Annotated in this window: 382 protein-coding genes, 3 tRNA genes and 1 riboswitch (1 of these 386 cut by a window edge); of the genes, 189 read left to right on the top strand and 196 right to left on the bottom strand. The window is 47.4% G+C overall.

The features are described from left to right. Positions 1 to 430 precede the first annotated feature (430 nt). From AC1DXC_RS02880 to AC1DXC_RS02870, 3 genes are all read left to right on the top strand, one after another. Entirely contained in the window at positions 431 to 1,093 is a 663-nt protein-coding gene (locus AC1DXC_RS02880) for a hypothetical protein (protein WP_477457625.1), read from the top strand. A 316-nt stretch (positions 1,094 to 1,409) separates the two neighbouring features. After that, positions 1,410 to 2,096 (top strand): hypothetical protein, encoded by a 687-nt coding sequence (locus AC1DXC_RS02875; protein ID WP_477457624.1) that lies wholly within the window; start codon positions 1,410 to 1,412, stop codon positions 2,094 to 2,096. Between the two features lie 57 nt (positions 2,097 to 2,153). Further along, positions 2,154 to 2,828 (top strand): hypothetical protein, encoded by a 675-nt coding sequence (locus tag AC1DXC_RS02870; RefSeq protein ID WP_477457623.1) that lies wholly within the window; start codon positions 2,154 to 2,156, stop codon positions 2,826 to 2,828. 106 nt (positions 2,829 to 2,934) lie between these two features. On the opposite strand, the gene AC1DXC_RS02865 is transcribed toward AC1DXC_RS02870, so the two are convergent. The 7 genes from AC1DXC_RS02865 to AC1DXC_RS02835 all read right to left on the bottom strand — a co-directional run bounded on the left by AC1DXC_RS02865 (position 2,935) and on the right by AC1DXC_RS02835 (position 10,103). Further along, entirely contained in the window at positions 2,935 to 5,511 is a 2,577-nt protein-coding gene (locus tag AC1DXC_RS02865) for a YfhO family protein (RefSeq protein ID WP_477457622.1), read from the bottom strand. A 90-nt stretch (positions 5,512 to 5,601) separates the two neighbouring features. Next, complete coding sequence (locus tag AC1DXC_RS02860; protein ID WP_477457621.1) at positions 5,602 to 5,898, bottom strand: hypothetical protein; 297 nt, start codon at positions 5,896 to 5,898, stop codon at positions 5,602 to 5,604. Between the two features lie 8 nt (positions 5,899 to 5,906). Next, on the bottom strand, positions 5,907 to 6,170 hold the full coding sequence (locus tag AC1DXC_RS02855) for a DUF4834 family protein (RefSeq protein WP_477457620.1): 264 nt from the start codon (positions 6,168 to 6,170) through the stop codon (positions 5,907 to 5,909). Between the two features lie 103 nt (positions 6,171 to 6,273). After that, positions 6,274 to 6,867, bottom strand: a complete 594-nt coding sequence (locus AC1DXC_RS02850; RefSeq protein ID WP_477457619.1) for a Uma2 family endonuclease — start codon at positions 6,865 to 6,867, stop codon at positions 6,274 to 6,276. Positions 6,868 to 6,919: 52 nt separating this feature from the next. Further along, entirely contained in the window at positions 6,920 to 8,947 is a 2,028-nt protein-coding gene (gene uvrB, locus AC1DXC_RS02845; protein WP_477457618.1) for an excinuclease ABC subunit UvrB, read from the bottom strand. A gap of 166 nt (positions 8,948 to 9,113) precedes the next feature. Further along, positions 9,114 to 9,593 carry a MarR family transcriptional regulator gene (locus AC1DXC_RS02840; RefSeq protein ID WP_477457617.1) on the bottom strand — a complete coding sequence of 160 codons (480 nt, stop codon included), beginning with the start codon at positions 9,591 to 9,593 and terminating at the stop codon, positions 9,114 to 9,116. 12 nt (positions 9,594 to 9,605) lie between these two features. Further along, on the bottom strand, positions 9,606 to 10,103 hold the full coding sequence (locus AC1DXC_RS02835; RefSeq protein ID WP_477457616.1) for a GNAT family N-acetyltransferase: 498 nt from the start codon (positions 10,101 to 10,103) through the stop codon (positions 9,606 to 9,608). Between the two features lie 129 nt (positions 10,104 to 10,232). Between AC1DXC_RS02835 and upp the strand changes: the two genes are divergently transcribed. Next, on the top strand, positions 10,233 to 10,877 hold the full coding sequence (gene upp / locus AC1DXC_RS02830) for a uracil phosphoribosyltransferase (RefSeq protein ID WP_477457615.1): 645 nt from the start codon (positions 10,233 to 10,235) through the stop codon (positions 10,875 to 10,877). Positions 10,878 to 10,949: 72 nt separating this feature from the next. Here the strand turns inward: upp and AC1DXC_RS02825 are convergent, their stop codons facing one another. Beyond that, positions 10,950 to 11,309 (bottom strand): hypothetical protein, encoded by a 360-nt coding sequence (locus AC1DXC_RS02825; RefSeq protein ID WP_477457614.1) that lies wholly within the window; start codon positions 11,307 to 11,309, stop codon positions 10,950 to 10,952. A 22-nt stretch (positions 11,310 to 11,331) separates the two neighbouring features. Beyond that, a complete protein-coding gene (locus AC1DXC_RS02820) occupies positions 11,332 to 11,709 on the bottom strand; it encodes a hypothetical protein (RefSeq protein ID WP_477457613.1) in 378 nt (125 codons plus the stop codon). Between the two features lie 107 nt (positions 11,710 to 11,816). Between AC1DXC_RS02820 and AC1DXC_RS02815 the strand changes: the two genes are divergently transcribed. The 12 genes from AC1DXC_RS02815 (at position 11,817) to AC1DXC_RS02760 (ending at position 20,869) form a co-directional block, all read left to right on the top strand. Continuing rightward, on the top strand, positions 11,817 to 12,524 hold the full coding sequence (locus AC1DXC_RS02815; RefSeq protein ID WP_477457612.1) for a YjjG family noncanonical pyrimidine nucleotidase: 708 nt from the start codon (positions 11,817 to 11,819) through the stop codon (positions 12,522 to 12,524). Beyond that, the gene (locus AC1DXC_RS02810; RefSeq protein ID WP_477457611.1) at positions 12,525 to 12,713 is read left to right on the top strand and encodes a type II toxin-antitoxin system HicB family antitoxin; all 189 of its coding nucleotides are present in this window, start codon (positions 12,525 to 12,527) and stop codon (positions 12,711 to 12,713) included. Next, a complete protein-coding gene (locus AC1DXC_RS02805) occupies positions 12,710 to 13,231 on the top strand; it encodes a DinB family protein (RefSeq protein ID WP_477457610.1) in 522 nt (173 codons plus the stop codon). The genes AC1DXC_RS02810 and AC1DXC_RS02805 overlap by 4 nt, the downstream gene beginning before the upstream one ends. Positions 13,232 to 13,590: 359 nt before the next feature. Continuing rightward, positions 13,591 to 14,445 carry a UDP-2,3-diacylglucosamine diphosphatase gene (locus AC1DXC_RS02800; RefSeq protein WP_477457609.1) on the top strand — a complete coding sequence of 285 codons (855 nt, stop codon included), beginning with the start codon at positions 13,591 to 13,593 and terminating at the stop codon, positions 14,443 to 14,445. Positions 14,446 to 14,836: 391 nt separating this feature from the next. Beyond that, the gene (locus tag AC1DXC_RS02795) at positions 14,837 to 15,568 is read left to right on the top strand and encodes a M23 family metallopeptidase (protein WP_477457608.1); all 732 of its coding nucleotides are present in this window, start codon (positions 14,837 to 14,839) and stop codon (positions 15,566 to 15,568) included. Beyond that, complete coding sequence (locus AC1DXC_RS02790) at positions 15,565 to 16,320, top strand: DUF4846 domain-containing protein (protein WP_477457607.1); 756 nt, start codon at positions 15,565 to 15,567, stop codon at positions 16,318 to 16,320. Before AC1DXC_RS02795 ends, AC1DXC_RS02790 begins: the two co-directional genes overlap by 4 nt. A 224-nt stretch (positions 16,321 to 16,544) precedes the next feature. After that, positions 16,545 to 16,805 (top strand): hypothetical protein, encoded by a 261-nt coding sequence (locus tag AC1DXC_RS02785; protein WP_477457606.1) that lies wholly within the window; start codon positions 16,545 to 16,547, stop codon positions 16,803 to 16,805. A gap of 195 nt (positions 16,806 to 17,000) precedes the next feature. Then, complete coding sequence (locus AC1DXC_RS02780; RefSeq protein WP_477457605.1) at positions 17,001 to 17,696, top strand: SIMPL domain-containing protein; 696 nt, start codon at positions 17,001 to 17,003, stop codon at positions 17,694 to 17,696. Positions 17,697 to 17,870: 174 nt separating this feature from the next. Beyond that, positions 17,871 to 18,281, top strand: coding sequence for a hypothetical protein (locus AC1DXC_RS02775; protein WP_477457604.1), 411 nt, complete (start codon positions 17,871 to 17,873; stop codon positions 18,279 to 18,281). 349 nt (positions 18,282 to 18,630) lie between these two features. Continuing rightward, positions 18,631 to 19,770: an N-acetyl-alpha-D-glucosaminyl L-malate synthase BshA gene (gene bshA / locus AC1DXC_RS02770; RefSeq protein WP_477457603.1), complete on the top strand. Its 1,140-nt coding sequence runs from the start codon at positions 18,631 to 18,633 to the stop codon at positions 19,768 to 19,770. A 7-nt stretch (positions 19,771 to 19,777) separates the two neighbouring features. Continuing rightward, entirely contained in the window at positions 19,778 to 20,311 is a 534-nt protein-coding gene (locus tag AC1DXC_RS02765; RefSeq protein WP_477457602.1) for a GNAT family N-acetyltransferase, read from the top strand. A gap of 51 nt (positions 20,312 to 20,362) precedes the next feature. Further along, positions 20,363 to 20,869 carry a hypothetical protein gene (locus tag AC1DXC_RS02760; protein WP_477457601.1) on the top strand — a complete coding sequence of 169 codons (507 nt, stop codon included), beginning with the start codon at positions 20,363 to 20,365 and terminating at the stop codon, positions 20,867 to 20,869. Positions 20,870 to 20,982: 113 nt separating this feature from the next. On the opposite strand, the gene AC1DXC_RS02755 is transcribed toward AC1DXC_RS02760, so the two are convergent. Beyond that, positions 20,983 to 22,113, bottom strand: coding sequence for a lactonase family protein (locus AC1DXC_RS02755; RefSeq protein ID WP_477457600.1), 1,131 nt, complete (start codon positions 22,111 to 22,113; stop codon positions 20,983 to 20,985). Between the two features lie 256 nt (positions 22,114 to 22,369). Between AC1DXC_RS02755 and AC1DXC_RS02750 the strand changes: the two genes are divergently transcribed. Next, positions 22,370 to 22,645: a hypothetical protein gene (locus tag AC1DXC_RS02750; RefSeq protein WP_477457599.1), complete on the top strand. Its 276-nt coding sequence runs from the start codon at positions 22,370 to 22,372 to the stop codon at positions 22,643 to 22,645. A 42-nt stretch (positions 22,646 to 22,687) separates the two neighbouring features. Here AC1DXC_RS02750 and AC1DXC_RS02745 read toward each other — a convergent pair whose 3' ends face one another. Continuing rightward, positions 22,688 to 24,163, bottom strand: coding sequence for a pseudouridine synthase (locus tag AC1DXC_RS02745; protein ID WP_477457598.1), 1,476 nt, complete (start codon positions 24,161 to 24,163; stop codon positions 22,688 to 22,690). Between the two features lie 234 nt (positions 24,164 to 24,397). On the opposite strand from AC1DXC_RS02745, the gene AC1DXC_RS02740 reads away from it, so the two are divergent. From AC1DXC_RS02740 to AC1DXC_RS02720, 5 genes are all read left to right on the top strand, one after another. Then, a complete protein-coding gene (locus AC1DXC_RS02740; protein ID WP_477457597.1) occupies positions 24,398 to 25,222 on the top strand; it encodes a lytic transglycosylase domain-containing protein in 825 nt (274 codons plus the stop codon). Positions 25,223 to 26,103: 881 nt separating this feature from the next. Then, a complete protein-coding gene (locus AC1DXC_RS02735) occupies positions 26,104 to 26,394 on the top strand; it encodes a hypothetical protein (RefSeq protein WP_477457596.1) in 291 nt (96 codons plus the stop codon). Positions 26,395 to 26,647: 253 nt separating this feature from the next. Continuing rightward, on the top strand, positions 26,648 to 28,438 hold the full coding sequence (locus AC1DXC_RS02730; protein WP_477457595.1) for a KAP family P-loop NTPase fold protein: 1,791 nt from the start codon (positions 26,648 to 26,650) through the stop codon (positions 28,436 to 28,438). A 2-nt stretch (positions 28,439 to 28,440) separates the two neighbouring features. Further along, positions 28,441 to 29,313: a hypothetical protein gene (locus AC1DXC_RS02725; RefSeq protein ID WP_477457594.1), complete on the top strand. Its 873-nt coding sequence runs from the start codon at positions 28,441 to 28,443 to the stop codon at positions 29,311 to 29,313. Positions 29,314 to 29,484: 171 nt separating this feature from the next. After that, positions 29,485 to 29,625: a hypothetical protein gene (locus AC1DXC_RS02720; RefSeq protein WP_477457593.1), complete on the top strand. Its 141-nt coding sequence runs from the start codon at positions 29,485 to 29,487 to the stop codon at positions 29,623 to 29,625. A 170-nt stretch (positions 29,626 to 29,795) separates the two neighbouring features. On the opposite strand, the gene AC1DXC_RS02715 is transcribed toward AC1DXC_RS02720, so the two are convergent. Continuing rightward, complete coding sequence (locus tag AC1DXC_RS02715) at positions 29,796 to 32,261, bottom strand: T9SS type B sorting domain-containing protein (RefSeq protein WP_477457592.1); 2,466 nt, start codon at positions 32,259 to 32,261, stop codon at positions 29,796 to 29,798. Between the two features lie 1,104 nt (positions 32,262 to 33,365). Between AC1DXC_RS02715 and AC1DXC_RS02710 the strand changes: the two genes are divergently transcribed. From AC1DXC_RS02710 to AC1DXC_RS02695, 4 genes are all read left to right on the top strand, one after another. Further along, the gene (locus AC1DXC_RS02710) at positions 33,366 to 33,674 is read left to right on the top strand and encodes a hypothetical protein (protein WP_477457591.1); all 309 of its coding nucleotides are present in this window, start codon (positions 33,366 to 33,368) and stop codon (positions 33,672 to 33,674) included. A gap of 165 nt (positions 33,675 to 33,839) precedes the next feature. Then, the gene (locus AC1DXC_RS02705) at positions 33,840 to 34,313 is read left to right on the top strand and encodes a ribonuclease H-like YkuK family protein (protein ID WP_477457590.1); all 474 of its coding nucleotides are present in this window, start codon (positions 33,840 to 33,842) and stop codon (positions 34,311 to 34,313) included. A 126-nt stretch (positions 34,314 to 34,439) separates the two neighbouring features. Next, positions 34,440 to 35,279 carry a sulfurtransferase gene (locus tag AC1DXC_RS02700; RefSeq protein WP_477457589.1) on the top strand — a complete coding sequence of 280 codons (840 nt, stop codon included), beginning with the start codon at positions 34,440 to 34,442 and terminating at the stop codon, positions 35,277 to 35,279. Positions 35,280 to 35,328: 49 nt separating this feature from the next. Further along, positions 35,329 to 35,802 (top strand): SRPBCC family protein, encoded by a 474-nt coding sequence (locus AC1DXC_RS02695; protein WP_477457588.1) that lies wholly within the window; start codon positions 35,329 to 35,331, stop codon positions 35,800 to 35,802. 40 nt (positions 35,803 to 35,842) lie between these two features. Here the strand turns inward: AC1DXC_RS02695 and AC1DXC_RS02690 are convergent, their stop codons facing one another. Further along, a complete protein-coding gene (locus AC1DXC_RS02690) occupies positions 35,843 to 36,754 on the bottom strand; it encodes a hypothetical protein (RefSeq protein WP_477457587.1) in 912 nt (303 codons plus the stop codon). Position 36,755: 1 nt separating this feature from the next. Continuing rightward, entirely contained in the window at positions 36,756 to 38,186 is a 1,431-nt protein-coding gene (locus AC1DXC_RS02685; RefSeq protein ID WP_477457586.1) for an MBOAT family O-acyltransferase, read from the bottom strand. 283 nt (positions 38,187 to 38,469) lie between these two features. On the opposite strand from AC1DXC_RS02685, the gene AC1DXC_RS02680 reads away from it, so the two are divergent. After that, complete coding sequence (locus AC1DXC_RS02680; RefSeq protein ID WP_477457585.1) at positions 38,470 to 39,003, top strand: hypothetical protein; 534 nt, start codon at positions 38,470 to 38,472, stop codon at positions 39,001 to 39,003. A gap of 125 nt (positions 39,004 to 39,128) precedes the next feature. Here AC1DXC_RS02680 and AC1DXC_RS02675 read toward each other — a convergent pair whose 3' ends face one another. The 4 genes from AC1DXC_RS02675 to AC1DXC_RS02660 all read right to left on the bottom strand — a co-directional run bounded on the left by AC1DXC_RS02675 (position 39,129) and on the right by AC1DXC_RS02660 (position 43,245). Then, positions 39,129 to 39,974 (bottom strand): hypothetical protein, encoded by an 846-nt coding sequence (locus tag AC1DXC_RS02675; protein ID WP_477457584.1) that lies wholly within the window; start codon positions 39,972 to 39,974, stop codon positions 39,129 to 39,131. Positions 39,975 to 39,987: 13 nt separating this feature from the next. Beyond that, positions 39,988 to 41,325 carry an acetylxylan esterase gene (locus AC1DXC_RS02670; RefSeq protein ID WP_477457583.1) on the bottom strand — a complete coding sequence of 446 codons (1,338 nt, stop codon included), beginning with the start codon at positions 41,323 to 41,325 and terminating at the stop codon, positions 39,988 to 39,990. Between the two features lie 32 nt (positions 41,326 to 41,357). Next, complete coding sequence (locus tag AC1DXC_RS02665; protein ID WP_477457582.1) at positions 41,358 to 42,572, bottom strand: acyltransferase family protein; 1,215 nt, start codon at positions 42,570 to 42,572, stop codon at positions 41,358 to 41,360. A gap of 130 nt (positions 42,573 to 42,702) precedes the next feature. Next, positions 42,703 to 43,245 (bottom strand): hypothetical protein, encoded by a 543-nt coding sequence (locus tag AC1DXC_RS02660; protein ID WP_477457581.1) that lies wholly within the window; start codon positions 43,243 to 43,245, stop codon positions 42,703 to 42,705. Between the two features lie 87 nt (positions 43,246 to 43,332). Between AC1DXC_RS02660 and purD the strand changes: the two genes are divergently transcribed. Next, the gene (gene purD, locus AC1DXC_RS02655; protein WP_477457580.1) at positions 43,333 to 44,607 is read left to right on the top strand and encodes a phosphoribosylamine--glycine ligase; all 1,275 of its coding nucleotides are present in this window, start codon (positions 43,333 to 43,335) and stop codon (positions 44,605 to 44,607) included. 125 nt (positions 44,608 to 44,732) lie between these two features. Here the strand turns inward: purD and AC1DXC_RS02650 are convergent, their stop codons facing one another. The 3 genes from AC1DXC_RS02650 to AC1DXC_RS02640 form a co-directional block, all read right to left on the bottom strand. Next, entirely contained in the window at positions 44,733 to 45,860 is a 1,128-nt protein-coding gene (locus AC1DXC_RS02650; RefSeq protein WP_477457579.1) for a redoxin domain-containing protein, read from the bottom strand. A 150-nt stretch (positions 45,861 to 46,010) separates the two neighbouring features. After that, positions 46,011 to 47,186, bottom strand: a complete 1,176-nt coding sequence (locus AC1DXC_RS02645; RefSeq protein WP_477457578.1) for a redoxin domain-containing protein — start codon at positions 47,184 to 47,186, stop codon at positions 46,011 to 46,013. A 51-nt stretch (positions 47,187 to 47,237) separates the two neighbouring features. After that, positions 47,238 to 48,419, bottom strand: coding sequence for a formimidoylglutamase (locus AC1DXC_RS02640; protein WP_477457577.1), 1,182 nt, complete (start codon positions 48,417 to 48,419; stop codon positions 47,238 to 47,240). A gap of 146 nt (positions 48,420 to 48,565) precedes the next feature. On the opposite strand from AC1DXC_RS02640, the gene AC1DXC_RS02635 reads away from it, so the two are divergent. Next, on the top strand, positions 48,566 to 49,534 hold the full coding sequence (locus AC1DXC_RS02635; RefSeq protein WP_477457576.1) for an NAD-dependent epimerase/dehydratase family protein: 969 nt from the start codon (positions 48,566 to 48,568) through the stop codon (positions 49,532 to 49,534). A 379-nt stretch (positions 49,535 to 49,913) separates the two neighbouring features. On the opposite strand, the gene rlmD is transcribed toward AC1DXC_RS02635, so the two are convergent. The 9 genes from rlmD to AC1DXC_RS02590 form a co-directional block, all read right to left on the bottom strand. Beyond that, positions 49,914 to 51,350, bottom strand: coding sequence for a 23S rRNA (uracil(1939)-C(5))-methyltransferase RlmD (rlmD, locus tag AC1DXC_RS02630; RefSeq protein ID WP_477457575.1), 1,437 nt, complete (start codon positions 51,348 to 51,350; stop codon positions 49,914 to 49,916). A gap of 153 nt (positions 51,351 to 51,503) precedes the next feature. Next, positions 51,504 to 54,884, bottom strand: a complete 3,381-nt coding sequence (locus tag AC1DXC_RS02625) for a trifunctional glycoside hydrolase family 18/polysaccharide deacetylase/glycosyltransferase family 2 protein (RefSeq protein WP_477457574.1) — start codon at positions 54,882 to 54,884, stop codon at positions 51,504 to 51,506. 51 nt (positions 54,885 to 54,935) lie between these two features. Beyond that, positions 54,936 to 55,097 carry a FeoB-associated Cys-rich membrane protein gene (locus tag AC1DXC_RS02620; protein WP_477457573.1) on the bottom strand — a complete coding sequence of 54 codons (162 nt, stop codon included), beginning with the start codon at positions 55,095 to 55,097 and terminating at the stop codon, positions 54,936 to 54,938. 76 nt (positions 55,098 to 55,173) lie between these two features. Then, positions 55,174 to 55,542, bottom strand: coding sequence for a glyoxalase superfamily protein (locus AC1DXC_RS02615; RefSeq protein ID WP_477457572.1), 369 nt, complete (start codon positions 55,540 to 55,542; stop codon positions 55,174 to 55,176). A 14-nt stretch (positions 55,543 to 55,556) separates the two neighbouring features. Next, positions 55,557 to 56,750: a hypothetical protein gene (locus AC1DXC_RS02610; RefSeq protein ID WP_477457571.1), complete on the bottom strand. Its 1,194-nt coding sequence runs from the start codon at positions 56,748 to 56,750 to the stop codon at positions 55,557 to 55,559. Between the two features lie 220 nt (positions 56,751 to 56,970). Then, entirely contained in the window at positions 56,971 to 57,810 is an 840-nt protein-coding gene (locus AC1DXC_RS02605) for a type 1 glutamine amidotransferase (protein ID WP_477457570.1), read from the bottom strand. Positions 57,811 to 57,927: 117 nt separating this feature from the next. Beyond that, positions 57,928 to 59,025, bottom strand: a complete 1,098-nt coding sequence (locus AC1DXC_RS02600; protein ID WP_477457569.1) for a carboxylate-amine ligase — start codon at positions 59,023 to 59,025, stop codon at positions 57,928 to 57,930. A 426-nt stretch (positions 59,026 to 59,451) separates the two neighbouring features. After that, positions 59,452 to 60,507 carry an ATP-grasp domain-containing protein gene (locus AC1DXC_RS02595; RefSeq protein ID WP_477457568.1) on the bottom strand — a complete coding sequence of 352 codons (1,056 nt, stop codon included), beginning with the start codon at positions 60,505 to 60,507 and terminating at the stop codon, positions 59,452 to 59,454. A 57-nt stretch (positions 60,508 to 60,564) separates the two neighbouring features. Then, positions 60,565 to 61,272: an esterase family protein gene (locus tag AC1DXC_RS02590; RefSeq protein WP_477457567.1), complete on the bottom strand. Its 708-nt coding sequence runs from the start codon at positions 61,270 to 61,272 to the stop codon at positions 60,565 to 60,567. Positions 61,273 to 61,428: 156 nt separating this feature from the next. On the opposite strand from AC1DXC_RS02590, the gene AC1DXC_RS02585 reads away from it, so the two are divergent. The 6 genes from AC1DXC_RS02585 to AC1DXC_RS02560 all read left to right on the top strand — a co-directional run bounded on the left by AC1DXC_RS02585 (position 61,429) and on the right by AC1DXC_RS02560 (position 67,677). Continuing rightward, entirely contained in the window at positions 61,429 to 62,214 is a 786-nt protein-coding gene (locus AC1DXC_RS02585) for an alpha/beta hydrolase (protein WP_477457566.1), read from the top strand. Positions 62,215 to 62,314: 100 nt separating this feature from the next. Continuing rightward, positions 62,315 to 62,614: a hypothetical protein gene (locus AC1DXC_RS02580; RefSeq protein ID WP_477457565.1), complete on the top strand. Its 300-nt coding sequence runs from the start codon at positions 62,315 to 62,317 to the stop codon at positions 62,612 to 62,614. Positions 62,615 to 62,686: 72 nt separating this feature from the next. After that, positions 62,687 to 63,151 carry a hypothetical protein gene (locus AC1DXC_RS02575; RefSeq protein ID WP_477457564.1) on the top strand — a complete coding sequence of 155 codons (465 nt, stop codon included), beginning with the start codon at positions 62,687 to 62,689 and terminating at the stop codon, positions 63,149 to 63,151. 418 nt (positions 63,152 to 63,569) lie between these two features. Continuing rightward, positions 63,570 to 65,381, top strand: coding sequence for a translational GTPase TypA (gene typA / locus AC1DXC_RS02570; protein WP_477457563.1), 1,812 nt, complete (start codon positions 63,570 to 63,572; stop codon positions 65,379 to 65,381). A 179-nt stretch (positions 65,382 to 65,560) separates the two neighbouring features. After that, positions 65,561 to 66,877, top strand: a complete 1,317-nt coding sequence (locus AC1DXC_RS02565) for a flippase (RefSeq protein WP_477457562.1) — start codon at positions 65,561 to 65,563, stop codon at positions 66,875 to 66,877. Positions 66,878 to 66,912: 35 nt separating this feature from the next. Further along, the gene (locus AC1DXC_RS02560) at positions 66,913 to 67,677 is read left to right on the top strand and encodes a hypothetical protein (protein ID WP_477457561.1); all 765 of its coding nucleotides are present in this window, start codon (positions 66,913 to 66,915) and stop codon (positions 67,675 to 67,677) included. Here the strand turns inward: AC1DXC_RS02560 and AC1DXC_RS02555 are convergent. Continuing rightward, the gene (locus tag AC1DXC_RS02555) at positions 67,674 to 68,360 is read right to left on the bottom strand and encodes an FkbM family methyltransferase (RefSeq protein WP_477457560.1); all 687 of its coding nucleotides are present in this window, start codon (positions 68,358 to 68,360) and stop codon (positions 67,674 to 67,676) included. The genes AC1DXC_RS02560 and AC1DXC_RS02555 overlap by 4 nt on opposite strands. 114 nt (positions 68,361 to 68,474) lie before the next feature. Here AC1DXC_RS02555 and AC1DXC_RS02550 point away from each other — a divergent pair, with 114 nt between their 5' ends. From AC1DXC_RS02550 to AC1DXC_RS02520, 7 genes are all read left to right on the top strand, one after another. Further along, positions 68,475 to 72,299, top strand: coding sequence for an Ig-like domain-containing protein (locus AC1DXC_RS02550; RefSeq protein WP_477457559.1), 3,825 nt, complete (start codon positions 68,475 to 68,477; stop codon positions 72,297 to 72,299). Beyond that, positions 72,296 to 73,297 carry a PorP/SprF family type IX secretion system membrane protein gene (locus AC1DXC_RS02545; RefSeq protein ID WP_477457558.1) on the top strand — a complete coding sequence of 334 codons (1,002 nt, stop codon included), beginning with the start codon at positions 72,296 to 72,298 and terminating at the stop codon, positions 73,295 to 73,297. Before AC1DXC_RS02550 ends, AC1DXC_RS02545 begins: the two co-directional genes overlap by 4 nt. A gap of 14 nt (positions 73,298 to 73,311) precedes the next feature. Further along, a complete protein-coding gene (locus AC1DXC_RS02540; protein WP_477457557.1) occupies positions 73,312 to 75,249 on the top strand; it encodes an OmpA family protein in 1,938 nt (645 codons plus the stop codon). 35 nt (positions 75,250 to 75,284) lie between these two features. Continuing rightward, positions 75,285 to 76,085 carry a class I SAM-dependent methyltransferase gene (locus tag AC1DXC_RS02535; RefSeq protein WP_477457556.1) on the top strand — a complete coding sequence of 267 codons (801 nt, stop codon included), beginning with the start codon at positions 75,285 to 75,287 and terminating at the stop codon, positions 76,083 to 76,085. A gap of 133 nt (positions 76,086 to 76,218) precedes the next feature. After that, the gene (locus AC1DXC_RS02530; protein WP_477457555.1) at positions 76,219 to 76,596 is read left to right on the top strand and encodes a GxxExxY protein; all 378 of its coding nucleotides are present in this window, start codon (positions 76,219 to 76,221) and stop codon (positions 76,594 to 76,596) included. 106 nt (positions 76,597 to 76,702) lie between these two features. After that, on the top strand, positions 76,703 to 77,614 hold the full coding sequence (locus AC1DXC_RS02525) for a glycosyltransferase family protein (protein WP_477457554.1): 912 nt from the start codon (positions 76,703 to 76,705) through the stop codon (positions 77,612 to 77,614). A gap of 251 nt (positions 77,615 to 77,865) precedes the next feature. After that, entirely contained in the window at positions 77,866 to 78,108 is a 243-nt protein-coding gene (locus AC1DXC_RS02520) for a hypothetical protein (RefSeq protein WP_477457553.1), read from the top strand. 30 nt (positions 78,109 to 78,138) lie between these two features. Here AC1DXC_RS02520 and AC1DXC_RS02515 read toward each other — a convergent pair whose 3' ends face one another. From AC1DXC_RS02515 to AC1DXC_RS02495, 5 genes are read right to left on the bottom strand one after another with little or no spacing between them, the layout of a single operon-like run. Then, entirely contained in the window at positions 78,139 to 79,104 is a 966-nt protein-coding gene (locus AC1DXC_RS02515; RefSeq protein WP_477457552.1) for a hypothetical protein, read from the bottom strand. A 59-nt stretch (positions 79,105 to 79,163) separates the two neighbouring features. Next, a complete protein-coding gene (gene recO / locus AC1DXC_RS02510; RefSeq protein ID WP_477457551.1) occupies positions 79,164 to 79,889 on the bottom strand; it encodes a DNA repair protein RecO in 726 nt (241 codons plus the stop codon). Further along, the gene (locus AC1DXC_RS02505) at positions 79,879 to 80,247 is read right to left on the bottom strand and encodes a diacylglycerol kinase family protein (RefSeq protein WP_477457550.1); all 369 of its coding nucleotides are present in this window, start codon (positions 80,245 to 80,247) and stop codon (positions 79,879 to 79,881) included. Before AC1DXC_RS02505 ends, recO begins: the two co-directional genes overlap by 11 nt. 30 nt (positions 80,248 to 80,277) lie before the next feature. After that, positions 80,278 to 80,472 (bottom strand): hypothetical protein, encoded by a 195-nt coding sequence (locus tag AC1DXC_RS02500; protein WP_477457549.1) that lies wholly within the window; start codon positions 80,470 to 80,472, stop codon positions 80,278 to 80,280. Positions 80,473 to 80,525: 53 nt separating this feature from the next. Then, the gene (locus AC1DXC_RS02495) at positions 80,526 to 82,046 is read right to left on the bottom strand and encodes a CotH kinase family protein (protein ID WP_477457548.1); all 1,521 of its coding nucleotides are present in this window, start codon (positions 82,044 to 82,046) and stop codon (positions 80,526 to 80,528) included. A gap of 172 nt (positions 82,047 to 82,218) precedes the next feature. On the opposite strand from AC1DXC_RS02495, the gene AC1DXC_RS02490 reads away from it, so the two are divergent. The 3 genes from AC1DXC_RS02490 (at position 82,219) to AC1DXC_RS02480 (ending at position 84,045) form a co-directional block, all read left to right on the top strand. Then, entirely contained in the window at positions 82,219 to 82,995 is a 777-nt protein-coding gene (locus tag AC1DXC_RS02490) for an SDR family oxidoreductase (RefSeq protein ID WP_477457547.1), read from the top strand. 64 nt (positions 82,996 to 83,059) lie between these two features. Continuing rightward, complete coding sequence (gene trmB, locus AC1DXC_RS02485; RefSeq protein ID WP_477457546.1) at positions 83,060 to 83,707, top strand: tRNA (guanosine(46)-N7)-methyltransferase TrmB; 648 nt, start codon at positions 83,060 to 83,062, stop codon at positions 83,705 to 83,707. A gap of 5 nt (positions 83,708 to 83,712) precedes the next feature. After that, positions 83,713 to 84,045 (top strand): MGMT family protein, encoded by a 333-nt coding sequence (locus AC1DXC_RS02480; RefSeq protein ID WP_477457545.1) that lies wholly within the window; start codon positions 83,713 to 83,715, stop codon positions 84,043 to 84,045. Here the strand turns inward: AC1DXC_RS02480 and AC1DXC_RS02475 are convergent. The 3 genes from AC1DXC_RS02475 to AC1DXC_RS02465 all read right to left on the bottom strand — a co-directional run bounded on the left by AC1DXC_RS02475 (position 84,002) and on the right by AC1DXC_RS02465 (position 85,220). Beyond that, complete coding sequence (locus AC1DXC_RS02475; protein ID WP_477457544.1) at positions 84,002 to 84,406, bottom strand: hypothetical protein; 405 nt, start codon at positions 84,404 to 84,406, stop codon at positions 84,002 to 84,004. The genes AC1DXC_RS02480 and AC1DXC_RS02475 overlap by 44 nt on opposite strands. Before the next feature lie 71 nt (positions 84,407 to 84,477). Then, positions 84,478 to 84,840 carry a VOC family protein gene (locus AC1DXC_RS02470; RefSeq protein ID WP_477457543.1) on the bottom strand — a complete coding sequence of 121 codons (363 nt, stop codon included), beginning with the start codon at positions 84,838 to 84,840 and terminating at the stop codon, positions 84,478 to 84,480. Further along, on the bottom strand, positions 84,837 to 85,220 hold the full coding sequence (locus tag AC1DXC_RS02465; protein ID WP_477457542.1) for a VOC family protein: 384 nt from the start codon (positions 85,218 to 85,220) through the stop codon (positions 84,837 to 84,839). The genes AC1DXC_RS02470 and AC1DXC_RS02465 overlap by 4 nt, the downstream gene beginning before the upstream one ends. Before the next feature lie 115 nt (positions 85,221 to 85,335). On the opposite strand from AC1DXC_RS02465, the gene AC1DXC_RS02460 reads away from it, so the two are divergent. From AC1DXC_RS02460 to AC1DXC_RS02430, 7 genes are all read left to right on the top strand, one after another. Beyond that, the gene (locus tag AC1DXC_RS02460) at positions 85,336 to 85,692 is read left to right on the top strand and encodes a carboxymuconolactone decarboxylase family protein (RefSeq protein WP_477457541.1); all 357 of its coding nucleotides are present in this window, start codon (positions 85,336 to 85,338) and stop codon (positions 85,690 to 85,692) included. A 60-nt stretch (positions 85,693 to 85,752) separates the two neighbouring features. Next, positions 85,753 to 86,367: a hypothetical protein gene (locus AC1DXC_RS02455; RefSeq protein ID WP_477457540.1), complete on the top strand. Its 615-nt coding sequence runs from the start codon at positions 85,753 to 85,755 to the stop codon at positions 86,365 to 86,367. A gap of 120 nt (positions 86,368 to 86,487) precedes the next feature. Continuing rightward, complete coding sequence (locus AC1DXC_RS02450; protein WP_477457539.1) at positions 86,488 to 87,051, top strand: DNA-3-methyladenine glycosylase I; 564 nt, start codon at positions 86,488 to 86,490, stop codon at positions 87,049 to 87,051. Positions 87,052 to 87,240: 189 nt separating this feature from the next. Then, entirely contained in the window at positions 87,241 to 90,051 is a 2,811-nt protein-coding gene (polA, locus tag AC1DXC_RS02445) for a DNA polymerase I (protein WP_477457538.1), read from the top strand. A gap of 135 nt (positions 90,052 to 90,186) precedes the next feature. After that, positions 90,187 to 90,738: a Uma2 family endonuclease gene (locus AC1DXC_RS02440; protein WP_477457537.1), complete on the top strand. Its 552-nt coding sequence runs from the start codon at positions 90,187 to 90,189 to the stop codon at positions 90,736 to 90,738. 207 nt (positions 90,739 to 90,945) lie between these two features. Further along, positions 90,946 to 92,370, top strand: coding sequence for a glycogen synthase (locus AC1DXC_RS02435; RefSeq protein WP_477457536.1), 1,425 nt, complete (start codon positions 90,946 to 90,948; stop codon positions 92,368 to 92,370). Then, on the top strand, positions 92,367 to 93,629 hold the full coding sequence (locus AC1DXC_RS02430) for a glucose-1-phosphate adenylyltransferase (RefSeq protein WP_477457535.1): 1,263 nt from the start codon (positions 92,367 to 92,369) through the stop codon (positions 93,627 to 93,629). The genes AC1DXC_RS02435 and AC1DXC_RS02430 overlap by 4 nt, the downstream gene beginning before the upstream one ends. 52 nt (positions 93,630 to 93,681) lie before the next feature. Here the strand turns inward: AC1DXC_RS02430 and AC1DXC_RS02425 are convergent, their stop codons facing one another. The 3 genes from AC1DXC_RS02425 to AC1DXC_RS02415 all read right to left on the bottom strand — a co-directional run bounded on the left by AC1DXC_RS02425 (position 93,682) and on the right by AC1DXC_RS02415 (position 96,129). Next, positions 93,682 to 94,362, bottom strand: coding sequence for a metal-dependent hydrolase (locus tag AC1DXC_RS02425; protein ID WP_477457534.1), 681 nt, complete (start codon positions 94,360 to 94,362; stop codon positions 93,682 to 93,684). Between the two features lie 91 nt (positions 94,363 to 94,453). Further along, entirely contained in the window at positions 94,454 to 94,759 is a 306-nt protein-coding gene (locus tag AC1DXC_RS02420; protein WP_477457533.1) for a YbaB/EbfC family nucleoid-associated protein, read from the bottom strand. A gap of 164 nt (positions 94,760 to 94,923) precedes the next feature. Then, positions 94,924 to 96,129, bottom strand: a complete 1,206-nt coding sequence (locus tag AC1DXC_RS02415) for a serine hydrolase domain-containing protein (RefSeq protein WP_477457532.1) — start codon at positions 96,127 to 96,129, stop codon at positions 94,924 to 94,926. Between the two features lie 214 nt (positions 96,130 to 96,343). Here AC1DXC_RS02415 and AC1DXC_RS02410 point away from each other — a divergent pair, with 214 nt between their 5' ends. The 8 genes from AC1DXC_RS02410 (at position 96,344) to AC1DXC_RS02375 (ending at position 102,646) form a co-directional block, all read left to right on the top strand. Further along, a complete protein-coding gene (locus AC1DXC_RS02410; RefSeq protein ID WP_477457531.1) occupies positions 96,344 to 97,363 on the top strand; it encodes a tetratricopeptide repeat protein in 1,020 nt (339 codons plus the stop codon). A gap of 2 nt (positions 97,364 to 97,365) precedes the next feature. Continuing rightward, complete coding sequence (locus tag AC1DXC_RS02405) at positions 97,366 to 98,358, top strand: tetratricopeptide repeat protein (RefSeq protein WP_477457530.1); 993 nt, start codon at positions 97,366 to 97,368, stop codon at positions 98,356 to 98,358. Between the two features lie 2 nt (positions 98,359 to 98,360). Then, positions 98,361 to 98,669, top strand: a complete 309-nt coding sequence (locus AC1DXC_RS02400) for a hypothetical protein (RefSeq protein ID WP_477457529.1) — start codon at positions 98,361 to 98,363, stop codon at positions 98,667 to 98,669. A gap of 101 nt (positions 98,670 to 98,770) precedes the next feature. After that, positions 98,771 to 100,168: a class II fumarate hydratase gene (gene fumC, locus AC1DXC_RS02395; protein ID WP_477457528.1), complete on the top strand. Its 1,398-nt coding sequence runs from the start codon at positions 98,771 to 98,773 to the stop codon at positions 100,166 to 100,168. Positions 100,169 to 100,254: 86 nt separating this feature from the next. After that, entirely contained in the window at positions 100,255 to 100,770 is a 516-nt protein-coding gene (locus AC1DXC_RS02390) for a fumarate hydratase (RefSeq protein ID WP_477457527.1), read from the top strand. A 2-nt stretch (positions 100,771 to 100,772) separates the two neighbouring features. Then, positions 100,773 to 101,564 (top strand): S1/P1 nuclease, encoded by a 792-nt coding sequence (locus AC1DXC_RS02385; RefSeq protein WP_477457526.1) that lies wholly within the window; start codon positions 100,773 to 100,775, stop codon positions 101,562 to 101,564. Between the two features lie 102 nt (positions 101,565 to 101,666). Beyond that, positions 101,667 to 102,107 (top strand): low molecular weight protein-tyrosine-phosphatase, encoded by a 441-nt coding sequence (locus AC1DXC_RS02380; protein ID WP_477457525.1) that lies wholly within the window; start codon positions 101,667 to 101,669, stop codon positions 102,105 to 102,107. A gap of 44 nt (positions 102,108 to 102,151) precedes the next feature. Beyond that, positions 102,152 to 102,646, top strand: a complete 495-nt coding sequence (locus AC1DXC_RS02375; RefSeq protein WP_477457524.1) for a DUF3347 domain-containing protein — start codon at positions 102,152 to 102,154, stop codon at positions 102,644 to 102,646. Positions 102,647 to 102,889: 243 nt separating this feature from the next. On the opposite strand, the gene serS is transcribed toward AC1DXC_RS02375, so the two are convergent. Then, positions 102,890 to 104,161, bottom strand: a complete 1,272-nt coding sequence (serS, locus tag AC1DXC_RS02370) for a serine--tRNA ligase (protein ID WP_477457523.1) — start codon at positions 104,159 to 104,161, stop codon at positions 102,890 to 102,892. Between the two features lie 88 nt (positions 104,162 to 104,249). Between serS and rsmI the strand changes: the two genes are divergently transcribed. The 3 genes from rsmI to lnt are packed head-to-tail and all read left to right on the top strand — an operon-like array spanning position 104,250 to position 107,167. Further along, the gene (gene rsmI, locus AC1DXC_RS02365; protein ID WP_477457522.1) at positions 104,250 to 105,014 is read left to right on the top strand and encodes a 16S rRNA (cytidine(1402)-2'-O)-methyltransferase; all 765 of its coding nucleotides are present in this window, start codon (positions 104,250 to 104,252) and stop codon (positions 105,012 to 105,014) included. 12 nt (positions 105,015 to 105,026) lie between these two features. Then, positions 105,027 to 105,566 carry a DUF1572 family protein gene (locus AC1DXC_RS02360; RefSeq protein WP_477457521.1) on the top strand — a complete coding sequence of 180 codons (540 nt, stop codon included), beginning with the start codon at positions 105,027 to 105,029 and terminating at the stop codon, positions 105,564 to 105,566. Beyond that, positions 105,566 to 107,167, top strand: a complete 1,602-nt coding sequence (gene lnt / locus AC1DXC_RS02355; protein WP_477457520.1) for an apolipoprotein N-acyltransferase — start codon at positions 105,566 to 105,568, stop codon at positions 107,165 to 107,167. Before AC1DXC_RS02360 ends, lnt begins: the two co-directional genes overlap by 1 nt. A gap of 371 nt (positions 107,168 to 107,538) precedes the next feature. Here lnt and AC1DXC_RS02350 read toward each other — a convergent pair whose 3' ends face one another. Continuing rightward, positions 107,539 to 108,171, bottom strand: coding sequence for a dihydrofolate reductase family protein (locus AC1DXC_RS02350; protein ID WP_477457519.1), 633 nt, complete (start codon positions 108,169 to 108,171; stop codon positions 107,539 to 107,541). A 200-nt stretch (positions 108,172 to 108,371) separates the two neighbouring features. Between AC1DXC_RS02350 and AC1DXC_RS02345 the strand changes: the two genes are divergently transcribed. Beyond that, the gene (locus AC1DXC_RS02345; RefSeq protein ID WP_477457518.1) at positions 108,372 to 108,743 is read left to right on the top strand and encodes a hypothetical protein; all 372 of its coding nucleotides are present in this window, start codon (positions 108,372 to 108,374) and stop codon (positions 108,741 to 108,743) included. 231 nt (positions 108,744 to 108,974) lie between these two features. Here AC1DXC_RS02345 and AC1DXC_RS02340 read toward each other — a convergent pair whose 3' ends face one another. From AC1DXC_RS02340 to AC1DXC_RS02320, 5 genes are read right to left on the bottom strand one after another with little or no spacing between them, the layout of a single operon-like run. Next, the gene (locus tag AC1DXC_RS02340) at positions 108,975 to 109,826 is read right to left on the bottom strand and encodes an N-acetylglucosamine kinase (protein WP_477457517.1); all 852 of its coding nucleotides are present in this window, start codon (positions 109,824 to 109,826) and stop codon (positions 108,975 to 108,977) included. Further along, a complete protein-coding gene (locus AC1DXC_RS02335) occupies positions 109,823 to 110,206 on the bottom strand; it encodes a response regulator (RefSeq protein WP_477457516.1) in 384 nt (127 codons plus the stop codon). The genes AC1DXC_RS02340 and AC1DXC_RS02335 overlap by 4 nt, the downstream gene beginning before the upstream one ends. A 36-nt stretch (positions 110,207 to 110,242) precedes the next feature. Beyond that, the gene (locus tag AC1DXC_RS02330) at positions 110,243 to 111,559 is read right to left on the bottom strand and encodes a TolC family protein (protein ID WP_477457515.1); all 1,317 of its coding nucleotides are present in this window, start codon (positions 111,557 to 111,559) and stop codon (positions 110,243 to 110,245) included. A gap of 6 nt (positions 111,560 to 111,565) precedes the next feature. Beyond that, the gene (locus AC1DXC_RS02325; protein WP_477457514.1) at positions 111,566 to 114,694 is read right to left on the bottom strand and encodes an efflux RND transporter permease subunit; all 3,129 of its coding nucleotides are present in this window, start codon (positions 114,692 to 114,694) and stop codon (positions 111,566 to 111,568) included. Between the two features lie 4 nt (positions 114,695 to 114,698). Next, positions 114,699 to 115,817 (bottom strand): efflux RND transporter periplasmic adaptor subunit, encoded by a 1,119-nt coding sequence (locus tag AC1DXC_RS02320; protein ID WP_477457513.1) that lies wholly within the window; start codon positions 115,815 to 115,817, stop codon positions 114,699 to 114,701. A gap of 257 nt (positions 115,818 to 116,074) precedes the next feature. On the opposite strand from AC1DXC_RS02320, the gene AC1DXC_RS02315 reads away from it, so the two are divergent. Then, a complete protein-coding gene (locus tag AC1DXC_RS02315) occupies positions 116,075 to 117,880 on the top strand; it encodes a M61 family metallopeptidase (RefSeq protein WP_477457512.1) in 1,806 nt (601 codons plus the stop codon). A gap of 387 nt (positions 117,881 to 118,267) precedes the next feature. Here AC1DXC_RS02315 and AC1DXC_RS02310 read toward each other — a convergent pair whose 3' ends face one another. After that, on the bottom strand, positions 118,268 to 118,603 hold the full coding sequence (locus AC1DXC_RS02310; protein WP_477457511.1) for a tRNA-binding protein: 336 nt from the start codon (positions 118,601 to 118,603) through the stop codon (positions 118,268 to 118,270). A 168-nt stretch (positions 118,604 to 118,771) separates the two neighbouring features. Here AC1DXC_RS02310 and AC1DXC_RS02305 point away from each other — a divergent pair, with 168 nt between their 5' ends. Beyond that, complete coding sequence (locus AC1DXC_RS02305; protein ID WP_477457510.1) at positions 118,772 to 119,347, top strand: murein L,D-transpeptidase catalytic domain-containing protein; 576 nt, start codon at positions 118,772 to 118,774, stop codon at positions 119,345 to 119,347. A 44-nt stretch (positions 119,348 to 119,391) separates the two neighbouring features. Here AC1DXC_RS02305 and AC1DXC_RS02300 read toward each other — a convergent pair whose 3' ends face one another. Further along, complete coding sequence (locus AC1DXC_RS02300) at positions 119,392 to 120,570, bottom strand: acyltransferase family protein (RefSeq protein WP_477457509.1); 1,179 nt, start codon at positions 120,568 to 120,570, stop codon at positions 119,392 to 119,394. 62 nt (positions 120,571 to 120,632) lie between these two features. Next, entirely contained in the window at positions 120,633 to 123,005 is a 2,373-nt protein-coding gene (locus AC1DXC_RS02295; protein ID WP_477457508.1) for a S9 family peptidase, read from the bottom strand. A 73-nt stretch (positions 123,006 to 123,078) separates the two neighbouring features. On the opposite strand from AC1DXC_RS02295, the gene AC1DXC_RS02290 reads away from it, so the two are divergent. Further along, positions 123,079 to 123,603: a GNAT family N-acetyltransferase gene (locus tag AC1DXC_RS02290; protein ID WP_477457507.1), complete on the top strand. Its 525-nt coding sequence runs from the start codon at positions 123,079 to 123,081 to the stop codon at positions 123,601 to 123,603. Positions 123,604 to 123,608: 5 nt separating this feature from the next. On the opposite strand, the gene AC1DXC_RS02285 is transcribed toward AC1DXC_RS02290, so the two are convergent. Next, entirely contained in the window at positions 123,609 to 123,995 is a 387-nt protein-coding gene (locus AC1DXC_RS02285; protein ID WP_477457506.1) for a hypothetical protein, read from the bottom strand. 65 nt (positions 123,996 to 124,060) lie between these two features. On the opposite strand from AC1DXC_RS02285, the gene AC1DXC_RS02280 reads away from it, so the two are divergent. Further along, on the top strand, positions 124,061 to 124,546 hold the full coding sequence (locus AC1DXC_RS02280; protein ID WP_477457505.1) for a nuclear transport factor 2 family protein: 486 nt from the start codon (positions 124,061 to 124,063) through the stop codon (positions 124,544 to 124,546). Positions 124,547 to 124,646: 100 nt separating this feature from the next. Here the strand turns inward: AC1DXC_RS02280 and AC1DXC_RS02275 are convergent, their stop codons facing one another. From AC1DXC_RS02275 to AC1DXC_RS02240, 8 genes are all read right to left on the bottom strand, one after another. Further along, positions 124,647 to 125,270 carry a thiamine phosphate synthase gene (locus AC1DXC_RS02275; protein ID WP_477457504.1) on the bottom strand — a complete coding sequence of 208 codons (624 nt, stop codon included), beginning with the start codon at positions 125,268 to 125,270 and terminating at the stop codon, positions 124,647 to 124,649. Between the two features lie 205 nt (positions 125,271 to 125,475). Then, a complete protein-coding gene (pafA, locus tag AC1DXC_RS02270) occupies positions 125,476 to 127,131 on the bottom strand; it encodes an alkaline phosphatase PafA (RefSeq protein ID WP_477457503.1) in 1,656 nt (551 codons plus the stop codon). An 88-nt stretch (positions 127,132 to 127,219) separates the two neighbouring features. Continuing rightward, positions 127,220 to 128,506: an SGNH/GDSL hydrolase family protein gene (locus tag AC1DXC_RS02265; protein WP_477457502.1), complete on the bottom strand. Its 1,287-nt coding sequence runs from the start codon at positions 128,504 to 128,506 to the stop codon at positions 127,220 to 127,222. Positions 128,507 to 128,673: 167 nt separating this feature from the next. After that, positions 128,674 to 129,771 (bottom strand): acyl-CoA dehydrogenase family protein, encoded by a 1,098-nt coding sequence (locus tag AC1DXC_RS02260; RefSeq protein WP_477457501.1) that lies wholly within the window; start codon positions 129,769 to 129,771, stop codon positions 128,674 to 128,676. Next, positions 129,761 to 130,381: a nicotinamide riboside transporter PnuC gene (gene pnuC, locus AC1DXC_RS02255; protein WP_477457500.1), complete on the bottom strand. Its 621-nt coding sequence runs from the start codon at positions 130,379 to 130,381 to the stop codon at positions 129,761 to 129,763. The genes AC1DXC_RS02260 and pnuC overlap by 11 nt, the downstream gene beginning before the upstream one ends. Positions 130,382 to 130,385: 4 nt before the next feature. Further along, a complete protein-coding gene (locus AC1DXC_RS02250; RefSeq protein WP_477457499.1) occupies positions 130,386 to 132,830 on the bottom strand; it encodes a TonB-dependent receptor in 2,445 nt (814 codons plus the stop codon). 349 nt (positions 132,831 to 133,179) lie between these two features. After that, positions 133,180 to 133,377, bottom strand: a complete 198-nt coding sequence (locus AC1DXC_RS02245; protein WP_477457498.1) for a hypothetical protein — start codon at positions 133,375 to 133,377, stop codon at positions 133,180 to 133,182. A gap of 50 nt (positions 133,378 to 133,427) precedes the next feature. Continuing rightward, positions 133,428 to 133,513: transfer RNA gene (locus tag AC1DXC_RS02240), tRNA-OTHER, on the bottom strand. A gap of 79 nt (positions 133,514 to 133,592) precedes the next feature. Here AC1DXC_RS02240 and AC1DXC_RS02235 point away from each other — a divergent pair. The 4 genes from AC1DXC_RS02235 (at position 133,593) to AC1DXC_RS02220 (ending at position 137,811) form a co-directional block, all read left to right on the top strand. Continuing rightward, entirely contained in the window at positions 133,593 to 134,651 is a 1,059-nt protein-coding gene (locus AC1DXC_RS02235) for an acyltransferase family protein (protein WP_477457497.1), read from the top strand. A gap of 191 nt (positions 134,652 to 134,842) precedes the next feature. Beyond that, positions 134,843 to 136,591: an aspartate--tRNA ligase gene (aspS, locus tag AC1DXC_RS02230; RefSeq protein ID WP_477457496.1), complete on the top strand. Its 1,749-nt coding sequence runs from the start codon at positions 134,843 to 134,845 to the stop codon at positions 136,589 to 136,591. Positions 136,592 to 136,617: 26 nt separating this feature from the next. Next, positions 136,618 to 137,085 carry an FKBP-type peptidyl-prolyl cis-trans isomerase gene (locus tag AC1DXC_RS02225; protein WP_477457495.1) on the top strand — a complete coding sequence of 156 codons (468 nt, stop codon included), beginning with the start codon at positions 136,618 to 136,620 and terminating at the stop codon, positions 137,083 to 137,085. 198 nt (positions 137,086 to 137,283) lie between these two features. Beyond that, a complete protein-coding gene (locus AC1DXC_RS02220) occupies positions 137,284 to 137,811 on the top strand; it encodes a hypothetical protein (RefSeq protein ID WP_477457494.1) in 528 nt (175 codons plus the stop codon). A 51-nt stretch (positions 137,812 to 137,862) separates the two neighbouring features. Here the strand turns inward: AC1DXC_RS02220 and AC1DXC_RS02215 are convergent, their stop codons facing one another. Genes AC1DXC_RS02215 through modA form a run of 3 tightly spaced genes read right to left on the bottom strand, consistent with a single transcriptional unit; the run spans position 137,863 to position 139,999 of the window. Further along, positions 137,863 to 138,489, bottom strand: coding sequence for an ATP-binding cassette domain-containing protein (locus AC1DXC_RS02215; protein WP_477457493.1), 627 nt, complete (start codon positions 138,487 to 138,489; stop codon positions 137,863 to 137,865). Continuing rightward, complete coding sequence (gene modB, locus AC1DXC_RS02210; RefSeq protein WP_477457492.1) at positions 138,486 to 139,157, bottom strand: molybdate ABC transporter permease subunit; 672 nt, start codon at positions 139,155 to 139,157, stop codon at positions 138,486 to 138,488. Before modB ends, AC1DXC_RS02215 begins: the two co-directional genes overlap by 4 nt. Positions 139,158 to 139,168: 11 nt before the next feature. Further along, a complete protein-coding gene (modA, locus tag AC1DXC_RS02205) occupies positions 139,169 to 139,999 on the bottom strand; it encodes a molybdate ABC transporter substrate-binding protein (protein WP_477457491.1) in 831 nt (276 codons plus the stop codon). A 99-nt stretch (positions 140,000 to 140,098) separates the two neighbouring features. Between modA and AC1DXC_RS02200 the strand changes: the two genes are divergently transcribed. The 6 genes from AC1DXC_RS02200 to AC1DXC_RS02175 all read left to right on the top strand — a co-directional run bounded on the left by AC1DXC_RS02200 (position 140,099) and on the right by AC1DXC_RS02175 (position 149,238). Next, positions 140,099 to 140,953, top strand: coding sequence for a glycoside hydrolase family 16 protein (locus AC1DXC_RS02200; protein ID WP_477457490.1), 855 nt, complete (start codon positions 140,099 to 140,101; stop codon positions 140,951 to 140,953). Positions 140,954 to 140,986: 33 nt separating this feature from the next. Then, positions 140,987 to 142,219, top strand: coding sequence for a glycoside hydrolase family 5 protein (locus tag AC1DXC_RS02195; RefSeq protein WP_477457489.1), 1,233 nt, complete (start codon positions 140,987 to 140,989; stop codon positions 142,217 to 142,219). A 514-nt stretch (positions 142,220 to 142,733) separates the two neighbouring features. Continuing rightward, entirely contained in the window at positions 142,734 to 144,638 is a 1,905-nt protein-coding gene (locus AC1DXC_RS02190; RefSeq protein WP_477457488.1) for a 7TM diverse intracellular signaling domain-containing protein, read from the top strand. Between the two features lie 195 nt (positions 144,639 to 144,833). Next, positions 144,834 to 145,352, top strand: a complete 519-nt coding sequence (locus tag AC1DXC_RS02185; protein ID WP_477457487.1) for a DinB family protein — start codon at positions 144,834 to 144,836, stop codon at positions 145,350 to 145,352. A gap of 579 nt (positions 145,353 to 145,931) precedes the next feature. Next, positions 145,932 to 147,800, top strand: coding sequence for a glycoside hydrolase family 30 beta sandwich domain-containing protein (locus tag AC1DXC_RS02180; RefSeq protein ID WP_477457486.1), 1,869 nt, complete (start codon positions 145,932 to 145,934; stop codon positions 147,798 to 147,800). A gap of 214 nt (positions 147,801 to 148,014) precedes the next feature. After that, entirely contained in the window at positions 148,015 to 149,238 is a 1,224-nt protein-coding gene (locus AC1DXC_RS02175; protein ID WP_477457485.1) for a family 16 glycosylhydrolase, read from the top strand. A gap of 73 nt (positions 149,239 to 149,311) precedes the next feature. On the opposite strand, the gene AC1DXC_RS02170 is transcribed toward AC1DXC_RS02175, so the two are convergent. From AC1DXC_RS02170 to AC1DXC_RS02155, 4 genes are read right to left on the bottom strand one after another with little or no spacing between them, the layout of a single operon-like run. Continuing rightward, entirely contained in the window at positions 149,312 to 150,727 is a 1,416-nt protein-coding gene (locus tag AC1DXC_RS02170; RefSeq protein ID WP_477457484.1) for a hypothetical protein, read from the bottom strand. A gap of 45 nt (positions 150,728 to 150,772) precedes the next feature. Continuing rightward, entirely contained in the window at positions 150,773 to 151,570 is a 798-nt protein-coding gene (locus AC1DXC_RS02165) for a hypothetical protein (RefSeq protein WP_477457483.1), read from the bottom strand. Between the two features lie 24 nt (positions 151,571 to 151,594). Further along, on the bottom strand, positions 151,595 to 152,092 hold the full coding sequence (locus AC1DXC_RS02160) for a heavy-metal-associated domain-containing protein (RefSeq protein WP_477457482.1): 498 nt from the start codon (positions 152,090 to 152,092) through the stop codon (positions 151,595 to 151,597). Positions 152,093 to 152,149: 57 nt separating this feature from the next. After that, positions 152,150 to 152,539 (bottom strand): HYC_CC_PP family protein, encoded by a 390-nt coding sequence (locus AC1DXC_RS02155; RefSeq protein WP_477457481.1) that lies wholly within the window; start codon positions 152,537 to 152,539, stop codon positions 152,150 to 152,152. A 97-nt stretch (positions 152,540 to 152,636) separates the two neighbouring features. Between AC1DXC_RS02155 and AC1DXC_RS02150 the strand changes: the two genes are divergently transcribed. After that, positions 152,637 to 152,885: a DapH/DapD/GlmU-related protein gene (locus AC1DXC_RS02150; RefSeq protein WP_477457480.1), complete on the top strand. Its 249-nt coding sequence runs from the start codon at positions 152,637 to 152,639 to the stop codon at positions 152,883 to 152,885. Positions 152,886 to 152,888: 3 nt separating this feature from the next. Here the strand turns inward: AC1DXC_RS02150 and AC1DXC_RS02145 are convergent, their stop codons facing one another. Next, entirely contained in the window at positions 152,889 to 153,533 is a 645-nt protein-coding gene (locus AC1DXC_RS02145) for a hypothetical protein (protein ID WP_477457479.1), read from the bottom strand. A gap of 107 nt (positions 153,534 to 153,640) precedes the next feature. Between AC1DXC_RS02145 and AC1DXC_RS02140 the strand changes: the two genes are divergently transcribed. The 13 genes from AC1DXC_RS02140 (at position 153,641) to AC1DXC_RS02080 (ending at position 170,117) form a co-directional block, all read left to right on the top strand. Further along, on the top strand, positions 153,641 to 154,108 hold the full coding sequence (locus AC1DXC_RS02140) for a pyrophosphohydrolase domain-containing protein (protein ID WP_477457478.1): 468 nt from the start codon (positions 153,641 to 153,643) through the stop codon (positions 154,106 to 154,108). A gap of 153 nt (positions 154,109 to 154,261) precedes the next feature. Continuing rightward, entirely contained in the window at positions 154,262 to 154,579 is a 318-nt protein-coding gene (locus tag AC1DXC_RS02135; protein ID WP_477457477.1) for a hypothetical protein, read from the top strand. 25 nt (positions 154,580 to 154,604) lie between these two features. Then, positions 154,605 to 156,809, top strand: a complete 2,205-nt coding sequence (locus AC1DXC_RS02130) for a hypothetical protein (protein WP_477457476.1) — start codon at positions 154,605 to 154,607, stop codon at positions 156,807 to 156,809. Between the two features lie 167 nt (positions 156,810 to 156,976). Then, the gene (locus AC1DXC_RS02125) at positions 156,977 to 158,278 is read left to right on the top strand and encodes an aminotransferase class V-fold PLP-dependent enzyme (RefSeq protein ID WP_477457475.1); all 1,302 of its coding nucleotides are present in this window, start codon (positions 156,977 to 156,979) and stop codon (positions 158,276 to 158,278) included. 386 nt (positions 158,279 to 158,664) lie between these two features. Beyond that, positions 158,665 to 159,309 carry a 4'-phosphopantetheinyl transferase family protein gene (locus AC1DXC_RS02120; RefSeq protein ID WP_477457474.1) on the top strand — a complete coding sequence of 215 codons (645 nt, stop codon included), beginning with the start codon at positions 158,665 to 158,667 and terminating at the stop codon, positions 159,307 to 159,309. Further along, entirely contained in the window at positions 159,309 to 160,037 is a 729-nt protein-coding gene (gene lipB, locus AC1DXC_RS02115) for a lipoyl(octanoyl) transferase LipB (RefSeq protein ID WP_477457473.1), read from the top strand. The genes AC1DXC_RS02120 and lipB overlap by 1 nt, the downstream gene beginning before the upstream one ends. Next, positions 160,034 to 160,759, top strand: a complete 726-nt coding sequence (locus tag AC1DXC_RS02110; RefSeq protein WP_477457472.1) for an SGNH/GDSL hydrolase family protein — start codon at positions 160,034 to 160,036, stop codon at positions 160,757 to 160,759. Before lipB ends, AC1DXC_RS02110 begins: the two co-directional genes overlap by 4 nt. A gap of 135 nt (positions 160,760 to 160,894) precedes the next feature. Continuing rightward, complete coding sequence (gene dcd / locus AC1DXC_RS02105) at positions 160,895 to 161,431, top strand: dCTP deaminase (RefSeq protein ID WP_477457471.1); 537 nt, start codon at positions 160,895 to 160,897, stop codon at positions 161,429 to 161,431. Between the two features lie 71 nt (positions 161,432 to 161,502). Next, positions 161,503 to 163,971: an MG2 domain-containing protein gene (locus tag AC1DXC_RS02100; RefSeq protein WP_477457470.1), complete on the top strand. Its 2,469-nt coding sequence runs from the start codon at positions 161,503 to 161,505 to the stop codon at positions 163,969 to 163,971. A 95-nt stretch (positions 163,972 to 164,066) separates the two neighbouring features. Then, positions 164,067 to 166,862 (top strand): hypothetical protein, encoded by a 2,796-nt coding sequence (locus AC1DXC_RS02095; RefSeq protein ID WP_477457469.1) that lies wholly within the window; start codon positions 164,067 to 164,069, stop codon positions 166,860 to 166,862. A gap of 51 nt (positions 166,863 to 166,913) precedes the next feature. Continuing rightward, entirely contained in the window at positions 166,914 to 167,195 is a 282-nt protein-coding gene (locus AC1DXC_RS02090) for an ATP-dependent Clp protease adaptor ClpS (protein WP_477457468.1), read from the top strand. 12 nt (positions 167,196 to 167,207) lie between these two features. Next, a complete protein-coding gene (locus AC1DXC_RS02085; RefSeq protein WP_477457467.1) occupies positions 167,208 to 167,714 on the top strand; it encodes a GNAT family N-acetyltransferase in 507 nt (168 codons plus the stop codon). A gap of 789 nt (positions 167,715 to 168,503) precedes the next feature. Beyond that, positions 168,504 to 170,117 (top strand): GH35 family beta-galactosidase, encoded by a 1,614-nt coding sequence (locus AC1DXC_RS02080; protein WP_477457466.1) that lies wholly within the window; start codon positions 168,504 to 168,506, stop codon positions 170,115 to 170,117. A 111-nt stretch (positions 170,118 to 170,228) separates the two neighbouring features. On the opposite strand, the gene AC1DXC_RS02075 is transcribed toward AC1DXC_RS02080, so the two are convergent. After that, positions 170,229 to 171,191 carry an isopenicillin N synthase family dioxygenase gene (locus AC1DXC_RS02075; RefSeq protein WP_477457465.1) on the bottom strand — a complete coding sequence of 321 codons (963 nt, stop codon included), beginning with the start codon at positions 171,189 to 171,191 and terminating at the stop codon, positions 170,229 to 170,231. A 182-nt stretch (positions 171,192 to 171,373) separates the two neighbouring features. On the opposite strand from AC1DXC_RS02075, the gene AC1DXC_RS02070 reads away from it, so the two are divergent. Next, positions 171,374 to 173,347, top strand: a complete 1,974-nt coding sequence (locus AC1DXC_RS02070; RefSeq protein ID WP_477457464.1) for a DUF6600 domain-containing protein — start codon at positions 171,374 to 171,376, stop codon at positions 173,345 to 173,347. An 82-nt stretch (positions 173,348 to 173,429) separates the two neighbouring features. Here AC1DXC_RS02070 and AC1DXC_RS02065 read toward each other — a convergent pair whose 3' ends face one another. Next, the gene (locus tag AC1DXC_RS02065) at positions 173,430 to 174,290 is read right to left on the bottom strand and encodes a ferritin-like domain-containing protein (protein ID WP_477457463.1); all 861 of its coding nucleotides are present in this window, start codon (positions 174,288 to 174,290) and stop codon (positions 173,430 to 173,432) included. A gap of 12 nt (positions 174,291 to 174,302) precedes the next feature. Then, on the bottom strand, positions 174,303 to 175,010 hold the full coding sequence (locus AC1DXC_RS02060) for a ferritin-like domain-containing protein (protein ID WP_477457462.1): 708 nt from the start codon (positions 175,008 to 175,010) through the stop codon (positions 174,303 to 174,305). 420 nt (positions 175,011 to 175,430) lie between these two features. On the opposite strand from AC1DXC_RS02060, the gene AC1DXC_RS02055 reads away from it, so the two are divergent. The 3 genes from AC1DXC_RS02055 to AC1DXC_RS02045 all read left to right on the top strand — a co-directional run bounded on the left by AC1DXC_RS02055 (position 175,431) and on the right by AC1DXC_RS02045 (position 176,882). Beyond that, positions 175,431 to 175,742 (top strand): hypothetical protein, encoded by a 312-nt coding sequence (locus AC1DXC_RS02055; protein ID WP_477457461.1) that lies wholly within the window; start codon positions 175,431 to 175,433, stop codon positions 175,740 to 175,742. 132 nt (positions 175,743 to 175,874) lie between these two features. Then, positions 175,875 to 175,949: transfer RNA gene (locus tag AC1DXC_RS02050), tRNA-Val, on the top strand. 108 nt (positions 175,950 to 176,057) lie between these two features. Next, the gene (locus AC1DXC_RS02045; protein WP_477457460.1) at positions 176,058 to 176,882 is read left to right on the top strand and encodes a hypothetical protein; all 825 of its coding nucleotides are present in this window, start codon (positions 176,058 to 176,060) and stop codon (positions 176,880 to 176,882) included. 53 nt (positions 176,883 to 176,935) lie between these two features. Here the strand turns inward: AC1DXC_RS02045 and AC1DXC_RS02040 are convergent, their stop codons facing one another. Together AC1DXC_RS02040 and AC1DXC_RS02035 are read right to left on the bottom strand one after the other, a co-directional pair. Further along, complete coding sequence (locus AC1DXC_RS02040; protein WP_477457459.1) at positions 176,936 to 178,363, bottom strand: L-serine ammonia-lyase; 1,428 nt, start codon at positions 178,361 to 178,363, stop codon at positions 176,936 to 176,938. Positions 178,364 to 178,429: 66 nt separating this feature from the next. After that, positions 178,430 to 179,173 carry an RDD family protein gene (locus tag AC1DXC_RS02035; protein ID WP_477457458.1) on the bottom strand — a complete coding sequence of 248 codons (744 nt, stop codon included), beginning with the start codon at positions 179,171 to 179,173 and terminating at the stop codon, positions 178,430 to 178,432. 94 nt (positions 179,174 to 179,267) lie between these two features. Here AC1DXC_RS02035 and AC1DXC_RS02030 point away from each other — a divergent pair, with 94 nt between their 5' ends. From AC1DXC_RS02030 to AC1DXC_RS02005, 6 genes are read left to right on the top strand one after another with little or no spacing between them, the layout of a single operon-like run. After that, the gene (locus AC1DXC_RS02030) at positions 179,268 to 180,224 is read left to right on the top strand and encodes a stage II sporulation protein M (protein WP_477457457.1); all 957 of its coding nucleotides are present in this window, start codon (positions 179,268 to 179,270) and stop codon (positions 180,222 to 180,224) included. Further along, positions 180,221 to 181,174, top strand: coding sequence for a hypothetical protein (locus AC1DXC_RS02025; RefSeq protein WP_477457456.1), 954 nt, complete (start codon positions 180,221 to 180,223; stop codon positions 181,172 to 181,174). Before AC1DXC_RS02030 ends, AC1DXC_RS02025 begins: the two co-directional genes overlap by 4 nt. Positions 181,175 to 181,179: 5 nt before the next feature. Next, a complete protein-coding gene (locus AC1DXC_RS02020) occupies positions 181,180 to 181,911 on the top strand; it encodes a hypothetical protein (protein WP_477457455.1) in 732 nt (243 codons plus the stop codon). After that, positions 181,908 to 183,098 (top strand): DUF4350 domain-containing protein, encoded by a 1,191-nt coding sequence (locus tag AC1DXC_RS02015; protein ID WP_477457454.1) that lies wholly within the window; start codon positions 181,908 to 181,910, stop codon positions 183,096 to 183,098. Before AC1DXC_RS02020 ends, AC1DXC_RS02015 begins: the two co-directional genes overlap by 4 nt. Then, the gene (locus tag AC1DXC_RS02010) at positions 183,088 to 184,065 is read left to right on the top strand and encodes an AAA family ATPase (protein WP_477457453.1); all 978 of its coding nucleotides are present in this window, start codon (positions 183,088 to 183,090) and stop codon (positions 184,063 to 184,065) included. Before AC1DXC_RS02015 ends, AC1DXC_RS02010 begins: the two co-directional genes overlap by 11 nt. 6 nt (positions 184,066 to 184,071) lie before the next feature. After that, on the top strand, positions 184,072 to 185,418 hold the full coding sequence (locus AC1DXC_RS02005) for a DUF58 domain-containing protein (protein ID WP_477457452.1): 1,347 nt from the start codon (positions 184,072 to 184,074) through the stop codon (positions 185,416 to 185,418). A 16-nt stretch (positions 185,419 to 185,434) separates the two neighbouring features. On the opposite strand, the gene metF is transcribed toward AC1DXC_RS02005, so the two are convergent. From metF to AC1DXC_RS01960, 9 genes are all read right to left on the bottom strand, one after another. Then, positions 185,435 to 186,391, bottom strand: coding sequence for a methylenetetrahydrofolate reductase [NAD(P)H] (gene metF / locus AC1DXC_RS02000; protein ID WP_477457451.1), 957 nt, complete (start codon positions 186,389 to 186,391; stop codon positions 185,435 to 185,437). A 123-nt stretch (positions 186,392 to 186,514) separates the two neighbouring features. Further along, positions 186,515 to 190,234 (bottom strand): methionine synthase, encoded by a 3,720-nt coding sequence (metH, locus tag AC1DXC_RS01995; RefSeq protein WP_477457450.1) that lies wholly within the window; start codon positions 190,232 to 190,234, stop codon positions 186,515 to 186,517. A gap of 136 nt (positions 190,235 to 190,370) precedes the next feature. Beyond that, positions 190,371 to 190,481: riboswitch (SAM riboswitch) on the bottom strand. A gap of 115 nt (positions 190,482 to 190,596) precedes the next feature. Further along, positions 190,597 to 191,781: a GTPase HflX gene (gene hflX / locus AC1DXC_RS01990; RefSeq protein WP_477457449.1), complete on the bottom strand. Its 1,185-nt coding sequence runs from the start codon at positions 191,779 to 191,781 to the stop codon at positions 190,597 to 190,599. A gap of 219 nt (positions 191,782 to 192,000) precedes the next feature. Then, the gene (locus tag AC1DXC_RS01985) at positions 192,001 to 193,422 is read right to left on the bottom strand and encodes an ATP-dependent DNA helicase (protein WP_477457448.1); all 1,422 of its coding nucleotides are present in this window, start codon (positions 193,420 to 193,422) and stop codon (positions 192,001 to 192,003) included. 58 nt (positions 193,423 to 193,480) lie between these two features. Beyond that, positions 193,481 to 194,263: an indole-3-glycerol phosphate synthase TrpC gene (gene trpC, locus AC1DXC_RS01980; RefSeq protein WP_477457447.1), complete on the bottom strand. Its 783-nt coding sequence runs from the start codon at positions 194,261 to 194,263 to the stop codon at positions 193,481 to 193,483. A gap of 19 nt (positions 194,264 to 194,282) precedes the next feature. Further along, complete coding sequence (locus AC1DXC_RS01975) at positions 194,283 to 194,840, bottom strand: hypothetical protein (protein WP_477457446.1); 558 nt, start codon at positions 194,838 to 194,840, stop codon at positions 194,283 to 194,285. 11 nt (positions 194,841 to 194,851) lie between these two features. After that, entirely contained in the window at positions 194,852 to 195,421 is a 570-nt protein-coding gene (locus AC1DXC_RS01970; protein ID WP_477457445.1) for an anthranilate synthase component II, read from the bottom strand. 47 nt (positions 195,422 to 195,468) lie between these two features. Further along, positions 195,469 to 196,878 carry an anthranilate synthase component I family protein gene (locus AC1DXC_RS01965; RefSeq protein ID WP_477457444.1) on the bottom strand — a complete coding sequence of 470 codons (1,410 nt, stop codon included), beginning with the start codon at positions 196,876 to 196,878 and terminating at the stop codon, positions 195,469 to 195,471. A 210-nt stretch (positions 196,879 to 197,088) separates the two neighbouring features. Beyond that, positions 197,089 to 197,535 (bottom strand): cytochrome B, encoded by a 447-nt coding sequence (locus tag AC1DXC_RS01960; RefSeq protein ID WP_477457443.1) that lies wholly within the window; start codon positions 197,533 to 197,535, stop codon positions 197,089 to 197,091. Between the two features lie 240 nt (positions 197,536 to 197,775). On the opposite strand from AC1DXC_RS01960, the gene AC1DXC_RS01955 reads away from it, so the two are divergent. Continuing rightward, positions 197,776 to 198,324, top strand: coding sequence for a hypothetical protein (locus tag AC1DXC_RS01955; protein WP_477457442.1), 549 nt, complete (start codon positions 197,776 to 197,778; stop codon positions 198,322 to 198,324). A 31-nt stretch (positions 198,325 to 198,355) separates the two neighbouring features. Here the strand turns inward: AC1DXC_RS01955 and AC1DXC_RS01950 are convergent, their stop codons facing one another. Beyond that, on the bottom strand, positions 198,356 to 199,549 hold the full coding sequence (locus AC1DXC_RS01950; RefSeq protein WP_477457441.1) for an anhydro-N-acetylmuramic acid kinase: 1,194 nt from the start codon (positions 199,547 to 199,549) through the stop codon (positions 198,356 to 198,358). Positions 199,550 to 199,667: 118 nt separating this feature from the next. On the opposite strand from AC1DXC_RS01950, the gene AC1DXC_RS01945 reads away from it, so the two are divergent. The 4 genes from AC1DXC_RS01945 (at position 199,668) to AC1DXC_RS01930 (ending at position 206,324) form a co-directional block, all read left to right on the top strand. Next, a complete protein-coding gene (locus AC1DXC_RS01945; RefSeq protein ID WP_477457440.1) occupies positions 199,668 to 201,587 on the top strand; it encodes a glucosamine-6-phosphate deaminase in 1,920 nt (639 codons plus the stop codon). Positions 201,588 to 201,775: 188 nt separating this feature from the next. Beyond that, entirely contained in the window at positions 201,776 to 202,888 is a 1,113-nt protein-coding gene (locus AC1DXC_RS01940; RefSeq protein ID WP_477457439.1) for an acyltransferase family protein, read from the top strand. 2 nt (positions 202,889 to 202,890) lie between these two features. Beyond that, entirely contained in the window at positions 202,891 to 203,352 is a 462-nt protein-coding gene (locus tag AC1DXC_RS01935) for a DUF2059 domain-containing protein (RefSeq protein ID WP_477457438.1), read from the top strand. 110 nt (positions 203,353 to 203,462) lie between these two features. Continuing rightward, on the top strand, positions 203,463 to 206,324 hold the full coding sequence (locus AC1DXC_RS01930; protein ID WP_477457437.1) for a M16 family metallopeptidase: 2,862 nt from the start codon (positions 203,463 to 203,465) through the stop codon (positions 206,322 to 206,324). Between the two features lie 117 nt (positions 206,325 to 206,441). On the opposite strand, the gene AC1DXC_RS01925 is transcribed toward AC1DXC_RS01930, so the two are convergent. Next, entirely contained in the window at positions 206,442 to 207,047 is a 606-nt protein-coding gene (locus AC1DXC_RS01925) for a hypothetical protein (protein ID WP_477457436.1), read from the bottom strand. 64 nt (positions 207,048 to 207,111) lie between these two features. Between AC1DXC_RS01925 and AC1DXC_RS01920 the strand changes: the two genes are divergently transcribed. Further along, positions 207,112 to 209,688 carry a ligase-associated DNA damage response DEXH box helicase gene (locus AC1DXC_RS01920; RefSeq protein ID WP_477457435.1) on the top strand — a complete coding sequence of 859 codons (2,577 nt, stop codon included), beginning with the start codon at positions 207,112 to 207,114 and terminating at the stop codon, positions 209,686 to 209,688. Positions 209,689 to 209,703: 15 nt separating this feature from the next. Here AC1DXC_RS01920 and ypfJ read toward each other — a convergent pair whose 3' ends face one another. Together ypfJ and AC1DXC_RS01910 are read right to left on the bottom strand one after the other, a co-directional pair. Further along, a complete protein-coding gene (gene ypfJ, locus AC1DXC_RS01915; protein ID WP_477457434.1) occupies positions 209,704 to 210,561 on the bottom strand; it encodes a KPN_02809 family neutral zinc metallopeptidase in 858 nt (285 codons plus the stop codon). 138 nt (positions 210,562 to 210,699) lie between these two features. Further along, positions 210,700 to 211,725: a hypothetical protein gene (locus AC1DXC_RS01910; protein WP_477457433.1), complete on the bottom strand. Its 1,026-nt coding sequence runs from the start codon at positions 211,723 to 211,725 to the stop codon at positions 210,700 to 210,702. A gap of 283 nt (positions 211,726 to 212,008) precedes the next feature. Here AC1DXC_RS01910 and AC1DXC_RS01905 point away from each other — a divergent pair, with 283 nt between their 5' ends. The 3 genes from AC1DXC_RS01905 (at position 212,009) to AC1DXC_RS01895 (ending at position 215,486) form a co-directional block, all read left to right on the top strand. Continuing rightward, positions 212,009 to 213,241 carry a DEAD/DEAH box helicase gene (locus AC1DXC_RS01905; protein ID WP_477457432.1) on the top strand — a complete coding sequence of 411 codons (1,233 nt, stop codon included), beginning with the start codon at positions 212,009 to 212,011 and terminating at the stop codon, positions 213,239 to 213,241. Positions 213,242 to 213,321: 80 nt separating this feature from the next. Beyond that, entirely contained in the window at positions 213,322 to 214,197 is an 876-nt protein-coding gene (locus AC1DXC_RS01900; RefSeq protein WP_477457431.1) for a TIM barrel protein, read from the top strand. A 155-nt stretch (positions 214,198 to 214,352) separates the two neighbouring features. Then, positions 214,353 to 215,486: an alpha/beta hydrolase fold domain-containing protein gene (locus AC1DXC_RS01895; protein ID WP_477457430.1), complete on the top strand. Its 1,134-nt coding sequence runs from the start codon at positions 214,353 to 214,355 to the stop codon at positions 215,484 to 215,486. Positions 215,487 to 215,681: 195 nt separating this feature from the next. On the opposite strand, the gene AC1DXC_RS01890 is transcribed toward AC1DXC_RS01895, so the two are convergent. Continuing rightward, a complete protein-coding gene (locus AC1DXC_RS01890; protein ID WP_477457429.1) occupies positions 215,682 to 217,025 on the bottom strand; it encodes an MFS transporter in 1,344 nt (447 codons plus the stop codon). A 140-nt stretch (positions 217,026 to 217,165) separates the two neighbouring features. Between AC1DXC_RS01890 and AC1DXC_RS01885 the strand changes: the two genes are divergently transcribed. Further along, positions 217,166 to 218,977, top strand: coding sequence for a PAS domain S-box protein (locus AC1DXC_RS01885; RefSeq protein WP_477457428.1), 1,812 nt, complete (start codon positions 217,166 to 217,168; stop codon positions 218,975 to 218,977). An 18-nt stretch (positions 218,978 to 218,995) separates the two neighbouring features. Here AC1DXC_RS01885 and AC1DXC_RS01880 read toward each other — a convergent pair whose 3' ends face one another. The 3 genes from AC1DXC_RS01880 to AC1DXC_RS01870 are packed head-to-tail and all read right to left on the bottom strand — an operon-like array spanning position 218,996 to position 221,289. Next, on the bottom strand, positions 218,996 to 219,775 hold the full coding sequence (locus tag AC1DXC_RS01880; protein ID WP_477457427.1) for a molybdopterin-dependent oxidoreductase: 780 nt from the start codon (positions 219,773 to 219,775) through the stop codon (positions 218,996 to 218,998). After that, on the bottom strand, positions 219,765 to 220,463 hold the full coding sequence (locus AC1DXC_RS01875) for a cytochrome b/b6 domain-containing protein (RefSeq protein WP_477457426.1): 699 nt from the start codon (positions 220,461 to 220,463) through the stop codon (positions 219,765 to 219,767). The genes AC1DXC_RS01880 and AC1DXC_RS01875 overlap by 11 nt, the downstream gene beginning before the upstream one ends. 22 nt (positions 220,464 to 220,485) lie before the next feature. After that, on the bottom strand, positions 220,486 to 221,289 hold the full coding sequence (locus AC1DXC_RS01870) for a DUF1223 domain-containing protein (protein WP_477457425.1): 804 nt from the start codon (positions 221,287 to 221,289) through the stop codon (positions 220,486 to 220,488). Between the two features lie 197 nt (positions 221,290 to 221,486). On the opposite strand from AC1DXC_RS01870, the gene AC1DXC_RS01865 reads away from it, so the two are divergent. The 7 genes from AC1DXC_RS01865 (at position 221,487) to AC1DXC_RS01835 (ending at position 226,686) form a co-directional block, all read left to right on the top strand. After that, positions 221,487 to 222,065: a sigma-70 family RNA polymerase sigma factor gene (locus tag AC1DXC_RS01865; RefSeq protein ID WP_477457424.1), complete on the top strand. Its 579-nt coding sequence runs from the start codon at positions 221,487 to 221,489 to the stop codon at positions 222,063 to 222,065. 2 nt (positions 222,066 to 222,067) lie between these two features. After that, positions 222,068 to 222,343: a hypothetical protein gene (locus AC1DXC_RS01860; RefSeq protein WP_477457423.1), complete on the top strand. Its 276-nt coding sequence runs from the start codon at positions 222,068 to 222,070 to the stop codon at positions 222,341 to 222,343. A 56-nt stretch (positions 222,344 to 222,399) separates the two neighbouring features. Next, entirely contained in the window at positions 222,400 to 222,663 is a 264-nt protein-coding gene (locus AC1DXC_RS01855) for a hypothetical protein (protein WP_477457422.1), read from the top strand. Positions 222,664 to 222,913: 250 nt separating this feature from the next. Further along, entirely contained in the window at positions 222,914 to 223,426 is a 513-nt protein-coding gene (locus AC1DXC_RS01850) for a hypothetical protein (RefSeq protein WP_477457421.1), read from the top strand. A gap of 120 nt (positions 223,427 to 223,546) precedes the next feature. Then, on the top strand, positions 223,547 to 223,735 hold the full coding sequence (locus AC1DXC_RS01845) for a hypothetical protein (protein WP_477457420.1): 189 nt from the start codon (positions 223,547 to 223,549) through the stop codon (positions 223,733 to 223,735). A gap of 108 nt (positions 223,736 to 223,843) precedes the next feature. Beyond that, on the top strand, positions 223,844 to 225,541 hold the full coding sequence (locus tag AC1DXC_RS01840; protein ID WP_477457419.1) for a sodium:solute symporter family protein: 1,698 nt from the start codon (positions 223,844 to 223,846) through the stop codon (positions 225,539 to 225,541). Positions 225,542 to 225,543: 2 nt separating this feature from the next. Then, complete coding sequence (locus AC1DXC_RS01835; protein ID WP_477457418.1) at positions 225,544 to 226,686, top strand: acyltransferase family protein; 1,143 nt, start codon at positions 225,544 to 225,546, stop codon at positions 226,684 to 226,686. Positions 226,687 to 226,725: 39 nt separating this feature from the next. Here the strand turns inward: AC1DXC_RS01835 and AC1DXC_RS01830 are convergent, their stop codons facing one another. The 3 genes from AC1DXC_RS01830 to rsfS form a co-directional block, all read right to left on the bottom strand. Further along, positions 226,726 to 227,364 (bottom strand): LutC/YkgG family protein, encoded by a 639-nt coding sequence (locus AC1DXC_RS01830; protein WP_477457417.1) that lies wholly within the window; start codon positions 227,362 to 227,364, stop codon positions 226,726 to 226,728. Positions 227,365 to 227,448: 84 nt separating this feature from the next. Continuing rightward, the gene (gene ftsH, locus AC1DXC_RS01825; protein ID WP_477457416.1) at positions 227,449 to 229,554 is read right to left on the bottom strand and encodes an ATP-dependent zinc metalloprotease FtsH; all 2,106 of its coding nucleotides are present in this window, start codon (positions 229,552 to 229,554) and stop codon (positions 227,449 to 227,451) included. Positions 229,555 to 229,615: 61 nt separating this feature from the next. Next, positions 229,616 to 229,990 (bottom strand): ribosome silencing factor, encoded by a 375-nt coding sequence (gene rsfS / locus AC1DXC_RS01820; protein WP_477457415.1) that lies wholly within the window; start codon positions 229,988 to 229,990, stop codon positions 229,616 to 229,618. Positions 229,991 to 230,082: 92 nt separating this feature from the next. Here rsfS and AC1DXC_RS01815 point away from each other — a divergent pair, with 92 nt between their 5' ends. The 5 genes from AC1DXC_RS01815 to AC1DXC_RS01795 all read left to right on the top strand — a co-directional run bounded on the left by AC1DXC_RS01815 (position 230,083) and on the right by AC1DXC_RS01795 (position 235,049). Beyond that, a complete protein-coding gene (locus AC1DXC_RS01815; protein WP_477457414.1) occupies positions 230,083 to 230,814 on the top strand; it encodes a biotin--[acetyl-CoA-carboxylase] ligase in 732 nt (243 codons plus the stop codon). After that, positions 230,811 to 231,263, top strand: a complete 453-nt coding sequence (locus AC1DXC_RS01810) for a protein-disulfide reductase DsbD domain-containing protein (protein WP_477457413.1) — start codon at positions 230,811 to 230,813, stop codon at positions 231,261 to 231,263. Before AC1DXC_RS01815 ends, AC1DXC_RS01810 begins: the two co-directional genes overlap by 4 nt. Before the next feature lie 20 nt (positions 231,264 to 231,283). Further along, positions 231,284 to 233,008 carry a protein-disulfide reductase DsbD family protein gene (locus tag AC1DXC_RS01805; RefSeq protein WP_477457412.1) on the top strand — a complete coding sequence of 575 codons (1,725 nt, stop codon included), beginning with the start codon at positions 231,284 to 231,286 and terminating at the stop codon, positions 233,006 to 233,008. A 174-nt stretch (positions 233,009 to 233,182) separates the two neighbouring features. Beyond that, a complete protein-coding gene (gene pfkA / locus AC1DXC_RS01800; protein WP_477457411.1) occupies positions 233,183 to 234,160 on the top strand; it encodes a 6-phosphofructokinase in 978 nt (325 codons plus the stop codon). Between the two features lie 106 nt (positions 234,161 to 234,266). Further along, entirely contained in the window at positions 234,267 to 235,049 is a 783-nt protein-coding gene (locus tag AC1DXC_RS01795) for a TerC family protein (RefSeq protein WP_477457410.1), read from the top strand. A 12-nt stretch (positions 235,050 to 235,061) separates the two neighbouring features. Here the strand turns inward: AC1DXC_RS01795 and AC1DXC_RS01790 are convergent, their stop codons facing one another. From AC1DXC_RS01790 to AC1DXC_RS01770, 5 genes are all read right to left on the bottom strand, one after another. Continuing rightward, the gene (locus AC1DXC_RS01790) at positions 235,062 to 237,452 is read right to left on the bottom strand and encodes a T9SS type B sorting domain-containing protein (protein ID WP_477457409.1); all 2,391 of its coding nucleotides are present in this window, start codon (positions 237,450 to 237,452) and stop codon (positions 235,062 to 235,064) included. Positions 237,453 to 237,834: 382 nt separating this feature from the next. Next, on the bottom strand, positions 237,835 to 240,108 hold the full coding sequence (locus AC1DXC_RS01785) for a Tex family protein (protein WP_477457408.1): 2,274 nt from the start codon (positions 240,106 to 240,108) through the stop codon (positions 237,835 to 237,837). A 160-nt stretch (positions 240,109 to 240,268) separates the two neighbouring features. Next, entirely contained in the window at positions 240,269 to 240,877 is a 609-nt protein-coding gene (locus AC1DXC_RS01780; protein ID WP_477457407.1) for a GIN domain-containing protein, read from the bottom strand. Positions 240,878 to 241,100: 223 nt separating this feature from the next. Further along, positions 241,101 to 243,284, bottom strand: coding sequence for a hypothetical protein (locus AC1DXC_RS01775; RefSeq protein WP_477457406.1), 2,184 nt, complete (start codon positions 243,282 to 243,284; stop codon positions 241,101 to 241,103). A gap of 118 nt (positions 243,285 to 243,402) precedes the next feature. Continuing rightward, the gene (locus tag AC1DXC_RS01770; protein ID WP_477457405.1) at positions 243,403 to 245,862 is read right to left on the bottom strand and encodes a TonB-dependent receptor; all 2,460 of its coding nucleotides are present in this window, start codon (positions 245,860 to 245,862) and stop codon (positions 243,403 to 243,405) included. A gap of 123 nt (positions 245,863 to 245,985) precedes the next feature. Here AC1DXC_RS01770 and AC1DXC_RS01765 point away from each other — a divergent pair, with 123 nt between their 5' ends. After that, positions 245,986 to 246,642 carry a metal-dependent transcriptional regulator gene (locus tag AC1DXC_RS01765; protein WP_477457404.1) on the top strand — a complete coding sequence of 219 codons (657 nt, stop codon included), beginning with the start codon at positions 245,986 to 245,988 and terminating at the stop codon, positions 246,640 to 246,642. A 16-nt stretch (positions 246,643 to 246,658) separates the two neighbouring features. Here the strand turns inward: AC1DXC_RS01765 and AC1DXC_RS01760 are convergent, their stop codons facing one another. After that, positions 246,659 to 246,892: a hypothetical protein gene (locus tag AC1DXC_RS01760; protein WP_477457403.1), complete on the bottom strand. Its 234-nt coding sequence runs from the start codon at positions 246,890 to 246,892 to the stop codon at positions 246,659 to 246,661. A gap of 106 nt (positions 246,893 to 246,998) precedes the next feature. After that, complete coding sequence (locus AC1DXC_RS01755) at positions 246,999 to 247,217, bottom strand: zinc ribbon domain-containing protein YjdM (RefSeq protein ID WP_348082560.1); 219 nt, start codon at positions 247,215 to 247,217, stop codon at positions 246,999 to 247,001. Between the two features lie 162 nt (positions 247,218 to 247,379). Between AC1DXC_RS01755 and AC1DXC_RS01750 the strand changes: the two genes are divergently transcribed. Continuing rightward, positions 247,380 to 249,827, top strand: coding sequence for a TonB-dependent receptor plug domain-containing protein (locus tag AC1DXC_RS01750; protein WP_477457402.1), 2,448 nt, complete (start codon positions 247,380 to 247,382; stop codon positions 249,825 to 249,827). Between the two features lie 6 nt (positions 249,828 to 249,833). Further along, a complete protein-coding gene (locus tag AC1DXC_RS01745; RefSeq protein ID WP_477457401.1) occupies positions 249,834 to 252,269 on the top strand; it encodes a hypothetical protein in 2,436 nt (811 codons plus the stop codon). Positions 252,270 to 252,513: 244 nt separating this feature from the next. Here AC1DXC_RS01745 and AC1DXC_RS01740 read toward each other — a convergent pair whose 3' ends face one another. Continuing rightward, positions 252,514 to 253,497 (bottom strand): pyruvate dehydrogenase complex E1 component subunit beta, encoded by a 984-nt coding sequence (locus AC1DXC_RS01740; protein ID WP_477457400.1) that lies wholly within the window; start codon positions 253,495 to 253,497, stop codon positions 252,514 to 252,516. A 127-nt stretch (positions 253,498 to 253,624) separates the two neighbouring features. Here AC1DXC_RS01740 and AC1DXC_RS01735 point away from each other — a divergent pair, with 127 nt between their 5' ends. Then, a complete protein-coding gene (locus tag AC1DXC_RS01735; RefSeq protein ID WP_477457399.1) occupies positions 253,625 to 255,496 on the top strand; it encodes a DUF4153 domain-containing protein in 1,872 nt (623 codons plus the stop codon). Here the strand turns inward: AC1DXC_RS01735 and AC1DXC_RS01730 are convergent. The 8 genes from AC1DXC_RS01730 to AC1DXC_RS01695 all read right to left on the bottom strand — a co-directional run bounded on the left by AC1DXC_RS01730 (position 255,493) and on the right by AC1DXC_RS01695 (position 263,512). Continuing rightward, complete coding sequence (locus tag AC1DXC_RS01730; RefSeq protein ID WP_477457398.1) at positions 255,493 to 256,194, bottom strand: peptidoglycan DD-metalloendopeptidase family protein; 702 nt, start codon at positions 256,192 to 256,194, stop codon at positions 255,493 to 255,495. The two genes, AC1DXC_RS01735 and AC1DXC_RS01730, sit on opposite strands and share 4 nt — an antisense overlap. 5 nt (positions 256,195 to 256,199) lie before the next feature. Continuing rightward, positions 256,200 to 256,580, bottom strand: a complete 381-nt coding sequence (gene rbfA / locus AC1DXC_RS01725) for a 30S ribosome-binding factor RbfA (RefSeq protein ID WP_477457397.1) — start codon at positions 256,578 to 256,580, stop codon at positions 256,200 to 256,202. Between the two features lie 222 nt (positions 256,581 to 256,802). Beyond that, entirely contained in the window at positions 256,803 to 258,029 is a 1,227-nt protein-coding gene (locus tag AC1DXC_RS01720; protein ID WP_477457396.1) for an ABC transporter permease, read from the bottom strand. A 3-nt stretch (positions 258,030 to 258,032) separates the two neighbouring features. Beyond that, entirely contained in the window at positions 258,033 to 258,668 is a 636-nt protein-coding gene (locus AC1DXC_RS01715) for an MBL fold metallo-hydrolase (protein WP_477457395.1), read from the bottom strand. Positions 258,669 to 258,791: 123 nt separating this feature from the next. Continuing rightward, complete coding sequence (gldD, locus tag AC1DXC_RS01710) at positions 258,792 to 259,370, bottom strand: gliding motility lipoprotein GldD (protein ID WP_477457394.1); 579 nt, start codon at positions 259,368 to 259,370, stop codon at positions 258,792 to 258,794. Positions 259,371 to 259,375: 5 nt separating this feature from the next. Beyond that, the gene (locus AC1DXC_RS01705; RefSeq protein WP_477457393.1) at positions 259,376 to 260,167 is read right to left on the bottom strand and encodes a shikimate dehydrogenase family protein; all 792 of its coding nucleotides are present in this window, start codon (positions 260,165 to 260,167) and stop codon (positions 259,376 to 259,378) included. A 331-nt stretch (positions 260,168 to 260,498) separates the two neighbouring features. After that, positions 260,499 to 262,697 carry a tetratricopeptide repeat-containing hybrid sensor histidine kinase/response regulator gene (locus tag AC1DXC_RS01700; protein WP_477457392.1) on the bottom strand — a complete coding sequence of 733 codons (2,199 nt, stop codon included), beginning with the start codon at positions 262,695 to 262,697 and terminating at the stop codon, positions 260,499 to 260,501. 164 nt (positions 262,698 to 262,861) lie between these two features. Then, on the bottom strand, positions 262,862 to 263,512 hold the full coding sequence (locus AC1DXC_RS01695) for a class I SAM-dependent methyltransferase (protein ID WP_477457391.1): 651 nt from the start codon (positions 263,510 to 263,512) through the stop codon (positions 262,862 to 262,864). 166 nt (positions 263,513 to 263,678) lie between these two features. On the opposite strand from AC1DXC_RS01695, the gene AC1DXC_RS01690 reads away from it, so the two are divergent. From AC1DXC_RS01690 to AC1DXC_RS01680, 3 genes are all read left to right on the top strand, one after another. After that, a complete protein-coding gene (locus AC1DXC_RS01690; RefSeq protein WP_477457390.1) occupies positions 263,679 to 264,881 on the top strand; it encodes a glycosyltransferase in 1,203 nt (400 codons plus the stop codon). Between the two features lie 15 nt (positions 264,882 to 264,896). Further along, a complete protein-coding gene (locus AC1DXC_RS01685; protein WP_477457389.1) occupies positions 264,897 to 265,463 on the top strand; it encodes a Crp/Fnr family transcriptional regulator in 567 nt (188 codons plus the stop codon). A gap of 65 nt (positions 265,464 to 265,528) precedes the next feature. Next, positions 265,529 to 266,176, top strand: coding sequence for a hypothetical protein (locus AC1DXC_RS01680; RefSeq protein ID WP_477457388.1), 648 nt, complete (start codon positions 265,529 to 265,531; stop codon positions 266,174 to 266,176). A 132-nt stretch (positions 266,177 to 266,308) separates the two neighbouring features. Here the strand turns inward: AC1DXC_RS01680 and AC1DXC_RS01675 are convergent, their stop codons facing one another. The 5 genes from AC1DXC_RS01675 to AC1DXC_RS01655 form a co-directional block, all read right to left on the bottom strand. After that, a complete protein-coding gene (locus AC1DXC_RS01675; RefSeq protein WP_477457387.1) occupies positions 266,309 to 267,157 on the bottom strand; it encodes a transglutaminase-like domain-containing protein in 849 nt (282 codons plus the stop codon). Between the two features lie 5 nt (positions 267,158 to 267,162). After that, complete coding sequence (locus AC1DXC_RS01670; RefSeq protein ID WP_477457386.1) at positions 267,163 to 267,885, bottom strand: proteasome-type protease; 723 nt, start codon at positions 267,883 to 267,885, stop codon at positions 267,163 to 267,165. 99 nt (positions 267,886 to 267,984) lie between these two features. After that, positions 267,985 to 268,965: a transglutaminase family protein gene (locus AC1DXC_RS01665; protein ID WP_477457385.1), complete on the bottom strand. Its 981-nt coding sequence runs from the start codon at positions 268,963 to 268,965 to the stop codon at positions 267,985 to 267,987. A gap of 163 nt (positions 268,966 to 269,128) precedes the next feature. After that, entirely contained in the window at positions 269,129 to 270,064 is a 936-nt protein-coding gene (locus AC1DXC_RS01660; protein ID WP_477457384.1) for an alpha-E domain-containing protein, read from the bottom strand. Between the two features lie 142 nt (positions 270,065 to 270,206). Then, complete coding sequence (locus AC1DXC_RS01655) at positions 270,207 to 271,655, bottom strand: circularly permuted type 2 ATP-grasp protein (protein WP_477457383.1); 1,449 nt, start codon at positions 271,653 to 271,655, stop codon at positions 270,207 to 270,209. 776 nt (positions 271,656 to 272,431) lie between these two features. Between AC1DXC_RS01655 and AC1DXC_RS01650 the strand changes: the two genes are divergently transcribed. Then, the gene (locus tag AC1DXC_RS01650) at positions 272,432 to 272,767 is read left to right on the top strand and encodes a hypothetical protein (RefSeq protein WP_477457382.1); all 336 of its coding nucleotides are present in this window, start codon (positions 272,432 to 272,434) and stop codon (positions 272,765 to 272,767) included. Positions 272,768 to 272,927: 160 nt separating this feature from the next. On the opposite strand, the gene AC1DXC_RS01645 is transcribed toward AC1DXC_RS01650, so the two are convergent. The 3 genes from AC1DXC_RS01645 to AC1DXC_RS01635 are packed head-to-tail and all read right to left on the bottom strand — an operon-like array spanning position 272,928 to position 276,481. After that, positions 272,928 to 274,586, bottom strand: a complete 1,659-nt coding sequence (locus tag AC1DXC_RS01645) for an FAD-dependent oxidoreductase (protein WP_477457381.1) — start codon at positions 274,584 to 274,586, stop codon at positions 272,928 to 272,930. 15 nt (positions 274,587 to 274,601) lie between these two features. Further along, entirely contained in the window at positions 274,602 to 276,005 is a 1,404-nt protein-coding gene (locus tag AC1DXC_RS01640; RefSeq protein WP_477457380.1) for an ATP-binding protein, read from the bottom strand. Next, complete coding sequence (locus AC1DXC_RS01635) at positions 276,005 to 276,481, bottom strand: group II truncated hemoglobin (protein WP_477457379.1); 477 nt, start codon at positions 276,479 to 276,481, stop codon at positions 276,005 to 276,007. The genes AC1DXC_RS01640 and AC1DXC_RS01635 overlap by 1 nt, the downstream gene beginning before the upstream one ends. Before the next feature lie 438 nt (positions 276,482 to 276,919). Here AC1DXC_RS01635 and AC1DXC_RS01630 point away from each other — a divergent pair, with 438 nt between their 5' ends. From AC1DXC_RS01630 to AC1DXC_RS01585, 10 genes are all read left to right on the top strand, one after another. Next, positions 276,920 to 277,279: an ArsR/SmtB family transcription factor gene (locus AC1DXC_RS01630; protein WP_477457378.1), complete on the top strand. Its 360-nt coding sequence runs from the start codon at positions 276,920 to 276,922 to the stop codon at positions 277,277 to 277,279. Between the two features lie 191 nt (positions 277,280 to 277,470). Next, positions 277,471 to 277,947 carry a VOC family protein gene (locus AC1DXC_RS01625; protein ID WP_477457377.1) on the top strand — a complete coding sequence of 159 codons (477 nt, stop codon included), beginning with the start codon at positions 277,471 to 277,473 and terminating at the stop codon, positions 277,945 to 277,947. Positions 277,948 to 277,953: 6 nt separating this feature from the next. After that, the gene (locus tag AC1DXC_RS01620; protein ID WP_477457376.1) at positions 277,954 to 278,319 is read left to right on the top strand and encodes an iron chaperone; all 366 of its coding nucleotides are present in this window, start codon (positions 277,954 to 277,956) and stop codon (positions 278,317 to 278,319) included. 7 nt (positions 278,320 to 278,326) lie between these two features. Then, the gene (locus tag AC1DXC_RS01615) at positions 278,327 to 278,821 is read left to right on the top strand and encodes an SRPBCC family protein (protein ID WP_477457375.1); all 495 of its coding nucleotides are present in this window, start codon (positions 278,327 to 278,329) and stop codon (positions 278,819 to 278,821) included. A gap of 66 nt (positions 278,822 to 278,887) precedes the next feature. Next, positions 278,888 to 279,703, top strand: coding sequence for a helix-turn-helix domain-containing protein (locus tag AC1DXC_RS01610; RefSeq protein ID WP_477457374.1), 816 nt, complete (start codon positions 278,888 to 278,890; stop codon positions 279,701 to 279,703). Between the two features lie 75 nt (positions 279,704 to 279,778). Continuing rightward, on the top strand, positions 279,779 to 280,156 hold the full coding sequence (locus AC1DXC_RS01605; RefSeq protein WP_477457373.1) for a VOC family protein: 378 nt from the start codon (positions 279,779 to 279,781) through the stop codon (positions 280,154 to 280,156). 159 nt (positions 280,157 to 280,315) lie between these two features. After that, positions 280,316 to 282,739, top strand: a complete 2,424-nt coding sequence (locus tag AC1DXC_RS01600; RefSeq protein WP_477457372.1) for an AsmA family protein — start codon at positions 280,316 to 280,318, stop codon at positions 282,737 to 282,739. Between the two features lie 66 nt (positions 282,740 to 282,805). Beyond that, positions 282,806 to 283,411, top strand: a complete 606-nt coding sequence (locus AC1DXC_RS01595; RefSeq protein ID WP_477457371.1) for a TetR/AcrR family transcriptional regulator — start codon at positions 282,806 to 282,808, stop codon at positions 283,409 to 283,411. A gap of 128 nt (positions 283,412 to 283,539) precedes the next feature. Further along, a complete protein-coding gene (locus AC1DXC_RS01590) occupies positions 283,540 to 285,087 on the top strand; it encodes a DHA2 family efflux MFS transporter permease subunit (RefSeq protein WP_477457370.1) in 1,548 nt (515 codons plus the stop codon). Positions 285,088 to 285,125: 38 nt separating this feature from the next. Beyond that, on the top strand, positions 285,126 to 285,875 hold the full coding sequence (locus tag AC1DXC_RS01585; protein WP_477457369.1) for an SDR family oxidoreductase: 750 nt from the start codon (positions 285,126 to 285,128) through the stop codon (positions 285,873 to 285,875). Positions 285,876 to 285,992: 117 nt separating this feature from the next. Here AC1DXC_RS01585 and AC1DXC_RS01580 read toward each other — a convergent pair whose 3' ends face one another. From AC1DXC_RS01580 to AC1DXC_RS01570, 3 genes are all read right to left on the bottom strand, one after another. Continuing rightward, positions 285,993 to 288,140 carry a S9 family peptidase gene (locus AC1DXC_RS01580; protein ID WP_477457368.1) on the bottom strand — a complete coding sequence of 716 codons (2,148 nt, stop codon included), beginning with the start codon at positions 288,138 to 288,140 and terminating at the stop codon, positions 285,993 to 285,995. A 177-nt stretch (positions 288,141 to 288,317) separates the two neighbouring features. Beyond that, on the bottom strand, positions 288,318 to 288,947 hold the full coding sequence (locus tag AC1DXC_RS01575) for a nitroreductase family protein (protein WP_477457367.1): 630 nt from the start codon (positions 288,945 to 288,947) through the stop codon (positions 288,318 to 288,320). Between the two features lie 269 nt (positions 288,948 to 289,216). Next, positions 289,217 to 291,478 carry a transglycosylase domain-containing protein gene (locus AC1DXC_RS01570; protein WP_477457366.1) on the bottom strand — a complete coding sequence of 754 codons (2,262 nt, stop codon included), beginning with the start codon at positions 291,476 to 291,478 and terminating at the stop codon, positions 289,217 to 289,219. A gap of 124 nt (positions 291,479 to 291,602) precedes the next feature. Here AC1DXC_RS01570 and AC1DXC_RS01565 point away from each other — a divergent pair, with 124 nt between their 5' ends. The 4 genes from AC1DXC_RS01565 to AC1DXC_RS01550 all read left to right on the top strand — a co-directional run bounded on the left by AC1DXC_RS01565 (position 291,603) and on the right by AC1DXC_RS01550 (position 295,084). Beyond that, positions 291,603 to 292,682 carry an Mrp/NBP35 family ATP-binding protein gene (locus tag AC1DXC_RS01565; RefSeq protein WP_477457365.1) on the top strand — a complete coding sequence of 360 codons (1,080 nt, stop codon included), beginning with the start codon at positions 291,603 to 291,605 and terminating at the stop codon, positions 292,680 to 292,682. Positions 292,683 to 292,998: 316 nt separating this feature from the next. Next, the gene (locus tag AC1DXC_RS01560; protein WP_133234163.1) at positions 292,999 to 293,277 is read left to right on the top strand and encodes a NifU family protein; all 279 of its coding nucleotides are present in this window, start codon (positions 292,999 to 293,001) and stop codon (positions 293,275 to 293,277) included. 64 nt (positions 293,278 to 293,341) lie between these two features. Further along, complete coding sequence (locus AC1DXC_RS01555) at positions 293,342 to 293,962, top strand: hypothetical protein (RefSeq protein WP_477457364.1); 621 nt, start codon at positions 293,342 to 293,344, stop codon at positions 293,960 to 293,962. A gap of 234 nt (positions 293,963 to 294,196) precedes the next feature. After that, positions 294,197 to 295,084, top strand: coding sequence for a dienelactone hydrolase family protein (locus tag AC1DXC_RS01550; RefSeq protein WP_477457363.1), 888 nt, complete (start codon positions 294,197 to 294,199; stop codon positions 295,082 to 295,084). Positions 295,085 to 295,185: 101 nt separating this feature from the next. Here the strand turns inward: AC1DXC_RS01550 and AC1DXC_RS01545 are convergent, their stop codons facing one another. Beyond that, positions 295,186 to 295,425 carry a hypothetical protein gene (locus AC1DXC_RS01545; RefSeq protein ID WP_477457362.1) on the bottom strand — a complete coding sequence of 80 codons (240 nt, stop codon included), beginning with the start codon at positions 295,423 to 295,425 and terminating at the stop codon, positions 295,186 to 295,188. A gap of 333 nt (positions 295,426 to 295,758) precedes the next feature. Next, positions 295,759 to 296,346 (bottom strand): porin family protein, encoded by a 588-nt coding sequence (locus tag AC1DXC_RS01540; RefSeq protein WP_477457361.1) that lies wholly within the window; start codon positions 296,344 to 296,346, stop codon positions 295,759 to 295,761. Positions 296,347 to 296,536: 190 nt separating this feature from the next. Between AC1DXC_RS01540 and AC1DXC_RS01535 the strand changes: the two genes are divergently transcribed. The 4 genes from AC1DXC_RS01535 (at position 296,537) to AC1DXC_RS01520 (ending at position 300,243) form a co-directional block, all read left to right on the top strand. Further along, entirely contained in the window at positions 296,537 to 296,752 is a 216-nt protein-coding gene (locus AC1DXC_RS01535; protein ID WP_477457360.1) for a hypothetical protein, read from the top strand. A 65-nt stretch (positions 296,753 to 296,817) separates the two neighbouring features. Continuing rightward, positions 296,818 to 298,560, top strand: coding sequence for a S41 family peptidase (locus tag AC1DXC_RS01530; protein ID WP_477457359.1), 1,743 nt, complete (start codon positions 296,818 to 296,820; stop codon positions 298,558 to 298,560). Between the two features lie 127 nt (positions 298,561 to 298,687). Then, positions 298,688 to 299,566, top strand: a complete 879-nt coding sequence (locus AC1DXC_RS01525) for a hypothetical protein (RefSeq protein ID WP_477457358.1) — start codon at positions 298,688 to 298,690, stop codon at positions 299,564 to 299,566. Positions 299,567 to 299,700: 134 nt separating this feature from the next. Next, the gene (locus AC1DXC_RS01520; RefSeq protein ID WP_477457357.1) at positions 299,701 to 300,243 is read left to right on the top strand and encodes a hypothetical protein; all 543 of its coding nucleotides are present in this window, start codon (positions 299,701 to 299,703) and stop codon (positions 300,241 to 300,243) included. A gap of 76 nt (positions 300,244 to 300,319) precedes the next feature. Here AC1DXC_RS01520 and AC1DXC_RS01515 read toward each other — a convergent pair whose 3' ends face one another. The 5 genes from AC1DXC_RS01515 to AC1DXC_RS01495 all read right to left on the bottom strand — a co-directional run bounded on the left by AC1DXC_RS01515 (position 300,320) and on the right by AC1DXC_RS01495 (position 309,135). Continuing rightward, a complete protein-coding gene (locus AC1DXC_RS01515) occupies positions 300,320 to 301,993 on the bottom strand; it encodes a sodium/sugar symporter (protein WP_477457356.1) in 1,674 nt (557 codons plus the stop codon). 325 nt (positions 301,994 to 302,318) lie between these two features. Beyond that, complete coding sequence (locus AC1DXC_RS01510) at positions 302,319 to 303,617, bottom strand: MFS transporter (RefSeq protein WP_477457355.1); 1,299 nt, start codon at positions 303,615 to 303,617, stop codon at positions 302,319 to 302,321. A gap of 65 nt (positions 303,618 to 303,682) precedes the next feature. Then, positions 303,683 to 304,495 carry an SDR family oxidoreductase gene (locus AC1DXC_RS01505; RefSeq protein WP_477457354.1) on the bottom strand — a complete coding sequence of 271 codons (813 nt, stop codon included), beginning with the start codon at positions 304,493 to 304,495 and terminating at the stop codon, positions 303,683 to 303,685. Between the two features lie 25 nt (positions 304,496 to 304,520). Beyond that, positions 304,521 to 306,047 (bottom strand): alpha/beta hydrolase family protein, encoded by a 1,527-nt coding sequence (locus tag AC1DXC_RS01500; RefSeq protein ID WP_477457353.1) that lies wholly within the window; start codon positions 306,045 to 306,047, stop codon positions 304,521 to 304,523. Positions 306,048 to 306,252: 205 nt separating this feature from the next. Further along, on the bottom strand, positions 306,253 to 309,135 hold the full coding sequence (locus tag AC1DXC_RS01495; protein WP_477457352.1) for a glycosyl hydrolase 115 family protein: 2,883 nt from the start codon (positions 309,133 to 309,135) through the stop codon (positions 306,253 to 306,255). Positions 309,136 to 309,762: 627 nt separating this feature from the next. Here AC1DXC_RS01495 and AC1DXC_RS01490 point away from each other — a divergent pair. Beyond that, on the top strand, positions 309,763 to 310,884 hold the full coding sequence (locus AC1DXC_RS01490; RefSeq protein ID WP_477457351.1) for an alpha/beta hydrolase-fold protein: 1,122 nt from the start codon (positions 309,763 to 309,765) through the stop codon (positions 310,882 to 310,884). Between the two features lie 61 nt (positions 310,885 to 310,945). After that, positions 310,946 to 312,133 carry an alpha/beta hydrolase-fold protein gene (locus AC1DXC_RS01485; RefSeq protein ID WP_477457350.1) on the top strand — a complete coding sequence of 396 codons (1,188 nt, stop codon included), beginning with the start codon at positions 310,946 to 310,948 and terminating at the stop codon, positions 312,131 to 312,133. 344 nt (positions 312,134 to 312,477) lie between these two features. On the opposite strand, the gene AC1DXC_RS01480 is transcribed toward AC1DXC_RS01485, so the two are convergent. The 9 genes from AC1DXC_RS01480 to AC1DXC_RS01440 all read right to left on the bottom strand — a co-directional run bounded on the left by AC1DXC_RS01480 (position 312,478) and on the right by AC1DXC_RS01440 (position 326,410). Continuing rightward, positions 312,478 to 313,989, bottom strand: coding sequence for a SusD/RagB family nutrient-binding outer membrane lipoprotein (locus tag AC1DXC_RS01480; protein WP_477457349.1), 1,512 nt, complete (start codon positions 313,987 to 313,989; stop codon positions 312,478 to 312,480). A gap of 12 nt (positions 313,990 to 314,001) precedes the next feature. After that, the gene (locus AC1DXC_RS01475) at positions 314,002 to 317,160 is read right to left on the bottom strand and encodes a SusC/RagA family TonB-linked outer membrane protein (RefSeq protein WP_477457348.1); all 3,159 of its coding nucleotides are present in this window, start codon (positions 317,158 to 317,160) and stop codon (positions 314,002 to 314,004) included. 172 nt (positions 317,161 to 317,332) lie between these two features. Next, the gene (locus AC1DXC_RS01470; protein ID WP_477457347.1) at positions 317,333 to 318,649 is read right to left on the bottom strand and encodes a gluconate:H+ symporter; all 1,317 of its coding nucleotides are present in this window, start codon (positions 318,647 to 318,649) and stop codon (positions 317,333 to 317,335) included. A 19-nt stretch (positions 318,650 to 318,668) separates the two neighbouring features. Next, a complete protein-coding gene (locus AC1DXC_RS01465; protein WP_477457346.1) occupies positions 318,669 to 320,384 on the bottom strand; it encodes an IlvD/Edd family dehydratase in 1,716 nt (571 codons plus the stop codon). A gap of 19 nt (positions 320,385 to 320,403) precedes the next feature. Beyond that, a complete protein-coding gene (locus tag AC1DXC_RS01460; RefSeq protein WP_477457345.1) occupies positions 320,404 to 321,996 on the bottom strand; it encodes an aldehyde dehydrogenase (NADP(+)) in 1,593 nt (530 codons plus the stop codon). Beyond that, positions 321,997 to 322,833, bottom strand: a complete 837-nt coding sequence (locus AC1DXC_RS01455) for a fumarylacetoacetate hydrolase family protein (protein WP_477457344.1) — start codon at positions 322,831 to 322,833, stop codon at positions 321,997 to 321,999. It lies immediately after the preceding gene. Positions 322,834 to 323,005: 172 nt separating this feature from the next. Beyond that, positions 323,006 to 324,130 carry a bile acid:sodium symporter family protein gene (locus tag AC1DXC_RS01450; RefSeq protein WP_477457343.1) on the bottom strand — a complete coding sequence of 375 codons (1,125 nt, stop codon included), beginning with the start codon at positions 324,128 to 324,130 and terminating at the stop codon, positions 323,006 to 323,008. Positions 324,131 to 324,141: 11 nt separating this feature from the next. Next, a complete protein-coding gene (locus tag AC1DXC_RS01445; RefSeq protein WP_477457342.1) occupies positions 324,142 to 325,425 on the bottom strand; it encodes a mandelate racemase/muconate lactonizing enzyme family protein in 1,284 nt (427 codons plus the stop codon). Between the two features lie 28 nt (positions 325,426 to 325,453). Continuing rightward, positions 325,454 to 326,410, bottom strand: a complete 957-nt coding sequence (locus tag AC1DXC_RS01440; protein WP_477457341.1) for an RraA family protein — start codon at positions 326,408 to 326,410, stop codon at positions 325,454 to 325,456. A gap of 258 nt (positions 326,411 to 326,668) precedes the next feature. Between AC1DXC_RS01440 and AC1DXC_RS01435 the strand changes: the two genes are divergently transcribed. Both AC1DXC_RS01435 and AC1DXC_RS01430 read left to right on the top strand, forming a co-directional pair. After that, entirely contained in the window at positions 326,669 to 327,550 is an 882-nt protein-coding gene (locus tag AC1DXC_RS01435) for a helix-turn-helix transcriptional regulator (RefSeq protein WP_477457340.1), read from the top strand. An 8-nt stretch (positions 327,551 to 327,558) separates the two neighbouring features. Beyond that, positions 327,559 to 329,085 carry a gluconokinase gene (locus AC1DXC_RS01430; RefSeq protein ID WP_477457339.1) on the top strand — a complete coding sequence of 509 codons (1,527 nt, stop codon included), beginning with the start codon at positions 327,559 to 327,561 and terminating at the stop codon, positions 329,083 to 329,085. Positions 329,086 to 329,367: 282 nt separating this feature from the next. On the opposite strand, the gene AC1DXC_RS01425 is transcribed toward AC1DXC_RS01430, so the two are convergent. The 8 genes from AC1DXC_RS01425 to AC1DXC_RS01390 all read right to left on the bottom strand — a co-directional run bounded on the left by AC1DXC_RS01425 (position 329,368) and on the right by AC1DXC_RS01390 (position 338,394). Beyond that, positions 329,368 to 331,998, bottom strand: a complete 2,631-nt coding sequence (locus tag AC1DXC_RS01425) for a glycoside hydrolase family 3 C-terminal domain-containing protein (RefSeq protein WP_477457338.1) — start codon at positions 331,996 to 331,998, stop codon at positions 329,368 to 329,370. Positions 331,999 to 332,170: 172 nt separating this feature from the next. Next, complete coding sequence (locus AC1DXC_RS01420; RefSeq protein ID WP_477457337.1) at positions 332,171 to 332,551, bottom strand: hypothetical protein; 381 nt, start codon at positions 332,549 to 332,551, stop codon at positions 332,171 to 332,173. A 22-nt stretch (positions 332,552 to 332,573) separates the two neighbouring features. Then, positions 332,574 to 334,025: a family 43 glycosylhydrolase gene (locus AC1DXC_RS01415; RefSeq protein WP_477457336.1), complete on the bottom strand. Its 1,452-nt coding sequence runs from the start codon at positions 334,023 to 334,025 to the stop codon at positions 332,574 to 332,576. A gap of 47 nt (positions 334,026 to 334,072) precedes the next feature. Continuing rightward, entirely contained in the window at positions 334,073 to 334,807 is a 735-nt protein-coding gene (locus AC1DXC_RS01410; protein ID WP_477457335.1) for a hypothetical protein, read from the bottom strand. A gap of 378 nt (positions 334,808 to 335,185) precedes the next feature. Further along, on the bottom strand, positions 335,186 to 335,998 hold the full coding sequence (locus AC1DXC_RS01405; RefSeq protein WP_477457334.1) for a 3-keto-disaccharide hydrolase: 813 nt from the start codon (positions 335,996 to 335,998) through the stop codon (positions 335,186 to 335,188). Between the two features lie 51 nt (positions 335,999 to 336,049). Further along, positions 336,050 to 336,172: a hypothetical protein gene (locus AC1DXC_RS01400; RefSeq protein ID WP_477457333.1), complete on the bottom strand. Its 123-nt coding sequence runs from the start codon at positions 336,170 to 336,172 to the stop codon at positions 336,050 to 336,052. A 162-nt stretch (positions 336,173 to 336,334) separates the two neighbouring features. After that, positions 336,335 to 338,125 (bottom strand): alpha-L-fucosidase, encoded by a 1,791-nt coding sequence (locus tag AC1DXC_RS01395; RefSeq protein WP_477457332.1) that lies wholly within the window; start codon positions 338,123 to 338,125, stop codon positions 336,335 to 336,337. Between the two features lie 195 nt (positions 338,126 to 338,320). Continuing rightward, positions 338,321 to 338,394 (bottom strand) — tRNA-Asn (locus AC1DXC_RS01390). A 121-nt stretch (positions 338,395 to 338,515) separates the two neighbouring features. Here AC1DXC_RS01390 and AC1DXC_RS01385 point away from each other — a divergent pair. Both AC1DXC_RS01385 and AC1DXC_RS01380 read left to right on the top strand, forming a co-directional pair. Then, positions 338,516 to 339,430, top strand: a complete 915-nt coding sequence (locus tag AC1DXC_RS01385; RefSeq protein WP_477457331.1) for a PfkB family carbohydrate kinase — start codon at positions 338,516 to 338,518, stop codon at positions 339,428 to 339,430. A 109-nt stretch (positions 339,431 to 339,539) separates the two neighbouring features. Further along, the gene (locus tag AC1DXC_RS01380) at positions 339,540 to 340,235 is read left to right on the top strand and encodes a hypothetical protein (protein ID WP_477457330.1); all 696 of its coding nucleotides are present in this window, start codon (positions 339,540 to 339,542) and stop codon (positions 340,233 to 340,235) included. A 357-nt stretch (positions 340,236 to 340,592) separates the two neighbouring features. On the opposite strand, the gene AC1DXC_RS01375 is transcribed toward AC1DXC_RS01380, so the two are convergent. From AC1DXC_RS01375 to AC1DXC_RS01355, 5 genes are all read right to left on the bottom strand, one after another. Continuing rightward, complete coding sequence (locus AC1DXC_RS01375; RefSeq protein ID WP_477457329.1) at positions 340,593 to 341,591, bottom strand: ABC transporter ATP-binding protein; 999 nt, start codon at positions 341,589 to 341,591, stop codon at positions 340,593 to 340,595. A gap of 188 nt (positions 341,592 to 341,779) precedes the next feature. Next, positions 341,780 to 342,160: a GxxExxY protein gene (locus AC1DXC_RS01370; RefSeq protein WP_477457328.1), complete on the bottom strand. Its 381-nt coding sequence runs from the start codon at positions 342,158 to 342,160 to the stop codon at positions 341,780 to 341,782. Positions 342,161 to 342,296: 136 nt separating this feature from the next. Further along, positions 342,297 to 343,145: an outer membrane beta-barrel protein gene (locus tag AC1DXC_RS01365; RefSeq protein ID WP_477457327.1), complete on the bottom strand. Its 849-nt coding sequence runs from the start codon at positions 343,143 to 343,145 to the stop codon at positions 342,297 to 342,299. A 2-nt stretch (positions 343,146 to 343,147) separates the two neighbouring features. Then, positions 343,148 to 343,936, bottom strand: coding sequence for a hypothetical protein (locus AC1DXC_RS01360; RefSeq protein WP_477457326.1), 789 nt, complete (start codon positions 343,934 to 343,936; stop codon positions 343,148 to 343,150). Beyond that, positions 343,920 to 344,489 carry an RNA polymerase sigma factor gene (locus AC1DXC_RS01355; protein ID WP_477457325.1) on the bottom strand — a complete coding sequence of 190 codons (570 nt, stop codon included), beginning with the start codon at positions 344,487 to 344,489 and terminating at the stop codon, positions 343,920 to 343,922. The genes AC1DXC_RS01360 and AC1DXC_RS01355 overlap by 17 nt, the downstream gene beginning before the upstream one ends. Before the next feature lie 509 nt (positions 344,490 to 344,998). Here AC1DXC_RS01355 and AC1DXC_RS01350 point away from each other — a divergent pair. The 4 genes from AC1DXC_RS01350 to AC1DXC_RS01335 are packed head-to-tail and all read left to right on the top strand — an operon-like array spanning position 344,999 to position 349,777. Then, complete coding sequence (locus AC1DXC_RS01350; RefSeq protein ID WP_477457324.1) at positions 344,999 to 346,267, top strand: metal-dependent hydrolase family protein; 1,269 nt, start codon at positions 344,999 to 345,001, stop codon at positions 346,265 to 346,267. A 27-nt stretch (positions 346,268 to 346,294) separates the two neighbouring features. Then, positions 346,295 to 348,490 (top strand): alpha-galactosidase, encoded by a 2,196-nt coding sequence (locus tag AC1DXC_RS01345; RefSeq protein WP_477457323.1) that lies wholly within the window; start codon positions 346,295 to 346,297, stop codon positions 348,488 to 348,490. A gap of 56 nt (positions 348,491 to 348,546) precedes the next feature. Next, positions 348,547 to 349,014, top strand: a complete 468-nt coding sequence (locus AC1DXC_RS01340) for a hypothetical protein (RefSeq protein ID WP_477457322.1) — start codon at positions 348,547 to 348,549, stop codon at positions 349,012 to 349,014. 46 nt (positions 349,015 to 349,060) lie between these two features. Continuing rightward, complete coding sequence (locus AC1DXC_RS01335) at positions 349,061 to 349,777, top strand: pyridoxine 5'-phosphate synthase (protein WP_477457321.1); 717 nt, start codon at positions 349,061 to 349,063, stop codon at positions 349,775 to 349,777. On the opposite strand, the gene AC1DXC_RS01330 is transcribed toward AC1DXC_RS01335, so the two are convergent. Both AC1DXC_RS01330 and AC1DXC_RS01325 read right to left on the bottom strand, forming a co-directional pair. Continuing rightward, entirely contained in the window at positions 349,774 to 352,944 is a 3,171-nt protein-coding gene (locus tag AC1DXC_RS01330; RefSeq protein ID WP_477457320.1) for a gliding motility-associated C-terminal domain-containing protein, read from the bottom strand. The genes AC1DXC_RS01335 and AC1DXC_RS01330 overlap by 4 nt on opposite strands. An 80-nt stretch (positions 352,945 to 353,024) precedes the next feature. Beyond that, the gene (locus AC1DXC_RS01325; protein WP_477457319.1) at positions 353,025 to 354,713 is read right to left on the bottom strand and encodes a gliding motility-associated C-terminal domain-containing protein; all 1,689 of its coding nucleotides are present in this window, start codon (positions 354,711 to 354,713) and stop codon (positions 353,025 to 353,027) included. 125 nt (positions 354,714 to 354,838) lie between these two features. On the opposite strand from AC1DXC_RS01325, the gene gcvP reads away from it, so the two are divergent. Beyond that, positions 354,839 to 357,748 carry an aminomethyl-transferring glycine dehydrogenase gene (gcvP, locus tag AC1DXC_RS01320; RefSeq protein WP_477457318.1) on the top strand — a complete coding sequence of 970 codons (2,910 nt, stop codon included), beginning with the start codon at positions 354,839 to 354,841 and terminating at the stop codon, positions 357,746 to 357,748. Between the two features lie 142 nt (positions 357,749 to 357,890). Here the strand turns inward: gcvP and AC1DXC_RS01315 are convergent, their stop codons facing one another. The 3 genes from AC1DXC_RS01315 to AC1DXC_RS01305 all read right to left on the bottom strand — a co-directional run bounded on the left by AC1DXC_RS01315 (position 357,891) and on the right by AC1DXC_RS01305 (position 361,086). After that, positions 357,891 to 358,436 carry a hypothetical protein gene (locus AC1DXC_RS01315; RefSeq protein WP_477457317.1) on the bottom strand — a complete coding sequence of 182 codons (546 nt, stop codon included), beginning with the start codon at positions 358,434 to 358,436 and terminating at the stop codon, positions 357,891 to 357,893. A gap of 3 nt (positions 358,437 to 358,439) precedes the next feature. Continuing rightward, complete coding sequence (locus AC1DXC_RS01310; protein ID WP_477457316.1) at positions 358,440 to 359,621, bottom strand: hypothetical protein; 1,182 nt, start codon at positions 359,619 to 359,621, stop codon at positions 358,440 to 358,442. Positions 359,622 to 359,940: 319 nt separating this feature from the next. Next, positions 359,941 to 361,086 carry an FAD-dependent oxidoreductase gene (locus tag AC1DXC_RS01305; RefSeq protein ID WP_477457315.1) on the bottom strand — a complete coding sequence of 382 codons (1,146 nt, stop codon included), beginning with the start codon at positions 361,084 to 361,086 and terminating at the stop codon, positions 359,941 to 359,943. 129 nt (positions 361,087 to 361,215) lie between these two features. On the opposite strand from AC1DXC_RS01305, the gene AC1DXC_RS01300 reads away from it, so the two are divergent. The 4 genes from AC1DXC_RS01300 (at position 361,216) to AC1DXC_RS01285 (ending at position 366,251) form a co-directional block, all read left to right on the top strand. Continuing rightward, the gene (locus tag AC1DXC_RS01300) at positions 361,216 to 362,208 is read left to right on the top strand and encodes a polysaccharide deacetylase family protein (protein ID WP_477457314.1); all 993 of its coding nucleotides are present in this window, start codon (positions 361,216 to 361,218) and stop codon (positions 362,206 to 362,208) included. 128 nt (positions 362,209 to 362,336) lie between these two features. After that, complete coding sequence (locus tag AC1DXC_RS01295) at positions 362,337 to 364,697, top strand: PAS domain S-box protein (RefSeq protein ID WP_477457313.1); 2,361 nt, start codon at positions 362,337 to 362,339, stop codon at positions 364,695 to 364,697. A 111-nt stretch (positions 364,698 to 364,808) separates the two neighbouring features. Then, positions 364,809 to 365,210: a DUF5655 domain-containing protein gene (locus tag AC1DXC_RS01290; RefSeq protein WP_477457312.1), complete on the top strand. Its 402-nt coding sequence runs from the start codon at positions 364,809 to 364,811 to the stop codon at positions 365,208 to 365,210. 96 nt (positions 365,211 to 365,306) lie between these two features. Then, positions 365,307 to 366,251, top strand: a complete 945-nt coding sequence (locus AC1DXC_RS01285; protein WP_477457311.1) for an STM4504/CBY_0614 family protein — start codon at positions 365,307 to 365,309, stop codon at positions 366,249 to 366,251. Positions 366,252 to 366,361: 110 nt separating this feature from the next. On the opposite strand, the gene ahcY is transcribed toward AC1DXC_RS01285, so the two are convergent. The 6 genes from ahcY to AC1DXC_RS01255 all read right to left on the bottom strand — a co-directional run bounded on the left by ahcY (position 366,362) and on the right by AC1DXC_RS01255 (position 373,000). Then, the gene (ahcY, locus tag AC1DXC_RS01280; protein WP_477457310.1) at positions 366,362 to 367,678 is read right to left on the bottom strand and encodes an adenosylhomocysteinase; all 1,317 of its coding nucleotides are present in this window, start codon (positions 367,676 to 367,678) and stop codon (positions 366,362 to 366,364) included. Between the two features lie 210 nt (positions 367,679 to 367,888). Beyond that, positions 367,889 to 368,101 carry a heavy metal-binding domain-containing protein gene (locus tag AC1DXC_RS01275; protein WP_477457309.1) on the bottom strand — a complete coding sequence of 71 codons (213 nt, stop codon included), beginning with the start codon at positions 368,099 to 368,101 and terminating at the stop codon, positions 367,889 to 367,891. A 7-nt stretch (positions 368,102 to 368,108) separates the two neighbouring features. Further along, a complete protein-coding gene (locus AC1DXC_RS01270; RefSeq protein WP_477457308.1) occupies positions 368,109 to 369,554 on the bottom strand; it encodes a PepSY domain-containing protein in 1,446 nt (481 codons plus the stop codon). Between the two features lies 1 nt (position 369,555). Next, positions 369,556 to 371,904: a TonB-dependent receptor gene (locus tag AC1DXC_RS01265; RefSeq protein WP_477457307.1), complete on the bottom strand. Its 2,349-nt coding sequence runs from the start codon at positions 371,902 to 371,904 to the stop codon at positions 369,556 to 369,558. Positions 371,905 to 372,042: 138 nt separating this feature from the next. Continuing rightward, positions 372,043 to 372,414: a hypothetical protein gene (locus tag AC1DXC_RS01260; protein WP_477457306.1), complete on the bottom strand. Its 372-nt coding sequence runs from the start codon at positions 372,412 to 372,414 to the stop codon at positions 372,043 to 372,045. 229 nt (positions 372,415 to 372,643) lie between these two features. After that, positions 372,644 to 373,000, bottom strand: coding sequence for a hypothetical protein (locus AC1DXC_RS01255; protein WP_477457305.1), 357 nt, complete (start codon positions 372,998 to 373,000; stop codon positions 372,644 to 372,646). A gap of 338 nt (positions 373,001 to 373,338) precedes the next feature. Here AC1DXC_RS01255 and AC1DXC_RS01250 point away from each other — a divergent pair, with 338 nt between their 5' ends. From AC1DXC_RS01250 to AC1DXC_RS01240, 3 genes are all read left to right on the top strand, one after another. Then, on the top strand, positions 373,339 to 375,720 hold the full coding sequence (locus AC1DXC_RS01250) for an ABC transporter permease (RefSeq protein ID WP_477457304.1): 2,382 nt from the start codon (positions 373,339 to 373,341) through the stop codon (positions 375,718 to 375,720). A 193-nt stretch (positions 375,721 to 375,913) separates the two neighbouring features. After that, a complete protein-coding gene (locus AC1DXC_RS01245; RefSeq protein WP_477457303.1) occupies positions 375,914 to 378,319 on the top strand; it encodes an ABC transporter permease in 2,406 nt (801 codons plus the stop codon). Between the two features lie 10 nt (positions 378,320 to 378,329). After that, positions 378,330 to 380,972: an ABC transporter permease gene (locus AC1DXC_RS01240; RefSeq protein WP_477457302.1), complete on the top strand. Its 2,643-nt coding sequence runs from the start codon at positions 378,330 to 378,332 to the stop codon at positions 380,970 to 380,972. 111 nt (positions 380,973 to 381,083) lie between these two features. On the opposite strand, the gene AC1DXC_RS01235 is transcribed toward AC1DXC_RS01240, so the two are convergent. Beyond that, positions 381,084 to 381,494, bottom strand: coding sequence for a BrxA/BrxB family bacilliredoxin (locus AC1DXC_RS01235; RefSeq protein ID WP_133228932.1), 411 nt, complete (start codon positions 381,492 to 381,494; stop codon positions 381,084 to 381,086). A gap of 216 nt (positions 381,495 to 381,710) precedes the next feature. On the opposite strand from AC1DXC_RS01235, the gene AC1DXC_RS01230 reads away from it, so the two are divergent. From AC1DXC_RS01230 to AC1DXC_RS01210, 5 genes are all read left to right on the top strand, one after another. After that, positions 381,711 to 382,565 (top strand): peptidoglycan DD-metalloendopeptidase family protein, encoded by an 855-nt coding sequence (locus tag AC1DXC_RS01230; RefSeq protein ID WP_477457301.1) that lies wholly within the window; start codon positions 381,711 to 381,713, stop codon positions 382,563 to 382,565. Positions 382,566 to 382,704: 139 nt separating this feature from the next. Further along, positions 382,705 to 383,616 (top strand): c-type cytochrome, encoded by a 912-nt coding sequence (locus AC1DXC_RS01225; RefSeq protein ID WP_477457300.1) that lies wholly within the window; start codon positions 382,705 to 382,707, stop codon positions 383,614 to 383,616. 126 nt (positions 383,617 to 383,742) lie between these two features. After that, the gene (locus AC1DXC_RS01220; protein WP_477457299.1) at positions 383,743 to 384,606 is read left to right on the top strand and encodes a M23 family metallopeptidase; all 864 of its coding nucleotides are present in this window, start codon (positions 383,743 to 383,745) and stop codon (positions 384,604 to 384,606) included. A 145-nt stretch (positions 384,607 to 384,751) separates the two neighbouring features. Then, positions 384,752 to 385,144 carry a bactofilin family protein gene (locus AC1DXC_RS01215; protein WP_477457298.1) on the top strand — a complete coding sequence of 131 codons (393 nt, stop codon included), beginning with the start codon at positions 384,752 to 384,754 and terminating at the stop codon, positions 385,142 to 385,144. A gap of 181 nt (positions 385,145 to 385,325) precedes the next feature. Beyond that, a complete protein-coding gene (locus tag AC1DXC_RS01210; RefSeq protein WP_477457297.1) occupies positions 385,326 to 386,552 on the top strand; it encodes a multidrug effflux MFS transporter in 1,227 nt (408 codons plus the stop codon). Positions 386,553 to 386,774: 222 nt separating this feature from the next. On the opposite strand, the gene AC1DXC_RS01205 is transcribed toward AC1DXC_RS01210, so the two are convergent. After that, positions 386,775 to 387,167, bottom strand: a complete 393-nt coding sequence (locus AC1DXC_RS01205; protein ID WP_477457296.1) for a hypothetical protein — start codon at positions 387,165 to 387,167, stop codon at positions 386,775 to 386,777. A 103-nt stretch (positions 387,168 to 387,270) separates the two neighbouring features. Here AC1DXC_RS01205 and AC1DXC_RS01200 point away from each other — a divergent pair, with 103 nt between their 5' ends. Together AC1DXC_RS01200 and AC1DXC_RS01195 are read left to right on the top strand one after the other, a co-directional pair. Continuing rightward, positions 387,271 to 388,809: an alpha-N-arabinofuranosidase gene (locus tag AC1DXC_RS01200; protein ID WP_477457295.1), complete on the top strand. Its 1,539-nt coding sequence runs from the start codon at positions 387,271 to 387,273 to the stop codon at positions 388,807 to 388,809. A gap of 335 nt (positions 388,810 to 389,144) precedes the next feature. After that, positions 389,145 to 391,325, top strand: coding sequence for an ATP-binding protein (locus AC1DXC_RS01195; RefSeq protein ID WP_477457294.1), 2,181 nt, complete (start codon positions 389,145 to 389,147; stop codon positions 391,323 to 391,325). On the opposite strand, the gene AC1DXC_RS01190 is transcribed toward AC1DXC_RS01195, so the two are convergent. The 3 genes from AC1DXC_RS01190 to AC1DXC_RS01180 all read right to left on the bottom strand — a co-directional run bounded on the left by AC1DXC_RS01190 (position 391,322) and on the right by AC1DXC_RS01180 (position 392,640). Next, positions 391,322 to 391,483, bottom strand: a complete 162-nt coding sequence (locus tag AC1DXC_RS01190) for a hypothetical protein (RefSeq protein WP_477457293.1) — start codon at positions 391,481 to 391,483, stop codon at positions 391,322 to 391,324. The genes AC1DXC_RS01195 and AC1DXC_RS01190 overlap by 4 nt on opposite strands. A 175-nt stretch (positions 391,484 to 391,658) precedes the next feature. After that, entirely contained in the window at positions 391,659 to 392,159 is a 501-nt protein-coding gene (locus AC1DXC_RS01185) for a hypothetical protein (protein ID WP_477457292.1), read from the bottom strand. Next, positions 392,134 to 392,640 (bottom strand): sigma factor-like helix-turn-helix DNA-binding protein, encoded by a 507-nt coding sequence (locus AC1DXC_RS01180; RefSeq protein ID WP_477457291.1) that lies wholly within the window; start codon positions 392,638 to 392,640, stop codon positions 392,134 to 392,136. The genes AC1DXC_RS01185 and AC1DXC_RS01180 overlap by 26 nt, the downstream gene beginning before the upstream one ends. 224 nt (positions 392,641 to 392,864) lie before the next feature. On the opposite strand from AC1DXC_RS01180, the gene AC1DXC_RS01175 reads away from it, so the two are divergent. Beyond that, positions 392,865 to 393,575: a peptidase associated/transthyretin-like domain-containing protein gene (locus tag AC1DXC_RS01175; protein WP_477457290.1), complete on the top strand. Its 711-nt coding sequence runs from the start codon at positions 392,865 to 392,867 to the stop codon at positions 393,573 to 393,575. Between the two features lies 1 nt (position 393,576). On the opposite strand, the gene AC1DXC_RS01170 is transcribed toward AC1DXC_RS01175, so the two are convergent. Together AC1DXC_RS01170 and AC1DXC_RS01165 are read right to left on the bottom strand one after the other, a co-directional pair. Then, positions 393,577 to 394,053 carry a DUF4126 family protein gene (locus tag AC1DXC_RS01170; protein ID WP_477457289.1) on the bottom strand — a complete coding sequence of 159 codons (477 nt, stop codon included), beginning with the start codon at positions 394,051 to 394,053 and terminating at the stop codon, positions 393,577 to 393,579. A gap of 192 nt (positions 394,054 to 394,245) precedes the next feature. Beyond that, positions 394,246 to 394,866 carry an NAD(P)-dependent oxidoreductase gene (locus AC1DXC_RS01165; protein ID WP_477457288.1) on the bottom strand — a complete coding sequence of 207 codons (621 nt, stop codon included), beginning with the start codon at positions 394,864 to 394,866 and terminating at the stop codon, positions 394,246 to 394,248. 353 nt (positions 394,867 to 395,219) lie between these two features. Between AC1DXC_RS01165 and AC1DXC_RS01160 the strand changes: the two genes are divergently transcribed. Further along, the gene (locus tag AC1DXC_RS01160; protein ID WP_477457630.1) at positions 395,220 to 396,704 is read left to right on the top strand and encodes a family 43 glycosylhydrolase; all 1,485 of its coding nucleotides are present in this window, start codon (positions 395,220 to 395,222) and stop codon (positions 396,702 to 396,704) included. A gap of 187 nt (positions 396,705 to 396,891) precedes the next feature. Here the strand turns inward: AC1DXC_RS01160 and AC1DXC_RS01155 are convergent, their stop codons facing one another. Further along, the gene (locus AC1DXC_RS01155) at positions 396,892 to 397,569 is read right to left on the bottom strand and encodes a hypothetical protein (protein WP_477457287.1); all 678 of its coding nucleotides are present in this window, start codon (positions 397,567 to 397,569) and stop codon (positions 396,892 to 396,894) included. After that, positions 397,562 to 400,513 (bottom strand): HsdM family class I SAM-dependent methyltransferase, encoded by a 2,952-nt coding sequence (locus AC1DXC_RS01150; RefSeq protein ID WP_477457286.1) that lies wholly within the window; start codon positions 400,511 to 400,513, stop codon positions 397,562 to 397,564. The genes AC1DXC_RS01155 and AC1DXC_RS01150 overlap by 8 nt, the downstream gene beginning before the upstream one ends. 710 nt (positions 400,514 to 401,223) lie before the next feature. Between AC1DXC_RS01150 and AC1DXC_RS01145 the strand changes: the two genes are divergently transcribed. Together AC1DXC_RS01145 and AC1DXC_RS01140 are read left to right on the top strand one after the other, a co-directional pair. Next, positions 401,224 to 402,765 carry a hypothetical protein gene (locus tag AC1DXC_RS01145; protein ID WP_477457285.1) on the top strand — a complete coding sequence of 514 codons (1,542 nt, stop codon included), beginning with the start codon at positions 401,224 to 401,226 and terminating at the stop codon, positions 402,763 to 402,765. Between the two features lie 445 nt (positions 402,766 to 403,210). Continuing rightward, positions 403,211 to 404,650, top strand: coding sequence for a glycosyl hydrolase family 28-related protein (locus AC1DXC_RS01140; protein WP_477457284.1), 1,440 nt, complete (start codon positions 403,211 to 403,213; stop codon positions 404,648 to 404,650). Between the two features lie 217 nt (positions 404,651 to 404,867). Here the strand turns inward: AC1DXC_RS01140 and AC1DXC_RS01135 are convergent, their stop codons facing one another. From AC1DXC_RS01135 to AC1DXC_RS01125, 3 genes are read right to left on the bottom strand one after another with little or no spacing between them, the layout of a single operon-like run. Further along, on the bottom strand, positions 404,868 to 405,857 hold the full coding sequence (locus tag AC1DXC_RS01135) for an MlaD family protein (protein ID WP_477457283.1): 990 nt from the start codon (positions 405,855 to 405,857) through the stop codon (positions 404,868 to 404,870). An 18-nt stretch (positions 405,858 to 405,875) separates the two neighbouring features. Further along, positions 405,876 to 406,649, bottom strand: a complete 774-nt coding sequence (locus tag AC1DXC_RS01130) for an ABC transporter ATP-binding protein (RefSeq protein ID WP_477457282.1) — start codon at positions 406,647 to 406,649, stop codon at positions 405,876 to 405,878. 7 nt (positions 406,650 to 406,656) lie between these two features. After that, positions 406,657 to 407,385, bottom strand: a complete 729-nt coding sequence (locus AC1DXC_RS01125; protein WP_477457629.1) for an MlaE family ABC transporter permease — start codon at positions 407,383 to 407,385, stop codon at positions 406,657 to 406,659. 583 nt (positions 407,386 to 407,968) lie between these two features. Between AC1DXC_RS01125 and AC1DXC_RS01120 the strand changes: the two genes are divergently transcribed. The 5 genes from AC1DXC_RS01120 to AC1DXC_RS01100 all read left to right on the top strand — a co-directional run bounded on the left by AC1DXC_RS01120 (position 407,969) and on the right by AC1DXC_RS01100 (position 414,014). Further along, entirely contained in the window at positions 407,969 to 408,829 is an 861-nt protein-coding gene (locus AC1DXC_RS01120; protein ID WP_477457281.1) for an AraC family transcriptional regulator, read from the top strand. Between the two features lie 257 nt (positions 408,830 to 409,086). Then, the gene (locus AC1DXC_RS01115) at positions 409,087 to 410,934 is read left to right on the top strand and encodes a sodium:solute symporter family protein (protein ID WP_477457280.1); all 1,848 of its coding nucleotides are present in this window, start codon (positions 409,087 to 409,089) and stop codon (positions 410,932 to 410,934) included. A gap of 15 nt (positions 410,935 to 410,949) precedes the next feature. After that, positions 410,950 to 412,134 (top strand): glycoside hydrolase family 130 protein, encoded by a 1,185-nt coding sequence (locus tag AC1DXC_RS01110; protein ID WP_477457279.1) that lies wholly within the window; start codon positions 410,950 to 410,952, stop codon positions 412,132 to 412,134. 5 nt (positions 412,135 to 412,139) lie between these two features. Beyond that, positions 412,140 to 413,336: an AGE family epimerase/isomerase gene (locus AC1DXC_RS01105; RefSeq protein WP_477457278.1), complete on the top strand. Its 1,197-nt coding sequence runs from the start codon at positions 412,140 to 412,142 to the stop codon at positions 413,334 to 413,336. Between the two features lie 408 nt (positions 413,337 to 413,744). Beyond that, positions 413,745 to 414,014, top strand: a complete 270-nt coding sequence (locus tag AC1DXC_RS01100) for a hypothetical protein (RefSeq protein ID WP_477457277.1) — start codon at positions 413,745 to 413,747, stop codon at positions 414,012 to 414,014. Here AC1DXC_RS01100 and AC1DXC_RS01095 read toward each other — a convergent pair. From AC1DXC_RS01095 to AC1DXC_RS01085, 3 genes are all read right to left on the bottom strand, one after another. After that, positions 414,011 to 415,159 carry an MFS transporter gene (locus tag AC1DXC_RS01095; protein ID WP_477457276.1) on the bottom strand — a complete coding sequence of 383 codons (1,149 nt, stop codon included), beginning with the start codon at positions 415,157 to 415,159 and terminating at the stop codon, positions 414,011 to 414,013. The genes AC1DXC_RS01100 and AC1DXC_RS01095 overlap by 4 nt on opposite strands. A 149-nt stretch (positions 415,160 to 415,308) precedes the next feature. Beyond that, the gene (locus AC1DXC_RS01090) at positions 415,309 to 415,782 is read right to left on the bottom strand and encodes a hypothetical protein (protein ID WP_477457275.1); all 474 of its coding nucleotides are present in this window, start codon (positions 415,780 to 415,782) and stop codon (positions 415,309 to 415,311) included. Positions 415,783 to 415,887: 105 nt separating this feature from the next. Next, positions 415,888 to 416,592: a DsbA family oxidoreductase gene (locus AC1DXC_RS01085; RefSeq protein ID WP_477457274.1), complete on the bottom strand. Its 705-nt coding sequence runs from the start codon at positions 416,590 to 416,592 to the stop codon at positions 415,888 to 415,890. A gap of 189 nt (positions 416,593 to 416,781) precedes the next feature. Here AC1DXC_RS01085 and AC1DXC_RS01080 point away from each other — a divergent pair, with 189 nt between their 5' ends. Then, the gene (locus tag AC1DXC_RS01080) at positions 416,782 to 417,984 is read left to right on the top strand and encodes a DUF3179 domain-containing (seleno)protein (RefSeq protein ID WP_477457272.1); all 1,203 of its coding nucleotides are present in this window, start codon (positions 416,782 to 416,784) and stop codon (positions 417,982 to 417,984) included. Between the two features lie 231 nt (positions 417,985 to 418,215). Here the strand turns inward: AC1DXC_RS01080 and AC1DXC_RS01075 are convergent, their stop codons facing one another. The 7 genes from AC1DXC_RS01075 to AC1DXC_RS01045 form a co-directional block, all read right to left on the bottom strand. Further along, positions 418,216 to 420,576 carry an ABC transporter permease gene (locus AC1DXC_RS01075; RefSeq protein WP_477457271.1) on the bottom strand — a complete coding sequence of 787 codons (2,361 nt, stop codon included), beginning with the start codon at positions 420,574 to 420,576 and terminating at the stop codon, positions 418,216 to 418,218. Positions 420,577 to 420,908: 332 nt separating this feature from the next. Next, entirely contained in the window at positions 420,909 to 422,666 is a 1,758-nt protein-coding gene (locus AC1DXC_RS01070) for a family 43 glycosylhydrolase (RefSeq protein WP_477457270.1), read from the bottom strand. Between the two features lie 224 nt (positions 422,667 to 422,890). Further along, positions 422,891 to 424,351, bottom strand: coding sequence for a glycoside hydrolase family 30 protein (locus AC1DXC_RS01065; RefSeq protein WP_477457269.1), 1,461 nt, complete (start codon positions 424,349 to 424,351; stop codon positions 422,891 to 422,893). 230 nt (positions 424,352 to 424,581) lie between these two features. Next, positions 424,582 to 425,430: a ThuA domain-containing protein gene (locus tag AC1DXC_RS01060; protein WP_477457268.1), complete on the bottom strand. Its 849-nt coding sequence runs from the start codon at positions 425,428 to 425,430 to the stop codon at positions 424,582 to 424,584. 240 nt (positions 425,431 to 425,670) lie between these two features. Continuing rightward, positions 425,671 to 426,138, bottom strand: coding sequence for a hypothetical protein (locus AC1DXC_RS01055; RefSeq protein ID WP_477457267.1), 468 nt, complete (start codon positions 426,136 to 426,138; stop codon positions 425,671 to 425,673). A gap of 198 nt (positions 426,139 to 426,336) precedes the next feature. Continuing rightward, on the bottom strand, positions 426,337 to 426,720 hold the full coding sequence (locus AC1DXC_RS01050) for a DUF3037 domain-containing protein (RefSeq protein ID WP_477457266.1): 384 nt from the start codon (positions 426,718 to 426,720) through the stop codon (positions 426,337 to 426,339). Then, positions 426,698 to 427,492 carry a HipA family kinase gene (locus tag AC1DXC_RS01045; RefSeq protein ID WP_477457265.1) on the bottom strand — a complete coding sequence of 265 codons (795 nt, stop codon included), beginning with the start codon at positions 427,490 to 427,492 and terminating at the stop codon, positions 426,698 to 426,700. Before AC1DXC_RS01045 ends, AC1DXC_RS01050 begins: the two co-directional genes overlap by 23 nt. Before the next feature lie 226 nt (positions 427,493 to 427,718). On the opposite strand from AC1DXC_RS01045, the gene AC1DXC_RS01040 reads away from it, so the two are divergent. Together AC1DXC_RS01040 and AC1DXC_RS01035 are read left to right on the top strand one after the other, a co-directional pair. Continuing rightward, positions 427,719 to 428,279 (top strand): YeeE/YedE family protein, encoded by a 561-nt coding sequence (locus AC1DXC_RS01040; RefSeq protein WP_477457264.1) that lies wholly within the window; start codon positions 427,719 to 427,721, stop codon positions 428,277 to 428,279. After that, positions 428,276 to 428,686, top strand: coding sequence for a DUF6691 family protein (locus AC1DXC_RS01035; protein WP_477457263.1), 411 nt, complete (start codon positions 428,276 to 428,278; stop codon positions 428,684 to 428,686). The genes AC1DXC_RS01040 and AC1DXC_RS01035 overlap by 4 nt, the downstream gene beginning before the upstream one ends. 159 nt (positions 428,687 to 428,845) lie before the next feature. On the opposite strand, the gene AC1DXC_RS01030 is transcribed toward AC1DXC_RS01035, so the two are convergent. Further along, on the bottom strand, positions 428,846 to 429,562 hold the full coding sequence (locus AC1DXC_RS01030) for a hypothetical protein (protein ID WP_477457262.1): 717 nt from the start codon (positions 429,560 to 429,562) through the stop codon (positions 428,846 to 428,848). 283 nt (positions 429,563 to 429,845) lie between these two features. Here AC1DXC_RS01030 and AC1DXC_RS01025 point away from each other — a divergent pair, with 283 nt between their 5' ends. Then, positions 429,846 to 430,151, top strand: a complete 306-nt coding sequence (locus tag AC1DXC_RS01025; RefSeq protein ID WP_477457261.1) for a MoaF-related domain-containing protein — start codon at positions 429,846 to 429,848, stop codon at positions 430,149 to 430,151. 11 nt (positions 430,152 to 430,162) lie between these two features. On the opposite strand, the gene AC1DXC_RS01020 is transcribed toward AC1DXC_RS01025, so the two are convergent. The 7 genes from AC1DXC_RS01020 to AC1DXC_RS00990 all read right to left on the bottom strand — a co-directional run bounded on the left by AC1DXC_RS01020 (position 430,163) and on the right by AC1DXC_RS00990 (position 436,868). Then, entirely contained in the window at positions 430,163 to 430,561 is a 399-nt protein-coding gene (locus AC1DXC_RS01020) for a hypothetical protein (RefSeq protein WP_477457260.1), read from the bottom strand. A 280-nt stretch (positions 430,562 to 430,841) separates the two neighbouring features. Then, on the bottom strand, positions 430,842 to 431,597 hold the full coding sequence (locus AC1DXC_RS01015) for a DUF72 domain-containing protein (RefSeq protein ID WP_477457259.1): 756 nt from the start codon (positions 431,595 to 431,597) through the stop codon (positions 430,842 to 430,844). Positions 431,598 to 431,682: 85 nt separating this feature from the next. Next, positions 431,683 to 432,117 carry a hypothetical protein gene (locus tag AC1DXC_RS01010; RefSeq protein ID WP_477457258.1) on the bottom strand — a complete coding sequence of 145 codons (435 nt, stop codon included), beginning with the start codon at positions 432,115 to 432,117 and terminating at the stop codon, positions 431,683 to 431,685. 123 nt (positions 432,118 to 432,240) lie between these two features. Next, the gene (locus tag AC1DXC_RS01005; protein WP_477457257.1) at positions 432,241 to 433,473 is read right to left on the bottom strand and encodes an RNA polymerase sigma factor; all 1,233 of its coding nucleotides are present in this window, start codon (positions 433,471 to 433,473) and stop codon (positions 432,241 to 432,243) included. Between the two features lie 138 nt (positions 433,474 to 433,611). Beyond that, entirely contained in the window at positions 433,612 to 433,965 is a 354-nt protein-coding gene (locus tag AC1DXC_RS01000) for a YciI family protein (RefSeq protein WP_477457256.1), read from the bottom strand. A gap of 353 nt (positions 433,966 to 434,318) precedes the next feature. After that, complete coding sequence (locus tag AC1DXC_RS00995) at positions 434,319 to 436,370, bottom strand: M56 family metallopeptidase (RefSeq protein WP_477457255.1); 2,052 nt, start codon at positions 436,368 to 436,370, stop codon at positions 434,319 to 434,321. A gap of 123 nt (positions 436,371 to 436,493) precedes the next feature. Next, the gene (locus AC1DXC_RS00990; protein ID WP_477457254.1) at positions 436,494 to 436,868 is read right to left on the bottom strand and encodes a BlaI/MecI/CopY family transcriptional regulator; all 375 of its coding nucleotides are present in this window, start codon (positions 436,866 to 436,868) and stop codon (positions 436,494 to 436,496) included. Positions 436,869 to 437,154: 286 nt separating this feature from the next. Between AC1DXC_RS00990 and AC1DXC_RS00985 the strand changes: the two genes are divergently transcribed. Then, positions 437,155 to 437,928 (top strand): MBL fold metallo-hydrolase, encoded by a 774-nt coding sequence (locus tag AC1DXC_RS00985; RefSeq protein ID WP_477457253.1) that lies wholly within the window; start codon positions 437,155 to 437,157, stop codon positions 437,926 to 437,928. Here AC1DXC_RS00985 and AC1DXC_RS00980 read toward each other — a convergent pair. The 5 genes from AC1DXC_RS00980 to AC1DXC_RS00960 form a co-directional block, all read right to left on the bottom strand. Beyond that, positions 437,912 to 438,334 carry a response regulator gene (locus AC1DXC_RS00980; protein ID WP_477457252.1) on the bottom strand — a complete coding sequence of 141 codons (423 nt, stop codon included), beginning with the start codon at positions 438,332 to 438,334 and terminating at the stop codon, positions 437,912 to 437,914. The genes AC1DXC_RS00985 and AC1DXC_RS00980 overlap by 17 nt on opposite strands. 184 nt (positions 438,335 to 438,518) lie before the next feature. After that, the gene (locus tag AC1DXC_RS00975) at positions 438,519 to 438,830 is read right to left on the bottom strand and encodes an antibiotic biosynthesis monooxygenase family protein (protein ID WP_477457251.1); all 312 of its coding nucleotides are present in this window, start codon (positions 438,828 to 438,830) and stop codon (positions 438,519 to 438,521) included. A gap of 91 nt (positions 438,831 to 438,921) precedes the next feature. Next, the gene (gene hemJ, locus AC1DXC_RS00970) at positions 438,922 to 439,455 is read right to left on the bottom strand and encodes a protoporphyrinogen oxidase HemJ (RefSeq protein ID WP_477457250.1); all 534 of its coding nucleotides are present in this window, start codon (positions 439,453 to 439,455) and stop codon (positions 438,922 to 438,924) included. A gap of 130 nt (positions 439,456 to 439,585) precedes the next feature. Then, positions 439,586 to 440,611: a uroporphyrinogen decarboxylase gene (hemE, locus tag AC1DXC_RS00965; protein ID WP_477457249.1), complete on the bottom strand. Its 1,026-nt coding sequence runs from the start codon at positions 440,609 to 440,611 to the stop codon at positions 439,586 to 439,588. A gap of 85 nt (positions 440,612 to 440,696) precedes the next feature. After that, a protein-coding gene (locus AC1DXC_RS00960) for a tetratricopeptide repeat protein (RefSeq protein ID WP_477457248.1) crosses the window boundary here: on the bottom strand, positions 440,697 to 440,740 show its end. 478 nt of this gene lie beyond the right edge of the window; 44 of the gene's 522 nt are visible here — the last part of the coding sequence; its start codon lies off the right edge, out of view — the gene reads right to left on this strand; it ends in the stop codon at positions 440,697 to 440,699.

The raw sequence follows: 440,740 nt of genomic DNA, 5'->3' as shown, positions 1-440,740 counted from the left end.
TGCGTAATGATCGATCTTAGTTGTAAGCGACAAATTTGCTATTAAGGCCTCGGGAATGAAGCCTAAGAGCTGTTTTACGGTGATACTATGATCTTTGAAAATGGCCATATCTCTTTGATTTACAGCATTAATATACTTAAAATCAACGATAAAAACAAATAAATAATTGACAATCAGATAGTTAAATAAAAAAAACAACACATCTCTAAACAAAAAAGTCGGAAGATTAATCTTCCGACCATTCGTGCCTGCGGGGCGGCCTTTTTCATTTCATAAAAAAAAAGCAGGATTAGTGTAACACATACACCTTGCTCCCCGTCATGGTAATCATAATGTTACAAAGTATAGGGCCCATACGGCGTAGCATCATAATAAAATACATCTATTCACAATTTACAAATTGGCCAAAGGCCAAAGTTTTTTTACAACCATGAAAAAGTACATCCTATCCTTGTTAGCAATAAGCACCATATTGTTCAGCGCCTGCAAAAAAGACAATGCTAACAACCCCGTGCCCAACGAAACAGGCGCATACCAACCCTTCACCACCGGCTCTACCTGGAGCTACCGCAACGAAACTGCCGCCATTGGCGATGCCACCGATGCCGAAGTAGATACCACCGTAAACACCATGACGGCCGCTACCAAAGTTTACAACGGCAAAACGTTTTATAAACTAACTTCTGCAACAGGTGGAGAAACCGAAAACACCTATTTCAACTTCACCAACCACGTTTATTACAATTACAGCTTTAACACCGAAGCCGATATGGCGCTGGAGTTGCCTTACCTTAACGATGAACTTGCCGTTAACGGTACCTGGACAGTGCCGGTAGTAGTTGCAGATGCGCCCGAATCACAAATAAAGGGCACCGTGCTTGAAAAGGGAATCAACAAAACCATTCTGGGGAAAACTTACAACAACGTTATCCACTCTAAGTTGGAACTACAAAGCAAAATAGGCGGCGCTTTTACCACCGTGTTTATCTTTGATTTTTATGCAGCCAAAAATATTGGCGTAGTTGCTATTTATACCAGTTACGATGGCGCTCAGCTAAGCAAATCTGAGCTGATAAGCCACGACATCAAATAGTGGCAAACCATTGCCAATAAGCCGGCGCGGAGCCTGTGAGCTGTCTTAATCATCCGGATTTGTGCACATTTAGATGGTTAACTACCCTGCACCTTATGAAAAACAAACGCTTAGCTAAAATGCTCCGTTAAGGCGTGTCCCCAAAAACTATCATTATTCAAATAAATCCGTAGTTTTTTTTGGACTATTTAATGCCCAACCCATGCATAAAATGGGTTGGGCATTTGTTTTGTATTGGTATCTTTGCGCAACCTGTAACGATATTAAGATAAGAGAGAACCGAAACCAGCAATATTGCGTATTATTACAATAAGAAATGAAGAAACACGTACTTATATTTTTTGCACTCATTGCAATATTTGTCCAGGCCTGCAAATTGGATCCCCCTATTTACGGCCCCCCGCCCAAAGAGGATTGGTCGGCCAGTTTCCAGCCTTTAGGCACAGGCACTTTCTGGAAATATGTTACCACTAAAGAAGGTTTCGAACCGGATTCATCCGTATTGACGGTTACCGGAGAACAACCCATCATAAACGATAGCCTTTACCATACCATTTTTAGCATCGGCAAAAAAGCCGGGGGCAACGGATACGTTTATGTGGATAAACATACTATCCAGATAAGATTGTTTTACAAGGAGTATAATGACAACATCAATACGCAATATTTTAACGACACCATACCAAAAGGCGGCACATGGACAGCTAAAATAACCGACAGCGGTTTGCTGAACGGCGTGCCCGCAAGGCTTGTAGGCACGGTGATAGAAACCAATGCCACCAAAGTGGTAAACGGGGTTACCTTTCCACGGGTAACCCACACCAAAATGTTGCTGCAAAAAGATAATGGCAGCGGTTTCCAAACCTTTGCTACCTATGATTATTATTTGCAAATGGGCGTTGGCGTAATAGAAACCGATGCCGTAACAGCGGATGGTACCGACCTGGGTCGTGTATCGCTATATGCATACGATATCAAAAGCAACGAAATCATCATAAAATAGGAGTCTTTACGCAAGTAATTAACTCACAGCTAAATAATTATACCTATATTTAGCTGTATGAAAAAGCAAGCCTTACTCCTTATTGCCATAGCTGCTTTGTTTACCCAAAGCTGCAAGCTTGATGCACCCGAAATAGAAACCAGCGACAGCGGCGGCGGCACTAAATCCGATAGCTATATGCCCCTGACCTCGGGCTCCTATTGGACGTACAACAACGTAATATCGGGTATGGCACCGGATACAGTTACCATAAGGGTAACGGGCGAAACCACCACAGTAAACGGCAAACTATACCATAACATTACGAGCACCTCAAAATTACATGGTAGTACAGCCGGACTGTATTATTACGACAATCACATTGCAGTGTTAAGGGCCAATACGATTGTAGCCGGCTTGACTTTAGATTTCCAGTTCCTTAACGATACTACCGCAGTGGGCCACACCTGGACAGCCCGGCCGACCGATAATGGCCTCGTTAACGGCGTACCCGGCAGGCTTACCGGCAAGGTAATAGAAAAAGGTGTGAGCAAAACCATAGGCGGCCATACCTTTACCGATGTTATAAACACCCAGATAGATCTTGAGTATGACCTGCTTGGTGCTGGCTTTGAAAGCTACGGCACTTATCATTTTTTTGTGGCTAAGGGTGTAGGGCTGATAGAAATCGACAGCGAGGCCTTCGGTGCCGAAATTGGCAAAGAACGTATTATAGATTACAGCATCAAATAATAAGCCGCACATACCCCTATCATGCTATAGCGCGTGTTTTATGCCAAACAAAAAGAGCGATGAAGATAACCCTCATCGCTCTTTTGTATTTTATAAACGGCGTCGCCTATTTAGTTTTCTTTACCTGTGGTTTAGCAGCAGGTTTAGCAACCACAACCGGAGCTGGGGTTGGCTCATCTCTTTTCCTTTTTATTTCGGCAAAAAGGGCACCGGCCAGGGCCAGCACCAATAATATCGAACTTGCCAATGATATTGTTTCGCCGGTATAGTACGATGCCGGGTGGAAAACGAATTCGACGGTGTGATTACCTACCGGGATGTTGGCGGCACGCAGCAAGTAATCTGCGCGGAAGTAGGGTTGCTCGGCACCATCTATGAGCATCTTCCAGCCTTTGTTGTAATATATCTCAGAGAACACCGCTACCTGGTTGGTAGCCGATGTGCTCTTATAAACCATATGGTCGGGCGAGTATTTCACCAGATCTATTCTTGCGGCAGTATCGCCTGCAAGCGGCCTGGCCTCGGCAACCGGTTTGTATTGCATATCAACCATTGCCTCATCCTTCGGCGAAAAGCTGCTGATAGCCTTCATCTCTTCATCAGCATTTTTAACGTATTTCACGCTACTTACGAACCAGGCATGGCCACAAGCGGTAGACTGGCGTTTATAGCCCGTGCTACCCGTTTTAGGATCTGCCTCTATGATGTATTTGGTGTTCAGCATATCCAACACATCCTGATTAGCTATGATCTCACCGGTGGCGCTACTGGTAGGGAATTGTTTATCTACCAACTCCTGGAATCTTTTGAGGCGCGCAGCAGAATAACCGCTTACCGATTTATGGAAGAATGGGTTGAACATATCATAAAGCAACGCAGCGCTTTTATCAAACACCCTGTAATCGGGGTCTTTGTCTTTCATGATATTTTCGTCTATCTGTTGCCTTGGCTGCAGCGCTTGCGCGGCTTCTATCTTGTCCTGAAAATTAGCTTCTTTAAGATAACGTTTATCCACCTGCCAAAGGTCAACCAATACAAGCGCTAAAAACGCTATAGACAAAACAATAGCGTTTACCTTTTGCTTTACAAAGGCCAATAACAAGCCGAATGCAAGCACTACAAAAATAAGGGAGCGCCATGCATCGCTTTGCTCAATGCCGATGCGATCTTTTACAACGGCGTCGGAAATGGCATTGGCTGTGGCATTATCTCCCTTAAGAGCGTAAGCAAGCCTGGCTACCGATTCGGTTTGATCCGCCGCCTTAAAGCTGAGGATCGCCTGTGGATATACCGCCAATATCAATGTTAGGCCGCCCACGATATAAAAGGCTATCTTCAGTTTCTTGAACAGATCGGCTTTATCGGGGTTGTCCATAAATTCCTTTATGGCCAGTAGCGCCAGCATAGGAAAACATAGGCCCGTTACGGCCAGAATAGATTCGGTAGCGCGGAACTTGTTATAAAGCGGGAAATATTTAAAGAAGATATCAGACACGTAAGGGAAGGTGCCGCCGAAGGACAACAGCATGGTTAGCACAACCGTGCCCAACAACCACCATTTTAACCTGCTGCGTACAACAATGAGGCCCAATACGAATAAGAAACAAATCGCCGCGCCAAAATAGTACGGGCCATAGGTTGATGGCCTTTTTGGCCCCCAATATATACCAAGGCCCGGGAACTGCCCCGATCCGGTTATCTGGCCGGCATAATTAACCGCCTGCTCTTCAGAGGCGCCTTTGGCTATGAATAGTTTGGCAACGCCCGAGTTTTGATCTATAACCGCCGAGCCCGAGCCGCCGCCTGCAGCGTTAGGCACCAAAAACGAAACCGACTCTTCAACACCCTGGCTGTATTGATAGGCGTAATTCCTGTCAAGGCCGTCACCTGCCTCCTTATCGGTCGATTTCAGGTTCGATTTACCGCGGATGGTTTCGGTGCCGTAATCGGCAGTGCTCCATAAAATAGAGGCATTTACTCCCACGCCAAGCGCCATTGCTATGGCCAAAAAGCCCATGGCTTTGAAAAACTTAGCGGTAGTTTTGCCTTTAATGGCGTGGAACAGTTCGATGCCAATGAGTATGAACAAGGCCAGCATCAGGTAATAGGTCATCTGTACGTGGTTAGAACGCACCTCCATCGCCAGGAAGAACGCTGTAAGTGCTCCCCCGCCTATGTAATTCCCCCTAAGGGTTAAAATGATGCTTGCCAAAAGCGGTGCAAAAAATGCAATGGCGAAGGCCTGGTTGGAGTGCCCCGCCACCAGCAGTATCATATTATAACTGGTGAAGGTGAAAGCAATAGCACCCGTGGCCGCCAGCCAGGGATTCAACTTGAGGACGATGAATAGGAAGTAGGTACCCAGCAATAATATCAGCACGGTATCCACCGGGTTGGGGAATGTGGCTTTTATAGCCGATACCACATGCGTGGTAATGTTATTAGGATATGGTGCCCATATCTGGAAAGTGGGCATCCCTCCGAATATCTGGTTGGTCCAAAGGATGGTGGTATCCCTGGCGCGGTAATCGTTTATCTCTTTTTGGGTGCTTTGTGCGCCTATTACGTCGCTCTGCCCCAATGTTTTACCCTGGAATGCAGGCGTAAGATAAAAAAAGCATATAGCTAAAAAAATTCCGATAACGGCCAGGTGTATGCCGTTACGTTTAAACCAGTTGTTCATCTAAATTATTTAAAGGGACATTTATAACAATTTCCAAAAATAGGAATTTGAATGACAATAGGAATGATAAGTTTAGGTAAAGGATATTAATTAACAGTTATGGGGCTGCTTGTTGATGAAATAAAACACTACAATCATCCCAATAATACTTACTACGTAAACAATTGTGTTTAAGCGGTTATATAACTCGCGGTTGCGGCGGATGGTATAGGCGTTGTAAAGGGCAAGCACGGCCAAGGCTCCCCAAAAGAAGTTGTTTATCCTGTCGCAGGTAGCAAACAGCGATACTAGCACCGCCAACACGATGCAGTTGGTTACGATGAGCAGCAACTGCGGCGGGGTATTATCATGGCTTCGCCTACGCTTGTACAGGTTTTCGGGCAGCATAGAAAGTATTATTTGATTTCTTCGTAATCTACAAATTCGCCTTCGGTATCAGGCAGTTTTTGCTTATTGCCTTCGGGGATATAGTCAACCTTTACACGGCCCTCCGGCTGCTTGGGCTGCTGATAATTTTGTTGATACCGCTGCTGAGCGTTTTGCTGGGCATTCTGCTGCACGTTATTGATTAAACCCCTGAAAATCGCAGGCAATAACAGTTTAAAAATGTATTGAACAATATACAGGATGCAAATGATTATAATGAGGTAACGGAACATTTCTCTTGAATTTTGGCTTACAAATATAAGTAGTATAACGCAAAAATTGTTTGGATAGTTTGTAGATGTGCAAGTGTGCAGATTTCAGATGTGCAGATGATTTTTAGATGCCAGCAAAGACGGTTTCCACACTTAGCTCGAAACCTGGAAGGATGGCGGTAGTTATGGTATCACCTACTACCAACGGCCTTGTGGCCTGATAAAGGCCATCTACCAAAACATATTTCAAGAAGGATTTATCCTGAGGGGAGATAATCCAATACTCCAACACGCCCGACTCTTCGTAAACTTCGTACTTATTGCGAAGTTCTGTTTGGTTGTTGCCGGGAGAAAGTATTTCTACCACAATATCCGGCGCACCAACGCAACCACGATTATCTACTTTCGCAGGGTCGCATATTACACAAACATCCGGCTGCACAACAGTAAATATTTGCTGGTCTCCATCACCGTTTCTTCTTGGAAGTCGAACGTCGAATGGTGCCGAATATGCCTCGCACGATTTGTCTTTTAGAAAATGATACAACTCTCCCGATATCACCCACGAGATACGCTGGTGCTTTGATGCAGGCGCCGGCGTCATTTTAAAAATTTTTCCTTTTATCAGCTCAAGCCTATCCTCAAACGTCCATTTAAGGTAATCGGCGTAGCTGTAGGTTTTATTTAAATCAAGGTCAGACAGTTGCATCACTTCCATAACTCAAATTTAAAAAATAATCTGCACATCAGCACATCTGAAATCTGCACATCTAACTAAACTTCTCCTCCATCATCTTCTCCAATGCAAACATCTCATCGCGCAGTTTAGCGGCGAGCAGGAAGTCCATATTCTTGGCGGCGGCAACCATATCCTTGCGGGTGTTTTCGATGGATTTTTTCAGGTCGGGCTTTGTCATGTACTGCACTATCGGGTCGGCGGCAAGTGTAATCATGTCGTTTTCTACATAAGCCTGCTGCACGCCGCCTTTAAAGTCTACCACGGAGGTTTGCTCCATAATTTCTTCTTTGGTTTTGCCCACTGTCCTCGGTACGATGCCATGCGCCTCGTTGTACTTTATCTGCAATTCGCGGCGGCGGCTGGTTTCAGACATGGTAATCGCCATCGAGTCGGTTATTTTATCGGCATACATAATCACCCGGCCACGGTCGTTACGCGCGGCGCGGCCAATGGTTTGTATCAGCGACCGCTCCGACCTTAAAAAGCCTTCCTTATCTGCATCCAGAATAGCTACTAAGGACACCTCGGGCAAATCGAGCCCTTCGCGCAGCAGGTTGATCCCTATCAGTACATCGAATTCGCCCAGGCGCAGGCCGCGCAATATCTCCACGCGTTCCAGGGTTTTTACTTCCGAATGGATGTAGCGGCATTTAATGCCCAGCCTATCCATATACTTGGCCAGTTCTTCGGCCATACGTTTGGTGAGGGTGGTTACCAAAATGCGGTCGCCCATTTTGATGGTTTTATCAACTTCGTCCAGCAAATCATCCACCTGGTTTATTACGGGGCGGATATCTATTAATGGATCCAGCAATCCGGTAGGGCGTATTACCTGTTCTACCACTACGCCCCCCGATTTTTCCAGTTCGAAATCTGCCGGGGTTGCGCTTACATAAATAGTTTGTGGTGCCAGGCGTTCAAACTCCTGGAAATTTAGCGGGCGGTTATCCATCGCCGCAGGCAAACGGAACCCATAATCAACCAGTGAAATCTTCCTGCTCCTATCCCCGCCGTACATCGCGCGTATCTGCGGAACGGTAACGTGGCTCTCGTCAATCACCATCAGGTAATCTTCCGGGAAATAATCCAGCAAACAGAATGGGCGCATGCCCGGCGCGCGGCCGTCAAAAAAGCGCGAGTAGTTCTCTATACCGCTGCAATAGCCCAGCTCGCGTATCATTTCCAGGTCGTAATTCACCCTTTCCTCAAGCCGTTTCGCTTCAATAAAGCGGCCGTCATCAATAAATTGTTTCTTACGGGTCTCCAGTTCTTCCTGTATGGCCCAGATCGATTGCTGGAAACGCTCGCGCGGGGCCACGTACAGGTTGGCCGGGTAAACCACCATATGCGTCATCTTTTCGATGGTTTTGCCGGTGGTGATATCGAATGCGCTGAGTTCCTCAATGTCGTCGCCAAAAAAGGATACCCGGTAAGCATGATCCATATACGGCGGGAAGATATCCACCGTATCGCCTTTTACGCGGAAAGTTCCGCGTTTAAAATCGGCGGTGGTGCGGGCGTATAGTATCTCTACCAGCCGGTGCAAAAAAGCGTTGCGGCTGATGCGCGTGCCTACGGCGAATTTGAATACAGAGGCTGCAAAATCCTCGGGGTTGCCCATACCATAAATACAGGAAATTGACGAAACCACAATCACATCCCTGCGGCCGCTCATCAATGCCGAGGTGGTGCGCAGGCGCAGTTTCTCAATCTCCTCGTTTATCTGCAGGTCTTTTTCTATATAGGTGTTGGATGAGGGTATGAAGGCCTCGGGCTGGTAATAATCGTAATAAGATACGAAGTAGTTCACCGCATTATCCGGGAAGAACTGCTTAAATTCGCCGTATAGCTGCGCCGCCAGGGTTTTGTTGTGGCTTAGTATCAGCGTTGGTTTTTGTGTTTGCTCAATAACGTTGGCAATAGTAAACGTTTTACCAGAGCCCGTAACCCCCAATAGGGTTTGGCAGGGGTCGCCGTTGTTAACGCCATCCACCAGTTGTTTAATGGCGGTTGGCTGGTCGCCGGTGGGTACGTACTGAGAAGTTATTTTAAAATCCATGTGTAATGTAAAAATACGAATAATCCTGCAATAGGGTTTACAGATCAAAGTAAGCTAACAATAATGACAACAGTATGTCAACAATGGTTTGCTATCTTTTATTTGATTACAAGTTGCCGCCCCGATTTATGTTCCGCGCGGATTGAGCCATCATAATTAGATAATGCTACTTGGAAAACCTCAAGCGTTGCGCCCTGGCCAAAAAACTTTGTTCGCTAATTTGTTCTTCTACTTCGGCAATGGCTTTCATGAGGTTATTTTGGGTATTGGTGAGTTCGGTAGCAGCACCCTTCATAATTTCCCAAACGGGCTGCATCTGTTTAACCAACGCCTGGCCCTTGGCAGTTAGCTGAATAAGGCGTTTGCGCTCATCGGCTTTATCTTTCTTTGATCGGATGAGCTTTTCTTTTTCCAGTTCTTTAAGTAAGGTGATGGTTGATGGATGTGTGTATCCTATTTCGTTGGCAATTTCAACCACACTTAAAACAGGTTTAAAATGCAGGGTATAAATAACCGGGAACCACTTAGGTTCAAAATCGATATTATTTGCTTTGTAAATAAGCACGCCATCCTTACGGAGGGTATCGGCAAGGCGCTGCAGCCTTGTAGAAATGGCTAAAATCCCCGACTCGTCTATAACGTTCATTTGTTGCCCTGACTAATTGTTCAAATATAACTCATAAAAAATAGTATCGGCCCCCATCAATGGGAAAGCCTGGGGTAGTGCTGTTTTGGCCAGTTGGGTAAATCCATTTTTTTCGTAAAAACGGTGGGCGGCTTTTAACATATCAACGGTTCCTAAATAAATGGCGTTTATCTGGTTTTGTTTGCAATAGGCTATTAAGGTATCTAATAAAAGTTGCGCTATACCCAATTCTTTGCCCCGGTATTCTTTACGCACAAACATTTTGCGCAAAGCGCCGACATTATTGCCTATTGCAATAATACTAATGGTACCAACCAATTCGCCATTGTGAAATGCACCCCAAAAGTTGCCGCCCGTTTGGTGGTAATTGGTTTCAATATCCAGCAGGTCGGGCTGCCCTTCAAGTGTTACCGGCACATTAAATTCTATTTGTTGTATGGGGAGGATAATGTTGATGATCTCTTCGCAATAGCTGTTGTTTAAGCTATTTATTTGTATAGTAGCGTTCATAGTAATTTATTTATGTACAAATCTACGTAGTTAACTACATATAATCAAATAAAAAATCAATCAACAATATTTTGCCTTCGTTGTAAGAAATAAAATAGCCTGTGTTACATAAAAACTTTAATTTTAAGAATGATTTTCACCCTCAATAAAACCGACAGCATAGCCAACGTATTCCTGGCCGATATGCGCGATGTTACTACCCAGCAGGACCGCGCCCGTTTCCGCCGCAGCCAGCAAAAGCTTGGTGCCATACTGGGCTACGAAATCAGCAAAACCCTTAAATACGAAAGCAAGGAAGTGCAAACGCCTTTAGGCATTTGCAACATAAACTTACCCACGCAGCAACCGGTTTTGGCTACTATCCTACGTGCCGGGCTGCCCTTCCACCAGGGTTTTATGGATTTTTTTGAAACTTCCGATTCGGCTTTTATCACCGCCTGCCGCAAAACCAAAAAAACGGGCAGCTTCACCATCCAGGTAGACCATATATCAAATCCCAATCTTGATGGCAAAGTGCTCATCATGATAGATACCATGTTGGCCACCGGCCAAAGCGTGGTAAACGTTTGCAAAGAACTACTGGCCCAATACGATATTGCCGAGCTGCACATAGCCGCCGTTATTGCCAGCACCGAGGGCATCACCCATGTACGCGCCAACCTGCCAAAAGCCAAAATTTGGACATGCGCCGTAGATGAAGAGATGACCAGCAAGAGCTACATAGTACCGGGGCTGGGCGATGCAGGGGATCTGGCGTTTGGGGAGAAGGTGTGAGGATTTACGAATTAGGGTTTTAGATTGTTATCGACAAAAACTCGCTTCGGTAAATACGGAAAAGTTAGAACGCTAAGTGTCCTTGTTTCTTTTTTGCCCGCTATGCTTCATTTTGTATCCACGATATTTCATCAGGATAAATTCTATCAGCAACCCATTGATAATACTGCCTGTAACTATCCCCAATAGCACACCCCAGGGATAAGCCATGGCCTCAAGCGCGGGAATAAGATAAAAGGGATAAGCCGTTGCCGAGAAAATAAAGGCGCTAATCACGCAGAAAAACTCGTTCGTGGCACCGTGAACTTCGATGTAGAAGTAGGTATAATCGAACATGTAGTAAGCCCCGCCCGAAATGGCCATCAAAATAATGATGATACCTGTAAGTCGTTTGTAATTAAATTTTGATGGCAGCTTTTGCATGGTGCTCATAGCACAAGGTAGTGTTTAGCCGCTACCATTTCATCATACGGATAAAGTTGTCGAATTTCTCGATGCCTTTATCCGGATGGTAATGCCGCTCAAATTCTGCTGGTTCGAATGGTTTTGGGGAGTAGCTGAAATGCCATTGTTGTAAATCCGGATTAAACTTTATCCGCAAGGTTTCTCGTCCAAATTCAATGGGGTTGTAGATGCTAATGACAAGCATATCCAGGGAGGTATAAGCAAACAGGCGCTCGTGCAGTTTTGTGCCGGTAATGTGCCTTATCAAATCCACCATTGGCATCAATGCCCATCCATTAGCCAGCAAATCCCGGTAAAAGGCTTCAATGCCCGTCCATGATGTGGGTTGGGCTAATTGGGGTTTGTACACGCGGCGAGCGGCTTGCATGGTTAAAGGTAAGTATTTCTTTTTTCGAACGGTTAAATTTTGCTGTGCGAACTTTCCCCCGTGATACGATTTGCATGGTTGCGCAAAAATCTTTCTACTTTTGCCTCATGCCCATATCTGCCACCAAATACACCCACATTTTCTTCGACCTCGACCACACCATCTGGGATTTTGACAAAAACGCAGAAGAAACCCTGCACGAGCTTTATGGCACTTATAATTTGAAGGATATCGGGCTGCACTCTGCCGACCTGTTCATCGAAACTTACACCCGCCACAATCACCGCCTTTGGGCGCAATACCATCTGGGCGAGATCACCAAAGATGAACTGCGCGATGCCCGTTTTAAAAGCACCTTTACCGAGCTGGGCCTGCACCCCGATTTGATGCCCGCCGATTTTGAGGATGCTTACGTAAACCTTTGCCCTACCAAAACCAACCTGTTCCCCCACGCGCACGAAACGCTGGCCTATTTGCAAAGCAAATACACGCTGCACCTTATTTCCAATGGTTTCAAAGATTCTACCAATCTAAAGGTGAACGGGACGGATTTAGTTAAATACTTCCAAAACATTATCATATCCGAAGTGGTAGGCGTTAACAAACCCGACCCGCTCATCTTTCAGCACGCTATAGATTTGGCCGGTACCACCAAAGAAGAAAGCCTGATGATTGGCGACAGCATAGAGGCAGATATACGCGGGGCCCTGGGTTTTGGTATGGATGCCATTTATTTTAACCCTTACGACCTAGCGAAGCCCGCCGACGTGCCCCTGCAGATAAGCCATTTAAAAGAGCTAACTTTAATGTTGTAAATGATTACACGGCAAATTGACGGTTACGAGGTGGTAATCATACCTGAAGCAGGTGGTGGATTCAGCGTTTCTGTACCCGACCTGCCAGGTTGCTTTACGCAAGGCGAGACTGTTGAAGACGCAACGACAATGGCTAAAGAAGCTATCGAACTATATTTAGAAAGCTTAAAAGACGAAAACCCATTATGAACATAGCCAAAGACCGCCGCGCCATTGAGGCTGCAATAGATAGCTACCGCGAACAATTGGATGCTTTTACCGACGAGGCTTTTGCCGCTACGCCCTCCATCGGTGGCTGGAGCCTATCAGAGGTGTACGACCATATCCTCAAGGCCAGCCTGGGTTCCTCTATCGCTTTAGAACGCTGTACGCACAACAACTGCCCGCCAACCAAAAAAGGCATGAATCTTTGGGGGTATTATTTAATGCTCACCGGCAGGTTCCCGATGACTAAAGTAAAAGTACCCGAATCTGTAGCCGCCAAAATGGCCCCTAAGAAAATAGATATAGAAGAAGCCAAAAACCTCATCATAAAAGTGCGCAAACGGGTAGAAAGCACCGCCGCGCTGGTGCCCGATGCTTCCACCCACGCCCGTTGGGAGCACCCCCGCCTGGGCATGCTGAATGCAGCGCAATGGTTTAGGTTTATCCGTGTACATTTGCAGCATCATTTAAAGCAGTTGGAACGTATCAAAAAGTCGATGTAAGAGCCGCCGCTTAATCGCTAAAGTGTTATCCGGGCATCCGCTGAAGAGTTATCAACCAAACCAGCCCATGTGTGGAAAAAAAATAATTCTATCCGCATTGAAACCTTTTACATTTAACATAGTCTTAACACTATAATTATTTGATAATAGGACATTTGTAAAAATAAGGAAAGATGAATTTTGAGTTTACCTATCTGTTTGTAATAGGATTGCTGGTGTTGCTTGGCGCATTTTACCTGAGCCCTTACGAACTAAGTGTTAATGAAGACGAGGACGACGAATAAGCGCCTGCATAAAAGCAACCGCTCTGTTTTATACCGGTATAATTTACCGGCTTGCATAATAGCCCCCCAATATTAATGGCAAAAAGAGAAGTTGACATCGTTATAATTTCTGATGTGCATTTAGGCACCTACGGTTGCCACGCCAAAGAATTGCTCAAATACCTCAAAAGCATCAAACCCAAAATGCTTATCCTCAACGGCGACATCATAGATATCTGGCAATTCAGCAAATCGTACTGGCCCGAAGCGCACATGAAAGTGGTGCGCCGAATCCTCAAATTCGTTACCGAAGGCATCCCCGTTTATTATCTTACCGGCAATCACGACGAAATGCTGCGCAAGTTTACCGATTTCGGCCTCGGCACTTTCCAGCTCCTCAACAAAATAGTTCTGAATATCGATGGCAAAAAAGCATGGATATTCCATGGCGACGTTTTCGACGTTACCATGCAGCACTCCAAATGGCTGGCCAAACTGGGTGCCGTAGGGTACGATACCCTCATCCTCATCAACAGCCTCACCAACTGGTTCCTCACCGCAATGGGCCGCCAAAAAATGAGCTTCTCACAAAAGGTGAAGGCAAAATTCAAGGATGCCGTAAAATTCATCAACGCCTTTGAGCAAACCGCAGCAGACCTGGCCGTAGAAAAACAATACAGCTACGTTATCTGCGGCCACATACACCACGCCGAGATCCGCGAGGTACAATCTACCGAAGGAACCGGCAGCGTGCTATACCTCAATAGTGGCGACTGGGTAGAAAGCCTCACGGCTTTAGAATATCACGATAAAGCGTGGAAAATATTCACCTACACCCCCGAAGCCTTCCACACCGATAACGACGAAGAAGACCTCACCGATGCAGAAGACCTGGATGCCAAGCTCGACGTAAACAAACTATTGGCACGTTTTAAACAGGAAGCCGAATAAGACACTATTTAAGGATTTAGCGTAGGGCGGGATTATTAGTCCCTGTCCGAACTTGATTATACACTTTTTTTACTGCCAACCGCAAAAAGTTGATTGATTTGGGCGTTGCCTGCGGCCGGGCTGTTTGCTCATACTGCACAGGCATTAGCCACAGGCCGGTATCCGCGCCCATCCCTAACGCATTTTTCTGAACTCGAATTCAACGAATTTTTAGAATTTTCAGGATGTAACATCGGCTTTTAATTCTGTTAATTCCCTTAATTCCTTAAACCGGCGAAGCCCTCTTGAGCACCTAAAACAAAATAACGCGAAAAATTCGAGTTCAGAAAGTCCCAAAGATTCCATCTCCCCTTGCTTCTTCCCTCAATTCTGCCTAAATTTAATCACCATTATGAAAAGCATCCTAACAGCCTTTGCCACTCTAATTTCCTTACTTCCGGCCTTGGCACAAACAGATACCGCTAAGTACAAAGATTTCAACACCTTTAACAACGAAGTACTAAAAGGGCACGTAAAAAAGCAGGAGGCGCAGCGGGTTATCGGCAATTTCATCAAACAGGTAAACAGCAATTACAACGCTCCCCGGTCTGCTACAAACACGCAATGGGTATTCCCACTGGAGGGTTACAACTACCGCGCAGCAGGCGGCACCAACGGCAATGGCTACAACGATAAAGGCTTTAATTATATAGATGGCAACAAACACGGCGCGCACCCGGCCCACGATATCTTCATCAACGATAAGAACCAGGATTGTCTGGATGATCGCACCCTCCAGCCTGTAAACGTATTGGCTGTGGACGATGGTGTAGTTATAGCCTGCACCAACCAATGGGATACAGCCGGCAACATGCGTGGCGGCCGTTACATCTGGATATACCATCCCCCACGAGAGAAGCAGCATGCCTACTTTTCTTACTACGCCCATAACCGCCAAATTTTTGTACAACCCGGTCAGTACGTAACCCATGGCCAAAAAATTGCCGAGGTGGGCCGTACGGGCTTCAACGCCTACAAAAAACGTTCGCCAACGCACCTGCATTTCTCTACCTTTAAACTGGTGGATAATATCCCCGTGCCCTTCAATAGTTTTAGCCAATTAAAAGCAGCCACCACAAAATGAAATACCTTATCGCTATCACCATACTGGCCTGCATGGGCTTTACCCCTGCAGATAACATAAGCGCCCGTTTTAAAACCCCTTCGGGTTACCAGCGCATGGCGACCGCACCCGGCAGTTTTGGAGCATATCTGCAAAGCCTGCCCTTGCTCCCGTTCGGTACGCATACCAAAACCTATAAAGGCGCCATAGCCGCTACCGACCCTTACACCGCCGCCGTTGTAGATATGAGCATCGGCAGCCAGGACCTGCAGCAATGCGCCGATGCCGTGATGCGCTTACGCGCCGAGTACTTGTTCCGCAAGCAGGATTATCATGCCATCAGCTTTAATTTCACCAGCGGCTTTAAATGCGATTTTGAGCACTATGCCAACGGCTATCGCTACAGCAATGATCGCTGGGTGCTCAAGAGCAAAAAAGATCACAGCTACGCCAGCTTTATGCGGTATATGACGCTTGTGTTCAGTTACGCGGGCACACTATCCCTGCAAAAGGAGTTGAAGCCCGTAGCAACTGCCGCCGGGTTGCAAGTCGGCGATGTGTTTATCCGCGGCGGCTCGCCGGGGCATTGCTTTATTGTTGTGGATGTGGCCGAGGATGCATCGCACAAAAAAATATTCCTGCTGGCGCAAAGCTTCATGCCCGCGCAAAACATACAAGTCCTGCAAAATGATACCCCCTGGTTTTCTCTTGGACAAACGGCGAACATCCCCTACGGCGACCTGGTAGACCTGAAATACCTGAAAAGATTCTGAGGCTTGGACCGACCCCGCGATGCTGGCGGAAATGTGACATCGCTCACGCTTTGTAGTAATATCAGTACATGTTTTTGCAAGATCAGCATGGTAACTTGCAGCCAAATCCGCTGGCGTGATGCAAAGCCCCCGCTGTAGTTTACCTATAAAAATGCGCTTTTCGGCCCGCCTGTTACCAAAGCAGGCACGGCTATTGCCTTATTGGATATAACTATAATTTAATTATGCACGACTTCTTTTCAAACGCCCTTCATTTATTTATTGTTTTGATCATCGTTGCATTTATAGTAGGCGGTATAATGGCAATAGCCGGTAGCTTCGACCATTGGGGTTCACGATATATTTTAAAACGCCGCCGCAAACGTTTGTTGCGTAAGCGCAATGCAAAACCTGTCGACAAAAACCTGCATCAAATGAACGCTTTACCCTATTACTCAAGCAACCCCGGGCGTACAACTACCGCTGATAAAGGCAGGTATGCTTAATAGCGTCATCAAAATAGATGTACCGGCCTCCTGTTAAAAGGGGGCTTTTTTTGATGCAAGCCGCACTGGCTCCCTGCAAATAATTAAAACCACCTGTGCCTACGGGGGTTATAGCAAATACCTATTATCCTTGTTACATATTAAACCTTAAGCGCGTAAACTTATCTACATACATATAACAACAAAAAAGCACTCATGAAAAAATTAATACTAGCAGCCGTTTTGGTTGCATCGGCCTTTACCACAACGTTTGCGCAAACTGTAGATATGCGCCGCAAGATAGAAGTTACCGGCATTGCCGAGCAGGAGGTTACCCCCGATATTATCAACGTATCTATCTCCCTTAAAGAATATCTGGATGGCAAGAAGAAAATAACCATTACCCAACTGGAAACCCAGCTGGAAAAAGCCATTGCCGAAGCCGGCATTGCCAAGGAAGATTTTACCATCAACAACCTATCCAGTTGGAACTATACCACCGAGAAAAAGAAGAACCCCGATTTTTTGGCGAGCAAAACCTATGGCATCAAATTCCGCGACCTGAACAAGTTCGACCAGATACTGAGCAAAATTGATCCTAAGGGCATCCAGTACACCAATATCGATAGCTACGACTACTCGAAAATAACAGCACTGAAGAAGGAACTGAAGATACAGGCCCTATTAGCGGCACGCGATAAAGCCACCTATTTGGTTACTGCCCTTGGCGATAAATTGGGCGGCGCTATCAACATTGTAGAAACCGACAACAGCAACTATCCGCAGCCGAGGATGTACGCCAACGCTGTACAGTTCAAAGCCGCCCAGGCCGACGTTGCGCCCGACTCTGATATCGATTTTAAGAAGATAAAACTGAGCTTTACCATACAAGCGATTTTCGAAATAAAATAACCTTTAAGATAATTTTAATGCGCCGGGCTTAATATTTGAGCCCGGCTTTTTTTTAAATCAATTTTTAATATAAACGCAATCATTTTTAGTGAAATAAATATCATTTTTATACTTAGAACTGCTTGATAATGTAAAAAGTACATTTTATCTTTACGTACCCCAATTCATTTGAGCATGATTAGTTCTCGTTCTAAAAAAGTACTTTTGGTAGCCCCAAAAGCATTTCCTGCTGAGTTAACCGCTGGTTATAAATCTGTTCGGCAGGTATCTGCTCAAACGGCTATTTTCCCGTCGATACACGAGCTAAAGCCCGATGTAATTTTATTCGATTACGAATATATGGGCTCCGAATTGGAAAAAGTATTGCGCCGCCTGCAATCCAACAACTTTTACCGCAACATCAAAATCTGCTGCTACAAAAACAAAGAACATACCCGCGTAGACGGCCTGTTGAAAGTATTGGGCGTAAATCATTTCTTTTACCAGGAAGACCTGGAAAAAGTAACCAAGAGCAAAGCCGCCCTCAGCGCCATCAACAGCGTGCTTGATGCTACCCTGGTAAGCTGGGTGGCAGGAGTAGCTTAATTGGTTTATTAGTTCATTGGTTCACTTGTTCATTAGCTGCATAGCAGCCCACCCATAGTCCTCATGCCGATTAGCCAATCGACACCGCATCTCGCTATCTAATTTCTCGTCGCCACTTGTGCAAGCTGTCTCCCTGCAGTTGCAGTTGCAACTGCCACCGCTACTCCCTAATCCCATCCTGATTCTTGCTTCTTAATTCCTGGCTCTCTTTCCCTATCCAAACTTTTACATAACGCTAACACATTTATCACAAATTGCTGTTAAACTTGCATGCTTTATAACGGTGCTGTGGCATACAGGTGTTTTGCTGTGGTTTGGGTTATAATTGCTTAAATCGTATCAGCATAAAATGAAGATTGGAATTGTATGTTACCCCACTTTTGGTGGTAGCGGGGTTGTAGCCACAGAGTTAGGTAAGGCCCTCGCCGATAGGGGGCATCAGGTTCATTTCGTTACCTATAATCAGCCCGCCCGGCTCGATTTCTTTTCCGAGAACCTTTTTTACCACGAGGTTTCGGTATCCAACTACCCGCTGTTTGATTATCCGCCTTACGAGCTTGCCCTGGCCAGCCGCCTGGTAGATGTGGTACGTTTCGAGAAATTGGATGTGCTGCACGTGCATTACGCTATTCCCCATGCTTCGGCCGCATTTATGGCTCAGCAGATACTGCTCACCTATGGTATCAATATCCCCTTCATAACTACCCTTCACGGCACGGATATTACCCTGGTGGGGCAAGATCGCACCTACAAGCCTGTCGTTACGTTCTCCATTAATAAATCTGACGGGGTTACGGCAGTATCTGCCCACCTGCGCGACGATACCTACAAGTACTTCAAGATAGAAAAAGACATCAAGGTTATCCCCAACTTTATCGACCTGCACCGCTTCAGCCTGAAACCTAAGGACCACTTCAAGAAGGCCATAGCACCCAACGGCGAAAAAGTGCTGGTACATACCTCCAATTTCCGCCCGGTAAAACGCACCGAAGATGTGATAAAGATATTTGCCGAGGTGGTGAAAGCCATCCCTGCCAAGCTTTTGATGGTGGGCGATGGTGGCGAGCGTTCGCTTTGCGAGCGCATGAGCCGCGAACTGGGTATTGCTGAGCATGTACGGTTCCTGGGCAAGCAGGACGCCATAGAAGAGATACTATCGGTATCAGACCTGTTCCTGATGCCATCCGTGTCTGAAAGCTTCGGTCTGGCTGCATTAGAAGCCATGGCCTGCAAGGTGCCTGTTATCAGCAGCAACGCCGGCGGCCTGCCCGAATTGAACGTAGAGGGCGTTACAGGCTTCCTGAGAGACGTTGGCGACGTAGCCGGCATGGCCGAGCGCGCCATTTATATACTGGAAGATGATGACCGCCTGAACCAGTTCAAAGAAAACGCCCTGGCGCACGCCAAAACATTCGAGCTGAGCAAGATCCTCCCCGAATACGAAAACTACTACCAGGAAGTAATAGAAAAGAGTAAGCAGTCAACTTAGGTTACAGATGAACCTGCCACCTTATCCAGCTTTCCCACGCCTCACAGGCGCTGGAATCATGCTGCGCGAGGTGATGCCAACGGATATCCCTGCCCTGGTACCCATTTCTTTTTATGATAGTGAACCGGCCGCCACGCTTGCCGAAGCCGCCGGGATGCAGGCCCGTATAGATAAAGACAATGCCAACGGCAACTCTATCCACTGGTGCATTATCGACACCCTTACCAACAACGTTGCGGGCACGCTGGGCTATTATCGCGGCTTCGCGAATAACACCGGCGAACTGGGCTTTGTACTGTTGCCCCAATACCGCGGCAAGGGATACATGAGCAAGGCCATGAAACCAGCAATTGATTTCGGCCTGTATACGATAGGGCTGAGCCGCATTGCATCTATCACCACAAGGCAAAACCATGCCGCCATACAATTGCTGCAACGCCTTAATTTTGTTGAGGTACGCCAATTAGCCGATGATGAGTTGGAGTATGAATACCTGCCACCCCTTGCAATTAACCCACACGATAATAAATTACTACTCTAACCTTTTGGCAGGATTTATGTTATGTTGCTATATATAATATATACAGAAACCATGAAAAAGATATTTCAAACATCCCTCGCTATTGTAGCCCTAAGTTTTGCTTTTGCAGCCTGTTCAACCCCGCAGAATGCCAGTACCGGCACCAGCACTGCCCAAACATCGGCAACAAGTGTATCGCGCGGTAAATTCGTAGGCACCTGGACATTGACCAAGGTTGATTACGATGGCCTGGTACCCAATGCCGTACAAAACGTTTTCGACCAGGCGGCACCTTCAGCCTTCGTAGGTAGCACCTGGAAGTTCACCAACAGCGGCAACGGCGTCTATACCTTAAGCGACGGTACTTCGCAAACCATCTTCTGGTCGGTTTATAACGGTGGCAGCACCGGCACGCAGTTCCAGTTTAAGAAATTATACGAAGGCGATAAAGCAAAAACCGTACAGGAAGGCTACCGCCTAAACATCGGTACCGTGAGCGATAGCGGCATGACTTTATTATCACCCGTAGCAGTAGGCAACGGTACTGGGTATATCATTTATACATTCGTAAAGGCGTAAAAGCCTCAATAGAAACTAAAAGCAGAAAGCCCCGAATCAGTTAAGATTCGGGGCTTTGTTTTTTTTAAGCGAGTTCTATCTCAAATCTCACATCTAATATCTCAAATCTCATCTTACTGCGCCGGAGCAAACTTCAGGCACACCGGGTTGCCTACTTCTACCTTATAAACAATACTCAGCATCTTACCTGTATTTTTATCCAGCTTATAAACATACACCACATCGCTGTTTTGGTTGGCTACCAGCAGGAAATTGCCTGTTGGGTCTATAACGAAGTTGCGCGGGGTTTTGCCGTTTACGGCGCGGCGATCAACAAAAGTAAGTTCGCCGGTTTCCTGGTTTATCGAGAATACAGAAATATCATTGGCATCGCCACGATTACTAGCGTACAGGAACTGGCCGTTTGGCGATACGTGTATATCTGCCGCGCCGGTTGCGCCGGTATAGCCGTCCTTCAGCAGTGTGACGGTTTGCTTTTGCGTAAGCTTGCCGTTGTTATAATCGAACATGGTAACGGCGCTGCCCATCTCCTGTATCAGGTACAGGTGTTTTTTATCCAGCGAAAAATCCAGGTGACGCGGGCCGCCGCCGGGGGTAACGCTTACAAAGGGCGGCTTCACGCCGGATAGCGGGCTATCCTTACCCGGCTTGTAACGGGTGACGTGCAGCTTATCGGTACCCAAATCGGTATAGAGCACATACTTTTCATCCGGACTAAGCACTGCGGTGTGCACGTGTGCTTTCTCCTGGCGTTCTTTATTGGGGCCGAAAGGTCCGCTATCGCCAATGGTTTGCACGCTGGGGGCTATAGAGCCATCTTCGTTCAAGGGAAGTACCGAAATGTTACCACCCGAGTAGTTGGCCACAAACAGGCTTTTGTTGGCCTTATCTACCGATACATAGCAGGGCGAGCCGCCAAGGGTAAGTTGTTTGTTGATAAATTTGAGCGAACCCATTTTAGGGTCGAACGAAAAGGAGCTTACTTCGCCCTTATCGTTCTCGTTTACGGCGTACACGAATTTGCTATCTGCCGATACCGCAAGGTACGATGGGTTGCTCACGTCGTCTATCTGGCTCAGGTAGGCCAGGCGGCCGGTCTCGGCATAAAAACGAAACACGGTTATGCCCTTGCTTTTGCCGTTGGTATATGCGCCCACCAGCAAATCGTAGGTTTTGGGCAGTGGCTTTTGTGCAAAGGTTACCGCAGGTATCAGCAACGCAGCCATCATCAGGAAGTTTTTCATGTATCGAAAATATTGGTTTATGTGTGCAAGTTAATAAAATGCGCAAAAAGTAGACGATTTGGGGGAGGAATAGTTTAATTGTACCGGATGTTTAGGCTAGTTCCGTATTTGAACGAAAGTCGTTCTGCTCTTGGCCGCAGGGGCCCATTACTTTTGAAGCATCAAAAGTAACAAAAATGCTTTCAGCACTTAGGCTTCTTGCCGCACAAGGCCATTGCCCTGCAAAGCGCGCAGAACCATCCCAACGTAAGTCGGGATGAACATTGCCCCTTGCTTCGCCGCTCAATGCCCACGCTTCAGCAAAATTCACTATGCCCTTCCCGCCCGCAAGCCCATCACGTTCTGCCCGCTTTCGCCCGAAGCTTGGCTGCTGATTAAAAGCAAATTCGCAAGTAAAAGAATCCTTCCATCCTTTAATCGCGCAAATCAACGTTCAGACAACATCAGCGGAATCTTAAAATCATTGAAATCAGCGGTTCAGACAATCGCGCCCACAAAAAAAGACCCCATTTGGAGCCTTTCACTATTCTAAAAATCGTGTAAATCGAATAAATCCGCTTAATCCCGGTTCAATCTATATCAAATGCTTCAGCTGTATTACTTCCTTCTCATCCAGGTATCTCCAGCGGCCGCGGGGGAGGTCTTTTTTGGTGAGGTTGGCGTACACTGAGCGATCGAGCTTTACTACTTCGTAGCCCAGGCTTTCGAAAATGCGGCGCACGATGCGGTTTTTGCCGCTGTGTATTTGTATGCCTATTTCTTTTTTGGTGCCTCCTGTTACGTACGAAATGCTATCAGGCTTGATGAAGCCGTCTTCCAGCTCCAGGCCGAAGCCGATCTTGTTAAGGTCGCCTTGGGTGAGGGCCTTGCTTAATTCTACGTTGTATAGCTTGGTGATGCTGTTGCGGGGGTGACTCAACTTATCGGCCAGGTCGCCGTCGTTGGTCATTAGTATCAGGCCTGTAGTGTTACGGTCGAGGCGGCCAACGGGGTAAATACGCTCTTTACTGGCTTTCTCAACCAGGTGCATCACGGTGCGGCGCTCCTGCGGGTCGTCGGTAGTGGTGATGTAGTCTTTGGGTTTGTTCAGCAGTACGTACACCATGCGCTCGCGTTTAAGCGCCTCGCCATTGTAGCGTACCAGGTCCTTCACCGGGTCAACCTTGTGGCCAAGCTCGCTTACCACTTCGCCGTTTACCGATACTACGCCGGCCATGATCAGCTCATCGGCCTTGCGGCGGCTGCAGATGCCTGCATTGGCTATGTAGCGGTTAAGGCGTATCAGGCCATCATCTTTAGCGCGGGGGGCAGGCGCGTTTTTGCGGCTGCGCATAGTGCGGTTAGGGCCATCCGCTGCAGGGCGGTCCTCGTCGCGTTTTTTAAAGCCCGATGTAGTGTTGGCGAAATCTTTTTTGCCGGTACCGTTGCCAGCGCCGGGTTTTGGTGCGCGGTTGTATGGCTTGCGCTCGCCGCTGGTATCGCCAAAGGCGCGCTTTGGTTTATCGCTATCGCCGCCGAAGCTGCGTTTAGGGCGGTCGCTATCCGCGCCGGTTGGGCGGTTGCCAAAGGGTTTATCTTTCGAGGTTGTTTTTTTGAACGATGCCGGGCCCAGGCCACGTGGCGTGCGCGGTGTATCGCTATCGCCGGTTGGGCGGCCGCTGTATGGGCGGTCTTTAGGGGTAAAGCTTTTACGGTCGTCGCCGCCGAAGCTGCGTTTAGGGCCGTCGCTATCGCCGGTTGGGCGGCCGCTATATGGCCTGCCTTTGGGTACGAATGCTTTTTTATCGCCGCCGCTGAATGATGAGCCCGACGATGTGCCGCGTTTCGGCCTGTCGTTATCTCCTTCGGGGCGGTCGTTGTTGGGTTTTGAGTAGCTTGATGACCGCTTATCGGTACTGTAGTGGTTCTTACTTTCGGCATCGCGGCTGCCGTATGGCTTGCCTGCTGATGCAGATGAGCTGCGTTTTGACGCGCCGCCGCCACTTCTTGGGCGGGCTGAATTGTTGTTGGCTTTGTCGTCGCGACTGCCCGTTGGTTTCTTAAATACCATATATTTTTAGTTTGCGCTTTCGCAGCGTGAGAGGGTCAAAAGTACAACATTTTGGCCGCATTTTTATAAAAAAATCAAAAAACCTTATCGGTTCAAAAACGTTGTTTAAAGTAGTTTAAAGCGCGATTTTGGACGGTTTTGAAAAACGGTCAATACACTATCCCCATACTAAGTAGTTGACAATGTGAATTGTATAACATACCTTTGCAGCACATTATACCAAATGTTTAATAAATGAGTAAAATTGAAATGCGTAAAAATCACTTAATTACGTGCTCCGTAATGCTGGTGCTGGTTATCGTTTCGGCCCTCAACATCTTCGGTACAGAACCTGTACTTACTGTGAAAAACAGTACAAAAACTACCCCCAAAATTAAAGTTGCGAACGCAGTAGCGTCGCTGGTATTTTACCGGCCCGATGCTGTTGAAGCCATCTTTAGCTTTGCCGATGAAGCCATACCGCTTAACGACAAACGGGTAGACCTTAAACTTCAGAAATCAATCACTAAAAACAGGTTCAAGTATGTTCAATCGAACATGCTGCACATTAAAGCCGACAAGCTTTTCCCCATCATCGAGCCCATCCTGAAAGCCTACGGCATCCCCGAAGACTTTAAGTATGTGCCCCTGGTAGAGAGCGGCTTATGCGAAGGCACATCGCCCAAGGGCGCACGCGGCATCTGGCAGTTTATGCCCGGCACCGCACGCACCTACGGACTAAAAGTGCGCGGCGGGGTAGACGAACGCCTTAACGTGCGTAAATCAACCATCGCGGCCTGCAAGTACATCAAAGAACTGTATGGCGAGTTCCACAGTTGGACGCTTGCTGCAGCCGCCTACAACAACGGCAGCATTAAGCTAAACCGCGCCATTAACAAGCAAAATGAGGACAATTACTTCCGCATGAGCCTTAACCGCGAAACCGGCAGCTACGTGTACAAGCTAATTGCCATGAAAGAGGTGATCAATCACCCCCGCAAGTACGGCTACAAAAACTATTACAGCTACCTGCGCAAGCAGGAAACCGTACCAACTTACCTGTTGGCAGCCGCCAACTAAAAAATTGTAATTCAAAAAAATTACGGAGCACATGTAAAGGCCGTCTCAAGTTTGGGGCGGCTTTTTTTATGTGCAGATTTTAGATGTGCAGATTTCAGATGGAGGATGTAATGATTTTGTCGTTTCGAGGGAAGCGCAGCGACGAGAAACCTTGTTAGACGTGCAAGGCAGGCACGCAAGGCGGACATGCAAAGTGGCGAACGTTGCATAACTAACAAGATATCTCCTCGCTATCGCTCGTTCGATAGGTCAAGTTTTTATTCTTTTGTCGTTTCGAGGGAAGCGCAGCGACGAGAAACCTTGTTAGACGTGCAAGGCAGGCAGGCAAAGCGGTCATGCAAAGGGAATGTGCAAAGTGGCGAGCCTTGCGTCAACAACAAGATTCCTCCCTCGTCCCTCGGTTCGGAATGACAAGACTTTTCAGCCTGTGGTTGGTGTTATCACCATACCACCTCCGGGATGCTGTTATAGGTAGTTTACATTTGCGTTATCATGTCGGTGAGTGTATTTCAAAATGGAGTACGCTGCCGGTAAATAGTTATATACTTCGGGTAACAAGCGTAATATGCGCTTAGGGCAAATAGCGATAAAAAACACACCGCACTGTTGCATTAGGCAAAATAACAACTTATTGGTTTTGAGGGCATCCGTGAGTAGTATGGTGAGAACACCAACCACAGGCAAATAGATTGATTATAAATCATCTATAAGAACGTGACTTATCCGATGTTTTTTTCCACTTTCTGTTTTTTTTATTTTTTAGTTGACTTTTTTTATGAATATTCGATGTTCTGGAAACGGAAATATTTACAACACTTAGCGAAGATGCAAAGTCTCACAAATGTTTTTATATCGAATTTATACACCATAAGCATAATAAGATGGAAAATGTATCATTACAACGTCAGCCAAATGTCGGCATTGGTAAAAATACACCTGCCAATTTGCAGCCGACCACAAAGCGGCATCCTATTAAAATAATCGGTATTGTTTGTATCGAGTGGCTGGGAAACCTGATAAAACTGGGATGGCGATTTCTAGTTGGAAGAGTCAACAGTCAAGACTTTGATAACTTGAACAAAATGGCCGACTATCAAAAAAAATTGGGAGAAGTTGAAAAACTTCGTGTTGAGACAATCGCATTAAAGAAAAAGCATAAAATAACTGATTGATTAATTGCCTTGTGATGTATTCTAGCGCTACGCACGCGTATATTGAATAACGCATGCTGCCGACAGTCTGCTACTTATGGAACAGGCGCATATCACCGAGATGTAAGTATTTATAATAAAATCGGGTGTTTATACGGGGTTGCGGCAAAACAAAAGATATCTAAATTAGAGATGGATTTGGCACCTATCATTAAGAATAGTTAGGTGTCAATACCAAGAAGAAAAAATAACGGATAATTGAGAACTACGATATATGTATAATTTAAAGAACAAAATTGATGAGTTAGCTGAAAATCACATGGCTTTTAATAAAGCTCATTTTTTTATTATTCTAATTACTTTGTTTCTCTTCTCTTGGTTTTGCCAACCCATTACAGACACTTTTGATGAGTATTTTGTGACAAACGTTTGCAAATACATTTATAACCACCCTCTTAACGATCTTTTAGGTGTAATATATTTGATTATTGTTTTCGTCGCTGGCTTTTTGTTGTTTGCAGAACACAATCCATTGAAATATAAAGCTACCTCCTTATTGATAGCACTACTCCTTTTTGTTTGTATAGTTTACGGATATGAAAGGTTTATTAGCTATCACTACGTCTTTTTAAAATTATTTCAAAATACATTAGGCAACTATGCGCCCTCCGTTCTAGATCCAGTATTTTTAATAGCTCTATTATTCGCAATAGGATATATTCTGTCAGTCTATAATACGAAGTATTTAAAGGATGAAGTTTCATCTATTAACGCAGATCAGGCAATCTTTAAAAAAGATGATGATGAATTTGACAGAAAAGACTTTGTTGAACAATTTGCAAAGCGCATTGATGGATTAAAAATAAATAGCAGCCAAAGTTTTGTTATTGGAATCAACGGCAATTGGGGCTATGGGAAAAGTTCTCTATTGAAGATGATTGCAAATGAATTTAAACGTGACTTTGTCAAAATTGAGTTTAATCCTTGGATTGCAAACAAAGAATATAATCTCATAAAAGATTTCTTCAACACGATGGAAGAAGAACTGTCGAAATTCATCGCAACATCGAATTTATTTAAGAAATATGGTCAAAGTCTGACAAAAATTGATGACGACAAAAATCCGTTTAAAAAATTTAGCGACTTTTTTGAAGAAAACACCTTACAGCAGCGGTTTGAAGAAATCACCTTGTTGATAAAAAAGATTCACAAACCAGTTTACATTTTTATAGACGATATAGACAGGCTCGACAAAGAAGAAGTATTTGAAATTTTAAGGTTGATTAGAAGCTCTGCCTGTTTTCCTAATATGGTATTTATCATCGCCTATGACCGTAAGTATATTGAAAAAGCACTTGAGTATAATAGCATTCCAGACAGTAATAGATACTTAGAGAAAATTATCCAGTTAGAAATAAAACTTCCGACAATATCTAAGATTGCAATAAAAAACTCGCTTATTAGGGAGTTAACGAGGCAAATGAAACTCATCAACTTAGACGAAAACCTTGAACGAGATACGATCAAGATGCTTGAGGATATAATTTTTGGTAGAAATGATATTGATCAAAATAAAAAGTATAATGTGAGTGAGGTACTAAATCAAATATTTTTTAATAAAAGAGATATCGTACGTTTTGCAAATTCATTCATTTTACGGCTATCACTATTTTTTAATCGAACCTATTTACCAGACTTGTTTTTAATAGAAATCATTAAGTTCTACGAGCCTAATCTGTATGATAAAATATCTTTTATTGAAGATAACTACTATGCGGAATATCGAAATGGAACAGTGTTGAGAATTTTAAGTTTGGTTAGAAATCAAAATGACTCAGTAAATGACGAACCGAAATTGCTGGCTTACTTAGATTATAATTATGAAGACGTTAAAAGGAAAGTACTAACGACGCTTATTAACAATTTGGTTTCTGAGCCACTTATGTCTGATCGCAACCAAGAGTTTGGCATTTATTACGAAGATTATTATGAAAGTTATTTTAGTCTCGTACCCACAAATCATCTGGTTACCACAGCTTTTATACAAAATCTAATCTCTCAATAGAAATGAAGGCTAAGAATTACGATGTTATAGTTAATGAAATTAACAACATGATCAAAAATGGACAAGCAGGTTCTTTGCTACAAAAATTGGAATTTGATTTCTCTGTCAAAACTCAATATGAATTAGGAAACTACTTGGTGATTTTACTCACTTTAATAGAGGATAAGATTTGTTTTTCCGCAGCATCTAATTTGCTCTTAAGAAGAACGTTACACGAAAGTGATAAATTTGGTTTTTTAAAATCAGGGAACGAAATTTTTGAAATCATTAAGGATAATAAAGTAAAACCATATGTCGGTTTGTCTGAAATAATAAGGAGACTGATAACAACAATCATTTATAAAAAAGAGGAAGATTTAAAAATCATTTCCAAATGGCCAAGCAAAGAGTACTTTGTAAAGTTCAACTTTGATTTGTTGCAAGAGTATTTGAGTGAAAAAAATGCTTCATCAGATACCGCAATAGCTCTATTATACGGTTGCATTGACTTTATTGACGATGACAAGGTCATCCATTTAAATCCAGATGCAATGTTATTACTAAAGTTGAATTTCACTAATAACGTTGCATTGTTTAGGGACTACATAAATAATTTCATTCGCTTCTATTATTTTGGCACTTCGAGAGTTTGGGACGACGGAAAATTAATAGTACCAGAGCCCTTTTATAAACAAATATTTAAATCAGCAGAAGGGTTCATTGATTTTATTAACCAGCAATTAAAAAAAATGAGGCCAGATACTGCAAATGATAAAGTCTACAATGACGTAAAAAGATTTGTAATTGAATACGCAAAAAACGGCCATGTCTATTACGATAGAATTCCGTTGGATATATCCTTACATAAAAACTTATCCCGGGAGTTGTTGCCTTAATGAACTAATAAATGCCCTCTACTCCAGCAACAGTCCCATACTTACGCTCATTTTAAGCGGCAATTTCAGTGGGCATAAAAATCCCTAAACGCCATTCCACCCCAACTTTCCAATCCCCATAAAAACCCTTAAATTGCGCTTTCCACACCCAGTCCAATAAAACCTAAGCTGTTGTTTTTATACCCTTTCGCTTTGTTATCCTTCGCTGCCTGCAAAAAGGGCGGCACGGTTACCCCTTTCACAGCTAATGTTACCATCAGCGGAACGGAATGCACCACCGTTAAGATTGGCCGCAGGAGCGGACATCTGTAAACTACAACCGCCCGGGCGGCGCAGAGGGCGTGTTTTACGCACTTACCGACCCAAACTTGTGGCCCACTTACAAGGCAGGCACCATGCACAGCTACTCTGCCTGCTTCGAGGTTGCTTCGCGCCTCGGCAATGGCGGTGGGATTAGATCATATATAAAACACCCGTTACGGTTACCTGATGATCGTAATACTTCCCGATAAAACGGGGGATCCGTCGTGCAGGTTTATGATATAATAGTAGGTGCCCACTGGTAAATTAGCGCCCTTGTACCGTCCGTTCCAGGGCACGGCATAACCAATTGAGGCATATATTTTTGTTCCGTACCTGTTATATATACCAACGGCACAATTTGGAAAAGTATTCAAATATTGTATGTTCCAGGTATCGTTAATGTTATCGTTATTTGGCGTAAAAGTGTTTGGTATGGCTACAATTGCGGGCGCTACAGTGAGTTTCCCAAACACATAAGTAATTGAATAGTTAGGCGCACCGGCCGCGCTTACGGTAATTGGATATTCGCCGGGCGTTGATGTTGTTGCAGCAGTGGTGGTTATTAGGGGCAGCGACGTTAGTTGCGCGGGCCCATCGTTATTTTTAAAACCATTGTAGGTAACCGTTAGGGCAGGGTTTACTTGCCCGTAACTTTTGTTTTTATCATCGGCTGTAATGGTGAGCGGCGCGGGCTTTACTATGCTCGCCGGCATGGGTACAGAGGCATCGGTAGCGCTCTGGCTACTAAGTACAACATTGCCCATGTAACTGCCAACAGAGGCACTTGCTGCTAACCTGATATAAACAACGGTTGGGGCAATAGTACCTGCGGCGCCAACGGTAATGGTATTGCTAAAGGTGATATTATCGGCGCTAACCTCAAAACCAGGCGGGGGGCTCACCAGCACACCGGCCTGCATGTTTGCGCCATTCAAGGTAAATGATGTAGGTGCCGACGGTGTGCCATAAGTTGTTTGCAGCGGTTGTAACGTGCCCGTGACTGTAATAAGCGGTGGTTCTGCAGGCGCTACGGTGATGCTGAATTTAACAGGCGTACCGGTGCACCCGGTTTCGGGCATCACAAAATTGCCGAGGCCAAGCGGATGAGTGCCCAGGCCGACCGTGGTAATAACCTTATTAGCGACCGGATCGATAACCGACATCAAATCGGAACCGCTGCTTACAACATATAACAGGCTTCCATCCAAATTGAACGATTCGCCAGTGGGGTCCCCGCTGACATCTATCGTTGTGAGAACGCTGTTATCTGACGTATTTATTACCGACACCGTACCAGCCCCTGAATTCGTCACATATAGCCTGCTGCCGTCGGGGTTGGTAGTTACCCTCCAGGGCCACTTACCCGTGCTTATCGTGGAAACTATTTTATTCGTCTCCGTATTTATCACAATAACATTGTTTGAATTGGTATTCGCAACATATAACAACAAGCCATCGGGGCTCACACAAGCGTTGAAGGGCTGATTGCCCACCGCCATGGTGGATATAATGGCATTTGTTGCGGTGTTTATTATTAAAATACTGTTAGCCCCGTTAGATGAATGATTTGGGCTGTACAACCGGCTCCCATCCCTGTTCAGGGCTATCTCATAGGGAGATGCGTCGCTTAGCTGAATGGATTGGGTTATTGCGTTGGTCGCTGTGTTAATTATCGATATCGACTGTTTACCAAAATTGGCCACATACACCAGGTTCCCATCCGGACTTACTACTATGCCGGAGGGCAGCGAGCCACGCGGCAACGTAATAACCGACACCACCTTGTTGGTTACCGTGTTAATAACAGAAATATTATCCGCCGATTGATTGGCGATATATACGCGGGTGCCATCGGGGCTAACCGCTACACCCAACGGATCTTTGCCAACAGGAATTGTGGTAACCAACCTATTAGTAACAACATCGATAACCGAAACATCGTTAGATACTGCATTGGGGATATAGGCATTTGTTTGACGTACCGGCGTAACCGTAATTGTGGCGGTAAGAGGGGTAGTAAGGCTTGTATTTTTCACCGTAAATGGCGGGATATCCCCCGTGCCGCTGGCGGGCAAACCAATTGCGGGATTATCGTTGGTCCATGTATAAAAGGCTGTGTTGCCAACGAAATTAACCGCGTTAGTTGTTGATCCGTTCGGCAGCGGGCCCTGATCTGGCGGCCGGTTAACCATTGGCAAAGCATATACCATACCTATTACCTCTACACTTTGATCGGCGCTGCCCGCAGCGGTTAAAATTACATTACCTGCTATATAACCAACCGGCGCGGTTGCTGCCGCCCTTACATATAAGATCACATTACTTACAGCGCCATTTGATGGCGTAAGTGTAAGCGTATTGCTATAACCACTGCCGGCAGCAAGTGAAAGTTCAAAGCCCGGCGGGGCCGTTGCCGTAATGTTGCCGGTTAAATTAGCTCCCGAAACAGGAAATTGTGAAATGTTTGGGCTTGCAGATGCAATACCCGAGCAGGTGTAAATAATGCCACTGGCAATACCCACGCTGATGGTTGCGGCTGGACGCGACGGATTATTTAGCGCGAAAGTTTTTGGCAAAAAGGAGAATACAAACAGGAAGATACCCGTGAAAAGTAAAAATATTTTTGAACAACAGGGCTTGCGCATAAGAAGGTCCTTAAATTTTGTTCAATAACTATTTTATAGAAGCCAGGCAAAACCGGTCTATGGTGTTTATAAAAGGACCTCAAAATACGAAAATTATGCTTGTGTATCGCCGGCAATTGTTTTTATAACAGGGAATTAGCGTTTAAATTAATGCGAGCCGGGGCTTGCGCGATTCCCCTCTTGAGCGTAATAGCCCCGTGACCTGACAGGCGGATAATTCATAAGACGTTCCGGAACGCAAGGAGGTCCGTCCGCATTTTCTACCCATAAAACATCCCGAAGGGATGAAAAAAGAAAACGTTCCGGAGGAACGTCTTATGGGTAGAAAAGAACAATGACAATTTTCACGTTCCATAGGAACGTTTTATGAAATCTGTCTTATGATAGGCGATTTCTCTCTTGAGAGGGTGGAGAGGGGTGTGTTAGCCGTCAAGAAGCATAGCCTAACACAACCCACCGCGATTAATTCCATAAAAAAAGCGCATAAAATGGGTTATACGCTGCTACTCCCCTTTGTTGCCACATTTCATACGAAACCACGTATTTGTAGTACCTAACAAAGCGTTAACGCTAATACACGGGTGACGTAATGCCCCGGGATTAACTGCTGATAACCCAACGTTTGCGGTCGCACATATAGCATTTGTATATTTTGATAGGCATCCACCACAGTAACACTTTAACCCATTTGGGGCGTGGCGCCCTGAACCAATTTGTGGCACTGCATACACAGGCCTTCAGTGAAGGCTTTGTTGAAGAATTTGTAACCATTACCAGAGGAATAAAGGATATTAAATTATTTCTCTCTATTAGGGCTAACTGGTACTCAAATATAGCCAAATATTGTAATACATAGCGTGCCTTTTTTTTACAAAAAATCTAAATTGAATAAAGAGGTTGCTCGCGCTACGGAGAGTGCCCCCCTGCGGCCACCTAACAGAGCAGCATCGTTCTCCAACCTTGCCAATTGCGCAGCGGTTAACTTGCCCCCGCCTCAAACCGGGGGCGCGCCCAAGCGGCAGAAAACCCCGTCCAATCACTTAGAAAAACCTGGAAACCCACAGCCAAAACCGGCGCAAAAGCTGGAAAAAGCTGGAAATTTTTTTGTCGCGCGTAAACATCATTTTTAGCGAAAAACGGCCATTCCGTGCAAATAAGGCCCTTTTTGCCAATTGTAGAAAAAAGCCAAAAAAACCCACAAAAAAGTTCGAAAAACAAAGAAAAACACCGATTTTTCTCCGATTTCTTACGGTAAAAAGCGTGCCCGAAGAGGCAAAAAAACAAAAGATGGACCATCGCAGTCCGGCCCAATTTTCCCCGTTTTTTCCAAAATTTCTACAAAATAAAACCGGACAAGAAATTGAAAATGGCGAACCCTCCATCGCCCTTCCCAATGACCCAATGACTCAATGACTCAATGACCAAAAACATCTGCACATCTGAAATCCGCAACCTGTTAATAATCAATAAAATGTTAACAAATAAATCATGCGGATATAACGTTTAAGCAATAGTTAATCGCTTATTTTTATAGACCGTAAAAAGGTCGCGTACTAAAAATCATCTAAATGCATTTTTATGGCCTGGAAAAAATTCAGCGGGGAGATTATCCAAACACCCATTTTAGAAGAAGTAGAGCGTGCCATTGAGCGCGAAACCCTACTAGGCAATAAGCTTAAGGTTTGCATCGGCACCGATTCGCAGGTGAAAGGCTCGGTTACCGATTTCGCTACCGTCATCGTTTTCATCCGCGAAGCAAGGGGTGCTTTCATGTTCATCCACCAGGAGCGCACCTCCCAAAAGATGACCATCAAAGAGCGTATGCTCAACGAGGTGCAGAAATCCATCGACATTGCCTACAAACTCTGCGACCTGCTAGACCTATACGAGGTAGAACTGGAGGTGCACGCCGACATCAACACCAACCCGATGTTCAAAAGCAACCAGGCCCTGCACGAGGCCATGGGTTACATCCTCAGCATGGGCTTCGTGTTCAAAGCCAAGCCCGAGGCCTTCGCCAGTTCGTGCTGCGCCAATAAGATGGTGCAGTAGGGGTTTGGTGATTGGAGAGTAGTGAGCGTAGAATGGTTTTTGACTTTACTTCTTGTCTTGATTCTTGGTTCTTGCCTCTTAATTCTCAAAGCTAACATCTATATTTGGGCTACAAATACATAGCCTATGTCGCCGCTTATTGAAATTACCGACCCGCATATTTTAGATAACACCAGCATCCTCATTGATGTACGCGCCGGTGCCGATGCGCACGAGCGTTACCTGGCCGGGCACCTGCCCAATGCCGTATTCGCCGGCCTGGATGCCGACCTGGCCTCTAAACCCGCCGATGCTGCCTTCGGTGGTCGCCACCCGTTACCTGCCTTGGAAGATTTTGCTGCAACGCTTGCCCGCTGGGGCATTACACCCGATAGCCATGTGATTGTTTACGATGACAAGGCCGGTGCCATGGGCGGCGCACGCCTGTGGTGGATGCTACGCTCGATAGGCCACACCAACGTACAGGTGATAAACGGCGGCTTAAAGGCTGCAACCGATGCCGGCATGCCTTTGGCTACCGATGAGTACCAAAACGCAGCTGTAGAGCCCTACCCTATCCCTGCGGAGTACGCCAACACCGTGGATATAGAAGAAGTGAAAAAAGCTGCCGCAGATGAAGGCCGCGTGGTAATAGATGTGCGCGAGGGCGTGCGTTACCAGGGCCTTACCGAGCCGCTTGACCTTGTTGCGGGGCATATCCCCGGTGCGGTGAACCTCTTCTACAGCAACAGCCTCTCGCCCGAGGGTACTTACCTTACCAAACACGCGCTGGCCACACTCTACGCCGATACTATTGGCAAGGTAAAACCGCAGGACGTGATTGTGCATTGCGGATCGGGCGTTACAGCCTGCCACCTGCTGTTGGGCCTGGAGTATGCGGGTATCACAGGTCCTAAGCTATACGTAGGATCCTGGAGCGAATGGAGTCGTCGCGGGCTGCCTATTGGTACGGGATTGGATCAATAAATTTACATTGAAACGAAATTGCACTTAAATATTATCCCTTACTTGTGGCGTGAAAACATACGCATTAAAGCTTACGCAAAATTTACCCATCACCCTGGCAGAGGCCTGGGACTTTTTCTCGTCGCCGCATAATCTGGCCAAAATTACCCCGCCCGAGATGGATTTCGTGGTGACAAGCAACTATAACGGCGAGGCTAAGATGTACCCCGGCATGGTTATCACGTACAAGGTATCGCCGATAATGGGCATCAAGCTTAACTGGATGACGGAGATAACCCATGTAGAAGAAGGGAAGTATTTTGTAGATGAGCAACGCTTTGGCCCTTACGCCCTTTGGCATCATCAGCACCATTTTAAGGAGATACCCGGCGGCGTAGAGATGACCGATTTGCTGCACTACGCCATCCCTTTTGGCATCTTCGGCCGGTTAGCAAATAGCTTGTTTGTAGCCAATAAGGTAAAAGAGGTTTTCGAGTTCAGGACGAAAAAGGTTGTGGAGATTTTTGGGGAATATAAAGGGTAGCCTGTTAAGTTATCTAAAACGAGAAATTGATAAAGGCTCCTTATTTCCTCTCCAATAACCTATTTGCTAAATCTACTGAAAAAGCGTGCGCCCCCTTGTCGTTCAGGTGATAATCGTCGTAAAACAAGCTTGCATCAGTAAATGACGGGTTGTTTTCGTAACTGATGAAATGCACGTTGGGGTATTTTTTGCTGAAGCCTGTCAGGATAGCTATCGTGTTATCATCGGCCCCGAATGAGAAATAGATGGGCGAAACTACCAGCGTAATATCAACGTCTTTCTTGTTGAGGTCATTTAGAATGCTATCGAGCAAAGCGATGCGACTGGCAATTGCTTGTTCGTGTTTAAAGGGTAACATGGGGTGCTTCTCCAATACCGAGCTAAGTTTGGCGTAGCCATCGGTGGTATCGGGATTTACCCTGGTTGGGTGTATGGTTTCCGAGAGGATGTTATCCATCAATGCATTATAGGGGTATATTGCAGATAGCATCTTAAAATCCTCAAACTTGCTGTTGTACTTGATGAAGGGCTTAATGGCCGCGTTATCGTGGTAGGGCAACAGCAAAGAAAGGTTTCCTTCTTCGGAGGTAGCGAATTCGTCGGGGTAGATATCCAATATAATTTGCCTAGGCTTGTAGCGCTCCAACACTGCGGACATGGCCGCCAGATTATAGATGAGCTTATATCCTTCGCGGCCGCAATTGTAAAAAGTAGTGTTGAGCTTCGCCTCGAATGTTTTAGACACATACTGATGCATGGCCCTGGATGAACCAAACACCAGCGTTTGCGCCCGGGTTTTATTAAACACGTAGGTAACGTCGTTGAATTTCTGCTTGAAATAGAGGTGCCTGAGCAAAGCGCCGATGGAAAAATCAAGCAGTAGCAGTACAATTGCCAACAGTGCAAACTTCTTCAGGAAGCGGTTTATATCGGTTGTGGGTTTCTGCTGCATGTTAAAACTGGAAGTAAATAAACTGCGTTTTACCAAAAACTCCAAACAAAAGTATCAGCATAGCAAGCAGGCAATAGGTTGAATACCTCAGCAAAGGCTTACTATTATTTAAAAAGCTAACCTTGCCGAACAGGCCATACTCCTCAGAAACCTCCACCGTAACCACAATGAGTATGCCGATGATGGAATATCCAATCAGCCGGCGGTTGTTGGCGGTGAACAACTCGCCGTGCATAAACAGTATCTTGCCTAGTATGCTGAACGCCTCGGCCATGGAGCCCGACCTAAAAAACACGAACGCAAAGCAGGCAAAAGCAAAAGTGAGCAGGGTGGATAGCATTTTCGCCACCACTTCAGGCAGAAAGCCGAAAACCTTCTTCCGGGTTTTCTTAGTCAAAAACTCGTAGCACACCGCAATGCCGTTCACCAGCCCGAAAGAGATATACGTATAAGCCGCGCCGTGCCAAAGCCCGCTCACGAAAAAGGTTACCAGCAAGGCAAACACTACGGAAAATTTACCCCAATGGCGCTTCTGTACCATGATTGGCGTAAACAGGTAGGTATTGAACCATGTTGTAAGCGAGATGTGCCACCTGCGCCAGTATTCGGTGACGCTCTTGCTTAAAAAGGGGCGGTTAAAATTGGTTACCAGCTTAAAACCCATCACCTGTGCGCTGCCGATGGCAATATCCGAGTATCCCGAAAAATCGCAGTATATCTGGAAGGCAAAAAACACTACGGCAACCGCCAGTGTAGTGCCGTTATGATGCCCGTTGGCCATAAAAACGGCGTTTACATACAGCGCCAGCCTATCGGCTACAACCACTTTCTTAAAAAAGCCCCAAAGCATGCGCTTTAAGCCCCGGGTTACATTATCGTAGTCAAACTCATGCTTCTCATAAAACTGGGGCAGCATGTTCTGGGGGCCCTCTATGGGGCCGGCTACCAATTGGGGGTAGAACATCACATATAAAGCGTAGATGCCAAAATGGTGCTCGGGCTTTTGATGGCCCCTGTACACCTCTATAACATAAGCAAGGCTTTGGAAGGTGTGGAACGATAAGCCCACCGGCAATATAATACTTAAAGCCTGTATGGGGTAGTTCCAATGCGTCAGGTGGGCAACGAACCGCACATGGCTGTTAAAGAAGTTGAAGTACTTGAAAATAAAAAGCACCAGGCAGGTAGATACGATACTGATGATCAGATAGAGCTTCCGCCTTCGCCCTTCCGACCGGCTGATGTATATCGCCGCAAAATAATCGATAAGGATGGTAATGAATAAAATGAAGATATAAACCGGGATAAACGCCATGTAGAATATACAACTGGCAAAAAGCAGCAGGAACCACCTGAACTTATGGGGCACCAGATAATACAACAGCGTAACAAGCGGGAAGAAGATTAAAAACTCGAACGAATTGAAAAGCATTTACGATGATTTAGGGCCGCACAACACAGCTATTGCTGCATAAGTTCCGCGGCTTTATCTCCGGCAATTTCCATTGACCGATAATTCCCTAAAAATATAACTCCTTGCTTTAAAATTGGAATTTATTCGATTTAAAATTGGGAGGGCGGCGTATATGGCAATTAAAGAGAACGGAATTCCGGCGCATTATAAATGGGACCTCGAATGAAACGATGATGTTATCGGTAAGGAGAAATTTGTTACGCCGAACTGTTATATTTGATAAACCTAATCTGCAACTTCGTTGAGTAACCGGAAAAATATTTTTGAAATATTACCAAACCAGAAACTGCTGAAAAAGTATGTGATTGTGTTTTTTATCTCCCTGTGTACATTGCTATTGTGCGCACAGCTTATCGCACAATTATTTACTGTAAAACAGTTTGAAAAAATTCAGGGCAAAGTAATTCACAAACAGGTAACAGTAACATCATACCATGCAAACGGAAGGGGGAAGGGCATTCCAAACTATTCATTAGTAGTAGATTTGGATAATAAGAAATCGTACAATATCGACTTACGGAATAATGATTGGAGTATTGATACGATTATTAAAAAAGGCGATATCATCACTATTTACAATCCGTCGGTTATTTATAGGATACTAAGCCTGGATATACTTGATTTTGGGAGCCGCGTAAGCCAGGTTGAATTGGGTAGCAAAGTTATTTACAGCTTTGATGCGCATAAAAACAACGCAAGGCCCTTCATCGGCGTTCTAATGGCGGCCATCTGTTTGTTTTGTTATTTTCTGTACGATTTCTATAGAAATGGATGAAAAGTAAAACAGGTTGATTGCCGAAGCTATCGGTGAAATAAAAATCAGGTGAATCGTAAAAACCCGCTTAACGGCGAATCCCTCTTTAACACCTTAAAAACTTTATAACGTTAAAAATCCTGGTTCTATATCTTCAACACCGCCTGCAAGGCACCGCCATAGCCCACGCCCGAGTTGCGGCCCATAAAGGTGTAAAAGCCATTGGCAAAAAGCGAAAACCTACGGCTAAAGGTATGCCCTACGTTTATGGCCCCTTTGGTGAAGGCAAAATCGCGGTTTACGCTTAAATTTTGGCTGAATGATTTATTGGAACTGGAGGACCTTTGCCCGCCAATTTCGAAACTTATCTGGTTCTTTTTATTGATGGGGATACCTAACAGGGCCGAGTAAAGTATAACATTAGGACCCTGGGCATCAAAATAGCGGCGGTAACCAGCCTCTAGGTTAAAATAGCATCCCCGTAAGAAATTCTTATTGAAACTGCCGGTGTACATAAATTTTATTTCGGAACCGAAGGTGCCGTAACCCAGGTCTAATACATCTTCATCGTGTTTATAAAGCGGCGCAATGGCCGATACCTGTACCGAAAAATAGGCTTTATAATCAAAGTTTATCAGCGCATAGCTCAAGCCCGCCTGCAAATCGCCCAGGCCGAAACTTTGCTGGTAGGTTGTGCCTGCAGTTGTGGTGAACTGGCTTTGTTGGTTGGGTGCCAACACGTTTACAATAAGGTCTAACCGGCGGGTAATACCGTAGCCTACATAAAGCCCGTAAGCATAGCTGGTGAACTGGCTGTTTCCATCGGGCTTTACCTTTTTGCCGCTGCTGTTATATACATCTTTAGAGGTATAGTAATTGAATGATGGCACTACGATATTGCGATATTTACCAATGGGCCAGCCTGCAAAGGCCTGCTGATGTGCAGAGCCGATGATAACCAATAATAAACAAATGATGTAAACTTTTTTCATAGGTATCTGCTGTTTACGGCATCCTGAAATCTTCTTTCAGCCAGTAGTATTGAAATGTAAAGTAGGTAAAATTAACCTCATGCGCCTTATCGGCCACTACAAAATATTCGTTGCTGGTATTGGCAAATTTATTGAACATGCCAAAGCTGCAGCGTGGCGGGCAAAATTCATCGAGTAAGCCAATCCCCATCAGCACCTTACTTTCTACTTTGTCAGCGAAATTCTGGGGGTCGTAATAATCCCAAACCGCCAATAGCTTTTCTTTAGTAAAGCCGTTATGTTTCTTAATGTACTCATGAAACACCAGCGTCGGCCAGGTATCAACCGGGTAAGAACTACCTATAGCATACGAATCGTGCATATCGGCATACAGCGGCACCTGGAAGGTGCAAAGTTTCACGCGTTTATCCATGGCCGCCACAAACACCGCCAATGCGCCGCCCTGGCTACCACCCTCTACCACTATCTTTTCGGGATTCAGCCTCAGCTTTGCAGCGTTGGTGGTCAAAAAATCGACCGCGCGCAGACAATCCATATACGCGCCGCGGTAAATATACTTATCGCGGCTCTCTATATTCACTAGGTTATACTGTTTATAATCGGGTGCAATTACGTCGCGACTGTTGCCGTTACCGCGCACGTTGATGGTAAACACCGCAAAATCCTCCTTATCATAGTCGGGCTTCATATCAATGGTGTAACCCGGCACACGGTAAAGTATAGGGTAGTTTTTGCCGCCCTTTGGCACCGTGAGCCAACCGCGTATGGTAATGCCCTCCCACGATTTCATCTCGCACAGGTAAACAACCTTCTCTTTGGTCGATTTCTTTTTGTCTTCGGTAAATTTAAATTCGGGCTTAATATTTTTTAAGGTGTCAATAGTCCCCTGCCAAAAGGCATCAAAATCGGCAGGTTTGTGCAAGGTGGTTTTTATCTTTTCAGGGTCGATACCGAATACGCGTTTCACCGTATCATCATACGAAGTAAGGTTCAACATAAAATGCACTCTGTAAAAACCGGGGGCACCTTTTGGCAGCAGTACACTGTAAGTTTCCGAAGAATTTTTTATGAGATGTACCCACATGCTGTTGGTTGATAGCTGCTTAAAATCGTCGCTTAACACGTTATAGGTAAGTTTGCCGTCCTGGTTTTCTTTATAGGTGCTCTTTAATTTCAGCTTAAATTCAATATCGTCGCTTCCTTTAAAAAGGGCGTTTTTAGTACCTGGTTTCACCTCTATGAATACTTCGCCTTCATCTTCTTTATCGTCCTGCGCAAAGGCGCTGCAGCAGCCTGCCAGAACGATGCTTAGCGTAACAACATAAAATTTAAAGCCTCGTGATAGTCGCATTTTTATATCGTTTCTTTTTTTTAAGTCCCGTATTATACGGTTGCAGTTCGTTTTTTGTTCCTGATCAAAAAATCCGACTGGCGGATGTAATGGTTCAATGGCTCCTCTATGGTTTTGAATAACAGGATAGATATTCCGTTGAGGATTATAAAAGCGTAAAGTACGTTCAAATTATCGTATTGGAAAGGAGAGTTCCAGTCTACCCCCCATTTATCGTACAGCGCGAAAACGTAATCGTTTAGCCAGTTTAGGCTAAAGTGCAAACCGTTGTACATCCAACCCAAATGGATAAGATAGAATATATACGAGCTTTTGCCCAGCAGCTCTACAAACTTATTGGATAATATTTTTTTGAGGATAGTCGTCTCGGTAAGCAGCCCGTAAAAAAAGATGGCTATGCTGATGGACAGCAGGTAATTATTGGTGATGATGCCCAAGGGGTGCTGCAGCCCTGCCGCTTCGCCTTTGGGTATAGGCAGCGTACTCATAAACCACACGCAGGCAAACATTAGCACGAAGCCAAGGTAGGTAAGCTTTTGCTTGCTTTGCCCATCTAAAGTTTTCTTGCGTACAAAAAGTGCCAGCTGTATCCCCACAAAAAACTCGAAACAACGCCCCAAAAAGGTATAGAGCATCATAAACGTAAAATTGCCGAAGAAACCATACCAGTTTACATTGCGGAATATCAGCACCAGTAAGGCACCGATGGCGGTAATGATGAAAGGCTGTATATAGAATTTTTTGTACCGCTGCGAAAAGAAAAAGATAAACGGTGCCGAAAAGTAAAAGCATTCTTCTACAGTTAAGCTCCATCCCTGGGCGATGCCGGTAAACTTCAACTGGTCGAAAAAGCCGCGCACGAAAGTGATATTCATCAGCAAAAGCCCTATGGGGCTACCGAAGCCATTGGTCACCTTTTCATCGTGGTTGAAATAGAAGCTGGCGAAGGCGCCCAGCGTAAGCAGGAGATACATGGGATAGATGCGCGCCACACGGTTTTTAAGGTACTGTTTGAACCAATCGCCGGTTAATTCGAAGGTATCGAAATAACGGAAAGCGATCAAAAAACCCGATAGCGTAAAGAAAATAGTTACCCCAATATGGAATTCGGTGAAAAAACGTTGCACAGCATGGGGAAAATTCTCATCGAATGCGTAGCAGTAATGCGAAATGAATACGAGGTATGCGGCCATAGCACGCACGCCGGTAAGGGCCGGTATATAGGTAAGTAGAGGTTTTTGCGCCAAAACAGGTCAGTTTTTTCGTCCCTAAAGATAATTTATTAAGCAGATAATGCAAAAACAAGGCCAAGCGCTCTGCATATTCTTAATGGATGTAGGCTTGATAGGCTATGGTATGCCGGCGTACCAACAACTATTATTTGGGGTGGTCCTCATCATCTTCGTCTGTCCAACCCAGGTCTTCGTCATCATCCTGGCTCAATCTATCAAAAAACGTATCCTCGTCAAACATCAGTTCTTCCAGTTTCTCCTGCTCCGGTGTGCTTGTATCGAAGCGGATAGCCCAATCATCCGGAATGTCGTGCGTTTTATCGAAACCGCGTATCCAGGCAACAAACTCCACTCTAAACTCTTCAATCTTATCGCGCATCAACTGCACGTAATCTTCCTTATTCATGCCGAACATTTCGGTACTGATAACCGCATTCATCATATCCTGTATGCCCAGCCTAATGCGTACGGCATTGTACATCCGCAACGAATAAAGCCCGCCACCCTCTGCGTTCGCAATTTTACCCAATATCATGGTAGCATTGCTCAAAATTTCCTTTGTGAACCACTCGCGTTCGTACTTGTCGCTCTCGTAAATCACCTCCACAATAACCTTGGCCATTTCGTAAATCTCCTCTGCTTTCTTGTAAACCGGCAGATTCATCAACCTATTCATGCGTTTCGACATACGGTAAACTTAACGAATCCCATCCGAAAATCATCTGCACATTTGCACATCCGCATATCTGCACATCAAAAACCTTATATTCGCCCCATGAATATCCTGATCCTTGGTTCGGGTGGAAGGGAAAGTGCCTTCGCCTGGAAAATTGCCCAAAGTCCCAAATGTGATAAGCTTTTTATTGCCCCCGGCAATGCCGGCACCGGCCAGTACGGCACCAACGTTGACCTTAGGGTTACCGATTTTGCCGGCATAAAAGCATTTGCACTGGGCAACGCCATTGATATGGTACTGGTTGGGCCTGAAGACCCCCTGGTAAAAGGCATCCACGATTACTTTTTGACCGACGATGAGCTGAAGAACATCCCGGTAATAGGCCCGCAGCAACAGGCAGCGCAACTGGAGGGCAGCAAAGATTTTAGCAAGGATTTTATGCAGCGCAACAATGTACCTACAGCTGCATCCAAAACGTTTACCAAAGATACCCTGCAGGAAGGTTTCGATTACCTGGCCACCGCGGGCCTGCCTGTTGTACTGAAGGCAGATGGTCTGGCCGCAGGAAAAGGCGTTTTGATATGCCTTACCCTGGAAGAAGCCAAGCTGGAATTGGCCGAGATGCTCACCGAAGCCAAGTTCGGCGATGCCAGCTCAAAGGTGGTGATAGAGCAATTTCTCACGGGTATAGAGCTTTCGGTTTTTGTGATGACGGATGGCACTAATTACAAAATACTGCCCGAGGCAAAAGATTACAAGCGTATTGGCGAGGGCGACACCGGCCTTAATACAGGCGGCATGGGTTCTGTTTCGCCGGTGCACTTTGCTGATGCTGCGTTCATGGCTAAGGTAGAGCAAAAGGTAATCATCCCCACCGTTGAGGGACTGAAGAGCGAGGGCATCCCCTACAAGGGCTTTATTTTCATAGGGCTGATGAATACCCACGGCGAACCATGGGTAATAGAATACAACTGCCGCATGGGCGACCCGGAAACTGAAAGCGTAATGCCGCGCATAGAATCCGATTTCGTTGACCTGCTGGAGGGCGTGGCCCATGGCAATCTGAACGAGAAAGAACTCATTATATCTAACAAAACAGCCGCAACGGTAGTTTGCGTAGCAGGCGGTTACCCCGGCGAATATTTAAAGAATAAAGCCATCAGTGGTATTGAGAACGTTCGCGGCTCGCATGTGTTCCACGCGGGCACAAGCTTAAGTGGCGATGACGTAATTACCACAGGCGGCCGCGTGCTGGCCATTACCAGCTTGCAGGATAACATGTTCAATGCTCTGCAGCAAGCCACGGCCGATGCCGCACGCATCTACTACGATGGCGTTTATTTTAGGCGCGATATAGGGTTTGACTTACTTTAATCATTGAGTCATTTTGCTTGCGCGTCATTGAGTCATTGCAATAGATCGATATGAATAGAAAGGCGGAACTGCACAAGCAATTCCGCCTTTTTAATGACTCAATGACCTAATGATTCAATGACTCATTATATCTTTCCAAACAATTCCGCCAGCTTATCGTTCAAATCGTCGCCTCTTAAGTTCTTGGCTATGATTTTGCCGTTAGGATCTATCAAAAAATTCTGGGGGATGCCTTTTACGGCATACAGGTTAGCTACTTTGCTTTTAGAATATTGAAGATCGGATAGCTGCGTCCAGGTGAGGCCGTCTTTATGGATGGCATCCAGCCAGGCTTTTTTAGCCCCAGGCCTATCCGATGAAATGCCCACGATGGTAAAATTTTTATCCTTATACCGGGCATAGGCCTTTACCACGTTCGGGTTTTCTTGGCGGCAGGGGCCGCACCAGGATGCCCAAAAGTCTATCAACACGTACTTACCGCGAAAAGATGAAAGGCTCACCATTTTGCCTGCGGTATCCGCTTCGGCAAAATCTGGCGCTATCTCTCCTAATGCAACGCTCTTTATTTTTGGCAGCAGTTCACCAAAAGCCTTGCCCCCTTTAGTTGCTTTGATGGCGGGCGTAAGCGCTTCGTACAATGGCGCAATGTCTGCGTAATCGGCACTGTAAGCGAAATCCGGCAGGATGGCTAAGCTGACATACGAATCGGGATGATCTTTAATAAATTGTTGGGTAATGGCCTTGAATTGTGCGCTCAGGGCTTTCTCCCGTAGTTTCGTTTGCCTGATAAAGGTATCGGCTTTTGCTGCATCGCCCGCTGCTTTGTCGCGGGCATCCAGCGCGGCGTAACCATCGTCAACCACTTTTACAGCGGCATGGTATAGTTCGTAATCCAGGTTGGTTTTTGTGCCTTGCAGTTTACTGTTGGCCAGTAAATCATTGGTAGTTAGGGTAATTACGCCGGGCTCCAGGTATAAGGCATGCGAATCTTCTGCGCTGTTTAAGCCGGATGCGTTGGGATTAAACCACAGGCGCGCGCTGGTGGGCGCGGCGTCGGCATCTCCTTTGAACAGAAATTTCCCGTCTTTTAAAGTAACTGAGTCGGTTACCGACTTACCGTCTTTTTTGTATTGCAAATAAACTTTAGCCGGCTTATTAAACGTGCCCACATTACCCTGTACGGTGTATTTGGTATCCTGCGCAAAAAGCGCAGCGGGTATAAGCAAAAGGGCACCCAACAATATCCTCTTCATGATATAAATGTGTATTTAAAGCGGAAAGATGCAACTATCCCGTTAATATTCAAAGCACCGGCGTAAAATTGGAAGACGGAAAGCCCGCAACCGTGAAGCTCCATCCGTCTTTCCGACTCCAGACTGCGGACTTTCCCACTCCCGACTACATTATATCTTTCCCAGCAGTTCTTCCAGTTTATTGTCCAAATCGTCGCCACGCAGGTTTTTGGCTACTATTTTGCCCTGCGGGTCTATCAAATAGTTTTGGGGGATGGAGCGCACGTCGTAAAGCCTTGCAGCCATATTGTTCCAGAATTTAAGGTCAGACACCTGCGTCCACTCCAGCCGATCGCTTTTAATGGCGGCCAGCCAGGCATCGCGGGCACCTTCCTTATCAAGGGATACGCCTAAAACGGTAAAGTTTTTGTATTTGTATTTATTATAGGTACGCACCACATTGGGGTTCTCCTGTCGGCAGGGGCCGCACCACGATGCCCAAAAATCTATCAACACATACTTCCCACGGAAAGACGACAATTGCACGGGCTTGCCGTTTGCGTCGTTCTGTATAAAATCGGGCGCAATGGAGCCAATTGCGGTTACCTTGAGTTTATCCAACTCATATTTTAGTTGCTTGCCCTGATCCGAGTTCTTCAGCTCGTCAGACAATGAGTTGAACAAAGGCTCTACCTCGGCCACATCGGGCGAGGGGCCGCTTACGCTGGTAAGCACCAGCAGGCTAAGGTAGCTATCGGGGTTGCTAACGATGAAGCTTTTCAACGCGGCTTTTTGCTCTTGCTGCAGGGCTTTGTATTTAACCTGCATGTTGTTTTGGAACGCTGCCGACTGCTGTTGCTCCGGCGTGGCGGCCTTGGCTTCGCTGGCAAGCACCTTCGCTTTATCCATTATTGGTTTAAGCTGTGCCATCAGTTTTGCTTCGTCGTCGGTTGTTTTAGAACCCGTGATTTTGCTGTGCTTCAAGGAATCGGGCGAGGTAATACCCAGTTCGCCTTTTTCTACATAAAAGCCTAAATAGTCGGCTGTTTTAGCCGGTCCAGTGCCCTGGTTGAAGTTCTGCGCCACGTATTTTTCAAAACCTTCACCCTTATAATCAATAAACATGGTGGCGTTTACCGGGTTGGTAATGGTACCGGTGAAGGTAAATTCGCCGTTTACTATGGCTGCGGAATCGATAACGTTATTGGCACCCAACTGGTAAGCTAAAAAGGCTTGCGCGGGCTTATCTAACTTGCCAACCTTTGCTTTTATGGTAAAAGGCGCGGCAGTTTGGGCAAATGCCATTGCAGGCATAAAGGCCAGCAGGCATAAAAAAAATCTCTTCATTATAATAACAGTAAAGATAATGTAACGCTTAAAGGGCTAATGAATTGCGGCTCAGTTCAACTTTTGGTAAGTGCGCCACCATAAATCGGGCATATCGCCGGAGCGGGCAGTTTTATAATCCTCGTATCGGCAAGGCACCAGATGGAACCGCTCGTTGCGCGAACCGCCAGTTGGGTAAGGTACCTGCATCCACCAGCGATCGCTTTTTTTGCTTTTTACGAATACCAATTCATGCTCATCGTGCTTCAGGCTGGTTTTGTAAATGAGGTATTGCGATTTGGGATTTAGCGGAAAATCTTTCTTGCGATTATAAAAACCATCTATGAAGTACCACACCATTTGCGATATCAGCATCGCGGTTTGGCCGTTAGTATCGTAGGCGGGGTTAAATTCGTAAAACCCTATCGAAGTAAGTTTATCATTGAAACCGGCATACCGGCATATCTGGCAGGCCTCTTCACCGTAAAAACCGTTCGGCTTGGTGTTGGCGTTGGCCGCTGCATCTGAAGAACGGATGGCCCCTATATCGAAACTTAGCATATTGGCATTGCGGATAACCGGCTCGGTTACGGTGATGTTGCCGGCCAACTCGCCCAGGCGGTGCACATCGAAGTAGAGTTTATCCATCACCCTTAAGCTTTCCTGGCTGGTGAAATAAGTTTGGTACCCCAGGTTGCTGAAGTTGAAGAGGTAATTCGGTTCGTGCAGGAATATCTTGTTGAGGTAAGCGATAGAATTGGTTTCTATGCTGCTGCCGAAGCCGTCGTCGTCCAAATCGAAATGCGAATCTACCACCAGTACATCTACCTTTTGCTCCAGGCTTTCGTAGCCCATGTACTGGGCGTAAGTGAGGTCCTGCCCGCCGCCTATGATAAGCGGAAGGATATCTTTCTTTATCAGCTCTTCTACCACGGTTTTAAGCGCGTAGTAGGTATCTGTTACCTTTTCGCCGCGGGCTATATTGCCCAAATCTACTATTTTGGTGTTGTAAGCCCCCTCGTTAAGCAGGTACAGCTTTTCACGAACGTAATCGGGGCCAAGGGCACAACCTGCGTTGTTTATGGCGTTGCGATCTTCCAGCACGCCGATGATGGCGATATCCACCTTCTGCTCCAAATCGGGGAAGGCAACGGAATAGTGCTCTATCCTATCGCCAAGCTGGCTGGTATAAAACCCATCTTTAGGCGTTATTTTCTTTATATCTATCGGGGCAAAAAAATCGGCTAAAGACATATGGTTTGATGTGCAGATATGCGGATGTGCAAATGTGCAGATATTTTTGGATGTGCAGATATTCAATTTTCAGATGTGCAGATGTTTTTGGCAACCGGCATAACTACAAATTCATTTGCACATTTAAAATCTGCACATTTGCACATATGATTTTAGTTACGGGGGCAACAGGTTTTTTAGGGGCCGAACTGGCGAGGGAGCTTATACTGCGAGGTAATAGCATCCGCTGTACTAAACGCAGTTCATCAACTGTACCCGGAATTTTGGTGCCCTACCCTGCCAAAATAGAATGGGTAGAGGCCGACCTGATGGATGCCTTTGCCTTAGAAGCGGCGCTGGACGGCGTAACGCAGGTGTACAATTGTGCGGCCTGGGTATCCTTGAAAGCTGCAGATAAAAATTCGATGATACGCACCAATGTAACCGGTACGGGCTACCTGGTAAATCTTTGCCTGGAAAAAAGCATCCGCATGGTGCATACCAGTTCTGTAGCGGCCGTGGGCGAAGCCAAACCCGGCGAATTGATTACTGAGGAGCATCACCTGGACCCAACATTGGAGGAAGACGGCTACGCCATATCAAAACTGGAGAGCGAGATGGAGGTTTGGCGCGGCATTGCCGAAGGGCTTGATGCCGTGATCGTAAACCCGAGCATCATCATCGGCCCCAGTTCAGGCCTGGAGGGCAGCGGGCAAATTTTCGAGACGGTGCGCAAGGGTTTGAAATACTACACTAAAGGCACCATGGGTTTCGTAGATGTGCAGGATGTGGCCAAATGCATGATTGCCCTGATGGACAGCAATATAAGCGGCGAGCGGTACATTATTTCGGCAGAAAACCGCCCTTTTAAGCAAATTTTCACCGAAATAGCCGGCTGCCTTGGTGTGCCTGGCCCCTCAAAACCGGCAACACCCTTTATGATGGAAGTAGCCTGGCGCGGCGCGTCTTTTTGGGGAAGTCTGACAGGCAAAGACCCCGCTATAGATAAAGCCAGCGCACGCGCTGCATCCGTAACACGGGAGTTCGATACCAGTAAAATAAAGAAAGCGATAGGCTTTGAGTTTAAGCCGCTGAGCGAAACGATTGAGGAAGTTTGTGCGGCACTAAGCAGGTAAGCTGAGGGGTTATTTTTGTCCAGTTTTATTTTATAGAAATGTTGGAAAAAACCGTTGAGATTAGGCGGGCTGAATGAAATCGCAAGTACTCGCTTTTTGCTATGGCTACTTGCTTAAATTCGCCAAAAAACCTTTAAAAATCTGTGTTTTTCGGAGTTTTTTCGGTGTTTTTCTTAGCTTTTTGAGCTTTTCTTGGGCTTTTCCGTAAGAGATACAAAAGGGCCAAATTTGCACAAAATGGCTGTTTTTGGCTAAACATGCTGGTTGCGGGCTGCAAAATCTTGTCCAGCTTTTTCCAGGTTTTTGACGGATTTTAGCTGTGATTTTCCAGAAATTTCCAACTGTTTTCAGTGGTAGAAAAGGCTGCTTAGCTGCTCTTCTAAACAGTTCCCCTTAACTTTAGCAGCACCACATTCTCCACGTGCTGGGTGTGGGGGAACATATCTACCGGTTGTATTTTTACGGTATCGTATTTTTCTTTCAGCACCAGTAGGTCGCGGGCCTGGGTGGCGGCGTTACAGCTTACGTAAACAATTTTGGGGGCCTCAATTTCCATCAGGCGGGCCACTACATCGGCGTGCATGCCCGCGCGGGGAGGATCAGTGATGATTACATCAGGCTTGCCGTGTTCTGCTACGAAATCGGCCACCAGCACGTCTTTCATATCCCCGGCAAAGAATTTGGTGTTGGTGATTTGGTTTATCTGCGAATTCACTTTGGCATCTTCTATAGCGGTAGGCACATACTCTACGCCTACCACTTCGCGCACCTGGCCGGCTATGAAGTTGGCTATGGTGCCTGCACCGGTGTAAAGGTCATAAACCAGCTCGTCGCCCTTAAATTCCGCAAAATCACGGGTGATTTCGTACAGCTTCAGTGCCTGTATGGAGTTGGTTTGGTAGAACGATTTGGGGCCTACCCTAAAACGGATGACCCGGCCATCGGCCGTTGCCATTTCCTCGTGTATGTATTCGGGCCCTTTCCAGCTATGCACCTCCTGGTCGAAGATGGTATCATTCATCTTCGTGTTCAGGATATACAGCAGCGAGGTTACCTGCGGGAAGTTAGCATCTACAAAGCCCATTAGTTTGCTTACCTGCTCCTCATCGGCATGGGCAAAAACCACGATCACCATAATTTCGCCGGTAGACGAGGTACGTATTATTAAATTGCGCAAAGCGCCGGTATGTTGCCTTACATCGTAGTAGCTGATGCCCTGTTCTTTGGCGTATTGGTTGATGCTGTTGCGCAGATCGTTTGATGGCTCGGCCTGCAGGTAGCAATGGTTTATGTTCAATATCTTATCAAACCGACCCGGTATGTGAAAACCCAGGGCGTTCATATCAAGGGCTTCGTCCTCGCGGTTTTCGCCATCGTACAGCCAGCGTTTGTTGGAGAAGGTGTATTCGAGTTTGTTGCGGTAATACCTATCGGCAGGCGATGGCACTATGGCATCCATGTGCTCTACTTCTATCTTGGCAATGCGGGTAAGCGCATCATGCACGGCTTTTTGTTTGAATTTTAGCTGTGCATCGTAGGTCATGTGCTGCCATTTGCAGCCGCCGCAAACGCCAAAGTGCTCGCAGAAAGCATCGGTGCGATATTCGGATGGTGTTACCAGATTGATGATCTTACCTTCGCCGAAGTTCTTCTTGCTGCGGTAAACTTCTATGTCGGCCACATCGCCGGGTACGGCTTTTTCTATAAACAACACAAAATCGTCGGCTTTGCCAACACCTTTGCCTTCTTCGGCTATATCAATTACCGTTACGTTTTCAAAAACCTTATTTACCCTTGGTTTGCCAGATTTGCCCATAAGGATGCAAAGGTAAGGGAATTTATTATTTTATGCAGGGTTTCGGCAAGGGCCTCTTTGTGGCGATTTTACCACAGAGGCCACGGAGAAAAAACACAGAGAGGCGCAAAGATTTGTTTTGGCGAATTTTTATTATGATACAATCTCACTTAACTACTTTGGCCCGACATTCTGCTCCTCACTCTCCAAATCTTCTTTTTTGATGCTTACGTTGCCGGTACGCTTCAATACGCCCCAGCCGCTCAATTCGCCTTTTAGGGCTTTGCGGATGGCTTTGAACAGGATGTAATACATCAACTGCCGCCAGATGAAACGCTGCGGGATAATGTAAATTAGCTTTTTGTAGCTCTCCTTCTCCATTTTGAAGGCGATGATGGCTACCAGGAAATCTACCAGTACGAACACCACGTAATAGATGAGTATCTTTTCCGGCTTATCGCCCAGCAGACCAAATATCATCATCAGATCCGCCAGTGGCGAAAACAGCGGCAGCAGTATCTGGAAGATGAGGATATTAGGCATGCCCACCATGCCGAAGAATTTGTATTTTTTGTTGAAGAGCGCGTCGCGGTTCTTCCAGAAGCTTTGTATTACGCCGAAGCTCCAGCGAAAGCGTTGTTTCAGCAGCATGTTGAGCGACTCGGGGGCTTCGGTGTAGGCTACCGCCTCGGCACTGTTCCTTACGATGTAGCCCGCCTTAAGTATGCGCATGGTAAGGTCGCAGTCTTCGGCCAGGGTATCATAGGTAAAGCCGCCTGCCTTTGATATCGCCTCTTTGCTGAAAGCACCTATGGCGCCCGGCACCACCGTAATGCTGTTGATAAGATCAAATGCGCGGCGATCCATATTCTGGGCTGTGATATATTCTATCGATTGCCAGCGGGTGATGATGTTCATCTCATTGGCCACCTTAACCGTGCCCGCTACTGCGCCAATTTCGGCATCAGTAAAATAGCTCATCAGTTGGTAAATGGCATCGCTACGCAGCTGGGTATCGGCATCTATACAAACTACGTAATCATTTTTAGCCTGCGCTATGCCAAAGTTAAGGGCCGAAGCTTTGCCGCCGTTTGGTTTGGTTAATACGCGCACCAGCGGGTGGTTATCATAAGCGGCCCTTACCACCTCATACGTATTATCCTTAGAGCCATCGTCAATAAACAGCACCTCGAAGTTGTGGTATTCCAACTTTAGTAAGCTTTCTATGGTCGCCGCAGCGGTAACTTCTTCGTTGTATGCCGGCACAATAATGCTTACGGCGGGCAAGGGGGCGGTAGGTGCTACCCGTTCTTTTTTATCGCCCATAAACTGCCTTACGGCCAAAATACCTATCAATACGATGCGACCGAGTGCCAGGAAAATGGCCGACAAAAACAGGTAGAAGATAAACTTGTTGCCCAAAAAGAAGCCTACAATAACCACATCGTAAAAGCGGCCCCAAACGGTTTTATCATCTGAGGTGGGCATGGGCATCAGGTCGTCCTTGGTTTTATCCAATACATCGGCAATGGTGGTAAACTGGTAGCCATGGGCTTTAAAGTAGTGTATAATGGCAGGCAATGCCTTCACTGTTTCTTCGCGGGTATCGCCGCCTGCATCGTGCAGCAATATCATCGATCCGTTATCCTTTTGCTTGATGGTACGTGCTATAATACTATCGGCTGTTACGCCTGGCTGCCAATCCCAGGGGTCGATAGATTCGCCGATGGTGATATAGCTTTGGCGGCGGCTCTCGGCCACGGGGATAACTTCTGCCAGGGTTTGCGGTTCTGCATCGGCATTGAAGGGCGGGCGGAACAATATGGTGCTGCGCCCGGTAACCGATTCGATAAGCTTGCGGGTTGCGTTCAGCTCCAGGTTTACCCTATCTATGCTAATGGTAGAAATATCGGGGTGGAAGAAGGTATGGTTGCCAATTTCGTAGCCTTCATCGTATATTCTTTTCAGGATGGGGATGTTCTTTTCGGCCATAGAACCCACAATGAAGAAGGATGCAGGCACCTTTTCGCGCTTGAGGATATCCAGTATCCGGGGGGTAAAATCAGGATCGGGTCCGTCATCAAAAGTAAGCACCACCTTGCCTGGCTTTAAGCCATACCTGCGTATAACGTATTTGGAGGGCAGCTTGATGTAGGTTTGATTGGTGATGGTAAAAGTTTTGGGGTCCATCGTTACGGCTATCTTGCCGGTATCGGGTGTCGTTATCAAATCCAGCACCTCGCCACCTTCGCCGGCGTAATCTATCTTGTCGTTAAGGCCAACGGTATTGAAGTGCTTGATATCGATGCCTGTTTTGCGCAAAGAATCAATAGAAAGGTTCTTTTGGAAGAACGACCATAAGCGCGGGTCTTCGGCACCTAAACGCCATAGGGCAACCCCGCCGGTAGACCAATCATCGGCCATGCGGATGATGTTGAAATTTGTCACCGCATCGGCAAAGTAAACAATGTGATTAAAGCCATCGTTGCCCAGGTAGTTGAAATGCAGATTGGCAGATAGCGGATCGTACTTGATAGTTGCCTTTTTTTGCTTGGCCGTACTAATAGCTTGCTGATAGCCCGCAGGCACGCCAATACTATTCTCGGGCCAATCGAAGCCGCCGCCTGCTATGGTAAAGATCACTTTTTCACTGGGGATGGTGGAGCAAACCTCATCCAATATTTCTTCGGCCCAGTGTTGGTTGCTTATTTCGCCTGCGTTGCTGCCGTCGTAATGCTGGTCAATCGCCATCACGAAGATAAAATCGTTGATATGTTGCAGGCGTTTCAGGTCGTAGGCCTCGTCCTCCGGCACCACGTTTTGGGTAACCAGTAAGTTGTTGGCGTGCAGGGTGGTGTATAGTTCGTTTTGGAAAGCGATATAGTTTTTGCTGTTGCGATCTTTTACGTCGTCCAGATCTACGTTCACGCCCTGGAATTTGTAAAACTTGAGCTTATCTACGATACTATTGATGAAAGCCGTGCGGACTTTCTTATTGCTAATGATGTGCTCAACCTCCTCTACATCATACCCACCTTTGGTATTATCGTAGTTATTAAGGGTTACCAGTATCTGCTTTTTGTACTTTTTGTTGAGGTTGATAAGGCCGGTATCTATCTGCACCTTAAGCGAATCGGACTTTTGGGTAAAGCCGAAACCTTCGGTAACCACCATATCCAGGCGGTGCATGTATAGCTGCAGCGAGTTATAGGCCTGTGGCTCCCAGGGCCGGTAAAAAGCAGCGTTGATGCGGTTTGCATTGTTGGGGTGCTTTAGCTGGTGCAAGTGGCGGGCGCGGGCAATTTGCTCTATTACAGCTTTCTCTACCTTGAAATCTTTATATCGCCTTGATTTTTTGAGCGCCTCGAGGTCTTCTTTGGATATTTTTTTGGGGGCCGGATCAAGGTTGGGCAGCAAGGGATATTCTTTGGAGGTAATGGTAACCGCGGCAGCCACCGCACCGAATAAAATGATGACTAAAAATATACGGCTAATCCATTTGAAGCGGTTCCACCTGCCGGGATCATCAGCCTGAAAGACCTGTTTGTTGGACATGAAAAGTATTTAAAACGATTAGGTTATGGTAGGGCAAAAAATGCAATGATGTTATTTAGCCTGCTTTTGCGGCTCGATGGCAGAAAAATCCACCCCGCATTTGCAGTTGCTGCCGCAGCTTTTTTTTGCGGATACGGTGTTGTACAACATACGGCCTACGTAAAAAACCGCTGCAATAAATAATATTACTATAATAATTGCCTGGATGTTCATGGCTGCAAAATTAATACATTTATATATACGTACAGATAATTAAAAAAGTATAAAGTTTAACCGGAAAGCTAACAGCTTATCCAATCCTCGCATAAGTAAATGTAAGTCTGTTACCAAAGGGGTCACCAACCTCCATCGTAAGGGCCTTTGAGTTCCATGAGGCTATTTCTAAACCGGGGCGGTAATACTTATAATTTTTATCAATGAGTTGTTTGTGGTACTCTTTTAAGCCCGCAAAATCTTCAATATGTATCCTTGCGCCGGGCGTACAATCTCCATGATGTTCGGAAAGGTGCAATACCACGCCTTGAAGGGAAACCTGCATATAAATTGGGCCATCCTTTGGCTTGTCTTCCCAATCTATTGTAAACCCAAGCCAATCGACATAAAATTCAATTGCTTTAGCATAATCAAATATCCTGAATATAGGTCTCGCTACCGCCATCACTCAATTGTTAACTATTTATGCATAAACGCCACAGTACCGCCCACCCAATCAAAATCTTTATTATAACGTACGCCTATCATTTTGCCGCGGCTTAGGCGGGCAAGGTTTATGGCAAGGGTTGGCTGGGCGTCTCCCTCGGGCCAGAGGTATAGCAGACGTATCTCTACCTTTACGCCGCCATCCGGGGCTTGCAATACCGGCTCGTAGCTTACTTTTTCCTGCAATATCCAGTTCTCAGGGTCGGTTATCTGTTCTATATCGCCATCCATAATATCAATGATGACGCCCTGGCCTGCAAAGCTGAACAGAGGCTTCAGCACGTAGTCCTGCAGGTTTTCGGGCACCTTTTTCAACTCGTGCAAAAACTGTGTCTTCGGGATGTATTCTCCCTGCAAAAAGGGCATCGTGAATTTACTGATGCGGTAGAACCAGTTAGGGTGCGTAATCCACTCCACATCCAGCGGCCGGCGGATATCTACCACCTTGCTGAATATATCCGGGTCGCCCTCAATTTCATCGAATATCAAGCGGTTGTAGATTCGTTTTATCCGTTTCTTTTCTTCGCCATGCATATAAAATAGCTGGTCGCCCTCCTGTATCAAATCGTCCAGCGAAACCACGGGCGTACCTATGTGCCCCTCGGTGATATAAAAATCAACCGCTGTTTTTTGTTTGGGAGCGTTCACGTCCATCAGCACCACTTCATCCGGCTGGTATGGGCCGAGGATGGTTTTTTTGAGTAGCGCGAGATAACCTGCCTTATCCAGGCCATTGAAATATATGCTTTGGTTACCGGGGATATTGAAAGTGTGCCGGTAATTTTCGGCCAGGTGCACCTGGAAACCATACAAGGATGGGAAGCCCTGCAGTTCTATCAGTTTGGGTACGATGTTGCCTGCATCATCCTTACAAACCCCAAAATCCAAAGCGATGAAATGCGGGTGGCCGTTCTCGTTGGCTACGCGCCATTTATCGGGTATGGCACGCTCGGTCAATTCTTTAAAATCCGGCTTTAAAATCGTATCTACTATTTCCTGCCCCGCCTGCAGCAGCTTATCCCTAAAGTCGTCCGTTAAAAAAACGGGGGTCTCCGCAATGCGGAATTCTATCGGGTTCTTCAACCCATCGTTCAGCGATAGTAAAAACTCCGCGTACTTTTCTTCGGTAAAGTTTTGGTTGTAGGTGGTCCTGATGAGTGGGTTCATAGTGGTCTGTTTTTCAGTAGCGATATGATTAAAACCTCGAAAACCACGTCATGCCGAATTTATTTCGGCACCCCACATGCAAAGCTATCGTTCATGCAAAACGGATTAGCATAGTGGCTACCGTTAAGATGGGGTGTTGAAACAAGTTCCATGACGTTAATTTGTTTTCAAAAGATACATTATAGCGATGGGTTTCAAACCCATCGCTATAATGAGAATATTACGCCTCCAATCTCTCTACCCCCAATATCGCCGCATCTAAAAAATTGGGGATGATGGTGCTTTGGGTATGAGCTATCTTGTCCGGGTCGTCCAGGCGCCGCAGCATTTCTTTGTACTTGGTTTCGCCGTGCTCGTTGATAACCTCTTCCTTTTTTTCGGGGCGCAGCAGCATGGTTTTAATGCCTTGCGCATCAGCCTCGGGGTGGAATTGCGTGGCGATAAAATACTCGTTGAAGCGGATAGCCATCATAGCGCGGGGCAGGTCAACATGCGGCCTTTCCTTTTCCAGTGCCAGCAAGGTCATGCCCAATTGTTCAAACCGGCCCATATCAGGGGTTATCACCTGCCAGCTGCGCGAGTCAACGGTGTAGAAAGGATCGTAAAGATTCTCGAAAACCGAGTCCTGCTTGCCTTCATCGGTTAAATGCACCGGCAATATGCCGAACGACGGCGAGCGGCGCAAACCTATCTCGCCCAGGCCATATTTGCGGCACATCAGCTGGAACGAATGGCATACAAAAAATACGTGCTTTTTATTCGGATTATCGTTTTTATTATGGGCTTCCAGTTTATCAATCAGGCGGAAATATTTCTTCTCCCACTCGGTGCCCTCGCTGTCTATCGGGCTGCCCGGGCCTCCGCTTGATATGTATGCATCAAAATTTAGTCCCGGTACCTGCGCCTTGCGGCGCACATCAAAAACTTCGTAAGTTAAATTAAGGCCGTGCTTAGCCTTATAGCGCTCCAGTATCTCCCGGAAACCCCGCATCCCCTCGTTCGCAATGCCATCATACAAGTCCAATATGGCAATCTTTATTTCCGGTTTATCTGTGTTCATTTTTCCTGTCAGCCCCCTCTAAATCTCCCCCGGCAGGGGAGACTTTTGAAATTCTTAGTTCATTAGCCCCATATTTTTAAAGCCCTCCCTCCCGGGGAGGGTTGGGAGGGGCTGCACCTATATCCCCTTCAACGTTTGCGATGTGATATAATCTACAACGTCTTCAAAGTTATTGTTTTGGTTGTAAACGGCCAACTGCCTGTCGGCGCCGGTGCCGTGCTCCAGTATTTTATGCACGTATTGCAGGTCGTCGCGGCAGCCCAGGTCATCCACCACATCGTCAATAAAATCAAGGAGTTCCAGTATCAGGGCGCGGGTGTTTACCTCCAGTTCCTTGCCAAAATCTATCATCTTGCCATCTATACCGTAACGCGCTGCCCGCCATTTGTTCTCGTTGATGAGCGCGCGGTTATAGGTGATAAACTTCATGTTGCTCAAGCGCAATTTGTACAGCTTGGCACAAATGCATTGGAACAGTGCCACAAAAGTCATGGTTTCATCAATCAGCATAGGGCAATCGCACACGCGGAATTCGATAGTTTCAAAAAAGGGATGCACCCGCAAATCCCACCATATTTTTTTGGCATTGTCGATGCAATTGGTTTTTACCAGTAGCTTTACGTAGTTGTCATAATCTTCAATACTGGCAAAATAGTCGGGGATACCCGTCCTGGGGAATTTATCGAACACCTTGGTGCGGAACGATTTATAGCCCGTGTTCCTCCCCTCCCAAAACGGCGAGTTGGTAGATAAGGCGTACACGTGCGGCAGAAAATACCTTGCCTGGTTGGCAATGTGTATAGCCATATCGCGCGATTGGATGCCCACATGCACATGCAGCCCGAAGATAAGGTTTGAGCGGGCAGCTTCCTGCAGTTCGTCAACGATCTCAAAGTACCTCGGGTGGTCGGTAATCAGCTGGTGCTGCCAGTGCGAAAAGGGGTGCGTGCCTGCTGCACCTATGCGAAGGCCGATATCGCCGGCCAACTGTGCCACCGTGCCGCGCAATTTGCCAACCTCCTTGCGCGCTTCCTCGGTATTGCGGCAAATGTGGGTGCCCACCTCCACGACAGCCTGGTGCATCTCGGCCTTTACCTGGTCCTCGTGTATCTTCTGTGCAGCGTCTACTATTTTTTGTTCGTGCGATTTCAGTTCCCTGCTCACAGGGTCAACCACCATAAATTCTTCTTCAACGCCTAAGGTGAATTTGTTCATAATTGGCTAGGGGTTTGGTTACCTATAATTTGGTTTCTTCTTTTGTTCTTTTCAAATATTGGGGCGTTGCCTTCGGCCCGGGCTTTCCGCTCATACTGCACAGGCCTTAGCCACAAGGCCGGTATCCGCTGCAATCCCTAACGTGGGCATTTCCGTTTAGACATCTTTTCGTTTAGAGACGCAAAATATTGCGTCTCTACGTTTAACAACACCATAGCGATGAGTTTGAAACCCATCGCTATGGTGCGCAATACCACCAATCGTCATGTTGATTTATTTCAACACCCCATCATAAAGGTCGCGACTATGCTAAGTCGCCACGCACGCCGCCTACCTGTCCTGTGGGGTCCTGAAACAAGTTCAGGATGACGTTGATGTTTTTTTTATCACCCATCATTTCAAACCCATAACTACGGTAAGCTACATTTATTTCTTCGCTGCTTTTTTTGGAGCTGCTGCTTTCTTCAGCTTCGGCTCCGCTATCGTAGCAACGCTAACATCTTCCGCTTTAGCTGCTTTTGCAGCCGCTACCAGTGGTTTTCCATTTACCCCGGTACGCACATACTCGCCCCAGGTAAGGTTATCTCGGTCGTCTTTTTGGGCTTTGGCACGTTCTATGGCGTAACTTGCCGCAGTTTCTACCACCCATTCAAAGTTGTCCTGGCCAACGCTGGTAACTTCGGCATCCGGTGCGGGGTTACAAAAGTCGATAGCATAAGGGATACCATCGCGAACCGCAAATTCTACGGTGTTAAAATCGTAGCCTAAGTATTGGTTCAGTTGTAAAACGTATTTGGTGATGGTATCCAGCATGGCTTTTGCTGCCGGTGCTTTGCCGTGTTCGTAACGCAGGTGGTGCGGGTTGCGCGGCTCGTACTGCATAATACGTACGTGCTTGCCGCCGATGCAATAGCAGCGGAAGTAATCATCAAAAATAATTTCTTCCTGCAGCAGCATTACCAACTGTTTGGTCTGTGCGAATTTCTCCCACAGGTCTTCCTTATCGCTGATTTTATAAACATCGCGCCAGCCGCCACCGTCGAAAGGTTTCATATAGGCGGGGAAACCCACATAATCGAATATCGCGTCCCAATCCAACGGAAACGCCAGGTTACGGAAGGAGCGGTCGGTAGTGCTATCCGGGTGGTCCTTGGAGGGCAGCAACACGGTTTTGGGTACCGGCACGCCCAACTTTACGGCGAGGGCGTTGTTGAAAAATTTCTCGTCGGCGCTCCACCAAAAGGGGTTATTGATAACCGCAGTGCCGGTGATGGCTGCGTTTTTGAGCGACGCGCGGTAGAAGGGCACGTCCTGTGATATACGGTCGACAATTACAGAATAGCCCAGCGGCTCGCCCTGCAGCATTTTATCAATGCGTACAAACTCTGCCGAGATGTTCTTCTCTGCCTTTTCGTTTATCTTATCTACAAATGCCTGTGGAAATGAATTTTCCTGCCCGAATAAGATGCCTATTTTTTTCATAGAAATATGGTTAGTAGTAGATTTTATGTCTTGGTTCTTGTCTCTTGATTCTCAAATCTATTTAATAGTGCTCAAATAATGGGGGAACATCTCCCGCCATATCGGCCAATCGTGATTGGCAAAGGGACGTATATCCAGCCAATGATTAATGTTCTTCGCCTTCAAAATGTTCGACATTTCGATATTGTACCCCTTGCACATATCATGTTCCGAAGTGCCTAGGATGATATTCATCCGCCAAAGCCACTCGTTATTGCTGCCCGGCACAAAATCAACCGGGTTGTTGTAATACACGTTATCATCGTGGTGCCCATCGGTAAACATTTTAATATCAAACGCGCCGCCCATGGTAAACAGGTGGGCCACTTTCTCGGGGTGTTTAAAGGCAAAATTTGCCGCATGGTAACCGCCAAAGCTGCAACCGGCTACGGCAACGCGGCCCACACCTGTTTCGTGCTGTGCCCAGGGGATAAGCTCATCGGTCAGCATCTTATCGTACCATGCGTAATTGCGGGCGCGGTCGGCGGCGTGTATGCCTTTATCGTACCAGCTGCGGTCGTCGATGGTATCAGGGCAGTAAATTTTTACCAGGCCTTCATCCACAAACCAACGCGCGGCATCAATCAGCCCAAAATCCTTATTCTGGTGGAACCGGCCTTTGGTGGTAGGGAACAGGATTACGGGGTAACCCCGGTCGCCAAACACCAGCATTTCCAGGTCGAGATTGAGGTTGGGCGAATGCCAGCGGTGGTATTGTTCGATCAAGGCAGTACGTTTAAGATGGTAAGTTAGCAGTATTTGTGTAAATGTCAACACTATGCCAAATAATTCTGTTTTAGCTAATTTAATAAAATCATAGCCGTACTTTTGTTCCCTTTATTTTATTAAATTGACATGTACACGTATAGTACAACTATCGCAATGGCCATAACCACACAGGAACTCCTCATCAAATCAACCGTACTCGAACGCGAAGTTGCCTGTACCCTATTACTGCCCGACAACGCCGGGATAGAACCGCTGCACCTTTTATTGCTTAACGACGGCCAGGAACTGGAGAACCTGAAGCTTATAGATACCTTAGAAAACCTTTACGACCGCAATTGCCTTCGGCCGGTCCTCACCGTTGCCATACATGCCGGCGAGGACCGCATACAGGAATACGGCATTGCGGGCGAGCCCGATTATAAAAAGCGCGGCAGCAAAGCCGACTTGTACACGCAGTTCATTACTACCGAACTGCTGCCCGAGATACATAAAGCCACCGATATAGACCATTTTGCAAGCACCGCCTTCGCAGGATTTTCCCTGGGTGGCTTAACCGCTATGGATATTGCCTGGAACAACCCGGAATTGTTTGATAAAGTTGGCGCGTTCTCCGCCTCGTTCTGGTGGAGGAGTAAAGACCTGACCAAAGGCTATACCGAAGCTGACCGGATCATGCACAGCCAGCTAAAAAACAGCGATGCTAAACCCGCCTTGAAATTCTGGCTGCAAACCGGCACTAAGGACGAAACTGCGGACAGGAACAAGAACGGCATTATCGATTCTATCGACGACACCATTGATATCATCATCGAGCTGGAGAAAAAAGGCTACACCCGCCCGGCGGATATCCAATATCTGGAAGTTGTAGGCGGCAGCCACGATACCGAAACCTGGGGCAAAGCCATGCCTAAGTTTTTGCAGTGGGCGTTTGGGAAATAGACACGATTTAAGGGTTGGGAAAAGGAAGGGGGACAGGATTTAGGGATTGATGGATTAGACAGGATTTCCATTTTGTTGAATAAGTTAGCTAACTTAGGATATGGAAAACAGTGTTTTATTGGAAGTGATAGAGAAACTGCCCTATCATTCTAAATGCCAGGTTCAGCACTTTGTAATAAAATTAGTTGGCGAAGCCAAGCAAGATCCTTTTTATGCTGATAGATTTAAAGGTATAAGTTTGTTGGCAAGCGATTTCGATGCGCCAATGAAAGAATTCCATGATTATATGTACACAGTGGATTTGGATTTCGTCAACAAAATTGAGCAACTTCCGGTTCTCGCTCAGAAAAAACTGGAAACAATCGCCGACGAAATGTTAGCGGACCTTAAGGGTGAATAGTTGTAGGCGCAATACAATAAATAGTATCCTTGCTTTAAAATATTCTCGGCAGCCAATCGTCAGCATAACTGTATGTACAACCTAGTTCTTCCGCTGCATTCCCTTGTTCGATGGTTGGTATTGATCAGTTTACTGGTTGCCATCTCCCGGTCGTACCAGGGCTGGCTTGGTCGAAGAGCGTATAGTAAATTTGACGAAAACTTAAGGCAGTCCACTGTCTCTATTATCCATCTGCAGTTTGTATTGGGTGTTTGGCTGTACGCCGTCAGCCCTATCACTACCTGGTTTATCCACCATTTTAGCGAAGGTGTGCGCTTGCGAGAGATCCGCTTCTTTGGTATGGAGCATATTACCATGATGTTTATTGCCGTGGCAATTATCACCATAGGCGCTTCAAAAGCTAAACGAAAATCTACCGATTTAGATAAATTCCGCACCCAGGCTATTTGGCTTACTATTGGTTTGCTGGTGATATTGAGCTCCATCCCATGGGCGTTTTCGCCACTTGTGCATAGGCCGTGGTTAAGAGGGTTTTAGGATTTACGCAGCTCCGCGTTAGCGATAGCAGTGGAAAGCCCGTAAACGCAGCGAAGTGCGGACTTGGAACGAATAGCGCGGGCCGCAGGCAACGCCATAATGGTGAGTGGTTGCTTGTAGTTAACCTTGCATCGCGCAGAAGATTCCTCCTCACCCCTCTCCCTCATCCCATCGCCGGCTCGCTGCCAATGACAAGTTGGCTATTATTTCTCTAAATAAAGTTCTTCCCGTCGCCTGCATTTTCGTTCGTCGCTATCGCCATATTCCTTCATTTGCACATCTGCATATACCCGCATCTGCACACCTATCCATGTTACCAATCAATTAACTCTCCATCAAACAATTGTAAAAAGCAGCCAACCCTTTCAAATCCCGAAATTTAAGCGTATCTTTGCGCCAAATTTAGAAGGGCATTTTCATGCAAAAAATAAGAAATATAGCGATCATCGCACACGTTGACCACGGTAAAACCACATTGGTTGACAAGATTTTACACAGCTGCGCCATCTTCCGCGAAGGACAAGAAACAGGCGAACTGATCTTAGACAACAATGACCTGGAGCGCGAGCGTGGTATCACCATCGTATCGAAAAACGTTTCGGTTATGTATAAAGATGTTAAGATCAACATCATTGATACCCCTGGTCACGCCGACTTTGGCGGCGAGGTTGAGCGTGTATTGAAAATGGCTGATGGTGTTTTATTATTATGCGATGCATTTGAAGGCGCAATGCCTCAAACCCGCTTTGTAACCCAAAAGGCATTGGCTTTAGGCCTTAAACCTATTGTGGTTGTAAACAAAGTGGATAAAGAGAACTGCCGCCCCGAAGAAGTTTACGAACAGATCTTCGAACTGTTCTTTAACCTTGAAGCTACCGAAGACCAGCTGGATTTCCCGGTTATCTACGGTTCATCTAAACAAGGTTGGATGAGCACCGACTATAAAAAACCAACGGAAGATATTTTCCCGTTGATGGATGCTATTTTAGCAAACATACAACCACCGCCAATTAGTGAAGGTACATTGCAAATGCAGATCACCTCGTTAGATTATTCATCTTTCGTAGGCCGTATCGCAATTGGCCGTGTGGCACGTGGTACTATCAAAGAAAACCAGCCGGTATCTTTGGTTAAGCGCGATGGCACCATCCAAAAATCACGTATTAAAGAGTTATACACCTTTGAAGGCTTAGGTAAGGTTAAAGCTACCTCTGTTAGCGCTGGTGATATTTGCGCTGTTGTTGGTATCGAGGGTTTTGACATTGGCGATACCATTGCAGATTTTGACAAACCGGAACAACTGGCCGTTATAAAAATTGACGAGCCCACCATGAACATGCTGTTCACCATTAACACTTCACCGTTTTTTGGTAAAGAAGGCAAGTTTGTAACCTCACGCCACCTGCGTGATCGTTTATACAAAGAAATGGAAAAAAACCTGGCGCTTAAGGTTGTTGAAACCGAGTCGCCGGATTCTTACCTGGTTTATGGCCGTGGTATCCTCCATTTATCTGTATTGATCGAGACCATGCGCCGCGAAGGTTACGAATTGCAGGTTGGCCAGCCGCAGGTTATCATCAAAGAAATTGATGGTGTTAAATGCGAGCCGGTTGAAACCCTGATTGTAGATGTACCGGGCGAAGTTGCAGGTAAAGTTATTGAGCTGGTTACACAGCGCAAAGGCGACCTGTTGGTAATGGAGCCAAAAGGCGATTTACAGCACTTAGAGTTTGATATCCCTGCACGTGGTATCATCGGCTTACGTAACAACGTATTAACCGCAACCGGTGGCGAGGCTATTATGGCTCACCGCTTTAAAGCATACGAGCCTTGGAAAGGTGTTATCCCTGGTCGTTTAAATGGTGTATTGGTATCTATGGATACTGGTAAAACCACTGCTTTCGCCATTGATAAATTACAGGACAGGGGTCGTTTCCACATTGATCCGGGAACTGATGTTTACGAAGGACAGGTTTTAGGCGAGCACATCCGCGATAACGATTTGGTTATCAATTTAACCAAAGGCAAGCAGTTAACCAACATGCGTGCATCTGGTAGCGATACCAACGTGCGTATTGCACCTGCTATTAAATTCTCGCTTGAAGAATCGATGGAGTACATCCAGGCCGACGAATACATCGAGGTAACCCCGCAAAGTATCCGTATGCGTAAGATTTACCTTAACGAGAACGAACGCAGGATCAACGCTAAAAAATTCCAGTCCCAGTAATTGGAGAATGGTTGATTGGTGAGTGGTTGATTAGGTTTAACTATTTGCTAATAATAAATAAAAAAAAGAGGCCGTCCGTTAACTAACGGATGGCCTTTTTGCATGCTGCACCAATTCGAACAACCATTCACCACGCACTCAATCAACCATTCATCTAAAACATTACCTTTGCGCAAACTATGCGTGTACCCGCCATTAAAGGATTCGACCAGCAAGCCCTTGAGAAGTATTTTAAGAATACGGGATGGCTTTTTGTGGGGCGTGTAGGTGGCCTGGCTATTAATATGATAGTGGGTGTTTTTGTAACCCGCTACTTTGGCAGGGCGCAAAATGGAATATTCAGCGGGGCTACCATCTATATTTATTTTTTTTCGGCCGTCGCCACCCTGGGGCTCGACCAGTTCATTGTAAAAGAACTACACCAGTTCCCAAAAAACCGGGACCAAATTTTGGGCACCTCTTTCTGGCTAAAAACGATGGCCGGGTTTGCCTGTGTACCATTAATATGGCTGGCTTATCAGATCTATCCGGCTAAAGGCACTCCTTATTACTTTGTATTAATACTCTCCTCTATCGGCGTATTGCAGGCGCTAAACGTAATCGATTCGTATTTCCAGAGCGAGGTACAATCCAAATACATTATGCAGGTGCAGGTAACAGGGAAGCTGGTATCCGCCCTGATAAAACTTTGGCTGATATGGGCGCAAATGCCGCTGGTATATTTTATCTATGCCTATGCGCTCGATTTCCTGCTCCTTTCTGTAGGGTATTTTTTCACTTATCAACGTAAAGGCCGCAATGTTTTCAACTGGAGCTTTAGCAGCCCGTTGGCTAAAAAAATGCTGTTGTTATCCTGGCCGTTGATTATCTCGGGGGTAATGGTAGCGCTTTATATGAAAATAGACGCCATCATGATCCAGAACATCATTGGCGTAAAAGAAGCCGGTGCATACGCTTCTGTGGCTTTACTAAGCGAGGCCTGGAATTTTGTCCCCTCGGTTATTGTTACATCTCTTTTCCCTGCCATTTTAAACGCCCGGAGAGACGACCCCGAACGTTATCGCAAACGCCTACAAAACCTGTATGACCTTATGGTGTACCTAAGCGTGCCGGCAGCTATTGTTATCACCTTTACATCGCATCTGATTTATAAGATTTATACGCCAGAATATGCTTATGCGGCACCAACGCTATCGGTGCATATTTGGTCGGGGGTGTTTGTGTTTTTGGGGGCGGCAAACGGGCAATATTTAGTTGCCGAAAATTATGTGAAACTTACATTCATACGCTCCGCTTTCGGCGCGATTGTTAATATCGTTCTCAACCTGATATTGATACCGCGGATGGGGATGATGGGGGCTGCCATTGCCACACTCATAGGATATGCCTGCTCCACCTTTTTCATATTGCTTATTCCAAGGGTGAGGGCACAGGGGGTAATGATGCTGAGATCGCTTTTATTTATTTCATTAAAAGATAATTCTTTAAAAAAATAGGTTATGTTTGAATAACTAAATCTTTTACAATTACAATGAGGAGAATATTTACTTTCTACACCATACTTATAACGGCTATCACTGCACTCAGTTCTTGCGTAAAAGATCAGACTGCTATTGATGATCTTAAAAAATCCTGCCTTTACGATGATAAGGTAGATTATTTTAAGAAATGGGCCAACACCTTTACCGAAATTGATACTTACAACGCCGCCGGTACAATTGAAAGCAAAACCTTCATCCACCCGATAGGCTACTTTCAGTTAAACAGCAACTCTACCTATAACGTTTTAAGCGATAACGTACCTCTGAGCGGTGCCTGGGATATTACCGATAGCTGCCAGCTGGTGCTTGATCCTAAAGGTACCCTTGAACGAAAGTTTGATGTATTAAAACTTACTAACGACTCGCTGACCCTACGCCGCAAATCGGGCAACAAACTTTATACACAGCATTACGTAGCCTACAAGTGCCCCACCCTTGCGCAATTGCAAAATCGCTGGGATAACACTTCTATCTATGTAGAAAGCTATGACGCGAACGGTGTAACAGGTTATTACACCATATTTCCTATCGGGTTTTTCCAGCTTAATGCCAATGCATCTTACAACAGGGTAAGTGATGGCGTGCCCCTAGATGGCACGTGGAGTCTTACCGATGGATGCCAGTTGCTGCTGGATAAAGGCACAGCCCTTGAGCGGAGTTTCGAAATTCAACGAGTTACAACCGATTCACTTACCATATGGAGGAAGGACCCGGCTACACAAACCAACTATTTGCAAAAGTACGTTAAGCACTAGGCATTGTTTTTAAAAAACAGGGTGCGCAGTGTTTTGGCAACCACCTGGTACCCTTGTTTCTCTAAATAGGCGTATACTTCAGAACTGGTTAGGTTTTCAAAATCTATTCGGTCTTCCACCAGGATGTACGATGGTTTGTATTTTGCCCAGTTGTTTGATTTTAACACCTGCAGATCCAATCCTTCTACATCAATAGTTAAAAAATCTATTTGCTGGCCGGCAGGCAGGTGTTTGTCCAGCACCTCGGATAGCGGCCAGGTTTCGATATCCACCTCCTGGGTGATGTGGTATTTTGCGGAAGTGGCGTTGCGCTCCTCGGATATTTCTTTAGAGAAACCGTTGAGAGCGGGTTCGTTAAAGCAGTAAAAGGTAAGCTTATCCTTTACGCTGCTAATGCCAATATTTAAGTTGATGTCGTTCTTCCTGAAGATGTTGAAAGCCTTTATGGCGCCGGGCGTAGGCTCTATGTTGATACCACGCCAACCTTTTTTGTAAAAGTACTGCGTGTTAGAGAAGCGGTAAGGGTGATGTGCGCCAACATCTACAAAAAAGCCTTTATAGTTTTTCATACCCTCGTAAAAAGAGCGGAGCACCATGTCTTCGCCTTCTTGCGAGTAAGAGCTTACGGCCTTAAAATAGTGTACGGGTAAATATTTTAAGATAGCTTTCTTGAGATTGAACATAGCAGCAAAGAAACAATAATCTTTACACAGTTGAAAATGAAAAAGCCGTGGCCGGCGACGCAATAGCAAGCTTGGTTCTCGATATTATATATTATATTAGTTACAAATTAATACATGATAAAACCTTTACTACGATTACTTTTCCTGTTGCTGTTATTATCGCCCCTAACGGGTTATTGCCAGCTGCCCTACCCCAAATGGGTTAACGATATGGGCGGCGCGGGCGACAGCAAGCCGACCGGCATGGTTGCCGATGGCCAGAACAATATTTACGTGGCAGGTTATTTTAGCGGCACGGTAGATTTCGACCCATCTGCAGGGCAAAAAAACCTGACTTCGGCTGGGGGCTATGACATTTACGTGGCCAAATACAAAGCCGATGGCACGCTGGTATGGGCGATATCTATGGGCGGCAACGATTTGGACCAGGTAAACGCCATGGGTATAGATGCTAACGGCAACCCAACCATCATTGGCCAGTTCAGGTCGTTGAGCCTTAACGCAGGCGGATTTTTTCTGACGAGCACGGGCGATGAGGATATCTTCGTTATCCACATGGATACCAATGGCAACGTGCTATGGGCAAACACGCATGGCGCTTTCGGTACCGACCGTGGCGAGCAGGTTACTGCTGATGCTCAGGGCAACGTAATAGCCACGGCAATCTTCCAGCAAACTATTAGCGTCGGCAGCCATACTGAAACTGCCCCGGGCGGCTTCGGCGCACTGGTTATCAAGTATAGTTCGGCGGGTGCGGTGCAATGGGATATCAACCTAAGCAGCAACGGCGGCGATACGCAGGTATTCGGCAACGGTATTGATAGCCAAGGCAACGTAGTGGTTTCGGGCTCTTACTCGGGCACGGTAGATTTCGATCCTTTGGGCACGCACCAAAACTCGCCTACGTTCGGTTCCAATACCCCTTTCCTGGCCAAATACACGCCTGCGGGTAAATTAATATGGGTTAAATATGTCGGCGGCAGCTTCGTCAACAATGGCTCGGCATTAAGTATAGATGCCAATGACGATATTTATTTTACAGGCTCTTTTGCCACGCCGCTTACCTTCAATGGAAGCACGATTTTAAATTTATCGGGCTATCAGGATACCTTCGTGGCTAAGTATTCATCCAACGGCACTTTCGCATTCGCCAAGGATATAGGCGGCTTCAACGCGGGCTCTTTCAACTACATGATACGGAACGACAAGGCCAAAAACGTGTATATTACCGGCTACTTTACCGGCACGATAGACTTTAATCCCACAGCAGCCGTAGCCAACGTGGCCGACCATGGCCAGCGCGATTTTTATTTGGCCAAATACGATTTGAACGGTAATTACCAATGGGCCTTTAGCGCTGGCAGTCCAAATTGCAACCTTACTTTGGGTATAGAGATTGCCGTGATAAATGTCGACGATGTGGTGCTGGGCGGGTCGTTCTGCTCTACAGTAAATTTCGACCCTTCTGCCTGTACCGTAACCAACCGTACTGCCCAAAATTTCACCTCCGATAGCTTCGTAGCGCGTTATGTGCAGGGCGCAAGCGCAATTACGCAGATTACCGGTTTCACCGTGCCGCTGCAAATTGCGCCTGCGGTTATTGATCAGGCAAACCTAACGGTTACCGTTGCAGTGCCGCACAACACTAATGTAACCGCATTGGCACCAACAATAGTCGTAAGCAACGGCGGAACGCTTTCCCCGGCATCGGGCGTCGCGCAAAACTTTACCAATCCGGTAAACTATACCGCCAGCGGCGGCTGCGCACCCGTGGTATATAAAGTAACCATGTTGATTGCCAGAGCGATTACCACTTGTTCGGGCACCGCCAATACAATCGCAGGCGATACCCCCACCCCCGCCGGCACTATAGCCTGGCAGGTATTACAAAACGGCAGTTGGGTAAACGCTCCGGGCACTATCAATGCTGCCAATTACCAAACCTCGGCATTGGTGAACAATGCCGCTGCAGACATCACATTCAACCTGCGCCGGCAAATTACAGCGGCGGGCGGGTCCATTGCTTATGATTCGTATTATGAGGTTACCGTGCAGTCGTCAACCCCTATAACCGGCAATACAGCCACCGCGCCTGCGGTAAGCGGTTTTTGCGCCACCGGCGACCCGGCCAGCATAACCGGCTCAACGCCTGCGGGCGGCAACGGTGTTTATGTATATCAATGGCAACGCTCGGCAGATAACGTAACGTTTACGGATATAGCAGGCGCTACCACTAAAGACTACGATCCGGCGGCCATCAGCGTTACTACCTATTACCAGCGCATCGTATCATCGGGTACATGCGCGGCCCCGGCAAAAAGCAATTTGATTACGATCAGCGTAACGCCCGCCATCAGCAACAATACGATAACTGCCCCTGCCGTAACCTCATTTTGCGCCACGGGCGATGCTGCCGTTATTACAGGCAGCACCCCAACGGGCGGAACGGGCAACTACGCGTACCAATGGCAACGCTCGGCAGATAACGTAACATTTACGGATATTGCTGCTACCACCACTAAAGATTATAACCCGCCAGCCGGCAACAGCACTGTGTACTACCGTAGGGCGGTAACATCGGGCACATGCAACGTGCTAAGCAACGTGGTAACCGTTAACGTGCTGCCGCAGCCCGCCAACGTGGTATTAACGCCCATTGCCCCTATATGCGCTGGTAGCGGGGCGAGCCTTTCGGTAAGCGCGCCAGATGCCAGCCTTACCTATATCTGGTACGATTCGCCCGCTAAGGTCAACACGTTATTTACCGGGGCTACATTTTCCACTAATCCGCTAAATGGAAACCAAACCTATTACGTAGAGGCATCTAACGGTACCTGCACATCTCCTGCGCTTACCGGCGTTACTGTAACCGTAGTGCAAATGCCGGCTAACCCTGCCGTGGTAACCAACCCGGTATCGGTATGCAACGGCACATCGGCCACCTTAGCTATTGCCAGTCCGCAGGCGGGTTTAACTTATAAATGGTACAGCACGGCTGCAGGTACTACGCCTGCATTCACAGGCCAGCAGTTCGTAACCGGGCCTTTAACTACCAATACCGCTTACTATGTAGATGCAACAAACGCCACCGGCTGCGTGTCGCCGCGCATTCCTGTCAACCTAAATATGCTGGCAGTACCATCCATAGCAGCACAGGGGGCAACCATTTGCGCGGGTAGCGGGGCTACGCTTACAGCCAGCAGCACCGATAATAATGTTACCATAAAATGGTATGCCGACGCGACAGGCGGCAACAGCGTTTTTACGGGCGCAAGTTTTACTACCCAGCCCGTTAATGTTGCTACCACTTATTACGCCGAGGCAACCAATAATGCCACTGGCTGCATTTCTGTAGCCCGTGCGCCTGCAACTATACAGCTAGCCCAGCCGCTGCCGGCCCCGGTGGCAACCCCGGGCGATGTAACCGCAACCAGCGTATCGTTCAAATGGGATGCGGTACCTAACGCAACCGGTTACCTGCAAAGCCTGGACAACGGCCAAACATTCGTTGCCACTGGTACCGCTAACGCAGGGATAACTATTAGCGTGCAGAGGCTTACGCCCGGCCAAACGGTAAACGTTATCATCAAGGCAACCGGCGCGCTGCCCTGCCAGTTAAGCAGCAATTCTAACCTGGTTACATTAACCGCAATAGATCCGCTTGCCGACCAGCCATATGTTGCCAACGCCTTTACGCCAAACGGCGATGGCAAAAACGACGTGGTTTACGTGCATAGCGAAAACATCAATACCCTTAAGTTCTCGGTTTATAATCAATGGGGCGAATTGCTGTTCTCCTCAGTAAGCGTACAGTACGGCTGGGACGGCACCTTCAAAGGGAAAGCCGAACCCGCAGGCGTGTATGTCTACTATGTACAGGCCACCATGAAAACCGGCAAGCAAATAACTAAAAAAGGCACCATTACGTTAATCAGGTGAAAAAGATATCCATACTCATAACATCCTTGCTGCTGTTTGGGGCTACTGCCAGGCTACACGCCCAGGTAGACCCTCACTTTTCGCAGTACTACGCTTACCCGCTTTGGCTAAACCCGGCGCTTACCGGCGTTATCGACGGGCAAACCCGCATCAACGGCAACTTTAAAGAGCAATGGAGCGGGCTGCCCAATGGCTATAAAACCGGCGGCATTTCTTTAGATACTAGGGCCAGCGATAAGGTGGGCCTGGGTTTCAATATCATCAACCAGGGCGCAGGCACGGCGGGCTACAATTATTTTGCAGGATACGGCTCTTTCGGTTATGGCGTGGCCATATCGGCAGACGGCACGCAAAAGCTGCATTTCGGCGTGCAGGCGGGCATCATCAACCGTAGTTTCGATCCAAGCAAGCTACAAACCGATAACCAATACACCCCCGGCGGCGGTTACGACCCCAACCTCCCCACCCTGGAAAATTTTACCAGCACCAACGCCACGGTTTTTGATGCCAGCGCCGGCATCTTTTATTTCGATGGCAACCCTGCTCATACGGCGAATGTATTCGCGGGCGTAAGCCTGGCACACTTAACCTCGCCCAGCAATCCCTTTACTACAGGCGGTGTCAACAGCAAGCTGCCTTATCGGTTCAATGCGCATGGCGGTGTTAAAATAAAAGCATCAGAAGGTTTCGATGTTACGCCGCATGCGGTTTACATCAGCCAGCAAAAAAACAGTATCAAGGCCCTCGGGTTATACTCCGAAATAAAGCTGGATGAGGATAACGGCTTAATATTAGGTGGCCTTTACCGCTTTGGCGATGCCGCCGTTGCCAATGCAGGCTACCATGTAAAAAGCCTGGTTATCGGCATGAGCTACGATTTCAACACATCGCAGTTGCGCAGGGCCACCAACGGCGCGGGCGGCTTCGAGCTTTCTATCAGTTATGTTTTCCGTAAACGTATCGCAAACGCCCCGGCAGAGGTTTGCCCCAGAATTTAATGCAAAGTATATATATGAAACCGATAATATTAATGCTTTTGGCCGCTTTTGCATGCACAGGCACATTTGCGCAGTACCGCGAAATCAAAAAAAAGGCCGACGAGAGTTTCGATCAGGGAAAATACTTTGAGGCCGCGTTTAATTATGAAAAGCTGGCAGATAGCAGTAATACGGTAAACCTGAACATTCCCACCTATATCAGCCACAGCGAAAGCAAGAAAAAAATACAGGCCGACCGGCCCTTTATCTACTACCGGCTGGCGGAATCGTACCGGCTGTACCAAAACTACCATAGTGCCGAGAAATGGTATGCTAAGGTAATGGATGAGAACCTGGACGCTGATTATCCCCTAACCCGCTTATGGTGCGCCGTGTGCTTAAGAGCGAATGAACATTTTAAGGGAGCGATAGCACAACTGCAGCTATTTTTGGCCGGCTACAAAGGCGACCCCAAATTTAAAGCAATTGCCGAACGCGAGCTTGCCACCAGTTTGTTGGCCAAACAGCAATATGCGGCAACCACTAATACCACTATCAGTAAATTAAATGAGGCCTGGAACAATGAGGGCGGCAACTATGCCTTGATAAAAAACAACGGCGCGTTCTGGCTAACCTCAACCAGCTACAGCAAAACAGCTAACAGATACCTCACTAATATTTACCAAAACGCTGCCGATAATACCCTGGTACCGGGCAAAATACCTGTAGCCGAGGGCAGCAACTACACAGAATTCGGCACGCCATCGTTCAATAAAGCGGGTAACCGCATGTATTTTACCGCCTGGTATAAAAAAGGCGATAAAACCAGCCTGGCGGTTTGCTATAGTGCCAATTTTGGCAATGGTTGGTCGGTTTTGAGGACGCTAAAAAACGTTAATACCGATGGTTACAACGCCATGCAACCCCGGGTTACCGAAGATGGAAAACACCTCTATTACGCATCAGACAAACCCGGCGGCCAGGGCGGCTATGATATTTGGATGAGCGACCTGGATAATGAGGGCAATGCGCTCAACTCGGTTAATTTGGGCAGCCAGGTAAATTCGACACACGATGAAGAGGCGCCCTTCTTCGATGCCGCCCAAAACCGCTTAGTATATAGCTCTAAAGGTTTTGCCGGCCTGGGCGGGTTCGATTTCTTCGAAAGCTACGGCAAGGGTGCCCAATGGTCGGCACCAAAAAACCTGGGTTATCCCGCAAATTCTTCTAAAGACGACCTCTACTATTTCCAGGACCCAGACGATGCCCAGAAAGCTTACCTGAGCTCTGACCGTGCCTCAGACTGCTGCCTTGCGGTATTTGTACTTACTGAACCCGCCATTTACATCCGCGGCACCGTACTTTCCTGCGATTCGGGCAGAGTAGTAAAGGGTGCTAAGATCAGCCTGATAGATGCCGGTTCGGGTGAATCTATAACAGTGGCCAATCCAGGCCCGGGAGGTGAGTATTCCTTCAAGATTTCTGAACGCCGCAATTATCAATTGAAAATAGAGCAGGACGGTTTTTTCACCAAAACCGTTACTTTGAACCTTATCGCAAACACCGATACTTTATATAGCCAGCAAATTTGCCTGCAAAGCTTCGTGGTAAAAAAACCGATGGTATTAAATAATATCCTGTACGATTATAACAAGGCCGATTTGCGCCCCGAAGCCAAAACAGAGCTGGATAACCTTGTCGAAATACTGAAGGATAACCCAACACTAAAAGTGGAGTTAGCGGCTCATACCGATTCGGTTGGTACAGTAGCCGCCAACCAAAGCCTTTCGCAGCGGCGAGCGCAGGCTTGCGTAGATTATATTATAGCGAGCGGAATAAACAAGAACAGGATATACGCCAAAGGCTACGGCGAGAGCGTGCCGGTTGCGCCCAACTCCCTACCCAATGGCGCCGATAACCCGGCAGGCCGCCAGCTTAACCGCCGCACCGAGTTTACCATTTTAGGCAAATAAAAACATTTTGAACGTTTGCGCAATACCGTAACTTTATGCCCTCAGTAGAAAAATTTATATTGATGCAACCATCTGCCATTAGCGGCAACGTAAAAACCGCGTACGACGAATTCTACCAAAAGCACGACGAAGCCTGGCGCATGCTGGGCGCCAAATACAAAGCGCAACACATTATTGATGTATGCGCAGGCAAAACTTTTACCAAGGTTTTAGAAGTTGGTGCAGGGGATGGCAGTATCCTGAAATACCTTTCGGACCAAAATTTCGCACCGGAATATCACGCAGTCGAGATATCCGATAGCGGCGTGCAGCACATCCAATCGCGCAATATCAAAGGCTTAAAAACCGTGCAGGAGTTCGACGGGTATAAGTTACCGTTTGAGGATAATACTTTCGACCTCATCATCCTCTCGCATGTATTAGAGCATGTAGAACATGAGCGCCTTTTGCTGCGCGAGATGAAACGCGTGGCGGCCCATTTTGTAATTGAAGTGCCGCTGGATTATAAGGCAGGGGTTGATAAACGTATCAAACACTTTTTGGCTTACGGGCATATCAACATGTACACACCCACCAGCCTGCGTTATTTGTTGCTAACAGAAGGCTACCTAGTTGAGAAAGACCTCACATCAATGATTGAGCCGGAGGTGACCAAATTCAACACTTACATCAACCAAAAGAAAGCCAAAAGCCTTATAACCAATATCAAAATAGCTGCTGAGTACACCATAAAGAATGCTTTGAGTAAATTGGGTGGCGAAAAGGCTACAGAAAAGTACGCCAATGCCTATACTGTACTTTGCAAAAAGACCGATAAGCAGACGGATATCTTTTAAACTGCCGGCAGAACTTTAGTGATCATTTAACCGCAAAGGACGCAAAGACTGTATGGTGGCGAGCGCAAAGAGCGCAAAGATGGGATAGTTGATTATTAAGTGGTGTAGCTGATAGTTTTATGATCGTTTAAGTATGACAGAGAATGAAATTTCCAACAAAGCAATTGGGCTTGCAATTGAGGTACATAATGCCTTGGGTCCCGGCTTGTTAGAAAGCGCATACAAAGAATGCTTCTATTATAAGCTTATTAAATCAGGGTTATTTGTGGAGAAGGAAAAGCCAATGCCAATTGTATTCGAGGAAATAAAGTTTGATTGTGGATATAGACTTGACCTGCTTATAGAAAATAAGTTAGTTATAGAAATAAAAAGTGTTGCAGCTCTAAATGATGTACATACGGCCCAAACGCTAACCTATCTAAAATTGGGTAATTACAAGTTGGGCATCTTAATGAACTTTAATGTAATAAAATTAAAAGATGGCATAAAGCGGATAGCAAACGGTATTTAATTTATAATCTAATTAACCAACTGCAAATCCTTTGCGAACTTTGCGAAATCTTTGCGCCCTTGCGGTTAAATTAAACTACAATATATTTCAATAATTCATTCAATCATTGTCCCACCCCGCCCCCATAGCGCTGTTTGTTTATAACCGGCCCGAGCATACGCGTCGCACCATCGGCTATTTGCAGAAGAATTTACTGGCGCAGGAATCGCGCTTATTTATTTTTAGCGATGGGGCAAAAGCCGATGCCGATAAAGCCAGCGTGCAACAGGTGAGGCAATTGGCAAAAGATACAACGGGCTTCAAGTCCGTAAAAGTGATAGCGCGGGACCATAACCTCGGCCTTGCCGATTCTATCATAGCAGGCGTTACGCAGTTGGTGGCAGAGTACGGTAACGTAATCGTGTTTGAGGATGATTTGCTATCATCGCCGCACACGCTACAATACTTCAACGACGGGCTGGCACGATACGCCGATGACCCGAAGGTGATGCACCTGAGTGCCTATATGTTCAATCTGAAGGACAAAACCCTGGCCGAAACGTTTTTCTTCCGCGCGGCATTCAGCTGGGGATGGGCAACCTGGGCCCGCGCCTGGAACCATTTCGAACCGGATGTGGATAAGCTTATACAGCAGTTCGACAAGGAAAAGATAGACGAGTTTTCCATCAACCACACCATGAATTTTTGGAAACAGGTGTTGGATTTTAAGGCCGGCAAAAATAATTCCTGGGCCATCCGTTGGTACGCATCCGTATTCTTAAAAGGCGGCCTTACGCTCAACCCGGCACATTCGCTGGTGCACAATATTGGGCACGATGGCAGCGGCACGCATTCTAATATAGAAGACACCTATCGGGTGCAAATAGCCCAAAAACGCGTTGAATATTTTCCGGACATTATCAAAGAAGATAAAAAGGCTTACGAGGCTATTAAATACTTTCTTAAAAACCGAAAAGGCAGCCTGTTCAACCGCGGACTGCAATTCCTTAAACAACTGAAAAGCAAATACCTGCACTGATAATTACCAACAATTGCCCAAATGTTGGTAATTATTGGCTTGTTAATAAAAAAATATGCACAAATATTAGTCTGCTAAATCTATAGACATTATATTTGTGCATTATTAAACCAATTATAAACCTACCGTTCTTTATGATTTAATAATAAGATCAGTAAAAAGCAAAGAAAAGGAGAGGGCCGAAAGTTCTCTCTTTTTTGTTTTTAGAAACATGCGGCGGTTTTTAGTGTTATCTCTAAAACAACTAAACCATGATTGACGAGAAAGACACCACCCCTGCAGATAAAGACGGCAAATACGAGTTCATGATCCATTACTCGGGCCGCGAAGTACCCTGTACCATAATAAAGGAGCAGGATAAGCTTATCGTTTATATAGAAGACAACATCACTTCAGAGCTTACCCTAAAGGAAGATGGCGCCCTTGTACAGACAGGCGGCACCGACCTGGCCGATTCGGCTGTGGAGTTTATTAGGAAAAGGATTTTGGGTTAATATTAATACCGGGATACCATAGCTCCACAATCATCGTGCAGCTATGGTATTTTTTTTGCGGGATACTCCCGTTACGTGGAGCGCTATTAAGCTTGCATGTTTCATCCCAAGCGTTTGCCCCGGAATATTGGAAACGTATCTTTTTAAGTAGCTATTCATAATAGCTGTCGACTTGCTGATATAGTTATCCCTATATTTCCCATCGGGGAACTGCGTCATCGGTTCATTGTAATACATTTTGCCTTCCTTATCTACATATACGGTAAATGAGTAGTTGAAATTGTCGTAAGCTTTATTGATAACAATATCGTATTGCGGGTTCATATAGTCATCAGAAGTATTGTAGTTATTCAACACGAAATCGGGCACGGTTTTTTCCTTCACCACGGTGATTACCGGGCTCTTGCTAATCAACTGTACCGGCTGCTGCGCGGCAAAATAATTTTTCATATCTGCATTGGCTTTGGCTACTAAGCCCATAACAAATAAGGTATCCTGAGTTTTATAGTGCTGTAAAACGGCGGCGGTGGTGTGCAGCTTATTTTTGATGTAATTATCGGCGTAAAATTTCATGTAAATCTTTGTGCCATTAATATTCAGCGAATCGTTTTTGGCCAAGAGGAGTTCAAACACCAGGCTATCCTTGCTCATACGGCGTATTTTTAAATAAGACTGATTGGTATTGATGACAGAGTCATACCCGAGCGCCAGGGGGAAATTGAGGAATGCTTTCTTTACAGGGCTAAACAGGGCCACCGAATCATCCGACACGAAACGCAGCCGCCAATCGGGGTTTAGGTGATAACCATATTCATTGAACGACAACCCGTTTTGCTGTACACGCGATACTTCTGTATAAGTAATGCCCTCTATCGTTTTGAAAGAAATCCGTTTTTTATTGGCTTTATGAGTAGGGTTATTATCGCAGCCGGCAAACGCCAATACCGCACCAGCTGAAAGCACTAAAACAAAATTTTTAAGCAACGATTCTCGCATAGACATACTTTTTATTCTGCCTTAAAGATAATAATAGAATTTAATTATGAAAAACTTTTCTACCCTAATACTTCTTCCAGTACCTCGTGCGATTTGATGTGTCCGAATCCTTCTATGTGCAAGGCATAATACTCCAGCAGTTTGCTGATGAGGTAGCGACGCTCATCGTTCTTGAGTTTGATATGCTCCAGGCTGGCGAAACTACTTTGGAGCAATGCTATAAAGTTTTGGGTATGCGGTGGCGAGAGGTAAGATAAGCTATCGGGCCTGTAATTGCTGAACACGCCGTTCTTCATATCAAAATAGCTTGCGTTGGCCGCATTCTCGCTATGCGGATAAAACCCCAGGTAACGGGTTAGCTGCATTAAAAACACTAGGTGGAAATTGGCGAGCCCATCGGTAGCATTATCCAGCCATTCTATAGCGTGGAAGATAAAATCGAAGCTGTTTTCATCGGGCGTTTGCTGTTTCACGGCCTTGTAAAGCACCTCGTTCAAAAACATGGCGATGCAGCTTTTGATGATATCGTAAGGGATACTGAGTAGCACCGGCGAATTCTTCATCTCGGCTATCCGCTGTATATTGCCCGCCGGTTTGTGATACACCACCATATCTACCAAATGCAGGGGCTGCAGCATGTTTCGGCTTATTTTGGCTTTAGGTTTTTTTACGCCGTTGATGAGGTACGATTGCAGCCCGAATTTTTCGGTAAATATCTGTACCACCACGCTGCTCTCGCTATAGTCGGTAGTTTTGAAAACGATGCCGCGTGTTTTATGCAGCATGGCCCGCGAGCAATAAAATTTTCGGCAGGAAGATGATGAGGCCGGTAACCAGCGCAAAAATAGCCACAATCAAAACTGCCGCAGCGCTCACGTCCTTTACGTGCCCGGCCAGCTTATTATAGCCCGGCGATGCCAGGTCTGTGAGCAGCTCGATAGCTGTGTTTAAAAGTTCGGTAAGTAATACCATGGCTATGCACAGCAATACCCATTTCCATTCGGCTGTATTTATGCGGAGATAAAACCCGGCGGCTACGGCTGCAAGGGCAGCAAATACATGCACCCTGAAGTTTACCTGCGTGGTAAAAGCATAATGCAGGCCTTTAAAGGCAAAGCCGAAACCGCGAATAAACTTTTTCATTACCTGTTAAGATACGCAAATCTGCACAAATTAATTTACAGGCAGCGTGAAGTAAAAGGTAGAGCCCTCGCCCTTCTCACTTTTTACCCAAATCTTGCCGCCAGATACATACCTGATGACATCGGACAACGGCAGGTTTTTAGGGACCGGTGCCCATAATATAACCGCAAAAAGTGTAATAGAAACCGCCGGCAATAAAATGGTGCGCGTAACCTGGTTTTTCATTGGCGAAAGATATCGATTTTTAGCCCACCCTCTAACCAGCCTGCATCGCTGAGTTACTTTATATTGGCATCCATCCAGGTGATGCGTTTCTGGAACCAGTTTTTTACGTAAGCTACCTCGGCTTTATAACTGCCCAGTACTACGGGGTTTGGCCATACATAAATATTGAGGATGTTCCATTTAGCGAAGTTGCGTTTCTGCGATTCATCGAGATAGGCCGCGTTCTTATCCATAGCGGCAAGCATCTCGGGGAGGCCTGTTGTTTTGAGCACATCCCATTTGGCTTTTATTTTGGCAGCGAAGGCGGGGTCCTGCATCAGGCGGCCAATCCAAACGCCATCACGCACCCACCAGCCCTCGGGCTTGGTAGCATCGCTGTAATCAACGTTGCCGGCGCCCAGGTCGAAATCCCAGGCGGGGCCCATACCTAATTTGCCGCCCCTGTCTTTGTAATAAAACATGCTGGCAAAGTTGGCGGCGTCCTGATTCTTGAAAACCTCGTTCACCAAAAACCAGCTAATGAATGAGTCTGAATTGATGTATTTGGCATAACCTGTCGCTGGGTCGGCAAAATTGGCCGAAAATATAGCATCCTCGGTTTGCTGCAGATAGTTTTGGATATAGTTCAGCTGGTCGGTATTCGGCGCTTCGGGCGAACGCAAATTCATCGGCAGGCCTTTGGTGGTATTGAAATGAACTATCTCGCCATTGCGCTGGTCAAGCTCTATTAAATAGCCCCCGGTAACGGCTGTGGCGCTTACGTCTGCAGCTTTAAGCTCTGGTATGTTTACGCGGGCACCGTTTATCTCTACCTGCTCGGTAAGCGTGTAGTTACCCAGGTATTCGCCATTCATAAAAACCTCTACGAATATGCCATGCGGCGCGTAGTCAGAATTTAGGGATTGCGCAAGGCCAAAGGCCAGGCTGTTGCGCATCAATGTTTTATCGGAGTAATTGGCTAGCAGCACCCAATTCTTAGCGCTGGCCAGCCCCAGCAGCTTATTCTTGTTGGTAAACTTCAGGCGGTAAGGCTTTTTAGGCATCCCCCAGGTAGAGTTGCCACGGCCCTTTATCAGCATCTCAATGGTTTTCACGTCCTGATCGTACAAGCCCATGGTATTGATGTTGAGCATGCCGTTCACATAATCGTCTTTAGATACTTCAGGGCTGGCAGTTGTAATATTGAACACGGGCAAGCCGGTAAAATTGGCAATAGTTACGGTATAGGTTTTTACCGTGCCTCCTGTAATGACTGAATAAACAACCGGCTTAGAGAAATCGTTGCTGGTAACGCCGCTGGTTTGTACCACATCGCCCACCTTAACTACCTCGCCGCTTTTTGTTGCAAAGCCCGCCACCAGGTTCATATCTGTTTCCGGCTCGCCTGTGCCTCCTTTAAAGGTGTCGCCATCCTTTGTAAGCAAAACATCGGTGTTTATTTTACCTGCATTACTCTTGGCTTCCACAAAAATATTGAACTCGGGCGGGGTATCAGGCGGGGTAATTTTAGGCGCGTCTTTTTTACAGCTCGCGATAAACAGGACAAGGCACAGATAGGTAAAGGCTCTTCTCATAAATTAACAGATTGCATAAAAAAGCGGGCATCAGGCTTCAACAGGGCCAACGCTCGCTAGATTAGTTAATGATTTGCTTATAATTTGGTAATATAATTGACTCCTAATTTATGATATTTTATTGATAATTAAACAGATGCTAAAGACCTCAAATTGGCTAATATTGTAGCCTATGGATTTAAAACTGCATAACAAAGTGGCACTGGTATTTGCGGCAAGCAAGGGCCTGGGCAAAGCTATAGCGACAGCCTTATCGGCCGAGGGCACAACGGTGGTGATAGGCTCGCGCGATGCTGATGAGCTGAATAATACAGCGGCAGAAATAACTGCGTTTACGGGCAACACAGTGCTGGCAATAACCGTAGATGTATCGAAACCCGAAGAGATAACCACTTTTATAGAACAAGCATCCGCTCAATTCGGCCGGATAGATATTTTGGTAAACAACGCCGGCGGCCCGCCGTTCGATAAATTTGAGAACATCAACGAAGAGCAATGGCTGCAGGCCTTTAACCTTAACCTGATGAGCGTGGCACGCGCCAGTAAATTGGTGCTGCCGTATATGCAGAAAACGGGCAGCGGGCGCATCATTAACATTATCAGCGGGTCGGTAAAGGCGGTGCTGGCAGGTTCGGTGCTTTCTACTGCCATGCGCATGGGCGTTGTTGGTATGGCCAAGATGATGGCCGATGAGTTTGGCCCTTACAATATTACCGTAAATAATGTGGCACCTGGTCTTATCCTTACCGATCGGATAAAACACACCCTCCCCAAAGGCGTGGATACCGAAGAAGCTATGAAAGAAAAAGCCAAAAGCATCCCCCTTGGCCGCATAGGCGAACCTGCAGAACTGGCCGCGTTGGTAGCTTTCCTGGCATCGGGGCAAGCAAGCTACATCAGCGGGCAAACCATACAGGTAGATGGTGGCGCAAGCCGGGCGATATATTAAGCCCTGCCTATGCGGGTTGGCTGCCATCAACCAACATCATTAATTTTGTTATTTTTGCCTTTTTATGGGAAAAGATAAAATAAGGCGTTTTGCCGAGATAGAAACCTTCGATAATGTTTTGCAGCTGGATGCCGGCAAGCCCTACAAAGGCAATTGGGCAACAGGGTTTTTCAAGAATGATAATCCTGTGGTACTGGAGCTTGCCTGCGGCAAAGGCGAATACACGGTAAACCTGGCGACTATGTTCCCCGGCAAAAACTTTATCGGTATAGATTATAAGGGTAACCGCATTTGGCGCGGGGCAAAAACCGCGTTGGAGGACGGCGTGCCTAATGTTGCCTTTTTGCGAATACAGATAGAGAACCTCACCGATTACTTTGCACCTGGCGAGGTAGATGAGATTTGGATAACCTTCCCCGACCCGCAGCCTCAACTGAGTCGCGAGAAAAAGCGCCTCACTTCGCCCCGTTTTTTAGATAAATACCGTGTACTGTTAAAACCAGGCGGCTGTGTAAATTTGAAGACCGACAACGATGGACTGCATGCGTACACTGCCGAAAAGATAGTAGAATTGAATTTGCCGCTACATACCAAAACCGAAGACCTATACCACTCGGAATTTGCCAACGAGGTATTATCCATTAAAACTTATTACGAGAAAAAATACCTGCAGCATAACAAAAACATCAATTACCTTAAGTTTTCGTTTTAAAGCCAATGGCCGATTATAATTTTTATGATAATGTGTATGATGTAGTGCGGCTGATACCGGCAGGCAGGGTAACCTCTTACGGGGCCATCGCGTCGTATCTGGGGTCGAAGCAGTCATCGCGCGTTGTGGGCTACGCCATGATGGCCGCTGGCACCGCCAATCCGCCCGTTCCTGCGCACCGTGTAGTAAACCGGCAGGGCTTACTTACAGGCAAATTTCATTTTGGTGGTGATACGATGGAGCAGTTGCTCGCCAGCGAGGGTGTACTCGTTGTAGATAACCAGGTGCAGAATTTCAAAGAGCTGTATTGGGATCCCGCAATCGAGCTGAAGCTCTGATTTTACGGAAATCGGGCTTAATATAGCTGTAATCAGTCACCAGAGAAAGCACCAGCAACATTACGCCGTAGGTGATGAAAAAAGGCTTGGCGCGGTCGTCGTATTCCAACAAGGTAAAGGAAAGCGTTACCAGCAAAAGGCCCAGTACCAGCTCCATCAAGCCATGTACGCGCATGGAGAAAAACCTGAAAATGCCGGCGGTGTTATCGGTACAAATGGTCAATGCCAAATGCGCAATACCCAACCCATAAACAATACGGGCAATATCGCCAGGCAATACGAACAACATTGGTGCCGACCATAAGAATACCACAATCAGGTAGTCGGCAATGCCGTGCATAGCGGGTGTAAGTATTTTCATAGCTCAGCATTAAGCAAAAACCGGCCCAAAGGCCGCTAATTTAACCATAAAACCCACAACTATTGGGTGTATTATATTATCTGAAGCAATTCCATGCGGTTACCAAAAGGGTCGATAAAGGCAAAACGCGTTCGGCCGGGTATTACCGGCTCTTCCACAAGCTCTACGCCATTTGCTTCAAGGTGCAGTCTTGCTGCCTCAATATCGGCAACTTCTATCGCAACATGCCTTATGGTACGCGGCAAGGCCGGCTCTACGCCAATATGCAGTTGCAAGTCGCCGATGTTGAACCAATACCCTGCTGAAGAGAAAAGATGGTCGGGCCTGTAAATCTGCTCCAGCCCTATTACACCGGTGTAAAACAGCCGCGCCTCTTCCAACCTTTCGGGCGGCACGCAAACGTGAAAGTGGTCAAGCCGTTTAAAGGTTATCATTGCGCTTCGTCTTCGGCAAAGGTTAAAACGTAATTGTTGTTATCTACAATGGAGAACTCCGTTGCGCCATAAAAGGTTTTCTCCAGGCCTTTCAATACCGTAACCTTATCTTTTATGTCTTCAAAAAATGCGCGGATACCGCTTAGCTTAATGTACAGTAGCAGCGAACCGCCGTTGCTACGTTTTATCTCGGGCAATTCTTCGCCCAGGCTTTCCTTGGTCTGGAACATCATGGTTACTTTGCCTTTTACCATCATGGCCCACACAAAATCGGGGCCGGTTTCGGGCACGCTCATGGCCAGATCGAAACCCAGGATGGTGTAAAATTCGATGGTTTTGCTGATATCAGCAACAAAGATATTGGGGGATAAGCTTTCCATAAAGATGTTTTTAATTACGCCATAAAATTACGGTTGATGACGCTGATAAAGGTAAAACATTTATATATTTAATGCTAAATAAAATAGCAATAATTAAAGCAACAATGCTGAATTTATGGGACAACTGATAAACGATTTTGAAGCCTATCGCAGCAAAATGAACGACAGGATAATGGAGACCGCCAACACCAATATCAAACGGTTTTTCGCCTTAGATACCACTACTTATGCCGATGGCGCATTGGATGTAAAAACCAAAGAAATGCTTGGGCTGGTAGCCAGCATGGTGCTCCGCTGCGACGACTGCATCAAATACCACCTGGGCAAATGCCACGAAGCCGGCGTAAAGCACGACGAAATGAACGAAGTGTTTATGATCGCCAATTTAGTGGGCGGCTCTATCGTAATACCTCATTACCGCAGGGCGGTGGAGTATTGGGATGAGTTGAATTCAGTTGGCGGTTTGCAATAACCAGTTTGCTTTGGTTTGCTGAAAATTAATTTGGTAAATTTATAGACCAAACCTAAGACTTTGTACAAACGCAGCCGGCATATTTATTTCCCCTTAGACTTGGCAGCGGTATGCTCCGTTGGTTTCTTGCTTTTGTTGCTATACCTTTCAATGGCACGCCCGAATTACCCCGAGCCTGTTAATATAAAAATGCCAGGGTCAACCGGCTTTTATTGCGATATTGATGGTTTTGGAGAAGGGGTAATATTGATTGGCCAGGGAAGGGTGATGTTAACTCTAGATAAGGAGCTTCGCAGGCAAACTTTAATAAATATGGCAAAAAAGCATGCTATGCAATTTTCGTCTGTTGAAATAGCAACTTTTGAAAATATGGAGGTAATAGGTATGCCTCTATCGCATCTAAAATCATATCTGGCCAATTATAAAATTGAAAGCGAAGCATATTACCATCAATTAGGGGTTAAAATAAGTGCCGACGAAAATGAGTTGGGCGAGTGGATACAAATAGCAAAACATGTTCGCGAATCAACTACAGGATACTCACTGAGGGTTGCTTTAAAAGCCGACCGATTTACTGAATATCCGTTAATTAAAAGAGTATTTAATGTTTTGCAGGAGAAGCATATAAAAAAATTCAGGCTGATTACCGAAACAAAGCCATTCAATCCGAATTAGTCACAGCAACTCAATTCAGTTAAACCGAGAATATTTATTACACTGGACATCAAAATCTAAAAATATTAGCAAAATATATTTTTATTGCTAATTTAGCCTGCATAACATACGCCGAAACATATGTCATCTACCCAGGAAATAACCCGCTGCAGCTGGTGCGGAACAGACCCGCTTTACATGGAATATCACGATAAAGAATGGGGCAAAACCACGCACGATGATAAAGTACTTTTCGAGTTTTTGACACTCGAAGCCGCCCAGGCCGGCCTTAGCTGGATAACCATTTTGCGCCGGCGCGAGAATTACCGCAAGGCTTTCGCGGATTTTGACGTAGAAAAGGTTGCTGCATTTAATGATGCTGATAAAGAACGCCTAATGAACGATGCAGGTATTATCCGCAACAAGCTAAAAGTAAGCGCAGCTATCGGCAATGCCCGGCTTTTTATAGATGTGCAAAAGGAATTCGGCTCGTTCAATAACTACCTCTACAGTTTTATGCCCGAAGGAAAGCCTATCGACAACCATCTTAAAAATGGCCCGCAAGCCACCTCACCGGAATCTGACGCGATAAGCAAAGACATGAAAAAGCGCGGCTTTAAATTCTTTGGCAGTACTATTTGCTATGCCCACATGCAAGCCACCGGCATGGTGAACGACCACGTAACAGAATGTTCTTTTAGATAATTTTCGATTTCACAGATAAAAGTGAATGCTGATTTTTTGATAGGCATATCTTGGCTGTTCGTAAACATTAATCGTACTTTTGAAAACATACATCGATAACCGATTTTTGAAGCTATCGCCGTCATTCGGTGAAATCATTTTAATCGGTGCAATCGGTGTCAAAAAAATAATCGGTGCAATCAAAGTATTATGAAGAAGCTTTTTCTATTGGATGGCATGGCCCTTATTTACCGGGCGCATTTTGCCCTGAGCAAAACCCCGCGCTTTACTTCGGGCGGCTTGAATACCTCGGCCGTAATGGGCTTTACCAATACCCTGCTGGATGTATTGAAGAAAGAAAAACCCACCCACATGGCGGTAGTTTTTGATACCGAAGCTCCCACCGAACGCCATACCGAATTTGCGGCCTACAAGGCCCACCGCGAAAGCATGCCCGAGGACCTGAGCAAGGCCCTCCCCTATATATTTAAGGTAGTATTGGGCTTCAATATCCCGCTGATTACTTCGGACGGTTACGAAGCCGACGATATCATCGGCACCCTCGCCAAAAAAGCCGAGCAGAAAGGCTACCAGGTTTACTGCATGACGCCTGATAAGGATTTCGCGCAACTGGTATCAGAAAACATCCGCATATACAAGCCGGCCCGCATGGGTAACGAGATGGAGATTCTCGGCGTTAAGGAAGTCCTCGCCAAATGGGAAATAGAACGCCCCGAGCAGGTGATAGATATCCTTGGCCTTTGGGGCGATGCGGTTGACGGGATTCCCGGCATCCCCGGCGTTGGCGAAAAAACAGCTAAAACACTGATAAAACAATACGGTTCGGTAGAAGAAATTATAGCCCACAGCCACGAATTGAAGGGTAAGTTGCGCGAGAACGTAGAGGCTTTTGCCGAGCAGGGCTTATTATCGAAACGATTGGCCACCATCAACCTTAACTCCCCGGTAGAACTGGATGAGGCCGGCTTAGAAATGTGCGCCCCAAGCAAAGATTTACTGGAACCGCTTTTTGCCGAACTGGAGTTCCGTACGCTGGGTCGCCGTGTGTTTGGCGATGATTTCAGCATTACCGAAACCCGCGCGGTATCGGTGCAAACCGATTTGTTTGGCGAGCCGGTTGCAGGTGCGCGCACCACGCTCACCGTAGATGTGCAAGACGTTTACGAAGCACCCAACCAGCCCGATGTAAAGAATATCAACACGGTTGAGCACGAATATATCTTAGCCGATACATTCGAGAAACGCGCCGAACTGATCAGCATATTAAAACAGCACGAGAGCATTTGCTTCGATACCGAAACCACCGGTACGGATGCCAACCAGTGCGAACTGGTGGGTCTTTCCTTCGCGGTGAAGCATTACCAGGCATGGTACGTACCCGTGCCGGTAGATGAACAGGAGATATTGAAAATAGTAGCCGAATTTAAGCCTGTGCTGGAGGATGAGCAAATTGGCAAGATTGGCCAGAACCTCAAGTTTGATATACTGATGCTGAAATGGTACGGCGTAGAAATAAAGGGCAAACTGTTCGATACCATGATGGCGCATTACATCATCGACCCGGATACCCGCCACAATATGGATATCCTTTCGGAAAATTACCTCAACTACAAACCCGTTTCCATTACAGAGCTTATTGGCCCCAAAGGTAAAAACCAGGGTACCATGCGCGATGTGGAAATCGAAAAAATAAAAGATTACGCGGCCGAAGATGCCGATGTTACCCTACAGCTGAAAACCATCTTCGAGCCGAAGATAAAAGAAGTAGGTGCCGAAAAGCTGCTTAACGAGATTGAAAATCCGCTGATATACGTACTGGCCGATGTAGAGCACGAAGGCGTTCGCATAGACCACGAAACGCTGAAAGAATTTAGCAAGGAACTGGAAACCGACATAGCCAAGCTGGAGAAAGTGGTTTACGAGAAAGCCGGCGTTAGGTTCAATATCGCATCGCCGAAACAGTTGGGCGAGGTACTCTTCGAAAAACTACTGCTTGACCCTAAAGCCAAAAAAACCAAGACCGGCCAATACCAAACCGGCGAAGACGTGCTGCTGTCCCTTGCTGCCAAAAGCGATATTGTGCGCGATATATTAGATTTCCGCCAGCTGCAAAAGCTGAAATCTACTTATGTAGATGCTTTGCCAACCATGGTGAACCCAAAAACGGGTCGCATCCACACCAGTTACAACCAGGCGGTGGCGGCAACAGGTCGTTTAAGCTCAAACAATCCCAACCTGCAAAATATCCCCATCCGCACTGAACGCGGCCGGGAAGTAAGAAAAGCCTTTATTCCGCGCGATGAGAACCACATCATCGTATCGGCGGATTATTCGCAAATTGAACTACGTATCATTGCCGAGATAAGCAAGGATCCCAACATGCGCCAGGCATTTGTTGACAATATCGATATCCACACGGCAACCGCGGCCAAAGTCTACGGCGTAGGTATCGACGAGGTGGACAGCACCCAACGCCGCAACGCCAAGGCCGTAAACTTTGGTATCATTTACGGACAGTCGGCATTTGGTTTATCGCAAAACCTGGGCATCCCGAGGAAAGAAGCTGCCGACATCATCGAAAACTATTTTGCCCAATACCCCGGCATCAAGCAATACATGGCCGATACCATGAACTTTGCCCGCGAAAACGGTTACGTTACTACATTGATGGGACGCCGCCGTTACCTGCGCGATATCAACTCGGCCAACCAAACTGTGCGCGGCTTCGCCGAACGAAATGCTATCAACGCACCTATCCAAGGCTCGGCTGCAGATATGATCAAAATAGCGATGATCAACATCCACCGCGAGTTTAAGGCCCAAAAGCTGGATGCCCGCATGACCATGCAGGTGCATGATGAGTTGGTGTTTGATGTGCCACATTACGAAGTGGAAATTGTAAAACCTATCATATTAGAGAACATGAAAAACGCCATCAAAACCGAAGTACCTATTATGGTAGAAATTGGTACCGGGGTGAATTGGTTGGAAGCGCATTGATAATAAAATTCCAAAGCCTAAATTCTAAAACTAAAATGTAGATGCACCGAACGTTAAAAATTCTGAAAGAGCTTCTTTACTATGGTTTAATTATTGCAATCGTTATATTTGTGTGAAGCGCTTTGTAAAAGGGTTATGAATGAAAAACATAAATATCAACAGGTAATACCAGAGATACCGCGTACAGCGGTTGATATTTACCGCATGTTGCCGGAGGGTACGCGCTGTGAAGTGATTTTTAACGAATTGATTATGTCGCCAGCACCATCCCGGGAACATCAGCTTCTTGTAATTAAACTTACTTCTTTGCTATTCCAGTTTTTACAGGATAACCCGGTTGGAACGTTATTGAGCGCTCCTTTTGATGTTTATATTGGAGAGCAACAATCGGTGGTTCAGCCTGACCTGTTCGTGGTTTTGAATGAGGTTGGCGATATCGTAGGAACCAACGGTGTTCATGGTGCACCTTCGCTTATCATCGAAATTCTTTCCTCAAATCGTTCCTATGATACCAAGCGCAAACGTGCCCTTTACGAAAAAGCAGGCGTTAAAGAATACTTCATGATCGACCCCGAAAATAAAAATACTACCCTGCTTACCCTTGATGCATCCGGCATCTATCAGCAAACTTATGAGATACCCGGTGTGTTAAAATCATCGCTCCTGGCCTGCGAAATTGCTTTTTAAAGCATCATTTTTAAAAAGCTCCGTCACTTTATACTACCCTGTTGCCAAATCCGCAATAAAAGCTACTGTCCATTTCTGATAAATATCGAAATGGTAACCATCCTAACGTTTTAATCAAATAATAACACCATTTCAAACAGATTTTTCAAATTATATGTTTGTTCAATTGAATAAATGTTTAGTACCTTAACCACTATATAATACCGAATGAGAATTTTCCACCTGAGTGCCGAATGCTACCCTATTGCCAAGGTTGGGGGGCTTGCAGATGTAGTTGGCGCATTGCCTAAATACCAGAACCAGGCGGGGCAAAATGCCGCTGTGGTAATGCCGTTTTACAACCGCAAATTCGTGCACGAGAATACTTTCGATATGGTTTTCCAGGGTACTACGTTACTGGGAACACGCCGCATATACTTCGAGGTATTAAAGGAAACCACCGATAAGCTGGGCTTCGAGCTGTTCATGATAAAGGTACCCGGCCTGCTGGATAGGGAGAACATCTATAGCTACCCCGATGAGCTGGACCAGTTCCTAGCTTTCCAGATATGTTTTTTAGATTGGATAAACTGGAGCGGCCAAACACCCGATCTGGTACACTGCCACGACCATCATTCGGGGCTTATCCCCTTCATGATGTACCACTCGGCTTTGTACAAACGACTGGCGCATATCCCCACCATATTTACTATACACAACGGCCAATACCACGGCGCATTCGGCTGGGAAAGGCTGAACCTGCTGCCCGAGATAGATTTTTACAAAACCGGCCTGCTTGATTGGAACGGCGGTATAAACCCGCTGGCCTGCGCCGTAAAATGCTGCTGGCGATACACTACTGTATCGCCAAATTACCTCCGCGAACTTACCATCAACTCCAACGGGCTCGAATACCTGTTTTACGTAGAAAGACAAAAGGGCTACGGCATTATCAACGGCATAGATACCGATGTTTGGGATGCTGCCAGCGACCCTATGGTACCCAACAAATTCTCGTTAACTACCGTAAATAAAGGCAAGCAAAAAAACAAAGAGGCCCTTTGCACCCGTTTCCACCTCTCGGCAGATAAACCACTTATCGTATTCATAGGCCGCCTGGTGATAGAAAAAGGCGCCGATGTATTGCCTGCCGCCATCGAGCGCAGCATACAGCAACATGGCGACGATGTAAACTTCCTGATTTTAGGCACTGGGGATGCGGAGACCGAGATGGCCTTGCAAAAGCTGAAAGATTTTTACCCGCAAAACTGCAACGTATTTATCGGGTACGACGAATCGCTGGCGCATTTGATATACGCCGGGGCCGATTTCCTGCTGATGCCGTCGCGTGTGGAGCCTTGCGGACTTAACCAATTATACGCCATACGCTATGGCACAATCCCGGTAGTGCGTACCACGGGTGGTCTGGCAGATACGGTAATAGATTTTGGCGACCCGGATGGCTACGGCATCCGCTTCAACAATGTGAGCGTGGACGATATAAGTCACTCTATCACCAGGGCGGTGGAGTTATATAGTGACACCAAGAAAATGACACTACTGCGTAAGCGGATGATGGGCCTCGATTTTTCGTGGGGCCGGTCGGCAAAAGAATATATTGACCTATACGAAAGTTTAACTCCTACGATATGACATCAAAAGTAATAAGCATTGTACTTGGCGGCGGCCAGGGCAGCCGGTTAGCACCGCTAACACTCACACGCTCGAAACCGGCAGTACCTATTGCGGGTAAATACCGGTTGGTAGATATTCCAATCTCTAACTGCCTCCACTCGGGTATCGACAGGATATTCGTGCTTACGCAGTTCAACTCGGCATCGCTTAACAAGCACATCAAAAACACCTATCACTTTAGCACGTTCAGCACGGCTTTTGTAGATATTTTGGCTGCTGAGCAAACCCCTACCAGCGCAGGCTGGTTCCAGGGAACAGCCGATGCGGTTAGGCAAAGCTTGCACCACCTGGGCGTACACGATTTTGAATACGTGCTTATCCTATCGGGCGACCAGCTGTACCAGATGGATTTTGACGAAATGATCAAACAGCATATCGAGAAAAAGGCAGATATATCCATTGCCACCATCCCGGTGCATGTGAACGATGTTCCCGGCTTCGGTATCCTGAAAACCGACGACGAAAACCTCATTACCTCTTTCATCGAAAAACCGAAATCAGGTTTCGAGAATTGGGTATCAGAAGTGAGTCCCGAAATGAAGGCCCAGGGCCGTATTTACCTGGCATCTATGGGTATCTACATATTTAACCGCAAACTGCTTTACGATTTACTGGAAGGTAACGACCATACCGACTTCGGTAAAGAAATCATCCCGCAATCTATTGAAGGCCACAAGGTAGTAAGCTACCAGTATGAAGGCTATTGGACAGATATCGGTACCATCCCATCCTTCTTTGATGCCAACCTTGGTCTTACCGATGATATCCCACAGTTTAACCTGTTCGATAAAAACCATATCTATACCCGTGCGCGCATGCTGCCGCCTACCAAAATATCGGGCACGCATTTAGATAGGTCGATAATTGCTGATGGTTGTATTATCAACGCGAGTTTAATAACGCGCTCTATCGTAGGTATCCGTACCCGCATAGGCTTATATACTACTATAGATAGCTGCTACATTATGGGTAGCGATAATTACCAAACCCTTGATGAAATAGCCGCGGCCAAAGCCAACGGCGACCCGATTATGGGTATCGGCGACAGGTGTACCCTGCGCAACGCTATCATCGACAAGAACACCTACATCGGCGACGATGTAAAAATCAACTGCGGCGGTAATCTGCCGGATGGCGATTTCCCAACCTATACGGTTGTAGATGGCATCGTAATCGTTAAGAAACGTGCCATTATCCCAAGCGGAACTGTGATTTAATAAATAGTTTTATGCAAAACGGCCCTGCAAATTGCGGGGCCGTCTTGGTTTTTTACAAATCCAGGCTCTCTCCTATTGCAGGCAGCTTAAGATTAAGCCCTGCTTTGATAAATTTTTCTTTTACTTCTTCTTTATCAATCTTGATAACCGGGAACGAATCGTAATGGATGCCGATGATATTTTTGCAGTTGATGAATGCGGCTGCTTTAATGGCATCATCTGCCCCCATGGTGTAGTTATCGCCGATGGGTAAAAAGGCCCAGTCGAGGTTCTCGTCTTCCAGCAGTTTCATGTCATAGGTAAGCGCGGTATCGCCTGCAAAGTATATCTTTTTCCCTTCCGAGGATATCACGAAGCCCGCCGGGTTGCCGCCGTTACTGCCATCGGGCAGCGCGCTTGAGTGTACCGCGTTTACCATCTTAACACGGCCAAAATCAAAATTGAAGCCTCCGCCAATATTCATGCCATGCACATTGTCAATGCCTTGCTTACCCAGCCAGCCGGCAATTTCTGCAATGCAGATTACTTTGGCACCACTTTGTTTTTGCACCTGAACCAGATCGGCAACGTGGTCGCCGTGGCCGTGCGATACCAGGATGTAATCGGGTTTAAGGCTTGCAACATCTACGATGCCTTTCGCCAGCTCGTTATAAGTAATAAAGGGGTCGAACAATAATTTCTTTCCGGCAGCTTCCAGCTCAATGGTCGACTGGCCTAAATAGGTAACTTTCATAAGCGATTGAATTAAGTGCCCAAATTACAAATTAACCGGATAGCTGTTTAAACGCGCAACCTATTAACGGTAATATTACATACCCGCAATATTATTTGCCAAACAAGCCACCCATACCACCAAACATAGCGCTGGTCATGGCGGCCATTTCGCTTTGGCTAACATTGTCGGCCTGCTCCATGGCTTTGTTAATGGCAATAACCAGTAGTTCTTCCAATTCTTCTTTATCGGCCTCCTTTAAAAATGCCTCATCAATAGTAACCGATTGTACCACCTTATTGCCATTGGCCCGTACGGTAATCTTGCCGCCCTCGGCGCTGCCGGTTACGCTTATCGCGTCCAGTCTCTGTTTTACTTCGCCAGCCTTTTGCTGGGCTTCCATTAATTTATCAAACATGGTGTTGTAGATGTGCAGATTTCAGATGTGCAAATGAAAAGCACAATGCTCAAATTTAACTGCTTTATAAGGTTATTATTTAATTTATTCTATTGCTTGCGTTAACAAATACCATAGCTCGCAGCTTCATCTGCACATCTGAAATTTGCACATCTGCACATCTACTAATCTTCCTCCGTATCGCCCGCGCCGTTATATGCCCCTTTGCGTACTACCGGCATTCCGGTAATCTTAAACAAATCATCCAGGTGCAACAGGCTGCCGTTTACCACGTTGCCGAGCAGTACGATGGTGACGTCGTTCTTCATATCGCGCAAATATATGTGCCTGAAACCGTGCCACCAACCGGTATGGTAAATTACCTGTTGCCCTGGCGCGTTAAATATACGCCAGCCGTAGCCATAACTAAAATGCCCGCGTATCATGGGGTTACGCGGCGTATAGGCCGAATCCTGCGTGGCTGGCTTTATCAATTTACCGGCCCGCAGCGCCTGGTCGAAAATGTAGAGATCGCCAACGGTGCTGTAGATGCCTTTATCGCCTACAGGGCCATCGAGGTAGTTTTGGGCGACAGAGTATCGCCAGCTGTTCCGGTCGTGCCCTACCACATCAACAGGTATCTTATCGTACACTGCTTTAGAGTACACCGCAGTATGTAGCATGCCGGCAGGTTTGAATACGTTCTCCATCATATAATTGGCATAGGTTTTTCCCGTAACCTTTTCTATAATGGCACCAAGCACCATAAAGTTGGAATTGTTGTAATGGAATTTTTTATCAGGGGCGATGTAACGCGCCGGCTTATATTTGGCTATCATGGCCATGGCATCGGCATTGGTAAGGCCCTTGCTTTGGTTAAGGTGTTCGCCGCGATAAATGCCATCCAAAAAATAGACGTAATTCATCATGCCCGAGCGATGCTCCAGCAACAGGCGGATAGTTACGCCCTCGTAAGGAAAATCAGGGAAGAACTCTTTTACGTTCTGGTCCAGTTTTATTTTGCCCTGTTCCCAAAGTTGCATAATGGCGGTACCCGTCATGGTTTTGGTAACGGATGCCAGTTCGAACTGCGAGCCCAGCTTCAGGCTATCGCGCAGCAGATGGTTGGCCCAGCCAAAAGTGTTCTCGTAAATTATCTTACCTTTTTTGGCTACCAGTACGTTGCCGTTAAAGCCACTTACCTTGTGCAGGTGCTGCATAAATTCGTCAATCTTCTTATCAGCGTTTTTGGGGTCGTATTTTAATAAACCGGCAGGGTTAAAGGGAGCCGCAGCGCTGGCAGCATCCGCTTTGTTTTTGGCAGTATCTGAGGAACATGCGGAGAACAAGAACAATGTGGCTGCGCAGGCAGCCTGGAACACAAACTTCATAGGTAAAAAATTCTTCTTTAAACGAAAGCGAAAATGAGAAATTATATAGAAGGTTAAAGAGAAATTTAGAAATAATGTTTCAACACAATTAAAAACAAGTTAAATTACAGGGGCTGTATTCCGTTAGGCACCGCATTTATTTTATCAGAAACTTTATGGAATGCTTCTACTTCTCGGATCTTATAGGTATTATTAACATCGTAAACCTTATTGTATGAAAACCCTATACAAAACCTTATTGCTATTGGCGTTCGTCTTCGGCTCCTTAGTCGGCTATGCTCAGGATCATGATAAAGCTAAAGCCTTGATAAAAGAAGGCATCGCCCTGCACGATGAAGGCAAATACGACGACGCCATAAAAAAGTATAAGGAAGCTTTGGCCCTGGACCCTGATAACTCTTCGGCACAATATGAACTTTCTTTTACTTTTGTTACTATAAACAGGCAGAAAGAAGCCATACCCTACCTGGAAAAACTCGCAGCGAGGCACGATTCCGGCGAAGCTTACGATCTGCTGGCAAGTATTTATGACGACGAGAAAGATTACGAAAAAGCAGTGGCCTATTACAAGCTGGGGATAGTCGCTTTCCCCGAATTCCAGAACCTGCACTTCAACCTGGCTATATCTTATTTACGCCAGGGCAAATATGCCGACGCGGAGGTATCGGCTATAAATGCCATTAAACTGAACCCTAAACATGCCAGCAGCCAGCGCGCGTTTGCTTTGGCAGCCAATAAGCAGAACAAATTGGGCGCCTCGCTTTTGGGCTGGTGCAATTTTTTGCTGATAGAACCGCAAACCGAGCGTTCGGCAGAAGCAATAGCTTATGTAAAGGCAATCATCAATAACGGCATAAAGCGCACGGGCGACAAAAGCGTAAATATCTCTTACAACGTAAACGACAAAAACCCGGGGAACCTCATGATGCCTATATCCGTATTGGCCGCTACCTCCGATAAAAAGGGCCTGACGGCTGTAGATTCGCTCACCCTGCAATTAACATCGTTATTCTCGGTGGCGCATACCATTACCAACGATAAAGAACAGCCTTTCGTTGCATCTTATTATTCCAATTTTTTCGCGAGCCTTGCCAAATCGGGCAATATGGAAGCATTTACACGTTATATAAGCCTAAGCGTTTACAAGGACGAAAACGTTGCCTGGTTTAAAGAACACGACAAAGAGCTCACCGCTTTCGATACCTGGATGCAGGCAACCAAACGCGAATTTTAACGATGAAGATATATCTGCGGCTTATCCTTTCTATTTGTATTTCAGCAACGGCCGTGGGCGTATCTGCGCAGGATACCAGTGTGCCCGACCTGATCAAACAAGGCATAGCGCTCAATAGCCAAAAGCAATATGCCGAAGCTGCGGATAAATACAAAGCAGCCTTAGCCGCAGAACCCGATAATATACAGGCCAACTACCAAATGGCCTTTACGCTTTTCTCGGCAGGGAAAAACACCGAGGCTTTGCCTTTTATTGAAAAAGCAACACATGGCCCGAGCCCTAAATTTACCGCCATGGCCTATAGCCTGATGGGTAGCATTTATCAGGGAAGCAACCAATTACCGAATGCAATTACAGCTTATCAAAATGCCACAAAGGCTGATAGCAGCAACCAGCGTATTTATTACAATTTGGGGATAGCATATTTTAAAAGCAAGCAATACGATAATGCGCAAGCAACGTTCGAGCAGGCGATAATGATGGATATTAATGACGCTGGTAGCACACGTATGTATGCGCTTAGCGCTTTCCATCAAAACAAACGGGCGGATGCGATATTGGGTTTCAGTTGGTTTTTATTACTCGAGCCCAATAGTAACCGTAGTGCCGAAGCTTTTGGCAACCTGCAGAATATTTTAAAAGGAGGACGGTTGAAACCGGAACCGAACTATAAACTTTCGGCAATGGTTCTTAAAGAAGCAGCGTTGCAAGATGATATTGTTAAAAAAGCATTTGAGTGGGCGGCTAAAAGTCGTTACGCTTCACCCAATGATTTGCTGGGCGGGCAATTGTACGCCATATTCAGGCTTGCTTCGGCCGACCGGCGAATCATAAATACAAAATTGGCACAGCTTGCATTTAGCATTAGTATGCCTACGGTAGCCCGCTATATCAGCCAAAGCGCAAAGCCCGAGAGTGCTAAATGGTTAAAGGATAATCCCGCTGACGTAAAGAACCTGGAAGATTGGATGGCAACAAACAACCCGAAGCTTTAGGTATGAAGATAAGGATACCAACCCGGACAGTTTCTATCCTCATCGTCGCGTTTGCGATGTTGACGCTGCTATTTGGCTTTGGCTATATCAATAGCCTGGTAAGCTATAAGTATGAAGTGCAGGAGGCTCAGTTATCTGCAAAAAGTTCCAGTGGTTTAAATACGCATGATTTTTCTATTTTGTGGAACATTGTATTTTACAAGTACGCCGCTATGGTTAGTGGCGTGCTGTTGGTTCTCGGCTTGATAACGCACGAATGCGAACCCTCCTTTAATGGTCGGGTTTCTTATAAAAGCAAGGCTCAAATCTAATCTTCGGCACAACACTTCCCTGTACCAAAAAGATTACGCACATCCCTTCCCCATACTCCGTTTAAAACCCTAAATTTGCCCCGCAAAACATATATATCCATATGAGTTTCAGAACCGAATATGATACCATGGGCGCGGTACAGGTACCGGCCGACAAATACTGGGGCGCGCAAACCGAACGCAGCCGCAACAACTTCAAAATTGGCCCCGAGGCTTCTATGCCGAAGGAAATCATCGAAGCATTTGCTTATCTAAAGAAAGCCGCCGCTTACACCAATACCGATTGCGGCGTGCTCCCTGCCGAAAAACGAGATATGATAGCCGCCGTATGCGACGAGATCTTAGCAGGCAAGCTGGATGGCGAATTCCCGCTGGTGATATGGCAAACCGGCTCGGGCACGCAATCTAACATGAACGTGAACGAGGTAGTGGCCAACCGCAGTCACGTACTGGCAGGGAACACTTTGGGCGAGGGCAAAACCTTTATTCACCCAAATGATGATGTAAACAAGTCGCAATCATCAAACGATACCTACCCTACGGCAATGCACATTGCCGCTTACAAAATATTGATTGATGTTACCATCCCCGGCATCGAAAAACTGCGCGATACGCTGCAGGCAAAAAGCGAAGCCTTTAAAGCCGTGGTAAAAATTGGTCGCACCCACCTCATGGATGCTACGCCGCTTACCCTGGGCCAGGAATTTTCGGGCTATGTTTCGCAGTTGAATCATGGCTTAAAAGCCCTACGCAACACCTTCGAGCACCTAAGCGAGCTTGCTCTTGGTGGCACCGCAGTAGGTACCGGCATCAACACACCAAAAGGTTACGATGTAAAGGTTGCCGAGTACATTGCGCAATTCACCAACTTGCCGTTTATCACTGCCGAGAATAAATTCGAAGCGTTAGCCGCACACGATGCCATCGTAGAAAGCCACGGGGCACTGAAACAGATAGCCGTATCGCTGATGAAGATTGCCAACGATATCCGCATGTTGGCTTCGGGTCCGCGCTCGGGCATCGGCGAAATACACATCCCCGATAACGAACCGGGTTCATCTATAATGCCGGGCAAGGTAAACCCAACCCAAAACGAAGCAGTAACCATGGTGGCTGCACAGGTAATGGGTAACGATGTAGCCATTTCTATCGGCGGCAGCAACGGGCATTACGAGCTGAACGTATTCAAGCCGGTAATGGCAGCAAACTTTTTGCAGTCAGCCCGCCTCATTGGCGATGCCTGCGTATCGTTCAACGACCATTGCGCCGTTGGCATCGAACCGAATTACGAGGGCATTAAAAAACACCTCGAAAACTCACTGATGCTGGTAACCGCGCTTAACCCGCACATTGGGTATGATGCAGCTGCGAAAATTGCCAAAACCGCGCTGAAAGAAAATAAATCGCTGCGTGAGACGGCCGTTGGCTTAGGTTACCTTACCAACGAGCAATTCGACCAATGGGTGCGCCCCGAAGATATGATAGGCGGGCTTAAATAAGAGAGCCCCCGAGCCCCCTAAAGGGGGAGCAGAAATTGCACAACACAACCCTCTCCAGCAATTGCGGAGAGGGGCTTTTATTTGATATGCAAAAGTCATTTCCCCCGTATTTTATTGTCATACTATTAACTGCATGCCTGCTGCACACTGCCTGCAGGTTTAACCCCAATATGCAGGGGCAAGGCGTTGCAGCGCTACAGGGCGAATGGCGGCAGGATACCTCGCCCCTGCAGAAAAAATTGCTCAACTACTCTTTGTACCATTTTCGGTTCAGCTGCGATTCGTTCTTCGTCAGCGTCAACTCCTTCAGCAAAGCCAACGGCGGCTACCCGGATAGCTGCGTAAGAAACGGCCGCTGGGGCGAGTATGCCAAGGGCGTATATATCCAAAAGAACGATACTCTGCGCCTTAAGGGCCTTTACTGCAATGCCGATTTCAGTTATAAAAACGAGGGCGGCTGTTTCCGCTCCGGCAATTACGAGGAAGTTTTTAAGCTAAGCCAAAAAACCGATTCATTAATTCAATTTTCACCAACCTCAAGCGTTATTCCTTTTAATGCACGCTTAATAAAACGCGCTACCTGTAATCCAAAACCGTTATAAAAATGAAAAACGTATTCAAAACCCTGCTTTTAGCAGCCGCATTTTACCTGCCCGTGCAATGCATGGCATGGGGCACACAGGGGCACCGCATAACCGGGCAAATTGCTTACAGCTACCTTACGCCAAAAGCAAAGGCCGCCATCAAAGCCATCCTGGGCGATGAGTCGCTCGCCCTGGCCGGTAACTGGGCCGATTTCGAACGTTCTAATCCCGAGTACAAATTCACCGAGGTTTGGCACTATGTAAATCTGGATAAAGGCTATACCCTACCCGAAATTAAAGCCTACCTGGCGCAGGACACCGTTACCGATGCCTACACCAAACTGAATTTTTTAATTGGCGAACTGAAGAAGAAGACTCTGGGCAAAAACCAGAAATCATTCTGCCTGCACATGCTGATACACCTGGTTGAGGATATACACCAGCCGATGCATACTGCGCATAGCTTTGATAAAGGCGGCAACGATGTAAAAGTTACCTGGTTCAACAACCCTACCAACCTGCACACCATTTGGGATTCGCAGTTGATAGATTTTCAGCAGATGAGTTTTACCGAATATGCCACTGAGATAAACCATACCACCGCAGCACAACGTGCCGAGTGGCAAAAAGCCCCTATCTCGCAATGGCTGTATGAATCTAATGCCATATGCCAAGATATTTATGCCTACAGCAAAGACGGCGACAAGATAAGTGGCTACACCTACAATTTTAAATTCATAGCCACGGTAAACCAACGCCTGCTGCAAGGCGGCGTAAGGCTGGCCGGGGTGTTGAATCAACTTTTTAGTTAAACACCGTTGTAAGGTTGGAAAGTTTTAAGGTTTAAAAGTTAAACGCTCTTGTAGTAACCTTACAACTTTCCAACCTTACAACCTTAAAACTTTTCAACTAAAATGAAACTACTAATGGTTTGCCTGGGTAATATTTGCCGTTCGCCTTTGGCGGAGGGCGTCATGCAGCACCTGGCTGATAAGGAAGGACTCAATTGGGAGGTCGATTCGGCAGGTACGGGTCATTGGCACGTAGGCTCCCCGCCCGATAGGCGCTCCATCCGCGCTGCAGCCGATCAGGGCGTAGACATCAGCAAACAGGTTTGCCGACTGTTCCGCGTGAGCGATTTCGACGAGTTCGACCTGATACTGGTGATGGATAAAAGTAACCTGAGCGATATATTGGCAAAAGCACGCAACAACGCAGACCGCGAAAAGGTGAAGATGCTATTGGGCGACAAGATTGTTCCCGACCCTTATTACGACGATGCCCTGTTTGCTCCTGTTTTTAAATTGATAGAAGCCGGCTGCAAGGAAATCATCAGGCAATATAAAAACAAGTAATTCGTATATTTATATTGGCGATTTTAAATTTAGATACAAAATCCATGAAAGCACTTTTTTTTAGCATCATCCTTGCGTTTGGCATCGTAACCGTTAACGCCCAACAGATAAATAGCGTTGATAAGGTAACTGCACACTACATCAGCCTTAAAGAAGCGCTGGTAAACAGCAATGCCGAGTTGGCCAAAAGCAAATCGGGCGAATTACTGGCTACATTAACTGCATTTCCCGTAAAAACGCTTCAGCCTAAACAGCAGAAAACATTTGCCACCTACCTTGCTAAATTGAAATACGATAGCCGCCACATCAGCGAAACTGCGGTTATCGACCATCAGCGCGAGCATTTTCAAAGCCTGTCTAAAAATATGTATGCGCTACTATCGGGCCTAAACCTAAATAGTTCGCCGCTTTACCAGCAGTACTGCCCCATGAAAAAGGCCTACTGGCTAAGCGAAAGCACCGATATACGCAACCCGTATTATGGCTCGGACATGATGGAATGCGGCAAGGTAACCGCCACGCTGAAGGCCGGGAAATAAGCTTAGATATTCACTTAAATATTTTAACGTAAAAAAGCGGCGAATGCCGCTTTTTTACGTTATCTCCACCGCGTCGTTACCAGCGATTTGTCGTATAACTAATCTATTCGCTGTCGCGGATTTCCAGCTCGTGGCTCGCACATGGTCAGCTTTCAGCTGACGCAAGCTGGAAGCTTGCCGTATGCTCACCACGAGATACGCTGCGCTAATCTCGCGGTAGCGAAGAGTGTTGAATGTATATGACTAATCTATCCACTCAAACTTAGTATAAGGCACCAACACCTCCGGTATCTTGATACCATTTTCGGTTTGGTTATTTTCCAATAAAGTAGCTACTATACGCGGCAGGGCCAATGCGCTGCCATTAAGCGTGTGGGCTAATTGCGTTTTACCCTCAGCATTGCGGAAACGTAGTTTAAGGCGGTTGCTCTGGAAGGTTTCGAAGTTAGATACCGACGATACTTCCAGCCAGCGGCCTTGCGCGGCGCTCCAGGTTTCCATATCGTACGTTAAAGCTGCGGTAAAGCTCATGTCGCCGCCGCAAAGGCGCAGTACACGGTATGGCAGGCCAAGTTTTTGCAGCAGGCCCTGCACGTGAGCACTCATCTGCTCTAATACATCATAAGAAGTATCGGGGTGTACCACCTGTACCAATTCTACTTTATCAAATTGGTGCAAGCGGTTCAGGCCGCGCACGTGGGCGCCATATGAACCAGCCTCGCGGCGGAAACATGGTGTGTAGCCTGTGTTTCGTACAGGTAACTCATCGCCTTTTAAGATCACATCGCGGTACAAGTTGGTGATAGGCACTTCGGCAGTTGGTATCAGGTACAGGTTATCCTGGCCCACGAAATACATCTGGCCCTCTTTATCGGGCAATTGCCCGGTACCAAAGCCCGATGCTTCGTTCACCATCAGCGGCAACATTACTTCTTCGTAACCGGCTTTTTCGGCCTCATCCAAAAAGAAAGCGATAAGCGCGCGCTGCAATTTGGCACCTTTGCCCTTATACACCGGGAAGCCAGCGCCGGTTATTTTAACGCCGAGTTCAAAATCTATCAGGTTGTATTTAGTCGCCAGTTCCCAATGTGGCAAAGCGCCGACCGGCAAAGCGGGGATTGCGCCATGCTCCAGCACCACTTCATTTTCCTCGGGCGTGATGCCTTTGGGAACAGAAGCATGCGGCAGGTTGGGTAGCAAAACGATTTTGTCCTGCAGTTCCTGCTCAACCGCGCTAAGCTGTTCGCTCAGTTGTTTGCCTTCTTCTTTCCACTTACCGGTATTGGCTTTTATCGCTTCGGCTTCTTCTTTTTTGCCGTTGCGCATCAGTTCGCCAATTTGTTTGGCGGCTGCGTTGGATTGGGCCGAAACGTTATCCAATAGCGTTTGAGTTTGGCGGCGCTTATCGTCCAGACCAATCACCTCATCTACCAATTCGGGCTGTTTGAAATTTTTTACAGCCAAACGTTCTAAAACCTGTTCCCTGTTATCGCGGATATAACTAACTTGCAGCATTATTATAATTTTAGGCAAAGATATAAATTAGTTGATGGTTTGTGGTTGATGGTTCATAGCCGGATCACAATTTAGCTAAGGAGCTACCATGAACTATGAACCATCACCCATGAACCCAACACCAACCGGCAAACTCTACTTAGTACCCACCCCAATAGGCAACCTGGAGGATATGACCTTCAGGGCTATCCGCATATTAAAGGAGGCCGACCTGATACTGGCCGAAGATACCCGCACCTCTGCCCCCATGCTAAAGCATTTCGATATACAGAACAAGGTATTTGCTCATCACCAGCATAACGAGCATCAAAGCAGCAATGAAATCATCAAATTTCTGCTTATGGGGCAAAACGTGGCGTTGATATCTGATGCAGGTACCCCCGCCATATCCGACCCGGGTTTTTTCCTGGTACGCGAGGCTTTAAAGTTCAACATCGCGGTAGAATGCCTGCCGGGCGCAACGGCTTTCGTACCGGCACTGGTCAACTCCGGATTCCCTACCGATAAGTTTTGCTTCGAAGGGTTCTTACCCCTAAAAAAAGGCCGCCAAACACGCTACAAACAATTGGCAACCGAAGAGCGCACGCTGATACTTTACGAATCGCCGCACCGTTTATTAAAAACGCTGGAAGAAATGGCCACCTTTTGGGGAGCCGACCGGCAGGTATCCGTATCTCGCGAGTTGACAAAAATGTTCGAAGAAACGGTACGCGGAACAGTTACGAAGGTAAAAACCTATTTTGAAACGCACCCGCTAAAAGGCGAATTTGTGATGTGTGTTGCCGGGGCAGCACCCATTGAGGTGGATAAGAAGAAAAAGAAGTACCAGGACGACGAAGAGGACGAAGATTAAAAAGCAACCGGCATGCAAACTTACCTGCAAAGCGCACGCAAACAATTCGAGTATTACAAATCGGTAGGCGAACGGGCTATGGCCCAGGTTGGCGACGACGCCTTATTTTGGCAGCAAAACGCCGAATGTAACAGTATCGCAACCATCATCAAACATCTGCAGGGCAATATGCTATCGCGATGGACGGACTTTTTAACCAGCGACGGTGAAAAACCCTGGCGGCAGCGCGATGAAGAATTCATAAACGGCACCCTAACCCGCGAGGAATTACTAGGCAAGTGGACCGAAGGCTGGGCCTGCCTTTTTGCCGCGCTCGATTCGGTTAACGAAAGCAACTGGCATAACGATGTTTTTATCCGCGGCGAAAAGCATACGGTTGTGGATGCCATAAACAGGCAGTTGGCGCATATCCCCTATCACGTTGGGCAAATCGTGTTCATCGCCAAGATGCATGCAGGCGATGATTGGGCATCGCTTACCGTACCGCGCGGAAAAAGCGCGGAATTCAATGCCAAGAAATTTGCCGAAGAAGCGGCAAAAAAATCCTCCTGATGAAAAAAAACCTCCTCTTATCCATATCCTCGGGCTTGTTGCTTTGGCTGGCCTGGCCGCCGACGCCTTATACTACTATCCTGTTGTTTGTTGGTTTTGTACCCATGCTGCTTGCGATGGAGAATATCATCCAATCCAGTTCGGCCAAAAAGGGAAAGCAGATATTCAACACCACTTTCATCGGCTTCGTCATATGGAACACGCTCTGCGTTTATTGGGTTTATAATTCGCTTAAAATTATCGGCCCGGTAGTGGCTGTGCCCATTTCGCTAATACCTTATACATTGGGGCCTGCGCTGATGAGTACAGCCTGCTGGCTCTACTACCGCCTGCGCTTAAGAACCAACCGCACCGTGGGCCTTATTGGCCTGGTTTGTTTTTGGATAGCCTACGAATACCTGCACCAAAGCTGGGACCTCAACTTCCCTTGGATGACCTTGGGTAACGGTTTCGCGGTATCGCACCAATGGGTACAATGGTACGAGTACACCGGCGTTTACGGCGGCACCATTTGGGTATGGGCAGCCAACATCCTGCTGTTCTTAATTTATGTCGGCCTGCGCGAGGCACAGGCAAAAAAGTTGCGCATGAGGCTCATTATCGCCCTTACATTGGTGCTGGTGGTACCGATTGGCATATCATTAACCAGGTATTATGGATACGAAGAACAGGTAAACCCGGCCAACATTGTGGTTGCCCAGCCCAATATAGATCCCTATGAAAAAGAAGGCACCATCCCGGTTTATAACCAGATAGAAACGCTTACCAAGCTATCAGATTCGTTGGGGCAGCGTAATACTGAGTTCTTCATCTGGCCCGAAACCGCTATTGTAGAGCCAATTGATGAGGACCGTGTTTTAACAAACAATTATTACTTGCAGGTCAGGCGTTTTCTCTACAAGTACAAAAATGGCAATGTGCTTACCGGGGGCGAAACCTACCGCTTTTACGATAAGCTTGTAAACAAAACCGCGTCACCCATCCCCGATGGTGGTTTTTGGGACCGCTATAGCACGGCAATCAATATTGAGAATTCGGCTAAAGTACAGTTCTATCATAAATCGCGGTTGGTGCCGGGTGCCGAGTCGCTGCCTTTTGCCAACGCGTTGTTTTTTCTGAAACCCGTGTTTGCGCATTTAGGGGGTGCCACGGGCAATTACACCATACAGCCCAAGCCAAGTGTATTTTATTCGCAAAGCGGCATTGGGGTAACGCCGGCTATCTGCTACGAATCCATATGGGGCGAGTGGCTGGCCAAATCGGTGAGGCAGGGTTCACAGTTCATCGCGGTTATTACCAACGATGGCTGGTGGGAAAACACTTCCGGCAAAGACCAGCATCTGGATTACGCCAAGCTACGCGCCATCGAAACCCGCCGCTGGGTTTGCCGCTCGGCCAATACGGGTATCTCGGCATTCATCAACCAGCGCGGCGATATAGTGCAGCATAGCGCATGGTGGGTGCGCACGGCGCTGAAACAGGACATCAACCTCAACAGCGATATCACCTTTTATGTAGAATACGGCGATTATTTGCCGAAATTTGGGAGCATATTGGCTTTGTTGGGGATTATATTCCTGTTAATCCGCTGGAGAAAATAACGATCAGACACACGTGATTTTTGTCCAGCTTTTGTTTTATAGAAATGTTGGAAAAACGGGGTGAAATTAGGCCGGCCGGGGAAAGTTAGCACCAGGGTTTTCCGCCTTCGTCACTTGCCTAAATTTGCTAAAACACCTAAAAAAATCGGTGTTTTTCGGTGTTTTTCTTTACTTTTTGGGCTTTTTTATGGCCTTTTTCCTGCAGCTCTAAAAAAGGCGAATTTGCATAGAATGGCCGTTTTTAGCTAAAACGGGGCGTTTGGGCGGCAAACAAATTTCCAGCTTTTTCCAGGTTTTGCGCCGACTTTAGCTGTGAATTTCCAGCTTTTTCCAGCGTTGCCGGACGCGGCAAAAGGCCGCTAACCAAGTCGCTACTTATTATTCCCCGCCCTGCGTTTTATGGGGTTTTGGTTTACGGCGCTGTTGGTGTCTATCTGATGGTAAACCAGCACCACAATCTGATTGGCCAGCTGCTTAACTTCCGTCAGCTCCAATGAGTGGCGGTTTTTGAGTTGATGGAAGAACGATTTGCCGCCCGCCACTATAGCCGGGTTTAACAAGATGCGTATTTCATCTACCAGCCCGGTATCGAGCAGGGCCGCTGCGAAATCCGCCCCGCCTACTATCTGGATAGCCTTGCCTTCGGCAGCCTTTAGTTTCTTTACCTCCGTTTCCAGGTCGCCGCTGTTTATGGTGGTGTTTTCCCAGCCGGACTCCTTGAGCGTTTTGGAAAAAACAATGTGCGGTGTCTTCTCCGCCAGCTTTGCATAAGCAACCTCGTGAGCCGAGAACTTTTCCGGCTCGGCCAGTGCTTTTTTCCAGTAGTTGCGGTATTCTGCCCACATGCCGCGGCCTAATAGGAATAGGTCTACATGCTCTTCCAGCATGCCGAACAAATCGCCCCAGGTATCATCGTCATCCGGCTGCATCCAGCTCATATCGCCGTTTTTGCCTTCTATGTAGCCATCGAGCGAGACATTCATCGATAAAATCAGCTTTCTCATTACATTGGTATTTAATGATGTAAATATCAGCTACTAAGAAATTATTTAAGGGTTGCGGAAGCGACAATTGAGAGGTAATTTACGACTGCAAGGTTACTTTTTGTCGGTGAAAAGTATTAACGGCAAACGTTATGAAAGCCAAGTTGTTTATTCTGAGCCTGTCATTTATATTAATAATAATTTCTTTAAATGGTTGTATAATGGATTACACCAATAACATGCTGAAAGTTCATAATGTCTCAAAAGAAATTATTACCGTTTTATACGCAGATAGAGAATTACCTGAAGAAGAGAATAATGTTGAGTTTTATATTGCTGACTGGAATGTGATATCTTCCGATTCGACATACACTGTTAGAAAATCGGGAAAAAGCGATGCCTGGCATTGGTACATTGACCACAGCCCCAGGAAAAAGTTATTTGTTTATGTTTTCTCGGTGAAGGAAATCAATGAGTACCGCGGCAATGTTATGGGCGACATCATCCGCGCCGGCAAGTATTTGAAGCGGTTTGAGTACACCGAACAGGAACTCATCGACCGTAAATGGACAATAACTTATGACGGTAATTAATTCATTAAGCTGGCTGCTCTTCTGATGGGGTACTGACAATTTGCGAATTACAAAGTTGTGCGAAGGGGTCATGGTGAGCTCGTAGAACCATAACGGGCAGGCCTTTACGCGCGCCCTTCGACAGGATGGATGACCCGCGCTTCTTGTCATTAATGCATTAAGTCTTATGGATTAATAACGCTACTCAATCCAGTATTCCATCAGGAAATCCCGCAATCAAACGAATCAGGATCACCTGTTCCTTTCAATAATAAACTCCAGCAGATCGTTGATGGGTTGTTTGATTATTTTGCCTACGTGCACGTCGTTGGCTTCGCAAACGGCTTTCAGCTCATCGGCAAATACATAAGCAACCGAGCCAACAAAGTTGCATTTGAACTTATTGTACTGCGGATACGACTTTACGTTGGTATCTACAAACTCCTGAAAAAGGTTCCTCAACAGATCCTGCACATAAGCAGTATCGCGTATATCGAACAGGAATTTAGAAAACGTAGCCAGGTAAGTATTTGCAGACGGCCTTTGGTACACGTTTTTAATTACTACCTCTTTATCCAGGTGATAGGCATCGTTGAACAAGGTGCTGATATCCGCCGGCATGCGGCCGTACAGGAAATCGGTAATCAGGGTTTTGCCTATGATGGTCCCCGCGCCTTCATCGCCCAAAACGTAGCCCAGGCCGTGCTGCCCGTCGTGTATTTCTTCCCCATCAAAAAAGGAAATATTGGAGCCCGTACCCAGTATGCAGCAAAAGCCTTTCTCGCGCCCGCAGGTGGCGTATGCCGAAGCCAAAAGGTCGCTATCTACGCTGATGTATGATTTTGGAAAAAGCGCCGTGAGCGCGTTAGAAACAATTTCGTGCCTATCGGGACTGGAACAGCCTGCACCAAAAAAGTATATTTCGCTTATTTGGGGGGCGTAGGGTATCAGGTCGGCAATCTGTTCCTGCAGTATTTTGGTTATCTCTTGCTGATTAAGGAAGTATGGGTTCAATCCAACCGAACGGAAGGCCTTAGGTTCGCTTTCTGTATCCGAAAGCAACCAATCTGTTTTCGACGATCCGCTATCTGCTACTAATATCATGTGCTAAGTTCTTCGAGCGCCTCGTAAGTAAGGGGTTTATGTATAAATTGCGCTACGTGCCTGCTGTTGAGTGAAAGGTTCATATCGGTAGGGTCCAGCGAGGACGAGAGCATGAATATCTTCACCGGGTTCTCCGCGTCGGGTTCAAGCTTATCGTACTCTTCCAAAAACTCAAAGCCCGACATGCCCGGCATCCGCACGTCTAAAAAAATCACGTCGGGTTTTATAACGCCGTTTTTCAATCCTGCTAATGCATCGGCAGGCGATTGCTGCACCATGATTTTCTCCGCAAAATTGCCACTTTCTAAAATCCTGCGCGTAACAAAATTGTCGATATAGTTATCGTCAATCAGCAAGCAAAGTTTATAGCGAACAGGCATGTTCAAAAATAATCTTTTAAAGCAATTAAATATACTTTATTGAATATTTATACTGTTAGTAATCTGCTTTAAAGTAACCTCGGCCATTTTGCTCTGGTACTGTGCCGAAAAGAAGGTGGATTGTGCATCCAGATAGTTCCTTTGCGCCTCGCGTATCTCCAGCGGAGTGATGTTACCCAGGCGGTATTTCTCTAAAGATATCTCCAGGTTTTTGCGCGCCAGGTCAACGTTGGCCTCGCCAATTTTTATCAGATCAAGGCCCGATAGGTACGACACGTAGAAGCTGCTTATCTGCGCCTCAACTTCCTGCATTGTCTTTTTGTAATCCAAATCGGCATTATCTATCTGCAATTTGGCATTGCGTTCCCTGCGCCACTGGTTAAGCCCGTCGAATATGTTTACCGATGCTACCACGCCATAGGCAAAGCCATGTGCATTCTGCTGCAGCGTAAAGCCGGCGGGCGTTTTGTTGCGGGTAAAGGTATAGCCCGATGTTAGCCCCACCGTAGGGTAACGTGTGCTGCGCACCTGCTTCAGGTTTATATCGGCCAGGCGCTTGTTTATTTGCGATGATAATATGCCCGGGTTTTGGGTTTGTGCCCGGCTCAGTATATCGCCCAATACCAACGAGCGGTCCACTACTATAGTGTCGCCTACGGTAAAATCGGTTTGCAAATCGCGCACCAGCAGCTGGTTCATCTGTATTTTGGTGGTTTTGAATTGCTGCAACTGCGTAATCAACGCGGCGGTATCTGTATTCAGGTTTACCTGCGCATTGTAAACATCCAGCCGCGAAACTCGACCTACGGCAAACTTATCGTTAGCGTAGCGCACCTGCGTGCGCGATATATCGATGGCTCCGCGTAGGGCCTTTATCTGCTCGTTTTGACTGATGAGGCTGTAATAGGTATTGATAACGCTGGCAACGGTACTCTGAATAGTATCCTGCAGGCGTATGGCGCCTAGTTTATCCAACTGCTTCAGCTGGTCGTAAGTGGCAAACATGGCAAAGCCGTCAAACACGGTCCAGTTGAGGTTTACACCATAATTCAAATTGCTGTTATGGGCGTTCTTGATATCGTTCACAGTGCCGTCGCTGCGGGTTTGCTTGGTGGTTTGCACGCTGCTGTTTTGGGTAAGGTTGCCCGTTACTGTGGGCAAAAAGCCGGCGTTGCCCAGTGTAACGTTATTACCCTGTATGGTTGCATTGTTTTGCGATAGCCTGATGTTATAATTGTTTTTCAGGGCTATTTCTACCGCATCTTTCAGCGAAAGCAAGGGGGCATCCTGTGCATGCAGCCCGGTAAAAGGCAGCGTGCAAAAAATTAAGCCCAGTATATGTTTGATTTTCATTGCTGCTTAATGTTTTTGGATGATAATGTGCGATGGATGGATAGCCTTGTTCTCTTCTTCGGTTTCTTCATCCGGATCCTTACGCGTTTTAGAGCCGAACACCATGTACATGGTAGGTATTACGTATAAGGTAAGAATCAACGAGAAAAGCATACCCCCAATGATAACGATACCTAGCGACATGCGGCTTTTTGCACCTGCACCTAAAGCCAATGCAATAGGCACGGAGCCCAGCACCACGGCCAAACTGGTCATTAATATAGGGCGCAGGCGCGATGTGGCGGCCTCTACCACAGCCTCGTATTTGTTTAAGCCATGTTCCATACGCTGGTTGGCAAACTCTACTATCAGGATACCGTTTTTGGTTACAAGCCCCACCAGGGTAATGATACCTATCTGGCTGAAGATATTGAACGTTTGATCGAACAGCCAAAGCGACAGGAAGGCCCCCGATATAGCGAGCGGTACAGTAAGCATCACGATGAACGGATCCACAAAGCTCTCGAACTGGGCGGCAAGCACTAAATAAATCAGCAACAAGGCGAACAGGAACGCAAAAGCGATGTTGGATGAACCCTCCGAGTAATCCCTCGATGGACCGCTTAGTGCGGTACTGAAGGTTTCGTCGAGCATGCTTTTAGAGATACGGTTCATCTCGGCAATGCCATCGCCAATGGTTTTACCCGGTGCAAGGCCGGCCTGCACGGTGGCAGATTTATACCTGTTAAAGTGGAAGATAGATGGCGGCGTTGCGCTCTCGGCAATCTTCACCACGTTATCCAGCTGTACCAGGTTGCCTTTTGAACTGCGCACGTAAACCGATTTCAGATCCAGCGGCTGGTCGCGGTTGCCGCGGTCTACCTGGGCTATTACCTGGTATTGTTTACCGTTGATGAGGAAATAATCGAGCCGGCCCCCGCTGTAATAAAGCTGCAGGGTTTGGGCAATATCTTCTACCGAAACGCCCAAGTCGCGGGCACGGTCGCGGTCTGTCGTTACCCTCAGCTCGGGTTTGGTAAATTTAAGGTTGATATCCGTACCCTGAAAAACCGGGCTTTTTGATACCTCGGCAAAAAAATCAGGCAGCACCTTGCGTATCTTCTCAAAATCCTGGTTCTGGATAACAAACTGCACCGGCAGCGAGGTACGCGCACCGCTACCACCCCCACTTATGGTTTGCTCCTGCACCACAATAGCACGGGCATCGGGCATGGCGCGCAATTTCTTATTCAGGAAATCGGCAATCTGTTGCTGACTGCGCTTACGCTGATCTGGCGGTACCAAACCAACACGACCAAAACCCGAGTTTGCAGAACCACCGCCGCCGAAGGATGGCGATACGATCTCGAGGTTTACGTTGGCCTCAGGTACCGAATCGGCTACAATTTGGGCAACTTTGTCCATATAGCGCGTCATGTACTCGTAGGTTGCGCCCTCCGAGCCGGTTACCGAATAACGCAGCAGGCTGCGGTCATCAAGCGGTGCCAGTTCTGATGGGGTTATCAAAAACAATACATACGTAAGCACCAGCGAGCCGCCCAGTATCACGAAGGAGACCCATTTCTTCTTCATGAAACCCATTAGCGATTCGGTGTAGCCGTTGGTCATGTTCACGAAGAAAGGTTCGGTTTTCTCGTAGAATTTAGATTTCTTTTGGCTCTTGCGGATAAGCTTCACGTTCAGCATCGGGGTAAGCGATAAGGATACGAATGCCGATATCAGCACCGAGCCGGCCACTACTACCGCAAACTCGCGGAACAGCCTGCCGGTAAAGCCCTGCAAAAACATGATAGGCAAAAACACCGCCGCCAAGGTAACCGAGGTAGAAACCACCGCGAAGAATATCTCTGCCGAGCCCTGGAACGCCGCCTGCCGTATGGCCATGCCGCCCTCTACTTTTTTGTAGATGTTCTCGGTCACTACTATACCATCATCTACCACCAGCCCCGTTGCCAGCACAATGCCCAGCAAGGTCAATATATTGATGGAGTAACCGAACACGTACATGATAAAGAATGCCCCTATCAACGATACCGGTATATCTATCAGTGGGCGGAAGGCGATGAGCCAATCGCGGAAAAAGAGGTAGATGATAATTACCACCAGCACGAATGATACCAGCAGGGTTTCCTTCACCTCTACGATAGAGTTGTTGATGAATTTGGTGTTATCGAGTGCAACTTTAACTTTAATATCGGGCGGCAAATCTTTTTGGATTTGTGCTAGCCTTACATAAAAATCCTTGGCTATCTGCACGTAGTTGGCACCCGGTTGCGGCACCACGTTGAGGCTCACCATCGGCACGAAAGACTCTTTGAGCGAGGTTTCTTCGTTGGCAGAACCCAGCACGGCGTAGCCTATATCGCTCAGCCTGATAACGCGGTTGCTATCCGCGCGGATGATGAGGTTATTGAAATCTCGCTCGTTGGTGAGTTTACCCAGCGCGCGGATGGTTATCTCGGTATTATTGCCCTCAATCTTACCTGCCGGCAGCTCCACATTCTCGCGATTTAATGCTGTGCCTATATCAGTAGCGGTAAGCCCGAGTGCCGAAAGCTTGTTGGGGTCTATCCATAAACGCATGGCATACTGCCGCTGCCCCTGTATGTTGATGGTACTTACGCCGGGTATGGTTTGCAGGCCCTCCTGCAATACGTTCTCGGCATAATCGTTCACCTGCATAATGTTGCGCTTATCGCTGCTCACAGTCAGGGTGATGATGTTGTCTGCGCTGGCATCGGCTTTGGTAACTACCGGTGGCGCATTTATATCCTGCGGTAGCTGGCGTTGCGCCTGGCTCACCTTGTCGCGCACGTCGTTAGCGGCGGTTTCCAGGTCGGCATCCAGGTTGAATTCTACGGTGATATTGCTTGAGCCTACTGAGCTGGTAGAGGATATATTGCGGATGCCCGGCACGCCGTTGATGGCTTTCTCCAGCGGCTCGGTTATCTGCGATTCTACCACATCGGCGTTGGCGCCCGAGTAGCTGGTAGATACGGATATGATAGGCGGGTCAACAGAAGGAAAATCGCGCACCCCAAGGAAGGTATAGCCAATTACCCCGAAAACCACAATAACAACCGACATAACCGTTGCCAGTACCGGCCTTTTTATACTTACGGACGATAAACTCATAGGGTTATTGTATAACTTTTTTAATCTTCAAAGGCGATTTGGGGCGTATCTGTATCAGGCCCGATATCACTACGCTGTCGCCCTGTTTCAAGCCATCTACTATCTGTATCTTGGTATCGGTACGCAAATCGGTTTTTACGAAACGCGGCACGGCAACGCCATTGTGGTACACAAACACCTTGCTGCTCTTTAAGTCGGGTATTACGGCTTCGGTTGGCAGCATAATGGTTTTAGGTATCTGATCCAGCGTAAGGTTTATCTTGGCGAAAGAACCCGCAGTGAGCAGGTTGCCCGGGTTAGGCGCCGTGGCACGCACGGTTATTGTACGCGATGCAGCATCCAAAGCCGGCTCTATGGCGTAAACCGTCGCGCTGAATTCTTTCAGGGAACTTTCAATAGTGAACTTTACCTTGCTGCCTTTACTTATAATAGGCAGGTAACGTTCCGGCACCGAAAAGGTAACTTTCGCCGGGTCGATATTGACGATGGTAGCGATGGGTGTAGACGGCGACAGGTAACCGCCGGGGCTTACATTGCGCAAACCTATGGTGCCCGAGAAGGGGGCGCGTATTTCTGTACGGGCTATCTGTGCCCTTATCACGTCGGCCTGGGCCTTTATGGAGTTAAGCGATGATAGCGAAGTTTCGTACTCCTCTTTGCTAACGGCCTCTTTCTCTAATAATATCTTGTTGCGGTTGTTGATGTCTTTCGCCAAAATCATCTGCGCGTTTACCTGCTGCAAGGATGCCTGCAGATCCTGGTTGTAAACCTTTACCAGCAACTGGCCCTTAGCAACCCTGGTACCCTCGGTAAAGTATATGCCGGTGATGTTGCCCGCAGTCTGGCTTATCAGGCTTACTTTTTCGTTGGCATCTATAGTGCCGGTAATATCAATCTGGTTGTTTACGGCGGTATCTTTTACCACCATTATGGTTACCGATACGGGAGGGTTTTGCTTACCGCCCTTGCCGCCTTTGGCATCTTTGCCCCCTTTGGCTCCGCCGCCCCCAGGGCCTGCAGTCAGCGCATCGCGTTCTTTAGCATGGTCGCTAAAAAATTTGTTGTAGATAAGGAACGCGACCAATAAAGCCAGCAGCGTGTAGATAATGTACTTAGTTTTCATATTGGGCGTATGGCAGGGGTGATGGGGTTACGATTTTATGGGCGCAATTTCATTTTTAATTTCATGCAGCTTTGGGGCCAGGGGCAGCAGGCTATCAATCTCCCGCAAATATAAAACCTGCGGGGTATAAACAGTCATCTTTAATTCCCGCAAAACTAACCGCTTAACTGCTATATTGCTTGCTTGTATCAACCATTTTACAACGCTGCTATTTTTTGCCTTGCAATTAAAAAAGGTAAAATTTTATAACTTGCACCATGAAAAATCTTAAACCAATAGCCCTGGCTTATTTAATACTGTTGATTATGAAAATTACGCCGGCCGGAGCAGCTGTTGTATCCCCAAAAATTGCTTATAAAGTTACATTCCCCGAAGCGCAAGCACACTACGTAGAAGTAGAGATGACTGTAAGCGGCCTAAAGCAAACCTCACTCGAATTAAAAATGCCCGTTTGGACCCCGGGATCTTACCTGGTGAGGGAGTTTGCCAAAAACATAGAATCGCTTACCGCTACTGCCAATGGCAAGGCTATTGCCGCGCCAAAGCTTAATAAGAACACCTGGCACCTCAACACCGCCGGCGTACAAACCGTGGTGGTTAAATACAAAGTTTACGCCTTCGAGGTATCGGTACGCACCAGCTTTGTTGATGTATCGCATGGGTTTTTATCCACCACCGGCATATTCCTGTACCCAAAGGGCATGCTTAACCGGCCATCAACCATCAAAATTATACCTTATAAAGACTGGACCACCGTATCTACCAGTTTAGAAAAAATCGGCGGCGACCAGTTTGCCCGCACCGCGCCTAACTACGATATCCTGTTCGATTCGCCTATAGAAGTGGGCACGCAGGATGTTTTCGGCTTTGATGCGGCCGGCGTAAAATACGAAGTGGCCATGTATGGCGGCGGCAATTACGATAAAGAACGCCTGAAGAAAGATATGGCCAAAATTATAGAAGCCGAAACTGCCGTTTTTGGCGAGAACCCTAATAAGCATTACACCTTCATAGTGCATAACCGCCAGCGCGGCGGCGGCGGCCTGGAGCATTTAAGCTCTACCGTGCTGGGCGCTGCCCGTGAACAATATGGCAACGAAAGCGGTTATATGGGCTTTTTGGGCCTGGTTGCGCATGAGCATTTCCACCTGTGGAACGTAAAACGCCTGCGCCCGATTGTTTTAGGTCCGTTTGATTACGAGAACGAGAACTACACCACCAACCTTTGGATAGCCGAGGGCTTTACCGCCTACTACCAGAACCTGGCACGCCGCCATGCCGATGTTTACTCGGCCGATGCATTCTTAGACGATGCCCTGGGCGACATCAACACCGTAGAGAACCAGCCCGGCACGCAGGTGCAACCCCTGGCCGAAGCCAGCTTTGATGCCTGGATAAAAGCTTACCGCCCCAACGAGAATTCGTACAACACCGGCATATCTTACTACGATAAAGGAGCCGTAGTGGCCCTGCTGCTCGATCTGGAGATCATCAACGCTACCAACGGCAAAAAATCATTGGATGATGTGATGAAGTACATGTACGATACTTATTATAAAGGCAAAAAACGCGGCTATACCGATGCGGAATTCAAAGCCGGTTTCGAGAAATTCGCAGGCAAAAACCTCAATGATTTTTATGCCAAATACATCAATGGCCTTGCAGCAATAGATTACAACAAATACCTGGGCTACGCTGGCTACAAAATTACCGACCAACTGGCCGAGAGCAATACCCCTACCCTGGGAATTGGCACCAGCAACCAGGCGAACGGCAAAAAAACCATTAGCATGGTATTGCGCGGCGGCGCAGGCTGGATAGACGGCCTGAACGTTGGCGACGAGATCGTATCCATAGACGGCGCGCCGGTTACAGACCTGGCCGCTGCTATAGCAGCCCATAAAGTAGGCGATAAGCTTACCATTGTCGTTAACCGCGATGGTAAACCCTACAGCCTGCCGGTAACCCTGCTGCGTAATAACCGCGTGCAATACAAAACCGAAGAATTGCCAAACCCAACTGCCCAGCAATTGGCGGTGCGCAAAAAATGGCTGAAGCTGTAAGAAGATTAACTTTTTCCATAACCCCCCCTTTCAGCAGGCAGTTGAAGGGGGGGGCTGGGAGAGGCTGATATGGTGAATATTAAGGACAATATTAGGATTTTCATTAACCCGGTAATCCCCCGCCGTCATGCCGAACTTGTTTCGGTACCCCACGCGGCAGGTAGCCGACATGCAGAGCGGGTAAGCATAGGGGCTACTTTTATGATGGGGTGTTGAAACAAGTTCAACATGACGGTTTTATTAATTCAATACCCTTACGCCGTCATGCCGAATTTATTTCGGTACCCCGCACGGCAGGTAATCGGCATGCAAAGCGACTTAACAAGGTGGCGACTTTTATGATGAGGTGTTGAAACAAGTTCAACATGACGGTTATTCTTAACAACCCTATATCAGCTTACTCCCGTTGGGCACGGGCTTATCAATAGTCGCCAAAACAATATCGCCGTTTTCATCGGCAAAGCCGGTTACTAAAAACTCCGACATGAAATTGGCTATCTGTTTCTTCGGAAAATTGACCACGCCGATGATCTGCCTGCCGGGTAGCTCTTCTTTGGTGTAATGTTTAGTTATCTGCGCGCTGGATTGCCTAATCCCCAATGGCCCGAAATCAACCCTGAGTTTATAAGCCGGCTTACGCGCCTCGGGGAAATCCGCAGCCTCTAATATAGTGCCTGCGCGTAACTCTACTTTTTCGAAATCGTTCCAGGTGATGGTTTCCATAGGTGTAAATATAGAGGTACGAATTTCACTAATTATATCGAATTTCACCAATGGGGATTGGCAGGGCGTGCTTTTTCTGCAGCTATAAAATACCAGGGCATCTTTACCGTTATCATCCTAAACCTGTAAACCCCATCCATGATACCTAAACCGCTTACACTTTTGATAATGGCATTGCTCTATTGCAGCATAGCGTTTGCCGATACACCGCATATAGATATTGCCCGCACCCGCGAAAAAGCCAAACAAGCTTTGATATTTTCTAAAAAAAGAGGCTACAACTCGCGGTATTGTATTTTGATTGACATGAGCCTGCCTAGCGGCGTCAAACGCTTTATGGTTTGGGATTTTAAGGCCGATAAGGCCATCTCATCAGGATTGGTTAGCCACGGCTGCGGCCTTAGTCCCTGGTCGGGGGAGTGGAGCAAGGACAAGCCTGCCTTTAGCAATGCCGACGGCAGCCACTGCACGGCCCTGGGTAAATACGCCATCGGCGCACGCGATTACAGTGCCTGGGGCATCAATGTGAAATACTATTTAACTGGTCTGGATGCCACCAACAGCAATGCCTACGCCCGGCAAATCGTTTTCCATTCCTGGGAGAAGGTGAGCGAAACGGAAGTGTACCCCAATGGTACGCCCGAAGGCTGGGGCTGCCCGGCCATATCCAACAATACAATGAAAACAGTTGACGCGCTGATCAAAAAACAAAAAAGGCGTGTGCTTATGTGGATATATAATTAATTCCCGTTTACCCGTGTGAGAAACAAAAATGCAATAGGTAATAGCTATTTTGAGTATTTATTGGTTTTTATAATAGCGAACCGCTCTTTTAATTTTAGGAATTGCTTCTCGTAAAATTCATAAGAAACATAAGAAACCAGCATAGCAAAAAACAAAGCAAACACGCGCACTGCCAGTTCTGTAAAAAAATTATCCGTTTTTAAACCAGGGAAGCACCGCCCGGCTATCTCGGTGGCTATCAATATCGTTGTAATGTGCAACAGGTATAAGCCGTAGGTATATTTACCCCATTTGCTTGCAAACTTATTGTTAGCCATGCTAAAGAAAGACTTTTCGCAAAAGCACTGTTCGGCAATAACAAAGGCAAACAATACGCAATTAAGCAACCGGCCAAGGGCTGTAAAATATATGCTTGTGTGATGGATTTGTGTAGCATAAAAGAGCCATAAAAATCCTGCTATATAGGTGCCCGCTATCGCTACCCTGCTTAAACCTTTAAGCCACAAAACGAACGATTTTGATGTATAAGCATAATAGCCTAAAAGCCCCCCTATGGCCAAATCTCCAAAAAGGCAAAAGGTGTGGAAATACAATAATAAATCATCGCCTGCATGGGCTATCCTAAAAGCATAACAAGCGATAATGATGACAGGAAATATAAACTTATACGCTTTTTGGGGGATAAAGTAAAATAGCAAAGGTAATACGAGGTAAAATTGTTCTTCTACCGCTACCGACCACGATGTGGCTAATAAGCTGTATTTTACGGTGCCATGGCGAACAATCTCCAAAAAATTAAAGTTCGAAAGGAACGTAATTACATATAAAGGGTGGATATCCCGGGCAATGTCCCAGTGCATGTAATTGGCTACGGCGGGCAAAGTGGTGTATTCCAAAAAAACCAACAGGAAGTAAAGCGGCCAGATGCGCAGGCTTCTTCGCATGTAAAAATACAGCACGTTGATTTTTCCGCTTTCCGCTTTTTCTTTAACAATCAAATAAGTAATTAAAAACCCACTTAGGACAAAGAAAAAGGAGACACCATCTGCCGCCGCAAAAAGAAACATCTCCACTACCCTCAACCAGATATGGCTGTAAAAGTCCATCTTAACAATCCTGTCCGAGTTGCTATGTTGAATAAACACAGCCAAAAATGCAAAGAATCTCAAACCATCAAGGTTAGGAAAGAAGACCCTCTCGGGTTTTGAAGGTTCAGGCTGCATTAGTCATATTAAGCAACGTTGCTGGTACTAATATACTAAATTAATTTGGTGCATTAGCCTGGTTATTTGCTTTTCAACGTCTCCTCGAATAATTTAAAAATGCGCTTATACTCATCCGTCCAGCTGCTGGGTTGAACGAAGCCGTGGTCTTCTACAGGGTACGATGCCAGTTCCCAGTTGTCCTTGTGCAGCTCTATTAGCTTTTGAGTAAGACGGATGATGTCCTGGTAGTTCACGTTCTGGTCTACCATGCCGTGCAGCATCAGCAACTTGCCTTTCAGGCCATCGGCAAAGTATATGGGCGAGCTTTGGCGGTAGGCTATATCATCCTCGAAGGGTTCGTTCAAAATATTGGAAGTGTAGCCGTGGTTGTAGTGCGCCCAATCGGTAACGGAGCGTATAGCGCCGCCGGCGGCAAATACATCCGGTTGGGTAAACAAGGCCATTAGTGTAATAAAACCGCCGTACGAGCCGCCGTAGAGGCCCACATGCTTAGGGTTTACGCCGTATTTATCTACCAGGAATTTCACGCCGTCTACCTGGTCGGTAAGGTCTTTGCCGCCCATGTGGCGGTAAATGCCGGTACGCATATCGCGGCCATAGCCCGAGCTGGCAGTGTAATCGATATCGATAACCGTGTAGCCATTATCGGCCAGCATGTTGTTGAACATATACTCGCGGAAGTAGCTGCTCCACCAGTAGTGTACGTTTTGCAGGTAACCCGCGCCATGCACGAACACTACCGCGGGCCGGGCCGGGTCGGGTGTTTTGGGTTGGTAAACGCGGGCGTAGATATCGCTGCCGTAACGATTCCTGAAGCTGATGACCTCCGGCTCTTTCCAGGCGTAGGAGTTGAATTCTGCCGTGGTAGAGCTGGTTACCTGCACCGCTTTTGCACCGGGCTTATTGGCTTGCACGTAAAGCTCCCATGGTTTGTTGGAGTACGAATAACGTATGGCCAGCCATTTTTCATCAGGCGAAAGATCAACCTCGTTGCCGCCTTTCATACCCGTTATTTTTACCGGCGCACCGCCACTTACGGGGATGCTGTAAAAATGCGTGATGCCCGGGTGCTCGATATTCGCGGTAAAGTAAAACGTCTTTTTATTATTAGATAGCTTCAGCGTCTGCACCTCCCATTTGCCCGCCGTGAGCTGCTTTTTTGTGCCGCTTACCAAGTCCATTAGGTACAGGTGCGAGTAGCCACTGGCTTCGCTTTGGTAGTAAAAGTGGCTGTTATCGGTAAAGCCGAGGCTACCGTTGGTAAAGAAGCCTCCCGTGCCGGGCCCGCCTATCCAGGCTTCGTCGCGCTGGCGATCCAGCAAGGCCAGCTTGCCTGTTGCGGCATCCAGCTTCATTATCCAGCGGTCCTTATTATCTTGCGATTCCACCACCACTACTGCGTATTTGCCATCCGCGCTCCAGATGGGCAAGCCTATATCCACCTTGCGGTCGGCATCGGATTTCTTGCGCTCTGCCAGCAGCTTGGGGTAATCTTTCAGGTAATCGGGCAAATCTTTTATACCGGGGATTTCTTTGGTTGATACGGTGTAAACCGTATCCCGCTGCCTGTCGAACACGTAACTTACCGATGTTGATTGCGGCGCGCCCACCTTGGTACGATTTGGGATATCCTCGGTAAAGCCCGATTCGGTTACGTAATTGGGCACTATGGCGTTGCGCCCGCCATCGGCTGGCTGTATCAGGCGATAGGTAATATATCGCCCGTCCGGGCTCAATTGAATCCCGTTTACGCGCTTATCGCCATATACAATTTCTTTCAGTTTAGGCAGGGCCATATCCTCGCGCTCTATGCTATCCAGCTTGCGGTCTTTATCCTCTACTTTGATGATGTCGAACAGTTCCAGTTGCTGCTTTTTCAGGTAAATTTCCTGTTTGTTGTCGGTGTTCTTTTTGGTGGGTTTGCTGGCCGTTTTCACAAAGTTGGTCAACTGAACCAGTTGGCCTTTGCCCAGGCTGAGTTTGTAGAGATTATTATCTCTAACGAACAGGATAGCACTCTCGTCGCCGGTGAATACAGGCAGGGCTTCGCGCTCGGTAGTGCTGGTAAGCTGGCTGGCTTTGCCCGTGGCTATATCCAACAGGTAAATGTCTCCGTTCTTCTCGAAGGCTTTCAGCGTATGTTTTTTGTTCCAGCTGCCGGTCTCTGGCGGTATCATGCGCTCATCGCCCGTGCCTACCTCAATGGGTTTTATATTTGTTGGGGTGATGGAGAACAGGCCGTCGCGCTCCTGGCTTTTCGGGTTCCAGTTGAAGTATATTTTCCTGCTGTCATCACTCCAGCGGATGTTGGAGGGCGCTACGCCCATCCATTTCGGGTCGCGCATAATTTTGTCGATGCTGAGCGTGCCTAATGTTTGGGCCATAGCGCCCGATGCCATCAGCAAGAAAGACAGGGTAAGGATTTTTTTCATTGTAAAAAGTATAAGCAGCCGCAAGTTAGCAGTTTAAGTAATATTACTATTTTTAACGATTGGATTGTTACAAATGGAAATAAAAGGCAGTAGTTTCATCTTACGCAACTGGCGCGAAAGCGACGCGGCGGACTTGCAGCGGCTTGCCGATAACCCTAAAATAGCTGCCAACTTGTACGACCGTTTCCCATCGCCCTACACCCTCGCCGATGCGGAGTGGTTTATCGGCAGGAAAATAAGCGAACAGCCTGCGATAACCCTGGTGATAGATGTTGAGGGGGCGTTCGCGGGAGCTATAGGACTGGAGTTCCGCGGCGATGTCTTCAGCAAATCGCCGCTATTTGGTTATTGGCTGGGCGAGCCGTATTGGGGGCGCGGCATCATGACGGAAGCCGCGCAGCTGGTAACGCAATACGCCTTTGCCACATTCGATATTATGTGCCTGCAGGCGGGCGTTTTCAGCAGCAACCCGGCATCAATGCGGGTGCTGGAGAAAGCGGGGTACGTAAAACAGGGTATCATGAAAGGTACAGTGCTAAAGCTGGGGCAGGTATTGGATGAGCATATTTATGTAGCATACCGGTCTGCAAATGATTAGGCGCCTTAATCGCTTTGCCTGGTAAGCTGGGCAGCCTTCGGCGTGGGCTTGCCTACCCTCTTATCCCGACCAGAAACCAGTCCGCAAATGCTTATCGCTGCTTCTTCGAAATCATCGTGCCCATCGCTTAGCTGCAGCCAGTCCGATTCAAAAACCTCGCCCTCGCCCAACAAAAAATCGGTAATGGCGGGTATATCAGCTTTGAGGCTGGCATGGTGCTCTTTGCGGGTGGCTATCCATAAACCATTGTGCTGCGGATTCTTGCCCACTTTACGGAAGATGAGCACGATCTTGCCTTCGAAATAAACATAAAACATGCCGATGGCCGGCTTAACCACCACCGTAGCCGGCAGGTAATCTAACAGGAACTCATATGGCATTGGTTTTTTCACTTCGTAAAAATACGATGCAAAGCTATCCGTGCATTTCGGATATCAAAAAATCGATATATTTAACCATGAAAAAAACAATCCCCGCTTTGCTGGTAGCAGCAGCTATCGCCCTTGCTTCCTGTGGCAACCAGGCAGCCGAGAATGTACAGGCTACTGCCGATTCATTGAGCAGGCAGGCCACGCAGCTATCGCTCAATAAAAAAATGGTGGCTGAGTTTTACCAGGAGTTTTTTGGCGATAAGAACATCGCCGCGGCCGACCAATACCTGGCCGATAATTACATACAGCACAACCCCGCCCTGCCCGATGGCAAAGCCGCCCTTAAAGATGGCGCTACCCTTTGGTTTAAAGGCGCGCCCAAAACCAAAATTGATATACAGCACCTTAGTGCCGATGGCAACCTGGTGTACATACACACAAAAAGCAAAATGGGCGATAAAACCATTTCGGTTATCGATATCTTCCGGATAGAGAACGGTAAGATAGCCGAGCATTGGGACGTGATACAGGAGGTGCCCGCCAAATCGGCGAACAATCACCCGATGTTTTGATGCCGTTGTCATGCTGAGGAACGAAGCATCTATTCGCCGGCTAGCATATCTTAATTGCATCGTGGCTAATAGATCCTTCGTTATCGCTCAGGATGATAAATCAATATATCTTCCTATAAAATTCCTTCACCGCTTCAGTGGGATCCAAAGCTAAATTTACCGCAGCAGAAACGGCAATTCCATAAATGCCTGTTGCCAGCAACGGCTCTACGTCGGTTAACTGAACGCCACCGACGGCTATTACAGGGATATCTATTGGTTGTTTTTCCAGCGCATAATATCCTGCATAACCCAGCAAGGGCTTATTGTTGGGTTTGGTATCGGTATGGGCAAAGGGGCCGTAACCGCAATAATCTACCACGCCGCTGTTTTGCACGCGTAGCAATGCCTCGATATTGATAGCAGATGCGCCCAAGGTTTTTTCGTCTGTTATCGCTTCGCGGATAGCAGCAAAGTCCGCATCGAAATCTTCGATGTGCACGCCTTGCGCATCTACTTTATCCAGCAAGTGGTAGTGGTTCGTTAATATCAGCGTAGCGCCCCAGTCATCGCAGATGGAGGCTATCTGATGTATCTCGGCAATAAGCCCCTCGTCGGTTTTGGTCATGCAGCGGTACTGCACCCAGTTTGCACCTGCCTCGCAGGCTATCTGTGCCTGCTCAATGTGGCTGCGGTTGGGCAAATCCTGCGTTAAGTAATGGAATTTGGATATGTATTTTCTCATGGATATGAAGTCAGAAAGTCCGCAGTCCGGAAGTCCGAAAGATAGGAAAAGAAAGTGGGGAAGTGAGGAAGTTCGCAGTCCGAAAGTCAAATGTACGAAAGTTAGAAAAAGAAAATCGGCAAGCGCAACTTGAGGAATTACCTCTTCTGTTGTGCTTGCCGACTTGGTCACTTCTTCCGGACTTTCGGACTTTTCCGACTTAAAACTATTTCAGCACCTCGCCTATGGCGGCGCCTATACTTCCGCTTGGCGCTTGTATATGCAGCAGCGCTGCAATGGTTGCGGCTATGTCCGTCATATGGGTTTCGCGAACCAGGCTGCCATGTTTAACGCCCCAGCCCATAAATACCAGCGGGATATGCGCATCATAAGGGTTCCAGGTGCCGTGGGTGGTACCTGTGCCGCCATGCCCGCCGTACCAACCTGGTTTCAGTATTATCTGGATAGTGCCGCTGCGTTCGGCGCTGTAGCCGTTTATGATACGGCTACGCAAATCTTCGGGGATATTGGCCGCTTGCACCTTTTGCATATCAACCGCATAAGCTACGCCTACCAGTTTCTGCAGGAAGGGGATACAATCTGCCTTCAAGGCCTCTTCGCTGATGCCTTCTTTGTTGATAACGGCGTAATTAAAGTTCACCTGGTAATTATTCAAACCTAAAACCAGGTTTTTCGCCTTGTATTTATTTTCCAGCAGGGTGTTTAATTGGGTGCGGGCAGCGCCTTCGTCCCAATAACCTGCCGGGATGTTATGGTCGATTAAAAACTGTGGATTGTGGGCGGCACCATGATCGGCAGTTAAGAATACAGTATAATTACCCTTGCCCACTTTAGCATCCAGGTAGCTGAAGAAAGCGGCTAAATCTTTATCCAAACGCAGGTAGGTATCTTCTACTTCTACCGAATTTGGGCCAAACTGGTGCCCGATGTAATCTGTAGATGAAAGGCTGATAGCTAAAAAATCCGTAACCACGTTTTTGCCCAGTTGCTCATTGTCTATAGCAGCCTTTGCCAAATCCAGCGTTAGCGAATTGCCATAGGGCGTGCTGCGTATCATCCCCGCATTGCCTTTATACAGCTCAGATGTTTTCACCGGGAAAGTAGGTGCATCTGCCCCGTTATATTTCCCTTCATAACGGGGGCTGTTATCGGGCGCACTTTGTACGTATGTACCGATAGGGTACAGCGGATTCCAATCCTGCTTCAAATATTTCTCGGCGTTTTTTTGGCTGTTGAAGGTTTTTACCCAGGCAGGCAAATCGTTCATATAAAAAGTGCTGGTTATCCAGTTGCCGCTGGTATCATCAAACCAGTAAGCGGCGTTGGCTACGTGCCCTGCCGGGAGGATGCCCCCACGATCTTTCAACGCAATGCCAATAACTTTAGAACGGAAGTTGGTAGCCAGTTTCAGTTCATCGGTAATGGTGCTGGCCAGCAAATTGCGCGGCGACATTTTACCCGCCACAGATGTACTGCCAACGGTGTTCACGGTAGAATCGGCCGTGCAGTACATTGATTTCCCGGTGGCCTGTACAATAAAATCATTGCCGGCCATGCCGTGTATGGCAGGTACCGACCCGGTGTATATACTGGAATGGCCAATAGCGGTAACGGTAGGAATATAAGGGATGAGGGTATTTTCGCAGGTGAAGCCCTCGTTCAGCATACGCTTGAAGCCGCCGGCCTGGTAACGGTCGTAATAACGGTACAGGTAATCCCAGCGCATTTGATCTACCACCAGGCCTACTACCAGTTTGGGGCGTGGCACCGTACCCGCCGATGTGGGATTTAATTTTTTTGTTTGGGCGGATGCCGAAGTTACGGCAAGCAAAGCCACGAATAATAGGTGCCTGATTTTCATATCGAAACATTTAAACGGCGCAAATATCCATATTGATAACCAATCTGCGTGTGATTTTTGCGTTACCTAAAGGTTAAAATATCTGCGTTTATTTTTTAAATGCCTTGAAAATTGTTTCGGCCATCAGTTCACTGCCTGCATCTCCGGGGTGTTTCCTATCGCTCGACATGATATCAGCATCAATGGATGCCTGGTTAAAATGGGGGAAGACTTTTGCAAAATCTATAAAGGCTGCGTGGTTTGCCAATGCCAGCCTAAAAAGCATATCAGCGTAGTTGGCAATTTTATATTTGCGCGGTTCTTCGTTTTCGAACAAGGTTTCGGGCGGACATAAGATCATGATATCGCAGTTGGGCTGCGCCAGTTTAAGCTGGTCAATGATATGCTGCATGTTCACCCGCATAGCCGCGGGTTCCACGTCACCATCCATCTCGTTAGTACCAAACATAATGATTGCGCCCTTTGGCTCCAGCAATTTTATAGATTGTTCCCAAAGCGGGTTATGCGCAAAAAAATCGGCCGTGGTACCCGAGCTGCCTACTTTGTGCATAGTGAAAACGTTGCCGCCGCCGCCCCTGTGCCCTACTACGCCGCAAAATACCTGCCCGGCGGCCAGCGGTTCTATATCCAGGTCTATGTTGTCGCCTGCGCTTTCAACGTTTACTACAACATTGCCAATATCTTCGGTAGTGCTGGCGTCACTTACGGTTGTCCACGCGCCGCCATTTACGCGGTAACGGAAATCGCCCGCATTGGGGTGCCGTTCGTAAATAATGGTCATCGTGTTAAGCACTACCTTCGAGCTTACGGTTATCAGGGCATTAGGGGTTTTATTGGTAACGTTGCCGCATGGGCCGTAATAGTTGCCGGGGCTGGTATCCCACAGCAATGGGTCGTAAGTAAATGTCAGCTCTTGCAAATCCATTGATGCATCGATAGAATACATACCGGTTGGGCTCCAGCGGCCGAAGCTGTCGTAACCGGGCCCACCGTCGGTAAACCCGTCTGACAGTAACTTCCCGCGCAAACGCCAGCTATAGAAATTTCCCTGTGTGTAGGAGTCGCCTATCAGCAATAAATCGTACCGGCCACTGGCGTTGGCCTTAAAGGCATTCCAGGCCTTAAGCTGGCCAAAGTTGGCTGAGGCTGGTGTTATGGTATCTGTTATAACGGTGTCGGTGGTACCGATAGGCGGCGTAGTGGGTATGGTATCGGTTGGGGTGGGGTGCGTTAAGGAATCGGGTATTATGGGTGGATCGAGCTTACAGCTCTGGATAATAAAAACAGTAGCGAGTAAAAACAGTACTACGTATCCGCGTTTCCATTTTGCTCTTGTGCGGCGGGTGCCATCCGGGCAATTCGGGGTATTCTTCATATTGTGATTAGGGGCTGGCGTTAAATAATAAGTGTATTGTACGCGTAGCTAAATATATGAAAAACATCTCGTTGAGCAAATTACTCAACGGGAATAGTACAAAAAAACATATTGCAGCGGCGGCAATGCAGGGAATAAGCAAATATCGCATAGCACGCTGCGCCGTATCAGACCATAAACGTAAGCAGCGCATGCTGACCGGCGGTATGCAGATCGCGCCAAACCCTGTTTATTTCGGTATCCGGCGATGCAGCCAACAGGCCGCAGTACGGATACAGCGCGTCTACGCATTCGCGGCCGGTTTTGGCTAATAATCTGCTGGCGTGGCTCACCTGTTGCAATAAATTATCGTCATTAGGCTGCTGCCACGAAGCCGCTACCGCCGTATGGAAGGTCGCCCGCGTTTGGTTAAGCAGGGTGGTTTGCGCCTCAAGTGCATCCATCATGGTAAGCACATTGGCAGGGCTCACCCGGCGCAGGTTGGTTGCCTTGTGTGCGAAGGCGGGCACGCACAGGTCGGTGAAATGAACGGCCATGCCGGCCAGGTTGGCGGCAAGCGTAGCCTCGGCCAGCTGCATGAAGGGGTAGCGGTATAGCGGTGCATCTATTACCGCGGCTTCGGCTTCTATCTTAAAACAATGGCTTTTATCTACATAAACATCCTTTATCTCGTAAGCATCGCTGCCCGTGGCTATCATGCCCATATACTTCCAGCCGGGCAGCAGGGTAACGTCGGCACGTTTAATGGTAAAAGGCAATATCAGCTCCGTACCATCGGGATTTAATACGGGTATGCTCCCCTCCGTAATTACGCAGTTTACGGTGATGTACGTAGCATGATGCACGCCGCTGGCGTACTTCCAGCTGCCGTTGATGATGTAACCATCGCCCATTATTTCGGCTGTGCCGGTTGCCGCGCCGCTGCCTGCAATACAAGCCTGGGCATCGGCATAAACCTGCCGGGCCATGCCCAACTCTAAAAACCCGCCGAACCATCCTGCGCCGCAGCAAAGCGTAACCACCCAACCCAAGCTACCATCGGCCCAGCTAAGGGCCTCTTCTATTGCCACCAGTTGTGGCAGTGGCGTTTGCAATCCGCCGTATGCAGCAGGCACAAGCAGGTTAAACCATTGCTGCTGATACACCAGTTCCAGCTGTGCAGGGTGCAACTTACCCAATTGCTCCGCCTCCGCGGCGTGGCTGCGTATGGTATCTACCCAAGAAGGGAGCAAAAGCGTAGAGGGGTGCTCCATATCAGCTTGCATCAGCGGTTAAGCGTTCTTTGATGATTAGCTTACGCCAATCGTAGTAGCCAAAAATAGCTACAATGAACAGTATCAGCGTAAGTACGGCAAACATCACCAGGTTTTTGTGGTAAAGCAGTGGTATGGCAAACAGGTTGCTGATGTTCAGCAGCACCCAGTTCTCTATTTTGCGCCGCGCCAGTAGCCACATCCCCGCCCATGCGGTTGATGATACCCAGGCATCCCAAATGGGCACAGTAGAAGTGGTAAAGTTTACCAGCAGCAAATACAGCAGGCCCCAGCCTACGAATGAGATGAGCAGGGTTATCGCCCATTCGGTACGGTTGCTGTAGCTTACTTTTACGGGCGGCTGTCCTTGTTTTTTTATCCAATAGTACCAACCGTAAACGCTCATCACTACGTAATAGCAGCTCAGCAGGCATTCGGCATACAAGGCAACTTTCAGTAAGAGATAAATAGATATCAAAGTAGCGGCTATACCCGTTGGGTATAGCCACACTTTATTGGCGCGGGCCAGCAATACTTCGGCAACGCCTAATATCACGGCCAGCCATTCCAGCCAGGTGGTTGCCTTTATTTGTTCTATGAAAAGGTCTATCCAGCTTTGCATCGGCCTAAAAACTTAAGCTTACCGAGGCCATAAAATTGCGCGGGGCCTGCGGGAAGTAATAGTTATAGTTCACAACCTGCCCGCCTTCTATATCCGGGTAGGTTGCGCCATTGGCTTCGTATTTTTTGCTGAATATGTTATTCACCTGCAGGCCCAGGCCGATGTTTTTTACAGATTTTACGCTAAAGTTATACCGCATGCGCACATCGCTCACGAAATAGCTTTTCAACAGCCTGTCGGTAACGAAGGCATTGCTGCCTGCCGATGTAAAGCCCGTAGGGTTGGTGTTCATGGTATTATCCAGGTATTGCCTGCTGATGTATTTGCTGATGAAGGCAATCTCTCCGCCTTTGAACGGCGCAAGGCTCAACTCGCTGGACGCAATGAACGATGGCGAATAAGCAATATCCGTTTTCTTCAGCAGGATGAATGCCTGGCTGCCATCATCATAATTATTCAGGAACTGGCCGTAGTTTTTTATTTTATTGGTGCTGATAGTGGCCGTTGCTGCCCAGCTTAGCGACCGGGTAATTTGCAGTCGGCCATCCAGCTCTATACCGGCACGGTAGCTATCCTTTACGTTGTTACGTATCTGTGCGCCTACATCATTCAAAGCACCCGTCAATATCAGCTGGTTTTTGTACAGCATATAAAACAGGTTGATGCCGCCGCGGAATACATCTCCGCTGGTACGGTAGCCTGCTTCGAAATCCTTCAGGTTCTCGGCTTTGGGTCGGCTTGCAGGAGTGCTATTGGTGTAATCGTCGCGGTTAGGTTCATGGTTGCCCACGGCGAATGATGCGTAGATGTTGTTGTTTTCGTTCAGCTGGTAAGTGATGCCCACTTTAGGGTTGAAAAAGTTGAGCGTGGCGTTTTGCTGCACGTTGTTCAAATTCCTGTCGAAGCCAAGGAAAGAATAGTAAATACGGCGGTATTGCATATCGGCAAATAGGGTAACATCCCCGGTTTTGTACTCGCCCCTGCCGAATATATTGAAATCGTTCTTCTTGGCATCGTCGCGGTAGTATTCGTAATTAGGCAGTATGCCTGCGCTCTGCGCCGTATAGATAATATTGCCAAAATGCGCGCCGGTGTATCGGTTGTAGGCACCACCCAGCGTAAAGTTAAGGTTGCTTTGCGGCTGATACTTCAACGCGTAGGTAATACCGTAAAAATCGTTATCCAGCCAGCGGCGGCGGGCCAGGTCGGTATTTTTAATAGTATCGCCGCCAATAACCACAGGCGTTAAGCCATAGTTGGCTACGCTGGCATCGGTTTTATATTCCTCATAATAGCCTTTGCCTTTGGTATAGTGCAGCGCTCCGCTGAAGGATACTTTATCTGATAGTTTTTGGTCGTACAATAATTGATAATGGTTTTGCAGGTAATCATCTACCTGATCTTTATAAAAGCTGCCATCGGGCAGTATGCCCAGCTCGTTGTAGGTGCGGTGGTTGGGCAGGTTGTTATCGCTGATGATGTAATCGGGCACGCCATTCCAGGCCTGGTAGGTACGCTCGTAGCCCGAGAAGATATTAGCCCGCAGCGTACTGTTTGCGCCATAATAAGCCCCGCTTACGAAGAAAGATTTCAGTTGCGAAGATGCCCTATCGATATACCCATCAGATTTGATGCGCGACAAGCGGCCATCTACACTAAAATGCCCGCCCAGTAAACCGGTACCTAGGTTGACGGTGTTCTTCACCGAACCGTACGAGCCTACCGAATTGTTGATATCGGCGTAGCCTGTGTCGCGGCGGGTAGTGGTTTGAATGTTGATACTACCGCCGAACGCACCTGCGCCATTGGTTGATGTGCCCACCCCACGCTGTACCTGTATGTTGTTGATGGAGGAAGTAATATCGGGCAGATCCACGAAGTAGGAACCCTGGCTCTCCGAATCGTTATACGGGATGCCGTTGATGGTGACGTTTACCCTGCTGGCATCGCTGCCGCGGATGCGGATGCCGGTATAACCTATGCCCGCGCCTGCATCGGAAGTAATAACCACCGATGGCGTTTGGTTAAGCAAATAAGGCAGGTCCTGGCCAAAATTGTTCTTTTCCAGTTGCTTTTTGCTGAGGTTGGTAAAGGCCGTAGGCGAGTTTTTGCCGGCACGGGTTGCGGTTACCACCACTTCCTCTGCACTGAATGCGCTACGGATGAGGATGAAATTTACCGGTTTGTTGACCTGAGTCGTCACTATTATAGTACGCGTTTGGTACCCTACGTAACTGGCTCTTAATAAATAGCTCCCTTCCGGAAACTTGCCCAAGTTGTAGTTGCCGTTCTGGTCGGCCTGAGTACTTTGGGCGGGCTGTTCTACAGTAATGGTTGCGCCAGGCAGTGCTTCGCCGGCTTGATTGGTGATTTTTCCGCTGATAGAAAACTGGGCCGATGCCAAAACAGGCAGCAGCAGGGCGAAGAGCGCCGCAAATAAATTTTTCAAAATGTGTTAAACAATGAATGAGTTAAACCATCTGCCGCCGGGATAAAACGGCAGTACACTTAACTTGTTACCTCTCCCTACGCCGGCATTACCCGGATCAGGTGCATGGGGTTGAATTGTAGAGACACAATATCTTGTGTCTCGGATGCGCTTTATCGAGCCACAAAATATTGTGCCTCTACGCGGGAAAACTCAACTCCAATGGGTTTGATCTCAGCCTGTCTTTCAGTTTGGTAAAATAACCTGCAGATTATTTTTAGTACACCAAAGCAAGGCACCCCTTGAGAATTATGTGGCAAATATAGGAATTAGATGTGAGATTTGAGACGTGAGATTTGAGAAGGTTAGGTCATCTTCTATTAAGCCTCTCTATTACTTCCTCTAACGAGAGGAGTTTCCCTTCTTCCGCTTGCTTCCGGCTCCTTTCGATGCCGTCTTTAACATGCTTGGGCAATTCGGTATAAAAATCCTTCCCAACTAAATTTTGCGGATGCCTAGCAGGCCGTTCGGGAAATTTTGAATAATCGGCTTCGTCCATTTTTGCCATAATCCAAATAAAACTTTTGAAAAGTTGTAAAATCTATTGCCTCTAAAGAGTTAAGGTGGAGGGATTCGAACCCTCGAGTCGTTTTAACAACATACCGTCTTTCGACAATAGCCTTCACCACTCAGCCACACGCTTAACCATATCAAATTTACATATAATGGTTTAGAGATAGGATTTCCCCTTGCATTTTAAACTAATTTTTAGCTTTGTAAGGCATGATAACTATTAAACAGCTCGACCAGGGGCGCAACAACAATTTCGATCTGCTGCGCTTTATCGCCGCTGCCATGGTTATCTTCGGGCACTCGTACCTGGCTACCGGCCATCACGACCGCGAACCGCTTGCCCGGCTGGTGGGCTTTATCGAATTCGGGTCGCTGGGGGTAAAAATCTTCTTCGTTATCAGCGGCTACCTCATTACCAAAAGCCTCTACCGGCAGCCTACCTTAGGCAGCTTCGTTTGGGCCCGAGCCTTGCGCATATTCCCGGGCTTGCTGGTAGCGGCCGTGCTATGCGCATTTGTAATCGGTCCGCTTGCCACCACCTTAAGCCTGCACGATTATTTTGCCGACGGGCGCGTGTACGATTTCGCCTGGCGACTTTTTACTGTACATAACCTGGATAATACGCTGCCCGGCGTGTTCGAAACGATACCCTACGCCAAGCAAGTAAACGGCTCACTGTGGACGCTGGCCGGCGAACTGCTATTGTATGCCGTGGTTCTATTGTGGGGCGTAGTGCTCTTATTATGGCAACGGCAATTAAAGCTACTGGCGCGTGCAACCCCGGCATTGCTTTTGGTAGCTTTGTTTTTTGCGGGCATTGTTTACGCGCCCTGGTATATGGATTTTGTGCTGGCCTGGGGGGCGGTGTTCCTGTTGGGTGCTTTAGCTTATTTATTCGGCGATAAAATCATCATCAATATCCCACTGGCAATAGGGCTATTCATCGTTACTGCGCTACTCTTCCATTTCAGATCGCCGTTGCTGGTTACCTCGTTCAATATCTCGCTGGCCTATGGCATTTTTGTCGTAGCCTATCACCCAGCGCTTCAGGTAAAAGCTTTCCATAAACTTGGCGATTTTTCTTACGGGCTATACATCTATGCTTTCCCTATACAGCAGTTTATGGCGCTCAAATTCCCGCAATGGGGCGTAGCGGCCAACTTCGGCGCATCTTTCCTGCTTACGTTGGCGCTGGCAGCGGCATCCTGGTACATGGTAGAAAAGCCCATGTTGAAGCTGAAGATGGCGCAATCGGCTAAGCCGGCATAGTTTGTTTTTATTTATTGATTAAGCTGATTCGCTTCATCTTCAGGCACCGTAAGTTTCCCATCTAAAGCTTAATTATCCAATTTGTGCCCATTAAAAGGCCCGTTTTCTAAACTTTCTTCTATCTCAATTCTCATATCTCATATCTCATATCTCAAAAAAATGTACTTTTGCAAACTTTTTAAAAAGGAATTATGCTTAGAACACACACTTGCGGGCAATTAAATATCAGCAATTTAGGGGAAACCATCACCCTTTGCGGATGGGTACAGAAATCGCGCGACCTGGGCGGCACTACTTTTATTGACGTACGCGACCGCTACGGCCTTACCCAGCTTGTTTTGAATACCGATACCGATGCCAACCTGCGCGAAGCCGGCCGCCAGCTGGGCCGCGAGTTCGTGATAAAAGTTACCGGCAAAGTGGTAGAGCGTTCTAACAAAAACACCAAAATAGCCACCGGCGAAATCGAGATCACCGTTACTGAACTGGAGATACTGAACGCCGCCAAGATACCTCCCTTTTTAATTGAGGATGAAACCGACGGCGGCGAAGAGCTGCGCGCAAAATACCGCTACCTGGATCTTCGCCGCAACCCTATACGCCAAAACCTGGTGCTACGCCACAAAATGGCGCAGGAGATACGCAAGTATTTAGACGGACTTGATTTCATCGAGGTAGAAACCCCGGTGCTGATTAAATCTACACCCGAAGGCGCGCGCGACTTTGTGGTGCCAAGCCGCATGAACCCCGGCGAGTTTTACGCACTGCCGCAATCGCCGCAAACCTTTAAGCAATTGCTGATGGTGAGCGGGTTCGACCGTTATTTCCAAATTGTGAAATGCTTTAGGGACGAGGATCTGCGTGCCGACCGCCAACCGGAGTTTACCCAAATAGATTGCGAGATGTCGTTCATTACCCAGGAGGATATCCTGAATATCTTCGAGGGCCTTACCCGTCATTTGTTCAGCACCGTAAAAGGGCTGGAACTGGGCGATTTCCCGCGGATGCAATATGCAGATGCTATGCGTTTATACGGTTCTGACAAGCCGGATACCCGCTTCGGGATGGAATTCGTTGAACTGAACGACATCGTAAAAGGAAAAGGCTTCAGCATATTCGACAATGCCGAACTGGTTGTAGGCATCAATGCTAAAGGTTGCGCCGGCTATACCCGCAAACAATTAGACGAGTTGACCGAATGGCTTAAACGCCCGCAAATTGGCGCTACCGGCCTGATATATTGCCGTTACAATACCGATGGCACTTTAAAATCGTCGGTAGATAAGTTTTACAACGAAGACGAACTGACCAACTGGGCTGCATCTTTTGAAGCAGAACAGGGCGACTTAATATTAATACTGGCCGGGCAAACTGATAAAGTACGTAAGCAACTGAACGAGTTGCGGCTGGAAATTGGCAGTCGCTTAGGCTTACGCGATAAAAACAAATTCTCGCCGCTATGGGTGTTGGATTTCCCGCTGTTGGAGTGGGACGAAGAAAGCGAACGCTTCCATGCTATGCACCACCCTTTCACTTCGCCAAAACCGGAAGACATCGCCATGTTGGATACCGACCCTAAAAACGTTCGCGCCAATGCTTACGATTTGGTAATTAACGGTACCGAAATTGGCGGCGGCAGCATCCGTATCCACGATAGGGAACTACAGGCCCTGATGTTTAAACACCTGGGATTCTCCAAAGAAGAAGCGCAGAAACAATTCGGCTTTTTGATGGATGCATTTGAGTATGGTGCACCTCCGCATGGCGGTATTGCCTTCGGTTTCGATAGGCTTACTTCTATCTTCGCCGGGCTCGATTCTATCCGCGACGTAATTGCTTTCCCTAAGAACAACTCGGGCCGCGATGTGATGATCGATTCACCATCAACCATCGCCGAAGCGCAGATGAACGAACTAAAAATAAAAACCACTGTATCATAATATAGCAAACAACCGTTACTATTAGCATGAAAAAATATATCCTGATCCTGAGTTTATTGGTTGTTGGCTGCTCGGCCTGTAAAAAAGAAGCGAAATTCGATGCTGCGGCACAAGCCGTAGCGGATGATAACGCCATAAAGGCCTATCTTGCTGCCAACACGAGCATCACTGCAACAAAAGACGCATCGGGTATTTACTACCAGATTATTACCCCAGGCACCGGTGCCAACCCTACTTTATCGTCTACAGTTACCGTAAACTACGTCGGTAAATTATTAGATGGTTCACAGTTCGATAAAGGCAACGGCACAACCTACCCATTAAATGGCTTTATACAGGGTTGGCAAAAAGGAATCCCGTTCTTAAAACCGGGCGGCCGTATGCTGCTTATTGTGCCTTCGGCATTGGCTTACGGCAATAGCTCGCCGGGAGCGGGTATCCCTGCAAACTCTGTGTTAGTATTTACTATAGACTTGTTGAGTTTCACTAACTAAAATCAAATCATAAGATACATAGCAAAAAAGCACGGTGCCAATGGCACCGTGCTTTTTTGCTTTTAATAACCCGATATAGCGGAACCCAACTTTGTTCAATTTGCTCGCAAAGAAGAGATTTACAATCAGAAAGAACTGATGGCAAGATGTAGTTTATTAATACCGGGTTACTTATATTTATATGCTAAATCTTATCAAATGAAAAAAGCCGCATTGCTTATGTTTTTGACGTTGACAATCGTAGGAAAACTTCCGGCGCAAACCCCATCCGCAGTTGTTAAGGTAAAAGAGTACAGAAATTATCCCTTAAAGTTTATATTAAGCGTGCCGGATAACTGGAAGCTTTATGGTGAATTTGGAAAGGATAGTGGTGCCAATAGTGCTTTAGCTGACTGGGAACTGCCTGCCGTTTACAGTGAATTGGAAAAAACCGATATTGCAAACTCCATATCGGTAACGGCATACAAACAAAAAAGCATCGGTTCGGTAGATGATCTTATACGGATTGAGCTTGGCAAAACGCCTGCTAAAACAGAAACGGATAGACGCAACCCAAATGCCCGAATAATTTATCCTATAATGAATGGGCTTCAATATAAGGGCAAATTAGTTTTTGTTTACAAAAACGGAATAGGCTACGTCATCAATTTTATGGCGACGCCTGGCACCTATGATATCAACTTACCCAAGTTTGAGGCGTTTAATAAAACGATTAGATACGAATAAAGCATACTTGAATTTAAATCATCGTGCTCTTTAGCTTCTGGTTCGTTAGGCTTACTCCTCTCCACCCAATACCAGTTCATCATCGCATATGCCATCCAACTCCTGCGGGTTATGGCTCACGATGATGGCCGTTGCGTTCAATTCTTTGATCACCGATTGCAAATCTGCTATCAGACGCGTTTTCATTTTTACATCCAATGCGCTGAAGGGCTCGTCCATCAACAATAAACGGGGTTTGATGGCCAATGCCCTCAATATGCCTAGCCGTTGCTGCTGCCCACCCGATAGATGCAATGGCTTTTGATGGGCAAATGCTTCCAATTGCCCTATGGCCAATAAACGGGTAATCCAGGCGGCATCGCCGGTTGCATACTGCAAATGCTGCAACACGGTCATGTTGGGGAACAGCGCATAATCCTGGAAAACGAAGCCAAGCTGCCTTTGCTGCGAGGTGAGGTTAATCTTCATCGCCGAATTGTGCCAAACCGTATCGCCTACGGCAATCGTACCGGCATCAGGCGTAATCAAACCGGCAATCATCTTCAGCAGGGTAGTTTTCCCCGCGCCGGAGGGGCCGGTAACGCGTAGAATGCTACCTGGCGCGATATTTTTTTCTATCCGCAACACCTGTATGCCGTTATAAGCTTTCAGCCTTTTTTCAATGTGGATGCGGATCATGCGAGAGGGCTTTTTACCTGGTATTTATTGTACACGAAAACGCCGGCAACCAGCACGAAGGTAATGGCAAAAAGCGCCATTGAATAATTATTGGCCGATGCATAGTCCTGCTGCTCTACGGCATTATATACCGCGATGGAGGCTACCCGCGTTACACCGGGGATGTTGCCGCCGATCATCAATACCACACCAAACTCGCCCAGGGTGTGCGCAAAAGTGAGCACCGTTGCCGTTAGCAGCGAGGGTTTAATATTGGGCAACAGCACACGCCAAAAGGTTTGCCATGGCGTTTTGCCCAGCGTGTATGATGCCTGCGACAGCGACGGCGGCAATTGCTGGAACGCCGATTTTACCGGGCTTACCATAAATGGGATACTATAGATTACAGAAGCCAGCACCAGTCCCGCAAAGCTGAATACGAATTGCACATCGAACATCTCGCGCAGCCATTTGCCCGCCCCATGTTGCGGACTAAAAGCCAGCAACAAATAAAAACCCAATACGGATGGCGGCAGCACCAGCGGCATGGTGAGCAATGCCTCAATCACCAGTCGTATAACCGATTGCTTTTTGGCCAGCCACCAGGCCAGCGGCAAGCCAATAGCCAGCAACAGCAGGGTGGTTACGCCGGCTAATTTAAGGCTGAGCCAAATGGGTTGCAGATCCATACTTATCGGGGTTATTTTACCTGGTAGCCATAGCTAATGAATATTTTTTTTGCTGCCGGGCTTAAAATATACCGGTAAAACTTTTCGGCATTTGGGTTTGGCGCGACATTTTTTATCAGTACCATGCCTTGCTCAATAGGTTTGTAAAACCGTTGATTGATAAGCTGGTAGTAAAAGGTTGTTTTATTCGCAGGATCCTTCACCAACGATAGTGTGGTAAAGCCAGCCTGCACTACGCCCGTGGTGATGTACGTGTTCACCTGCGAAATACTCTCGCCCAATACCAGCTTAGGCTGTACGGCCGCGTAGACATTTTCGTTCTTCAAGGCCTCTACAGCAGCTTTGCCGTAAGGGGCAATTGCCGGGTTGCCTATCGCTATTTTTTGTACCGACGCACCCTTCAGCAACGTTTGCCACTGCGCAACATCCAGTTTTTGAGTGCTGCAGATTATGAGTGCGCCGCGCGCATATATCACCGGTTTTTTGGTGGCGAAACCGCTTTTAAAAAGTTGGTTCGCAAAATCAGTATCAGCCGACAGGAATACCTCAAAAGGTGCGCCATTCATTATCTGTGTAGCCAATGCACCCGATGGGCCCGGGATTGCCTCTATGCTGATGCCCGTTTTCTGCTTAAAATCCTGCTGCAGGGCTTTTATTACCGGCTGCAGGTTGGCGGCTATAGCAATACGCAATGTTTGAGCAAAAAGGCCCGCAGGGGCTATAGCCAACATTGCGATACCGCATAGCAGCGTCCTTGCCGTCTGTTTAAATGCTTTACCAATATGCATATGCTGTTCCCTCCTGATAAACGACAAATCTGCCACTTCAGGCAAATTACGCATATTGCAAACGCCCGCACAAATATTAGCTGCTAAATATCCCGATATAAATAGATTACATTTGTGTTGCTTATACGCCATTTATAAACGCCAACTAAATCAATGAACAAACCTGTTAGTGCACTCGCGTGCATCATAATTGCCGTGGTACTCTCAGCCTGCAGCAAAAAAAACGACCCAGGGACCAAAACACCCACCGTTATCACACCCCCTGCCATAGAGGATAAGGGCTGGGTGTTTGAAACCACCCCTTACTTTGCCGATGAATTTGATATTGCCGGCGCGCCAAACACTGCTAACTGGAAATACGAAACCGGCGGCGGCGGTTGGGGCAATTCGGAGTTGGAGTACTATACGCCGGGCAACAATGTAGCAATAGCCGACGGAAAACTGAGCATCACCGCAAAAAAGGAAGATATGGGTGGCATGCATTATACCTCCACCCGGTTAGTATCTGCCGGCTTGCAGCTTGCCAAATACGGCCGGATAGAAGTTAAGGCCAAACTGCCAACCGGCAAAGGTACCTGGCCCGCTATATGGATGATGCCACAGGAAAGCAAATACGGTAACTGGCCAAATTCAGGTGAAATCGATATTATGGAAATGGTAGGATTCGACCCGGGGAACATCCACTTTACCGTACACAACCAAACTTTTAACGGGGCAAACGGAAAAGGCGACGCTAGAATGGTGCCCACATTCAACACAGAATACCATGTATACCGCGTAGATTGGACACCCTACGCTATACGTGGTTATGTTGACAGCGACCTGATTTACACCTACGTCAACAATGGCGGCGGCTCATCGGTGTACCCATATGATCAAAGCTTTTTCCTGATCATGAATATCGCCGTTGGCGGCAGCTGGGGTGGGCAACAAGGTGTTGATGATGCCGTTTTCCCGGCTACCATGAATGTAGATTATGTGCACTTTTATAAGATGATAGAAAAATAAGCAATCAACTAAATCTCATTATATCTCATAACAATGAAAAAAGCAATTATCCTGCTCGCGTTTCTCACCGCGGGCATCGGGGCCTTGCATGCGCAAGCGCCTAAATTCATCACTACCAAAGGCAAGGAAATCATCGGCACCGATGGCAAGCCCTTTCTTATCCGCGGCACCAACCTCGGTAACTGGCTGGTACCAGAGGGGTATATGTTCGGGTTCAAGAGCGTTAATTCGCAAAGGCTCATCAACCAGGCATTCGAAGAACTTATCGGTCCGGAAGAAACGAAGCTTTTCTGGAAAAAATTCCAGGATGGCTACATCACCCAGGCCGATATCAAATTCATCAAGGCATCGGGTGCAAACTCTATCCGCATCCCTTTCAACTATAAATTATTCACTGCAGAAACCTACATGGGTATGAATAACCCCAACCGTGGCTTCGAACTGTTGGACAGGGTAATTGGCTGGTGCAAGCAAGCCAACCTATACGTTTTGCTGGATATGCATTGCGCGCCCGGCGGCCAAACCGGCGATAATATCGACGATGGCGTAGGCTACCCTTTCCTATTTACCAGTGCGGCTAGTCGCCTGCAGTGTGCCGATATTTGGAAACGTATTGCCAACCATTACAAAAACGAAAGCATCATTTTAGGGTACGACTTGCTGAACGAACCCATTGCCCATTATTTTAAGGTGGATGAGCTGAACCCGCACCTTGAGCCGACCTTTAAACAAATTACCGCCGCCGTGCGCATGGTAGATAAAAACCACCTTATCTTTTTGGGCGGCGCGCAGTGGGACAGCAATTTCAAGCCCTTCGGCAAGCCGTTCGATAGCAAGCTGGTTTACACCTTCCACAAATACTGGACCGATGCCACCAAGCAGGTGGTGCAGGACTATATCGACTTCCGCGATAAGTACAACGTCCCCATCTACGTGGGCGAAACCGGCGAAAATACCGACCAGTGGGTGCGCGATTTTCGCATCGTGTGTGAGCAGAACAACATTGGCTGGCATTACTGGCCCTATAAAAAGCTGGATAATACGCGCGGTTTCATGAGCTTTAACGTACCCGATGGCTACAAGGAAATAGTAGACTACACCGAGAAGCCCCGCGCCAGCTTTGATGAGATACGCAAAGCAGCCCCTGCTGATAGGGCTAAGATAAAACAGGCACTATACGCCTTTTTAGAGAACTGCAAGTTTGCCAATTGCGCACCGCAGCGGGGATATATAGAAGCCTTGGGGCTAAAAGTGCCCGTGAAATAAGCCGGAGGATTGGTAGCCAGAGAAATCGGTATCATGGTATAAAGCGACTGCAAACATCGCTGGAAATTCCTGGAAAATTATAGCTGGCACAGGTGCAAAAGCTGGAAAAAACTAGAAATATTTTCGCCGCCCGCACACGTAATATTTAGCCAAAAACGGCCATTCCATGCAAATATGGCCGTTTTTGACTTATTTCTTGAAAAAGCCCGAAAACAGCTAAAAAGCCAAGAAAAACAAAGAAAAACAAGGATTTTTTACGGTGTTTTTGGCAAATTCAGGAAGAAAAAAGACGTGAAAAGTCGGCGTAGAAGCGTTTCCTGAAAGGCCCGATTTCGACCGGATATTTCAACATTTCTATAAAATAAAACCTGGAAAAAACCACTTGCCAAAAAGGTCATCTCTCGGATGGCCATCCTCGTTTAGGTTTAAACGGATAAATCGCTTAACTTGCAACAAGAATTATAAACGCTTGGCCTTACGCTATCCCCGGCGCAAGGTATATTATCAGATGCTTATGTATAAACTGTACTTGAAGTTTGTATGCTTTTTTGCTTTGCTGCATGCGGTGGCGATGCCTGCATTTGCCCAAACCCTTGTGCCGGTTGTCGATACGGCTAAGCAGCACGTGTTTAGGTTTGGCGATCTGGAGATGTTGCGCGACACTACGAATAAACTCAGTTTTGCCGAGGTAAGTACAAAATACAGCAGCCGCTTCGTTAGCAATACCCTGCCAACGCCACAAATACAGGATGGCGACGCCACTTTTTGGTACCGCATACGGCTGGATCAGCGCATCTCCACCCAAAACAACTGGATACTGGAGTTTTTCGACCAAACCATCGATAGCATCACCGTTTACTCTCCGGTTGCCGGTGGCTCTTATAAAGCAACCTTGTTGGGTAGCAACCGGCCGTTTGCGCTACGGTTATACGCGCATAAAAACTTTACGCTCAACATCAGCAATGATGTTAAAAGCGAAAACTACTACTATATCAAGCTCCGCTCGCACCAGTCGGCCAATGTTATCATCGTGCTGCGGTCGGTAAGCTGGTTCATCAGCTACGCGTTGGATGAATACTTCTACTTCGGGATATTTTATGGGATGATACTGGTTTTCGGCCTGTACAATTTCATGATGTTCGTAGCTATGCGGCAGCGGCAATACCTGTATTACATCGTTTACAACCTCAGCATAGGCCTGTATGAAATGTGTACCGACGGCATTGCCTACCAATACCTTTGGCAAACCGCCCCGCAGTGGAACCATTATGCCTATGGCATCGCCCTGTTTTTGGCCAGTACCTTCGCCATGCTTTTTGCCCAGAGCCTGCTAAACCTTAAAGAGAATGCGCCTCGTTTTAATAAGGTGCTCAACGCGGTAATTATCGCACGTACTATGTTTTTTCTGCTTTGCCTCACGGTAGATAAAACCTGGTTCTCCTATAAAATTATCGAGATCATCCCACTTTCGGTAGCGTTTATATCGGGTTGCTACGTGCTGTACAAAGGTTACCGCCCGGCGCGTTTCTTTGTTATTGGCTATAGCTTTTTGTTTACGGGCTTCATTATCAAATCGCTCATCGCGCTCAATTTGTGGTGGCTGCCGGTTACCGCGCTCAATTTTTACAGCCTCAGCTTTTGCTTTATTATGGAGATGCTGTTCATCACCTTTGCCATTGGCGATAGGGTGCGCATGCTGAAACGCGAGAAAGACCAGGCCCAGCTGCGAATGATCAAACAACTGCAGCAAAATGAGGAACTGAAGGATATGCTGAACCGTAACCTGGAGGTACAGGTGGCCGAACGTACCAGCGAGCTCATCGAAAAATCATCACTGATTGAGCTGCAGAACGAAGAGCTTACCGCCGTAAACCAGCTTTTGCAGCAGCAATCCGAAGAAATATCGCGCATGAACGTGCTGCTGGAGAAAGATAACCTTACCCTTCACAACGATATTGAAAAGGTTACGCACGACCGCGTGATGAGCGCCGAAGTGGATTTTGAGGAGTTTAGCCGCATTTACCCCGACCGCGAAACCTGCTTCAAATTCCTGGCCGACCTAAAATGGGAGCACGGCTATGCCTGCAAAAAATGCAGCAATACGCATTACGGCCACGGGCATTTGCCTTATAGCCGCCGCTGCTCGAAATGCGGGTATGAGGAATCTGTTATCGCGTACACCATCCTGCAGAATACCCGCATCCCCATCAACAAGGCCTTTTACATGATATTTTTGATGTACAGCACCAAGGGCAAAATATCGTCGCACAAGCTGTCGGAGATACTCTCTATCCGCCAGAGCACCTGCTGGGCCTACAGCAGCCGCATCAAAAAAGCGATGGAGGCCCGTAAAAAAGAAATCAAGAACGCCGGCAGCAAAGGCTGGAGCAAATTGGTGATTGATACATCGGAGGAGTAGAGGTCTGAACCGGGATTAAACGGATTTATACGATTTCTCGGATTGTTTCTGAACCATGATTTGCTTGATTATAGGATTACATGAAAAAAATCGCATTAATCCTAAAAATCCGCTTAATCCCGGTTCTCCTACTGACATACTGCTGTCATTACCCCATCCCATCTTTGTATCAACAAATAAAAACAACAAGCAATCATGGAAAATCAAGTAATGGAAACTACCAACACCGATGTAGCCGTAATAACCGCAGGCGCGCTTTTAAACCATTGGCAGGGCCATCGTAAACTCAGCCGTAAGGTATTGGCTACCTTCCCGGAGAATGAACTTTTTGGATTCTCGATAGGCGGAATGCGCACTTATGCCGGCCTGGCAAAAGAAATTATCGGCCTTACCAGCGGCGGCATCAATGGCATCGTTACCGGCGATTGGTCTACCACGCCCGAAATGGACCACTTTAACCCCGAAGCCGACATCAAATCGAAAGCCGAACTTTTAGCCGCATGGGATGAGGTAACCATTCAACTTGATACGCTTTGGCCACAAATACCGGCGGACCATTTCAATGATGTGGAGAAGGCTTTTGGCCAGTTTGAGAACACTATCATCAACAGCATCCTTTATTTTATCGATAACGAGATACACCACCGCGCACAAGGCACCGTTTATCTGCGCGCCTTAGGCATTGAGCCGCCTGCGTTTTGGGATAGGTGGTAAGCTTCGCTATAGTCTCAACCGAACCCCAACGTCATTGCGTGCGCAGCGCGGCAAGCCTCGGCAAGCAGAGCGACTATGGAATTCCGGCTTGCATAACCTCTCTGCTTACCGGACCTTCCACCCGATGATTGCCGCGCTACGCTCAATGACGAATCTTTAATGCCAACCCAATCTCTAAAACCAATCCGCTTATTCCCCATAGCTATATTGCTTAAAAAGTAAGTTGTGAGGCAAGCGTATCGCAACTATTTTTTATTTCTTGTAAAACCTGCTTTAACACGTTTAAAGCAGGTTTTGCCGGTTTTAAACGTGTGAGGCAAGCGTATCAAATGCCACATAATTATCTAATTATCAGTATTTTATAAACAAATACACTTGTTTGTAACGTAAAATTTACTTTAAATTTGTCCTAACCGATTATATCTGCGTCTGCCTGTTTTCCTGATGACATCCATAAACACCTATTGCCGGTTGGTTTTAGTGTGCCTTTTGGTTTACATGAAAGTTAATGGCTTGCAGGCATCGGCGGTGCAATTATTCACCTGTACAAAACCAATTAACAATCAAATATCAAAAACTATGAAAATCGCTTACAAACTAAAGCTGCTAATGGCTATGTTTATCGCCTTTGTCTTACTGGCAAACGCGTGTAAAAAAGATGCCCGTACCCAAACTATCGACGGGCAGAAAACCTCTACTACCGAGGCCCGCAATGCCACCAGCGCAGTAACCACCTTCCTCACCACCGCCGATCAAAGCAGTAAACTGGCGCAGGGTAGCGTAAGTTTTGCGGCAGACGCCGGTACCAACCCAAACACCATCACGGTTGACGAAGGCACCACCTACCAGGGCATAGATGGCTTTGGCTTTACCCTAACAGGCGGCAGCGCAAGCTTGCTCAATGGCTTAGGCGGCAACCAGGCCAACGTGCTTAATGAGTTGTTCGGCACCGGGGCAGGGCAAATCGGCATCAGTTACCTGCGCATCAGCATCGGCGCATCGGATTTAAGCTCGTCGGATTTTACCTATAACCAAACCGCGGGTGATGTAAACATGAACAACTTCAGCCTGGCACAGGAGAACACAGATTTCCTGCCCATCCTCAAGAAGATTATCGCCATCAACCCATCCATCAAAATCATAGCCACCCCATGGACTGCCCCTACCTGGATGAAGGTAAACACCACGGGCAACAACGGCTATACCGGCGGCAGCCTCAATACCGCCTACTATGATGCCTATGCCCGCTACTTCGTAAAATACCTGCAGGCCATGAAGGCGCAGGGTATTACCATTGATGCCATCACCCCGCAAAACGAGCCGCTGAACCCCTATAATAACCCCAGCATGGTAATGCAGGCCAACGAGCAGGTTACGTTCATCAACAATAACCTCGGTCCGCAAATTAGAGCGGCCGGCTTCAATACCAAAATCATCGCTTACGATCATAATGCCGATGTACCCAGCTACGCTACAACGGTAGTGGGCCAGGCAGGCAGTTATGTAGACGGCTCAGCCTTCCACCTTTATGCCGGCGACATCAGCGCGCTTACCGGGGTGCACAACGCTTATCCTAACAAAAACCTTTACTTTACCGAGCAGTGGGTGGGTGCACCAAGCAATTTTGGCGGCGACCTGGGCTGGCACATCAACACCCTCATCATAGGTGCAACCCGCAACTGGAGCCGCAACGTATTGGAATGGAATCTGGCTGCCGACCCTAACAATAACCCGCATACCAATGGTGGCTGCAGCACCTGTTTGGGTGGTATTACTGTTAGCGGCACCTCTATTACCCGCAACGTTGGCTATTACATTATTGCCCACGCTTCTAAATTAGTGCGCCCCGGCGCAGTGCGCATAGCATCAAACATTGCCGGCAGCATACAAAACGTAGCTTTCAAAAATAGCGACGGCACCAAAGTACTCATCGCATCAAACAGCGGCGGCAGCACAACCAGCTTCAAAGTAAAATGGGGTACCGAATCATTCACCTACAGCCTGGCAGCAGGCGCGGTAGTCACCTTTAAATGGAGCGGCACGCCGGGCGGCGGTGGCGGCACAGGTGCGCCTATAGGGCAAACAATCACCCTAAAAGGTTTCAATAACCAGTACGTAAGCGGCGAGAACGGCACAACGGCTATGAATTGCAACCGTGCTACTGCAGGCGGCTGGGAACAGTTCACAGTAGTTGACGCGGGTGCCGGCAAAATAGCCTTACAGAGCCAGGGTAAATATGTAAGCAGCGAAAACGGCACACAGGCCATCACCTGTAATCGCGCCACTGTGGGCGACTGGGAGAAATTCGATTGGGTGCCCACTACCGATGGCAAAGTAACCATCAGGGGCAACAACGGTAAATTCATCTCCAGCGAAAACGGCACGCAAGCCATGACCTGTACCCGCGCAACCGCATCGGGCTGGGAAGCCTTTGGGGTGAATCAATAAAATGTCTGAACTCGAATTTTAATGGAATTTACCGAATGAGCAGAATTAAAGAATACAGCATACAAAATTCTGCTCATTCCTAAAATTCGTTGAACGGCGAAGCCCTCTTGAGTACCATTAAAAAATTAATATTCACGAAAAATTCGAGTTCAGATAATTACCCATCGCTACGGTTAGTTAACACAAAACCAATTACCTACAAATACCAATATTTATGAAAAAGCAATTATTAAACTTTATGAAAGGCGCGGGCCTGGTACTGGCGCTGGGCATTATGGCCGTTTCCTGTAAAAAGGATGTGAAATCTCCGATAGATGATAAAACCGTGAGCACCGCTGCAACCGCAACGCCGAGGGCGTTAACGCTGGTGTGGTCAGACGAGTTCAACGGCACGGGCGTTGATGGCAGCAAATGGAACATTGATAACGGCAACCCCAACGTAAATAACGAGAAGGAATATTACCAGGCTGCCAATGCAGCGGTAACTGGTGGTAATCTGGTTATCACCGCCAAAAACCAAAGCGTAGGCGGGCAACCTTATACCTCGGCCAAACTGAATACATCGGGCAAGTTCAGCATCAAATATGGCCGTATAGAGGCGCGCATCAAGCTGCCGGCGTTCCAGGGCAGCTGGCCGGCTTTCTGGATGCTGGGGCAGAACATCGGCACTGTAGGCTGGCCCCAATGCGGCGAAATAGACATTATGGAGCAGGTGAACACCAACAACACCATTCTGGGCACCATGCACTGGAACAACAACGGCCACGTATATTACGGCAACAGCATCACCGCTACGGCTACCGACTACCACGTTTATGCAGTAGAATGGGATGCAAATGCCATCAAGTGGTACGTAGATGGCACGCTGTTCAACACGGGTAATATCCAAAATAATATCAACGGCACCGAGGAATTCCAGCTACCGTTTTACATCATCCTTAATTTAGCTGTGGGCGGCGACTTGCCAGGCAATACCATCAACAACGGCGCATTGCCGGCCAGCATGTTTGTAGATTATGTGCGGGTGTACAACATTACCGGCGGCACGGGTACTACCGCGCCAATCGGGCAAACGGTTACGTTAAAAGGTTTCAACAATCAATACGTAAGCGGCGAAAACGGTACGGCAGCTATGAACTGCAACCGCCCAACTGCATCGGCATGGGAGCAGTTTACTGTGGTTGATGCAGGCGGCGGCAAAGTTGCACTGCGCAGCCAAAACAAATACGTATCATCTGAAAACGGTACGCAGGCTATTACCTGTAACCGCGCAACCATTGGCGATTGGGAAAAATTCGACTGGGTGCCCACAGCCGACGGGAAGGTTACCTTTAGAGGCAACAACGGCAAATTCATCTCCAGCGAAAACGGCACGCAGGCCATGACCTGTACCCGCGTTACCGCCGCAGGGTGGGAAGCTTTTGGCGTGAATCAATAACCACTTCGGCTAAAAGAAAAATAGCGATGGGTTTCAAACTCATCGCTATTTTTTTAACCGTTTTAGGCATCGCCTACATATTCATATCCATCATTTTATCCATCTTATGCTTGCCGCCCATCTTCATTAAGGCCGGCGTAACCCGCAAATACACCTGGAACCCAATTGGCGTGCCGCCATACAAAGGCTTCAGTGCGGCCGGCGAGAAATTCGCGGTTGCCTGCAGGCCGGCTGTTAGGTTGGTTTGCTTAAAGTTGGCCACTATGCGGTTATAGCCCAGCGTAAAGGCATTGATATTAAAGCGCGGGTCTGTAGGGTAAAGCGTTTCCAAATCCAGCTCACCGGCATCTTTCTGCACATACTCATACCGGCCGTAAATAGCGTTTTTGCGGAACTGATAACTGTTTTCTACCAATAAAGCTGGTTCGTTAGCCCCGCTGCTATTGTGATGGTTTTGCCCGAAAACCAATGTGGTGGCCACAAAACTATCGTCGCCCAGCATTTTGGTATGGATGGCCGATGCCGTGAAACGTTTGATGTCCTCCAATGGCTCCGCTTCCTCGGGACTGTGCAGCCACCCGTTAGATACCTGCAACGCCCATTCTTTAGATGGATTTACGGATAAGCGTACCGAATAAGAATCGAACCTGGCCTTATCGAAGCCGTAGCGGTGCTCATCCGGCTCGCGGCCGGTAAATGCCGAACCTTCCAGCTTTACGTTTTTATACCTGAAACCGAGGGTTGCTGTACCAAAATCGATATGCGTGGCATCGGCATAGTGGTGGCTAAGCGGCGCATCGGGATTGTTCATAGCCGATAACCGGTGCATAAAAACCGGCGGACCTAAAGCAGGCTCCCCCGGGTAACCAACCGATAGGGATATATCCGTGTTTTTGGCGATGCGTTGGGTATAGGCTATACTTAGCTCTGCAAACAAATCATGCGGATGCTGGCGGTCTACCAGTTTATTGCCCTTGTACGATTCGCCGGTTTGGTAAAGCAGCGGGTACCCGCCCGATCCAACTGTAATGGGGTCGAACGAAAACATGGTATTGATGGCGAACAGGCCGTTTTTACCCACCTTGCGCTGGGCCATATACATTAGCCAGTTGGGTGCATCGGCTTGGCTTCCCCCGCGGCTGCCGTTATTAAACAAATCTTGTTTGTTGTAGCGCAGAAAAACACTGCCGTGTACCATGTGCATCCATTTTTTTCCGTGTATCATGTACATATACATCGGAGTTTCGTCGGGCAGCCACGATGTGCCGGAGCCATCGCGGTTCATGGGCAAATCAAGCGAGAACTGGCTGCTCATCATGCCCATTTTATGGGTGGTGTCCTGCTGCATGCGCATCATGGCAGCATGGTCGTGCTGCATGGGCTTTTTTGCCGTGGTGTCTTTTTTCATGTGCTGCATATGGCTCATATCCTGCGCCTGTACTGCTGCCGTGATGACCGATATGGCCATCATCAAAATATACTTTTTCATGAGGGATTTTTCATTTAAGGCGGCGCGGATTGCCACGCCGCCTGTTTATAAATTAAAGAAGTTGTACTCGAACCGTACCAAATACATGTTTTTACTAAAACGCTCCATGGAATTGAACAGCGGTGCCCGATACGAAAAATCGAGCCGGCAAACGCTGTTGAAAATAAACTGCACAGCGGGTGCTACATCCAGGTAGCTTTGCGCATAGCCGGGATTGCTTTTGCCAAGCAGTTCGGCATATACGTTTACGTTAACCTGCTTATAGCTATGGTAGTTTTTAGGGAGCAACAAATAACCTGCGGATAAACTGTACGCCAGGGCGTTGTTTGCGCCTGTAATAGATGGCGCGCTACCGGCATTGTCTAAGCCCCGCAAATAACTTGCCGAACCGGATAGCGCCAGCTTGTGGATAAGCTTGGTGAAGATAAGCCCAGCCTGCAGTCCGCTGTTATCGCCCTCCAGGGCGATTTCCTGTGTATTGAAAGGGTTATTGCTGATAGCGGCCTTGCCAAACACCGCTCCGCGGAAATGCGATTGCACGGTATCGACAGATAGGAAACGATACTTAGCGTAAACACTGCCACCCTCCAGATGCTGGCTTTGCCGGTAAAAATCTGACATGTAGGCCGAGGCGTGTACCATCAGCTTGCCGGTTGCACCATACATCATCTCCAGCGTTGTGCGGTTTTTGAATTGCGGCGAGGTAAAGCCCTGGTTCTCTAAACGGATACCGAGGGAATGCGCAGCCATGTTACTGGCGGGCTCGGTGTTAACATACAGCTCCTGCCCAAAAGCGGTGCACGCAACTGCCGTAAGGCAAAATGCCAATAAAATAGCTTTCATAAAATAAAGATTTTAAGAAGCTGCTTAAATAGTAACGTGATAAGTTTTACCCGATGCTACTGGGGTATCCACCGTTTTGCCCAGGTACTTTTTAGATACCGAGTTCGGCGCGAAGCCTTTATCCACAACGGTTAGCAGCACTTCGCCGGTGAGGGGCTTATCGGCATTCACTATCCTGTAGGTATCACCGCCGTAAATGAAGGCATTTTCGGTAACGGTGGTATTGGCGAAGTTGTAGGTGGTTTTAAAGTAGTTCACAAAAAAGCCTGCTCCTTTTATTTTTTTGGCAATCTGCTCAAAATCTACCGGTACACCAGGTTTAAAGGTTATGTTGAAGATATTGCGGATAAGGTCGGGCTTTATTTCGCTTACGAAAGGCAACGCCTTTATAGCTTTCTCCGTGGAATTTGCGCACAGCGAGCAGGTAAGGCCGCTAACCTGTAATTCGGCTTTGGTGAATTGTGCTTTGGCAACAGAAACGGTTGCCACCAATAGGAGGATATATATTTTTAAGGTTTTCATGATTTTAAGAATTGAATTTTTGACAATGATTGATTAACGTGTAAACCGATTAATCCATCAAATCCTAAAAACGCAATTCTTGATGAAAACAGCAATCCCGCCGCTAAAGAGGCCGGGGGGGCCACGGTCAGAAACGCTTTCTGATGCTGCGGGCTGCGCGAAAAAAAGAAAATCGGCCCAGGCAAACTTCGGCAAATCGAAAACAAACAACCTTGAGAAAAATGATGTGGATTCTTTCTGGTGGTCGTCTTTTACTTTTACGTCCAACTTGCTATCCTTACAGCAATTCATTTTACCTTTGGCCATCGGCTGGCCGCAGGTTTTTGCCGGGGCGTTTATCTGTACATCGGCAACATAATTGCCACAGTAATGCAGGTTCAAAGCAAAGCCGGCCACTGTAACTACGTACAGCAACGCCAATAACAATGCCCCTTGCCTTTTTACCATGGCCAAAAATACGGTTTAACTTGTTGATTACAAACACCCAATTAGCGATTTTATTTTGCCGGTTGTTTATAAATTATCAAACAGGCGAACGTAATGCGTGGAACCATACGTGCAGATATATACTGCCTATCACCCGCTCGTGGCCCAGGAACGCATCAAAGGCCCGGAGCTCGCGGCCCCCATCACCATTGGCGATAATGTTTGGCTGGGTGGCGGCGCAATCATTTGCCCCGGCGTAACCATCGGCAGCAATACCACCATCGGTGCGGGCAGTGTAGTCACCAAAGATATCCCGGCGGGGGTATTTGCGGCGGGGAACCCTTGCAGAGTGATTAGGACGATATAGGGATTATATCTGTATCTTGATTTTTCGGCTAATGTTATCAGGCTTATCGCCCGCTGTGGGCGACCAGTCGTAATACAGAATCTTATTTTTAATGTACATGCTGCCACAATATCCGGGAAAAGCGCTGGTACAGGGACTTTTGACCGCTATTCTTTGTTTCTTTCCGGTTTTTAAGTTTTCCACAACTATCTCCGCAGACGGTGAATCGTAATTAAAATAGGCCACAAGATTATGGACTAAATCATAAGCCTGATATTCATGAATTTCTCTTGGTTCTTTGTTTTTATCCATAGGCAAGAATAACCCAACCCAACAAGGCGAACCGCAACCGTAACGCATCAAGACATAATCTTTGCCCTCGGCGATGTAAAGAGGGTTTCGTACGGGTGCGTCATCAAGTGTCAACGTGTCTGGGTGCGTACGGAGATAGGTTTTAGTACCCCATTGCAAAAAATACACCCGTGAATTCTTAATGAACTCATAATCGATGATTTTGCCTTGAGGTGTCGTAAATCGCTTGAAGTGACTGAGTCCTAGTTGTGTTTCAGGATAAATTTTAGGGGTGGATTTTTTTCCGCTTTGCCCATAACAATGGCTTCCGCCGAGCGAACATAACAAACAAAAGAAGATAAGGAGAGAGGTTTTCATATGGATACAAGATAGCGGAATTAAAATTATAAAGCATATGGTGCACTGTTTTTTATCCCCCTCAAAATAATTAATATCTTGCCACCGAAAAATAAAAACATAAGGCCATGCAAGAACCCAACGCCCTCAACCAGGTAGCAGAATTCCATAAAACCTTTAAACACCCGGTAGTAAGCAGCCCGGCCATACCCTCAAAAGAACGCTGCGCTTTGCGCGTTTCGCTGCTGGCCGAGGAAGTAAAAGAACTACAGGAAGCCATTGCCGATAACAACCTGGTGGAGATAGCCGATGCCCTTGCCGATATACAATACGTGTTGGCCGGTGCCATACTGGAGTTTGGCCTGGGCGAGAAATTCAAATCGCTATTTGATGAAGTACACCGCTCTAACATGAGCAAGGCCTGCAAAACCGTAGAAGAAGCTGAGCAGACCATTGCCCACTACAAAGCAAAAGACGGCAGCGAAGCCTACCACAAAGAAGAGGACGGCCTGTTTTTAGTTTACCGCGCGCAGGATAACAAAACGCTGAAATCCATCAATTATTCGCCCGCGGATTTGGGTGGGGTGTTGTTGTAAGGGGACATAAAACCAACTGTCCGGTGGAGCGGAGGATAGTTAGGGGGTTTACTATCACTTCGTAAGGCAAAATCAGGTGTTTATACGGTGAATTTATGTTAAATGTAATCAATAGCTTTAACAACCCATTGAACGGGATTAAACTTTGAACACATGACAACACACTATGACATATTTGTAGCATCAATCCATAATAAAAACACAATAAAAGTCATTTTCGATTCTAAGGAAAAAGGTATAATTGAACGTAAGTGCATACCTTTTGATTTTGGACCTAGTAGGCGGTATAAAGATGGTTTGGATAGGCTTCATATGTACGATTTAGATAGTCCTGATGGAAAACACAATCTTTCGATTTTGCCTGACCAATTGCTTGAGTTAGAAATTTTGGAAGAACTATTCAACCCAGGCGATTTTGTTACGTGGGCTCCAAATTGGATTATCGTAAGAGATTGGGGTGTCCATAGTTAATAATTAATATCATCTTTTCAGAGATATGGATAAATTAACTATTGATTTTGAAAACTGTTACGGAATAAAAAAGTTAGTTCACACTTTTGATTTTAGTACAGGTTCGGCGCATGTTATATATGCGCCAAATGGCGCAATGAAATCTTCATTCGCTAAGATATTCGACGATATAGCCAAAAAGCAAAAATCAAGAGATAGGGTGTTTACGGAACGTAATACCAAAATTGAAATTAAGTGTAACGAGACTGAAGAAATAATTGCAGAACAAGTATTTGTAATAGAGCGATATAAAGAGAATTATAGCTCAGAAAAGCTTTCAACACTCTTAGTAAATCAAAATCTCAAACAGGAGTATCAAGACACCCTAAGTGCGATAGAGGAAAAAAAATCAATTCTGGTAAATATATTAAAATCGTTAAGTGGCCTAAAAGGTGAAACGGTTAGCGAATTTACCAAGACGTTTAATTTGGGGGAGAAAGATTTCTTCAGATGTTTGGAGCTTTTCGAAGGGTTGGTTAATGACTCGTTGGATTCCAATTATGCAAATCTAAATTATAGCGCAATATTTAATGACAAAGTATTCGATTTTTTAAAAGCTAAGGATTTTAAAGAAAAACTTGAGGAGTACATGAAGGTGTACGATTTATTAGTTAATAATTCTGTTTATTTTAAAAAGGGGATTTTTAATCACAACAACGCTGACACTGTAAGTAAAACTTTAAAAAGCAACGGTTTTTTTGCCGCCAATCACTCCGTTTCTTTAAATAATGGTAGCGAACGAAAAGAATTGGTTTCTCAGGAAGAGCTTGAATTGGAAATTAGCAATGAAAAAAATAAAATATTAAACAATGACGAGTTATCAAAAAAATTCAAAGCAATTGATGACGCAATTATTAAAAATGTTAACCTGAGAGATTTTAGGAGTTACTTAGAGAATAACATAATTATTTTAACTGAGTTACATGATTTGCGTGCTTTTAAAAGGAAGATTTGGTGCTCCTATTTGAAAGCTAATTCTGAGGCATATCTGTCGTTATTAAGTCTATATAAAAGCGCTAAAATTAACATAGAAAAAATCATTGACCAAGCTAAGAAAGAAGAAACTTCATGGAAAGCAGTGGTAAATATTTTTAATAGACGCTTTTCGGTGCCTTACCGGTTGTTGGTAAAAAATCAAGATGATGTGATTTTGAAAGATATTGCACCAAACGTAACTTTCGAATATTTTGAAGGTGAAAACACAAAGGAGATTGGCGGAGTCGAGTTAATAAAAATTCTTAGTACTGGAGAGCAACGAGCTTTATATCTGCTAAATATAATTTTTGAAATTGAAATTAGAAAAAATGACACCTGTGAAAGCTTATTGATAATAGATGACATCGCTGATTCATTTGATTATAAAAACAAATACGCAATCATCGAATATTTAAAGGATATCCTCGATTCCGCGAAATTTAAGTTGATCATTCTAACTCATAACTTCGATTTTTATAGGACGGTTTTAAGTAGGCTGCAAATAGACAAGTGGCACAATAGTTTAGTGACGGAAAAAAATGAAACTGAAGTGAAACTGGTTTGTGGCAAAGACAAAGTTGATGTTTTTGGCACCTTAAAAAAGAAATATCACGAACAGGACGTGTATTTGATTGCATGCATACCTTTTGTAAGAAACTTGATTGAATATACAATTGGTGATAAGTGTATTAATTATCAGTTACTTACGGCTTTACTGCATGTTAAAAAAGAAAAACAATTTAACGGGGTTACTATAAAAAACTCTCTGTACGTTTCAAAAAAAGATATCGAGGTAATATTTAATGACGTTTTTAAAGTAAATAAACCATTAATTGATGGTTCTAAATCAGTTGTTAAACTCATATTCGAATTATCTAATAACCTTATTTTAAATAAATTCGAAAATATGAGTTTGGAAAACAAACTTGTTTTGTCCATCGGAATTAGACTTCAAGCCGAACTCTTTATGATCGATAAGATAAACGACGAATGTTTTACCGATAATATCAATAAGTATCAAACCGCCGTTTTACTAAATCGCTTCAGTAAGCAATTCCCAGAAGAAATTGATCATATCAAACTTTTAGAGCAAGTCAATTTAATGACTTCGGAAAATATACACGTAAATTCATTTATGTACGAACCTTTATTGGATATTTCGGATCACCACCTAAAATCTCTTTATGAAGATGTATGTAAACTTATTACAACTTAAGAAGCTTTTTTACCTTCAATAGCTAAAAAGTATTTCGCTAAACCGAACCGGTTTTCTAAAGTAATCCTCCCCATTCCAGATAGTGGTTTTCATCAAGGTGTGCCATAGATGCACCAAAAATTTCCCTCCTTGCAATTCCTCCCTCAATTGCTTAAATTCACCTCATCATGAGCCACAACAACCGTCGCGTTTTTTTAAAGCAAGCCACCGCCCTGGCCGGTGCCTTTGGTGCCGCCAGTATGTTCAACCACGCTCATGCCGAAAGTTTCGAAAGAGCATCGGCAAGGGTGGCGCATTTAACGCCGCAACAGGTGGCTGCCGATGAGGATTACTGGGCAACCATACAGCAGGCCTACACAGTAAACCCCAGCATCATCAACCTGAATAATGGCGGTGTATCACCTGCCCCCACGGTAGTGCAACGGGCGTTGGATCGGTACAATGCCCTTTGCAACGAGGGGCCGTCGTATTTTATGTGGCGCATACTTGATATGGGTCGCGAGCCGCTGCGCGAGAAACTGGCCGCCCTTGCCGGCTGCCTGCCCGACGAAATTGCCATCAACCGAAACGCTACCGAAGCCCTCAATACCATCATCTACGGCATCACCCTCAACCGTGGCGACGAGGTAATCGGTTCGATATTCGATTACCCCAACATGATGCATGCCTACGAGCAACGCGCCCTCCGCGAGGGTATCGTGTATAATAGACTCAGCTTTAATTTCCCCATAGAAAACGACGAGCAAATTGTAAAGGCCTATGCTGATGCCATCACCCCGAAAACCAAACTGATACATGTTACCCATATGGTAAACTGGGTGGGCCAGCTGATGCCGGTACGCAAAATATGCGATATGGCGCACGCCAAAGGCATTGAGGTGGTGGTAGATGGGGCGCACTCTTTCGGCCTCATCGATTTCAAGATACCCGATTTGCATTGCGATTACTTCGGCACCAGTCTGCACAAGTTCCTCTCGGCACCCATCGGCAGCGGCCTGATGTGGATACGAAAGGACCATATCGAAAAAACCTGGCCCCTTACCTGCGCCGATAAGCCGCAGAGCGCAGATATCCGCAAATTCGAGCAGCTGGGTACGCGCAGCTTTGCCATTGAGCAGGCCATCGGCGAAGCCATCAACTTCCACCAGGCCATTGGTCCCAAGCGCAAGGAAGACCGCATCCGCTACCTCAAGAACTACTGGGCCGAAAAAGCGCAAGCCATCCCCAAAGTAAAGATACACACCTCTCTAAAAGCGCAATATTCCTGCGCCATCTGCGGCGTAAGCATAGATGGCATGACACCCGCCGAACTCGATACCGCCCTCTGGAACACTTATAAAATACATGTGGTAGGCATTGTTTGGCAAAACCTCAGCTGCGTGCGCGTAACCCCGCACGTGTACACCACCATTGCCGATATGGATAAATTCGTAAAAGCGTTGACGGAGATTGCCGCGAAAGTGAAATAGCAAACCGAAGCTGTGAATAAAAACAAACGTCATCCTGAACTTGTTTCAGGACCCCACACGGCAGGTCATCGGCACGCATAGCAGTGAGCATAGTGGCCACTTTTATGATGGGGTGTTGAAATAAATTCAACATGACGGCTATTTTAACCTCTAACCGTTTTGTTCTGTCCGGCCATACCGGCTTCTATTTGTTGCTTGCGGCAGCTTTCTGTTAAGGCTACGGCTATTAAAATGGCGGCAGCTATGTATATCTTTTTCATGGCGATAGATGTTTAGTATAGGTATGACGTAAGTTGCATGCGCACTGTTACAATTACATCGGCATAAAAACGAATTATTATATTTATTTGATATAAGTTTGCCCTCCTTTTTGCAACTTTACTTTTATGGCAATAGCATACCGGCACCAGATTGATGATGATACAGAGTTTGCCCTCTGGCGTATCGAAGAAGGGGCCGACGAATTATACAGCCAGCTGCAATTAGATGAGCACGAAAAAGCCTTTACCAAACAGCTGAGCAAAGGCAAACGCTACCTGCACTGGCTGGGTACCCGCGTACTGCTCCGCAAAATGCTGCGCACCGAGGAGTATATAGATTGCAAGGTGGATAGCCACGGCAAGCCTTACCTGGTTACGCTGCCCTACCACATATCGCTAAGTCACTCTTTTGATTATGCCGCCGTGATGATAAGCAAAACCAGTCCGGTAGGTATCGATATAGAACAGATCAAAGAAAAGGTGGAGCGCATTGCCAATAGGTTTATGAGCGAGGATGAACTGGCCTTTATTCGCGAGCAAAATAAAATCGACCAGCTATACGTGTGCTGGTGCGCTAAAGAGGCCGTTTACAAATGCTACGGGCAAAAGGAAGTATCCTTTTTGGATAATATAATGCTGCAGCCTTTCGCCTTCGAGGGGCATGGCGTAGTGGATGCCAAACTGCAAAAAGGCGCTGTAGATAGGACCTACGAGGTGAATTATATCAAATACGAAGATTACATGATAGGATACGTGAAAGAGCAAGCGTGATGAAGAACAAAAAAGTAATACTACAAGATTGGGGCCTTACCGACTATAAAACAGCCTGGGAAAGGCAGGAGCAGCTGTTTGCCGAAACCGTTGCCCAGAAGACCGCAATACGCAACCGCCAGCAATTAGTCCCCGCAGGGGATGATTCTGTAGAAGAAATCCTCACGCCCAATTATCTGGTTTTTTGCGAGCACCCGCATGTGTACACCCTGGGCAAAAGCGGCAAAGCCGAGCACCTGCTGTTGGATGAAGAAGACCTCAAGCAAAAAAATGCCGTTTATTACCCCATAAATCGCGGCGGCGATATTACCTACCATGGTCCGGGCCAGATTGTAAGCTACCCTATTTTAGACCTCGACAATTTTTTTACAGACATACACTTGTACCTGCGCACACTGGAAGAGGCGGTTATACTCACCCTTGCCGATTATGGGCTCACCGCCGGCCGCTACCCGGGCTATACCGGTGTTTGGTTCGATGCTGATAACGATAAGGCCCGCAAGATATGCGCCATGGGCGTACGCTGCAGTCGTTGGGTTACCATGCATGGGCTGGCCATGAACGTAAACACCAATCTCGATTATTTCAAAAACATCGTCCCCTGCGGCATAGATGACAAGGCCGTAACCAGCATGCAGCAGGAATTGGGCCACGAAGTAGATTTAAATGCAGTTCAAAAAATCCTTACCGGGCATATTTCCGTATTGTTTGGTATGGAGGTAATATGAAGCACTTATTAGCAGCGATATTTATAGCAGGCGCCTTTTTGGGCTGCAAAAAACAAATACAAGCACCCGTGACGTATAATAACAGCAACCCGAGCACGCCGCCCGTTGTCGTCGTGGATAACCTTACCTATTTGGCGCTTGGCGATAGCTACACCATTGGCGAGGCGGTAAATGCATCCCAATCGTACCCATACCAATTGGCGGCGTGGTTGACTCAGGCGGGCCATAATACCGCTAACCCTACCATCATCGCCCGCACCGGGTGGACTACCGACGAACTGATCAACGCCATCAACACCAGCGGTACCGCAGGCAAAAAATACAGCATCGTAACCCTGCTTATCGGCGTGAACAACCAATACCGCGGCTACAGCAAAACGGTTTACCGCAGCGAATTCGCCAAGCTTTTAAGTACCGCTATCGATTATGCCAACGGTAATAAATCGCACGTATTCGTTATCTCCATACCCAATTGGGGCCTAACGCCATACGCAAGCGGTAATGACCGCAAAGCCATCGGCGATGACATCGCGCAATTCAACGCCATCAATAAAGACGAAACCAACAAACAAGGCGTAGCCTGGGTAGATATCGGCCCGGCGTACAGCAAAACTACATCGGATGCTAGCCTCACTGCGGGCGACGGTCTGCATCCCGCCGCTGGTATGTACAGCTTGTGGGTACAGGCATTGGCACCTGTGGTGTTGGATAATCTGAAATAAACTCTACTGTGTAGACATGCAATATTTTGCGTCTCTATCCCCAATATTTCTCCATAATTGTTAGTTAATTGTGCAGAACAATAGCTTGTCGGCCCCGGCTATTTGTGGTAATTTTAACCCCTTATCGCCAGCCCCGTGATATTGTCAGACAAACGCATCCTCGAAGAAATAGAAAAAGGTACCATCATCATAGAACCCTTTGACCGCGAATGCCTTGGCACCAACTCTTATGATGTGCATCTGGGCAAACACCTCGCTACTTATAAGGATCGCGTGCTTGATGCCAAACTGCATAACGAGATTATCGGCTTCGAGATACCTAAAGATGGCTTTGTGCTGCAACCCAATACCCTGTATTTGGGCGTAACGGTGGAATACACCGAAACACACCAGCACGTACCCTTTTTGGAGGGGAAATCGAGCACGGGGCGGTTGGGCATAGATATACATGCCACCGCAGGCAAGGGCGACGTAGGCTTCTGCAACACCTGGACGCTGGAAATCTCCTGCGCGCAGCCCGTAAAAATTTACGCAGGTATGCCTATTGGTCAGCTCATTTACTTTGTGGTAGAGGGCGAGATAGAAACACTCTACAATACCAAAAGCAACGCCAAATACAACAAGCCTACCACCCGCCCGGTAGAAAGTATGATGTGGAAGAACAAGTTTTAACCTATATTAGTTTCTGTATAAGTATTGCAGCCAATTAGCGTTGTAATGCAGTACGTTTACCTCTATCTGTTATGGCATTCAAAAAACTTTTTTCCGGCATATTACTGGCTGCCTGCGTAGCAGGTATTTTTGGTTTCGCGGCAATAGATGAGCCCATTGGCAAAATACAGCAGCAGCTGGCAAAATGGGCCGATAATAACCCCTTAGAGAAAGCATACCTGCACTTAGATAAACCCTACTACGCCGCCGGCGACGATATTTGGTTTAAAGCCTATGTTGTCAGTGGTAGCTACCACGAGTTAACTGCCCTTAGCGGGGTACTGAATGTGGACCTGACAGATGCCGCCGGCACCATAAAACAATCCCTTAAACTGCAACTGGACAAAGGCACCGCCGCAGGCGATTTTGCCCTGCCCGATACCCTGCAGGCCGGCATTTATCACCTCCGCGCCTACACCAATTACATGCGCAATGCGGGCAGCGAATATTTCTTCGATAAGGAAATCAGCGTCATCAATACCATCAGCAATGCCAATACCGTAACTACGGGTAAAAGCATGCCGGGTAAAGCCGCACCGGCGGGGGCAATAGTTGCCGCGCCATCCCTGCAGTTCTTCCCGGAGGGTGGCTCGATAGTAGTTGGAGTTGAATGCAATATGGCCTTTAAGGCAATGGGCACCGATGGCCTGGGCGTGGATGTTAGCGGCACAGTAGCCAACAGCCAGGGCAAACAGGTAGCCACGTTCAAAAGCAGTCATTTAGGTATGGGCGTATTCAATTTCGTGCCGATGCCGGACGAGCGTTACACCGCTGCCATAACTTATGCCGACGGCGCGAAAAGCGCCATCAGCCTGCCGCAAGCAACAGAAACAGGTTATGGGCTCGCTATTACCGATGCCGATGCGCAAAACCTATCCGTAAGGATAACTACAGCACGGGCAACCATGCAACAGAACCCCAACCGCGTATTGAGCCTGGTAGGGCAAAGCGCCGGCAAGGTTTACTATGCCGGCAAAAGTACGCCAGGCAGCCGCGAGTTCAAGGCTATCATCCCAAAAAGCAAATTCCCGGCTGGCATAGCGCAGTTTACCCTCTTTACAGATTCGGGCGAACCATTGAACGAACGTATCGTATTCATCAACCGCGAGCAATTGAAACTAAATCTGGCTGCCGATAAACCGGTATCCTCCCCGCAGCAAAAAGTAAAGATTGATTTAAGCGCATTAAGCGGCGATAAACCTGCAATGGGCAGCTTCTCAGTTTCGGTTATCGATGAAAGCCGGGTACCGGTGGATCAGGACAGCGAGAACAATATCTTAGCAGGCTTGCTGCTTACCTCTGATTTGAAGGGCTATATCGAAAAACCTGCTTATTATTTCAATAATACAGGCGATAAAGCGCACGCCGATTTAGATGTATTGATGCTTACGCAAGGCTATCGCCGATTCGAATGGAAAGAAATTATGCAGGACAAGTTTGCGTCGGTTGCATTCCAGCCAGAGACAGCCTTGCAGGTATCCGGCACCATTACCACGCCCGGCGGCAAGCCCGTAGCAAACGCCAAAGTGCAGCTGATAGATATCGATAACGCCGCCTACCAGATTGATACCCTTACCGATGCGCGCGGCCGTTTTGCATTCACGGGCCTTGCCTTCGAGGATAGCATCCGGCTAATCATACAGGCCCGTACAGAAAAAAACAAACGCGATGTAGTCATCAAACTCGATTCAATCGCGCCGCCCGTTACCGCCGCCGGGCATGCTGCCACACAGGTGAGCATCAGCGATAGCTTATCGGTTTATGCAGGCAGCAGCAAGCAACTTTACGATATGCAGCGGCGCTTCGGCCTGGGTAATCATGTTGTATCTTTAAAGGAGGTAATCATCCGCGAGAAGAAGGTAGCCCTTAAGCATTCGGCCAACTTAAACGGCGCCGGCAATGCCGACCAGGTGCTGCTGGCGAAAGATTTGCGCAACTATGGCTGCGCCGTTTTAAGCGATTGCTTGCAGGGGCGCTTGCTGGGTGTGATATTCCGCAATGGCATACCCTACTCTACGCGGGGTAACGGACCTATGCAGGTAATCCTGGATGGTATCTATGTAGAAGGCACCTTCTTAAACAGCATCAACTACAACGATATTGCCGCCATAGAGGTATTGCGCAGCGGATTTTCTTCAAGCATTTACGGCGGCAGGGGCGCAAATGGCGTAATCGTTATCACCACCAAACACGGCGACGAAAACGGCGACACCTACAATGGCCCGGTAGCCGGCCGTGGCATCAAACCCTACTATCCCAAAGGCTACCTAAAAGCACGCACCTTCTATTCACCGCAGTACGATCAGCCCAAAGTAAACAAACAACTGGCCGACCTCCGCAGCACTATCTATTGGAACCCCTACGTGATTACTGATGCGCAGGGCAAAGCCTCATTCGAATACTTTAACGCCGGCGGCAAGGGCACTTATCGCGTGGTGGTAGAAGGTATAGATACCGACGGTAACCTCGGCAGGCAGGTTTACCGCTATAAGGTACAGTAACAATTTCTTTACCGTAAATTAGCACGATTTAATTTTCTTAGGGATTAAAACCTTTGGTATATTGGCGATGTAAAACAACACTTACCCTAAGCCCTATGAAGATTGCCCTCCGCCTGCTATCCTTTATTATTATCGTATCGTCGACATCGGCATTTGCCCAGCAGGATAGCTCCTTTTTAAGCACCGCTGTTAACAACCTCAAGGCTACGTACAATGCCAAACCCGTCGAAAAGGTTTATCTGCACCTGGATAAGCCCAACTACATCCCCGGCGACACCCTATGGTTTAAGGCCTATGTAGTAGTTGGCAAAACCCACGCGCTATCTGCTTTAAGCGGTGTTTTATATGTAGAATTGATTAGTCCTACCGACTCCGTAGTAAAGCGTATTAACCTCAGGCTAACTTCGGGCATCGCCATGGGCGATTTTGCTTTATCCAATAAACTGAAGCCTGGCAACTACAACATCAGGGCCTACACTGCCTGGATGCGTAACGCCGGGGCCGATTACTTTTACAACCAACGCATAAATATAGGCGGCATTACGCCCGGCCAGGTGGCTGCTATAGCCGCCAAAGTGAATCCCGATGTGCAGTTTTTCCCCGAGGGCGGCGAACTGGTAAACGGCGTACGCTCCAAAGTAGCTTTTAAGGCTGTCAACCCAAACGGTTCGGGCGAAAATATCAAAGGCAGCATTGTAGATAACGACGGCAACCTGGTGGCCGAGTTCGAAAGCGCGCATGCAGGCATGGGCGTATTTGCCCTGTTGCCGCAACCGGGCAAAACCTATTCAGCCAAAGTACAGCTCGCAGACGGGCGCACCTTTAACGTACCACTGCCGAAGCCGCAGGAAGCGGGCTACGTGCTATCGGTAAACAACACCCGCGCCGATAGCCTTTTCCTACGCGTATCAGTCAACGCCCAGCAATTGCAGGCCAAACGGAACAGCAGTTTCTTTTTGGTTGGCCAAAGCGGCGGCGAGGTGTATTTTACCGCAGCAGGCACCTTAAAAACCCCTGTTTTCGGCGCGGGAATAGATAAGGCGCGTTTCCCATCGGGCATCGTGCAGTTTACCCTCTTTGCCGATGGTCAGCCCGTGAATGAGCGCATCGTATTCGTGCAGAATAACGATACACTGAAGATGGCGCTTTCATCCAACAGCAAAACATACGGCGCACGTTCGCCGGTGAAGCTCAGCTTTAATGTAAAGAACGATGAGGGCAAGCCGGTTGCCGGCACGTTTTCGGTAGCAGTAATCAACGAGAGCCGCGTTGGCGCCGATGAAACCATCGAGGGCTCTATATTCAGCCATCTGCTGCTTACTTCCGATTTGAAGGGTTATGTCGAGAAGCCCAACTACTACTTTGTAAACACGACCGATGCCAAACGCGCCGAACTGGATATGCTGATGCTTACCCAGGGCTACCGCCGCTTTGAGTGGAAACAAATCATTGCCGCGCCCGATGTCCGCATAGCCAATAAGCCCGAAAAGAACCTTAGTCTGGAGGGCACCATCAAAACCACCGGTGGCGGCGTAGTTGCTAATGGTAAGCTGATGCTCACTTCCATCCGCGAAAACACCATACTGGATACCGTTACCGATGCTGGCGGCAATTTTAAATTTACCGACCTGGTGCTGTCTGATACCGCCAAGATTGTATTGCAGGCCCGCAAGCAAAACAATGGCAAACGGGTATCCATCTATGTAAAACAGCCCGATTATCCTAACCTACTTAAAAGCAATGCACAGGATGCGGCTAATAACGATCTGTCGCCCGATGCTTTGCAAAGAAGTTATGCGGCTTACCAAAGCCAGCTGCACGATGATTCGTTGAAATATGGCAAGCAACTGGGCCCGGTGAACGTTACCGCAAAAAGACTTGCAAAGCCCGATAATTATAATTTAAACGGCACAATGCCGGAGCGGTTGGTTGACATGAAGCGTATAAAGGATTACGTAGCTATAGATCAGGCCCTGTTGCGGGGCGTGCCGTTTTTGCAGATACACATGAATGGTAACTTAACGTATGAGGGCAATCCGGTATCCATAGTTTTAGATGGTATCAAGGTATCTATGGATATGTTATATGCCTACCTGCCTGGCGAAATCGACAACATACGGCTGGTTTCGGCAGGCGGTTTCGAAGATGGCGGGCCGCGGCCGGGCTATATCGTAATTCAAACAAAAAAACGCGCAGGTGCCGATACCACCGAGCTCAAACAGGTAACCATTACAGCCAAGAAGATAAAGAAAACCGAGGTTACCCGTTCATCAAACCTGCACGGCGCAGGCAATGCCGACCAGGTACTTATGGGCGACCAGCTGGCGGGCAATTGCGCCTACTTAGCCGATTGCCTGCGCAGTAAGCTGTTCGGCATAAGCTTTAAGCCCGATGGAACGCCGGTAAATAGCTCGCGCGGCGTCAATGCAGATATGGTAATCATAGTAGATGGAAACCAACTGCAGGGCAGCGAACTTAACAACATCAACGCGGCCGACGTAAATAGCATAGAGGTGCTACGTACTAATTTCGCTAAATCTATCTACGGCGATATTGGGGGCGGTGCATTAGTCATCACCATGAAGAATGGCAGCGAACGCAAATACCTCACCGCAGATTCACCCACCGGGCTCATCACCTATCCGTTCAAAGGATATTATAAGGCACGCACCTATTACACGCCAAAATATACCGCAGCCAATAAGGATAGCGGCATATTGGATCTGCGATCGGGCATATACTGGAAACCCAATGTGCTGACCGGGGCCGACGGTACCGCCATGTTCGATTACTTCAATGCCGATACCAAGGGAACCTACCGAGTGATCATTGAGGGCATAGACGATGACGGCAACCTGGGCAGGCAGGTGTACCGATATAAGGTGGAGTAATTGGCCTTAACGCTTTAGTTTTGAAGTTTTTTGAGTAAATTTGCCCTTCATATGTCAACTGAAGTACAGGAAGAAACGCTCACCCTCGAAGAGATACTGGCCGGGCTGAAAGAGATGCACCGCCTCATTTTATGGAATGACGACCATAACACCTTCGATCATGTGATATACTGCATGATAAAGTACCTGGATTATTCCGAATCCCAGGGCGAGAAAATTGCCTGGAAAGTACACAACGAGGGCAAGTGCGCCGTGCTTGAGGGCTCATTTACCGAAATGGAAATATACCGCAAGATATTGCAGCAAGAGGGGTTGACCGTCAGCGTAGATTAATCCATCCTGCCGATGAGCGATATACTGCAAACCGAACGCCTTAGCCTGAGGCAGCTCATCACCGCCGATGCGCCCTTTATACTCCAATTACTCAATACCCCCGGCTGGCTTAAATTCATCGGCGATAAAAAAGTATATACCCTTTTTGATGCTGAAAATTACCTATTGAGCGGCCCCATAAAAAGTTACCACGACAACGGTTTCGGCCTGTATTTAATAGCCACCAAAGACGAGGAGGAACCCATTGGCATGTGCGGCATCATCAAGCGCGATACGCTCGATTGCCCTGATATAGGCTACGCATTGATGCCCCAAGCCATAGGCAAAGGTTACGCTTACGAAATAGCTGCCGCCGTACTCCAATATGCGCAACAAGATTTAAAGCTACCCGCTTTATGCGCCATTACACTCCCCATCAATACCCCATCAAAAAACTTGTTAGAAAAGCTCGGCTTTCAAAACCAGGGGCCGTTTATGATGGCCGGTAGCACCGAAACGCTGTTGCTCTATCGTATTTGAGGCGCGCATAGGCACTAAATACCATCGGTTAAAAACAGCTATTCATCTATACAAAGGGGCGGTCTATCTATCCTGTTTCCTCCACAAAAATATTTTATGGTCTTTTGCTGGCGTCCAACCAGGTTTACGGGTAAACCATGAGATTGGGTTTAGTTGAGGTTATTGATTTATCGGTAACGGTGCGCCCTGCGTGAGATACAGGGCGCATTTTTTATGCCCCTGCCTACATGGTTTTTTTCCAGGTTTTATTTTGCAGAAATGCTGGAAAAACCCGGTGGAATTTAGGGCTGCCGGAGGTAAATCTACTTGCCCGAATGTCTCTTCTAACACAGGCTTAAATTTGCCAAAACACCTTAAAAAATCTGTGTTTTTCGGAGCTTTTTAGGTGTTTTTCGCAATTTTTATGGCTTTTCCTGTGCGGGCATCAAAAGGGCCAAATTCGCATGGAATGGCTGTTTTCGGCAAAAACCGGCGTGTAAAGGCCGAAAAAAAATTCCAGCTTTTTCCAATAAATCGCACATTTCCAGCTATAGATTTCCAGGAAATTCCAGCGCTGTTTGCATGGCAAAAGCATCCAAAAGCTATATGTGAATTGTTGCTATCGATGTTGACCCAGTGTGCTTCGCTTCTTGACGCAACTAAATCACATTCAACACCCGTGTTGTCGCACCTATGGTGCAAGGGTATAAACGGCATTGCCTCCTAACATTTATTGCATCAACCTTAACATTCGAGGTCGGCCTTATTGCTTCATGTTTCCTACTTTTATGCACCGGTTAAATCTAGTATATGAAAATTATCGCCATTTGGTTCGTATTGGCCCTTGCAGCAGCAGGCAGCGTTTTTGGGCAGTCTGCATCCTCTCCCCTCCCTGTGCTCATCCACAAAAATGGCCGCCATGCGCTGCTGGTAGATGGTAAGCCCTTTTTTATGCTGGGCGGGCAGGCCCATAACTCCAGTGCCTGGCCGCGCATGATGCCCCAGGTTTGGGCAGCCGCAGAAACCATGCATCTTAACACCCTCGAAGTGCCCATTTACTGGGAACAGATAGAAGCCACGCAGGGCAAGTTCGATTTCTCGGTAATAGATACGCTGCTGGTACAAGCCCGGCAGCATAAAGTGCGCTTGGTGCTCCTTTGGTTCGCCACCTGGAAAAACGGCAGCAACCACTACACCCCGCAGTGGATGAAAGCTGATGCCGCCAAATATCCAAACGTAACCGGGCGCAAAGGGCAGCCGGTAGATTCGCCCTCGCCGCACATAAAAGCTACGCTGGATGCCGACATCAACGCCTTTACCAACGTAATGCGCCATCTGAAAAAGGCCGACCCGCAGCATACCGTGATTATGGTGCAGGTAGAGAACGAACCTGGCGCCTGGGATACTATGCGCGATTATAGTCCCCTCGCCCGCCAACTGTTCGAGGGTGCGGTACCCGCCGAACTACTGAAGCCAGGCGTATTAGCCGCACTGAACCACACCGGCAGCAACCAGGGCAACTGGCAACAGGTATTTGGCGACAGGGCCGACGAGTACTTCCACGCCTGGAGCGTGGCCAGTTTCATTGGCAAAGTTGCAGCAGCAGGCAAAGCTGTTTACCCGCTGCCCCTATACGTGAACGCCGCCCTGCGCGACCCGCTGACTAACCCCATGGCCAACAGCTACGAAAGCGGCGGCCCAACTGACAACGTGATACCGATATGGAAAGCTGCCGCCCCGGCTATAGACATACTAAGCCCGGATATTTACCTGCAAGGCAGCGAACGGATATTGAAAGTACTGGAGCTTTACGGTAGGGCCGATAATGCCCTCTTCGTGCCAGAGGCCAGCATAACGCCAGATATGGCCAAATATCTTTACGAGGTGATTGCCCGCGGCGGCATAGGCTTTTCGCCCTTCGGCATCGACAGCAACCACCCCGATGCCAAACGCACCGAACCAACCGACCGCCTTTCCCCTTACGCGCAGGAATACACAATGGCTGCCCCCATGATGCGCGAACTGGCGCAATGGGCCTTTGAGGGCCGCATAAGCGCGGTTGTAGAGCGCGAGGATAACGCCAAACAAACCATCAACCTGGGTGCCTGGGAAGCCACTGTAACCTTTGGTAGCGGCTGGCGCGGCAACGATGCACAGGCAAATGCCAAGCCCCTTGGCCGTGCCATGATCGTAAAACTAAGCGAGGACAAATTCATCCTGATAGGATCGCTTTGCCATATCACCTTTAAGCCGCTGGGCAGCAACGCCGGCAAAGTTTGGCAATATGTAAAAGTAGAAGAGGGCCGGTACAGCAATGGTGCGTTCAGGCCCATCCGCATACTCAACGGCGACGAAACCGACTGGGGCGGCCCACGCTTCGGCGAAACGCCAACGGTGCTGCAGGCAACGCTTAGCGTAAGGTAGCAGCCCGGTAGCAGAATTCCAGGCACTGTTAACGCGCTTGAAAGAAAAACACTAAAAAGAAAGCCGCATTGTAATGCATACAACGCGGCTTTTTTTTTAGTCCCTTGCCTGTTATTTCTTCAGGCCTATTTCCCTTAGCCTTTCATCCAGGTATTCGCCGGCGGTGATATCGGTATAAACCTTGGGGTGTTCAGCATCAATGGTTGATGGCAGGCTGGTTAAATCCATATTTGATTTGGGGTGCAGGAAGAAAGGTACCGAAAACCGGGAGTTCTTCATCTGCTCGCGCGGCGGGTTTACTACACGGTGGGTGGTAGATTTCAGTTTGTTGTTGGTGAGCCTCTGCAGCATATCGCCCACGTTCACCACCAAATCCTCGCCGAAAGCGGTTACCGGGAACCATTTGTTTTCGCGGGTAAGCAGCTCAAGGCCGTCGGCGCTGGCACCGATAAGCAACGTAATCAGATTTATGTCTTCGTGCGCCCCTGCACGTACGGCATCGTCAGGCAAAGCATCCGGGTTTTCTATCGGGAAGTAGTGCAGCGTGCGCAGTATAGAGTTGCCGTGGGCAACTTTATCGTCGAAGTAATCCTCCGGCAGTTCCAGGTAAACGGCTATCGCACGCAGCAGGTGCTTGCCGGCGGCTTCCAGCTTTTTATAAACCTCTTCGGTAGTGCTATTGAACTCCGGCAGTTCGGCCACTTCCATGTTATCGGGATAGTCTTCTTTGCTGGCGGTAGTTTCGGGGTCTACCTGGCCTATCTGCCAAAACTCTTTCAAATCGGGTACCTTGAAGCCTTTTGCCGTTTCTTTGTTTTTGCCGGTGTAACCGCGCTGGCCTGCAAGCGCTGGTATCTCGTATTGCTGTTTTACGGCCTCGGGCAATGCAAAAAGTGCTTTTACCTGCTCATATAATTTATCCATCAGCTCTTTGCTCAACCCGTGGTTGGTTACGGTAACAAAGCCCGTTTGGTTAAAGGCTGCGCCGATGCTGTCAGAAAATTGCTTCTTTTCGTCGGCGGTGCCGTTTATATAGGTATTAAGATCGAGACGGGGAATGTTTACGGTGCTCATAAGTGTGTTGTATGATTATTGCGTACAAAATTATCAAAAGAAAAATGCTTTGGTATGACCGGGGAAAAAAATGTAGGCCTGCATTTTGCTATACAATATAAGGCTTAAAACTATTTATTGTTTAAACGTTTTGTATTTCGGCAAGTCATACTTGCAAATAAGCCTATTACACCTGAATTATTATGAAAATATTAACCAAAATATGGGGGACAGCACTATTAGCCATACTATTGATGGCTATAGCCCCTGCAAAAACTTCCGCACAAAGCGGTGGCCAATACATCTCCACGCAGGAGTTCTACGATCAGCTTTCGCCCTATGGCATATGGGTTTACGATGCCAAATACGGCGACGTGTGGGTGCCTGATGTTGACGAGGATTTTCGCCCTTATGCCACCAACGGGCATTGGGTGTACACTTCGTATGGCAATACCTGGGTATCTGATTATGATTGGGGATGGGCTGCTTTCCATTATGGCCGCTGGACTTTTGACGATTACTACGGCTGGGAATGGGTACCCGGCAATGAATGGGCACCTGCCTGGGTTGACTGGAGAGAAGGCGACGGCTACTATGGCTGGGCACCGATGACACCTGAAGTGGCCTTTAATGCATCATATGATGATGATTATTTCGACACCTATTCTACCCCCGATTTTTATTGGTCGTTTGCGCCGTACGCTTACATTAATTATACAAACGTATATCAATACTGCGTGCCATATGCACGTGTACATACTATATACGGGCGCAGTAATTTTATCCGCAATACATACCGGTATAACAACCGTGTGTATGTAAGCGGCCCACGCCGCGACGAGATACAGCGTTATACCCGCAGGCCGGTAAGGTTGTACACCATCAATAATGCCGACCGACCATCGCGCAACAGCTTTAACCGCAATACAGTTAATTTTTACAGGCCCGATGTACGCCGGGATAGAGGCGCACGCCCTCAACGCGTGATAGATGGTGCAGCCTACAGGCAGCAGAACCCTAACCAACAGATAGGCGGCCACGACAGTCGCAACAGGCAGGTTACGCAGCGCGGGAACGTAGCCCGCCTGGCCAACGAGGTGCGTTCTAACGATAGCCGCTTTATACGCCCTAACAACCGTGCAGGTATCAACGCACCGGTATTGAACGGAAACCCGGGCAATGGCCAGGGCAGCCAAAACGGGCAGCAAGGTAACGGCGGTTTTAACCGCAGAGGAAACACAGGCAATGCCGGCCAGCAAGGTAATGGCGGTGTTAACCGTAGGCCAAATAACGCAGGCACCACCGGCCAGCAAGGCGATGGCGTAAGACAGCCACGCAGGCCTACCGACGTAAATAACCAACAACAACAAGCCGACCAGCAACGCCAGCAGCGCGATCAGCAACAACAGCAGATGCAGGTGCTGCGCGACCTGCAACAGCAACAACAGGTTCGTGACCAGCAGGCTGAGCAACTGCGCCAACAAAGGCAGCAGGCAGATCAGCAACGCCAACAACAGCAAGTTGGCGATCAGCAAAGGCAACAACAGCAACAGGTTCGTGACCAACAAGCTGAACAACTACGCCAACAAAGGCAGCAGGTGGATCAGCAACGCCAACAACAGCAAGTTGGCGATCAGCAAAGGCAACAACAGCAACAGGTTCGTGACCAACAAGCTGAACAATTACGCCAGCAAAGGCAGCAGGCAGATCAGCAAAGGCAACAACAGCGGGGCCGCGATCAACAGCAAATTGGCGACCAGCAAAGGCAACAAGCCCAACAACAGCGGGACCAACAGGCTGAGCAATTACGCCAACAACAAGCTCGCGATCAACAAAGGCAGCAGGCAGATCAGCAACGCCAACAGCAAACCGACCAGCAAAGGCAGCAGCAACAGCAAGCCCGCGATCAGCAGGCTGAGCAGCTACGTCAACAGCGCCAGCAACAGGCAGAACAACAAAGGCAACAACAGCAGCAAGCCCGCGACCAGCAAGCTGAACAGCTACGCCAACAGCGCCAGCAACAAGCTGAGCAACAAAGGCAACAGGCCGAACAACAACGCCAACAGCAGGCTGAGCAGCAAAGACAACAGGCAGAGCAACAACGCCAGCAAGATCAGCAACGCGACCAACAAAAGCAGCAAGATCAGCAACGCCCTCAGCGGCCTGCCCGACCTTAATATAACTTAAGAGCAAATTGAAAAAAAGCGGCCCGGAAAATACATTCCGGGCCGCTTTTTATATTCGTTTTTTTTGGAAGGACTACGGTGTTACGATAAAGCTGCCAACCAGCAGCGCCAAAACCTGGTCTTTGGTTAACGGTTCGTCAAAAGCACCGGTAACTACAGCTGCCGAAGCCAGGGAGCTTAAATTTACGCCGCCTTGCGTTACGTTTTGCTCGCCATCGTAATTGCCGTTTGCGGCAGCAACACCGGTATCATTACCTAATGATGCTGTGCTAACGATGTAAGGTTTAATGGTAGGCATGGCGGTAGCACCGTTGGCAATATCGTTGCGCAATTTACGTATAGCCGAGGCATGCCTTGCTTCAACAGCGTGGATACCTAACGCCGCGGTTAACACCACCTGGTTGCCCAATAAATTGGGGGCCTGGCCTTTGTATGCGCGCACGCCGGTATCTTCAAACACCTGAGCGACTGCTAAAAATGTATTATAGTTTGAGAAAACCGTAGGGAACGGCCCGCCGCCTTTGTTATTGCCGCCGGTAAAATCAACGGTTGGCGCACTAACTGCTGTGCCGCCCGATGCTGCGATTACGTTCTTCAGGAAGGTAACGTGCAGGTTCTCGTCATTAGTAACCTTGGAGATGTAAGATTGATCTGCCGAAGGTATCAAGCCGGCGGTAGCCATCCCTTTATTGTAGAAGCCCGCTTCCAGGTACTCCAGCGTAAGGGCAAAATTAAGAACATCCACAACCGGGGTAGATGCCGCGGCGCCGTATGCCTTTTTAAACATGGTACCTAAGGCAAAGGGCATTGCTGCCAGGGCTACTTTAGAGCCAAAGCTGGTGATGTTTTTGATAGCGGCACGGCGTGGGTTCAACTTATCGTGTATCTCCGGATCAACTTTTTCTATTCCGTCTAGTATGTTAAATAAATTCATGGCAATGTGGGATTATTTTAATGGGTAATTAAAACTGGCTGCATAAACTTTAGTTTTAAGCAGCGTATTGGCGGCAGCTAGTACCTGGGCAATAGTCGCCGATCGGTTGATGCCGTTCTCGTCTACCTGGTCGGGCTCAACAAAAGTGCCGGGGGTAATTAGGTTGGCAATCAAAGCAGCGTGCCTTGCCTCCACAGAAACTATCTTACCTGCAATGGTTAAATAATCTGGGTTCTGGATAAGGTACCCTGCACCATCGTAGGCGGTAACGCCTGTATCCTCCAGTGTTTTGGCGGCTTTAAGCACCTGGCTGCGGTCGCTGAAGTTAATGGTAGAGAAATCGGGTGTTAAAGATACGATAGCAGATGAGCCTAAAGCCGTCTTGAAAAAATCGCGGTGCAGCACTTCATGGTCGCGGATATCGGTAAGGTAGGCCGTTTCGGCAATGCTTATGCCGCTGTAAGGCGTAGCAATTACCTGCAGGTAAAATGCGGCCTCTAATTGCTCAAGAGCGTAGGCATAGTTTAAGATACCGATATCTCCCATTCCGATATCGATATGAGGGAGCGCGCTGGTATCTACAGGAAGGTTGTCGTAGCTCTTGCGGCATGAGGATGCACCCAGCACTGCCACCGCAGCTGCGCCGGTACCGGCATAACGTAGGAATGACCGCCTGGCCATATTTACGCCGCCTGTTGTTTGGTTAGTTTCTGTTTTCATAAGTACAATTATTAGCTTGTAGGTTTCAATTATGAAGATTAACGAATGCTAGCAGTTAAGGGATTTAACTTGCCGGAAAACTTATCAGCCAAAACGGGAGTAGCTAAAAAAGGCGTAAGCTTTTTAAAACAAAAAAAGGCCGGAAAACTCTCGCAGTATCCCGGCCCTACATCTACCTATGAAAAACACCCTTTGAGAAGGGTATTAACTCTAATTCAATCTTTGTGCCGAAACTCAAAAAGGCTTAATTCTAACGAAAAAAGGCCCTTTTATAAATGCCGCATAATTAAATTGTGGAAATTGCTTCACGTTTTATGGTGTGTATTTCCCCAAACCGATAATTTGCATTATAAAAAACACAATTGCAGCCAATTAGTTGTTATTAGGTAATTGCAGTACAAGCTCCCAATATCACAGCAGATGGATTATAATGTATATTTATTAGCCACCGACCCCAAGAACCCCTGCCGGGACGTAATCCATTCGAGGGACACCAGCCTGAAAATAAGGGTGTACTGCCTGAATAACGACACCTTTAGCGCCGATGCCAACGAGATACAGCTATATGGCTATGCCCATGATAAGCTATATGCTTTCGAAACCATCCATATTTCTGCCGAGGATGCCCTGGATGTGGTGAGTGCTATACAATGGTATGCCGATTATATCGACTTCCCCGAGATGGAAATCTTGCCCGAGGACCCCAGGCAGGGGCAAGACCTGGCCGTATAAGCCCGTACAACAGTCTCACTATCTACAACTTAAAAATATTTTAAATTTTTTTTTGCGGGTGAAGAAGCAATTTCTATATTTGCAATCCCAAAACGAAGGGATTTATCCACGAGTAGAAAGGGAAATAAAAAAGGGAGTTTAGCTCAGCTGGTTCAGAGCATCTGCCTTACAAGCAGAGGGTCACTGGTTCGAACCCAGTAACTCCCACAGAAGCCTCACAGAAATGTGAGGCTTTTTTGTTGCATTGCGCTTTCCTGTCTTTGCCTTTTTTTTTAGACTTCCAAACAAGTACATTGCTGCCATTAAACCCATTTTATGCCATCGCAATCAGACGAAAAAAAAAGTGTCATCGTAGCTATTTTAGATTGTTTAAGATTTTTTAATCCCGGCATAGGGAGCTATCAGAAAAGTGTTTATACCGAGGACTTCGATTATTCTGTAAAACTCACGAATGGGCGGATAAGGCTCCCGGAAAATTTCGTTCATGATTTTGAAAAATCCGCCTTATCCACAAACGATGAAGCATACGGCACCTTAGCGAAAGGTTTTATACCGAACGAATTACCGCTTGAAATTGAAGTTTTTACGGAGACTATAGCCGCACCGCAAAACCTGGAAAAAGAACATAAGAAACCTATAACCAATTATTGGATAGCCGTTTTGGCCCTGGCGCTGATCGCAATGGCAGGGCTTTACTTGCATTCAAGTTCTCAAAAGGAACGGGAGGCGACAATTATGAGGGAAGTTTTAGAGAAAGAGCATCAAAAAGCAGCTGCAAGGGATAGCTTACGAAAGGAACAGGAACGGATTAGGAAAGAACGGGAAAGGGAGATAGCCAGGATCAATATTTACAGCCAGGTATCGGAAGAGCAAAACAGCTACCATGTTGCCTGGTTATTTGGCGGTATTACCGACCTTAAAATTACGGTTACCAATAATTCGGACTATACCCTCGATATGGTGAAAGTAAAAGTGAGTTACATAAAAGCAAGTGGCGGCCTTTACAAGGAAGAGTACGTTTCTTTTAATAAAATCGAGCCGCACTCGTCGGTAACAGAGGCCGCGCCCGACAGCGACAGGGGTACAAGCGTTACCATTGAAAGGACGGCATTAGTTTGCTCGGAGCTTGCGTTATATTGAACCCATATCGTTATACTCCTCGCAAGTGATTTAATGGAAAAAGAGTTGCGCTCCTAACACTCCGGTAAACTAATCGGGATATTTATCGCCAGCCCACCATCCGATGTTTCTTTGTATTTGGAATTCATATCCAGGGCGGTGTGCCACATGGTGCGCACTACGGCATCCAGGCTTACTTTGGCTTTATCGGGGTTGCTTTGCAGGGCCAATTGGGTTGCGGTAATGGCTTTTATGGCACCCATGGTGTTGCGTTCTATGCAGGGAACCTGTACCAGTCCCCCTATAGGGTCGCAGGTGAGGCCCAGGTGGTGCTCCATGGCAATTTCGGCGGCCATGAGTACCTGCCGTTGACTGCCGCCCAAAACTTCGGTTAGTGCAGCTGCGGCCATGGCCGATGATACACCAATTTCGGCCTGGCAACCGCCCATAGCTGCGGATATAGTGGCGCCTTTTTTAAATATACTCCCCACTTCTGATGCAGTGAAAAGGAACTGTATAATCCTATCCTCGTCGAAGCCATCGCAAAAGCAAATGAAGTATTGCAGCACCGCCGGTATTACTCCTGCTGCGCCATTAGTAGGCGCGGTAACTACGCGGCCAAAGCTGGCGTTCTCTTCGTTAACAGCCAGGGCGAAACAACTCACCCAATCTAATATATTCTGGAAGCTGTTACCTGTTTCGCGGATGGCGGCCACCCACTCTGCATAGCTATTATAGGTGCGTTTGCCCAGCAGGCGTTTATTGAGCGCGCATGCACGGCGGGCAACATTGAGGCCGCCGGGCAGGTTGCCGGGGGTATGGCTGCCGCGGTGCATGCACTCCTGCATTACTTTAAATATCTGGAGTACGCCTGCGTGCGTTTCGGCTTCGCTGCGCCAGGCCAGTTCGTTCTCGGCAACTACTTCCGATATCTTGAGGCCGGTTTTCAGGCACCAGTGCAGCAAATCGCCGGCGGTATCAATAGGGAAGGGCAAATCTACTTCCGCCTTATGCGAAGCATCGGCACCCTCCTTTACCACAAAGCCGCCGCCGATTGAATAGTAGGTTGCCGTTACCGCTTTACCGTTGCTGAGGAAAGCCTGAAATGTGACGGCGTTCGGGTGAAAAGGCAGGCTCTCGGTAAACAAAAACAACATATCATCCTCGAAATGGAAGCTGATAGCTTTTGTACCGCCTAATAGCAATTGGTGGCTGGTGTTTATATGCGCAATCTTGCTGTCAATTTTATCTACCTCAAAAGTAACCGGGTCGTCGCCACTTAGGCCAAGCAGTATGGCAATATCGGTGCCGTGGCCTTTGCCGGTTTTGGCCAGCGAGCCATACAACAGCACTTTTATCTCCACCACCAAAGGCAATGCGCCCTCTTGGGTAAGCTGGGCCACAAATTGCTGCGCCGCGCGCCATGGGCCAAGCGTGTGCGAGCTGGATGGCCCAATGCCTATCTTAAACATATCGAATACAGAAATTTGCTCGCGTTGCATGGGCGTAAAGATAGGGTTATACGGGCTGTTTAACCAACAATAAACATGGCGGACAATTAAAGCAACTTATCCTATTTGCGGGTTCAGGTTCAGTAAAACGTGCTGATGATCTTTGATAATGGTTTGCAGGAATTTATAATTATTCAGGCCTTCGGGCGGGGTGATATCCAAATGATCCTGGATTTTTTTAGCCATATTATCCACGAATGCCATATTGCCCGTTTTGAGAAAATGCCTGATTACCTCGTGCACCAAAGCGATGTCCTGATCAGAAAGGTTTGTCGCTTCCATAAAAACGGGCTGGTATTCTTCATCAGGCAGGGCGGTGTTAAGCTCGTTTATGCCGGCCTTAGGTTTGGTTTTGATTAGGGTAGTATTCGCAACTATATCACCTATGCGCTGCTTGTTCTCGGTTACGGCTACAGAAAATATGGCCACTGCGGGCACCGCCAGCGTAAAATCGGCCGCACGGAAGAGGTAACGCAGCAAGTATTGCCCCAGGCGGGGCCTGCCCCCGTCAAGGCTCACCACCCTTATCTTCATCACGAATTTGCCCAGGCTTTGCCCGTTGAACACTACCTCGCATATCAGATCGTAAAAGGCATAGAACACGAAAAACAATATCTGCGGTAGCGTAAAGCCAAACAAAACCGACTTTGACATAAAAACATCAAACAGCCACAGGTAAATAAGCCACAGGGCTAAAAACAAAGCATAGTCTATAATGCGGGCGATGGTGCGCTCGCCAATACCGGCAACTTCGTAGTCAATATCAATATTTTGGGCCGTTTTTATCCTGATGGTATGCATACCTAACAAATATACTTTCCAATTATCATTTATTTAATTGGCATTTACTTTTTTGTTGTTATTTTAAACAAAAATATCCTAAGCCACAGAAGCAATGAGAGAGGCCCTGTTTATTAAGCAACGTACCGAAAAATGGAAGGAGTTCGAGAACATCCCCGGCAACGATCCGGATGTGCTGGCCAGCCAGTTTATCATGATAACCGATGACCTTGCTTACGCCAAAACCTTCTACCCTAAATCAAACACTACCAACTATTTAAACGGGCTGGCATCGCGGTTTCATCAAAGCATCTACAAAAACAAAAAGGAGGACCACAACCGTTTCCTGCTTTTTTGGAAGGCAGAACTGCCTTTACTTTTTTACCAATACCGCATGCAGCTGCTCTACTCGTTTATCTTTTTTTTTACCTTTTGCATGATGGGAGCACTCTCTGCCAAGTACGATGATACCTTTGTGCGGTTGATATTGGGCGACTACTACGTAAATATGACCAACGAGAACATCGATAAAGGCGACCCCTTTGGCGTGTATAAAGATAAAGATCAGGTGATGATGTTCTTCCAGATAGCCGAAAACAACCTTTATATCACTGTAATCAATTTCGTTGCCGGGATCTTCTTATCTGTGGGTACGCTTTACATTTTATTACAAAATGCCATTATGCTGGGTTCTTTCCAATATTTTTTCATCGCCAAAGGCCTGGGGCTGCAATCTTTACTGGTTGTATGGATCCATGGGACCCTTGAAATATCCTGCATTATCATAGCCGGGGGTGCGGGGCTCATTTTGGGCAATAGCCTTATCTTCCCCAAAACTTACAGCCGGATAGCTTCGCTTAAAAAAGGCGCAGCCGACGGCATGAAGATAACGCTGGGCATATTACCCATAGTGGCACTGGCAGCAATTTTCGAAAGCTTCGTAACCCGCCACACCGAAATGCCCAAATGGCTTAGCTGCAGCATCCTGCTCGGCTCTTTTTTATTCATCATAGGCTACACGGTTGTGTACCCAGCCATGTTGGCCCGTAAACTTAATATCCCCCAAAAATGAAACCGAATATAGAACTGAGGCAGGCGCGCAATTTCGGCGAGATCATCAACGATAGCATCCTCTTCGTTACCCAAAACTGGAAACCGTTATTGAAAGCTTTCTTTGTTTTTTGTGGCTTTTTTATGGCCGGTAACATCATCTTCTCCATATTGATGCAACTGAAAGTGGTAGCCATACACAAAAACGATCTTAGCGATTACCGCCGTTCGGGGCTTTCGTTCCTGGGTGTAGAGTATCTGATGGTGCTCCTGTTCTCGTTCCTCAACATTATATCCATCATCACAACCAGCCTTTGCTATGTTGCTTTATATAAAGAAAAGGGCAACCAGCCACCCAACGTTGCTGAAGTTTGGGTGTACTTCAAATACTATTTTTGGCGGGTAACCTATTCTGTCCTTATACTGGGTATCATATTGATGTTTGCCATATTCATATGCTTTTTGCCGGGGATGTTTTTCGTCACTATAGCCGGCAGCATGGTTGGCGGCTTTGTTGCATTCTTCTGCGTGTTGCTGCCGATGGCTTACTTTATTACGGTATTAACGTTATTGTTCCCCATCATGATTATGGAGAACGGCGGCCTTTGGTATTCCTTCGGCAAATGCTTCAGGCTAATCAAAAGCCGTTGGTGGAACACTTTCGGCGTGGTTTTCGTAACCGCTATTGTAGTGTATGCGGCCTACCTGCTGGTTGCATTGCCGTTCGGCGTGGCATCGGGCGGCAGCGTCCAGTTCCTGGCTTACAACGTTAACACCTACATTATCGTAATCTATAGTATTGTGATAAGCCTGATGCAGGCAATAAACATATTACCCATGGTAACAGCCGGCATTACTTACTTTAGCTATGTGGAAGAGAAAGAAAGCCTGGGCCTTTGGGAGCGCATAAACGCCCTTGGCGACGCCGCAGCAACAATTACTTATCCTGACGAAACCCACGACGAGTACTGATGGATATGCGCAGATTTTTATTGATGCTCTTGTTTGTTTTTGGGGTGATATCTATTACTTATAGCGCACCCGGCAAACCCGCGCTCAAAAAACCCGCAGTAATACGGGTTGATAGCAGCAGGGTGCAGCAGCGCTATTTCGACAACAAAAAGATAAGCGGTTATTCAAAAGACCCAGAGCTTAAATACGACAAGAACGATTTGGAAGGCGAGAGCCTTTGGGATCAGTTTTGGCGTGCTTTTTGGCGTTGGGTAAACAGGCACCTGTTTGCCAGTAAACAAACAACCGATTTAGTTTATTACATCATCATCGGCATAGGCGTATGCTTAGCCACCTATATTTTGATGCGCGTATCCGGGATCAGCACATCGTCGTTACTGCGGGGCAAGGCGAGGGCTGTGCCGCTACATTATTCAGAATCTACCGAAGATATACACCTGTATGATTTCGATAGTGAAATAGAAAAAGCGGTGGCTGCGGGCAACTACCGGCTGGCCGTGCGCCTGTACTATTTGTACACCCTGAAGCAACTGCACGATGCCCACCTGATAAACTGGAAGATAGAAAAAACAAACTCTGCATACCTGGGCGAAATACCCGATGGAGAAAGGCGGCAGCTCTTCGGCTTGCTTACCCACAGGTTCGAGTACATTTGGTACGGCAATTTCTACATCGATACCAACGCTTTTAACGAGCTGAGTGCGCAATTCAAGCAATTCAAAAAGGCTATCAAATGAAAGATTTTAAAGTCTACCTCAGCATAGCCTCTATATTCCTGCTGGTTTACCTGGTGGCCGAGTATAAACGCCCCAAACCAATCGACTGGACACCCACCTTTCTGAAAAAGGACAAGATACCCCTGGGTACTTATGTGCTATACAATCAGCTGCGCGATATTTTCCCCAGAGCGGATATAAAAACATACCGCGAGCCGGTGTACAATGTACTGGCCGACCATGGTATCAAACACGCCACGTACATCATCATTGCTGATGAAGTAAACATTGACAAAGCCGATTATAAAAAACTCAGTGCCTTTATAAAACAAGGTAATGATGTTTTTATAGCGGCCACTTATTTTGGCGATGTTTTGGGCAAAGAGCTAAAGGTGGAAACGGATAGTTATTCGGAGTATCGCATGGATGACGATACCATCCATTTCATGAACCCAAGGCTCGATACCAACATCAATTACCTGGTACAAAAGGAGCTCCCCAGCGCTCATTTCGGGGCTTTCGATACGTTAAAAGCTGTTGTATTGGCGCACAACATCCATAACCAAAGCACGTACATCAAATTCCCTATGGGCAAAGGCGCGCTGTACCTTAACACCAACCCGCATTTGTTTACCAACTACAGTGTGCTGGGACAAGGTGGAGCATCATATGCATCTACGGCCTTATCATACTTAAAAACCGATAAGGATTTGATATGGGACGAATACTACACCCTGGGCCGCGATGGCGAGGAATCGGTGATGCGGGTATTTTTCAAATCGCCTCCCCTTAAATGGGCCTATTACCTGGCGTTTGCCACGCTCATTATATATGTGCTGTACCAAATGAAACGGCACCAGCGCATTATACCCATTGTTGAGCCATTGGCCAACAGTACCCTGGGCTTTGTGCAGGTAGTGGGCCAGCTTTACTACGAAAAGCGCAATAACCAAAACATCGCGCGGAAAAAAGCAAGCTATTTTTTAGAACACCTGCGGCAGGATCACCGCCTGGTAACCACCGTACTCGACAAAGATTTTACCCAAAACTTTGCCAACAAAACCGGCATAGATTACGACCTTGCCGAAAAGCTGGTGGCCGCCATCAGTTACGTAGAACGCCATGCCGTAGTTACCGACCGCGAACTTATCCAACTAAACCTACTCATAGAAAATTATTACACCCAAACCGGCTCTTATGGAAAATGAAAATTTTGAACAGCGCACAGATCTTGGCAAGCTTAGCCATGCGGTTGCGCAAATAAAAGCAACCCTTGCCAAAATAATAGTAGGGCAACAACAGGTAATAGACCTCATTATTGCCGGCATACTGGCCGATGGCCATATACTGATAGAAGGCGTGCCCGGTGTTGCCAAAACGCTTACCGCTAAGCTTGTTGCCAAAGCCATAGATGCGAAGTATTCGCGCGTGCAGTTTACGCCCGATTTGATGCCGTCTGACGTGCTGGGCACATCGGTATTCAACCCGCAAAACGCCTCTTTTGAATTTAAGCGCGGCCCTATTTTCGGCAATATCATACTGATCGACGAGATAAACCGCGCGCCCGCAAAAACGCAGTCGGCCTTGTTTGAGGTGATGGAAGAGCGACAGGTGACCATGGATAGTCACACCTACAAAATGACCGAGCCGTTCATTGTGCTGGCCACCCAAAACCCGGTAGACCAGGAAGGCACCTACCGATTGCCCGAAGCCCAGCTGGACCGTTTCCTGTTCAAGATTGAGATAAAATACCCTTCGCTGGAGGAGGAAATAGCCATAGTAACCCAGCAGCATCAGCAAAAAACCATTGATCAGTTGAACCTGGTGGAACCTGTTTTGGCAGCGGAAGATATTATAGCCTTGCGGCAGCAGGTGCGCCAACTGTATGTAGAGCCGAAGCTATTGGCCTTTGCGGCGCAAATAACACACGAAACACGCAACAACCGTTCGGTTTACCTGGGCGGCTCGCCGCGTGCATCGTTGGCTATCATCAATGCGGCTAAAGCTATAGCAGCCATCAACGGGCGCGATTTTGTGACGCCTGATGATATCATTAAGGTTGCTGCCCCTGTTTTGAGGCACCGTATTATGCTTACGCCCGATAAGGAAATGGAAGGCGTATTGCCCGATGACGTGATAGTGCAGATCATTCAGAAAATAGAGATACCTCGATAAGCGCCGGTGAAGAAGCTATTCAAACTGTTTTATACCGACCTTTTTATAACCAGCAGGCTGTTTGCCCTGCTGGGCAGCAGCGTAGTGCTTTTTTTGCTATGGTTCTTTTTCCCATGGTTGGGCGTGGTGCCTATACTCTTCTTTTGGGGCATAATGGCCATGGTGTTTACAGACCTGCTGTTGCTTTACCGCATATCTAATGCCATATTTGCCAAAAGGCATGCGCCCGAAAGGCTAAGCAACAGCGACGATAACGAGCTGGGTATCTATATCGAAAACCGTTATTCGTTTACCGTGCAGGCCGGGATAATAGACGAGATACCTGTACAGTTCCAACGGCGCGATGTTTTGTTTAAAACCACCCTAAAAGCCGGCGAACATAAGCTCATCACCTACGCGCTACGGCCGCTAAAACGCGGCGAATATGCCTTTGGCAGTATCAGGGTGTTCGCGCGCTCGCCGCTGGGGCTCATCAACCGCAGGCATAATTTCGACCAGGCCGAAACGCTGCCCGTTTACCCCTCTTTTTTGCAGATGCGCAAATACGAGTTATTGGCGATATCTAACCGGTTGAACGAACTGGGCATTAAAAAAATACGCCGCCTTGGCCAAAGCCTGGAGTTTGAACAGATTAAAAACTATGTCCCCGGCGACGATTATCGCAACATCAACTGGAAAGCCTCGGCACGGCAGGGCAACCTGATGACCAACTCTTACACCGACGAAAAATCGCAGCAGGTGTATTGCGTGATAGATAAGTCGCGCGCCATGAAGATGCCTTTCGAGGGCCTCAGCCTGCTGGATTATGCCATCAACGCCAGCCTGGTGCTAAGCAACGTAGCTCTTTTAAAGGAAGATAAGGCCGGGCTGATTACCGTTGCCCAAAAAATTGGTTCAGTATTGCCCGCCGAAAAAAAGCCGACGCAAATAAATAAGATACTGGAGATTTTGTACAAAGAGAAAACCCGCTACCTGGAAACCAATATGGAGGCGCTTTACAGCACCATACGCAACGTATTGAAGCAGCGCAGCCTGGTGGTATTCTTCACCAATTACGAGAGCCTCCCATCTTTGCAAAGGCAATTGCCGTTCCTGAAACGGATAGCGCGTCACCATTTGCTACTGGTGGTGTTTTTTGAGAATACCGAACTGAAACGGGTGAGCGAGCAACCCGCACGCGATGTAGAAGGCATCTATGTCAAAACCATTGCCGAGAAATTCGCCTACGAAAAGAAACTGATCATGAAAGAACTGTCGGCCCATGGCATACAATCTATCCTCAGCACACCTCAAAACCTAACCATCAATACTATCAACAGATATTTGGAGCTGAAGGCAAGGCAGAAGATATAGCGGCAGAATGCTATTCCTAAAATATCGCTTCTGCAATCCTTTTTGTCGGTCCAGGGTTACCCATTGTATAGAAGTGCAGCACCGGTGCGCCGAATTTCACCAACTCTTTGCACTGGTTTATCATCCATTCAATACCGATGTCTTTCACGTCCTTTTCTGCTTTAGCTCCCTGGATGGCATCGCTCAAATCTTCGGGGATATCGATATGGAAGGTTTTGGAAAGATTCACCAATTGCTTTGATGTGGTGATGGGTTTTAAGCCCGGTATAATGGGTACATTAATGCCGTTTACGCGGCAGTTGTTCACAAAATCAAAATACTTTTGGTTGTCAAAAAACATTTGGGTTACAATGAAGCCCGCACCCATGTCTACCTTTTGCTTCAGGTATTTAAAGTCGGTTTTCAGGTTTGGTGCCTCAAAATGTTTTTCGGGATAACCAGCTACGCCAATGCAGAAATCCGTTTTCAGGATGCCTTCGTGGTTCTCGTGCAGGTAAATGCCTTTGTTCATGTTCACTACTTGTTGCAGCAAATCGGTAGCGTAGCAATGGCCGTTGGGTGTTGGCACAAAAGAGGCATCGCCACGGCGCGCATCGCCGCGAAGTACCAATACGTTCTCTATGCCGAGGAATTGCAGGTCGATAAGGCCATTCTCTGTCTCGTCCTTAGTAAACCCACCACAAAGCAAATGCGGAACGGTATCTACCTTGTATTTATTCATGATAGCCGCGCAGATGGCGATTGTGCCCGGGCGTTTGCGGTAGGCAAGCTTCTCCAGCAAGCCGGTTTCGTGCTGCTTGTAGATATAATCCTCGCGCAGCGAGGTAACATCAATAAACGGCGGCTTAAACTCCATCAGCGGGTCGATAGCGTTATAAATACCCTGGATGCTTTCCCCCTTTAAAGGCGGGATCAGCTCAAAAGAGAATAGTGTTTTGCCTGCAGCGTTTGCGATGTGTTCGGTTATCTTCATTTTAGTATTGTCTCTCTACTACGTCATTGCGAGGAACGAAGCAATCTCCAGGCTTTGCATGCCGCTTAGCATGTGTAGAGATTGCTTCGTGCCTCGCAATGACGCTTGATTATTAGCGTCGTATTAATAATTTATATTCGGCCCCAACCATCTTTCCACATCTTCCAGTGGCATGTTCTTCCTTACCGCGTAATCCTCTACCTGGTCTTTACTGATTTTACCAAGCCCAAAATACCTCGCCTGCGGATGCGCGAAGTAGAACCCGCTTACCGATGCGGCCGGCGTCATGGCCAGGCTTTCGGTGAGGTGCATTTGGGCATTGTCCTCGGCTTTCAGTATCTCAAACAAAGTGGTTTTCTCGGTATGGTCCGGGCAGGCGGGATATCCCGGTGCCGGGCGTATGCCCTGGTATTCTTCTTTGATCAGTTCGTCGGTATCCAGTTGCTCGCCTTTGCTGTAGCCCCAGTACTCTTTACGCACCAGTTCGTGCATTTTCTCGGCGAAGGCTTCTGCAAGGCGGTCGGCGAGGGCCTTGGCCATAATGCTGTTGTAATCGTCGTGGTCGGCCTCAAACTCGGCAACCAGTTCGTCGCAGCCTATGCCGGTGGTTACGGCAAAGCCTCCCCAGTAATCGGGCACACCACTTTCTTTTGGTGCAATAAAATCCGACAGCGCATAATAGGGCTCATTCTTCGCTTTCTCTGCTTGTTGGCGCAGCGTATGGATGCGGGTTAGCAGCGTAGTGCGGGTATCGTCAGTATAAATTTCGATATCATCACCCACACTGTTTGCGGGCCAAAAGCCGATAACGCCGTTGGCATGCAGCAGTTTGTTATCAACAATGCGCTTCAACAGCACCTGTGCATCGTCGAATAATTTTTTCGCTTCAGTCCCTACGTACTTGTCGTTGAATATTTTCGGGTAGCTGCCGCGCAGTTCCCAGGTGTGGAAGAATGGGGTCCAGTCGATATACGGCACCAATTCCTCCAGCGGATAATCCTCAAAAACCTTAGTGCCTGTGATGGCTGGTTTTGGCGCTACATCGCCATCCAGGCTTATCTGGAATTTACCGGCACGTGCATCTTCTATGCTGATAAAGCGTTTGTCGTTCTTTTTGTTGGCATGCGCTTCGCGGGCCTTTTCGTATTCGTCTTTGATGCCCTGGATATAGGCATCGCGGTTATCCCGGTTCATCAGGCTGCTGCACACAGTAACGCTACGCGATGCATCCAAAACGTGAATAGCCGGACCTGAATAGTTTGGCGCAACCTTAACCGCCGCATGTATACGCGAGGTTGTTGCACCGCCGATAATGAGCGGGATAGTAAAGCCCTGGCGTTCCATTTCTTTGGCAAAATGCACCATCTCATCTAAAGAGGGTGTGATCAAACCACTCAGCCCAATAATATCTACATCCTGCTTTTTTGCTTCCTCAATAATGCGCTGGGCAGGCACCATCACCCCAAGGTCTATCACCTCGAAGTTATTACAAGCCAATACCACACCTACGATGTTCTTGCCGATATCGTGCACATCGCCTTTTACGGTGGCCATCAATATTTTGCCGGCATTTGCGCGACTGCCGCTGCTATCTTCGCCTGCATCTATCACGCGCTGTTTTTCCAGTTCGATAAAAGGCAGCAGGTAAGCAACGGCCTTCTTCATCACACGGGCCGATTTTACCACCTGTGGAAGGAACATCTTACCCGCACCGAACAGGTCGCCCACTACGTTCATGCCATCCATCAGGGGGCCTTCTATCACCTCCAACGGCTTGGCAAATTTCTGTCGGGCTTCTTCCACATCTTCATCCAGATATTCGATGATACCTTTTACAAGGGCATGCGATAAGCGCGCTTCTACAGGTTCTTTACGCCATTCCTCATCGCGGACGATCTCTTTGCCTTTACTTTTGATGGTATCGGCAAATTCCACCAAACGTTCGGTAGCATCATCGCGGCGGTTCAATAATACATCCTCTACCAGTTCCAGCAGATTTTTTGGTATCTGCTCGTAAACTTCCAACATGCCTGCGTTTACAATACCCATATCCAAACCCGCCTTAATGGCGTGGTATAGGAATGCCGAGTGCATAGCCTCGCGCACGGTGTTATTCCCCCTAAAGGAGAAGGAAATATTACTCACCCCGCCGCTTACTTTGGCGTAAGGCAGGTTTTGTTTTATCCAGCGGGTAGCTTCAATAAAGTCTACTGCGTAATTGTTGTGTTCTTCCAGACCTGTTGCCACGGTCAGGATGTTCGGGTCGAAAATGATATCCTGCGGCGGGAAGCCAACCTCCTCTACCAATATCCGGTAGCTGCGTCCGCAAATCTCTTTACGGCGTTCCAGCGAATCAGCCTGGCCGGTTTCGTCGAAGGCCATTACTACGGTTGCAGCACCATAGCTTAATATCTTGCGGGCGTATTCCTTAAATTTCTCTTCGCCTTCTTTCAGCGAGATGGAATTTACGATGCCTTTCCCCTGTAAACATTTCAAGCCGGCCTCTATCACAGTCCATTTAGACGAATCTATCATGATTGGCAGTTTGGCGATATCCGGTTCAGACGCCACGAGATTCAGGAATTTCACCATCACCGCTTCCGAATCTATCATCCCCTCATCCATGTTGATGTCGATTACCTGCGCGCCGCCTTCTACCTGCTGCAGGGCAACAGTTAGGGCAGCCTCGTAATCTTCGGCAAGGATGAGTTTAGAGAATTTTGGCGACCCAGTGATATTGGTACGCTCGCCGATGTTTACGAAGTTGGTTTCGGGTGTAAGGGTAACGGATTCTAAACCGCTCAAACGCAGGAATGGCGCAATCTCCGGCTTCTTTCGTGGCTGATGCCTGGCAGCTTTTTCGGCGATGCATTGAATATGATCTGGTGTGGTGCCGCAACAACCACCAACGATATTAACCAGCCCAGCCTTGATGAAATCATCAACCTGGTGGGCAGTTTCGTGCGGGGTTTCGTCGTAAGCGCCAAATTCGTTTGGCAAACCTGCGTTAGGGTAAGCAGAAATATACACACCTGCCTTTTCGGATAGTTCCTCCAAATGCGGCCTCATTTCGCGGGCACCTAAAGCGCAGTTCAGTCCAACAGAAAGCAAATTTGCATGACTGATTGAATTCCAGAAAGCCTCCACCGTTTGGCCCGAGAGCGTACGGCCGGATGCATCGGTAATGGTACCGGAAATCATCACACCGCCGGTATCCCTAAATGCCGGGTAATCTTTACCGGCTTCCTTGCATTCTTTTTTATAACGGTCGATGGCAAACAAGGCAGCCTTAGCGTTTAGGGTATCGAAAATGGTTTCGACTAACAGCACATCAGAGCCACCATCTACCAAGCCGCGTACCTGCTCGTAATAAGCTTCGGCCAAATCATCGAAGGTAACAGCGCGGTATCCCGGGTCGTTTACATCAGGCGACAGCGATGCTGTACGGTTTGTGGGACCAACGGCACCGGCCACAAAGCGCGGCTTTGCCGGGTTTTTGGCGGTGTATTCGTCCGCTACTTCGCGGGCTATGCGAGCGCCTTCGTAGCTAAGTTCGTAATCGAGTTCTTCGAGGTGATAATCTGCCAGCGATATTTTTTGTGTGCTGAAGGTATTGGTTTCGATGATATCCGCGCCGGCATCTAAATATTCGGCATGGATAGCCTTGATCACATCCGGGCGGGTGATATTCAGCAAGTCGTTATTGCCTTTCAGGTCGGATGCATGATCGCGGAAACGCTCGCCGCGGAAATCCTCCTCGGTGAGTTCGTACCGCTGTATCATGGTGCCCATTGCCCCGTCGATAACCAGGATGCGTTTTTCTAGTTCTTTTCTAATGTCCATTGTAAACAGTTGGCAGTTGCCGGTTAGCAGTAGGCAGCTAGAAAATTTACCGTATAGCAAACTGCCAACTGTAAACTGATTACTGCAAACTGGTATATAGCTTATCTCGAAAAGTCAGGGTATAAAAAATGACTTTCGCTTATCTTTCCTAACCGATTTTCTCCCGGCTAAGTAGAATGTAGCACCTTGTAAGCACAGGTTGCCAAGACATCGCAGGGTCTAATCCCTCCGCCTTTCTCCATAAGCATTACAAATATGAATATTAATGTTGTAATGTGCAAGGCTGCGCAAGTATGGGGAGATAAAGTTGCCGTAGGGCAACTTTATCTCCCCGGAAGGCCGATGAAATGGCCGTTTTGGGGTTAATACAGCAAATGATCGTAGGGGTATCGTTCCGTATGCATCGTTTTTACGGCATCGTAAAGCATGGTGCGGAACTCTTCCAGGTTTTCTTTTTGGGTGGCCGAAATGAATATCGCAGGCGCATTGTTCTTGGCCATCCAACTGTGGTTGAAATCGTCCATCGTAAGTGGGGTGTCCTTGATGTCGATATTATGGTCGGCAGGGTTAAAGGCATCGATCTTATTGAACACCGTGATAGTTTTTTTATCCAGCACCTTCAAATCCTTCAGCGTTTCGTTTACGGTACGTATCTGGTCCTCAAACGTCGGGTGCGAAATATCTACCACGTGTATCAATATATCCGCTTCGCGCACTTCATCCAGGGTAGATTTAAAGCACTCTACCAAATGGTGCGGCAGCTTACGGATGAATCCTACGGTATCTGATAGTAAAAACGGCACATTCTCTATCACCACTTTGCGCACGGTAGTATCCAGCGTGGCAAACAGCTTGTTTTCGGCAAAAACTTCAGATTTTGCCAGCATGTTCATGATGGTCGACTTACCTACGTTGGTATAACCTACCAAAGCCACGCGTATTAAAGCCTGGCGGTTTTTGCGCTGGGTTTCGTTCTGTCGGTCGATAAGCTTCAGGCGCTCTTTCAGCAACGAGATCTTGTTCAGGATTAAACGCCTGTCGGTCTCAATCTGGCTTTCACCCGGGCCGCGCATACCAATACCGCCTTTTTGGCGCTCTAAGTGCGTCCATAAACGGGTTAAGCGTGGCAGTAAATATTGCAGCTGAGCAAGCTCCACCTGGGTTTTGGCTTGCGCCGTTTGTGCGCGACTTGCAAAAATATCCAGGATAAGGTTGCTACGGTCGAGTATTTTCACCTGCAGTTCGCGCTCAATGTTGCGCATTTGCGATGGCGTAAGCTCATCATCAAAAACCACGATGTCTATTTCTTCGGCAACAACATATTCTTTTATTTCGTCCAGCTTACCGGTACCCACGAAGGTGGAACGTTCCGGCCGCTGTAATTTTTGGGTAAAGGTTTTCACGGTGAGGCCGCCGGCGGTGGCAACCAAAAACTCTAATTCTTCTAAGTATTCTTTTTCGCGTGCTTCCGTTTCGTTGGGGGTAATCACCCCAACCAGCACTACTTTCTCCTGCTTCACAGCAGTATCATAAAATTTCTGTTTCATAAATAAAAATAAAGATACGCGGATTTACGCAGTAATGCGCGCGGCGTATTCGATAAAACAATAGTAGGCCAGCTTATTTTTGCCAGCAATCAGATTCATCGATTAAACGATGAATGGCGTGGAGTGTTTGAGGATTACATTTTTTAGCAGTAGTGGCACAAAGATAATGTTTTTGCCGGGAAGATAAAACCAGATTGAATTCTGTAGCGGTACCTTTCCCTACACCACCCACCAGTGTTTTACTAAGTGCAATTCCTTTCGGGCACGGGTAACAGCCGTGTACCACCATTTGCAAAGGCTGGCAGGAGGCATCCTAAACATGGTATTATTTTCATTATCCAGGAAAAGATAGACGTTATTCCATTCACCGCCTTGTGCTTTATGACAGGTTACTGCATAGCCATAAGTAGCTTTTAAGCAGTTATAATAATCATCTCCCAACATCGCTTCCCGGTATTCTTCACTTTTAGAGGATATCCCTTTTTCGCGCATGCGGCTATGGAAATCAACCATCAGTTCCTTTGTTTGCTCTTTAGTCAGGCTACCGTTTATGCTTTTGAGCGCATTAACCGAGAGCTGCATTTTAAACTCCGTATCAGACAGGAAGGTGCGCACTGTAACTTTCTGAAATTTGAGCCCGCCCCGCCAGGTAACCTCGCCCAAGGCGGTTACGGTTACAAAATCACCGTTTGTTAACGGCACCTTATGGTTGTTTTGAGTTACCAATAATACTTCGCCCGTTTGCAAGTCTAAGTTTGCATCGCCAAGCAGCTTATTCCGCATAAAACGATTGATTTCATACACTCTTAGATTAGTCCGCGCTATAGCAAGCGTTTCGATCGGACCTGTTTCGGCGTATTTCTCAAAATACCTGTCCAGTTGTTTGTCATCGGTAGGGTGCAACTTTACGTTGTTAAGATTAGACGCCGGTAATTTTGGATACAATTCAAAAACGCCGCTATCATGCATATCGCGGATGTCGCCGGCGAGTTTTAATATGTCGTTACCGCTGTCGGTCCGCTCAATTTTCGATAACGTGACGGATACAGCTACCTTATTTTGGCTGTTTAACCAATTTTTATCAAGTGCCGGGCTAAAGGGCTGGCCTATAGGCGGCAACTGGCAGGGATCGCCGACAAAAATAATCTTGTTGTTGCCCGCCACCTCAAACAGGTCGTCTAAAAGCACACCCGAGCCAAATGTGGCGGGCATGGATTCACTTTCCTGAAATTCGCCCGAAAGCATTGACGACTCATCGACAATATAAAGCCGTTTTTTATTGTCGGCTATACGGGTATTAAACTGCATAGAAAGCTGGGCGGAATTGCTTGCCGTTGCCCCAGATGGATTATCGTCAAGCCCGTTTACACCAATAAAGTTATAAAGTTCGCTATGTACGGTGCGTGCCGTAAAACCGGTTTTTCCTTTGAGCACCGTGGCGGCACGGCCGGTAGAAGCTAACAGGCAAAACTCTTCCTTATCTTCCTTCAGCTTTTTAGCGAGGGCCTGCATCAGGTACGTTTTGCCTGTTCCTGCATACCCCTTCAATATAAAGACATTTATAGATGGGTGCGCCAGGAACTTTTTTATTGCCGTAAAGGCAGCCTTTTGGTCGGCATTAAAGTTTAGGTTATCGGCCATACTATCACTAAATTATAGAATTAATCAACAATTAAATAGTGGCAGCATATTTTGTTGATCACAACCCATTCACAAATTCCTGCATCGCCTTACCCGGGTCTGCCTGTTTCATAAAGTTTTCGCCGATAAGGAACCCCTGAAAACCAACTTTTTTCAAATCTTTGATGGTCTGCGTATCGCTGATGGCACTCTCCGAAATCTTTAAAAACTCATTGGGAATATGCTCCACCAGGTCGTATGAGTTTTGTACCGATACGGTAAAATCGGCCAGGTTACGGTTGTTTACGCCAATGGCATCAAGGTTGGCATCTATGCTGCGTTCCAGTTCTTCCAAATTGTGCACCTCCAGCAGTACATTTAATTCCAGACTTTTGGCAAGAGCGGCTAATTTCTTTATCTCGGCAGGGGTGAGGATGGCTGCTATCAGCAAGATAATATCGGCACCTAAGGCTTTAGCTTCTACGATCTGATACTCATCAATCATGAAATCCTTACGCAACACCGGGATGGTATTGGCGCGGCGGGCACGTTTCAGGTCTAGTTTGCGGCCGCCAAAGAAGTTACGATCGGTAAGTACAGACAGCGCCGAAGCACCGGCATCGGCGTAATCTTTGGTTACTTCTTTTACCAGCGCTTCGCCATTGATGATGCCTTTTGATGGCGATTTGCGTTTGAATTCGGCAATGATACCCGTGCGCTCGGGCGCCAATAGAAAATCTTTAAAAGAATACGTTTCCCGGTGAAAATATTCAGATTCCTCCAGTTCAATGTAAGTGGTTTCGCGCTTGTCGCGGGCCACTTCCCTTTTTTTGTATGCGACTATTTTATCGAGTATGTTCATTTGTAACCTATTATTTAACCTAACGAGCTGCCAACCAATTCTCTAGAATAGCTAACTTGTCTTTTGAATATTTAAAGCCCCAATCATCACGGTTTTCATCCCGTTTAAGATGCTGAAGCGTTGGAAACACGTTTACCAATGCCTGTATAAATTTCAAAGGCGAATCTTTTACCGCGAGCAGTAAGCCTTTTGTTAAATCCGGACGGTCTTCGTCCATATTATACTTGTAAGACTCTTCATCAAAGTCTTTATCTATCAAATCCTGCAGCTCAGCGCCGATATCTTCCCATATCAACAAGATCATTTCACTTCCTTGCCACTTAAAAAGCCAGGTGATTTTGCTTGGTTCCAATTCATGCGTAGCGCAAAAATACATCGGGGGCGCATTTTTATAACTAACAAATAATACTGCTGCCGATAACAAATCGTTTAACGGATCTGTTAAATAGCTTGCGTTATAGCTTATACGGTTGCCGTCGTTGAGGACGTCAATATCCATCCAGCCTGCAAAAATCCTCGAAACGATTATCTCAAAGCTATCAAATTTGGTGAATGGTAAGCTTAACAGCAAATGCATACGATGTTATATTATCCTTTCAACCAGTTCGCCATCATCTCCTTGCCGTATTCAGTCAAAACTGATTCAGGGTGGAACTGTACGCCGCGAACGTCGTATTCTTTGTGCCTTAAAGCCATTACCGAATTATCTTCTTCATCAATAGCAGTAACGGTGAGTACCTCCGGCAAATCCTTTTCTACTACCCAACTGTGGTAGCGGCCAACCTTAAAACTTTCGGGCAGGCCTTTAAAAAGCTGCTCGGTTTCGTCGGTAACCTTAATGGGCGTTGCTATACCATGCATCGGCTGGGGCAAATTGTATAATTTGCCACCGAAAACTTCTGCAATGGCTTGCTGACCAAGGCACACGCCAAAAATGCTTTTGGTAGGCGCATACTTTTCTATCACCTGCAGCAGCAACCCTGCTTCAGACGGTATGCCCGGCCCCGGCGACAGGATGATATGGCTGTAAGCATCTACATCTGCTATATCAAACTGGTCGTTCCGCCAAACATCGCATTCCAGGCCAATCTCATTAACCAAATGCACCAGGTTATAGGTGAACGAATCGTAATTGTCTATTATTAATATATTGCTCATTGTCTGAACCTTGATTTATCTAATCTTTGTTTTCCTGCCTCTAATCTCTAAATAGACTCCGCCACCTCAATCGCTTTCCTTAGCGCGGCTATCTTATTATCTACTTCTTTCAGCTCGCTTTCTGCAACCGAGCCGGCTACTATTCCGGCGCCTGCCTGGTAGTGCAGCGTGTTGTTCTTGCTCAAAAACGAGCGTATCATGATGGCGTGGTTAAAATCGCCGTTAAAGCCGAAGAAACCGATGGCACCGCTGTAAAAGCTGCGTTTGGTTTTCTCGTTCTCGTCTATAATTTCCATGGCACGGTATTTTGGCGCACCGCTTAGTGTACCCGCCGGGAACGTATCGGCTACGATTTTAAAGGAGCTTACGCCCGGCTTCAGCTTGCCGCTCACATGCGATACCAGGTGGATGAGGTGCGAATAGTATTGTACTTCTTTAAAGGCCTTTACACTTACCTGCTCGCAATGGCGGCTCAGGTCGTTACGGGCTAAATCTACCAGCATTACGTGCTCTGCAGATTCTTTGGGGTCGGCTTCCAATTGGCGGGCTATTTCGGCATCTTTTACATCGTCGCCGCTGCGTTTGAATGTGCCGGCTATCGGGAAGATGCTGGCTACACGGTTCTTAACGGTAATCTGCGCCTCGGGCGATGACCCGAAGATCCTGAAATCGCCAAAATCGAAATAGAACAAATACGGCGACGGGTTGATCGAACGCAGCGCACGGTACACGTTGAATTCATCGCCCAAAAACCTGCGAGAGAACGCCCGAGAGGGCACTATCTGGAACACATCGCCACGATAGATATGCGTTTTCATCTTCTCTACGATGGCAATAAACTCCTCGTTGGTGAGGTTAGATTGCTCGGCTTCCTTGCTCTCGAAAGTGTACTCGGGGAAGTTTTTATTTTTGATAAGGTATTCCAGTTTCTCCAAACCGTTGGTCTCAGGCTGACCTTCTATCTGGTTATGGAAAATATATAGTTCGTTCTTAAAGTGGTCTACCGCTATGATGTAGCTGTAGATATGGTATTGCATCACCGGTATCTTGCGCGGATTGTCTGGCGTTACCTTTAGCTTAATGGTTTCGAAATGCTCTACCGCCTCATGCGTAAAGTAACCGAACAAACCATTAGAAAGGATCTTAGACGCGGACTTATCCGTCTCGAAACGGCTTAAGAAATTATTGATCTCGTCCGTCAGTTCGAATGTGCCTGGCGCGCTTACTTCGATGCCGCCATCCGGGAATTTCTTTTTCAGTTCGCCATCATCCAGCACAAAGCCGCTGATGGGCGCGCAGCAGATATAGCTCAGGCTGTTTTCGCGGCTGTGGTAATCGGAACTTTCCAGCAGCAGCGAGTTGGGGAATACGTCGCGCAGGCGGAGGTAAATGCTCACCGGCGTGGTGGTATCTGCGAGTAGCTTTTTATGTGTAGTATTTATTTTAAAAGTTGTCATTTTCAATAGCTTATTAAACAAAAAAACCCGACGAATTGGTGCTCGCCGGGTTTCAAAATAGGTTTATATTTGATTAGTAATGCATGTCAAAAACTATCCGGCTGCCAAAGTTTGTTTGGTGCCACCAATAGATATTGTTCAAAGTTTTTTTCATGATTGGGCAGCAAATTTATAAAGAAAATTGAAACTGCAAACTTTTTCTGTTCTTTTTTAATTACTCATGCCAAAAAAGGCGCGTTTGCTTTGCGCTATCGACACAACTACCACTATTATAGCCAATAAATAAAATATAGCGATGGTGCGGTGCTTGCTTACAGCGAGTATTTCTTTCTTGGATTTGGAGTGGCCGATGGTAATCAAAATGATGGCAAATATCATCATGCTGATGTGCTCAACCGTCCAGTAGCGGGCGGTGGCTTCGTGCATGGTTTCTTTAGCAAACTTTACAAAGGGGCTTTTGAAATACAGCACCAAACCAATTAAAAGCTGCGTATGGGCCGATATCAAAGCAAACAGGTTAAGCTTGCGGTTGCCTTCGGTGTATTCTTTTTGGCCAAACCAGCCGGCTAAGGATTGCACAATAGCAAGCAATATCAAAACCATTACGATGTACCGGAAGCCCGAGTGCAGCAGGAGAAGGAATTTGTATAAATCCATGGGGTTAAAATTTTGTCCGAATATAAGGATAAAAGTTTTTCGGTGGAATTGCAGTGGGTTTTATTTAACCGCAAAAACACCGGGGTTTTCCCGAGTTTTTTCGGTGTTTTTCTTTGCTTTTCTGTGCTTCGTTAATGGAATTACCTTTTTAACGTGAAACCAAATTCTCCCATTAAAATCATTGGGTTGATGCCTTCACCAGTCGACGCAAAGCGTTACATTTATCCTGCTAATTAATTTATGGATTGCATTTCTTTCGACGTATTTATTCCCGATCAGAAAAGGTTTAGGCTTTCTACTGATGGGATAGTTTTGGGATTGTTTGTTGCCGTAATTGCAACAAATTGGATAGCTGCAGATTTGGCGCCATTGGCTGCTTTCGGTGCTTTTGCTGCCTGCGTCTATTTTTTTATTGGAACTTTTTGGCGAAAGAAACCATTGGAAGGAACTATGGCCGGAACGATAGAATTCTGCAACAATAAAATAATGGTAAACGACGAAACCATTTCATTTGATGATATTGTGGAGATTGATTTTTTATTTTCAAACTATTATCGAAAACTTGAACCAAACGGACGAAGAAGTTTTAACCCAAGATTTTCGCAGGGTGTAGATAATTACGTTACCTATGTTGATAGGGCGGGCGACAAATACATTGTTAACTTCAGACTCAAAACCGAAGACGAACATTACGAATTAGTACCTTTTGTTAACCAGGCTGTCAAAGCCGACAAGATGCCTACCAGCAGAGCGATTGAACTATTTACTGATAAAGGAATTATTTTTTAGCGACGGGGTTGAAACCCATCGTTATGGCTAATTACATCGGAAAACAAAATTTCCCCATCAAAACCTTCGGGTTATTCCCTATCGCCATCGGCTCGCCGGAGAGGGCTTCATTCCCTAGCAGGGCAAATAATATCGCTTCCTTGGCATCCGGGTTAATGCCCAAATCGCTGGTATCGGCCAGGGAAATGCCGGGCAATGCTTGTTTGATATACTCCATTACAAATGGGTTCCTGGCACCGCCGCCGCTAACGAATATCTTCATGCGGGCGGTAGAAAAGTTAGAAGCTATGAACTGTACGATGCTTCGGCCGGTGAAAGCGCTGAGGGTGGCCACTAAATCGGCTTTCGCTAGGTTTAGGGTGCGGGTGGCTTGCTGCGCATCCGCTACAAAATTCAAATTGAAAAGCTCCGGTCCGGTAGTTTTTGGCAGGCTTTCGTTAAAGAATGGATGGTGCAGCAAGGCATCCAGCAATGGCTCATTAACCTCGCCCGAGTACGCTATCTCCGAATCCTCATCATAAGGCTTATCGAAATATGCACGACAGGCGGCATCTATCAGCGTATTGCCTGGGCCGATATCGCTGCACATTACTTTGGCGTAATCGGCGTCGGCGGGGAGGTAGGTAAGATTGGCAATGCCGCCGATATTGAGCAGTATCCGGTCCTCGCCGGGCTTGCTGCCTAAAAGCACATCGCCATATAAAGCCAACGGAGCGCCCTCGCCGCCGGCGGCAATATGTTTCTGCCTGAAATCGCTGATGGTTAAGATGCCTGTTTTAACCGCTATATGGTCGGCATCGCCAATCTGCAGGGTCGCGTTGTTGTATCCGGCTTGCCCGTGCAAACGCTTTGGCGCATGGTAAATGGTTTGGCCGTGGCTGGCGATGAAATCGACTTCAGCGGGGCTGATGTTCCAATCTGCCAACGCCTGCAATATCAATTCCGCATGGAAACTGCCGATATAGGCATTCAGCAAGGTCACCTTTTCCAGGCTCGTTTGCTTTTGGGCAAACACCTGTTGTACTTCCTTTTTGAAATCTTCTTCATAAGGAATAGTGACGAAATTGACGAGCTTAAACTGCGTTTGCAGTCCGCTGCCGCTAAAGCTGCACAGCGCAATATCCAGCCCATCCAGCGAGGTGCCCGACATCAGCCCGATACCCAGTCGCTCCTCTTTTTGGGCAATGGCGAATAGTTTTTGCAGGTTTTGGTTCAATGGCGGCATATGTAATTTTCCGGTGGATGGGTGTACGCACAAATGTAAATTAAAATGTCCTGTATATAAATAACGTATATATTTGTTTCAACCCATTGTACACCTATTACCAACCTGAACAATTTTTATGGCAAGATTAAATTTACTGGAAGAGACACGGTACGAGAAGCTGCCGGTTAGCGTTTATGCCGACCAGAAAGCAGCCTCGCTGGCGGTAGCAGCAAGGATAGCGGCGCTGATACGCGGCAAGCAGGCTTTGGGGCAACAAACCGTTTTGGGTTTGGCCACCGGCGTTACGCCTATCGGCGTTTATGCCGAGCTCATCCGCCTGCATAAGGAAGAAGGACTGTCCTTTAAGGATGTCATCACCTTCAACCTCGACGAGTACTACCCCATGAAGCCCGATGCCGCCCAGAGCTACGTCACTTTCATGAATGAGAACCTCTTCGACCATATCGATATCGACAAAAACCTGGTACACATCCCCGATGGCACATTGGCGCAGGAAGACGTAGCGGCTTTCTGTTTGGATTACGAAAGACAGCTATCGGAACTGGGCGGGTTGGATTTACAATTGCTGGGCATCGGCCGTACCGGCCACATCGGCTTCAACGAGCCGGGCTCCGCGCCGAACTCGGGCACGAGGCTGGTAACGCTTGACGATTTGACCCGTCGCGATGCTTCCCGCGATTTCGGGGGCAAGCAGAACGTGCCTACCAAAGCCATCACCATGGGCGTTGGCACCATATTCAAGGCCCGCGAGATCATCCTGATGGCCTGGAGCGCCAAAAAAGCTTCCATTATACGTAAGGCCGTGGAAGGGGAAATATCGGGTGATGTGCCTGCGACCTTCTTACAACTATCCGACCATGTGGAATTCGTTTTGGACGAAGGCGCAGCATCGGGTTTAACCCGCTTCGATACGCCATGGTTAGTAAAGGATTGTGTTTGGGTGAACGCTTTGATCAAAAAAGCGGTTATCTGGCTTTCGGGTACGGTTGGTAAACCGATACTGAAGCTGACCGAAGAAGATTACAACAACCATGGCATGGCGCAGCTCGCCGTAGAGCAGGGCCCTGTTTACGACATCAATATTGATATCTTCAACCAGATACAGCATACCATCACCGGCTGGCCGGGCGGCAAGCCGGGTGCAGATGACAGTCAAAGGCCGGAGCGCGCCGAACCGGCACGCAAACGCGCCATCGTGTTCTCTCCTCACCCTGATGATGATGTGATCTCTATGGGCGGCACTTTCATCCGTTTGGTGGACCAGGGGCATGATGTGCACGTGGCTTACCAGACATCCGGCAATACCGCCGTTTGGGATGATGATGTATTGCGCTACGTAGAGTTCGCTATCGATTTCAAGGAAAGCGTGGGCGAGGACGCATCAGAATTAAAGAAATTGTACGGCGAGATGCGCCATTTCATCGAGAACAAATTGCCTAACCAGATAGATACGCAAGAAATACGCAACGTAAAAGGCTTCATCCGAAAAACGGAAGCCATAGCAGGTGCGAGGTTCGCGGGCGTGCCGGATAGCAATATCCATTTCCAGGCTTTGCCTTTCTACGAAACGGGCAAGACGAAGAAGAACGCCGTGGGCGAAGAGGACGTATTATTGACCATGGAGCTGCTTCGCAAGGTAAAACCGCATCAGGTTTTCGCCGCCGGCGATTTCGCCGACCCGAACGGGACGCATATCGTATGCTTCAACATCATCCTGGCTGCTTTAACCCGCCTGAAAGAAACCGAGGACTGGGTAAAAGATTGCTGGATGTGGCTGTACCGCGGGGCCTGGCACGAGTTCGCTACCCACGAAATTGAGATGGCGGTGCCGCTTTCGCCTGCCGAAGTATTGCGCAAGCGCGACGCTATCTTCAAGCACCAGAGCCAAAAAGATCGCCCCGTGTTCCCGGGCGACGATGCCCGCGAGTTTTGGGTGCGTGCCGAAGACCGCAACCGCGAGACTGCCGTGAATTACGACAAGCTCGGCATGGCCGAATATGCCGCCATGGAGGCCTTTGTGAGGTATAAGTTTTAACATAACAACCGTAGAGACGCAATATTTTGCGTCTCTACATTAACCACCTATGACTAACCACCGTGTCATTGCGAGCGATAGCGCGGCAACCCCATAGGAAGTTCCGGCATGCAAAGTTTGCCACTTGTCCTATGAGGTTGCTTCGTGCCTCGCAATGACAAAGTTTATTAGATAGTTATAACATATCCATGACCACAGCCCTTACCAAATCCCCCCGTTTGCTCTCGCTGGATGTATTCCGCGGCATCACCATAGCAACCATGATTTTGGTTAATGACCCCGGCGATTGGGGCCATATCTACGCGCCACTGGAGCATTCCGTTTGGAACGGCTGCACGCCTACCGACCTGGTGTTCCCCTTCTTCCTCTTTATGGTGGGCGTATCCGTCGTTTACGCCATGGAAAGCCGGAAAGCCTCGGGCGAGAACCAGTCGAAAATGATACTTACTGCCTTGCGCCGCATGGTGGTATTAATGCTCATCACCTGGTGTACCCAGGTAATCCTCCGCTGGAATTTCGACCTGAGCAAACTGCGCCTGCCGGGCGTCCTACCGCGCATCGCTTTGGTTTATTTCATTTGCACCGTGCTCTACCTCAAAACCTCGCAGAAAACCCGCGATTGGGTTTTTGTTGCCGCCTTAGTGGGCTATTATTTATTGATGACATTCGTGCCCGTGCCCGGTGTTGGCTACGCCAACCTCGAACCTGAAACCAACCTTGGTGCCTGGATTGACCGTACCCTGCTCACGCCCGACCACCTCTGGCGCTCCTCGCATACCTGGGACCCGGAAGGCTTGTTGGGCACCCTCCCTGCAATAGCTACAGGCCTCTTTGGCATACGTGTAGGCACCTGGCTAAAACGCAAAGACCGCGACGACAGCATAAAAGTGAGCTGGATGTTTGCCTATGGCGTTATCGCCGTATTGGCGGCGCTGGTTTGGGATCTGTTCTTCCCCATTAACAAAGCCTTGTGGACAAGCTCCTTCGTGCTGTACACCGGCGGGTTGGCTACCATTGGCCTTGCCCTTTGTTTTTGGCTGATTGATGTGCAAGGCCACAAGCGATTTACTTATCCCTTCGTGGTATTTGGCACCAACGCTATAGCGGCTTACGTCCTGTCGGGTTTCATACCGCATTATTATAACCTGATCAAATGGGATGACAAAAGCATCTATCAGCATCTGTTCGTGCCGTATTTCTCGCCGGTAAATGCCTCGCTGCTGGGCGCAGTTTTAATTGTATTAATTCTTTGGCTGGTAATGTGGGTTTTTTATCTTCGGAAGATATTTATAAAAATCTAGTCATGAAATTCAAACTACTACTTGTGTTCGTTTTATTCTGCACCGCAGTTAAGGCACAAACTACCACTACTGTTACACCCGCGCAACTGAAAGCCGCCGAAGACGTATTACTGGCATCAAAGGCCGATTTACAATTCAACGCCGGCATCACTACCATGCTTAAACAAGCCAGTGGATCGCTACCCGAAGAAAAACGCGCCAAGTTTATCGAAGTGATGAACAGCTTCGTAGCCAAATACATCAGTTGGGATGTGCTGAAGGACCAATTAGCTGCGATGTATGCGCAGGAGTTTACCGAACAGGAACTGAAGAATCTGGCTGCGTTCTACCGCTCGCCCCTGGGCATAAAACTGAGCGAAAAACAACCGGCCTTAATGCAAAAAGGCGCAGCTTTGGGTCAGCAAGCCGTGCAGGGCCACCAGGCCGAACTGCAGCAGATGATGCAGGAAGCCTTTAAGGAATAATTAAACAAAGCCATCGACAATGCGGAACACCGATGCAAACCTATGCCTTAAAACAATTTGTAACTATATTTTTCGTTTCGCATCTTAGTGCCCTCATTCTTAATTGATTTATGAACTTCAACAGAAAAGTTGCTATCGCCGTATTGGCGCTGTCTTTTGCTACAGGCAGTACCTTTGCTCAGGTTAAAAGAAAACCCGCAGCATCGCCCAAAAACAAACCGGTTGCTGCAGCACAGCAGCTAAGCCCGGCCTTATTGCCAACCGACCCCAACGTACTGATAGGCAAACTGCCCAACGGCCTCACCTATTACATACGCCATAACGAGCAGCCAAAAAATCGCGCCGAGCTTTACCTCATCGTAAAAACAGGCTCGATATTGGAAACCGATGCTCAGCAGGGCCTGGCCCACTTTACCGAGCATATGGCTTTTAACGGCACGCGCGATTACCCTAAGAACGATTTGGTGAACTACCTGCAAAAATCGGGCATACGGTTTGGAGCCGATTTAAATGCCTACACCAGCTTCGATGAAACGGTTTACCAACTGCCATTACCTACAGATAGCGCCGAGGTATTCAAAAACGGCTTCAATATTTTAGCCAACTGGGCAGGATACCTAAGCTTCGACCCCGCCGAAATAGATAAAGAGCGCGGCGTAGTGCTGGAAGAATTGCGCCTGCGTGGCAAAAATGCGCAGGAGCGTTTAAGCCAGCAAACCCTGCCGGCCATACTCAATAACTCGCGTTACGCTTCGCGCTTGCCCATCGGCCAGGAAAATATCCTCAAAACATTCGATGCCGCTACCATAAAAAACTTTTATCATGATTGGTATCGCCCCGATCTGCAAGCCATAATTGCCGTTGGCGATTTCGATGTGAAGGCCGTGGAAGAATTAATCAAGAGCAAATTTTCGTCGCTCACCAACCCCGCAGGCGAAAAGCCGCGTACGGTTTATACCGTGCCGCCAACGCCGGGTACCCTCGTAAAAATTGCTACCGATAAGGAGTTCCCTTACACGCTGGCGCAAATTGTGGTTAAGCGCCCGCAAACCGTAGTAAAAACTGCTGCTAATTACATGCAAAGCCTGCGTATCAGCTTATTCAACTACATGATGGGCGAAAGGCTTAACGAGCTGCTACAGAAACCCGATCCACCGTACCTGTACGCCCGGGCCAGTTTCTCCACTTTGATTGCCAAACAAGATGCATTTTCATCGTTAGTAATAGCCAAACCCGGCGACCTGCAGAACGCCGTAAAAGTAATGGTGGCCGAGGTTGAGCGCGCCCGCAGGTTCGGCTTTACCCTTACCGAGCTGGAACGTGCAAAACAAGCCATCCTTGTACAAATACAAAACGCTTACGCCGAACGTGACAAAACTAACTCGGCAAACTTCGTGCGCGATTACAGCAAGCATTTCCTTACCGGTGAGGCTATCCCCGGCATCGAATTCGAGTACAATTATATCGCAAGTAACATCAACAAAATTGGCACTGCCGATATGAACGCGCTGGCGGGACAGTTCATCAGCGACCAGAACCGCGTAATCATCATTGAAGGGCCGGATAAGGACAAAGACAAACTGCCCGACGAAAAAACCGTACTAAGCTGGATAAGTACCGCAGGCGTGGGCCTTACTGCTTATGTAGATAACGTAACCAGCAGGCCTTTGATGGATAAAACACCAGAGCCGGGCAAGGTTGTAACCGAAACAAAAGACGAGGCCATAGGCACCACAACCTACGTGCTGGCAAACGGCTTAACTGTAATACTAAAACCTACCCAGTTTAAAAACGACCAGGTGTTGATAAACGGTTACAGCATGGGCGGCACTTCACTGGCGAGCGATAAAGATTTCACCTCCGCGAATTTGGCCGCACCTATCATCAGCGGCAGCGGCATTGCCGATTTTAACCAGGGCCAATTGGATAAAATGCTTGCCGGAAAAAACGTGAGCGTGAGCCCCTACATCAGCGATGTTGCGCAGGGTATCAGCGCCAACGCGTCGCCGCGCGATTTTGAGACGGCCATGCAATTGATACACCTGTATTTTACCCAGCCGCGTAAGGACGAGGATATATGGAAAGGCAACATGAGCCAAACCCGCTCTATACTCACTAATCGCGGGCTTGATCCCGGCAGCGTGTACCAGGATACGGTATCGGCCGTGCTGAGCAATTACAATATGCGCTCTATGGTAACTACCATTGCCAATTTAGATGCCGCCAGCCTTGATAAAGCCTACAGCTTTTATAAAGACCGCTTTGCCGATGCCAGCGGCTTCACTTTTACCTTAGTGGGTAATTTCGACCCGGAAGTAATAAAGCCCTACTTAGAAGCCTACCTGGGCTCCTTGCCATCTACCCATAAAAAGGAAACCTTTAAAGATCTGGCCATCCACCCGCCTGCCGGGCAGGTTACCAAAACCGTTTATAAGGGCTTGGATGATAAAGCCACCGTGCAATTAGTATTCAGCGGCGCTTATGAGTACAAAGAAAGCAACAATATCCAGTTAGATGCACTGGAAGAGATTATGAACATTAAACTTACCGAACGCCTGCGCGAACAGGAAAGCGGTGTTTATGCCCCCGGCGTTCGTATCTCGTACTCAAAAATACCAACCGGCCGCTATACCGTCAGCATATACTTTACGTGTGGCAGCGCCAATGTAGATAAACTGATCGCTTCCACTATGGATGAGATAAGCAAGTTGAAACTGAACGGTGCCACCGCTACCGATATACAGAAATTCGTGGCAGAAGAGGCACGCTCTACCCAGGTGCAATTGAAAGATAATGTATTTTGGGCCGGATACTTAACAGGAGCCGCACAAAACAACGTGAATCCGGATGATATATTGAGCCACGTGAGCCACCTGGAAGATATCACCGTGCAAAGCACCAAGGATGCCGCTTCGAAATATTTAAACACCAGCAATCTGATCAAATTGATTTTGATGCCGGAGAAGAAGTAAGCAGTTTTCAGTTGGCAGTGACTTGTGTTGCGAACAAAAAAGAAGGCCTTTTCGAAATATTCGAAAAGGCCTTTTAATTTTTCACTGCAAACCGCCCAAGCAAACTGCCAACTAGCGCTAATGCATATCCAAATAAGTATCGGCCGTTGAATTCGGCGCATGCACCAATATGCTTACGCATTTGCCCGCACCATCAATTTCAAAGGAAATGCCTTTATCTATATCTGAATAGGTTTTGATGGTTTTACCTTGTTTAGATTGGTAGCTGTTACCTTCTTTTAGCGTATAATACTTATCAATGTCTTGCATGGTATTGCCGGTACTCATGTATTCGGCGGTTTTAAACCAGGGCGAAGTGACCAGTATTTTTTTAATGCGGCTCAGGGCTTCGTCCTTGTTCCCCATATTGCGGCTTGAGAATACGCTGGTTTGGTAACCTGCAGTATCGTGGTTAGCGTACCAGGTTGATAGCTGACTGCCCATTGCTGCATCGCCGGCATCGGGTCGACCAAGCATTTGTATTAGCGAATCCAGGCTACCGCCAAGGCTGATATGCCCTATGCTTTTGCCGGGGGTTATCAGTTGCTCGGCAGGAATGGCGCGCACCTCGGTGGTGTCGGGCAAATCCGGTGTTTCGCTACTTACAGCCGTATCGCCTTTTTGCCTGCATGCCGCAACTATTAAAATGGGTATCAGTATCAATAAATATTTGCTCGCTCTCATATCATAACATTTTAAGTACTTTACGGTTGGTATATAACACCATAAACACGGTTTTGTTAGTATAATGAGTTCAAAGGGGCAACAGGTAATTCAGCGGTGGTACAAGCAAAAGGAATGGAAACAATTCCCCTTTCAAAAGGAGATGGAGGAGGCCTACCTTGCCGGCTTTTCGGGTCTGCTGAACGCGCCAACAGGCAGCGGTAAAACCTTTGCCCTATTCCTGCCTTTCCTGGCCGATTTCATCAATAAGCATCCCGATAATTACACCACAAAAAGCAACAACGGCCTGCTGATGCTTTGGATAACACCCCTGCGTGCGCTAACCAACGATATACGCAAGGCTATGCAGGAAGTGTGCGACGACATCGGCCTCCCATGGCGCATCATGACCCGTACCGGAGACACTTCTGCTGCCGACAAGGCTGCTCTTAAACGCAAGCTGCCCGAAGTATTGCTCACAACTCCGGAGAGCCTGCACCTGATGCTGGCCCAAAAGGAATACCCAAAAATATTCTCGGGCTTGCAGGTTTTCATATGCGACGAGTGGCACGAGCTCCTAGGCACCAAACGCGGCGTACAGGTAGAGCTGGGCTTGAGTAAGCTGAAAGTACTTGCTTCGGATAATATGAAGCAACCTTCGGTCTCAAATCTCAAGTCTCAAATCTCAAATCTTCGCGTTTGGGGTATCTCTGCCACCATAGGCAACCTGGAGCAGGCGGCTGAGGTTTTGTTGGGTAACGATTTCCCGCCGGAGCAGATAAGGATGGTGCGGGCCAACATCAGCAAAAAGCTGGTGATTGAATCAGTGATTCCCGAGAATATCGAGAATTATAGCTGGGCGGGGCACATCGGCATAAAGCTGCTGCCGCAGGTAATGGAGATTGTAGCCAGAAGTAAAACCACGCTGATATTTACCAACACCCGCTCGCAGGCGGAGATATGGTACCACGCCATTATTGACAACTACCCCGAGTATGCCGGCATTATGGCCATGCACCATGGCTCGCTGGATAACGAGCTGCGCAACTGGGTAGAACAGGCCCTGCATGCCGAGGCCCTGAAGGTGGTTGTTTGTACCTCCAGTCTTGACCTTGGGGTGGATTTTCGCCCGGTAGATACCGTAGTGCAGGTGGGTAGTCCCAAAGGTGTCGCCCGCTTTATGCAGCGCGCCGGCCGAAGCGGGCACCACCCGGGGGCCGTATCCAAAGCCTACTTCGTGCCCACGCATTCGTTGGAACTGCTGGAAGGCGCGGCCTTGAAGCAGGCCATTAAAAACGGGATATTCGAAAGCCGCGACCCGATGCTGCTTACGATGGACGTGCTGATACAATATATGGTAACGCTGGCGGTATCAGAAGGCTTCCGCGCGGATGAGTTGTATAAAGAAGTAAAATCAACTTTCGCCTTTGCCGATTTGCGGCGCGACGAGTTTAACCAACTGCTGGATTTTGTTACCAACGGCGGCAAAACCCTTGCCCAATACGATGAATTTTTAAAGGTGGAGGTAGCGGACGGCCTGTTTAAAGTAAACAACCGCCGCGTGGCTATGCGGCACCGACTCAGCATCGGCACTATTACCAGCGAACTGAGCATCCGCGTAAAATGGCTCAGCGGCGGCAGCCTGGGCACGCTGGAAGAGGGTTTCATCTCTAAGCTGAAGCCGGGCAATACCTTTTGGTTCGCGGGCCGCAGCCTGGAGTTCATCAAGGTAAAGGAGATGACGGCCTACGTAAAAAAATCAACCAAAACCAAGGGACTCATACCCAGCTGGGCGGGTGGCCGCATGCCGCTTTCTTCGCAACTATCGGCCGTTTTCCGCGATAAATTGGACGAGGTGGCGCATGGCAGGGAAGAAGACATCGAGGTGAAAGCATTGAAGCCCCTGTTCGACCTACAGGCGCAGTTATCGCACCTGCCGCAAAGCCACGAGTTTTTGATAGAGTCGTTTAAATCGCGCGAGGGTCACCACCTGCTTTTTTACCCCTTCGAGGGGCGGTTGGTGCACGAGGGGATGGCCAGCTTATTGGCCTACCGCATCTCTAAAATAAAGCCCGCAAGTTTCTCCATCGCCATGAACGATTATGGTTTCGAGCTGCTTGCCGATGAGGATATTCCTATAGTGGAGGCTTTGGAAGACGCCGATTTCTTCTCGATAAATAACCTCATTGAGGACATTCAAAACAGCCTCAACGCCAACGAGATGGCCCGCCGCCGCTTCCGCGATATTGCGCACATAGGCGGGCTGGTGTTTACAGGCTATCCCGGCCAGCCCATGAAGAACAAGCACCTGCAGGCTTCCACATCTTTATTATTCGAAGTATTCAATGAGTACGAGCCGGATAATCTGCTCGTGAGGCAAGCTTATAATGAGGCCTTGGCATTTCAGTTGGAAGAATTCCGTTTACGGGCAGCGTTACAGCGCATACAAACACAAAGCATCGTTTTGAAAACGATAGAGCGACCAACGCCGTTCGCGTTCCCTATTATGGTAGATAGCCTGGGCCGCGAAAAACTCACTACCGAAACCATGGAAGAGCGCATAGCCAAAATGGCCCGCCGTTATGATGTAGGCGAGGAGGAAGTCCCCGATGCAAAACCTAAACCCAGGCGAGCGGGCATCGTTAGGAAGAAAGGGTTTTAGCGGGAGATCTAGTGGTTACTCCAAATCCCCGGCGCTGAAAGTATTGCCCTGGCTTGCATCCCCCGTCTCGAAACCTTTTTTAAACCAGTACATGCGCTGGGCGCTGGTGCCGTGTGTAAAGCTATCGGGCGTTACGTGGCCCTGGTATTGCTGCTGCAGGCGGTCGTCGCCAATTTGATGGGCGGCGTTAAGAGCCTCTTCAATATCGCCTTCATCAAGCACATTCTTCAAGCTTTTTTCGTAATGCGCCCACACGCCTGCATAAAAATCGGCCTGTAACTCCAGCTTAACCGATAGCTTATTGTATTCGGCTTCGCTCAGTTGCTGGCGCGCCCGGTCCATCTTGGCACTCAGTCCGAGCAGATCCTGCACGTGATGGCCAACCTCATGCGCTATCACATAAGCCTGGGCAAAATCGCCGCCGGCCCCGAATTTATTCGTCAGCTCATCAAAAAAAGATACATCTATATAAACTTTCCGGTCGCCGGGGCAATAGAAAGGCCCGCTTTGCGACGATGCTTCGCCGCAGGCTGTGCTTACGCCATCGGTAAAAAAGTGCATCACGGTGGGCTGATAACTGCGGCCCATATCGCTGAAGAGTTTCCCCCAGATGTCTTCGGTATCGGCCAGCACTACGCGGGCAAATTTCTTCTGGTCGTTATCCGGCCCGGCCGAGCCGGTGTTCACCTGCTCGGTTTGCTGGCCATTGCCTTGCCCCTGGTTCAATACCTGCGAAGGGTCTATCCCCGTAAAAAAGTATATAGCCATTGCTATGATACCGATAATACCCCCGCCAAAAGCAAAGCCGCGGCCACCGCCGCTGCTGCTACCCTCTTCCGTATTGCTGCTTTCGCGCCTGCCGAACCATTGCATATCTTTCGTGATTTTTACTGTAAACTAAGATAAGCTATAAAATGTTTTGTTACGGGTGCAATGATAATTGGCGGTCTCACCTAAACGGCGAAGCCCTCATGCAATAATCCTCTCAACGGAGAGGGGCTGGGGTGAGGCCTACCTGTTCAGCCAGAACGATAGCCCCGATGCGAGCCCTATCATGCCGTAACCATAACTGCTTTGGAACGAGATGTTATAATCGTCCTGCCCGCGGTAGCCGCCGCCCGCCATAACAGATACATCCCGCAGAAATGGCAGGTGGTAATAATATTTGAGGCTAACGTTCAGCCTTTTTTTAATGTCGAAGGCCTTGTAGTTTTCGTACTTATCGGCTATGTAGGTAAAATCGAACTGCAGGCGCTGCCAGTTGGCAAAGAGCCTGGCATCTTTTTTTATGGGGTCTTCATATGCGCGGGCCAGGTTAAGCATATAGGTGCCATTTACCCTTACCCAACCATAGCGCCCCGGCAGGCCTTGCGCCGCGCCTTTGCCAAACAGGCCGCTATGCAGCTCAATACCTATGGTTTTGTACTGGTTGATAATCATACCCTTGGTATCGGTACGCTTGCCTGCCGTATAGTTAAGGGTATAGAAGTTGGTAGAAAACTTGCCGCTATCCACATTGAAGCTGCCATCGGGCAGAAGGGTTGGACCGCGAACGCCGTTGGAGTGGTGCGTATAGCCTCCGGAAAGAAACTGCGGGTTACACACATCGTGGTTAAGCCTGTAGAACAGCTGTATGCCGGGCATATAGCTTGGTGATTTTACCGGTGCGCCGGGCGTGCTCATCAGCCGTATCTTCACCCGGGTAAAGGCGTTTACGAACAAGCGCGATTTAGGCGTATTGTACACCACAAAGTTGGCCACCACATCTGCAACCAGCTGCGTTTTTATAGGCTGGAAAAGCTCCTGACCGAAAAACGAGGACCGCAGGTTTTGTACGTAGATATCGTTGAAATCGCGGTTGATAAGGCGCCATGCAATGCGCGAAGTAATGGTATCCTGTATGATGCGCGTGCCTTGCACGATTATGGTGTCTGGATTTTTAACGGCTTCGGCAGCGGTGCTTTTGCCGGCGGAAAAGGAATTTAAAATAATTAAACCTATAAGTATTTTAAAATAGACATATTTAGAAGAAGACATTAGCAATATATGTACGATTATTTCATAGGGTGAGATAAAGGTACAGCCCTGGGGAAGTAAAGTTTGTCATGCGTGCATCCTTTGGCAAAACAAGACGTGAGGCTGACATTAACAGGCGTTTTATCATTATGGCCAATAAACAACAGGAACCTGGCAGCAGGCGTTCTGCCCGGCAATTCCGGTTTCAAGCCCTAAGCCTTCCTGCTTTTATACTTGGTTTTATGCTATTTAACCCTTTTTAAAAACAAAATGCCTACCTTGCGTAATTTACTTACAGAATATAGTGACTTTCCAGGATTTCAATTTCAACGAACAATTATTAGAAGGCGTATTGAGCATGGGTTACACCAAGGCTACCCCCATACAGGAAATGACCATACCGGTTATCATGAATGGCGACGACCTTATAGCTTGCGCGCAAACAGGCACAGGCAAAACAGCTTCCTATTTGCTGCCGGTTTTAAATCATATCGCTAACAGCAATACCCACCAAACTACTGCCCTGGTGCTTGCCCCCACGCGCGAGCTTGCCCAGCAGATAGATCAGCAGGTAGAGGGCCTTGCCTATTTCACAGGCATCAGCTCTCAGGCCGTATTTGGCGGTGGCGACGGCATGGCTTACGAGCAGCAGCGCCGCGGCATACAAAACAGCGTAAACATTATCATAGCCACGCCGGGCCGCTTAATAGCGCACCTTACATCGGGCGTGCTTAAATTCAACCATATCACACACCTGGTGCTTGATGAGGCCGACCGTATGTTGGACATGGGTTTCAGTGACGATATCATGCGTATCATTAGCTACCTGCCCAAAAAACGCCAAACGCTTTTATTTTCGGCAACCATGCCGGGCCGCATACGCAACCTGGCTAAGGCTATATTGAACAATCCGCAGCAGATAAACATAGCCATATCGCAACCCGCTGCCGGGATAGACCAACAGGTTTACCGCGTGCACGACGGGCAGAAAACACCTTTGCTGAAAGCTTTGTTGAAGGATGGTGGCTACCTAAGCTCCATCATTTTCGCATCCCGCAAGGAAATCGTAAAAGCGCTTGCTAAAGAATTGAAACAGGCGCGGCTAGACGTATCTGCCTTCCATTCAGACCTGCAGCAGAACGAGCGCGAGGAAATCCTGCTCCGTTTCAAGAACAAACAACTGCCGGTTATCATCGGCACAGATGCCCTGTCGCGCGGTATCGACGTAGAAGGCATAGACCTGGTTATCAATTATGACGTACCCGGCGATGCTGAAGACTACGTACACCGCATTGGCCGTACTGCCCGCGCTGCTACTACGGGGACAGCCATTACCTTTGTGAACGACCGCGACCTTAAGCGGCTGAAAAGCATAGAACAGCTGATAGACAGGCCGATAGCCCAAAAAGAATTACCCGAAGAGCTGAAAGGCATTGAGCATGTTGCCACGCCCCGCCCACCAGGCGACGACCGCAAAAACCAACACCGCAGGCCAAGCCGTTATAAAGGCAATAAGCCTCGCCCGGCTGCTGGTTAAACCTTAATAAAAATGTATGGTCTATTTGATTTGTAATAGCTAATGCTTTACTTTTACACAAACCAATTAAATACCATACCATGACTTCCAGACGTTCATTCCTCAAAACCTCGGCGGTATTGGGTACAGGGCTATTAATGGCTCCGAACCTTTTTGCCCGCAACAAAAAATATATCGGCGTACAACTTTATACCGTGCGCGATGCCATGGCCAAAGACCCGGTGGGTACTTTAGCCAAAGTGGCCAAAGTTGGCTTCAATAGCGTAGAAGGTGCTACCTATACGGGCACCCAAAAATTCTACGGTATGGAACCCGAAGAATTTAAGCAGGTACTAAGTGATAACGGCTTGATTATGCCCAGCGGCCACTATATGTTGGGCGAAGGCATGCCGACTACAAAAGGCACCATTGATAACGAGTGGCAAAAAGCTGTTGACGATGCCGCCGCCGTTGGCCTGAAATACATGGTATGCGCCTATTTGCTCGATAGCGAACGCGGCTCGCTGGACCATTACAAGTTAACTGCCGATAAATTGAACACGGCGGGCGCTATCTGTAAAAAAGCAGGCATACAGCTTTGCTACCACAACCACGATTTTGAATTTAAGCAAGAAGATGGCAAATTCCCATACGAAACCTTGCTGCACAACACCGACAAGGACCTGGTGAAAATGGAGATGGATATCTATTGGATATACAAAGCCAAACAAGACCCAATCAAGCTCTTCAATGAAAACCCGGGCCGTTTTCCACTGTGGCACGTAAAGGATATGGATAATACCCCTAAGCAAATGTTTACTGAGGTAGGTAATGGCGTTATCCCATTCAAAGACATATTCAAGCACGCAGGCAAAGCCGGATTGCAATACTTTTACAACGAGCAGGATATTTGCCCCGGCGATCCGTTCAACAGCATCACCCAGAGCTACAGCTATATTAAAAAGAACCTGGTATAACGATAGGTTTAACAATATGATAAAGCCGAACCCGGAAGGCGTTCGGCTTTTTTGCGGGATGATTTTTTAATTCCCCCTCTTCTTTACGACGGAGAAAACTTTAAGAAAGGCAACAAGTGGATAGTGAACCATTATTTATTCCATAAAACAGGCGCATGATTAAGCTGATTATCATCATCGTACTCTTCCTCATTTCGTTACTGGCAGTTTTTAGGGCCCCCGCCTATTATCTGTGGCTATTGGCTATCGGTGTAAGCGAGTTTCCGCTTTTGTTTGTAGGGATTGCCTCCTTATTACTCATCGCGGGCATCTGGCTGCAGAAATACCAACTGGCCTCCACTGTAATCGGGGTAATGGCGTTGCTATTGTTCATATCGCCCATCGTTCGCTCATACATTGTGGCGGCATCGCTCAAAAAAGACTTTATCGCGGCATTCGGCCCGGGCAGCGCCAGCATTGATGGTGATAGCACGCTGGCCCCGTTCAGCTTCTTTAAACTGTTCAAGACCAAGCCGGCGGTAAAACACCAATCGTTTGTTTATAATACAGATAAGGATGTGCCGCTTAGCCTCCATTTTTACCCGGCGGCAGTTGGCGGCAAAAGACCCTGCATCGTTTCGGTACATGGCGGCTCCTGGGCCGGCGGCGATAACTCCGAACTGCCCGAACTGAACAGCTACCTGGCCCTGCAAGGCTACAACGTAGCCGCTATCGATTACCGCCTTGCACCCAAACACCAAACGCCCGCGCCTGTGCTGGACGTGGCAGAAGCTTTTACTTACCTGAAGGCACATGCCGATGAATTGCATATCGATACCAGTAAGTTCGTATTGCTTGGCCGTTCCGCGGGTGCGCAAATTGCGTTGCTTTCTGCATATACCCATCCCGAGCCGGGACTTAAAGGCGTGGTGGATTTTTATGGCCCGGCAGACATGGTTTGGGGTTATTCCGTCCCTTCTAACCCGCTCATTATGGATTCGCGCAAGGTGATGGAGAACTACATCGGCGGCAGTTACCCAGCCACGCCGCAAAAATATGTGGCCTGCTCGCCGATTGAGTTCGTCAACAAAAGCACCGTGCCCACTCTGCTGTTACACGGCGAAAACGACGTGCTGGTTTCGCCCGAGCACAGCCGCAGGCTGGATAAAAAGCTTACGGAAAATAACATCCCGCATTTTTTGCTGAAGCTGCCCTGGGCAACCCATGGTTTCGATTATAACCTGTATGGCCCTGGCGGACAGTTATCGACCTATGTGGTGGAGCGTTTCATCAACACGGTAACCAAATAATGTGCACAAAACGGCCATCATCGGCATCGGCATTGCCGGCATGGGCTACGGGCATTTCCTATAACATCAACGTGATGCATCAGGTGTACTCAAGGCCGAATAATGTGAGTTACTGCGGAAGTTGCTGTTTTAAGTAGCAGTAGCACTCGGGGCATTATAACGTTCTGCTACTGCAACCGCCACTGCTACTAAAACCTACTTCCCCCTCTGCTCCCTAAACCGGCTGAAGAAAACGATGGCCAGCAGGCAAAGCACGCAGCCGCAAATGCCATTGAGGCGCAGCCCGAAGTCGTTACCCGGATCTATTCCGTACACGGTGAGGAAGGCGAATAGAGCAATGCCGAGCGTTTGCCCAAGTTTCACAAACAAATATTTTACGGCAAAAAACATTCCTTCGCGGTTTTCGCCCGTGCGTTTGGCGTCGTTCTGGGCAATCTCCGCGAGGATGGCGTTGGGTAAAATTCCCAATGAGGCCAGCGGGAACGATGCGCTGAGCACCAGCGTATATATCTGCACCTTCGGGCTAAACGGCACCTTGCCCAGGAAAAATATCGCTACGAAAATCAGGCTGAGCAATCCAAACGAGAACAGCACGATAGGTTTCTTGCCGATTTTTTTCGAGAGGTAATTTACCAATGGATAAAACACCAGCGAGGTAAGCACCATGGTACCCATCAGCAAGCCGCCCATCGATTTATTGAGGTTGAGCAGCACGGTAATGAAGTACAGCAACCCGCTGGAAATGATGCTGAGCGCCATGTAATACGAAAAATCGGATATGAGGTAATATTTGAAATTACGGTTCTCGAACGTTTTGAGGATTGCCGGCCATAAGGCCAGGTGCGAAGGCGTGCTGCTGCTGTAGCGCTTTTCTTTTATGGCCAGCACAGGCACCAGCATCACCAATCCCGAGAAGAACGCCAGGCCCCATATAGTGTATTGCACGGCGGTATCGCGATTGGCCACGTGTGCCCAGCGCTGCACCAGGTCGGCAAAGTTGTTTACCAGCGCCGATAGTATGATGCCGATAACAAAGCCCACCTGCTGCAACGAGGATAGCTTCACCCTTTCGGTGCCTGTGCTGGTGAGTTCGGGCAGCAAGGCGTTGTAGGGTATGATATAAGCCGTGGCACCCATAAAAAAGCAAACCAGCGCTACGGTAAGCCACCAGGCGTTATTCACATTGAGCGACATGGACCACGGATAAAACGTAAGCCCGCAAAAAACCACGGCAGGTAAAATGGCCCATTTCATATATGGTATGCGCCGGCCACGCTTGTTATTGCTTTTATCGCTCAACGAGGCAATAAATGGGTCGAAAAAAGCATCGATAAGCCGGCCTGATGCGGTGATGAGCGAAAGGATATTGAATACACCGAATACCAGCAATTGCGGTATCAGCGGCTTCAGGCCCGCGTTGTTTGGCGGCAGGTAAAAGTAGGGCAGCATCACGATGATGATATTGGTCATGGTGCTCCAGCCTATCATCCCGCAGGCATAGGCTATCTGTTTAGAAAGGGGCAGTTTCGCAGGCGGCATCTTAACCCGCAATATGCAAAATATAAGCGGAATTAAAAACGTAAACGGATGGGCCTTACATGCACACCTTTCGTTATTTTGTTTGTATTTTACAAAGGCTTAGTCACGATATTTGATAAACCCCATCTAAACCAGGCTTGATGAGCGCAGAAAAGTTCGACATTTTATTTTATTCGGGAACCCAGCCCATGTGGGTGTTTGATGTAGACTCGCTTAGGATACTTGAGGTAAATAATGCCGCAATAAAACGTTATGGCTTTACAAAAAAAGAATTCCTTAGTAAAACCATTATGGATTTGCGCCTGCCGGAAGATATTCCGCTGGTGATTAAAGTACTGCCAGATATCAGGGGCACTAAAACCAGGTACCGCGAGTTTAAGCATGTTGCCAAAAACGGACGGATATTGAATGTGGAGATCATGTCGTACCCGTTTATTTACAAAGGCGTTAATGCGCGGCTTGTGGTTGCCCAAAACATCGACGAAAAAAAAGAAATCCTGGGGCGGCTGGATTTTACCGAGCATAAGCTGGAACAAATTTTAGAGGAAACCAAAATCGGCTTTTTTCAGCTGGATTACCAATCGCGGATAATTTATTGGAACAAGGCATCTGAAAGACTAATAGGCTATAAGCGCGAATATGTAAAAGGCCGCAATTTGTGGGATGTATTCCCCGAACTAAAAGGTTCTGATTTTTACCATCATTACGAGTGGGCAATGCAAAAACTGGAGGGGGTGCAGTTTACCGAATACTTTTGGCCGGTGCAGCGTTGGTTCAGTATTGATATATATCCCGTGGCAGATGGTATCATAGTAACTATAAACGATATTACCAGCAAGCAGCGGATGGAAGAGAGATTGCTCGAAAAAATCGAGCAGATGTCGGAAGTGTCGTTTTTAAATTCACACTATATCCGCAAGCCCATAGCCAGTTTATTGGGTTTAACCAGCCTGTTTAACGATGGCCTTTTAGCGCCCGATGAAATAGCGCACACATTAAAACTCATCAGAGATTGTGCCACAGAGCTCGATGAAATTGTTAAGAGGGTAAATATCAAAACAAATTATAAAGATGAGCGGGGCGACTCGGAGTACGAGATGGGAGACTTTTCGTTGAACGGGCTTTTAGCAGAAGTTGCCCACAACCTGCCAGGTACCGTATCGCATAAGCTCATCCTGAAAAAGAAAACGGATTTTATTTATTACGGCAACCGTAAAAGTATTGCCGTTGCCGTTGCTAACCTCATAAAAAACGCCATAAAATTCTCGCCCAAAGCCAACCGCGTGGTGATAGACAGGCAGATCATCGATAACAACCTGGTATTGTCTGTAAAGGATTTTGGGGAGGGGATAAATCAGCGTCTAATAAACAAGATATTTTTAAGCTTTAGCAAAAAAAGCGCAGCACGAGAACTAGGCTCGGGCTTTTTAAAAATTATTGAGGCGGTAAATAAACACAACGGTAGCCTTTGGGTAGAAAGTACACCCGGCAAGGGCACAACTTTCAGCATGAGGTTTCCGCTGTCGCACCTTTCTAATGTTAAAGTGAAGGGCAAAAATGCTTCGGTATTTAAAACCCAGGGGATAGAGATAGATCACGATGAGGCTACCGGCTGCATTATTGCCAACTGGCGGGGCTTTCATAGTTTGCATTCTGTAAAAACGGGCTGCATTCAATTGCTGGAGGCCCTCACCGCCTACAATTGCGGCAAAATATTAAACGACAATACCAACGTGCTGGGCACCTGGGATAACGCGATAGACTGGGTGGTAAACGAATGGTTTCCGTTGGCCGAAGCAGCGGGGCTAAAATATATTGGATGGGTGTACTCGCCAAGCACCTTCAGCCGCCTTTCTGCGGATCTTACCATAAAAAAATCCACCGGCGACATCACACATAAAACCTTTGATAAGATAGAAGAAGCGGCCGATTGGCTCAAAACAATTCACTAACGTGCCAGGCCTTAACATTTACAATCCCGAATAATAATCATATCCCTGGCGTGCCCAATAATCGGGCGGGCGGGTGTTGCTGAAGGTTATGCTGCCGATGCGTTTTAGGTTTTTGATGCCATATTTTACAGGTATGATAAGCCGCAGCGGCGCACCGTGGTTCATGGGGACGGGCTGGCCGTTCATTTCGTAAGCTAAAATGGTTTGGGGATGTATGGCGCTTGGCATATCCAGCCCAACCTGGTAAGCCTTATCGGGCGTCATCAAGCCCATATAGGCCATTGTGGCATCCTGTGCCAGGCCGAAGTGTTCGATAAAATCAATCATTTTTAACCCGCCCCAGTATTGTATCTGGTCCCAGCCTTCCACACATTTAAAATCGAACACAATCTCGGTTTTGGGGAGGGCCTTTATCTGGTCCATAGTGATTTGTATCACCTCGCCGTTGTATTTGTTCACCTGCAGTGCCCAGGCCGCTATATCGAAATGGCCCTCAATGCCTATATCGCTGTTGTAGCGCACATTTTTGGCAGCCATTGATTTGGGGTAGGTTTTCACCAGGTGATTTTTGTCGAAAAATCTGCGGAATGCCAACTCGGTTTGGTTCAATGCCCGGCGCAAAGGCGCCCTGGCCCCGGCGGTTATCCCGGCAGTTTCGGGTGCTGCGTTGTATAACCAGCTCCAGCCTTTGTAGGCCGCCGCAGCCATCAGCCCGAATACGCCGAAAGAGATAAAACTGCGGCGGTTTATCTTTTGCTGCACGGTAAGCTCCTTTTTAGGCATCTTGTTATTTTCCATCTTCGGCAGGGCTTTGGGTTTTGGGATCGGGTTGCGGCTCGTTAACTACCTCGAAGCCGGCTACAACAGCTCTGAAGTTGTTCCATCCGGCTAATATTACCTGGATGATATGTATCAGGAAGAAAAGCACGTAACCAATAGTGAGTATAAAATGGATGATGCGGGCCGAGTGGTAGCCGCCGCATAACCAGGTAATGGTGGCAAACTGAACGGGCTTATAAATAGCCAGCCCGGTAACCAGCGAACCAAAACCCATCACGATGATGGCTGTATAGGCAATGCGCTGTGCAGCGTTGTATTTGTTTTGCGGCGGGGCCATCTTACGGATGTGCAGATCGTGCAGCAACACCAGCCAGGCCTCTTTGAATGAATTGCGCTGGGGCAGCAGCTCGCGCCAGGCACCGGAGATGATGGTATAAAGCACGTAAACAAGTCCATTCAGCGCAAAAAACCACATAAACAAAAAGTGGAAGGCCATGCCCTCGCGCAAACGGGCTTCAATATGCAGGGCATCATAAAACCCCTGCGGGAAGAATTTGAAATACGTATGCCCAAACAAGGTGATGCTGTATTCGTCGTTTCCCCAGTAGATAAGCGCGCCGCTCCATATCATAATGGTTAGCACCGGGAAATTTACCCAGTGGGTCCAGCGCATAAGCAGGGAGTGTTTTTCTTTTATGGTTTTCATTGCTTGGGAGGCTTGCTAAAGTTTAATTGCTGGCAGTCATTGTTGCCTGAAACGCGGCGCGCTGTGCAGCCAATATCCCACCGTGTTGCGTATCCTGCACAAAGGCAATTACTTCAAAATTTTGTGCCGTGAAGTTTTTAGGCAATTCAATGTCGGCAGTTCCGCTTTTATCTCCTTTGAGGGCAATCTGCTGCAATTTAACAACTATTTGCACGTGGGCTAAGGTGCGGCCACTATTTTCCCCGGCTTTTACGGTGGTAGTTGCGTTCTTCTCAACCAGGGCCAGCACTAAGGCAGTATTTGCGCCGCCGCCTTCGGTACGGTATTTAAGACTTGCCTTACCACCGGCGATTTTCAGGTCCTCTAAAGATAGCGTTGATTTTGCAGCCGTTGTTAAGCCTGTACTTATGGCCTTACGCAACTTACCCTCCTCCGAACCTACGAACTCCGTACGGCCATTCACTATAGCCTGCGGGGTATAAACCTGGCTGATATTTAGCCAATGGGCATAAACGTTTTGCCTGTGCGAGAACTCCGCACTGCTGAATACGTCTTTCCAGCCGAGGCGATTCCAATAATCTACATGGTAGGCCAAAATATAAATTGGCTTGCCCGCGCTTTCTTTTTCTATTTTGGCTATTGCAGCATCAGCAGGCGGGCAACTGCTGCAACCTTCTGAGGTAAACAGCTCTACTACTGCAAAGCCCTTGCTTTCTGCAAGCGGCTTTGCCTTTGCCATACTCGGCTTCGCGCCCCTGAATGCTGCCGACGCAAAAGCAGCGGCAAGCAGGATGATGGCAGTAGATAATATCTTGATTGTTTTCATGACAACTGGTGTATTTTTACCTGCTTAGTAGCACTTACGGATATATCCTTACACATAAATAAAAATAATAACATGGCTTATTGTTGTTTATTTTAGATACCTAAACCAGCGGCGAAAAAATCAAGGGATTAATGCAAATTTCGCTGTAAGGTTTTACATAACCTAACGACAAAGCAATTGTTTATAAAACAGCTGAAATGACAACACCTCCCGCAAGCCATCAGCTCGACCCAAAAAACTGGGTTAAAGCTTATGCCGATTATTTGTATATGTACGCCATTACCCGCATCAACGATGAGGAACAGGCGCAGGATTTGGTACAGGAAACTTTTTTAGCAGGCTTGCAGGCTATGGGCCGCTTTGCCGGTAAAAGCAGCGAACGCACCTGGCTAACCGCCATCCTGAAGAACAAGATTATAGATGTGTACCGAAAGCGCTCATCCGGCTTGCGCACGCAGGAACTGACGCACGCCGAAGGCGAGGTGGTGGATTTTTTCGATGCGGCCGACGGGCATTGGAAAGAGCAGCATGCCCCGCAGCCATTCGGCATAGAGGATTACGACCCGCTGGAGGGAAAAGAATTCAACAACATACTAAAGATGTGCATGGAAAAATTGCCCGCCCTTTGGCTATCTGTTTTTACCATGAAACACCTGGATGAAGAACCTACCGACACCGTTTGCGCCGAACTGAAGATAAGCGCAGCCAACTATTGGGTAATTATACACCGTGCAAAACTTAACCTGAGGGCTTGCCTTCAAAAAAACTGGATCTGAATATGAACCCACTAAAAGCTATAATATACAACTGCAGCAGGGCAACCTACCTAACCGATAAGCGGCTGGAGGGAAAGATAACATTCAGGGAAAGTATAGCCCTGCGCATACACCTCTATGGCTGCGCGGCCTGTCGGCTATACGTAAAGCAGAGCGCCAAAATAAGCGAGATGATTGGCGATTTGCTAAAATCACAGCAGCCGCAGGGCGTGCGCTTAGCTGATGATTTTAAAGCCGGCCTGCAAGAACGTATTGACCACCAGATAAACAAAAATTAAAAATGTTGTAAGGGTTAGTTGCCGGTGCCGACAAAGAGGGAAAAGTAAATTAAACCATGAAAATTCAAAAAACATCGCTTTTAGCAACAATCGTATTATCGGGCGTATTGGCTTTATGCAGCCCTATCGTAAACGCACATGCCGCAGTAGCTCCCGGCCATTCTATGGAGGCAGCAGCCGACACGGGCAAAATGAAAAAGCCTATGATGAAAAAGCCCGCCATGATGGACAAAAAGAAAATGGATAAAATGAAGCCTGCTAAAAACAAGATGGGCAAAATGGATACCAAAGTGATGAAAGATACTGCATCAAAAATGTAACCATGGCCAAAAGAAAAAGCAATAAATGATTGGGAGGTTGTTTTTGTTTTGAAGGATGGGGGCGTGTAGCCCCCACTTTTTTTGGAAGAAATTTCGAACATCGAATGCCCAACGCCGAAGTATAACTTCGTTATTCGAAATTGGGCATCTGGGGTTCGATATTCAATCGGCTTTTCAAAGAGACTCTTCTATCCTCTTTTTATTTTACTAATTTGCCTGCTATTAGCCTTAGCGGCTTTGTAACTCAGCCATGAAGAAATTACTTACTATCCTCCTGTTTATTTATGCTAACTATGCGCTTGCCCAGGACAAAACGCGGCAAACCCTGCAATTTGCCATTACAGGCGAAGTGGAGAAAGCATCAGTAATCACCCTGGATTCGTTGAAGCAATATAAAATAGGCGAAATAGGCGACATCAACGTAACCGACCATACCGGTGCATTTAAACATAAAGACGATCAGCTAAAAGGCGTTTTGCTGAAGGATGTATTATCGCACACTAAATTTAAAACCACCAGCCCCAAATTGCTCAGCCGCTTTTATTTTGTATGTACGGGCATAGATGGCTATAAAGTAGTGTATTCCTGGAACGAGCTTTACAACACCAGTGTTGGCGAGCATGTGTACATCATTATGGAGAAAAACGGCATCGCAATAGATAGGATGCCCGAGAGCATCCAGATGACCTCCGCCGCTGATTTTAAAACCGGCCGCCGCTACCTGCATAACCTGGATAAGATTATTGTGGGGCAGGTGCAGTAATGATGAATCAAATCTGCGGGTAACAGCCTCGTCAATTATTTTCACCCCACCATACTAAAAATTAGGCAGCAACGCTTTAATAATATATTTTTGCACCTGAATATATAACATACCAATACTATGTCGCATCACAACGAAGAAGAAAAAAACTTTGATTACGTATTTTACCTGGTAGCATTGATCAGCGGTGCTTTTGTAGGCGCAATTATAGATAGGGGCTTTATATGGATACCCGTAGGCGCCATTTTCGGCTTGCTTACTGCTGCTGTATTCATTAAGTTTTTGGTAAAAGGCCGTGAAGAGGTCTGATAGCAGCCTCCCTTCATTTATACGAAACTGGAACCAGTTTTACGGCATCGTGCTTGTATGGCTGGTTTTTTTGATTTCTATATTCTGGCTTATTACCCGCTCTTTTGAATGAGCTTAACCGATTGGATAGTTCTTGGCTGCACACTGCTTGCCATTGTTGCTTACGGTGTTTTTAAAAGCGGTAGCAATAAAGATATAGGGCAATACCTGGGCAGCCGCTCGTTGCCATGGTACCATGTAGGGCTATCGGTAATGGCCACACAGGCCAGTGCAATTACATTCCTGTCTGCCCCCGGGCAAGCCTATGGCGATGGCATGCGCTTCGTGCAGTTCTACTTCGGGCTACCGCTGGCCATGATTGTGCTGTGCGTAACCTTCGTACCCATCTTTCATAAATTAAAGGTTTATACCGCCTACGAGTTTTTAGAAACCCGGTTCGACCTTAAGACCCGTGCCCTTACTTCCCTGTTGTTTTTGATACAGCGCGGGCTTTCTACGGGCATCACCATTTATGCACCCTCCATCATCCTATCAGGTATATTGCATATCAATATTACCTATACTACCCTGTTCATTGGCGGGTTGGTGCTGTTCTACACCGTTTATGGCGGCAGCAAGGCGGTATCGTACACGCAACTGCTGCAGATGACCATCATTTTCTCGGGGATGTTCCTGGCAGGGTTGTTCGTAGTGTTGCTGATGCCCTCAGATATCGGCTTCCTCAAATCCGTCAAGCTGGCGGGCAACCTGGGCCGCATGAACGTTATCGACTGGCACTTCGACCCAAAAAGCCGCTACAATGTGTGGAGCGGTATTATAGGTGGGTTCTTTTTGCAGCTGGCCTACTTCGGTACCGACCAAAGCCAAGTGGGCCGCTACCTCACGGGCTGCTCGGTAGAGCATAGCCGCCTCGGCCTCATCATGAACGGCATGCTCAAGATACCTATGCAGTTCCTTATCCTGCTGTTGGGCGTGTTGGTGTTCAGTTTTTACCAGTTTAACCGCCCACCTGTGTTCTTCAACAATTACGAGGTAGAGCAGGTAAAGAAAAGCAGCTATGCCCCGCAGTTTAACCAACTGGAAGCGCAGTATAATAAAACCTTCGACGAGCGGCGGCTTAAGGTGGATAACCTGTCCAAAGCACTGGATACTAATAATCCGGAGCAGGTTGCCAGGGCAAAAGCCGAGCTAAGCAGCCTTAATAAACAAGCCGGACAAATACGTGCCGATGCCATCGCCGTTATCAAAAAAAGCAACGATAAGGCTAATACCGATGATACCAACTACGTATTCCTCACCTTTGTTACGCAATATTTGCCTAAAGGCTTGATAGGGCTGCTCATCGCCGTGATATTTTTGGCATCCATGGGTTCTACGGCCAGCGGGTTAAACTCGCTGGCATCCACCACTGCGGTTGATTTTTACAAGCGCATCATTAACCCCAACGCATCAGATAAAAGCTATGTGAACGCGTCGCGCCTGGCCACCGTTTTCTGGGGTGTGGTATGCATCGGCATGGCCCTTTACGCCAGCAAAATTGGCAATCTGCTCGAAGCTGTGAACCAATTGGGCTCTTACATTTACGGCACCGTGCTGGGTGTATTTGTTGTTGCCTTTTACTTGAAAAGCATAAGGGCAACACCTGTATTTATCGCGGCGGTACTTACCGAGCTGATTATCCTTTATATGGGTTACAAAGAAACGGTAGCCTACCTTTGGCTAAACCCAATAGGCTGTTTTGCAGTGATTATAATTGCGGCAATTTTAAATACCTTTATCAAACCCCGGCAACCCGCAATTAATTAAGCATGCAAGCAACAGCCGTATCGGCGAATAAAAAACTTTACGGACTAGACCATCTGCGGGCATTCGCTATTTGTTATGTGCTGATATACCATTACCGCCTGTTTGGCCACCCGGATTGGGTCGGCAACATTGCTCCCTTCGGATGGACGGGCGTAGACCTGTTTTTCGTGCTGAGCGGATACCTCATCTCCTCGCACCTGTTTGCCGAACTGGGCAAAACCGACAGCATATCGCTCAAAACGTACTTCATCAAACGGTCTTTCCGCATATTGCCGGCCTACCTGTTTATTGTGGCGGTGTATTTTTTGATACCCGCCTACCACGAGCGCGAGGCATTATCGCAGCTTTGGCGTTTCCTTACCTTCACCAAAAACTTTGGGATGGATACCCGTGTAGAAGGTACATTTTCGCACTCCTGGTCGCTTTGCGTAGAGGAGCAATTTTACCTGGTGCTGCCCGTGGTTCTACTTGGGCTGGCTTATTTTAAGGCAGGGAAGAAGGGCATGCTGCTGCTTGCCGGTGTGTTTATATTGGGCTTCGCGATAAGATGGGTGAGCTGGCAAAGATTGGTGCCTTATCTGGATACCGATGCCCAGGGTGCATTATACCGAACCTATATCTATTACCCAACCTACAACCGGTTAGATCCGTTATTGGTGGGCATCGCGATCTCTGCATGGTATCACTACCGGCCTGGTATTATTCCCAAAATAGCAAAGGCTGCCAATTTGTTAATACTAGCAGGTATGACGGTGCTGATAGCAGCCTATTTTGTTTCCAAAGACGAAGGCAAAATACTGGCCCCGCTTTTTGGCTTCCCACTGGTAGCTATTGGCTACGGCCTAATCGTGATGGCGGCAGTGCACCCGGCGAGCATCTTGTTCAAGCACCGTTCTGCCATTACCGAAAAAATCGCAACGCTATCTTATAGCCTCTACCTATCGCACAAAGGGCTGATGCCTTTAACCCAAAAGTTGCTTGCACCTTACGGCATCAACCCTAATAGCAACCTGGCTATGCTGATATGCTTTACCGTTGTGGCGATAGGTGCCATACTATTGCATGTTATAGTAGAAAAACCATTTTTGAGGATGCGCGACAGGGTACTAAAGCCAAAGCTTCAACCTATCGCTGTGCCAGCCTAAGCGTCTTGAAGTAGATAACTTGAGTGGGAAACAAAAAGATTAACCGTCCAGCAGGAAAACAAAAAGCTCTTTTGGCCCGTGGGCACCTAAAACCAATGTCTTCTCGATATCGGCAGTGCGGCTGGGGCCGGTTACGGTGGTTATCATCGATGGGATGCGGTCGGCATATTTTTCTTTGATCAGCTTGAAGCCGTCTTTAAGGTCCATTACCAGTTGCGAGGTATAAGCCAGCACGATGTGTACCGGCGGGTAAATGCTTAGCCTGCGGCCAGCTGCATTTGCGTTGGAGAGCATAATGCTGCCATTGCGGGCTATCAATGCCTCGCAAAGCGTAAAGCCAACTTCGGCCTGTTCAAAATCTTTATCGGTTTCAAAAAAAGGATACTCGTAGGTATTGAGCACCTGCTGCAGGGCGGGTTCCCAGCAGTATATCTTGTGCCATTTACGCTCTTCGGCAAGTTCCAGCAGGTTTTCTATAAATTGTACCTCGTCTTCGCAGAAAACGAACTGGCCGCTAACGGCGGTAAATTGCTCCGCAAAAACCACTTCCAGCAGTTCGTCATCGGGCGGGTACATCGGCAGGTCTTCCAGAGAGGGGTAGGGATTATCGCGCTTCTCTAAAAGCGCCTTGCGCACTTTCTTCAGCAGCTTTTCTTTCGATGTAGTAATATCCCTCATGTTAAGCCTTTAGTATAAAGTAAAAAGTCGTAAGCCGTTCCTAATTTCAGGACTTTAGACTTACGACTTCAGACTTTTTAAATATTAATCCTTGCCTATCGGGTCTTCCTCGGTTCCTTCAATCCTCGAAAGTTCGGGGTTTATCAGGCTATCCGGGATGGCGTTGTTATCCGGTATCAGGGTAGGCTCACCGTTAACGAATTTATCGTACGCTGTACGATGTTCAAACGGGCGCTTGCCTAATATATCTTCCAAATCCGACTGGAACAGCACTTCTTTCTCCAATAGTTTCAGCGCTACAGCCTCTAAGCCCTCGCGGTGTTTGATCAGCAGCTCTTTGGTGCGGGCGTAAACCACATCCACCAATACACGTACCTCGGCATCTATCAACTCGGCCGTGGCATCAGAATAAGGCTTGATAAACTGGTTCTCGCCTTGCGGATCGTAAAACGACAGATTACCTACCTTATCGTTCATACCATATATTTTCACCATGCCGTAAGCCAGGCGGGTAATGCGTTCCAAATCGCTCAGGGCACCAGTTGTTACCTTGCCAAAAACAATGTCTTCGGCAACGCGGCCACCCATCGATAGGGTCATGTCGTCAATCAGTTCTTCTTTGGCTACCAAAAAGCGTTCGTTTGGCAGGTACTGGGCGTAACCCAATGCAGCCACGCCACGCGGAACGATGGTTACCTTAACCAGCGGATCGGTATGTTCCAAAAACCAGCCTGCTATAGCATGGCCTGCTTCGTGGTAAGCAACCACGCGTTTTTCTTCGGGAGAGATGATTTTGTTCTTCTTTTCTAAACCACCAATTACACGGTCTATCGCGTCCTGGAAATCCAGCATATCTACTGCTTCTTTGTTCTTACGGGCAGCAATCAGGGCAGCCTCGTTACAAACATTGGCAATTTCGGCACCTGCAAAACCCGGGGTTTGTGCAGATAGTTTCTTGGCATCTACGCCTTCAGATAGTTTGATAGGCTTTAAGTGAACCTTAAATATCTGCTCACGGCCAATCAAATCGGGTTTATCAATAGATACCTGCCTGTCAAAACGTCCCGGGCGCATTAATGCAGAGTCCAGCACATCCGGGCGGTTGGTAGCAGCTAATATGATGATACCGCTATCGGTACCGAAACCATCCATCTCCACCAATAACTGGTTAAGCGTGTTTTCGCGCTCATCGTTACCACCTACAATATTGTTTTTACCACGTGCACGGCCAATAGCGTCAATCTCATCAATAAAGATGATACAAGGCGCCTTATCTTTAGCCTGGCGGAACAAATCGCGAACACGCGATGCACCCACACCCACAAACATCTCCACGAAATCGGAACCCGAAAGCGAGAAGAATGGCACCTGCGCCTCGCCTGCAACGGCTTTAGCCAACAGGGTTTTACCTGTACCCGGAGATCCTACCAGCAATGCGCCTTTTGGTATCTTACCGCCCAGGTTAGTGTATTTTTTAGGGTTTTTAAGGAAATCTACAATTTCCATAACCTCTTGCTTGGCTTCTTCCAAACCGGCAACATCATTAAACGTTACCGATACCTGAGCCTCTTTATCAAACAGCGTAGCTTTTGATTTACCTATGTTGAATATCTGACCACCGGGGCCACCGCCACCGCCGCTTCCCATGCGGCGCATAATGAATAACCAAACGCCCACCAGCAATACCGCCATAATGATGCATTGCACCAACCAGTTGCTCAGCAGGTTTTCTTTGCTTTGCTGGTATTCTATAGAGGTTACCTGTCCATCGTTTACGCTTTTATCAGCCGCGGCTATAGAGGCTTTAAGACTTTCGTAAGAAGCATCGGTAAAGTAGTACTGTGGTCCGTCGGAATTTACCTTTAACGTGCCGGTGTTTTTGTTGGCATCTTTATATTCAGGTTTATTAAGGCTGTCTGCTTTAATGTAAACCTCGGCCACGATCAAATCGCCGTTTTTGTAAGCACTTACTTTCTCAACGTCGCGCTTTTTAAGCATGCTGTTGGCAAAACGCTGAAAGTTGATTGCTTTGCCGCTGTTGCCACCTATTAGGGTTGGCACTATCACTATGCCTATGAGGGCTATAGCGTACAACCACATCAGGTTGAATTTTGGCGGTTTAGGCGTAATCTTTTTATTCGGTATTTTCCTTATCGGTTTCTGGCCATCGGCCTTTTTATCGTTTTCCATTTTTACAAGCTCATCTATCAATAATAAATCATTAAAAAGGGCATTTTTTGTCGAGCCTTACTTAAGCGCTTTTATAGCTTTTAATTTCAGCATCGCCCCATAAATCTTCAACACCATAATACTCGCGCTTATCGGTGCGGAAGATGTGTATCACAACATCAACATAATCCAGCAGTATCCATTCGCCATGTTGCAGCCCTTCCTTGCGCCAGGGGTCCTGCTGCGTGGCTTTATAAATTTCCTCCTCAACGCTGTTTGCTATTGCTTTTACCTGTGTGGCAGAATCGGCGTGGCAAATCACAAAATAATCTGCTACCGAGCTTTTGATGTTCCGGAGGTCGAGCCTCACCAGTTCATTCCCCTTCTTTTCCTGCATGCCGTGTATGGCCAGTTCAGAAATGTAGGTGGATTCATTTATCACTTTACTTTTTACCATCAAAAAGAATTAGTTTTGAACGATTGGGGTTTATAAATTATTATACGTTGCAAAATAACATAATTTCAGGATTATTTGTTGGACAAAATTTAGTGACACTAAAAGAAGTTGACTCCACCAATAATTTCCTCAAAAATATCCTGTCAAATTCCAAGCCAGTACCCGAAGGTACGGTCATTATGGCAGAAAGCCAATACGCGGGCCGCGGGCAGCACCAAAACACATGGCATGCCCAGCCGGGCAAAAACCTAACCTTCAGCCTATTGCTGAACCCTGCTTTTTTATCGCCAACCAGGCAATTCGACCTCACAAGAGCCGTTAGCATAGGGATTTACGATGCCTTGCACCCTTTACTGGGCAGTGCCCTCAAGATTAAATGGCCCAACGATATCTACGTGGGCAACCGCAAGCTGGGCGGTATGCTAATTGAAAATATGATACAGGGCGGACAAATACGCCACTCGGTAATTGGCATAGGCCTCAACATAAACCAGGATGATTATCCCGAAAGCGCCGGGAGTGCCATATCATTACGGCAGATATTACATAGGGATTATGATTTAAAGGAGATATTATCCCAAATTTGCAGCCATATAGAAGGCTGGTACCTGCAATTGAGGGCCGGAAAGATTGATGTAGTAAGGAATACGTACCTGGGCCGACTATATCGGTTAAACGAAGAGGCCGATTTTGCATCTAATGAAAAGCCGTTCCGGGGTACTATCATCAACGTTACCGAAACCGGCCTGCTAGTGGTATTGAAAAATAGCGAAGAAAACATATACGATTTAAAGGAAATTACGTTTTTGAATAAAATAACATGAAGAAAGTATTTTTAGTAATAGCAGCATTGATAATGGCTGTGGGCGCAAAGGCCCAGATAGAATCGCCGGTGAAGTGGTCATATGCCGCAAAAAAAGTAAGCGCAACAGAAGCCATCGTTTATTTGAAAGCGAGTATCCAAAGTGGCTGGCACATTTATTCGCAAACGGTTAAGGATGGCGGCCCGATTAAAACATCGTTTACCTTTACTCCATCAAAAGATTACGCGCCGGTAGGCAAAGCCCTGGAGCCAAAACCGATAACCAAATACGAAGACGTTTTTAAGATGAACGTAGGCTATTTTGAAAAAGAAGTTGTGTTTAGCCAGAAGATAAAACTAAAATCGGCCAAGGCCAGCGCGGTTAATGGCAAGGTAGAGTTTATGGTTTGCAACAACGTGAAATGCCTGCCGCCCGATGAAGTTGCATTCTCTATCCCTTTAGGTAAATAATATTTAACGCCGGATAGCTGATGACCCCTACTAACACCCGTGGCAGCAAGCTGCGCAACCTTATATTGTTCCTTGCGGCTATACTCACCTTTGCTGTTCTTGCGCCAAACAGCGCAAAAGCATTCCAAAAGGCAGATGCAGGCGCGCCTTCCGATTTGCAATTTACTGCCATACCTACCGCTGCAGACAGCATAGCTATCCGCAAGAAAGCCGATTCGGTAGCGAGAGCAAAGACGGATTCGGTTGCAAAGGTGCAGGCAGCGGCGAAAGCAGCGGCAGCAGCAAAAGCCCCGAAATCGCTTTGGCAGCTTTTTGTAATAGGTTTCCTCGGGGGATTTGCAGCCTTTTTACTGCCATGCGTTTATCCAATGTTGCCACTCACCGTTAGTTTCTTTACAAAAAAAGGGGGCACCCGGGCCAACGCAATATGGCAGTCGGTTCTATATGGGCTATCCATTATTTTTATTTATGTTTTTTTCGGCTTGCTTATTACGTTGGTTTTTGGTCCGGCCGCTTTAAATGCGCTGGCTACCAACGGCATTTTTAACTTCTTTTTCTTTTTAATGTTGGTGGTATTCGGCGTATCGTTCCTGGGTGCTTTTGAGATAACCCTACCGAGTTCATTGGCAAACAAACTTGATCAAAACTCCGATAAAGGGGGGCTTGCAGGCATATTTTTTATGGCATCTACCCTGGTGGTGGTGTCATTTTCATGCACAGGTCCGGCTATTGGCGGGGTATTGGCAAGTGCCTTCACCAAGGGTGAAAGGCTTGCTCCAATAATTGTGATGTCGGGCTTTTCGTTAGCAATTGCGTTGCCGTTCACCATTTTCGCCATGTTCCCATCCTTGCTTAAAAGCCTGCCAAAATCAGGCGGTTGGCTTAATAGCGTAAAAGTGGTTTTGGGCTTTATAGAGATTGCCTTTGCGCTTAAATTTTTATCGAATGTAGATCTCGCTTATCATTGGAACCTGATAGACCGCGAGGTTGTTTTATCTATATGGATAGCCATTGGGGTTTTGTTGTCCTTATATCTGATTGGCAAAATAAAATTCGCGCATGATAGCGATATTAAACACCTCACGGTAACACGCACCTTTTTTGCCATGGCGGCATTTGCCTTTACCGTTTACATGATACCGGGTTTATGGGGCGCACCACTAAAATCCATCAGCGCGCTGCTTCCCCCGCTAAGCACCCAGGATTTTGATTTATCTGCAGGCGGCAGCCCAACTGCAGCGGCCCCGGCCAACACTACCACCATCAAAGTAAAAAAATACGAGGAGCTTTTTAAGCGCCTGCCGAAAGTGAAAGGATTAGAGGAATGGTACGATTACGACCAGGCCATTGAGGTTGCTAAACAACTGCATAAACCCATATTGATTGACTTTACAGGCTGGAACTGTGTTAATTGCCGCAAAATGGAGCAGGAAGTTTTTCCAGACCCTGCAATTTTGAAGAGTTTGCAAAACGATTTTGTGATGCTTCAAATGGTCATAGACGAAAAGACAGATCTGCCCGCTGCGGAGCAGTATAAATCCACAGTGACGGGCAAAAACATTACTACTATTGGCGGTAAGATGCTGGATTATGAGATATCCAAATACAACTCTAACGCGCAACCGTTTTATGTAATCGTTAATGAAAAAGGCGAATCGCTTGTGCAGCCACAGGGGGCAAGCGATATAGAAACCTTTAAAGCATACCTTGCCAGTGGCCTTGCCGCTTACAAAGCTGCCAAATAAGCCCGCCATTTAAATCAATATAAGCTCATCGCCTTTTATAGCATTCATTCTCGCCGAAAAAGTGTAAATTCGCCGTGATTTTGGGGAGCAGTGTATAGCTAACACTATTTACGCCGCCTCAAAGCCATGCAAACACACTTATACAGGATATAGGGCGTTTCCCTCTGAGACAAAATGACGCAGATTAAAAAAATAGGACTCTTTACATCGGGCGGCGACGCGCCGGGAATGAATGCTGCTATCCGCGCGGTAGTACGTACCGCCAAATACTATAATATCGAAGTAATTGGCATACGCCGCGGTTACGAAGGCATGATAAACGGCGAATTTTTCCCGATGGACGGAAAATCTGTTGCCAACATTATACAACGTGGCGGCACCATCCTTAAAACTGCCCGCAGCGAACAGTTCAAAACCGCCGACGGCCGCCGCCTGGCTTACGACCAGTTGATGAATCACGGCATACAAGGCCTTGTCGCAATCGGCGGCGATGGTACCTTTACCGGCGCACGCATATTTGGCAGCGAATACGATATGCCGGTTGTTGGCCTTCCCGGTACTATAGATAACGACCTTAACGGCACCGATTTTACCATCGGTTACGATACCGCCATTAATACCGTAATTGATGCGGTGGATAAGATACGCGACACGGCGGAATCGCATGACAGGCTTTTCATAGTAGAGGTAATGGGCCGCGATAGCGGGCTGATTGCCTTGCGCACCGGCATCGCATCGGGCGCGGAAGCCATCATCATCCCCGAAACCAACAGGGATATCAATGCCTTGATGGAGCGCTTAGAGAACGGGCGTAAGGATAAATCATCAAAAATTGTGATGGTAGCCGAAGGCGAAGACCCGGGTGGCGTATTTGAGATAGGCCGCCAGGTAAAAGAAAAATTCCCGAATTACGATACCCGCGTATCTATTTTGGGCCACATACAGCGTGGCGGTAAGCCCTCTTGTATGGATCGGGTTTTAGCAAGCCGCGTGGGTGTTGCCGCTGTTGAGGCCCTGCGCGACGGGCACCGCAACGAGATGATCGGCATCGTTCACAACGAAATCTCCTATACGCCGTTTGAGCACGCCTGTAAACATCACGTAGAAATAAATGCCAACTTTTTGAAGATAGTAGAGATATTATCGATTTAAGCCGCTAAAAATGAAAACAAAAGCGCTATTTATAGCGTTTTTTGCAAAACCCTTGCCGCATTAGGCAGGGGTTTATTATTTTAGTGCGCATACAAAAAATTACCCCATGGAAATATTTACCGACCCGGAAGCCTGGGTATCCCTCATAACGCTGACTGTACTGGAAATCGTACTCGGTATTGATAACGTGATATTCATCTCTATCCTGTCGGACAAGTTGCCCAAAAACCAACAGGCACGCGGGCGCAAACTGGGTTTGGCCGGGGCCATGATAACCCGCGTTTTGCTGCTGCTATCAATTACGTATGTAATGAAACTTACCAAGCCGTGGTTTAACCTTTCGGATTTGATTGGTGTTACCGACCCTGAATGGGTAGAGAAACTGGCCATCTCGGGCCGCGATCTGATACTCCTCATCGGCGGGATGTTCCTCATCTACAAAAGCACGGCCGAAATACACCATAAAATAGAGGGCGAAGAAGACGACGCCGGCAAAGTAAAACCCAAATCGTTTTGGGCCACCATCTTCCAGATTATGCTGCTGGATATCGTGTTCTCGCTCGATTCTGTAATTACGGCAGTAGGCATGGCCAGCCATGTAGAGATTATGATAGCCGCCGTGGTAATAGCCGTGGGCATTATGATGTGGGCATCGGGCGGCGTGGCGGCATTCGTAAATAAACATCCTACGGTGAAAATGCTGGCACTCTCCTTCCTGCTGCTGATAGGCGTATCGTTGATAGCCGAAGCTTTGGAGCAGCATATCCCGAAGGGGTACATCTACTTCGCTATGGCTTTCTCGGTACTGGTAGAGATGCTGAACCTGAAGATGAAGGGAAAGCGTACGGCAAATGCAGCAAAGGCGGCCAAAGCAACGGCTAAGAAATAAAGCTAAGCCGGTTTACCTTAAGATGGTGACGTATCCGCTGAGCATTTGGTTTTTGAAACCAAGATAGATTACGTAATAATAGGTGGAGGCCGGCAAAGCCTTGCCGTTCCGTGTGCCGTTCCAGGCGGTTTGGTACCCACGCGATTGGAACACCTGGCTGCCATAACGATTATAAATATTTACGACGCAGTTAGGGTAGCTTGCAATGCCGCTGATGGTCCATACATCATTCGTTCCATCGTCGTTTGGTGTAAAGGTGTTTGGCGCTGTAACCTGCTTTACAACATAAACGGTTATAGGTTGGCTATGCGCCGGCGTACTGCAGATGGCTGTAGGGGTAGCCGTACAAGTTACGATATCGCCGTTTGTGAAATCATTGCTTGCGAAAACCGTGCTGTTGTCTCCCGCAGGGCTACCATTGATATACCACTGGTAAATAACATCGCCAATTGCATCCTGCACTGTGGCCGTAAAAGTAATTGTGGTTCCCTCCAATACCGAATTTAACGAAGCCTCGATGCTTACCGAGGGTGTTTGCGGCGTTACCAGATCTACAGTTAGCGCATTAGAAGGCACCGGATAACCGGCAACGCAATTATCATCGGTATTGGTGACGGTACAGCTAACCACATCGCCTTTTTTAAGCGAAGTGCTGATCAGCCTATCGCTATTAGTACCTGCATTTGCGTTGTTTACTTTCCATTGATAACCTGGATGGGCACCCCCATTTTGTACGCTGGCTGTAAAAGTTATGGTGCCACCTGCGCATGGCGAGGCATAGCTGGCCGAGATATTAACAGATGGCAACAGCGGCATTACCACCGTTAGCGTTCGCGATACCGGCGTGGCCGATACGTATAAGGGCGGGTTTGCATTTTGAGAAACAGTGATGACTGCGTTCCCTACGCCCATGATATGCACCTTGCCAGCCGGAGAAACCGTAGCAACTGCAGGGTTACTGCTGGTAAAGGTTAGGGGTATAACAGCATTTGAGGAGGATGTTTCGGTATCGAAATCGGCATCGCAAACCGTTTTAACGGCAATAGGCGACATATCAACTTCCAAATGCTCTACTACCGTAAGTTGCTGGCTTACCGCGTTGGCTGGATAATAGTTGGCGTTACCCACCTGGTTAGCTGTTATAGTAGTAATGCCCGGCCCTACTAAATGAATTAAGCCATTGGCTGTAGGCACGGCCACAGCGGGATCGCTGCTGGTGTAAACAATCGGCGTTTCGGTATTGGTGCTTGTTCCACCCGGATCATAGTTGTTGTTTGCATCTAATTGCGGATCCTGCTGCGAAGGAAGGGTAATGATGGAAGGCTTTAAAGGTGGGGTAGCCTGTACCGCAATGCTTAAGGTTGTGGTGCTGCTGCCGCCACCATTGTAAGCCGTTATGGTATATTCAGTAGCAGGCCAAAGCGCTGTAGGCTGGCCCGAAACTATGCCCGTAGTGGCATCAAAAACAAGGCCCGGCGGCAGCACCTTGTCAATAGTATAGCCCGATACGATTAGCTTTTTCGCGAGATCGGCTGTGCCGACAAATAAATTTCCGCGTCCATCAAGCATTATTCCAATGGGAGAGCCAAAAAAGTTCTGTCCGTTAGGGTCTCCGCTCACTGGTATTATTGTTACGATACCTGCCGGCGACACCCGCTTTATCCGGCCTTCATTTTGGTCGGCAACGTATAAATTCCCGGTTCCATCTATCCTAAGTTCTCTGGGGAAAGTAAAGCCTGTTGCAAAAGTTGTTACATCGCCGGCGGCGTTTATCTTGCGGATAACGCCATTAGACGAGTCGGAAACATACAGGTTGCCCGCAGCGTCGACCTCCACGGCGGTTGGGGTAGAAAATGAGACAGATAGCCTGGGCCCATTGGTTTGGGTTCCCCCGCCGGCATAGGTAGTAACTACTCCTGCGGGTGTTATTTTGCGTATGAGGTTGTTGGCCTGGTCGGCAACGTAAACATTTCCTGCAATATCAACAGTCAGACCCCGGGGATTGTTAAAGCTTGCGGCGGCCCCGGTGCCATCATTTGCCCCGGGTGTAGGGTTGCCCGCCAAAGTAGATACCAGCCCGCCGGGGGTTATTTTCCTGATCATGTTGTTAGCCTGATCGGACACATATATATTGCCGGCGGCATCTGTAGCCAATGCATCGGGTGTGTTGAAAGATGCTAATGTTCCCTGGCCATCAGCAGTACCAATGGCTCCGCTTCCGGCGAAAACAGATTGCGCGCCCGGCGCGGTTACCTTGATAATCTGGTTATTGCCCCAATCGGCCACGTAAACAACGCCTGCCGCATTTACAGCTACGCCGGTAGCGGTAGAAAACCCCGAAGCATAGTCACTTACCTGGCCATAAATAGTGGCCGGTACGGCACCGCCGCTGTTAGTCGGCACAATTGGCGTTATGGGCGCATTGATAAGAAAAACCTGCGGCGTTTGATAGCTGATATTGGGCGGAGGGACAGTTGTTATAACCTGGTTTACAGCAACGCTTGAATTGATTGTTTTTTTGTGTTGAGGCGCAGCATATGTGACACTGTACCGGGGTGCTTGGGCAAAAGCACAATTGAAGCTTAAACACAAGCAGAAAAATAAAATAAGCCGGTAAGCGCTATAGTGCATCAGGTGTCGGTTCTAACAAATCTATTCCCATAGATACGAAAAAAACCGGCCAATGGCAAACCATTGCGCTAATTTACCCGCAACGCCGTAAAAATTGTTGACGGCCATTCATATTACAAAAAACAAAGGCGGGGTTGTCGCCCCGCCTTTGATGCTATTTGAATTTGTTTTTTAAAGCCGCCAGCTTACTCATCATATCCATCTCCGGTTCCGGAGCCGGCTTATTGGCGGGGCGCTGCACAAAGGGTTTTTGTGGCGGGCGGTTGTCGCGCGGTTTTGCAGCAACGGGCGCTTCGCGCTTCTCGTTCTCTTTCATCGATAAAGATATGCGCTTGCGGTTGGCGTCAACCTCGGTAACGGTAACTTCTACCTTTTGATGCACCTTCAATACTTCGTTAGGATCTTTGATGTAGCGGTTGGTGATTTGGCTTAAGTGTACCAAACCATCCTGGTGTACGCCGATATCCACAAACGCGCCGAAGGCAGTGATATTGGTTACGATGCCCGGCAGTTTCATACCCACTTTCAAATCATTGATACCGTTAACACCATCAGTAAAACTGAAGGCTTCGAACTGTTCACGCGGGTCGCGGCCGGGTTTGGCAAGCTCGGCCATGATATCGTTTAGCGTAGGCAAACCTACCGTATCAGAAATATACCTTTGCAGCGGGATAGATTTGCGCAGCTTGTCGTCGCGCATCAAATCCTGCACTTTGCAGTTCATGTCTTTGGCCATTTGCTCCACCAACGCATAACGCTCGGGGTGCACAGCGCTGGTATCCAAAGGGTTTTCGGCTCCGCGTATGCGCAGGAAACCTGCTGCTTGTTCATAGGCTTTATCGCCAAGCCGGGCAACTTTCTTCAATTGGTCCCGGCGTTTAAAGGCACCGTTTTGGTTGCGGTACTCCACAATGTTTTGTGCCAGTTGCGGGCCAAGGCCCGATACGTAGGCTAATATTTGTTTAGATGCCGTGTTCAGCTCTACGCCAACGGCGTTTACGCAACTTACGACGGTATCATCAAGCGAGGTTTGCAATTTATTCTGATCCACATCGTGCTGGTACTGGCCCACGCCGATGGATTTTGGGTCGATTTTTACCAGCTCTGCCAGTGGGTCCATCAGCCTGCGGCCGATGGAAACCGCGCCGCGCACGGTAATATCCTTATCCGGGAATTCTTCCCTTGCCACATCCGATGCCGAGTAGATGGATGCCCCGCTTTCGTTCACCATTACGATAACTGCTCCCGGCAAATTCAGGTTACGTACAAACACTTCGGTTTCGCGGCCTGCAGTGCCGTTGCCTATGGCTATAGCCTCAATTTTATATCGTTCGAACAGATGCTGTACGGTTTTTTCGGCTTCTTTGGCCTGCCCTGCGCCCGTGTGTGGGTAAATGGCGGTGTTCTCTAACAATTGCCCCTGTTCGTCCAAACAAACAAGCTTGCAGCCGGTTCGGAAGCCGGGGTCAATGGCCATCATACGTTTTTGCCCAAGTGGTGCGCCCAACAAAAGCTGGCGGGCATTCTCGGCAAATACGCGGATAGCTTCCTCGTCAGCTTTCTTTTTGGTGAGCAGGCGTATCTCTGTTTCCATCGATGGCTTCAGCAGTCGCTTGTATCCATCGCTGATGGCCAGGCCAACCTGCGATGAAGCGCCGTTACGCCCTTTGATGAATTCGCGCTCCAGCAGGGCTAATGCTTCTTCTTCGGTTGGTTTTACATCCAGCCAAAGGATTTCTTCCTTTTCGCCGCGGCGCATAGCCAGTATACGGTGTGATGGTGCCGATTTAACAGGCTCCGTCCAGTCGAAATAGTCTTTGTATTTGATGCCTTCTACCTCCTTACCATCGGCAACCTTTGATTGGAATGTACCTTTCTCGGTAAACAGTTCGCGCATTTTGGCGCGGGTTTCGGCATGCTCGCTAATGTATTCAGCAATAATATCGCGTGCTCCGGCCAGGGCTTCTTCGGTATTCTTTACGCCCTTTTCCTCGTCGATATATTTACCGGCTTCCAGTTCAGGGTCGAAGTTCTTTTGCTCCAGCAATACGTCGGCCAGTGGCTGCAGGCCCTTCTCGCGGGCTGCCGTTGCGCGGGTTTTGCGTTTTGGGCGGTAGGGCAGATAAATATCCTCCAGCAGCACCATGGTTTCGGCGGCGTTTATTTTCGCTTCCAGGTCCGGCGTAAGCTTGCCCATATCCGTAAGCGATTTCAGGATGGCCTCGCGGCGTTTATCCAGATCGCGCAGTTGCTGCACGCGGTCGCGTATGGCGGCTACCTGCACCTCGTCAAGGCTACCGGTTACCTCTTTGCGGTAACGGGAAATGAAGGGCACGGTTGCGCCCTCATCTAACAAGGCGATAGTTGCGTTTACCTGTTTAGAACTTACAGAAAGCTCTTGAGCTATTTTGATATCGTGATTGATCATACTTTCAATTTCGGACTGCGAAGTTGGCACTCTTTAGCCACAAATCAAATTAGAATTTTTTAAAGGAATGTTGATGAGCGGGTTTATTTAAATCAAAAAAGCCCCCGCTTACACGGAGGCCTCTGCTGAACATATATATTGGAATTTACGAAAGTGTTGCTTACAAAGCTGCGGCATCGTTAGCAGCAGCTACGAATTTGTTGGTTACTTTGTCTTGTTTTACCGCGGCAACCAGTTCGCTTTGATTTACAGTTGCAGATTGGTCGTGTGTTAAAGTGTACTCGTTAACGTTACCTTTTATATCTGCTTTGGCGCGGTCGTTTACGGTGATGCTGGCTTTGTAGGCATCAAGGTTTAATTGTGCTGATGCATTGTTGAACAAATCAACGTTCAGCTCTATTTTAGACAAGTTGCCAAATGATTTAACTTGTGAGTTGTCATAAGCAGAGATGGCACGCAGATCGGCAGCAGTTACCCAAACCACTAAGGTTTTAGCGTTGTAGGATGCAATGCGCAATACACCGTTATCGTTTTGCACCATGGCGCTTTCTGCGTAGTACTTGTTGTAAACCTTTACCTGGTCGGCTGCGCCGTCTGATACAAACAGTTGCACGTTGCCGCGGATTTCGATTTTTTTGATCTGGCTTACGTTAGTCAGCACGGTGCTAACTTCTTCTTCGGCTTTGTTGTTTGTTGCTGCGAAGGTTGTTGATACAGTACCTAAGGCTAAAGTAAGAACGGTTGCTATGGTTAAGAATTGAGTTTTCATGATTATAATATTTTGATTGTGAGTGCTTTTTGTGTTTTTCGTTTTATTAAATACACACATATGACGCACCCAAACCACATCCGTTACAGCGGTTTTGGGCCTAATAGATGTACGGCGGGATTATGTCGGTAAACGGTAGAAAAGGGTCGGCGAAAAGATGGGGGAAATTGCGGTAGGAGGGAGTTCAAATCATAGCGATGGTTTTCAAACCCATCGCTATGATTTAATTATCAAAGTAAGAGAACGAGTAAGGTTCGTTATGCGGCAGCTTTAATAACCCTTTTTCTTTGAGGTAGTTCATCCATTCTTTGGCCCGTTCATTGGCGTTGCAACTGTATAAGTCGCCCGAATGGCATAGCTTTTTAGGAAAGCCCAGGGTGGTTTTAAACGTAAGCTCTAAAAGTTTTACCATTAAATACACTTCGTTGTTTCGCTTCCCGCCGCCGCCACCAACAAAGGCTGTTACAACATTATACTTCAAAATATCATAAACCTTATCGTAGCTTAATTTACCATTGGCTTGCAGGTAGGTTACCCCACCTTGGTTTAGGTAATGGCTGTACACCTCATACTCCGAATGACTGGTATAATAGTTTAGGAATTCCTCCCTGGCTAACGAATCCTCAAAATCAGTAAACGTGAAGCCAAAATCGCTATCTAAAAAAGCGTACTTCTCCCACTTCCAGCTAAAAAAATTAACCGGCTCTAAAAGCTTAACGGCTGTGCCTATTTGCTGATAATTTATTTTTTCCAGTAATTCTTTAACCGCATACTTTAGCGTGTCTTTATTTGTACTGCTTCTCAATATACTATCAAATGCGCCTTTAAAATCCTTAATTCGGTTATCACTGTTTGTGTCGCCAGGCTTCTGCGCCTTATTACCATCGCTTTTACCGGATTGAGTAAGCGCTATAGCCCTTGGCAGTTGTATAACAACGTCGTTATCAACAGGCCTCAAAGCGTTAAGGCGTTCCAGGGTTAGGTTGCCGGTTTTTACAAACTTTAGCAGGTAATTATAGCCTGTGCCGCTGATGGCCAGATCATGATATAGCTTAGATTTCTTTAAATAGAGGCTCAATTGAGTTTTATCGGCAATAATTTTGCTCCAATTTTTAGAATAGAATATATCGATTATCCTCCCGGCGGAATGCGTATAATGGAAATCCTGCTCGTACAAAAGGCTCCAATACTCAAAAGCGGTAATATCTTTTAACGATAGGCTGACAACGATTTTATCCTCCAATTGCCTCCTTTTCGCGAAAGATAGCTCGCCTCGCAACATTTGCACTAACTGCCTTAAGCTCTCTGTACCTTTAAAATCAATGTTATTACGCTTACAATAATCCGTTAACAAAACCATTTGCTTTAAAAACCGATAAGGAAAGGAGGGTAATTCTCCATTTGCATCTATGGATGCCTTATTATAGTTATCGGCTAATTTGATGACCTCTGCCGGATTGCAGGTAGTTAAATATATAAAAGCATTCATCGCGGCCGTATCTGTTTCCGATTGTAGTCGTTCAAAGTAAGACGCAATCCGCAAAGGTGGCGCTGCCTTTATCCCGGAATTCATAAAAACATTTTTAGTTGCATCCCATTGAAACGCCTCATAGTTTTTTGCAAAAAAAATCAGCAAATTTTCTCTCGAGGGTAAAAAAAACTCTTTTTCAATGTGATGCGTTATTTCGCCCTTTTCGTTCCGAACGCCGACATCAACCCCTGTGAGCAGTTGAAGCAAATTAATATAATCAGCCGCATCGTTATGATATTCATCAAAGCGGTATCTGTTGCGGTAAAGCCGGGCTGCAATTTTATAAAGTGCATAATTGTCTTTTAACCCGATAAGCATGTCGATATCACCATCCTTAAGCCATGGCAAGTTTAACAGCCTATCCGCTGCCCTGTGTAAATCGCCATTTCGTAAATAAGTAAGCTCAAGCGCTTCGATTTCAACATCCCGGCGGCTCATTGGGGTCAGCAAAAACACGCCTGCATCTACATCGAAGGTTATTTTATCAAAATTCGCGTCTATAAATTTTAGCCAATCGGAAGTGGAGGTTTTGGTATCAAGGTTAATCTCGCTTTGCAAAAAGGAGACGTTTTCAGTTATGAGATCCAGGGCTACATCTTTTTGGCGGGGCTTGAGTATATGATAACCTAAAAATCTGGTTACTTGGTTGGTGCTATCCAGATAAGGAGCAATAGCCAACAGGGCCGTTTTATTGCCATTCCTTAGCGCTTTGCCAATGCTATCTAATTTGCTGCCGGCAAATTGCGGGGCCTGTTTAAATGAGGCCTGTACAGCATCCCTAAAAAAAGGCAGTTTTGCTGTGTCCTTAATGGTTATTTGCGCCAGACAGCAAACAGGCAGGGCGATTATGGCAAGGGTGATTATAAATGTTTTCAACGGCGGCTAAGGTGTTTGTTAAATATACACAAGATGCCGGGTTTACCCATTTTCCATAAGCCCCCAAATATTTTGAGCAAATTAAAGGCTCCCCCTTCAGGGGGTCGGGGGGCTGGGCCTAAAACGGCACAATCACTTTCACGCTCAAATTCCTCCCGATGTTGTATATGCCCAGCCTGCCGTTTGGCGAGGCATTGTAGTATTCGAAATACTTGAGCCGGTTGAGGTTTGATTGATAGGCCACATCGAAGAGGTTATCAGCCTGCAAAAACAAATCAAACAGGGGCTTGCCGCCTTTACGGCCCACCGTTGCGCTGATACCGGTATTGATTAGGGTATACCCCGGCGTGGCGGTTTCGGTATTATGGAGGGCATAGAAGCGGTGTTGCGCTGAATAGATATCGGCCTCGGCACGTAAGCTTACCTTGCTGAATATACCATATACACCCTGCAACTTAATGCCCACCTGCGAGCGCACATGCAGCGGCGGGATAAAGGGCAGGTATTTGGCGGCACCGTTGCTTTGCGCTACCAGCTTCTCGTTTTGGTTTAGACCGACTACATAGGCCAGGCTGTTATTAAACGACAGCCACTTTAAGTTATGCGGATGCAGGTTTAACGTAAACTCGGCACCGTAAAGCCGCGCTTTCGACTGCTGGTATTGGTAGGTGCTATTGCCGGGCACGATAACAACGGGGTTGCCATCGGCATCATCAAGCCGCGACTGGTAAATGTAGTTTTGCACCTGGTTGTTGAATAGCTCGGCGGTAATGTCGGCATCTTTGAGGTAAGCAATAATGCCCAAATCTTCCTGCAAATTAAACTCGGGCACAAAGCTGCGGTTGCCCAGGTAAACGATGTGCGCGCCCGGGTCAAGGCCATTACTGCCAATCTCGGTAATGTTGGGTGCGCGATAGCCGCGTGCAATGTTGGCCTTCAGCAACAACCGTTCGTTCAGGTTATAAGTGAGGCCTATACTGCCCGATATACCATGGTAGTTGTGGTTAAAATTGGGGAACTGTAGTCGACCGCCGGGGGTATTGGCCGCAACGCGCTGCTCAAAACCGTTGCCCGGGTTTGGCCCCACATAAAAATCGTCCCAACGGATATTTCGGGTATCGTACCGTATACCGCCGGAAATATCGGCATTGCCGATAGTTTTTTTCGCGAAAAAGAAACCACCCACATCGAACAAATTATAATCGGGGATGGGGAAATCGGTTGCCGCCTTGCTGCGGTTAGTCTGGTAAATGCCATTGAGACCAAAGCTGGTTTCCAAACCGGCAAAAACCGGGGGACTGTAGCGTAAATCGTAATTTAGGGTATTCAGCGTAACATACAGCCCTGCCTGCTGCGGTTGTGTGGGGTGATTATACTCGCGGCGTACGCTTTGCTGCCCGCCAATAGATGCATCAAGCACACCATCGCCCAGTTTAAACTCGTTTTTACTGTAGATACGGTAATGCTGAATGTGTTGATGCAACGGTGTTATGGCGTATGATTTTAGCAGGTCCTCGGGCGCAAAAGGGCGGTTTTTGATGTCGTCGTTCGGGCCTTCGGCAACCTGTTTGGTAAATTTACGGGTAAGCGAATCGCGGCTACCATCGGGTATTTCCTGCTGGTTATTGTAAATAGTGGCCGCCAGTTGTGAGTAGCCCCACTTTTTATCGGTACGCAACATGGCCGAGAGGATGTACTCCCTAAAGGCCGAGTTATACACCGGCCCGTCTATCTTATTCTGGTAGTTGTGCGCCATTTTCCCCGTTGCCCTAAAGGCGTATTTCCAGTCGGCTTTTTTGTAGGATAGCCCTACCGACGAGCCGACGAGCCCGTTATTGCTATGGTAATCGGCAATCCAATCGCCATTCAGCTTGCCGTCATCCCCATTAGGGATGTAAGGTATCAGGTTGATAACCCCGGCCAGCGCATCTGAGCCATAGGTGAGGCTGGCCGGGCCTTTGATCACCTCGGCGCGGGTAATGCCGTATTGGTCTATCTCTATGCCGTGCTCATCGCCCCACTGCTGCCCTTCCTGGCGTATGCCGTCGTACAAAGTCAGCACCCGGTTATAGCCCAATCCCCTGATGAAGGGCTTGGAAATATTTGGCCCCGTGGTAACCGCCGTAACGCCCGGCACGCCTTTGATAATGGCATCGATGATGTTATTATTTACATGCTGGTCTATCTCTTTTTTATTCATTACCACAATTGGCACCGGGTTGCTGCGTAGCTGCGTAGCGCGCGATACACCGGTTACCACCACTTCGTTCAACTGGGCGTTGCCTTCTTTTAAGTCGGCGCTGAGGGATGATGCTGCGCCATCGGTTATGGTAGCCTTGCTGCGCTCGGGATAATAGCCCAGGCTGCTGAATACCACCTGGTATTGGCCTGCGGGCAAATTGTTGATTTGGTAGTGCCCCTGTTCATCGGTTTTAGCGCCATGCCTGGTGCCTGCAATCGTTACGGTGGCGTAAGCCAGGGGGGCATTATTAGCAGTTACCTTGCCGGTTAAACTCCCATTTTGGGCGAAAGCAGTTGATACACAAAGCAAATATAGGGCAAGTATTAGATAGCGCATTCGATATTATTTTGCACAAACGTATCAATAAAAATTGAGTAATTAAATAAATAAAATTAGGCAAGCCTAATTTTATTTACAACGAATGTTTTTTGTTTATGTTTGTACAAGCCAATATTTGCCATGCACACGCTATCAGAAGAAAATTATCTTAAATGTATTTACCGCCTTTGGCAGGATAAGGGCGAGAAGATTACCCCAACGGCTATTGCCGAGTGGCTGGGCAACAACCCGGCATCGGTAGTAGATATGATACGTAAGCTTACCGATAAGCAACTCATTGTTTACGATAAGAAGAAAGGCGTGGAGTTAACTCCTCAGGGCCAGAAAGACGCTACGTTAATTGTGCGCAGGCACCGCCTTTGGGAGGTGTTTTTATTGGAGAAACTGGGTTACCATTGGGACGAGATACACGATATTGCCGAGGACCTGGAGCATATTAAAGATGCCACCCTGGCCGACAGGCTGGATAAGTTCCTGGGTTTCCCGGAGTACGACCCGCATGGCGACCCAATACCTAAGGCCAACGGCAAAATGGCCAAACGCCACTCCATTACCCTGGCCGATGTTAAGCCCGGCACGCATTGCCGCGTAGCTGCTGTTAAAGATACAACGAGTGCTTTTTTGCAATACCTGCAAAAGCTGGATATCAGCATCGGCACAAAAATTCAATTGATAGAAAAAATACCCTTCGATGGTTCGCTGGTGATAAGCATAGCAGGCGGCGAGCGCACTACGGTTTCGCAAAAATTTGGGGAAAATATACTGACGGATATTTAGGGCTGCTGCCGGCAGCTTATTGGTCCAGATGGTTTTCAGAGCCTTCTTCCTGCTCTTTATGCTGGTATTTGTATTTCATAATTACCAGTATAGTAGCCGCGCTGAACATAAGGGTTGGGATAACCGCCACTACCAGGCGCCAGGTTTGGTGCGAATCGATAGCCTTGTTAATGGAATTTACGCCTACCGCTACCATCCCGATGAAAATCATCAGCGGTACGATTAGTTTGCGGTTCTCGGGTGTTGCCATTATTTAAAGTTACACAAAAAACAATACAATTAATATTAATTTAACAGATAAAGTTAATTAACAGCACTATACGGTTCCGTTCCCGGGCAAAACTCTCCTACGTAAACTATCTTTTCTTCAAAAATTCGGTGCGCAGCACAATGCTCATACCGTCTACTTTGCAATCAACTTCCTCGTCGTTGTCCGTCAACCGGATTTTTTTTACCAGGGTACCCTGCTTAAGCGTGGTGCCGCCGCCTTTTACTTTTAAACTTTTTATCAGTGTTACGCTGTCGCCATCGTTCAATTGGTTGCCGTTGCTGTCTTTTACTATAAAATCGCTCATGGGGGCAAAGTTACGTATAACTTTAAATGGCTGCCCTTAGCGGATAATCATGCCGGCGGATATAATGAATTTTATTTGCTGATAATAATTTCCTAAATTGCTCAAAATCAGCAGTCCCTTTGCCGATAACCAATTATCAAAAACACCTAAACTACATAGCATATGAAAAATGTAACCGTCTGCATTGCCTGTGTTTTACTCTCAGTTGGCTACGCTTTTGCGCAAACAGATAAGCCAACCAGCTTAAAAGAGCAGGCCGACCGTTTAAAAACATTTTTCGACCAGCACGAAATAGAGAAGGTTTACCTGCATTTTGATAAACCTTACTACGCCGTGGGCGATACCATTTATTTTAAAGCTTATGTGGCTTCGGGCGAGAAGAACGCTTTAACCCAATTAAGCGGCGTACTATATGCTGATTTGATTGACCCCCAAAACAAAATCGCCATAGCTATAAAGCTGCCTATTGTCGATGGCCTTGCCTGGGGCGATTTTGCCTTGCCCGATTCTTTGCCTGCCGGTAATTACCGCATACGCGCCTACACCAAACTGATGCAGAACTACGGCAGCGACCTGTTTTTCGATAGGGTGATACCCATAGCTGCTATTACCGATAAAGCCCTTAACAACGCCGCTGTAACCATACAAGGCGGCTTGCCCGATATTCAATTTTTTCCGGAAGGGGGCGATTTGGTGCCGGGTATTTCCGCTAAAGTTGCCTTTAAAGCCGTACGTGCAGATGGCACCGGGATAGCAGCAAACGGCATAATTTTTAACCGTGCGGGGAAAGCAGTCGCCAACTTTGCCTCATCGCACCTGGGGATGGGCATAGTAGGTTTCACACCTCGTAACGGCGAAAGCTACCGCGCCGAAATTACCTTTGCCGATGGGTCGAAAAGTAACGTTGCCCTGCCGGCCCCGGATAGCAGCGCTGTTGCCCTGGCCGTGAATAATTTACCCGGCAAGCTTGCTTTAGTCATCAATGCAGGCGATGGCTTCTTCCATGATAACAAAAATCAGCCGCTTACCCTCCTTTTTTATTCTGGTGGTAAACTCAGCACTTTTACTGATAAGCTAACCAACCGGGAGATGAAATTCGACCTGGCGAGCAGCCGCCTGCAGTCGGGTATTACGCAAATAACGCTGTTGGCCGCAGATGGCACTCCCCTTTGCGAACGGTTGGTTTTTATTGATAACCATGATAATTTAACCATAGATGCCCTTACCGATAAACCCACTTACCGCCAACGCGAGCACGTTATGCTAAAAATACATGTACAAAACCAGGACTGGAAACCCGTGAGCGGTCATTTTTCGGTATCGGTTGTCGACAAAAGTAAAGTAGACATCAATGAGGCCAAAGAAGAAAATATCCTGACGTACTTGTTGCTTACCTCCTGCCTTAAAGGGTATATAGAAAACCCTGGTTATTACTTTAACAACAGCAACGATACCACCCGCAACAACCTCGATTTAGTGATGCTTACCCATGGTTACCGCCGCTTCACCTGGAAAAATATTGTGAACAACGATTTACCACCGCTGGCCATCCGGCCCGAAAAAGCATTAAGCATTAGCGGACAGGCAAACCTATCTAACGGGAAGCCTTTAAGCAAAGGGCTTATCACGCTTGTCCGTACAAAAGGTGGCGGCTTGCTGAGCCAGAGTACCAACGAGTTGGGCGCTTTTACGTTTCAAGACCTTGCGTTTTATGATACCACGCGTTTTGTAATAAATGCCGTGGATGATAAGGGCAAAAGCTACACAACGCTTACCTACAAGCCCGAGCCGGCAGCGGCGGTATCGCCCGCTTTATATGCCAGTACCGATACATCTAACGCGGCAATTATACATGCGTACCTGGCAAACAGCCAAAAACAGCATACCGAGTATTTAAAATACAACGCCGAAGGCATCCAGCTTAGCCAAGTTGATATAAAAAACGTTAAAAAGGCAACTTACCGAACACAAAGCCTGGCAGGTGCCGGCAATGCCGACGTGACGATAAAGGGCAGCGATTTGCCGCAACACGGGATGCTGGCCAACTTGTTATCCGGGCGTATTGGAGGGGTTTATTTTTTGGATGCAGACAATCCGAACGGTGGCCTGCCGAAAATGCAGATAGGCGGCGACAACGGCATGGCGGTGATTGTAGACGGCTTGCAACGGGTGTCGTCGCCGGGAAGACCTGTTATTATCAATGATATTGCGCCTGGCGATATAGAAACCATTGAGGTGCTCAAATATGCCAGTAACACCATATACGGGATAAGCGGCGGAAACGGCGTGCTAATTATTACCACTAAACAAGCTGCCGGCACAGCTGCAAAAGACATCGTATCTCATGGCGTTTTGCCCTTAACTATTCCGGGGTTTTACAAAGCACGGGAGTTTTACGCGCCTAAATACGACCGTATAAACAATAGTACCCGGCCCGACCTGCGCAGCACTATTTACTGGGTGCCCGAAATAGCCACAGATAAAAACGGCGATGCTTCCTTTGATTTTTACAATGCCGATGGCACCGGGAAGTACCAAATAATTATAGAGGGAATAAACAATGAGGGAGTTGCAGGGGCAGCTAAATTCAGCTACGAGGTTACGGAATAGCAGGCTATGAGGACATTTACGTTGTGCTTTATATTACTGGTTTTTAGTGAAAGCATGTCTTTGGCGCAAACCGTTAAACCTGCTACCCTAAAAGACCAGGCCGCGCGGCTGAAGGCTTTTTTCGACCAGCACGAAATAGAGAAAGTTTACCTGCATTTTGATAAGCCGTACTATGCCGCAAGCGACACCATCTACTTTAAAGCCTACGTGGTTGCGGGCGAGAAGAACGCACTAAGCCAATTGAGCGGCGTTTTGTACGCCGATTTAGTCGACCCTCAAAATAAAATCGCCAAAGCCATAAAGCTGCCTATTTCTAACGGCCTGGCCTGGGGCGATTTTGCCTTGCCCGATTCTTTGCCTGCGGGTAACTACCGCATCCGCGCTTATACCAAACTGATGCAGAGCTACGGCAGCGACCTTTTTTTCGATAAGGTGATACCTGTCGCGGCTATCATCAACAACCCGGCATTGAAACCTCCTTCGCAGTCCAAAAAATCCGACGCTGTTATTGCCGTGCCCGATATCCAATTCTTCCCGGAGGGTGGCGACCTAATAGCAGGCGTACCTTGCAAAGTGGCTTTTAAAGCAATTATCCCCGCAGGGAACGGCGTTGACGTAACCGGTACCGTATTCAACAAGAATAATGAAGCGGTTGTAAAGTTTGCATCGGCCCATTTAGGGATGGGCGTATTTAACATAGTGCCCATCGAAGGTGAAACCTATCATGCCGATGTTTTATTCGCCGATGGCCGCAAACAAAGTATTCCCTTGCCCGCAGTAAGGGCCGATGGGGTAGCCATGGCTGTTTCAGATTCTGTAACAAAAATATCTGTACACGTTAACCCTTCGCGGATGTTTTACGAACAGCATAAAAACCAGCCGCTGGGCCTGTTCATTTATTCGGGCGGGCGGCTCACCACCGTTTCGGACGTAATGGACGGGCCGGATATGCGTTTCGATATCAACAAGAGCGGCCTGGGCTCGGGCATTACGCAAATAACGCTGCTATCGGCAACGGGCGAGCCCCTGTGCGAACGGCTGGTATTCATTGATAAGGAAGATAAGCTTGCAATCACGGTAAGCGTCGATAAAAAAGAATACAAGCCGCGCGGGCAGGTAAAAGTAAGCATCCATATGGCTGCAGCAGATACCCCGGCAAACAAGGCGCATTTTTCGGTAGCGGTAATCGACAGAAGCAAAGTGGTTATTGACGAAAATAAGGCCGAAAACATCCTGACTTACCTGCTGCTCACCTCCTGCCTCAAAGGGAATATTGAAGAGCCGGGGTATTATTTTACCGGCACTGATGCAAAAAAGCAGGCCGATTTAGACCTGGTAATGCTCACCCATGGTTACCGCCGGTTCAGCTGGAAGGCATTGCTCAGTAATGATGTTTTGCCGCCAACCACCCCTGCCGAAAAGGGCTTAAGTATTGCCGGGCTCGCTAAATCCATATGGGGTAAGCCCGTAAAAGACGGCGTGGTTACGCTGGTACCAACCAGCGGAGGGGCGTTCCTGACGGAAAAGACCGACAATGCGGGCACCTTCAGCTTTAAAAACCTGGCATTTTATGACAGCACCCGCTTTGTACTAAACGCCGTGAATGCCAAAGGTGGCAATAATACCGAGTTGCTTTACAAACCGGACTTACCGGCACCGATAGCTGCCGGGGTTTACTTTGCTGCCGCCGATACTTCGTCGGCAGATATCGTGCGGGCATATTTGCAAAGCAGCAAAGGCCGGCATAACGATTATCTGAAGTATGATGGGCCGGCCAGGCAACTGAAAGAGGTGGTTATCCGCTCTGTAAAACCGGCTACCTACCGCACCCAAAGCCGGGTAGGCGCAGGCAATGCCGACCAGGTGATACACATGGCTGATATCAAAGAAACCGGGATGCTATCTGATATTTTAAACGGCAGGCTGCGGGGCGGGGTAAGGTTTGTGAAGGGCGGGCTGGTATCCTCAGTAGACAGTAGCCCCTTATTGATTGTAGTAGATGGCTTAGAGCGGCTCGATGGCAGCGTCGACGACATCAATTCATCTGATGTAGAGACCATTGAGCTGCTTTCACCATTAGGCGTAAAGGGCCATATCTACACGAATGGCAGCCATGGCGTTTTAATAATTACCACCAAACAAGGTGTCGGCCGCGACCCAAAAGACATCACATCCCGCGGCGTACTACCGCTCACCGTTCCCGGTTTTTACAAAGCCCGCGAGTTTTACGCCCCACGCTACGATGTAATAAACAACCATACCCGCCCCGATCTGCGCAGCACCATACACTGGATACCCGAGATAACAACCGATAAAAATGGCGATGCATCTTACGATTTCTTTAATGCCGACGGAACCGGGAAATACCAGATAATTATTGAGGGAATGAATAATGAGGGGATTGCAGGGGTGGCGAAGTTTATTTATGAGGTGAAGGAGTAGATGCCGGCCCTATATTTGTGCCACCGTGCCGAGCTTATAAAAATCATTGTCATTGCGAGCGAAGCGCGGCAACCTCATAGGACATTGCACATAGCAGAGCGAATTTGCATATCCGCTTGTCCTATGAGGTTGCCACGTCGCGCCCCGCTCATTCCTTCGCGCCGCTCCTCGCAATGACAATTTCTGCAAAACAAAAAAAGCCTCCCCAATCGGGAAGGCTTTCAAAATATCTGTTGGCTGCAAACTATTTAGCCACGTACATTACTTCTTTCACTGCTTTTACTACGCGGTCTGCATTTGGCAGGTACTCTTGTATTAAAGTTGGTGCGTATGGCAAAGGCACATCGCCACCGGTTATGCGCAGGATAGGCGCATCCAGGTAATCGAATGCATCTTTTTGCACTTTAAAAGCAATTTCAGTAGCTATAGAACCTAATGGCCAGCTTTCTTCTACGATAACCAAACGGTTTGTTTTCTTAACCGATTCGATGATGCAAGGGTAATCGATAGGGCGCACGGTACGCAGATCGATAACCTCGGCGTGGATGCCTTCTTTTTCCAGTTCGGCGGCAGCGGCGTTAACCACTTTCATTATTTTGCCGAAACCTACCAGGGTAACATCGGTACCTTCTTTGGTTATGGCTGCTTTGCCTATTGGGATGTAATATGTTTCTTCGGGTACTTCGCCTTTATCGCCGTACATCACTTCCGATTCCATGAAGATACAAGGATCCGGGTCGATGATACATGATTTTAATAAACCTTTTGCATCGGCAGGGTTTGATGGTACAACCACTTTTAAGCCCGGGCAGTTGGCATACCAGTTTTCGAAGCACTGGCTGTGCTGCGAGCTAAGCATACCGGCGTTGCCTGTTGGCCCGCGGAATACGATTGGCACCGAGAACTGGCCGCCGCTCATGCTCATGATCTTGGCTGCGCCGTTGATGATCTGGTCGATAGCAACGAGCGAGAAGTTGAACGTCATGAACTCTATAATAGGTTTCAAACCGTTCATGGCCGAGCCTATGCCTATACCGGCAAAACCCAATTCAGAGATGGGTGTATCTATTACGCGTTTAGCGCCAAACTCATCCAACATGCCCTGGCTCACTTTGTAGGCACCGTTGTATTCGGCAACCTCTTCGCCCATTAGGTACACGTTTTCGTCTGTGCGCATTTCTTCCTGCATGGCTTCCCTAAGCGCTTCCCTGAATTGTATTTCTCTCATTATTATTTAAAATGAAGTTTTTGCGATGGCAAATATAATCAAAATGTGGAAAATGCAATCAGCCGCGCAATACACTTATTGTTTATCTATTATTTGTTACATTGCCCTAACCAAAACCCGCTCCCCAATGAAATTCCCATCGGTAAAAAACTTGTTCCAAAGCGTAGGCCTAACCGTTGAGCGATTCCCCTTCGAATCGATATTCGCGCTGGCCGGCACCGTAGCGGCAACCATCAAAATAGAGCTTACCTACACCAGCCGCATACAGGAGAACTGGAGCCTCCGCGCCATTTTGGTGGCCAACCTGGGTTTGCTGCTCAGCCTTGCTGCAACGCTGTTTACCGAGAGCAAGGGCATTGGCGGCAGCAAAAAACTGCTCATCCGCATAGCCACGGCCATTGTTGCCTGCCTGTTTATCTTCGTCATCAACCCCGGTGAGCATGGGTCAGATCATATCCGTTTCGCGCTGCTGTGCCTTTCGTTCCACTTACTGGTGGCATTTGCAGCCTTTACGGATAAAGGCCACATCAATGGTTTCTGGCAGTTCAATAAAACGCTTTTCTTACGGTTTTTAACCAGCGCTTTATATGGCATCGTACTATTTGCCGGCCTCGCAGCGGCAATCGGTGCCATGAATTTTCTGTTTAATTTTAAATTTGAATGGGATACTTTTTCGATACTTTTCGCCTGGATAGTGGGCATCTTCAGCACGCTGTTCTTCCTGGCCGGCGTGCCCGATAATTTTGAAAGCCTTGAGACCGACGATAGCTACCCCAAGGGACTCAAGATTTTTACGCAGTACGTGCTGATACCGCTAGCTACGGTTTACGTAGCTATACTGCTGGCCTATGAGGTAAAGATATTGCTGCAATGGGAGTTGCCAAAGGGCCTGGTATCAAACCTGATATTGAGCTATGCCGTGTTCGGCATCCTCTCGTTGCTGCTGGTTTACCCCATCCGCGAGCGCGAAGAAAATAAGTGGCTCAAAACCTATGCGCGTTACTTTTACTTTTTGCTCATCCCTCTGCTGGGCTTGTTGTTCGCCGCAGCGGGTACGCGCATATTCAGGTACGGCATAACCGAAATGCGCTACTTTTTGATAACGCTTGCAATTTGGCTGCTGTTTATTACGATTTACTTCCTCGTGGCCAAAAAGCAAAGCATTAAAATTATACCCATATCTCTATCCCTGCTGATATTGCTATCGGCGTATGGTCCGCAAAGCGCGTTCACGGTGGCTATGCATTCGCAGCAAAGGGTGTTGACAGGCTTATTTATAAAATATAAGGCATTTGATAAAGATATGCTGATGCCGATAGACAGCAATAAAATAAAAACCGAAGACGCAACACAGGCGGTTTCTACCATAGATTACCTCATCGACAAACACGGGTTGTCGTCCCTGCAGCCTTTTTTCAAGGAAAATTTGAGTAAAATACACGATTCGCTGGCCGTTGGTAAAACCCCAGGTAACATTACATTTGACGTTTCTGACTGGGAGTTGCGTTGGCGACAACTCGATTGGGCAAAAAAGCAACTCGGGCTGCATAAGTTCTCGCAATACGACGATTATGCAACTGTAGACACCGTTGCAGAGCAATCAAAAACCTATAAATTCCAAATCAGGAATATGGTAGTACTTGACGTAAAAGGGTATGATTTTATTATAGCGGAAAATATGAACTACGAGGACACCGCAACCTACACCATCAATACGCATAGTTTCAAACAAATAGTTAACAACAACGTCTATGCGCTGCAAATTGATGGGCAAACTGCATACTTTGACGTGTTGAAACACTTAAAACAGCTTGCAACGGATAAACCGGGCAAGGCTAACGATAGAGAGCGCATACTACCCGATAGCATGCTTGCGCTTACACAAAGCATAAAAGGCTACACCATAACTTTTAAGATTAAACAGGCAAGCTTTGGTACGGATGGCGGTGAATATTCCATCAGGTCGATTGATGCCGACTACCTGGTAAAAAAGGATTAAATCAACAGGCCCGAGGCCTTTAACAGGAGCGCGGGATTAGGGATGTTCTGCCGCAGCAGTTCCTTTTCTGAATACTTGCCCACCCCCGGATAATCGCCTTTGGCATCGGCTATATCCAGCATCAACTGAAAGTGGAGGTGCGGCGGCCAATGCCCGTTTTCGGTGGCATTACCCAGCGTGGCAATATGTTGGTTTGCCTCAATGTGTCGCCCAACTGCTAATCCCGCAAGGCTTGTCCGGCTCAGATGCCCGTACAGGCTATAGAAGTTAAAGCCATCCAAATTGTGCTGCAGAATGATGGTTGGCCCATAATCGCCAAAGTTATTGTTATCCTGAAAGCTATGGACAATGCCTGCCAGAGGCGCGTAAACCAGTGTGCCAGCATCGCCCCATATATCAACGCCTAAGTGGAGGCGACGTGGTTCGTCCGCGGTATCGAAGTGCGCGCTGCGGGCGTAAATAGTACGATGCTCCATATAGCCGCCAATGGCGTAACGGCAATTATGCTCCAGAAGTTTTTTATCGATGTAAGCACTGAATGCCTCCGTATTGGCGACCATGTCCGGGTCCAGCTCGGCATTGGCGGCGGTAAGGTCCAGCGGGAATAGCTTGTCGGTACCGGCATCAAAATCCACAACTTTACCAATAACGCCTTTGTATGTACCAAGGCATGCGGCTAATTTTTCGGTAGCACCCATAGGGTTTAGCTTTCTTCGGTAGTATCGGGCTGGCGCTCTTCTTTGCTTATTTTGTCGAATATCTTATCCATGCGCTCTACGTATTCGCTGGTATCGTCTACAAAAAATTCCAGCTGAGGTATTACGCGCACCTGGTCTTTAATGCGGGCACCAAGCTTATAGCGTATTTCTGATGCGTGCAGCTTAATGGTGGCCAGTGCGTGTGCATTATCGGTACCGTTGAAAAAACTGAGGAAGATGCGTGCGATGGCCAGATCGGGCGTTACGCGCACTTTGGTAATAGTTACCAGGGTATTGGGCAGGTAGTTCATGCCCTCGCGTTGAAATATAGCGGCCAGGTCCTGTTGGATTACCCCGGCAAATTTTTGCTGACGTTTTGATTCCATGATGATTGATAACGCCGGTTAGGCAAATGAGTTTGAATTATTATATGTATTGCGAGGTAAAAAGCTAAAGCTAGTAAATTTGGGTACTGGTTGCATTGATTTTTTTTGATTTCACCGATTACACCGATTTTTTTGATTTCACCGATTTTCGTTTTGACTCTTAAGCCTATCAAGTATAGATAAGAACCACTCTCTACTCACCGCTCACCATTCACCACTCCCCTACAAATCCTGCTTTATCTCGTCCAATCTTTTCACGCTGAGGCTGGCGCTTATGCCCGAAGCAATTATTGCTATAACAAATACCGTAACGAACACCAGCAAATAATCGCTGGCTTTAAAGGCTACGGGGTATGCATCCAATACCAACATCTTCCCACCCATTTTGATGAGGCTGAACTGTAATTGAATAAGGCAGATTATGGATCCCAGGATAATGCCGCCCGCACAGCCTATCATCGATATCATCATCCCCTCGAAGAAAAAGATACCCCGTATTAATGGTTTACCCGCCCCCAGGCTGGTGAGGATGGCAATATCTTTCCGCTTATCTATCACCAGCATGGTGAGCGAGCCGATGATATTGAATATGGCAATAATGAGTACGAATACCAATATCATGAATATCGACCATCGTTCGTAATTGATGGTTTTATACAAGCCGGTATTCTGCTCCTTGCGGTTCTTCACCACATAGCCGTTGCCTAGCTTTTCCTGTATGTCGGCCTGCGCATCATCTATATCGGTGCCGGGCTTCAGGTTTATTTCTACGGATGATACGTTTACGGGTTCTTCCAGCAAATCGCGCGCAAACTCTATGGGGGTAACAACCATGTCGTTAAAATCCTGCTGTACCGAAAACACCCCCGATGGCGTGATGGGGCGGTAAATAAAATCGCTCAGGGGGTTGTTGGCACTGCCGGCGGCGCGGCGCGGCGAGTATATCTGCAACGGCGTAAACTGGTCGCGCAGGCTTATGCCCAGGCTGCTTTGCACGGTGCTTCCAATTACAGCAAAATAGTACCGCTCGTCTTTTATGGTAAAGGGGGCGGGCTTAACAATGCTATCGAGTTCTTTCTTCTTCAAAAAGTCATCGGTTACGCCTTTTAGGGTGGCAATAAAAGGCTTATCGGCATACCTGATGAGTACTTTATCCTGCAGTACCAGCGTGTAAGAGAATACGCGGCCCTCTTCCTTCAACTGTTTTAATTGGGCGGTATTAGGGTCGAAGGTTTTGCCCTCGCGCGGCTCAATCTTAATCTCGGGCGTAAAATCGCTGTAGAGCGATAGGATCACCTTTTCGAAACCGTTGAACACCGAGAGGATAACGATAAGCGCGCCACTGGCCACCAGCACGCCCAGCATGGATATGCCCGATATGATATTGATGGCGTGCGTCTGTTTTTTGCTGAACAGATACCTTTTGGCTATGTAAATGGAGGTGTTCAAGCGTTATAGATAAGGGTTGTGCTGTTTTTCGTAGCCGATGGTGGTTTCGGGGCCATGGCCCGGGTACACCGTACAATCATCGGGCAGGGCAAAAAGTTTTTCTTCGATGTTTTTCACCAGGGTGTTGTAATCGCCGCCGGGCAAATCGGTACGGCCGATGCTGTTGCGGAAAAGCACGTCGCCCCCTATCAGTATATTGGCATCTGCATCGTAAAAACACAAGTGTGCAGGGGAATGGCCGGGCGCGAATATCAGCTGCAAGGTAGTATTGCCAAAAGCGATGGTGCCGGTTTCGGGTAGGAAGGTATCCGGCAGGGGCGATGCATCGTACCTAAAGCCCATTGCGGGGGCGTAAGCAACAACGGCCGCCAGCGTATCCGATTCGCCCTGGTGAAACTGCGGTTTTAGCCCATACTGGTCGAACACGAAACGGTTGCCCAGCACATGGTCTACATGGCAATGGGTGTTGAGCAGCGCAACGGGTTTAAGGCCGTTATCGTTAATAAACTTTACCACGGTATTTTGCTCGGCAGCGGTGTACATGCCGGGATCTATGATCACGCAGTCCTTGCTATCGTCGAATAAAATATAGGTATTCTCCTGGTAAGGGTTATTTACAAAGGATTGAACGTTTGCCATGGCGCAAAGGTAGTTTAAGAAGCCGACAGTCTAAAGTCTAAAGGAGTAAAAGCAAAGCATCAAATCTATGCCCGTCTAACCAAAACAGTTTAACACCACACTTTCGACTTAAGACCTGTCTTCTTACTGCTTCCACTTAAACGTTTTGATCATCACATCCACATCCTTTTTCAGGAAATCGAGCACGGGTTGTATCGAATCTAACCTTGGCTCGGAGTTGAAATATAAGGCGCCTCGGAGATAGTGTTTGGTGCTGTCCGTCAAAAAAAACTGGGCCGATGAGGCGGCGTTGCCATCTATGGTGTAATAAATGCCGTAAACCTTTTTATTTGGGTAGGCAATTACGCCCTCATCTATAGAGGTTGCTTTTACCGTGTGCTTAAAGCTTAGTTTATGCGCATCTTCTACCAGCTCATTAAATTCCTTTTGGGATGTTACCGGCTGGTAGCTTAGGTGCAGCGTGGCGTTGAATTGCGCAAATTGTATGTTTTGCCAGCAAGGCTTGGCCCCGCGCGATTTATCAGGTTCGATGCTGCCGTATTTTGGATAGTCGAACGTAAAGGGGCAGCCCTCGCTATAGGCCTGGTATTCTTTTTTGGGGTAAACGATACGGAAGTACCCGCGCGGTTTGGGCGAATAATCGGGCTGACCGCCGCAGGCCGCGATAAACAAGATAATTAAAGAAAAAGCAGCTTTTTTCACGGGAATTAATCGTTTGTGTTCCAAATTTCCCAGGCTTTCTCGGCCTGCAATACTAACATTTCGTAGCCATTTTTGGTAGCCGCGCCACGTTCCTGGCCTTTTTTCATAAACAGGGTAAGCGGCGGGTTGTACACCAGGTCGAACAGGAGGTGGTGGTGGCCTATCGCTTCGTAGGGTATGGGCGGGCATTCATCTACATTTGGATATGTGCCCAGGGGCGTGGTATTGATGATGAGCTTATAAGCGGCTATATGGTGAGGCGTAAGTTCGCTGAAAAGAATATTGCCCTCGGCGGGTTTGCGGGTAACGCTCACATAATCGATGCCCTTGTTTTCCAGCACGCATTTCACGGCCCTGGCCGCGCCGCCATCGCCTAATATCAGGGCCTTATCGTGATGGTGATTCAACAACGGACTAAGTGAACCGTCGAAGCCGTATATATCCGTATTATAGCCCTCCAGCCTGAAATCGTGGCCTTTGATGCCCAATTCGCCCGAAAATGCAGCGGACACCGGGCTTTCTGCAATTACCTTGATGCAGTTCACCGCCCCGGCGGTTTTAGCGTCGTGCTCTATCCAATCCAGGTATTTCATCACGTTCACCTTGTGGGGGATGGTAACGTTAAGGCCGCAAAGGTTGGGGTTTTGGTGCAGCAGGGTGGGTAACTCTTTAATATGTTCCAGGGGATACAGGTCATAGGCCGTATGCTTTATCTTTTCGGCGATGAATTTCTCGGTAAAGTATTTTTTGGAGAACGAATGCGAAAGCGGATAGCCGATGAGCCCGTAATTTTTCATGTTGGCGGTTATAATTTAAACCGAAGGGTTTAATGCGGTAATATTACCAACAAAGCACGAGGATTTATAATTTTATTATCAACCGCGAAGGCTGTGCCGGAGTGCAGTTAGTCCTTAACAGGGTTTACACAAGTGTTCCGCCGGTGGTAAAAAAAGTGTCCCACCCATTTTTGCTGATTTTATTTAAGTATCTAATAATAAATTAATTATAGACTTTACTTAAACAACAGGGGTGTTCCACAAAAAAACACAACTTCCTGATAATCAATGTTTATTTAAAAACAAGTGTCCCGCATTCAAAGTGGAACACTTGCCGCCGGGACACCCAGGGCTATTGGCCTTGCAGCAGCGCCAGGTACAGCCGTTCTATCTCTATGGGTTTGCGCAAAAAGCCGTTGAAGTAGTTCTTATAATCCTCGTTACTTTCGGCGGTAATATCGGCCGTGAGGGCAAAAACGGGGGTGCTTTTATTAGGGTTACCATTAAGGCGTATCTGCTCGGCGGCATCAAAACCGTTCATCTCGGGCATATGTATATCCATCAAAATAAAGTCGAACGCCTTAAGGCTGGCTTTCTCTACGGCCTCCATCCCATTTACCGCGTGTTCGCTTTGCATGCCCCAGTTGGCCAGCAGCTTGCGCGCTACCATGGCGTTTATCATATTATCCTCGGCCAGCAGTACGGTTTTACCCTTAAGCCCCTCGGCCGACATGGGCACGGCCCTACCGGGGATAATCGCCTTTTTAAGGGTAAGCTCAAAGGTGAATTCCGAGCCCACGCCTATCTTGCTTTTTACCGTAACCGTGCTGCCGTACAGTCCCGTAAGTTTCTTTACGATAGCCAGGCCCAGGCCCGAGCCGCCCTGCTTGCGGGTGGTGATGGCTTTGGGCTGCGAAAAGGTTTCGAATATCTCTTCAAAATGCTCCTCGTGTATGCCGGTGCCGGTATCCGTAACAGCAAAGCGTAAGGTCTCGGTATCCTCGTTAGCGCATAGCTTCTGTACCTGCAGGGTTACGTTGCCTGCATCGGTGTATTTTACGGCATTACTGATGAGGTTGCCCAATATCTGCGAAAGCTTGGTTTCGTCCAACTCGTAGCAGCCGGCTAGCGTGGTATCAGCATCCAGCAAAAGCTCGATGCCCTTTTTGTGGGCCAGGCTGTTATAGGTTTTTATTACACGTTCCAGTATCTCCTGCAACACGCGGGGCCGGTTCTCTATCTCTACCTTGCCCGAATCGAGCTTGGTGAAATCCAATATATCGTTTATTACCAGCAGCAGGTTATTAGAGGCCGACTTAAGCGAATCCATTAACTCCTCGTCGTAAGCAGATTTGGCCGTAATCATAGAGGTGATAGTGGTAACTGCGTTCAGCGGGGTGCGTATCTCATGACTCATGGTGGATAGGAACTCCTGCTTCATCCTGGCCGATTGCTCTGTGCGCTTCTGCTTTTCCTGTATGGCCTCGCGCTCCTTTTTCAGCTTAGCCTCTTTCTCCATCGATTCCATTTTGGTGATGAGTTCGTAGTTCTCAATCACCTTTAGCGTTTGGGTGTTTATTACTGCCTCCTTCTGGCCCAGGTAAAGCTCCAGATACTCCAGGGATTTTACGGTATCACCTTCCATTTTGCTTATCTGATACAAATGATAGTTGCACTTGAAGCGTATAATGGCGATGTTGTACTTATTGCTGAAATCGAGGCCCTTTTGCAGTATCAGTTTGGCTTTATCCAGCCGGCCCAAGACAATATACAGCTGCCCCATCTTTTGATAGGCCATGCCCAAGCCAAGTTTTTCGCCGGCATTGATGTGTATGTCTATGGCGTTCTTAAAGTCATTCTCGGCCTCCTGCAGGCGGCCGGTTACTGTATACACCTTGCCGCGGCCGTACAGCGCAAAAGCCAGGCCGCGTATATCCCCGGTTTTTGATTTAATGCCAATAGAATCCTGTATCACACGCAGGGCCTTTTCTATTTTGCCCTGGTTAAGGTATATGCCCGAGAGTGGGTTGTACGCGTTAGATACCAGGTTTAGGTCTTTTACCCTGCGGGCCGCCTCTATGGCCCCTTCATAAGAACGCACTGCGTTTTTAGGGTCGCCAAAATACTCGTAAATGGTGCCTAATGATTTTAGGGTACGTGCCTGGTTATGCCAATCGTTGTACTTGCGGTAGATCTTCAGGCAATCAAAAAGGCAAATGAGGCCAAGGTGGAAGTTATCGGTTTTATAATAAACGCCGGCTATGCTGTATTTGGCATCGGCAATGCCCCTGTCATCGTGCAAGCCCTCAAAACAGCGGATAGCCTCTTTGGCCATATTTACCGAGCGTTTGTAACCACCCTGTATCATGTAAAAAAGCGAGAGCTGGTTCAGGCTTTTGCCAATGAGTGCCTTTTGGTTGTGCCTGCGGCTTAGCTGAAGGGCCTCGGTAGCCAGTTTTATGCTATACTTTAAATTATGCACACGGTTGGTGTACGCATCATCCAGCAGCTGGTTAATGGTATTATGTTCCGTTGTGCCTATCGCCTCCATATATAATGTTTATTATACAATACTAATATACTAAATATTAACCCATAAAAACGCATGCTTCCATAAACCAGGCAGCTATACGAAAAGGCGGGGGAGGCCCAAAATTACAAAGGCCATATTACCCATTTACGGATGATACAGCCTATTTTTTGCTTATAAAATATTTACTTTATCGCCTCGAACTTTACTACAAGCTCCCAGCGTTTTTTGTTTTCTACCAGCTTAAACATAGGGTCGGCACTATCGTTGAATTCGCAGCGGCGTATATTGGTAAAACCGACATCGCGCAGCTCTTTCTCGGTAGATTCCCAGTCCCATAGCCACAGATGCTCCAGGTAGCCAAACAAGTGCTTGGTAACGGCCTTAAAATTGCGCGGCCTCACCTCCATGCCCATCATCATCCTTTTGATAAGGGTGATAGAGGCTTCGGGGTCGTGCTTTACGTCTTTATCATTGATATAATCGCGCACCAGCACCTCCAAATCGGGCATGATGATGCGGAAGATGCCGCCCGGTTTCAGCATTTTGTAAGTATTGCGCAGCGCGATGCGGAAATGCTCGAATGACATATGCTCCAGCACGTGCGAGCAGTACACACCATCAACGGTACTGTCTTTTATGCCGGGCAGTCCTTCGGTAATATCCCCATACTGAACGTTTTTATCGAAAACCTGGCCAAGGCCCTTTTTCAATACGAAACCTAAAATCGGTGTTTTCTGGATGCGCAAGGTGGGCGATACGTCAAAATTCTTCCATTCGGGAGGAGCAGCCTGGCCGCAGCCATAGTGTACATACAGTTTCTCTTCTATTGGCATTTGGGGTAATAAATATGCTATCTGTTAATAAAAACGGCATTATATGTTGCCGTTTTTAAAGATAGATGATTTTAACAAATAACGAATAAGTTTTGGATGATTATGCTGCACATACAATTACAAGTTGTTAATAATATTGTTAGTTTAGCAAAAAGAAAACACCTGCATGCTCCAAAACCGCAATATACTCTGCATAAGCGGCACCGAATGGCACGGTAACTACATTAAGGCGGTAGTAGAGCTGATGAAAGTGCTCTCTGCCGGCAACAAGATACTTTTTGTAGAAAACCCCTACACTTATAAAGATGCCATTGCAGGTGTAAAGGACAAAAACAAAGTAGATTATGTGCAGGCCCTTGGCTTCAAAAGCCGCCTGAGTGAAATACACCCCGAAGGGGGCGGCACTGTTCATATCCTTACCCCTCCGCTTGTTTTCCCGGTGAGCTTTTTGCCTGCAGGGAAATTCTTTACTGCCATGCTCAATTACAACGGCTGGCTGTTGCGCCGCAGCATACGCAAGGCTTTAAAGCAGCTGGATATGCAGCAACAGCTTATCAACTTCGTATCCTTTAACCCCGGCATGGGGGTGATGACGGGGCACCGCTTCCACGAAAAAACACTGATATACCACTGCTACGACGAGATAAAGGGTGCGCACCCCTGGTTAAGCAAGCACGGTGTAAAGCTGGAGCAGGTGTTTATGAAGATGGTGGATGCCGTAATCGTAACCTCGAAAGGCTTGTTTAGCAGTAAGTGCCATGAAACCAAGCGATGCTACACCGTGCACAATGCGGTAAAGGCTTCGCTCTTTAGGCAAGGCTTTAACCCGGAGGTTAACCTTACCACAAAAAATATCGGCTACGTAGGCAGTGTAGACGACCGACTCGACTTTGAGATCCTGGAGCATCTGTTCAAAAACATGCCCGATGCCACGTTCACCTTCGTGGGCCGCATCATGAGCGATAAATCGGAAGCGATACTAAAGAAATACAAAAACGTAAAGTTGGAAGGTGCCAAAGCACCCGAGTTATTGCCCGCTTACTCCAAACAATTTTCTGTGGGGATAATCCCATTCATTAAAGACGATTTTACGCGGGGTATTTATCCAATGAAGATAAACGAATACCTGGCCGCCGGCCTGCCTGTAGTGAGTACCGATTTTAGCGACCTATCCGACTTTGAGGGGATCATTAAGATAGCCGATAACAAGGAGGATTTCCTGGAATACCTGCTACAGGAAATAAATACCGACACCACCGCTAAACGCGAAAGCCGGCTGGCCATTGCCGAGGGCAATACCTGGGACCACCGCGCCGATGAGCTATCTGATGTGATAGAAACTGTAGAGCGGGAGCTTTATCCGGCATAGCCGCAACCAACCATTATGCTGGCATTGCTTAAAAGATACCTGGCCCACAACGCAACTCTGAACGCGGATGAGCTGGCTGCCACAACCAGCCAATTCAAGTTGCTGAAAGCTAAACGCGGCATGCTTTTATACAGGCAGGGCGATACCTGCGATAAACTTTTTTTTGTAAGTAAAGGCAGCCTGCGCGTTTATTATCTATCGCAGCAGGGGGTGGAGCGCACAAGGCTTTTTGCCTTTGAAGGCATGCTGGTTACCTCGCTGGCAAGTTTTATCTCCGGCCAGGCCTCATTCGAGTTTGTTGAAACTTTGGAAAATACCGAACTGCTTGCTATTGCCCGCCACGATTTTTTTGCGCTCACCGAAACGATTGCCGGGTGGAAAGATTTTTACTGCCGCCTTTTGGAATCGGCCTATATTCACAATAACCACCGGCTGGAAAGTGTGGTTACCCTCAACGCCAAAGCGCGCTACGAGCAGGTATTGGCGCAAAACCCGCAGATAGTTCAGCGGGTGCCCAATAAAATAGTAGCCACCTACCTGGATATAAGCCCCGAAACTTTAAGCCGGCTAAAATCTAATTGAATTTATTGACCTGCATCAATGCGAATTGAAATACCTTGAGCTATCCTTGTTAAAATTATAAGCCAATGAATTTCGACCCGGAAAATAAAGTAGTACAATTATGCGCCAAGGGGATGCAGGCCGAGGCCGAGGGTAGTATCGATGAAGCCAATGCCTGTTTTATGCAAGCCTGGGAAGCGGCAACCAACGATTTCGAACGCTTTACCGCAGCCCATTACTGTGCCCGCAACCAGCTCGACCCATTGGTTAGCCTGCAATGGAATTTAGATTCGTTAAAATACGCCGAAGCTGTTGCAGACGCAACGCTGAGGGCGCACTACCCATCGCTGTACCTCAACATTGCCAAATCGTACGAAACATTGCGGGATATACCCGCCGCCGCCCGCTATTACCAGCTGGCAGCCGATAACGCCATCCATTTGCCCGAGGGCGGTTTCGGCAATATGCTAAAAGCCGGCATAGCAGATGGCCTGAACCGCACCGGCATTAAATCTTTCGGCAACGCTTCAATAGATGAGCTGATAAACGCCTGGTGCGAACGGAAAGCGTTGCGGCCACTATCGCTGGTGTTACCCGCGTACCTCCCCTGTATGGGTACCGAAGCCGACATTAACAAACTAATAACCGCCCTAAGTTATTTGAGTGCCACCCGATGCCTGGATGCGGAGGAGCAAAGGAAAGTGGAAGAGGTTATATGCAAGTTGGTTGGATGATTCAGCCTTTTTCTCCTCATCGTCATTGCGAGGCACGAAGCAATCTCCCGGTTAGCAGAGCAGCCTGCAAAGTGGTTTGTCCTACGTAGAGATTGCTTCGTTCCTCGCAATGACGAGGTGGTGAATCGCCCCCTACAAATACGTAATACCGTCAAAAATCGACTTGGTGTAATATAAAGGGCTAAAGGGCTCCTGGCTTGCGTATTCGCAAGATGCCTGTATGTTGGTGCAATACAGGTTGCCGAAGATGCTGGCGATGGAGGCATCGGCAGCATCGCGGCTGGTGGCAATTTTCACCAGTCCGTTTAAGGGTACCAGGCGCGTAGCATCAAACAAAACCCAATCGCCACCCAGGTAGGCTTCGAAACAGGCATGGAAATCTGGTGGATTCAGTTGATAGGCATAGCCCGTAAAATACCTCGCCGGTATGGTGAGCGCGCGGCAAAGCGCAATCCCCAGGTGGGCAAAATCGCGGCATACGCCGGCTTGCTGGGTTACGGTATCATAGGCCGATGTTTCCGAATCGGTAGAGCCGCTTAGGTATTCAACATTGCGGTAAATCCAATCGGTAATGGCAAACACCTGCCCGAAGGGGCTGCTGATGTGGCCGAAGTTGTTATTGGCCATGCGCGACAGCTTGTCCGACTGGCAGTAGCGGCTGGGGTTAAGGTACGGCAGTACCGATGCGTCGCAGCGGCCCACAGGCATTTCTTCTACGGAAGAATAATCTTTCACCTCGTAATAGGTGTCAACCAGTGCTTCGTATTTAATGCTGATATGGCCGGTATCGGGCAACTCCAGCCGAACGAAGCGGTTCTCGCCGTTTGTGGCATTAAGTTCTTCTATTTTTATGTAGGGGTCTATAAATAATGTTTCTTCCAGCACCGTTTGATGTGCTGTCCTTAGCGCATGTATGTTTAGTATTAAGGTGCTCGGCGCTATGATATCATACTCTAACCCGGCCGATACTTTAAATTTCATGGTTGCTATTTAGGTAATTTGTCAAACGCTTTATCCATCCATTCGCCAGGGATGTTCATCAGCGCACTTTTTAATTCATCGGCCCATTGCGCAGATATGTCTGCCATATCGCGCTGGGTATAACGCTGCTCTACCAGTTCGAAAGTATCCCTTTTATACAAGGCTACGTCTATCGGAAAATCCACATTATTGCTGCTTACCCGGGTACTATCGAAAGACAGGAAACCCGCCTTAAGCGCAAGCTTCATATCCGACCCCTCTTCCAATATACGGTTAAGGATGGCTTTTCCGTGCCCCGAGTTGCCTATTACTACAAATGGCGCGCCAAGGCCAAGCTCCACCCAATTACCCTCGGGGTAAAGCAGGAATAATTTATGCTCTTCATCGTCTTTCAGCTGCCCGCCGATGATGGTATTCAGGTCGAATCTGAAGCCGCTCTTCTCCAACGCTGCACGGTCCTCGTCGGCCACGCGCCGCACTTGTTGCCCAAAAGCATTTACAGCTTCGAAAAGCTGGGTAAACTCTTCGGTTTTCAGCAGTTCGTTGAAATAAACGATGGCCTTATCCCGCACAGAACGCAGCCCGCTGGTCATAATGAACAGGGAGTGATGGTCCTTCTGTACGATGGTAATCTTTTTTTTTACGGTAGTATCTGTACCGGTGGTAATGCGGGTATCGGCAATGGCCACCAGGCCCTCTTTAACTTTTATCCCCAAACAGTATGTCATTGCAGTACAACAGCAAGGTGCCGACTAAGTTTCAGCGTTTCGACTATTTAAACACAGACGAAACAGGTCGTTACGGGGCGATGGTCACGGGGCACAAAACTACTGCTGCTGCTGTTGTTGTTGCTGGATAATCTCCATATACCTTTCGTAGCTGTTGCGCGGCGGGGTTGGCTTTTCAACCACGGGGAAAGTGGTGGCGGTAAACACTTCTTCGGGGTGGGGCAGCGGGCTTTCATCCTCGTAACCAACGGAAACAGAAACCGTCAGTATATGCTTAGCCGAGCCTTTGTAAACACCTTTTACCGGCGAGCAATCGCTAAAGTTGCGGCCCACGGCCAGGCGTATGTGATTTTCGTTGGCTATGCAGTTGTTGGTAGGATCCAGACCCAGCCAGCCATAGCCGGGCAGATAGGCTTCGGCCCAGGCATGGGTTGCGCCCTCGCCGCGCATACCATCGCGGTTGGGGCAAATATAGCCGCTTACATAACGGGCAGGCATGCCTACCAGGCGCAGCATCACCATGAGTATGTGTGCAAAATCCTGGCAAACGCCGGCTTTAAGTTGCCAAATCTCATCGAGGGTAGTTTCTACTGTGGTTACTCCTTTTATGTATTCAAAGTTTTTGTAAACGTATTCGGTAAACTTAAGTGCGGTTTGGTAAGGGGTATCATTGGATAGCCGCACACTGTTTACGATGGGCGTTAATTCGCTCAATCCTTCAAAATACTCCTGCTTCAAAAAGTCGATGTATGGCACGATGTATTTAATGTTGTACAGTTCGTTCCACTGGGCTACCGATGGCTCATCATCAACAGGCAATGGCCTGGGGTGTGTGCTTACCGACAATATAGAGTTTATCAGCAGCAAATTGTGGGGCTCACTATAGGTAAAGCTGCCCACCTCGTTGCCATAATAATCTATATAAGTATCTATTTGGGGGTGGCCGGTAATATCCAATTCGTGTTTTAAAACCTCCTGGTAAATATCGGCTATGGGGTACAGTATGATGCTGTTGGCGCTATCGCGCACCTGGCTATCGTACGAGTATTTGGTAACGTGCTGTATCTTAAATTCGGGCATGGGGATCAATAGTTAATTTGGGGGTTTGAAGATCAGTTAATTTGAAAATTCGGCAATTCGAAGGTTTGAAAATGCTGTCGCGGTAGGTTAATCTTCAACTTTTCAAATCACCAAATTTTCAAATTAGCTTTTCTTCAGGTAGTATTTTTTCAAATTCAATTAATCAGGAGTTTGCAAAATAATATTCGTTGAGTGAGTTGCCAATTTTGTACAGGTCGTCTTTTATCAGCGTCAGAAACTGGTGTAGCCCCTGGTTGGTGATGCTTTTTACCGAACTGTATTTGATACTGCTCTGTAGCTTGCCTATCAGGAACGATATCTCGCGGTAATCGTTTACGTTGCTATTGTTTTTTAGCCGCTCGAAATATCGCTGTATGTTGTTTACCGAATAGATAACCGAGCGCGGGAAATCGTTATTGAGGATAATCTGCTCTATCACGTTTTGCGCCTCCAACCCGTCGCGGTAGGTTTTAAGGTACAATTCGTATCCGCCGATGGATAGCAGCAGGTGTTTCCAGTAAGTGATATCCGTAAGCAAGGTTGGATTGGCACTTGTGGGTTTGTATTTAATATCCAGGATATCGATAGATTGTATGGCCCGCTCCAGGTACTTGCCTATGTTCATGAAGCTGCGGCCCTGGCCACGTTCCATGGTAATTTCGGCGGTGCCGTAGTAAAGCATCACCTGTTTGATTACGATATCCAGCACGGTTATCGGGTCCTCCCGCTGCAGGCGGATATCAAGGTTAGGGTCTTTAACGGTATGGTAGTACTCGTTTAGGCACTGCCACAAATCCTTGGGGATATGCTCCTGCACGCTACGCGCATTTTCGCGGGCGAACGTGATGATGTTGAGGATGGAGTTGGGGTTGTTTTTATCGGTAACCATGTACCTTAAAACCGTGCGGCTATCATTGCCCAGGCGTTGTTCCAACTCTTCATCGTGCCCCGAAAATATGCGTATAACCGGTGCCCAATCGAATCCCTCGGTAGAATCCTGCGAGGAATTGTAGTTTATCTTCAGCATCCTCAGGATACCGTCGCTCCGTTCGATGTAACGGCTTAACCAATAAAAACTTGCTGCTACCCTGCTTAACATATGAGCCCCCTAGCCCCCTGAAGGGGGGACTTTTGATTAGTATTTTCTATTATTTCGAATAACATTTCTTGTCTCTTGATTCTAAAAGTCTTGCCTCCGTCCTTTAACTCCTACTCCCCCTTCAGGGGGCTGGGGGGCCGGGCTACGCCAGCACCCAGGTATCCTTGCTGCCGCCGCCCTGCGAACTGTTTACCACCAGCGAGCCCTCGTTCAGTGCCACGCGGGTTAGGCCGCCGGGCACTATCTCTATGCCATCGGGGCCGCAAAGGGCGTAAGGCCTCAAGTCTATACGGCGTGGCTGCAATACGCCGCCGATATAACAAGGCGCCGCCGAGAGGCTGATGGTTGGCTGCGCGATGAAGTTGCGCGGATCCTTCAGTATCTCCAGCTTATATTCTTCAATCTCTTCCTCGCTGGATGCATGGCCCATCAGCATGCCGTAGCCGCCGCTGCCATTCGTTTTCTTAACCACCATTTTGTTGATGTTCTTGAAAACGTGCTCGCGCTCGTCCGGGTTGTTCAGGCGGTGGGTAGGTACGTTCTTGAGGATAGGCTCCTCATTAAGGTAGTACTTTATCATATCGGGCACGTAAATATAGGTGGCCTTATCATCGGCCACGCCGTTGCCTATGGCGTTTACAATGGCTACGTTGCCTTTGCGGTAAGCACCCATCAGGCCCGCTACGCCCAAAACGCTATCCGGGTTAAACACCAGCGGATCTAAAAATTCATCATCCACCCTGCGGTAAATTACATCAATCTGCTGCAGGCCAGTAGTGGTTTTCATGTACACCTTGTGGTTGTTCACTACCAGATCCCTGCCCTCTACCAGCTCTACGCCCATCAGGCGGGCAAGGGTGGTATGCTCAAAATAGGCCGAGTTGTATATACCCGGACTAAGCAACACGATAGTAGGGTTACTTATTTGCCTCGGCGAAAGCGAAAGCAGGTTTTTGTACAGGATTGACGGGTATTCGGTAACGCTGCGCACGTTGCAATTAGGCAACAAATCGGGGAAGAGGCGTTTGGTTATCTCGCGATTCTCCAGCATATAGCTTACGCCCGATGGGGTGCGCAGGTTATCTTCCAGCACGTAAAAGGTGCCGTCGTAATCGCGTATCAAATCTATCCCGGCAATGTGTACATATACATCGTAAGGCACATCCAGCTGGTACATCTCGCGCAGGAAATGCGGGCAGGAGTAGATGATATCAATCGGCACGATGCCGTCTTTAATAATGAACTGGTTGTGGTAAATATCCTTAAGGAACAGGTTTAACGCTGTGAGGCGCTGCTTGATGCCCCGCTCTACGAATTCCCACTCGGCGGCGGTGATAATGCGCGGGATAATATCGAAAGGGAAAATCTTCTCTATGCCCTCGCCGCTGTTGTACACGGTAAAGGTGATGCCCTGGGTCATGAAAAGCCTTTTGGCTAGTTCTTCTTTTTTATTGAGATCATCCGGCGATTCTTTTGCCAAATAATCAATTACTTTCTTATAATGGTCGCGAACGATGCTTTTTTCGTTGTACATTTCGTCCCATACGCCGTTTATTAGATTGTATTTGTCAAAATGTTGCGATTGGTACATAAAAAACTCTCCCTTGTTGCCTAAAATATTGCCGGAACGGTCTATAAGATTGTAATAATAATCAAAAAACGCATTAAAGCCTTAATTTTTTTGGTAAATTATGAAAAAATTAAGGTAATTAATACAAGTTTAATATTTATCTCTCATTTTTTATCAAAAAAAGCAATTGTATTTGTAAAAAGTGCCAAACTTATTTATCCGCATAGCGGAAACAAACACCGGCTTTTGCGCAAGCAATCGCAGACGCATAAATAGATGAGGGTAAGTTAAAAAGAAAAATGCCCCCGGTCAAGGGGGCGTTTTGGCAAATAGATTAACGCTATGTTATTCTTCTATAACCTTTACTCCCTGGCTTTTGATCAACGCTTCTCCGCTATGCCGTTTTTCGATAAATCAAGTGACTATTTAATCAGCTCCCAAAATGCTTCAGGGCATCGGTCTACACCTATAGTTTGTAGAGTAATTTAAGTACTTTGCAGATATATATTATGCAAAACAGGCACCTGCCATTCGTCGGCGTTTTTGTTTTAATCAGTTTTTTGCTTTTGGTGGCCGTAACCATGACGGACCGCACTTGCGACGCTTTAAATTATTATAAATTAAACTAGGATTTTTTAGGGGACGTTAGTTCTCAATTTTGGGCGCTTGCCCTGTTTGCCGGCGGCGTGGCCTTATATTTCATTGTCACCCGTTTGTTTAAATGGGATAACGAAATTTTCAAATACGCCTATTGGGCTCTGTTGCCTCTTTTTGTATTCCATGGCGCAATATTAACAGTGAGGCACAATTTAAAAGTGGGGGCTACCGAGCAATCTATCTGCAGCAAAACCATCAGGGCAAAAAACCGTGGCGGCATGGTATCAACAAACTTAACGCTGAAGGAATATCAATACCTGCAGGAAAGCAGCGGTGAATTCCCCAACCTACCGCTAACGTCGAAAAATATTACTTTTTGGTTTAACGGAGGTGATTTTATCGGCGATTACACCCTCGAACTAACTTTTACCTGCAGCGTTATGGAAACCATAGATAAAAGTAAGGGATGGACTGTAAAAAACATCGATAGAAATTCGGGAACGAAAATGGTGAACTATTTTGATTTCGACCGATAACAAAACAGCCCTGTAGTTATTTTACCGGGCTGCTTTGCTATCGCGGGAACAAAAAAAATTCTGACCAAAAAAGGCACTAAAAGCTACCTTTTTTTGATGTATTGTTACAAAAACACGGAGATTTTCGACGGTAATTTTGGCGATTTTGCCGAAAACGCGCCTATATCTCCGCCAAATATTTATGCACGAAACTGATGGCCATAGAGCCTTCGCCCACGGCCGAAGCTACTCGGTTCATGGCGCCGGCACGTACATCGCCTGCGGCGAAAATGCCTGGGATGCTGGTCTCCAGCAGGTATGGATCTCGTTTAGATTTCCACATCTTCTCGAAGTCCTGGCAACTGTTCAGGTCCCGGCCGGTTTCTACGAAGCCTTTGTCATTTTTGATAACGGCTTTGCCTAGCCAATCGGTAAAGGGTTTGGCCCCGATGAAAATATACAGCGCATCGGCATCTTCGGTACGGGTTTCGCCATTATCCAGGTTTTTTATCACCAATTGTTGCAGGCGGCTCTCGCCTTTGGCTTCAACAATTTCACAGCAGGGAAGCAGGGTAATATTGCCCACGCCGGCAATCTGGTCGATAAGGTAGGACGACATGGTAGCCGCTAAGCTCTCCTTGCGTATCATGATATAAACGTGCCTGGCAAATTTGGAAAGATACATGGCCCCTTGCCCTGCTGAGTTACCGCCGCCTACGATGTACACATTGGCATCCTTGCAGCTTGCGGCCTCCGTCATGGCGGCACCGTAGTAGATGCCCGCGCCCGTGAATTTTTCGATGCCGGGCGTGGTCAGCTGCCGGTAATCAACGCCGGTGGTTATCACTACCGATTTGGTCACCACCTCGCTGTTATCATCCATCACCACGGTTTTATAATTGTCTTTCAGCCTGATTTCTTTTACCGATTGCGGCGAAAGGAAGTCTGTACCGAAACGGGTAGACTGTGTAATGGCGCGGCGCGTAAGGTCGGCACCACTTAACCCAGCCGGGAAGCCCAGGTAATTTTCGATGCGGGAACTGGTGCCCGCCTGGCCACCAGGTGCTTTGCGCTCAATCAGCAAGGTTTTCAAGCCCTCCGATGAACCGTACACCGATGCGGCCAGCCCTGCAGGGCCGGCACCTATAATCACTACGTCATACAGCTCATTTTTGGCAGATTGGCTCAAGCCAATCTTCGCCGCCACATCCCTTATGGCAGGGGTTTTCAGTAACGTGCCGTCGGCAAATATGATGGCGGGGAGGTGCTTCGCATCCAGCTTATTGATAGCCGAAAGTTTTTTCGCCTCTTCGGAATTGGCGTCCAGCCACAGGTAAGGCACCAGGTTTCCCGATAAAAACTCCTTAATATCGTGGGATTTCGGAGAAAATTGGTAGCCTATTACCTTTATCCCTTTGAAATCGGGGCGGTAATTGCCCTGCCAATCCTCCAGCATATCGGTTATGATAGGGTATAGCTTTTCCTCGGGCGGGTCCCAGGGTTTGGTGAGGTAGTAATCCAGCTTTACATCGTTTATTGCTTTGATGGCCGCTTCGGTATCGGCGTAAGCGGTGAGCAATACACGCTTGGCGTGAGGGAAAAAAGTTAAAGCCTTGCATAAAAAATCCACGCCTTCCATTTCGGGCATGCGCTGGTCCGATACGAACATCGCCACTACCTCGCCTTTGTTTTTCAGCTCCAGCAGGCTGTCTAATGCCTCTTTTACCGAAGTGGTGCTCAGGATGCGGTAGTCCTGCCGGTAGTGGTTCTTCAAGTCGCGCGTTATGGCCCGAAGTACCTGCGGGTCATCGTCAATAGCAAATATGATAGGTTGATCCATGTCTTTCTAAATAAATTAATCGTCGTTTATGGGGAAGCAGATGATGAACTCAGTGCTCCCCGGCACCGATTTTACCTTTACCGTGCCGTTATGCTGGCGTATGATGCGGGTAACCACATCCAGGCCCAGCCCGGTGCCCTTGCCCATATCTTTTGTGGTAAAAAACGGGTCGAATATCTGCGATTGCAGTTCTTCGGGGATACCGGGTCCGTTGTCTTTTATGATTATTTCTACAAACTGGCGGTCTTTTTTTGTTTTTATTTCCAGCAGGCCGCTGCCGTTTACTTCCATGGCATCTATGGCGTTGTCGATAACGTTGGTCCATACCTGGTTCAGCTCGCCGGCCATGGCTTTCACCTGCGGCAGGCTAAGGTCAAAATCCTCGGCTAATTTAATATTTCCTTTTTTAAGCTTATAATCGAGCATGGTGAGGGTGTTGCGTATGCCGGCGTGTATATCCAGCAGTTGCTTGTCGCTATCCCTATCCATGTGCGTAAACGTTTTTACCGAGGTAACCAATTGCGATATCCGTTGCGATGATTCTTTGATATCAGCAATCATCTTGGTGGCCAGCAGGTAATTGTTTACCCAGGCCAGTACGATTTCTAATTCTTCCGAAACCGGCGTGCAGGCATTCATATGATCCAGGTCCCCGGGCTTAAAATCAAAGTCGACCAGGTTTTCGGCAAATTCCAGTTTTTTTATTTCGTGGTCCATCAGCCAGTCGCTCAGGTCGTCTTCGCGGTCGGCTTTATCCATCATGCTTAGTACAGGCCTATCGGTTTGGTTGGCGCGTGTAACCAGCAGCTCGTTAATGGTATCTACCTTTTCGGGTGTCATGTTCAAGCTTACTATCGCTTTAAACATGGCCGGCAGGTTCTGTATTTGCGCGTTAAGGGATGATGCCCCCCGGCTGATGGCCGCCGCAGGGTTGTTAAGTTCGTGCGCCAGCCCGGCGGATAGCTTGCCAAGGGCAAACATCTTTTCGTTTTGCTGTTGCAACGAAGTAAAATCGCGTATGCGGCTGGTCATGGTGTGTACCAGCGCTTCGGTCAGTTCGTAATGGAGTTGGGTGGCTTCTTTTATCTTTTCGGCCGGCACCCTAAAAATACGTCCTTTTTTGGTGCACTCGCCAAAGCCGGGCGTTTTCTTGGCCCGCGAAAAGGGTAGGTAACCGGTAATGCCCTGCTCGCGGATCACGGCTACCTCGCGAAACTTCCCGTTCTGCATTACACATATACGTATGCGGCCTTCCAGTATAACAGAAGTCATGTTTACGGGTTCGCCCACTTCGAACATGCGCTGCCCCTCTTCCATCTCCACTATTTCGCCGTTATCTATAAACCATTGCAGTTGCACATCGGGCACTTCGGTAAGCACCGGGATGGCCTTTAAATCTTCTAAGGATATTGCGTTCATTATTCTTCGGGTATATAAGGGCCGCCTGGCACGCCCCATCCCCATTTGGGCATAGGCGCATCGTGCTGCAAAGGGTTATCGGTTAATTTGGAATTGATTACGGCTATGCGGCTGCCCCACTCCAGGTAAGCCACCAATGCCGACCGGAACTCCGGGTCGTCGGCCAGGCCAAGCTCGTCTACGCTTTGCAGCAGCAGGGCTATCCATCGCTGTCGCTGTTTTTCGGTAAGCAGCTTGCCTACGTGGTGCGCCACCATTTTTGCGTGGCTGCCATCATCGTCTTGCGTGTATAATTGTGGGCCGCCAAAAACTTCGGCGATAAAATGCGCTACGTGCTTGCTATGCACAGCCGACATGTTCTTGAACACGGGCTGTAGCAAATCATCGCGCAGCACCTTATCATAAAAAACTTCGGTAAGTTTTTCTAAGGCATCGTTGCCACCCACCCAGCTATACAAGGTTGGTATGTTTTTCATAGTCCATAAAATTAGTAATAAAAAAGGGTTGGTTGCAAGGAAGGGTTGTCTGAAAATATATCTTAAGCACAGTTATGGGATATGGCGAAGAGCGGTGGTAACATCTCGTTCGCCTATTTGACTCACCCCGGGTTCGCTCCGCTGCCCGACCCTCTCTAACTTCGTTAAAGAGGGTGAAGAGAATTAAGAAAAGAAAAAAATTGCAGCTTACCTTCTTTGCGAAGCAGAGAGGGTCGACGCACGAAGTGCCGTCGGGGTGAGTCAACTCGCGACGCGAATATAGACGCCAGGCTTGGGAGGCTCAACTGTTAAACCCTCGCTATACAACCTCCCCGCTCAATATCCCCCCTCTCAGAAATTATTTTCAAATAAATTTGCGTAAGCAATTGCTTACGTATTATATTTGTAAGCGAACGCTTACATAATTAAGAGGATTTGATGAGAAGAGATGTTTTCCAGGCAATTGCCGACCCAACACGTAGGGATATTATTAATTTGATAGCCTATAAACCGCTAAACTTAAATGCCATAGCCGAGAATTTTGAGGTGAGCCGCCCCGCCATTTCGCAACACATTAAAATACTGATGGAATGCGGGCTGATAGAAATGAAGAAGCAGGGCCGCGAACGCTACTGCGAAGCCAAACTTGGCCAGCTAAACGAAGTGGCACAATGGATAGAGCAGTACCGCAAGCTTTGGGCCGATAAGTTCGACAGGATGGACGAGATATTGGAAGAGTTGAAAAAAGCCCCTCCTAAATCCTCCCCGGAAGGGAGGATTAAAAAAGTAAACGCTTAATATCTGAACTCGAATTTTAAAGAATTTGCCGAATTCACAGAATTAATATAGGTGACTTTCTGCCCATTCCTCAAACTCGTTCAATTCGAGTTCAGAAATTGAGCCGCTTCCGGCCCGTTAAATGGTCGCATTAACACCCTGCCCGTACGGATATGCGGCAGTAATTTTGATAAACTTAAAACTAAAATATTATGCAAAAGATCAGTCCGTTTTTATGGTTCGATGGCCAGGTAGAAGAAGCCCTCGACTTTTACACCTCGGTTTTTAAAAATTCTAAAATAACAAATAAGCGCCATTTCCCGGGTGATACCCCCGAGCACAAAGGCAGAGTGTTTACCGCCACTTTCGAGCTGGAAGGCGTGGAGTTTATGATATTGGATGGTGGGTCTCATTATAAAATCGAGAGCCCTGCCATTTCCTTCTTCGTAAAATGCAAGGACCAGGCCGAGGTAGATGAACTGTGGGATAAAATTGCCGAAGAGGGTACGCCATCGCGCTGCGGCTGGATAACCGATAAGTACGGCGTGTCGTGGCAGATAATCCCTGATGCATTGGGCAAGTACCTTGGTGGCAGCGATGCTGCAGGTGCGCAACGAGCCATGCAGGCTATGATGAAAATGGTAAAGATAAACGTGGCCGAATTGGAGGCTGCTTATTACAACAAATAACCCATTATGAGGACTCCAAAAGACGTCGCGGAGTATTTCACATGGTTCCCGCAGGAAACACAGGATGCCATGAGCCTGGTAAAGGATGCCATATTAAAGGTAATGCCCCAGGCCGAGGAAAGCATTAGCTATGCTATGCCCACTTATAAGTACAAAGGGCTGCTGGCACATTTTGCTGCGTACGAACGTCATATCGGGTTTTACCCCGGCGCATTGGCTATAAAGGTTTTTGCGGATGACATTGCGGGTTATAAAAGCGCTAAAGGTTCGGTACAATTCCCGCTGGGTAAGCCGATGCCGCTCGACTTGATTACTCGCATCGTAGAATTCAGGCTGAACGAAAATTTAAAGGCACCAAGAAAAACTAAATAATACACCTATGGCAAGCAATAACGAAACCACCATTAAAGCCGAACCCGGCAAACAGGAACTATTCATCACCCGCGAGTTTGATGCCCCGCGCGAACTAGTTTTTAAAGTATTTACCGACCCTGAGCTGGTGCCCCGCTGGCTTGGCCCGCGCGAGTTGACTATGAAAATCGACAAATGGGATGCCCGCAGCGGCGGCCATTACCGTTATGTACACTCGGATGCGCAGGGCAATGCCTTCGGTTTCCATGGCGTAATGCACGAGGTAACAGCCCCTGAACGCATCATCCAAACCTTCGAATTTGAGGGCATGCCCGAGCGCGGCCATGTTTCACTGGAAATAGCCCGGCTGGAAGAGCTACCTGGTGGCCGTACCAAAGTTGTAGTGCAGTCCATTTTTTCATCCGTTGCCGATAGGGACGGGATGATACAGCACGGCATGGAGCGCGGCGTAAAAGATTCGCACTGGCGGCTGGATGAGCTTTTTGAAGAGATGGCAAAATAAAGCGATAAGGCTTTATGTGCAGATGCTTATATTTGATAACACCACAATATAAGCACCTGCATTGAAATGAACTATTATACCATCGCATGCAAACCAAACTTAAGCGCCTATGTGCGCTTTTTTTGGGTGCTGGAGTATGATGGCGTTAACCCGACCCGGCCATATACCCACCGTGCTATGGCTGATGGCTGCTGTGAAATGGTTTTCCATTACAAAGGCCGCTTTACGGATATCGCCGCCAACGGCACAAGCAACCCCTCCTTTACATCAGGCGTTGGCGGGCCTTCCCAAAGTTTCAGCAGGTTTCATACCCAGGAAGCCTTTGGCATTTTTGGTGTGTACCTTTACCCCTATGCGATTGCTGCCTTGTTTGGCGTGCCCGCGTCGGCTGTGGTTAACCAGCAAGTAGAACTTGCAGCTTTGTTGGGGCAAACCGGCAGCGATATTGAAGAAAAAATAATGCTGGCAACTGATAACTATCAGCGCACAGCCATCTTAACTGCCTTTTTTGAATCGCAATTAAACCGATATCATAAGGCGCCGCCGCCCGTTTTCAAGGCTATTAGCCATATCATCAAAAGCAAGGGAACGATTACGGTGGATGCCCTGGCGCAAAAGCATTTCCTTTCCACCCGGCAATTCGAGCGCAACTTTAAGGAGTTTGCGGGCTTCAGTCCCAAATTATACTCCCGCATTATCCGTTTCCAGGCTGCTATTGAAAAGTATAAGGATAAAAACCATTCGCTTACGCAGATAGCTTACGATTGCGGCTACTACGACCAATCACACTTTATTCATGATTTTAAGGAATTCTCGGGCTATCATCCCAAAACCTATTTCAATGGCAATAACGAGGGCACCGATTGGAAGGAAGCGGAATGATGTCGCGTTTTTCCAATTTTGGCCATGCCGACCGGGCTACTTTTGATGTATTATTTAATTAATCGACCAACAACAATGGAAATCCCAAAAGTACACCAGGCCATTATGCCCTACCTGATGCTGAAAAACGCAGCCGGTTTTATTGATTTTACCCAAAGAGTTTTTAATGCCGATGCGGGTATGAAACGCCTGCGCGACGATGCTGACACCATTATGCACGCCGAAATTATGATCAGTGGCAGCACCATCATGTTTTGCGAAGCCAGCGACCAATGGGCGGTAGCCAACGCAAACCTTTTTATTTACGTGGACGATGCCGACGTAACCTACAATCTCGCCATTGCTAATGGCGCATCTACCGTAATGGAACTAAGCGACCAGGATTATGGCCGTACCTGCGGCGTTACCGACCCATTCGGTAACACCTGGTGGATAACATCCATCAAAAAGTAGCAGCGATTTTCATCGCACCGAGGCTGCCACAAGGCGGCCTTTTTTGTTTTATGGAGTGACATTCCGGTTAGTTATGCTATATATACGTAATATGTTGGTTACCATCGCCTAAATCAAAACAAAAGAGGCCGATAACCTTTGTTACTTAAATATTGTGCAATGCCTAAGTGGTTAAAAATTTTATTGAAGATACTGGGAGCTTTGATACTGCTGTTCATCGTGACAGCAGTGGGGATAACCATTTACGTGGCCAACAACAAAGAGAAGGTGCTGGCGCAGGTCATCAAAAAACTCAACGAGAATTTGGATGGCACCCTTACCGTAGGCGATATCAAGCCGTCGTTCTTCAGCAACTTCCCGGATGTGTCGCTGGCATTGAAGGACGTGGTAATCCGCGACAGGCAGTTCGCCAGGCACCATCATACTTTACTGGAGTCGAAAAATTTCAATGTATCGGTAAATACTGCGGCGTTATTCAGGGGCGCTATCAGCATCAATAATATCGCCATCAACAACGCATCTATAGATTTGTACACCGATAGCACGGGCTACAGCAATACGGCGGTTTTCAAAAAGAACAAAAAAGACAGCATCAAAACAGAGGCTAATGAGGGCAATTCGTCAACCCAATTAAAAAAGTTCAGCCTTGCCAACGTAAACTTCACCATCAACAACCAAAAGGCAAACAAGCTGTTCAACTTTACGGTGGACCAGCTCAACGGTAAAATGAACTACCCCGATACCGGCTGGCACGCCGCCGTGCATTTGAACGTGTTGGCAAAAAGCCTTGCCTTTAATACCAAACGCGGCAGCTTCATCAAAAACAAGCAGATACAAACTGATTTGGAGGCCGGCTTTAACGAGAAAACCGGGAAGATTTCAGTAAAATCAAATAATTTCGATATAGGCGGCGATGTATTTGGCCTGAACGCCCTGTTTGTTACGGGCAAAGGCGATGATAGCTTTGCCTTCCATTTGGCAAACGATAAATTGCTTTGGCGCAGGGCATCGGCGCTACTCGCGCCTAATATCCAAAAGGTGTTAAACCGTTTCAACCTGGATAATCCCATAGGCGTGAAAGCCCTCATATCGGGCAGCTTTGGCGGTGGCGACCCTTACTTTTATGTTTCTGCCATAGTTGGTAATAATCGCCTTACTATTCCTGGTGCCGTGATAGATGATTGTAATTTCAATGCCGTTTTCACCAATGAAAATATCAAAGGCAAAGGTTTCACTGATGCCAATTCCATCATCCGGCTGGCAAAATTTAAGGGTAGTTATAGCCATTTGCCTTTTACCATTGATACGGGCAGTGTTGCCAACCTGGAGGTACCCATAGCAACCGGAAACTTTAAAGCGAATTTCCCCGTCACCAACTTCAACTATTTGCTGGGCAGCAAAGTGGCCAAATTTACCAAAGGCACGGCCGACATGAACCTACGCTACAAAGCCGATGTCGTTAACCTGAAACTAAATAAGCCCATAGTACAGGGCACTATCAACCTAAAAGATGTCAGCATCAGCTACATCCCGCGGAACCTTAACCTCAGCAACTCCTCTATATCTATGAATTTTATAGGAAACGATCTGCTGCTGAATAACATCCGCCTGCAAAGCGGAAAAAGCATCGTACGCATGGAAGGACAGGTAAAGAATTTCCTTAACCTTTACTACAGCGCGCCTGAAAAAATATTGATCGACTGGCAGGTTACCAGTCCGCAAATTTATCTGGCGGAGTTCATTGGCTTCCTAAACAGCACAAAACAATCGGCGGCGGCGGTTAAACGCCGCAACAGCGGTAACGTAGTAGAACAGCTGGCTACCGTACTGAACAGCGCAAGGGCCGATATGCATATGCGGATAAACGAACTGCACTACCGCAAATTTTTGGCCACCAATGTAACCGCCGATTTGCTGTTATCAGAAGATGGCATCCGTATAAACCAGGCTAGCCTGAAAACAGCTGATGGCTCGCTAAAACTGACCGGCAACCTGGTGCAGAAGCAAAAAGTGAACGATTTTATAGTTGCTACCACCATAAGCAACGTAAACGTAAGCAAGTTCTTCTATGCGTTCGATAATTTCGGGTTGACGGATTTGACCAGCGAAAACCTGAAGGGCTACCTTTCTGCAAGGACAAGCACCGTGGGCTCTATCACCAATACCGGCGATATCGTAAAGCATTCTATAAGAGGCAAGGTGCTGCTTAATTTGAAGGACGGCGCGCTATTGAATTTTAAGCCGATAAAGAGCGTTGGCAAATTTGCCTTCCCCTTCCGCGATTTGGATAACATTACGCTATCGGCACTCGATGCCGATTTCGATTTGATGGGCGACAAGATTATCATCAACCCTATGGAGATCAGCTCGAGCGTGCTCAATATGGATGTGGCCGGCGTGTACGGCTTAACCAACGGTACCGATATTGCGCTGGACGTACCCCTACGCAATCCCAAAAACGACGCGCAGATAACCGATAAGGAAGAACTGAAAAAGAAACGGTTCAAAGGCATCGTGTTGCACATACGCGCACATGAGGAAGAAGGCAAACTGAAAATAGGCTGGAACAAAAACCACAAGTAGCTTCTCTGGATTAGGCACATCTGAAATCTGCACATTTATTATCATACCAATTGGTATATTTGCAATATGGAAAGCAAATTATCCAAAGCAGAAAAAACCCGGCAGTTCATTATCGAAACTACTGCGGATGTGTTTAATACGAAGGGGTATGCGGGTACCTCCATGTCTGATATTACCGATGCCACCCGCCTGACCAAGGGCAGCATCTACGGCAATTTCGAAAATAAGGAAGATGTGGCCCTCGCCGTTTTCGACCATAACCATGCCAGGGTAAGGGCCGTAATAAAGCAGCAAATAGCGCAGGCAAGCACCTATTATGAGAAATTGATGGTTTACGTGAAGGTTTACGACCATTTTACCCGCACCAACTACTTCCCAAAAGGAGGCTGCCCCATTTTAAATACCGCCATAGAGGCCGACGACACCAATCCGCTGTTAAAAGAACGCGCCGCCAAAGCCGTACTCGATTGGAAAGAGCGGATACAGGAACTGATCAAAGAAGGCATCGCAGCTAAAGAATTCAAATACGATGTAGACGACTCGCGAATCGCCCTTTCGCTCATCGCGCTGATAGAGGGCGGCATCATGATTGCAAAAGTGACTGACAGCCAGGGTAATCTGAACCAGATAATGAAGACCGCCGAGCTGCTGATCAAAATGATACGCGTCTAAAAAATTTGACATAAAAAATACCGATCGGTATTTTTTATAGTGTAATATTGCGCCATCAAAACAAAGCATAAGTGCCCGTTTAAAATAGGATTTCACATCAAATAAAAAATACCAATTGGTATAATAATATGTCGCCCTTAAAAAGAAAACTACTCATCTTCACCGTTATCCTTGCCGCGATAATGGAACTGATAGATACCTCAATAGTGAACGTAGCCCTATCGTACATGAGCGGCAACCTGGGTTCCACGCTGGAAGATACTTCCTGGGTTATCACCTCCTATGCCATAGCCAACGTAATCATCATCCCCATGACCAGCTTCCTCACCGCCAAGCTGGGTCGCCGCAACTATTATATCGGCTCCATTATCCTGTTTACCTTCTGTTCGCTCATGTGCGGCCAGGCAAGCAGTTTGTGGGTACTGGTGCTGTTCCGCTTTTTACAGGGCCTTGGTGGTGGCGCACTGCTCTCGGTATCGCAGGCGGTAGTATTCGAGCTGTTCCCTAAAGAAAAACAAGGTGTGGCTAGCGCATTATTCGGCGTGGGCGTGTTCCTGGGGCCAACCATCGGGCCAACCCTTGGTGGTTTTATTACCGAGCAAATCTCCTGGCCATGGATATTCTATATCAACATTCCCATAGGCATAGCTGCCGCGGTATCTTGTTACTTCCTGCTTACCGAGGCACCTATTAAGGTCGTCGTTAAAAGCATCGACTGGACGGGCATCGCGTTGCTGGCCATTGGGGTAAGCACCCTGCAAACCGTGCTGGAGCGCGGCGAAACGGAAGATTGGTTCGAAACCAATTACATTATTTGGTTTACGGTGATAGCCATAATCGCTTTAACGGCATTCGTGCTTTGGGAACTGAAAACCCCGCATCCGGTAGTAAACCTCCGCGTGCTGAAAAGCAAAACTTTGAGCATCGCGGCCATCCTCACCTTTGTTACAGGCATAGGCATGTTTACTTCCGTATTCTTAACACCCGTGGTGGCGCAGCGCTTATTGGGCTTTACCCCTTCGCAAACGGGGCTGCTTTTGCTGCCCGGGGCAATACTGGCCATCATAGGCCTGATGGTATCCGGGACGCTTTTGCAAAAGGGCGTGCCTGCGGTGGCTATCATCGCGGTGGGATTTCTCTGCTTCATCTACTTTAACTGGCGCATGGTCCAGATAACGCTGGAATCGCCTGCGTCAGAAATAACTTTTACGCTTGTTTTCCGTGCACTGGGGTTGGCATTTTTAACCGTACCGCTAACCGCGCTGGCTATTTCTTCGCTGGATGCTAAGGACGTGCCGCAAGGCGCGGCACTCAACAACATGATGCGCCAGCTAGGCGGCTCGTTCGGTATCTCTATCATCAATACCTATTCGTTCCAGCGTATCGCGTCGCATCGGGTAGACCTCATTACCCATATCACCGCCACCAACAGCATCGTTACAGAACGGCTGAACAGGTACGTGGCCAACTTTCAAAGCCATGGCATGGGCCTGCAGGAAGCCAAACAGAGGGCCATGAAACTGCTTGACCTCACCGTAGTAAAACAATCAACACTGATGAGCTACCTGGATAGCTACCTGCTCATCGGCGCGCTATTCGTACTGGCGCTCCCGCTGCTGCTTTTCGTTTTGAATGCCAAAAAGCCCGTGCCGGGGGTAATCATATCCGATCATTAAATAAAATATCAATACATAACCAACAAACAAATAACATCATGAAACTGATCAATAAAACAGTACTGGTAACCGGCGGAGGCTCGGGTATCGGCTTGGAAATCGCAAAACAATTAAGCGAAACGGGGAATAAAGTAATCATCACCGGCCGCAGCGAAGCAAGGCTTAAAGAAGCCGCCGAAAAACTGAATCGCGTAGACACTTTCGCCTTCGATATTACCAGTGCCGAAGATACCGCCGGCTTGGTTGCCTACCTCGCTGCTAACTACCCCACCCTTGATGTGGTCGTAAACAACGCAGGGCAAGCCTTTTACTACAACCTGGCTACAGAGGCAGATAGCTACGAAAAAGCAAGTGCCGAAATACTGACCAACTATACCGCCATATTGCGCCTTACCGATAAACTGCTGCCTACCTTATCGGCACAGCCCGAGGCGGCAATTGTAAACGTCAGCTCCATTCTGGGCCTTGCACCGCATTACGTAATCCCAACCTATTCGGCAAGCAAGGCGGCTTTGCATGCCTATACCCAATCGTTAAGGTATGCGTTACAAAAGGCCGGTAGCACCGTAAAAGTATTCGAACTGATGCCCCCGCTGGTAAATACCGATTTCTCCAAGGAAATAGGCGGCGAAAACGGCATACCGGCATCACAAGTTGCGGCTGAACTGCTTGAAAGCCTGGAAAACGATATTTTTGAGATACACGTAGGCGGAACCGCCGATTTTTACAAGGGTTTCTTCTCTAATTCTGCTGCAGCGTTTGAAACATTGAACGCTCGCGGCGAATAATCTTGCGGTTTGGGAGGGAATTAGCGGAAGTAGTACTGGCTTAGCACCGATAATTAATGCAAAAGGGCGGACAGCCAAACGCCGTCCGCCCTTTCTAAATAGGGAACTCGTAGTCTCCTACTTGGCTGCCAACTCCGCCGGTAACGGCTTCATCAGTAAATATTGATAGATAAACCGGTTCGTTTCCATGGTTTGATGCGCGGCCTTCAGCGGGTCGCGGAAACCGTGGCGTTGGCCGGGGTAGAGCATAAATTCAAAATGCTTGCCTTCGTCCTGCAGTTTGCTTATCAGTTGGATGCTGTTTTGGGCGTGCACGTTATCATCCATTGTACCGTGTACTATGCGTAAAACGCCTTTCAGTTTATTGGTATAAGTTAAAACCGAGCTGCGTTTGTAGCCTTCGGGATTGTTTTTGGGTGTGCCCATGTAACGCTCGGTGTAATGGCTATCGTAAAGGCTCCAGTCCATTACGCCGAAGTTGGCAATGCCGTGGGTAAAGTAATCTGCACCGTAGGTTAATGCATAAGCGGTAATATAGCCGCCGTAGCTGCCGCCGGTGATGCACATTTTGGTTGGATCTACATAGCTAAGGGTGCGCAAGTATTTCACCATCTCTATATAATCGGCCATTTCCCATTTGCCCAGGTCTTTATACATATAATTCTGGCCAACCTTGCCAAAATGACCCGATGCGCGGTGGTCCATAGCCACTTGTATCATGCCTTCTTTGGCCCACCATTGCGCCATGCCGCTAAAGCGCCAGGTGTCCATAACGGTGCCTGCGTTTGGCCCGCCGTAGATGCTGATCATCACAGGATATTTTTTATTAGGGTCGTAGTTCAATGGCAGCATAATGGTCATCGGCAAATCGAAGCCATCGGCCGTTTTCACGCGTATAAGTTTGGTCGTAGCCAAATCGTAGTCGCCATATTCAGGCCCTTTGCTATCGCCTATCTCTTTTATCAGTTTGCCTTTGGCATCATAAACTGCCGTTTTTGCCGGAGTTGCCACGTTGGAGTAAGTATCTGTAAAATAAGTCCCCTGTGGCGACATGGATACCGAGTGGTTAAACTCTCCGGCGGTTAGGCGGGTAAAGCCCTTGCCGTTGAAGCCTGTTTTATACAGATCTACCCGCGCGCTGTTCTCCTTACGGGCTGTAAAATAAACCTGCTTGTTTTTTTCATCAATGTACTGGATACCGGTAACCGTGTAATCGCCGGTGGTTATCTGCTGTTTCAGCTTACCATCCATACCGTACCAGTAAATATGCATCCAGCCGCTCTTATCGCTCATCACGATGAAGCCCTGGTTGTTCTTCAAAAAGTTGACATCCTTAAACCAGCTTATCCAGGTTTTCTGCTTCTCGTCGTAAATTTCTTTTTTGGCGCCGGTTGCCGGGGTAACGGCATATAATTTCAGGTCGTTCTGGTCGCGGTTCATCCACTGCATCCAAAGCTCGGTGCCATCGGGCGACCAGATAGGCGTGCCCAGGTACGTATCGTCGTTCTCGTTGAAATCGGCCCAGGTAATTTTGTTGGCGGGGACATTGTAAAAGGCCAGCTTCACTTTAGGGTTCGGGTCGCCCGGCTCTGGGTAGCGAGTCAGTTCTGTAAAGCCATGCTGCCCTTCGGAATTGTATAGCGGGAACATGGGTACCTGCGTATCGTCGAAGTGCATCCAGGCCAAAGTCTTGCTGTCGGGCGACCACCAGAAAGCCTTGTAGCGCGAAGAGCGACCTAATATTTCCTCATAATACACCCAGGAGGCATAACCGTTGTAGATAACATCGGTACCATCGTTCGTGATCCTTTCCGATTTGCCGCTGGCCACATCAAGGATGTACAGGTTGCCGCCGAAGGTATAAGCTACCTTGCTGTTATCAGGAGAAAGGCTTGGGTTTTGTTCCTCGTCGCTCGTTTTAGTGAGGCGGCTTTCGGTGCCGTCTACCTGTTTCAGGTAAATATCTTTATCGTGCACGCTCACCGTCATGTTGGTAACGGGCGGCGTATAAGGCGTTTCGGTACCGGTAAGTACATCAACCGAAACGCTGCTGCCACCATTGCCACCACGACCACGGGCTGCGCCTTTTATGTAATGGCTATCATCGGCCCAGCCGGTGATGTTAGGCAGTGCGGTGATAATTTTATTAGGCTCGTTCTTGAGCATTTGCCCGGTAGTAAGCTGCTTTTTTTGCGCTTGCGCGGATAATGCCGATACGGCCAGCGCAACCAACAGCGCCCGGCGGAGATGGAGAGATACAGTCATAAGATCAGTAAAAAGTTTAACCGCTAATTTTGTAAAATTCAGGCAGATTACGGCCTGTGTAAGCGTAATTTTACAAGCGGGCCATTGGCTTACAGCACAATAAAAAAGGCACGGAGGTATTCCCTCCGCGCCTCATCACGCAACACTCAAGGGAGAAACCTCCCTTATCCTCAGTCTTTATATGTGTATGAACAACTCGCTTTTCGGCCTGCGCACTTTTACCAATTTGCTGAAGGGGTCGTCTTCCGCGCGGAAGCCTACTGCGGCTATTACGGTTGCAGTCAAGCCTTTTGCCTTCAGGCCCAGTATCTCATCGAATTTTGCAGGGTCGAAACCTTCCATAGCGCCGGCATCAATACCTTCTGCTGCGGCTGCTGCAACCAATACGCCTAAAGCGATGTATGCTTGTTTTTGTGCCCAAAGCAGGCGTTGCTCGGGCGTGCGGTTAGCTATCGCGCCAAGCACCATGCCCTCTAAGCCGGCAAGGCTCTCGCGGGGTATGTTGCGTGTTGCAGCTACGAGGTCTATGAAGCTTTTGCCGTAGGCTTCATCAATACCGGTTTCGGCGGCGAATACGATGATTTGTGAAGCATCGGTAAGCTGTGGCTGGCCGTAGGCGGCTTCGCGCAGGTTAGCACGCACTTCGGGGTTTTCTACTACCAGTACTTTATAATGCTGCAAGCCGATAGATGATGGGGCCAGCTGTATGGCTTCCAGCAGGTAGTCTAATTGTTCTGCCGAAAGTTTCTTTTTTGTATCGAATTTTTTGGTGGCGTAACGCCATTTTAATTTATCTGTTAATGACATGATGTTCTAAATGTTTTGTTGACACAAAATTGCGTGTTTAAACATTTATATTCGTCATGCATAAGTAAATACTACTTAAATAGTAGATAATGTATTTTGGGTGGCTATAAACCAGCCATCATGTTGAATTTATTTCAACACCCCATCATAAAGTCGTCATCATGCTAAGGTACTTTGAGTGCCGCCGACCTGTCTTATGGGGGTCCTGAAACAAGTTCAGGATGACGTTTGGGTTGCTTCGCTATAGCAAAAAACTGATGCCTTCATGATTACGGCAGGTGGCTTCGCATTTCCTTTTCCTTGTCCTTCATCTCCTGTTTCAGCCGCTTTTTCTCTTCCTTCACCTCTTTATTGGTGCGACCGGTGGTATCTACGTTGTTCATCCGGTTTTTATAATCGGCTTTCATCTGCTCAATTTCCAGTTTGATGCGGGCCTTGATCATGTCGTTGGTCTCTTTTATCCGTTCCTCCACCTTGGCGGCCTGCGTAGTATCCTTTTTACCGAACAGGCGCTGGATAAAAGTAGGTCGCTTTTCTTCCAATTCCGGTGCGGGTATGCCTACGCCAACATCCGTGTTTTCGTCGGCCTGTTTTATCAGGCTATCCACTACAGCGGTATCAGTCGGCATTTCGCGGCGCAGGCTTTCTTTCAGGCGCACACTGTAGAAGCCGTAGGCATTAGTATCTCGCTCCGTAAGCCCTTTGCCGGCCATCAGTCGGCCTATGAGGTTAAAATAGCCATGCAGGCCCGGCCTTAAAGAGCCATCGGGCTGGAAAGCGTAAAGCCCGGCTTTAGGGTTGGGAACGATGCTGGCCAAAAAGATACTCTCACCCAGCGTAAGTTCTGATGGTGCCTTGCCGAAATAATAATGTGAAGCCTCGCCAATGCCATAGATGTTACGGCCCCACTCAATAATATTGAAGTACACCTCCAGCATGCGGTTCTTGCTCATCAACCGGGTGTTTTCTATTATCCAAACAATCAGTATCTCCTCTATTTTGCGCGAAAGTGTCTTGCTCCGCACCAGGAAAGCGTTTTTGATCAGCTGCATGGATATGGTGCTGCCGCCGCGGGTGAATTTCTTGGTCTTGAAATCGGTAGCTAAGGATTTGCGGATCGACTCGTCTACGAACCCCCTGTTTCGGTAAAAGGATGGGTCCTCCGCCGTCATTACCGCGTTGCGCACATCGGGCGATATTTCCTCCAATGGCGTAAACTCCGGGTTTTCGGGCCCGATGGTATGCGGTGCCATCGGCTTGCCATATTCGTACGGCGTGTAAACGAATGTTTTGTTAAGCTTGTTGAAATCGGTTTTGCCAAACTTTACGATTTTGAAGTTGTCGTTGTCCAGCCGCGAATCGAACAGTAAATCATCGATATGCTGCGAGTTCATGAAGAAATTGAGGCTATAATTCAATCGGCCGGCTACCTGCATGCCTTCCATAGACTCGAACAAGCCGGTAGGGAACGAATCGAACAGGTCCTGCGCGTTGAGCCAGCCGGTGTTTATCTTCATCTCGTATATCTTAACCGGGTTCAGCGTGTATTTGAGGAAAGGCCTCGCGGTTATCTTTTTGAGGTGGATAACCGATGAACTATCCAGCGAAAGGTAATTGGCACCCACGAAGATATTGGCATCGATAGAACCCGAAGGCACGATGATATCCTTAAGCGAAAGCCCGGCGTGGTTCACCAGCAGGTTACGCACTGCGCAGGACGTAAATATCTGGGTTTCGCCATCGTTACTCTCCACCCTGCTTAACTTGGTAGTAAGGGTATCGAAGTTGAGGCGCACGTGGAACTTTTTCTGCAACACGGGCAACTCAACCTTTTTGCCGTCGGCATACAGGCGCACGTCTATGTCCTTGTCAGAAGGGTGCATCTTGCCATCGAAATGCCAGGTAGAGGTGGCGATGCCGTCGTTCACTAAAATGGTGGACGCAAGCTTGCCATCGTTGATAAGGGCCGATTTAGCCAGCATAGTGATGCGCGTGCTATCATCTGTTGCCGAAACCAGGAAATTATTGAGCGACAGGTTATCGGGTATTTTGTACAGTACCTGGTTAATGAGATTGTCTGATAATTCGGCCAGGTTAAGTTTATGGCTGGTTTGCGTGCTGTCTTTCTTCTTCTTGAAAAGGAAATCGAAGTTTTTTACCCCTTTAATATTGGTGAAGTTGAGGTGCCCGTTTTGCAGTACCACATCGCCCAGTTTGATGTTGCCGAAAAGCATCGGGAGGATTTTTACGCTAACTTCGAATTTCTTAACGGATAGCAGGCTGTCGCGTTGATAGGGTACTACCGAAATATCCGTAAAAGCAACGGTTGCAAGGCCTGTGAAATGGGCCGAGCCTATTTTTACATCTAAATTATAATCTCTCTTGGCTTTTGATTTAGCTTTGCTGATAACCGACTGCAGGATTGCCTCGCGTTTAAAATAGGCAATGGTGCCGGCTATAAGCGCAATAACTACGATAACTGCAACAACGATGCCTGCTATACGGAGATATTTAGGATTGATTCGGCGCATTTGACAAAATTATTTTCAAAACTAAACTAAATATGATGCCTTGCAACGCTTTGTTGCGGCAAATTGTTTTTTCTTAACAACCCCGGCGCATGCCCTGTTTTCGTACTTTTGCGCCTTCAAGCATATGGAAATTACCCAACAACAAGTTTTACAAGCACTTAGCAATGTAGAGGAACCCGACCTTAAAAAGGACCTGGTTACCCTCAACATGATACAAGATATCGTTATCGATGGCCACAAGCTGAGCTTCTCGGTGATATTGACTACCCCGGCCTGCCCGCTCAAAGCACTGATAGAGAACGCCTGCCGCAACGCTATTAAGCATTTCATCAGCAAGGATATCGAAGTAAGTATTAATATGACCTCGCGGGTAACCTCGCAGCGCAATACCGGCGTACCGGGCGTAAAGAATATTATTGCGGTAGCATCGGGCAAAGGCGGCGTAGGCAAATCTACCGTATCGGTAAACCTGGCGCTGGCATTGGCCAAGACTGGTGCGAAAGTTGGCCTGATAGATGCCGATATATATGGCCCCTCTATCCCTATCATGTTCGGCCTGGAAGGTGCCAGGCCCATGGCCAGCAACGTGGACGGCAAAACCCGCATAGAACCAATAGAAAAATACGGCATCAAGCTGCTATCGATAGGCTTTTTCACCGACCCTAACCAGCCCGTGCCCTGGCGCGGGCCAATGGTATCTACAGCGGTAAAGCAATTATTTAACGATGCCGACTGGGGCGAACTGGATTACCTGGTAATAGATTTGCCACCGGGTACCGGTGATATACATATTACCGTTACCCAAAGCTTCCCGGTTACGGGTGCGGTTATTGTGACCACCCCGCAAAACGTGGCCCTGGCCGACGCGAAGAAAGGGATTGGCATGTTTATGATGCCGGCTATCAACGTGCCTATTTTGGGTGTAGTAGAAAATATGAGCTACTTTACCCCTGCCGAACTGCCGGATAACAAGTATTATATCTTCGGTAAAGGAGGCGGCCAAAAGCTGGCACAAACATTGGATGTGCCGTTTTTAGGCGAGATACCGTTGATAAAGGGCATAAGCGATAGCGGCGATGCGGGCAAACCCATCGTACTGGAAGACGACGGCGGCATGAGTATTGCCTTTATGGAAATGGCCCGCCGCGTGGCGCAGCAGGTTTCTATAGCGAATGCAGTTAAAGCCGGGGCTGTAGGGAATTAAGTCGAAAGCTTGTTCCTGTGTCTTTACAAAAAAGTGTTCCATCCTTAAAAACGCGAAAAATGGCTTTTTCTTAAGGGTTTATTAGCTAGTATGTTATGGCATTTATTTAAAGCGTGGGGATGTTCCAATTTGTTCCACCTGTTTTTCGTAAAGCATTATCAATCAGCCCGTAAGATATTTTTTGCAAAAAAATGGTGTTCCACTCTTCAAAGTGGAACAAGGATTAAAAAAATGCAGGGAGTGGGCATTGTTCACTTGAGGGCTGCTTACTTGTATATTGAAATATAATTAATAACTTTACGTATAAATCATCAAAATGAGTTTAATTGATCAGGTAGAGGCAGCGTTAGATACCATCCGCCCGTATTTGGAGGCCGATGGCGGTAACGTTTCTGTGGAAGAGATAACGCCTGAAAATGTTGTTAAATTGAAGCTGTTAGGCTCTTGCGGCTCGTGCCCTATGAGCATCATGACGCTTAAGGCTGGTATTGAGCAGGCCATTAAAAAAGCCGTACCCGAAATTACCGCCGTAGAGGCTGTAAACCTAACGGATATAGACGACCCGAATGCCGTTCTGCCCGAGAATTTGAGGTAGTGTTAAGAATTGTTAAATTGCTGTATATTACAGGCAAATAGCGTAGTTTTGCAGCCCTGATATAATGAAGAAGCTAGTTGGCATATTATTGATGTTTGTATCGCTTTCGGCATTTGCCCAAAAGGAAAAACCTTTGGTGCAATTTACCGGCGTTATACACAATGCCGATAGCGCCGGTGTGGTGGTGCCTTACGTAACCATTACCAACAACAGCTACCGTAACGCCACAACCGTGGCCAGCTATAATGGCTATTTCTCGTTTGTGGTGCATGAGCAGGATACCCTCACCTTTAGCGCGGTTGGCTATGCGCCGCTGCAGGTGGTTATCCCAACCAACCTGCCCAGTAAAAGCTATACTACGCAAATAAAAATAAAGCCGCAGATCACCAACCTGCCGGTTTTCCGCGTGTTCCCATGGGCAACTACCGATGAGTTCCGCCGCGATTTTGTTACCGCCAAACTGGCCGACGATGACCTGGAGATTGCCCGCAAAAACATCAGCCGTGCATCTTTGGCCGCGCTTACCACCACCCTGCCGCGCGATGGCCAGGAGATACAAGCCGCAAACGCCGGGCAAATGCATACCAACATCGTAAACTCCCACTCTATTACCAACCCGCTGCTTAACCCGCTTGCATGGGGCAGCCTTATCAAAACCATCACAGATGGGGATAAGAAGAACTAGCCGCTTTTAGAATCAAGAGTTAAGAATCAGGAATCAAGACAGCGACATTACATGAGCGCCCACTCGACATACGATTTGGCTCTGTGTCCCTCTGTGTTCCTCCCTTTGCGGCCTCTGTGTTAAAATAACCAATAAGCATCTCCCGCCTCGAAAAACATTTACAGTAACGACACTGTTACCAATTGGTTAGCAAGCCATTGCATCGAATAACTAAATTTGATAAAACCAATTGCCATGAGCCACATCAATAAAGAAGACGTTAAGCAGGAAGTGTTTGACCTGTATGACGATTATGCGCACAACCGACTGGATCGCCGCGCCTTCGTCCAAAAATTATCGCTTTATGCAGTGGGCGGCCTAACTGTGCCCGCGCTACTGAGCTTTCTGATGCCCGATTATAAGGGCAACATACAAATAAAGGCCGATGACCCTCGTTTAAAATCGGGCTACATCAACTATACTTCGCCGAAAGGTGGCGGCACTATAAAAGGGCTCTTATCCAAACCCATCGATGCCAAAAAGAAGCTGGGCGGCATCATTGTCGTGCACGAAAACCGCGGCCTTAATCCTTACATAGAAGATGTTGGCCGCCGCGCCGCGCTTGCCGGCTTCGTATCCCTGGCACCAGATGCGCTTACCCCGCTTGGCGGCTACCCCGGTAACGACGATGCCGGGCGCGAATTGCAAGGGAAACGCGATAAAGGCGAAATGGAGGAAGATTTTATAGCTGCATACGAATACCTCAAAACCCATCCCGACTGCAATGGCAAGGTGGGCGTAGTTGGCTTTTGCTATGGAGGGGGTATATGCAATATGATGGCGGTGCGTGTACCAGCCTTAGCTGCATCCGTGCCTTTTTACGGCTCACAGCCCACTGCGGCCGATGTGCCTAAAATAAACGCGCCGCTGATGCTGCACTATGCATCGCTGGATACCCGAATTACAGGCGGATGGCCGGCTTATGAGGCCGCCCTGAAAGAGAACAACAAAAAGTACCAGGCCTTTATATACGAAAACGTAAACCACGGCTTTCATAACGACACCACCCCGCGCTATGATAAAACTGCAGCCGAGCTTGCCTGGAAACGCACCATCGATTTCTTTATAGAGAAATTAACGTAGAAAACCCGTACGGGTAATCGCACAAAAAACCTCGGGTTGGGCCCGAGGTTTTTGCAATCAATAATTTAGGTATATGGCGGGTACTGAGAGAGTGCAAGTACTTAACGGAATGCTGCGCCCGGCAGGAATACCAGGCACGCCACAGCCAACAACACGCAGGCTATGCCCATAAACGCGATAACCCTAACTATCAGGTTCTCGTCATGCACAAAATGTGCGTTTATCTTCTGTAACTCGGTATCCATGGCCGACGAATTATGGGGGCTGTTGAGCAGCTTATCCAAATATTCGCCCGTGCAAACGGTAACCGGGGCCTCAATTTTTGATAAAGTGTTGTCCATATTGGATAGATGTGTAAAGTAAAAATACACAGCGTGTTGCCTAAAACAACAATATATTTTCAAATCGGGTAGTTATACGCGGTTCTTTACTGGCAGGTTTGTGCTTTTAAATAAAACCCGCGCGAAGCGTTTTGCTTTGTAAGCAAGATGGCGCCGAATGTCCCATTAACCTGCATTACGAACAAACTTGCCTTGCCGGTAAACTAAGCCTGGGAAATCGCTTTAAAAAATCATCGTCAATAATTTACCCGTTTCGTTAGTGATGATGGGTATATACCGCACAAAAAATCCCGGCTGCGCACCGGGATCCCTTCAAGCTTTTAAGTTATTTGCTTAAAACAATTTAAAACCTATGCTAAGCGCCCATAGGTTTTGGCGCTGGCCAAAATTCTCGTTGATTTTGGTGAGGCCGCCCTCGTAACGGAAATCGGCTGTGATATGCCCGATATCAACCCCGGCACCAGCCTGGAAACCCAGTGTACTCTTCTTATAGTCGCCAAAATCGGCATAGGCCGAGTTTACCGCGCTGGAGAAGTTATCGTTTTTATCCAGCACATAGCTGTAAACAGGTCCGGCCATAATCCTGAAGTTCAAATTATCGCCTCCAAAACCTTTACCTATCAATAAAGGTAGGCTAAGGGTGGTGAATTTTACCTTGCCTTCGGTAGTAACGGTGTTGTTGTTGGTTTGGAAAGCAAACTTGCCACCGCTGCTGCCTAAATAAAGCTCGGGCTGCAGGTAAAGGCTGGAGCCAAACCGGGCGAATATGCCCGCCTGGTACCCGGTTTTGGTAGATTCGCTTACGTTATCGGTGTTGATTTTGGAAAAATTTACGCCGCCCTTTATGCCCAGCGAAAATTGCGCTTTGGCACTAAAGGCCGCAGCGGTGATAATAGCAATGCTTAAAAATAACTTTTTCATTTGTCGGTTTGTTTTTAACGAGGGTATAACAGCCGACGGCTCTTGTTGTTTATGCAGATGCACGCCGGTTACCCCGTTTGGTTAATAAAACGGTTAGATGTGGGCTACAGGTAAAAGTTTAACTATAAGCCCGGTATTAAACGTGGGCTACAGCGTATTTTTTATATTTTTGCTGAAATAAAATTGTTTTATGGCAGAAATTACGATAAACAACAAAGATTGGTCGCGTATAAAAATAAAGGTGCAGCGCAAGTACAACCACCTTACCGATGAGCAATTGCAATACGCCGAAGGGCAGGAAGACAGCCTGATTACCCGTTTAATGCACCTGGTAAACCGCGATAGGGCTTATGTAGTATTCACCCTTAAAAAAGCTTTGGTGAATATTGATAATAACCGCCTTTAAAATGAGTTAATTACACAAAAAGCTGCATTGCTTTTTGTAGCTTTATATTTGATCACCGGCAGCAGATGAACGATAACCAACCGAAGAAGAGGAATTACAGGAAGCCTGCATTTTTTGCGGGCGTGTTGGCCGTTGCCGTTGTTGCATGGGGCTTTAACGACGACCTTTTTCAGATAACCAAGAACCTGGATGTTTTTGCGGCGGTTTATAAAGAAGTTAACATTAACTATGTAGACGAGATAAACTCCTCTAAATTGGTTAAAACCGGTGTGGATGCCATGCTTGATGGCCTGGATCCTTACACCGAATTCGTGCCGGAGTCTGAGATAGAAGAATATAAGCTGCACTATGTAAGCACGCAGTACGGCGGCATTGGTGCCAGCATTTTTGCCCGCGACGGCAAAGTTTACGTGGCCGATGTGTTTGCCGGCTTTCCCGCGCAAAAGGCAGATATACGCCCGGGCGACCAGATGATGAAGATAAACGACATCGACCTTACCGCCAAAAACAACGACCAGGTGAGCCTGCTGCTTAAAGGCAGCAAAGGTGCGGAAATACGCTTGCTGATGAAACGCGACGGCGAGCCCGCCGTCGTAAAAAACCTTCTCCGCGACGAGATAAAACAACCCAATGTAGTTTACTCGGGCATGGTTGGTGGCAATATGGGCTATATCAAGCTCAATAAATTCCTTGAGAATTCGGCACAGGAAGTTACCGACGCGCTTACCGCATTAAAAAAGAACAACCCTAACGGTGTCATACTCGATTTGCGCTCCAACGGCGGCGGCATATTGCAGGAGGCAGTCAAAATAGTAAACCTGTTCGTAGCCAAGGATGTAACCGTGGTATCGCAAAAAGGCAAGATAAAAGAAAAGAACTTTACCTATAATACGGTAGCTACCCCGCTGGAACCCAACCTGCCGCTGGTGGTATTGGTTAACAGCCGTTCGGCATCGGCATCAGAAATAGTAGCCGGGGCCTTGCAAGATCTGGATAGGGCCATCATCATCGGCCAGCGCAGCTATGGCAAGGGCCTGGTGCAGCAAACGTTTAGCCTCCCGTATAATAGCCTGGTTAAGATTACTATTGCCAAATATTTTGTGCCTTCGGGCCGCTGTGTGCAGGCGCTCGATTATACCCACCGAAAAGATGATGGAAGCGTACTTAAGGTGGCCGACTCATTGATGCACGAATTCAAAACCAAGAACGGCCGCTCGGTATTCGATGGCGGCGGCGTTTACCCGGATATTTTTGTGAAGCAGGATAGGTTTGCCAACATTACCCAAACGCTGGTAAACAAATTGCTGATTTTTGATTATGCTACCCAATACCGCAACGCGCACCCCCAAATTGGCAACCCACGCGCATTTAACTTGAGCGATGCCGAGTACCTCGATTTTACCAAATTCCTGGCGGGGAAAAACTACACGTATAATACAGCTTCGGAAAGGATTCTGGACCAGCTGAAGATAGAAGCAACGCGCGAAAAACAATTCCCCGAGATACAAACGGAATACGACGGCCTCAGGGCCAAAATGGTTGCCGCCAAAAAGAACGACCTGATGCTGCATAAAACAGAAATAAAACAGGTATTGGAGAACGAAATCGTATCGCGCTACCTCTACGAAAAAGGCCGTTACGAAGCCAATTTTAAATACGACAAAGAACTCGCTCAGGCCATCAAAACCATGCAGGATAAACTGCAGCTGGCATCTATCTTAAAAGGCGAAGGCAGCTTTAGGGTGATTGGTAAACCCGTACTGGCTATGGCCGCCAAACAAGACGATAAAGACGATAGCGACGATTAATATAATGAAGCTTAAGAAAACCGTATGATTTTGGCCCGCTCTTTTATGGCGGGCTTTTTTTTGCTCGTTTATTTTAAAAATAATTTATGAAAAAACGCCAGCTGCCGCATCATGGTAATAAACGAAGATGAAACACAAGTGCCTAATCCTGCTGCTTCCACTGATTTTATTATGTTCGGCATACCGCAGCCTGGCCAGTCCCCAGATGCCGGATTATATCATCTATAAGTCCGATACCATCGTCACATACAACCTCATTGTTGAACGCTATTTGCAAAGCCAGCTCCCGATAGATTCCGGGAGGCTATTTGGCTTGAGTTTCCGGGACGGAGCATCTGTTAACTGTTGGAGGGGTTACCAGGCAGTTTATAATATAGAAAACGACAGTCTTTTTTTGACTGATATGATACCATGCGGTACGCTTCGCCAGGGCGAGAAGTACAGGGCCTGGTCGGATGAGATGATGAAAAAGGTATTCGGGTATAAATTTGTAAACGGCAAGGTTTTTATCGATTGGTTTTCAGGAGACATCAGTTTTCCGATAAACCGCAACCCAGTAAGATGGGATGGTGTGTTTTATTGGATATTCGAGAAAGAACGAGTACTGAATGTCTTTGGCGGAAAGGTTCTGAAAACAGAAGATGTTACAAATTACGCTGATGTTCACGGCGGTATAGATAGAAAATACGGCGTAAAGCTTTCGGACATCTTATTTAAGAAAATAAAAAAGATAAAATGGAAGAAGGCCCCGGATTGCGATTGCTCCTATAAATACATCATCACGATAGGTCCGGCGGGCACAGTTTCTCAAGTGATGCTGTCGGATGAGGAAAAAATTGATCCCGATGAAGTAAAAGAAACAGAGACCTGCAAGGCGCTTATTTTCGATGCTATACGAAAACTGCAGTTTGACATCATCAAAGATAAAGGCAAGCCAATAGCAGAAAACGTTTATTTGGAGGTATGGATAGAAAGCAACGGCAAAACGGAGAACTGGACGCGTTAATACCCTATCGCCTCAATTAATTACAGGCGGCTCTTTCCGCGCTCCTGTAACATCCCTGTTATAACCCCATCGCGGCTATATGCTATTTAAACCATCTGGTGTGTTTGCTTGTCATACCTGCAAAACATACGAAAATGAAAAAGATTATATTAACAACCGCAATATTCTTAAGCGCCCTGAGTTTCCAGGCAGCTAAGGCACAAATAAGTTTAAATATAAATATTGGCAGCCAGCCCGAGTGGGGCCCTGTTGGGTACGACCACGCCGACTACTACTACATGCCGGATATTGATGCCTACTACGATATCCCCGCCCACCAATACGTTTACGTAGAGAACAATGTGTGGGTGCACCGTGCGGCATTGCCTGCAAGGTATAGCAACTATAACGTGTACAATGGCTATAAAGTAGTGGTAAACGAACGCAACCCATGGGTACGCAACAATGTCTACCGTGCCAAATATGCCAGCTACAGAGGTCGCAAAAGCCAGGTAATCATCCGCGATAGCCGCGATGATAAATACAAAAACCATTGGGTAGCCGATCGCCGCGATGTGCGCCAGGACCGCAGGGATATACGCCAGGACCGGAAAGACATCCGTAACGATCGCAAAGATTTTCGGAACGACCGGAAACAGGTAAAACACGATAACCGTGGCAATGGCCACAGGAACTAAGCTTCAAAGAAAATAAGCATAAATGTAAAAGGGCACCCGACGAAGGTGCCCTTTTTTATAAAAATGCATTATTCTGTTACCAGAAGATTGTATATAAGGCCACCAGTATGCCGCAAACCAGCATAGCACCAACCGCAAAAGCGTTCGATGTTTTGAACATTTTGGCATCTATCTCCAGGCCGTTGGTTTCTTTGCCTTTGGCTGCATCTATCAAACTGATGATAACCATACCTGCCACGCAAATGGCGAATACGAAGCCCATCCTATCCAGGAACGGTATCTCGTACAGGCCGCTTTCCGCGTTCTTGTAGGCGAACCCGCTTCCGGCCAACGAGGTCAAATCGACCATCTTGGGCAGGAATTTGAAGAATACCGAGAACGCGAAGCCGCCGATAGTGGCGAACAATGCCGCATTGGATGATGCTTTCTTCCAGAAGAAGCCCAGGATAAACATGGCGAAGATACCCGGCGACACAAAGCCGGTGTACTCCTGTATGAACTGGAAGCCGCCTTTTTTGTCGATGCCCAGGAATGGCGATATCGCTACGCCCAGTATCATGGCCACTACTACGGTAATCTTGCCTACTACCACCAGTTGGTGATCGGTAGCATCTTTGCGGATCTTCTTCTTGTAGATATCCAACGTAAAGATGGTAGCKATACTATTGGCTTTGCCGGCCAGCGAAGCTACTACTGCGGCCGTTAAAGCTGCGAAAGCCAAACCTTTTACGCCGGTAGGCAGTAAGTTAAGCAATACMGGRTAGGCATTATCGTGGTTGGCGGTGATGCTGCCCGTCATATCTGCATTGAATACGTTCTCTTTGTACAGGATGTAAGCGGCAATACCCGGCAATACCACGATCAGCGGCATCAGCAGTTTCAGGAAAGCAGCGAACAAGATACCGCTACGTGCAGTATTCAGGTTGGCACCTAATGCCCTTTGCGTAATGTACTGGTTGCAACCCCAATAGTTAAGGTTTACTATCCACATACCACCTATCAGCACGGTCAAGCCGGGCAGGTCGCCATAGCTCTTGTTGTCTTTCTTCAATATCATCTGGAAGTGGTCGTTGGCGTGGTTGTACATGTCAGACATGCCGTTCAGCAGGCCCGGGTGGCCATAGTACTCACCTACTTTAGTAACGGCGATATAGGTGGTTACTAAACCGCCCAATATCAGGAAGAACACCTGGATAACGTCGGTATAGCCAATTACCTTCATCCCGCCCAGCGTGATGATGATGGCGAAGATGGCCAAACCGGCTATGCATAATTTGAAATCGATGCCAGAGATGCCGTTGATCGCGATAGCCCCGAGGTACAGTATCGAGGTTAGGTTAACGATTACGTACAGCAGCAGCCAGAACACGGCCATAATCATGGCAACCGTACTGTTGTAACGCTGGTGCAGGAATTGCGGCATGGTGAATATCTTGTTCTTGAGATACACCGGTATAAAGAATACCGCTACGATGATCAGCGTAAGGGCAGCCATCCACTCATAGGTAGATATGGCCAGGCCCATGGTAAAGCCGTTGCCGCTCATGGCCACGAACTGCTCGGCAGAGATGTTCGACGCAATTAAGGATGCACCGATGGCCCACCAGGTGAGGGAGCCTTCCGCTAAAAAGTAATCTTTGGAGGTAGCGTCGGCATTATGCTTGCGGCGGTATATCCAGTAACCATAACAGGCTACAATAAGGAAATAGACTAAAAATACGATGTAATCGCCGGTCGAAAGAGATTTCATTTATGACTCATTTAGTATTAGGTTTCAGCGGGTCTCGCTGTAAATTATAACGGTTAACCAAGCCCCGAAAAATCCTCGAATATTGCGGGTGCCGGGTATTGGCTTTATTTTAAAACGAAAATAGTTTAAATTTTATCAATTGCAATCGATTGCATGATTTATTTTTTATATTCTCCGGACGCTAAAGCCGCTATGGCCCAATACAGTCATGCATCGGGATATTTATCCGTCGGTGCATTACTTCCTGGCAATTCAATAAACTTGCGGGTTCAGTTACTTGTACACATACAGTCTGTTATGTCTTTTGCAAGCCATGTCTATTTGTTCAAAGCGCAATCTGTTTAAGTTTGGGTACCATAAAATGCATGATGAGCCAGGCCAGGATATATGCACCTCCGCAAACGCCGAACATGATGTAATAGGCGGTCTCTATCTGCCCGATTGCACGGTAATGGATAAACATTGATTTCTGCACGAACAACGATAGCAAAACACTGCCCACCGAACCAAACATGCCGCCTATCCCGGTAACCGAACCCACGGTGTCCTTCGGGAACATGTCTGAAACCGTGGTGAAAATATTAGCGCTCCAGGCCTGATGCGCCGCCGCAGCAAGGCCTATAATAAATACCGCAAGCCACATATTTATGCTGCCCAATACCTGGACGAAAATTATGGGGACAACCGCCAGCGCATAAAAAAACATGGATACCTTGCGTGCCTTAAATACCGGCCAGTTCTTTTCTATCAATACCTTTGGCAGGTAGCCACCAAAAACACTGCCGAATGCCGAAAACGTGTACACCAACGCCACCGGCAATGCCATTGCCGTGCCCGTTACTTTGTATTGGCTTTGCAAAAAATCGGGTAGCCAAAAAAGGTAAAACCACCAAATGGGGTCGGTAAGGAATTTGCCGATAGAAAAAGCCCAGGTTTGCCGGAAGCTGAGCAATTTAAACCAGCTTACTTTAACCAAAGAGGATTGGCTTTCGGCTTGATCATCAGTGGAATTTATGAGTTTGAATTCAATTACTCCTAACCTTTTCTGCCTCGATGGTATCTCATAATAGATTATCCAGAGCACTATCCAAATAAAGCCGACAGCCCCTGTTATGATAAATGCCCATCGCCAACCCCATACCAGGGCAATAAATGGCACGGTGAGCGGTGCGATGATGGCACCGATATTGGCCCCCGAATTAAATATTCCCGTTGCCAGGGCCCGCTCTTTTTTAGGGAACCACTCGGCCACAGTTTTGATGGCCGCAGGGAAGTTACCCGACTCGCTCAACCCCAGCGCAGCACGCACTACACCAAAACCGAACGTGCTACTCACAAAGCCATGGCAAACCGCTGCAATGCTCCAGAACAAGGTAGAAAGCAGGTAACCCTTTTTTGTGCCTAAGTAGTCTATTATCCGCCCGGCAGCCAGCAAGCCAACGGAGTATGCTACCTTAAACGCAATCTCTATATTGGCATAATCGCCGTCGTCCCATTTAAACTCCGTTGTAAGGTTTGATTTAAGGAGACTGATTACCGACCTATCGAGATAATTAACGGTGGTTGCGAAAAACACTAGCGCGCATACGGTCCACCGATAGTTTGTAGCTTTATTTTCAATCATTTTGATAGCCCGTTCGTTTATAAAATATCTATGATTTATTTAATATGGTGGTTTGCATGTTATTTCTATACCCCACTATTAACCGCGAAACCACCGTCGACATTAATCACTGTGCCGGTAACAAATTTCGAGGCATCGCTTAACAACCATATCAAAGCGCCAACTAACTCCTCAGGCACGCCAAAGCGCTTAAAGGGCGTTTGGTTAATAACTAGGTTGCCACGACTGGTAAAACCACCATCGGGCGTGGTAAGCAGGGTACGGTTTTGTTCGGTAAGGAAAAAACCCGGCGCTATGGCGTTCATGCGTACTTTGTCTCCGTAGCGGTTGGCTGTTTCCACGGCAAACCATTTGGTGTAAGCGTCTACGGCCGTTTTGGCAAGCGTGTAGCCCAGCACCTTGGTGATAGCCCGCTGAGATGCCATACTGGAAATATTCACGATGCTGCCCGTTCCGTTTTTAGCTATCTCCTTGCCGAAATACTGGGTTGGAAGCAAGGTACCCCATAAATTGAGCTCCATAACCTGGCGCAGCCCATCCATATCCAGCTCGAAAACATCGGCTTCCGGCTGAACGATTCCGCCGGGCATATTGCCCCCGGCTGCATTAACCAGACCGTCAATTTTCCCAAATTCAGCCAATACCTTATCCCTTGCAGCTATAATTTCCTCTTTTTTCAACACATCTGCTTGTATGGCTAGTGCGCGGCCACCGGCATCGATAATGTTTTTAGCGCGAAGCTGTGCTACTTCTAACTTACGGCCCAAAATAACAGCCGTTCCTCCCGCACCGGCAATGCCGTTTACGAAGGCTTCGCCCAGGATACCCGTGCCGCCGGTAACTACGATTACCTTATCTTTTAATGAAAACTGATCCATGTTTAAAATTTGTAAAGTTGAGGGGCTAACGGCCGGCGGCGGCATGGCCAATGAACTTATCGGCCCAGCCAATAAAATACTTGATGTTCGGCCCATCGGTATGCCCTCCGTCGTGCTGCCGCCAGGCGAGCTGCCCATCTAAAATACTTATGTTAACCTCCGGCATTTTTTCCGTTTTGTAATCGTTTGAAAATCCAAGGTCTTTAACGCCCAGCAGTTTAAATACTGAACCGGCCGCGATAGTTGCCATATAGCTTCCCTGGTGGTCGAGCCAGTTAGCATCGCCTTGCGACGGGATGCCATGGCTTATAAAAGTAAGTCTTGGTGCACACAGGGCTATCAACTCATGCGAGTCTACGGGCAGGTCATTGGCTGTTCTACTCCCAAAACCGGCGTTGCTTGCCGCATATTTTATAAAATTGCCCGCCATCCAATGGTATTCGCCACCAGCAAGATTTTCTACCGCCTCGCCAAAATTGCGGCGATGGGGTTTGGTACCGCCCTCGCCAGATGAAGCGATGAGCCCCATGGCAAAACGCTGGTCGAAAGCCATGGTTACCAGCGCCGCCTTCCCGTACCGGGATACGCCTTCAATACCCACATGCTTAGTGTCTACCATTGGCTCGGTCGCCAGGTAGTCCAACGCCCTTGAGGCACCCCAGGCCCAGGCACGCAGCGCACCCCAGTCTTCGGGTTTGCGCGGCTGGCCCTTATTGGTGAGCCCTATAATTCCTTTTGTAAGGCCCGCACCATTATCTGCCTGAATACTTGCCGGATCGATAAGCACATAGCCCCATCCATCGGCTATCAGTTGCTGGGCAGCGGGCAAATCACCTGTGGGCCTAGGTGCGAAAGGGTTGAAGCCGTAGTTTTGTGCGGCTATCATATTGTAAGCGGGGTACTTGTCAAAAATCGATTTCAAGTCGGGCCTGGCATTCAACAGCAAATCTTTGAGGGCATCGTTGATTTTTTGGAGTTCGTCCTTTGAAGGTTGCGCGGGGGCCGGAAGCGCGCTTGGAGCAAACATGATCAATACAGGTACCGGGCCTTTTGCGTTGGCGGGCAGCACCAGGGTCATGGCAATATTTACATCCAAAAGCGGGTAAGCCGAATTATCGGCATGGCCCACCAATTGCTTGGCAATAACGGGCGTAAAACCCATAAATTCATGGTCGGTTATTTTAACCTCCCAGGAGATTTTCGGTACGTCTTTGGGTATGCGCCCGTAAACCTCCCGCTCAAAATCCTCCACTATTTCGGGGCGGCGCAGTTTCCACCATTGCTCGGGCGTAGTTACTTTTTTGCCGTTTTTCAGGGTCAATATCTCTGGATAATCCGGATAAGGATTGGCAAGCGCTTCATCGTAATTGGCGTGGTTGGGCGCTTTCTCATCGCCGCTTGGTCCCGGCCGTAAGGATATGATGCCCAATTGCTTCATCATATTGTCCTTATCCTGGTCGGCGGTAAAATTCACCAGCGGCGGATAGGCCGGCGCATTTTGAGCTGCCGCGCGCAGGGAAATAAAAAACAACAGGTACACAATCCTTTTCATTGAGTTATAAATTGGCTTCATTGGTAAGCGACTAAATAAGCCGACAGTTTATTGGTGTGCAGTTATCGGTGGTAAATTTACTGCGGGTTAAATCTATACATCCTGTGGCTTTCACAATACCACATTTGTTTACAATCACACACCAAATGTATTCTTCGCGGCAAGGCGACTGCAAAGCGCAGGGCAGCATACACTTACAGATTTCTTAATTATGCAAACTTTCGGGCGGCCCCAGATAACTGTGTTTAACCGCGCCCGCGTTTTGCAACACCAGCTTTTCTAAAACAATTGCAGGGCTATCCATCCAAAATTTAATAACGTGGGTACCGGACTTGCTTACCCGGTGTTTGGTGGTGACTATATTGATACTGTTGCTCACGGCCTGGCTCCATAGCCGGGGGTTTTTATCTGCATCGAATGATTGCACGTGGGGCTGCTCGTCGTCTATCGCTACAGCATATTTAAGCGATTTATCCACGGTAAAGTCGATGGTAGGTGCCAGGTATGCGTTCAGCTCTATCATTCCCGTATCGCGTAACGTTACGATGTATTCCAGGCAGGGTTTCGCATTAAGGGGAGTTTTGCCGCTGGCCTTTTTCAAAGGTAATACCGTCATCGCCGACAGGGTACGCCCATAGTCGGGTATTTCTGCCCATGCATAGCTGCTACCCGGAATAGCTTTTTGATAGTGCGCCGCCTCTATGGAGACATAAGAATCCATCTGCAGGAATCCTTTGGGCAGCGGTAATGATATCCTTTGCAGTTTCAAATCAACATCTACCCTAATACCATCAGAAGCAGTAATGCTGATTACGGATTGATTTGTACCTGCCGGCACGCTCTGCCAATCAATGTTGACAGATATGCGCGTTTGTTTATCTATGGCTCCCTTATAAGAACTCAGCCTGACGAATTTATCCGTAATGATAGTATAATAGACAGGGCTAAGGCCTTTGTTGAACAATTCGAAAAAGTGGCTTTGATTTATGCGATCATTAAATTGAGGCAGCGATGGGGCGCCTGAATTGCCCGCCCGCGGCCATGAATCGGCGGAGCCCTCTACCGCTACGCCCATGCTGCCAATTTGGGGAACATCGATAAGGGAAACTTTTGGCATTGCATTAACCGACGGCTGCTGCCAATAGGTATAACCTATGTGCGTTTGATCCATCATGTGGCTCCATTTGCCACCTGCCAAACGGTTGTTATAATAATCAGAAATTTGCGCATCGCGGTCAAAAAGCGTCTTTACTTCTGCCGCCATTTGATTGGTAGCCGAACGCCCCTGAGCAGCATATAAGTGATTTAGCGCAGTAGCATAATACATGGCATACAAATTTGCCGATGCCTCAACCGGATGCAGCACCAACTGGTAATAGGCATCTTTGAATTCCGGCGGCATCAGGCGGTATAACGAATCCGCTTGTTTATTTAAACGCTTATAATCGTTAACTACACCCTCAAACTCGTTATAATTAACCAGGCTGTAGGTGTTCTCGTTCAATAACTCGGGTTTGCACCTGCCGTTGTATTTACTGTAAGCGGAAAGGATATCTGCTATCTCCCCGGCATGCAGGTTACCGAATTGCGCTGTAGCCCACTTGCGCGTAAAGGCAAGCAAATCGCGGGGGCCGATCTTATCGGGGTTCCAGGCATAGTCCAGAAAAAAGGAAATCGGGAACTCCATAGGTTTCAAATCCCCAACGTTTACGATCCATACACGGTCAACCTTGTGCTGGTATGCAAGGTGCATCTGTTCCCACACCTTAGTTATCGGGTTGGTATTTATCCATTTGTAATTACGCGGGCCACCCACATAGTCGAAATGATAATAGATACCATAACCTCCCTCACGCAGGGGGGCATCCAGTGCCGGCAATTTCCTAATGTTTCCCCAGTTATCGTCGCATAATAACAACGTAACATCGTTTGGCACCTGCATTCCTTTATCATAATAATCCTGCACTTCTTTATATAGAGCCCATACCTGCGGCGTTTTCCGCGCAGGTTTTTTGGTAACCGAGGCAATAATATCGCGCTGGTCGGCCACTATCTTTTCTAATAAGACGATATTGGTTCCCTGTTGCATGGCCATGTCTCCATCGCCGCGCATGCCTACGGTTACCAGGGTTTCAGCGTCGCCCATATTCTCAATGCCCTTTCGCCAAAAACTACGGAGCACTTCACCGTTTTTTTCATAGTTCCATTCGCCGCTCCCATATCGCTTCCATTCTGTTTGCGCGCGGTCCATAGGTTCGTGGTGCGATGTACCCATCACAATACCGTAATCATCGGCAGTTTTGCGGTTAAGCGTATCATCATCATTAAAAGCACTGCCCCACATGGCAGGCCAAAGGTAATTGCCCTTTAGCCTAAGTATCAGCTCGAACATTTTGGCATACACCAGGTGGTTTATGCCACCGAACTTTTGCTTTGCCCAGCCGGAGAAGGCGGGTGCTTCGTCGTTTATGAAAATGCCGCGGTATTTAACGGCCGGCTCCCCGTTTGTGAATTTGCCGGCGGTAATGTAGAGGGCTGCGTGGTGAGCAACCGGCACATCTGCCCACCAATACCAGGGGGATACCCCCATCTTTTCCGAAAGATCGTAAATACCATATATCGTTCCCCGTTTATCGCTGCCTGCTATCACCAACGCCTTGTCCACTCCAGGCAGGGGCTTATCCACCACCTGCAAAACAAACGACTCCCATTTACCCAGAATGCCCGCCACGTTTAGTTTCTTCGATTTAATCAAACCATCTATTACCTGGCTTTTACCTATCGTACCAATAAGCAGGATGTTCTTCCCCCGGGGCGCGCCTGTGGAAGCATCGGGTTTCACCCCGGTTACGGCGCCGATATCGTTTTGCAGATCGCCGGCAGCACGAAGTACGCCCGCGAAATCGGTTTTACTTGTAAAGATGGGGGCCGAAAATCCATTCGCCGACAGGGAGAAGGAGCCCTTCGTAGCCGAATTGCGCACATATGTACTGTCTGTTACGGCAGCTGCGGATGGCTTGTACCCCAGAATTAATATTGCTGCACAACAAATAACAAATTTGCCGACGGTTGGATAGATGTACTTCATAAATGGAGGATGCATTGGGTTTCGGCATGGTTTACCTGCGGCCCAATATCTTCACATTAGCCAATTATCGATGGCAGTTTTCGCCAAAAAGATGCAAGGAATGTTTTTTTTCACAAATAAGAGAAGCGGTAACAACGATCATTCAGCAGTTGGTTGATAGTAACTAATGTAATTTCATTTTAATTATTAAATGTATTTTAGACACTTAATAGCAAGTTAATTTTATAAAATCTGCAATCGATTGTTTATATAGCTTAAAATTCCTGGCTTCGGAAATAACCAGGCCTTTCTGGATGCAAAATAATCATCAATCAAAAAAAGCTGCAAAAGATAGATTTCAATGTAATATCTTCATTACAATCGATTTCTTATACTAAAAACTGGTAAAAAATTTTAGCATTTTGCCCGGATTACAAGGGTTATTTTGATGAATTAATCTTAAAAAGGAAACCAAATTCCGGCATTGCGGCCCATTGCCCTAAAAAATCGATCAGGCTTAAAAAAATCTCCATAATTAATTGTTATTTATACAATTAATCGTTAAACTTGAGCATCGTGACCGAAACCAATACGCTCACGAGGGTAATAAACCCAAACCACCATTTTATAAACTTAATTTATCAAACCATGAACTTGAAATGTTTAGCTATCATTTTAGCTGCCACATTAGCAACGGGTATTTGCAATGGGCAAACTAATCAACCAGCAGTACTGGACGATTTTAAACCATCTACCGTTAATCAGCCGGGACAGGAATACCCACAGGTAAACTCCCAGGGCTATGCCCGCTTCCGCATCATGGCCCCGCAGGCCGATAGCGTAAAAGTTAGCCTTGGCCTTGGCGGCCGCGGCGGAACCAGGCTTACCAAAGGGGCGGACGGATTTTTCACCGGAACCACCGAAGGGCCAATGGATGAGGGCTTTCACTACTATCACCTTACCATTGACGGCGGCGTTTTCAACGATCCGGGCGCATTAAATTTTTATGGCTCTACACGTTGGGAAAGTGGTATTGAGATCCCTGCGCACGATCTGGATTTTTACGCACTTAAGGATGTGCCCCACGGTAATGTACAGCAAATACTTTTCCCTTCTAAAAGCACCGGCACCTCGCGCAGGGCATTCGTTTACACCCCGCCCGGTTATGGAAAAGATAAATCTAAGCGCTACCCCGTGCTTTACCTGCAACATGGCTGGGGCGAAGATGAAACCGCATGGAGCAACCAGGGGCATGCCAACTTGATTATGGATAACCTGATTGCCGAAGGAAAGACAAAACCCTTCATTATTGTAATGACCTACGGCATGACCAACGAAATCAAATTCGGGGGGATGAGGAATTTTAAGATAGACGCATTTCAAACGGTGTTGACTGATGAACTGATACCTTTTGTAGATGCTAATTTCCGCACGCTTGCCGATAAGGCACATCGTGCTATGGGCGGCTTATCAATGGGCGGGATGGAAACACATACTATTACGCTTAACAAACCCGAAGTTTTTGATTACTATGCCCTGCTTAGCGGCGGTGTTTACAAGCCCGAAGAGTTTACCGGCAAAGCAAAACCCAAACTTATTTTCATTAGCTGCGGCAGCAAGGAAAATCCAACCGGCGTAAAAAAAGCAACTGATGCGCTAAAGGAGGCCGGCTACAATGCCGTTTCTTTCGTTTCTGATAAAACAGCACATGAGTTTTTGACCTGGCGCCGAAGCTTGCACGAACTGGCACCGATGTTATTCAACCAATAACAGGAACGCTTTATACAAAAGCCTTTCGGTAAACCGCAGTTAAATCACAAAAATAAAAACCGTGAAAAAAGTTCCATTATTTTATAAAATAGCCATCCTACTGATAGCTGCCGCCCTGCGCGGCAGCATCGGTATGGCGCAATCGGATAAAGCTGCGCTTATTGAAGATTTTAAACCCGCCACCAGCAACCAGCCGGGCAAACAATACCCCCAGGTAAACAGCCAGGCCAGGGTAAGGGCAAGCATCTCCGCCCCGCAGGCAACAAAAGTACAGTTAGATTTGGGGGGCAAAAAGTACGACCTCGTAAAGGATGACAAAGGCGTTTGGACGAGCGAGTCGCTCCCCCAGGATGAAGGCTTTCATTATTACCAGCTCAATATTGATGGTGCCTCTGTTCCCGATCCGGGGAGCCTTTACTTTTATGGTGCAGGCCGCATGGGAAGCGGCATTGAAATACCGGCTAACGACCGCGATTTCTACGCGCTAAAAGATGTTCCGCACGGCCTGGTGAGCGAAAATATTTACTTCTCTAAACTAACCAATGCATGGAGGCGCTGTTTTGTTTATACACCCGCCGGTTATAACGAAAACACTAAAACCCGCTACCCGGTATTGTACCTGCAGCACGGAAGCTTTGAGGACGAAACCGGCTGGGCCGTACAGGGAAAAGCAAACCTGATACTTGATAACCTGATTGCCGATAAAAAGGCCGTGCCGATGATTGTTGTGATGGATAACGGATACGCAAATAAACCCGTAACAGGTACGGCTGATAACACCGCCCGCCCTGTTTCGATATTTGAGGAAGTAATGATTAATGAAATCATCCCGATGATCGATACAAAATTCCGCACCGTTGCCAACCGCGGGCACAGGGCAATAGCCGGCCTATCGATGGGTGCCAACCAAACCATGCGCATCATTATGAACAACCTGGATAAATTCTCGGCCATTGGCGGATTTAGCGGTACGTCAAATTATCCAAGCGCGGATGTGCTCGACCCCAACACTTTCCTGGATGGCAAGTTTAAAGACGGTGCAGCTATCAACAAACAACTCAACGTACTTTGGCTGAGCTGGGGCAGTAAAGAACCCAACCCTTTTCCCGGCTCTATCGGCGCGTTCCGCAATATGTTAGATAAACAGGGCATCAAATACTCGCAATACGAGTCGCCCGGAACAGCGCACGAATGGCAAACCTGGCGCCGTAGCCTTAGGGGTTATGCCTCGCTGCTTTTTAAAAACTAAGGTGCAGCATCTTTTTCGATAGCTCCACTTATTGCTAAGTCTCAAAAATCCGCAAGGGCTTTTGAGACTTTTTTATGTAGGGTCTTTTTACGCTTGTTTTCTAATACCGCCCTCTTCCAGGCAATTCGTCGCCTTTATAAAAAGCCTTATGCGTTATGCTCAAGTAACGGCGTAAACGCTTGCTCAGCTTCTCCTTCCACATTAACTTTGCTGAACAGGACCAAAAGGCAATACCATTTTGTTTATCCTGCTTTTTTGCAGGCAATTTAGTTGAGAATAAAAAAGCCCCGAAGCCTTTTGGCTCCGGGGCATAGAAAGAACAGTAATAAGGGGTGAGATTATCGTTATTTATCCCAAAAAACAGGAGTGTCCAAATCGTCGGCGCCCATACTGGCTACTGCCGCTTGATAATTCTCGGCGTTGATACCTGCTTCGGTTTGTGGGTAGCTGTACCTGCGTACAAAGCTGCCTTTTATTTGCTTGCCTGGATAGGTATTTGGCGCCAGTGCAGGGAAACCGCTCCGCCTGAAATTGGCCCACGACTCGGCACCGTTACCGAAAGAGTTTATCCAGTACTGGGTATTGATGAGCTTCAGCGCATTGGCATCTGAGTAAACAATGGGCGCGCTGTTGAGGTAAGCGTCCTGAGTTGAAGCGCTGATAACCGCCGAGGCATCGTAGGTTGCAAACTGATCCATTGCTGCCTTTACACCTGCATTGTAAAAAGTGCTGGTTGTGCCCGAAATATAACCCCTGAAGACGGCTTCGGCCAGCAGCAACTGAGTTTGGGCATAAGTAACAAAAAACTGTGGTGCGGTTACTTTACCAAACACGCTGTAGTTTACCTGCGAATATTTGAAACCCGAGCCGCTACTGCCGCGAAAACCGGGCGCTGAAGGCAAGGTACCGCTGTCATACCCTATCGGCAAGCCGAATTGATTAGCTGATGTGGTATCCGGAGCAAGACTTAGCGCTTTTCCCGGGTCGGCATACATGGCAGAGATATACTTTAACCTGGGGTCGCCGGTTGATTTTAATTGGGTAACAAAAGGCTCGGCCAGGTAGTAGGTATTGGTCAATTGCTGAATTTGCTGGGTAACCGGGTTAGGGTAAGCAGTGTTATATTTCAGGTAACAGTTATCGGCATTAGATTGCATAACACCGCCGGCAAATGCAGCCTGCACTATGGTTTTAGCTTTGGCAGCATCGGTCTTGGAATAGCGCATACCAATACGCAGCAATAGCGAATAGCCCAGGCGTTTCCATTGCGGAATGTTACCGCCATAAAACACATCGCCTTTTACTATGTCTTTCGAGGGGTCCAGCGCTGCGGTCGCTGTGGTAAGCTCATTCACGAGGTCGGCATAAATTTCCTGTTGCTTATCGTATTTAGGCAAAAACACGGTATTAAGGTAAGCCTGGCCCGCCTGGCTGTACGGCACATCGCCATAAGTATCTACCAGCATCATGTAGTTGTAGGCACGCCATATCCTTGCTTCGTTATACAAATTGGCTTTGGAAGCATCGCCCTTGGCAGCCGCCAATACCTGCTCCAGCAGTTTAATGCTGTTTGGATAAGCGTTGTTCCAGCGCAAAACCGAATACGTTTGGTTCAGCACGTTAAAGTTGAAGGCCGATGTTACCCCGCCAAAAGGATCGATAAACTGTTGAACAACCGTAGCTTCAGTTTCCATAAGTGAGGAGTAGGTTAATACCTCCGAGTTGGAAAACAGGAACGTGGGATCCAGGCTTGTCGGGTTGTTCGGGTTGACGTTTAAGTCTCTGAACCCCTTATCGCAACTTACCACAGAACAGAGGCACGCAGCGGATAAAATGATTTTTATATAATTTTTCATATTGGTACGCTTTTAAAATTTAACGTTAAGATTAAATCCGTAGGTCCTTGTTGTAGGCAAAGAGCTTTGCTCATAACCTGCCAGGACATCATTGCTCGATTGAATCGCTTCCGGATCGAGGTTATCAATATATTTTTTGATGATAAGGACGTTGTGGCATACTGCCGACACTACAAGACCCTTTATAAATTTAGCCTTCACCATTTTAGAAAAATCGTAGCTTAACGATACGTTTCTCAGCTTAATGAAATCTGATTTATAAATAAACGGATCGAGGATGCCCTGCGAACGGTAGTTGGCATAAAAATCCTCGGCATTAACGGCTGTGGTGTTTGCTGAACCATCTGCATTTACGCCGTCGAATTTCACGCCACCTTCCCTGCCTATCAGCGATGGTTTAGATAAGCCCTCTCTCAGGAAATTAAGGTTTGAACTTGAAACTACTTTTCCGCCGGCCTTATAATCAATGTGCGCCATCAGCGTAAATTTCTTATAGGTAAAGGTGTTTACCCAGCCACCGGTTGCCTTAGGCAATGCGCTGCCGAAAAGCGCGGGCGACGTACTTGCTATGGGTTTACCACCCGAAACGATGATTTTTCCGTTGGCATCGCGGCGGTAGGTAGCGCCCTGTATCTGGTTAAGCGGCAGGCCCACCTGGTTAACAATAGAACCGAAAAATTCGCCTGTCCCCAGGGTAAATTGCTTTTGACCATTTGCCAAAGTAATAACTTTAGTGGTGTTTAAAGCGGTATTAAAAGCAGAGCGCCATGTGAAGTTTTCATTTTTCACAGGAATCAGTTCCAGTTGGAACTCCATACCACGGTTTTGCAGTTCGCCAACGTTGATAATGGTGGCTGTATAACCCGTTGCGTTAGATAGGGATACCTGTAGCGGTTGATTTGTTGTTTTCTTATGGTACGCGGCAATATCCAAATTAACGCGGCTGTTAAACATCCGTAGTTCTATGCCTATTTCCTTTTCTTTTACACTGTACGGCATAATATCCTGATTTGGCGTAGTTGTATTATTGATGGTGCCTACCGGAGTGCCGTTGAAGGTGTTTTGCGAAATAGCATACGTTAATGAATTGCTGTAAGGCGCCACACCGGTAGCGCTACCTACATTGGCATAAGTGGCCCTTAACTTACCGAATGACAACCACGATGGAAGCGTCTTAAACATTTCAGAGAATACAAAGCTACCGCTTACCGAAGGATAAAAGTAATGGTTATGATCCGGGCTTAACACCGAGAACCAATCGTTACGGCCGGTTACATTTATAAACAAATAAGATTTATAACCAAACTCGGCAGTTCCATAAAATGAATTTACGGTTGATTTGGACAGCCCGTAGCCCGAAGTGCTGGTTACACCATTACCCAATGTGTAAAAATCGCGAACGTAGAAATTTGTAGTACTTACGTTATACCCGCTTGATGACGAAGGGAAGGTGTTACCCCCCAAAGTGGCGTCAAAAGAAAAATCGCCCCACTTGTGGCCGCCTCCCAAAAGGAAATCAGCGTTGAGTGAGCGGTAGGTGTTATCGTTGGAGTTGTAGCCACCGTTATACAAACCCGCAGGGGCAGCGGCATTGGCAAGGGTACCCGTAGGCACGTTTTGTTCGTAGAAGGAGGTGCTGTACTCCATGTTCACGCGGCCCTGCAGGTAAAGCCAGTCGAAAAACTGGTAGCGCAATGTTGCAGTACCCAACAGGTGATCGCGGGTTTGCCTGGTAAACTGCTTAGCCATTATCCAGTAAGGATTGGTAAGGGTGGTGAAACGCGATGTAGGCGTTTCGTTGCCGCTTGCATCAACGGCGGCATCCCTAAGCACATCCAGGCTAACCGAGTTGGAATAACGGTACATATAGTTGGTAACCGAAGTACCCTGAATACCGATAACCGGCGGGTTTTTGTTGAACTCGTGATCGTAATTCATGTAAACCTGCGCCGATAATTTAGGAGTGAAATTATAGTTAAGCCCCAGGTTGAATATCTTCTTCTTGTAATTGTTATTGGGCACAATACCCTGGGCATCCTGGTTAGAGTAAGCAAACCTGAAGCTGCCTTTGTCGTTACCGCCGGAGAATGCTAAGGTATTGGTCCAGGCGTTGGCAAGGCGGAAGAATTTGCTTATACGATTGTATTCGGGCGCGTAAGGCCTTTGTACGCCATCAAACTGGTAGGTAGGCGCATTATCGAATTTTTCGCCAAAGCTCCATGCGCCCGAACTTTGGGCCTGGCCCTGCGTTTTGGGGCGTACGTTGTTCTCGCCCTGGCCGTATTCGTATTGAAAATTGGTAAAATCCAGCGCCTGGCTTTGGGTGAAGTTCGAGGTATATTCAATACCTATGCCCTGGTTTTTGTTACCGCTTTTGGTGGTGATGATGATGGCACCATTGCTGGCACGCGAGCCGTAAAGCGCCGCAGCTGTAGCACCTTTCAATACGGTCATCGACTCGATATCGTCGGGGTTTATCTGCTGCATGTTATCACCCAAATCTACCGACTGGGTGTAGCCATTGGTGCCTGAGGGGCTTTGCGATAGCGGCAGGCCATTCAACACGATCAGCGGCGCATTATCACTCCCGAACGAAGTTTGGCCGCGCAGCCTGATCTTGGTGCTACCGCCTGGCCCGCTCGAAGGCGGCGTAATATCAAGCCCGGCTACCTTACCTTCCAGCGCATTCACAAAGTTGGTGCTACGGTTGGTGGTAATCTCGCCTACGCGCACATTCTCGGCAGCATAACCTAATTTCTTGGATTCGCGCTTGATACCCAGCGCGGTTACCACTATTTCATTAAGAGCATTTGCTTTTGGCTCCAGGCTTACGTTTACTACGCTGCGGCCATTCAGTTGTTCTGTTTTGGGATTATAGCCAATGTAGCTAAACAATAACACGGCATTATCGCCAGATACCTGCAATTTGTAGTTACCGTTCACATCGGTCATTACGCCATTGCTGGTGCCTTTTTCGCTTACGCTTACGCCTACAAGGGGTGCTCCTTTTTCGTCGAGTACTTTACCGGTAACGGTTTGGGCGCTTATCTCGCCATACATACGAGGATTACCGGTCTCCCTCGCTTTTACGTCCATCGCAAAAATGAGTGTCGAAAGAACACTTATTAAAACGGACAGCATCATACCGGATGCCTGAATCTTTTTTTTCATAATTTTTGGTTAGTTAAATTGGTATATCCTGTGTTTCAACCCCTTCACAAAATTGGCAATTGTGAAAACGGTGTTCCATGGCGGCCATTTGCTGCCTCTTTTTTGATTTTATAGTATTTTTCTCTTCATAATTTAGGTAGGGGTTTTATGATTTAAATTGTTTGCATTCATTTTATAACAGGCAGTTTAATGATAATACGCCAGCCAGCCCAATTACGGATACCATGCTTTCCATTACCGTCCACGAGCGCAGTGTTTCTTTTACCGACAGGCCAAAATATTCTTTGCACAGCCAAAAAGCCGTATCGTTTACGTGCGAGCCAAACAAGCTGCCTGCACCAATGGCCAGCACCAGTAAATTGGTATCAAGGCCGGCATGCTGTGCAATGGGGAACAATACCCCGGCCGCCGTTACGCCGGCAACCGTTGCCGAACCAAGGCAAAGCCGAAGGCAGGCCGTTGCCAGCCAGGCAAGCAACAAGGGTGGCATTGCGCTTTTTACCAGCATTACCGCCAGTACATTGCTCAACTGGCTATCAATAAATATTTGCTTTAGCGCCCCGGCACTGCCAATAATGAGCAATACCATCGCTATATCTTTTACAGCGCCTGCGTAGCCCTCCATAATCTTGACCAGGGGCCTGCCTTTTTGTAAGCCAAGGGTATAGGTGCTGATAATTACTGTGAGCAGCATGGCAATGATTGGTTCGCCAAGCCATTGGGCCAAGGTTTTTACAATTGGTGCCGCCCCAAAAAGTACCGGCAGCAAATAGGCCAGGCAAATGAGGATTACAGGCAAAAGCGAAGACAAGATGCTATTGGCTATGCCCGGTAATTCATCATCGGGCAGCGCGACGGTGCTGTGGGCAAACTGCGATCCGTTTGGTCCGATTTTTTTTAATGTATTTGCAAATATTGGCCCGGCAATAAGTATAGCCGGAATAGTAATGACCAGCCCGTAACCAAATGTTTTAACGATATCTGCATGAAAAACGCTGATGAGCGTCATGGGCGATGGATGCGGCGGCAAAAAGCCATGCATAACAGATAATGCGGTAAGCATGGGCATACCTACATACAGCAAAGGCAACCGATAGCTGGAAGCCACCGAAAAAATAATGGGCACCAACAGTATAAACCCAACATTGTAATACAGCGGGATACCCACTATAAAGCCTGTTAGTGCCATGGCGTAGGTAACGTACTTGGCGCCAAACAGATCGTGCATAAAATGGGCTATGCGCTGGGCTGCACCGCTTTCGGCAACCAGTTTGCCCAGCATGGCGCCTAATACGATGATGATAGCAACCGAACCCAGGGTCTCGCCCAGCCCTTTATTTATCGAGGCTATAACGTTTGAGAACGGCATCCCGAATAAGCAGCCGGCCAGCAATGCCACGATAATAAAGGCAAGGAAAGCATTAACCTTTGCCCATGTTATCAACGCTACCAGTAGCAGTATACAGAAGATTAGTACGAATATCATCATCGTTGGTCAACTATCTTTATTAATGAGAATCGCGCGTTACAACTGATCCCGAATTCCCTACCAGGAAATCAAGGTCGGCTCCTTTATCGGCTTGCTGTACGTGGCGCTGGTACATCGATACATAGCCCCTATCAGTATGGTAGGCGGGCTTTTTCCATAACAGTCTACGTTCTTCCAAAACGGCATCATCAACCAGCAAATCAATCCTTCTGGCGGGTACATCCAGGCTTATCATATCGCCGTTTTGTACCAGGGCCAGGTTACCGCCAATGGCCGATTCGGGAGACACATGCAGCACAACGGTACCGTATGCCGTACCGCTCATCCGCCCGTCGGATATCCTCACCATATCTGTTACGCCTTTATCCAGGAGTTTTTTGGGCAACACCATGTTCCCGACTTCGGGCATGCCGGGGTAGCCTACCGGCCCAACGCTTTTCAATACCATTACGCAGGTTTCGTCTATATCCAGGTCCGGGTCATCAACACGGGCGTGATAATCTTCTATGGTTTCAAAAACTACGGCCCTGCCGGTATGCTGCATCAAGGCAGGCGTGGCTGCAGAGGGTTTGATAACGGCGCCGTTAATGGCCAGGTTCCCTTTCAATACAGCTATGCCCGCCTCCGGGATAATAGGATCTGAGTAGTCCGCGATAACTTCTTTGTTGTAGCAGATGCTGTTGCTACTGATGTTCTCTGCGTGCGATTTACCGGTAACGGTTACCGTACTCATATCCAATTCGCTGCTGAGCTCCTTTAGAATTACGGGTAAGCCTCCTGCGTAAAAAAAGTCTTCCATCAGGTACTTGCCCGATGGCATCAGGTTAAGCAGCAAGGGGATCCTGCTGCCAAGCTTGTCAAAATCGTCGATGTTTAGTTCTACCCCAACCCGCCCTGCTATGGCTGTTAAATGAATGAGGAAATTGGTTGAACCGCCGATTGCGGCGTTTACTTTTATGGCGTTTTCGAAAGCAGCTCGGGTTAGTATTTTTGATATGGTCAGATCTTCCTTCACCATTTCAACAATGCGCCTGCCCGATAATTGCGCCAGCACTTTTTTCCGCGAGTCTACAGCAGGGGTAGCTGCCGCGCCGGATAAACACATGCCCAGCGACTCCACCATACAGGCCATGGTAGATGCTGTCCCCATGGTCATGCAATGGCCCGCGCTGCGCGACATGCAGCTTTCTGCTGCCAGGTAGTCGTCGTTGGTTATTTTGCCGGTCTTCAGGTCGTCCGTCAGTTTCCAAACTGCCGTGCCCGATCCTATATCGGTTCCCCGGAACTTTCCGTTCAGCATCGGCCCACCGGGCACTACAATGGTTGGCAGACCAACGCTGGCCGCACCCATCATGGTAGATGGCGTAGTTTTATCGCAACCCGTAAGCAAAACCACCCCATCGATAGGGTTTCCGCGTATCGATTCTTCGGCATCCATACTGGCCAGGTTCCTGAAGAGCATGGCGGTTGGTTTCAGCAAAGTTTCGCCTAAGGACATGATGGGGAATTCTACCGGAAAACCGCCCGCTTCGTAAACACCGCGTTTTACCGACTCGGCCAAATCGCGTAAATGGGCGTTGCAAGGCGTCAGCTCCGACCAGGTGTTGCAGATACCGATAACCGGCCTCCCATCGAACAAGTCGGCAGGCATTCCCTGGTTTTTCATCCAGCTGCGGTATAAAAAGCCCATTTTACCCGACTTACCAAACCAATCCGAACTTCTGAATTGTGACATTATATATTCGTTTTATAATTTATATTGAAGCATTGCTGAAATTGCCGTTTATAAAACGCCAAATTTCAAGCTCGTTAGTATCCTTTAATTCTTCTGGCAGTAAAGCCTGGGGCATCCCCTGATAGCACACCGGCCTGGTAAAGCGGTAGATAGCCCCGGTGCCTACAGACGTGCTGCGGGCATCGGTAGTAGCCGGGTACGGGCCGCCATGCACCATAGGTGCTACTACCTCTACGCCGGTTGGGTAACCATTGATAATAAGCCTGCCTACCTTGGTTTCGAGCACATCCAGCAAGTTTTTGTAAGCAGGCAATTCCTCATCAGTGGCGTGTACAGTAGCCGTCAGATGGCCCGACAAGTTCCCGGCAAAAGCCAGCATTTCTGTTTGCGATGACGCGGTTATAACGATTCCGGAAGGCCCGAACAACTCCTCTTCCAGGTGATGGTGCTGGTTAAATGCCGCGAGATTTGTTTTAAAAAGTACGGGGGCATGTTGCCGGGCGTTATCCGTTTGATTGCCTTCGGCCAATATTTCAATCCCCTCAAGACCAGTCCGGGCCGATACGCCAGATCGGTAAGCCTCTTCTATGGCAGGTGTTAACATCATGCCACTTGCGGCGGCATTTAAATTATCCGCTATGCCCTGATGAAACAGCCCATCTTCACTGCCCGATTCATGTATCAACAAACCAGGGTTCGTGCAAAACTGACCCACGCCCAGGGTAAGCGCGCCTACATAGCCTGCGGCAATAGCGTCCCTGCGCTGCTGTAAAGCCTGCGGCAATACAAACACGGGGTTGGTGCTGCCCATTTCGGCAAAAACCGGTATAGGCTCGGGCCTGGCGGCGGCGGCATTGTATAATAAGCGCCCAACGCGGTAAGAACCCGTAAACCCAATTGCTTTAATTGCGGGGTGAACGGCAAGCGCGGCACCAACCCGCGGCCCATCGCCATGCAGCAATGAAAAATACCCCGGGGGCATATCACTGGCAGCACATGCGGCAAGTATAGCCCTGCCTGCAATTTCGCAGGTGGCGGGGTGACCCGGGTGCGCTTTAAATACAACAGGGCAACCGGCGGCTATCGCGCTTACGGTGTCGCCACCCGCCGCCGAAAAAGCGAGCGGGAAATTGCTGGCCCCAAATATGGCAACCGGCCCAATTGGCCGCTGCATAGACCGGATATCCGGCCTTGGTGCAGGCTTGCGCTGCGCATCGCCGGTATCTATTTTGGCATCTACCCAATGGCCATCACGCAATAGCTTAGCAAATAATTTAGCCTGATTGATGGTACGGGCCAGTTCGCCTTCTATCCGTATAGTGGTTAGGGCAGTTTCCAGGCAGGCCATTTCAATAAGCTGCGGGCCTGCTTTCTCCAGTTCAAGTGCAATGGCCTCCAAAAAGAGGGCCTTTTCGATACCCGTTTTATTGCGGGTTATCGCGAAATCTCTTTGTGCGGCAGCAACAGCCATTTCGATATCTTCTGCCGAGGCATTGAAAAAATGCCATTCCAGGTTTTCTCCCGACGCCCGATTCACCGCGTAGAAATATTCGGTGCCCGAAGCGATGCTTTGGCCGTTTATCAATTGCTTTCCTTCCAGGTTCATCATCATTTATTCCCCTACCTGGTTTGTAAGTGTGCCTATATTGCCAATGGTGATGTTGATTACGTCGCCATAATTAAGCGTGAACGAATCGGGTGGTACGATGCCTGTACCCGTCATGAGGTATGCACCCGCCGGGAACGACATTTCCATGAAAAGATATTTGGCGAGTTCCCGGTGCGTGCGTTTCATCCTGCTGATCAAAATCTCATCAGCAAACATCAGCTCTTCGCCCCTCAGTATTTCCAATTGAATTTTGGTGTCAGGCGAAATTGGCGCAGCGGGTACGTAAAGGCAGGGTCCCACAGCTGCTGCGCCATCGTATGATTTTGCCTGAGGCAGGTATAGCGGATTTTCGCCTTCAATATCCCTTGATGACATATCATTACCGATCATGTACCCTTCGATGGTACCCGCACTGCAGATAAACAGCACCAGCTCAGGCTCGGGCACGTTCCATTTAGAATCTTTACGGATGCGCACGGTACCGCCCGTACCAACTGCACGGTGTGCAGGCGATTTGAAGAATATTTCGGGGCGCTCGGCACTGTAAACCTTTGCGTAAAAATCGCCGCCGCCTGCGTCTTTAGATTCCTCCATGCGGGCATCCATGCTGCGCAAATAGGTTACGCCCGATGCCCAAATTTCCTGGTTGGCGATAGGCGCGCTCAGCTTTTCCAAATCCGATGATAGCGCCTCGTTGGCAGAAAGATTTGAGATATCCTTAAGCACCGCGTTATGCAGCCCTTCCCGGTTTATGAAACCGTCCCAGGTCCACGCTGCCGAGCTGTAAAGCTGGCCCGAGTATTTGACGATAACTTTATCAGTAGTCTTAAAAATATGCATAGCTGTTTATATTATGCCGCATTACCTGCGGTATTAATTATGGTCAAAGAAAAATGCGTTCGTTCGGTTACAATTGGTTACAATACAAAGAATGGTAATGCAAATCGCTTTATCTTCTAAAAAACCACAGCGATGATTTTTACACAAAAAAATCGCTGCCGCAAGCTCCGTGTTATGAACTAACTTCCTTTAAATCAAAACTTTCATCATTTGAAATAATTGGTTTTTTATGCCAGTAGGAGGCTAATAAAGAGCCGGTAATATTCATCAATGTCGAAAATATAACCGGTGCCAGGCCAAGCGTACTTATTTTGCCCATGCCTTTTGCCAGCCCTGCTGCCATACCGCCATTTTGCATCCCAACTTCTATGGCTATGGTGCGGCAGTCCCGCTCTTCCATGCCCAATAATTTTGCCGACCAGAAGCCAAGCAAATAGCCTCCGATATTGTGCACCAACACCAGCACAGCCAATAATAAGCCCACCTTAAGCAGGCTATCGCGCCCGGCGGCGGTAATGATGATAATAATGCCAATAATACCTGCCATTGACACCAACGGCATTATTTTTTTGAGCCAGTTTGCCCGCCCCTTGGCTACCGACGAAAAAAGCAAGCCCAGGGCTATGGGTATCATCACCATTTTAAAAATATCCGCAACCATTAGCCAGGGATTTATTTTGATGAGCGGGCCGGCCAGTAAATTCATCAAAAAAGGCGTTACCACCGGCGAAAGCAACGTGGATATACTGGTAATGGTAACCGATAAAGCCAGGTTTGCCTTGGCCAGGTACGATACCACGTTAGATGCCATACCATTGGGACAACACCCAATGAGTATGATACCCGCAGCTACCTCGGGCGGCATACCGGCAAATTTTACGCTCAATGTGGCTATGCTAAAGCCGAGTAAAGGCATGATGATAAAATGGCTCACCACGCCTATCAAGATGCCTTTAGGGGCCTTTAAAACGCCCAGGAAATCCTTGTAATGCATAGAGGTGCCCATGCCAAACATAATCAGCTGGATGAGCGGGATAATCAGCGTAGCGTATTTAAAACTGCCATAGCTTACAAATAGCGTGGGGTAATAAAGCGCCATTGCCGCCGCCCCAAAAATAACTACCGTGTACGCAAAGCTTTTGGTTTTTGGAAATGCACGGCAACTGATGGCCAGCAGCAAAAAAAACGCAAGCAAGTAGGGGCCCGCATAGGCCAGCCCCCTAAAAGCAATGGTTAATAAAAGCGTGACAAATGCAGCTATAGCCAAAGCGGCAGTTGCTTTGTAAAAAGCACTCATCCTCCACACCATCAGGCAAAGAAAGGCACGCCCGGCACGGCGTATTTTTTAAGGCCCTCTTCGTTTATCTCCACGCCTACACCCGGTTTATCTGATAAAACCAGGAAGCCTTTTTCGATAAAGGGTTTATCGTAGGTTACAATTTCTTTCCATTTAGGTTCGGTGTCGCTAAGCGTTTGCCATTCCAGAATGTGAAAGTTTGGTACCGATGCGCAAACATGGGCCGTGGCCATAGCGCCAAGGAATGAGCCCACCATGTGCGGCGAAAACGGCACATAGTATAGGTTGGCCAGGTTGGCTATACGTTGCCCCTCGCCCAGCCCGCCGCACTTCTGCAGATCGGGCATTACAATATCTATTGCAGCTTCCGAGAGCAGCCTGGTATAACCATACGCCAGGTAAAAATTCTCTCCGGCGCAAATAGGTGTGGAGGTTTCCTGCGTTACCGATTTGTAAACATCAATGTTATCAGCTGGTATGGGTTCCTCCAACCACATCAAGTTAAGGGGTTCCATCATTTTGGCTACCCTGCGGCCGGTGGTAGCATCATAGCGGCCATGCATATCTACACAAATATCTATATGCGGCCCCACTTCCTTCCTTACCGCAGCAATGGCATTGTACATCCGGTCAAGCTCGGCGTTGCTGGCGGTCCAGTTATATCGGTCGAACTTATTCGGGTCGCGCCCATCGTCAATATCAAATTTTACAGCGGTGTATCCACGGTCGATGGCGCCCCGGGCAGCTTTAGCATAATCTGCCGGGACAGGGTGCGTAGCCGTATATAATTCCGTATCGCAATAAACCCGGCATTTGTCCCGGTATTTACCACCCAACAGTTGATAAACCGGTACACCCAGAGCCTTGCCTGTAAGATCCCATAGCGCGGCCTCTATTGCGGTGAGTACCGCTACGAACATACCCGACTGGGCACCGCCAAAAAAGTTTGCCTTACGTATTTCTTCGGCTATGCGGTTGGGGTTTAGCGGGCTGCGCCCTTTCAGAAAAAATTCCAGCCGTTTAACCAGGTAATAGGTGCCTGCAATGGCATCAACCCCTTCCCCCGAGCCCCAAATACCCTGGTTGGTGTATATTTTCACAAAGAGCCCGCCCCCTGCGTAGGCGCATTTTACCTCGGTTATTTTAAGGTCGGTTGGTGCCGATGCCTGCGATGTACGCTCTTTGGCATCTATTAATCCCTGCCCAAATGTTTTGCTCAGCGGTGCTGCCAGCACCGCCGCGCCGGCTATGGAAGCCTTCGTAAGAAAGCTACGCCTGTTTTGATTGTTTGACATAAATTTTTATCGTTATAGGTAGATTGTTTTACCAGGTCCGGTTTTTCAGGATGTTTTGTATTTGCTCTTTAGGTACAGGCAGCTCGTTGATATGGGCATTTAGCCAGGCCGAAAAATCTTTTTCGATATCATCGCTCCAGCGGGCGTCTATCTGCCCGGCGGTATATTTCCCTTCTTTTAACCGCAGGTGGCCAAACATATCCCTTAACCTCACAATCTCGGAAGTGGTTACCACTTTTTCGGCCAGGTGCGGCGGTATAAATATTACTACGCCGTTTGCGCCAAGTACTACGTCCCCGGGCATTACAGTAGCCTGTTTGATGCGGGTGGGCTGGTTGATGCCGATGATCATGGTATTGAGGTCGCCCGGTGGGTTATGGTACGATGGGTCGTAGCTCTCTACAAACGATGTAAAACCGCCAATCTCTTTCAGTCCGCGTATATCCCTTACGGCACCGTTGTAGACAATACCGTTGCCTGTTTTGGCGTATATGGCGTTACCCACGTTATCGCCAATGGTTGGCCCGTTCTTATGCGCGCCAAATTGGTCGGCCACGTACACATCGCCTTTTACCAATAAATCTACCGGCCAGGTATTCTGGCCTTTTTTGCCCTGCGCCTTACCCCTATCGTCAATTGCTTTCCAAACATCGGGCCGTGCCGGCATAAATGTTGCCGTTACCGCGCGCCCTACCAAAACGCTATCGGGGTTTATTACCAACCAGTTCTCGGTTATTTGGTAGGCGTAGCCGGCATTCTTCAATACGGCCCAGGCTTCTTCTATGCTCACTTTTTTCATCCTTGCCAAAATAGCATCGGGCACTTTGGGGCGGCCATCGGCAAAGCGCTCGCCTTTCCACTCGGGTGTGAGGAATATCAGTTCATCTTTGGTGATTTGCTGCGCCGAAGCGGTTTGACAAAAGATACAGCAATACAATAATGCAGCACCTAAAATGCCGGGAAGGAAACGCCATTTTCTCATCATACAATTTGATATGCGCACTGTTTTACGAGGTGACCCCGAGGCAACAGCAGCTTGATTTAATTTGGGACTGGTTATAATTGTTTACAAATAATGGCAATATAAAACCCGCAAAATACCATTAAAAAACAGCGATGATTTTTATACAAATGTTGGTTTGATAATGCGTAAACTTGCTTTTTATGGGTGCCGGTTTATGGTTCCCGAATACCTGTTGCGGTACTGTGAGCACCACAGCAGCATACCAATTATTTATCCTGAATGAATCAACTGATACTTCAGCAGGGCTTATCCAAGGAGCTTGCGCACTTTCCGCATATACTTGAATTTGTCCACAAAAAAAATAATACCATCCAACTCAACTCGTTCAGCAGCAATGTTGCAGATTGTATTTGCCTGTATTATATTTTGGAGGGGAAGTTCACCTGGGTAATTGATTCGCTGGAACACACTTTGTATCCGGGAGATTTTGCAATAGTATTACCGGGGCAATGCATTGGTGGCCAAAGCAGTATCATGAATATTGGTGCACTGTTCTGGGTAAAAATATCTACCGAAGATAACGGCAGGCTGCTGCTGGGCAAATGGAGCGGCTTAACAAAAAAAGAAAAAACATCTATTAACCAAATTTTACTGGTAAACAAAGAGCAGCATGTTTTAAAACTAAAAGAGGCACAGGCGCTGATGCATAATTTGCAAGCCGAGCTGCAAAACGAAGAAGTAGGTTTTTACACCCGCGCAAACCAGTTACTGGATGAGCTTTTTGTTTTGATAAGCCGGCAGTTTATCAGGCAAAATAATTCGAGGCGAGATTTTCCGCAAACTTTCTTAAAATTAGAACAAGCCCTGAGGCAAGACCTGGCCCACCAATGGACGGTTGAAGAAATGGCCACACTAATTGGCATGGGCACCACCGCCTTTACCGAAAAAGCGAAAAATTACTCCGGATTTTCGCCGCTGAATTATTTGATCAACATCAGGATAGCCGAAGCCACCAAACTTTTAAAAAGGAACGAGGTAAACATTACGGATATAGCGCTTAACACCGGCTTTTATTCGTCGCAGCATTTCTCCACAACGTTTAAGAAACTTACCGGCTACACGCCAACCGAATTCAGGAAAAATAAAACAACAGATCAATAATAGATATCATGAACTGTATCATCATCATAGAAATGGGCACGGCCGCAGTAAAGGTTTTTGCCTTCGACCTTTCGGGCAATTTAATCAGTTCCTCTAAGGGGCATTACCCCACTTTTCATGAACAAAACGACCATAGCGAACAAGACCCGGAGCAGATGTTCATTACGATGTTATACATCTTAAAAAACCTGCTTATAGAGAAAATTTACCCTAAAAAATACACGGTAACCTGCATCTGCTTTGGTTCATCTATGCATAGCCTGCTGGCGGTAGATAAAGACGGCATACCCCTGGGCAATGCCATTACCTGGGCAGATAACAGGGGCAAAAAAGAAGCGGCCGACTTAAAAGCGAGCGCACTTGGCGAAGAGATCTATAAAGCCACCGGTACGCCCATACACCCCATGTCGTCGTTGATTAAAATTGCCTGGATGAAGAATAATGAGCCGAAAAAGTTCGGACTGGCAAAAAAATTCATGCCGATGAAGAGCTATATCATCCAGCAGCTTACGGGAGCATGTGTGATAGACTACAGTATAGCATCTGCCACCGGGCTAATGAATATCCACAATTTGACCTGGGATGAGGCGGCACTGAATTTTGCAGGCATCACACCCGAAGAGTTACCCGCTTTGCACCCTGTTTTCTACTCGGATGTAACGCTAAAAAAAGAATATCAAAGGGTTTTGAAACTGCTGCCTACCGTGAAAATCCTCATCGGATCTAGCGATGGCTGCCTGGCTACCCTGGGTGCGGGTGTTTGGGATACTGGCATGGCCACCATTACCATAGAAGACAGCGGCGCGTTCCGTATTATTGGCGACAAGATAATAGAAGACCCCAAACAGCAGATCTTCAACTACCTGCTCACCGAAAAGCACATTATTACCGGCGGGCCAACCAGTAATGGCGGCGTGATATTCAATTGGTTTACCAAACAATTCGGCGATTTCCCGAAAGCATTTGATATTGATCAATCGATGGAAATGCTGATACAGGAAGCGGCCACGGTTGAAGTTGGCTCGGGTGGCTTACTCTTCCTTCCTTTTTTACATGGCGAACGTGCCCCTATATGGAACCCCAATGCCCGGGGCTGCTATTTTGGGGTAAACATAAGGCACGAGCGCAAGCATTTCATCAGGGCTACCATTGAGGGCATACTATACGAAATGTACAGCATCGGCCGCACGCTGGAAAAGCATCGCCATATTGAAGGCCTCTCCATTAACGGCAACTTCGCTTCGATACCGCTTTGTACCCAAATAATTGCAGATATATTTAATAAGCCCGTAAGCACGCTCAGCCATGGCGATAGCATCGGCAGGGGGGCATTCCTGCTAAGCGCCACCGAGATGGGTATTTATCCTTCGCTGGAAGAAGCTTCTAAAACTGTTACCATGCAGCAAACCTATTATCCGAAGGCCGAAAACCACCAGGTTTATGCCGAGTACTTTAAGGTATTTGAAAGCCTGATTACAAAAGTGGCAGATGAATTCGATATTATCTCCGATCTGCAACAGCGGTACAGCCAATAGCGAGATGGGGGCTTTGAAGAGTAATAGCCCATCCATAAAACAGATTTCATAAAACGTTCCGATGGAACGTAAAAATTGTCGTTTTTTGTTTCTACTACCCATAAGACGTTCCTCTGGAACGTTTTCTTTTTTTCATCCCTTCGGGATGTTTTATGGGTAGAAAATCGGACGAACATCCTTACGTTCCATCGGAACGTCTTATGCATTATCCGTCTGTCAAGTAATGGGCTATTACTCTTTGAAGCCCCCTTGTACGGAGCAAAGGACGGCTTGCCGGTAAACTTAGTTCAGGTAAACTTCTGCCTGCAAGGCGCTGTCTTTTGAATTTGGGCCAATCAGTATTTTATATTTCCCGGGGCGCAAGGTTAACTTCCCGGCCTGTTCGTTCCATTTTTTGAGGCTGCTAAGCGGTATAGAAACTGCAACATTTTTGGAGGTACCCGGGCTGAGGCTGATCCTGTTAAACTGCCTCAATTCTTTTAATGGCAACATTTCATTAACACCATCCGGGTATTGTATATATACCTGCACAACCTCATCACCCGCCTTGGCCCCCTGGTTTTTAACATTAACCATCCCGGTTATTTTCCCTGCGCTAACTTTCATTTTTTGTTTTCCAAACCTATAGCCGAATTTGCTATAGCTAAGCCCGAAGCCAAAGGGATAGGCTACCTCGCCTTTAAAATACCGGTAGGTACGGCCGGCCATGGCGTAACTTTCAAATGGCGGCAAATCGCGGTCGCTTTTATAAAAGGTTACGGGTAACCTGCCGGATGGGTTGTAATCGCCAAAAAGCACATCGGCAATTGCGTCGCCCGCAGCCTGGCCGCCATACCAGCCGTTTACAATTGCCGGTATATGTTTATTTTCCCAATCCATGGCAATTGCGCTTCCGGTCATCAGCACAAGCACCACCGGTTTGCCTGTAGCATACAGGGCCTTCAAAGTCTCGGTTTGGATAGCCGGGAGCGCAATGGACGTACGATCGCCACCCGAGAAACCGGGTTGGCTAACAGGCATTTCTTCACCCTCCAGTTCGGGCGATATGCCGCCTACAAACACAATAACATCAGCGTCGCTTACCCGCGCAGCAATATCCGCGGGCTTATTTTCTTTCACCCTGCCGGGTATCATTTTTATGGCAGCGATCCGGCCGGGCGCGCTGCCCTGGAAAAATTCAAGCACAATTTGATATTGCTTCCCTGCCGTGTATTGCTGTACAAAATCTATCGTAGTTGAGCCGTGCAGCCTCCAGTCGGCGGCTTTCTCTACACCATCAACCAATAAGCGGTAGCCATCTCTCCCGGTAATTTTAAAACTGTATAGCCCCGTGCTGTCCGGCGTAAAAACCGTGGACCAACGGGCCGAAAACCCATTCGCTTTTATGCCGCCTGCCACGTCGCCATTTTCGGGCCAGCGGTGCGCTATGGTTTCCTCATAATTGGTAAATACCGGCTCGCCACTCAATTCGGTATTTTTAAAATACGCTACTTTGAACCCCCGATGCCCATCCATCGAAAAAACAGCGGGGTTGTTTATAGCAGCAGCTACGCGGTTATCGGTATAGCTAGTTGCCCGCTCATAATATACATCAGTGCCTGCACCAAACTTCGCTCTGATGGCCTTTAACGGTGTGGTAATTATCGAAGGGAACCCGTTGTAGTTTCCCAAAACCGAGGTTTCATTATCAGCATTGGGGCCAATAACCGCGATTTTTTTGTAAGTTCTTTTTAGGGGCAGCAATTGCCCCTCATTTTTTAGTAACACGATGGACTGCCGGGCCATTTTAAGGGCAAGTTGCTGATGCGGTTTTGCCTCCAATACTTCTTTACCAATGAGGTTGTATTTACAATCCTTATCAAACAGCCCCAACCTAAAACGGATAGTGAACAACCGCCTTACCGAAACATTGATCTGCTCCTCGTCTATCAGTTTATCTTTAACGGCCTGCACCAGGGCCTTATAAGCATCCGTGCCACATTCCAGATCGGTACCATGGAACACGGCGTCTGCGGCGGCACTTGCCGGCCCGGTATGTGTTTTATGGTTTTTAAAGAAATCATCAATAGCCCAGCAATCAGACGTAACGTAGCCTTTGAACTTCCATTGGTTGCGGAGGATATCCGTCATCAGCAAATCGTTGCCGCAGCAGGGTTGCCCTCCCAGCGCGTTGTAGGCACACATAACGCCTGCTACTTTAGCATTAACGATAAGTTCTTTAAAAGCGGGCAGATAAGTGTCCCACAGGTCGTAATTGCTAACGGTAGTGTTAAAGGTATGCCTTGATGGCTCGGGGCCGCTGTGTACCGCAAAATGTTTGGCACATGCCGCCGCCGTAAGGTAATGCGGATCGGTGCCCTGCAGGCCGTTTACAAATCCTTTTCCAAGCTGTCCGGTTAGGAAAGGGTCCTCGCCATAAGTTTCCTGCCCCCGCCCCCACCTCGGGTCGCGGAAGATATTGATGTTGGGTGTCCAGTAAGTAAGGCCATGGTAGATCCCCGTACTGCCATTTGCAGCAGACAGATTGTAGATAGCGCGCCCTTCCTGGGCGATGTAAGTGCCCATTAACTTAAATGCAGCAGGGTCCCAGCCGGCAGCCATACCAATAGCCTGCGGGTAAACGGTAACGTTATACTCTGTGCGGGCTACCCCGTGCAGGCTCTCGTTCCACCAATCGTATGCCGGGATGCTTAACCTGGTAATGGCAGGTGCTTTGTTGAGCATTTGCAATACCTTTTCTTCCAGCGTAAGCCTTTTAACCAGGTCGAAAGCCCTGGCCTCGGCGCTAAGCTTTGGGTTTTGGAACGGAAGCGAGTTGCTTTGTGCATTCAATTTATTGAGTGCGCTGCTGCAAATGCTGCAAGCCAGTATCAATAAAAATGGCTTGCTCCATCTTGTGTTTAAATATCTCATGGGTAATTATCAGCTTAAATAAAAAGCGGTCCTTTCGTGCAAAAAAATATGGCCGGCGGAACCCTTTTATAATTGGTGGCGGCAAGTTATTGGTTTTGCCAATGGGTAACTTCTAATAAAACCCCCTGTTGATTTTTACACAAATGGTTAATTTGGAGCACAGCGCTAAACATCAGCGACAATGATTTATAGCTTGCGTTTTGATACATTTTCTACCGCAGAAACAGCTGGAAATTCCTGGAAATTTATAGCTAAAACAGGTGCGATTTATTGGAAAAAGCTGGAAATTTTTTTCGGCCCGTACACTCGCAATTTTGGCAAAAACAGCCATTCCATGCAAATTTGGCACTTTTGATGCATGCACAGAAAAAGCCACAAAAAGCGATAAAAACACCGAAAAAGCTCCGAAAAACACAGATTTTTTACGGTTTTTTGGCAAATTTACGCAAGTAGCATAAGCGGCAAACCGGTAGGTAAGTGCCTCCCGGCCCGGCCCGCTTTCACCCTTTTTTTCAAACTTTCTATAAAATAAATCTGGACAAAATCCACTCACCAAAACGCATGTTTTCCGGACCTTAGTGAGTCCTGAAATTCCACTTGGAATTATCGCTGTTCATATCAAATTTGGCCAGCGTGGGCGTGCTGTCTCCTGAAGATACTAAAGCCAGTTGCTCTTTGGAGTTTGGAACAAGCTTGGGCATAATCCTGTAAGTGCCATCCGTCAACTGATCTATCCGCCATAATTGCTCCGGCGCACCTGTAAATGTTGGTACGGTTATGAGCTCAGCTTCTGCAGTTGCGGCTAAGGCACGGTTGGTACCGGCTATCACTATTTTGTAATACGGGCCACCCAGGTATCCTCCCCCACCCGCAACCGGCGAAATTGTCCATTTCTGATGTGGGCGAAACATATAATCTCCAATGGTAACCCCTAGGTTGGTGGCCGGCCAGCCTGCGACAACATCTGCCAATTCTTGTGAAGGCACCGGTTTTATAGGTTCGTTATTATCACGATTGAAACGCATCCCCCCTGGCATCCTGGTAAAATCAACCGCTAATTGCAGGGCATAACCCCTCCGCTCAGATTCAATTTCGTAAGTTCCGTCTTTGACGTTTTCGCCTCCAACAGGCCATCCATTTTTCCAAAGTAATGGGCGTATGCCCAATACGCTACGGGCGCTTTGGTCCAAATCGGCCTCGTAATGGCACGACATCTTTTCAACGCCGTTACCAACCACTATACGCCCGAAATGGCCGGGCCCAATCAGCCTGTCGCCGGCGGCAAGCACCAGTTTGCCGCCGCCTTTGAGCATATCTCTACCCACGTTATCCAGGTATGGCCCGGTTACCTTTCTGGACCGGCCAACAACAATATTGTAAGTTGAGTTTGGGCCATCGCAGCAAGTGCCATGTGTGCCCAGCAGATAATACCATCCATCCCGGTATACCAAATCACTGGCTTCACAATCTATGGCAATATTCAGTGCTTTGTTGCCTTTCACCCGCATGCCCGTTTTGGGATCAAGCTCTACCAGGCGGATGTAGCCGAAATAGGTACCATAGGATAGCCATAACCGCCCGTCGGTGGGGTCGAGAAGGAGGCTGGGATCTATCGCATCATTATCCTCTATACCATCGGATGAGGCAACCACTATAGCCTCCGAATACTTAAAATCAGGCGATTTTGGATCGAGCGATTTATTCCACATGGTAAGTATTTTACCATTATGCCCGCCCGCCAGACCTCCGCCGGTGGCGCCATAAGTAATAAGGTATCGGTTCCCAATTTTCAATACATCGGGGGCGGCTCCCCTGCCGGGCCTCACTCCGCCCTCATTCCACGTCCAACCGTCTTCGGATATCAACCCGCCGCCAAACGTGCCGAATGTAAAATATTTCCCATCAGATTCTACGATTGTTGAGGGGTCGTGTATGAATGGTTTGCCAATTTGTGCCACCGCCGTAAGGGTTGACCATACTGCAAAAAGGGCTAAAGTACTGACTGCCTTTACTGTTAATTTCATCATAAACAATTGCTATACAAATTCGATGTTAAATAGGATGGCCGATTAATTTATTGCAGACTGATAGTGAGATCTTTTATGGGCTTTCCGTCTTCATCAAGCAGGCGGACACAAAAATCGCTTAGTCCGGGGCCGTTAATCAACGCTCCCCTGATGATATTTTTCCCTTTATTAAGCGTCAATCGTGGCGATACGCAATCGTCCATTACCATGCGCCTGTCTCCATCAAGCATCACCGCTTCTTTCCCATTAAGCCACCATGCAGACCCTCCGTTTGAGCCTACCGCTAATCTTACATTTTGTATTTCCCGCGGGCTGTTTACAATGGTTACCGCCCAGAACAACACGGCATAAGTCTGTTTTCTTAGTCCATAGGCAAAACGGAATAGTTTGACATTAAACGTCGGACTCTCCAGCGCGTGCCACAATAACTCCTGCTCGCCAACTTTTACTTTGTCTCCATCTTTCGGGATAACGGTGAACTGGTTTGGAAAATAATCGGTTTCGAATTCCTTTTTCAGGTAACTATTCGTAAAAACAAGATTGCTTCTTATCGACTTATTGATAGGCTCTAAGAGTAACCAGCGCTGGATAAACCCTTCGGAAGTGGGGCCCTTCTTTACTGCGGTTGCCCGGGTAAAGAATGGCACGAGCGTTCGATGGGTATCGTTTTCGGTTATACTATCAATTCTGGGTCTGGGAGGAAAAGACTGTGCCTGAGACCTCAACCCGGCCAAAATTACAAAGCCAGCTGCTAGCAGTAATGCGTTGCGTTTAATATTCATAGTAGATACATTAACTTAAATCTTTCTCCGATTTTGAAAAAATGGCATGCGAAAACCATTGAATCAAAACTATGCTAACAGAAAAGGACAGCATCACACTAATCGCCAATAAAAGCCAACTTTGGTTCACTATGTTGCTAAAGAACAAGCTATGAAAGGTTCCCCCATCATTTATTAGATAATTAAGGTTTAACGGCGGCGGTTGCATGCATAGAAAAAGAGGCTGTATCATGAATCACGATCAGCCTCATTTCTTTAAATCCAACGGACAACTTGATAGAATACGTTTCCTTATTATGCAATTCTCAGAGGCCCCATTTTACCGTTTATACAGCCTCAACACGGTGATGCGGCCGCGGGCGTAAAGATTGCTTAGGCTTAACGATCAGTATCGGGCAATTGCTTGATCTCGATGTTCCTGAAATCGACGGGTTGGCCCTCGCTTTGCAAGGCTATAAAGCCACTGCTTAGCACGGTGCCGTCCTTTTTGTATTTGGGGTCGTAGCCTTTTACTATCCCTCCGCCAATGGTAGGCCGGGAATACTGCAGCACGGTATCGCCGTTGATGATATGTGTGATCAATTTACTACCCTGAACAATCAACTCTCCCTTTACCCATTGCTCGCCATCGTAGGTTTTTGAGGTAGAATTGATACAATGATCGGGCGACACGCTGCCTTTATAAACAACATCGGTGCCTGGCGAACACATATTGCCGGTTGGCCTTGGTTTCCCATCCCCCAAACCGCCCAATAACTGCATTTCTATGGATATAGGCCAGTCCTGGTTCTTCAGCATTGTCCTGGGGTCCTGCGAATGAAACATTACGCCGCTGTTAAGTAGTGTGTAGTCCGGAGCGCCTTTTTGCTGCTTACCAACAAAACGGTACTCGAACCGAAGCTTAAAATGAGAAAAAGGTGTTTTGTAATACAGGTGCCCAAACTGATCATTAAAATCGCCGTACTGGTCATAGCTAACCCTGATCATGCCATCTTCTACCCTGAAGGTATTGCCGTAGTTTTCACCAACCAGGTGATGGTTTATCTTCACAAACCAGTCGTTAATATCTTTGCCGTTAAATAGCTTCTTCCAGCCCTTGTCGGCATCGCCTGTGCCTGCCAGTTTTTTTGTATTGGAACAGGCTAACAGTAGCAAACAGGAAAGAACAAACATGCACGTCTTTTTTTTCATGGCTTTGTAGTTTTGTATCGCATTGTAAATTAATTCTTTTATCGCAAAAAATTATAGTTCGGCCGTAATTATGTCCACTTCGGCGTATCCTATATTATCGTTACCCTCTGTATTCTTTAAAGCCCTGAATTTGATGTAGCGTGCTTGTAAAGTTGCAAATCTTTTAATCTGCATCAAGGGGTTGTTTTTGATGTTCGGGAATCCGCTACAGAGGGAATTGTTCGCTGACAGAATTACTTAACGATATAGATCGGCAGTTGTCCTGGTCAATAGATTTGCTTTCCCTATGTTTCCGAGAACATTACGCGTTGCTAATGATATTCTAAATAAGATATTTTACTTCCTTTCGATCTTAAAGCAAATTGCTGTGTTGAAAGACATACTTTGTGGACAAGTAATGCGAAGAGCATCCCCCTGTTGTTTCCAGTTGATTAGACCATTATAACCAAGCAGGGAAACTGAGCTTACCGTTGTTTTAGTAATACCGTTGTTTTTGCCTAATGATGCTATGGCGAGCTCAGTTCCTGCAGGAGGAACAGTCATGCACCATGCGTAAAGATTCCCATCTTTACCTACAGTGAAACGAAAATCTTCAGAACTGAACTTAAACTCTGCCTGAGCTTTGCGTAACTGGCCAAAAGGCAGTGTTCTTAGTTTTCCGTTTTGCCCTTCACCCAATTTCATCCAAGCTTTGCTGCCATAAATACCCTGACCGTTTATTTTCATCCAGTTTCCCACTTCAGTTAGCATGCGAACGCAGGCAGTATCTAAAGAACCATCAGGCTTCATAGGAATATTTACCGCATAGCATCCGTCCCTTGATACACATTCCAACAAAAAGCGAATTACCGCATCTGAGCTATAATCAAAATCGGGTGCATAGTACCAGTCGCCTACAGCATTTTCACCTATCCATGCTTGATCAGTTTTAATATCTTCTGGATACTTGCCTTCAAATGTTGTAACTACACCTTTACTTCCCGCCGGATGAAACTTAATGATGCTGAACACATCTGTCTTGCCATGTTTTTTTAATGCACGATTGTAGTAAGAAGCAATTACTCGCTGTGCTGCGTCGCTTTTATAACCTGTACCTGTTTTATATCCTGAGAATGGTTGAGTATCGTTGCCATCAGTGTAAATAAAATCAGGATCGTATTTGCCAATCACATCCATTATGCGCAAAGCCCAATTGGTTGTATACCAGTGTGCATAATCAAGGTGCCGGGTAAATATACCTTGGGGTGGTGTCCACATAAAATTGTCAGCTCCTTTGTATTCCCTTAAATTGATACCATAGAGCAGTCGTGGATCATATCCCTCCCACCATTTGCCTTTGCCATCCGCAAGTGTAAGATTGCCATCATAAAGTATTCCTTTTTTTGCCCCTGAGGTATCACTTCTGAAAGCAGACTCCCACCACCACCAAGTGTATTCATGATGAAATGTTACCCCGTAATGCATTCCCGCTTTACGTACAGCTGTCACCCATTCTCCAAGGAAGTCTCGCTTAGGGCCAATGTTCACTGAATTCCAGGGTTGGTATTTAGAATTCCACAAATCAAAATTGTCATGATGTACACCTTGTATGAAAAGAAAGCGGGCACCGGCATCATGATAAAGTTTTACATACCATGCAGGATCAAGTTTAGTGGGATTCCAAGTATGGAGCAAATCCTTATAACCGTTTTCCGATGGATGACCATAATCTTTGATGTGATTTTTGTAGGCCGTTTGTCCCTGGAGGTAAAGACGTCTTGCATACCAGTCGCCACTCATACCAGCGGCCTGCGGCCCGAAATGTACCCAGAAACCAAACTTCGCTTCTCGTAACCAGGCAGGATAATCGCCATAGTTCTCACTAATGGAATTCCAAGTAGGTTTGAATGGGCCAGCAGCCATGGGAAAATTCATCTTTACTTCGTCAAAGCTCGCAGGGTCACCAAAAGGTACGGTTCCGGCAGGAAGTGGAGCACCCACATCGGGGATGGCTGCAGGGGCCGGCAATAACGGCAAACTGTCTATAACAGTAAAGCTGGTTTTACTCAAATGAGAGGATGTACGACAGCTAATAACTATTATTGCCACAATCAACACTACTCCAGCATTCCAGTTTATCAGACGCATATATATTTAATTAAAAAGTTCAGAGAAATTATAGCTACATGGCTTATCACCTTAAAACTATACCGACACATTTATTACAAGAATTTTCTAAGGGGAAGCTAAACTAAAAATACAAAAACTCCAAAAAAGGCGAAAAATGTGTGAAAAACAAAAAACCCCACTCGCCAGAGTGGGGTTAAATCATTGATTTTGATGCTCCTGAGGCTGGGCTCGAACCAGCGACCCTCTGATTAACAGTCAGATGCTCTAACCGGCTGAGCTACTCAGGAATCTTCCTTTTTTTATACCCCTGAACTCGTCAGCAGTATTTTCCGGTTTGGAGTGTGCAAAAGTATGATTATTGGGGTAATTTCGCAATATTTGCGCAAAAAAAAATTAAAATATTTTCGCATGAGTTTGTTAGTTATTGGTACTGTGGCGTTTGACGCAATTGAGACCCCCTTTGGTAAGACAGATAAAATCGTTGGCGGTGCCGCAACCTACGCCGGTTTGGCCGCTTCGTACTTTTATGATAAGGTGAAGATAGTTGCCGTAGTGGGCGACGACTTCCCCGCCGAGGAGATTGCCGACTTTAACGCCCATAGCATCGACACCGAGGGCCTGCAGATAAAGCAAGGCGAAAAATCGTTCTTCTGGAGCGGCAAGTACCATAATGATATGAACAGCCGCGATACGCTCATTACAGACCTGAACGTACTGGCCGATTTCGACCCCATCATCCCCGATAGCTACCAGGACTGCGAATACCTGATGTTGGGCAACCTTACCCCGCAGGTGCAGCAAACGGTTATCAAACGCCTTAAAAACCGCCCTAAGCTCATCGTAATGGACACCATGAACTTCTGGATGGACATTGCGCTGGATGATTTGCTGGAAACGATCAAGATGATTGATGTGCTTACCATCAACGATGCCGAAGCACGCCAGCTATCAGGCGAGTACTCGCTGGTAAAAGCTGCAAACAAAATATTGGCGATGGGCCCAAAATACCTCATCATTAAAAAAGGCGAGCATGGCGCATTGCTCTTCCACGAGGACCATATCTTCTCGGCCCCTGCCCTTCCCCTTGCCGAAGTTTTCGACCCAACCGGTGCGGGCGATACCTTTGCCGGCGGTTTCATAGGCTATATGGCCAAGGTAGGCACGGTAAACTTCAATAACATGAAGAACGCCATCATCTTTGGCTCCGCGCTGGCATCGTTCTGCGTAGAGAAATTCGGCACCGAAAAAATCAAAAACCTTACCCAGGAAGAAGTTGCCGCACGCGTACAGCAGTTTGTGCAGCTATCAGCTTTTGAAATATAAGCAATTTGTTTTCTGTAACCTTTAAACAAAGGCCCTGCATACCACAGGGCCTTTGTTTTGCATTAGATTTTTTATCTTTAGGTGTTGCAAAAACCAACTTATCAAACCAATGAAGATTAGTAAGCTGCTCTTAATTTTATTGTTTTTTTGGGCACCGGCTGCTGCGTTTGGTGCGGTTATGGCCCGTGGTATCAGCCACAATACATTGGGAAAAGATTCGGTCATGCAAAGAGGAACACTGCGTGCCGGCAAAACAAAATACGAAGTTTTAAATATAGGCAGTGATGACACCGCATATAGAAGATTGTGCATCAAATACAGCAATGGCCTAATCGCTTTCGAATTAAAACCCGAAAATGATATAGCACATTTTACGTTTAAAGATTTTAACAACGACGGGTATCAAGACATTGTACTGGATATGATGGTGGCCGATGCAGGTGAACAGCTACTGGTGTTATATGAGCCTAAGTTGAAAACCTTTGTGTTTGCCGGCAACTGTTCAAATGCAGAAAAAATACCTAACACCATTTATTTCTACACCTATCAGGATTGTTGTGTTGGGCGTAACTGGAGCAGCGATTTATTTCATATCTCCTCGTCGAAGATTATTAACATCGGGCACATCAAATATGACGACGGTTACGGTTTGTCTTTTTATAAAATAAGAGGCAAGAAAAAAACTTTGTTAAAAAAAAGGATGGTCCGCATCAATGGAAATACACCGGTTTTAACCGGGCCACATATCGATTTCGACCGGGGCACCTACTGGGCCAGGCACTGGCGTACTTTTGTTAAAGATTGATAGCTCGCGTTCTGTGTAAGAACAACTAACTATCTTCATTGCCTCTGGTCCTTACATCCTTAATAAAAGCGCAAACCCAACACCCCAGGCAGGATTCAATTTAGTTATGGCGTTCCCTGCGGGCCGCGCTTTCCGCTGCAAATCCTCGCCTTTGCCGGCGCGCACGCCCCCGCACGGCTGTGGGTTTTCCGCTGCAATCCGCTAACGCGGTGTGGTGGAAATAATGAATTCCGAATGTAGAGCATCAAAGTTTTCCAAATCATTACTCGGTGTTGGGCATTCGGTGTCCGATATTATTATCCATAAGTTTTGTATCCTCATCGCCATTCAAAAGCTCCCCCTTTAGAGGCTGGGGGCCTAATACTCCAGCCACTTCTTTACTTTAATACCAATCATATCTCCCGGCTTAAACCTGTCGTTCTCGCCGTTCACCACGCGGATGATAACGCCGTTATATTCCAGCAGCAGATCTTCATAAAAGCCTTTGAAAAGCACTTCGCGTACCGTCCATTGTGTGGCCTCCGGCGTGGTGGTCAGCCTTATCCATTCGGGGTACACTACGACGCTTTCTTTTTGGGTATCTATGCCGCATAAGTTTGCTTCTGCGGGCCTAAGTACGTTGCAATTGCTCAACAATTCGGCAGTGTACAGGTGCTGCGGGCTTTGATAAAGCTCCTTAGGGTGACCCTTTTCTACTATCGCACCACCCCTTATCACCACCAGCTCATCGGCCATCGAGAGCACTTCGGCAGGGTCATGCGATACCATTACGACCGTAATGCCACTTTCGCGTACTATCTGGCGGATATCGTGCTGCAGGCCCTCCCTAAATGAGGTATCTACCTGGTTAAAGGGTTCATCTAAAAACAGCACCTGCGGGCGGGTTATAATGGCACGGGCAATGGCCACGCGTTGTTTTTCGCCGCCGCTCAGGTCGGCCACACGTTTGTAGGCCATTTGCATCATGTTGAGCTGGGTAAGTACGGCTTCGGTTTTTTCTTCCTTAAGCTTTACGTTGGTGCTGGGCAGCATAGCGGCCACGTTATCCCATACCCGGGCAAAAAGGTTCAGGTCATCCGTATGCTGGGTAACCATCTTCATCTCATCGTGGCCGGGAATAAGCTTTTCCTCGGGACCCCATATGCGTTCGCCCTTAAAATAAACCGTGCCTTCGTTTGGCGATAGCAAACCGTATAGCATGCGCAGCAAGGTGCTTTTGCCGCTGCCGCTTTCGCCAATAATAGCGGTTATCTTGCCGGGGATAATTTCAATACTTATATTTTTTACGCCCGATTGGGTGCCCCCTGGGTATATTTTACTTACCGAAACCGCCTGCAAAAAAGGTACATCTGCCATCAAACAAAGATACACACGATTTTGAAAGCATTTTACAGGATTAAGGGATTGATAGATTTCACAGGATTTTTTACTTGCGATAGAGAGAATAGGATTTAACGACTTATAGCTTTGTGGGATTTCTGATTAGGAGACCGTCAAAAATTCATACCCTTTAAATTAGTTGTTGTTTGGCTTGTAGGGCTTAATTAGTTTTTATTGTAAAGCCTTTTGAAATCTAAACTAGGCGCACCGAAGTTGATTAGTAACCCATCAGCTATGTTGTAAACCTCCAGATAATTAATGGCCTGATTTTTATGAATGTCTTCAATTTTATCTAAGGCTTTGATTTCTAACATCACAAGGTTTTCGACGAAAAAATCAACTCTGCGAGTGCCTATCAGTTCATTACGATAGTAGATGTGCATTTCTTTTTCCCGTTCAAATAATAGTCCTTGAAAGGCTAATTCAATCCCCAGGGCTTTTTGATAAATCACCTCTTGAAATCCTGTTCCAATAACCCGATGAACTTCCATCGCACACCCAATTATTTTGTGCGTTAACTCGTTAATATTTGCAAACTTATCCATAATTCAAAGTAGGAATAATTTATCAAATCTAACCGTTTTCAACCCACACCAATCAGCCCGCCTTCCCGAATAGGCAAAAAATCCTGCTTAATCCTTCAATCCCTTAATCCTGTAAAAAATCCTCTTCCAATCGTGTTTACCAACCCACGCTCATCCCAAAGGAGAAGTTCCTTAAACCTTTTTGGGCGGGACTATCATCAAACATATCGTTCATGTAGTAACGGGCAAATACGCCTATGCCACCATAACCTACCCGCACGAAGGGGCCGTAACGAAACTTGGTGAAGTGGTAGTCGCCGCCGCGTTTCTGGCTGCCGTTCTCCTTGCTCTCCTGTAGCAGGCTGCTGCCTAATAGTACGCCCATATCCAGGCCGCCCACAAAGTGGAACCTGCGGCCGTCGGCATCATCGTGCGTGCGGAAATCAAACGCCACCGGTATGCGCAGGTAGCTTGCCCTCAGGCGGTTTTTCGTGTATTTGATATCATCGGGCACAAAAGTGAGTACGTCGCCATCGCGTTGTACGGTGCCGCTTTCGCGCAGGCGCAGGTTAAACCAATCGAAGCCTCCTGCGGTGTATATTCTGAAGGCCGGACTAAAACGATAACTCAGTTGCAGCACATCAAAGCCAATGCTGCTGCTGCGCCACGAGCGGTAATTCAAAAACTGGTTCTGCGGCGACAGTTTAAAGCTGCCGTTATCGTTCAGCGTGGCCAGCCCGATATCGAACCGGGTAAAGGTAAGGCCAAACGAAAAGCCGGGGGCCTTAGAGGCGGTGTAGGTGGTATCGTATTCGTTATTGTTGACGTTTACTTCGGCGACATCCTGCCCTATACCGAATTTGTACTTGTGCCGCTTTTTGCTTTTGATAATGATGATGGTATCGGCATCACCTTTGTCGCTGGAGCGGGTTTTGATGGTATCGGTTTGGGCAAACAGGCTGCTTGCTGCAAAACATATGATGAGGGTGTATATAAATGCTTTCATGATTATTTATTAGTTGCAATAACTTCTTCTTTTTTTACTCTGATGATGCCCAGGTTTATCCCGGTAATCAGCGACTCGTCGTCGTCTTTGTTGCTGAACTCTATCAGCTTATCCTTGCGCTTATCAACCTTGGCCACCACTACGTTTATCAGGTCGCCAAAGCTGCGGATGCGAGGTTTCTTTGGTTGCACGGTAGCAATGGTTTGGGCAGGCAGGGCAGGCACTGTGAGTGCGGCTATGTGCGTATCTTTTACTTCGGCGGTTACGGTTGGCGTAATAGCAGCCTGCGCAAGTGGATCGGGGTTAACGGCCGCCAATATAACATCGTTATGCGCTGTTTGCGGTGCAATTTGCCGAGGTTGTTGCTGAGCAATGGCATCGGTATTCAAGGCCGGCAGGCCGCTGTTTTGTTTTTTGATGCTTTGCTTAACACTGTGCTGCTTTACGGGCAGGCTCACCACGGCTACCTGTTGAATTTGCGGCGCAACCGCTTTAATTTCGGCAGCTTTTGGCACAACGGTGTTTGTCTTTTGGCCGCCGGTATGGTTAAGGGCTATCAACTTTGATGGTTTGGTAATATCGGGCTTTATTTTAGGGATAAAAAACAGCCCCGCGGCAACCAACACCAGTACACTGGCAGCTATACTGATGAACGGCAGGGCCGAGCGGTCCTTTTTATCGATGACAACTTCTGCAGTAATATTATCCCATAACCCTTTGCTTGGCTCTACTTCCAGGTCTCCCAGTTTATTCCGGAACAACTCATCAAAATCCTTATCCTGCATATTCATAGCTTTTTTTTTCTGCCTTTAGTATCTGTTCTTTTAAAATAGCCCTGGCCCTTGATAATTGCGATTTGGAGGCACCCTCGCTAATGCCCACAATTTCGGCAATCTCCTTGTGCGAATATCCGTCGATGGCGTAAAGGTTAAACACCATGCGGTAACCCGGCGAAAGGGTTGTTATCAGTACCAATAAGTCCTTCGCCTCAAGGCTCGATGCTGCAGCTGCATTTACAGATGGCTCCTGCCCTGCCTCGTCGATATCTACAACCTGCATCATGCGGTGGTGTTTGCGGTAATACTCTATAGAACTGTGAACCATTATCCGCCTTACCCAGCCCTCGAACGAGCCATCGCCCCTAAAATCTTCTATCTTTTGGAACACGCGGATGAAGCCATTCTGCAGCATGTCTTCGGCCTCCATACGATCGGTAGCGTAACGCAGGCATACGCCCATCATTTTTGCGGCCAGGCGTTTGTAAAGCATTTCCTGCGCTTTACGCTGCCCGGTTTTGCAACGGTGTACCAGTTCGTCAATAGTGATTTTAGGTTCCAAAAACATCATTTAAAAGTAAGATGGGAAACTGGTTAAAATGGTTGCATGCACAATAAAATAATTCTGACTATTTTGAGAGACAAAAGTAAAGACCCGTTTTACGAGGGCTTGCGAATATAAATGATAATAGCGCTGGAGTTAAAAAAGGAGGTTGGAGACCTGGCGGTAATGTCCGCATCGCGGGTCAACTCCCCCCTCCCTCTCTCTCCCGAAAGAGGAAGACATTGTGGTTATTTTCCGGTTACCACCGCGACGAAAATAACTTTGGCATTAGAAAATAACGAATAGTACTGTTATATTAGACGACTTAAAAGCCCGGAAGCTTGCATAACAGTTAGAAATAGCTGTTACCGGCGCAATTAGCGTTATTATCTAGAGCAAAGCATTTGGTTTAATTCCCTCAATCAAACCCTTGATAAGCAAAATAAAGTAAACTAATTTCCGCATAACCCCGATGCCGGAAAACCTTGCAATAAAGAGCCCTGAGAACTGTAACCTAACTTTCTAATATAGCTATGAAAAAATTACTTGCCCTGCTGATAAGCGCGCTTTTTATCGGCCAAAGCCTTTTTGCGCAAACGCATTACACCCTTTTGAAACCCGACCGCGTTTTCGACGGGCGGGATATGCACGCCGGCTGGTGGGTGCTGGTAAAAAACAAACGCATCGAGGCTGTAGGCCTGCCCTCATCTATCACTATCCCTGCCGATGCAACGGTTATCGAACTAAAAGGCAGTACGCTGATGCCCGGCATGATTGAGGGCCACTCGCACCTTTTTTTGCACCCCTATAACGAAACCAGCTGGGACAACCAGGTGCTTACCGAAAGCCGCCCCGAGCGCCTTGCCCGTGCCATAAACCACGCCAGGGCAACTTTATTGGCAGGCTTCACCACCGTGCGCGATTTGGGCACCGAAGGCGCAGGCTATGACGATGTAGGCCTAAAAACAGCCATCAATAAAGGCATTATACCCGGCCCGCGTATGCTGGTTGCCACCAGGGCTATTGTAGCAACCGGCAGTTATGGGCCAAAAACTGAAGTTACCGACCTTAAACTGATAAAAGGTGCCGAAGAAGCTGATGGTATTGACGGCATAAGCCACGTTGTACGTTCGCAGATCGGTTATGGTGCCGATATCGTAAAAATATATGCCGACTACCTTTGGGGAACCAACGATACTACCACGCCAACTTTTACTTTGGATGAATTGAAAACCGCTGTGCAGGTAGCCAATAGCAGCGGCAGGCAGGTGGTAATGCATTCCAGTACAGAAGAGGGTATGCGCAGAGCGATATTGGCAGGCGCCAGCACTATTGAGCATGGCGACGGCGGTACACCGGAGCTATTTAAACAAATGAAAGCTAAAGGTATCGCATTATGTGCCACTTTATCCGCAACAGAAGCCTATAGCACGTACAGCGGCTGGAAAAAGGGCATCGACCCGGACCCTGCAAGCGTAAGGATCAAAAAAAATATTTTTACCGAAGCCCTTAAATCCGGCGTAACAATTTGTATGGGCGGCGATGTAGGCGTTTATGCGCACGGCGATAATGCCCGCGAAATGGTGCTGATGGTAGAATATGGTATGAAGCCTATTGATGTGTTGCGCTCGGCTACATCTGTAAACGCCCGGGTTTTTGAGTTGAAAGACTTAGGCAACATCAAAGTAAATTATTTAGCCGATATTGTGGCCGTAAACGGCGACCCTTCTACAGATATCAAAGCAGTAACACAAATTACATTGGTAATGAAAGACGGGGTTATCTATCCGCTTAACAAATAAACAAAGCCAACCGATATAACCTGTATTATGAATTTCGTACGCTCATCGTCCCTGCGCCCGGCGCTGATTATTGTCGCACTGACATTTAACAGCTTGTTCGCACTTGCGCAATCTCTCGTTATCCCCATCGAAACCAAAAACAACGCCATCGTACTGCGCGTAGGCGATGATAAACGGCTCAGCATGGTGTATTTCGGCGGCAGGCTAAACAACCCGGGCGAATATGCGGCAGTACCCAAAACCACTAAGCTGGATAGGTACGATAACGTTTACAACTCGGCCTACACCACATCGGGCACGCATAACCTGTTGGAGCCCGCCATTGAGGTTACCCATGCCGATGGCAATAAATCGCTCGAGCTGCAGTACGTAAGCCATACGGTTACCAAAATAAGCGATGATGTATCGCTGCTGAGCGTGCATCTTAAAGATTCGCTTTACAATTTCGAGGTGACGCTGAACTACCAAAGCTATTACGCCGAAAACGTAACCGAGCAATGGAGCGTTATTACCCATCACGAAAAAAAGGATGTGGTGCTGAACAAATATGCATCGGCAAACCTGTACGTACAGGCCGACAGCTACTGGCTGAAGCATTACCATGGCGAGTGGGCACAGGAAATGCGCCCCGAGGAAGAGCAGCTAAACCACGGCATCAAAACGCTGGATAGCAAGCTGGGGTCGCGCGCAGATATCTTTCAGCCACCGGTATTTATGATATCGCTAAACAAGCCCGCCGGCGAAGACGAGGGCCAGGTACTTTACGGCAACCTGGAGTGGAGCGGTAATTTCCGTATAGACCTGGAGGTTGACCCGACCAACAACCTGCGCATTATAGCCGGTGCCAATAACTACGCCGCCAATTACACCCTTAAAGCAGGTATAGCTTTCGAAACGCCGAAATTTGTTTACACCCTTAGCGATAAAGGCAAAGGCGACGCCAGCCGCAATCTGCAAAGCTGGGCACGAAAATACAAGGTGCTCGACGGGCAGGGGCCGCGCTTAACGCTGCTGAACAACTGGGAATCTACCTACTTCGATTTCAATAACGATAAACTTTCTGCTTTGCTGAAAGATACCAAAGACCTGGGCGTTGATTTGTTCTTGCTGGACGATGGCTGGTTCGGCAACAAATACCCGCGCAACGGCGACCATGCTGGCCTGGGCGATTGGGAAGTAAACAAAACCAAACTACCCGACGGCATCCCCTTTTTGGTTAAAGTAGCTAAAGAAAACGGCGTAAAATTCGGCATTTGGGTAGAGCCCGAAATGGTGAACCCCAAAAGCGAGCTGTATGAAAAACACCCGGACTGGGTGGTAAAACAACCCAACCGCCCCGAATTTTATATGCGCAACCAGTTGGTGCTGGATTTAAGCAACCCTGCCGTGCAAAACTTCGTGTTCGGCGTGGTAGATAAGCTTTTTGTAGAGAACCCCGATTTGGCCTACATCAAATGGGATTGCAATGCGCTGATGTACAATGCATACTCGCCATACCAAAAAAACCAAGGCAATTTTTATTTCGACTATGTGCGCGGGCTGTACAGCGTACTGGATAGGCTGCGGGCCAAATACCCAAAAGTGCCCATGATGCTTTGCAGCGGCGGCGGCGGTCGTGTTGATTACGGCGCATTGAAATACTTCACCGAATTTTGGGCCAGCGACAATACCGAGCCTATAGAGCGTGTATTTATCCAATGGGAGTACTCGTACTTTTACCCTGCCCTCACCAGCAGCAACCACGTTACCGATTGGGGCAAGCACCCCATCAAGTTCCGCACGGATGTAGCCATGATGGGCAAGCTAGGTTTCGATATTGTTGTAAGCAAACTGAAACCCGAAGAACTGACCTATGCACACGGAGCATTGGCAACCTATAAAGAATTCAGCGAAGCCATCTGGCACGGCGACCAATACCGCCTGCAAAGCCCATGGGGTAACGATTTTGCATCTGTTATGTATGTAGATGCCGCAAAAAACAACGCCATCATGTTCAATTACCTGGTAAGCAACCGCTACCAGGTCGGCAGCCACCTGCCTATCCGCATGAAGGGCTTGCAGGAAGATAAGCTATACGAAGTAAGCGAAACCAACCTGATGCCCGGCTATAACGCAGGTATAGCCACGGCAACCTATTCGGGCAAATACCTGATGACCGTAGGCCTAAACCCCGAAGTACGCGATGGCCGGAATAGCGTGGTGATTGCGGTGAGGGGGAAATAGGAATTTGAATTTGCATGCCCGCAATAACTTACACAGTTGAAAAAAAAGGCTTTGCGATGATAGCATTCATCGCAATCCTTATCCTTCTTATGCTTATTTATAGCCAACCACCGCTAGGTATTACGATAATAGCAGGTATTGCTACCGCTATCTTCACAACCGTACAGTTACGATGGGAATACACCTACAGCGTGGTAATTGAGACCGATAAAAAACAGGTAAGTGTAGTAACCAAAAGCAGGACGAATACGGTAATAGACACATTATCATTTGGTGATGTATACTTCACTTATAAAAAACGTTTCGATTATTATGGCGGCAGTATGTGGCACGTCGGCATGAAGCCGCCTAGGAATATTCTCCAAATGGAATGCAAGCACAAAACCCTGGCAATTTTAGTACCCTGGCAGGATGGCTGGGACAACAGGATGATTATGAACCTTGCTAAAGACCTCGCAGCAGCGGGCGTAAAACAAGTGGTAGATAAAGGAAATGATAATGAGATTGTGGTAATTCCTGCATAAATATAAACCTTACCGCTATATTGCCATAACTATTAACTTTGCCCCTATGGCACGCTTATCTGTAAACATCAATAAAATAGCTACGTTGCGCAATTCGCGCGGCGGCGATAACCCCAATCTTATACAGGTTGCAAAAGATTGCGAACGTTTTGGCGCACAGGGCATAACGGTACACCCCCGTCCCGATGAGCGACACATCCGCTACAACGATGTTTTTGAACTGAAGCGGGTGGTAAAAACCGAGTTCAATATAGAGGGCAACTGCGAGGAAGAAAAATTCGTGAACCTGGTACTGGCCAACAAGCCGGAGCAGGTTACCCTGGTGCCCGATATTTTGGGGCAGATTACCAGCAACCATGGCTGGGATACGATAGCCAACCAGCACTATCTGCAAAAGATAATCAAGGTATTCAAGGATGAAGGCATTCGCGTTTCGATATTCGTGGACCCGGTGGTAGAGATGATAAAAGCAGCCGCCACAACCGGCACCGACCGCATAGAACTATACACCGAGGCCTACGCCACCCAATACCACCAAGACAAAGAACAAGCCATAGCACCCTACATAAAGGCAGCCGAAGTGGCCCATCAACTCGGCCTGGGCATAAACGCCGGGCACGACCTCGACCTGCACAACCTTAAATACTTCGCCCAGAATATACCGGCGCTGGATGAGGTGAGCATAGGCCACGCTTTAATCAGCGATGCATTGTACTACGGCCTGGAAAACACCATACAGATGTACCTGCGCCAGTTGGCTTAACGGATGATAGTGACATTACCCGATAGCGCATCGCCCTTTTTCAAAGTGATTATATAGTAATACACACCCACAGGTAATGGTTTGCCATTGCTTGTGCCGTCGAAGGGTTTTGCATAACCTATTGATTGGAAAACCGGGATTCCATAGCGGTTAAAAATATTCACTTTAGCATTTGGATAAGTATCCAGGCCTGGTATATTCCAGTAATCGTTGATGCCGTCGCCATTGGGGGTAAACGTATTGGGGATGTTGCCATTTAAGGCACTCAAAAACACCTTAACTTCTGTACGGGCGCTTTCGCAATAACCATAGGTAAGGCTCACATAATAGCTGCGGCTTTCGGTTACGTTAATTTTGATATTGCCTCCTATTGTATCTTTAATGGGCTGCGGATTGGTTGCCGTTTCGTATATGCGGTATATGGCTGTTGGGAAGGGGCTGTTAACCTTTATAACAGCGGGGCCGGTATTGTAAACTTGTATATTATTTGCAGATGGCGAAGGAGGCGTTACCGCCTCATCAATTATGGTGTAAGGGATTTCGGCAAGGCTGCAGCCACCATCTGTAATGCGCAGTTTATAATGGCCTTTTAAAACGTTGCTTAATGCGGGTTGCGTTTTACCAGGCAGGGGACTGTCGTTGTTATCTGCATCGAGCCATTTATAGGTATAATTGCCGGTGCCTCCGCTTACGGCAATGCCGGATACGCCCCCAATGCCCACGCCGCATTGGGTATTGGTCACGGTTCCAAAGCTTGTTACGTTAAATTCGGGGTAGGCCTCAATTACAAAAACCTCGGGGTAGGTAACCGGGCAAAAATTCTTATTGGTTAATTGCAAAGTATATTTTCCCGATTTTAAAAATTGTACTTCTTTGGTGTATCCCACAGGGGTACCTTGTTCATCCAGCCATAAATACTGCGTGGGTTCTTCATTGGCCTTATCGGTATTCAGCGTTATGGTACCTGTATTAAAAGCAGCGCAGGTTTTAGTTTTGGTATAAGTGATTCCCGTAAAAACCGTAGGTGGGAAGCCCGCCACCTCAAAATCGTAGCTTTTGCTGCACGTGGCGTTGCTGATAGTGAGCGTGTAAAAGCCGGCTGGGACGTTCGTCAGGTCTAACTGGGTGCTTTTTACGGTATTGGTGCCTGTAATGGTCCATTGGTAGGTACTGGCATTGGTTGTTTTCAAACCTGTAATAGAGCCATTGTTCTCGTTGCAGGTTGCCGAGCGGCCACCTTGGCCTGTTAAATCGAGGCTGGGCACAGTAGCATTTTTTATTTCGAACGGGCCAATGGTTTGCGAACAGTTTTTGTCTGCAGTAAAAACCGTGAGGCTATAGCTACCCGCCTCTACGTTGATGAGGTCCAGTGTTCCCGAGCGGACATTTTGTTGCTGATCTCTCCATTCCGCCAAAAGCGAGGCACCTGCCGTAATCCCGGTGATGCTTCCACCGTTATTACAGGTAACCGGGGTAGTTTGCATAGCCGATGTATTTATCTCTAAAGCGGTATTTTTTATTTCAAAAACAGGAGAGGTTGCAGCGCAATCACCAGATGTTATTACGAGGTAGTATTTGCCGGGTATAGCACCAACCAGTTCTTGTGTGTTTGCAACCACAATACCAGCTTCATTATACCATTCATAGGTTGAGGCTCCATTTGATGATATACCTTTAATAGAACCATCCTTCCCGTTACAAGCGGGCTGTATTTTTACATCTTCGAGCGCATAGGTAAAATGCAAGGACGAAAACTCCGACGTTGAGCCCTTGTTTGTGCTTGATGCAATAACAGCATAGTTCAAAATATTGCCGCTAAACTGCCAATTGCCGTTTGCATCGGATATTACAGACGCAAAAAGCTGTTGCGGTTCGCAATAGCTGCACTCTATACTATAATAAAGGTCAACGCGCGAATTTGCAGGAGCCGTGCCCTTAACGCTAGTGACCAATCGGGAGGTGATTACAGGCACATTGTTGTCAATCCCATTAAGCTTAATAGGCCTTATACCGCTATTACATTTGAAAACGTTCCCTAATACCTCAACCCCTGGCGAAGAAATGTTGTTAATAACTCCAAAAACGTTCAAGGGGAAATACGGTTCCAGGTAACTTCCGGCAAAAATATTTTTTTCCTCCGTAAGCGTTCCGCCAATTTTACCTCCGCCGGTGCAATAGCCAACAACAATCCCTAAGGATTTATGAGGAAAAATTACATTCCCTGTGATGTCTGTGCCGAATTTATTACCGGTAATGGTAAAGTAACAACCAACATTTATCGAAATGCCGTCTGAAAATATGTTGTTAGTTATTTCGCAGGTTTTCGTTGTTCCAAAACCAGTTATGCTTACCGATGATGCTATGCTTTTGCTATTGTTGCTTAAAGGGGCAGTTGCTGATGAATTCAAACCAACCCTGTTATTGCTGATAAATAAGCCTTCTAAGCCATTGGGTATATCATAAAAAACCGGCTCAATTAAAAAGTGCCCGAAAATGCAATTACCGTAACTAAACCCTTTGCCGCCCAGGGTAAGGTTTTTTACATTGAAAAAATTACACTCAGAATTGCCAAGCAAACAAACAGACGCTCCATCTTCATTTATTGCGATAAAATTACTCTGAATTTTTACATCCTCGTTGACATCCAGCGATGTCACATTTGCAATATCTATATCAAATGCTATATTGTCTTCAAAGTTTATTACAACACATCCTTTGCCGGGAGCGCCTATTTCTATCCTTTTAGCTACCGATGCGTAAATACCATAAGTGCGGTTATTAGTGAAAAATGCCGGGTTACGGTCAAAAAACAATGCGTATACGCCAACATTTGTTTGCTTATAAATGTAGAGGCAATTATTGCTGGCGGTGTGGTCCTCATAGGCCATCAATATTTTAACCCTGGCATCGCTGATGCCAAATTTGCTGCCTGGCTGAGTGCTGGCATCTATCTGAAGGTTTGAGGAAACATTGGGTAAGCGGCCAAGTATAGTTATCGTCCTCCCCGCCTCGCTCAAATCCGGCAAATTAAAATATATAAAATCCTGCACAGTGCTGCCATTCGCTGCGGCCAAGGTCAATGCCTCCCGCAAAGTGCCCGGCCCGCTATCGGCATTACTGGTTACCGTAAACACATCCGCCTTTGCAGTAAAAGCAGATAGTAACACTATTAAGAATGTAAAAAGCCTGGAGTAACGCATCGGATATTCAACCTGCAAAATAGCCAATTGCCTTGCAATTCTTCAATTTAATGCAGAATAGTGAGGCTGCCTGCTATTTCGCCGTAGCAGGCCCGCTTTTTTAGGTCGATTGTATAGTAGTAAACACCATTGGGCAGCAAACGGCCCCGGCTTCGCCCATCGAACGGCACGCCATAACCTCTGGAACTATATACCGTGTGCCCGTAACGGTCGAATATCTTTACGTCCGCATCGGGGAAGGCCTCGATGCCCGATATCTTCCATACATCGTTTACGCCATCGTTATTAGGGGTGAAGGCATTGGGAAAATCGATGCTGGCTACCACAACTTCGGTAACTTTTATGCGTTCGCTCTCGCAATCGAAACGCTTGCGCGACACGTAGAAATCGGTAGTCTGAGATACCTTACGGTAAAACTCGCCGAATTTATTACTGTCTACCGCTATGGTATCCTGTTCTGATAAGTAAAGCTTGAAGATATCAGTGGTATCTACATGGTCTTTTATCTTTAGAGCAGCAATGCCGGGCAGGCAAAGGGTAGCGCCGTCAATTACCGGCGGTGGCAGCGGCGGCGAATCGCTTTTTATGGTAAACACTTTAGTGTCTTTACAACCGGCCTGGTAATTTACCGTGAACGCATACTCCCCGGCACCCACCCTAAACAGCGATTTATACTCGCTTATGGTTTTCCCGGTTTTTACATCAACCCATTTGTACCTTGGGGCACCACTCGGCGCACCACTAATAACCGGGACGATACCGCCTATGTGCTGCCCGCACTTATCGTTTGCAACCAGGCTTTTATCAATTTCTATATTTACATAAAGGTATTTAATGGTATAGGTACCAAGCAATACGGGACACTTATCTTCCAGTTGCACGTAAAAATTATAAGTGTCGGCGTCCACATTCTTCAGCGTCACATCCATCGAAGAGCGGTCGCCAAAAATCAGGCCTTCGTTAATTCGTGCCTGCGTAGGGTCGCTGGTGCTGGTAAAAAAACGGGTAAATGTTGGCCCGCCGGATTGTAACGATAAATTGATAACAACCGCACCTCCGCTGGTACTGCACACTGCATCCGTAATATTATAGCCCGTTACCACAGGCGGGTTAAAATCGGGCTGAATAGGTATAGTAACAGGCTTGCTTACGGCAATACAGCCGCTGCTATTGGTAGCTGTAAGTATATAACTGCCGGCCGGGGCGTTCAGCAAATCAGCAGTGGTGGTGGAGGTGTATTCCTTGCCCGAAACATCCTTCCACGAATACGATGAAGCATTGGCTACTTTTATGCCTTTAATAAAGCCTCCTGTTGTACAGGTTGCGCTGCCGACACCTGGGTTATCATCATCTAAGGTAATGGCGTTTGCCCCGGCTATTACATACGGTTTTGAAAATACCGAATTACTGCAGCCGCTGTTATCTGTAATCTCCAGCCGGTAAATCCCTTCGCCTATGGCGGGCAAATCCAGGTTGTGGCCCACTATGGTGTTGCTGCCATTACGCCAGGTGTAGGTTACTTTGGTGCCATCGCTGTGGATGGTGAGCCCGCTAATGCTGCCGTCGGTTTTGCCGCAGCCGGGCATCACCACTTTTTCGTTCTCGTAGGTAATAGTGGGGCAATCGAAAGATGGGCGGGTAATACTTTTTTTCGGCAAAGGTGCCCCTGCCGCCCATAAAGTTATGAGCGGGGCGCGTATCAATAACAGCAATATCAGGCAATTGAGCAACTTCATATTTGGGTACAGCTATAAAGATACTATTTTGCTTATTGTAAATACCCTGTCAATATCATGTTAGTCAATTGTTACTCACAGCCTAAAATTGTACCTTTGCGCTAAATTTAAGGGACACCCATTTGATGAAGCTGAACATAGATTACCAGGAAAAATTCCAGCACAGGCACATAGCCCCCAACCCCGCAGATACCGAAAAAATGTTGAAGACTGTAGGCGTGGAAACGCTTGAGCAACTGATAGATGAAACGGTACCCGAAAAAATAAGGCTCAAAGCACCGTTGAATTTACCCGCTGCCAAAAGCGAGTTCGATTACCTGAACACACTGAAGGTAACGGCATCAAAAAACAAAGTTTTTAAATCGTACATCGGTCAGGGTTATTATGATGTGATCGTGCCGGGCGTTATACAGCGTAACATCCTCGAAAATCCGGGATGGTACACCCAATACACACCGTACCAGGCCGAGATTGCCCAGGGCCGTTTACAGGCGCTGCTCAACTTCCAAACCATGGTTATCGACCTTACCGGGATGGAAATTGCCAACGCATCTTTACTGGACGAAGGCACTGCCGCTGCCGAAGCGATGTTTATGCAATACAGCCTGCGCAAGAACCAAAAAGCAACCGTGTTTTTTGTGAGCGAGGAGCTGTTCCCCCAAACGATCGATATTTTAAAAACCCGCAGCCAGCCTTACGGCATTACCCTGCAGATAGGCAACCACCAAAACGTGGAGCTAACCGATGATATGTTTGGTGCCATTGTACAATACCCTGCCGGCGATGGCGAGGTGTACAACTACAAGGGCTTTGCCGACCAGCTCCATGAGAAAAATATAAAACTAACCGTTGTTGCCGATATCATGAGCCTTACCCTGCTTAGCCCTCCGGGCGAATGGGGCGCGGACATTGTGGTGGGCAGCACCCAGCGCTTTGGCGTACCTATGGGCTTCGGTGGCCCGCACGCGGCTTACTTTGCTACTAAAGAAGAATACAAACGCTCTATCCCCGGCCGTATCATCGGCGTAACTATCGATGCAGCGGGTAACTACGCTTTGCGCATGGCCCTGCAAACCCGCGAGCAGCACATCCGCCGCGACAAAGCAACCTCCAACATCTGTACCGCACAGGCATTGCTGGCTATTATGGCCGGTATGTATGCCGTGTACCATGGCCCAAAAGGCGTAAAGCTGATAGCCGAACGCATTCACGGCTTAACCGTATTGCTGGCTTCGTCGCTTAACGAATTAGGCTTTGAGCAGTTGAACAAAGTATATTTTGATACCCTGAAATTCGACCTGGGCGTATTGGCCGGGCCGATACATTCAGAGGCCTTAAACAACGAATCAAATTTCCATTACAACGGTACCGAGGTAACCATATCTTTGGATGAAACCACCTCGCCTGAGGATGTGAAGAACGTCGTACGTTTCTTTGCCAAAGTAAAAGGCAAAAGCCTGAGCGATGCCAACTTCGATGTGCTTCGCGAAAGTGTAGAGACCGTAATACCTACTGATTTGCAGCGTACCTCGGCTTATTTGACACACGCTTTGTTCAACTCGCACCACAGCGAGCACGAAATGTTGCGTTACATCAAATCATTGGAGACTAAGGACCTTTCGCTTTGCCATTCGATGATTGCCCTGGGCAGTTGCACCATGAAATTGAACGCCACTACCGAAATGGTACCTGTTACCTGGGCGGAGTTCAGCAAAATGCACCCCTTTGCACCAACCGACCAGGTTGGTGGCTATATGCAATTGTTTGATGAATTGAACAAATGGCTGAGCGAAATTACCGGCTTTGCCGCCATGAGCCTGCAGCCGAACGCCGGCGCACAAGGCGAGTATGCGGGCCTGATGGTTATCCGCGCATATCATCACGACCGTGGCGATACGCACCGTAACATCGCGCTTATCCCATCATCGGCACACGGTACCAACCCTGCATCTGCAGCAATGGCCGGCATGAAGATCGTAGTGGTAAAATGCGATGAGAACGGCAACATTGATGTTGAAGACATGCGTGCCCGTGCCGAGCAATATAAAAACGAACTGAGCTGCCTGATGGTGACTTACCCATCAACCCACGGCGTGTTCGAGGAATCGATTATCGAGATCTGCGAGATCATCCACGCCAACGGTGGCCAGGTTTATATGGATGGCGCTAACATGAACGCACAGGTAGGCTTAACCAGTCCCGCCAATATTGGTGCGGATGTTTGCCACCTGAATTTACACAAAACCTTCTGCATACCGCACGGCGGTGGCGGCCCGGGCATGGGTCCGATTGGTGTTGCGAAACACCTGGTGCCTTACCTGCCGGGCCATGCGGTGGTTGATATTGATAACGGCAAAGCTATACACGCGGTGTCGTCGGCGCCATGGGGTTCTGCTTCTATCCTCATCATCTCCCACGCTTACATTGCCATGATGGGCGGCGACGGATTAACCAACGCAACCTGTTACGCTATCCTGAACGCCAACTATATCAAAACCCGCCTTAAGGCGCATTATAACGTATTGTACACCGGCAGTAAAGGCCGTTGCGCACACGAGATGATATTGGATTGCCGCTCGTTTAAAGCGTACGGCATCGAGGTAGTGGATATTGCCAAGCGCTTAATGGATTATGGTTTCCATGCGCCAACAGTATCTTTCCCTGTTGCGGGCACGGTGATGATAGAACCAACGGAATCGGAACCAAAGCACGAACTCGACCGCTTCTGCGATGCCATGATTTCCATCCGCCACGAAATTGAGGATGTAGAGAAAGGCTTATCAGATAAAACAGATAACCCATTGAAGAATGCGCCGCATACATCTGCCGTTATTACCGGCAACGAGTGGGAGCACTCATACACCCGCCAGAAAGCAGGTTTCCCGTTGCCATACGTAGCTGCTTACAAATTCTGGCCATCGGTTGGCCGCGTAAACGACACCTACGGCGATAGGACGCTCATATGCTCCTGCCCGCCATTAAGCGATTACGAATTTGAAGAAAGCGAAGTAACCACACCGGAATACGGAACGTGATTAATTGATATGTCCCGAATATTCGGGATGCAGATAAAATGATTAGATTGAGGCTCCTATTTTAGGGGCCTTTTTTATGGGGATTTTCTTCAAAGCTCCATGAATCTCTGCGTCTCCTCTGTGAACTCTGCGGTAAAAAACCTCAACTAGCAATAACAGGCACATGACCTTCACGCACATTACCGGTAACGCTGGTATGGATTATGGACACCAGCCATACCAATACCGCCCAAGCCACGAAGCCCCATTTAATGGCACTGACAATCTGGCTCGAAACATAACGCCCCGGCTCAGCCACGTGCCGCATATCGTAAAGCAGGATGAGGTTCTCGCTAATATCCAGCAGGCCGGCTAGCACAGCTAAAAATAGGTTGAGGCGCAGCAGGGTGTTGAGCCAGCTTACCCGCTCGCGCTGCATTTGGCTGTTCGAATAGATGATAAGAAGTAGCGTATAGGTAAAGATGAATAAAAAGTCGGTATGGGTTCCACTACGGGCCAGGGTGAGCAGGGTGCCCGCGCCGTAGGGTTTGCTTTGCCATAAGCAAAGCATGGCCTTGCCTGCATCGCAATTGGCAAACTCCAGTTTAAATATTGCAAAGCTTGGGCCTGCGTTTTTTTCGATGATGAGGCCCTCCTGGCCCATTATAAGAACGAGGGCAATAAAAAGCAACCACAGTACTATTTTCATGGTTTAGGGATTTAAATCTTTAACAACATACACCTGGCCATGCGGGGATGGCCGGTTACGGATACAATCGACAAAAGTTTTTCCGGTGCGGCTGAAGTGGGCCGGCAGCGGATGCAGTTCATCGCTCCAGCCATTGGGACCAACTGAGCCGCGCGAATCGATATGGAAAACGCGGTTGCCCACCTTTTCGTCGCCGCAGAAGTTATTGCCTATATCAATCATCATTTCGTTGAACAGGTAAATCATGGCGTAAATGATATCGGCCTGGTCTTGTTCGTTTTGGATGCCGCGCAGCTGCAGCGGGGTTTTTAGCCAACCGCCGTGCCCCAAAAACATCCTGATAAAGGGCCGGTACCAGCGGAAAGGATTAATGCCGAATCGTTTATCGCGGTTTGGGATGGCGTAATCATAGCCTTGGGTAATGATACGCATCTTCGGGAATTTGCCGCCCTTTACAATACCGCCAATCATAAAATAATATTGCAGGAAAAAGAACATCAACAGAGCATAAAAATCCTTGCTGATATATTTTATGCCGTTAAAAAACCTGCCCTCATCAAGCGGTACGATGGCCTTTTTGGGGTCCTTTCGCAAATTGATGAGGCCCTGGGCCCAGGAGCTTTGTTCATATTCTGCCAGGCCGCTGCCTATGGGATCTACCATGGCGGCCAGCCTGCTGCGGCCTACCAGATCATTACCGCCGGCGCTAATCAGGAACACATCGGGCTGGATGATGGATAATTGCTCTACGTACTTGCGTGCGCTCAGCATATTCAGCAGCCAGTCGCCACCTTCGGCAAGGCTGTACACGATCATGTCGGGCTCCATGCCCACACGGTCCAACACATCGCTTAGCAAAACCGGGTAATTGAACCAGGAGTCGCCCTCGGCCAGGATAACCGTGTTGCCCTTCCCATCGCGGAAGCCCTTTTTTATCTGGCTCATGAAATCGGCGTTGCGGCGGGCATTTTTGATGGCGTCAACCCTGCCGAGTACAGCATCGAGCGCGGCAATGCGGCCTACCTGCTGCTGATTAAGATCGTATATACGCTGGATGATGATGGATAAGTCCTGCTCATCTATGGATTGCGCTAGTTCCATCAAATCGGTGACGGTGATGCGGTTGGCGAGTACGGCTTTGATCAGCTCGTCCTTTCGCTCGGGCGTCATTGGTGTTCTTTCCATGTGGTTAAAGTTTCAGGCAGAACGAATGTAATCATAAAGCATTGAAAAACAATTGCTCAGAAAAAAAAAGATGTGCAGATGTGCAAATTTCAGATGTGCAGATAAAATAATTAGGTTGAGAGACCTTTTATGGATGGTGATTTTTTAACACGGAGGGCACAGAGATTTTGATACCGGCTATCCACAGAGGGCACCAAGCCTTGCAATTGGTTATTTGAGATTTCTTAGCGTCTTCGCGCCTTTGCGTGAAAATAATTCGCCTGCAAGGCTCTGTGAACCTCTGTGGCTCCTCTGCGCCTCTCTGTGGTTAAAAAACAACCTACCCCCCTATCACCCCCATCATAAACCCTATCGCCTCATCAGAATGCAAAAGCTCCGTAGATTGCATCGTCATTTCCGCAGTCTCTGATGCACGTACGCGCATTTGCTTTTCGTAAGCTGCAATGGCGGATAGCGTATCCGGGTAATCATCATTCAATAAACATTGCGATAGCTCCAGCGCATCCAGCATGGCCATGTTTACGCCTTCGCCGGCGTAGGGCGGCATCAGGTGGGCAGCATCGCCAAGGATGGTTAGGTTGGCTTGCGGCTCCCAGGTTTGGTTCAAAGGCATGCAGTATTGCGGGCGGGCAAAGAATGGGCCGTTAGCGTTCTCGAATAGTTCCAGCCAAATGTCGTCCCAGCCAGCGTATTCCGTTTTAAACCAGGCCAGCACTTGGGCTTTGTCGGTAAAATTTATCCCGCTGTTGCGTACCCAATCCTCATCGCATTTAAAGCCGGGGTAAAATACCAGGCTGCCATCGCCTTTAGAGCTTACGATGAGGCTCTTCTCGTCGCCAAAAGCAAATATCTTACCGCCGTTCAACATTTGGTGCATCGCAGGTATCGTTTCAGCCGAATTATAAACCGCCCCTTCAATCGCGGTAACGCCAGCATAAAATGGTTTGATAGGCGTAAGATACGGCCGCAATTTGGAGTTGGCACCATCGGCAGCTATCACCAAATCGGCATAAATATTTGCGCCGTTCTTAAATCCGATATCCCAGCCCCGGCCTTTTGGCTGCATGCTTGCAAACTGACTATCCCACACTACAGTACCTGCCTCCAGCGAATTGAGCAGGATGTTTTGCAGCGGGCCGCGGTCAATCTCGGGGCGCATGGTTTCCTGGCGCGCGGTGTCCTTATCATCGTATATCAGGTTGGCCTGCTTATCAGCAATACGCAAGGCATCGGCACCGGGGCGGTAGTTGGCCCAGAAGGCTTCCATCAGTCCAGCCGCTTCCAAAGCTGCCAGTCCCGATTCCTCGTGCAGATCCAGCGTTGCGCCCTTAGGTCGCGCATCTTTATGCGCATCGCGTTCGTAAACTTTTACGTGGGCACCGCTCATTTGCAGTAGACGGGCCAGTGTTAAACCGCCGGGGCCGCCGCCTATAATGGCTATTTTTTTATCGTTGATCGTGTTCATCTTAATGGTGCAGGGTTAGGCCCCGCTTATCAAGTAGACGAGCATCCCCCAAATACATTTTAAAAAATATAAGGGGTTGACTATCGGCGTCAATGACAGTCAAACAGCCATATATTTGCCTTCGCCGATATGAAACACATCAGAATACCCATCTTTATACTTCTGCTTATCACCTTTACGCCGGTTGCCATAGCCCAGATTGACAACGTGCAGGTTGAGAACTACCGGATATATTATGCGCTTGCCAAACGTTTTGGGCAGCCCTGGGTTGCGTTGCGCAGCTTTGAGAACCATAACCGCCAAACCCTGCTGCTGGTAGATCCGCAGACGCTGGTGACCCGGGTAGACGAAGCCGCCGGCTACCGGCTTACGCCCATGACGCTGCCGCAACTGCGCGTGCTGTTTAAAGATACGCCTTACCAAAAGGCGCTCGCCCGTGCCGAAAAACAATCTGTCGCCATACAGGATGCGGGCATAGAAACCGGCTTGCCTACCGAAACCGGCATCAGCCTTACGGCCGATCTTTGCCCCTCGCACCGGCCTTTGGATAAGCGCATCTTCAGCGATATTTTTACGGGCTTTAAAAAGTTTGGAAGGCCCGCCCCCATCGCATTATCGATAAGCGGCGTGTGGATGAGGCAGCACCCGCAAGACCTCGACTGGCTAAAAAAGATGGAGGCAATGCACCAGATACACATCACCTGGATAAATCACTCCTTTAACCACCGGGTGAGCACCACCGCCCCGCTCAGGCAGAATTTCTTGCTGGAACCAGGCACCGACATCAACTATGAAGTGCTGCAAACCGAGCAGGCTATGCTGCGTAACGGCTTGTTGCCGTCGGTGTTCTTCAGGTTCCCAGGCCTGGTGTCCAATCAGCAGCTGGTGTATCGGATCACCGGTTTCGGCCTTATCCCCATTGGCTCCGATGCCTGGCTGGCCAAAGGCCAGCAACCCCATGCAGGCAGCATCGTGCTTATTCACGGCAACGGCAACGAACCTATCGGCGTTGCGGATTTCATCAAACTGCTGGCTACCAAAAAGGGAGCTATAGCGGATAAGCAATGGCTGCTGTATGACCTGCGCGAGGCCGTAGACGAGGAGTTCGAGTCCGATAAATAAGCATTTCGAAACCTGCCATAGACAGCCCATTATAAATATTAAAATAAATTTCATTATCTGCTGTAATTCATACTTTTATGAAAGTAATAATTTGATATATTCGTAATATTAAATTATTAACTGCCTCAGTGAACCATAGCCCAGTTCCTGCCAACGAAGAAGAACGCCTGAAAGCGTTAAACCGGTACGAGATTTTAGATACGCTAAGCGAATCTGAATTCGACCGTATTACGGAGTTGGCGGCTATGGTATGCGATGTGCCTATCTCGCTGATATCGCTGATAGACGAGAAACGCCAGTGGTTTAAATCGGCACTGGGCCTTGATGTGCGCGAAACCCCGCGCGAGATTTCTTTTTGCCGCTACGCCATTATGGATAGTGTATTGATGGAAGTGCTCGATGCCACCCTGGATGCCCGCTTTGAGCACAACAGCCTGGTAACCGGCCCGCCCGATATTCGCTTTTATGCCGGCTACCCCCTGGTAGACCCGGAGGGCCATGCTCTGGGTACACTTTGCGTAATAGACCGGAAAGAACGCCACCTCAGCGATAAGCAACAACGCGCCCTTCAATTACTGGCCGGCGAAGTGATTGACCTTATTGTGGAGCGCCGCCATAAACAGGAACTGGTCAATTTCCAGAAGATATTCAACCTTTCTAACGACCTGGTTTTTGTGGGTGGCGATGATGGGTACTTTAAAAAGGTTAACCCCGCTTTTACCCGCGTTTTGGGCTGGAGCGAAGACTACCTGCTCAATACCTCTACCTTTGAATTTATCCATCCCGATGATGTAGCAGGCACCGCACTACAGATGGAAAGGCTGGGCGAGGGCGAGCCTACTGTCAACTTCCTGCAACGTTTCAAAACCATAACGGGCCAGTATAAAACTATTCAGTGGACATCTACCCCCGAACCTGTTACGGGCAATATATTCGGCATAGGCCGCGATGTTACCGAAAAACTAAAGCTAGAGAAAACATTGGACCGAACCCGCGATATGCTGGAACGCACCAACAAAGTAGCACGGGTAGGCGGCTGGGAGCTTGATTTGCGCAAGCAGAAACTGTATTGGACATCTGTTACCAAGGAGATCCACGGCATGCCGGCCGATTATGAGCCCAGTCTGACCAGCGGCCTGGAATTTTACAAACCCGGCGAAAGCCGCGAAATGATAACCGCGGCCATAAATAATGCTATAAGCAAGGGCACCCCGTGGAACCTGGATCTGCAAATAACCAATGCCCTTGGGAAAGAAATTTGGGTTCGCGTTATTGGCAACGTGGTTTTTGAAGACGGCGTTTGCAAGCGCCTATGGGGTACCTTTCAGGATATAGACGACCATAAACACGTAGAAATTGCCCTGATGCAGGCCGTAATCAGCCAAAAAAACCTGAACAAAGAATTGAAAGAACAAGTGGCCCTGGTACAGAAGCAGGATAAAACCATACAGGATATACAGGAGTACAGGTTCCTGGCTGATTCGATACCGGAGATTATATGGACATCTAACCCCGACGGCAGCCTGGATTATTACAACCGCTATTGGTTTGACTATACCGGCCTTACGCTGGACGAAACCGCCAAATTTGGATGGCCCGCTGTTTTGCATCCCGACGATATTGAAAAAGACTACCTTTTGTGGGCAAACTGCCTGGCCAGCGGTACGCCATACCAATCTGAAGTACGTTTTAAGCGGAAATCTGACGGCGCCTACCGCTGGCACCTATCGCGCGCGCTGCCCATGAAGAACGACAAGGGCAAAATAGTGAAATGGTTTGGCTCCTGTACCGATATAGACGAATACAAACGTGCGCTTAACCTGGAAAACAGGATAAGCCAGTTTGAAGATTTCAACCGCATCATAGCCCACAACCTGCGCGGCCCCGCCGCCAGTATAGAGATGCTGCTGAAAATGATAGAGGAGGAGGAAACGGCCGAAGAGAAAGATACACTTTTTGGTATGCTGAAAACCAGCAGCTTTACCCTTAACGATACGCTCGACGAACTGATGAAGGTGCTGGAAGTACGCAACAACAAAAACATGGCATACGACCAATGCTTCCTGCCCGAGATGGTTACCGTTACCGATGCTATGCTAAAGGGGCAGATAGTAGCCACGAGGGCCAAAATAACCACCAGCCTGCAGGTACCGGTAATGTTGTTCCCCAGGATGTACCTCGAGAGCATATTCTACAATATAGTAAGCAATTCGCTCAAGTACAGCAAGCCCGGCGTGCCGCCAGAGATTCAGATAAGTTCGAAAACGGAAAATGGCCGCGTGGTGCTGGAATTCAGCGATAACGGGCTGGGGATAGACCTGGGCCGCCACGGTCAAAACATGTTCAAGCTGAACAGCGTGTTCCACAAAGGTTACGATAGCAAGGGCGTGGGCCTCTTCATGACCAAAACCCAGATAGAAACCTTCGGTGGGAAGATTACCGTAGAAAGCGAACCCAACGTGGGGACGAAGTTTACGATAGTGTTTTAGGGGGGGTGGGGGAGATTCTGTTCTCGCAAAGGCGCCAAGTACGCAAAGAAGAAGCTTACAAAACTTTGCGCCTTCGCGGCTTTGCGTGAAACTCATTACATTTGATATTCTATGCCCTACACCTGCCCCAAATGCGAACGCGAACTAACCAGCGAAAGCCAAAGGCATTACTGCGCCAAGGTGAGTTTGGACAGCTTATTCAAAGGCAAATCGCCGGAGTTGCTGCTACTTTTCGATAAACTCCTCGCCGAGGTTGCCGACTGGCCCGACGTTTTGGTAGGCACCACCCCCAATTGCATCACTTTTGTGCACCGGCAAACCTTCTTCGTTATCCGCCCCATGCAAAAAGTGCTGGACATTAAGTTTTACTCCGCCGAAAAAATGGAAGGCCCGCCCATATTCAAAAGTATCGCCACCGCAGGCAGGTTTCAGAATAATATCCGCATGAACGATGTGAGCGAATTACGCCCGCAGCTTTTTAGCTGGATACGGGAATCGTATGAATTGTTGTGATGATTATATAGTTGAAAAAACTGGGTGTACTTAATTAATTATTCTTGGGTAAAAGGGTATCATTTTGCAAGTATATTTATAGAAAATATTTATCAAATGCCAATATTCGAACTATTTTCAAAGCGACAAAAGAAACTTAGAGGTGAAATAGTTGACGTATATTTTTACGATAAAATACCAACAGAATTACGAGTTCAAATTGTCCATATAATAAGAGACGCTATCGGTCTTAATATGTCTCCAGATTCGTCGAGGTATTATTCTAACAGCAATCCATTCAACCCATATAAAGTTGTGCACGATGCATTGTGCCGAGAATATGGTGTTTTTACACTAGGAACAGGTAAGAATAACGAAGCCGAGGAAGAGTGTGTATTAAACTTTTTTCTGCAAACCAAAAATGTGGACCATGCTATTGATGTTATAGAGATGATTTTTAATTACATCGAAGGCATTATTGGTCCTAATCCACATCATTATAATCAATATTTTCAAACCAAAATTAACCCAATAGATGCGATAAAAGAATTGAATTATAGATTTAAAGAACACGGTTTCGGCTTTCAATTTGAAGGTGAAATCATTCGCGTTGATTCTACATACATTCACTCAGAGATTGTAAAACCGGCGATTCATTTATTGAATAATAAAAAATTTCAAGGAGCCAACGAAGAGTATTTAAAGGCCCATGAGCACTATAGGCATAGAAGAAATAAAGAATGTTTGACAGAATGTTTAAAGGCTTTCGAAAGCACTATGAAAATAATCGGTATAGAAAAAAAATGGGCTTATAATGAAACCGACACCGCGAAGAAATTGATTCAAATATGCTTTCAGAATGGACTTGTACCAACATTTACTCAAAACCAGTTCACATCTTTACAAAATCTTTTAGAAAGTGGAATACCTCCACTTAGAAATAAATTAGGCGGTCATGGACAAGGCCAAACCACCCAAGTCGTTGACGACAAAACGACTCAATATGGTTTAAATTTGACCGGAACCAATATTCTTTTCCTTATTGGGCAAAGCAACTTATAAAAAAAAATTAGCAATTCACGTTAGCACATCACCAAAAAAAAGGGATATGGCTTCTCACCACATCCCTTTTCTTATCTTGATTCCTGACTCTAAAAGTCTTGGTTCTAAAATTAGTAACGGTAGTACTCCGGTTTAAACGGACCTTCAACCGTAACACCAATGTACTCGGCCTGGTCCTGGTCTAAAACTTCCAGTTCAACACCAATTTTGGCAAGGTGTAAACGGGCAACTTTTTCGTCGAGGTGTTTAGGCAGGGTGTAAACTTCGTTTTTGTAAGCATCAGCGTTTGTCCAAAGTTCAATCTGGGCCAAAGTTTGGTTGGTGAATGAGTTGCTCATTACAAAGCTTGGGTGGCCGGTGGCGCAACCAAGGTTTACCAAACGGCCTTCGGCTAATACGATAACGTCTTTACCGTCGATGGTGTATTTATCAACCTGTGGTTTGATTTCAATTTTGCTGTCGCCATATGCGCCGTTTAACCAGGCCATGTCAATTTCGTTATCAAAGTGGCCAATGTTACAAACGATGGCTTTATCTTTCAAGGCACGGAAATGCTGCTCGCGTACGATGTTTTTGTTACCTGTAGCCGTAACAACGATGTCAGCCTCGGCAATGGCGGTAGAAAGTTTTTTCACTTCGAAACCTTCCATAGCTGCCTGTAAAGCGCAGATAGGGTCAATTTCGGTAACGATAACACGGACGCCGGCGTTGCGCAGAGAATCTGCAGAACCTTTACCTACGTCGCCATAACCGCAAACAACACCTACTTTACCAGCCATCATTACGTCGGTAGCGCGGCGGATGGCGTCAACTAATGATTCGCGGCAGCCGTATTTATTATCGAATTTTGATTTGGTAACCGAATCGTTGATGTTGATTGCTGGCACCAGCAAAGTACCTGCTTTCATACGCTCGTATAAACGGTGAACACCTGTAGTGGTTTCTTCAGATAAACCCTGTATGCCTTTAGCAAGTTCAGGATAACGATCGAAAACCATATTGGTTAAATCGCCACCGTCATCCAATATCATGTTCAGCGGCTGGCGATCTTCGCCGAAGAAAAGGGTCTGTTCTATACACCAGTCGAATTCGGTTTCGTTCATACCTTTCCAGGCGTAAACAGAAGTACCCGCAGCAGCAATAGCAGCAGCAGCGTGATCCTGGGTAGAGAATATATTACAGCTAGACCAGGTAACTTCGGCACCCAGCGCTTGCAGGGTTTCGATCAATACCGCAGTCTGGATAGTCATGTGCAGACAGCCAGCAATACGTGCACCTTTTAATATCTGTGCTTCTCCGTACTCGGCGCGTAATGCCATCAAACCCGGCATTTCTGCCTCGGCCAATTCAATTTCTTTACGGCCCCAGGCGGCCAGTGAAGGGTCCTTCACTTTGCTTTTTACGTATGTGGTCTCTAATGTCGACATAGCTTTTCTGTTTTTTCTTCAAAAGTAAATAATATAATCGCGTTAAAGAAAGGCATAGCGGTTTTGTTGCCATAGGGCAATCGGGGATTTTGTCTGAACCGCTGATTTTAATGATTACGTTGATGACGTTGATTCTCTGAACCTTGATTGGCATTAAAGGATGAAAGGATTTTTAAAATCAACGCAATCTAAAATCATTAAAATCAACGGTCATTTCTTGGTCGTGTCCCGCTCCACCAGGTCCATGCCGCATTTGCTGCAGGTGCCGGGTTTGTCTGATGTAATATCGGGGTGCATGGTGCAATAATATTTGCCTTTGGGTTTTTCGGTTGCGGTAGCTTTGGCGTCCTTTTTTGGGGCGTTGCTGCAGGCGGCAAAGGCCAGCAGGCCGGTTAATGCGAATAGTACGAAACGTATCTTCATAATTGGTTTATTTGTTTTTGATGAATGCGGCAAAGCCGAACAGCGACACCACCAGCACGCCAAGGGCGGCCAGCATGCTCACTACATCGCGGATGTTTTTGCCCGCCCAGGTCATGCCGAAATATTTGTGTAAAAATATGAAGGAAAAGCCTTCCGCGCGGTCTATCCCGGTAACTTTTTCTGCCAGTTGCGATGTGGTGGTTTCTACGTACCAGTTTTCGCCGGCAGGGTACTCCACCTTTTGCACGGGCAGGCGTTTGTTGATGAAGCCGTATTCGTTATCGAATTGGCGTATCTGGGTGGTTTTTAGCCTCCCTTTGGCAAATTTAACATTGAAAGACGTCGTTCGGTAGAAACCCGTCAGATACCTTGCATAATCCTGATCGCCATCGGCTAATTCTTTCCCATCGGCCACGTTAAAATAAAGGATGTCCTTTTTGTTGGTGCTTACCTGGTAATAGGTGTTGCCGTAAAACTTTACGATGCCCGTTTTTACGATAGTGCTATCTGCAACAGGCAAATGCAAATTGGAAGCGGCTAAGTCCGCAGTGCTGATCAGTTGCTCATAAGCCTTTTCTTTAGGGGCGATGTTGTGCAGCTTTACCACGAGGTGAAACGCTGCGCTGATAGTGAAAGTAAACATCACGAACGAAACGATAAGCCCCAATTGCCGGTGGAAACGATGCACGAAGCGGGTATCCTCCTTTCGGGCTTGCTTGCGGTTTTGCTGCGCGGTCTTGAATTTCTTCCAAAACAAACCGTAAATGGTGAGCCCGCTCAATAGGGAGAGGAACATGATGCTCACCACAATTAATAGAACCACCAGGCGGAACTGGTCGCCGCCGATATCTGCTAAAAATTGCCAGGTATGCAGCTGCTCAAAAAACACCAACATGGCCTTACGGGTATTGTTATTGAACGTGCCCATACGGCTTTGCATGGTTTCTACGTAAACATCCATCCCATCGGGCCGGTCGAACGAGACTTTCCAAACGGGCAGCAGGTGGTTGATGGGTTGATAATGGCCATCGAAGGTTTTTTGCAGCGTAATGCTTTTGATTGCCGATGCGGTATCCTGCGTAAAATAACGGGCAAGCCATTCCGCGTAAACCGTATCGCCACCGGACCGCAAGCTGCCATCATCCGAGGAGTAATAATTGCATACGCTATCTTTACCTAATATTTGATAATAAATGACATGGCCAAATCCGACTAATCCAAAATTGCGGAATTCGGTTATATGGTTGTTATCCAGCACTTGTTTAAGCGATAGCTCAGGCTGCATATCGCGTAGCGTACCCGAATTGAACACCTCCTTCGCAATACTCGGCCTGAACCAGTTGGACATGAAAGGATGCGAGAGGCCGCTCAACGTCCAGCCGATTACCGGCACCAGAGCAATCAAACCCAGTATACGGTGCCATTTATAAAAGTTTTGTTTTGCTGTTGCCATGCTAATGTTTTGCTATAGAATAACTGATGCCGAGGGTAAATATGCGGGGTGGCGCGGCATTATAGGTATCGCCGTATTGGTTGCTGGTTACCGTTGTGGCGTAAAGCTTATTGGTAACGTTCAGCGCGTTCAGCCATATGCCTGCGCCATTCAGTGCGCCTGCTTTTACATCATAGCCCAACCGTACATTGAAGATATTATAACCCGAATACGTTTTAGTATTGGCCGGGTTGGTGAAATATTGGTTGATGTGCTGCCACTCTGCCGATAATCTCAGCCCGTTAAGGTATGCCGGTTTATAGGTCAATTCGCTGTTGGCTATCCAGGCCGGGGCGTTGTTCATACGCTTGCCATTGTAGCTGGTAACGGTGCTTATGCCGGTGGCGTAGTTCGTGCTCACCTCGCTGTAATCTACATAAGTATGCCTCGCATTGGTGCCGCTGAAGCGGAAGCTCAGCTCTTTCACCGGCACGTAAGCCACCGAATACTCGATGCCCCGGTGGCGTGTTGCGCCTGCATTTTGGTTCTGGGTGGTGTTATCGGGCAGTAGCTGGTTGATGATTTCGTTGCGGCCTTCCAAATCGTACAGACTTACTTCGAGATACATTTTCTTATCCAACAAGGCTAGCCAACCGCCCGCTTCATAGTTGTTGAAGGTGGCCTGTTTCAGTTGCACCAGCTGGCGCGAGCTGTACAGGTCGCCCGTCTCCGGTGGCTGGAAGCCTACGCTGTAATTGGCATAAATGCCTTTATTATTGCCGAAGTTGTACGTAAGGCCCAGCTTGGGCGCCAGGATATTGAAGTTGTTTGTTTCTTGCTGCTTGTATTTGGTATTGCCCGCCGGGATGTTGTTGCTGAAGGCGTAGTGGATACGATCGTACCGCAGCCCCATCACCACGCGCAAGTCGGCCACCGGTTTAATTTCGTATTGCGCATAGGCTGCAGTGTTGAACAGCTTGATGCGATAATCATCTATAAGTCGGCCCGAATTGGTAAAGCCGGTATAGTAGTTATTGGCTACATCCTTTTGTATCTCCAGGTATTTGGCGTAGTAGCTGCTAGGGCTGTTATCTATATAAAGCCCCGTGGTTAGTACAGAACTTAAAAATTTGCTGGTAACGCGGTGCTGCGCCAGCACGCCGAAGCTGTGGAAACGCTGGTCGTTCTCCTGCCCGTTAGAGCTGAGGTAATTGCCTGCGTTATCGCGCACATCTGATATAAAATAGCTTGGTAGTTGCGCGGTGGAGTTGTGGCGGTAAAACAGCGTGAGCGATGTGTTGCTCCAATCGGCCCATTTATGCTCCAGTTTAGCGTTCGCACGAAGCGCATCAACCTTGCGATAGGTAAAACGCTGATTGGCGCCATAGCTGCGGTTGTAAAAATGAGTACTATCTAAACTGCCGGGCGTTTTGGTGTCGAGGTAGTTGTAGCTAAGTGCTGTAGTTAGTTTCGTAGCGAGGTCGAAATCGTAAGTGGTTTTGAAATTGCCCGAGTATTTGTCGAAATCAGAATAATCCTGCCAGCTATCCTTTTGATGGGCCACGTAGCCACCGGCATACAGGCCAAACCTGCCCCGTGTAAAGCCGCCATCAGCGTCAACCCTACGGTAGTGGTAATTATCACCCTGTACAGATACGTTTGCGGCGTAATCTGCGGGGGCTCCCTGGGTAATGAAGTTCACCGCGCCACCGATAGCATTACTGCCGTAAAGCGAAGATGCCGACCCTTTTATCACTTCGATATCTTTTACCCCGCTCATGTTTATCTCATAAAGCGAGTTGTGGTTGAAGATGCCCGTAGGGCGGATAGGCAGCCCATCCTCCATGTATAAATAAAGCGCATTGTAAGTAATGGGCTGGCGGATGGCCATGGTGTGCTGTTCATTGCCCAGATCAACCATGTAAACGCCGGCGGTTTTATTCAGCAGTTGGTACAGGGCAGTGGCTTTGGTATCATGTATCTGGGTGGCGTTTATCTTGCTGATGGCTATAGGTGCATCCTCCCGCGCCTGCCGGGCGCGACTGGCAGATACCACCACCTGCTGCAGCCCAACGGTGGTAGGCTCTAATTCGATGATAATACCATTTTTCATTTGCGCAAAAACGAATGTACGCGGGGTATAGCCAACCGCAGCAAAGCGCATGGTTTTGTTCGAGGGGAAATCGAATACGAAGTTGCCCCGGGCATCGGCAGCAAAGCGGTAATTGGGCGCATCCGTACTTTCGATAGTGACGTATGGGATAGCTTCGTGGGTGCGGGCATCCACCACGCGGCCTGTTACGGTAGATTGCGCGCAGGCTGCCGCAGAGATGAAAGAAAACAGAACATATAGTAAAGTAGATGGTTTCATAAAAACATATAAGTTGCCCGGCGGCCTTAGCCGTCCGTGCGTAAATGGGTTACAGCCCATGCAGATATTCAAATGCATGATAATAACAACGGAGAACGCCATCATCAAAAAGCTGTATCAAGAAAACTTAGATGGAGTTTATGAAAGCCGCGGAGGCTGGAAGATAGGACGGATCTGGGTGGGCAGGCTTATAGGAAGCTCGGGGCTTGCAATAACCGCCAACAAAACGGAGTGGAACTTAACCTGCTCTGGCTCGTTAAATCCCGCTTCCTGGAAAAGGTTCTTTTGCGCTGTGCGTTCGCCGGCTGCTTTGTTGTCTTCGGCCTGCTTTATCTTTTTCATAAAGTAGCACTTGCCGTTGCAATGCATCCAGGGCTTGTCTCGGTTTTCGCAAAGCTTGGCAGCAATATAATTGCGGTTAAGCTCGAAACCCGCGTAAACGAACAGCCGCGTAAAGTTCACCGTTACCAGTGATACAATTAGCAAATATGCGGTTATACGTTGCAGCATTTGGCCGCAAAGGTACGGGTTCGAACTTTAAAAATTTGTCGTCATGTTGAATTTATTTCAACACCCCATCATAAAAGTAGCGATCTTGCATTGCCATTTTGCATAATGGCTACCTGCCGTGTGGGGTACCGAAACAAGTTCGGCATGACGTTTTTTTAATACCCCTGGCTCACCCCAACAAAAAACCCCGCCTTTTTGGGGCAGGGTTCTATTGGTTTTAGGTTTGTAATTACTTAGCGTGTTTTAAAACAAAATGGGCGTTGTTACCACCAAAATCTATGTTCATGGCAACTGAGTCGGCATATACTTTGCCGCTGTGCGGGTAGTCGGTACCGTTTACGTTTACTTTAAAGGTAAAATCGTCGCCTTTTATTTTGCCATCGTCAACTGTAACATCACCTGCAGGCGAAGAAGCGGTGCCGGTAAGTTTTTCGCCATCTACCTTAAAGTTGTAGCTAATATCAAGTGCCTGTCCATCGGGCGTATTAAGGGTGCCTGTCCACTTGCCGTTCAGGTCGGCAAAGGCCGCCATGGCTATCATAAAGCAGCACGATAATAAAGCCGTAGTAAAAATCTTCCTTTTCATAATTAGTTTTTAATTGTTTGAATACCTAAATGTAGGGTTTTTATTAAAAAACAAATACTACCTCAATATTAATTTTTAACACCGTTTGTTAAGATTTGCCGACGGCCCGGCACAGCCGCCATATAAGCGGACACCCCACCGTCCGTTATCGAACAATCGGATAACTCATTACCATCACAAGTTACTGACTAACAAATAATTGCAAAATTGGCATACATCTTATACAATACTCTTAGCAAGCTTGCTTGCTAAGACAGGGTAGATAAATCGGTGAAATCAAAAAAAGAAATCGGTGTAAATCGGTGGAATCAATTCTAAATCGGTGTAATCAAAAAAATATGATAAAGAATTATTTAAAAGTAGCCTGGCGCAACCTGATCAAAAACAAGGTGCATTCATTCATCAATATCGCGGGACTGTCTGTTGGGATGGCTGTTGCCATGCTGATAGGCCTTTGGATATGGGATGAGCTCTCCTTCAATAAAAACCACCAGAATTACGCCAGCATTGCGCAGGTAAAACAAAACGTTACCAATAACGGCGAGGTACAAACCTGGGACGGACTGCCCTACCCCTTAGCCGCCGAGCTACGCAAAAACTACAGCAGCGACTTTAAGCATGTGGTAATGGCCGCTGGCTGGGGCGACCACCTGCTGGCCCTCGATGCCAAGAAAATAAACCGCTTAGGCGTTTTTATGGAACCCGATGGCCCGGAAATGTTTACGCTGGAGATGCTTAAAGGCAACCGTAAAGCATTGGCCGATCCATCATCGATCATCATATCCGCAGCAACAGCCAAAGCATACTTTGCCGATGCCGACCCTATTGGCCAAACCCTCAAGATAGATAACCTGCTAAACGCGCGCGTGGCCGGCGTTTATCAGGATTTACCCCCAAACGCCACACTGGCCAATGTAGGTTTCATTGCCCCATGGCAAATGATGTACGTTGCGCAAGACATGAAATCGATGAAGGAGCCCTGGCGACCAAATTTTTGTACTGTATGGGTACAAATGGCTCCTAATGCCAGTATGGCATCGGCATCCTTAAAAATACGCGACGAAAAACTGCGCAACGTGAGCGCGGTACTCGCCAAAAAGAAACCCGCCCTGTTCTTGCAGCCCATGAGCCAATGGCACCTGTACGATGAATTTAAGAACGGCATCAACACTGGCGGCCGCATACAATATGTATGGATGTTTGGCATTATCGGCTTGTTCGTGCTGCTGCTGGCCTGCATCAATTTCATGAATTTAAGTACCGCGCGGTCGGAGAAGCGGGCTAAAGAAGTGGGCATCCGCAAGGCGATAGGCTCGTTGCGGGCGCAGCTTATTTACCAGTTCTTCGCCGAATCGTTGCTATGCGTGGCATTCGCCTTCGGGGTCGCCGTTTTGCTGGTGCAAATCAGCCTGCCTTTCTTTAACGAGGTAGCCGATAAGCAAATGAGCATCTTATGGTCTGCCCCGGCGTTTTGGGCGCTTACTTTGGGCTTCAGCTTGCTTACAGGCCTCATAGCGGGCAGTTACCCGGCTTTTTACTTATCATCGTTCCAACCGGTGAAGGTGCTCAAGGGCTCGTTCAGGGTGGGGCGTTTAGCCGCCATACCGCGCAAGGCACTGGTTGTATTGCAATTTACGGTGTCGGTTACGCTTATTATCGGTACCATCGTAGTGTTCCGCCAGATACAGTTTGCCAAGGACCGGCCCGTGGGCTACACCCGCGATGGCTTGTTGGCTGTGCAGGTTGGCGGCGATGCTATCCATAAAAGCATCGCATCGGTAAAGGATGAATTACTGAAGACAGGCACCGTGGTATCCATGGCCGAAGGCGACGTATCGCCAACGGGCATGGCGGGCAGTACCAGCGCTATAGAGTGGAAAGCTAAAGACCCCAACCTCAGCGTAGATTTCCTGCAAGCGGGGGTATCTACCGGTTACGGCGGAACCGTGGGCTGGCAGTTCAAAGCCGGGCGCGATTTTTCTGATGCCTACCCATCCGATTCCTTAGCCGTAGTCATAAACCAGGCGGCGGCAAAATTCATGGGCATGAAAAACCCTACCGACGAAAGCATCACCTTTTACGGCAATACCTATAAAATTATCGGCGTGATAAACGATATCGTGGTGAACTCGCCTTACGCGCCCGTAAGGCCCGGCGTGTTTTTCCTGAACAAGGGGCCGGGCAGCGCAGTGGTTCTGAAAATTAACCCTAAAGTAAGCGCGAACGCAGCCGTAGGCAAAATAGAAACGGTGTTCAAGCAGTTCAACCCCGAGCAGCCTTTCCAGTATGGTTTTGTGGATGAGGCATACGCCAAAAAATTCGGCAACGAGCAGCGTATAGGCAAACTGGCGGCATTCTTCGCCAGCCTGGCTATATTCATCAGTTGCCTGGGCCTGTTCGGTATGGCATCATTCATGGCCGAGCAGCGCGTAAAAGAAATCGGCGTGCGCAAGGTACTGGGCGCTTCCGTCTTCAACCTGTGGCGGCTGCTATCGACCGATTTTGTAATATTGGTTACCGCATCGCTGCTCATCGCAACGCCCATAGCCTGGTACCTGATGCACAACTGGCTACAGAATTTCGAGTACCGCTCGGCCATTTCGGGCTGGTCGTTCGTATTGACGGGCGCCGGCGCAATAGCCATCACCCTGCTTACGGTAAGTATCCAAACCATCAAAGCAGCGCTAATGAACCCGGTGAAGAGTTTGAAATCGGAGTAAAAAAGAGTTAAGAGGCAAGAGACAAGAGACAAGAGTCAAGAGTCAAGAATCAAGAATCAAGAATCAAGAATCAAGAATCAAGAATCAAGAGACAAGAGACAAGAAACAAGAAAATAAAAGGAATCGGTGTAAATCGGTGGAATCAAAAAAATCAAATCGGTGAAATCATATTAATCGGTGTAATCCCAAAAAAATGATAAAGAATTACCTTAAAGTTGCCTGGCGCAACCTCATCAAAAACAAAACGCATACGTTCATCAACGTGTCGGGGCTGTCGGTAGGTATGGCCGTTGCCATGCTCATTGGCCTTTGGATATGGGATGAGCTATCGTACGATAAATACCACGACAACTACAACCGTGTGGTGAAGGTAATGCAACACCAGGCCATAAATGGTACTACGTTTAGCCAGGTGGCCATCCCTATACCATTGGGCACCATGTTGCGCAACGATTATACCGGCCCCAACCGCGACTTTAAGTACATGGTGCTCTCGAGCTGGAACTTTGAGCACATCCTTACCGTTGGCGATAAAAAGCTGAGCATGACGGGCAGTTACATGCAGCCCGAAGCACCCGATATGCTCACGCTGAAAATGCTGAAAGGCACGCGCAAGGGTTTACAAGACCCGCTATCTATTGTGATATCGCAAAAGGTGGCAACCGCCATGTTTGGGGGCGACGACCCGCTGGGCAAAACCATCAGAATAGATAATAAAAAAGACGTAACCGTTACCGGCGTGTATGAGGATCTGCCCCGCAACACCGAGTTCAATGAGCTGACCTATATTTTACCCTGGGAGCTCTATGTGCAGACAGAGGAATGGCTTAAACGCGCATCAACGCAATGGGGCAACAACTCCTTCCAGCTTTTCGCCCAGCTCAATCAGAACGCAGATATTGCTAAAGTAGATGCCCGCATAAAGGATTTGAAAAAGAAGAACATTGCCGCGCAAGGCGATAAGGTAGGCGCCTCTTTTAACCCGCAGGTGTTTTTGCACCCTATGGAAAAATGGCACCTCTACAGCGAATTTAAAGACGGTAAAAATACGGGCGGCGCCATACAGTTTGTTTGGCTGTTTGGCATCATCGGCGTGTTTGTGCTGTTGCTGGCCTGTATCAATTTTATGAATTTAAGCACCGCCCGCTCAGAAAAACGCGCTAAAGAAGTAGGCATCCGTAAGGCAGTTGGCTCGGTAAGGGCGCAATTAATTGCCCAGTTCTTCAGCGAATCGTTAATGGTGGTGGCATTTGCCTTCGTGCTGTGCATCCTGCTGGTGTGGGTAACACTGCCCTGGTTTAACCAGGTTGCCGGTAAAGACATGAAGGTGCTTTGGGGTAACCCAGTGTTTTGGTTGTTGGGGGTTGGCTTTACCCTGCTCACTGGTATCATTGCCGGCAGTTATCCGGCGTTCTACTTGTCGTCTTTCCAGCCGGTTAAGGTGTTAAAGGGCACGTTCAAGGCCGGCAAATATGCTGCCTTGCCACGTAAGGTGCTGGTGGTGCTACAGTTTTTTGTATCGGCTACACTCATTATCGGTACGCTCATCGTATTCAGGCAGGTTCAGTTTACCAAAAACCGCCCCGTAGGCTACGAGCGTACCGGCGTGGTGCAAATGAGCATGAAAACGGATGATATCCACAAAAACTTCACCGCCGTACGTAACGATTTGCTGGCAAGCGGCGCTATCGTAGAAATAGCCGAATCGGGCAGCCCGCTTACGGATGTGTACTCTAACAGCAGCGGTTTCGATTGGGAAGGAAAAGCGCCGGATCTGCAGGACGATTTCGCCTTCATCAGGATAAGTCCCGAGTTTGGCAAAGTAGCCCAATGGCACGTAATAGACGGGCGCGATTTCTCGCGGGATAACAAAGCCGACTCATCGGCCCTTATCCTCAACGAGGCATCGGTGAAATTCATGAACCTGAAGCACCCCGTAGGTGCTACTGTAAAAAGCGGCGACTACAAATACCATGTTATTGGCGTGGTGAAGGATTTGGTGATGTCGTCGCCGTACGAACCGGTAAAAACTACGCTGTTTTCGTTGTCGGGCGGCGGCGGCGATTTGGTGGATGTGCGCCTGAACCCTAAAATGAGCACGCACGACGCATTGGCCAAAGTTGAACAGGTGTTTAAGCAATACAACCCATCCAGCCCATTCGACTATAAATTTACCGACGAAGAGTATGCCCGTAAATTCTCCAGCGAAGAGCGTGTAGGCAAACTGGCCGGCTTTTTTACATTGCTGGCTATCTTCATCAGCTGCATGGGTTTGTTCGGCATGGCATCGTTTATGGCCGAACAGCGCACCAAAGAAATCGGCGTGCGCAAAGTGCTTGGCGCATCGGTATTCAGTTTGTGGCAATTAATGTCGAAAGATTTCATTGCGCTGGTTTGTATCTCGCTGATGTTTGCTATACCTGTAGCCTATTATTTTATGGGTGGCTGGCTCCAAAATTATAAGTACCGCGCCGACCTTTCCTGGTGGATATTTGCAGCCACTGCCGTCGGTGCTATTGGCATAACCATGCTTACGGTAAGCTACCAGAGCATCAAAGCTGCATTGAGCAACCCGGTGAAGAGTTTGAGGAGCGAATAGAGGGTTAAACATGGACCTTAAGGATCATATTTGGAACCTTGCAGCCAAAAGACTGGCGGGGGAAGCATCGGCAGACGAGCTTAAAGAATTGTCTGATTTGCTTAGAGATGATCCCGCTATGGCGAATAAACTAAGCAGGCTTGAAGATTGGTGGCTAAGCAGCAGTGAAGCCGAGGGCGACAATAGTATTTTGCTATTTAATAAAATACGCAATAAGATTAATAGCAAGCAGCAAAATGCAGCCCGGTTTAATTGGCAGGTAACTGGTGGATATTCTCAAATAAATGCAAGTATGATAAAGAACTATCTGACGGTTGCCTGGCGCAACCTCGCTAACAATAAAGCGTTCTCTTTTATAAATATTAGTGGACTGGCAGTTGGTATGGCCCTGGCTATGCTGATTGGCTTATGGATTTGGGATGAATACAGTGTGGATGGTTTTCATAAAAACGGAAAAGAATTATACCAGGTTTACGAACGCCAAACTAACGATGGCATTGCAGAGGCCGGCTACTTTACACAAGGGCCGTTGGCGGAAGAACTAAAAAAACAGGTGCCCGAGGTATTGTATGCCAGCGGATTGGAACAAAACCACCCCATTACGTTTGAAGCCGGCAATAAAGTATTAAAAATGGATGGCAGCTATGCCGGTGCCGACTTCTTTCAAATGTTTAGCTATAAACTTTTGGAGGGGAGGCCTGAAAATGCTTTGAGCAAACCCGGTAGCTTAGCTATCTCCCGCAAAATGGCCGAAGCGTTTTACGGGTCGCCGGCGGATGCCATCGGTAAAACCATCCGTTATGAAAATAAGGATAACTTAACTATTACCGCTGTTTTTGAGAACCTGCCAGCCAACTCCTCGCAGCAGTTTGATTTTTTAAAGGGATGGAAAGATTTTATCACTGAAAACGCATGGGCAGCAACCTGGGGGAGCAGCAGCCCTTATAGTTTTGTACAGCTACGCACAGATGCCGACCCGGTGGTGGTAGGTGCCAAGATCAAAGCATTTATAAAACAATTCAAGGTAGGCGATGCAGGTGCGCAACCGGAGTTGCTGCTACAGCCATATACCGAAAAATACCTTCACTCGTTGTTTAAAAACGGGCAGCTGGATGGCGGCAGGATAACCTATGTGCAACTATTTACTATTGTAGCAATTGCCATTTTGCTAATAGCCTGCGTAAATTTTATGAACCTGGCTACAGCACGGTCTGTTAAGCGGGCAAAAGAGGTAGGCGTAAGAAAAGTTATCGGCGCGGCGAGAGCAAACCTGGTAAAGCAATTTTTGAGCGAGGCGCTATTGGTAACCCTTATAGGGGTGCTGTTATCGCTGGTTATCGTTATCGCATTGCTGCCAGCCTTCAACGGCATCAGCGGCAAGCAGATATCGCTTCCCTATAGGCAGCCTCTTTTTTGGCTCACATTGGTTGGCCTGGTTGCAATAACGGGTGCAGTAGCGGGTAGCTACCCGGCGTTGTTTCTTTCGGCTCTTAACCCGGTACGTACTTTAAAAGCCGGGTATAAAATAAAACCTTCTGCCGCATATTTTCGCAAAGCGCTTGTGATCTTTCAGTTTGCCATGTCGCTTATTCTCATTGTGGGTGCAGTTGTTGTATCGCGGCAGATGGAGTTTGTGCAGTCGAAAAACCTTGGCTACGATCGCGAGAACCTGGTATATATACCCTTGGAAGGCGAACTGATAAAAAAGTACGAACTTTTTAAAGATGAAGCGGGTAGTTTACCCGGGATACAGGCTATCACTAAAATGAAGGAATCGCCCACCGTGATTGGGCATACAAAGGGTGATATTTCCTGGCCGGGAAAGGCGCCTGGCAATTCGCCTTTTTCGGATGCAATGGTAGATTATGATTTTGTTAAAACCATGAAACTGGAGCTATTGGACGGGCGGGATTTCTCAAAACAATTTGCCGATTCGGCCAACTACCTTATTAACGAGGCGGCTGCAAAAAAAATAGGATACAGCAAACCTGTTGGGAAGCCTTTAGCAATGGGCAGCCGCGCCGGTAAGATAATAGGCCTTTTAAAAGATTTTCACTTTAACTCTATGCACCAGAGTATAGAGCCACTCGTTATCCGGCTGGCCGATAACCAAAAGTGGGGGACCATATTGTTACGTATTAAAGCAGGCGACACCAAAAAAGTACTGACGAGCCTCGAATCGATCTGTAAAGAACTGAATCCCGATTTTACATTTTCTTACCAATTTTCAGATGATGAATACGCAAAGCTGTATAAGAGCGAACAGGTAGTAAACAAGCTATCCAACTATTTCGCGGTGATAGCCATATTTGTATCCTGTCTCGGCCTGTTGGGATTGGCCATATTCACCGCCGAGCAACGCACCAGGGAAATTGGCATCCGCAAGATATTGGGTGCCGGTGTCCAATCCTTATTTACCCTTATGCTATCAGACTTTTTACTGCCGGTAGTAATTGCCCTGTTTGTGGCCGCGCCAATAGCCTGGTATTTTATGTCGGGCTGGTTGCAGGGCTTTGTCTACCACACAACAATCGAGTGGTGGATGTTTGCCTTATCGGGCGGCTTGATGATATTGATTGCTGCGGTTACTGTTAGTTTCCAATCTATAAAGGCAGCCTTGCTAAACCCGGTGAAGAGTTTGAGGAGCGAGTAGGGTAAGAAATCAAGATACAAGAATCAATAGATAACACACAAAAAAGGTTCGGCGTTTTGCACCGAACCTTTTTATTGTGTTGTATCTTGACTCTAAAAGTCTTGCCTCTAATTAGCAATACTCTTCAAAAGCGCCGATCAGGTTATCGGCAATCATTTGTGCAGGGCGGCCTTCTATCTGGTGGCGCTCTATAATGTGTACCAGCTTGCCATCTTTAAACAAAGCCATCGATGGCGATGACGGAGGGTAAGGCAGCATCAGGTTACGGGCGGCATCAACAGCTTCGCGCTCCATGCCGGCAAAAACGGTAACCAGTCGGTCGGGGTGCTTTTCGTTGGCGCTTGCCATGCGTGCAGCAGGGCGCGCGTTGGCAGCAGCGCAGCCGCAAACCGAGTTAACCATCACAAATACAGTACCTTCGCTTTTTATAGCCTGGTTCACTGCATCTGCATCCTTCAATTCTTCAAAACCAACTCTGGTCAATTCTTCCCGCATCGGGGCAACTAAATATTCCGGGTACATATGTATGTTAGCTTAATTCTTAATTTATACACAAAAATACCAAATCATTTAACAAAAGATATAAGTACAAAGAATAAACCCGATTAATTGACGTTCGGGTTATAATCAGTTCATATTGCGGCGCAATTAAATTTAATTATTATATTGCGAAGTCGGTTAACGCTGATCCCTGATTAATTAACTAAAGAAAAAACTTAAAAACAAAATGTTTAGGTAATGGGCATCTTTACGCAAAAAAATCAAACCCAACCCAGGGTTGTACAAGTAAGAGCAAAGCACTTCAACAGCTTAAAATTGGCTATTGCGGCAGGCCTCATCATGGTAATGGTATTGATGAGCGCTATTATGAAGCTGAATAACCAGGTGGCCCAGCAGGCTCATGAGAACACCCGCCTGCACTCGCAAATTGCCGCGTTGCAAACAGAGGTAGACAAAACCACCGAAGAAGCCATGCTGGCCAATTCTGAAAAAGACGGCAACCGCAGCCAGGCCGTTAGCTATATAGAAAGCATACAATCCAAGCTTAAAAACATCAATACGTACCTGAGCAAGCGTGGGCTGCACAGCATCGGCTTCAAAACCGTTAACCTGAGCAGCAATAAAGCAAAAAGCGACACCAAAATGTACAGCGAGTTTAACACCTACCTGGATAAGCTGGTGAACAACATAGCCTACATGCCAATGGGTTACCCGCGCTTAAGCTCCTTCACTTCGTTTTTCGGTTACCGCGGCAATCCCTTCGATTTTGGCAACAGCGAGTTCCACCCAGGGTTAGACTTCAAGGGCAACAAAGGCGATGCCGTAAAATGCACAGCAAGTGGTAATGTGATATATGCTGCCAAAGCAGGCGGCTACGGCAATTGCGTACGCATCAGGCACGTTAACGGACTGGAGACCTGGTACGGCCACCTATCAAAAATCAACGTGCATGAGGGCCAGCGCGTTACCGTAGGCGATGTAATCGGCAGGGTTGGCTCTACCGGCCGCTCCACCGGCCCGCACCTGCATTACGAGATACGCAAGAACGGTCACCCTGTTAATCCGAAGCAATATTTGAGTTTGAATATGTAAGGTGAATAGCTTACTCTTAAGAGGTTAAAAAAGCGACGGGAAGTAAATCTCGTCGCTTTTTTCGTGTTGGATTTTTGTGATTAAGTTAATATACAACCTTTTGACCGCTCGGCTGTATTACCTGTATTAAATACACGGAATGAAAAAGTTGACCTGGATTATTGGAATTAGCGCCGTAATAGCAATAATGATTTTTGGTTGTAAAACTAAATTCCCTACTACACAAACCAGTTTTAAAGCTGCGGCGTCTGCCGATGCATTGGCGAGGGGAAAAGTGCTTGCATTTGCCGTTTGCGCAGGCTGTCATTATAATCAGGCTGCTAATAAATTTGTAGGCAACCGTATTGAAGATGTACCCGGCATTGCGGGTAAAGTTTATTCTGCAAATCTTACGCATTCCAAAACGAATGGTATTATGCACAAATACACTGATGCCGAAGTAAAGTATTTACTAAAGACCGGGATTGCACGGGACGGGCGTTATTTATCATATATGCTTAGGCCAAATATGGCTGATAAAGATATTGATGCGATAATTGCATGGTTCCGATCCGATGCCCCTTCTTTGACAGGTGGCGATACAACCGTCGGCTTGACTGACCTGAGCGTTGCCGGCAAGCTTTTCATGAATCTCAAAGCCAAACCAGTGCCGTACCAGGCAAATGTTGAAATGCCGGGAAACGACCCTGTAAAGCTGGGATATTACCTGGTGGATAATTTGGGCTGCTTCCATTGCCATTCTAAAAGCCTCACCTCTCTAAACTATCTTACTCCCAATCAAACCAAGGGGTACCTTGCCGGTGGAATTAAACTTAAAGGAGAAAACCAGCGGGAAGTAAATGCTTCAAATATTACCCCCGATAAAAACAGCGGGATAGGAAACTACACGCAGGCACAGTTTTTTGACGCATTGCATAATGGCCATGCGCCCGACAGGCAACTAAAAATCCCGATGCCCAAATTTGAGATGCTGACTGAAAGAGAGATAGATGCAATTTATGCTTATCTGCAAACAGTGCCAGCAAAGTATAATATCGTGAAAAAAACGTAGGCGAGCATTCTACGGCGAGAAAGTTTTAGCTTCAAGTTAATTAATTGTAAGTGTTACAGTTAACGTAATGTTAATTTGAATAATTGGATTCCGTTTTATACTTTGCAGTCCCAATTAATTAACCTGATGAACCCAAAGCCATCTGATGTAAGTACTATTATGATTTTGAACCGCAATGGAAACCCACAGTCGTTGCAGGTAAAAACCAAACACTTAAAAAGAATAAAGCATTATGCAGCCGCAGTAGGTGCCATATTTATAATGCTGGCAGGCTTTATCTTCTACCTAAAAGCCCAAAATACCCGGCAGGAACAGGAGAAGATGGTGCTGCTATCGCAGATAGTGAAACTGAAGGGCGAGATACCCGCAACCCTCAAAAAAGCGGGCGAACAGCATTCTGCACAAGGCTATATCCAACAAATAGAAAGCAAACTTAAAACCATAAACGATTACCTGCGCCGCCGCGGCCTAAAGGGCTTCAGCACCAATGGCACAGGCGGTGATGGCAACGCTGAGGGCAAAAAACTATCGGATAAAGAGGTTTACAGCCTTTATAACGATTATCTTAACCAATTGGTGGGCAACGTTGCCTTTACGCCAATGGGATACCCCAAAATCAGCTCGTTCACCTCGTTCTTCGGTTACCGCAGCGACCCATTCAACTCGGCCAGTGCAGAGTTCCACCCCGGCGTTGATTTTAAAGGTGCCCGTGGCGATGAGGCCAAAAGCACCGCCAACGGCAAAGTTGTTTTTGCAGGCTGGTACGGCGGTTATGGTAACTGCGTAAGGATAGACCACGGCAACAGCTTCGAAACCTTGTACGGGCACCTCTCACGCATTACAGTAAAAGTAGGGCAGCAGGTAACCGTAGGCGAAAAAATAGGCGAGATTGGCTCTACCGGCCACTCTACCGGCACGCACCTGCACTACGAGGTACGCAAAAACGGCAAACCTGTAAATCCTACTAATTTTTTAACGCTGAATAAGTAGTGAGTGGAGGATGGTGAGTGGTGAATAGTTGAGTGGTGAGTGGTTTTGCAACTAACATTCGCCGGCTATAAACCATTCAAACTCACCCAATCAACTATTCACTCAATATTAACCACTCTCCACTCACCCAATCAACCACTCCCCCATGGCAATCTTCAGTAAAAAAGAAAAAGTAGCGCTGGACCTCCAGGCAATATCAACCCTCATCAGCGAAGGCGCGGTGTTAGACGGCAACCTCAAAGCCCCCGCCTTTGCCCGTATAGATGGCACCGTAAACGGCAACATTACTGTAGACGAGGGACTCATCCTTGGCGAAAAAGGCGTGGTTAAAGGCAATATTATTACCAAAGAAATCGTGGTTTACGGCAAAGTTACCGGCAATATAAACGCATCATCTTTAGAGATCCGTAGCACAGGTAATATTGCAGGCGATATAAAAACCGCTACGTTGCAGGTTGAAGTGGGCGGCGTACACAACGGCAGCCTGAGCATGGCCCCAGTTGTTGCCGGCAAAACCATTGGCGAGAAAGCAGCGTAACCGCTGATTTAATTGATTAAATGATTTCGTTGATTTTCAAAATCCAGCAATCCTATAATCTTGCAAATCAAGGCTCAATCATCAGCGACATCATTTAATCATTAAAATCAGCGGTTCACTTTAATGCAATAATTCGCTTCAGTTTTCCTGCATCTCAAATTAAAGCGCGTTATTTACGGGCATGACCAGGCAACGCTATTTCCTGCTGATACTGATACTCGGTTCGCTTACCGCGCTGGGGCCATTCTCTATAGATATGTACTTGTCCAGCTTTCCCAAGATTGCAAAATCGCTGCACACCACTACCGAGACGGTAGCCCTCTCTCTTGCCAGTTTCTTCGTAGGAATATCGGCGGGGCAATTGCTTTACGGCCCATTGCTGGATAGGTTTGGCCGCAAACGGCCGCTGTATTTCGGGCTTGCGTTATACATCATCGCATCCATCGGCTGCTATTTTGCGGGCAGCATCGAGATGCTCATCGGGCTGCGTTTCGTACAGGCGATAGGCAGCTGCGCGGCGGCGGTAGCCTCTATGACTATGGTACGCGACCTATTCCCGGTGAAAGATAATGCCAAGGTTTTTGCATTATTGATATTGGTGCTGGGCGCATCGCCGCTTATAGCGCCTACGGTGGGTGGTTATGTAAGCGCATCATTGGGCTGGCATGTGATATTCCTTATACTCACCTTAATAGCAGTATTGATAAGCCTTGCGGTGATATTCCTGCTGCCGGAGAGTTATCCGCCAGATCCATCCTATTCGCTTGCGCCGGCGCCTATTATCAACAGCTTTTTGGGCGTATTAAAAACGCCACAGTTTTACACCTATAGTTTTTGCGGCGCACTGGCGTTTTCGGGCCTGTTCGCCTATATCGCAGCATCGCCCATTGTTTTTATGGAGGTATTTAAGGTGAGCGCCAAAACCTACATCTGGATATTCGCCCTGCTTTCCGTCGGGTTCATCGGCTCCAGCCAGGTGAACAGCATGCTGGTAAAGAAATACAAAAGCGAACAAATCGTAAACGCGGTGATGATAGCCATGGTGTGTATAGCGGTGGTGTTTTTAGTCGGCGCGCTTCAAGGCTGGCTGGGCCTGGTGGGTACCATCATCATGATATTCAGCATACTGTGCTGCGTGGGCCTCCTTAGCCCCAATACATCGGCGTTAGCGCTGGCACCTTTCGAGAAGAACGCAGGCGTGGCTTCCTCCCTGTTAGGTGCATCGCAAATGGCCATCGGCTCGGCAGTATCGGTTGGCATAAGTTTGTTCAAAGCCAAATCGGCCGTGCCTATGGCATCGGTTATTCTCGTATCCAGCGCAATGGCTTTATGCTTGTTGTTGATTGGCAGGCGGTTTATCAAAACCAAAGTAGAGGCGAAGCAAGGCGGCGGTGTAGCGGCACATTAACACGATTTATTGATTGAGCGATTTACATGATTTTTTTTTGCACCGATTCCACTGATTTAGGTTGATTTCACCGATTGTCTGAAATCGAATTAAATGAATTAACGAATATTCAGAATTTGATTTGTGCCGATGTGGGTGCTTCTGGCAATTCTTAGACTTCCCTTAAAATTCGAGTTCAGAAATTAACTGCAAACTGTTACTGCCACCACAAACTGCCACCGCCTACTCCCTAACCGCCGTCACCCTCGAGCCATCCGCTCCCAGCGTTTCAAAGATGATCTTCTTATCCGATAATTCGTTTACCGAAAAAGGGAAATCGCGGGTTTTGCCCTCCCCCAGGTCCTCGGTATATTTTATATCCTGCCCGGCGGTAGTAAACTTGCCGTGCGAAAGCACCTTGCCTGCCCAGTATATCTGCAGTGTATTGTCTTTATTGAAAACGATGCTGGGCTTTTCGTCTGCAATAACAAAGCGGGTTACACTATCGCTTGGCGATGCAGGTTTCTCTACACGGGTGTAATTCCATTTGCCGTACAGGCGTTCGGGACTTAGCACGGGCTTGCAGGCGGCAAAAAGTATAGAGATCAGAACTATAACGATGGAGTATTTTTTCATGTTATGAGATGATTCACCAAATTTATCGCAATCCGTTTGCATAAGCCAAAAAAATACCTACTTTTATAATTGTTAAAACAACACTTATTAATTATAACCAATTATGAAGAAGTACTTACTCTTGCTATTTATGGCGGGGCAGTCGGTTGCGTTTGCCCAAAGCAACGGCAGCGTCACCATCACCAACGATTCTAAGGAAATCATCAGCAGGCACATTTACGGTCAATTTGCAGAGCATCTGGGCCGTGGCATTTACGATGGTTTTTGGGTAGATAAAAACCTGCCCGTGAAAAAGCAGGGTAGGATACGGCTTGACCTGGTAGCCGCCTTAAAAAAAATAAAAATACCCAACCTGCGCTGGCCGGGCGGCTGCTTTGCCGATGAATACCACTGGCGCGATGGCATTGGCCCCACCGCAAACCGCCCCCGCATGGTAAACACCAACTGGGGTGGCGTTACCGAAGATAACAGCTTCGGCACGCACGAATTTTTAGAGCTTGCCAAACTGCTGGGTACCGAGCCATACATTGCCGGCAACCTGGGCAGCGGTACGGTAGATGAGATGAGCAAATGGATAGAGTACCTTAACAGCAACAGTACCAGTACAGTAGTACAGCAACGCAAGGCAAACGGCCAGGCCGATTCTTATAAAGTATCTTTTTGGGGCGTGGGCAACGAGAACTGGGGCTGCGGTGGCAACATGACTGCCGAATACTACGCCAACGAGTTTAGGCGTTATGCGTCCTTCGCTAAGGATTACCCCGGTGCAAAACTGAAGAAAATTGCCAGCGGCGCCAACTCCGACGACTACCACTGGACCGAAACCCTTATGAAAAACATCCCTAACAATATGATGTGGGGCGTATCTATGCATTATTACACCCTCCCTACAGGCAACTGGGGCAAAAAAGGATCGGCAACCAGCTTTAGCGAAGCCGAGTACTTTAACACCATGGTAAACTGTATACGTATGGACGACCTGGTTACCAAACATGCCGCCATAATGGATAAATACGATCCGGATAAAAAAGTGGCCCTTGTAGTTGATGAGTGGGGTATTTGGACCGACCCGGAACCAGGTCCCAACGTTGGCGTGCTGTACCAACAGAACAGCCTGCGCGATGCACTGATAGCAGGTACCACGCTGAACATATTCAACAACCATTGCGATAGGGTAAAAATGGCCGAACTGGCCCAAACCGTAAACGTATTGCAGGCGCTTATCCTCACTCAAAAAGAGAAGATGATCCTCACCCCTACCTATCACATATTTGATATGTACCAGGTGCACCAGGATGCCAAATACCTCAACATCAAACTCAACTCGCCCGATTATGAGGTGGATGGCAAAAAGATAGCTGCCGTAAACGTTTCTGCTTCGCAGGATGCTAACGGTAAAATACACATCTCCTTAGTAAACCTGGATCTGCACAACACCGTTACGATAAGCACCGCGCTTAAGGATATCGTATGGACCAAGGTGAAAGGCACCATCCTTACCTCGGCCAATATTACCGATGTAAACACGTTTGAGCAGCCCAATAAATTAACCTTGAAAAATTTCACCGGTGCCAAAAAAGACGATAATAAGCTGGTAGTTACGCTGCCATCTAAATCAATCGTAACACTGGAACTGAACTAAGGGGTTGAAGCGCGGCGCCGTTACCCGGCAATGCTGCCAGTCCACTGTATAATGCCACAAACCCTACTGTTAGCTTTGACAAGCTAACAGTAGGGTTTGTTGTAAATAGGGCATTTTACATGCACCCTGCCCACAATTTCCTACACTTTACATTTAAAAAATTATCTTAAACGAAAAGTCATCTATCGGTAGTTTAAAAACAACTCTTAAAAGGAATAAACCCGACTGTGGCATCACCATTGCACTAAGTGTAAAAAAAACACAAAGCTAACGCCCTCTATTTCAACTATCACAAATAAAGTGGTTTGCTATTAAAAAATTTTACTTAGACCTGAATGATGATTGCCGGTGTAAAAAAAGTCCCCCTATTACGCTACTGCCTTATCGTAATGCTTATCGTCGTCCTTTCGGGCAGTGCTTTTTACTTGTACCTGCATTACAACAAAGCCGAAAAGATACGCAGTAGTTTCCAGCAGATGATCAGTGCCCGCGAAAACTCTGCGCTGATAGATAGCTGCATTGTAGAGCTTTACAGTGCCGATAACAGCGGCCGCATGTATGCCCTCACCTCCAAAAAAGATTACTTCGTACGGTTCAACAAGCAAATAAACAGCATCCACAGTATTATTGATACCATTAACCACCGCAACAGAGCTACCGCCAGCCTTGCGCAGGATGCAGAACTGGGCAGGCTCATCAGCGAGAAATCGTTAAAGACAGATAGCTACATCCGCCTGATGGCGCTTACCGATAGTTTACTAAGGTCGGCTCGCAAAATTAACGCAGGTTTAAGCAATGCCGATAACAAATACCTGATGCAGCCCGTGGTGAAGCGCGTAAAAACTGAGATACGCGTAGATACCATACGCCCCTTGCTTACAGCGGCAGCTCCGGTAAAGAAAAAGGGCTTCTTAGGCCGTTTATTCGGTAAAAAAGAAAAGCAACAAGAAGCCAAGGTAGCCCCCCTGCTGGTACAGCGCACTACCGATACCACCATCACCACCATGACGCCTACGCCAAAAGTGGCCCGCGTGTACAACAATTATTACAGCAAGCTTTACGAGGCCAACAACAACCTGCGCAAGAACGAGCTGGAGATGCTGGAGATAAACAACCGCCTCATCAGCCAGATAATCAGCAGCCTGAAGAAATATAAAGTGGCCGAGCAGCAATACATAACCGCCAGCAAACAGGATGTGAACAGCAACGTTTCTACGGTGTTGTACGAGCTAAGGAAGCTGTCGGGCCTGATGTTTATCCTGCTTACCCTGGTGGTAGCGATAATCCTATACAACATCTGGAAGATATTCAAGAACGAGGAGGAAATGTTGATTTACACCGAAAAAGCCGAGAACTACGCTTTATCGAAGAGCCGTTTTATGGCCAGCATGAGCCATGAGATACGCACACCACTCAACTCCATCATCGGTTTTTCTGAACAGCTTACCCAAAGCGAAATGAACGAGCCGCAAAAAGAGCAAATCAATGCCATCCGCAGTTCATCGGAAATGCTGCTGGATGTGGTGAACGAGATACTGGATTTTAGCAAGTACGAAACCGGCAAGATGAACTTTGAGGCGGCCCCCTTTAAGCCTTATGAAGCCATTGCCGGTATAGTTACCAGCATGCAGGTACAAGCCGGAAAAAAAGGCATCGTGCTTAACCATCAGCTTGATTTCGACAAGGATGTTTGCTTACAAGGCGACTCTTTCCGCCTGAAGCAGGTGGTTATGAATTTGGTGAGCAATGCCATCAAGTTTACCCCCCGTGGCTCGGTGTTCATCAATGCTTTCATTACCGATGGGCGGCAGCCCGGCTTCAATGTACTAAACGTGTACGTACGTGATACCGGTTTGGGTATCGATAAAGACAACCTGCCATTTATATTCGATGAGTTTTCACAGGTGTCATCGGCACAAAAAGCAACCAACACACCGGGTACCGGCCTGGGGTTGGCCATCGTGAAAAAAATCGTAGAGCTGCAGGGTGGCAGTATCAATGTAACCAGTAATGTTGGCAAGGGCTCTATATTCAGTTTTAAGCTACCCATGCAGTTAAGCCCTACGGATGCCTGCAAAGCAACAGAAACGCAAAGCACCGTTAACCCCAGGGAATTGGTTGCGGGCAAGCGTGTATTAGTGGCCGAGGATAATAAGCTGAACGTGCTGCTGGTAAGCACCATCCTTAAAAAATGGGGCCTTATCTTCGATGTTGCTTGCGATGGCCGCGAGGCCCTGCAGCTTTTTGAAGATCATAGGTACGATATCATCCTTACCGATATAGAGATGCCCGAAATGGGCGGGATAGAATTTTCGCAACTGGTGCGTGCAAATGGCAACCCGCAAAAAGCGTCGCTGCCTATATTGGCACTTACGGCCAATGTATTGAAAGAAGACCGGGATAAGTACCTATCCGTAGGCATTACCGGCGTGGTGCTGAAACCCTTCTCAGAACGTAACCTTATTGATAACGTTGCAGCCGCACTTAGTGGCGAGCCGGTGCTGGTAAATAGTTAAGCGTTCTTTTTAATGGCCTTGCCCAGTGCGCGCTCGGCTTTTTTCACCTCGTCCTTTTCGCTTAGTGGTCCTTCGGTTTTCAATTCCTTTTGTTTTGATGCTGAGGATTTGTTTGCGCCCTTACTTTTATCCCCAGCCTTTTCTGTTGATGATGCCATAATGTTATTCTCCTTATCAAAGAATAACTTATCATGTTGTAAAAGGTTTACGAAAAGTTAAGGGAGACGGCGGGAAAGCAAAAAATGAATACCGAAAACTAACTGCCTAATCGCAAAAACTTAAGTTCGCCCTTCATCATTGGATATTCGAAATTCGGTGTTCGATATTCAAATCTTATTTCTTCAGTTGTTTCAGCTCTGTCTTAAGTTCCTGTACCTGCTGTTGTGCCTGCCTATTCTCCAGGTAAAAATAGATGGCACAACCAAGGAATATCTTACCCAGTACAAATACCGCCACAAGAACCCATTTCCAGTTTTTGTGGATTTTCATGTGGTTCGATTCGGCTTCCACCTCAATAAAATGCGGGCCGTTATCTGCTTTGCGATCTTTATAGCCTTTATCTGTAGTATCTTCCCGGAACTGCCCGGGGTTAAACTCTGGCCGCAGGATGAGCTCGTCTATCGTCTCAGATATCCTGTCCCAGGTGCCGGCCGGCGGGGCAATGGCCATGTGTTGGGCAATATGCTCCATATCCAGTTCCAACTGTTGCAAGGCAAAGTTCACCTCGGGGTATTGCGCTTTCATGTACATCAGCTCGTTCACCTCCGCTTCGGTGGCTGTGCCCGTAACATAGGCCTCTAAAATACCACTATCTATATACTGCTGTTGTATCATTGCGTTGGTTCCTGATAACGTTGAACGATTCTTTTAATATCTGCCTGATAGCTTCCTCCGTCTTATTCAACTCGGCTGCCAGGATGCCGGCGCTTTTGCCATGATAGTGGATGCCGCAAAACACCTGGCGTTGCTCGGGCTCCATCAAATCTGTAAACTTATTGCTTTGCTCGGGCAAGGTTTTAGGTTTTACAGCCGGGTCGGCACATTCAACAACGGTTTCTAAAAAGGAAGCCAGCTTTTTACGCGCTATTACCTGCAACTGGCAAAAGGTATTTACACCCGGCTTGGTAATGGCCTGTATATCGGTAAACTGCAAGCCGTTGAAAATATCTACCAGGTATTGTTCGGCAACAGGCTTGCTCTTTGTGACCTCAAAAAGGTAGCCAAGCAGCATGCTTCCGTAGCTATTATACAAATCTTGCCGGGTTTGTACGCCATTTGGCAAAGCCGAGCCGTTGTTAGTTAAATTCTGTTCCAAAATGGGGTCGGGTATAAATGCGTATGAGCGTAATCAAAAATGAAAGGATATTAGGTTTTTATGCCAATAAATATACTGTTTAAATACAATACCCGGGTTAAAAAAATTTCCTTCTATGCTAAATCAAGCTAAGTCAACTAGCCTTGTGTATCTTTAAATGTTAAATTTAGTTAAATCCCCGGCACACTTCATCAGCCCGCTACCTTTTTTTATACTTTTAAGCCATGCCTAAATATCTGCTGGTTTTTGCACTCCTGTTATCCTATTCGGCTGCTTTGGCCCAAGGCACATTCAAGGGGCGCGTGTTTGAGGATAAAACACGCGTAGGCCTCGGCAATATCTGGATAGAGAACCTCAACAATAAGCAGAATACGCTATCAGACAAAAAGGGCAACTTTTCGATCCCTGCCAAACTTGGCGACCTGGTTTTATTCAAAAGCTTTGGCTACTACAACGATACCGCGGTGGTTACCAGCCTTGGCAATTCCGAAATATTTATGTTGCCTCAGAACATACAGCTTAAGCAGGTAGATATCACCACTACCGATTTGGCGAAGAAGTTCAAAGATTACGATAAGGAATACCATGGCCAGACGATGGTTTACCACCGCGACCGCATGGGCAACTTAGATGGTGGCGCGGTTTTTCGCGTGCATTACTGGAAAAAAGGCGAGCGCGATAAAGCTAAACTGGCCAAAAAACTGCATGATTTTGATATGATGGACCGCATCCATGAGCTCTTTGTGCCCGCAACTGTAGGTCAATACGTACCCCTTAAGGGCGAGGAACTGGATAACTTCATCAGCCTATACACCCCCAGCGTGAAAGTCTTCGACCGTAAGGACTTTAATATGATAACTTACATGAGCGATAGCTACAAGCAATACCAGGCGCTGCCGCCCGATAAGCGGAAGCCAGCTACTTTGAATAATTAAATTATCCCTTCAAGATAGACAAGCCCGTACCAAGGGCCACCACATCTTCTACAGCACCAACAACCGGGTCTTTTACGTGAGGTATTTTATCGGCATACTTGCGCAGGTAAAAACTGGCGAAGGTGGCAGCCAGCGCCGATGCTCCTCCTAACAGCATACCATCTATAACGCTTTGCCGGTTGGCCTTGAATATGGTTGCACCCACGAACGCGCCCGATACCACGCGCCCCAGTAGCTGCGGCATACCAATCCTATCCGGCGCGGTGGGTAGTTTATCGCCGGCAATTTCGGCCACAGAAAGCAGCTTCGTAATAACGGCAGTAACCGGCATCTGTATAAACCGCAGCGCCGTGCCCGACAAGGCCGGATTGGGGTGGTTGCTTAAATAATGGCTGGCCAGCATGGGCGCCATAGTAGCGCGCATACCCGCAACAGCGCCCAGCCCCACAGTTTGCCATATTACATTAGGTGTTTTCATGATGGTACAACAAGGGGGATGACGGATAGTTTGGGTGAATCGATGTGCAGATGTGCAAATTTCAGATGTGCAGATGAGAGAGTTGATTGGCACCCGCTTTCGAATTAAATTAAGCCTGCACGCTTAAAATAGTTGCATACAGGCGGAGGACACCCGGATGGGCGGAACTAACCGGACAGGATGAACTATCGATTAGTTATTCACAACTACAACAGGCTGCCTCACATAAGTTTCACTATCCAATTGGCCCACCAGCCATACTGCCAGATCGGCCCTTGTAATACCGTGACCTTTGCCGCTTTGGTCAAGTACCTGTACTTTTCCGGTTGCAGTTCCATCCTTTAATATCGGTGGCCTGGCAATTATCCAATCGAGGCCGCTATCTTGCACAACGGCTTCCATAGCCGCTTTGTCGGCTGTTGATCCACGCAAAAACGTAGGCAATATCAGGTTCCTGTACCACCAGGGCGACTGTTGTTTACTGTCGCCCACACCCATGGCAGACACCACCAACAACCGCCTTGCTCCCGATGTTTTCATTGCTTTCACAATGTTCTGCATCGCATCGCGCTCCAGCGTTTGGCTCTTCCACGGTTTTGTACCGCCAATGCACTCCACAACAGCATCCTGCTGGTCCATAGCACGCAGCACATCATCGGGTTTCAGTGCGTCCCCGGTTATAACCCGCACGCCGGTTTGTGCAGCTAAGCCCGGCTGGCGTACCAGCACACTTACTTCATGCCCTGTTTCAACCGCGCGTTCTACAACCAGCCTGCCCGTTTTGCCATTAGCGCCAAACACAAGTACCTTCATGGTAAACCTCCTTTTTCTTTATTGTATAGTGATATGGATAGTAATAAATTTAAGTGAAATTTGTTTGGAGTTAATTGTTGCGGCTGGGTCTCTTCGCCCACCAGGCCCGCACGTCATTCGCGCCAGGGCGGGAAGAATGAATTGTCGAGCACGTTTTGACTATAGCTGCCGATTGAAGTCCCTAATGTTAAACATTATTTAAGTGTATATTGCACAATTATTATCAACGGCAATCCATTTAACAAGCAGAACAGTTCAATCCAAAATTGAACTTTATAAACCATCCGTTTAATAACAGTTAACGGTAAGACTTTTCAATTTAAAGAGATGAAGACATATTTTAGGTTTTTGATATTTGCTTTAACCTTTTTTCGCTGACTGCGTACGCACAGAATAAACGCGGCCATATAAGTCCTGTAAGTTATCTGAACCCCATTTTCGCCGGAGATTATGCCGATCCCAGTATTTTGCGCGATGGCAAAAACTATTATACGGTTCATTCATCTTTTGAATATTATCCGGGCCTGTTAATTTGGCATTCAACCGATCTTATTCATTGGAAACCTGTCACCCATGCCCTGCATAAATATGTCGGTTCCGTTTGGGCACCTGATCTGGTGAAGTATAAGAATAAATTCTACATCTATTTTCCTGCAAATAATACAAACTATGTGGTAACCGCTCAATCAATTGAGGGGCCGTGGAGTGAACCGGTTGAGTTGAAGATGAATTATATCGATCCGGGCCATTTTGTGGATGCAGCAGGCAAACGTTATTTGTACTTCAATAACGGCGGATATGTCCCCCTATCAGACGATGGACTTTCTGTTGCCGGAGAGATTAAGCATGTGTACGACGGGTGGAAAATACCAGCCGAGTGGTCCATCGAATGTTTTTGCATGGAAGGCCCCAAAATGGCTAAACGAGGAGATTATTATTACCTAACTGTAGCCGAAGGCGGCACGGCAGGCCCGGCTACCAGTCATATGGTTGTATCGGCACGTTCAAAATCACCTTTCGGACCATGGGAAAATTCTCCCGATAACCCCATCATCAGAACGAACGACCAGTCGGAAAAGTGGTGGTCTAAGGGACACGGTACTTTGTTTGAGGATGCAAACGGGCAGTGGTGGATGGTTTATCATGCTTATGAAAAAGGTTTTTATAATATGGGCAGGCAAACGTTGCTGGCGCCTGTTGAATGGACTGCCGATGGCTGGTATAGAATACCCCATAACATCAAAACTGGCAAACCTGCTAATAAAATCGTTCAAGCACAATCAACTAGTTCAATTTCATTAAATGACAATTTTAGCAGTAAGGAACTACAACCGCAATGGCAATTCTGGGGTGGCTACGATACCAGCAGATTTCATTTAGAAGATCGTCAGTTAACCGTTACGGCAAAAGGGAGTTCGGTTGCCGATTGTTCACCATTATTATGTATCCCCTACAGTCATTCTTACACAGCGCAGGTTGAGTTGGAAATGGAAGGAGATGCGGTGGGAGGCCTGGTTTTGTTTTATAATGACAAGGTCTATTCGGGTATACTGGCAGATAAAGAGAATATCCTGGCTAACCTAAGAGGCTGGCAGTTCCCAACTGTTCGTTCAGTCATAAAAAGAAAGGTATTCCTTCGCCTTAAAAACATTAACAGCACGGTAGACATGTACTACAGTCATGATGGAAAAGAGTGGATCAAAATAGAAAATTCGGTAGAAGTTTCCAGTTATAACCATAATGTGCTGGGTGGCTTTATCAGTTTGCGGCTCGGGCTTTGTTCAATTGGGGAAGGTACAGTAAGATTTAAAAATTTTATTTATGAACCCATCAAATAAGCTGAGACTGTTTATATTAACGTCCCTGCAGGGTCTCTATGCATGAGGAGGCTGCGGCGGTAAATCTTGTTTAGCCAGAGATACTTATATCGAAGCGCAGAGGCGTTACCATTGCATGGTTAGGCACGAGAAGCCTTTGCCCACCAGCCCGCTCGTCATTCTCGCGCCAGGGCGAGGGGTGGAGTCTTCAATTCAAGTCAATAAAATAGTGCCATAAAAAAATACTATCGCCGGACTGTTTGCGTGGGTGATCTGAACTGAGTTTCTGAACATTGCTGATAAGCTGAACCTTCTTCAACTGTTCATCCTTGCCCGTCCAGTCGATGGTTGGATCAGTATTTCCGGTGGCCAGTTCGGCAATCCATTGGTTTACTTTGATAAGCCAGTCGTCATTTGTTGGTTTCTGTACAAAAGCAAACATTCCGCAAGTCCGTAAATGAGCCGAATGTTTTCCTCTTTTAAACCTTTCAATGCCGCCTCGATCACCACAAACATATTCTTTGTTATTAGCCGAGTCAGAGAATCTCTTACTCTCAAACTCCATGAAGGGAATAGCTTTTGCGCTTCGAGTATTGACATACACACCAATGTCGGTTTCTTTTCCTGATGCAGCCTGTGGTGGGTTTTTACTGAAATCAAAAGGAAGGAAGCCGCCTTGTTCCCGGTTACAGATTTGTAGGTGTCTCACTAACAAGTTACTTATCCAGTTTTCCTTATCAGATTCATCATTAGCCTTATAATAGGGTAAAAACGCTGCAACGTTTTTATCAACGAAGTCAATTACCGCGTCAATCTCTGTACCTGGTTTTAGCGAGAGATCGCTGATCTGAGGTGGCTGGAAGGCTGGTTGACTATCTTTAAGCATGATGATAACGAGCTTTGATATAGTCATTAAAAGTTTCGTCAGCATCCCGCAAAGCGATTGAGGAAAGCCAATAGCGCAATTGCTTTGGTTTTGCCAGCACCAAACAATCTTTACCGTAAATTTTGGCGATGCGTTGAATATGTGTTCGCCTACGCGTTTCTTTAGCTGTTGGAATTAGATGAGCGACATATTCTTCTAAATCGGCATGCTGCTGAACAGAAGAACTGATGTGATCTTTTAGATACTCAAAATGGAGTGCATAATATTGCCCTGCATCAAGTATTTTGCACAGCTGAAATTTCTTTTCGTCAGCGCCATAAACAGAATTCAAGGTTTTACAGAATATTTCTGCAAAGTTTTCTAATTGCGGAACTTCTACTTCGCTAAAAACATTTTCCTCGAAAACGTTAAGGTTGTACCGGAGCGTGTCTTTCAGTACAATCTGGTCTGCCTCGGAGATAATTAGCTGGTCATTTGCATTCGGGTAGGGTATATTCAAAATATCCTGGCTAAAAATCGCTGTCGCGCGGTTAACCAAAATTTCTGCACTGGTCGCTATGATGAAAAAACGGATAAGATCAGCGTTATCTTTAAAATAAATATGTAGTTTTTCTAAAGCCTCCCTATCTGATTGAGGAGCATGTATTCCAAAAACACGATCGCGATAGCTTAGGTCTTCATCTGAAAAATAAGTGGGTAAATATTTCTTCCCGATGCCATTCTTAATCAACAGCAACGGCGCCTCAAAAAGTTCCTTTGTTCGTCCCCACTGATAAAACTTACCATTCAATGTACTCGTTTCACCGATGCCATCCTCAGTGAAGCTCTTCGTATCTATGCATTCGCTCCCGTCAAGATAAGTAAACTCATTGTAGCGACCTTTCTTCTTTTCGAAATCTGCCGGCACCAAATCTTCATCTTTCTTACCTTTTATAAATCCTTCACCAAACACCCATTGGTTTTCGTGTTTTTTTCGTTTCAAAAACTCTATAAGCTTAGGTTGATGAGAAAGGTCGTCGATCAGCTGCATCATACGCCCACCACCTAAGAGATTCGCTTTCCATATGTATGGATTATGAATCAAGTCTTTTTTACTGACATAGTGAAAGTCGTAATGATCGAAATCTAAGAACAGCCTGTTATTATTTGAAAAATTGCGATTCGCTACGAGATCTAAAACAGGCTCGTTATCCGGTTCAGCATTCTGAAAGAATACCGCTGCAGTTGAAACAGTGGTTTTACCCCAAAGCTTATCGGCGAGTTTGGTTAAGTCAATTACCTGTAACAAATTATACCGCGAGAAGAGTTGGAATTTGAACTTAGCGTCCTTTTGATAAAACAATGGACCGGATGGCTGGATCAAACAAAGCAATGCGTTAGGCTTCAGTAGCCCCATTGATTGCACTAAAAAATGCAGTGCAGGATTTTCGTCCGGTATAGGGAAGGCAGCTTGGTAACCGATACTTTCTTTGAGTGCCTTAAAAAATAATTTTCTGTTCGGCTCTTTTCCATCCACCTCCTGTAAATTAAAGGGCGGGTTCCCGATCACCAGGTCCAGGGTCTCAGGGGAGGCTACCCGGATGAATTCGAAAAAGTCACGTGGTACGATATTTTCGCTAAGGTCAGGAAAACGAAGTTTACCCCATGTTGGCGGATCAAGGTTAACTTCGTCCAGCATCGCAAGCGCCAGACTGAAAATTGATAAACGCACGGCATCCTGTTCTATATCGATACCATGAATACTATTCAATAACAACTCTCGCAATACAGCTAAGGACGGTTTTACCAGTAAGCCAGTCTTTTTCCATTGCTCATACCGCCACCATTGTACGATGCGCTTATAAGTTTTCACCAGGAATATACCCGAGCCGCAGCTAACATCCATCAGCTTGAAATCAGCTTTTGGCGCGTTCAGTGGCATGCACTCGTCCACCAATGTACTGACGATCATCTCCGGTGTATACACAATATCTTTACTATCCGTCAACAGTTCTTCATACACCGAACTGATGACCTCTACAGGTAAATGGGAAAAAGAATAGAGCCGCCAAATCACATATTGGCTATCCTTGTTATTGCCATCCAGATAATCCGCCAAGCTATTCACTTCGCTACGCTGAATAGCCGTTCTGGCACTATCTTCTAATTCCTTATCCCACTCAAATATTTTACCATTAAAGTCTTTAGACAATTGATCAAGCAGCTGTAATAACTTTCCTTTACGGATGGTATCGCAAAAGTTATCACATTGAAAATTCTTACGGAAATAGGTGCCTGCAAAATATCCGCTCGCGCTATCCTCATCACGTTCTTCCAGGTATTTGATCAACAGTGATTGCACGAGCAGTTTCAATGCAACGTGGCGGTCAAGGCCGGATCTGTCCTGAAAGTGTTTATAAACTTCCTTAAGGCCCCTGATCAGGTCACGGGTCGCCGATTGCTCAAAGCGGAACCGGTTATTTTTTTCCTGTTCTTCCCAAAATAACCCGTCATCGAAATCGCGCGCAGGAAAGTTCTTAATCGCATCACCGGCCAGTTGCAACACTTCACTTGCATACGATTCCCGGCTTTCAACTGGTTTTTCGCGCGAATCGAATATACTCACCACTGACCGCTGTAAAATGATATAGGCGGGCACCTGGTAACCGTTCCACATTTGGATATGAATACGGTTCTTGTCCTCAGTGGTTAGTTGCTTTTCGGTATAATTAAAAATGTACAATTGCGGCACTTCACCACGGCCGTCTTCAAAATAACGGAAGTATACGGCATCAGCACCAAATTTGTTTTTAGCGGTTTCGAGTGCAAACAGCATGTCCGGTGAATCCGTCACTTGCGTGCTGCTTTCGTAATTATTTGTTAAAAGCACACCGCTTTCTCCTCTTTCCTGTAAGAAAGAAAAATTCATGTGTTGTATTCCTTCTTCAAATGCTGTCGTACCCATATCTTATTAGCCCCTACAAAAATAGAATTTAGTTGTTGCGTAGGTAAATAAATCGCTTGCTATATATTTCTTCTAAATTTAAGATTTAAAAACGCTCCTGCAATGGTTTATTACCAGAGTACAAATCTAATACTATTGCTAATAATATTAGCAATAAATTATCAACAGTGAGTCATTGTCTCTGCCTAAAGTGTCGTTGGATGAGTTACTAGCCGGTTCAAGCGTCCCGCTTACAACAACGCTTCTGCAATGTCGGAAAAACATCTGCATATTTATTACCATGCAACGCAACGCCTCAACCGACGAACGTTAATTGTCACCCTAAAGTAGTAGACCGGATAGACATTTTTACCGTCGCTACTACAATGATTTTATCATCGAAAAACCTCGCTTGGTGTCGGCAAAACACTCATGAGAATCCGGTAAGGGCCGGGTTCGTGGGTTCGGCACATGCGTACTGGTATAGTAGTGCGAACCCTGAAAGCCCGCTATAGGTTATTTGGTGATGTAAGCAGGGCGCCGGCTGGTATGTGAGTTTCGGCGCAGGTGTTAATGATGGCAGCGGAGGGCCGGGAAAACCCTCTAAAAGTCATTTCATTACGTCAGCGGGACGCTGACACGTTTTGAACCGACGAGGGTGCCCAATTTTTTAACCGTAATTTAATACCGGATTTTACTTACATTGCAGCAATAACCTTTTGCCTTCATTCATGATCCGATTTTTCCCGCACGCTGCGAATTGCTATCAGCGAAATACAGGTATTTCAGAGCGACAGACCACTTTTGTCAACCCGCACTTGCGCCATAACCTTTTTTTTCTTTTTTTCTTGCTCCTGTTCATCGCACCACCAGAAGCAAGAAGTCAAATCACAAAAGACCGCAAGCCTGCCAGTTTTGATCGTAAGAAAACTGATAAGGGCATCAACCTTGTGCTCGACGATGCTAAAATTATAGACGTCAACGATGATAATCAATGCATTTACCGGATGATCAAACCATTAGTGCTACGTGACCATCCTACAACTATTGACATTAAAAACTCCAACATTGTCACTGCGTCGATAGGGGATATATTCAATAAATATACCCAGCCGCCAATCCAACTGGACGCCAAAGCGGCATTGTCATTGATCAATAACCATATTGAAGGGGAACTGAACGTCAGCAACATTCGGGGACGGATCAATATCAAGAATTGTTTTGCCAAGGCTGGCTACCGCTTTAATAACCTTCAGGGCATCCTTTGGCTGGACAGCGGCGCGATGCGGGGCCAGATGCAACTCGTTCATTCCAAACTTGAAGAGCTGTATTTAAACCTGATGAGGTTTACGACCTATCCTTCCTTAATTAACATCGAAAACTCTGCGATACAGCATATGACCATGTACGCCAACCAGTCAGATCATTTGACCATGAATTTTATCAAAGATACCCTAGGGCAAATGCACATTGAAGAACAAAGGCCTTACAGCACGCCATCGTCTGCCTCAACATACCAGCGCTCACTGTTTTTCCGGGAGAGTCGGCTGGATACCTTGGACGTGACAATCGCCGGTCAGCAATATATCACCGGAATCACCCTCGACGCCTGTAACTTTGGCAAGAATTCCAAACTTAAACTAGTGACCGATTCTTTAACATTGATCAACTGTCATCCTTCCGAACAAGGAATCGTCCTGGATTGCACCAATAACGGAAGGCCTGTTATTCTCAGATTTGAACACACGGACCTGACCAATATCGATTTTGATTACCGTCCTGAATACCAGTTGTACCGCTTTGATGACGACGAGTTAAACCGCACCAATTACGAAAACTTACTGGAAAAATTTAACCGGGAGAAAAAATTCAAAAGTTACGAATTGTTAAAAATTGAGTATTTCAATTTCGATCATTCCTGGCCGGTCAATTTTTTGAATAAAATATGGTGGTACTACGGTTATCAAAAATGGCTAATCATTTTGTGGACTTTTGTCTTCCTCCTGGTATTTTCGGCCCTCAACTTTTGGAAATGGCGGCAGGTCCTTACCACTTACCCAATCATTGATGTAGCAGCCATTGAAAATCCGGCTACAAAAATGGACCTCGCTTTAAAAATGTTCGTTTTTACGGCGTTCATTTTCTTTTCCCTGCGGATAGATTTTGATAAACTCACTTTCAGTAGCACTAAAGCCCTGCTGTATTTCTTTTTGCAATATCTCACCGGATTAACTTGCTTATTTTTTATCGTCAACGCCATCCTGAAATTTTAAACCGGGCGGCTACTTCGAAAACGGTCTACTGCTTTTTTTGGATTTTCGTTTAGTAGCCTCAGGGTTTTCCTCCTCTCTTGGTTTAACACCTCAAATGGCCTGCTGTATCCTTCCGGCTGGTTCAAGCGTCCTGCTTGGACCAAAGCAAATGTAAGCGTCCCGCTTACAGCAACTCTTTTGGCGTGGCAGCAGCGACTAATTGAAAACTCAAAAAAGAGCTCCCAGACCCATCGCTTTCAATAATTTTTACCCCCTTTAGAGACAAGAAAAATCATCAGACCTAAATAAACAGGTAAAAACCGCGAAGCCAGTAGATAGCTATAAAACATAACACAGCCGATCCCGTTGAATAAGCCAGTAGATAGCTATGGTTAAAAAGAGTTTTTACGTTAAATCGAGATGCAATTTTAGTTTCGTAATGTTGTTTGCACTTTTCATGTGTAATTTGGAAAGTTGTAGTGCGTGGGGTAGCACAACGTCGGCTAATACCACTGTTCAGCCCGGCATATCTGTAAAAGCTTTTGGCGCCAGGGGTGATGGTATTACTAACGATCGAGCCGCTATTCAAAAGGCGCTGGGTAAGGCCGGTTCAATCGTTTATTTCCCCGCAGGCATCTACCGCATTGATGGATTCATCCGCGTAGCTGATGGCGTAATGTTAACCGGCAAAACAGGGAGCGTTATCGTAGCCTCAGCTAATATCAAAACCGATCCCGCAACTGGTTCGTCGCATCAGGGGCAGATATTCATCCTTGGCAATAATAGTTGGGTTCGGGGACTTAAAATTGATGGCAGAAATTTTAACGCGGGTGGTTTTTGCCTCTCTAAAGTGAAAAATTCGTCTGTAATTGACTGTATAATCAGTAATACCGGAAAATCGCAGGGTATACAAGACTACCTGTCTGTAAATACTAAATATACCGGCAATACCATTACCAATACGTTGAGCGGTATCCAGCTATGGCTAAGCGATAATTGCGTATTGAGCGATAATAAAATAAACATGTGCGATGCCGGCGGTATTTGGGGTGCAAACTCAGCCAATATAACTTGTAGCGGTAATAACGTAAAAAATAGCGGAGACGTAGGTATTGATTGGGAGGGAGGGCGGTGTATAACCGTAAAGGGCAACACGGTGTCGTCCTGCAATAACGGCGAGCTTGCTATTTTTAAAACAACTATAGAAGGCAATCAACAGCAGGAAAATATTTTTTTTATAAACAACATTACATACAGAACGGCAAGCTATCTAAACAGAAAAGGCGTTGCGGTTGCCTGCGCCACCGCAGGAGGGTCGGTGTACATCAGTTCGGTAAATGCAAATTGCAAAAACATTGTTTTTAAAGCTAACACGATCACCGTAAAGTTGGGCTTTGCCTTTTTTACCAATGATATTACGCAGCCGAAAACCAATATAAGCTTCACAGATAATATCGTAAGTTCGGCCGATAAATTCTTCAGGGTTCAGGGCACAGATGGCCTGTTGATCAAATTCAACAGTTTTAAGGGCCTGGCCGGTGCCGAGACACAAAGCAACGAGTTTAAAAATGCTACCGGTATCGTATTAGAGCGTAATGCATTTAATTATGATGTGGCAAAAAAGAATACAACTGTGCTTACCTGGTTTACCGATAGACAACTAAACGGTGAACGCCCTTTGCTTATTAAAAACAAGTTCCAAAACACTGCCGACCTTGCCTTAAAACATGACCCCTATATATCAGGCATGGCTTGCATTTTACAGGATAACATCCTCACCGACGGTTATACGCCAAACGGAGGGGTTTTATCCACCGGAAACGGTATACCACTGTACATCAACCAAACACTCAAAACTAAAGTGCGCGGCGTTACCCGCGAATTATTATTAAATACATTGCAGTAACAGCCCCCATCCGCTCCTTCGAGTGCCCACACTTGAAGGAAGTAAACAGGAAGCGTTCGTGCTTCCGGTCCTTGCATTTGACTTAAGGGTAAGTGTGGACACTTACAAAAGTTGTTGCGCCAAGTGTGGACACTTGGCACGGCGGAGTAGTAAGGTAAGTGCAAAAAAATAGCGATGAGCTTTCAACCCATCGCTATTTTTCAAGAGATTACCCCCGTTATATCTTCCCCTTCAAACTATCCTGTTTGGCTTTTTCGCGTTTTTTGAAGAAACCGCGGAGTAAAAAGTTACTTTGTACGGCTTCCAGGTCGTCGTTTAGTTTTACCGAGCTTTGGTGCAGCTGGTCTATCGTGTTTTGTACTTTGGCGGCGCCTTTAGGGTCGTTCAGTAACACGCCGAGGATGTTATCGGTGCTGTTGAGCTTGTTGCTGGCGGTGTTGAGATTGTTAGTAAGTATGGTGGCGTTGTTGGCCGCTTCTTTCAATTTATCCATTGATTGCAGCAGGCGTGCATAGGCCACGGTATCGGTAAGCATTTTATCGGCAAGGCCGCCTTTGGTGTTCATTTTGTTGCTGAAGGAGTTGAGCGCAACTGCCATTTTCGATGCCGTTGCCGTGGTGGTTTGCAGGTTGCGCATAGCGGCGCGTAATTGCATAGCCATGGTGCTATCGGCTAAAAGGGCGCCAACGGTGCCTTTGCCGGCCAGTATCTGGTGGCCAAGGGCCTTAAAATCGGTGGTGATGGCCAGCAGGTTCTCGTTGTTCTTTTGCAGGGTGGCCATAATATCGTCGGTTGATAGTAGCTTGGCTGCCTGCAATATGTCGCCATTCTGCACTATAGGGGCCTGCGGACTGCCGCCATCTATCACGATGATCTTGTTGCCTATCAAACCGTCGCTGCTGATGTGCGCCAGCGCATTGCGGTGTATGTATTGCTGCGTGCTGGCTTCAATGGCCATATCCACATCAACCTGCGAGGTGCCAGTAAAGCGCACGTTTTTGATGGTGCCTATCTTTACGCCCGAGAACCACACGTTGTTGCCTTTTTTCAAGCCCGCAACATCGGTAAATACCGCGCTGATGTTGATACTTTTAACGAAGCTTTTGTTCTGGCCGCCCAGCGTGAGTATGCCTATTACAAATACTGCTACGCCGAGCAATACGAATACGCCTACTGTTATTGATTTCCTGTTTTCTGCTGCATCCATTGGTATATGGTGATAATGTTATTCTGTAAAATTATAATCGTAAAAAGGTTTCACCCTTACATCGTCGGTTTTAAATACTTCCTCAAAGGTGCCTACACGTTGGAACTGCCCGTCTAAAAGCATGGCAACGCGGTCGCCGGTTTGCTTGGCGCAGGTTAAATCGTGCGTTATGATGATAGATGAGGTGTTGTAGTTTTGCTGCACCTCGTTTATCAGGTCGTTTATTTCGATGCAGGTGATGGGGTCCAAACCGGCGGTTGGCTCATCGTACATCATAATTTCGGGGTTGAGGATAAGCGTACGGGCAATGCCTATACGTTTACGCTGCCCGCCCGAAAGCTCTGAAGGCATCTGGTTGATGGTTTGAGAGAGGCCAACGGCATCAAGCACGCTCTCCACGTTCTTGTCAATCTCGGCCCGGGTGATACCCTTACGGTTACGCACCAGCGGGAACTCGAGATTCTTGCGCACCGTCATACTATCGTACAAGGCACTGTTCTGGAACGAAAACCCGATGCGGATGCGCAGGGCCTCCAGTTCGCGCTGGCTGATGTGCGCAACATCGTGGCCCAACACATCTATGGTGCCCCTATCCGGCATCAACAGGCCCGATATCAGTTTGATCAATACCGATTTGCCTGTGCCCGACCGGCCCAGCACCACCAGGTTCTCGCCCTGAAAGAGGTCCAGGTCGATACCGCGCAGCACGTCGTAATCGCCGAAGGATTTCTCCAGTCCGCGTATCTTAACAACCTCGTTGGTCTTGTCGATATTTACCTTTTGCTTCTGCATATGGCTATTAGCGGAACCAGCCCGCTATCTGTACAATTAAAACTTCCTCTATAAAAACCAAAAACATGGCGGTAACCACCGCGCCATTGGCAGCCTTGCCTACGCCCTCGGTACCCTTGGCCGCGTTATAGCCCTGGTAGCAGCCTACGATGCCGATAGTGAAACCGAATACGATGGCTTTGCTAAGCGATGCCCAAAAATCTACGAAGGTAAGCGGCTCGAAGGCCTGCTCCATAAACGTAATATAAGTAGTGCCCTCGTTGGCGCTTACGTTGAGGTAACCGCCCAGCAGCGCAATAAAGGCCACATAAGTGGCCAGCAAAGGTATAGTGATGGTGGTAGCGATAACCCGCGTACACACTAAAAATTTAAAAGGCTTGGTACCCGATACTTCCATGGCATCAATCTGCTCGGTAACCCGCATGGAGCCGAGTTCGGCGCCGATGCTGCTGCCCACCTTACCCGCAGCAATCAGCGCGGTGACCAGCGGGGCAAGCGCCTTCATGATGGCGATAGACACCAGCGACGGCAGCCACGATGTAGCCCCGAAACCGGTAAGCGAAGGACGACTTTGCTTGGTGAAGATTACCCCTACGATAAACCCGGTTAAAGTAATGAGGGTGAACGAGCGAACGCCGGTTTCGTAGCACTGGCGAACAATTTCTTTCAAATCGTATGGAGGCAACAAAACTTCCTTAAAAAAGCGGATAACGAAGCTGTAGATATTATACAGCATCAGGAAGAAATTGCTGATACCATCCTTCGCTCTGGAAAAGCGGGACGGTACTGGCTTTATTGTACTTTTTATGGTATCCATTTAAGCGGGCAAAGGTATAACTAATACGAAGATATAGAATGCGTAAAGCTGCAAAATGTTTTAAAGGGGAGTTATTATTACATATTACAGACCGACGCCATTTTGGCTTTTGGTGCGGTGCCGTAAACGCCTGTAAAAATGAAATAAAAGTACAACATGTGCAAGGACGAATTTGGAGCAGGCGGACGATGACCCGTGCTCTTCATTTCGGTTTCGTGTCGCCCGGCATATCCACCCCGACTTGTGAAAACGATACAGGGCTGCGATGTAACAGGGCGACCGGACGGGGCAAAACATAGCCCGCCTCTTTTTATAAAAAGGGATGGAATTTTGTACCTTTTTTTGGTGTATTATTGCAAAAACACGGAAATTTACGAAGGTAAAAATGGCTATTTCAGCTCAAAATACGCTTTTTTGGAGATACTCTGATTTTATTATGTTAAATTCGTATCAGTATTATTACGGATAAAACCAATTAGATTTTGAGATGCCTAACAATGTAATGCGTGAGATTACCCCCCTCACCCCAAGCGATTGTTTTACTATTTTCAGCAGGGTGAAAACCAGGTTCGATTTTCCTTTGCATTACCATGAGGAATATGAACTGAACCTCATCATCAACGCCAAAGGCGCCAAGCGGGTAGTAGGCGGCAGTATAGAGGTAATTGACGACCTGGAACTGGTGCTCATAGGCCCCAACCTTTACCATGCCTGGTTTACCCATCAGGCCAAAAGCGAAGCCATTACCGAGGTTACCATACAGTTCCATAAGGATTTATTCGACGATAAATTCCTGAGGCGCAACCAGATGAGCTTCGTGAAGAACATGTTGGACAGGGCGCAGCGCGGCATCACCTTCCCGCCCGAAACCATTGCCGCTATACGGGGCAGGCTGCAATCGCTGGATAAAAAGAACGGCTTCGATTCGGTGCTGGAGTTGATGAGCATCCTGCACGATCTCTCTATCAGCCGCAATATGAAGACTTTATCTGATGCCAGCTTCACCAACGAGCAGTTCAACTACAACAGCCGCCGCATAGAGAAGGTGTTCGATTTCATGAACGCCAACTATAACACGCAAGTAACCCTTGCCGAAGTAGCCAAAATAGCCAACATGCCCGATGCCTCCTTCAGCCGTTTCATCAAAAAACGCACGGGGAAGACGTTCATAGATAGCTTGAATGAAATCCGCCTGGGCCACGCCTCGCGCATGCTCATCGAAAGCACCACCACCGTTGCCGAGATTGCCTATAAATGCGGGTTCAACAATATCTCCAACTTCAACCGCATCTTCAAACGCAAGAAATTCTGCATCCCAAAAGAGTTCAGGGAGACGTATACCGGTAACAGGGTATTTATATAGATGTGCGAATTTCAGATTTCAAATGTGCAGATTAATGCTACAGAATTGGGGTGGTTTTGTCGTGATAAACCAATACTTGGTTAAAATAGTATTAGGGTTGGGTTGAGCAACTGCCTACTTTTGGCATAAACCAGTTAGCCATACCGGAAATACGCGAAAACGCCCTTGAAAATCGGAGAAAATCGGAAAGAAATCGGTGTTTTTCTTTGAATTTCTGTGGTATTCTTAGCATTCCTGTAGTATAAAATTTTTGATAAATGAGATTGTCCCTAATTGATATTTCCATCATTGTCCTGTACCTACTCAGCACCATTTTCATCGGGCTATGGTACCGCAAAAAAGCCCGTGAAAACAAGGACAGCTATATGCTGGGCGGTAAATCGCTACCCTGGTACAAGCTTGGCCTAAGCGATGCCTCAGACATGTTCGACATCAGCGGCACCATGTGGATGGTGAGCCTCTGCTTTGTGTACGGCATGAAGAGTATCTGGATACCCTGGCTGTGGCCGGTATTCAACCAGGTATTTTTGATGATGTACCTCTCGCGCTGGCTGCGCCGCTCAAACGCAACTACCGGTGCCGAATGGCTGGCAACACGTTTTGGTAAAACAGGTGCGGGCGTAACAAGTTCCCATTTGGTGGTAATTGCATTTGCCTTGCTCAGTTGCCTGGGCTTCATGGCTTATGGCTTCATCGGGTTGGGTAAGTTCATCCAGATATTCATCCCCTGGGATCTGATAAAAGGCTATATCCCCTTTGAGGTTGCGCCGCAATACGTGCCGCATGTTTACGGCATCATCTTTACGTTGTTTGCCATGTTCTATTCCATCATTGGCGGTATGCACAGTATCGTAACCGGCGATATGGTCAAATACGGCATCATGACGGTGGCCTGCATCTGGATAGGCGTTATCGCCACAGAACAAATAGCCAGTCATAAATTGAATGTGCCCAACGGCTGGTACACGCCTTTCTTCGGCAAGCACCTGGGGCTGGATTGGTCTACCATTATCAAAGAAGTGAACGTCAAGATCAAGAGCGATGGCTACTCGCTGTTCGCCTATTTCTTTATGATGATGACCTTCAAGGGCTTCTTTGCCGCATTGGCCGGCCCTGCGCCCAACTACGATATGCAGAAGATACTAAGCACCCGCTCACCCGAGGAAGCCAGCAAGATGAACGGCTTCGTAAGCGTTATCCTGCTGCCTATCCGCTATACGCTCATCATCAGCCTGACTGCCCTGGGTCTCATCTACTACCACCAGATGAACCTGGCCGACGGCGCAGGCGGCATCGATTTCGAGCGCATACTGCCAGCCGTTATCAATAACTTTTTGCCCGTTGGGCTTGTGGGCCTGCTGCTTGCCGGTTTGCTGGGCGCTTTCATGAGCACCTTCAGCGGCACCATGAATGCGGCGCAGGCGTATATCGTAAATGATATCTACATCAAATACGTAAACCCCGCAGCATCCACCAAAAAAATCATCGGCATGAATTACCTGGTGGGCGTGGTTGTGGTGGCTTTGGGCGTGTTCCTTGGCTTTTTCGTAAAGGATATCAACAGCGTGCTGCAATGGATCGTGTCGGCCCTTTATGGCGGTTACATAGCAGCCAACGTGCTTAAATGGCATTGGTGGCGCTTTAATGCCAGCGGGTTCTTCTGGGGGATGCTCTCCGGCATCCTGGCGGCCATGGCATTCTCGATACTCGTTAAATACGGTTATATCCCCGAAAACGAGTTGTTAAACTGGTTCCCGGTGCTGTTTGGCGTATCCCTGGCCGGATCCATCGTTGGTTCCTATGCAGCGCCCCCTACCGATGCCGCGGTTTTGCAATCCTTCTACACCAATGTGCGCCCATGGGGTTTTTGGGAACCGGTGAAAAAGATAGCCATAGCTAACGACCCGTTCTTTCAACCTAATAAAAACTTCAAGCTCAATATGTTCAACGTGGTAATAGGCACTATTGCCCAATGCTGCCTCACCATTTTACCCATGTACCTGGTACTGGGGCAACACTCACCACTGCTGATTACTATAGCCATTTTGGCAGTAATGATGCTGATACTGAAACGCACCTGGTGGAACAAACTCAAAGAATATTAATACACAAATATATTTATGACCCCTGCCTTTAAGAACAGGCTGGAGCAGCTAAACGCTGCCTACCGGCAATTGATAGATACGCCTAACGAAATTGACGGTTTGGGCAACGGTGTTTTCGACCGGTATAAAAACCCGGTGCTAACCGCTGCGCACGCCCCTGTAGCCTGGAAGTACGACCTGAACCCCAACACCAACCCCTACCTGATGGAACGTTTCGGCATCAATGCCGCTTTCAACGCCGGGGCCATTAAATTCAACGGCAAATATCTGATGGTAGTGCGCGTGGAAGGGGCCGACCGCAAATCCTTCTTCGCGGTAGCTGAAAGCCCCAATGGCATCAGCCATTTTACCTTTTGGGAAAACCCCGTCACCATGCCCGAAACGGAAGAGCCAGACACCAACCTTTACGATATGCGCCTCACCGCGCACGAGGATGGCTGGATATACGGCCTCTTTTGCACCGAAAGACGCGACCCGGCTGCCCCGGCACACGACCAAAGCCTGGCCATTGCGGCCTGCGGCATTGCCCGCACCAAAGATTTGCTTACCTGGGAACGCCTGGCCGATTTGAAAACCAACTCGCCACAACAGCGCAACGTGGTATTGCACCCCGAATTTCTGGATGGCAAATACGCGTTGTACACCCGTCCGCAGGATGGCTTCATAAGCGCAGGCAAAGGCGGAGGCATAGGTTTCGGGCTTTGCGACAGCATGGAAAACGCGGTGGTAGACGAAGAAACCATTATCGACAATAAACAATACCATACCGTTTATGAGGCCAAAAACGGCCAGGGGCCCACCCCTATCAAAACGGAAAAAGGCTGGCTGCACCTGGCACACGGCGTGCGCAATACCGCTGCCGGCCTGCGTTATACGCTGTATATGTTCATGACAGACCTTTCCGACCCGACCAAAGTAACCCACAAACCCGCGGGCTACTTTTTAGCCCCCGAGGGTTCGGAGCGCATTGGCGACGTAAGCAATGTGGCCTTCTGCAATGGCTGGATAAAGGACGAGGATGGCAGCGTGTTTATCTACTACGCCTCGTCGGACACGCGGATGCACGTGGCTACTACTACGGTAGATAAACTTATCGATTACGTAACCAATACCCCGGCGGATGGCCTCCGCTCGGCGGCTTCGGTAGAGACGTTGAATGCGATTATCAATAACAATAAAAAGCTGAAGGAATTGGTTTAAGAGGTATGAGCCAACAGGTAAAGAAGTATAAAAAGGACCTTGAAAAAGAACTGGAGAACATCCTCAACTATTGGGTGGATAACACATTAGATGAAGCCGATGGTGGATTCTGGGGAAGAATAGATAACAATAATAAGGTTATTCCCGGTTCACCCAAGGGTTCGGTGCTGAACGCAAGGATATTGTGGAGTTTCGCAGCCGCTTATAACCATAGCAAAAACGCCCTGCATCTAGGCATAGCTGCTATTGCCTATCGCTACATTGTGCATCGGTTTATAGACCCGAAGCATGGCGGCGTTTATTGGACTGTAGACCACGAGGGTAATCCGCTTGATACGAAAAAGCAGGTGTATGCATCTGCATTTACCATCTATGCGTACAGCGAGTTTTACAAGGCTACCAAGGATAAAGAAGTACTGGAGGAAGCGAAGGCACTCTACCATCTATTAGTTGCTAAAAGTTACGACAAGAAAAATACCGGCTACCTCGAGGCTTTCACCCGCGACTGGCAACCCATGGCCGATTTGCGCCTGAGCGCCAAGGATGCTAACGAAAAAAAGAGCATGAACACCCACCTCCACGTGCTGGAGGCCTACACCACGCTTTATACCGTTTGGCCCGATGAAGGCCTGCGCGCACAGATAGAAACGCTGCTGCATAATTTTATCGATTACATCATCGATGCCGAAACCAAACATCTTATTTTGTTTTTTGATGAGGAATGGAACGCTAAATCTGATACGGTATCTTACGGACACGATATTGAAGCTACCTGGCTTTTGCTGGAAGCTGCGGAGGCTATCCACCACGTCGAGCTCATCGAACAGCTTAAATTAATCTGCATACAGATATCCAAAGCGACTTTAGAAGGCCTGGATGCCGATGGCGGACTGTGGTACGAGTACGAGCCATCGCAAAAGCATTTGGTGAAAGAAAAACACTGGTGGCCACAGGCGGAAGCCATGGTAGGCTTCTACAATACCTACCAAATTACCCGCGACGAAAAATGGCTCCAACTATCCATCAGCAGCTGGGAATTCGTAAAACAGAACATCCTCGATAAAAAGAATGGCGAATGGTTTTGGGGCATCTACGCCGATGGCAGCGTTATGACCACCGAAGACAAAGCCGGCCTTTGGAAATGCCCCTACCACAATAGCAGGGCTTGTTTGGAGGTGATGAGGCGTCTGAACCGGGATTGAGCGGATTTATGCGATTTTTTGGTTTTTTTCAAAACCACTACCGCGGGTTTTCAACCCGTGGTTTGCACAAGGTCAGCTTTCAGCTGACGCAAGCTGGAAGCTTGCTCAATGCTCACCACGAGATACGCTACGCTAATCTCGCGGCAGCATGTGGGGATAATTGCCGCATGAAGAATTATCAAAACCTATTTGTCATTCCGAACCGAGGAACGAGGGAGGAATCTTGTTAGTTATGCAATTGCACCATGCTGGTCGGCGAGCATAGTTCGCTACTTTACATATCCAACAAGATTTTTTCCACTTCGTTCAAGAGATAGTTCTCGTCGCTGCGCTTCCCTCGAAATGACAAGAGGGTATAAAACTTTCCGCCCCTCCACCTGTTCCCTATAAGTACCAACAGAAACACCTATGAACGCGTACCAGCAAAAATGGATTGATGTATTGGCGGCGGCCAATTTAAAAGATTGGAAGATTGAACCTGTGGGCGAGGATATCTACATAGATATGCCTCACGTTACCGACCTGAAACTGATAAGGGATAACCTGCCCGAAACTTTGGCGGCAATTTCTTTAGATATTAACCTGCCCAAAGAGCGGTTGAAATTCACCTTCCACAACGGGTACGAAAACTTTGAATATGTGCTGAATCCCGGCGAAGCCGATTTGAACGAGGCTTAAATTTTGGCTTTGGTTGATACAACGGCAACGCAAATCCCCATCATAGCTATCAGTGTAAAGGATGCCCGTAAAGAGGCTAATCCCGCAATAAAGCCGATGATTGGCGGGCCAATTAAAAAACCCATAAAACCAAGGGTAGATACCGCCGCTAATGCAACGCCCGGTGCCATTGTTTTTGATTTGCCGGCCGCGCTGTACACCATAGGCACAACGGATGATACACCCGCCCCCACAAACAGGAACCCAATTAATGCCGTATAAAAATAAGGGAAGATAACCGCAATAAGCAACCCGGTTGCGGTAAGTATGCCACTGAGTTGCATGGTACGCTTTAAGCCAAAGCGATGAGCAAAACCATCAGCCACGAAGCGGCCGAGTGCCATGGTAGCCATAAAGGCCGTAAAACCCGCTCCTATCCAGTCGGTAGGGGCCAATACTACTTTCTTAAAGTAAATAACGCTCCAGTCGAACATCGCGCCCTCGCATATCATCGAGCAAAACGCAATTGCGCCTAATTTGATAAGCGAATTATCGGGCATTACAAACACCGGCCCGGTATTTACTACCTTATCGTTTTTTAAATAGGGGATGGTTGCAATAACCACAATAACAATAAGGGCGAGTATGATTGCAAAGTGCTGCAGTGGGGGCATTTGGAAGCGCATCATAAAAACGCCGATAAGCCCGCCTGTGAACCCTGCAAGGCTCCACAACCCATGGAAGGAGGCTAAAATGGGGCGCTGGTATAACTCTTCGGCAGCTACTGCCTGGGTGTTTACAGATATGTTTACCGAATTACTGCTAAAACCAAACACCACCAGGCAAATAATAAGCTGCAAAGTGTTTTGGGCAAGCCCGAGGCTAACCAGTGTAATGCTGTAAATTATAAGCGCTGCTATTAGCAGGTTGCGGCTGCCAATTTTGGTAATAACCCAGCCCGAAAACGGGAGGGAACACATCAGCCCAACAGGCAGCGCAAACAAAACGCCACCCAGTTGCGCTTCAGACAGATCAAGTGTTTGCTGTATGGTGGCAATGCGCGATGTCCAGCTGGCAAAGCACAGCCCCGTCATGAAAAACATGGCAGCTACCGCGATGCGTAATGTGGTGCGTGAGTGATGATATGGTGATATAGCGGCTTCCAAATTAATAAATGCTTCTTAGTGTATATATTACACTAAGGTGCGAAACGTATCTCAAATATAAAAATTTGACGTAAAAGATTACAATATGATTAATATATAGGACATTGCCGGCCGATACCGCGCCGTGTAATATGTTGTTTAGTAGCGCTTTAGTTCTTGATACTAAACGACCCGGTTATTGCCCCGGCATCCACTCCGGCCTTATCATGCATTTGCCCCGTAAAAGTGCCTGTCACCGTACCGTTAAATCCGTTTGCAGAAGTTAAGTCGGTAAATACAACGGTCCCCTCGCCTACAAAATCTGACCCTATCGCAATTATTTCTGCCGGGAATGTCCCCTTAACAGCAGTTGGGGATATAAAACTGAATGCGTTGGAAGGGTCGGTGCCGCCGAGTACCTGGGTGCTCCCTTCGGGTACCACACCTGGCGCTATCACCTGGAAAACAACCAGGGTTGTGATCTTGGTTGTTTTACCTTGAAAGGTATAACTTACAAAATTGCCATTGCCAACAGTGCCGCCGCCAACAGTGCCGTCGGGGTATATGGGTTGGTCTATCTTACAGCCGAAAAAAACTGTTGCAAGGATTATAAACGTAAACAGATGGGAATAGATCCTTTTCATATGCCGCAGATAGTTTAGGGTCATCAGATCCTATAAATATATAATTTATTTCCTGCCAATTAAAGTGTCGGTGATTTTTGTGCCTGATTTAAATCACCAGCCGGTTCAACAATCCCCGTCCGGCCCGCACACAGGTCCGTCTATTACATCAAATTTTGGTTTCGCCTGCTCATCATTCCATTCGCCATAGGCTTTCTCCAGCGTTTGGGTAAATACAGGTACGGCCTGCGCGCCGGATACCGCGTATTTGCCGTTCATTACAAAAAACGGCACACCGCGAATGCCCAGGTATTCGGCTTCGGCAATGTCGTGCTTTACATCGTCGGTGTAGGTATCGCTGTTCAATATAGCCGTTACTTCGTCCTTGTTGAGGCCAATCTCTTCGCCTAAACCGGCAAGGGTATCGGTATCGTCGGTGTTTTTGCCCAAAGTAAAATAGGCCTTAAAAAGGGCTTCTTCGGCCGCATCGCCCAGGCCTTTGCTTTTGGCATAATGGCTAAAACGGTGCGCCTTTAAGCTATTGGCCACAACTGCGCGGTCGAAATCGTAGATAAGGCCAACTTCGGCAGCCATTTTGGTTACGTGGGCATTCATTTGCTGCGCATATTCCAGCGTCCAGCCTTTTAAGTCGGCCAGGTACTGGCTTATGTTTACCGATGGGTCGGTCACCATCTGTGGGTTAAGCTGGAAGCTTTTCCATTCTATCTCTACCTTATCCTTGCCCTCGAACTGCTGCAATGCATCCTCGAACCGGCGTTTGCCTATATAGCAAAAGGGGCACATTACATCGCTCCATATCTCTACTTTCATGGTGATTTATATTTTTTGTAAAGGTAAAGATGCCCGGCAAAGAGCGGGTCGACGCAAAGTCAAAAAAAAAGCCAAAACATCTTTAAGCGTTTATTTTTCAGCATGATATTGACAGCTTGTATATTTTTTATACTTTAGTATCTCTGTACCTGATTGACCAATACTATAATAAGCCCATTTTACTGACAAATGAACAATAACAATAAACCTTTGCTTTTTTGGGCCGGTATCGTATTGCTTATTTTGCCCGGTTTACTGCATGCTTATCTGCTGATGCCTTTCCCCGGCAGCCAGGATATCAACGCCATTACCATTTGCTATTACCTCGAAAAAATAGTACTGCCATTGCGCATCCTGGGTGCCATACTCCTTATCGTGTACTTCATCCGTTTCTTCGCCAAAAACACCCGCAAGCATAAAATTATCAAAGTGGCGGTCATCATTATTTGCCTGGGCAGTTTTTACTTTACAGACTATATGTTCAAGGCCGAGACCATGTTCAAAGAAACCCAAAAGGCGCGGTTTGCCAACGGGCTCACGAATAAAGTACCGCAAAGCTATTTGGTAATTGGCGTGGTGAGCAATGGCGTGGCCAAGGCCTACCCTATTATTTACCTGGGCTATCACCATAAGGTACAGGATAGCCTGGCCGGTAAACCCGTTTTGGTTACTTATTGCACCATGTGCCGCACCGGCCGCGTTTACGACCCTGTTATCAAAGGCATCCAACAAACCTTTAGATTGGTGGGCGCAAGGCATTACAACGCTATTATTGAGGACGTAAGCACACGCACCTGGTGGTACCAGGCAACAGGCGTGGCAGCCGTAGGACCCATGAAAGGCGCGCACCTGGAAGAACTGCCCTACGAGCAGATGACGCTTGGCGCATGGCTGGCAAAGTACCCCGCCTCCTTAATCATGCAGCCCGACGGCGGCTACCTCGATGATTATATCGACCTGAAAGACTACGACCATAAACAAGCCGTAGATAAAGACAGCACCCTGAAGAACAAAGATTCCTTAGTGCGCAAAAGCTGGATGGTAGGCATTATAGCCAACGGCAAGCCCAAAGCCTACGATTGGCGGCAACTGGTGAAAAAGCAGGTACTGAATGATAATATAAACGGCATGCCGCTGGTAATTGCCGTAGAGGAGGACAAGCAAAGCTTCCATACCTGGAGCAGTATAGTAGACGGCAAGCAGCTGCACTTTTTGATGGATAAAGAGAACTGCCTGGCCGACCAGGAAACCTCCTCCATCTGGGATTGGACGGGCACCTGCATCTCCGGCCCATACAAAGGCAAACAACTCAGCACCATACAATCATACCAGGAATACTGGCGCTCCTGGAAACAATTCCACCCGGCTACGGAATTGTGGAAGGGAATATAGATGTGCAGATTTCAGATGTGCAGGTGTGCAGATGAAAAAGACAAAATCACCCGCCGCGCCAAGTGTCCACACCTGGGGCAATAACGTTGGTAAGCGTCCACGCTTACTTTTAATCCAACGCTAAGCTCGCAAGCGTGGACGTTTGCCATTTTCTTTCGTCAAGTGTAGGCACTTGACGCGGCGAGCAGATACCAGAACACGTACTAACCTCTCAGCGCGCTTAACAACCCCCTACTCGCTTCTCAAGCTCTTCACCGGGTTGGCTAGTGCTGCTTTAATGGATTGGAAACTGATGGTAACAAATGCAATAACGATGGCTATAAATGCGGCCAATACAAAAACAGACCAGCTGATAGGTATGCGGTAGGCAAAGGCCTCTAACCAGTTGGCCATAACGTACCAGGCTAAAGGGGTAGCTACAACAATGGCAATAAGTACCAGTTTAATGAAATCTTTAGCCAACAGGCTTACAACGCCTGTAACCGATGCTCCCAATACTTTGCGCACGCCGATTTCGCGGGTGCGTACCTGGGCTGTGTAGGTTGCAAGCCCTAATAAGCCCAGGCTGGAGATGAGTATAGCCATTCCGGCAAAATAATTGAACAATGTACCTTCGCGCTGTTCGCCTTTGTAAAGGTTGTTAAACATGTCATCCAGGAAGGTATAACTAAAAGGGTACTCGCCGTTGTATTGTTTAAACTGTGTCTCCGCGGCAGCGATTGCTGCGGCCGCATTTTTAGTGCTGGTTTTTACGTATAAAGTTTGATAATTAGCCGGGCGGTAAAAGAAAATGGCAGGCGCAATTTTTTCGCGCAAGCTGGCAAAATGGAAGTCTTTAATTACGCCGATTATGGTGCCGTTTGTTTTCTGAAAACTGAAATGCTTGCCAATAGGATCTTTTAGCCCAATTTCTTTTATGGCGGCTTCGTTAAGGATAAAGTGTGTAGAATCGGCAACGGCACCTGTAAAGCTGCTGCCCTGCGCCATCTTCAGTTTAAAAAAGGAAATAAAATCTTTATCAATCCCCATTGGATGCAGGATAAAGGTTTGGCCCGGAGCCTTGCCATCCCAGGAGTTATCGCCCGAAAACATGCTGCTGTTAACGATATTGCCGGTTGCCCGCGTTACATCTTCTACGCCGGGTTGTTTCAACAGCTCGGCCCTTACAGCATCATAGTGCATCGAGGCGTCGCGCATCCACATCCCGAAGGTATGGCTTTTATCGTACCCCAAATTTTTCGATTGAATGTATTTAAGCTGACGGGTGATAATCAATGTGCTCGCAATAAGTATTACCGAAAAGGTAAATTGTACTACCACCAGCGCTTTACGGAAAAGCGCATCGCCAATGCTTGCGCTTATTTTGCCTTTCAGGGCCTTTAATGGTTCGAAGGATGATAGCAGTAACGCCGGGTAAATGCTTGATAAAGCCAGGGTGGCTATAACCGTAATGGCAATGATAGCCCAAATATGAGGATTGAGCAAGCTGAACACCAGTTGCTTGCCCGCTAACTCATTAAATACCGGCATCAGCAGGTAAATGGCGAACAGTGCAAATGCTGTTGCAATGAGGAATAACAAGGCGGTTTCTACCAGGAACTGCATAAACAGCTGCACTTTACCCGCCCCTATAATTTTACGCATGCTTATTTCTTTAGCGCGTAGTAAAGAGCGCGCTGTAGAAAGGTTTACGTAATTGATGCAGGCTATAAGCAGTATTACCAGGGATATAATACTAAAAATACGCACCGTTTGGATGCCATGGTCGGTACCATCTGCGTTGTATAAGTGCAGCTTACTGATAGGTAATAGCAGGTAATCGGCATCGGTATCTTCGGCGCGGTGCTTAAGATGTATTTTATTTAAATCGGCCGAGAGCTTTTTTAACGATGCGCCCGGGTTTAACTTAACGTAGGTTTGATAACTGTAGTTGTTAAAATTGGTATTTACGTCTGTCTTATTGCGTAACAGTATGAATTTAACATGGTAGCTCATGGGCATTATCATATCAAAATTGATACTGGAGTTTTGCGGGAAATCGTTGATAACGCCACTCACCGTAAAGTTTTCCTGGCCATCGGCAGTAATCACTTTACCAATTGGATTATCGGCACCGAAATATTTTTGTGCTGTTTTTTTGGTAATAACCACAGAGTTATCGCCGGCAAAGGGCGCTGCGGTATTGCCCTGTACCAGTGGGAAATCAAATATCCTGAACATCGACGGGTCGGCAAAGGCTACGGATTGCTCGCCAAAAACTTTATCCTGGTATTTGTATAACGAGAAAAACCAGTTGGGGGCAATGCGCGCCTGGTCCTGCACGTCGGTAAGCTCCTGTTTAGCCAGCGGGCCTATAGGGGCTACCGTATTTTGCCATATCTGTTTACTGGCTCCTGTACCGCCAAAAAGTTCTACGCGATAAATATTGTCGGCATTTTTGTGGAAGTTATCGAAACTTAACTCGTCCTGCACCCAAAGTAGTATTAATATACCAATAGCCAACCCGGCAGTAAGCCCGGCGATATTGATGAATGAATAGAATTTGTTGCGAAATAAATTTCGCCAGGCGGTTTTAAAGTAGTTTTTAAGCATGGCAACAGGATGTTATTGTATTTTTTGTACTTCAAAACTATGCCACGTTTGCAATTTATTGATTAGTAATATCTTACACGTCTTTTCAATGGCCTACCCGTTCGTAAGCGGACGGTTTGCGTGCGGTTGTATTACATTTTCTGTTACCCGGCCGCGCCACGTGCCCACACATACTATTTTCTTTCATCAAGTGCAGACACTTCACGAGACGGAAGGTTAGATGTGCAGATTTCAGATGTGCAGGTGTGCAGATGAAAAGTTCTTGAGCCCCGTTTTTCCATCCGAAATCTGAAATCCCCTCATCTGAAATCTAAAATCTGCACATCCGCAGCCTACTCCACCTTTATCACCTTCGTCCGCTTACTTATCCCATTCTCATTAAAGGCCTCTATCTGGAAATAATAAGGCACGCCTTTCTCCATGCCGTTAAAGTAATACTCGTTTACGTTGTACACCATAATGTTGTTGTACAGCTTATCGGGTGCTATGCCCATGTAAATAGTGTAGCCTACAGCGCCATCTGTTTGGCGCCAGCGCAGCCAGGAGTTTCGGTTCTCTTCTTTTCCGCGCAGCACGATGAGGTTACTAACGGTATCCGGCACCATGCCCGCCCCTTTGCCGAACACCCGGAATCCAGATAAAGCAAACTTGCCGGTGGGCATATGGTAATTGGTTATTTTGAGGTATCGCGCTTTGGCAGGCGTCTTCAGTTCCACGTAATCGTGCGGCACGTCTGTCTTGTTTTGGCGTTTATCTATCAATGGTTTCCAGGTCTTGCCATCGATAGAAGAACTTATTAGGTACTGATGGTACACGCCGTGCGACTTGCCCATGAATGTGGCATCCTGGTCGGCGTAGTTAAGCTGGATGGCGCGTACGGTACTTACCTCGCCCAGGTCGGTTTGCATCCACTCGCCTTTGTTGGCAGTTTTAGCGCTCCAGTAGGTTTTGATATCCTCATCAACCGCCAGGTTGGGCACATACGCGCCAAGGGTTGACGATACCTGCACGGGCTTGTTGTAGTTCAGCAGCATCCAGCCGGTAAAATTGCTATTCAGATGGTCTTCCTTACCTGCGGATAGATAGTGCGGATAATCGCCATAGGCGGTGTTGGCGTACAGCGTGCCGTCGTTATCGAAACCGGCCGGCCAGAAGCCTATGCGCCGTTCGAAGTTATTCTTCACATCTATCACCATGGTGCTGATGTGCCAGTAATTGCCCCATTTATCGGCCCAGGTTGCGCCATGGCCCGCGCCTTTGGCAAAGCCGCCCGGTTTGTAGCTGAAAGGATTGTGGCTTTGGTATTTGAAGGGGCCAAGCGGTTTATCGCCCACGTAAACGCCGTCGCCATAGCCTTTGCCTTCGGTACCTGGCGCGCCGTATTGCAGGTAATATTTGCCGTTGTGCTTGTTCATCCAGCTGCCCTCCATAAAACCCGTGAGGAAAACATTATCGTTGTTCTCGCCGAAGCGCTCCCAGCCGTGCTGCTCCCAATTGAGTTTTATCATCTCCTTTTTCGGGCCGATAGGTTCGAAGGTTTTGCGGTCTAACTCCTGCCCGTACAACGGCAAAGTGTTGCTGCTGCCGTGGTAAATGTAAACGCGACCGTCATCATCGGCAAACATGCCCGGGTCCCATGCCCCCACCTGAAAGTAGTCTTTCGCGGCTTTCCATGTATCGTGGGTGGGGTCGGTACTCATCCACAGGGTAAAATCTTTATTATAGGTAGAGCCGATAACCAGCAGGGTATCGCCTAGCACCAGCGTAGCAGGCGCGCAAAGCTCATCGCCTTTTACCTGGTTGTAGGGCCGTACGAATTTACGCGGAACGAAGGTCCAGTGCAACATATCCGGCCCCCACCAATAACCAAACTGGTTGGTGCTGAAGAGGTAGTAATTGCCCTTAAAAAACGTCATGGTTGGATCGGCAGTGGCGCGGTGTTTGCCCCAGGCCGCAAAGCTTTCGAAAGGCGTGTAGCCGTAATCGAGGTTGAGTGGATTGCAATAAGTGAGGCGTTTTGTTTGTGCGGATGCAGTGAACGCGATAAAACAAAATAGTGCTGCCAACCATAAACGATGTGCGATTTTCATAGGCGGGATGTAATTGGTTAGGCCAAATATATGGATTGTTGAGATTCCTTCGGTAGAGACGCAATATTTTGCGTCTCCGCATGCAAATCCGTTATCATCATACGGGAGACGCAAAATATTGCGTCTCTACGGGTAACAAAAAAACCGCCGCCCATTCTTTTTAAAATTAAAAAAGGAGCGCCGGTAAACCGGGCCCCTTTCTCAGAGATTTAGTTGATTATGAATTATTGTACGATAAGCGTTGCTATGGAATGCGGTTCGGCAGTGGTTTTGGCGGCTTTGCCTTTTATCCACAAGCTGTATTCGATTCTTTCGTCGGTGCGGTTCATTACCACAACGGCCAGTTTACCATCCGGGTTCATGTACGCGGTGGTCAACAATTTATCCCTGCTGGCAGCCGCTGCTACGCGCTTTGCGCCGGGATGTATGAATTTGGAGAAATGCCCCATGTAATAGTATGAGTTGGTGTAAATCAACTCCCCGGTGCGGGTATCGGCGTGAATCGGCGCAAAGCAAAAGTTGCCTACATGGTTCGGCCCGCCTTTTTCGTCGAGCAGCACGTTCCAGTCTGTCCACCCTACGGTGCCGGCATTGAAATCGTTTATCATGGATAGGCCGTACCGTTCGCCAAGCGACCAATCGCCGAGGCGATTAAAGTCGAATTTCTCTACGCAACCTTCAGTAAAAATCAAATTCTTATCAGGGAAAGCAGCATGCGTTAAACGCGTGTTCTCGAAGTTTTGGCCGGCTCCTGTCCAGGTTTCGTACCAGTGGAAACCTATGCCCCAGATGTATTTGGCGGCAGCGGGGTCTTCTAATATGGTGCTGGCCTGCTGGTAAAGCAAATCGCGATTATGATCCCAAACGATGAGTTTCTTGCCAGCCATGCCGCCTTTAACTAATGTTGGACCGAGGAAGTTCTTTACGAAATCGCGCTGTTCCTCAGCGGTGTACTTGCAGCTTTCCCAGCTTTGCGTAGCCATCGGCTCATTCTGTACCGACAGGCCCCACACCGGGATGCCCAATTTTTCGTAGGCATTGATGAATTTTACATAGAAGTTGGCCCAGCTCTGCGCAAACTCTTTTTTCAGCTTGCCGCCGTGCAATACATCGTCATTATCTTTCATGAAAGCCGGCGGGCTCCAGGGCGAAACGAATAGCGTCAGTTTCCCGCCGGCGGCTTTGGTAGCCTCTTTAATAAATGGTATGCGGTATTTCTTGTCGTGGCTGATATCGAAGGTGCGCAGGCCCTTATCGTTATCAGATACATAGCTGTAGCTGCCGCTGCTAAAATCGCAGCTTTGTATATTGGTACGCGCCAGGGTATAACCAATGCCGATGTTCTTATCGAAATAGGCAGCTAAAAACTCCTGTTGCTTATCTTTCGGCAGCTTATAAAAGGTTTCGGCGCTGGCGTCTGTTAGCGCTCCACCTATGCCCAGCATGGTTTGGAATGTTTTGGTAGGGTCTACAAATACCAGTGTTTCGGTTTCGGGCGGCTGGGGACTATCTGTAAAGGTTAATGTGCCCGCAGGCGCAAGCCTTTTGTTGCCTTCTTTCTCGGTTACGAATACTTTTACCGTTTTATTGGCTGCAGAATAAAGCTTTTTTGGCTTCACTGTCGACTGGCAAAATGCCGCCGCCGCTATGCATATAAAACCTATTGATAAAAGTGTTTTCTTCATTATTAAGCCGGGAAAGGTTAATGGTATTTGTTTACGGAGCCAAATCTATTAAAGTTTCGCTGAAATAAACAAGGGAAAATTACATAAATAACTGATATTTAGTTATTTATGTAATTTTTGATACGCTTTGATACCAAGCAATTAAAATGTAAAAGAGCTAGTAATCAACCCTTTCCATCCTCTGGGCGGAAAAGTGATTTGAATATTTATACGCCTTAGTCGCAAGGGCATTATTTATCAACAATACGCTTGCCGGTACCCATCCATTCGATGGCATCGAGGATTAGCTTATCTTCGATAGGGTTGCCTAGGGTGTGCGAGAGGTCCTTGTTGGTTTTGCCCTCGTAATCGATATCGTTGTGGCCCATATTGAGGTATATCATTTTGTAGTTGCGATTGGTCCATACTACAGGGTAGTAGCCGCTGTGCCATATCTCGTTTTGCTTTGGCCCCGTGCCCAACGGGAAACTGGTTGAGTCTATCGACATCAGTATCCGTATGTCAGGGTTCTTGCGGAGATCTTTCTCCCATCGGTACCATTCGTTGGGCGAAGCCTTAAAGGTTTTGGGCATGTGTTTGGTGGCGGGGTGCTTGCTGTCTTCCACCCTCAGGATAGCCGATGTAGGCCGCCAGGTATTGCTGCCATATTGCCCCGAGCCCAGGAACTCGTTGTGGTACCAATCCCAATCCGCATTGAAATCCGACGGCGTAAGCGCAAAGGCCGAAAAATGGAAGCCCATCCAGCCGCCGCCGTTGCGCATGTATTTTTCGAAAGCTGCACGTTGGGCGGAGTCCTCGGGGCGGGTATCTAAAAACAATACTACTTTGTATTTGGCCAGGAAGGCCTCGTTCAGGTTGCTCCAGTTGCTGGTAGAATCGTACCCGAAGTTGTATTTGGCCGCCATCAGCGGGAACCATTTATTGGCCTCGTGCACGAAACTGATATGTGCCTGGTCGTTTTTGGCGGTGTAAAAGGCGATGACGCTGAAACGGGGCTTATTTTGGGCATGCAAACTGCCTGCTATGCACAGGCACAGCAGTGCGATTGCAAATATTTTTAGGGTGATTGATTGACGCATGTTGTTGGGTTAATGGTAACAAAATCGAAAAAATGCCGCTCGCAGAGTTTACTCACCCCGACATCGCTATCGCTTGTCGACCCTCTCTGCTTCGCAAAGAGGGTGGGGAAGGCAGGAAAAAAAGAAACTAAAACTCTCTTTGCGGCGCAGGGAGGGTGGTCGAGCAAAGCAAAGACCGGGTGAGTCGACCTGCCACGCGACCATCATTGTTTGCTTCGACCGTTCGCTATCCAGCGCCGCTTACTTCTTAATCTTGACATAAGTTTCCACTATCTCATGATCAATCTTCAGGCTGTCTATCTTCTCGATGCCTTTTTGCACCAGAGTATCGCCTTTGAAGCTCACTTTAAAGTTGAAGAAATGTCCCTCCCACTCGCGGTAGTTGCAGTATTGCAGGTTCTCTGTGTAATCGGCCCCGGTTAGTGCATAGGTGCCCGCGCCCGAATCGAAAATAGGTTTGGTGCCTGCTTTTTTCAAATCGTGCTTAAAGAAAGCGAAGTGGTAGCCGTTTATCACTTTGATCATTTCCTGCTCCTGGCCTTTTTCGGGATAGGTAACCACGGTATCGCCTTTGGTTATCTGCAGGGCTGATACCAGTTTCCAGGTGCCTTGTATGGGTGCAGCAGGCTCTTCGGTTTTCGTGTCGGCAGCGGGTTGTTTGCAGGCGGCAAGGGCCAGCAGCGGGATAAGTAAGAATTTGATTTTCATTTGTTGTGAGATTGAGATTTATTTAGTTGATTAATATTTTGTTCTGTTCTGAACTATGTAAGAGACCACATCATTGAGGAACTTTCTACCACGTCATTGCGAGGCACGAAGCAATCTCTACGCAGGACAGGTGACTTTGCAGATTGCTCTGCTTATCGGGAGATTGCTTCGTTCCTCGCAATGACGTATTCTTATAAATTACAGTACCAATTGCTTAAACAGCCTTTCTATCGTTTCATCCCCATCGATGCAAAACCCCGGGTGTACTTTAGACGTTTGCACCACCGTGCTGCGCGTAGCGGTAAGCCAACGGAAACGAGATGGCGCATCCAGCAAGCCTATCGGTCCGGCATCTTTTCCGCCCATGCATATCTGCTGAAACGAGCGTAAGTTCGCCTCTACCCCTTCTAAATCTATATCCGGGTAAAAGGCCAGCAAGCGTTCCTTATCTACCTGGTACATCATCCGCAGGTATTTGTGTTTGGCGCAATACAATATCACGCCCACGTTCATGAATTCCTCGCGCTCTACCCTGGGCACCACGCGGATAACGGCATACTCAAATAAGTTGCGATCTTGCATGCTGTGCTTCTTTTAGGAATATGTTGGAGTTTGCCAACCGGGCGTTCAAAAACTGCGCGTAAACCTGCCGCTGGTCGTCTTCGGTTTCAAAGCTTCTGTCTACCAGCCAGGCATCAGGCACTATGGATACAATGGCACTGATAACTTCGGGCGTAAGGATGGCTTTGAATTCGGCATCCACCTCAGCCAAAAATTCGGCTTTGCGCAACAGCACGTGGTCTTTGACCTGTACGAAGGGGCGCAGCGCCTGCTCCTGCCAGTTATCCATATTATGGTGGAAGTAAAGGGCGGCGCCATGGTCTATCAGCCAAAGTTCTTTGTGCCACATCAACATATTGGTGTTGCGCGCGGTGCGGTCTACGTTGGTGAGCAAGGCATCCAGCCACACGATTTGTGAAGCAAGTTTAGGATCCACGACAGTCACCGTCGGATCGAATGTAATTGCACCCTGCAGGTAATGCAGGGCCAGGTTAAGGCCAACGCTGAATTTCAGCAGATCCTGTATCTCCTCGTCGGCTTCTGTACGGCCGAAGGCTTCGTCGAGGTTCACGAAGACCAACTCGGGCATCCGGAAACCGAGGGTACGGGCAATTTCACCGCCAATCAATTCAGCAATAAGTGCTTTTGGCCCCTGCCCTGCCCCGCGGAATTTAAGCACGTACAGGAAGCCGTCGTCGGCCTCGGCTATGGCAGGCAGCGAGCCACCCTCGCGCAACGGGGTAACGTAGCGGGTAACATTAACGGTGCGTAATTGAGGTGGGGTAATATTCATAGGTGATTTGGAGGGACTAAGATAAGTCAAGAAATTCTAAAATCTAATCTCTAAATTCTAAAGGGGAGGCAGAATCCTGGAAAAGAAACCCTAAAACCGAAAGTCTAAATTCTAAAATGGGAGAAGAAACGCCAAATCTTGAAATATAGCCCATCCTTTGTTTACATTAGCTTTGTAATTTTTTTCTTTAGATTTTAGACATTAGATTTTAGGATTTCCTCAACTTATGGAATGGATTAAACAACCCTGGCCCTGGTACATCGCCGGCCCGCTTATTGGCCTAATCGTCCCGGCGTTGCTATTGCTCGGCAATAAAGCTTTCGGTATATCCTCGTCGCTGCGGCATATCTGCGCGGCTTGCCTGCCTGCGGGCATCCCTTTTTTTAAATATGATTGGAAAAAGGAAAGCTGGAATCTGTTTTTTGTGGCAGGGATAATGCTGGGCGCCTTTGTAGCCGTGCATTACTTATCTAACTCTGCCCCTGTTGCCATCAACCCTGCAACCACTGCATTGTTGCAAAAACAAGGCGTGAAGGATTTTAGCGGATTGTTGCCACAGGATATGTTTAGCTTCAGTCAGCTGCTTACGCTGCGCGGATTGGTGTTTATGGTGTTGGGCGGCTTTTTGGTGGGCTTCGGTACACGGTACGCCGGGGGCTGCACTTCGGGGCATGCCATTATGGGGATATCATCGCTGCAATGGCCGTCCCTGGTGGCCACCTGCTGCTTTATGGCGGGCGGTTTCATCATGGTATGGTTTATACTCCCTCATCTGTTAGCCTTATGAAAAACCTCAAATTCCTGGCCCTTGGCCTGCTATTCGGTGTTATACTGATCAAATCCGAAGTGGTATCGTGGTTCCGTATACAAGAGATGTTCCATATGCAGGCCTTCCATATGTACGGCATCATCGGCAGTGCCATCGTAGTAGCTATGATTTCTATCCTGCTCATTAAACGCTTCAATATTAAAACCATCAGCGGCGAGCCGGTTATCATCCCTCAAAAAACTTTTCATTGGGGTAATGTGTACGGCGGATTGATATTCGGCTTTGGCTGGGCCATCACCGGTGCGTGCCCCGGCCCGCTTTTTGCGCAGATAGGCGGCGGCTTCGCGGTGGTATTGGTTACCTTGTTTAGTGCTATTGCAGGTACCTGGGTATATGGCTTATTGCGCGATAAACTACCTCACTAAATAAACCCTAAAAGGGAAAACCTAAACGCTAAAGGAAAAGAAATCCTAAAACCGAAAGTCTAAATCCTAAAGTGGGGGAAGAAACTCATCCACAAAAAAAAGCGGACGGCCCCAATCGGACCGCCCGCTACACATAAATCAACCCATCTAATCGTTCTCTTATCCTTGTTTTGGCGTAGCTACGCTATCTCTTTTTGCTTTGTGATGTTCTTTCATCTGGGCTTTAAGGTCGGCATATGTTTTCTGCTGATCGGCTGTTAAAATAGCCTGCAATTGCTTGTCGGTATCTTGCCTTAATGCTTTAAACGCAGCGTGGTTTGCCTTACGGTCGCCGGGGTTTTTAGCCTTCAGACTATCAAGCTGTGCTGCGCGTGCCACGAATATCGCCTTCACCTTAGCCGATTGGCCTTCATCAAGATTTAGTTTCTTTTGCAGCATACCGGTCATGCGCTCAGCACGTTTGGCGGGGTTCTTCATATCGCCCCTGCGGTTGTGTGCCATAAATCCACGGCGGCCGCCTTTGAATTTCTCTTTCATCTGCGCTTTAAACTCGCTGTAGGTCTTGTTCTGGTCAGCAGTGAAAACGGCGGCAAGCTGGCCATCGGTTTTTTGCAGCTGGGCTTTAAAAGCCTCGCGGTTGGCCTTTTTATCGCCGGCTTTATTGGCCTTCAGGCTGTCCATTTGCGTAGCCTGCGCCAAAAGGATATCCTTTACTTTGGCGGTTTGGTCGGCACTCAGGTTCAGTTTCTTTTGCAGCATATCGCTTACATGCTGCGCCCTTTGCTGAGGGTTGTGGTGTTGCCTGCCTTTGTTTTGCGCCTGGGCTAAAACGCTTATGCCCAGCACCATGGTTATCATCAATAATATCTTTTTCATGTTTTTTATTGTTATTTGTAAGGATAGACGGGGGCGGCGAAGGATAGTTTAACGGTACGATAGCTAATAAACTGCCTACAGCGGAAATGCACAAGGATGTTACAAAAGGGGCGATTGAGTTAACACGAATTGAGCAGATTAAGACGAATTTCACGAATGTTAGGAGGGTTACCGGCGAGTTATGTTTTTACCCGGCTTGCCGCATTTGCCCCGATAAATAGCCGCTTTTACACCCTGCTATACCGGATATTCCTGCTCATATTTGTATATCAAAAACCAGATTATGGAAATCATCGGCAACAAATTCAGGGTCAGCTTCGGTATGGCTGAGGCCGTGCTGCACATCGAGAGCGAAACACAGCTCACCTTTATCATCACCGAGAAAGGCGGCGAGAGGGTGGATATTGTAGAAACCGTACAAACCAAAATGACGGAACTGCGCCCGCAGCTATACCTGCTTACCTGGCAGGAAGCCAGCGGCACCACCGTAACGCAGGTTCACGATTATGAGAACGAGACAATTTATTCCAATTGGACGTCCCGCGACGGGGAGTTTACGAATATTAAGGGGACGCTGGTCAAAATCTGAAAGGCGTTCTCCTAGTCAAAATTTTTGCGACTGAAATCAATAAAGAAATAAGTGTGTACAGCGAAGAAGGGAATATTAGAAATCAAAAACTGGCCCGCTGTTTTCAGCGAACCGGATGAGTATGTGGCAACGGTAACAAGCAATGCAGCCACCAGCGGTACGCCATAGTAACTTACAAAGCGATAAAAATCATTATGCTTGATTTGGGGATACAGGTTCAGGAAAACCGTTGTGGAACCGATGGTGAGTACGAGCGACCAAAAAACACCTGCCACAGCAAACAGGAAAACCTCCTGATTTGCTTCCAATCCGTCGGACTCCTTTGAGAAAGCAATTTGAATAAGCAGGAATGCAAGGAATGCGCTGGCGAGGAAGGTGTATAACAGCGATTTCCATAAATACTTTTTCATCCCGGGCATAAGGTTGAATATACGACTAAAATTTATAATCAATAACCCATAATTGCCTAAAGGATTTTAATATCTTTAAACGCTAGCCTGTATAGATGAACCTTATTATCGCCTATATATTTTATAGAATTGGCCGCAAACGGGTAATCGGCGGCTTTAACGCTTTCCTGTGGGGACTTCTGCTATGGCCGATAGGGATTTTCATCGTCCCGAACTCCCGCCGGCTAGATGATGAGGCCGCGAACGAAGCATTAATCAAACAGTTCAGCAGAAACCAAGCTTAATCAAGCCCGCCTATGTATTTATTTAATGTAAGCAGGTTCTGCAAGGCATCGCCCATGGTGTTATTGAAATACGTATAAACCGTTTTGCCTTCCTCGCGCCAATCGTTTATGTAGCCGGCGTATTCGGACAATATATCATCGCCATAGCTGCCGCGGTAACCGCCGCCCGGGCCATGGAAACGCAGGTAAACGAAGGCTGCATCCTGCTCCAGCATGGGCGGGGCCGATTTGGGCATATCGTGCAATACCACGACCATCCTCAATCGTTCCAAAAGTGCATAAATATCTTCGCGATACCAGGTATTGCTACGGAATTCTACCGCAACGTGCCAGCCGTCGGTGTTGGCGGCGTTTATATCCTGCAGCAACTTTTCCATTTGCTGCCTGTTGGCAATGGTTATGCTCGCCGGGAATTGCACCAGCAGGCTGCCCTTTTTATCGCCGGCCTGGCCAATTACCTGCATAAAGCGGGCAATATCTTCGGGCTTAAAGGTAAGGCCTTTGTTATGGGTTATCTCCCGCCAAAGCTTAAAGGTAAATTTGAAGGTAGCTGGTACACTATCCGCCCATTTACGAACGGTAGCCGCCGTGGGTACTTTGTAAAAAGAGCTATTTATTTCGATGCTATCGAACAGCGAAGCGTAGTACTCGAGGCGGCTCTTATCCTGAAAGGCCGGCGGATAAGCTAATTTGTTGGGGACGGGCAAGACCAAGCCACTGGTACCCGAATAGAAATTGCCCTTTGCATCCATTTAGGGTTAATGGATGCATGACGGGTTTTGTTTGAATAGACACTAATTTCACGAATTGAGTGACCACTAATTCATGCCCATTTATTTACAATAGTTTCTTGCACTTGGTAATCAGCTCGGTGCCGTCGTAGATGAGCAGGTCGCCGTCTTTGGCTATCTCGTAGCTTTCGCCGGGGCGTTCTACGCTGGTGTATTTATCGCCGTCTTTTTTCAGTTCGGATGCCGATGGGCTGATGGGCGGGGTATCGTTCAGTTTGAGTTTAGTACCTACGAAAGTGATGGCCTGTATATAGGTTTTATCGCCGCTGGTAATTAGTTCGTAAGCTATCTGCTCGCCTTTATCGGAGTGGATGGCGGCATCGTGCCAGGCACCTATCAGCGTGCCGGTAGCCGGTGCTGCGGGTTTGGCCGTGGTGGCTGGACTATCTGTTTTTGGGGAAGTAGTTTTGGCAGAATTATTACAGGCCAGAGCCGTCAGGCTCAAAAAAGCAGATATGATAATGATGCGGGTAGTGTTCATCCGCCAAAAGTACAAAACAGGACCGTTGATTCGAATGATTAAATGATTTCGTTGATTTCTGAACCTTGATTTTCTTTTTGTCTGAACCATGATTCATAGGATTCTTTGATTTCCTTGATTGCTTTAACTGCCATTAATCGCTTCAATCTTCTTGCCTATCACCTGTTTATCCACCTGCGTTTTGGCGAGCTTCAAGGCTTTATTTAAATTTTCGAGGGCTTTCTCTCTGTCGATAGTTGAGTACAATTCGCCAAGGAGGGTAAAATAATAGGGGTTGGTGATGAGTTGTAGTTTTTCCGCTTCGATGATGGCGGCAGCATTGCCTTTTACTTTGGCCAGGGCATAGGTGCGGTTAAGCGCCGCAATGGGCGAATACTCCAGCACCAGCAGGTGGTTGAACAACTGTAATATGCTTTCCCATTTCTCCGTGGTATCTTCCTTGATGGTGTGCCAGTAAGCAATATTTGCCTCCAGGTGGTAGCGCGAGAGGCTGCTGCCGGTGGCCGATAGTTTGAGGTGAAATGCGCCCTTGCCGATCAGTTCGCGGTTCCAAAGCAATTCATCCTGATCCTGGTAAAGTATCATTTGGCCGTTATCGCCCGTGCGGGCCTCAAAGCGGGAGGCATGGAAACACATCAGCGCGAACAGTGCATTCACCTCGGGCAGGTTGGTTGGCGCATAGGCTATCAGCATATAGGTTAAGCGCATGGCCTCCAGGCAAAGGTCGTTACGCAGCACGGCGTCCTGGCTTTCGGAGTAATAGCCCTCGTTGAACAACAGATAAAGGGTAGCAAGCACCGGCTGCAGTCTGCCGTGCAGTTGGCTTTCGGGCGGGAAGGCAATAGGCACCTTCTCGGCACGCAGTTTTTCCTTGGCTCGGTACAGGCGTTTATTGATGGTTTCCTTATTGCTTAAGAAGGCCGTGGCAATTTCATCTATCCCGAAGCCGCAGAGGATGCGAAGGGCCAGGCCAATTTGCGCTTCGGGCGGTATGGCTGGGTGGCAAACTGCAAAAAGCATTTGCAGCTGGCTATCGGCTATGTTTTGGGGCGATAGGTCAATTTCCGGCTCGTAACCTTCAGAGGTATGGGCCTTGATAAACGGACTAACCTTACTATCGAACACATCGCTCCGCGCCAGCATATTACGGGCCTTGTTCTTGGCCACGGTGTAAAGCCAGGCAGTAGGGTTTTCGGGCAGGCCCTTATAGGGCCACGTTTCCATCGCCGCCAAAAAGGTTTCGCTCGCAACATCCTCGGCAATGCTCACATTCTCTATGCCGAATAGCTTGCACAGCACCGCCGTTATCTTGCGGTGCTCGGTACGGAACAGATGTGGGATGATTTCGGGCTGCATGGTAGATTTCTGAATCAGAATTTACAGGATTATAGCATGAACAGAATTTAAAGAACCAGGATTGAACATTATATTGCCATTTGCCTTTATATTTTATTCTGAAAATCCCTTAATCCTGTAAATTCTGATTCAGACATATTAATGTACCCCATCATTCTTAGCTACCTGCCGCACCTCAACGGTATTGCCTTCGCCCTGCAAAACGGGGCAGCCTTTGGCAAACTCAACCGCTTCTTCAACGCTTTCGGCTTTAACGGTAATAAAACCGCCTATCGTTTCTTTGATATCGCCGAAAGGACCATTGGTTACCACGCCGTTGTGGCCCACCACGCGCGCATCGGCAAGGGGGATGCCCGTACCGCTCAGGAATTTATTTTGCGCCGCAATGGTGCCTATCCAATCCATGGTTTGTTTCATCCAGGCCTGCATCTGCTCGGGCGATGCAATCTTAGAACCATCCTCGTGCCTGAAAATCAAAATGTACTCATTCATGATGTTAAATTTAATAGTTATTTGGATAATTGTTTATACCCCAATAACAAGCAGGCTTTTGATAATTGGACAAGGCGGAACCGGGATTTTTACGATTTTACTGATTACACTGATTTTGACTTGCAAAGGGGGCTAATTTTCCACCTTTAATCACTAATAAGGGCGTTGCCTGCGGCCCGGGTTATTTGCTCATACGCGCACATGGCCTTAGGCGCGGGCTCCCCACTGCCGTGGGGACTATTACCCCTAACGCGGAGGAGCGGGATAATATCCCTCATCCCCCACAAAAAAGCCCGGCCACCACTCCTGGTAACCGGGCATAAAAAATCCTGATACACTAAAACATCGGCTCTTTAAGGTTTACCGGGGCCTTGGGGCTGAACAGGGTTTGATACGCTGTCCCTGTCTATGTGGTAATTGTTGTCGTTGTTGTTATTATTGTCGTTGTTGTTATTATTGTCGTTGTTATTATTGTTTTTGTAATTCCATTGGAAAGCTTTCATCTGCTTGCGAAATTCCTCCATCTTCTTTTTAAAGGCCGGTGATTGAGTGTAAGCCCTCATCCTGGCGGCGGCATCCTGCATTTGCTTCTTCATGCGCAAAAACTCTGGGTTATTGCTATAAGCGCGCATTTGGTCGCTTAGCTTGCGCATCTGCTCCTGCTGAAGTTTCATTTGGGGGTTATCAAATGCCCTGCGCATGCTATCGCCCATCTGGCGCATCCTGTCTCTTGAGGCTACAAAATCTGCCGATTGGTAAAAGCCGCGCATTTTTTCGCCGAGCATTTTCATTTCTTCGGTGTCCTTTTTTATCTGGGCGGGCAGATTGGCCTGCAATTCTTCCTGGTATTTTTTGTAGTTCAGGTCGTGGTCATCGTTATAGTCGCTGGTAATGTTATACTTCTTTTTCAGCCTGGCGTTCATATCCTTAAACCCGGGCGAGTTAAAGTAAGTCTCGATATTTTTGCCCAGTACTTCCATTTGCTTGCCGTACTGTTCTACATCTTTGTTGTGGCCGTATTTGCGGTCAAAATCTGCGCTTATGCGTTGCTGGTCGGCGGTGAGGGCCTTCATTTGGTCGTTATTATAAAAGGCATCTATCTCGTGGCCACGTTTCTCCAGCTCCTGGGTAAGTGCCTTAAATTCCGGGCTATCGTAATACTTGCTGAAGGCCTGGCTTTGCTTATCCAGTTCGGCACCCAGGCGGCGCAGTTCGGGGTCGTCAAAACCATTATTAAACATAAAGTTATCTTGATCCAGACGTACTTTGTCTTTATAAAGTTTGGTTACTTTTTGTTTTGCGGGTTTGGCCTTAACGGCTTTTTTACGGGTAGTATCGGCAAACAGGGTGTTGATAATTTCGCGGGGCGCTACCGGTTTAACGGTAATCTTTCCGTCTTTAATTTCGGGGTTAAGCCAGGCAATGCTGCTTAAGCTGCCGGCTAAAAGTAATATGGCAAGCACCAAATGGCGTATGTTGCCTATTTTTTGTTGGGTTTTCATGATGCGTTCAATTCGGGTTAATAAAAAGTGTTTGTTGGTGCTGGCGGCCAGCGCCAACTGCAGGTTGGTATGCCTGCTTTCTTCAAGCTTTAGCAAAGCACGGGCGTACACCAGCGGGTTGTTGGTGGTTTGCACCACCAGGTCGTCGCAGCAGTTTTCGCGCTCGGCGCTTATCAAACGGCTAATCATTTGGGCAAAAGGATTAAAGAACAATAAGGAATTGATCACCTGCTGCAGCAGGTTTACCAAATAATCGTTCCGTTTGATGTGGGCAAGTTCGTGCAGTAGTATGGCTTCCGTTTCGGCAACGGAAAGGTTGGCAGATAAGGAAATGGGTAAAAGGATTATAGGCTTTAGGTAACCTATCATGCAGGGTACATCAACCAGCGAGCTGAAATTTACCCTTACATAGCGGCGGATATCCAGCCTTTCAGAAAATTCGTCAACCAGCCATTGCATGTCGCCCGCCGGCAACAATGCTTTTTTGATGCGTAGCAGTTTTACCCTGCAATAGCTAAGCTTAAACAGGTTTACGGCCAGGCCTGCCAGGTACAGGATAGTAACATAGGGCAAATAACCTGCTATAACATAATAGTACCTGTCTGCCGGTGCCGTAAAGGGCGACAGCTGGTTTACCAGGCCCACCTGCGGCGCAAAGGCCGCTACGGTTGGCTTTACGGGATGCCAGTTAAAGTTGCCCGCCTCGTTGAACAGGGTTACCATAAACCAGGCCGCTATGCCCAGCATGGCCACAGCAGCCATGTTGTATTTTTTTACGGCTGATAAAGATGGCGAGGCACTGAATACCACGCGCAGCAGGAACCATATCAACAAACCCTGCCACAGCGAATGCAAAATGGCAATACCTAAAACCTGGCTGATGTTATAAAACAAGCTTTGCATACTATGTTATTTAAATTCTAAAATCTAAGGCCTAAATAGTAAATCCTAAATGCTAAAAACGAAATCCTAAAAGCTGAGAAAGCATCTTCCTTCTTCTTGATTCTTACCTCTTGATTCTTGGTTCTACTTTCCGTCCTCAAACTGATCTAAAAAGTTCTTGATGGCGTCGATCTCGTCCTTAGAGGCGCGGTGCTGCCCTAGGGCTTGTATAACCAAATCGCTGGTAGAGCCCTTGAACACGGTGGATATGATCTTATCCAGCGCGCCCTGCTGCGCCTGTCCGCGGGTTATCAGCGCCTTGTACAAGTGGGTTTTGGCATTGGTATCGCGTTCTACCAAACCTTTCTCGTGCATTATCTGCATCAGCTTGAGGGTTGTGGTGTAGCCCGATTCCTTGTTTTTGGCAAGTTCCTCGTGCACGTCGCGTACTGTGCACTGGCCCTTTTTCCAAATCACCTGTAAAATTTCCAGCTCGCTTTCTGTTGGTTTCAGTTCCATTTTATCCTTATTACGAATTCCTTCGTACAAAGATGTACGATAGTTTTCGTATATGCAAATAGTTTGTAAATTATTTAACAAATTTTAACGGTTGGTGTATTTTTTAACCACACAAAGGTTTTCACAAAGAATCTTTTAATCAGGTGCCAGGCTTAGTGCTCTTTGTGCCAATGGGTTTACAAATCTTAGTGCCCTCTGCGGTTAAATCGCCACACACGCAATCCGTCCCAATCTAATAGACACGCGTTATGACTAAACCGTTACAATTATCCATTTATATTTGCACATGGAAATTTTTGCTTTGGGCGAGGGCTCGTATTCGGTTGATAGTACTAAAAAGTTCATCCCTTTTAACCCGGAGACTGATAACCGGCGCGACCGCCCCGGCTCGCTGTTTATCCACGTGAACCCTTTCCTCATCAAAACCCAAACGGATCTGATTTTGTTGGATGCCGGCCTCGGCTATAAAGATACCCGCGACGAGCTTTTGCTGCACCAGCACATCCGCAACGCCGGTTTCGACCCGGAGGAGGTTACCCTTGTGCTGATGAGCCACTTGCATTACGACCACTCGGGCGGGCTGGTAGTAGAGCGCAACGGCAAACTGGAGCCGAGCTTCCCGGATGCTGAGCACATGATAAACAAACAGGAATGGGAATATGCCTTAACGGGGGCCTCCTCCTCCTATCATAAAGAAATATTCGAGGCGCTTGCCGGCAAGGTGAAAATGACGCTGGTAGAGGGCGAGGGCGAGTTCAGGCCGGGAATTGCTTACGAGCTAAGCGCCGGGCACAGCAAATACCACCAGGTGCTTTGGTTTGATTTAGAAGGCAGCAAAGTATTTTTTGGAGGTGATGAACTACCGGAGCCGGAACAGCTGATCAGGAAATTCGTTGCGAAATATGATTACGACGGGCAGCGCTCGGCAGAATTGCGCATCCAATACGGAAAAAAGGCAGCGGCAGAAGGTTATACCTGTTTATTTTACCATGCAAGGGCCAGTGCCGTTGGCACGGTAAGTTACCAGGATGAGCAGTTTACGGTTACGCCTCTTCTGTAACGCCAAAAAGTTCTTTTATTTTATCTACATTGAGCGGTTTAGAGATAAAATCTTTCACCAGCGGGTAGGAACGCGCCTTGTTGATATCGTTGCTGAAAACGGATGAAGAAATAATAAAAATCTTGCTTTTGCCCAGCGGATCGAGGTTGATGCGCTTGTATTCGTCTAAAAACTCCCAGCCGTTCATAATCGGCATGTTTATATCCAGCAGGATATAATCAGGCAACTGGCTTGGGTCTTTCCGCTGTATCTCTACGAGCTGATCGATCGCAAACCTTCCGTTCAGGCATGCCATGATGTCTGTATTAGTCAAAGCTTTCTTTATCAGTTTAATAGAGATGAAGTTATTGATTTCATCATCATCAACTAATAAAACGCTAACGGTTTTGGTGTTATTAGGGCTCATATATAATCTTTATACGGAAACAAAATAGAAAAGGTTATACTCCTAACCGTTGTAAATTTAAAAAATGCAATCGATTTTATGGCTGCAAAGTAAGTAAAACTTGCCTGCACGCCACATTTTGTTTTGCTCGCAATGTAACAAACTCGTTATAAAACTACACAGCATTCAATATGGCAAACTGGCGTCAAAACTCGTAATCGCGTTCAACCAAACATATCCTCACTTTGTAGCTTTGATACCACTTCTCCCTGCCGTGCTGCTGCGCCAGCTTATGGCGGCTCACGGCCTTCCAGTTTTTTATGGCTTCCAGGCTTGCCCAATACGACACCGTAATGCCGGTTTCGTTACGTGCCGATTCTACGCCGAGGTACCCCTCTTGCTCTGCTGCCAGCCTGCCCATTTCTGCGGCCATGTCGCCGTAGCCATCGTCGCCTGGCGTGCGGATGGAGGTAAAGATTACAGCGTAGTAAGGTACTTGCGGGGTTTGGGCTATCATAAGACGGGTTTTGCCAGGTTGATATCCAAATTTAAGCAAAATGAACACAAATGCAAGTATGGAGGACTACATCAATACTTGCTCGCGGCTTTTATTTTTTTTCCCTGAAATATTTATAAATCTTCACAGCCGACATGATAATGAGGCTGAACAGGATGATACCGATAACGCCATAAATCCAGTTTACAGCGCTTTTAAGCACCACTAAGAAAACGATAGCGAAGAGTATGATGGTTGCCAGTTCGTTCCAGAGGCGGAGTTGTATAGAGGTCCATCTGTAAACGCCTTTGGCCATCTGCTTCATTATTTTCTGGCAAGTGAAGTGGTAGATTATCAAACCCAATACAAAGGCAAGTTTCACGTGCAACCAGGGCATTTTCCAAAGCCCCGGGTTGAGGTGCAGCATGGTTGCCCCCGCCAATATCACCAGGTACATGCTTGGTGTAGCAATGATCCACCAAAGCTTTTTCTCGATGATCTCAAACTGGTCGGAAAGGATGGTGCGTGCCGGCTCGGGTTTATCCTGCGCCTCGCGGTGGTAAATAAACAAACGAACGATGTAAAACAGCCCCGCCATCCAGCAGACTACAAAAATGATGTGTATGGCTAATATGTATTGGTACATGCTATTTACCACGTCATTGCGAGGAACGAAGCAATCTCTTAGCTTGCATTTCGGCTCTGCTTATCGGGAGATTGCTTCGTTCCTCGCAATGACGGTTTGTTATGTTACAATTGCCCTTTCGGGAGCGTGTTTAGTATTTATACTCTTTTATCACCTCTACCGCGTACTTCACATTATCAAAAGGGATATCGGGCATAATGCCGTGGCCCAGGTTGAAGATGAAGCCATTCTCGCCTTTCATACGCTCGAACAGGCGGTGGATGCGTTCTTTGACTACTTTTTTATCGGCATATAAAATATGCGGATCCAGGTTGCCTTGCACAGCAATGCCTTTCGGCAAGCGGTTCTTGATATCCAGCAGGTCTACGTTCCAATCGATCGATATCACATCCGGCTTTGCCTCCGCCATCAGCGGCGCAAATACCGAACTGCCTTTGCAGAAAGATATTACAGGGATGTCCTTACGGTTAAGCTTGCTGATGATCTCTACGATGTAGCGGTGCGAAAACTCGGTATAATCGTCCCAGGATAAGGCCTGCGCCCAGCTATCGAATATCTGCACGGCGTTTACCCCGGCAGCAATCTGCAGGTTAAGGTAATCCGCCGTAACTGTTGCAATTTTGGATAAAAGCTTATGGGCCATCTCCGGCTCATTATGCAGCATCAGCTTGGTCAATTTAAAATCTTTTGACGAACCGCCCTCTACCAGATAGCTCATTACCGTAAACGGCGCGCCCGCAAAGCCTATAAGCGGTATTTTACCGCCCAAACGTTGTTGTATCACTTTAATGGCATCGGCCACATATTGAAGCTTATCGCCAACGTTGATTTGCAAAGCATCGACATCCTTTTGCGTGCGCACCGGGTTGGCAAATTTGGGGCCAACGCCCTGGGTAAAGCTTAGGTCGCCGCCCATAGCTTCGCCGGTAACTAATATATCCGAGAAAAGGATAGCAGCATCTATACCCAACAGGTCAACCGGTAGCATGGTAACATCAGCGGCCAGCTCGGGCGTTTTGCACATCTCCAGAAAAGAGTACTTGTTTTTGATTTCCCAATACTCGGGCATAAAACGGCCTGCCTGGCGCATCATCCACACCGGCGGGCGTTCTGTTTCCTGTGAAAATGCGGCTTTTATAAATAACGAATCTCTCATGTCTTTTGGAGAGTCAAGAATTAAGAGTCAAGAATCAAGACAACTCCTCGTCTTGGTTCTTGATTCTAACCCTCTTGAGTCTATTTTAGTGTTTTCTCAACTCCTGCTCAACGCGTTCAATCACGTCTT

It is taken from the genome of Mucilaginibacter sp. P2_D11 (assembly GCF_056404435.1).
This window is presented reverse-complemented; position numbering and strand designations above follow the sequence as displayed.

Bases quoted from the DNA above. Each gene is read 5' to 3' on its own strand.
- AC1DXC_RS02880 (WP_477457625.1), top strand. From the start codon at position 431: ATGAAAAAGTACATCCTATCCTTGTTAGCAATAAGCACCATATTGTTC.
- AC1DXC_RS02875 (WP_477457624.1), top strand. From the start codon at position 1,410: ATGAAGAAACACGTACTTATATTTTTTGCACTCATTGCAATATTTGTC.
- AC1DXC_RS02870 (WP_477457623.1), top strand. From the start codon at position 2,154: ATGAAAAAGCAAGCCTTACTCCTTATTGCCATAGCTGCTTTGTTTACC.
- AC1DXC_RS02865 (WP_477457622.1), bottom strand. From the start codon at position 5,511: ATGAACAACTGGTTTAAACGTAACGGCATACACCTGGCCGTTATCGGA.
- AC1DXC_RS02860 (WP_477457621.1), bottom strand. From the start codon at position 5,898: ATGCTGCCCGAAAACCTGTACAAGCGTAGGCGAAGCCATGATAATACC.
- AC1DXC_RS02855 (WP_477457620.1), bottom strand. From the start codon at position 6,170: ATGTTCCGTTACCTCATTATAATCATTTGCATCCTGTATATTGTTCAA.
- AC1DXC_RS02850 (WP_477457619.1), bottom strand. From the start codon at position 6,867: ATGGAAGTGATGCAACTGTCTGACCTTGATTTAAATAAAACCTACAGC.
- uvrB (WP_477457618.1), bottom strand. From the start codon at position 8,947: ATGGATTTTAAAATAACTTCTCAGTACGTACCCACCGGCGACCAGCCA.
- AC1DXC_RS02840 (WP_477457617.1), bottom strand. From the start codon at position 9,593: ATGAACGTTATAGACGAGTCGGGGATTTTAGCCATTTCTACAAGGCTG.
- AC1DXC_RS02835 (WP_477457616.1), bottom strand. From the start codon at position 10,103: ATGAACGCTACTATACAAATAAATAGCTTAAACAACAGCTATTGCGAA.
- upp (WP_477457615.1), top strand. From the start codon at position 10,233: ATGATTTTCACCCTCAATAAAACCGACAGCATAGCCAACGTATTCCTG.
- AC1DXC_RS02825 (WP_477457614.1), bottom strand. From the start codon at position 11,309: ATGAGCACCATGCAAAAGCTGCCATCAAAATTTAATTACAAACGACTT.
- AC1DXC_RS02820 (WP_477457613.1), bottom strand. From the start codon at position 11,709: ATGCAAGCCGCTCGCCGCGTGTACAAACCCCAATTAGCCCAACCCACA.
- AC1DXC_RS02815 (WP_477457612.1), top strand. From the start codon at position 11,817: ATGCCCATATCTGCCACCAAATACACCCACATTTTCTTCGACCTCGAC.
- AC1DXC_RS02810 (WP_477457611.1), top strand. From the start codon at position 12,525: ATGATTACACGGCAAATTGACGGTTACGAGGTGGTAATCATACCTGAA.
- AC1DXC_RS02805 (WP_477457610.1), top strand. From the start codon at position 12,710: ATGAACATAGCCAAAGACCGCCGCGCCATTGAGGCTGCAATAGATAGC.
- AC1DXC_RS02800 (WP_477457609.1), top strand. From the start codon at position 13,591: ATGGCAAAAAGAGAAGTTGACATCGTTATAATTTCTGATGTGCATTTA.
- AC1DXC_RS02795 (WP_477457608.1), top strand. From the start codon at position 14,837: ATGAAAAGCATCCTAACAGCCTTTGCCACTCTAATTTCCTTACTTCCG.
- AC1DXC_RS02790 (WP_477457607.1), top strand. From the start codon at position 15,565: ATGAAATACCTTATCGCTATCACCATACTGGCCTGCATGGGCTTTACC.
- AC1DXC_RS02785 (WP_477457606.1), top strand. From the start codon at position 16,545: ATGCACGACTTCTTTTCAAACGCCCTTCATTTATTTATTGTTTTGATC.
- AC1DXC_RS02780 (WP_477457605.1), top strand. From the start codon at position 17,001: ATGAAAAAATTAATACTAGCAGCCGTTTTGGTTGCATCGGCCTTTACC.
- AC1DXC_RS02775 (WP_477457604.1), top strand. From the start codon at position 17,871: ATGATTAGTTCTCGTTCTAAAAAAGTACTTTTGGTAGCCCCAAAAGCA.
- bshA (WP_477457603.1), top strand. From the start codon at position 18,631: ATGAAGATTGGAATTGTATGTTACCCCACTTTTGGTGGTAGCGGGGTT.
- AC1DXC_RS02765 (WP_477457602.1), top strand. From the start codon at position 19,778: ATGAACCTGCCACCTTATCCAGCTTTCCCACGCCTCACAGGCGCTGGA.
- AC1DXC_RS02760 (WP_477457601.1), top strand. From the start codon at position 20,363: ATGAAAAAGATATTTCAAACATCCCTCGCTATTGTAGCCCTAAGTTTT.
- AC1DXC_RS02755 (WP_477457600.1), bottom strand. From the start codon at position 22,113: ATGAAAAACTTCCTGATGATGGCTGCGTTGCTGATACCTGCGGTAACC.
- AC1DXC_RS02750 (WP_477457599.1), top strand. From the start codon at position 22,370: ATGAACATTGCCCCTTGCTTCGCCGCTCAATGCCCACGCTTCAGCAAA.
- AC1DXC_RS02745 (WP_477457598.1), bottom strand. From the start codon at position 24,163: ATGGTATTTAAGAAACCAACGGGCAGTCGCGACGACAAAGCCAACAAC.
- AC1DXC_RS02740 (WP_477457597.1), top strand. From the start codon at position 24,398: ATGAGTAAAATTGAAATGCGTAAAAATCACTTAATTACGTGCTCCGTA.
- AC1DXC_RS02735 (WP_477457596.1), top strand. From the start codon at position 26,104: ATGGAAAATGTATCATTACAACGTCAGCCAAATGTCGGCATTGGTAAA.
- AC1DXC_RS02730 (WP_477457595.1), top strand. From the start codon at position 26,648: ATGTATAATTTAAAGAACAAAATTGATGAGTTAGCTGAAAATCACATG.
- AC1DXC_RS02725 (WP_477457594.1), top strand. From the start codon at position 28,441: ATGAAGGCTAAGAATTACGATGTTATAGTTAATGAAATTAACAACATG.
- AC1DXC_RS02715 (WP_477457592.1), bottom strand. From the start codon at position 32,261: ATGCGCAAGCCCTGTTGTTCAAAAATATTTTTACTTTTCACGGGTATC.
- AC1DXC_RS02705 (WP_477457590.1), top strand. From the start codon at position 33,840: ATGGCCTGGAAAAAATTCAGCGGGGAGATTATCCAAACACCCATTTTA.
- AC1DXC_RS02700 (WP_477457589.1), top strand. From the start codon at position 34,440: ATGTCGCCGCTTATTGAAATTACCGACCCGCATATTTTAGATAACACC.
- AC1DXC_RS02690 (WP_477457587.1), bottom strand. From the start codon at position 36,754: ATGCAGCAGAAACCCACAACCGATATAAACCGCTTCCTGAAGAAGTTT.
- AC1DXC_RS02685 (WP_477457586.1), bottom strand. From the start codon at position 38,186: ATGCTTTTCAATTCGTTCGAGTTTTTAATCTTCTTCCCGCTTGTTACG.
- AC1DXC_RS02675 (WP_477457584.1), bottom strand. From the start codon at position 39,974: ATGAAAAAAGTTTACATCATTTGTTTATTATTGGTTATCATCGGCTCT.
- AC1DXC_RS02670 (WP_477457583.1), bottom strand. From the start codon at position 41,325: ATGCGACTATCACGAGGCTTTAAATTTTATGTTGTTACGCTAAGCATC.
- AC1DXC_RS02660 (WP_477457581.1), bottom strand. From the start codon at position 43,245: ATGTCGAAACGCATGAATAGGTTGATGAATCTGCCGGTTTACAAGAAA.
- purD (WP_477457580.1), top strand. From the start codon at position 43,333: ATGAATATCCTGATCCTTGGTTCGGGTGGAAGGGAAAGTGCCTTCGCC.
- AC1DXC_RS02650 (WP_477457579.1), bottom strand. From the start codon at position 45,860: ATGAAGAGGATATTGTTGGGTGCCCTTTTGCTTATACCCGCTGCGCTT.
- AC1DXC_RS02645 (WP_477457578.1), bottom strand. From the start codon at position 47,186: ATGAAGAGATTTTTTTTATGCCTGCTGGCCTTTATGCCTGCAATGGCA.
- AC1DXC_RS02640 (WP_477457577.1), bottom strand. From the start codon at position 48,419: ATGTCTTTAGCCGATTTTTTTGCCCCGATAGATATAAAGAAAATAACG.
- AC1DXC_RS02635 (WP_477457576.1), top strand. From the start codon at position 48,566: ATGATTTTAGTTACGGGGGCAACAGGTTTTTTAGGGGCCGAACTGGCG.
- rlmD (WP_477457575.1), bottom strand. From the start codon at position 51,350: ATGGGCAAATCTGGCAAACCAAGGGTAAATAAGGTTTTTGAAAACGTA.
- AC1DXC_RS02625 (WP_477457574.1), bottom strand. From the start codon at position 54,884: ATGTCCAACAAACAGGTCTTTCAGGCTGATGATCCCGGCAGGTGGAAC.
- AC1DXC_RS02620 (WP_477457573.1), bottom strand. From the start codon at position 55,097: ATGAACATCCAGGCAATTATTATAGTAATATTATTTATTGCAGCGGTT.
- AC1DXC_RS02615 (WP_477457572.1), bottom strand. From the start codon at position 55,542: ATGGCGGTAGCGAGACCTATATTCAGGATATTTGATTATGCTAAAGCA.
- AC1DXC_RS02610 (WP_477457571.1), bottom strand. From the start codon at position 56,750: ATGAACCCACTCATCAGGACCACCTACAACCAAAACTTTACCGAAGAA.
- AC1DXC_RS02605 (WP_477457570.1), bottom strand. From the start codon at position 57,810: ATGAACACAGATAAACCGGAAATAAAGATTGCCATATTGGACTTGTAT.
- AC1DXC_RS02600 (WP_477457569.1), bottom strand. From the start codon at position 59,025: ATGAACAAATTCACCTTAGGCGTTGAAGAAGAATTTATGGTGGTTGAC.
- AC1DXC_RS02595 (WP_477457568.1), bottom strand. From the start codon at position 60,507: ATGAAAAAAATAGGCATCTTATTCGGGCAGGAAAATTCATTTCCACAG.
- AC1DXC_RS02585 (WP_477457566.1), top strand. From the start codon at position 61,429: ATGGCCATAACCACACAGGAACTCCTCATCAAATCAACCGTACTCGAA.
- AC1DXC_RS02580 (WP_477457565.1), top strand. From the start codon at position 62,315: ATGGAAAACAGTGTTTTATTGGAAGTGATAGAGAAACTGCCCTATCAT.
- AC1DXC_RS02575 (WP_477457564.1), top strand. From the start codon at position 62,687: ATGTACAACCTAGTTCTTCCGCTGCATTCCCTTGTTCGATGGTTGGTA.
- typA (WP_477457563.1), top strand. From the start codon at position 63,570: ATGCAAAAAATAAGAAATATAGCGATCATCGCACACGTTGACCACGGT.
- AC1DXC_RS02565 (WP_477457562.1), top strand. From the start codon at position 65,561: ATGCGTGTACCCGCCATTAAAGGATTCGACCAGCAAGCCCTTGAGAAG.
- AC1DXC_RS02560 (WP_477457561.1), top strand. From the start codon at position 66,913: ATGAGGAGAATATTTACTTTCTACACCATACTTATAACGGCTATCACT.
- AC1DXC_RS02555 (WP_477457560.1), bottom strand. From the start codon at position 68,360: ATGTTCAATCTCAAGAAAGCTATCTTAAAATATTTACCCGTACACTAT.
- AC1DXC_RS02550 (WP_477457559.1), top strand. From the start codon at position 68,475: ATGATAAAACCTTTACTACGATTACTTTTCCTGTTGCTGTTATTATCG.
- AC1DXC_RS02540 (WP_477457557.1), top strand. From the start codon at position 73,312: ATGAAACCGATAATATTAATGCTTTTGGCCGCTTTTGCATGCACAGGC.
- AC1DXC_RS02535 (WP_477457556.1), top strand. From the start codon at position 75,285: ATGCCCTCAGTAGAAAAATTTATATTGATGCAACCATCTGCCATTAGC.
- AC1DXC_RS02530 (WP_477457555.1), top strand. From the start codon at position 76,219: ATGACAGAGAATGAAATTTCCAACAAAGCAATTGGGCTTGCAATTGAG.
- AC1DXC_RS02520 (WP_477457553.1), top strand. From the start codon at position 77,866: ATGATTGACGAGAAAGACACCACCCCTGCAGATAAAGACGGCAAATAC.
- AC1DXC_RS02515 (WP_477457552.1), bottom strand. From the start codon at position 79,104: ATGCGAGAATCGTTGCTTAAAAATTTTGTTTTAGTGCTTTCAGCTGGT.
- recO (WP_477457551.1), bottom strand. From the start codon at position 79,889: ATGCTGCATAAAACACGCGGCATCGTTTTCAAAACTACCGACTATAGC.
- AC1DXC_RS02505 (WP_477457550.1), bottom strand. From the start codon at position 80,247: ATGAAAAAGTTTATTCGCGGTTTCGGCTTTGCCTTTAAAGGCCTGCAT.
- AC1DXC_RS02500 (WP_477457549.1), bottom strand. From the start codon at position 80,472: ATGAAAAACCAGGTTACGCGCACCATTTTATTGCCGGCGGTTTCTATT.
- AC1DXC_RS02495 (WP_477457548.1), bottom strand. From the start codon at position 82,046: ATGAGAAGAGCCTTTACCTATCTGTGCCTTGTCCTGTTTATCGCGAGC.
- AC1DXC_RS02490 (WP_477457547.1), top strand. From the start codon at position 82,219: ATGGATTTAAAACTGCATAACAAAGTGGCACTGGTATTTGCGGCAAGC.
- trmB (WP_477457546.1), top strand. From the start codon at position 83,060: ATGGGAAAAGATAAAATAAGGCGTTTTGCCGAGATAGAAACCTTCGAT.
- AC1DXC_RS02480 (WP_477457545.1), top strand. From the start codon at position 83,713: ATGGCCGATTATAATTTTTATGATAATGTGTATGATGTAGTGCGGCTG.
- AC1DXC_RS02475 (WP_477457544.1), bottom strand. From the start codon at position 84,406: ATGAAAATACTTACACCCGCTATGCACGGCATTGCCGACTACCTGATT.
- AC1DXC_RS02470 (WP_477457543.1), bottom strand. From the start codon at position 84,840: ATGATAACCTTTAAACGGCTTGACCACTTTCACGTTTGCGTGCCGCCC.
- AC1DXC_RS02465 (WP_477457542.1), bottom strand. From the start codon at position 85,220: ATGGAAAGCTTATCCCCCAATATCTTTGTTGCTGATATCAGCAAAACC.
- AC1DXC_RS02460 (WP_477457541.1), top strand. From the start codon at position 85,336: ATGGGACAACTGATAAACGATTTTGAAGCCTATCGCAGCAAAATGAAC.
- AC1DXC_RS02450 (WP_477457539.1), top strand. From the start codon at position 86,488: ATGTCATCTACCCAGGAAATAACCCGCTGCAGCTGGTGCGGAACAGAC.
- polA (WP_477457538.1), top strand. From the start codon at position 87,241: ATGAAGAAGCTTTTTCTATTGGATGGCATGGCCCTTATTTACCGGGCG.
- AC1DXC_RS02440 (WP_477457537.1), top strand. From the start codon at position 90,187: ATGAATGAAAAACATAAATATCAACAGGTAATACCAGAGATACCGCGT.
- AC1DXC_RS02435 (WP_477457536.1), top strand. From the start codon at position 90,946: ATGAGAATTTTCCACCTGAGTGCCGAATGCTACCCTATTGCCAAGGTT.
- AC1DXC_RS02430 (WP_477457535.1), top strand. From the start codon at position 92,367: ATGACATCAAAAGTAATAAGCATTGTACTTGGCGGCGGCCAGGGCAGC.
- AC1DXC_RS02425 (WP_477457534.1), bottom strand. From the start codon at position 94,362: ATGAAAGTTACCTATTTAGGCCAGTCGACCATTGAGCTGGAAGCTGCC.
- AC1DXC_RS02420 (WP_477457533.1), bottom strand. From the start codon at position 94,759: ATGTTTGATAAATTAATGGAAGCCCAGCAAAAGGCTGGCGAAGTAAAA.
- AC1DXC_RS02415 (WP_477457532.1), bottom strand. From the start codon at position 96,129: ATGAAGTTTGTGTTCCAGGCTGCCTGCGCAGCCACATTGTTCTTGTTC.
- AC1DXC_RS02410 (WP_477457531.1), top strand. From the start codon at position 96,344: ATGAAAACCCTATACAAAACCTTATTGCTATTGGCGTTCGTCTTCGGC.
- AC1DXC_RS02405 (WP_477457530.1), top strand. From the start codon at position 97,366: ATGAAGATATATCTGCGGCTTATCCTTTCTATTTGTATTTCAGCAACG.
- AC1DXC_RS02400 (WP_477457529.1), top strand. From the start codon at position 98,361: ATGAAGATAAGGATACCAACCCGGACAGTTTCTATCCTCATCGTCGCG.
- fumC (WP_477457528.1), top strand. From the start codon at position 98,771: ATGAGTTTCAGAACCGAATATGATACCATGGGCGCGGTACAGGTACCG.
- AC1DXC_RS02390 (WP_477457527.1), top strand. From the start codon at position 100,255: ATGCAAAAGTCATTTCCCCCGTATTTTATTGTCATACTATTAACTGCA.
- AC1DXC_RS02385 (WP_477457526.1), top strand. From the start codon at position 100,773: ATGAAAAACGTATTCAAAACCCTGCTTTTAGCAGCCGCATTTTACCTG.
- AC1DXC_RS02380 (WP_477457525.1), top strand. From the start codon at position 101,667: ATGAAACTACTAATGGTTTGCCTGGGTAATATTTGCCGTTCGCCTTTG.
- AC1DXC_RS02375 (WP_477457524.1), top strand. From the start codon at position 102,152: ATGAAAGCACTTTTTTTTAGCATCATCCTTGCGTTTGGCATCGTAACC.
- serS (WP_477457523.1), bottom strand. From the start codon at position 104,161: ATGCTGCAAGTTAGTTATATCCGCGATAACAGGGAACAGGTTTTAGAA.
- rsmI (WP_477457522.1), top strand. From the start codon at position 104,250: ATGAACTATGAACCATCACCCATGAACCCAACACCAACCGGCAAACTC.
- AC1DXC_RS02360 (WP_477457521.1), top strand. From the start codon at position 105,027: ATGCAAACTTACCTGCAAAGCGCACGCAAACAATTCGAGTATTACAAA.
- lnt (WP_477457520.1), top strand. From the start codon at position 105,566: ATGAAAAAAAACCTCCTCTTATCCATATCCTCGGGCTTGTTGCTTTGG.
- AC1DXC_RS02350 (WP_477457519.1), bottom strand. From the start codon at position 108,171: ATGAGAAAGCTGATTTTATCGATGAATGTCTCGCTCGATGGCTACATA.
- AC1DXC_RS02345 (WP_477457518.1), top strand. From the start codon at position 108,372: ATGGATTACACCAATAACATGCTGAAAGTTCATAATGTCTCAAAAGAA.
- AC1DXC_RS02340 (WP_477457517.1), bottom strand. From the start codon at position 109,826: ATGATATTAGTAGCAGATAGCGGATCGTCGAAAACAGATTGGTTGCTT.
- AC1DXC_RS02335 (WP_477457516.1), bottom strand. From the start codon at position 110,206: ATGCCTGTTCGCTATAAACTTTGCTTGCTGATTGACGATAACTATATC.
- AC1DXC_RS02330 (WP_477457515.1), bottom strand. From the start codon at position 111,559: ATGAAAATCAAACATATACTGGGCTTAATTTTTTGCACGCTGCCTTTT.
- AC1DXC_RS02325 (WP_477457514.1), bottom strand. From the start codon at position 114,694: ATGAGTTTATCGTCCGTAAGTATAAAAAGGCCGGTACTGGCAACGGTT.
- AC1DXC_RS02320 (WP_477457513.1), bottom strand. From the start codon at position 115,817: ATGAAAACTAAGTACATTATCTACACGCTGCTGGCTTTATTGGTCGCG.
- AC1DXC_RS02315 (WP_477457512.1), top strand. From the start codon at position 116,075: ATGAAAAATCTTAAACCAATAGCCCTGGCTTATTTAATACTGTTGATT.
- AC1DXC_RS02310 (WP_477457511.1), bottom strand. From the start codon at position 118,603: ATGGAAACCATCACCTGGAACGATTTCGAAAAAGTAGAGTTACGCGCA.
- AC1DXC_RS02305 (WP_477457510.1), top strand. From the start codon at position 118,772: ATGGCATTGCTCTATTGCAGCATAGCGTTTGCCGATACACCGCATATA.
- AC1DXC_RS02300 (WP_477457509.1), bottom strand. From the start codon at position 120,570: ATGCAGCCTGAACCTTCAAAACCCGAGAGGGTCTTCTTTCCTAACCTT.
- AC1DXC_RS02295 (WP_477457508.1), bottom strand. From the start codon at position 123,005: ATGAAAAAAATCCTTACCCTGTCTTTCTTGCTGATGGCATCGGGCGCT.
- AC1DXC_RS02290 (WP_477457507.1), top strand. From the start codon at position 123,079: ATGGAAATAAAAGGCAGTAGTTTCATCTTACGCAACTGGCGCGAAAGC.
- AC1DXC_RS02280 (WP_477457505.1), top strand. From the start codon at position 124,061: ATGAAAAAAACAATCCCCGCTTTGCTGGTAGCAGCAGCTATCGCCCTT.
- AC1DXC_RS02275 (WP_477457504.1), bottom strand. From the start codon at position 125,270: ATGAGAAAATACATATCCAAATTCCATTACTTAACGCAGGATTTGCCC.
- pafA (WP_477457503.1), bottom strand. From the start codon at position 127,131: ATGAAAATCAGGCACCTATTATTCGTGGCTTTGCTTGCCGTAACTTCG.
- AC1DXC_RS02265 (WP_477457502.1), bottom strand. From the start codon at position 128,506: ATGAAGAATACCCCGAATTGCCCGGATGGCACCCGCCGCACAAGAGCA.
- AC1DXC_RS02260 (WP_477457501.1), bottom strand. From the start codon at position 129,771: ATGCAAGCTGATATGGAGCACCCCTCTACGCTTTTGCTCCCTTCTTGG.
- pnuC (WP_477457500.1), bottom strand. From the start codon at position 130,381: ATGCAAAGCTGGATAGACCTTTTCATAGAACAAATAAAGGCAACCACC.
- AC1DXC_RS02245 (WP_477457498.1), bottom strand. From the start codon at position 133,377: ATGGCAAAAATGGACGAAGCCGATTATTCAAAATTTCCCGAACGGCCT.
- AC1DXC_RS02235 (WP_477457497.1), top strand. From the start codon at position 133,593: ATGATAACTATTAAACAGCTCGACCAGGGGCGCAACAACAATTTCGAT.
- aspS (WP_477457496.1), top strand. From the start codon at position 134,843: ATGCTTAGAACACACACTTGCGGGCAATTAAATATCAGCAATTTAGGG.
- AC1DXC_RS02225 (WP_477457495.1), top strand. From the start codon at position 136,618: ATGAAAAAATATATCCTGATCCTGAGTTTATTGGTTGTTGGCTGCTCG.
- AC1DXC_RS02220 (WP_477457494.1), top strand. From the start codon at position 137,284: ATGAAAAAAGCCGCATTGCTTATGTTTTTGACGTTGACAATCGTAGGA.
- AC1DXC_RS02215 (WP_477457493.1), bottom strand. From the start codon at position 138,489: ATGATCCGCATCCACATTGAAAAAAGGCTGAAAGCTTATAACGGCATA.
- modB (WP_477457492.1), bottom strand. From the start codon at position 139,157: ATGGATCTGCAACCCATTTGGCTCAGCCTTAAATTAGCCGGCGTAACC.
- modA (WP_477457491.1), bottom strand. From the start codon at position 139,999: ATGCGTAATTTGCCTGAAGTGGCAGATTTGTCGTTTATCAGGAGGGAA.
- AC1DXC_RS02200 (WP_477457490.1), top strand. From the start codon at position 140,099: ATGAACAAACCTGTTAGTGCACTCGCGTGCATCATAATTGCCGTGGTA.
- AC1DXC_RS02195 (WP_477457489.1), top strand. From the start codon at position 140,987: ATGAAAAAAGCAATTATCCTGCTCGCGTTTCTCACCGCGGGCATCGGG.
- AC1DXC_RS02190 (WP_477457488.1), top strand. From the start codon at position 142,734: ATGTATAAACTGTACTTGAAGTTTGTATGCTTTTTTGCTTTGCTGCAT.
- AC1DXC_RS02185 (WP_477457487.1), top strand. From the start codon at position 144,834: ATGGAAAATCAAGTAATGGAAACTACCAACACCGATGTAGCCGTAATA.
- AC1DXC_RS02180 (WP_477457486.1), top strand. From the start codon at position 145,932: ATGAAAATCGCTTACAAACTAAAGCTGCTAATGGCTATGTTTATCGCC.
- AC1DXC_RS02175 (WP_477457485.1), top strand. From the start codon at position 148,015: ATGAAAAAGCAATTATTAAACTTTATGAAAGGCGCGGGCCTGGTACTG.
- AC1DXC_RS02170 (WP_477457484.1), bottom strand. From the start codon at position 150,727: ATGAAAAAGTATATTTTGATGATGGCCATATCGGTCATCACGGCAGCA.
- AC1DXC_RS02165 (WP_477457483.1), bottom strand. From the start codon at position 151,570: ATGAAAGCTATTTTATTGGCATTTTGCCTTACGGCAGTTGCGTGCACC.
- AC1DXC_RS02160 (WP_477457482.1), bottom strand. From the start codon at position 152,092: ATGAAAACCTTAAAAATATATATCCTCCTATTGGTGGCAACCGTTTCT.
- AC1DXC_RS02155 (WP_477457481.1), bottom strand. From the start codon at position 152,539: ATGGTAAAAAGGCAAGGGGCATTGTTATTGGCGTTGCTGTACGTAGTT.
- AC1DXC_RS02145 (WP_477457479.1), bottom strand. From the start codon at position 153,533: ATGAAAACCTCTCTCCTTATCTTCTTTTGTTTGTTATGTTCGCTCGGC.
- AC1DXC_RS02140 (WP_477457478.1), top strand. From the start codon at position 153,641: ATGCAAGAACCCAACGCCCTCAACCAGGTAGCAGAATTCCATAAAACC.
- AC1DXC_RS02135 (WP_477457477.1), top strand. From the start codon at position 154,262: ATGACAACACACTATGACATATTTGTAGCATCAATCCATAATAAAAAC.
- AC1DXC_RS02130 (WP_477457476.1), top strand. From the start codon at position 154,605: ATGGATAAATTAACTATTGATTTTGAAAACTGTTACGGAATAAAAAAG.
- AC1DXC_RS02125 (WP_477457475.1), top strand. From the start codon at position 156,977: ATGAGCCACAACAACCGTCGCGTTTTTTTAAAGCAAGCCACCGCCCTG.
- AC1DXC_RS02120 (WP_477457474.1), top strand. From the start codon at position 158,665: ATGGCAATAGCATACCGGCACCAGATTGATGATGATACAGAGTTTGCC.
- lipB (WP_477457473.1), top strand. From the start codon at position 159,309: ATGAAGAACAAAAAAGTAATACTACAAGATTGGGGCCTTACCGACTAT.
- AC1DXC_RS02110 (WP_477457472.1), top strand. From the start codon at position 160,034: ATGAAGCACTTATTAGCAGCGATATTTATAGCAGGCGCCTTTTTGGGC.
- AC1DXC_RS02100 (WP_477457470.1), top strand. From the start codon at position 161,503: ATGGCATTCAAAAAACTTTTTTCCGGCATATTACTGGCTGCCTGCGTA.
- AC1DXC_RS02095 (WP_477457469.1), top strand. From the start codon at position 164,067: ATGAAGATTGCCCTCCGCCTGCTATCCTTTATTATTATCGTATCGTCG.
- AC1DXC_RS02090 (WP_477457468.1), top strand. From the start codon at position 166,914: ATGTCAACTGAAGTACAGGAAGAAACGCTCACCCTCGAAGAGATACTG.
- AC1DXC_RS02085 (WP_477457467.1), top strand. From the start codon at position 167,208: ATGAGCGATATACTGCAAACCGAACGCCTTAGCCTGAGGCAGCTCATC.
- AC1DXC_RS02080 (WP_477457466.1), top strand. From the start codon at position 168,504: ATGAAAATTATCGCCATTTGGTTCGTATTGGCCCTTGCAGCAGCAGGC.
- AC1DXC_RS02075 (WP_477457465.1), bottom strand. From the start codon at position 171,191: ATGAGCACCGTAAACATTCCCCGTCTCGATCTTAATACCTATATAAAC.
- AC1DXC_RS02070 (WP_477457464.1), top strand. From the start codon at position 171,374: ATGAAAATATTAACCAAAATATGGGGGACAGCACTATTAGCCATACTA.
- AC1DXC_RS02065 (WP_477457463.1), bottom strand. From the start codon at position 174,290: ATGAATTTATTTAACATACTAGACGGAATAGAAAAAGTTGATCCGGAG.
- AC1DXC_RS02060 (WP_477457462.1), bottom strand. From the start codon at position 175,010: ATGAAAACAGAAACTAACCAAACAACAGGCGGCGTAAATATGGCCAGG.
- AC1DXC_RS02055 (WP_477457461.1), top strand. From the start codon at position 175,431: ATGGATTATAATGTATATTTATTAGCCACCGACCCCAAGAACCCCTGC.
- AC1DXC_RS02045 (WP_477457460.1), top strand. From the start codon at position 176,058: ATGCCATCGCAATCAGACGAAAAAAAAAGTGTCATCGTAGCTATTTTA.
- AC1DXC_RS02040 (WP_477457459.1), bottom strand. From the start codon at position 178,363: ATGCAACGCGAGCAAATTTCTGTATTCGATATGTTTAAGATAGGCATT.
- AC1DXC_RS02035 (WP_477457458.1), bottom strand. From the start codon at position 179,173: ATGCATACCATCAGGATAAAAACGGCCCAAAATATTGATATTGACTAC.
- AC1DXC_RS02030 (WP_477457457.1), top strand. From the start codon at position 179,268: ATGAGAGAGGCCCTGTTTATTAAGCAACGTACCGAAAAATGGAAGGAG.
- AC1DXC_RS02025 (WP_477457456.1), top strand. From the start codon at position 180,221: ATGAAACCGAATATAGAACTGAGGCAGGCGCGCAATTTCGGCGAGATC.
- AC1DXC_RS02020 (WP_477457455.1), top strand. From the start codon at position 181,180: ATGCGCAGATTTTTATTGATGCTCTTGTTTGTTTTTGGGGTGATATCT.
- AC1DXC_RS02015 (WP_477457454.1), top strand. From the start codon at position 181,908: ATGAAAGATTTTAAAGTCTACCTCAGCATAGCCTCTATATTCCTGCTG.
- AC1DXC_RS02010 (WP_477457453.1), top strand. From the start codon at position 183,088: ATGGAAAATGAAAATTTTGAACAGCGCACAGATCTTGGCAAGCTTAGC.
- metF (WP_477457451.1), bottom strand. From the start codon at position 186,391: ATGAAGATAACCGAACACATCGCAAACGCTGCAGGCAAAACACTATTC.
- metH (WP_477457450.1), bottom strand. From the start codon at position 190,234: ATGGACATTAGAAAAGAACTAGAAAAACGCATCCTGGTTATCGACGGG.
- hflX (WP_477457449.1), bottom strand. From the start codon at position 191,781: ATGAAACAGAAATTTTATGATACTGCTGTGAAGCAGGAGAAAGTAGTG.
- AC1DXC_RS01985 (WP_477457448.1), bottom strand. From the start codon at position 193,422: ATGGCCGATAACCTAAACTTTAATGCCGACCAAAAGGCTGCCTTTACG.
- trpC (WP_477457447.1), bottom strand. From the start codon at position 194,263: ATGAACATACTCGATAAAATAGTCGCATACAAAAAAAGGGAAGTGGCC.
- AC1DXC_RS01975 (WP_477457446.1), bottom strand. From the start codon at position 194,840: ATGCATTTGCTGTTAAGCTTACCATTCACCAAATTTGATAGCTTTGAG.
- AC1DXC_RS01970 (WP_477457445.1), bottom strand. From the start codon at position 195,421: ATGAGCAATATATTAATAATAGACAATTACGATTCGTTCACCTATAAC.
- AC1DXC_RS01965 (WP_477457444.1), bottom strand. From the start codon at position 196,878: ATGACAACTTTTAAAATAAATACTACACATAAAAAGCTACTCGCAGAT.
- AC1DXC_RS01960 (WP_477457443.1), bottom strand. From the start codon at position 197,535: ATGGATTTATACAAATTCCTTCTCCTGCTGCACTCGGGCTTCCGGTAC.
- AC1DXC_RS01955 (WP_477457442.1), top strand. From the start codon at position 197,776: ATGGATTGCATTTCTTTCGACGTATTTATTCCCGATCAGAAAAGGTTT.
- AC1DXC_RS01950 (WP_477457441.1), bottom strand. From the start codon at position 199,549: ATGCCGCCATTGAACCAAAACCTGCAAAAACTATTCGCCATTGCCCAA.
- AC1DXC_RS01945 (WP_477457440.1), top strand. From the start codon at position 199,668: ATGGCAAGATTAAATTTACTGGAAGAGACACGGTACGAGAAGCTGCCG.
- AC1DXC_RS01940 (WP_477457439.1), top strand. From the start codon at position 201,776: ATGACCACAGCCCTTACCAAATCCCCCCGTTTGCTCTCGCTGGATGTA.
- AC1DXC_RS01935 (WP_477457438.1), top strand. From the start codon at position 202,891: ATGAAATTCAAACTACTACTTGTGTTCGTTTTATTCTGCACCGCAGTT.
- AC1DXC_RS01930 (WP_477457437.1), top strand. From the start codon at position 203,463: ATGAACTTCAACAGAAAAGTTGCTATCGCCGTATTGGCGCTGTCTTTT.
- AC1DXC_RS01925 (WP_477457436.1), bottom strand. From the start codon at position 207,047: ATGAGAGCGAGCAAATATTTATTGATACTGATACCCATTTTAATAGTT.
- AC1DXC_RS01920 (WP_477457435.1), top strand. From the start codon at position 207,112: ATGAGTTCAAAGGGGCAACAGGTAATTCAGCGGTGGTACAAGCAAAAG.
- ypfJ (WP_477457434.1), bottom strand. From the start codon at position 210,561: ATGCAATGGTTCGGCAGGCGCGAAAGCAGCAATACGGAAGAGGGTAGC.
- AC1DXC_RS01910 (WP_477457433.1), bottom strand. From the start codon at position 211,725: ATGTCTTCTTCTAAATATGTCTATTTTAAAATACTTATAGGTTTAATT.
- AC1DXC_RS01900 (WP_477457431.1), top strand. From the start codon at position 213,322: ATGACTTCCAGACGTTCATTCCTCAAAACCTCGGCGGTATTGGGTACA.
- AC1DXC_RS01895 (WP_477457430.1), top strand. From the start codon at position 214,353: ATGATTAAGCTGATTATCATCATCGTACTCTTCCTCATTTCGTTACTG.
- AC1DXC_RS01890 (WP_477457429.1), bottom strand. From the start codon at position 217,025: ATGCCGCCTGCGAAACTGCCCCTTTCTAAACAGATAGCCTATGCCTGC.
- AC1DXC_RS01885 (WP_477457428.1), top strand. From the start codon at position 217,166: ATGAGCGCAGAAAAGTTCGACATTTTATTTTATTCGGGAACCCAGCCC.
- AC1DXC_RS01880 (WP_477457427.1), bottom strand. From the start codon at position 219,775: ATGGAAAATAACAAGATGCCTAAAAAGGAGCTTACCGTGCAGCAAAAG.
- AC1DXC_RS01875 (WP_477457426.1), bottom strand. From the start codon at position 220,463: ATGAAAACCATAAAAGAAAAACACTCCCTGCTTATGCGCTGGACCCAC.
- AC1DXC_RS01870 (WP_477457425.1), bottom strand. From the start codon at position 221,289: ATGAAAACAATCAAGATATTATCTACTGCCATCATCCTGCTTGCCGCT.
- AC1DXC_RS01865 (WP_477457424.1), top strand. From the start codon at position 221,487: ATGACAACACCTCCCGCAAGCCATCAGCTCGACCCAAAAAACTGGGTT.
- AC1DXC_RS01860 (WP_477457423.1), top strand. From the start codon at position 222,068: ATGAACCCACTAAAAGCTATAATATACAACTGCAGCAGGGCAACCTAC.
- AC1DXC_RS01855 (WP_477457422.1), top strand. From the start codon at position 222,400: ATGAAAATTCAAAAAACATCGCTTTTAGCAACAATCGTATTATCGGGC.
- AC1DXC_RS01850 (WP_477457421.1), top strand. From the start codon at position 222,914: ATGAAGAAATTACTTACTATCCTCCTGTTTATTTATGCTAACTATGCG.
- AC1DXC_RS01845 (WP_477457420.1), top strand. From the start codon at position 223,547: ATGTCGCATCACAACGAAGAAGAAAAAAACTTTGATTACGTATTTTAC.
- AC1DXC_RS01840 (WP_477457419.1), top strand. From the start codon at position 223,844: ATGAGCTTAACCGATTGGATAGTTCTTGGCTGCACACTGCTTGCCATT.
- AC1DXC_RS01835 (WP_477457418.1), top strand. From the start codon at position 225,544: ATGCAAGCAACAGCCGTATCGGCGAATAAAAAACTTTACGGACTAGAC.
- AC1DXC_RS01830 (WP_477457417.1), bottom strand. From the start codon at position 227,364: ATGAGGGATATTACTACATCGAAAGAAAAGCTGCTGAAGAAAGTGCGC.
- ftsH (WP_477457416.1), bottom strand. From the start codon at position 229,554: ATGGAAAACGATAAAAAGGCCGATGGCCAGAAACCGATAAGGAAAATA.
- rsfS (WP_477457415.1), bottom strand. From the start codon at position 229,990: ATGGTAAAAAGTAAAGTGATAAATGAATCCACCTACATTTCTGAACTG.
- AC1DXC_RS01810 (WP_477457413.1), top strand. From the start codon at position 230,811: ATGAAGAAAGTATTTTTAGTAATAGCAGCATTGATAATGGCTGTGGGC.
- AC1DXC_RS01805 (WP_477457412.1), top strand. From the start codon at position 231,284: ATGACCCCTACTAACACCCGTGGCAGCAAGCTGCGCAACCTTATATTG.
- pfkA (WP_477457411.1), top strand. From the start codon at position 233,183: ATGACGCAGATTAAAAAAATAGGACTCTTTACATCGGGCGGCGACGCG.
- AC1DXC_RS01795 (WP_477457410.1), top strand. From the start codon at position 234,267: ATGGAAATATTTACCGACCCGGAAGCCTGGGTATCCCTCATAACGCTG.
- AC1DXC_RS01785 (WP_477457408.1), bottom strand. From the start codon at position 240,108: ATGATCAATCACGATATCAAAATAGCTCAAGAGCTTTCTGTAAGTTCT.
- AC1DXC_RS01780 (WP_477457407.1), bottom strand. From the start codon at position 240,877: ATGAAAACTCAATTCTTAACCATAGCAACCGTTCTTACTTTAGCCTTA.
- AC1DXC_RS01770 (WP_477457405.1), bottom strand. From the start codon at position 245,862: ATGCGCTATCTAATACTTGCCCTATATTTGCTTTGTGTATCAACTGCT.
- AC1DXC_RS01765 (WP_477457404.1), top strand. From the start codon at position 245,986: ATGCACACGCTATCAGAAGAAAATTATCTTAAATGTATTTACCGCCTT.
- AC1DXC_RS01760 (WP_477457403.1), bottom strand. From the start codon at position 246,892: ATGGCAACACCCGAGAACCGCAAACTAATCGTACCGCTGATGATTTTC.
- AC1DXC_RS01755 (WP_348082560.1), bottom strand. From the start codon at position 247,217: ATGAGCGATTTTATAGTAAAAGACAGCAACGGCAACCAATTGAACGAT.
- AC1DXC_RS01750 (WP_477457402.1), top strand. From the start codon at position 247,380: ATGAAAAATGTAACCGTCTGCATTGCCTGTGTTTTACTCTCAGTTGGC.
- AC1DXC_RS01745 (WP_477457401.1), top strand. From the start codon at position 249,834: ATGAGGACATTTACGTTGTGCTTTATATTACTGGTTTTTAGTGAAAGC.
- AC1DXC_RS01740 (WP_477457400.1), bottom strand. From the start codon at position 253,497: ATGAGAGAAATACAATTCAGGGAAGCGCTTAGGGAAGCCATGCAGGAA.
- AC1DXC_RS01735 (WP_477457399.1), top strand. From the start codon at position 253,625: ATGAAATTCCCATCGGTAAAAAACTTGTTCCAAAGCGTAGGCCTAACC.
- AC1DXC_RS01730 (WP_477457398.1), bottom strand. From the start codon at position 256,194: ATGGGTGCTACCGAAAAATTAGCCGCATGCCTTGGTACATACAAAGGC.
- rbfA (WP_477457397.1), bottom strand. From the start codon at position 256,580: ATGGAATCAAAACGTCAGCAAAAATTTGCCGGGGTAATCCAACAGGAC.
- AC1DXC_RS01715 (WP_477457395.1), bottom strand. From the start codon at position 258,668: ATGGCAAACGTTCAATCCTTTGTAAATAACCCTTACCAGGAGAATACC.
- AC1DXC_RS01705 (WP_477457393.1), bottom strand. From the start codon at position 260,167: ATGAAAAATTACGGGCTCATCGGCTATCCGCTTTCGCATTCGTTCTCC.
- AC1DXC_RS01700 (WP_477457392.1), bottom strand. From the start codon at position 262,697: ATGGAGGCGATAGGCACAACGGAACATAATACCATTAACCAGCTGCTG.
- AC1DXC_RS01695 (WP_477457391.1), bottom strand. From the start codon at position 263,512: ATGCCAATAGAAGAGAAACTGTATGTACACTATGGCTGCGGCCAGGCT.
- AC1DXC_RS01690 (WP_477457390.1), top strand. From the start codon at position 263,679: ATGCTCCAAAACCGCAATATACTCTGCATAAGCGGCACCGAATGGCAC.
- AC1DXC_RS01685 (WP_477457389.1), top strand. From the start codon at position 264,897: ATGCTGGCATTGCTTAAAAGATACCTGGCCCACAACGCAACTCTGAAC.
- AC1DXC_RS01680 (WP_477457388.1), top strand. From the start codon at position 265,529: ATGAATTTCGACCCGGAAAATAAAGTAGTACAATTATGCGCCAAGGGG.
- AC1DXC_RS01675 (WP_477457387.1), bottom strand. From the start codon at position 267,157: ATGAAATTTAAAGTATCGGCCGGGTTAGAGTATGATATCATAGCGCCG.
- AC1DXC_RS01670 (WP_477457386.1), bottom strand. From the start codon at position 267,885: ATGACATACTGTTTGGGGATAAAAGTTAAAGAGGGCCTGGTGGCCATT.
- AC1DXC_RS01665 (WP_477457385.1), bottom strand. From the start codon at position 268,965: ATGCCCGAATTTAAGATACAGCACGTTACCAAATACTCGTACGATAGC.
- AC1DXC_RS01660 (WP_477457384.1), bottom strand. From the start codon at position 270,064: ATGTTAAGCAGGGTAGCAGCAAGTTTTTATTGGTTAAGCCGTTACATC.
- AC1DXC_RS01655 (WP_477457383.1), bottom strand. From the start codon at position 271,655: ATGTACCAATCGCAACATTTTGACAAATACAATCTAATAAACGGCGTA.
- AC1DXC_RS01645 (WP_477457381.1), bottom strand. From the start codon at position 274,586: ATGGATCAACCTATCATATTTGCTATTGACGATGACCCGCAGGTACTT.
- AC1DXC_RS01640 (WP_477457380.1), bottom strand. From the start codon at position 276,005: ATGAACGCAATATCCTTAGAAGATTTAAAGGCCATCCCGGTGCTTACC.
- AC1DXC_RS01635 (WP_477457379.1), bottom strand. From the start codon at position 276,481: ATGAAAAACATACCAACCTTGTATAGCTGGGTGGGTGGCAACGATGCC.
- AC1DXC_RS01630 (WP_477457378.1), top strand. From the start codon at position 276,920: ATGAGAAGAGATGTTTTCCAGGCAATTGCCGACCCAACACGTAGGGAT.
- AC1DXC_RS01625 (WP_477457377.1), top strand. From the start codon at position 277,471: ATGCAAAAGATCAGTCCGTTTTTATGGTTCGATGGCCAGGTAGAAGAA.
- AC1DXC_RS01620 (WP_477457376.1), top strand. From the start codon at position 277,954: ATGAGGACTCCAAAAGACGTCGCGGAGTATTTCACATGGTTCCCGCAG.
- AC1DXC_RS01615 (WP_477457375.1), top strand. From the start codon at position 278,327: ATGGCAAGCAATAACGAAACCACCATTAAAGCCGAACCCGGCAAACAG.
- AC1DXC_RS01610 (WP_477457374.1), top strand. From the start codon at position 278,888: ATGAACTATTATACCATCGCATGCAAACCAAACTTAAGCGCCTATGTG.
- AC1DXC_RS01605 (WP_477457373.1), top strand. From the start codon at position 279,779: ATGGAAATCCCAAAAGTACACCAGGCCATTATGCCCTACCTGATGCTG.
- AC1DXC_RS01600 (WP_477457372.1), top strand. From the start codon at position 280,316: ATGCCTAAGTGGTTAAAAATTTTATTGAAGATACTGGGAGCTTTGATA.
- AC1DXC_RS01595 (WP_477457371.1), top strand. From the start codon at position 282,806: ATGGAAAGCAAATTATCCAAAGCAGAAAAAACCCGGCAGTTCATTATC.
- AC1DXC_RS01590 (WP_477457370.1), top strand. From the start codon at position 283,540: ATGTCGCCCTTAAAAAGAAAACTACTCATCTTCACCGTTATCCTTGCC.
- AC1DXC_RS01585 (WP_477457369.1), top strand. From the start codon at position 285,126: ATGAAACTGATCAATAAAACAGTACTGGTAACCGGCGGAGGCTCGGGT.
- AC1DXC_RS01580 (WP_477457368.1), bottom strand. From the start codon at position 288,140: ATGACTGTATCTCTCCATCTCCGCCGGGCGCTGTTGGTTGCGCTGGCC.
- AC1DXC_RS01575 (WP_477457367.1), bottom strand. From the start codon at position 288,947: ATGTCATTAACAGATAAATTAAAATGGCGTTACGCCACCAAAAAATTC.
- AC1DXC_RS01570 (WP_477457366.1), bottom strand. From the start codon at position 291,478: ATGCGCCGAATCAATCCTAAATATCTCCGTATAGCAGGCATCGTTGTT.
- AC1DXC_RS01565 (WP_477457365.1), top strand. From the start codon at position 291,603: ATGGAAATTACCCAACAACAAGTTTTACAAGCACTTAGCAATGTAGAG.
- AC1DXC_RS01560 (WP_133234163.1), top strand. From the start codon at position 292,999: ATGAGTTTAATTGATCAGGTAGAGGCAGCGTTAGATACCATCCGCCCG.
- AC1DXC_RS01555 (WP_477457364.1), top strand. From the start codon at position 293,342: ATGAAGAAGCTAGTTGGCATATTATTGATGTTTGTATCGCTTTCGGCA.
- AC1DXC_RS01550 (WP_477457363.1), top strand. From the start codon at position 294,197: ATGAGCCACATCAATAAAGAAGACGTTAAGCAGGAAGTGTTTGACCTG.
- AC1DXC_RS01545 (WP_477457362.1), bottom strand. From the start codon at position 295,425: ATGGACAACACTTTATCAAAAATTGAGGCCCCGGTTACCGTTTGCACG.
- AC1DXC_RS01540 (WP_477457361.1), bottom strand. From the start codon at position 296,346: ATGAAAAAGTTATTTTTAAGCATTGCTATTATCACCGCTGCGGCCTTT.
- AC1DXC_RS01535 (WP_477457360.1), top strand. From the start codon at position 296,537: ATGGCAGAAATTACGATAAACAACAAAGATTGGTCGCGTATAAAAATA.
- AC1DXC_RS01530 (WP_477457359.1), top strand. From the start codon at position 296,818: ATGAACGATAACCAACCGAAGAAGAGGAATTACAGGAAGCCTGCATTT.
- AC1DXC_RS01525 (WP_477457358.1), top strand. From the start codon at position 298,688: ATGAAACACAAGTGCCTAATCCTGCTGCTTCCACTGATTTTATTATGT.
- AC1DXC_RS01520 (WP_477457357.1), top strand. From the start codon at position 299,701: ATGAAAAAGATTATATTAACAACCGCAATATTCTTAAGCGCCCTGAGT.
- AC1DXC_RS01510 (WP_477457355.1), bottom strand. From the start codon at position 303,617: ATGATTGAAAATAAAGCTACAAACTATCGGTGGACCGTATGCGCGCTA.
- AC1DXC_RS01505 (WP_477457354.1), bottom strand. From the start codon at position 304,495: ATGGATCAGTTTTCATTAAAAGATAAGGTAATCGTAGTTACCGGCGGC.
- AC1DXC_RS01500 (WP_477457353.1), bottom strand. From the start codon at position 306,047: ATGAAAAGGATTGTGTACCTGTTGTTTTTTATTTCCCTGCGCGCGGCA.
- AC1DXC_RS01495 (WP_477457352.1), bottom strand. From the start codon at position 309,135: ATGAAGTACATCTATCCAACCGTCGGCAAATTTGTTATTTGTTGTGCA.
- AC1DXC_RS01490 (WP_477457351.1), top strand. From the start codon at position 309,763: ATGAACTTGAAATGTTTAGCTATCATTTTAGCTGCCACATTAGCAACG.
- AC1DXC_RS01480 (WP_477457349.1), bottom strand. From the start codon at position 313,989: ATGAAAAATTATATAAAAATCATTTTATCCGCTGCGTGCCTCTGTTCT.
- AC1DXC_RS01475 (WP_477457348.1), bottom strand. From the start codon at position 317,160: ATGAAAAAAAAGATTCAGGCATCCGGTATGATGCTGTCCGTTTTAATA.
- AC1DXC_RS01470 (WP_477457347.1), bottom strand. From the start codon at position 318,649: ATGATGATATTCGTACTAATCTTCTGTATACTGCTACTGGTAGCGTTG.
- AC1DXC_RS01465 (WP_477457346.1), bottom strand. From the start codon at position 320,384: ATGTCACAATTCAGAAGTTCGGATTGGTTTGGTAAGTCGGGTAAAATG.
- AC1DXC_RS01460 (WP_477457345.1), bottom strand. From the start codon at position 321,996: ATGATGATGAACCTGGAAGGAAAGCAATTGATAAACGGCCAAAGCATC.
- AC1DXC_RS01455 (WP_477457344.1), bottom strand. From the start codon at position 322,833: ATGCATATTTTTAAGACTACTGATAAAGTTATCGTCAAATACTCGGGC.
- AC1DXC_RS01450 (WP_477457343.1), bottom strand. From the start codon at position 324,130: ATGAGTGCTTTTTACAAAGCAACTGCCGCTTTGGCTATAGCTGCATTT.
- AC1DXC_RS01445 (WP_477457342.1), bottom strand. From the start codon at position 325,425: ATGTCAAACAATCAAAACAGGCGTAGCTTTCTTACGAAGGCTTCCATA.
- AC1DXC_RS01440 (WP_477457341.1), bottom strand. From the start codon at position 326,410: ATGATGAGAAAATGGCGTTTCCTTCCCGGCATTTTAGGTGCTGCATTA.
- AC1DXC_RS01435 (WP_477457340.1), top strand. From the start codon at position 326,669: ATGAATCAACTGATACTTCAGCAGGGCTTATCCAAGGAGCTTGCGCAC.
- AC1DXC_RS01430 (WP_477457339.1), top strand. From the start codon at position 327,559: ATGAACTGTATCATCATCATAGAAATGGGCACGGCCGCAGTAAAGGTT.
- AC1DXC_RS01425 (WP_477457338.1), bottom strand. From the start codon at position 331,998: ATGAGATATTTAAACACAAGATGGAGCAAGCCATTTTTATTGATACTG.
- AC1DXC_RS01415 (WP_477457336.1), bottom strand. From the start codon at position 334,025: ATGATGAAATTAACAGTAAAGGCAGTCAGTACTTTAGCCCTTTTTGCA.
- AC1DXC_RS01410 (WP_477457335.1), bottom strand. From the start codon at position 334,807: ATGAATATTAAACGCAACGCATTACTGCTAGCAGCTGGCTTTGTAATT.
- AC1DXC_RS01405 (WP_477457334.1), bottom strand. From the start codon at position 335,998: ATGAAAAAAAAGACGTGCATGTTTGTTCTTTCCTGTTTGCTACTGTTA.
- AC1DXC_RS01400 (WP_477457333.1), bottom strand. From the start codon at position 336,172: ATGCAGATTAAAAGATTTGCAACTTTACAAGCACGCTACATCAAATTC.
- AC1DXC_RS01395 (WP_477457332.1), bottom strand. From the start codon at position 338,125: ATGCGTCTGATAAACTGGAATGCTGGAGTAGTGTTGATTGTGGCAATA.
- AC1DXC_RS01385 (WP_477457331.1), top strand. From the start codon at position 338,516: ATGAGTTTGTTAGTTATTGGTACTGTGGCGTTTGACGCAATTGAGACC.
- AC1DXC_RS01380 (WP_477457330.1), top strand. From the start codon at position 339,540: ATGAAGATTAGTAAGCTGCTCTTAATTTTATTGTTTTTTTGGGCACCG.
- AC1DXC_RS01375 (WP_477457329.1), bottom strand. From the start codon at position 341,591: ATGGCAGATGTACCTTTTTTGCAGGCGGTTTCGGTAAGTAAAATATAC.
- AC1DXC_RS01370 (WP_477457328.1), bottom strand. From the start codon at position 342,160: ATGGATAAGTTTGCAAATATTAACGAGTTAACGCACAAAATAATTGGG.
- AC1DXC_RS01365 (WP_477457327.1), bottom strand. From the start codon at position 343,145: ATGAAAGCATTTATATACACCCTCATCATATGTTTTGCAGCAAGCAGC.
- AC1DXC_RS01360 (WP_477457326.1), bottom strand. From the start codon at position 343,936: ATGAATATGCAGGATAAGGATTTTGATGAGTTGTTCCGGAATAAACTG.
- AC1DXC_RS01355 (WP_477457325.1), bottom strand. From the start codon at position 344,489: ATGTTTTTGGAACCTAAAATCACTATTGACGAACTGGTACACCGTTGC.
- AC1DXC_RS01350 (WP_477457324.1), top strand. From the start codon at position 344,999: ATGAAAAAATTACTTGCCCTGCTGATAAGCGCGCTTTTTATCGGCCAA.
- AC1DXC_RS01345 (WP_477457323.1), top strand. From the start codon at position 346,295: ATGAATTTCGTACGCTCATCGTCCCTGCGCCCGGCGCTGATTATTGTC.
- AC1DXC_RS01340 (WP_477457322.1), top strand. From the start codon at position 348,547: ATGATAGCATTCATCGCAATCCTTATCCTTCTTATGCTTATTTATAGC.
- AC1DXC_RS01335 (WP_477457321.1), top strand. From the start codon at position 349,061: ATGGCACGCTTATCTGTAAACATCAATAAAATAGCTACGTTGCGCAAT.
- AC1DXC_RS01325 (WP_477457319.1), bottom strand. From the start codon at position 354,713: ATGAAGTTGCTCAATTGCCTGATATTGCTGTTATTGATACGCGCCCCG.
- gcvP (WP_477457318.1), top strand. From the start codon at position 354,839: ATGAAGCTGAACATAGATTACCAGGAAAAATTCCAGCACAGGCACATA.
- AC1DXC_RS01315 (WP_477457317.1), bottom strand. From the start codon at position 358,436: ATGAAAATAGTACTGTGGTTGCTTTTTATTGCCCTCGTTCTTATAATG.
- AC1DXC_RS01310 (WP_477457316.1), bottom strand. From the start codon at position 359,621: ATGGAAAGAACACCAATGACGCCCGAGCGAAAGGACGAGCTGATCAAA.
- AC1DXC_RS01305 (WP_477457315.1), bottom strand. From the start codon at position 361,086: ATGAACACGATCAACGATAAAAAAATAGCCATTATAGGCGGCGGCCCC.
- AC1DXC_RS01300 (WP_477457314.1), top strand. From the start codon at position 361,216: ATGAAACACATCAGAATACCCATCTTTATACTTCTGCTTATCACCTTT.
- AC1DXC_RS01290 (WP_477457312.1), top strand. From the start codon at position 364,809: ATGCCCTACACCTGCCCCAAATGCGAACGCGAACTAACCAGCGAAAGC.
- AC1DXC_RS01285 (WP_477457311.1), top strand. From the start codon at position 365,307: ATGCCAATATTCGAACTATTTTCAAAGCGACAAAAGAAACTTAGAGGT.
- ahcY (WP_477457310.1), bottom strand. From the start codon at position 367,678: ATGTCGACATTAGAGACCACATACGTAAAAAGCAAAGTGAAGGACCCT.
- AC1DXC_RS01275 (WP_477457309.1), bottom strand. From the start codon at position 368,101: ATGAAGATACGTTTCGTACTATTCGCATTAACCGGCCTGCTGGCCTTT.
- AC1DXC_RS01270 (WP_477457308.1), bottom strand. From the start codon at position 369,554: ATGGCAACAGCAAAACAAAACTTTTATAAATGGCACCGTATACTGGGT.
- AC1DXC_RS01265 (WP_477457307.1), bottom strand. From the start codon at position 371,904: ATGAAACCATCTACTTTACTATATGTTCTGTTTTCTTTCATCTCTGCG.
- AC1DXC_RS01260 (WP_477457306.1), bottom strand. From the start codon at position 372,414: ATGCTGCAACGTATAACCGCATATTTGCTAATTGTATCACTGGTAACG.
- AC1DXC_RS01255 (WP_477457305.1), bottom strand. From the start codon at position 373,000: ATGAAAAGGAAGATTTTTACTACGGCTTTATTATCGTGCTGCTTTATG.
- AC1DXC_RS01250 (WP_477457304.1), top strand. From the start codon at position 373,339: ATGATAAAGAATTATTTAAAAGTAGCCTGGCGCAACCTGATCAAAAAC.
- AC1DXC_RS01245 (WP_477457303.1), top strand. From the start codon at position 375,914: ATGATAAAGAATTACCTTAAAGTTGCCTGGCGCAACCTCATCAAAAAC.
- AC1DXC_RS01240 (WP_477457302.1), top strand. From the start codon at position 378,330: ATGGACCTTAAGGATCATATTTGGAACCTTGCAGCCAAAAGACTGGCG.
- AC1DXC_RS01235 (WP_133228932.1), bottom strand. From the start codon at position 381,494: ATGTACCCGGAATATTTAGTTGCCCCGATGCGGGAAGAATTGACCAGA.
- AC1DXC_RS01230 (WP_477457301.1), top strand. From the start codon at position 381,711: ATGGGCATCTTTACGCAAAAAAATCAAACCCAACCCAGGGTTGTACAA.
- AC1DXC_RS01225 (WP_477457300.1), top strand. From the start codon at position 382,705: ATGAAAAAGTTGACCTGGATTATTGGAATTAGCGCCGTAATAGCAATA.
- AC1DXC_RS01220 (WP_477457299.1), top strand. From the start codon at position 383,743: ATGAACCCAAAGCCATCTGATGTAAGTACTATTATGATTTTGAACCGC.
- AC1DXC_RS01215 (WP_477457298.1), top strand. From the start codon at position 384,752: ATGGCAATCTTCAGTAAAAAAGAAAAAGTAGCGCTGGACCTCCAGGCA.
- AC1DXC_RS01210 (WP_477457297.1), top strand. From the start codon at position 385,326: ATGACCAGGCAACGCTATTTCCTGCTGATACTGATACTCGGTTCGCTT.
- AC1DXC_RS01205 (WP_477457296.1), bottom strand. From the start codon at position 387,167: ATGAAAAAATACTCCATCGTTATAGTTCTGATCTCTATACTTTTTGCC.
- AC1DXC_RS01200 (WP_477457295.1), top strand. From the start codon at position 387,271: ATGAAGAAGTACTTACTCTTGCTATTTATGGCGGGGCAGTCGGTTGCG.
- AC1DXC_RS01195 (WP_477457294.1), top strand. From the start codon at position 389,145: ATGATGATTGCCGGTGTAAAAAAAGTCCCCCTATTACGCTACTGCCTT.
- AC1DXC_RS01190 (WP_477457293.1), bottom strand. From the start codon at position 391,483: ATGGCATCATCAACAGAAAAGGCTGGGGATAAAAGTAAGGGCGCAAAC.
- AC1DXC_RS01185 (WP_477457292.1), bottom strand. From the start codon at position 392,159: ATGATACAACAGCAGTATATAGATAGTGGTATTTTAGAGGCCTATGTT.
- AC1DXC_RS01175 (WP_477457290.1), top strand. From the start codon at position 392,865: ATGCCTAAATATCTGCTGGTTTTTGCACTCCTGTTATCCTATTCGGCT.
- AC1DXC_RS01170 (WP_477457289.1), bottom strand. From the start codon at position 394,053: ATGAAAACACCTAATGTAATATGGCAAACTGTGGGGCTGGGCGCTGTT.
- AC1DXC_RS01165 (WP_477457288.1), bottom strand. From the start codon at position 394,866: ATGAAGGTACTTGTGTTTGGCGCTAATGGCAAAACGGGCAGGCTGGTT.
- AC1DXC_RS01155 (WP_477457287.1), bottom strand. From the start codon at position 397,569: ATGCTTAAAGATAGTCAACCAGCCTTCCAGCCACCTCAGATCAGCGAT.
- AC1DXC_RS01150 (WP_477457286.1), bottom strand. From the start codon at position 400,513: ATGGGTACGACAGCATTTGAAGAAGGAATACAACACATGAATTTTTCT.
- AC1DXC_RS01145 (WP_477457285.1), top strand. From the start codon at position 401,224: ATGATCCGATTTTTCCCGCACGCTGCGAATTGCTATCAGCGAAATACA.
- AC1DXC_RS01135 (WP_477457283.1), bottom strand. From the start codon at position 405,857: ATGGATGCAGCAGAAAACAGGAAATCAATAACAGTAGGCGTATTCGTA.
- AC1DXC_RS01130 (WP_477457282.1), bottom strand. From the start codon at position 406,649: ATGCAGAAGCAAAAGGTAAATATCGACAAGACCAACGAGGTTGTTAAG.
- AC1DXC_RS01125 (WP_477457629.1), bottom strand. From the start codon at position 407,385: ATGCTGTATAATATCTACAGCTTCGTTATCCGCTTTTTTAAGGAAGTT.
- AC1DXC_RS01120 (WP_477457281.1), top strand. From the start codon at position 407,969: ATGCGTGAGATTACCCCCCTCACCCCAAGCGATTGTTTTACTATTTTC.
- AC1DXC_RS01115 (WP_477457280.1), top strand. From the start codon at position 409,087: ATGAGATTGTCCCTAATTGATATTTCCATCATTGTCCTGTACCTACTC.
- AC1DXC_RS01110 (WP_477457279.1), top strand. From the start codon at position 410,950: ATGACCCCTGCCTTTAAGAACAGGCTGGAGCAGCTAAACGCTGCCTAC.
- AC1DXC_RS01105 (WP_477457278.1), top strand. From the start codon at position 412,140: ATGAGCCAACAGGTAAAGAAGTATAAAAAGGACCTTGAAAAAGAACTG.
- AC1DXC_RS01100 (WP_477457277.1), top strand. From the start codon at position 413,745: ATGAACGCGTACCAGCAAAAATGGATTGATGTATTGGCGGCGGCCAAT.
- AC1DXC_RS01090 (WP_477457275.1), bottom strand. From the start codon at position 415,782: ATGAAAAGGATCTATTCCCATCTGTTTACGTTTATAATCCTTGCAACA.
- AC1DXC_RS01085 (WP_477457274.1), bottom strand. From the start codon at position 416,592: ATGAAAGTAGAGATATGGAGCGATGTAATGTGCCCCTTTTGCTATATA.
- AC1DXC_RS01080 (WP_477457272.1), top strand. From the start codon at position 416,782: ATGAACAATAACAATAAACCTTTGCTTTTTTGGGCCGGTATCGTATTG.
- AC1DXC_RS01075 (WP_477457271.1), bottom strand. From the start codon at position 420,576: ATGCTTAAAAACTACTTTAAAACCGCCTGGCGAAATTTATTTCGCAAC.
- AC1DXC_RS01070 (WP_477457270.1), bottom strand. From the start codon at position 422,666: ATGAAAATCGCACATCGTTTATGGTTGGCAGCACTATTTTGTTTTATC.
- AC1DXC_RS01065 (WP_477457269.1), bottom strand. From the start codon at position 424,351: ATGAAGAAAACACTTTTATCAATAGGTTTTATATGCATAGCGGCGGCG.
- AC1DXC_RS01060 (WP_477457268.1), bottom strand. From the start codon at position 425,430: ATGCGTCAATCAATCACCCTAAAAATATTTGCAATCGCACTGCTGTGC.
- AC1DXC_RS01055 (WP_477457267.1), bottom strand. From the start codon at position 426,138: ATGAAAATCAAATTCTTACTTATCCCGCTGCTGGCCCTTGCCGCCTGC.
- AC1DXC_RS01050 (WP_477457266.1), bottom strand. From the start codon at position 426,720: ATGCAAGATCGCAACTTATTTGAGTATGCCGTTATCCGCGTGGTGCCC.
- AC1DXC_RS01045 (WP_477457265.1), bottom strand. From the start codon at position 427,492: ATGAATATTACCCCACCTCAATTACGCACCGTTAATGTTACCCGCTAC.
- AC1DXC_RS01040 (WP_477457264.1), top strand. From the start codon at position 427,719: ATGGAATGGATTAAACAACCCTGGCCCTGGTACATCGCCGGCCCGCTT.
- AC1DXC_RS01035 (WP_477457263.1), top strand. From the start codon at position 428,276: ATGAAAAACCTCAAATTCCTGGCCCTTGGCCTGCTATTCGGTGTTATA.
- AC1DXC_RS01030 (WP_477457262.1), bottom strand. From the start codon at position 429,562: ATGAAAAAGATATTATTGATGATAACCATGGTGCTGGGCATAAGCGTT.
- AC1DXC_RS01025 (WP_477457261.1), top strand. From the start codon at position 429,846: ATGGAAATCATCGGCAACAAATTCAGGGTCAGCTTCGGTATGGCTGAG.
- AC1DXC_RS01020 (WP_477457260.1), bottom strand. From the start codon at position 430,561: ATGAAAAAGTATTTATGGAAATCGCTGTTATACACCTTCCTCGCCAGC.
- AC1DXC_RS01015 (WP_477457259.1), bottom strand. From the start codon at position 431,597: ATGGATGCAAAGGGCAATTTCTATTCGGGTACCAGTGGCTTGGTCTTG.
- AC1DXC_RS01010 (WP_477457258.1), bottom strand. From the start codon at position 432,117: ATGAACACTACCCGCATCATTATCATATCTGCTTTTTTGAGCCTGACG.
- AC1DXC_RS01005 (WP_477457257.1), bottom strand. From the start codon at position 433,473: ATGCAGCCCGAAATCATCCCACATCTGTTCCGTACCGAGCACCGCAAG.
- AC1DXC_RS01000 (WP_477457256.1), bottom strand. From the start codon at position 433,965: ATGAATGAGTACATTTTGATTTTCAGGCACGAGGATGGTTCTAAGATT.
- AC1DXC_RS00995 (WP_477457255.1), bottom strand. From the start codon at position 436,370: ATGCAAAGCTTGTTTTATAACATCAGCCAGGTTTTAGGTATTGCCATT.
- AC1DXC_RS00990 (WP_477457254.1), bottom strand. From the start codon at position 436,868: ATGGAACTGAAACCAACAGAAAGCGAGCTGGAAATTTTACAGGTGATT.
- AC1DXC_RS00985 (WP_477457253.1), top strand. From the start codon at position 437,155: ATGGAAATTTTTGCTTTGGGCGAGGGCTCGTATTCGGTTGATAGTACT.
- AC1DXC_RS00980 (WP_477457252.1), bottom strand. From the start codon at position 438,334: ATGAGCCCTAATAACACCAAAACCGTTAGCGTTTTATTAGTTGATGAT.
- AC1DXC_RS00975 (WP_477457251.1), bottom strand. From the start codon at position 438,830: ATGATAGCCCAAACCCCGCAAGTACCTTACTACGCTGTAATCTTTACC.
- hemJ (WP_477457250.1), bottom strand. From the start codon at position 439,455: ATGTACCAATACATATTAGCCATACACATCATTTTTGTAGTCTGCTGG.
- hemE (WP_477457249.1), bottom strand. From the start codon at position 440,611: ATGAGAGATTCGTTATTTATAAAAGCCGCATTTTCACAGGAAACAGAA.